This window comes from Desulfovibrio sp. 3_1_syn3 (assembly GCF_000145315.2).
Taxonomy (GTDB): domain Bacteria; phylum Desulfobacterota; class Desulfovibrionia; order Desulfovibrionales; family Desulfovibrionaceae; genus Desulfovibrio; species Desulfovibrio fairfieldensis.
This window is the reverse complement of record NZ_ADDR02000001.1, coordinates 1,850,768-2,312,140: the sequence shown is the minus strand read 5'-3', so window position 1 is coordinate 2,312,140 and position 461,373 is coordinate 1,850,768. Positions and strand designations below refer to the sequence as shown.

At 59.8% G+C, this 461,373-nt stretch carries 370 protein-coding genes, 12 tRNA genes, 1 other RNA gene and 4 pseudogenes (2 of these 387 only partly in view); 232 read left to right on the top strand and 155 right to left on the bottom strand.

The features are described from left to right. The 13 genes from HMPREF0326_RS09705 to HMPREF0326_RS09650 form a co-directional block, all read left to right on the top strand. Positions 1–208 carry the 3' portion of a zinc ribbon domain-containing protein gene (locus HMPREF0326_RS09705; RefSeq protein WP_008684170.1) on the top strand. Its footprint begins 569 nt before the window's first position, so the window shows 208 of its 777 coding nt (coding positions 570–777); the start codon falls outside the window, past its left edge; the stop codon is at positions 206–208. A gap of 72 nt (positions 209–280) precedes the next feature. Beyond that, positions 281–639: RNase P RNA component class A (gene rnpB / locus HMPREF0326_RS15595), an RNA gene on the top strand. Positions 640–657: 18 nt separating this feature from the next. Then, entirely contained in the window at positions 658–1,902 is a 1,245-nt protein-coding gene (gene ispD, locus HMPREF0326_RS09700) for a 2-C-methyl-D-erythritol 4-phosphate cytidylyltransferase (RefSeq protein ID WP_008684172.1), read from the top strand. An 18-nt stretch (positions 1,903–1,920) separates the two neighbouring features. Next, on the top strand, positions 1,921–3,705 hold the full coding sequence (locus tag HMPREF0326_RS09695; RefSeq protein ID WP_008684174.1) for a long-chain-fatty-acid--CoA ligase: 1,785 nt from the start codon (positions 1,921–1,923) through the stop codon (positions 3,703–3,705). Continuing rightward, positions 3,705–4,184, top strand: a complete 480-nt coding sequence (gene dtd, locus HMPREF0326_RS09690; protein ID WP_008684176.1) for a D-aminoacyl-tRNA deacylase — start codon at positions 3,705–3,707, stop codon at positions 4,182–4,184. Before HMPREF0326_RS09695 ends, dtd begins: the two co-directional genes overlap by 1 nt. 383 nt (positions 4,185–4,567) lie before the next feature. Then, a complete protein-coding gene (locus tag HMPREF0326_RS09685; protein WP_008684178.1) occupies positions 4,568–4,921 on the top strand; it encodes an STAS domain-containing protein in 354 nt (117 codons plus the stop codon). A gap of 53 nt (positions 4,922–4,974) precedes the next feature. Then, positions 4,975–6,114 (top strand): FapA family protein, encoded by a 1,140-nt coding sequence (locus HMPREF0326_RS09680; protein WP_008684180.1) that lies wholly within the window; start codon positions 4,975–4,977, stop codon positions 6,112–6,114. Beyond that, positions 6,111–7,856 (top strand): CgeB family protein, encoded by a 1,746-nt coding sequence (locus HMPREF0326_RS09675; RefSeq protein WP_020990475.1) that lies wholly within the window; start codon positions 6,111–6,113, stop codon positions 7,854–7,856. The genes HMPREF0326_RS09680 and HMPREF0326_RS09675 overlap by 4 nt, the downstream gene beginning before the upstream one ends. Further along, positions 7,853–9,292, top strand: a complete 1,440-nt coding sequence (locus tag HMPREF0326_RS09670; protein ID WP_008684183.1) for a glycosyltransferase family 9 protein — start codon at positions 7,853–7,855, stop codon at positions 9,290–9,292. The genes HMPREF0326_RS09675 and HMPREF0326_RS09670 overlap by 4 nt, the downstream gene beginning before the upstream one ends. A 131-nt stretch (positions 9,293–9,423) precedes the next feature. Beyond that, the gene (locus HMPREF0326_RS09665) at positions 9,424–11,292 is read left to right on the top strand and encodes a flagellar hook-length control protein FliK (protein ID WP_008684185.1); all 1,869 of its coding nucleotides are present in this window, start codon (positions 9,424–9,426) and stop codon (positions 11,290–11,292) included. A gap of 22 nt (positions 11,293–11,314) precedes the next feature. Beyond that, positions 11,315–12,163 carry a flagellar hook assembly protein FlgD gene (locus tag HMPREF0326_RS09660; RefSeq protein WP_008684186.1) on the top strand — a complete coding sequence of 283 codons (849 nt, stop codon included), beginning with the start codon at positions 11,315–11,317 and terminating at the stop codon, positions 12,161–12,163. Between the two features lie 73 nt (positions 12,164–12,236). Beyond that, positions 12,237–14,690, top strand: a complete 2,454-nt coding sequence (locus tag HMPREF0326_RS09655; RefSeq protein ID WP_008684187.1) for a flagellar hook-basal body complex protein — start codon at positions 12,237–12,239, stop codon at positions 14,688–14,690. A 460-nt stretch (positions 14,691–15,150) separates the two neighbouring features. After that, entirely contained in the window at positions 15,151–16,059 is a 909-nt protein-coding gene (locus HMPREF0326_RS09650) for a flagellin N-terminal helical domain-containing protein (protein ID WP_008684188.1), read from the top strand. 105 nt (positions 16,060–16,164) lie between these two features. Here the strand turns inward: HMPREF0326_RS09650 and rnc are convergent, their stop codons facing one another. Beyond that, on the bottom strand, positions 16,165–16,926 hold the full coding sequence (gene rnc, locus HMPREF0326_RS09645; RefSeq protein ID WP_008684190.1) for a ribonuclease III: 762 nt from the start codon (positions 16,924–16,926) through the stop codon (positions 16,165–16,167). A 102-nt stretch (positions 16,927–17,028) separates the two neighbouring features. Here rnc and HMPREF0326_RS09640 point away from each other — a divergent pair, with 102 nt between their 5' ends. From HMPREF0326_RS09640 to HMPREF0326_RS09625, 4 genes are all read left to right on the top strand, one after another. After that, positions 17,029–17,373, top strand: coding sequence for a hypothetical protein (locus HMPREF0326_RS09640; RefSeq protein WP_008684192.1), 345 nt, complete (start codon positions 17,029–17,031; stop codon positions 17,371–17,373). Between the two features lie 79 nt (positions 17,374–17,452). After that, positions 17,453–20,113 (top strand): TIGR03960 family B12-binding radical SAM protein, encoded by a 2,661-nt coding sequence (locus HMPREF0326_RS09635; protein WP_008684194.1) that lies wholly within the window; start codon positions 17,453–17,455, stop codon positions 20,111–20,113. Between the two features lie 6 nt (positions 20,114–20,119). Further along, entirely contained in the window at positions 20,120–20,758 is a 639-nt protein-coding gene (locus tag HMPREF0326_RS09630; RefSeq protein ID WP_008684195.1) for a GDSL-type esterase/lipase family protein, read from the top strand. A gap of 1 nt (position 20,759) precedes the next feature. Continuing rightward, a complete protein-coding gene (locus HMPREF0326_RS09625; protein ID WP_008684197.1) occupies positions 20,760–20,990 on the top strand; it encodes a hypothetical protein in 231 nt (76 codons plus the stop codon). 61 nt (positions 20,991–21,051) lie between these two features. Here the strand turns inward: HMPREF0326_RS09625 and HMPREF0326_RS09620 are convergent, their stop codons facing one another. From HMPREF0326_RS09620 to HMPREF0326_RS09610, 3 genes are all read right to left on the bottom strand, one after another. Next, a complete protein-coding gene (locus HMPREF0326_RS09620) occupies positions 21,052–21,495 on the bottom strand; it encodes a GNAT family N-acetyltransferase (protein WP_008684199.1) in 444 nt (147 codons plus the stop codon). A 106-nt stretch (positions 21,496–21,601) separates the two neighbouring features. After that, positions 21,602–22,078 (bottom strand): chemotaxis protein CheW, encoded by a 477-nt coding sequence (locus HMPREF0326_RS09615; protein ID WP_008684201.1) that lies wholly within the window; start codon positions 22,076–22,078, stop codon positions 21,602–21,604. A 261-nt stretch (positions 22,079–22,339) separates the two neighbouring features. Continuing rightward, positions 22,340–24,220: a protein-disulfide reductase DsbD family protein gene (locus tag HMPREF0326_RS09610; protein ID WP_020990474.1), complete on the bottom strand. Its 1,881-nt coding sequence runs from the start codon at positions 24,218–24,220 to the stop codon at positions 22,340–22,342. Between the two features lie 157 nt (positions 24,221–24,377). On the opposite strand from HMPREF0326_RS09610, the gene HMPREF0326_RS09605 reads away from it, so the two are divergent. Continuing rightward, a tRNA-Lys gene (locus HMPREF0326_RS09605) sits at positions 24,378–24,453 on the top strand. Positions 24,454–24,655: 202 nt separating this feature from the next. On the opposite strand, the gene hslU is transcribed toward HMPREF0326_RS09605, so the two are convergent. Next, the gene (hslU, locus tag HMPREF0326_RS09600) at positions 24,656–25,969 is read right to left on the bottom strand and encodes an ATP-dependent protease ATPase subunit HslU (protein ID WP_008684205.1); all 1,314 of its coding nucleotides are present in this window, start codon (positions 25,967–25,969) and stop codon (positions 24,656–24,658) included. A 112-nt stretch (positions 25,970–26,081) separates the two neighbouring features. Between hslU and HMPREF0326_RS09595 the strand changes: the two genes are divergently transcribed. Continuing rightward, complete coding sequence (locus HMPREF0326_RS09595; protein ID WP_008684206.1) at positions 26,082–26,399, top strand: hypothetical protein; 318 nt, start codon at positions 26,082–26,084, stop codon at positions 26,397–26,399. Between the two features lie 71 nt (positions 26,400–26,470). Here HMPREF0326_RS09595 and HMPREF0326_RS09590 read toward each other — a convergent pair whose 3' ends face one another. The 4 genes from HMPREF0326_RS09590 to ybgF form a co-directional block, all read right to left on the bottom strand. Next, the gene (locus HMPREF0326_RS09590; RefSeq protein WP_008684207.1) at positions 26,471–27,388 is read right to left on the bottom strand and encodes a manganese-dependent inorganic pyrophosphatase; all 918 of its coding nucleotides are present in this window, start codon (positions 27,386–27,388) and stop codon (positions 26,471–26,473) included. Between the two features lie 186 nt (positions 27,389–27,574). After that, a complete protein-coding gene (locus HMPREF0326_RS09585; protein ID WP_008684209.1) occupies positions 27,575–28,570 on the bottom strand; it encodes a tyrosine recombinase XerC in 996 nt (331 codons plus the stop codon). Further along, positions 28,567–29,883 (bottom strand): DNA-processing protein DprA, encoded by a 1,317-nt coding sequence (gene dprA / locus HMPREF0326_RS09580; RefSeq protein WP_020990473.1) that lies wholly within the window; start codon positions 29,881–29,883, stop codon positions 28,567–28,569. Before dprA ends, HMPREF0326_RS09585 begins: the two co-directional genes overlap by 4 nt. A gap of 20 nt (positions 29,884–29,903) precedes the next feature. After that, the gene (ybgF, locus tag HMPREF0326_RS09575) at positions 29,904–31,124 is read right to left on the bottom strand and encodes a tol-pal system protein YbgF (protein WP_008684212.1); all 1,221 of its coding nucleotides are present in this window, start codon (positions 31,122–31,124) and stop codon (positions 29,904–29,906) included. A 197-nt stretch (positions 31,125–31,321) separates the two neighbouring features. Here ybgF and HMPREF0326_RS09570 point away from each other — a divergent pair, with 197 nt between their 5' ends. Continuing rightward, a complete protein-coding gene (locus tag HMPREF0326_RS09570) occupies positions 31,322–32,266 on the top strand; it encodes a hypothetical protein (RefSeq protein WP_008684215.1) in 945 nt (314 codons plus the stop codon). Positions 32,267–32,308: 42 nt separating this feature from the next. Here HMPREF0326_RS09570 and HMPREF0326_RS09565 read toward each other — a convergent pair whose 3' ends face one another. Beyond that, positions 32,309–33,580 carry a CgeB family protein gene (locus HMPREF0326_RS09565; RefSeq protein WP_020990472.1) on the bottom strand — a complete coding sequence of 424 codons (1,272 nt, stop codon included), beginning with the start codon at positions 33,578–33,580 and terminating at the stop codon, positions 32,309–32,311. Further along, the gene (locus tag HMPREF0326_RS09560) at positions 33,580–34,869 is read right to left on the bottom strand and encodes a glycosyltransferase family 9 protein (protein WP_008684218.1); all 1,290 of its coding nucleotides are present in this window, start codon (positions 34,867–34,869) and stop codon (positions 33,580–33,582) included. Before HMPREF0326_RS09560 ends, HMPREF0326_RS09565 begins: the two co-directional genes overlap by 1 nt. Positions 34,870–35,073: 204 nt before the next feature. Between HMPREF0326_RS09560 and HMPREF0326_RS09555 the strand changes: the two genes are divergently transcribed. The 6 genes from HMPREF0326_RS09555 (at position 35,074) to HMPREF0326_RS09530 (ending at position 40,173) form a co-directional block, all read left to right on the top strand. Beyond that, positions 35,074–35,778, top strand: a complete 705-nt coding sequence (locus HMPREF0326_RS09555; protein WP_008684221.1) for a precorrin-2 dehydrogenase/sirohydrochlorin ferrochelatase family protein — start codon at positions 35,074–35,076, stop codon at positions 35,776–35,778. After that, positions 35,765–36,592, top strand: a complete 828-nt coding sequence (ccsA, locus tag HMPREF0326_RS09550) for a cytochrome c biogenesis protein CcsA (RefSeq protein WP_008684223.1) — start codon at positions 35,765–35,767, stop codon at positions 36,590–36,592. The genes HMPREF0326_RS09555 and ccsA overlap by 14 nt, the downstream gene beginning before the upstream one ends. Before the next feature lie 12 nt (positions 36,593–36,604). After that, entirely contained in the window at positions 36,605–37,897 is a 1,293-nt protein-coding gene (hemA, locus tag HMPREF0326_RS09545) for a glutamyl-tRNA reductase (RefSeq protein ID WP_008684224.1), read from the top strand. Beyond that, positions 37,897–38,232 (top strand): hypothetical protein, encoded by a 336-nt coding sequence (locus tag HMPREF0326_RS09540; protein ID WP_008684227.1) that lies wholly within the window; start codon positions 37,897–37,899, stop codon positions 38,230–38,232. Before hemA ends, HMPREF0326_RS09540 begins: the two co-directional genes overlap by 1 nt. 14 nt (positions 38,233–38,246) lie before the next feature. Further along, entirely contained in the window at positions 38,247–39,347 is a 1,101-nt protein-coding gene (gene tilS, locus HMPREF0326_RS09535) for a tRNA lysidine(34) synthetase TilS (protein WP_008684230.1), read from the top strand. 61 nt (positions 39,348–39,408) lie between these two features. After that, positions 39,409–40,173, top strand: coding sequence for a glycosyltransferase family 8 protein (locus HMPREF0326_RS09530; RefSeq protein WP_008684232.1), 765 nt, complete (start codon positions 39,409–39,411; stop codon positions 40,171–40,173). Positions 40,174–40,195: 22 nt separating this feature from the next. Here the strand turns inward: HMPREF0326_RS09530 and dxs are convergent, their stop codons facing one another. Genes dxs through ispG form a run of 7 tightly spaced genes read right to left on the bottom strand, consistent with a single transcriptional unit; the run spans position 40,196 to position 48,650 of the window. After that, on the bottom strand, positions 40,196–42,097 hold the full coding sequence (gene dxs / locus HMPREF0326_RS09525) for a 1-deoxy-D-xylulose-5-phosphate synthase (protein WP_008684234.1): 1,902 nt from the start codon (positions 42,095–42,097) through the stop codon (positions 40,196–40,198). Between the two features lies 1 nt (position 42,098). Further along, positions 42,099–42,992 carry a polyprenyl synthetase family protein gene (locus HMPREF0326_RS09520; protein ID WP_008684236.1) on the bottom strand — a complete coding sequence of 298 codons (894 nt, stop codon included), beginning with the start codon at positions 42,990–42,992 and terminating at the stop codon, positions 42,099–42,101. A gap of 2 nt (positions 42,993–42,994) precedes the next feature. Then, complete coding sequence (gene xseB / locus HMPREF0326_RS09515) at positions 42,995–43,258, bottom strand: exodeoxyribonuclease VII small subunit (RefSeq protein WP_008684238.1); 264 nt, start codon at positions 43,256–43,258, stop codon at positions 42,995–42,997. Beyond that, the gene (locus HMPREF0326_RS09510) at positions 43,255–44,265 is read right to left on the bottom strand and encodes a M23 family metallopeptidase (RefSeq protein ID WP_008684240.1); all 1,011 of its coding nucleotides are present in this window, start codon (positions 44,263–44,265) and stop codon (positions 43,255–43,257) included. The genes xseB and HMPREF0326_RS09510 overlap by 4 nt, the downstream gene beginning before the upstream one ends. Further along, positions 44,262–45,752 carry an exodeoxyribonuclease VII large subunit gene (xseA, locus tag HMPREF0326_RS09505; RefSeq protein ID WP_008684242.1) on the bottom strand — a complete coding sequence of 497 codons (1,491 nt, stop codon included), beginning with the start codon at positions 45,750–45,752 and terminating at the stop codon, positions 44,262–44,264. The genes HMPREF0326_RS09510 and xseA overlap by 4 nt, the downstream gene beginning before the upstream one ends. Positions 45,753–45,784: 32 nt before the next feature. After that, the gene (locus tag HMPREF0326_RS09500) at positions 45,785–47,527 is read right to left on the bottom strand and encodes a proline--tRNA ligase (RefSeq protein WP_008684244.1); all 1,743 of its coding nucleotides are present in this window, start codon (positions 47,525–47,527) and stop codon (positions 45,785–45,787) included. A gap of 46 nt (positions 47,528–47,573) precedes the next feature. Beyond that, positions 47,574–48,650: a flavodoxin-dependent (E)-4-hydroxy-3-methylbut-2-enyl-diphosphate synthase gene (gene ispG, locus HMPREF0326_RS09495; RefSeq protein ID WP_008684246.1), complete on the bottom strand. Its 1,077-nt coding sequence runs from the start codon at positions 48,648–48,650 to the stop codon at positions 47,574–47,576. A gap of 220 nt (positions 48,651–48,870) precedes the next feature. Here ispG and HMPREF0326_RS09490 point away from each other — a divergent pair, with 220 nt between their 5' ends. From HMPREF0326_RS09490 to HMPREF0326_RS09470, 5 genes are all read left to right on the top strand, one after another. Further along, positions 48,871–49,560, top strand: a complete 690-nt coding sequence (locus HMPREF0326_RS09490; protein ID WP_008684248.1) for a FlgO family outer membrane protein — start codon at positions 48,871–48,873, stop codon at positions 49,558–49,560. 13 nt (positions 49,561–49,573) lie between these two features. After that, positions 49,574–49,876 carry a hypothetical protein gene (locus HMPREF0326_RS09485; RefSeq protein ID WP_008684251.1) on the top strand — a complete coding sequence of 101 codons (303 nt, stop codon included), beginning with the start codon at positions 49,574–49,576 and terminating at the stop codon, positions 49,874–49,876. An 8-nt stretch (positions 49,877–49,884) separates the two neighbouring features. Then, a complete protein-coding gene (locus HMPREF0326_RS09480) occupies positions 49,885–50,493 on the top strand; it encodes a FlgO family outer membrane protein (protein WP_008684253.1) in 609 nt (202 codons plus the stop codon). Between the two features lie 252 nt (positions 50,494–50,745). Continuing rightward, positions 50,746–51,846 carry a redox-regulated ATPase YchF gene (gene ychF / locus HMPREF0326_RS09475; RefSeq protein ID WP_008684255.1) on the top strand — a complete coding sequence of 367 codons (1,101 nt, stop codon included), beginning with the start codon at positions 50,746–50,748 and terminating at the stop codon, positions 51,844–51,846. Between the two features lie 153 nt (positions 51,847–51,999). Further along, entirely contained in the window at positions 52,000–52,563 is a 564-nt protein-coding gene (locus HMPREF0326_RS09470) for a flavodoxin family protein (protein ID WP_008684257.1), read from the top strand. A gap of 296 nt (positions 52,564–52,859) precedes the next feature. Here the strand turns inward: HMPREF0326_RS09470 and HMPREF0326_RS09465 are convergent, their stop codons facing one another. The 5 genes from HMPREF0326_RS09465 to HMPREF0326_RS09445 form a co-directional block, all read right to left on the bottom strand. Further along, entirely contained in the window at positions 52,860–54,887 is a 2,028-nt protein-coding gene (locus HMPREF0326_RS09465) for a methyl-accepting chemotaxis protein (protein WP_008684259.1), read from the bottom strand. 717 nt (positions 54,888–55,604) lie between these two features. Continuing rightward, positions 55,605–56,348, bottom strand: a complete 744-nt coding sequence (locus HMPREF0326_RS09460; protein WP_008684261.1) for an RNA methyltransferase — start codon at positions 56,346–56,348, stop codon at positions 55,605–55,607. A gap of 7 nt (positions 56,349–56,355) precedes the next feature. Further along, positions 56,356–56,964: a DUF456 domain-containing protein gene (locus HMPREF0326_RS09455; protein WP_008684263.1), complete on the bottom strand. Its 609-nt coding sequence runs from the start codon at positions 56,962–56,964 to the stop codon at positions 56,356–56,358. A 12-nt stretch (positions 56,965–56,976) separates the two neighbouring features. Beyond that, entirely contained in the window at positions 56,977–58,275 is a 1,299-nt protein-coding gene (locus tag HMPREF0326_RS09450; RefSeq protein WP_008684264.1) for a phenylacetate--CoA ligase family protein, read from the bottom strand. A gap of 60 nt (positions 58,276–58,335) precedes the next feature. Beyond that, positions 58,336–59,394: a DUF1786 domain-containing protein gene (locus HMPREF0326_RS09445; RefSeq protein ID WP_008684267.1), complete on the bottom strand. Its 1,059-nt coding sequence runs from the start codon at positions 59,392–59,394 to the stop codon at positions 58,336–58,338. Between the two features lie 126 nt (positions 59,395–59,520). Here HMPREF0326_RS09445 and HMPREF0326_RS09440 point away from each other — a divergent pair. Next, positions 59,521–59,605, top strand: a tRNA-Leu gene (locus HMPREF0326_RS09440). A gap of 128 nt (positions 59,606–59,733) precedes the next feature. Here the strand turns inward: HMPREF0326_RS09440 and HMPREF0326_RS09435 are convergent. From HMPREF0326_RS09435 to HMPREF0326_RS09425, 3 genes are all read right to left on the bottom strand, one after another. Continuing rightward, on the bottom strand, positions 59,734–61,326 hold the full coding sequence (locus HMPREF0326_RS09435) for a bifunctional metallophosphatase/5'-nucleotidase (RefSeq protein WP_020990470.1): 1,593 nt from the start codon (positions 61,324–61,326) through the stop codon (positions 59,734–59,736). 237 nt (positions 61,327–61,563) lie between these two features. Beyond that, complete coding sequence (locus tag HMPREF0326_RS09430; RefSeq protein WP_009301678.1) at positions 61,564–61,830, bottom strand: DksA/TraR family C4-type zinc finger protein; 267 nt, start codon at positions 61,828–61,830, stop codon at positions 61,564–61,566. Between the two features lie 141 nt (positions 61,831–61,971). Next, positions 61,972–62,631, bottom strand: coding sequence for a Crp/Fnr family transcriptional regulator (locus HMPREF0326_RS09425; RefSeq protein ID WP_009301680.1), 660 nt, complete (start codon positions 62,629–62,631; stop codon positions 61,972–61,974). A 253-nt stretch (positions 62,632–62,884) separates the two neighbouring features. Here HMPREF0326_RS09425 and HMPREF0326_RS09420 point away from each other — a divergent pair, with 253 nt between their 5' ends. From HMPREF0326_RS09420 to HMPREF0326_RS16790, 17 genes are all read left to right on the top strand, one after another. Continuing rightward, the gene (locus tag HMPREF0326_RS09420) at positions 62,885–64,336 is read left to right on the top strand and encodes an aryl-sulfate sulfotransferase (protein WP_008684274.1); all 1,452 of its coding nucleotides are present in this window, start codon (positions 62,885–62,887) and stop codon (positions 64,334–64,336) included. Positions 64,337–64,455: 119 nt separating this feature from the next. Beyond that, complete coding sequence (locus tag HMPREF0326_RS09415; protein WP_008684277.1) at positions 64,456–65,856, top strand: SLC13 family permease; 1,401 nt, start codon at positions 64,456–64,458, stop codon at positions 65,854–65,856. Positions 65,857–65,952: 96 nt separating this feature from the next. Continuing rightward, the gene (locus HMPREF0326_RS09410; RefSeq protein WP_008684279.1) at positions 65,953–67,542 is read left to right on the top strand and encodes an outer membrane homotrimeric porin; all 1,590 of its coding nucleotides are present in this window, start codon (positions 65,953–65,955) and stop codon (positions 67,540–67,542) included. Positions 67,543–67,827: 285 nt separating this feature from the next. Next, a complete protein-coding gene (locus HMPREF0326_RS09405) occupies positions 67,828–69,165 on the top strand; it encodes an MFS transporter (protein WP_008684280.1) in 1,338 nt (445 codons plus the stop codon). Positions 69,166–69,220: 55 nt separating this feature from the next. Continuing rightward, the gene (locus tag HMPREF0326_RS09400; protein ID WP_008684282.1) at positions 69,221–70,666 is read left to right on the top strand and encodes an aryl-sulfate sulfotransferase; all 1,446 of its coding nucleotides are present in this window, start codon (positions 69,221–69,223) and stop codon (positions 70,664–70,666) included. Between the two features lie 54 nt (positions 70,667–70,720). Beyond that, a complete protein-coding gene (locus HMPREF0326_RS09395) occupies positions 70,721–71,545 on the top strand; it encodes a hypothetical protein (RefSeq protein WP_008684284.1) in 825 nt (274 codons plus the stop codon). Positions 71,546–71,587: 42 nt separating this feature from the next. Continuing rightward, positions 71,588–72,958 (top strand): dihydrolipoyl dehydrogenase family protein, encoded by a 1,371-nt coding sequence (locus HMPREF0326_RS09390; RefSeq protein ID WP_008684286.1) that lies wholly within the window; start codon positions 71,588–71,590, stop codon positions 72,956–72,958. Positions 72,959–72,984: 26 nt separating this feature from the next. Beyond that, on the top strand, positions 72,985–73,368 hold the full coding sequence (gene gcvH / locus HMPREF0326_RS09385) for a glycine cleavage system protein GcvH (RefSeq protein WP_008684288.1): 384 nt from the start codon (positions 72,985–72,987) through the stop codon (positions 73,366–73,368). A gap of 301 nt (positions 73,369–73,669) precedes the next feature. Next, entirely contained in the window at positions 73,670–74,386 is a 717-nt protein-coding gene (locus tag HMPREF0326_RS09380; protein WP_008684291.1) for a FadR/GntR family transcriptional regulator, read from the top strand. Positions 74,387–74,535: 149 nt separating this feature from the next. Further along, positions 74,536–75,021 (top strand): tripartite tricarboxylate transporter TctB family protein, encoded by a 486-nt coding sequence (locus HMPREF0326_RS09375; protein ID WP_008684292.1) that lies wholly within the window; start codon positions 74,536–74,538, stop codon positions 75,019–75,021. 98 nt (positions 75,022–75,119) lie between these two features. Next, on the top strand, positions 75,120–76,616 hold the full coding sequence (locus HMPREF0326_RS09370) for a tripartite tricarboxylate transporter permease (RefSeq protein WP_008684293.1): 1,497 nt from the start codon (positions 75,120–75,122) through the stop codon (positions 76,614–76,616). A gap of 21 nt (positions 76,617–76,637) precedes the next feature. After that, the gene (locus tag HMPREF0326_RS09365; RefSeq protein WP_008684294.1) at positions 76,638–77,873 is read left to right on the top strand and encodes a M20/M25/M40 family metallo-hydrolase; all 1,236 of its coding nucleotides are present in this window, start codon (positions 76,638–76,640) and stop codon (positions 77,871–77,873) included. 165 nt (positions 77,874–78,038) lie between these two features. Next, on the top strand, positions 78,039–79,016 hold the full coding sequence (locus HMPREF0326_RS09360) for a tripartite tricarboxylate transporter substrate binding protein (RefSeq protein WP_008684295.1): 978 nt from the start codon (positions 78,039–78,041) through the stop codon (positions 79,014–79,016). A gap of 78 nt (positions 79,017–79,094) precedes the next feature. Continuing rightward, positions 79,095–80,168: an ABC transporter substrate-binding protein gene (locus HMPREF0326_RS09355; RefSeq protein WP_008684296.1), complete on the top strand. Its 1,074-nt coding sequence runs from the start codon at positions 79,095–79,097 to the stop codon at positions 80,166–80,168. 146 nt (positions 80,169–80,314) lie between these two features. After that, positions 80,315–81,565 (top strand): M20 family metallopeptidase, encoded by a 1,251-nt coding sequence (locus HMPREF0326_RS09350; RefSeq protein WP_009301687.1) that lies wholly within the window; start codon positions 80,315–80,317, stop codon positions 81,563–81,565. Positions 81,566–81,660: 95 nt separating this feature from the next. After that, positions 81,661–83,013 carry an NADP-specific glutamate dehydrogenase gene (gene gdhA, locus HMPREF0326_RS09345; RefSeq protein ID WP_008684298.1) on the top strand — a complete coding sequence of 451 codons (1,353 nt, stop codon included), beginning with the start codon at positions 81,661–81,663 and terminating at the stop codon, positions 83,011–83,013. 177 nt (positions 83,014–83,190) lie between these two features. Continuing rightward, positions 83,191–83,948 (top strand): IS5 family transposase gene (locus HMPREF0326_RS16790; RefSeq protein ID WP_147568407.1). Its coding sequence is split into 2 segments (ribosomal slippage): positions 83,191–83,515 and positions 83,515–83,948, totalling 759 coding nucleotides; the frame shifts between segments, so codons are not numbered across the junction. A gap of 106 nt (positions 83,949–84,054) precedes the next feature. Here the strand turns inward: HMPREF0326_RS16790 and HMPREF0326_RS09335 are convergent. After that, positions 84,055–84,564: a nitroreductase family protein gene (locus HMPREF0326_RS09335; RefSeq protein WP_008684300.1), complete on the bottom strand. Its 510-nt coding sequence runs from the start codon at positions 84,562–84,564 to the stop codon at positions 84,055–84,057. A 141-nt stretch (positions 84,565–84,705) separates the two neighbouring features. On the opposite strand from HMPREF0326_RS09335, the gene HMPREF0326_RS09330 reads away from it, so the two are divergent. After that, complete coding sequence (locus tag HMPREF0326_RS09330) at positions 84,706–86,718, top strand: cation:proton antiporter domain-containing protein (protein ID WP_008684301.1); 2,013 nt, start codon at positions 84,706–84,708, stop codon at positions 86,716–86,718. 62 nt (positions 86,719–86,780) lie between these two features. Here HMPREF0326_RS09330 and HMPREF0326_RS09325 read toward each other — a convergent pair whose 3' ends face one another. Further along, positions 86,781–87,332, bottom strand: coding sequence for a hypothetical protein (locus tag HMPREF0326_RS09325; RefSeq protein ID WP_035072936.1), 552 nt, complete (start codon positions 87,330–87,332; stop codon positions 86,781–86,783). After that, positions 87,302–88,483 carry a hypothetical protein gene (locus HMPREF0326_RS09320; RefSeq protein WP_020990469.1) on the bottom strand — a complete coding sequence of 394 codons (1,182 nt, stop codon included), beginning with the start codon at positions 88,481–88,483 and terminating at the stop codon, positions 87,302–87,304. The genes HMPREF0326_RS09325 and HMPREF0326_RS09320 overlap by 31 nt, the downstream gene beginning before the upstream one ends. 208 nt (positions 88,484–88,691) lie before the next feature. Here HMPREF0326_RS09320 and HMPREF0326_RS09315 point away from each other — a divergent pair, with 208 nt between their 5' ends. The 3 genes from HMPREF0326_RS09315 to HMPREF0326_RS09305 are packed head-to-tail and all read left to right on the top strand — an operon-like array spanning position 88,692 to position 90,571. Continuing rightward, positions 88,692–89,123, top strand: coding sequence for a CoA-binding protein (locus HMPREF0326_RS09315; protein ID WP_008684307.1), 432 nt, complete (start codon positions 88,692–88,694; stop codon positions 89,121–89,123). A gap of 12 nt (positions 89,124–89,135) precedes the next feature. After that, entirely contained in the window at positions 89,136–89,588 is a 453-nt protein-coding gene (locus HMPREF0326_RS09310) for a YkgJ family cysteine cluster protein (RefSeq protein ID WP_008684309.1), read from the top strand. A gap of 5 nt (positions 89,589–89,593) precedes the next feature. Then, a complete protein-coding gene (locus HMPREF0326_RS09305; protein ID WP_008684311.1) occupies positions 89,594–90,571 on the top strand; it encodes a J domain-containing protein in 978 nt (325 codons plus the stop codon). Between the two features lie 24 nt (positions 90,572–90,595). Here HMPREF0326_RS09305 and HMPREF0326_RS09300 read toward each other — a convergent pair whose 3' ends face one another. Together HMPREF0326_RS09300 and HMPREF0326_RS09295 are read right to left on the bottom strand one after the other, a co-directional pair. Beyond that, entirely contained in the window at positions 90,596–91,015 is a 420-nt protein-coding gene (locus HMPREF0326_RS09300; RefSeq protein ID WP_008684313.1) for an aspartate 1-decarboxylase, read from the bottom strand. A 137-nt stretch (positions 91,016–91,152) separates the two neighbouring features. Further along, positions 91,153–91,575, bottom strand: a complete 423-nt coding sequence (locus tag HMPREF0326_RS09295) for a hypothetical protein (RefSeq protein ID WP_008684318.1) — start codon at positions 91,573–91,575, stop codon at positions 91,153–91,155. Positions 91,576–92,233: 658 nt separating this feature from the next. On the opposite strand from HMPREF0326_RS09295, the gene HMPREF0326_RS09290 reads away from it, so the two are divergent. After that, on the top strand, positions 92,234–93,115 hold the full coding sequence (locus tag HMPREF0326_RS09290) for a DMT family transporter (protein ID WP_008684322.1): 882 nt from the start codon (positions 92,234–92,236) through the stop codon (positions 93,113–93,115). 166 nt (positions 93,116–93,281) lie between these two features. Here HMPREF0326_RS09290 and dapB read toward each other — a convergent pair whose 3' ends face one another. The 3 genes from dapB to uvrB form a co-directional block, all read right to left on the bottom strand. Beyond that, entirely contained in the window at positions 93,282–94,061 is a 780-nt protein-coding gene (gene dapB, locus HMPREF0326_RS09285) for a 4-hydroxy-tetrahydrodipicolinate reductase (protein ID WP_008684324.1), read from the bottom strand. An 8-nt stretch (positions 94,062–94,069) separates the two neighbouring features. Then, positions 94,070–96,205 carry an NAD-dependent DNA ligase LigA gene (gene ligA / locus HMPREF0326_RS09280; RefSeq protein ID WP_008684325.1) on the bottom strand — a complete coding sequence of 712 codons (2,136 nt, stop codon included), beginning with the start codon at positions 96,203–96,205 and terminating at the stop codon, positions 94,070–94,072. Positions 96,206–96,283: 78 nt separating this feature from the next. Continuing rightward, positions 96,284–98,323, bottom strand: a complete 2,040-nt coding sequence (gene uvrB / locus HMPREF0326_RS09275) for an excinuclease ABC subunit UvrB (protein ID WP_008684326.1) — start codon at positions 98,321–98,323, stop codon at positions 96,284–96,286. Between the two features lie 65 nt (positions 98,324–98,388). On the opposite strand from uvrB, the gene HMPREF0326_RS09270 reads away from it, so the two are divergent. After that, the gene (locus tag HMPREF0326_RS09270) at positions 98,389–98,883 is read left to right on the top strand and encodes a hypothetical protein (protein ID WP_008684327.1); all 495 of its coding nucleotides are present in this window, start codon (positions 98,389–98,391) and stop codon (positions 98,881–98,883) included. Here the strand turns inward: HMPREF0326_RS09270 and aat are convergent. The 8 genes from aat to hpsG all read right to left on the bottom strand — a co-directional run bounded on the left by aat (position 98,844) and on the right by hpsG (position 109,529). Further along, complete coding sequence (aat, locus tag HMPREF0326_RS09265; RefSeq protein ID WP_009301694.1) at positions 98,844–99,626, bottom strand: leucyl/phenylalanyl-tRNA--protein transferase; 783 nt, start codon at positions 99,624–99,626, stop codon at positions 98,844–98,846. The two genes, HMPREF0326_RS09270 and aat, sit on opposite strands and share 40 nt — an antisense overlap. Before the next feature lie 8 nt (positions 99,627–99,634). Further along, a complete protein-coding gene (gene clpA / locus HMPREF0326_RS09260) occupies positions 99,635–101,974 on the bottom strand; it encodes an ATP-dependent Clp protease ATP-binding subunit ClpA (protein WP_009301695.1) in 2,340 nt (779 codons plus the stop codon). 121 nt (positions 101,975–102,095) lie between these two features. After that, positions 102,096–102,416: an ATP-dependent Clp protease adaptor ClpS gene (locus HMPREF0326_RS09255; protein ID WP_008684334.1), complete on the bottom strand. Its 321-nt coding sequence runs from the start codon at positions 102,414–102,416 to the stop codon at positions 102,096–102,098. Between the two features lie 22 nt (positions 102,417–102,438). Continuing rightward, the gene (locus HMPREF0326_RS09250; RefSeq protein WP_008684335.1) at positions 102,439–103,086 is read right to left on the bottom strand and encodes a class IV adenylate cyclase; all 648 of its coding nucleotides are present in this window, start codon (positions 103,084–103,086) and stop codon (positions 102,439–102,441) included. Positions 103,087–103,109: 23 nt separating this feature from the next. Next, the gene (gene radA / locus HMPREF0326_RS09245; RefSeq protein ID WP_008684336.1) at positions 103,110–104,477 is read right to left on the bottom strand and encodes a DNA repair protein RadA; all 1,368 of its coding nucleotides are present in this window, start codon (positions 104,475–104,477) and stop codon (positions 103,110–103,112) included. Positions 104,478–104,554: 77 nt separating this feature from the next. Then, positions 104,555–105,949 (bottom strand): sigma-54 interaction domain-containing protein, encoded by a 1,395-nt coding sequence (locus HMPREF0326_RS09240; RefSeq protein ID WP_020990468.1) that lies wholly within the window; start codon positions 105,947–105,949, stop codon positions 104,555–104,557. 26 nt (positions 105,950–105,975) lie between these two features. Further along, complete coding sequence (hpsH, locus tag HMPREF0326_RS09235) at positions 105,976–106,944, bottom strand: (2S)-3-sulfopropanediol dehydratase activating enzyme (RefSeq protein ID WP_008684338.1); 969 nt, start codon at positions 106,942–106,944, stop codon at positions 105,976–105,978. Between the two features lie 89 nt (positions 106,945–107,033). Beyond that, a complete protein-coding gene (gene hpsG / locus HMPREF0326_RS09230) occupies positions 107,034–109,529 on the bottom strand; it encodes a (2S)-3-sulfopropanediol dehydratase (protein ID WP_008684339.1) in 2,496 nt (831 codons plus the stop codon). A gap of 563 nt (positions 109,530–110,092) precedes the next feature. Between hpsG and HMPREF0326_RS09225 the strand changes: the two genes are divergently transcribed. The 3 genes from HMPREF0326_RS09225 to HMPREF0326_RS09215 all read left to right on the top strand — a co-directional run bounded on the left by HMPREF0326_RS09225 (position 110,093) and on the right by HMPREF0326_RS09215 (position 113,949). Then, complete coding sequence (locus tag HMPREF0326_RS09225) at positions 110,093–111,103, top strand: TRAP transporter substrate-binding protein (RefSeq protein WP_008684340.1); 1,011 nt, start codon at positions 110,093–110,095, stop codon at positions 111,101–111,103. Between the two features lie 82 nt (positions 111,104–111,185). Further along, positions 111,186–113,045 (top strand): TRAP transporter large permease, encoded by a 1,860-nt coding sequence (locus tag HMPREF0326_RS09220; protein ID WP_008684342.1) that lies wholly within the window; start codon positions 111,186–111,188, stop codon positions 113,043–113,045. Between the two features lie 70 nt (positions 113,046–113,115). Further along, positions 113,116–113,949, top strand: coding sequence for an amidohydrolase family protein (locus HMPREF0326_RS09215; RefSeq protein WP_008684343.1), 834 nt, complete (start codon positions 113,116–113,118; stop codon positions 113,947–113,949). Positions 113,950–114,068: 119 nt separating this feature from the next. On the opposite strand, the gene HMPREF0326_RS09210 is transcribed toward HMPREF0326_RS09215, so the two are convergent. The 5 genes from HMPREF0326_RS09210 to HMPREF0326_RS09190 all read right to left on the bottom strand — a co-directional run bounded on the left by HMPREF0326_RS09210 (position 114,069) and on the right by HMPREF0326_RS09190 (position 118,824). Continuing rightward, complete coding sequence (locus HMPREF0326_RS09210) at positions 114,069–114,770, bottom strand: zinc-ribbon and DUF3426 domain-containing protein (protein ID WP_009301700.1); 702 nt, start codon at positions 114,768–114,770, stop codon at positions 114,069–114,071. A gap of 45 nt (positions 114,771–114,815) precedes the next feature. Continuing rightward, complete coding sequence (gene hpt, locus HMPREF0326_RS09205; protein ID WP_008684345.1) at positions 114,816–115,358, bottom strand: hypoxanthine phosphoribosyltransferase; 543 nt, start codon at positions 115,356–115,358, stop codon at positions 114,816–114,818. Between the two features lie 8 nt (positions 115,359–115,366). Beyond that, positions 115,367–115,885 carry an N-acetyltransferase gene (locus tag HMPREF0326_RS09200; protein ID WP_008684346.1) on the bottom strand — a complete coding sequence of 173 codons (519 nt, stop codon included), beginning with the start codon at positions 115,883–115,885 and terminating at the stop codon, positions 115,367–115,369. Next, positions 115,885–116,346, bottom strand: a complete 462-nt coding sequence (locus HMPREF0326_RS09195) for a TlpA family protein disulfide reductase (protein WP_008684347.1) — start codon at positions 116,344–116,346, stop codon at positions 115,885–115,887. The genes HMPREF0326_RS09200 and HMPREF0326_RS09195 overlap by 1 nt, the downstream gene beginning before the upstream one ends. Positions 116,347–116,427: 81 nt before the next feature. Further along, entirely contained in the window at positions 116,428–118,824 is a 2,397-nt protein-coding gene (locus HMPREF0326_RS09190; protein ID WP_009301701.1) for a homocysteine S-methyltransferase family protein, read from the bottom strand. Positions 118,825–119,241: 417 nt separating this feature from the next. Between HMPREF0326_RS09190 and HMPREF0326_RS09185 the strand changes: the two genes are divergently transcribed. The 16 genes from HMPREF0326_RS09185 (at position 119,242) to HMPREF0326_RS09115 (ending at position 135,415) form a co-directional block, all read left to right on the top strand. Further along, positions 119,242–120,390 (top strand): RNA polymerase factor sigma-32, encoded by a 1,149-nt coding sequence (locus tag HMPREF0326_RS09185; RefSeq protein ID WP_020990467.1) that lies wholly within the window; start codon positions 119,242–119,244, stop codon positions 120,388–120,390. 150 nt (positions 120,391–120,540) lie between these two features. Further along, positions 120,541–122,319: a tetratricopeptide repeat protein gene (locus tag HMPREF0326_RS09180; protein ID WP_020990466.1), complete on the top strand. Its 1,779-nt coding sequence runs from the start codon at positions 120,541–120,543 to the stop codon at positions 122,317–122,319. Further along, on the top strand, positions 122,316–123,104 hold the full coding sequence (locus tag HMPREF0326_RS09175) for a hypothetical protein (protein ID WP_008684359.1): 789 nt from the start codon (positions 122,316–122,318) through the stop codon (positions 123,102–123,104). Before HMPREF0326_RS09180 ends, HMPREF0326_RS09175 begins: the two co-directional genes overlap by 4 nt. Before the next feature lie 26 nt (positions 123,105–123,130). Beyond that, positions 123,131–123,565: a ribose 5-phosphate isomerase B gene (rpiB, locus tag HMPREF0326_RS09170; protein ID WP_008684360.1), complete on the top strand. Its 435-nt coding sequence runs from the start codon at positions 123,131–123,133 to the stop codon at positions 123,563–123,565. 151 nt (positions 123,566–123,716) lie between these two features. Next, complete coding sequence (gene cysS / locus HMPREF0326_RS09165; RefSeq protein WP_008684362.1) at positions 123,717–125,168, top strand: cysteine--tRNA ligase; 1,452 nt, start codon at positions 123,717–123,719, stop codon at positions 125,166–125,168. A 50-nt stretch (positions 125,169–125,218) separates the two neighbouring features. Then, on the top strand, positions 125,219–126,631 hold the full coding sequence (locus tag HMPREF0326_RS09160) for a beta-barrel assembly-enhancing protease (protein WP_008684364.1): 1,413 nt from the start codon (positions 125,219–125,221) through the stop codon (positions 126,629–126,631). Then, complete coding sequence (gene hslV, locus HMPREF0326_RS09155) at positions 126,631–127,164, top strand: ATP-dependent protease subunit HslV (protein ID WP_008684366.1); 534 nt, start codon at positions 126,631–126,633, stop codon at positions 127,162–127,164. The genes HMPREF0326_RS09160 and hslV overlap by 1 nt, the downstream gene beginning before the upstream one ends. After that, positions 127,161–128,063: a 4-(cytidine 5'-diphospho)-2-C-methyl-D-erythritol kinase gene (gene ispE / locus HMPREF0326_RS16125; RefSeq protein ID WP_008684368.1), complete on the top strand. Its 903-nt coding sequence runs from the start codon at positions 127,161–127,163 to the stop codon at positions 128,061–128,063. Before hslV ends, ispE begins: the two co-directional genes overlap by 4 nt. Continuing rightward, positions 128,054–128,128: transfer RNA gene (locus HMPREF0326_RS09150), tRNA-Gln, on the top strand. Before ispE ends, HMPREF0326_RS09150 begins: the two co-directional genes overlap by 10 nt. A 204-nt stretch (positions 128,129–128,332) precedes the next feature. Further along, positions 128,333–129,280, top strand: coding sequence for a ribose-phosphate diphosphokinase (locus HMPREF0326_RS09145; protein ID WP_008684369.1), 948 nt, complete (start codon positions 128,333–128,335; stop codon positions 129,278–129,280). 105 nt (positions 129,281–129,385) lie between these two features. Continuing rightward, positions 129,386–130,003 (top strand): 50S ribosomal protein L25/general stress protein Ctc, encoded by a 618-nt coding sequence (locus HMPREF0326_RS09140; RefSeq protein WP_008684370.1) that lies wholly within the window; start codon positions 129,386–129,388, stop codon positions 130,001–130,003. A gap of 585 nt (positions 130,004–130,588) precedes the next feature. Further along, positions 130,589–131,467: an alpha/beta hydrolase gene (locus tag HMPREF0326_RS09135; protein WP_008684371.1), complete on the top strand. Its 879-nt coding sequence runs from the start codon at positions 130,589–130,591 to the stop codon at positions 131,465–131,467. Positions 131,468–131,515: 48 nt separating this feature from the next. Continuing rightward, positions 131,516–132,133, top strand: coding sequence for an aminoacyl-tRNA hydrolase (gene pth / locus HMPREF0326_RS09130; protein WP_008684372.1), 618 nt, complete (start codon positions 131,516–131,518; stop codon positions 132,131–132,133). Between the two features lie 306 nt (positions 132,134–132,439). Then, a complete protein-coding gene (locus HMPREF0326_RS09125; protein WP_008684373.1) occupies positions 132,440–132,955 on the top strand; it encodes a CarD family transcriptional regulator in 516 nt (171 codons plus the stop codon). Between the two features lie 242 nt (positions 132,956–133,197). Continuing rightward, positions 133,198–134,493, top strand: coding sequence for a transcription termination factor Rho (rho, locus tag HMPREF0326_RS09120; protein ID WP_008684374.1), 1,296 nt, complete (start codon positions 133,198–133,200; stop codon positions 134,491–134,493). A gap of 73 nt (positions 134,494–134,566) precedes the next feature. Continuing rightward, positions 134,567–135,415: a hypothetical protein gene (locus HMPREF0326_RS09115; RefSeq protein ID WP_008684376.1), complete on the top strand. Its 849-nt coding sequence runs from the start codon at positions 134,567–134,569 to the stop codon at positions 135,413–135,415. A 115-nt stretch (positions 135,416–135,530) separates the two neighbouring features. Here the strand turns inward: HMPREF0326_RS09115 and tpx are convergent, their stop codons facing one another. Then, the gene (gene tpx / locus HMPREF0326_RS09110) at positions 135,531–136,034 is read right to left on the bottom strand and encodes a thiol peroxidase (protein ID WP_008684378.1); all 504 of its coding nucleotides are present in this window, start codon (positions 136,032–136,034) and stop codon (positions 135,531–135,533) included. A 112-nt stretch (positions 136,035–136,146) separates the two neighbouring features. Beyond that, on the bottom strand, positions 136,147–136,995 hold the full coding sequence (locus HMPREF0326_RS09105; RefSeq protein ID WP_009301706.1) for a 50S ribosomal protein L11 methyltransferase: 849 nt from the start codon (positions 136,993–136,995) through the stop codon (positions 136,147–136,149). Positions 136,996–137,235: 240 nt separating this feature from the next. On the opposite strand from HMPREF0326_RS09105, the gene HMPREF0326_RS09100 reads away from it, so the two are divergent. The 4 genes from HMPREF0326_RS09100 (at position 137,236) to HMPREF0326_RS09085 (ending at position 144,347) form a co-directional block, all read left to right on the top strand. Beyond that, positions 137,236–137,955, top strand: a complete 720-nt coding sequence (locus tag HMPREF0326_RS09100; protein WP_008684382.1) for a class I SAM-dependent methyltransferase — start codon at positions 137,236–137,238, stop codon at positions 137,953–137,955. Next, entirely contained in the window at positions 137,952–139,688 is a 1,737-nt protein-coding gene (locus HMPREF0326_RS09095) for a YcaO-like family protein (protein WP_008684384.1), read from the top strand. Before HMPREF0326_RS09100 ends, HMPREF0326_RS09095 begins: the two co-directional genes overlap by 4 nt. 442 nt (positions 139,689–140,130) lie before the next feature. Further along, on the top strand, positions 140,131–141,405 hold the full coding sequence (locus tag HMPREF0326_RS09090) for an ABC transporter substrate-binding protein (RefSeq protein ID WP_008684387.1): 1,275 nt from the start codon (positions 140,131–140,133) through the stop codon (positions 141,403–141,405). Beyond that, complete coding sequence (locus HMPREF0326_RS09085; RefSeq protein ID WP_008684390.1) at positions 141,402–144,347, top strand: response regulator; 2,946 nt, start codon at positions 141,402–141,404, stop codon at positions 144,345–144,347. The genes HMPREF0326_RS09090 and HMPREF0326_RS09085 overlap by 4 nt, the downstream gene beginning before the upstream one ends. A gap of 118 nt (positions 144,348–144,465) precedes the next feature. On the opposite strand, the gene HMPREF0326_RS09080 is transcribed toward HMPREF0326_RS09085, so the two are convergent. After that, positions 144,466–145,680, bottom strand: a complete 1,215-nt coding sequence (locus tag HMPREF0326_RS09080) for an HlyD family secretion protein (RefSeq protein ID WP_008684392.1) — start codon at positions 145,678–145,680, stop codon at positions 144,466–144,468. A gap of 171 nt (positions 145,681–145,851) precedes the next feature. Here HMPREF0326_RS09080 and HMPREF0326_RS09075 point away from each other — a divergent pair, with 171 nt between their 5' ends. Together HMPREF0326_RS09075 and HMPREF0326_RS09070 are read left to right on the top strand one after the other, a co-directional pair. Further along, positions 145,852–146,565 carry a hypothetical protein gene (locus tag HMPREF0326_RS09075; RefSeq protein ID WP_008684394.1) on the top strand — a complete coding sequence of 238 codons (714 nt, stop codon included), beginning with the start codon at positions 145,852–145,854 and terminating at the stop codon, positions 146,563–146,565. A 284-nt stretch (positions 146,566–146,849) separates the two neighbouring features. Next, the gene (locus tag HMPREF0326_RS09070) at positions 146,850–148,574 is read left to right on the top strand and encodes a potassium channel family protein (protein WP_008684395.1); all 1,725 of its coding nucleotides are present in this window, start codon (positions 146,850–146,852) and stop codon (positions 148,572–148,574) included. 115 nt (positions 148,575–148,689) lie between these two features. Here HMPREF0326_RS09070 and HMPREF0326_RS16120 read toward each other — a convergent pair whose 3' ends face one another. After that, positions 148,690–149,028, bottom strand: coding sequence for a glycine/betaine/sarcosine/D-proline family reductase selenoprotein B (locus tag HMPREF0326_RS16120; RefSeq protein WP_008684396.1), 339 nt, complete (start codon positions 149,026–149,028; stop codon positions 148,690–148,692). Positions 149,029–149,048: 20 nt separating this feature from the next. Beyond that, complete coding sequence (locus tag HMPREF0326_RS17510; protein WP_269545643.1) at positions 149,049–149,300, bottom strand: glycine/sarcosine/betaine reductase selenoprotein B family protein; 252 nt, start codon at positions 149,298–149,300, stop codon at positions 149,049–149,051. Here HMPREF0326_RS17510 and HMPREF0326_RS09060 point away from each other — a divergent pair. Further along, entirely contained in the window at positions 149,265–149,696 is a 432-nt protein-coding gene (locus tag HMPREF0326_RS09060) for a helix-turn-helix domain-containing protein (protein ID WP_008684397.1), read from the top strand. The two genes, HMPREF0326_RS17510 and HMPREF0326_RS09060, sit on opposite strands and share 36 nt — an antisense overlap. 77 nt (positions 149,697–149,773) lie before the next feature. Here HMPREF0326_RS09060 and HMPREF0326_RS09055 read toward each other — a convergent pair whose 3' ends face one another. After that, positions 149,774–151,039 carry an O-acetylhomoserine aminocarboxypropyltransferase/cysteine synthase family protein gene (locus tag HMPREF0326_RS09055; protein ID WP_009301726.1) on the bottom strand — a complete coding sequence of 422 codons (1,266 nt, stop codon included), beginning with the start codon at positions 151,037–151,039 and terminating at the stop codon, positions 149,774–149,776. Positions 151,040–151,623: 584 nt separating this feature from the next. Between HMPREF0326_RS09055 and HMPREF0326_RS09050 the strand changes: the two genes are divergently transcribed. From HMPREF0326_RS09050 to HMPREF0326_RS09040, 3 genes are all read left to right on the top strand, one after another. Continuing rightward, on the top strand, positions 151,624–152,571 hold the full coding sequence (locus HMPREF0326_RS09050) for a hydrogenase small subunit (protein WP_008684401.1): 948 nt from the start codon (positions 151,624–151,626) through the stop codon (positions 152,569–152,571). 10 nt (positions 152,572–152,581) lie between these two features. Then, the gene (locus HMPREF0326_RS09045) at positions 152,582–154,264 is read left to right on the top strand and encodes a nickel-dependent hydrogenase large subunit (protein ID WP_008684402.1); all 1,683 of its coding nucleotides are present in this window, start codon (positions 152,582–152,584) and stop codon (positions 154,262–154,264) included. 88 nt (positions 154,265–154,352) lie between these two features. Then, positions 154,353–154,844, top strand: coding sequence for a HyaD/HybD family hydrogenase maturation endopeptidase (locus HMPREF0326_RS09040; RefSeq protein WP_008684403.1), 492 nt, complete (start codon positions 154,353–154,355; stop codon positions 154,842–154,844). Between the two features lie 190 nt (positions 154,845–155,034). Here HMPREF0326_RS09040 and HMPREF0326_RS09035 read toward each other — a convergent pair whose 3' ends face one another. From HMPREF0326_RS09035 to HMPREF0326_RS09025, 3 genes are read right to left on the bottom strand one after another with little or no spacing between them, the layout of a single operon-like run. After that, positions 155,035–155,502, bottom strand: coding sequence for a DUF523 domain-containing protein (locus tag HMPREF0326_RS09035; RefSeq protein ID WP_008684404.1), 468 nt, complete (start codon positions 155,500–155,502; stop codon positions 155,035–155,037). A 2-nt stretch (positions 155,503–155,504) separates the two neighbouring features. Next, positions 155,505–155,765, bottom strand: a complete 261-nt coding sequence (locus HMPREF0326_RS09030; RefSeq protein WP_009301734.1) for a hypothetical protein — start codon at positions 155,763–155,765, stop codon at positions 155,505–155,507. Positions 155,766–155,824: 59 nt separating this feature from the next. Then, on the bottom strand, positions 155,825–157,555 hold the full coding sequence (locus tag HMPREF0326_RS09025) for a YeiH family protein (protein WP_008684406.1): 1,731 nt from the start codon (positions 157,553–157,555) through the stop codon (positions 155,825–155,827). A gap of 261 nt (positions 157,556–157,816) precedes the next feature. Between HMPREF0326_RS09025 and HMPREF0326_RS09020 the strand changes: the two genes are divergently transcribed. The 4 genes from HMPREF0326_RS09020 (at position 157,817) to HMPREF0326_RS09010 (ending at position 159,824) form a co-directional block, all read left to right on the top strand. Then, positions 157,817–157,891 (top strand) — tRNA-Gln (locus HMPREF0326_RS09020). A gap of 8 nt (positions 157,892–157,899) precedes the next feature. Continuing rightward, positions 157,900–157,976: transfer RNA gene (locus HMPREF0326_RS09015), tRNA-Glu, on the top strand. A 132-nt stretch (positions 157,977–158,108) separates the two neighbouring features. Further along, the gene (locus HMPREF0326_RS16780; protein ID WP_008684407.1) at positions 158,109–159,071 is read left to right on the top strand and encodes a GIY-YIG nuclease family protein; all 963 of its coding nucleotides are present in this window, start codon (positions 158,109–158,111) and stop codon (positions 159,069–159,071) included. Positions 159,072–159,395: 324 nt separating this feature from the next. Further along, entirely contained in the window at positions 159,396–159,824 is a 429-nt protein-coding gene (locus tag HMPREF0326_RS09010) for a hypothetical protein (RefSeq protein ID WP_009301371.1), read from the top strand. Between the two features lie 129 nt (positions 159,825–159,953). Here HMPREF0326_RS09010 and tnpA (HMPREF0326_RS09005) read toward each other — a convergent pair whose 3' ends face one another. The 13 genes from tnpA (HMPREF0326_RS09005) to HMPREF0326_RS08950 form a co-directional block, all read right to left on the bottom strand. Continuing rightward, positions 159,954–160,409, bottom strand: coding sequence for an IS200/IS605 family transposase (tnpA, locus tag HMPREF0326_RS09005; RefSeq protein WP_008686514.1), 456 nt, complete (start codon positions 160,407–160,409; stop codon positions 159,954–159,956). A gap of 217 nt (positions 160,410–160,626) precedes the next feature. Then, positions 160,627–160,815, bottom strand: a complete 189-nt coding sequence (locus tag HMPREF0326_RS09000) for a rubredoxin (protein WP_008684409.1) — start codon at positions 160,813–160,815, stop codon at positions 160,627–160,629. Between the two features lie 13 nt (positions 160,816–160,828). After that, positions 160,829–161,362, bottom strand: a complete 534-nt coding sequence (locus HMPREF0326_RS08995; protein ID WP_008684411.1) for a bacterioferritin — start codon at positions 161,360–161,362, stop codon at positions 160,829–160,831. Positions 161,363–161,496: 134 nt separating this feature from the next. After that, entirely contained in the window at positions 161,497–161,904 is a 408-nt protein-coding gene (locus tag HMPREF0326_RS08990) for a Fur family transcriptional regulator (protein WP_009302414.1), read from the bottom strand. A 79-nt stretch (positions 161,905–161,983) separates the two neighbouring features. Next, a complete protein-coding gene (locus tag HMPREF0326_RS17505) occupies positions 161,984–162,112 on the bottom strand; it encodes a hypothetical protein (protein ID WP_269544147.1) in 129 nt (42 codons plus the stop codon). A gap of 49 nt (positions 162,113–162,161) precedes the next feature. Beyond that, positions 162,162–163,493 (bottom strand): glycerate kinase type-2 family protein, encoded by a 1,332-nt coding sequence (locus tag HMPREF0326_RS08985; protein ID WP_020990465.1) that lies wholly within the window; start codon positions 163,491–163,493, stop codon positions 162,162–162,164. Positions 163,494–163,775: 282 nt separating this feature from the next. Beyond that, positions 163,776–165,398 carry an FmdE family protein gene (locus HMPREF0326_RS08980; RefSeq protein WP_008684414.1) on the bottom strand — a complete coding sequence of 541 codons (1,623 nt, stop codon included), beginning with the start codon at positions 165,396–165,398 and terminating at the stop codon, positions 163,776–163,778. 74 nt (positions 165,399–165,472) lie between these two features. Further along, on the bottom strand, positions 165,473–166,396 hold the full coding sequence (locus HMPREF0326_RS08975; RefSeq protein ID WP_020990464.1) for a 4Fe-4S binding protein: 924 nt from the start codon (positions 166,394–166,396) through the stop codon (positions 165,473–165,475). Further along, positions 166,393–166,917: a 4Fe-4S dicluster domain-containing protein gene (locus tag HMPREF0326_RS08970; protein ID WP_008684416.1), complete on the bottom strand. Its 525-nt coding sequence runs from the start codon at positions 166,915–166,917 to the stop codon at positions 166,393–166,395. Before HMPREF0326_RS08970 ends, HMPREF0326_RS08975 begins: the two co-directional genes overlap by 4 nt. Beyond that, positions 166,914–167,234, bottom strand: a complete 321-nt coding sequence (locus HMPREF0326_RS08965) for a chaperone NapD (RefSeq protein WP_008684417.1) — start codon at positions 167,232–167,234, stop codon at positions 166,914–166,916. Before HMPREF0326_RS08965 ends, HMPREF0326_RS08970 begins: the two co-directional genes overlap by 4 nt. 235 nt (positions 167,235–167,469) lie before the next feature. Then, positions 167,470–169,740 (bottom strand): nitrate reductase, encoded by a 2,271-nt coding sequence (locus HMPREF0326_RS08960; protein ID WP_008684418.1) that lies wholly within the window; start codon positions 169,738–169,740, stop codon positions 167,470–167,472. Positions 169,741–169,801: 61 nt separating this feature from the next. After that, complete coding sequence (locus tag HMPREF0326_RS08955; RefSeq protein ID WP_020990463.1) at positions 169,802–170,248, bottom strand: hypothetical protein; 447 nt, start codon at positions 170,246–170,248, stop codon at positions 169,802–169,804. Then, entirely contained in the window at positions 170,245–170,817 is a 573-nt protein-coding gene (locus HMPREF0326_RS08950) for a cytochrome c3 family protein (RefSeq protein ID WP_008684421.1), read from the bottom strand. The genes HMPREF0326_RS08955 and HMPREF0326_RS08950 overlap by 4 nt, the downstream gene beginning before the upstream one ends. Before the next feature lie 742 nt (positions 170,818–171,559). Between HMPREF0326_RS08950 and HMPREF0326_RS08945 the strand changes: the two genes are divergently transcribed. The 15 genes from HMPREF0326_RS08945 to HMPREF0326_RS16100 all read left to right on the top strand — a co-directional run bounded on the left by HMPREF0326_RS08945 (position 171,560) and on the right by HMPREF0326_RS16100 (position 190,012). Next, positions 171,560–172,618 (top strand): DegT/DnrJ/EryC1/StrS family aminotransferase, encoded by a 1,059-nt coding sequence (locus tag HMPREF0326_RS08945; protein WP_147568404.1) that lies wholly within the window; start codon positions 171,560–171,562, stop codon positions 172,616–172,618. Between the two features lie 27 nt (positions 172,619–172,645). Beyond that, on the top strand, positions 172,646–173,803 hold the full coding sequence (locus HMPREF0326_RS08940; protein ID WP_020990461.1) for a 3-oxoacyl-ACP synthase III family protein: 1,158 nt from the start codon (positions 172,646–172,648) through the stop codon (positions 173,801–173,803). Next, positions 173,796–174,023 (top strand): acyl carrier protein, encoded by a 228-nt coding sequence (locus HMPREF0326_RS08935; protein ID WP_008684428.1) that lies wholly within the window; start codon positions 173,796–173,798, stop codon positions 174,021–174,023. Before HMPREF0326_RS08940 ends, HMPREF0326_RS08935 begins: the two co-directional genes overlap by 8 nt. Next, a complete protein-coding gene (locus HMPREF0326_RS08930) occupies positions 174,023–174,769 on the top strand; it encodes an SDR family NAD(P)-dependent oxidoreductase (RefSeq protein WP_009302405.1) in 747 nt (248 codons plus the stop codon). Before HMPREF0326_RS08935 ends, HMPREF0326_RS08930 begins: the two co-directional genes overlap by 1 nt. After that, a complete protein-coding gene (locus tag HMPREF0326_RS08925) occupies positions 174,769–175,437 on the top strand; it encodes an acetyltransferase (protein ID WP_008684432.1) in 669 nt (222 codons plus the stop codon). The genes HMPREF0326_RS08930 and HMPREF0326_RS08925 overlap by 1 nt, the downstream gene beginning before the upstream one ends. Beyond that, positions 175,424–176,824, top strand: coding sequence for a glycosyltransferase (locus HMPREF0326_RS15555; protein ID WP_009302404.1), 1,401 nt, complete (start codon positions 175,424–175,426; stop codon positions 176,822–176,824). The genes HMPREF0326_RS08925 and HMPREF0326_RS15555 overlap by 14 nt, the downstream gene beginning before the upstream one ends. Beyond that, the gene (locus tag HMPREF0326_RS08915) at positions 176,821–178,137 is read left to right on the top strand and encodes a glycosyltransferase (protein ID WP_008684435.1); all 1,317 of its coding nucleotides are present in this window, start codon (positions 176,821–176,823) and stop codon (positions 178,135–178,137) included. The genes HMPREF0326_RS15555 and HMPREF0326_RS08915 overlap by 4 nt, the downstream gene beginning before the upstream one ends. Then, a complete protein-coding gene (gene asnB / locus HMPREF0326_RS08910; RefSeq protein WP_009302403.1) occupies positions 178,137–180,125 on the top strand; it encodes an asparagine synthase (glutamine-hydrolyzing) in 1,989 nt (662 codons plus the stop codon). Before HMPREF0326_RS08915 ends, asnB begins: the two co-directional genes overlap by 1 nt. A gap of 39 nt (positions 180,126–180,164) precedes the next feature. After that, the gene (locus HMPREF0326_RS08905) at positions 180,165–181,511 is read left to right on the top strand and encodes a radical SAM protein (RefSeq protein ID WP_008684438.1); all 1,347 of its coding nucleotides are present in this window, start codon (positions 180,165–180,167) and stop codon (positions 181,509–181,511) included. Further along, the gene (locus HMPREF0326_RS16110) at positions 181,508–182,518 is read left to right on the top strand and encodes a radical SAM/SPASM domain-containing protein (protein WP_008684439.1); all 1,011 of its coding nucleotides are present in this window, start codon (positions 181,508–181,510) and stop codon (positions 182,516–182,518) included. The genes HMPREF0326_RS08905 and HMPREF0326_RS16110 overlap by 4 nt, the downstream gene beginning before the upstream one ends. Further along, on the top strand, positions 182,511–183,299 hold the full coding sequence (locus tag HMPREF0326_RS08900; protein WP_008684441.1) for a TylF/MycF/NovP-related O-methyltransferase: 789 nt from the start codon (positions 182,511–182,513) through the stop codon (positions 183,297–183,299). The genes HMPREF0326_RS16110 and HMPREF0326_RS08900 overlap by 8 nt, the downstream gene beginning before the upstream one ends. 100 nt (positions 183,300–183,399) lie before the next feature. After that, a complete protein-coding gene (locus HMPREF0326_RS08895; protein WP_198005326.1) occupies positions 183,400–184,260 on the top strand; it encodes a class I SAM-dependent methyltransferase in 861 nt (286 codons plus the stop codon). Between the two features lie 123 nt (positions 184,261–184,383). After that, positions 184,384–185,586 (top strand): class I SAM-dependent methyltransferase, encoded by a 1,203-nt coding sequence (locus HMPREF0326_RS08890; protein ID WP_008684444.1) that lies wholly within the window; start codon positions 184,384–184,386, stop codon positions 185,584–185,586. A gap of 134 nt (positions 185,587–185,720) precedes the next feature. Further along, a complete protein-coding gene (locus HMPREF0326_RS16105) occupies positions 185,721–187,946 on the top strand; it encodes a DegT/DnrJ/EryC1/StrS family aminotransferase (protein WP_009302401.1) in 2,226 nt (741 codons plus the stop codon). A gap of 11 nt (positions 187,947–187,957) precedes the next feature. Next, on the top strand, positions 187,958–190,012 hold the full coding sequence (locus HMPREF0326_RS16100) for a glycosyltransferase family 2 protein (RefSeq protein ID WP_008684447.1): 2,055 nt from the start codon (positions 187,958–187,960) through the stop codon (positions 190,010–190,012). 351 nt (positions 190,013–190,363) lie between these two features. Here HMPREF0326_RS16100 and HMPREF0326_RS16095 read toward each other — a convergent pair. From HMPREF0326_RS16095 to HMPREF0326_RS08820, 13 genes and pseudogenes are all read right to left on the bottom strand, one after another. After that, positions 190,364–190,566 (bottom strand): annotated as a pseudogene (locus tag HMPREF0326_RS16095) (transposase); the annotation flags it as partial. Positions 190,567–191,098: 532 nt separating this feature from the next. Beyond that, a pseudogene (locus HMPREF0326_RS17615) lies at positions 191,099–191,209 on the bottom strand (hypothetical protein); the annotation flags it as partial. Positions 191,210–191,917: 708 nt separating this feature from the next. Next, positions 191,918–192,808, bottom strand: coding sequence for an arginase family protein (locus HMPREF0326_RS08870; protein WP_008684452.1), 891 nt, complete (start codon positions 192,806–192,808; stop codon positions 191,918–191,920). Positions 192,809–192,821: 13 nt separating this feature from the next. Further along, positions 192,822–193,424, bottom strand: coding sequence for a TetR/AcrR family transcriptional regulator (locus tag HMPREF0326_RS08865; protein WP_009302399.1), 603 nt, complete (start codon positions 193,422–193,424; stop codon positions 192,822–192,824). Positions 193,425–193,647: 223 nt separating this feature from the next. Next, positions 193,648–195,756 (bottom strand): sensor domain-containing diguanylate cyclase, encoded by a 2,109-nt coding sequence (locus HMPREF0326_RS08860; protein WP_008684456.1) that lies wholly within the window; start codon positions 195,754–195,756, stop codon positions 193,648–193,650. After that, on the bottom strand, positions 195,746–197,836 hold the full coding sequence (locus HMPREF0326_RS08855; protein WP_008684458.1) for a GAF domain-containing hybrid sensor histidine kinase/response regulator: 2,091 nt from the start codon (positions 197,834–197,836) through the stop codon (positions 195,746–195,748). The genes HMPREF0326_RS08860 and HMPREF0326_RS08855 overlap by 11 nt, the downstream gene beginning before the upstream one ends. A 154-nt stretch (positions 197,837–197,990) precedes the next feature. Continuing rightward, positions 197,991–198,965: a glucokinase gene (locus HMPREF0326_RS08850; RefSeq protein WP_009302396.1), complete on the bottom strand. Its 975-nt coding sequence runs from the start codon at positions 198,963–198,965 to the stop codon at positions 197,991–197,993. Positions 198,966–199,030: 65 nt separating this feature from the next. Further along, positions 199,031–200,482 carry a D-glycero-beta-D-manno-heptose 1-phosphate adenylyltransferase gene (gene rfaE2 / locus HMPREF0326_RS08845; RefSeq protein WP_020990460.1) on the bottom strand — a complete coding sequence of 484 codons (1,452 nt, stop codon included), beginning with the start codon at positions 200,480–200,482 and terminating at the stop codon, positions 199,031–199,033. A gap of 47 nt (positions 200,483–200,529) precedes the next feature. Continuing rightward, complete coding sequence (locus HMPREF0326_RS08840; protein WP_008684463.1) at positions 200,530–202,497, bottom strand: glycosyltransferase; 1,968 nt, start codon at positions 202,495–202,497, stop codon at positions 200,530–200,532. Between the two features lie 10 nt (positions 202,498–202,507). Continuing rightward, positions 202,508–203,698 carry an ABC transporter permease gene (locus HMPREF0326_RS08835; RefSeq protein ID WP_008684465.1) on the bottom strand — a complete coding sequence of 397 codons (1,191 nt, stop codon included), beginning with the start codon at positions 203,696–203,698 and terminating at the stop codon, positions 202,508–202,510. A 715-nt stretch (positions 203,699–204,413) separates the two neighbouring features. Then, entirely contained in the window at positions 204,414–205,589 is a 1,176-nt protein-coding gene (locus tag HMPREF0326_RS08830; RefSeq protein WP_020990459.1) for a glycosyltransferase family 2 protein, read from the bottom strand. 20 nt (positions 205,590–205,609) lie between these two features. Further along, the gene (locus tag HMPREF0326_RS08825) at positions 205,610–206,134 is read right to left on the bottom strand and encodes a hypothetical protein (RefSeq protein ID WP_008684471.1); all 525 of its coding nucleotides are present in this window, start codon (positions 206,132–206,134) and stop codon (positions 205,610–205,612) included. A 7-nt stretch (positions 206,135–206,141) separates the two neighbouring features. Continuing rightward, entirely contained in the window at positions 206,142–207,269 is a 1,128-nt protein-coding gene (locus tag HMPREF0326_RS08820) for a glycosyltransferase (protein ID WP_008684474.1), read from the bottom strand. Between the two features lie 287 nt (positions 207,270–207,556). Between HMPREF0326_RS08820 and HMPREF0326_RS08815 the strand changes: the two genes are divergently transcribed. From HMPREF0326_RS08815 to HMPREF0326_RS08780, 8 genes are all read left to right on the top strand, one after another. Next, positions 207,557–208,660, top strand: a complete 1,104-nt coding sequence (locus HMPREF0326_RS08815) for a hypothetical protein (RefSeq protein ID WP_020990458.1) — start codon at positions 207,557–207,559, stop codon at positions 208,658–208,660. Continuing rightward, complete coding sequence (locus HMPREF0326_RS08810) at positions 208,660–209,430, top strand: alkaline phosphatase family protein (RefSeq protein WP_020990457.1); 771 nt, start codon at positions 208,660–208,662, stop codon at positions 209,428–209,430. Before HMPREF0326_RS08815 ends, HMPREF0326_RS08810 begins: the two co-directional genes overlap by 1 nt. Before the next feature lie 32 nt (positions 209,431–209,462). Beyond that, a complete protein-coding gene (locus tag HMPREF0326_RS08805; protein ID WP_020990456.1) occupies positions 209,463–210,335 on the top strand; it encodes a DMT family transporter in 873 nt (290 codons plus the stop codon). Between the two features lie 10 nt (positions 210,336–210,345). Further along, positions 210,346–212,121 (top strand): adenine deaminase, encoded by a 1,776-nt coding sequence (ade, locus tag HMPREF0326_RS08800; RefSeq protein ID WP_020990455.1) that lies wholly within the window; start codon positions 210,346–210,348, stop codon positions 212,119–212,121. Positions 212,122–212,221: 100 nt separating this feature from the next. Beyond that, a tRNA-Leu gene (locus HMPREF0326_RS08795) sits at positions 212,222–212,308 on the top strand. 586 nt (positions 212,309–212,894) lie between these two features. Beyond that, on the top strand, positions 212,895–213,899 hold the full coding sequence (locus tag HMPREF0326_RS08790; RefSeq protein ID WP_008684487.1) for a TRAP transporter substrate-binding protein: 1,005 nt from the start codon (positions 212,895–212,897) through the stop codon (positions 213,897–213,899). 292 nt (positions 213,900–214,191) lie between these two features. After that, the gene (locus HMPREF0326_RS08785) at positions 214,192–214,761 is read left to right on the top strand and encodes a TRAP transporter small permease (RefSeq protein WP_008684489.1); all 570 of its coding nucleotides are present in this window, start codon (positions 214,192–214,194) and stop codon (positions 214,759–214,761) included. 9 nt (positions 214,762–214,770) lie between these two features. After that, positions 214,771–216,060, top strand: coding sequence for a TRAP transporter large permease (locus tag HMPREF0326_RS08780; RefSeq protein WP_008684490.1), 1,290 nt, complete (start codon positions 214,771–214,773; stop codon positions 216,058–216,060). A gap of 82 nt (positions 216,061–216,142) precedes the next feature. Here the strand turns inward: HMPREF0326_RS08780 and HMPREF0326_RS08775 are convergent, their stop codons facing one another. Further along, positions 216,143–216,922 carry an HAD-IIA family hydrolase gene (locus HMPREF0326_RS08775; RefSeq protein WP_008684492.1) on the bottom strand — a complete coding sequence of 260 codons (780 nt, stop codon included), beginning with the start codon at positions 216,920–216,922 and terminating at the stop codon, positions 216,143–216,145. Between the two features lie 555 nt (positions 216,923–217,477). On the opposite strand from HMPREF0326_RS08775, the gene glpA reads away from it, so the two are divergent. Genes glpA through HMPREF0326_RS08760 form a run of 3 tightly spaced genes read left to right on the top strand, consistent with a single transcriptional unit; the run spans position 217,478 to position 221,638 of the window. Continuing rightward, positions 217,478–219,130 carry an anaerobic glycerol-3-phosphate dehydrogenase subunit GlpA gene (glpA, locus tag HMPREF0326_RS08770; RefSeq protein ID WP_020990454.1) on the top strand — a complete coding sequence of 551 codons (1,653 nt, stop codon included), beginning with the start codon at positions 217,478–217,480 and terminating at the stop codon, positions 219,128–219,130. Beyond that, entirely contained in the window at positions 219,114–220,421 is a 1,308-nt protein-coding gene (glpB, locus tag HMPREF0326_RS08765; protein ID WP_008684496.1) for an anaerobic glycerol-3-phosphate dehydrogenase subunit GlpB, read from the top strand. Before glpA ends, glpB begins: the two co-directional genes overlap by 17 nt. After that, positions 220,418–221,638, top strand: coding sequence for an anaerobic glycerol-3-phosphate dehydrogenase subunit C (locus HMPREF0326_RS08760; protein ID WP_008684498.1), 1,221 nt, complete (start codon positions 220,418–220,420; stop codon positions 221,636–221,638). The genes glpB and HMPREF0326_RS08760 overlap by 4 nt, the downstream gene beginning before the upstream one ends. A 282-nt stretch (positions 221,639–221,920) precedes the next feature. Here HMPREF0326_RS08760 and tnpA (HMPREF0326_RS08755) read toward each other — a convergent pair whose 3' ends face one another. The 13 genes from tnpA (HMPREF0326_RS08755) to HMPREF0326_RS08695 all read right to left on the bottom strand — a co-directional run bounded on the left by tnpA (HMPREF0326_RS08755) (position 221,921) and on the right by HMPREF0326_RS08695 (position 235,719). Beyond that, positions 221,921–222,376: an IS200/IS605 family transposase gene (tnpA, locus tag HMPREF0326_RS08755; protein ID WP_008686514.1), complete on the bottom strand. Its 456-nt coding sequence runs from the start codon at positions 222,374–222,376 to the stop codon at positions 221,921–221,923. Positions 222,377–222,572: 196 nt separating this feature from the next. After that, a tRNA-Arg gene (locus tag HMPREF0326_RS08750) sits at positions 222,573–222,649 on the bottom strand. 175 nt (positions 222,650–222,824) lie between these two features. Beyond that, positions 222,825–223,094, bottom strand: coding sequence for a 30S ribosomal protein S20 (gene rpsT, locus HMPREF0326_RS08745; RefSeq protein ID WP_008684500.1), 270 nt, complete (start codon positions 223,092–223,094; stop codon positions 222,825–222,827). Positions 223,095–223,247: 153 nt separating this feature from the next. Further along, positions 223,248–225,344, bottom strand: a complete 2,097-nt coding sequence (gene glyS / locus HMPREF0326_RS08740; RefSeq protein WP_008684502.1) for a glycine--tRNA ligase subunit beta — start codon at positions 225,342–225,344, stop codon at positions 223,248–223,250. A 3-nt stretch (positions 225,345–225,347) separates the two neighbouring features. Further along, positions 225,348–226,229, bottom strand: a complete 882-nt coding sequence (gene glyQ / locus HMPREF0326_RS08735; protein ID WP_008684504.1) for a glycine--tRNA ligase subunit alpha — start codon at positions 226,227–226,229, stop codon at positions 225,348–225,350. A 185-nt stretch (positions 226,230–226,414) separates the two neighbouring features. After that, entirely contained in the window at positions 226,415–227,173 is a 759-nt protein-coding gene (gene recO, locus HMPREF0326_RS08730) for a DNA repair protein RecO (RefSeq protein WP_020990453.1), read from the bottom strand. After that, complete coding sequence (locus HMPREF0326_RS08725) at positions 227,170–228,192, bottom strand: RodZ domain-containing protein (RefSeq protein WP_020990452.1); 1,023 nt, start codon at positions 228,190–228,192, stop codon at positions 227,170–227,172. Before HMPREF0326_RS08725 ends, recO begins: the two co-directional genes overlap by 4 nt. 39 nt (positions 228,193–228,231) lie before the next feature. After that, positions 228,232–229,170 (bottom strand): SurA N-terminal domain-containing protein, encoded by a 939-nt coding sequence (locus HMPREF0326_RS08720; RefSeq protein WP_008684510.1) that lies wholly within the window; start codon positions 229,168–229,170, stop codon positions 228,232–228,234. A 472-nt stretch (positions 229,171–229,642) separates the two neighbouring features. Continuing rightward, positions 229,643–230,743, bottom strand: coding sequence for a SurA N-terminal domain-containing protein (locus HMPREF0326_RS08715; protein ID WP_232224926.1), 1,101 nt, complete (start codon positions 230,741–230,743; stop codon positions 229,643–229,645). A 17-nt stretch (positions 230,744–230,760) separates the two neighbouring features. Continuing rightward, the gene (locus HMPREF0326_RS08710) at positions 230,761–231,120 is read right to left on the bottom strand and encodes an MmcQ/YjbR family DNA-binding protein (RefSeq protein WP_020990450.1); all 360 of its coding nucleotides are present in this window, start codon (positions 231,118–231,120) and stop codon (positions 230,761–230,763) included. A gap of 26 nt (positions 231,121–231,146) precedes the next feature. Beyond that, entirely contained in the window at positions 231,147–234,587 is a 3,441-nt protein-coding gene (gene mfd / locus HMPREF0326_RS08705) for a transcription-repair coupling factor (protein WP_008684516.1), read from the bottom strand. Positions 234,588–234,962: 375 nt separating this feature from the next. After that, a complete protein-coding gene (locus HMPREF0326_RS08700; protein WP_008684518.1) occupies positions 234,963–235,283 on the bottom strand; it encodes an IscA/HesB family protein in 321 nt (106 codons plus the stop codon). Positions 235,284–235,395: 112 nt separating this feature from the next. Beyond that, positions 235,396–235,719 (bottom strand): IscA/HesB family protein, encoded by a 324-nt coding sequence (locus HMPREF0326_RS08695; RefSeq protein ID WP_083823196.1) that lies wholly within the window; start codon positions 235,717–235,719, stop codon positions 235,396–235,398. Positions 235,720–235,852: 133 nt separating this feature from the next. Between HMPREF0326_RS08695 and pyrR the strand changes: the two genes are divergently transcribed. The 5 genes from pyrR to HMPREF0326_RS08670 all read left to right on the top strand — a co-directional run bounded on the left by pyrR (position 235,853) and on the right by HMPREF0326_RS08670 (position 239,649). Beyond that, positions 235,853–236,386, top strand: a complete 534-nt coding sequence (gene pyrR / locus HMPREF0326_RS08690) for a bifunctional pyr operon transcriptional regulator/uracil phosphoribosyltransferase PyrR (protein WP_008684520.1) — start codon at positions 235,853–235,855, stop codon at positions 236,384–236,386. A gap of 284 nt (positions 236,387–236,670) precedes the next feature. Continuing rightward, complete coding sequence (yedE, locus tag HMPREF0326_RS08685; RefSeq protein WP_008684522.1) at positions 236,671–237,765, top strand: YedE family putative selenium transporter; 1,095 nt, start codon at positions 236,671–236,673, stop codon at positions 237,763–237,765. Continuing rightward, positions 237,765–237,983, top strand: coding sequence for a sulfurtransferase TusA family protein (locus HMPREF0326_RS08680; RefSeq protein ID WP_008684524.1), 219 nt, complete (start codon positions 237,765–237,767; stop codon positions 237,981–237,983). Before yedE ends, HMPREF0326_RS08680 begins: the two co-directional genes overlap by 1 nt. A gap of 134 nt (positions 237,984–238,117) precedes the next feature. Beyond that, a complete protein-coding gene (locus HMPREF0326_RS08675; RefSeq protein WP_008684527.1) occupies positions 238,118–238,723 on the top strand; it encodes a DUF3343 domain-containing protein in 606 nt (201 codons plus the stop codon). Then, on the top strand, positions 238,714–239,649 hold the full coding sequence (locus tag HMPREF0326_RS08670) for an NAD(P)H-hydrate dehydratase (protein WP_009301390.1): 936 nt from the start codon (positions 238,714–238,716) through the stop codon (positions 239,647–239,649). Before HMPREF0326_RS08675 ends, HMPREF0326_RS08670 begins: the two co-directional genes overlap by 10 nt. A gap of 69 nt (positions 239,650–239,718) precedes the next feature. Here the strand turns inward: HMPREF0326_RS08670 and HMPREF0326_RS08665 are convergent, their stop codons facing one another. Continuing rightward, positions 239,719–241,266, bottom strand: a complete 1,548-nt coding sequence (locus HMPREF0326_RS08665) for a lysylphosphatidylglycerol synthase domain-containing protein (protein WP_008684531.1) — start codon at positions 241,264–241,266, stop codon at positions 239,719–239,721. Positions 241,267–241,591: 325 nt separating this feature from the next. Between HMPREF0326_RS08665 and greA the strand changes: the two genes are divergently transcribed. Next, on the top strand, positions 241,592–242,080 hold the full coding sequence (gene greA / locus HMPREF0326_RS08660; protein WP_008684532.1) for a transcription elongation factor GreA: 489 nt from the start codon (positions 241,592–241,594) through the stop codon (positions 242,078–242,080). Positions 242,081–242,550: 470 nt separating this feature from the next. Here greA and HMPREF0326_RS08655 read toward each other — a convergent pair whose 3' ends face one another. Beyond that, positions 242,551–245,412, bottom strand: coding sequence for a glycosyltransferase (locus tag HMPREF0326_RS08655; protein WP_232224925.1), 2,862 nt, complete (start codon positions 245,410–245,412; stop codon positions 242,551–242,553). A 323-nt stretch (positions 245,413–245,735) separates the two neighbouring features. Here HMPREF0326_RS08655 and HMPREF0326_RS08650 point away from each other — a divergent pair, with 323 nt between their 5' ends. The 4 genes from HMPREF0326_RS08650 to HMPREF0326_RS08635 all read left to right on the top strand — a co-directional run bounded on the left by HMPREF0326_RS08650 (position 245,736) and on the right by HMPREF0326_RS08635 (position 248,556). Further along, a complete protein-coding gene (locus tag HMPREF0326_RS08650) occupies positions 245,736–246,842 on the top strand; it encodes an AI-2E family transporter (RefSeq protein WP_008684535.1) in 1,107 nt (368 codons plus the stop codon). After that, on the top strand, positions 246,835–247,761 hold the full coding sequence (locus tag HMPREF0326_RS08645) for a D-alanyl-D-alanine carboxypeptidase family protein (protein ID WP_009301387.1): 927 nt from the start codon (positions 246,835–246,837) through the stop codon (positions 247,759–247,761). Before HMPREF0326_RS08650 ends, HMPREF0326_RS08645 begins: the two co-directional genes overlap by 8 nt. A gap of 124 nt (positions 247,762–247,885) precedes the next feature. After that, positions 247,886–248,095, top strand: a complete 210-nt coding sequence (locus HMPREF0326_RS08640) for a twin-arginine translocase TatA/TatE family subunit (protein WP_008684539.1) — start codon at positions 247,886–247,888, stop codon at positions 248,093–248,095. 29 nt (positions 248,096–248,124) lie between these two features. Further along, the gene (locus HMPREF0326_RS08635) at positions 248,125–248,556 is read left to right on the top strand and encodes an ACT domain-containing protein (protein ID WP_008684540.1); all 432 of its coding nucleotides are present in this window, start codon (positions 248,125–248,127) and stop codon (positions 248,554–248,556) included. A 72-nt stretch (positions 248,557–248,628) separates the two neighbouring features. Here HMPREF0326_RS08635 and HMPREF0326_RS08630 read toward each other — a convergent pair whose 3' ends face one another. Continuing rightward, the gene (locus HMPREF0326_RS08630; RefSeq protein ID WP_232224941.1) at positions 248,629–249,831 is read right to left on the bottom strand and encodes an alkyl/aryl-sulfatase; all 1,203 of its coding nucleotides are present in this window, start codon (positions 249,829–249,831) and stop codon (positions 248,629–248,631) included. 813 nt (positions 249,832–250,644) lie between these two features. Between HMPREF0326_RS08630 and groES the strand changes: the two genes are divergently transcribed. From groES to HMPREF0326_RS17605, 4 genes and pseudogenes are all read left to right on the top strand, one after another. Continuing rightward, positions 250,645–250,932, top strand: coding sequence for a co-chaperone GroES (groES, locus tag HMPREF0326_RS08625; RefSeq protein ID WP_008684542.1), 288 nt, complete (start codon positions 250,645–250,647; stop codon positions 250,930–250,932). A gap of 42 nt (positions 250,933–250,974) precedes the next feature. Beyond that, complete coding sequence (groL, locus tag HMPREF0326_RS08620; protein WP_008684543.1) at positions 250,975–252,621, top strand: chaperonin GroEL; 1,647 nt, start codon at positions 250,975–250,977, stop codon at positions 252,619–252,621. Between the two features lie 659 nt (positions 252,622–253,280). Continuing rightward, positions 253,281–253,862 (top strand): annotated as a pseudogene (locus HMPREF0326_RS17610) (cache domain-containing protein); the annotation flags it as partial. A gap of 72 nt (positions 253,863–253,934) precedes the next feature. After that, positions 253,935–255,107, top strand: a pseudogene (locus HMPREF0326_RS17605) (methyl-accepting chemotaxis protein); the annotation flags it as partial. Positions 255,108–255,423: 316 nt separating this feature from the next. On the opposite strand, the gene HMPREF0326_RS08610 reads toward HMPREF0326_RS17605, so the two are convergent. The 4 genes from HMPREF0326_RS08610 to HMPREF0326_RS08595 form a co-directional block, all read right to left on the bottom strand. Further along, positions 255,424–257,202, bottom strand: coding sequence for a formate--tetrahydrofolate ligase (locus tag HMPREF0326_RS08610; RefSeq protein ID WP_008684546.1), 1,779 nt, complete (start codon positions 257,200–257,202; stop codon positions 255,424–255,426). A 143-nt stretch (positions 257,203–257,345) separates the two neighbouring features. Next, positions 257,346–259,640 carry an FAD-dependent oxidoreductase gene (locus HMPREF0326_RS08605; protein ID WP_008684547.1) on the bottom strand — a complete coding sequence of 765 codons (2,295 nt, stop codon included), beginning with the start codon at positions 259,638–259,640 and terminating at the stop codon, positions 257,346–257,348. Positions 259,641–259,661: 21 nt separating this feature from the next. Further along, positions 259,662–261,293, bottom strand: a complete 1,632-nt coding sequence (locus HMPREF0326_RS08600) for a glutamate synthase-related protein (protein ID WP_008684548.1) — start codon at positions 261,291–261,293, stop codon at positions 259,662–259,664. Continuing rightward, positions 261,281–262,387 carry a glutamate synthase gene (locus tag HMPREF0326_RS08595; RefSeq protein ID WP_008684549.1) on the bottom strand — a complete coding sequence of 369 codons (1,107 nt, stop codon included), beginning with the start codon at positions 262,385–262,387 and terminating at the stop codon, positions 261,281–261,283. Before HMPREF0326_RS08595 ends, HMPREF0326_RS08600 begins: the two co-directional genes overlap by 13 nt. Positions 262,388–263,084: 697 nt before the next feature. Between HMPREF0326_RS08595 and HMPREF0326_RS08590 the strand changes: the two genes are divergently transcribed. After that, on the top strand, positions 263,085–264,824 hold the full coding sequence (locus HMPREF0326_RS08590) for a HAMP domain-containing methyl-accepting chemotaxis protein (RefSeq protein ID WP_020990446.1): 1,740 nt from the start codon (positions 263,085–263,087) through the stop codon (positions 264,822–264,824). A 137-nt stretch (positions 264,825–264,961) separates the two neighbouring features. On the opposite strand, the gene adhE is transcribed toward HMPREF0326_RS08590, so the two are convergent. From adhE to HMPREF0326_RS08555, 7 genes are all read right to left on the bottom strand, one after another. Then, positions 264,962–267,580, bottom strand: coding sequence for a bifunctional acetaldehyde-CoA/alcohol dehydrogenase (gene adhE, locus HMPREF0326_RS08585; protein ID WP_020990445.1), 2,619 nt, complete (start codon positions 267,578–267,580; stop codon positions 264,962–264,964). A 186-nt stretch (positions 267,581–267,766) separates the two neighbouring features. Beyond that, the gene (locus tag HMPREF0326_RS08580) at positions 267,767–268,993 is read right to left on the bottom strand and encodes an LL-diaminopimelate aminotransferase (RefSeq protein WP_008684560.1); all 1,227 of its coding nucleotides are present in this window, start codon (positions 268,991–268,993) and stop codon (positions 267,767–267,769) included. A gap of 16 nt (positions 268,994–269,009) precedes the next feature. Further along, a complete protein-coding gene (gene dapF, locus HMPREF0326_RS08575) occupies positions 269,010–269,879 on the bottom strand; it encodes a diaminopimelate epimerase (protein WP_008684562.1) in 870 nt (289 codons plus the stop codon). Between the two features lie 357 nt (positions 269,880–270,236). Further along, the gene (locus HMPREF0326_RS08570) at positions 270,237–272,429 is read right to left on the bottom strand and encodes a glutamine synthetase III family protein (protein WP_008684564.1); all 2,193 of its coding nucleotides are present in this window, start codon (positions 272,427–272,429) and stop codon (positions 270,237–270,239) included. Positions 272,430–272,462: 33 nt separating this feature from the next. Beyond that, positions 272,463–272,801 carry a P-II family nitrogen regulator gene (locus HMPREF0326_RS08565; RefSeq protein WP_008684566.1) on the bottom strand — a complete coding sequence of 113 codons (339 nt, stop codon included), beginning with the start codon at positions 272,799–272,801 and terminating at the stop codon, positions 272,463–272,465. A gap of 26 nt (positions 272,802–272,827) precedes the next feature. Then, positions 272,828–274,036, bottom strand: a complete 1,209-nt coding sequence (locus HMPREF0326_RS08560) for an ammonium transporter (RefSeq protein WP_009301376.1) — start codon at positions 274,034–274,036, stop codon at positions 272,828–272,830. Positions 274,037–274,584: 548 nt separating this feature from the next. Then, complete coding sequence (locus tag HMPREF0326_RS08555) at positions 274,585–276,336, bottom strand: sigma-54 interaction domain-containing protein (RefSeq protein ID WP_020990444.1); 1,752 nt, start codon at positions 276,334–276,336, stop codon at positions 274,585–274,587. 34 nt (positions 276,337–276,370) lie between these two features. On the opposite strand from HMPREF0326_RS08555, the gene HMPREF0326_RS08550 reads away from it, so the two are divergent. The 4 genes from HMPREF0326_RS08550 to HMPREF0326_RS16080 all read left to right on the top strand — a co-directional run bounded on the left by HMPREF0326_RS08550 (position 276,371) and on the right by HMPREF0326_RS16080 (position 279,729). Continuing rightward, positions 276,371–276,447: transfer RNA gene (locus HMPREF0326_RS08550), tRNA-Glu, on the top strand. Between the two features lie 367 nt (positions 276,448–276,814). Next, positions 276,815–277,528 (top strand): hypothetical protein, encoded by a 714-nt coding sequence (locus HMPREF0326_RS16770; protein ID WP_147568402.1) that lies wholly within the window; start codon positions 276,815–276,817, stop codon positions 277,526–277,528. Between the two features lie 98 nt (positions 277,529–277,626). Continuing rightward, entirely contained in the window at positions 277,627–278,832 is a 1,206-nt protein-coding gene (locus tag HMPREF0326_RS08545) for a tyrosine-type recombinase/integrase (RefSeq protein WP_008684573.1), read from the top strand. A gap of 18 nt (positions 278,833–278,850) precedes the next feature. Then, positions 278,851–279,729 (top strand): helix-turn-helix domain-containing protein, encoded by an 879-nt coding sequence (locus tag HMPREF0326_RS16080; RefSeq protein WP_008684574.1) that lies wholly within the window; start codon positions 278,851–278,853, stop codon positions 279,727–279,729. 480 nt (positions 279,730–280,209) lie between these two features. Here HMPREF0326_RS16080 and HMPREF0326_RS08540 read toward each other — a convergent pair whose 3' ends face one another. Together HMPREF0326_RS08540 and HMPREF0326_RS08535 are read right to left on the bottom strand one after the other, a co-directional pair. Beyond that, on the bottom strand, positions 280,210–280,935 hold the full coding sequence (locus HMPREF0326_RS08540) for a DUF4393 domain-containing protein (protein WP_020990442.1): 726 nt from the start codon (positions 280,933–280,935) through the stop codon (positions 280,210–280,212). A 13-nt stretch (positions 280,936–280,948) separates the two neighbouring features. Next, positions 280,949–281,236: a helix-turn-helix domain-containing protein gene (locus HMPREF0326_RS08535; RefSeq protein ID WP_008684576.1), complete on the bottom strand. Its 288-nt coding sequence runs from the start codon at positions 281,234–281,236 to the stop codon at positions 280,949–280,951. 207 nt (positions 281,237–281,443) lie between these two features. Here HMPREF0326_RS08535 and HMPREF0326_RS16765 point away from each other — a divergent pair, with 207 nt between their 5' ends. From HMPREF0326_RS16765 to HMPREF0326_RS08510, 7 genes are all read left to right on the top strand, one after another. Beyond that, positions 281,444–281,797, top strand: coding sequence for a hypothetical protein (locus tag HMPREF0326_RS16765; protein WP_147568401.1), 354 nt, complete (start codon positions 281,444–281,446; stop codon positions 281,795–281,797). Positions 281,798–281,867: 70 nt separating this feature from the next. After that, a complete protein-coding gene (locus HMPREF0326_RS08530) occupies positions 281,868–282,071 on the top strand; it encodes a hypothetical protein (RefSeq protein ID WP_020990441.1) in 204 nt (67 codons plus the stop codon). Between the two features lie 350 nt (positions 282,072–282,421). Further along, positions 282,422–283,606 (top strand): tyrosine-type recombinase/integrase, encoded by a 1,185-nt coding sequence (locus tag HMPREF0326_RS08525; RefSeq protein ID WP_008684579.1) that lies wholly within the window; start codon positions 282,422–282,424, stop codon positions 283,604–283,606. Between the two features lie 296 nt (positions 283,607–283,902). Then, positions 283,903–284,118: a helix-turn-helix transcriptional regulator gene (locus HMPREF0326_RS08520; RefSeq protein ID WP_008684580.1), complete on the top strand. Its 216-nt coding sequence runs from the start codon at positions 283,903–283,905 to the stop codon at positions 284,116–284,118. A gap of 3 nt (positions 284,119–284,121) precedes the next feature. Continuing rightward, the gene (locus HMPREF0326_RS16075; RefSeq protein ID WP_008684581.1) at positions 284,122–284,799 is read left to right on the top strand and encodes a hypothetical protein; all 678 of its coding nucleotides are present in this window, start codon (positions 284,122–284,124) and stop codon (positions 284,797–284,799) included. A gap of 3 nt (positions 284,800–284,802) precedes the next feature. Then, positions 284,803–285,132 carry a TraK family protein gene (locus HMPREF0326_RS16070; RefSeq protein WP_008684582.1) on the top strand — a complete coding sequence of 110 codons (330 nt, stop codon included), beginning with the start codon at positions 284,803–284,805 and terminating at the stop codon, positions 285,130–285,132. A gap of 179 nt (positions 285,133–285,311) precedes the next feature. Then, positions 285,312–285,713, top strand: a complete 402-nt coding sequence (locus tag HMPREF0326_RS08510; protein ID WP_147568400.1) for a plasmid mobilization protein — start codon at positions 285,312–285,314, stop codon at positions 285,711–285,713. Positions 285,714–285,755: 42 nt separating this feature from the next. Here HMPREF0326_RS08510 and HMPREF0326_RS17200 read toward each other — a convergent pair whose 3' ends face one another. Beyond that, positions 285,756–286,205: an ATPase gene (locus HMPREF0326_RS17200; protein WP_198012619.1), complete on the bottom strand. Its 450-nt coding sequence runs from the start codon at positions 286,203–286,205 to the stop codon at positions 285,756–285,758. Between HMPREF0326_RS17200 and HMPREF0326_RS08505 the strand changes: the two genes are divergently transcribed. Continuing rightward, positions 286,192–286,419 (top strand): hypothetical protein, encoded by a 228-nt coding sequence (locus HMPREF0326_RS08505; RefSeq protein ID WP_020990440.1) that lies wholly within the window; start codon positions 286,192–286,194, stop codon positions 286,417–286,419. The two genes, HMPREF0326_RS17200 and HMPREF0326_RS08505, sit on opposite strands and share 14 nt — an antisense overlap. An 85-nt stretch (positions 286,420–286,504) precedes the next feature. Here HMPREF0326_RS08505 and HMPREF0326_RS16760 read toward each other — a convergent pair whose 3' ends face one another. From HMPREF0326_RS16760 to HMPREF0326_RS08500, 3 genes are all read right to left on the bottom strand, one after another. Next, on the bottom strand, positions 286,505–287,230 hold the full coding sequence (locus HMPREF0326_RS16760; RefSeq protein ID WP_008684585.1) for a restriction endonuclease subunit S: 726 nt from the start codon (positions 287,228–287,230) through the stop codon (positions 286,505–286,507). Positions 287,231–287,235: 5 nt separating this feature from the next. Further along, positions 287,236–289,632, bottom strand: a complete 2,397-nt coding sequence (locus tag HMPREF0326_RS16060; RefSeq protein WP_020990439.1) for a restriction endonuclease subunit M — start codon at positions 289,630–289,632, stop codon at positions 287,236–287,238. Between the two features lie 87 nt (positions 289,633–289,719). Continuing rightward, a complete protein-coding gene (locus HMPREF0326_RS08500) occupies positions 289,720–290,784 on the bottom strand; it encodes a Fic family protein (RefSeq protein WP_008684588.1) in 1,065 nt (354 codons plus the stop codon). Between the two features lie 345 nt (positions 290,785–291,129). Here HMPREF0326_RS08500 and HMPREF0326_RS16055 point away from each other — a divergent pair, with 345 nt between their 5' ends. Continuing rightward, on the top strand, positions 291,130–292,404 hold the full coding sequence (locus tag HMPREF0326_RS16055; RefSeq protein ID WP_008684590.1) for a RelA/SpoT domain-containing protein: 1,275 nt from the start codon (positions 291,130–291,132) through the stop codon (positions 292,402–292,404). A gap of 269 nt (positions 292,405–292,673) precedes the next feature. Next, a complete protein-coding gene (locus HMPREF0326_RS08490; RefSeq protein ID WP_008684591.1) occupies positions 292,674–293,159 on the top strand; it encodes a hypothetical protein in 486 nt (161 codons plus the stop codon). Positions 293,160–293,390: 231 nt separating this feature from the next. Here HMPREF0326_RS08490 and HMPREF0326_RS08485 read toward each other — a convergent pair whose 3' ends face one another. From HMPREF0326_RS08485 to HMPREF0326_RS08470, 3 genes are all read right to left on the bottom strand, one after another. Continuing rightward, complete coding sequence (locus tag HMPREF0326_RS08485; RefSeq protein ID WP_020990438.1) at positions 293,391–308,357, bottom strand: VCBS domain-containing protein; 14,967 nt, start codon at positions 308,355–308,357, stop codon at positions 293,391–293,393. Between the two features lie 155 nt (positions 308,358–308,512). Further along, positions 308,513–309,871, bottom strand: a complete 1,359-nt coding sequence (locus HMPREF0326_RS08475) for an HlyD family type I secretion periplasmic adaptor subunit (RefSeq protein ID WP_008684593.1) — start codon at positions 309,869–309,871, stop codon at positions 308,513–308,515. Continuing rightward, positions 309,868–312,093, bottom strand: coding sequence for a type I secretion system permease/ATPase (locus tag HMPREF0326_RS08470; protein ID WP_020990437.1), 2,226 nt, complete (start codon positions 312,091–312,093; stop codon positions 309,868–309,870). The genes HMPREF0326_RS08475 and HMPREF0326_RS08470 overlap by 4 nt, the downstream gene beginning before the upstream one ends. Before the next feature lie 483 nt (positions 312,094–312,576). Between HMPREF0326_RS08470 and HMPREF0326_RS08465 the strand changes: the two genes are divergently transcribed. The 6 genes from HMPREF0326_RS08465 to HMPREF0326_RS08440 all read left to right on the top strand — a co-directional run bounded on the left by HMPREF0326_RS08465 (position 312,577) and on the right by HMPREF0326_RS08440 (position 321,621). Beyond that, a complete protein-coding gene (locus HMPREF0326_RS08465; protein ID WP_020990436.1) occupies positions 312,577–313,293 on the top strand; it encodes a gluconate 2-dehydrogenase subunit 3 family protein in 717 nt (238 codons plus the stop codon). A 3-nt stretch (positions 313,294–313,296) separates the two neighbouring features. After that, positions 313,297–315,075, top strand: a complete 1,779-nt coding sequence (locus tag HMPREF0326_RS08460; protein WP_008684596.1) for a GMC family oxidoreductase — start codon at positions 313,297–313,299, stop codon at positions 315,073–315,075. Positions 315,076–315,084: 9 nt separating this feature from the next. Further along, a complete protein-coding gene (locus HMPREF0326_RS08455) occupies positions 315,085–316,365 on the top strand; it encodes a c-type cytochrome (RefSeq protein ID WP_008684598.1) in 1,281 nt (426 codons plus the stop codon). A 630-nt stretch (positions 316,366–316,995) separates the two neighbouring features. Next, positions 316,996–318,225, top strand: a complete 1,230-nt coding sequence (locus HMPREF0326_RS08450; RefSeq protein ID WP_008684599.1) for an OFA family MFS transporter — start codon at positions 316,996–316,998, stop codon at positions 318,223–318,225. Between the two features lie 37 nt (positions 318,226–318,262). Beyond that, the gene (locus HMPREF0326_RS08445) at positions 318,263–320,659 is read left to right on the top strand and encodes a glycyl radical protein (protein ID WP_008684600.1); all 2,397 of its coding nucleotides are present in this window, start codon (positions 318,263–318,265) and stop codon (positions 320,657–320,659) included. Between the two features lie 68 nt (positions 320,660–320,727). Further along, the gene (locus HMPREF0326_RS08440) at positions 320,728–321,621 is read left to right on the top strand and encodes a glycyl-radical enzyme activating protein (RefSeq protein WP_008684601.1); all 894 of its coding nucleotides are present in this window, start codon (positions 320,728–320,730) and stop codon (positions 321,619–321,621) included. Between the two features lie 265 nt (positions 321,622–321,886). Here HMPREF0326_RS08440 and dmpG read toward each other — a convergent pair whose 3' ends face one another. The 4 genes from dmpG to HMPREF0326_RS16050 form a co-directional block, all read right to left on the bottom strand. Next, complete coding sequence (gene dmpG, locus HMPREF0326_RS08435) at positions 321,887–322,945, bottom strand: 4-hydroxy-2-oxovalerate aldolase (protein ID WP_020990434.1); 1,059 nt, start codon at positions 322,943–322,945, stop codon at positions 321,887–321,889. A 62-nt stretch (positions 322,946–323,007) separates the two neighbouring features. Then, entirely contained in the window at positions 323,008–323,895 is an 888-nt protein-coding gene (locus tag HMPREF0326_RS08430; RefSeq protein ID WP_020990433.1) for an acetaldehyde dehydrogenase (acetylating), read from the bottom strand. Between the two features lie 478 nt (positions 323,896–324,373). Beyond that, the gene (locus tag HMPREF0326_RS08425) at positions 324,374–325,837 is read right to left on the bottom strand and encodes a sigma-54-dependent transcriptional regulator (RefSeq protein ID WP_008684604.1); all 1,464 of its coding nucleotides are present in this window, start codon (positions 325,835–325,837) and stop codon (positions 324,374–324,376) included. Beyond that, the gene (locus HMPREF0326_RS16050; protein ID WP_008684606.1) at positions 325,818–327,743 is read right to left on the bottom strand and encodes a sensor histidine kinase; all 1,926 of its coding nucleotides are present in this window, start codon (positions 327,741–327,743) and stop codon (positions 325,818–325,820) included. Before HMPREF0326_RS16050 ends, HMPREF0326_RS08425 begins: the two co-directional genes overlap by 20 nt. Before the next feature lie 625 nt (positions 327,744–328,368). Here HMPREF0326_RS16050 and HMPREF0326_RS08415 point away from each other — a divergent pair. Together HMPREF0326_RS08415 and tatA are read left to right on the top strand one after the other, a co-directional pair. Then, entirely contained in the window at positions 328,369–328,896 is a 528-nt protein-coding gene (locus tag HMPREF0326_RS08415) for a DUF1269 domain-containing protein (RefSeq protein ID WP_009301789.1), read from the top strand. A gap of 387 nt (positions 328,897–329,283) precedes the next feature. Continuing rightward, on the top strand, positions 329,284–329,478 hold the full coding sequence (gene tatA / locus HMPREF0326_RS08410) for a twin-arginine translocase TatA/TatE family subunit (protein ID WP_008684610.1): 195 nt from the start codon (positions 329,284–329,286) through the stop codon (positions 329,476–329,478). Between the two features lie 210 nt (positions 329,479–329,688). On the opposite strand, the gene HMPREF0326_RS08405 is transcribed toward tatA, so the two are convergent. Both HMPREF0326_RS08405 and HMPREF0326_RS08400 read right to left on the bottom strand, forming a co-directional pair. Beyond that, positions 329,689–330,144, bottom strand: a complete 456-nt coding sequence (locus HMPREF0326_RS08405) for a hypothetical protein (protein WP_008684611.1) — start codon at positions 330,142–330,144, stop codon at positions 329,689–329,691. 305 nt (positions 330,145–330,449) lie between these two features. Further along, a complete protein-coding gene (locus HMPREF0326_RS08400; protein ID WP_008684613.1) occupies positions 330,450–331,787 on the bottom strand; it encodes a deoxyguanosinetriphosphate triphosphohydrolase in 1,338 nt (445 codons plus the stop codon). 156 nt (positions 331,788–331,943) lie between these two features. Here HMPREF0326_RS08400 and HMPREF0326_RS16755 point away from each other — a divergent pair, with 156 nt between their 5' ends. The 4 genes from HMPREF0326_RS16755 to HMPREF0326_RS08385 all read left to right on the top strand — a co-directional run bounded on the left by HMPREF0326_RS16755 (position 331,944) and on the right by HMPREF0326_RS08385 (position 335,206). After that, positions 331,944–332,204, top strand: coding sequence for a hypothetical protein (locus HMPREF0326_RS16755; RefSeq protein ID WP_156896232.1), 261 nt, complete (start codon positions 331,944–331,946; stop codon positions 332,202–332,204). A gap of 136 nt (positions 332,205–332,340) precedes the next feature. Continuing rightward, entirely contained in the window at positions 332,341–333,312 is a 972-nt protein-coding gene (locus HMPREF0326_RS08395; RefSeq protein ID WP_008684617.1) for a TRAP transporter substrate-binding protein, read from the top strand. Positions 333,313–333,439: 127 nt separating this feature from the next. Beyond that, the gene (locus HMPREF0326_RS08390) at positions 333,440–333,919 is read left to right on the top strand and encodes a TRAP transporter small permease (RefSeq protein WP_008684619.1); all 480 of its coding nucleotides are present in this window, start codon (positions 333,440–333,442) and stop codon (positions 333,917–333,919) included. A gap of 9 nt (positions 333,920–333,928) precedes the next feature. Beyond that, a complete protein-coding gene (locus tag HMPREF0326_RS08385) occupies positions 333,929–335,206 on the top strand; it encodes a TRAP transporter large permease (RefSeq protein WP_008684621.1) in 1,278 nt (425 codons plus the stop codon). A 375-nt stretch (positions 335,207–335,581) separates the two neighbouring features. Here the strand turns inward: HMPREF0326_RS08385 and HMPREF0326_RS08380 are convergent, their stop codons facing one another. From HMPREF0326_RS08380 to upp, 3 genes are all read right to left on the bottom strand, one after another. Then, positions 335,582–335,743, bottom strand: coding sequence for a hypothetical protein (locus tag HMPREF0326_RS08380; protein ID WP_008684623.1), 162 nt, complete (start codon positions 335,741–335,743; stop codon positions 335,582–335,584). Between the two features lie 111 nt (positions 335,744–335,854). After that, the gene (locus HMPREF0326_RS08375; protein ID WP_008684624.1) at positions 335,855–337,114 is read right to left on the bottom strand and encodes a uracil-xanthine permease family protein; all 1,260 of its coding nucleotides are present in this window, start codon (positions 337,112–337,114) and stop codon (positions 335,855–335,857) included. 58 nt (positions 337,115–337,172) lie between these two features. After that, complete coding sequence (upp, locus tag HMPREF0326_RS08370) at positions 337,173–337,799, bottom strand: uracil phosphoribosyltransferase (RefSeq protein ID WP_008684626.1); 627 nt, start codon at positions 337,797–337,799, stop codon at positions 337,173–337,175. A gap of 306 nt (positions 337,800–338,105) precedes the next feature. On the opposite strand from upp, the gene HMPREF0326_RS08365 reads away from it, so the two are divergent. The 6 genes from HMPREF0326_RS08365 to HMPREF0326_RS08340 all read left to right on the top strand — a co-directional run bounded on the left by HMPREF0326_RS08365 (position 338,106) and on the right by HMPREF0326_RS08340 (position 346,674). Further along, entirely contained in the window at positions 338,106–339,230 is a 1,125-nt protein-coding gene (locus tag HMPREF0326_RS08365) for an alanine racemase (protein ID WP_009301795.1), read from the top strand. A gap of 94 nt (positions 339,231–339,324) precedes the next feature. Further along, the gene (locus tag HMPREF0326_RS08360; protein WP_008684633.1) at positions 339,325–340,419 is read left to right on the top strand and encodes a DUF362 domain-containing protein; all 1,095 of its coding nucleotides are present in this window, start codon (positions 339,325–339,327) and stop codon (positions 340,417–340,419) included. 229 nt (positions 340,420–340,648) lie between these two features. Next, on the top strand, positions 340,649–341,488 hold the full coding sequence (locus tag HMPREF0326_RS08355) for a DMT family transporter (protein WP_008684636.1): 840 nt from the start codon (positions 340,649–340,651) through the stop codon (positions 341,486–341,488). Between the two features lie 1,202 nt (positions 341,489–342,690). Continuing rightward, positions 342,691–344,202 (top strand): APC family permease, encoded by a 1,512-nt coding sequence (locus tag HMPREF0326_RS08350; RefSeq protein WP_008684638.1) that lies wholly within the window; start codon positions 342,691–342,693, stop codon positions 344,200–344,202. 38 nt (positions 344,203–344,240) lie between these two features. Beyond that, positions 344,241–345,320 (top strand): ABC transporter substrate-binding protein, encoded by a 1,080-nt coding sequence (locus tag HMPREF0326_RS08345; RefSeq protein WP_009301796.1) that lies wholly within the window; start codon positions 344,241–344,243, stop codon positions 345,318–345,320. A 331-nt stretch (positions 345,321–345,651) separates the two neighbouring features. Continuing rightward, entirely contained in the window at positions 345,652–346,674 is a 1,023-nt protein-coding gene (locus tag HMPREF0326_RS08340) for a transporter substrate-binding domain-containing protein (RefSeq protein ID WP_008684640.1), read from the top strand. A gap of 79 nt (positions 346,675–346,753) precedes the next feature. Here HMPREF0326_RS08340 and HMPREF0326_RS08335 read toward each other — a convergent pair whose 3' ends face one another. The 12 genes from HMPREF0326_RS08335 to HMPREF0326_RS17400 all read right to left on the bottom strand — a co-directional run bounded on the left by HMPREF0326_RS08335 (position 346,754) and on the right by HMPREF0326_RS17400 (position 371,947). Further along, the gene (locus HMPREF0326_RS08335; protein WP_009301797.1) at positions 346,754–348,106 is read right to left on the bottom strand and encodes a sigma-54-dependent transcriptional regulator; all 1,353 of its coding nucleotides are present in this window, start codon (positions 348,104–348,106) and stop codon (positions 346,754–346,756) included. Then, positions 348,103–349,950: a sensor histidine kinase gene (locus tag HMPREF0326_RS08330; protein WP_008684644.1), complete on the bottom strand. Its 1,848-nt coding sequence runs from the start codon at positions 349,948–349,950 to the stop codon at positions 348,103–348,105. Before HMPREF0326_RS08330 ends, HMPREF0326_RS08335 begins: the two co-directional genes overlap by 4 nt. Before the next feature lie 84 nt (positions 349,951–350,034). Then, the gene (locus tag HMPREF0326_RS08325; protein ID WP_008684646.1) at positions 350,035–351,159 is read right to left on the bottom strand and encodes a universal stress protein; all 1,125 of its coding nucleotides are present in this window, start codon (positions 351,157–351,159) and stop codon (positions 350,035–350,037) included. Positions 351,160–351,337: 178 nt separating this feature from the next. Further along, positions 351,338–351,967 (bottom strand): K(+)-transporting ATPase subunit C, encoded by a 630-nt coding sequence (gene kdpC / locus HMPREF0326_RS08320; protein ID WP_008684648.1) that lies wholly within the window; start codon positions 351,965–351,967, stop codon positions 351,338–351,340. Between the two features lie 27 nt (positions 351,968–351,994). Beyond that, complete coding sequence (gene kdpB, locus HMPREF0326_RS08315; RefSeq protein ID WP_008684650.1) at positions 351,995–354,094, bottom strand: potassium-transporting ATPase subunit KdpB; 2,100 nt, start codon at positions 354,092–354,094, stop codon at positions 351,995–351,997. 33 nt (positions 354,095–354,127) lie between these two features. Next, a complete protein-coding gene (kdpA, locus tag HMPREF0326_RS08310; RefSeq protein ID WP_008684652.1) occupies positions 354,128–355,792 on the bottom strand; it encodes a potassium-transporting ATPase subunit KdpA in 1,665 nt (554 codons plus the stop codon). A gap of 651 nt (positions 355,793–356,443) precedes the next feature. Next, positions 356,444–357,985: a DUF4139 domain-containing protein gene (locus HMPREF0326_RS08305; protein ID WP_232221533.1), complete on the bottom strand. Its 1,542-nt coding sequence runs from the start codon at positions 357,983–357,985 to the stop codon at positions 356,444–356,446. 133 nt (positions 357,986–358,118) lie between these two features. Further along, the gene (gene ettA, locus HMPREF0326_RS08300; RefSeq protein ID WP_008684655.1) at positions 358,119–359,801 is read right to left on the bottom strand and encodes an energy-dependent translational throttle protein EttA; all 1,683 of its coding nucleotides are present in this window, start codon (positions 359,799–359,801) and stop codon (positions 358,119–358,121) included. A gap of 657 nt (positions 359,802–360,458) precedes the next feature. Further along, positions 360,459–362,594: a sensor domain-containing diguanylate cyclase gene (locus HMPREF0326_RS08295; RefSeq protein WP_020990431.1), complete on the bottom strand. Its 2,136-nt coding sequence runs from the start codon at positions 362,592–362,594 to the stop codon at positions 360,459–360,461. A gap of 257 nt (positions 362,595–362,851) precedes the next feature. Next, entirely contained in the window at positions 362,852–364,255 is a 1,404-nt protein-coding gene (locus HMPREF0326_RS08290) for a TolC family outer membrane protein (protein ID WP_008684658.1), read from the bottom strand. Positions 364,256–364,547: 292 nt separating this feature from the next. Continuing rightward, complete coding sequence (locus HMPREF0326_RS08285) at positions 364,548–365,741, bottom strand: glycosyltransferase (RefSeq protein WP_008684659.1); 1,194 nt, start codon at positions 365,739–365,741, stop codon at positions 364,548–364,550. Positions 365,742–365,809: 68 nt separating this feature from the next. After that, positions 365,810–371,947, bottom strand: a complete 6,138-nt coding sequence (locus HMPREF0326_RS17400) for a VWA domain-containing protein (RefSeq protein ID WP_020990430.1) — start codon at positions 371,945–371,947, stop codon at positions 365,810–365,812. A gap of 547 nt (positions 371,948–372,494) precedes the next feature. Between HMPREF0326_RS17400 and HMPREF0326_RS08275 the strand changes: the two genes are divergently transcribed. From HMPREF0326_RS08275 to pgl, 7 genes are all read left to right on the top strand, one after another. Continuing rightward, on the top strand, positions 372,495–373,451 hold the full coding sequence (locus tag HMPREF0326_RS08275) for a bile acid:sodium symporter family protein (RefSeq protein WP_009301811.1): 957 nt from the start codon (positions 372,495–372,497) through the stop codon (positions 373,449–373,451). Continuing rightward, positions 373,448–374,674: an aromatic amino acid transporter gene (locus HMPREF0326_RS08270; protein ID WP_008684664.1), complete on the top strand. Its 1,227-nt coding sequence runs from the start codon at positions 373,448–373,450 to the stop codon at positions 374,672–374,674. Before HMPREF0326_RS08275 ends, HMPREF0326_RS08270 begins: the two co-directional genes overlap by 4 nt. A gap of 11 nt (positions 374,675–374,685) precedes the next feature. Then, positions 374,686–375,066 (top strand): RidA family protein, encoded by a 381-nt coding sequence (locus HMPREF0326_RS08265; RefSeq protein ID WP_008684666.1) that lies wholly within the window; start codon positions 374,686–374,688, stop codon positions 375,064–375,066. Positions 375,067–375,224: 158 nt separating this feature from the next. Next, on the top strand, positions 375,225–376,364 hold the full coding sequence (locus HMPREF0326_RS08260; protein ID WP_020990429.1) for a metallophosphoesterase: 1,140 nt from the start codon (positions 375,225–375,227) through the stop codon (positions 376,362–376,364). A gap of 111 nt (positions 376,365–376,475) precedes the next feature. Next, positions 376,476–377,243, top strand: a complete 768-nt coding sequence (locus HMPREF0326_RS08255; RefSeq protein WP_020990428.1) for a class I SAM-dependent methyltransferase — start codon at positions 376,476–376,478, stop codon at positions 377,241–377,243. 133 nt (positions 377,244–377,376) lie between these two features. Then, positions 377,377–378,501, top strand: a complete 1,125-nt coding sequence (locus tag HMPREF0326_RS08250; RefSeq protein ID WP_008684673.1) for a hypothetical protein — start codon at positions 377,377–377,379, stop codon at positions 378,499–378,501. A 321-nt stretch (positions 378,502–378,822) separates the two neighbouring features. Beyond that, a complete protein-coding gene (gene pgl / locus HMPREF0326_RS08245; protein ID WP_008684675.1) occupies positions 378,823–379,569 on the top strand; it encodes a 6-phosphogluconolactonase in 747 nt (248 codons plus the stop codon). A 45-nt stretch (positions 379,570–379,614) separates the two neighbouring features. On the opposite strand, the gene HMPREF0326_RS08240 is transcribed toward pgl, so the two are convergent. Then, on the bottom strand, positions 379,615–380,493 hold the full coding sequence (locus HMPREF0326_RS08240) for a M15 family metallopeptidase (RefSeq protein ID WP_008684678.1): 879 nt from the start codon (positions 380,491–380,493) through the stop codon (positions 379,615–379,617). A gap of 64 nt (positions 380,494–380,557) precedes the next feature. Between HMPREF0326_RS08240 and HMPREF0326_RS08235 the strand changes: the two genes are divergently transcribed. Beyond that, positions 380,558–381,973 carry a MiaB/RimO family radical SAM methylthiotransferase gene (locus HMPREF0326_RS08235; protein WP_020990427.1) on the top strand — a complete coding sequence of 472 codons (1,416 nt, stop codon included), beginning with the start codon at positions 380,558–380,560 and terminating at the stop codon, positions 381,971–381,973. A gap of 140 nt (positions 381,974–382,113) precedes the next feature. Here HMPREF0326_RS08235 and HMPREF0326_RS08230 read toward each other — a convergent pair whose 3' ends face one another. Next, a complete protein-coding gene (locus tag HMPREF0326_RS08230) occupies positions 382,114–382,695 on the bottom strand; it encodes a DJ-1/PfpI family protein (RefSeq protein WP_008684680.1) in 582 nt (193 codons plus the stop codon). Positions 382,696–382,897: 202 nt separating this feature from the next. On the opposite strand from HMPREF0326_RS08230, the gene HMPREF0326_RS08225 reads away from it, so the two are divergent. The 7 genes from HMPREF0326_RS08225 (at position 382,898) to recJ (ending at position 388,681) form a co-directional block, all read left to right on the top strand. Further along, a complete protein-coding gene (locus tag HMPREF0326_RS08225) occupies positions 382,898–383,152 on the top strand; it encodes an FmdB family zinc ribbon protein (RefSeq protein ID WP_008684681.1) in 255 nt (84 codons plus the stop codon). A gap of 313 nt (positions 383,153–383,465) precedes the next feature. Then, entirely contained in the window at positions 383,466–384,347 is an 882-nt protein-coding gene (locus tag HMPREF0326_RS08220; protein ID WP_008684685.1) for a YicC/YloC family endoribonuclease, read from the top strand. A gap of 4 nt (positions 384,348–384,351) precedes the next feature. Further along, a complete protein-coding gene (locus HMPREF0326_RS08215) occupies positions 384,352–384,606 on the top strand; it encodes a DUF370 domain-containing protein (protein WP_008684688.1) in 255 nt (84 codons plus the stop codon). Continuing rightward, on the top strand, positions 384,606–385,214 hold the full coding sequence (gene gmk / locus HMPREF0326_RS08210; RefSeq protein ID WP_008684690.1) for a guanylate kinase: 609 nt from the start codon (positions 384,606–384,608) through the stop codon (positions 385,212–385,214). Before HMPREF0326_RS08215 ends, gmk begins: the two co-directional genes overlap by 1 nt. A gap of 34 nt (positions 385,215–385,248) precedes the next feature. After that, positions 385,249–385,947, top strand: a complete 699-nt coding sequence (gene pyrF / locus HMPREF0326_RS08205; RefSeq protein ID WP_009301830.1) for an orotidine-5'-phosphate decarboxylase — start codon at positions 385,249–385,251, stop codon at positions 385,945–385,947. Positions 385,948–386,060: 113 nt separating this feature from the next. Next, positions 386,061–386,960, top strand: coding sequence for a tetratricopeptide repeat protein (locus tag HMPREF0326_RS08200; RefSeq protein WP_008684697.1), 900 nt, complete (start codon positions 386,061–386,063; stop codon positions 386,958–386,960). Then, positions 386,957–388,681 carry a single-stranded-DNA-specific exonuclease RecJ gene (gene recJ / locus HMPREF0326_RS08195; RefSeq protein ID WP_008684700.1) on the top strand — a complete coding sequence of 575 codons (1,725 nt, stop codon included), beginning with the start codon at positions 386,957–386,959 and terminating at the stop codon, positions 388,679–388,681. The genes HMPREF0326_RS08200 and recJ overlap by 4 nt, the downstream gene beginning before the upstream one ends. A 55-nt stretch (positions 388,682–388,736) precedes the next feature. Here recJ and HMPREF0326_RS08190 read toward each other — a convergent pair whose 3' ends face one another. The 7 genes from HMPREF0326_RS08190 to HMPREF0326_RS08160 form a co-directional block, all read right to left on the bottom strand. Continuing rightward, the gene (locus HMPREF0326_RS08190) at positions 388,737–389,840 is read right to left on the bottom strand and encodes an alkaline phosphatase family protein (protein ID WP_008684701.1); all 1,104 of its coding nucleotides are present in this window, start codon (positions 389,838–389,840) and stop codon (positions 388,737–388,739) included. A 274-nt stretch (positions 389,841–390,114) separates the two neighbouring features. Further along, positions 390,115–391,005, bottom strand: a complete 891-nt coding sequence (locus HMPREF0326_RS08185) for a succinate--CoA ligase subunit alpha (protein WP_008684703.1) — start codon at positions 391,003–391,005, stop codon at positions 390,115–390,117. Beyond that, positions 391,005–392,126 carry an ATP-grasp domain-containing protein gene (locus HMPREF0326_RS08180; RefSeq protein ID WP_008684708.1) on the bottom strand — a complete coding sequence of 374 codons (1,122 nt, stop codon included), beginning with the start codon at positions 392,124–392,126 and terminating at the stop codon, positions 391,005–391,007. Before HMPREF0326_RS08180 ends, HMPREF0326_RS08185 begins: the two co-directional genes overlap by 1 nt. 42 nt (positions 392,127–392,168) lie before the next feature. Further along, positions 392,169–393,563, bottom strand: coding sequence for an aldehyde dehydrogenase family protein (locus HMPREF0326_RS08175; RefSeq protein WP_009301836.1), 1,395 nt, complete (start codon positions 393,561–393,563; stop codon positions 392,169–392,171). Between the two features lie 55 nt (positions 393,564–393,618). Next, positions 393,619–395,097 carry an SLC13 family permease gene (locus HMPREF0326_RS08170; protein ID WP_020990426.1) on the bottom strand — a complete coding sequence of 493 codons (1,479 nt, stop codon included), beginning with the start codon at positions 395,095–395,097 and terminating at the stop codon, positions 393,619–393,621. 426 nt (positions 395,098–395,523) lie between these two features. Then, complete coding sequence (locus HMPREF0326_RS08165) at positions 395,524–396,912, bottom strand: sigma-54 interaction domain-containing protein (RefSeq protein ID WP_020990425.1); 1,389 nt, start codon at positions 396,910–396,912, stop codon at positions 395,524–395,526. 54 nt (positions 396,913–396,966) lie between these two features. Further along, positions 396,967–397,650 carry a tetratricopeptide repeat protein gene (locus HMPREF0326_RS08160; RefSeq protein ID WP_008684713.1) on the bottom strand — a complete coding sequence of 228 codons (684 nt, stop codon included), beginning with the start codon at positions 397,648–397,650 and terminating at the stop codon, positions 396,967–396,969. A 191-nt stretch (positions 397,651–397,841) separates the two neighbouring features. Between HMPREF0326_RS08160 and HMPREF0326_RS08155 the strand changes: the two genes are divergently transcribed. The 18 genes from HMPREF0326_RS08155 (at position 397,842) to holA (ending at position 413,922) form a co-directional block, all read left to right on the top strand. Further along, complete coding sequence (locus tag HMPREF0326_RS08155; RefSeq protein ID WP_009301842.1) at positions 397,842–398,366, top strand: hypothetical protein; 525 nt, start codon at positions 397,842–397,844, stop codon at positions 398,364–398,366. Positions 398,367–398,576: 210 nt separating this feature from the next. Beyond that, positions 398,577–398,897, top strand: coding sequence for a GIY-YIG nuclease family protein (locus HMPREF0326_RS08150; protein WP_008684715.1), 321 nt, complete (start codon positions 398,577–398,579; stop codon positions 398,895–398,897). Beyond that, positions 398,891–399,523: a LysE family translocator gene (locus tag HMPREF0326_RS08145; protein ID WP_008684716.1), complete on the top strand. Its 633-nt coding sequence runs from the start codon at positions 398,891–398,893 to the stop codon at positions 399,521–399,523. The genes HMPREF0326_RS08150 and HMPREF0326_RS08145 overlap by 7 nt, the downstream gene beginning before the upstream one ends. A 68-nt stretch (positions 399,524–399,591) precedes the next feature. Continuing rightward, the gene (locus HMPREF0326_RS08140) at positions 399,592–400,164 is read left to right on the top strand and encodes a YceD family protein (protein WP_008684717.1); all 573 of its coding nucleotides are present in this window, start codon (positions 399,592–399,594) and stop codon (positions 400,162–400,164) included. A gap of 107 nt (positions 400,165–400,271) precedes the next feature. Beyond that, on the top strand, positions 400,272–400,454 hold the full coding sequence (rpmF, locus tag HMPREF0326_RS08135; protein WP_008684718.1) for a 50S ribosomal protein L32: 183 nt from the start codon (positions 400,272–400,274) through the stop codon (positions 400,452–400,454). Then, positions 400,454–401,488, top strand: a complete 1,035-nt coding sequence (gene plsX, locus HMPREF0326_RS08130) for a phosphate acyltransferase PlsX (protein WP_008684719.1) — start codon at positions 400,454–400,456, stop codon at positions 401,486–401,488. The genes rpmF and plsX overlap by 1 nt, the downstream gene beginning before the upstream one ends. Before the next feature lie 14 nt (positions 401,489–401,502). Beyond that, on the top strand, positions 401,503–402,489 hold the full coding sequence (locus HMPREF0326_RS08125; protein ID WP_008684720.1) for a beta-ketoacyl-ACP synthase III: 987 nt from the start codon (positions 401,503–401,505) through the stop codon (positions 402,487–402,489). Positions 402,490–402,714: 225 nt separating this feature from the next. Further along, a complete protein-coding gene (gene fabG / locus HMPREF0326_RS08120; RefSeq protein WP_008684721.1) occupies positions 402,715–403,485 on the top strand; it encodes a 3-oxoacyl-[acyl-carrier-protein] reductase in 771 nt (256 codons plus the stop codon). A 90-nt stretch (positions 403,486–403,575) separates the two neighbouring features. Further along, a complete protein-coding gene (acpP, locus tag HMPREF0326_RS08115) occupies positions 403,576–403,809 on the top strand; it encodes an acyl carrier protein (protein WP_008684722.1) in 234 nt (77 codons plus the stop codon). A 202-nt stretch (positions 403,810–404,011) separates the two neighbouring features. Next, on the top strand, positions 404,012–405,259 hold the full coding sequence (fabF, locus tag HMPREF0326_RS08110) for a beta-ketoacyl-ACP synthase II (RefSeq protein ID WP_008684723.1): 1,248 nt from the start codon (positions 404,012–404,014) through the stop codon (positions 405,257–405,259). A 274-nt stretch (positions 405,260–405,533) separates the two neighbouring features. After that, complete coding sequence (gene glyA, locus HMPREF0326_RS08105) at positions 405,534–406,772, top strand: serine hydroxymethyltransferase (protein ID WP_008684724.1); 1,239 nt, start codon at positions 405,534–405,536, stop codon at positions 406,770–406,772. Between the two features lie 208 nt (positions 406,773–406,980). Continuing rightward, positions 406,981–407,484, top strand: a complete 504-nt coding sequence (locus HMPREF0326_RS08100) for a deoxycytidylate deaminase (RefSeq protein ID WP_009301855.1) — start codon at positions 406,981–406,983, stop codon at positions 407,482–407,484. Next, positions 407,477–408,634 carry a bifunctional diaminohydroxyphosphoribosylaminopyrimidine deaminase/5-amino-6-(5-phosphoribosylamino)uracil reductase RibD gene (ribD, locus tag HMPREF0326_RS08095; RefSeq protein WP_008684726.1) on the top strand — a complete coding sequence of 386 codons (1,158 nt, stop codon included), beginning with the start codon at positions 407,477–407,479 and terminating at the stop codon, positions 408,632–408,634. Before HMPREF0326_RS08100 ends, ribD begins: the two co-directional genes overlap by 8 nt. A 5-nt stretch (positions 408,635–408,639) precedes the next feature. Continuing rightward, positions 408,640–409,323 (top strand): riboflavin synthase, encoded by a 684-nt coding sequence (locus HMPREF0326_RS08090; RefSeq protein WP_008684727.1) that lies wholly within the window; start codon positions 408,640–408,642, stop codon positions 409,321–409,323. Between the two features lie 72 nt (positions 409,324–409,395). Next, positions 409,396–409,866 carry a 6,7-dimethyl-8-ribityllumazine synthase gene (ribH, locus tag HMPREF0326_RS08085; RefSeq protein WP_008684728.1) on the top strand — a complete coding sequence of 157 codons (471 nt, stop codon included), beginning with the start codon at positions 409,396–409,398 and terminating at the stop codon, positions 409,864–409,866. 3 nt (positions 409,867–409,869) lie between these two features. Next, on the top strand, positions 409,870–410,361 hold the full coding sequence (nusB, locus tag HMPREF0326_RS08080) for a transcription antitermination factor NusB (protein ID WP_008684729.1): 492 nt from the start codon (positions 409,870–409,872) through the stop codon (positions 410,359–410,361). Between the two features lie 21 nt (positions 410,362–410,382). Continuing rightward, complete coding sequence (leuS, locus tag HMPREF0326_RS08075) at positions 410,383–412,896, top strand: leucine--tRNA ligase (RefSeq protein WP_008684730.1); 2,514 nt, start codon at positions 410,383–410,385, stop codon at positions 412,894–412,896. A gap of 12 nt (positions 412,897–412,908) precedes the next feature. Then, complete coding sequence (holA, locus tag HMPREF0326_RS08070; RefSeq protein WP_008684731.1) at positions 412,909–413,922, top strand: DNA polymerase III subunit delta; 1,014 nt, start codon at positions 412,909–412,911, stop codon at positions 413,920–413,922. A gap of 321 nt (positions 413,923–414,243) precedes the next feature. On the opposite strand, the gene HMPREF0326_RS08065 is transcribed toward holA, so the two are convergent. Continuing rightward, positions 414,244–414,987 carry a DUF4396 domain-containing protein gene (locus HMPREF0326_RS08065; RefSeq protein WP_020990424.1) on the bottom strand — a complete coding sequence of 248 codons (744 nt, stop codon included), beginning with the start codon at positions 414,985–414,987 and terminating at the stop codon, positions 414,244–414,246. 666 nt (positions 414,988–415,653) lie between these two features. Here HMPREF0326_RS08065 and HMPREF0326_RS08060 point away from each other — a divergent pair. The 17 genes from HMPREF0326_RS08060 to rpoC all read left to right on the top strand — a co-directional run bounded on the left by HMPREF0326_RS08060 (position 415,654) and on the right by rpoC (position 434,661). After that, positions 415,654–416,346: a JAB domain-containing protein gene (locus HMPREF0326_RS08060; RefSeq protein ID WP_008684733.1), complete on the top strand. Its 693-nt coding sequence runs from the start codon at positions 415,654–415,656 to the stop codon at positions 416,344–416,346. 108 nt (positions 416,347–416,454) lie between these two features. Further along, positions 416,455–419,055, top strand: a complete 2,601-nt coding sequence (gene lon, locus HMPREF0326_RS08055) for an endopeptidase La (RefSeq protein WP_008684734.1) — start codon at positions 416,455–416,457, stop codon at positions 419,053–419,055. Between the two features lie 2 nt (positions 419,056–419,057). Then, positions 419,058–419,909: a peptide chain release factor N(5)-glutamine methyltransferase gene (gene prmC / locus HMPREF0326_RS08050; protein ID WP_008684735.1), complete on the top strand. Its 852-nt coding sequence runs from the start codon at positions 419,058–419,060 to the stop codon at positions 419,907–419,909. Positions 419,910–420,026: 117 nt separating this feature from the next. Beyond that, positions 420,027–420,102, top strand: a tRNA-Thr gene (locus HMPREF0326_RS08045). Between the two features lie 51 nt (positions 420,103–420,153). Beyond that, positions 420,154–420,239 (top strand) — tRNA-Tyr (locus HMPREF0326_RS08040). Positions 420,240–420,382: 143 nt separating this feature from the next. After that, a tRNA-Gly gene (locus HMPREF0326_RS08035) sits at positions 420,383–420,458 on the top strand. A gap of 208 nt (positions 420,459–420,666) precedes the next feature. Continuing rightward, positions 420,667–421,860 (top strand): elongation factor Tu, encoded by a 1,194-nt coding sequence (gene tuf, locus HMPREF0326_RS08030; protein WP_008684736.1) that lies wholly within the window; start codon positions 420,667–420,669, stop codon positions 421,858–421,860. A 3-nt stretch (positions 421,861–421,863) separates the two neighbouring features. Continuing rightward, positions 421,864–422,013 carry a 50S ribosomal protein L33 gene (gene rpmG, locus HMPREF0326_RS08025; protein WP_008684737.1) on the top strand — a complete coding sequence of 50 codons (150 nt, stop codon included), beginning with the start codon at positions 421,864–421,866 and terminating at the stop codon, positions 422,011–422,013. A gap of 42 nt (positions 422,014–422,055) precedes the next feature. Continuing rightward, positions 422,056–422,132 (top strand) — tRNA-Trp (locus tag HMPREF0326_RS08020). A gap of 25 nt (positions 422,133–422,157) precedes the next feature. Next, a complete protein-coding gene (secE, locus tag HMPREF0326_RS08015; protein WP_008684738.1) occupies positions 422,158–422,397 on the top strand; it encodes a preprotein translocase subunit SecE in 240 nt (79 codons plus the stop codon). A gap of 8 nt (positions 422,398–422,405) precedes the next feature. Beyond that, positions 422,406–422,978: a transcription termination/antitermination protein NusG gene (nusG, locus tag HMPREF0326_RS08010; protein WP_008684739.1), complete on the top strand. Its 573-nt coding sequence runs from the start codon at positions 422,406–422,408 to the stop codon at positions 422,976–422,978. A gap of 180 nt (positions 422,979–423,158) precedes the next feature. Further along, positions 423,159–423,581: a 50S ribosomal protein L11 gene (rplK, locus tag HMPREF0326_RS08005; protein WP_008684740.1), complete on the top strand. Its 423-nt coding sequence runs from the start codon at positions 423,159–423,161 to the stop codon at positions 423,579–423,581. 174 nt (positions 423,582–423,755) lie between these two features. Next, on the top strand, positions 423,756–424,463 hold the full coding sequence (gene rplA / locus HMPREF0326_RS08000) for a 50S ribosomal protein L1 (protein WP_009301871.1): 708 nt from the start codon (positions 423,756–423,758) through the stop codon (positions 424,461–424,463). A 199-nt stretch (positions 424,464–424,662) separates the two neighbouring features. Next, positions 424,663–425,190, top strand: a complete 528-nt coding sequence (gene rplJ / locus HMPREF0326_RS07995) for a 50S ribosomal protein L10 (RefSeq protein WP_008684742.1) — start codon at positions 424,663–424,665, stop codon at positions 425,188–425,190. A 48-nt stretch (positions 425,191–425,238) separates the two neighbouring features. Continuing rightward, on the top strand, positions 425,239–425,625 hold the full coding sequence (rplL, locus tag HMPREF0326_RS07990; protein WP_008684743.1) for a 50S ribosomal protein L7/L12: 387 nt from the start codon (positions 425,239–425,241) through the stop codon (positions 425,623–425,625). Positions 425,626–426,151: 526 nt separating this feature from the next. Beyond that, on the top strand, positions 426,152–430,291 hold the full coding sequence (gene rpoB, locus HMPREF0326_RS07985; protein ID WP_008684747.1) for a DNA-directed RNA polymerase subunit beta: 4,140 nt from the start codon (positions 426,152–426,154) through the stop codon (positions 430,289–430,291). 197 nt (positions 430,292–430,488) lie between these two features. Continuing rightward, the gene (rpoC, locus tag HMPREF0326_RS07980; protein WP_008684749.1) at positions 430,489–434,661 is read left to right on the top strand and encodes a DNA-directed RNA polymerase subunit beta'; all 4,173 of its coding nucleotides are present in this window, start codon (positions 430,489–430,491) and stop codon (positions 434,659–434,661) included. A gap of 350 nt (positions 434,662–435,011) precedes the next feature. Here rpoC and HMPREF0326_RS07975 read toward each other — a convergent pair whose 3' ends face one another. Next, positions 435,012–435,695, bottom strand: coding sequence for an MgtC/SapB family protein (locus HMPREF0326_RS07975; protein WP_008684750.1), 684 nt, complete (start codon positions 435,693–435,695; stop codon positions 435,012–435,014). Between the two features lie 233 nt (positions 435,696–435,928). Between HMPREF0326_RS07975 and HMPREF0326_RS07970 the strand changes: the two genes are divergently transcribed. From HMPREF0326_RS07970 to hmcF, 4 genes are all read left to right on the top strand, one after another. After that, positions 435,929–436,219, top strand: a complete 291-nt coding sequence (locus HMPREF0326_RS07970; RefSeq protein WP_008684752.1) for a hypothetical protein — start codon at positions 435,929–435,931, stop codon at positions 436,217–436,219. A 106-nt stretch (positions 436,220–436,325) separates the two neighbouring features. Then, positions 436,326–436,739 (top strand): cytochrome c3 family protein, encoded by a 414-nt coding sequence (locus HMPREF0326_RS07965; RefSeq protein ID WP_008684754.1) that lies wholly within the window; start codon positions 436,326–436,328, stop codon positions 436,737–436,739. A 171-nt stretch (positions 436,740–436,910) separates the two neighbouring features. Beyond that, positions 436,911–437,591 carry a sulfate respiration complex protein HmcE gene (gene hmcE, locus HMPREF0326_RS07960; protein WP_008684756.1) on the top strand — a complete coding sequence of 227 codons (681 nt, stop codon included), beginning with the start codon at positions 436,911–436,913 and terminating at the stop codon, positions 437,589–437,591. 50 nt (positions 437,592–437,641) lie between these two features. Further along, positions 437,642–439,027: a sulfate respiration complex iron-sulfur protein HmcF gene (gene hmcF, locus HMPREF0326_RS07955; RefSeq protein ID WP_008684758.1), complete on the top strand. Its 1,386-nt coding sequence runs from the start codon at positions 437,642–437,644 to the stop codon at positions 439,025–439,027. Between the two features lie 158 nt (positions 439,028–439,185). Here hmcF and HMPREF0326_RS07950 read toward each other — a convergent pair whose 3' ends face one another. Together HMPREF0326_RS07950 and HMPREF0326_RS16035 are read right to left on the bottom strand one after the other, a co-directional pair. Next, the gene (locus tag HMPREF0326_RS07950) at positions 439,186–439,539 is read right to left on the bottom strand and encodes a response regulator (RefSeq protein WP_009301875.1); all 354 of its coding nucleotides are present in this window, start codon (positions 439,537–439,539) and stop codon (positions 439,186–439,188) included. After that, positions 439,463–439,993 carry an RrF2 family transcriptional regulator gene (locus tag HMPREF0326_RS16035; RefSeq protein WP_232221542.1) on the bottom strand — a complete coding sequence of 177 codons (531 nt, stop codon included), beginning with the start codon at positions 439,991–439,993 and terminating at the stop codon, positions 439,463–439,465. Before HMPREF0326_RS16035 ends, HMPREF0326_RS07950 begins: the two co-directional genes overlap by 77 nt. A 329-nt stretch (positions 439,994–440,322) precedes the next feature. On the opposite strand from HMPREF0326_RS16035, the gene HMPREF0326_RS07940 reads away from it, so the two are divergent. From HMPREF0326_RS07940 to HMPREF0326_RS07890, 11 genes are all read left to right on the top strand, one after another. Further along, positions 440,323–440,745, top strand: coding sequence for an RrF2 family transcriptional regulator (locus HMPREF0326_RS07940; RefSeq protein ID WP_008684763.1), 423 nt, complete (start codon positions 440,323–440,325; stop codon positions 440,743–440,745). 487 nt (positions 440,746–441,232) lie between these two features. Next, positions 441,233–442,171: a respiratory nitrate reductase subunit gamma gene (locus tag HMPREF0326_RS07935; RefSeq protein ID WP_008684766.1), complete on the top strand. Its 939-nt coding sequence runs from the start codon at positions 441,233–441,235 to the stop codon at positions 442,169–442,171. A gap of 11 nt (positions 442,172–442,182) precedes the next feature. After that, positions 442,183–443,778 carry a (Fe-S)-binding protein gene (locus HMPREF0326_RS07930; protein ID WP_008684768.1) on the top strand — a complete coding sequence of 532 codons (1,596 nt, stop codon included), beginning with the start codon at positions 442,183–442,185 and terminating at the stop codon, positions 443,776–443,778. Between the two features lie 689 nt (positions 443,779–444,467). Then, entirely contained in the window at positions 444,468–445,025 is a 558-nt protein-coding gene (locus HMPREF0326_RS07925; protein WP_009301877.1) for a DUF305 domain-containing protein, read from the top strand. A 221-nt stretch (positions 445,026–445,246) separates the two neighbouring features. Further along, the gene (locus tag HMPREF0326_RS07920; RefSeq protein ID WP_008684772.1) at positions 445,247–446,365 is read left to right on the top strand and encodes a hydrogenase small subunit; all 1,119 of its coding nucleotides are present in this window, start codon (positions 445,247–445,249) and stop codon (positions 446,363–446,365) included. Positions 446,366–446,377: 12 nt separating this feature from the next. After that, positions 446,378–448,186 carry a nickel-dependent hydrogenase large subunit gene (locus tag HMPREF0326_RS07915; RefSeq protein WP_008684774.1) on the top strand — a complete coding sequence of 603 codons (1,809 nt, stop codon included), beginning with the start codon at positions 446,378–446,380 and terminating at the stop codon, positions 448,184–448,186. 86 nt (positions 448,187–448,272) lie between these two features. Continuing rightward, a complete protein-coding gene (gene cybH / locus HMPREF0326_RS07910; RefSeq protein ID WP_008684775.1) occupies positions 448,273–448,971 on the top strand; it encodes a Ni/Fe-hydrogenase, b-type cytochrome subunit in 699 nt (232 codons plus the stop codon). An 84-nt stretch (positions 448,972–449,055) separates the two neighbouring features. After that, the gene (locus HMPREF0326_RS07905) at positions 449,056–449,574 is read left to right on the top strand and encodes a HyaD/HybD family hydrogenase maturation endopeptidase (protein WP_008684777.1); all 519 of its coding nucleotides are present in this window, start codon (positions 449,056–449,058) and stop codon (positions 449,572–449,574) included. A 584-nt stretch (positions 449,575–450,158) separates the two neighbouring features. Then, positions 450,159–451,601, top strand: coding sequence for a putative sulfate exporter family transporter (locus HMPREF0326_RS07900; RefSeq protein ID WP_008684779.1), 1,443 nt, complete (start codon positions 450,159–450,161; stop codon positions 451,599–451,601). Positions 451,602–451,643: 42 nt separating this feature from the next. Further along, the gene (locus HMPREF0326_RS07895) at positions 451,644–451,814 is read left to right on the top strand and encodes a hypothetical protein (RefSeq protein ID WP_008684781.1); all 171 of its coding nucleotides are present in this window, start codon (positions 451,644–451,646) and stop codon (positions 451,812–451,814) included. A gap of 185 nt (positions 451,815–451,999) precedes the next feature. Beyond that, the gene (locus tag HMPREF0326_RS07890) at positions 452,000–452,227 is read left to right on the top strand and encodes a hypothetical protein (RefSeq protein ID WP_008684783.1); all 228 of its coding nucleotides are present in this window, start codon (positions 452,000–452,002) and stop codon (positions 452,225–452,227) included. A 54-nt stretch (positions 452,228–452,281) separates the two neighbouring features. On the opposite strand, the gene HMPREF0326_RS07885 is transcribed toward HMPREF0326_RS07890, so the two are convergent. Continuing rightward, the gene (locus HMPREF0326_RS07885; protein ID WP_232224922.1) at positions 452,282–452,710 is read right to left on the bottom strand and encodes a kinase; all 429 of its coding nucleotides are present in this window, start codon (positions 452,708–452,710) and stop codon (positions 452,282–452,284) included. A 50-nt stretch (positions 452,711–452,760) separates the two neighbouring features. After that, a complete protein-coding gene (locus HMPREF0326_RS07880) occupies positions 452,761–455,862 on the bottom strand; it encodes a molybdopterin dinucleotide binding domain-containing protein (protein ID WP_008684787.1) in 3,102 nt (1,033 codons plus the stop codon). Between the two features lie 241 nt (positions 455,863–456,103). Here HMPREF0326_RS07880 and HMPREF0326_RS07875 point away from each other — a divergent pair, with 241 nt between their 5' ends. The 6 genes from HMPREF0326_RS07875 to HMPREF0326_RS07845 all read left to right on the top strand — a co-directional run. Further along, positions 456,104–457,264, top strand: coding sequence for a tyrosine-type recombinase/integrase (locus HMPREF0326_RS07875; protein WP_020990423.1), 1,161 nt, complete (start codon positions 456,104–456,106; stop codon positions 457,262–457,264). Positions 457,265–457,432: 168 nt separating this feature from the next. Then, entirely contained in the window at positions 457,433–457,612 is a 180-nt protein-coding gene (locus HMPREF0326_RS07870; RefSeq protein ID WP_020990422.1) for a hypothetical protein, read from the top strand. A 477-nt stretch (positions 457,613–458,089) separates the two neighbouring features. Beyond that, complete coding sequence (locus HMPREF0326_RS15550; RefSeq protein WP_020990421.1) at positions 458,090–458,974, top strand: Rha family transcriptional regulator; 885 nt, start codon at positions 458,090–458,092, stop codon at positions 458,972–458,974. Between the two features lies 1 nt (position 458,975). Continuing rightward, positions 458,976–459,302, top strand: coding sequence for a plasmid mobilization protein (locus tag HMPREF0326_RS07860; RefSeq protein ID WP_020990420.1), 327 nt, complete (start codon positions 458,976–458,978; stop codon positions 459,300–459,302). Then, a complete protein-coding gene (traI, locus tag HMPREF0326_RS16030) occupies positions 459,299–461,134 on the top strand; it encodes a TraI/MobA(P) family conjugative relaxase (RefSeq protein ID WP_332248633.1) in 1,836 nt (611 codons plus the stop codon). Before HMPREF0326_RS07860 ends, traI begins: the two co-directional genes overlap by 4 nt. Positions 461,135–461,318: 184 nt before the next feature. Continuing rightward, positions 461,319–461,373 carry the start of a hypothetical protein gene (locus tag HMPREF0326_RS07845; RefSeq protein WP_008684791.1) on the top strand. It continues 158 nt past the right edge of the window, so 55 of the gene's 213 nt are visible here — the first part of the coding sequence; the start codon lies at positions 461,319–461,321; its stop codon lies beyond the right edge, outside the window.

The following is a 461,373-nucleotide window of genomic DNA, read 5'->3' as shown; positions in this document are numbered from 1 at the left end:
TCTGGAACATCCGGTCATTGTGGCTGTGACGGACGGCATCTGCTCCGGCTGCAATATCGCGGTGCCCCCGCAGTCCTTCATTGAGTTGCAGCGCGGCCAGCAGATTCTGAGCTGCCCCAACTGCCAGCGCCTGATTTTCTGGTGCGAGCATTTCAGCCTGCCGGAAGAGGCTGTTGCGGCTCCCAAGCCTGTACCCCTGACGGATTAGCTTGAGCCTTATTGGGACGCTTTGCCTCCGGCCGGTAAAGCGTCCGTAAAAATCTCCGGCCGCAAACAAGCGGGAGCCGGACAGACCGTCGCTGCGGGCCATTGGCCCGGAGAGGAAAGTCCGGGCTCCACAGGGCAGGACGCTGGGTAACACCCAGGAGGGGCGACCCTCGGACAGCGCCACAGAAAGCAAACCGCCGTGCTTTGCGCGGTAAGGGTGAAACGGTGGGGCAAGAGCCCACCAGATGCCGCGGTGACGCGGCATGCTCGGCATACCCCGTCTGGAGCAAGACCAAATAGGGAAGGCGGCCGGCCCGGCCCATGCCTTCCGGGTAGGTTGCTTGAGGGCGCGGGCAATCGCGCTCCTAGAGGAATGACGGTCACATGCGACCTGTCGCATGACAGAACCCGGCTTATCGTCCGGCTCCCGCTTGTTGTCAGAGGCTTGCCATGCCTGAAAATTCCCAGCCGGAAAAACCCTGGGGCCTGATCCTGGCCGCCGGGAGCGGCAGCCGTCTGGCGGCCGTTGTCGGCGGCTGTCCCAAACAGTTTTTATGCTGGCGGGACGTCCCGCTGTATTGGCACGCGGCGCGCGCCATGAGCCGCAGCGCCGTGGTGGCCGGTATTGTTTTTGTTTTCCCCCCTGACCGGCGTACCGCCGAGGAAGAGCGCTTGCATGCCCTTTGCGCGCGAGAGGATCTCGGCCTGCCCTGGCTGGCGGCGGCCGGCGGCGCGTTGCGCCAGGATTCCGTGCGCCTGGGTCTGGCGGTCCTGCCGCGCCGGACGCGGTACGTGCTGGTGCATGACGCGGCCCGCCCCTTTCTGAGCCCGGCCCTGGTACGCCGCGTTTGTGAGGCCCTGCGCCAGGGCGCGCCCGCGGTCGTTCCCGGTCTGCCCGTCACTGACACTATCAAAATGGTGGACGACGGGCGTGTTGCGGCTACCCTGCCGCGCGCCCGGCTGGCGGCGGTGCAGACACCCCAGGGATTTAACCTGACCTTGCTGCGTCAGGCCCACCAACATGCCTTGGATGCGGGCCTGGCCGTCACCGACGACGCCGCGCTGATGGAAGTTCAGGGCCACGAAGTGCTCATTGTGCCCGGTGAGGCTGCCAACGTGAAAATCACCCATCCCGAAGATCTTTCCCTGCTGGCCGGAGAACAGGCTATGCCCCGCCCCTGCGCGGGCATGGGCTACGACGTGCATCGTTACGGTCCGGGTCGCCCGTTGAAGCTGGGCGGCGTGCTTATTCCCGGCGGCCCGGAAGTTGTGGCTCATTCCGACGGCGACGTGCTGCTGCACGCGCTCATGGACGCCCTGCTGGGCTGCGCGGCCCTGGGCGACATAGGCCAGCACTTCCCCGACAGCCAGGCCCGCTATGAGGGCATTTCTTCAGCCGTGTTGCTGGATCAGGTTCTGGAAATGCTGCGCGGCGCAGGGCTTGAGCTCAGCCATGTGGATTTGACCATCGTGGCCCAGACGCCCCGCCTGTCGCCCTTCCGTGAAGAAATACGCAAGAATGTGGCCCGGCTGCTGGGCCTGGACACGGCGCGGGTCAACCTCAAGGCTACCACCGAGGAAGGCCTGGGCTTTACCGGGCGGTCCGAGGGCATCAAGGCCTATGCCGTGGTCAGCGCGCTGGCCGGCGGCACGCCGTCCTTTTCCGCACAGGCTGTTCCATCCCCCGATCTCTGATCTCCATAAGGATGCGCCATGAACACTGAGTTGTATCGGCCCTGGTTCGCCCATTATGAAGATTTCGTGCCCCGTACCGTGGAGATCTGGGACAAGCCCCTTTATTCCCTGCTGGACGAGGCCGCCGCGGCCTATCCCCATCGTAACGCACTGATCTTCCAGAACACGCGCATTACCTATAAAAGCTTGCTCGAACGGGCGGAACTCTTTGCCGGGGCTCTGCGGCGCATGGGCGTGGAACCGGGTCAGCGGGTGGCCATCATGCTGCCCAATCTGCCCCAGACCATGATCGCCTTCTGGGGAGCCATCAAGGCCGGGGCCGTGGTGGTCATGACCAACCCGCTCTACATGGAAAAGGAACTGCGGGAAAACATGCAGGATTCCGGGGCGGAACATATGATCCTGCTGGATCTGCTCTGGCCGCGCGTGGCCGCGTTGCGCGACCGCCTGCCGCTGCGCAATTTCATCATTACCGGCGTGGGCGACGCCCTTTCCTTTCCGCTCAACTGGCTGTACCGCTTCAAGCAGGCCCGGAATCCCAAGGAGCCCATCCCCTACGACGGCAAGCATGTCTTTGAGTGGAAGAGCTTTTGCAAAGGCGCGCAGCGTCATACGGAGCCCATTGCGGACACGCTGCACGACCCGGTCATGCTCCAGTATACCGGGGGCACCACCGGTCTGCCCAAGGGCGTCACCCTGACCCATGCCAATCTGGGCACCAACTGCCGGCAGGTGCTGGACATCATCCACGTCTCGGCCAAAGAGCACCATACTTTTATTTCCCTGCTGCCCTTCTTTCATGTCTACGGCCTGACCACCGGCCTGATCATCCCCGTGGCCCTTGCCGCCACCACCCTGCCCCTGCCGCGCTATGTGCCGCAGGACGTGCTGCGCATCATCGCCCGCCACAAGCCCACGATTTTTCCGGGCGCGCCGTCCGTCTATATTTCGCTCTTGCAGCAGAAGGATCTGGCCCGTTATAATCTGCACAGCATCCGGATCTGCGTTTCCGGCTCGGCCCCGTTGCCGCGTGAAATTTTCCGCCGCTTCCAGGAGGCTACCGGCGCCGCCATTCTGGAAGGCTACGGCCTGACCGAGGCCTCGCCCATCACCCATATCAATCCCCTGGGCCGCCAGGGCCAGAAAGAAAATTCCATCGGCATGCCCTTGCCCGGCACGGACGCCCGCATTGTGGATATGGAAGGCGGCTCCCTGACCTTGCCCCCCGGCAAGATGGGGGAACTGGTCATCCAGGGCCCCCAGGTCATGAGCGGCTATTGGCGGCGACCCGACGAAACGGCCAGCGCCCTGCGCAACGGCTGGCTTTATACCGGCGACTTGGCGACCATGGATGAGGACGGTTATTTTTATATTGTGGATCGCAAGAAAGACATGGTCATTGTGGGCGGTTACAATGTCTATCCGCGTGAAGTGGATGAGGTATTGCTGGAGCACCCCAAAATCACGGAAGCCGTCACGGTGGGCATCAGCGACGATGTGCGCGGGGAAGTGCTCAAGGCCTATGTGGTGCCCTGTCCCGGCGAAAGCCTGAACAAATCCGAGATCATTGCCTGGTGCCGCAGCAAACTGGCTTCCTATAAGGTGCCGCGCTTGGTGGAGTTCCGCGAGGAATTGCCCAAAACCATCGTGGGCAAGGTCTTGCGCCGGGCGTTGCGTGAAGAGGAAGAGCGCAAAGCCGGCCGCAGGAAAAACCGTCAGGCGGGCCAGAAAAACGCGGCCTCCGCCGACGCGTCTCCACGCCGGGAGGTTCCGACCGAACGTACGCCGAGGGAGGGGGCCTGATGCGCATAGTGGCCCAACGGGTTCGCGAGGCCTCGGTCAGCGTGGACGACCGCGTTGTGGCCTCCATCGGCCAGGGGCTGCTGGCCTTGGTGGGCTTTGGCCGGGATGACGGGCCGGACTTTGGTGAAAGTCCGGCCTTTGCGGGCATGGCCCGCAAGCTCCTGGATCTGCGCATTTTCCCGGGCCAGGGCGACGCGGCTCACAAGTTCCACTGCTCCCTTCAGGACTTCAGCGGCCAGGTGTTGCTGGTGCCCCAGTTCACCCTGTATGCCGATTGCCGCAAAGGCCGTCGGCCTTCCTTTACTGACGCCGGCGACCCGGCCTGGGCCGCCGCGATGTTCGAACGTTTTGCCAGGCATGTTGACGAAGCGTGTCACGGAAGCGTATCTTCAGGTATATTTGGAGCCGAAATGGAAGTGCGCCTCTGCAACTGGGGGCCTGTGACCATTTGGCTGGATTCCACCCGGCTTTTTTCATAACAGCGGCACGCCGGACCCGGTCCCAAGCTGACGTGCTCCCCGTCCACCCGGGAATGCGGGTCGGCTTCGGCTTCCGGCGCGGATGACACCAGTTCGCGTTGCCGTCGGCAGCATTTCAAGATTTCCAACGTTGCCATGCTGCGCAGAACTTTTTGCCGGTAATAATGCAAAGCCCGTCGGCCGCGAAGCAAACATTCGTGCCTGCAATCCAGGCAAAACGCGCGTTGCTTCAGCCGCGTCGGCGTAGTGGGCTCTAAATATGACGACCGAGCGTAACGACGTGGTTTTTACGTCTTGGGTCGTCGCTATTCGCGGGATAAAGGCAGTGCCGCCACATTGGGAACAATCCATCCCCGATGAGAAAATGCTTCGGAGGCTCGGTCATGTTTGATCTGCAAGCGGAGTTATATAATAAGATCATTATCCTGCGCCTGACCGGCGATATACTTCTGGCTGACGTGGTCGAGTTCAATCAGCAGATGAAAAACCACATAGCGGCACCGGACATCGCCCAGGTGGTGGTGGATCTCAGCCGGGCGGGACGAATGGACAATGCCGGACTGGGCGTCCTTGTGAGCATCAGCACCAAACTTCAGGGGCGGGGGCGCAGGCTGATTTTGCTCTGCCCCGCGCCGCATGTGGCACAACTTTTGAAAGACGCGGAGGTAGAAGGTTTTTTCCCCACGTATGAAAGCGAGGAAGAGCTTAAAGGGTATATTCCGGACGCGGCGGAATAGCGTTTCGCGCCGCCGGTAGCGGCAGTTTTTTCAGCCCAGACGGATGGTGTAAGGTGCAATACTATCTTCGACATTATTTCAACCCGGACTTTGACTATCTGCGCCCGAAACCCGGCGTCGGCGAAGACGGCGAGAGCTCGGACCTCTACAGTCTGGGCTACGTGCAGAATGTCATTGCCGGGCAGCTTCTGGCCGAGGTCATCCCTCTGGAGCAGGCCGGGGCGGAACCGGATCCGCGCTTTGTGCTTTCCAGGCCTGTGCTCCCCGGTGGAGCCAATACCCGGGTGGACCCGGCCTATCCCAACTATCTGCTCTCAACCTCCAACGGCTACGTTTTTTACAACAACGGGAAAATCACGGTCAAGCGTCTGCTCAATGTGCGTCAGGACGTCAGCTTCCGCACGGGCAACATTTTCTTTGTGGGAGACATGGCCGTGCACGGTTCGGTACGTTCCGGTTTTTCCGTGCAGGCCAACAATCTCCGGATCATGGGCATGGTGGAGGGCGGCGTGGCGCGTGCCCGCCGTGATCTGATGGTGGACGGCGGCGCGCGCGGCGGCGCGGGCCAGCATTGCCTTCTGGACGCGGGGGACAAACTGCTCACGCCCTTTCTGGAAAAGATCGAAGCGCGCGCCCGCGGCAACATGGTTGTCGAAAAATACTGCCTGTACAGCACGGTTTACGCCGGGGCCAACATGGTGGTGCGCGAACAGGTCTACGGCAGCACCATCAACGCCTACGGCAGCGTCTATGTGGGCAGACAGCTGGGCAACAAGGCGGCCATTTCCACCAAGATATATCTGGGTTACGATCCTCTGAGCATTCGCCAGCTGGAAAAAATCGACAAGATTATTTCCGGCCTGTCCCAGTCCATCACCCACCTCAAGGCCGTGGCCGGGCATCTGCCGCCCGACGCCAATGAGGCCAGCCGCAAACTGGCCCGGCTCGTCGAGCAGCGCGAACGGATCATGAAGCAGCGTACCGAGCTCTGGTCAAAGCTCTACCTGGACGAAAACTACATGCAGAACTGCCGCCTGATGGTGCCGGGAAAGGTCTATCCCGGTGTGGAAATCTCCGTGGGCCGGGCCTTCATGCTGGTGGAGCGGCCTTATGAAAACGTGCTCTTCCGGCTCTGTTACGACGATATTATTGTGGAGCCCCTGCCTCCGGCCGACAAGGGCAAGGGAAAATGACCCATCACCGCGCTCCGCTCTTTGAGGCGGTTTTCGCGGACGGCCAATGCCCCGGCGACGTCCCGGTCGACATATTGGCCCATGTGGATAGCCGCTCTTTCGCCATGCTCGGTCCCGGCGGCGCGGAGCGGGAGAAATCCGTGGTCAGCAGCCTTTCACCGGAACAGTGCCGGGACGCCCTGCCTGTGTTGCTGGGCGCGGGTTTGGGACACGCTCTTCATCTTTTGCTTGAAGTGCACGACGGCCCCATCGCCGTGGTGGAAAAAGAAAATAGTTTGCAAGAGCTGACCGGCGTGTTGGCCGCTTTGCCTGAAGACCTGCGGCAGCGCGTGCTTCTGGTCGCTGCGTCTGACCCCCAAGCGGCGCTCAGCGAATTGACCCACTGGCAGACGCGCCACAACGGCAAACGCCTGCTGCCCTTGGCCCTGCCTTTTTATCTGCGTCTGGACCGCGCCTATTACGGCGAGCTGCGCGAAAAACTCGCCGCCAGCGCCCGTTTTGACTTCTGGAGTCGCGCGGTACACCCCCGTTTCCGCGAGGCCGCGCCGCGCGTGCTCCTGCTGACCAGCAAATATTTCCTGATGGGCGAACTGGAAGGAGCCTGCCGCAAGCTGGGTCTCGCCTATAAGCTGATCACCCTCAAGGACGACACTCTGGCTCGCGAGGATTTTGTCCAGCAGTTGCTGGAGGCTGTGGTTTCGTTCAAGCCCGACTGCTGCATCACGCTCAACCATATGGGTGTGGATGTGGAGGGAGTGCTCATGGACCTGCTGGCCCGGCTGCAACTGCCGCTGGCCTCCTGGTTCGTGGATAATCCCCACCTGATCATCCACCTCTACTCGCGTTGCGTCAGTCCCTGGACGGCTTTGTTCACCTGGGACGCGGACAATATCGAAAGTCTGCGCCGCACAGGCTTTGAGCACGTTTTTTATCTGCCCCTGGGGACGGACCCGGATCGCTTCCACCCGAGCCGCGCGGCGGTTCCCGATGCCTGGAAGGCTGACATCTCCTTTGTGGGCAACTCCATGCTCTACAAGGTGGGCGGCCGCCTGAAAAACGGGCGCTTCCCGCGTGAACTGCTGCTGCCCTTCCGCGAGGTTTCCCAAGCCTTTATGGACAGCGAGCAGCGTTCCGTCGCGGATTTTCTGCGCCTGTCCTTTCCCGAGGTCCATGCCCGCTACGAGGCCCTGCCCGACAACGAGGCCCGGCTGGCCTATGAAACGGCCATCACCTGGCAGGCCACCCGCCTGTATCGCAACGGATGCGTGCGCCGTCTCCTGCCCTTTTGTCCCCTGATCGTGGGCGACCGGGGCTGGCGGATCGAATTTCGGCGCGAGCCCTGCCGGCCCCGCTATCTGGACGCCCTGAGCTACTATGCGGAGTTGCCCGCTTTTTACGAGCATTCCGCCATCAATTTCAACTGCACCAGCAAGCAGATGAAAGGCGCGGTCAACCAGCGCGTTTTCGACGTGCCCGCCGCCGGGGCTTTTGTGCTCACGGACTGGCGGCCGCAGATGGAGCAGCTTTTCGAGCCCGATGAAATGGCCTGTTATCACGATCCGGAAGAAATCCCCGATCTGGCGCGTCACTATCTGGCCCACCCGGCCGAACGCCGCAAACTGGCCGCTGCCGCGCGCAACCGGGTGCTGGCCTGCCACACCTGGGAGCACAGACTTCAAGTGCTGCTTGAACATATGCGCCGGATCTACGGAACTCCCCAGGTGGGCAAGGCGCGTTCATGAGCGCGGATCCCCTGCTGGTTCTGCAATTGCAACGCATGGGGGACTTGATCCTTACCTTTCCCCTGCTGCTTGCCCTTAAAAAACGCTGGCCGGGCCATCCCATCTGGGTGGCGGCCGAGCCGCAGTTTTTCCAGGAACTGATGCCGCTGGCGCCGGAGGTGGTTTTTTTCCCCCCCTCGCATTGCCCCACCCTGGCGCGCGGGCACTACGCGGCGGCCATCAATCTGAGCGCCCGGCCCGAGGCCGCCGCCTGTCTGGCCGGTCTGGAAGCCGGGCTCAAGCTGGGCCCGGCGGCGCTGCCGGGCGGCCTGCACGTCCATGGTTTCTGGCAACTCTATCGCACTGCCCTGACCCAGAACAATCACCATAACGCTTTTCACTGGTCGGATCTGTACCGTCTGGATCTGGAGTCCGCGGTGCGCCCCGGCCAAATAGGCCATGTTCTGCCCAGGGGCGCGGGCAGCGGTCGCGTGGCTCTGGTGCTGGGGGCCAGTGAAGCGGCCAAACGCCCGGATGCCCTGTTCTGGGCCCGGCTGGCCCGTCGGCTGGCCGGTGCCGGGGCCATGCCGGTCTTTCTGGGCGGCCCGGCCGAAAGCGCACTGGGGCAGGAAGTGGCCCGTCTGGCACAATTGCCGCACGCCAATCTTTGCGGCCGCCTGCCGCTCAGGGACGTGGCCGCCGTCCTGCGCGGCCTGGACCTCTGCATCACCCCGGATACAGGCCCAATGCACCTGGCCGACTGGCTCGGCGTGCCCGTGCTCAACCTTTCCATGGGGCCGGTGCATGCCCGTGAAACCGGCCCCACCGCCCCCGGTCAATGGGTTTTGCGCGCGGCCATGAGCTGTGTGGGATGCTGGCAATGCCGCCGCTCGAAACTGTACTGTAAGCAGGCCTTCAGCCCGGCCTCCGTGGCGCGCGCGGCTCTGGCCGTTCTGGAAAATCCCCAGAATGCCCGTCCGCCGGCCCGCAGCGGATCGCTGCCCGGCTTGTCCCTCTGCCGCACGGGCCGCGATGCCCTGGACCTCTATCGCCTTGAAACCGTGGAAGATCAGGAAGGGTGCCCTGCGGCGCCCTCCTGCCGCTCTTTGCTGGAGGATTTCTGGCAGGCTGCTTTTTTGTTTCTGTATGATCCCTCACTGCGCCCTCTGGCTCGGCAACGCCTGGCGGCCCTGGAAAATGCCTTTCCTCAATTGGCGCAACGCCTGGCTTTTGGTCTGGTCCGCCTTTGCGCGCAATGCGCCGACGGCCTCAAGCAGCGCAGCCGGGAGCTGCCCGCAGACTTTTGGCGTGCGGAACCGCCCTTGCTGCGCCTTTTCGCCGGACATACGCATATGTTTCTGCAAAATGCCGATTTCACGCCGCAAGGCTGGCAGACGGCCGTGGACCGTCTGACCGCGCTGTGCGGCCTTTGCTTTCCCGATAAAGCGCAACAGTAAGAATTCATGTCACATCGCCCTTCCCGCTTCCGGCAAGTCTTGCCGCGTTGATCATTCCTATCTATTAAAAATCGTTAGATTTTTATTTTTGGAACACTCCTTGAATACCAGCAGGCGCAAGGAGTGCGACAATGCAAATTCTTCCCACCGACACTGCTGATACCACGTTGAATTTTTGGAGCAGTATGGGCAACCAGTCCGATGCCTCCACTGATTTCATGCAGACCATGCAGGATGCCATGAATTCCGTGGAAAACGGGCAGGACGTGTCGGTAAACGCGGCTTTGCAGAACGACTCCGGGCAAAAGCAGGCTATGGTGGAAAGTCCCTACAGCCGCCATACCACGGACGGCGTCACCTATACGCTGGATGAAGTCTGCTTCACCAAGCAGGAATTGCAAGAGTTACGCGAGAAACTGCTCAAAGCCGGTGCCCCCGAGGAAAGCCTGAAACAATTCGACGTGCTGGCCGGTCAGCCTGACGGAGCCACCCTGGCCCAGGTCATGGCCAGCCTGATGGGCACGGAAAAGGCCGTCGGGGTAAGAGATGAGGACGCCGAAACCATCACCGCTCTGCTGGGCAAAATTGACCCCACCGGCGATCTCGCCGCTTCTGTTCTGCAGTGCATGGGTGAAGGCAAAGGCGAGGACGCGCTGGCTCTGATCACCGGCGCCTTCGCCAAGCTGGACCCCGACGAAAGCATTGAAATCAGCCGTGACGACGCTCTTGCTCTGGGCAGGGGCCTGGGCCTGAACAAGAACAGCCTGCAAAGCCTTGCCGACAATTTCGGCAGATACGACGCCTTGCGCGTCACCGGCGAGCAGTTCGGCAACCTCATGAAGCCCGCCTCCATGCAGTTCGCCACGGACAAGGCCAATCGAGAAAAGCTGGACGCGGCTCTGGAGCAGACGCTCAAGCCCATCATCAGCAAAGCCCGCGACCGCATGGAAAAGGAAAAGGCGGCCAGCGCCCTGCAAAACCGCAAGGTGGAGCAAAGCCGGATTCTGATCGACAAGGCCGTGCAGGAGCAGAGCCGGGAAATCCTCAACCAGACCTTGCAATCAGGCCAGCAGGCCGACGACAGTCCGGATGCCGCTGAAATCGCCTCCCAGAGCGAGGCGGTGAGCCGCAAGCTGAACGGCAAGCAGAGCGGCGCCGTGGGAGAAGCGGGCGGCGCTGAAAACCATGACAACCTGGCGGACAAGCTGGCTCGCGCCTCGGCCAATACGGATAAATCCCGCAATGCCGCTTCAGAGGCGGTCCCCGGAGTCGGCGCGGCGCGTGTGGAAACGGCGGAGAGCGGTAAAAACGGCTCCGGCTCCGACGCCCCTGCCTTTGAAAACAACAGTGGACAAGGCAAGAGCAAGGAATGGAGCGAACTGCTGGGCAAAGTTGAAACGCGGGCCACGGCTCCCCAGGCCAATACCGGCAATTCCATCGTCTTTTCCATGCTTCAGGGCGGGCAGCGCCTGTCTGAAGCGGACCCGATTCAGAGCAATGCCGCCGAGGACCAGACGCTTTCCCGCCAAGTGGCCCAGCAGGTGGAGCGCGGCCTGCTTTCCGCCCTCAAGGACGGGGGCACACGGCTGGACCTCCAACTGCATCCGCAGGAACTGGGGGCCATTACCCTCACGCTTACGGCCCGCAATGGCGAAGTGAGCGCGCGCATTCGTTCCGAAAAAAGCGAAACCGCTGAAATGGTCACCCGCCAGTTGGACACCATCCGCGCCAATCTGGAACAACAGGGCATCAAGGTGGACAAGATTGAAGTGCAGCTCCAGAGCCAGCAGGGGGACGACGGCCGCCAGTGGCAAAATCTGGATCAGCACAATTCCCGGCAGGAAGAAGATGCCCGCCGGGAAGAACTTGCCCGCCTCAAGAATCTCGCAACCCTGCGTAATTCTGGTGAAAATATGCAACCAGAGATTTTGGAACAGCCTGTGCATTCTCTGACGCAAACGGCAAGATATGCCACGCAGTCCCTGCATGTGGTGGCCTGAATTCGCCGACGCGGAGTAAATCATGTCCAGTATTACGCAAGCCCTTAACCAGACCAACAATGAGTTCAACAGCGCCCTTTCCAAGCAGAAGGGCAGCAATATGGACAAAGATTCCTTCATGCTGCTGCTGGTCACTCAGTTCAAGTACCAGGATCCGCTCAATCCCATGGAGGATAAGGAATTTATTGCCCAGTTGGCGCAATTCTCCAGTCTGGAACAGCTCATGAACCTGAATACGAGCATGGAGGGGCTGACCGACGCCACCAATAATCAGCAGATGATCAACGCCACCTCGTATATCGGCAAAAACGTCTCCGTTTCCGGCAATGCCATTGGCAAGAACACCGACGAGAAGACCAAGGAAGTCACTATTTCCAAGTTCCGTTACGCTCCCAATGACAACGTGGTGGCGGGCAGCCAGATCATTGTGCGCGACGCCGACAACAACCCGGTCTATGTGGCGGAGTTGAACGAGAACAAGGCCGCAGGCACCACCTACGAATTTGAATGGGACGGCAAGAGGAATGACGGCAGCGTGGCGCCGGACGGCGTCTATACCGTCAGCCTGGCGCTGCTCAACTCCAACGGTGAGTCCGTGCTCGCGGACCAGGTGGTGGACGCCAGGGTGACCGGCGTGGTCAACAACAACGGTTCCGTCTGCCTGGGCCTTGACGGCGGGCAGTTGATACTTCTGGCCAATGTGCGCCAGGTTACGGAACCCGAGGCGAAGAGCAGCGGCGGGGATGAGAATCCGCCCGACGGCGAGGACCCTGACAAGGAAGATCCCGACGGCGAAAAGCCCGGCACGGAAGAAACTCCGGGTACAGAAGAAAATTCCGGCACGGGCGAAACCACCGCCCAGGCCGCCTGAATATAACAACTGAACTATCCCGGCGGCCACGGCCGCCATACAACTGCTATCCCAAGCATACACGGAGGAAGTCATGGGTCTTTCAGCCAGCATGTGGACCAGCGTTTCAGGCCTGCTCGCCCACGGCAACAAGATGAACCTGGTGGGCAACAATATTGCCAATGTCAGCACCATCGGCTTCAAAAGCCAGCGCATGGATTTCAACGACTATCTGTACATGAGCGGCAGCAGCGCCAGTGGTCCCACCCAGATCGGCGCGGGCGTGAGCACCTATGCCGTGCTGGGCGACTACTCCCAGGGCGCGTTGGAGACCACCAATTCCGGCACCGATCTGGCCATTGACGGCAACGGCTACTTCGGCGTGCGCAAGACCGGCAGCGACCAGAAGTACTACACCCGCGCGGGCGACTTCTTTTTTGACAAAGAACGCAAGCTGGTCAACCCGGAAGGCATGGTCGTGCAGGGCTGGAAAGTGGAAAACGACAAGGCCCTGACCTTCAGCAGCGGCGCCACCAATCTCGGTACGGGCACCAGCTCGGAATCGTCCTATGTGGGCAGCGGCTCGCCCACGGACATCGTTCTGAGCAGCTGGAATCTGCCCCCGCAGCAGACCACCAACGTCAGCTTCACCATGGGCCTGACCAACAACGGCGAGGGCGACAAGACCACCAGCGCCAGCAGCCCGCTGACAGCGCTTTTTGACCTCTGGGACGGCACCAGCAACCCGCCGATAGCCAAGAATGCCTTCTCCGCCAAGTCCGAGATTAACGTCTATGACGAGGGCGGCAACGCCCATCAACTCTCCGTCTACTATGACCAGGTCGCTACCAGCAAGGAAGGCACCAACGGTTCCACGGCTTATACAATTGAAGGCCTGCCCGCGGGCTACACGGTCTATGAATACCTGGTGACCATTCCCCCGTCCGAAGACAACCGCAGCTTCGGCGGCGAAGGCTACGACGAGGCCACCAATACCTGGACCAAGGACCCCACCAAATTCTACGACGACCCCACAAACGGCACCAACAAGCAGGCCGGCGTGCTGATGAGCGGCCAGTTGATCTTCAACGCCAGCGGCCAGCTCGTGAACCAGACCGCCTATACCTTCGGGGCCACCGGCACTCCGGCGGCCAACGACCAGTATGCTGGTTCCCCGGACAGCAAGGAATCCTGGCAGCCCACTAAGTTGTCCAGCAACGGCCTGCCCGTGTTCACGGCCAATTTCACCGGCCAGCCCCTGGCCAACAGCGTCAGCGAAACCATGACCACCACGGGCACCACCACGCCCTTCAGCCAGGCCCAGAAATATATCATGGAACTGGACCTGGGCCTGAAAAACATCGGCAGCCCGGCCTGGGCCAATCCCACTGCCACCACCATCAAGACCGACGCCTTGGGCAATCCCGTGGACGCGGGCGGCAATGCCCTGGGTGTGAGCAAATATGGGTATTATAACCTGGCCACCGGATTCTATGGCCAAGATGCCGCCGGCCATGATCTCCTGGCGGATGACAAGGGATTTTATTATAGGGATCCGGTAAGCGGCGATAATATTTATGGCACCATTACTGTGGGCGGCAATCAGGACGTGTCCTACGACGACACCATCAAAGGCTATTACTTCACGGACACCACGGTTACGCCCAATGCCAAATGTTATGATGTCACGGTGGACGGCGGGGGAACAACACACCCAGCCTACTCGGACGCCGATGGCTCTTACTATAACGGCACGGTTCCGGTGGCTGGCGGTGGCGCTGCCGTGCCCGGCAAAATTTACGGCACTATCGACGACGGCGGCGTTACTCGCCTGGTGCAGCATGACGCCACGGGATATTTTTACATTGACGGCGCTGACGCCAGACAGGCGGTCACCGGCACATTTGACAAAATCGCCACCAGCAAGGTTAAGCCTGATACCTATGTCGCGATAGATAATACCACGCGTGTCGCGCCTGATTACGAGACCAAGGCCAACAGCCTGGACAGCCTGAAGACGCAGCTTGTGCCCGACGGCGTCACGGCGGAAGGGAATCCCAAATACAAGGCTGTCGTCAACTTCGCCACCAACGCCGCCAGCATGACGACCACAGAGCGCCAGGACGGGGCCAGCGCGGCCAACAGCAAGACCAGCGTGACGCAGAATGCCACGCAGGACGGCTATGCTTCGGGCACGCTGAGCGACGTGCGCATCGACACCTCAGGCATTATCTACGGCGTCTATTCCAACGGCACCACCCTGCCCCTCTACCAGATAACCATGTACGACTTCCAGAACAACCAAGGGCTCTGGCGCGAGGGCGGCAATCTTTTCTCTTCCACCAACGATTCCGGTGAGCCGCGCATCGGCGTGGCCGGGGATAACGGCTTCGGCACCACCAAGGCCTACAACATCGAACAGTCCAACGTGGACATGTCCCGCGAGTTCGTCCAGATGATCACCACCCAGCGGGGCTTCCAGGCCAACTCTAAGGGCATCACAACCGTGGATACCATGCTTGAAACGGTTATCGGCATGAAGCGGTAGGCTGAGGCCGCCGCCCGGAATATCGGGCGTTCACATCGGGTGGACGCCCGACAGCGAAGGGATAGCGCTGCAATCCGGCTTTCTCCGTACAAAGCGCCGACCATTTGGTCGGCGCTTTTCGCGTCTTTTCGTTCCGGTCGGAAAGGTACGCAAGCTATCTGCCCATGACGCCCGCCGCCGGGCCATTCCGAAACGCACTGCGGGCACGGACTCGCCCTGTGTCTTTCCCGGCGAAGCGCCGTGCGGCCGAAGGCGGCACAGGCGATCTCCTTCCGGACAGCGCGCCAAGCCCCTAAAAGCGGCGCGCATCAGCGCCAAAAATGCAGCACTCAACAGGAGGAAAAATTTTCCCCACCCGCAACATAATTAAATAACATATTAAAATATAAGAATAAAATGAAATTGGCACATGGGTTGCAATCGATGGGTACAGCTTAGTAACCACCCAAGGAGGTGTCCCATGTCTTTGGTCATAAACCACAATATGATGGCCGCCAACACGGCCCGAAACCTGAACGCGCATTATTCGCAACTGAGCAAGTCCACCGAGCGCCTTTCCACGGGCCTACGGGTCAACAGCGCGGCTGACGACGCCGCCGGACTGGCCATCCGCGAATTGCAGCGCGCGGACATCGCCACCCTGCACCAGGGCGCGCGCAATGCCAACGACGCCATTTCCCTGATCCAGACCGGCGACGGCGCGCTGGGCGTCATCGACGAAAAACTGACCCGTATGAAGGAACTGGCCGAACAGGCCGCCACCGGCACCTATGATTCCACCCAGCGCCTGATGATCGAGTCCGAATATCAGGCCATGGCCTCGGAAATCACCCGTATCGCCAATGCCACGGATTTCAACGGCATCAAGCTGTTGGACGGCACCCTGTCTTCCAGCTCGCACGACGGCAGCGGCATGACCGCCACCGGCAAGCTGAAGGTTCACTTCGGCACGGGCAACGATTCCGCCGAAGACTATTATTACATCACCATCGGCAGCTGCACGGCCTCGGCTCTGGGCGTGGGCAACCAAGCCATCGACGCCGCCACCGGCCAGTTGCGCGCCGGCGGCACCATTTCGACCCAGGAAGCGGCCCAAGAGACCCTGGTGGCTCTGACCGACGCCATCGTCTCCAAGGACAAGATCCGCGCGCACCTGGGCGCCATGCAGAACCGCCTGGAGAATACCATCACCAACCTGAACACTCAGGCTGAAAATCTCCAGGCCGCGGAATCCCGCATTTCCGACGTGGACGTCGCCACGGAAATGACGCAGTTCGTCCGTACCCAGATTTTGAGTCAGAGCGCGGTAGCCATGCTTTCGCAAGCTAACTCGCTGCCCCAGATGGCCATGCAGCTCATCGGCGGCTAGGCTATCTCTACATAGGCTGTGGCAGACCAAAGACGGGAGGCCCGGGGGCCGTGCCCCCGGGCCGGGAAAAAATTCTCCGGCCCGGCTTTCGCGTAATACACCGGCTTATGGCGTCAGGAAAGGACGGGCATCCGGGTTTTCTTCAGCATGTTCCAGCGAGTTCAGGGCTTGGCGGGCTGCTTCCTGCTCGGCTTTTTTGCAGCTTGTGCCGCTGGCCGTGAATTCTCTGCCGTCCGGCAGATGCAGGGAAACTTCAAAAATTTTGGCGTGTTCCGGGCCATGGCTTGCCAGTTGCACGTACACCGGCCGCTCCCTGAATAATTGCTGCGCCACTTCCTGCAAGCGTGTCTTATAATCCTTCCTCTGCGGTTCCCCGGCCGCTCGCGGCCAATGCGGCGCGAAGATGTGGGCCACCGCCGCCTGCGCGGCGGTAAAACCGCCATCCTCGTACACGGCGGCAAGCACCGCCTCCAGCACGTCGCTGAGTACGGAATCGCGGCTGCGGCCGCCCTGGCGTTCCTCGCCCTTGCCCAGCTTCAACAGGCTGTCCAGGCCGAATTCCCGCGCCCGTTCAGCCAGGCTGACCGTGCTCACCAGACGCGCGCGCAGCTTGGTCAGCTCCCCTTCCCGCGCCTCTGGAAAACGGCGGAACAGCTCCCAGGAAACACAGAGTTCCAGCACGGCGTCGCCCAGAAATTCCTGCCGCTCATTATGGTGCTGCCCACCGGAATACTCATTGGCCCAGGAACTGTGGGTCAGGGCCAGATCCAGCAGTTCCGGGCGGGCGAAGACATGGCCCAGCTTTTCTTCCAGGGCGATACGGGCCCGCGGCGGCGTCGCGCCGATAGGAAAATCATCCTTGCTCATGCCCCCCAATGTAGCCGTTTCGCGGCTGATGGCAACAGAAAATCCCTTGACATGCGCTCCGCCAATGCCTACCTAAATCCAACTACTTATGAGGAGCAAAGCATGGCTTATGATATCCGCTTGATGAAGCTGGTGACGGGTGAACTGGTCATCGGCAAATATGATCAGGAAAAAGACTGCCTCAATGACGTGGCCGCCATCCAGAGCATCCCCACTCAGCAGGGCGTGCAGATGATGATGCTGCCCTACGGTTATCCCTTTGAACCCAATTTCAGCGGCACGCTGGAGGGAAAAACTTTCCTCTACCGCTATGCCGATACGCCCAAGGAACTTCAGGACAAGTACATCGAAGCCAGCACCAACCTCACTGTGGCCGGTGGCCTCGGCAAGATGCAGTTCGGCTCCGGTCCCCTGCCCGGCGGCAACGGCAGCGGACTGATCAAGTAAAGCGGTTCCGAACATCCAGTCTTAGTAAAGGCGGCGTTGAGCGCCGCCTTTTTTATACCCCGGCTCAAATGAGGATACCATGCGCGACCTTCTGCCCCTGCTGCCCAGACCCAGCCGTTTTGCCGGTATAGAAGACGGCGCCTGCCGCAAAGACCCCGCGCGTGTGCGCTTGCGCATGGCCCTGGCTTTTCCCGACACCTATGAGGTGGGCATGTCCTACCTGGGACAGAAGATCCTTTACGGCATTGTCAACGCCCACGAGGCCTGGTGGGCCGAGCGGGCCATGGCCCCGGACCGCGAAGCCGGGGCCGTTCTGCGCGCCAATAATGCTCCGCTCTGTACCTTGGAGTCGGACACGCCCCTGGCCCGGTTGCACTGCGTCTCTTTTTCCATCACGCATGAGCTCTGCTATACCAATGTGCTCTACATGCTGGATCTGGCGGGCATTCCCCTGCGCTCCGCGCAACGCGGCCAGGACCTGACGGCCTGTCCCCTGGTCATCGCGGGCGGCGGCGCGCTGTTGAGCGCCGAACCTTTGACGCCCTTCATGGATCTGATGGTTCTGGGAGACGGCGAAGAAAGCCTGCCCGACGTGCTGCGCCTGCTGGAACGCGCTCTGGATCACGGCTGGAGCCGTGATCAGCTGCTGCGCGAGGCGCGGCTGATCCCCGGCGTCTATGTGCCGTCGCTTTTCGCGCCCGGAGAAGACGGCGCGCTTGTCCCCCTGCTGCCCGATTACACCCGCCCGGCGCGGCGTATTGTGGCGGATCTGAACACGGCAGTCTATCCCACACGGCAGGTGGTACCCGTGGGCGCGGTGCACAACCGCCTTTCCTTGGAAATCGCCCGTGGCTGTACGCGCGGCTGCCGGTTCTGCCATGCGGGCATGGTCTACAGGCCCGTGCGCGAGCGTTCCCTGGCAAATATTACCAGGCTGCTGGACGACTGCCTGCATGAAACCGGTTTTGACGAAATATCCTTTCTTTCCTTGAGCACCGGAGATTTTTCCGCCCTCAAGACACTCTGCCACGGCGTGCTGGACCGTTGCGCCCGCGAACAGATCAGTCTTTCCCTGCCTTCTCTGCGCGTGGGCTCCATCGACGACGAGATCATCGAACGCATGGCCGATCTGCGGCGCACCGGCTGCACCCTGGCTCCGGAAGCGGGCAGCCAGCGCCTGCGCGACGTCATCAACAAGGGCGTCAGCGAAGAGGGACTGCTGCTGCACGCCCAAAAACTGCTGGAACACGGCTGGCGGCTGGTCAAGCTTTACTTTATGATCGGCCTGCCCACGGAAACGGACGAAGACCTGGCCGCCATTGCCGATCTCTGCCGCAAGGTGCGCGACGCCGCCGGGCGCGGCGGACCCCGCCTGCAAGTCACGGCCGCCCTGTCGCCCTTTGTGCCCAAGCCCTTCACGCCCTTCCAGTGGGAAGCCCAGATCAGCCGGGAGGAGATCAGCCGTCGGGTTCATCTGGTGCGCGAATTGTTCAAGGGCCAGAAATGCCTGAAACTGCGCTGGCATGAACCGGCCATGAGTCATCTGGAAGGCGTGCTGTCCCGTGCGGACCGCCGCATGGCCGACGTGGTGGAGAAAGCCTATCACAAGGGAGCGATTTTTTGCAGCTGGATGGAAGGCTTTGACCTCGCGCCCTGGCTGGAAGCCCTGGACGAATGCGGCATCAGTGCCGAAGCCTGCATCGGCGCGCGCGAGGCGGGCGGCCCCCTGCCCTGGAGCCATCTGGAGGCCGGAGTTTCCGAGGAATTTTTACTGCGCGAACGGGAGCGCGCCCTGGCGGAAAAAATTACCCAGGATTGCCGCTACGGGGCCTGCCGCCAATGCGGCGCGTGCGACACCAAGGCCGGGCCTTCGCGTTTGCCGCACGCCACCGTCGCGGCGGAACCGGATGCTGCCCTGCACCGTAATCGTCTGATCTTCAGCCAGCGCGACCAGAATGCGCACGAAGCCCGGCGGGATGCCGAAGGGCGGCTGATCTGCCGCCCCCAGTCCAGCCGCCCGCCCCAGATCGCGGCGGAGCTCACCCTCAAGGCGGCCCAATACCGCATCTGGCACAGCAAAATGGGCGGCAGCGCCTATTTGAGCCAACTTGAGCTACAGGCCGTGCTGGAGCGCGCCCTGCGCCGGGCGGGCCTGCCCCTGTCCTTTTCCCAGGGATTTCATCCGCTGCCCCTGCTTTCCTTTGGCCGGGCTCTGCCCGTGGGCGTGGAAAGCAGGGCCGAATGGTTTGCTCTGACCCTGCATCAGGCTCTTGCGCCGGAAGAAGTGGCCGCCCGTCTGAACCCGCTTCTGCCGCCGGGCATGTCCGTGCTGCGCGTCGATGCGGTGGACAAAAGCCGCCGCACGGAACAGGCCGAGGCCGAGGCATTTTCCCTCGTCCTGCCCACGGTGGAGGAAAATGCCGCCGCAGTGCGCTGTTTTACGGATTTTGCCGCGCTGGCGTCCTTCCCCCACACCCGCCAGACCAAGAACGGGCCGCGCAGCGCGGATCTCCGGCCCCTCTTGCGGCAGTGGGAGGCAGGCTCCGCGGGGCTTGCCGACGCACGGGCGGAAGCGCCCGCGGCCGTGACATTTGTGGCTGACTGGCATACCCTGTATCTGTCGCCCCTGCTTTTCTGTCTGGCCGTTCTTGCGCCGCTGGGGCCTGAAAGTCATCTGCGTTCCCGTCTGCGCCTGCTCAAAACGGCACAGATTTTTGCGAGCGCGCAAACATATCCGTAGGATCACATGCCACGCGCTTTTACCCATACTTGGTTCTTTTTCGGCGATTCCCTGACGCTGGGCGTCAACGATAATCGTATGCCCGGCGGCTGGGTCAGCCGTCTGGTCCTGCTGGGGCAAGAGGCCGGTCTCTACCGTTTCCCGCCGGCCACCTTCTATAACCTGGGCGCGCGCCGCCAGTCCACGGCGGATCTGGCCCGGCGCTGGCGGCAGGAAGTGGATTGCCGTCAGATGCCCGGCATGGTCCCGCATCTGGTCTTTTGCGCGGGCGTGGTGGATATGGCCGCTCCGGGCGGCGGTCAGCCCGTGGCCTTGGACAAGGCCATGTACTGCCTGCGGACCATGTTGACCGAGGCCGCGCCGCTGGCCCCGACTCTGGTCATAAGCCCGCCGCCGGTGGCGGACCCGACCGTGCGCCGACGCATTGCCGAACTCAGTGCGGCGCAGGCCGCGCTCTGCGCGGAATTGGGGCTGCCGTTCGCGGATATTCACGCCGCTCTGGCGGCTTCCCACAGCTATATGGACGATTTGAGCGACGGCCTGCATCCCGGCCCGGAAGGCTGCACTGTCATGGCTGAAACGCTGCTGACGCAAAACACTGTGCGTGATTTCCTGCATGCGGATATGGGCGAAGAGGGCAACTGAGATGGGTTCATGTATTCCTTTCAGTGACGAAGAACCTTTTGCGGAGCGCGTCAAGAGCCTGGCTGACGACGAATTGCTGGAAATCTGGGAAGAAACGCAACAGATTGAAAATCTGCTCTGTACAGAGATGAATGCGGACTTCTCCATTGCCCCGGATTATGAAAAGGTCATTGTGGAGGAATTGCGCCTGCGCTCCAGCCGTAAGCTGCGCGTTCCCCGCGCCGCCAAGTAAAGACCGGCGCTTTTTTCCCACTGTTTCGCGGCGGTGCGGGCAATGCCGTGCCGCCGCTTTCTTACAGGCTTCTCCGCAAATAAATCATGTCCACCAGCCGGACACCGCATTCCACAATGGGCTCACGGTAGTTGTCCATAAAAAAATTTTTCAGCCGATGGGAAAAAATAAAGCCGTGACGCTCATAAAAAGCGAGTGTGCGCGGTTCTTCTCCCGTGCCTGCCAGGATGGTCTCATATTTGCCGCTATAATAGCGAAAGACGTGTTCCAACAGGCGCGTGGCATAGCCCTGGCCCTGGTAGCGCGCGCAGGTTGCCAGATTTTTCAGTTCGCACGTTCCCTTGCCTTCGTCGGTGACCACGCAGAGGCTTTTCAGATCCGGATCAAAGAGTGCGAACAGGTCGCCCCGCTCCAGATAGCGGTCAATCATGTCTTCCTGCTCGTCACCCAGCAAAAGCAGCTCCAGAAAGCGCTTCTTATCAGTCGTAATTTTTTCAATGCGCAACGCGTCACCTCCATGTGTTACTGACGCAAAAGACGGGCAAACCGTTCAGGCCTGTCCGTCTTTTGTTGCTGTAGCGCGCCGAATGCCGGAGCGCGGATGAACACTGTTACATGGTGCTGAGCATGTCCATGTCTTCGCTGGAAAGCAGTTTGTCCAGATCCAGCATGATCAGAAGCCGATCCTGCAATTTGCCGACGCCGCTGATATAGTCGGAATCCACGCCGGCCACCACCGGCGGCGGCGGTTCCACCGTGCTGGCGGGTATGCGCAGCACCTCAGAAACGGCGTCCACCACAAAGCCCACAATAATATTGTTGATCTCGATCACGATAATGCGGGTGTTTTTGTCATGAGCCTTGGGCGCAAGGCCGAAACGACGCCGCAGATCAATGATCGGAATCACCTTGCCGCGCAGGTTGATGACGCCTTCCACAAATTCCGGCGCGCGGGGAACCTTGGTAATCTCCATGGTGCGGATGATTTCCTGCACCTTCAGGATATTTACCCCGAATTCCTCTTCACCGATGCTGAACGTCACCAGTTGCAGGAGTTCATCGTCCTGTTTTTTCTGACTTGGATCCATATCCGCTCCCTTGTCGCAATAGCTCGTCAAGCTGTTTTAACAAACCTAATCGGAACAGCGTGCGCTTTCGCCCCAGAGCAGGCCGTTCCGACCCGGCGACGGCAAGAGATGCCGTACGGCCTGTGAGCAGTGTTTGGACAGACTTATCCAGTGCACACTATGCTTTATCGACAGTTCCGTAAACCTCCCTAGGGTTGAACGCAAAAAAATGCTCCATAACGGCGAATTTATCCCCGGACCACCCTGCCGTGAAGGTGTGGGCTAGCCGCCCGTGAAGGTTTCGTTCATGGCTTTTTCCAGGCTTTGCACCCCGTAGACGTCGCGCAGCACCAGTGGCGAGGACGCGCCGTCTCCCGCCGGAAAAAGGGCCGTCAACGGAATGCTTTTGCTGCCCAGAGCCTCCAGCAGGCGCACGGCATAGGCATTGGCGTTGGTCAGATCCACACGAATCAGTTCCATGCCGTACCGGGCCTGCCAGGCGCGCAGGCGCTCGTCGGTCAACACCGTGGCTTCCATGAATTTGCAGTTGGGGCACCAATCGGCGGTGAATTCCAGCAACATGGGCTTTTTGCCCATCTGCGCCGTAAAATATTCCGGGCTGAATTCACGCCATTGCGGCAACGGCGCCACTGGGCGCAGTACCCAGACAATGGCGGCCAACAGCAGAAGGCCGCCCGCGATGCCCGCCACCCTGCGCCGCAGAGGCGGCGCGGAGACGCCGCAGAACTGTCCCCAGAGCCAGGCGCACAGCGAGACCAGCAACAGGACGCTGAGCACATGCATGTGTTTTTCCACCGGAAGAATGGAGAGCAGATAGAGAGCGGTTCCCAACAGAAAGAAGCCCACCACGCGCTCAAAGACATGCATCCACGGACCGGGACGCGGCAGTATCCGCGCCATGTTCGGCCAGATGCAGAACAACAGGTACGGCAGGGCCATGCCCACGCCCACAGCCCAGAATACCACCATGAGAATCAGCAGGGGCTGGGTAAATGCCCAGCCCAGCACGCCGCCCAGCAGGGGCCCACTGCACGGCGTGGCCAAAAAGGTGGAGACAAGCCCGGTCAGATAGGATTGCAGGCGGGGATTCTTGGTATTTTCGCCGGTTTTGAGATCAATGACCGGCAAGGTGAACACCCCGAGCATGGACAAACCCATCAGAAAGACGATCAGCAACATGACCAGCAAAATGCCCTGATTCTGGTAGAGCTGCCCCCACATCAGGTCCGCCAGGCCCAGCACCAGGGCCAGGCCGGTGAACAGCGTCAGCACGCCGCCCGCGAAGCACAGGTTGTGCTCACGAAAACGCCGGAGGCTTTTCTTGTCGCTGCCGCCCATCAGCAGCAGCCCGCTGATCTTGAAGGTCAGCACCGGCAGCACGCAGGGCATGGCGTTCAGCAGCAGACCGGCCAGAATCCCCACCAGCAGCGCTTTGCCCAAACTGGAGATTTCCAGCGAGGCATCGGCATAGCGTGGGGTCAGTTGCAGTTCAAAGCCCTCCGGCGGCGGCAGAAGATCGCTCGCCTGTCCGGCAAGACGCGCGGCCGCCGTGCCTTCCAGCGCATCGGGAGCGCCCGCGCCCAAAGGCGGGGCCAGCCGACCTTCCATCTTGGGAGCAGAAGCCGCAGAGGCCGGGGCGCCCAGCACGTCGGCCAGCACGGGCTGGCTATTTTTCAGCTTGTGCCACTGTCCCGTCCAGGAGGCTTCACCCACCGGAGGCAGCGATTGCGGCACCACCCCGGTAAAACTCTGGTCGATGGGCAGGCAATTGCGGTTGGAACAAAGCAGCATGCTCAAGCCCACGGTATAGGGCTTGCCCACGGCCTGCTCCGGCAAAGCGGAAAAAAACACAACTTCGCCTTCATAGGCGAAAATCGTCGCCTCCGGATCATAAAAGTCGCGCTGCATGGCTCCGGCGGGATACCAGACCGGCAGCATCTGCCCGCCCTCCAGTGCGAAATCCAGGACGGTGGGACGGCCCGCGTCACCCGCTTCGTGGGCATAGGCGTGGTAACCTGAGGGGATGTTCAGATGCACGGCGGCGACGATGCTGTCGCCGTCACGGGCGAAATCCAGCCGTACGGGAACATCCCCGGCCCAGGCGCGGACAGCGGACAGCGGGGCCGCTCCTGCGGCAACCATAAGACATAGCAGGCAAATGAGTAAAAATTTTCTTTTCAACATATTGGTTTTTTTGTATATTATTTTTCCATTCAAAGCCAGCGCTTAATTTTTGTAAAAAATTTACAAAAACGTTTGACAAACTGGGTACATACGCGTAAACCCTTTTTCACGCCACGGGTCATTAGCTCAATTGGTAGAGCAGCTGACTCTTAATCAGTTGGTTCGGGGTTCGAGTCCCTGATGGCCCACCAAGAAAATACGGGTTTACGGTTCACGCCGTAAACCCTTTTTCTTTTCCGACAGTCTGCTGCGGAGGTAAGCGGCGAGTGTCGGAAATAGCCTATCCGCTCGCTGCCGCCAAGTCCAGATACCGCGAGAACACACGCAGACAAAAGAAAAAGCCCGGCCTGCACAAGACCGGGCTGTAAATTACCGTGGAACAACGGGCTGACGTTACAGAATATACTGGCTCAAATCCTGATCCTTGCGCACATCCTGCAAATGTTCGCAGACATAGTCCCTGTTGACCACGATCTGCGCGCCGGGCATGTCCGGCGCGTCAAAGGAAATATCGGCCAGAATCTTTTCCATGATGGTATACAGGCGTCGCGCGCCGATGTTTTCCGTGCGGGAATTGGTGTCCTCGGCAAAAGCCGCCACTTCCTCCAGGCCGTCCCTTGTAAAGCTCAGGCGAATCTGTTCCGTGCCCAGCAGGGCTTCGTACTGCTTGGTCAGGGCATTGTCCGGTTCGGTGAGGATGCGCAGGAATTCCTCCTTGCCCAGGGCCTGCAACTCCACCCGCAGGGGAAAGCGACCCTGCAGTTCGGGAATCATGTCCGACGGCTTGCTGAAGTGGAAGGCCCCGGCGGCAATGAACAAAATGTGGTCCGTACGGACCATGCCGTACTTGGTGTTCACCGAGCTGCCTTCCACAATGGGCAGCAGATCGCGCTGCACGCCCTCTCGCGAGATGTCCGAGGTGCTGTTCTGCGAGGAGCTGGCGATCTTGTCGATTTCGTCAATAAAAATGATGCCGCTCTGCTCCACTCGCTCCTTGGCGCGTTCGGTCAGGGCTTCCTGATCCACCAGCTTGCCCGACTCTTCCTGAACCAGCACGTTGAAGGCGTCGCGGATTTTCATCTTGCGGCGGCTGCGGCGCGGCGGAAAAGCCTTGCTGAACATATCCTTGACCTGGCCGCCCATCTGTTCCATGCCCGGAATGGCGAAAATATCGACGCCCTGACCGCCCTGCTCGGTCACTTCCATTTCCACTTCCCGCTGGTCTAGAAAGCCCAGGCGGAACTGCTGGAGCAATTTGTCGCGGGTGGAATTGCGTTCTTCCTGGCCGAAGGAGTTGGGCAGAAGCAGATCCATCAGGCGCGATTCAGCGGCGGCCTCGGCGGCCTTGCGCACGCGGGCGTTTTCCTCCTCGCGCACCAGGTTGATGCCTATTTCCATGAGATCACGCACCATGGACTCCACATCTCGTCCCACATAGCCCACTTCCGTGAACTTGGTGGCTTCCACCTTGATAAAGGGCGCGCCGGACAACTTGGCCAGGCGGCGGGCAATTTCGGTTTTGCCCACGCCGGTGGGCCCCATCATGATGATGTTCTTGGGAGCCACTTCATCGCGCAGTTCCGGCGAGAGATGCTGACGCCGCCAGCGGTTGCGCACGGCCACGGCCACCATGCGCTTGGCCTGTTCCTGCCCCACCACAAATTTGTCCAGTTCCGCCACGATCTCACGGGGTGTCAAGGTGCTCATCAAGTGCTCCTGCTGAAAATATACGTATTTCCAAGATATAGGCATTGCCCGCGATCTGACAATGGCGCGGCCGCCATTTGCCCGGACAAAAATTTGCGCATAGACTGACGTTATGGATGTCAGCCTCATTGCGCACGCCGCCCGCATGATTCAGGACGCGGTTTGCAGCCCGGCGGCTGTGGAAACTCGGGCGGGCCCGGCCGCCGCGATCATCCTTGCCGACCCTATGCCGCTCTGGCTCTTCCCCGCCCTTTTTCTGGCCGGTATGCTGTCACAGGCGGCAGGACTTTTTCTGCATCGTCGTTCGGCGCTGATAAGCGGGACGGTCCTTGTCCTCACCGCCGCCGCGCTGGACAGGGATCTTACCCTGGCCGTGGGCCAGATTCTGGCGACTGCCGGACTTTTATACTGCGGCGGGCGGCCAGGCTGAGCCTTCCGCCATTGCTCAAAACGCAAAAACCCCGGCAAATGCCGGGGTTTTTGCGTTTTCAAAGGCTCAACTTATTTGAAGGCCTTTTCAAAATTGGGCACAACCTGCTTTTTGCGGCTCATGACGCCGGGCAGCCACACGGAACTGCCGTCGGGCTTCACGCCAAAGGCTTTTTCCACCACGGCGGGATCATCGGAAACGATCAGCATCTCCGAGCCTTCCTTCATGATGTCCGTGAGCAACAGGAACACGCTGTGACGGCCTTCGCCCTTCACCTTGGCGATTTCTTCCTGCAGACCGGCCTTGACCTTGTCGAGGATGGAGAGGTCCACCACTTCCAGCTGACCGATGCCCACCTTGTTGCCGTTCATGTCGAAATCTTTGTAGTCGCGGAAGACCAGATCGTGCATGGAGGTGCCGTCCACCGCGCTCTTGACCTTGAACATTTCCATGCCCAAGGCCACCACGTCGCTTACACCGGCGATTTTGGCCAGAGCTTCCACGGCTTTCTTGTCGGCTTCGGTACAGGTCGGGGATTTGAAGATGACCGTGTCGGAAAGGATGGCGCAAAGCAGGCCGCCGGCGATGTTCTTGGGAATTTCCACACCGTAGAAGTCATACATGTTCTTGAGCACGGTGCCGGTGCAGCCCACGGGCCAGATCCAGGCTTCCAAAGGAGAGGACGTGGTCACGTCGCCCAGCTTGTGGTGGTCCACGATGCCCAGCACGGTGGCGGAATCCATGCCCTGCGGGGCCTGGGCCAGGTCGGAGTAGTCCACCAGATACAGATCTTTGCCGGCAACGTCGCTGACCACCTGGGGAGCGCTGAGGCCGAACTTCTTCAGCACGAATTCAGTTTCAGGGGTCGGCGCGCCCTGCGCGGCCGGGGTGACGTCAAAACCGCGTTTGCTGTACAGATCAGCGGCGGCAATGGCGGCAACGATGCTGTCGGTATCGGGATTCATGTGACCAAGAACTAATGCGGACATGACAGTCTCTCCTTCCGGTGTGGTTCTTTTATGTTTGCGGCCCCAGATGCACCGCTTTGTTCTCTTTAGCACAAAGTCCGGGCCATGCCAAGGCCTTTGCCGTAAATTTCCCGGCTGCGCGCCTTCAAAACCGGCGCTGAAGCCGAAATCTCCCGGAAAAATATAGAAAAATCCCTCGTGATTTTTTTACTTTTTCCCGGAACGGGGATGAGCCTGATCATAGGCACGGATCAGATGTTCCAAACTGACCTGGGTATAGCGTTGCGTGGTGGTCAGCCGCCGGTGCCCCAGCAGTTCCTGCACGCTGCGCAGATCCGCGCCCGCGGCCAGCAAATGGGTGGCAAAGGAATGGCGCAGGCTGTGCGGGGAAACCGTAAAGGCTAGACCGGCCCGGCGGCAGAGCCCGGCAATGATCCGTGCCGCTTCACGCCGGTTCAGGCGCGCGCCGCGCGCGCCCACAAAGAGCGCCTGCTCCTCGGGCAATGCCAGATAGGAACGTTCCGCCAGCCATGCGGCCAAGGCTTCGCAGGAGGTGTCGGACAAGGGGGACAGACGTTCACGGGAGCCTTTGCCCATGACCCGCAGTACGCGGGAACGCAGTTGCGCGTCGTCCAGATCCAGGCTCAATGCTTCGGAAATACGCAGGCCCGAGCCATAGAGCAGTTCGGCCAGGGCCAGATCCCGGCAGAGCAGGCGCGCGGCGTGGGCCTCGGAGGGCGGCGCGGCTTTGGGCGTATCCAGCAGGGCAAAGGTTTCATCCACATTGAGCGCGCGCGGATGATGCTTTTCCTGGCGCGGATTGCGCACCTGGGCCGCCACGTTTTCACTGACCCGGCCGCTGCGCAGCAGAAAACGGAAAAAGGAGCGCACGGCGGCCAGTTTGCGGGCCATGGAGCTTTTGGCTTCGCCCCGGCGGAACAGCCAGGCCAGAAAGGCCTGGATATGTTTGCGGCTCACCTCGCCCGGCCGGGCCAGATCAGCCCCCTGCTCCCGCAAAAAAACGGCCAATTGGGTCAGATCCGCGCCATAGGCTTTTTGCGTGGCATCAGAAGCGCCCTTCTGCACCGCAAGCCAGGAAAGAAACGCCTCTATCTGCAGTCCGGCCATATCCGGCTTGTCCGCGCTGTCCGATCTGTCCGTTGCCATCATTGCGGGGGCGGCTTCACGCTTTGGCCTGTTCATGCCGGTGCCTCGTAGCGCGCACCGGGCAGGCGCTTGACCCGTCCCAGCATTTCCAGGCCGATAAGCAGAGCGTTCAGCTCATGTATCGGCATGTCCAGGGCCACGGCCAGAGCGTCGGCCTGCATGGGGCCCTGCCCGCGCAGACAGTGAAGGAGCCGCTCTTTGCGGTCAGGCGGAACCAGGGCTTCGGCCTCGACACAGGGAATTTCAACAGGAATCGGCGGTACGGCAGACCCCACACCTCTATTTTTCTCAGAGGGCGCGGCCGCCTGTCCCGGATTCGTGTCCTCCCCCGCCCGCACAGGCAGGGTCAGAGCCTTTTCAGCCTCCGGCAGGCTGGCCTCGCTGATGCCGAAGGGCTGCAACTGCGCGGCCAGGTCGCGCAGGACATCCTCGGCACTGAACACGGGCCGCGCGCCCTGGCGCACGAGTTCCTGACAGCCCAGACAGTGGGAATCCAGGGCCGGACCGGGCACGGCGTAGACATCGCGGTTTTGTTCCAGGGCGAGACGGGCGGTGATCAGACTGCCGGAACGACTGGCCGCTTCCACCACAAGAACGCCCAAAGCAAGGCCGCTGATGATCCGGTTGCGGATGGGAAAATGTTCGGCCAGGGGCGGCGCGCCGGGGGGAAATTCAGAAAGCAGCAGGCCCTGCTCCGCCATGGCGCGGAAAAGAGGCTCCCCGGAACGGGGATAGATTTGGTCAATGCCCGTTCCCAGAATTCCGATGCTGCGCCCCACACGGGCCAGGGCAGCCTCGTGGGCCACGCTGTCGATTCCCTGCGCCATGCCGGAAACAACGGTGATGCCGCAGGCCGCGAGACAGCGCGCCATATAGGCGGCCACCGCGAGTCCCTGGGAAGTGGCCCGGCGCGAGCCCACAATGGCAAAGGCCGGAGCTTGCAACAGGGAAATATCGCCCCGGCAGTACAGCAACACAGGCGCGTCGGGCAGTTCGCGCAACTGCCGGGGATAGCGGGCGTCTGTCCAGAGCAGGATGCCCGCGTCCAGGCAGCGGGCCTGATCCCACTCTTCCCGCGCGGTGACCCGCCAGGAACCGGTACTCATTTCCGCGGCCTGCCGCTTGTTCAAACCGGCTTCGGCCCAGCGTTGCCGCGCCTGCAAAGCCTGATAGGCAGAACCGAAGGCATGCAGCAGGCGCGCACGGGAGCGTGCCCCCAGTCCCCGGCAGTGACGAAGGGCCAGACTGGCCCAGTATTCCCTACGGGCGGTTTCATCCATGGTCGCCCAGGTGGGAACGGCTTGGCCTGCCTCCGATCCGCTGGAAGAGGCCATCGCCCCGGCGGGCATGGATTCCTCTGTCCGCATGGTCAGCGGGCCAGCCCCCGCGAACGGGCCATACGCGCCGCCTCGGAATTGGGAAAATCAGCCAGCAGGGTCCGATATTTTTGGGCCGCGCCCGGCTTGTCGCCCAGGCGGCTCAGACTCATGCCCGCCTTGAGCAGGGCGTCGGCGTTTTTGTGATGGCGGGGATAGTTGGTATTGACGGTCTGGAACTGGGCCAGTGCTTCCTTATAGTTGCCTTGGGCGTAAAGGCATTCTCCGATCCAGTATTCGGCATTGGCCGTATAACGCCCCTGCGGATATTGCTGCAAAAATTCGCGGAACCGGCTGATCCCTTCGGCGGAATGACCGGAAAGCGCTACCTTGAGGGCAGCCTTGTAAGCGGCATCCTCTCCCTTGGCACTTGCGGCAGGCTTGGACGGCGCTGTGGGCTGGCCCCCTGTTGCCGCGGGGCCGGGAGCGGGACTCGCCGCAGGCGAGGCGGGGACAGCGGAAGCCGAAGGCGCATCCACGGGCGGCAGACCGGGGTGTTCCGGCGGGAGGGCCAGATCGGAAGGCGGTAGGGTGGGTACAGGCACGGATGCCGTGCCGCCGGCAGAAGGAGCAACCTGGGGCGCTCCCTTGTCGCCGCTAACGGAGGGCGAAACCGGTTTCTCCGCCGGAGTGGAGGGAGCCTCGGTGGGGGGGAGGGCCAAGCCGCTCGGAGCAGCGACGGCCGCCAACTGACCGGAAGGCCCAGCTACGGCTTCGGGTCGCCCCACCTGGCCGGAGGGACCCACGGGCTTTTCTCCGCCTTTTTCAGCCTTGGCAGAAGGCGTACCGCCGGGAAAAGGCGCCGGAGGCGCGGCGGGATCGATTTTTTTGGCGGAAGCCACAGCCGGTCCGCCCTGCACCACAGGCGGCGTTTTTCCGCCTGTCGCGTCGCCGTGCGGTATAGCCGCACTTTGGGGAGAAGAAACCGTGGTCGTGTGACGCGCGGTTTGCGGCGGAATGATCGGCACTACGGTCATGCCGGTTTTATGCCCGCTGCGAGTGCGCACTTCATACACACGATTATTCAGCAGGGCGACTTGGCTGTTCAAGGCGACCACGCTGTTTTCCAGATTGTGCAGGCGCTGGTCCGTTTCACGCAGAACCCGCTGATTTTCCTCGCCGGTAGCCTCTACTTTCCGCATCTGGCCGGTAGAAGCGCAGCCGCCTATTGCCAGAACAAGGCAGGCCGTCGGAAGCACCCATTTTTTTTTCATACCGTTCTCCCGCCTTTTTTCTGCCCTAAGCCGCTTTGTATTTCAAGAAGTCTTGCGGCTGCCGCGTTTTTCAGGCAAAAACAGGCCTGTATGACGCCCGAGGAACATAGCGCATCAGCCTCGGACAGCGCAAGATTGCAAGGAGTCAGCATGAACATGCCCGGTCCGGCCCTCTTTCTGGCACAAGGCGGCGCGCAATGAACGCCATTCACGAATTCCTGCTCGCTTATCCGTTGCTGCGGACCAGCCTTGACATTGTCAGCGTGGTGCTTCCCTTGTCCGTGCTGCTGGCTTTCGCCGGAATGGGCTTTATGTCCGCCACGGCCCGCATCCTTTCCATCACTCGGCGGCGCTCCTCTTACGACAAATGCGCCCGCCAGCTTGCCGTGCTCGGCCTGATACTGGGCTGGCTGCTGCTGATCGGCGGCCGGATCTGGCTTTTTTTCACCCAGGACGGCTACACGCCCGATTCCCTGCCGAGCTTCCTGGTGGAAATGAGCTGGATGCTGCTGGGCATAGCCGTGCTGATCAGCAGCCTGTATTACGCGCTCTGGAAGGCCTTGAAAAATATGCCCGTCCTGCATGTGACCCTGGGCGTACTGAGCGGCATTCAGGGCTGCGTGGCCGTGGTCAGCAGCCTGGCCGCCGCGCGTTTTCTGTCCGCCCTGGCCCACCCGGACGCCGCCGGCCTGACCCTTGGCGATCTTTTTCTGCCCGCCTGGAATGCGCCGCTCTGGAGCGCCCTGTGCTATACCCTGCCGCTGGTCCTGGCCATGCCCGCCGCCTTCGGCGCGCTCTGGCTGCCCCTGCGGCGCACGCACGACGACTTCGGCCGGGACCACTACAATACCATGATTCCCTGGTGCGCCGGCTGGGCCCGCAATGCCTGGTGTCTGCTCTGGCTGTTGCTGCTCGTTTCCAGCGGCCTGCATATCTGGCTGCACTGGCAGGATGGAGTGTTCAGCGCGCAGGACGCCGTTGTCGAGAGTTCGCGCCTGCTGCTCTGGCTGATTCCCATGCTGCTCTGGACCATGGTGCGCCGCAGCTCCATCGCCCTGCGCCACAAGCTTACTCTTCTGGCGGCTCTGCTTATCGCTGTGAGCTTTATGCTGCCCTATTATCTGGAGGCCACGAGCGTATAGGACGACCAAGAGCAATTCATATTTTAACTGACTGAAGTTGCTCTACTTTTTTAGATACTGCCCGCGCCACTCGTCCAGAAAAAGCAGGCTGGTTTCCAGATCGCTCAACACCCCGCTCTGCTCACGCAGGCGGGCCAGCACGTCGTCAAAGGCGGCATGCGGACCAAGACCCAGCTTGCGCATCAGTTGCGCCAGCTCTTCCCGCAACTGCGGACCAAGCTCCGTCGGCGCGGCCTGTTCGGGTCCGCTTTGGGGCCAGGGCCCCAGTTCCGCTTCCAGATAGTCCAGCAAGGCGTCCATGCGCCGCTCATAGGTATGTTCGCGCAGCGTCCGTTCCCGAGCGCGGCGGGCATAGGCCTCACGCTCTTCGGGATGCGCCAGGAAGTGGTCGATCCCGGCGTAAAATTCATTCATGGATGTGAACGTGGCCAACTCATCCGGCGCAAAAAGTTCGCCCAACAGAGAGCGCTGATCCACCAGTTGAAAAGCCCCCATGGCGGCCAGTTCAAACGTGCGCGGATTGACGAAATCCCCGTGGCTGACCAGGTCGCCGCCCTGCAGGCTGGAATGCAGATTGAGATTCACCCTGGCGGCATTGTAGACCTTGACGCTCTCCTCTTCGCTGATGCGCGCGCCCCGGCGCTGGATATTCCCGGCCAGCAGGCTTTCACCTTCCCAGTCCGAACCCCAGATTTTGAAATCCCGCCCGGCCAGGGGCCGAAAAGCCAGCCGCCGGTTGGGATAGCCCGCGCCCAAAAAGGCGATGTCCGAACCATATTCCTTTTGCTCGGCCAAGCTCAATTCCAGCGGCTTGTGAAATTCCGGCAGGGCCGCCAGAGGCAGATACAAGGCATGGGCCTGCCCGATTCGGGCCAGCTCCGAGAGGAAGGGTTCCTGCTGGATGACCGCGAAGGCATCATACAGAGGCGCGTAGGTCCGCCAGTAGTTGAAGATCCGGTAATCTTCCACAAACCACATGGCCGTGCGCACCCCGGCGCGCCGCAGGCGTTGCAACAAGCTCCGGCTCATGGGGGCCTGGGCCAGCGCCAGCACGAAATGCGGCTCCAGCGACTGCACCTGGGCCCAGATGGCCTGGGACACCACCTGCAAAAAGGAATTTTCCAGCGGCACGGTCTGGGCGGGCGTCAGGCCCAATCCCTTGAGGCCGGTAAATGCCGGATAAAGCAAAGGGGCTTCAAAAAGCCGCACCGTATGCCCCAGTCCGCGCAGGGCCGAGGCGCAATACCGGCCTATGGGCAGCGAACCGCCGTACATGGGCAGAATCACCAAAATGCGTAACGACGTGGCGGGCATCAGCAATACCTCCCGGGCGGCAGCATCCAATCCGTATCCTTATAAAGCCAGTCGCGCAGGTCCGCCAGCTCCGCATGTTCCGCGACGTCCAGAGCAGTGGACAGCGCGTTCCCATTCTGCGCATCCACTTCCCACAAATGCAGGGTGTCCGCCAGCAAAGCGCGCGTCACAGTCCGTTGCCGGGCGTATTCATCATGGCCGCCGTGCAGGCGTAATACGCCGCCCAAGGCGTCCAAATCGCTGCGCCAGACCTGCAGGCCGTCCGGCGGCGCGGCTGTGATTCGCGCCTCGGGCCGCACGGCCGCCGCCAGGGAGCGCAAAAAGCCCTCTCCGTGCAGAGCGTCCAGACAGGCCACCTGATACGGGCAGGCAGCGGATTCCAGACAGGGCGCGCAGGCGCGCGAGGCCTGCCAGACCCAATGTCCCCGGCCATAGGGGCCGGTTTCATGGCACCAGGCGGAGGAAAGAAAAAAAGCCAGCACCGGCACGCCCAGATGCGCCCCCAGGTGCATGATGCCCGTATCCGGCGTGACCAGGGCGTCAAGGCCCTCCACAGCATGAACCAGGCCGGGCCAGTCGGTTTTTCCGCTCAGATCTTCAACCTTTTCTTGAACTTTCGCGGGCAGCAAACGCAAAAGCTTGCGCGCGGCGGGCTGCTCCGCCGCCGTGCCCAGCAGGCGAATACGCGGGCCGTCCAGCAGGCTGAAAAGGATTTGCAGCATTCTGCCCAACAGGGGCAAGGGCAGTGAACGGCGGGATTCACGTCCGGCTAGCACCACGCCAAGGCCCTGGCCGCCGGGTCTTGCCGGGGGATTGACCAGTTCCCCCGCCAGGGGAGACGGTGCGAAATGAGCCCAGAAGTCCACCAGGTTCAGGGGAGAGAACGCCCGCCGCTCGCTCAGGCGGAAGGCCAGCCGTGCCCAGGCCGAGCGCGTGATGCCTCCCGCTGTCGTTCGTGCCGGACGGTAGCCCATGACCCGCTCCGCCTCGAACAGACGGCAGATGGCGGCGGTGAGCCCGGCGAAATTACAATTATAGACTGCCTGGAAATCCATGTTCCGCCACTGGCGGAAGACTGCCCGGTTTTCATGCAGGACGGCGGCGTCCGGTCGGCCGTGCAGGCGCAGGCCATGGATTTCGGCGGCGGGATACAGCAGCCGGGCCAGAGGCGCAAGCCCGGCGTCCACGCCAAGGTGCACCCGGCCCCGCTGCTCCAGGGTGCGGATCAGCCGTTTGCTCTGTACCAGATCGCCGAAGCGAGCCGCCTGTAAAACCAGAAATGCCGACATCAGCCATCCTTGATGATCAGAAAGAAAGCGGAATTCGCTCCCTCAAAAAACAAAGATTGTGGAAAGCCTGAAATCTGCCGTAGCAGCTTGGAGTTAGCGTATTTACCTCCGCGAGGCAAGACAAAGCCCCTTTGCAAAACCATGCTTGGTGCTATACTATCGGGAATCACTTTGTTTTAAATCCGCAACAAAAGTTATTCAATTATGTCGATGTCCTCGCCGCACGCCCCCTTGTACCCGATTTTTCTTTCGCTGGAAGGCCGCGCCTGTCTGGTGGCGGGCCTGGGCGGCGTGGGGCGACGCAAGCTAGAGGGTCTGCTGGCTTGCGGCCCTGCTTCGGTGCTGGTTCTGGATATCTTGCGAGTGGAAGACCTGTCTGCCGAAGCCGCCGCCCTGCTGACAGACCCCAGGGCGTGCTTTGAAAGCCGCACCTGTACTCCGGCGGATGTACAAGGTCGCGCCCTGGTATTCGCGGCAACCGGCAGCGCGGTGGAAAATGCCCGCATCGCCGCCCTGTGCCGGGAGACGAATGTGCTCTGCAACTGTGCCAGCGCGCCCGAGCTGGGCGCTTTCAGCGTGCCCGCCGTGGCCCGGCAAGACGGGCTTGCGGCGGCCTTGTCCACAGGCGGGGCCAGTCCGGCTCTGGCCCGGCGCTGGCGACGCGAACTGGAGGGCTGGCTGGCCCCGCGCGCCCGTATGGTGCTCCTGATGGGCCGCCTGCGGCCTCTGGTCCTTGCCTTGCACGCCGAGACAGGGCAGAATACAGAGCTGTTCCGCAGGGTGGCGGCATCGCCTTTGCAGCACTGGCTGGCCGAAGGCGACCTTCAAAGCTGCCGACAGTGGCTTCTGGCGGAACTGCCCCCGGTTTTACACGTTCACATAGCGGAGTTGCTTGATGATCTCCCCTGAAGCCTCAACGCTGATAACTCTGATTTTCTATGCCTTGGCCAGCATCGTCGGTCTTGCGGGCATGATCATGCGCAGTCCCCTGTGGCGACGGCTGGGCTGCTGGCTGGCCATGGCCGGTTTCATCTGCCAGACCCTGATGCTGGCCATGGGCTTTCACAAAGCCCTGCCCGGCGGTCTGAGCCTGGGCGCGTATCTGCAGATGCTGGCCTGGTTTGTGCTGCTCTGCGGTCTGGCCGTTTGGTTCAAGCTGCGCCAGGAAACAGCCCTGCTGTTTGCCGCGCCCTTGGGCCTGATGCTCTTCGCCATGTCCGCGCCCTACCTCAGCGCCCTTGTGCAGGTGCCCCCTTCGCTCAAAGCCCCTTTTTACGCCCTGCATATCGGCGCGCTGTTCCTGAGCCTGGGACTGCTGGCCCTCGCCTTTGCCGCCGGGGCGCTGTTTCTTTTTCTGGAGGGGCGGATCAAAAGCAAACAGAGCATGAAGGGCTTTTGGCAGGATATGCCCGCCCTTTCCATGCTGGATAAAATCAACGCCTTCACCACCCTGACGGCATTTCCGCTCTACACCCTGGGCATCGTGGCCGGTCTGATCTGGGCCAAACCCGTCTTCGGGGCCACGGTCACCGGCGACCCCAAGGAAGTCATCAGCATCGTGGTCTGGCTGCTGTTCGCGGTATTGTTCCACAACCGTCTGGCTAACGGCTGGAAGGGCCGCAAACCGGCGCGGCTGGCCGTTTTTATTTTCCTTCTCTGTCTGTTTTCAATCATTGTGGTGAACACCTTCATGGATACGCATCACGCCTTCATCCGACGCTAACCGGGCATTGCTATGGACTGCGATATCTTTCTTGTGGGTCTCAATCACCGCACGGCGGGCGTGGATGTGCGCGAGCGCTTCGCCCTGGTAAACCACTGTGACGAGGAGCATTGGGCCCTGCCCTGTGCCGGGGCGGTGAGCGAGGCCATGATTCTTTCCACCTGTAATCGCGTGGAACTGTTGGCCGCGGGCACGGGCGACGTGTCCGGTCAGGTGCTGGAATGCTGGGCCAGGGCGCGCGGCGCGAAAGCCGACGAACTCCGGCCTTACGTCTACATTCATCAGAACCTGGAAGCCGTGCGCCATCTGTTTTCCGTGGCCTCCAGCCTGGATTCCATGGTCCTGGGCGAACCCCAGATCCTGGGCCAGTTGAAGAACGCCTACCGCAAGGCTGTGGACAGCCATGCCACGGGCGTGATTCTCAACCGCCTGCTGCACAAGGCATTTTCCGTAGCCAAACGGGTGCGCACGGAAACTGCCGTGGCCTCCAGCGCCGTATCCATCAGCTACGCGGCAGTGGAGCTGGCTAAACGAATCTTCGGGGACATGCATTCCCATAAGGCCCTGCTGGTGGGAGCGGGAGAAATGGCCGAACTGGCGGCCACCCACCTGCTGCAGGCCGGTATAGATGAAATTCTGGTAGCCAACCGCACCTTCGCGCGCGGCCAGGAGCTGGCCGAACAGTTCCACGGCCGGGCCATCCCCTTTGAGCAACTGGCCGGACATCTCACGGAGGTGGACATCATCATCACCTCCACCGGCTCGCCGGAACCCGTCATCCGGGCCCGTGACATCCGCGCCGTGCTCAAGGCGCGTAAAAACCGGCCCATGTTCTTTATCGACATTGCCGTGCCCCGCGATATTGACCCGGACGTCAACGGCCTGGACAACGTCTATCTTTACGACATTGACGATCTTAAAGAAGTTGTTGAAGAAAATCTGGCAAACCGCCGGGACGAGGCGGCCAAAGCCACGGAAATCGTCAATGAGGAAGTGGAATTTTTTGCCCACTGGCTCAGCAGCCTTGACGCCCAACCCACTATCGTGGACCTGATCCAGCGCGGGGAACGCGCGGCACAGGAGGAGCTGACCCGAACCCTCAAACGCCTGGGCCCGCTGGACGACGCAAGCCGCGAAGCCCTGGAGACCATGGCCAACGCTTTGGTGCGCAAGCTGAACCACGACCCCATCATGTTTCTCAAAGGCGACGGCATGGCTCGTGAGGGGGCGGCGTCGCGCATCAGCACTGTGCGGCGGATTTTCAATCTGGACAAAAACGTCTGTACCTGTAGCGGGAAGAACTGATGCGCTGGTACGGCATTGACGACCTCAGCGCCGAAGACACGGCGCGTCTGGCTCAGGTCCTGAAGGATATGGAGCTCAGTTCGGGCATCGACGGCCTTTACTGGCTGCCCGTGCCCGAAGCCCGGCTTTCGCCGGTACAGCGCGAGCATCAAGCGGACTGTGGCCCCTATGTGCTGGGCCTGGAGCTGGAAGAGCACAGTCTGCGCCTGGAGTTGCTGGTACGGGCGCGGGGCCGCCTGCGTTGCGACTGTGTGCACTATGCCGGGCCGGAACTGCGCGCGCATATGATCGCCTATCTGGAGCAATTACTGGTTGATCTGGGGATCACCGGTTAACCTTCATCTGCTGCATGAACTCTTTGCCGGAACTGCGCAGCCTGCCCCCAGCTTCCGCCCGGCTGTGTCTCGCGGTGGAGCGCTTCTACCTACGCCGTCTGGAGATCCCGCGCGGAGCCCGACTGGTGCTGGCGCTTTCAGGCGGGGCGGATTCCACGGCTCTGGCCTGCATCCTGCATATTCTTTCCCCGCGTCTCAAGCTTGATCTTTTCGCGTTGACCGTAAATCACGGCCTGCGGCCCGAAGCCGACGCGGATGCCCGTTGCGCGCGCGATCTTTGCGCGCTGCTCGGCATACCGTGCGTACAACGCCACGCGGATGTAACCGGGTTGGCGTCCGACAAGGGCTGGGGCCTGGAAGAAGCCGGGCGCCACGCTCGCTACGCTCTTTTGGAAGAGGAGCGCCGCGCGCGGCAAGCGGATTTTGTGGTTCTCGGCCATCATAACGAGGATCTGAGCGAGGACGTGCTGCTGCGCCTTACGCGCGGCACGGGCTGGCCCGCGCTGGGCGGCATGGCGGCCCGCGACGATACCCGCCGCCTGCTGCGCCCTCTGCTTTTCACCCGGCCGCAGGCGCTTAGGGAGCTGTTGCGCCAATGTGGCATTGTCTGGCGGGAAGATGCCAGCAATGACAGCCCGGCCTTTACCCGCAACCGCCTGCGTCACAATGTCCTCCCCCTGCTGCGCGCGGAAAACCCGTCACTGGACAGAAGCATGGCCGCGCTCTGGCAACTGGCGCAATGGGACGCGGACTACTGGGAAAAGACCCTGTCTGAAGCGCTGGCCGCGCATCCCTGGCAGGAGGAAGAACACGACGGGCGTCCCTGCCTGATTCTTCCCCGCGCCCTCTTGACGGCGTTGCACCCGGCGGCTCGTTTACGTCTCTACCTCAAAGTTGTGCGTCTGCTGCTCGGCCGGGCGAACGGGGACTCGGGCGGGCAAGCCCGCTCCCGCACGCTGCTGGATTTGGACGCCGCATTGCGCGAGGGACGCGGCAATACCCGCTTTCAACTGCCCGGCGGCATTGAAGCCGGACTCAAGGGCGGCGCAATGCGTTTTTCCCGGACGCTCGTCTCGCATGAGGTGGGCAGCCTCAATGCGCAAGGAAAAATATGATCCACGTGGCCCTGGCTTTCCATGATCACGACGGCAACTATGCATTGCAGCCGCGGCTGTATTGGTTTCCCTTTTCAGGCGCACCGCAAGCCCGGTCACGGCCCATATTCTGCACGACGCCGGTCTGACGCCCGTCGGCAAAGCGCGGCTTGCCACGGTTGCGGAATATTTCGGCCAGATCCTGCGTCTGCATGCTGTGCCGGAACCGCCACCGGAGATTGCCGCCGGCCTGCCCCCGCAATTCGGGCCCGGTTCTCTCTACCGTCTTCATCTGCCCCGCCTGCTGGGCGAGGAACAGGTCATTTATCTGGATTGCGATGTCTGCTGCACATTGGACATCAGGGAATTATGGGAGGAGGCGGCTCAGGGGCGGGCCGCATCAGGAGCAGAGCCGCTGTTGTCCTGCGTGCGCAATCAGACGGCCGAAGGCGCGGGCGGACGGGCAATAGTGAAAAAAGGCCTGGACCCGGCGCACTACTTCAACAGCGGCGTATTGGTCTTTCATCCGCGCCGCCTGCGCGCCTTATTCCCGGATCTCATGGCCGCTGTCCTGCGCCTTTTGCCCGAATTGCCCCGCCCCCCCCTGCTCTATCCGGATCAGGACGCCCTGAACCTGCTCTTCCGCCGTCTGCCGTTGCACTGGCTGGGGGAACGCTTCAACTATCAGCTGCACGTGGCCGGACGCTGGCTGCTGCCGCCGGACCAGCTTGAAGGCAGGCTGCTCCACTTCTGTGGCCGTAAACCGTGGTGCGAGCCTCTCTGCCCTTCGGCTCTCGGCCATCTGGAGAATTACCGTTTCCTGGAGCAATGTTGCTTTGAAAAATGAGATCATTCACCCCGGAAAATCCTTAATTTTCACGGGCCAGCTCCATGGCGGCGCGGGCAATGCCCCGGCTGCGCAGCCCCACCAGCTCACGTAGCTGCAACTGTTTGCCGTGCTCCACAAAACTGTCCGGCAGGCCCAGACGCCGGATACGCTGGCCGCGCAGTAGTCCGTGATCATTGAGGAATTCCAGAACAGCCGAGGAAAAGCCTCCGGCCAGCGCGCCTTCTTCCACAATCAGCAGGCGGTCAAAACGCCGGGCCAGATCCGCCAGTTGCTCTTCCGGCAGGGGCTTGAGCCAGACAGGATCAAAAACCAGGGGGCTGAAGCCCAGTTCTTTTTCCACCAGTGTCGCGGCCTCCAGAGACGGGTGCGCGCGATTGCCCACGGCGATGATGGCGATTTTTTCGCCCTGGCGCAGCACTTCGCCCATGCCCGGCACCAGCAGACGCGGCTCCCCTTCCAAGGGCACGCCGAAGCCCGCGCCGCGCGGGTAGCGCAGGGCGCAGGGGCCGTCGCCGTTCAGAGCTGTTCTCAGGCTGTGACGCAGCATGTCCTCATCGCGCGGGGCTAACAGCCGGATCTGCGGAATGTGCCGCAAGTAGGCGATATCAAAGGCCCCATGGTGTGTGGCCCCATCCTCGCCCACCAGCCCGGCACGGTCCACGCAGAATGTCACAGGCAAATTTTGCAGGCAGACGTCGTGGATCACCTGGTCATAGCCGCGCTGCAAAAAAGTGGAGTAAATAGCCAGCGCGGGCCGGTAGCCCCGGCTGGCCAACCCGGCGGCAAATGTCACCGCATGCTGCTCACAGATGCCCGTATCCACAAAACGCTCCGGAAAGCGCTCCCTGAAACGGTTGGTGCCCGTGCCCTCGGGCATGGCCGCCGTGATGGCGATGATCCGCTCGTCCTTTTCCGCCAGTTCCAGCAGGGTGTCACTGAAAACACGGGTAAAGGTGGGCAGCGCCGCCGAGGCCACGGGCAGGCCGGTTTCCGGCGTGAACAGGCCCACGCCGTGGTATTGGGTGGGATTCTTTTCCGCCGGGGCGTAGCCTTTGCCCTTGCGGGTGCGCACGTGCAGCAGCACCGGCCCGTCCTCCACGGCCGCGGCCATTTGCAGATGCCGCCGCAGGGCCGGAATGTCGTGCCCGTCCACCGGGCCGATATAGGTGAAGCGGAAAGCCTCGAAGAGCATGCCCGGCGTAAAGAAGGACTTGAAACTCCATTCGCCGCGCATGGCGTAGAGCGCCAGCTTTTGCCCGATGCGCGGAATGGAGCGCAGGAACCTGAGCACTTCCCGGCGGGTCTGGCGCACCCAGCGCCGCGAAAGCGTGCGGCTCAGGAACAGGGACAGCGCGCCCACATTGGAGGAAATGGACATCTCATTGTCGTTGAGCACCACAATAAGCCGACGCCCCATGTGCCCGGCCAGGTTGAGCCCTTCAAAAGCCTCTCCGGCGGTCAGCGAGCCGTCGCCGATGACCGCCAGCACATGGTGGCGCAGACCCGAGAGATCCCGGGCCAGGGCCATGCCCAGCGCTGCCGAAATGGATGTGGAGGAATGGCCCACTCCGAAGTGATCGTAAGGGCTTTCAGCCATGCGCGGAAAGCCCGACAGGCCGCCCAGGGTACGCAACGTATGGAAGCTGTCGGCCCGGCCCGTGAGCAACTTGTGGGCATAGGCCTGATGGCCCACGTCCCAGATCAGTTTGTCCTTGTTCAGGTCAAAAGTGGAAAGCAGGGCCAGGGTCAGCTCCACCACGCCCAGCGAGGGGGCCAGATGACCGCCGTTGTGCGCCACCACCTCAATGATGCGCCGACGCACCTCTTCCGCCAGCTCGGCCAGTTGAGGCTCGGAAAGAGCCGCAACCTGCGCGGGGTCGGTAATGCCGTCCAGAAGGAACGTTGCTGCCGTCTGGCTCATCTCAGGCCGCCCGGTTCACGGTATAATCGGCCAGAGCACGCAGGAAATCCGCCTCCGGCCCGGCAAAGCCCGCCAGCGCCGCCTGCGCCGCGTCAGCCTGGGCGCGGGCCAGCTCACGGCTCTTCTCAAGGCCCACCAGGGAAGGATAGGTATTCTTGCCCTGCTCCGCGTCGCTGCCCGCGGGTTTGCCCAGCGTGGCCGTATCCGCCACCACATCCAGAATATCGTCGGCGATCTGAAAGGCCACACCCAGAGATGAGCCGAAATTGCTGATGGCCCGCAGCGCCTTGTCGTCAACCCCGGCCAGCAGGCCGCCGCACACGCAGGAGGCCCGCAGCAGGGCGCCGGTCTTCATGGCGTGCATGCCCCTCAATTCCTCAAGGCTGACCTGGGAACGGCCGGTATAAATCATATCCCATTCCTGCCCGCCCACCATGCCGGACGCCCCGGCGGCCAAAGCCAGCTCGGCCACGGCCCGAAGCAGCCTGTCAGGGGGCACGGGCGCACGGCACATGATCACAAAGGCGTCGGTCAGAAGGCCGTCCCCGGCCAGAATGGCCGTGGCCTCGTCAAAAGCCTTGTGGTTGGAAGGCTTGCCGCGCCGCAGGTCGTCGTCATCCATGGCAGGCAAATCGTCGTGGATCAGGGAATACGTGTGAATCATCTCAATGGCCGCCGCAAAGGGCAGCGCCTTTTGCGGCTCCAGGCCGCAGAGGGCGGCGCAGCTCAGGCAGAGCACCGGGCGCAGCCGCTTGCCCCCGGCCTGCAGGCTGTAGAGCATGGACTCCTTAAGGCGCGGCGGCATGGGGCGGCCATCCAGACAGGCGGACAAATACGTTTCCACTTCCCTGCCCCGGCTTTTGAGCAGAGCTTTCATTTTTTCCACGGGCATCACGGCTATTCCGCCTCCTGCGGCCCTTGGCCGCGTGCTGTACTCCCTGCCTCATCCGGATTCAGAGATTTCAGCTCGCCGTCCTGCCAGAGGGAGAGTTCATGGCGAGCTTTTTCCAATTGTTCACGGCAAAAACGTGAACATGCCGCGCCTTCCTTGTACAGGGCCATGCCCTCTTCCAGCGGAAGGTCGCCGGATTCCAGGGCGCTGACAATTTCCTGCAAGCGGGCCATTTTTTTCTCGAAAAGATTTTCTTTCTTGGGGCTCATTGGGCCTGACTCCCGGAATTAGCCGAATTGGCGGACGGAAGGCGCTGGACGCCGGAAACGCCGGGCAGACCGTGGGCGGTCCGGGCCGAATCAGCTCCGGCCGGGACGTATGACGCGGCAAGAAAAGGCTGCGGGTCCACGGACTGGCCCTGCACAATGAGCGAGAGATGCAGATGCGGCCCCGTCACCCGTCCGGTGGCCCCCACCAGGCCGACGATCTGGCCCTTGCGCACGCGCTCGCCGGGCCGGACTTTGGCTTCGGACATATGCAGATACGAGCTGAAAACGCCCTCACCGTGGTTGATGTACACCACATTGCCGGAAAAATACAGATTGTCCACCAGAGCCACCTGACCGTCGGCGCAGGCCTGAATGGGCGAACCCTGCGCCCCGCGCAGATCCAGACCGCGATGCACGCTGCGCGGCTGGCCGTTGAACACCCGTTTTATGCCGAACAGGCTGGACACCCCACCCGGAACGGGTCGCGCCAAGGGCATTGTCCAGAGGCGCTCAGGCAGGGGCTGGGCCAGAGCCTGGCGCACTTTTTCGCGGTCATTTTTGATCCGGGCCAGCTGCGAAGCTGGCGGATTGACATATTTTTTGTCCACCATGAGTTTCTGCACCGGCCGGTCTTTGTCATAGAGGGCCAGGCTGGTTTGCGCCGTCGGCGCTGCGCTTTTGGCCTTTTTCACCTCGGGCACGGCAGCCACGCCCAGTTCCAGACCGGCGGCCTTTTCATCCAGGGGCACGGGCAACAGGATCACTGCCCGCCACTGGCCGCTGTTTTGGCTGTCAGCCTGCGCGGTAGCCGTGAAGGTCTTGCCCATCCAATGAAAAACAAAGTGCCGGACCGGCTGGTCGCTGATGGCTTGCGCCAGAAAGGCGTCGCCCCTGGCCGCCTTTTCAGGCGCTTCCAGGCGCACTCCGGCCAGAACCGGAACACTGAACAGAAGGCAGGCCGAGAGCAGCGCCAGACGGCGCACGGCCCGGGTCAACAGAGTTTTCATTCTTTTTCCTCACCGAATTGCGCTTCTTCCGGGCTGACACTCCTGACCACAGCGGCCAGACGACCGTCGGCCAGGCGCACTTCAATATCCCGGCCGGGAGCTGTCTGCCCCACCGAGCGCAAAATATCGCCCCGCGCCGTGCGCACCAAGGCGTAACCCCGGTGCAGCGGAGCCGACGGATCATTGGCTGCCAGTGCCGCCTCCAGGCTTTCCAGACGGCGGGACCGGTTCTCCAGCCATGCGTCGCTCACTGCTCGCAAACGATTTCCCGCCAGGGCCAGCATATGTTCCGCATCGCTCAAGCGGCGCGGCAGGGCCATTCCCAGGGCTGCATGCAACAAGGCAAGATGCGCTTGGCGCACGTCCAGTTTCTCCGGGGTCAGCGCGGCCCTGCGGGCCAGTTCCAGGCGTTCCCAGACGCGGCCCTTGTCCGCGAACCATTGCCGGACAGCGCGTTGCAAAGCTAGGGAAAGGCGCGCCACCTGCTCAGACAAGCGGGCCTGGTGGCGCGCGGGCGAAAACCAGCGCAGGGCGTTTTCCCGCTCCCGCAACAACAATTCCGCGCGTTCAAGGCGGCCGGCAGCGGCCCGCCGCAAAGCGGCACACGCCTCGTCCAGGCGTTGCCGAAGTTCCGCGCGCAAAGGCCAGAGCAGTTGCGCCGCATGGGAGGGCGTGGCCGCGCGCAGGTCGGCGGTCAAATCCGCCAGGGTCACATCCACCTCATGGCCGACACCCGCCAGTACGGGCAGCCGGGAGTGAAAAACAGCTTCGGCCACGGCCTCCTCATTGAAGGCCCAGAGATCTTCCAGCGAGCCGCCGCCCCGGATCAGTACAATGACCTGGGCCCAGCCCTGGGCATTGATCTCGTCCAAGGCCCGGATGATTTCCGGAGCGGCTTCCTCGCCCTGCACCGACGCGGGGAAAAGGCGTATCTCCGCGCCGCAACCCCGATTCTGGGCCAGCTCCAGAAAATCGTGGATGGCCGCGCCGCTGGGCGAGGTGATCAAGGCCACCCGTTGCGGATTCCAGGGCAGGGGGCGCTTGCGTTCCTGAGTGAAATACCCGGCTTCCGCCAGTTTGCGCTTGCGCTCCTCAAAGGCCTGGGCCAGCAGACCCTGGCCCGTGGGCTGCACCAGTTCCACCAGCAGTTGGTACTGGCCGCGCGGGGCATAGACGCTGATCCGCCCGGCGCAGAGCAGATCCAGGCCGTTGCGCAACAATTCCAACGGCGAGGGCCGGGGCGTATCAAAAACCTCGCCGGTGAGTGGGTCAAAGGCCTGCCCTTGCTCGGCCTGGCGCTGCTGCCCCCGGAACCAGACGCACTGCAACTGGGCGTCCTGATCCTTGAGGCTGAAGTAAATATGCCCGGAGCCTGGGCGTGAGAGGTTGCTCACCTCGCCGCGTACCCAGACAAAGGGAAAGCGCCCCTCCAGGCTTCTGCGCAACTGTTCCGTGAGGGCACGGACCGTCAGTATGCCGTCCTGCATAGGTCTCTGGCCGCAGCCGGTCCCGTGCGGGATCAGGCCTGCTGCGTCTCCCAGCCGCGCCGCACCCCCGCAGCCCATTGGGAGAAATCCTCCTCAATGACGCCCGCGGAAAGTTCGCCTTTTTCGCCGCTGCGGCGGTCCTTGCATTCCACAATGCCGCGCGCGAGCCCCTTGCCGCCCACCACGAGCTGCATGGGCGCGCCCAGGAGGTCCGCATCCTTGAATTTGACGCCCGGCCGTTCCTCCCGGTCGTCCAGCAGCACGTCCACGCCCATATCCCGCAGCATGGCGTAGATCTCCTCGGCTTTGGCCGTGACTTCGGCATTGCGGGGGTCGAGGTTGAGCAGGATGCACTCAAACGGGGCCACCGGCGGCGGAAAGACAATGCCGTTCTCGTCATGGTTCTGTTCTATGGCGGCGGCGGCCACGCGGGACACGCCGATGCCGTAGCAACCCATGATCATAAGCTTTTCCTTGCCGTTCTCGTCCAGGAAGGCCGCGTGCATGGATTCGCTGTACTTGAGGCCGAGCATGAAGATGTGCCCCACCTCAATGCCCTTGGTCAGCTCGATGCGGCCGCCGCAACGCGGGCAGACATCTTCCGGCGTGATGGCGCGCAGATCCGCCCAAGCCGTGATCGCCGCGTCGCGGCGCAAATCCACATGCCTGAAATGGGCGTCCGCCGCGTTGGCTCCGGTGACGTAATCCGTGGCTCCCTGCAATTCCAGGTCGGCGTAAACGGGCACATCCAGGCCCACCGGCCCGGCAAAGCCCACCGGCGCATGGGTCAGAGCCTCCACTGTGGCGGCACCGGCCAGTTCCACTTCCTGGGCCTTAAGCAGATTCTTGAGCTTGATGTCGTTGACCTCACGGTCGCCGCGCACCAGGACGGCCACGGGCTTGCCGTCCACGCTGAAAAGCATGGTTTTGACCACAGCCTTGGCCGGAACCCGCAACATGGCCGCCACTTCCTCCACGCTGTGCGCGCCGGGGGTATCGACTTTTTCATAGTCCGGGCAGGCGCCCGCGCAAGCCTCTGTGCAGGCCTCGCCCTTCCAGACCACTTCGGCCCGCTCCACATTGGCGGCGTAATCGCAGTCATGGCAGAAGGCGATGGTATCCTCACCGGTATCGGCCAGGACCATGAATTCGTGGGAGAAATTGCCGCCGATGGAGCCGGTGTCCGCTTCCACGGCCCGGAATTTGAGGCCCAGGCGCTTGAATATGCGGGTATAGGCGTCGTACATCAGCTTATAGCTTTCTTCAGCCCCGGCGATGTCCGCGTCAAAGGAATAGCCGTCCTTCATCATGAACTCACGCCCGCGCATCAGGCCGAAGCGGGGCCGGATCTCGTCGCGGAATTTGCTCTGGATCTGGTAGAGCCGCACGGGCAGCTGCCGGTAGGAGCGCACTTCGCCGCGCACCAGGTCGGTGATCACTTCCTCATGGGTGGGGCCCAGGCAGTAGTCGCGTTCGTTGCGGTCCTTGAAGCGCAGCAGTTCCTTGCCGTAATGCTCCCAACGGCCCGTCTCCTTCCAGAGATCGGCGGGCTGGACCATGGGCATAAGCAATTCCTGAAAGCCGGAGGCATTGATTTCCTCGCGCACTACCCTGGCGATTTTGTCAATGATCTTAAGCCCCAGCGGCAGATAGATGTACAGGCCGGAAGTGAGCCTGCGCACCATGCCCGCGCGCAGCAGAAGTTTGTGGCTGACCACCTCGGCGTCGGCCGGGGATTCCTTGAGGGTGGGAATGTAACAGGAGCTGAAGCGCATGGATATTGCTTCCTTGCTATTGAGGTTTGCCGCCGCGCGCAGGGCGTCAGGCGGGCTGCCCCTTTTCGTTGAGCAGCGTTTGCAATTCTTCCATAAAGGCCGCCAGCAGGGCTTCCTGGCCCTTGACCGAGCGGATGACCTCGCCTTTGCGGAAAATTATGCCCTTGTCGCGGCCTCCGGCCAGGCCCAGATCCGCTTCGCGGGCTTCGCCGGGGCCGTTGACAACACAGCCCATGACCGCCACCTTGATGTCGGCTGTGGACTGGGCCAGACGTTCCTCCACGGCGCGGGCCAAGGCGAAGAGATCGATTTCCGTACGGCCGCAGGTGGGGCAGGAAATGATTTCCGGCCCGCGCGAGCGCAGGCCCAGAGCGCGCAGAATTTCCCAGGCCACGGTGACCTCCTCCGCAGGGTCCGCAGTGAGCGAAACCCGCAGGGTGTCGCCGATGCCTTCGTGCAGCAGGATGCCCAGGCCCACAGAGGATTTGACCGTGCCGCGCAGCAGGCCGCCAGCCTCTGTGACGCCGATATGCAAGGGATAGTCGCAAGTCTCGTGCAACAGACGGTAGGACGCGATGGTGTCCAGCACGGAAGAGGACTTGAGCGAAATCTTGGTGTCGTAAAAGCCGCGCCGCTCCAGCAGGCGCACATGCCCCAGCGCGCTTTGCACCAGGGCCTCGGGGCAGGAGCCGCCGTATTGCTTGAGCAGCGGCTTTTCCAATGAGCCGGAATTGACGCCGATGCGGATCACTGCCTTATGTGCTTTGGCCGCGTCCACCACTTTGTCCACGTGTTCGCTGGGGCCGATATTGCCGGGATTGATGCGCAGGCCTTCCACGCCCGCCTCCAGGGCGGCGACAGCCAGCCGGTAGTCGAAGTGGATATCCGCGATGAGCGGCAAAGGCGTGCCCGCGCGGATGGCGCGCAGAGCCCCGGCGGCGGCTTCGTCCGGCACGGCCAGGCGCACGGCCTCGCAGCCCCTGGCGGCTAAGCGCTCAATCTGGGCCAGGGTGGCGTCCACGTCGCGAGTGTCCGTATTGGTCATGCTCTGGACCATGACCGGCGCGCCGCCGCCGACAACCAGGCCGCCCAGCCGGATGGCGCGGGTTTTCGTGATACGCATGTTCTGTCCCCCACCGCGAAAATTGCGGGCAACGGCGCGAACCGCCGTCCTTACCCCAACTCCGCACTGAGGCGTTCTTGTATGCTATTTCGGGACACAAGCCAAGCCTTCACCTGGAACGCGTTTTGCATAAATTTCATGAACCGGCCGGAACATTCCACACTTTTTCCAAAAGCACACTCAAGTTCGCGACCGGGCCGACGATAAGAAGGATATCACCATGATTGAGGTTGCCATGCACGGTCTGTTGCGCCTTTTCCTGTTCTGCGCGCTTCTGCTGCCGCTTCTGTCCGGCTGCAAAAGTACGCCCACACCCAATGATCCCGCCTATGTGGACGCGGTGGAAGTGAAGCTCAAATGCCGTGAACTGGCCGATCAGATGCTGGCCACCATGCCCAACGACGCCTTGCAGGGTTTTGTGGCCATGCCCACTTCCTTTGTGGACCAGAACAACACGTCGCGCTCTTCGCCGCTGGGCAGGCTCATGGGCGAAGCCCTGTTTTACGAATTCAACCAGCGCGGCTTTCCCACGCGGGAATACCGCCTGACCGGCCATATTTCCGTGGAAGGCGGCCGCGACGACCTGGCTCTGGCCGCCAATCAGATTGTGCCCACCAAGGGCCAGAAATGGGCCGCTCTGGTGGTGGGCACCTATTATGTGGATAAGGATGCCACCTTCGTCAACGCGCGCCTGGTACGGGCCAGCGATGGTCTGGTACTGCGCACGGGCCAGCTTGTGCTGGTCAATACGCCGATTATCGCGCGGATGGGCAAAACCGATCCCGCGCCTGCGGCGGCCAAGCCCGCTGCCGCGACGGCGCAAAATGAACGTCGCGGCCTGTATCCTTCGTTGTATACTCCGGCCAGTTCCATCAGCAGCGGCAGCATTCCCATCAAACAAGGCAAATAATGCCGGAAACGCCATGCGACATCTGTTTCTTTTTTCTTTCGCGGTATGGCTGGCGGCCTGCCCGCCCGCAGTGGCCTTGGGGCAAAATCTCTCGGCCTATGACAGCCCGCCCCAAGGCGCATCTTCCTTCGGCCAGGGGCCGGACATCAGCGCCACCTATCTGGAAGAGGCCCGTGAATATCGCAAGCAGGGGCGCTACGAGCTGGCCCGCCAGTCTTACGCCCAGGCCCTGTCCACCTGCCGGAGCAATGCCGGTCTGGACATCATCAAGCGCGAACTGGCCGGTGTTGAACTTTTATTGCGCACCATGCGTTGAGGTTTGTCATGAGCCGTTTTCTTGTGATCATTCTGGTGCTCGCTGCCCTGCTCTTTCCTCTGACGGCCGCGGCTGTCGGCACGGTGCCCGGAGCCGCCAACAGCATTGCCGAGCAGTTGGACGATCAGCTGATGATGCGTTATGCGGGCGACGATCCCGGCACGAGCAAAAAACAGCGCCAGGCCCTGGCCCGCGCCCAGATCATGATCATGGGCACCACTCCGGCCAATATCAACAATCTTGAAGCGGCCTCTCCCCTGGCCCGCCAGATGACCGAGGAAATTTCGCGCTGGCTGGTCAATGCGGGCTATCGCTATCAGGAATTGCGCAAGGGCAGCTATATTCGCTTTGACAAGCGCACGGGCGAGCTGATCCTGACCCGCGACGTGCGCAAGCTCGCCAGCACCCTGGGTACCGGCCAGGCGATCCTGGCGGGTACCTATGTGGTCAGCGGCGAGCAGGTGCGCTTCAGCATGAGCCTGATCCACACCACCAGTAACGAAGTGCTGGCCAAGGGCACGGCCACGGTGCCCATTACCGATGATCTGCTGCCCCTGCTGGAAGATCTGCCCGCGGGCAGCGGCAAGGTGCCCACAGTTTACACCCGGTTGCAGTAGAGCCCGGTGTCGCGCCAAGCGACACATGTCGCAAACCCGTAAGGGGTTGCGCGCCGTAGGCGGCGCAAGCACAAAAAAACTCGCTTTTTGTTGTGCGATCTTCACGCCGAACCGACAGGTGCAGCGTGACATCTCATTGGGCTTCGCTTGCCTCCGGCGCGCTTTGCGACTATATAAACCTCGCCTCCGGCCCGTCCGGAAGCGGGGTTTCCGCGTATACCGGTATGCCCCAGCACAACGCAAGGAGTCGCCATGTCGCTCAGCATCGGCATCGTGGGCTTGCCCAACGTGGGCAAGTCCACCCTGTTCAACGCCCTGACCAAGGCACAGAACGCCCAGGCCGCCAATTATCCTTTCTGCACCATTGAGCCCAACAAGGCCACTGTTGCCGTGCCGGACAAGCGCGTGGACGCGCTCACAGCCAAGGCCAAACCGCAGAAGACCATTCATGCCAGCGTGGATTTCATCGATATCGCCGGTCTGGTGCGCGGCGCCAGCAAGGGCGAGGGCCTGGGCAATCAGTTTCTGGCAACCATCCGTGAATGCGCGGCCATCGTGGAGGTGGTGCGCTGTTTTGAGGATGAGAACATCACCCATGTGGACGGCAACGTGAATCCCCTGCGCGATGTGGAAACCATTGAGACGGAACTCTTGCTGGCCGATTTGCAAAGCGTGGAAAAGCGCCTGGAAAAACTGCAAAAAATGGCTAAAGGCAGCAAGGACGCCAAAACCGCCGCTGAATTGATGCAGGGCCTGCTGGCTCATCTGAACGAGGGCAAGCCCGCCGCCGCTTTTGCCCTGCCGGATAATGAAACCTTTCTGGCTTCCTGGCGGGAGCTGGGCCTGATCACGGCCAAGCCCGTGATATACTGCGCCAATGTGGACGAAGCCGCCGTGGCCGACGGCAACGCCTATGTGGATGAAGTGCGCGCCCTGGCCGCTGAGCGCAAGGCGGGCTTTGCCTGCATCTGCGCCAAACTTGAAGAAGAACTTCAAGGGTTGCCCGAGGATGAGCAGGCGGAAATGCTGACCTCTTACGGCATTGAAGAAAGCGGTCTGGTGCGGATCATCCGCACCGGCTACGCCACGTTGGGACTGTGCAGCTATTTTACCGCCGGGCCCGACGAGGTGCGCGCCTGGACCATCCACCAGGGCTGGAAAGCCCCTCAAGCCGCCGGTGTGATCCATACGGATTTTGAACGCGGCTTCATCCGGGCCGAGGTCATTTCCTTCGAGGACTACATGAGCCACGAAAGCGAGGCCGCCTGCCGCGCCGACGGCGTGCTGCGGGTGGAAGGCAAGGATTACGTGGTGCGGGATGGCGACGTGATGCACTTCCTGTTCAACGTTTAGCGCATATTGCGCTTGAGATTTCCGCTTGGCGGCGGGCAAAACCCGCCTACGAAAATCTCGCGGGCCTTGTTTCACTCCGTTTCACAAGGCCGAGCATTGTAACAGTACGGGGTAATTTCATTGTGAAATGCTCTAATCTCCACGAGGGTACACATGCGCTTGGCGGCGTTCAACGGCAGTTCCCGCAAGAACGGCAATACCCGGATATTGCTGGAAATTATCTGCGATGAAGCCCATAAGGCGGGCATTGACAGCGAAATTATTTCCCTGTCCGACTTTCCCCTGCACGGTTGTCTGGGCTGTTTCGCCTGCAAGGGGCAGGCACGCTGCACAGCCATTGATGACGGTTTCAATGACTGCTTTGCCGAAATGCGTGAGGCCGACGGCATCGTGCTCGGTTCGCCCGTATACTCGGCGGATGTCTCCGCGCTCATGAAGGCTTTTCTGGAGCGTGCCGGAATGGTCTGCGCGTCCAATCCCGGCTTGCTCCGGCGCAAGGCGGGTGCGGCCGTGGCCGCTGTGCGCCGCGCCGGTGGCCTGAACACCATTGACAGCATGAATCATTTTCTACTGAACAAGGAAGTGGTCCTGGCCGGTTCCACCTACTGGAACATGGTCTACGGCAAGGACCCCGGCGACGTGCGCCGCGATGAGGAAGGCATGCGCAACATGCGCAATCTCGGCGAAAACCTGGCCTGGCTCATGCGGCGGCTGTAAGCATTTCTTCCCGTTTCGCTAGGAGCTGTTTCTAAATTGTCCTTTCGGCCCTCTGCCTGTGTCAGGCTCGCAATATGTTGAATATACTCCCTCCGCCCAGGACTCGCCTTGCTTTAGCCATAGGCGACGCTCGCTTTGCTCACGAACGGCTAAAGGCACCTCGGCTTCAGGCGCGGGCGTCCGCTCTCGCGGCCGCCAGGGCATTTCAACATTTTCAAAGTTGAAAAGCTCTAAATCAGACATGAAAAAACCGGCCCAAGGGCCGGTTTTTTCATGTGCCATAATACCTAAGAAACTTAGGCGTTCTTCATTTGCTCAATGAGCGAGACCAGTTCCCGGGAACGCCGCCGCAGGGATTCCAGGCCCTTGGCCGCCTCCCGCATGGCTTCGGAGGTGGTGGATGTAATCTCATTGACCTCGGTGATGGATTTGGTGATTTCCTCACTGGTGGCGGACTGCTCCTCGCTGGCTGTGGCGATGGTGCGCACATCATCGGCGGTGTGCTCCACCATCTCCAAGATTTCGTTGAGAGATTCGCCGGATTTATTGGAGAATTCCGTGGCCTTGGCGATATTCTGCACGGCCTGCTCCACCTGATGCGCGCTCTGTTCCGCGCTTTCCTGAATGGCCTTGATGGCGTTGCCCACCTCAGTGGTGGAGGTCATGGTTTTTTCCGCCAATTTGCGGACCTCATCCGCCACCACTGCGAAGCCGCGCCCGGCATCTCCGGCACGGGCCGCCTCAATGGCCGCGTTGAGAGCCAGAAGATTGGTCTGGTCCGCGATATCCGAAATAACGCTCATGATCTGGCTAATGGCTCTGGCATGCTCATCCAGCCTGACCATATCTTCCCTGAGCGCCAGAGACTGACTCTGCACTTCCTGAATTCCGGCAACGGACTGGGTGACTACGGCGGTGCCGTCCGTGGCTTTTTGTCGAGCGGAGGTGGAAACGTCCGCTGCGAGCCCGGCGTTTTTTGCCACTTCCAACACTGCGGAGTTCATCTCCTCCATGGCCGTGGCTGTTTCGGCCAGGCGGGACGCGGCATGGCTCAGTGCTTCGTCGGACTGTTCCACTTGGACGGCAATGTTGTTGATGGCCTCGTTCAGCTTTTCCACCACGCCTTCAATCTGGCCCGCTGCACTGATCATGCCGTCGCGCTTGGCCTGTTCCGCCTGCTGCTGAGCAAGGCGGGCTTCTTCCATGGCGCCGGCGGCCTCTTCAGCCTTCTTTCGGGCTTCTTCGGCCTTTTCCCCGGCCTCCAGCATCAGATTGTCCTGCTTTTTTACCATAGCGCGCAGGGCATCGGCCAATTCGCCCATGTCGTCACGACTGTGCACGTCCAGCGCGGCATCCTTTTTGCCACCGGCCACGTCCAGCACATAGCGGGTGATTTTCCGCACCGGCGCGCTGACCCGCAGGCCGATCATCACGGAAAGGAGCAGTTGCACTGCCAGCAAAGCCGCAGCCACCCACGAGGCAGTGACCACGGCCTTGTTTTCAAGCTCCATCAGCTTGTTAAGAGGCATGCCCACAAACCACATGCCCGCGATAGTCCCGTCCGCCGCCTTCACCGGCCAATAGGCGGATTTGTATTCAACGCCGAGGATATTATTCTGCGCAAAGCACAGCTCACCACGCTGTAAAACCGCTTCCACTATCTCCGGGGATTGCAGCTTAGTGCCCACGACCCGTTTGCCGTCCTTCATAATCGTGGTCATGGCGCGGGTATCGCCCTTGAAGATGGTCACATCCATGCCGCTCAGCTTCTTGAGCCAGTCCAGATAGGGCGGCGTCACCAGGGAGGTGCCGATGGACAGCGTGCCCACCAGTCTGCCTTCGTACAGAATGGGCTGGCTGGCGCGGATGGTGAAGGGCACAACCGTTCCGGCCACAATAGCCACCGAAGGCGTGCCCTGCAGGGCCTTGACCACGGTTTCCTGATTCAGGACGCTGTCCTGCCATTTTTTCGAATGGCCCCGGCCCACGACAATGCCTTTGTCGTCCGTGACGGTCATGAAGTCGGAGCCGGCTTCCTTCATGGCTTCCGCCGAAAGCAGCATGACCTGCTCATGGTCGCGGGCAAGCACGGCGCGGGCAAGATTTTGCTCATGGGACATAAGCATGGCGCTTTGCGCGAAACGCGTGGCCGTAAGCTCGTTGGCGGTCTGGATGACGTTCTGCATCCGCCGGATATTCCCGTCCAACTCCTCTTCCACGGGTTCTTTCATGAAATGAATGGAAACAAAGAGCACCACAGCGCAGCATGTAATCAGTGCCCCGAAGAGCGAACCTACATATTTATGCGTCAAGGTCAAACGCATCACATCCCCCTCTGCAATATAGAATATGTCAAAGCCCGATACTTGTTCCGCCGCCCGCACTCGCGACCCTCGACCCTGCGGACGGCGCGGTTCATCCTTCCCGCCAGGATTCCATATGCGTCCAGGGAAGCAATAGTGCGGATTTCATAACATATCCCCTTAAAAAATTTCAGCCGCCGATATACGCCGGACAAGGTGTGTGATATGCCTCGGCTCATACTTTCCAAGACATTACAGGAAGGAGCTTGCACCTTCAATCACAACCCATTAAAATCTTTATCGGCACACATAAAGAAATGCTTAGAGGATTGGACGTATTTATTGTGCCGAAAGCACAACAAAAACGGCAATTAGCCACGATATAATGGAAATGGCGAAATACAGGGACGAGGATAACGCGACAAGGCGTCGGGTTTGAGCAACCCGGTTAGAGCATTTCAACTTTGAAATGCTCTAACGCCGAACGCGGTGAGGCGCGCCGCAAAGACCGACCCGACGGGCGGCCCGTAGGGCCGTGCCTGTAGCCCAAAGGGCGTACAGGCATCGAGAGCAACGCGGCGTGGATTCCGGCAAAAAACGCGCTTTTTGCCGGAATGAACCCTTTGAAACGCAAAGCGTTTCAAAGATAATCTGCTCTAGAAAGATTTCAAGGTGAAACAGCTCCCGGCGAACGGCAACAGAGGGAACGTCAGCCGGTATGCCGGAAAGGGGAAAAGCTCAGCCCAGCTTGTGGCGCACCTGCCGACACAGGCCCATCAGCGCGTCATACTCGTGCCGCCTGAGCCCGGCACGACTGAACATGCGCCGCCAGGGCATCAGAAAGTAATCCGGATTATCGCCATGCAGATAATCCAGACCGAGCAGCATAGTCTTGAGTGCGTCCATAAGCCGCTCCTGTTCTTCAGCGGTAACCGCACGCCCGCCGCCGGATGTGCCGGCCTTTTCCGCGTCGGGAAACGCACGGACAGCACGTACGGCATTGGCGCATTCATAGAGCATAAGCAGCACGGCCTGGGCCAGGTTGAGAGAGCTGGCAGCCGCGTCGGTGGGAATGGTCACGAGACGCTGGCAATGGGTGATTTCTTCATTGTTCAGTCCCCGGTCTTCCGGGCCGAAGACAAGAGAAACTTTTTCATCGCGTGCCAAGGCTGCCGCCACTTCCCGCGCGGCCTGACCCGGCGCGAGCAGGGCCTGCCGCCAACCTCCCGTGCGGGCCGTGGTGCCCAGCACCAGACTGCTCTCGGCCACGGCCACAGCCAGATCGGGGCTCACTCGTACGCCGTCCAACAGGCTCTGCCCTTTGGGCGTAGCGAGAGGACCGGCCTTTTCCCGATCCCAACGTTCCGGGTCCACCAGACGGATGGCCGGGCAACCCATATTGGCGCAAGCCCGCGCCGCCATGCCGATATTTTCGGGAAAACGGGTCTTGACTAAAACTATCTGCACGCCGTCCAGCAACATGGGTGCCTCAACAAAGATGGTGCAGCACGCTCAGCACCAGTTGGGCCGGACCGTCCAGGCTGTCCGGCGGCAAGGACGCGGGGACCGGTTTCGGCCAGATCCGGTGGGCGGTGAGCGCCAGCATGGCCCCGCCCGCGCCGCATTTGCAGACCGTGCCCAGAAAACGGCCCATCATGGCCCCAAAAGCCGCGTCCAGCGCTTCTTTCACAGGCCTGCCCTTGACGAGTTCCATAAGAAAGCAGCCGATCCAGGCGCCGGCCAACGCGCCGATCAGCGCGCCCAGGCCGAAAAAGAGCGGCGCCAGCAGAATGGCTCCGGCAATGGCCCCGATCATGCCCGCGAAAGTGCCCGATGAACTGGAGCCGTAGCGCTTGGCCTTGAGGATCTGCATGCCCAGCTCCAGAGCCTCGCCGATCAGCGCCAGTCCCACCATCATGACCCAGAACCAGACATCCAGATTGGCCGCGCCGGGGTGGACCATTTTCCACAGAGCCACCAGGCCCAGTACAATCCAGTTGGCAGGCAGGCCGAATACGTTCAGGAGCAGCACGAAACAGAGCAGCGTGACGAACGCACCGGCCAGCAGATAGGCAATGGGAAACGGCAGAAAATCCATGCCCCACGATTCCTATTTCTTGACCCGCATATCCTGCACGCGCACCGCCTTGCCTTCGGTACGGGGCAGGCTGTTGCTTTCCACCAGCTCCACCCTGGGCGTGACCAGAATTTCGTCGCGCAGGCGCTGGGCAATGACCTTTTGCAGGTTCTGCAGCGCGCGCATGTCTTCCACAAAGTATTCGTCGCGGACTTCAACCTGCACCCGCATCACGTCGCCGATGCCGTCGTTCTCCAGGAGAATCAGGTAGCTCTGCCCCACTTCCTTGAAGGTCATGATGACCTGCTCGATCTGCATGGGGTAGACGTTGACGCCCTTGATGATAAACATGTCATCGGCCCGGCCCAGGATGCGATCCATACGCCGGTGCGCGCGGCCGCAGGCGCATTCACCCGGCAGAAAGCGGGTCAGATCGCGCGTGCGGTAACGCAGAATGGGCATGCCCTGGCGGCAGAGGCTGGTCATGACCAACTCACCCACCTCGCCGTCCGGCACGGGCTCGCCGGTGTCCGGATCCACGATTTCGGGAATATAGGCGTCCTCCCAGATGTGCAGGCCGTTCTGCTCAAGGCATTCAAAGCCCACGCCCGGTCCGTTCATTTCCGAAAGGCCATAGGAATTGTAGGCCTTCATGTCGAAAAGTTCCTCAATGCGTTTGCGGAACTCCTCGGTATAGGGCTCCGCGCCCACCAGGGCGATACGCAGGGGAAAAGCGCGCGGGTCTTCGCCCATATTGCGCAGATGTTCGCCCAGAATCAGGGCATAAGAAGGCAGAATGTGGGCCACCGTGGTGCGGAAGTCTTTGGCCAGCTTGATCTGGCGGCGCGAGTTGCCCGGCCCGGCGGGAATGGTCATGCAGCCCAGGCGCTCCGCGCCGAAATGGATGCCCAGGCCGCCCGTAAACAAGCCGTAGCCCGACATATTCTGAAAGACGTCGTCCCGGCGCACGCCCACCATGTGCATACAGCGGGCCATGAGATCAGCCCAGGAGTTGATGTCGTTCTGGGTATGGCAGATAGCCACGGGCGTGCCCGTAGTGCCGCTGGAACAATGCATGCGCACGATTTCCGAGGGCGGCACGCACAACAGCCCTGTGGGATATTGGGAGCGCAGATCCTGCTTGCTGGTGAAGGGGATGCGTTGCAGATCGTCCAGGCTGCGAATGGAATCCGGGGTGACGCCCGCTTCGTCCAGGCGCTCGCGATAAAAGGCGCATTTGCGCGCCTGGGACAGCGTGGCCCGCAGACGCGTCAGCTGGGTTTTCGCGATACGTTCCCGGCTCCACAATTCCGCAGCGTCAAAAACTTCCATACCCTTCTCCTCGATTCATGGTCGCGCGCCCGTGCCGGAGCACACGCTGAAAATGCATGCTCAGGCGGCGGCATGGGCGTGCGCCCATCCCCAGAGCAAACCAAAACAACCGGCCAGCATCATATCGCCGTGCGGGGCCAGAAAACGCCCCTGCCCCTGGAGCATGGCGCGCCGGGGCCCCAGGATGAAGGTGGGCGCATAGCCGCCCGCCTCTTCGCAGAATGGCCCGAAGGCCGTGCCGTGCCCGCCGCTGGCCTGCACCTCTTCGGAAGGCAGCCAGCTCAGCCGGAACTGCTTCAAATCCTCCAGCAGCTGCTCCAGATCGCGCATGCCGGTGTGATGCTCATAAATGCCGCGCACTTTTCCCTGATAGACTAAGGCCGCCACTGTATGGCTGTTGCCCGCGTTGATGATCGTAATGCCCTCCCGGAAACTGCGCGCCAGCACCTCCGGCTCGCACAACGCCCCCAGCAGGGCGCAAGCTCCGGTATCCGCCACCGGACCGCCGGTTTTTTCATGCAGTGTCAGCAAACGGGTCAGGGAAGACGGCGGCGCGGGATAAATCCAGGAAGCGGGATCGGCGGAAGTGGTCAGCAAAGCGCGCCAGGACTGCATCCGGCCCTGCCGGTTGCCGTAGGCGTGGTAGCCGTGGTCCTGCGCTCCGGCCAGCACCAGATGCGGCTGCGGCAGGCTGGAGAGGCGCAGCAGGCCGGCCCAGAATTCCGGCGCGTAGTCGGTCAGGAAAACGGGCACGCTGTTTTTCGGGCACTCCTCACAGAGCTCCACGCCCATGTTGCGCACCACATCCGCATTGTCATGGATGGCCTTGGCCGCGTCCGGCGTGGCAGTAGCGGACAAGCCTGCGGCCAGATGCTCCTTGAGAGCCTGACCGAAGCCGCCGCCCATATTGCCGCCGTGCAGCCAGAGGCCGCGCCGCAAAAGGGTCAGTTCGCGGATACGTTGAGCCACCATGCGTGCCGGAGACGGCAGAACGAAACGGGGCCAGTTCTCATACTCCAGGCCGGGGCGGGCCAGCAAGGCGTCCTGGGTGCCGCTGCCGATATCCAGGCAGAGCACCGGACCGGTCTCGCGCAAAAAATGATGTATGGTCTCATCCATGGCCTGTCTCCCGTTCCAGCCTTGATACCCGCAAGCGGGCATGAGCGCAAGCCTTCGGCCCGAAAGTGAACGGTCCGCAAAAAATGCTTGCCAACAACCGCGACTTGATATAGACCAAAAACCCGTGCCGAGGTGGTGGAACTGGTAGACACGCTATCTTGAGGGGGTAGTGGCAATTGCTGTGCGGGTTCGAGTCCCGCCCTCGGCACCAGAATGTAAGCAAGGAATTGCGGCAATAAGCTGCAATTCCTTTTTTCTTTTGGAGGCGCGGGGTGAAGCCTGGCTCACCGGCGCGGAACAGCGTACGCCGCCTTCTTCGGAGCCTCGTTGGGCCCGGCGTTACTTGACCCTGTTGATTCGTCCCGCCCGCAGTGCCTGCAAAGGCGAACGGGCCGCAATGTACGCGCCCACCACATCCACGTCCAAAGGGTCGGGCGCGGAAACCGTCGTGCCGGTTGTGAACATGGAATAACCGTCACCGCCTTTGGCGATATAGTCGGGCAGCACGACCTTATAGCGGCTGTCCTTTTTCAGCGGGCGGGCGACGCCGTTCCCATCAATCAGCTCCGCCGCGAAAAGACGCTGTCCGACGGGTCTGGCTGCGTCAAAGCTGTAGCGCAGCCCGGAGCTCTGCAAGAGGCGGGGCCCCATGCCCTGTTCGCCGGAGACGCCGTGTTCCAGCGCGGCCAGCAAGCGGGCACCGTCGTATTCCCGAATAACCAGCGTATTGCCGAACGGCAGCACTGAGAGCAAATCCCCCCGCGTGATGCCGCCGTGCCTCAGGGGCGCACGCAGGCCTCCGCCGTTGGTGAGCGCCATCACCGCCCCGTGAGGCCGCCCGTAGTCCAGCATGGCGTCGGCCACAACCATGCCGGAAAGGCAATCCCCCTTGCGGCAGGCTTCCATGCCGTCGGCAAACTCCAGAACATTGCGGCCGAGAATCCGGGCGCGAAACGCTTCCAGCGGCTTCGCATACCCGACCAGCCGGGACTCCACGGCGGGATCAGGAATGACGGATTTTTCCAGACGTCTGGCCTCACCCTCCCAACGAAGGGGCACGCCCCGCGCATCAAAGGTCACCCGCAGATCGCCCAGGTATTCGGCGGCAAATTTGGCGGTTACGACCAGCACCGGCTGTCCGGAAGGAGCGTGTTCCACCACGGGATATGGTCCCACATCAGAACTAGGCCCCAGATAGCTGTGGGTATGGCCGCCCACAATCACGTCCACGCCGTCCACACTGCGGGCGAGCTCACGATCAACGGGAAGGCCCAGATGACTGATGAGCACGATATGCCGCACGTCCTGCTTTTGCAGTTCGCCGACAGCCTTTTTCAACGCCGCAGCACTCCCCATGAACCGGGTTTGCGGACAGGCAGCGGCCAGCGTGACGACATCGGGATTGGCCAGGCCGACGATGCCCACCTTGATCCCGCGCACATCGCGGATCACATAGGGTTTGACGGGCAGGCCGTACAGGGGACAGCCCGGCTGGGCGTCCAGATTGGCGGCCAGCACGGGGTAATGCAGCGCACCGACATATGCGGCCAGTTCGACGCATCCCTTGTCGAATTCATGATTGCCGAGGGTCATGGCGTCATACCCCAGCATATTGTCCAGTGCGGCAAGCATGGGCCAGCCGTTGACAGTAAAAAACAGCGTACCTTGGAACTGGTCTCCCGCATCAAACAGCAGCACGTTGTCGGCCTTGCGGCGTTCGGCTTGCGCCACGGCGGCGATGCGGCCCATGCCGCCCGTGCAGTCGCCGGATTGCAGACAGGCGTTGCCGTTCTCGTCCCGCCCTGCCACATAAGAATGGATGTCGTTGGTATGCAACAACACCAGATCAAGCGACGGCGCGGGCTGTTTTGCACAGCCGCACAGCAGCAGGACAATGAAAAAAAGGCGGCAAAGCGGATGCCGATCCGTCATAAGAATCCTCGTCAGCGCGGAAAGACGACAGTCGTGTTGAAGCCGGACGGTTGCGGCACAGGAATGTATCTCCCCGTGGGCTCCTTGCGCATGGCCATTTCAAAACCGCATGACCCGCGAACTTCACCAATAAAAGTTATTCTCCCTCTCTCAAGGACGGATTGCAAGAGGCCGCAGCCAACTGACTGCGGCCTCTTGCTGTGTAAAGGGCGCAATACTTTTAACGCCAGCCCTTTCTTATCGCAACTGGCTGTCCTTGCTGCCCTTCCGGTTATACAGACGGACGGCTTGCTGTTCCCTGTCAGCCTCTTCCTGGCAATGCACGCACAGACGCACGCCGGGCAAAGCCTTACGGCGGGCTTCCGGGATCCTGTCGCCGCACTCTTCGCAATATTCCAGACTGACGCCCTGCGGCAGGCAGGCACGCGCCCGACGGATCTCGTCATTGATCGAATCCTGAATCTGGTCCTGAACGGCGCTGTCGCCGGCCCATCCCACAGCCATATCCGCCTCCATCGCGCTGTTTTCTTCTACGGCATACACCTAAAATTAAGGCTCTTCTTGTGCGCGGCAAGGTTGAAAAGAAGCGCTGATACGCGGTGCAGGCTGAAAAAGCACACCAGGATGTGAGTGCTTGTCTTCCGGTTACGAATTGACCAGGCGAAAAAATTCTTCGGGCCGTAGAATGGTGACGGCGTGCCGTTCAAAGGGCCCGAACAGGCCTTGCTCCTCTTGCTGGCGCAGCACCTTATAAAGCGTGATCCGGTGCACGCCCAGCAGACTCGCCATTTCTTGCCGGGAAATCCCGGGATCAGCGGTCAGGGGGTCACTGTCCGGCAGCAGGCGCCGGGCCAGAAATTTGCAGGTGCGTACCAGCACGTCATCCACATAGAGCGACGAGGCCTGGTTGGAAAGCGTGCGCAGCTTGCGGGCCATACTGTGCAGCAGATTGAGAGTCAGATCGGGCCGCGTGCGGCTCAAATGCTCTACGCAGTCTTTGGAAAAAGCGTAAACCACGCAGTCCATGGCGCAGATGTGCACACTGCCCCTGTCGTCTGCCATGGGATCAAACAACGGCGTTTCACCGAACAGACAGCCGTGGTTGATGTACCAGAGAATCTTTTCCGCGCCGTCCAGGGTAAAATGGGTCAGCCGCACCTGGCCCTTGTCCAGGAACAACAGCTCTCCGTGCGATTCAATGCAATGTCCCTTGCGCCAAATATAACGCACGGCGAGATCCAGGACAGAACGCCAGACAGCGTTCACGTCGCGTAATTCCGTAAAGCCCAGACATCGATTGCTCACCACTATTCTCCATACCCGCATTTTTTCCGTAACGGCCAGTCGCCTCGTGCGGAGGGCGTCCGTCTTTATCAGCTGTCTATTATTTTGTGAAAAAGGTTGCAATGGCAACACAAATTTTCTTTGCCGCAGGCTACAGTACGCCATCCATATAAAAAAACGCATGATTTCAGAATGATATTGATTTGCCCCAAATTTCTCCAGCCTGTGGGCCGGAGTCTGAAAATCATCCACCCCAACCGTAAGGAGTTCACGCATGGGCCACCCAACCATTTATCCCACCGGCGTCACCCTCTACAAACCGGAAAAATGCTGGAGCGGATTCACCATCTTTCAGGCCAATGAAATGGGCGCTGTGCTCATGGACATGAACGGCCGCGAGATCAACGTCTGGAAAGGCGTGCACGGCATGCCCAACAAGATTTTCCCCGGCGGCTACCTGCTGACCGGCCGGGGACGGCGCAGCGGCAAATACAGCGTCCAGGACGGCCTGGATCTGATTCAGGTGGACTGGGACGGCAATATCGTCTGGAAATTCGACAAGAATGAATACATTGAAGATCCCGGCATTCCGGGACGCTGGATGGCCCGCTACCACCACGACTTCCAGCGCGAAGGCAACACCGTGGGCTACTACGCGCCGGGCATGGAGCCCAAGACCGATTCGGGCAACACCCTGATCCTGGCCCACCGCAATGTGCGCAACAAGGACATTACGGACAAGCTACTTCTGGACGACCTGATTCTGGAAGTGGACTGGGACGGCGACATCGTCTGGGAATGGTCCTGCAACGAGCACTTCCATGAAATGGGCTTCCGTGAAGGCCCCAAGAACACCCTCTGCCGCAATCCCAACTACCGCCCCACGCTGCCCGAAGGCATGGGCGACTGGATGCACATCAACTCCATGTCCGTGCTCGGCCCCAACAAGTGGTACGACGCGGGCGACGAGCGCTTCCATCCCGACAACCTGATCGTGGACGGCCGCGAAGCCAACATCATTTTCATCATCAGCAAAAAAACCGGCAAGATCACCTGGAAGCTCGGCCCGGATTACGACAGCACGCCCGAACTGCGCGCCATCGGCTGGATCATCGGCCAGCACCACGCGCATATGATCCCGCGCGGCCTGCCCGGCGAAGGCCATATCCTGGTTTTCGACAACGGCGGCTGGGGCGGCTACGACGTGCCCAATCCCGGCTCGCCCACGGGCGTCAAGGCCGCCCTGCGCGACCACTCCCGCGTGCTGGAAATCGACCCCGTGAATCTCAAGATCGTCTGGCAGTATACCCCGCGCGAGGCCGGATTCCTGGAACCCATGGACAGCAACCGTTTCTACAGCCCCTTCATCAGCGGCATGCAGCGTCTGCCCAACGGCAACACGCTGATTACCGAAGGCTCGGACGGCCGCGTGTTCGAAGTTACGCCGGAACACGAAATCGTCTGGGAATTCATTTCGCCCTATTGGGGCAAGCATGTGCCCATGAACATGACCTACCGCGCCTACCGCGTGCCCTATGAATGGGTGCCGCAGGCGGCCAAGCCTGCTGAAACGCCCATCGCGCCGCTGGACGTGAGCACCTTCCGCGTGCCGGGCGCTGCCGCCGCGGGCGAGCGGGCCAGGGAAGTGGGTGTGGAAGGCTGCCAGCCCTACGAGGGCAGCAACGCCCTGTGCGTGGCTTCAGTGGAAGACCCCACGGAAGAATAACGCCGTCCCGGCCGGGGCGCTTCCCATGCGGAGCGTTCCGGCCGGTTCCGCATCGGAACCCGTGCCCCGGGCGCGCTATTCCATCCCCCAACAGGTTCAGAATACGCAAGGAGCCGCGTATGTTCTTCAAGACTTCCGACTTCAACCCCAGCATGCTGGCCAAATGGGCCTTAAGCCTGATCCTTCCTCTGGGCGTCTATCTGCTCTTGCCCAGGGACGGCTCGCTCAGCCAACCCATGATGGCCTTTCTGGCCATCACGCTCTGGGCCGTGTGCGCCTGGGCCATGGACACCCTGAATGAAATCGCCGTGGGCATTCTGCTTCCCGCCCTGTACATCCTGTTCTGCGGGGTGGGCATGAAGGTGGTCTACAGCCCCTGGCTCTCCGAAGTGCCGATCATCGTCATCGGCGGCTTCATCCTCGGCAAGATCATTCAGGATACGGGCCTGGGCAAGCGCATCGCTCTCGGCTGCGTGCGCGCGGCGGGCGGCAGTTTTGCCGGGGCTCTTTGCGGCATCACTCTGGGCGCGGCCATCGTGTCCCCGCTGGTGCCTTCCATCATGGGCAAGGCCGCCATTTTCTGCGCCGTGGCCCTGAGCCTCTGCGACGCGCTGGACTTCAAGCCCAAAAGCCGCGAAGCCACGGCCGTGGTGCTGGGCACCTGCCTGGCAGTGGGTTCCACCAAGCTCTGCTATCTGACGGGCGCGGCGGACCTGACCATGGGCATGGGGCTGGCCGACAAGATCATGGGCACCCAGACCACCTGGATGCAATACGCTCTGCACAATTTCGTGCCCGGCATGCTGTACACGGCCATGTCCCTGGCCATTGTGCTGCTGGTGCTGCGCTCGCCGGTCAAAAAGGATGTCCTGCGCTGTGTGGTGCAGGAAAAATACCGTGAACTGGGCGTCATGGCGCCGGAACAGAAACGCGCTCTGGCTCTGCTGGTCCTGACCCTGGCCCTGCTGGCAACCGACAGCCTGCACGGCATCAGCGCGGGCGTGGTGCTGGTGCTGGTGTCCGTGGCTTCCTTTCTGCCCGGCGTCAGCCTGATGGACGGGCCACGCGTCAACAAGGTCAACTTCGCGCCGCTGTTCTTCATCATGGGCTGCATGTGCATCGGCAGCGCTGGCGGTTTCCTCAAGGTCACGGACTGGCTGGCCAACCTGGTGCTGCCCCTGTTCAGCAACATGGGGCCCACAGTGGCCGGGCTCTGTTCCTACCTGGTGGGTTTTCTCTCCAATTTCCTGCTCACGCCCCTGGCCGCCACCTCCACCCTCACCTCGCCCATCACCGAACTGGGCATGGATATGGGCCTTGACCCGCGCCTGCTTTACTATTCCTTCCAGTACGGCCTGGACAATCTGCTCTTCCCCTACGAGTACGCCCTGTATCTTTATTTCTTCAGCAGCGGCTACATCAACTTCAAGGAAATGCTGCTGGTCATGGCCATCCGCATCGTGCTGGCCGGCGCGTTTGTGGCCTTTGTGGCCGTGCCATACTGGCGCCTGGTTCTTTAGGGCCTATTTGCGGAGCGGCACGGTTTTTTCAGCGTCGGGCCGCTCTCATGGACGCTGCATTCGGGACGGTTGAAAATTTTTCCGAAGGAGAAGGCAATGAGAAAATGGGGAATTGTATTTCTGGCCGTAGCGCTGCTGCTCGGGGACGCAGCCACGGGGTGGGCCGTGGATTTCAAAGTCAAAGGAAGCTGGCAGTTCGCCTTTGACTATATCAACGGCGGCAATTTCATGGGCAAAAACCGCCAGGGCAGTCATCAAATCGGCCAGCAGTGGGCTGCCATACACCAGAAACGTGACGAATTCGAAGCCATCCAGCGTCTGCATTTGCAATTGCAGGCCGTGGCCTCCGAAAGCCTCGCGGGCGTGGTTTTTTTTGAAATCGGCGAGCAGCGCTGGGGCATGTCCGCCCAGGGCGGCGCGCTGGGCGCTGACGGCAGCAATATGGTCAAGGTCAAACAGGCCTATGTGGACTGGATGCCGCCGCATGCGGATCTCAAGGTGCGCATGGGCCTGCAGGGCGTCAGACTGCCCGGCTTCGCTCTGGACAATCCGGTCTTCAACGACGATGTGGCGGGCATCACCGCTTCCTACGCTTTCAACAAATCCTTTGGTCTGACTGCCCTGTGGATGCGGCCCTACAACGACAATTGGCTGGATACCGCCGATAACGGCGTCACGGCCGACTATCTGGACAACTTCGACCTCTTCGTCCTGCTGGCACCGGTGTCGCTGGACGGCATGAAGATCACCCCCTGGGCCATGGCCGGGGGCATGGGGCCCAATACGCTCAAGCCCTTTACCGTCAGGAATGCCGCCGGGAATAGCAAGACGTTCACCTTCAACAATCCCAGCAGCCAGGCCATTGACGGTCTCCAGATGCGGGACGGCCTCTTTCCCGCCGCCTTCAGCTCCGGCCGCGGCGGCGCATCCCTCTGGAATACGGCATACAGCACCATGTTCTGGGGCGGACTGACCGGCGAAGTCACGGCCTTTTCACCGTTCCGGGTCAGTTGGGATTTCATCTACGGCAGCGTGGACAACGGCCGGGAATACCTTAATCGCCAGGGCTGGTTCGGCATGCTGTTGGGCGAATACGATACGGACTGGGGCGTGCCCGGCCTGTACGGCTGGTATTTCAGCGGCGACGACGACAATCCGCACAACGGTTCCGAGCGCCTGCCCTACGTCGCCACCACCAACAACCTGACCAATTCCCTGTCCAGCTTCGGCTACCGGGGCAATCCGATCATGGGCGGCGGCAAGGGCGTACTGGGCACCAACCCCAACGGCACCTGGGGCGTGGGAGCGAGGATCAAAAGACTCAGTTTCATGGATGACCTCAGCCATACGCTGCGCGTGAACTACTTTGGCGGCACCAATGATCCCAAGATGGCCGCCTACATCACGGGGCGGCGTCCTATGGACGGCGCGGGCCGCGCGGTGTACCGCAACAATACGGACTTCAACTCCTTCGGCACCTACCTGACCCGCTCGGACAGCAGCCTGGAAATCAACTTCGACAGCACTTACAAGGCCGCAGAGAATCTCAGCTTCATTCTGGAAACCGGTTACATCCACCTCTGGCTGGATGAAGGCACCTGGGGCCGTTATGAAAATATCGCGGGCGACAGCCTGAATTACAAGGATGCCTGGAAAGTCAGCCTTAATGTAATTTACGCCTTTTAGAGCATGTAACACTTGAAATGTTCTTGTACGGGGAGCAAAGCCCGCCTACTCACATTTCGCGGCAAGGATTTGCAGACAGCCTGAAACAGCCCGGATATTTTCCGGGCTGTTTCTTTCTTCGCCTGCCACTTTGAATTTTTTTTCACTTTTTTGTGAAAGAGGTTGCAATGGCAACACTACGCGCGCCCACGGCGCGTTAGACTGACTTCACTACAAAAAAAGTCTCACGCGTCCATTGCTGTTCCCCTTCGTGCCCGGCCACACACAGCTTGGGAGGAAAATCCCATGAGTACCGCCGCCCCGCAGAAAATCAGCAACAACTACTTCGACGGTCTGCCGGTCACAGGTCCGCACAAGGCCATTTTTTTCATCATCATGATGGCCTACTTCTGTGAACAGATGGACAATTGGAACTTCGGCTTCATCGCTCCGGCCCTGATGCACTCCTGGGGGCTGACCCTGAAGGATATCGGCACGGTCAACTTCTGGTATTTCGCGGCCATGACCACCGGCGGCTTTATGGGCGGCGTTGTTTCTGATTTTATCGGTCGCCGCAAAACGTTCCTCATTGCCATTGTGGTCTTTTCCCTGGCTTCGGTGCTCAACGGCTTTACCAACAGTTTCCCGGTCTTTGTGGCCTCCAGAGCCATGACCGGTTTCGGCGTGTTCTGCCTGATGGTCTGCTCCCAGGCCTACATCGCGGAAATGGCCCCGGCGGAAACGCGCGGCAAGTGGCAGAATCTGGTGGCGGCCGTGGGATTTTCCGCCGTGCCGGTCATCGGCATTCTCTGCCGGGCCATCATTCCCCTGGCCGAGGAAGCTTGGCGCTATATCTTCTACTTCGGCGGCATCGGCTTGATCGCCTTTGCCATCGGGCTCAGATATCTGAAGGAGTCGCCGCGCTGGCTGGTGGCTCACGGCAGGCAGGCCGAGGCGGAGCAGGTGGTTTTCGAACTCACCGGCAAGCATGTGGATCTGAGCGAGGCGGTCGGGAAAGTCCAGGCCAAAACGCCGGTCCGCGAGGTGCTCACCGGTATGTTCCACCGCAAATACCTGAAGCGCACTCTGGTGCTTCTGGTCATTGTACTGCTGAGCAATCCCGTGACCTTCGCCATCAACAACTGGATGACCACTCTGCTCAAGGCTCACGGCTTCAGCCTGGAGGAAAGCCTCACGGCCACGACGCTCATTTCCATCGGCGTGCCGGCCGGGCTGTTCTTCTCATCCTTTGTTTCCGACAAAGGCGGACGCAAAATTCCGATCATGGCGGCGCTCTTCGTCCTCGCCGCGCTGACGCCGGTGCTGGGCAACCTGACCTCCTTCTGGGGCATTGTGGGCATGGGCTTTCTGATCACCTGCTTCATTCTGGGCATGAACTTCATGGTCTTTTCCTACACCGCCGAATCCTACCCCACCTGCATGCGCAATACGGCCACGGGCTTTCACAACTCCATGGGCCGCCTGGCTGTGGCCGCCACCCAGCCGCTGATCCCCCTGGCCTTCGCGGCCTACAATTTTGACGGCGTATTCTACATCATCAGCGTCATGTGCGTGATCCCCGCCGTGGTCGTGGGCCTCTGGGGTCAGCGCACCGGCGGCAAATCCCTGGAAGAAATCGCCTGATCATCCCTGATCTTCGGGCGTTACAGCTCATTCAACGCAAAAGGAGAGCACAGCTATGGGCCACCCGACCATCTATCCCACCGGCGTTACCGTGTACAATCCCGACAAATGCTGGAACGGCTTCACCATCTTTCAGGCCCACGAAGTGGGCGCGGTGCTCATGGATATGAACGGCCGTGAAGTCAAAGTCTGGCAGGGCGTCAACGGCATGCCCAACAAGCTCCTGCCCGGCGGCCAGATTCTGACCACGCGCGGCCTGCGCAACGGCAAATACGGCGTGCAGGACTATCTGGATCTGGTGCAGGTGGACTGGGACGGCAACATCGTCTGGAAATTCGACCGCAATGAATTTATCGAAGACCCCGGCACTCCGGGCCGCTGGATGGCTCGCTACCACCATGACCACCAGCGCGAGGGCAATCCCGTGGGCTATTACGCGCCGGGCATGGAACCCAAGACAGATTCGGGCAACACCCTGATCCTGGCCCATCGCAACGCCCGCAACAAGGACATCACGGACAAGCTGCTGCTGGACGACGTGATTCTGGAAGTGGACTGGGACGGCGACATCGTCTGGGAATGGTCCTGCAATGAGCACTTTCATGAAATGGGTTTCCGCGAAGGCCCCAAGAACACTCTTTGCCGCAATCCCAATTATCGCCCCACCCAGCCCGAAGGCATGGGCGACTGGATGCACACCAACTCCATGTCCGCGCTGGGCCCCAACAAATGGTATGACGCGGGCGACGAGCGCTTCCATCCCGGCAACATCATCGCCGACGGCCGCGAAGCCAATATTATCTTCATCATCAGCAAAAAGACCGGCAAGATCGTTTGGAAGTTGGGGCCGGACTACGACGCCAGCCCCGAAGCCAGAGCCATCGGCTGGATCATCGGCCAGCACCACGCGCACATGATCCCGCGCGGCCTGCCCGGCGAGGGCAATATCCTGGTCTTCGACAACGGCGGCTGGGGCGGCTATGATGTGCCCAATCCCGGCTCGCCCACGGGCGTCAAGGCCGCTCTGCGCGACCATTCCCGCGTCCTGGAAATCGACCCCGTGAGCCTGGAGATCGTCTGGCAGTACACCCCGTGCGAGGCCGGATTCCTGGCGCCCATGGACAGCAACCGTTTCTACAGTCCTTTTATCAGCAGCGCCCAGCGCCTGCCCAACGGCAATACCCTGATTACCGAGGGGTCGGACGGCCGTGTCTTTGAAGTCACCCGGGAGCATGAGCTGGTCTGGGAATATATTTCGCCCTACTGGGGCAAGCTGATCCCCATGAACATGGTGTACCGCGCCTACCGCGCGCCCTATGAATGGGCCCCGCAGGCGGGCAGGCCGGAGGAAAAAGCCATCGAACGCATTGATGTGAATACCTTCCGCATGCCCGGCGCGGCGGCTTTCGGCGACCGGGTTTCGGTGGTGGAGGTGGAAGGCTGCGCGCCTTTCGAACCGGACAACGCCCTGTGCGTGGCCTCGGTGGAAGATCCTGAATAACCGCTTGTTACGGACCGGCCGCCCCGCAACGGGCGGCCCCGACAGGAGAAAAACATGAGCATCACCCTGTATACCGCGCCTGACTGCATCCGCTGCAAAATCGTCAAAGCCTTTCTGGCCGAGCGCGACCTGCCCTACGACACTGTGGACTTCAAGGCCGATGCGCCGGTGTTCAATACCTTTTATCGCACCAACCGCAAAGCCATTTACCGCAATCCCGAAGGCGTGGAGTTTCCACTTTTCGACGACGGCACAGCCATCAAACAGGGCAGCGGCGAAATCATCGCCTATCTGCTTTCCGGGCATGAGATGGAAGCCTGCGTGACCCGCAGTGACATGCTCCACGGCGACATTTCCGGACTCTACCTCTCGCAATGCCCGGACGGTCAGGAGGACAATTTCGTGACTCTGGCGGACCGCCTCGCCAAGGGCGGCCTGCACGTCTGGGTTCAGAGCGACGGCCGCAAACCCGAACTGCTGGAACGTCTGCTGCAAATCAAGCCGGTGAGCGTGATTCTGAACTGCGTGGGCCCCGCGCCGATATATGAAAATCTGTTCGGTGCGGCCCCGAGCAAGGAAGAGCTGGCCAAAAGCATTGACCTGGTCCGCAAAACAGAAGACGGTGTCATCCGCTTCCTGGCGTATCCCGTGCCCCGCGCCGACGGTTCCGTATCCTGGCCCACGCGCGACGAGGCGGCGGGCGCGGCTCTGCTGGTTTCCGAAGCGGCGGGCGACCATACCCTGCCCTATGCCGTCGCCGCCGTCACGGCGGACATGCCTCAGGGCCTGCGCGGCCTGGAAGCTCTGCCCGACGCCATGCTGCTCAAATACCGCTCCGCCGCGCGGGAATTCCTGTTCAAGGCGGACATTGCCAAGTAACGCGGCACCGGCGCTAACCCATTTCTAGCAGGGAGCACTCCTATGGACAAATTTGACGTCATCATCATCGGCGGCGGCCCCGGCGGCGCGAAAACCGCTAAAATCCTCGCTGCCGCGGGCAAATCCGTGGCCTTGGTGGAAGACGCCCACTGGGGCGGCGTCTGCCTTAACTGCGGCTGCATTCCCACCAAGATGCTGTTAGGCGCTGTGGCCCCTAAAGGGCTGCTGCGCGGCCTGGAGCGCCAGCGTGTAGCCAAGGGAACCGTCGAAGTGGATTACGCGGCTCTACAGAAAAGAGTGCAGCGTTATACCAAGGCCTCCAGCCAGACTTTGGCCAAAGGGCTGGCCGACGCGGGCGTGACCCTGTTCAACGGGCGCGGGGTCTGCGCCGGAGAGCACGAGGTGCGGGTCGTGGCCGCCGACGGCGGCGAGCAGGCGCTTTCCGCACAGTACATTGTCCTGGCGGGCGGTTCCCGTTCCGCGTCCTTCCCCGGCCTGACTCCGGATCATGACGCGGTGCTCGACAGCACGGACCTGCTCAATGTCTCGGCTGTGCCCGAAAGCCTGATCATCGTGGGCGCGGGGGCCATCGGCCTGGAAATGGCCGACTTTTTCAGCGCCATGGGCAGCGCCGTCACCGTGGTGGAGGCGGCTCCGCAACTGGCCCCCACCGAAGATACGGACATCGCCCAGGAACTGCAGAAGCTGCTGGGCAAGGCCGGGCGCGTCTGTCTGGCGGGCGTCAAGGCATCTTCCCTGTTGACCAGGGACGGACAGGCCGTGCTGACGCTGGAGGACGGCCGGGAGCTGACCGCGGCCAAGGCCCTGGTGGCCGTGGGCCGCAAGCCCAATACCGACGGCCTGGAAGCTGAAAAGGCGGGCTGCGCCCTGAATAAACGCGGTTTCGTCACGGTGGACGACTACCTGCGGGCCGCGCCCACGGTCTTCGCCATCGGCGACATCAACGGCAAAACGCTGCTGGCCCATGCCGCCGAGCATCAGGGTGCCTACGTGGCCCGGCAGATTCTGGGGGAGGAAAGCGGAGCCTATGATTCCGGACCGGTGCCCTCCTGCATCTACGGCAGCCTGGAAGTCATGCGGGTGGGCAAAACCGCCCGGCAAGCCATGTCCGAGGGCGGCGAAGTGGCTGTTTCGCGCGCTATGCTTACGGGCAACGCCATCGCCCAGGCCGGGGGCGACGCTTCCGGTTTTGTGAAAGTCGTCTGGCAGGAGGGCCGCATGGCCGGCATCGCGGCCCTGGGGCACGGCGTGTCCCATCTGGTCACGGCGGCCCAGCTTCTGCTGCTGGGGCAATACAGCGGCGACAGGCTGCACAGTTTCATGTTCGCCCATCCCACCCTGGACGAGATACTCTCCGTGGCCGTCCAGGCCCCGCGTGAGCCCGCGGCCTGAGCTGCGGACAACTCAGGAGAAAACACATGAGCCTTTCCTATCCCGATGACCGCCGGTACCATCCGGAACACCTCTGGGCCCAGTCCCGGAGCGACGGCAGCGTACTGGTGGGCATTTCCGACTATGCCCAGGACCAATTGGGCGCGGTGATCTTTGTGGAACTGCCGGAAACAGGCGCGCATTTCACCCAAGGGCAGTCCTGCGCCTCCATTGAATCGGCCAAGGTGACTTCGGACGCCGTTATGCCGCTTTCCGGCACTGTGCTGGAAATCAACGAAGCCCTGGCCGACACGCCGGAACTGCTGAACCAAAGCCCCTACGGCGAGGGGTGGCTGGTACGCGTCAAAGCCGACGATCCTGCTGAGCCGGGCCTGATCAGCGCGGCGGCCTACGCCGCTCAAATGGCCTGACCCCTTTCTCATGCTCATTGCGGCGTCCCCCGTGGGCCGGGCAATTCCGCTCCGGCCTGCCGGGGACGCTTTTTTTGTGCGCAAACAATATTTCTGATTCAACCATTCTCCAACCTTTCTGAAACATTCTTTTATTAAATGGCCACATATTTTGCAGCATGATTTCCAAAAATATATTTAACAAATTGAAATAAAAAATTATTATTTTTTATCTTATAGAGAAAATTGGTTTAAAAAAGGTTGACATAAAAAGCACAAGCAGCCATAGTCAAATCAACCATACCCAACCAAGAGCAGTATCATGCCCGTAACCGCCATCCACAGAGAGGGCGCAAGCCCGCGCCGCAGCTACCAGCGGCTTTCGGAACGCCTGCGGCAGTTCATGGCCGAAGGCCGTTTCCAGAGCGGCGACAAGCTGCCTCCGGAACGCGCTTTGGCAGAGAGCTTCGGTGTTTCCCGCAGCAGCATCCGCAAGGCCATTCAGATGCTGGCCGGAAAAGGCCTTCTGGAAAGCCGCCAGGGCGACGGAACCTATGTACGCGCGCCCGACATGGAACCCCTCAAAAATGCCATCCTGGAGGCCGTGGATTCGGAAAACCTGGTGTTCGACGAAGTCATGGAATTCCGCAGAATCCTTGAACCCGCCATTGCCGAGCTGGCCGCCTTGCGCCACAGCCCCGAACAGCTCGACCAATTGAAGATCATCACCTGCGACCAGCAGCGCCGCCTGTTGACCGGTCAGGAAGACGGCGACCTTGACGCCCGTTTTCACCATTGCCTGGCCCTGTGCGCGGGCAACAGCCTGCTTGCCGGAACCATGGCCCAGCTGAACAGTCACTACGCCGCCGGACGTACGGCGGAGTTGCGCGACACGCAATGGCGCCAGTTTTCGGTTTCCTCGCATCTGCGGATCATCGACGCTCTGGAGCGCCGCTCGCCCGCCGATTCCCGCAAGGCCATTAAGGAACACCTGGATACCGTGCTTCAAAAACATCCTTTTGTGATTGCGAGAGACTAGCCATGTCATTGCTTATGCGGAGGCATACACACGAACAGAGGACCGACCACGGCCGGTGCGGTCCACCGTAGGCGGGAAACGCAGACGCGTTCCCACCGCGCAGTCCCTTTCCCAAGGTATTCCGCAGCGAAACCAGAGAGAGGAAAAGCATGAAAAGCCCAACAGACGTTGTCAGCGGCCTTATTCTGCTCGGATTGTGCGCCGTGGGCGCATACAGCGTCAGCCTGCTGCCGCCGGCCGGGAACACGGAAAACGTGGGGCCCGCCGGTGTGCCCAGGGCGGTTCTCGTCATTCTTGCCGTTCTGAGCTGTGTTCTGCTCATCAAGGGCCTGCGGCAAAAGCCCCTCAAACGCTACTGGCCCGAACCCCATGTCTTCAAAAAAGTCCTTTTCTTTCTCGGCCTCTTCTACCTGTATCTGATCACGCTGACCGGACTCGGCGATCTTTTCGCCGCCATGGAGAATCCGCCTTTTACCTCGGGCGGAGCCTTCGGCATCAGCACATTTCTCTTTCTTCTGTTCGCACTGCCTCTGCTCGGCAGGCGCAAGCCGCTGGAAATTGTTCTGGTCGCGGTATTGACCACGGCCGCCCTGCTCACGGCCTTCGGCTGGTTTTTCCAGGTCATGTTGCCATGAGGCCCCGGCCCGCAGCACAACCGGCATCCGTTCTCAGAGCATTTCAACTTTGAAATTGGACACAATTTCAAAGTTGAAATGCTCCAGGGGAGAAAGACATGTTTGCGAACATCCTTGACGGCATTATGAGCGCCCTCAGTCTGAGCGCCCTGTTGGCCAACCTCATGGGCGTGGCCCTGGGGATCATCTTCGGCGCCCTGCCCGGCCTCACGGCGGCCATGGGCGTGGCTCTTCTCATCCCGCTGACCTTCGGCATGGCTCCGGTGGACGCCTTTTCAGCCCTGCTCGGCATGTATTGCGGGGCCATTTACGGCGGCTGCATCACGGCCATTCTGGTGGGCACGCCGGGCACGGTTTCCGCAGCGGCCACCATGCTGGAAGGTCCGGCCCTGACCGCGCGCGGCGAATCCCGCAAAGCTCTGGACATGGCCACCATAGCCTCCTTCATCGGCGGCATTTTCAGCGCGCTGGCCCTGGTCTCCGTAGCGCCGCTGCTGGCCCGCGCGGCCATGTCCTTCAGCGCGCCGGAGTATTTCGCCGTGGCGGTCTTCGGCCTGACCATCGTGGCCTCTCTCTCTTCCGGCCACCTGATCAAAGGCCTGATCTCCGCCTGCGTGGGCCTGTTTCTCGCCACCATCGGCCTGGACCCGGTCACCGGCGACATGCGCAATACCTTCGATATTCCGGATCTCTTCAACGGCCTGTCACTGGTGCCGGTGCTGGTGGGCCTGTTCGCCATGTCCCAGGTGCTGGTGACCGTGGAGGACGTTGCCCGGGGCGTATCGCTCAAGGAAAGCAAGATATCCAGGCGCGGCCTTTCCTTCAAAGAGCTTACCGGCAATGCCGTAAACTTTCTGCGCTCCTCGGCCATCGGCACGGCCATTGGGATCATTCCGGCCACCGGCGTGAGCGCGGCCACCTTTTTCGCCTACTCCGAGGCCAAGCGCCACTCCAAGACGCCGGAAATGTACGGCAAGGGCTGCCTTGAGGGCATCGCCGCCACGGAATCCTCCAACAACGCCGTCTGCGGCGGCGCGCTGATCCCCCTGCTGACCCTGGGCGTGCCCGGCGACATCATCACCGCTATTATGCTGGGCGCGTTGATGATCCAGGGCCTGACGCCCGGCCCGCTGCTTTTTGTGGAGCATCCGGTCACGGTGTACGGCATTTTCTCGGCCTTCATCATCGCCAATGTGCTGATGCTGGTCTGCGGGCTTATTGCAGTGCGCGGGGCCAACAAGATCACGGCCATTCCCGGCGGTGTGCTCATGCCCATCGTGGTCACGCTCTGTGCGGTGGGCGGCTATGCAGTGAACAATTCCACCTTTGACCTGCTGGTGGTGGCGGTATTCGGCACAGTGGGCTATCTGATGACCAAGTGCGACTTCCCTCTGCCACCGCTGCTGCTGGCCATGATCCTGGAACCCATCGCCGAAGCCAACTTCCGACGGGCATTAAGCATCTCCCAGAACGACTACGCCATCTTTTACACCAGCCCCGTGGCCTGCATTGTCCTGGGGCTCAGCCTGTTCGTACTGGTCAAGTCCGTATACGACGACATCCGCGCTTCCCAGAAGAACCCACGCCAATCCTGACCAACAGCCAAGGAGCCGCACATGGAACTCGCGCAATGGAAAGAAAAGCTGGATGCCTGGTTCAATGACAAGGAACCCGAGATGTTCGCCCTTCTGGAACGCATCGTGAACATGGATTCTTTTTCCCACGACGGCGGGGATGTGAACAAACTGGGCGAGACGCTCGCCGCCTGGATGGCCGGAGCGGGCTTTCAGGCGGCCATGCTGCCCAAAAGGCCCTCGCCGCCCGATGAGCCCTGGATGGATGCCCTGGGCAACGTGTTCTGCGCCCGCAGCCATGCCGAGGAAGCCGGACCGGGCGTGGCCTTCATCGGGCACATGGACACGGTCTTTCCGGCCGGGACGGCGGCGGCCCGCCCCTTCCGCCTGGACCGAGCCGCCGACAGAGCCACCGGCCCCGGCATTCTGGACATGAAGGCCGGGCTTGTGATCAACATGTTCGTAGCCAGGGCCCTGAAAGAACTGGACCTGATGCCTGTGCCCATGACCCTGACCTTTTCGCCCGACGAGGAACTGGGTTCGCCCTCCACCACGCCTCTGCTCGGCCAGATGCTTAACGGCGCGCACGCGGTACTCTGCACGGAGCCGGGCTATCCCGGCGGCGGGGTTTCCGTGGAACGCAAGGGCTCCGGCCACTTCCTGCTTGAAATTCAGGGCAAGTCCGCCCATGCCGGGCGCAATTACGAGGAAGGCGCTTCCGCCGTTCTTGAACTGGCCCACAAAATCCTAGCTTTCAACGAACATCTGGATCTCGCCAGAGGCACCACGGTGAACACCGGCCTGATCAGCGGCGGCATTTCGGCCAATTCCGTGGCCCCCAATGCTCGGGCACGCCTCCATTGCACCTTCCGCACGCTGGAGGCCGGTCGCAAACTTGTGGAGGATATCCGGGCCGATGTGGCGAAAACCTGGATTCCCGGCACTGTTTCCAGTGCCAGCGGCGGCATGCGGCTGTATCCGCTGACGCCCACTCCCAAGGTTCAGGCCCTGTGGCAACTGGTACGGCAGGCCGGAGAGGTTCTGGAGTATCCGGTACACTGCATCCGCTCCAAAGGAGCGGCGGAGTCGGGCTACTGCTCAAGCATCCTGGACCTGCCGGTCGTCTGCAGCCTGGGACCGGAGGGTACAGGCCTGCATGCCGACGACGAGTACATCACCCCCTCGACCTTCCTGCCGCGCGCCAAACTGGTGGCCCTGGCCGCCCTGCAGGCGGCGCGCGTTTTTGACGCATCCCCTCGGAGAGCAATTTCGAAATGAAATTGCTCTCGCCGTACACAGTGCGGTGCGCCGCAACGCGGCGTGGATTCAGCCGATAAGCGCGGTTATCGGCTGAATGAAGCGTTGAAACACGGAGTGTTTCAAAAGCAAAATATTCTAAAGTACAACTTTAATATTCACGAGCCCGCAACGAAGGAGACCATTATGATTACGCTGATGCGCCTTTTCCGCGCCGCGCTGACGACCTGCGCCCTCTTGCTGCCGCTTTCGCCGGGTATGGCCCGGGCCGCGTATCCCGACAGACCCGTCAACATCATCATCCCCTTCGGGCCGGGCGGCGCGGTGGACATTGCCGCCCGCATCCTGGCCGAATACTTTCAGACCAAACACAACATCACGCTGAATATTCTCTGCAAAGCCGGGGGCGCGGGCGCTCCGGCCATGCTGGAAGTGGCCAAGGCCCGGCCCGACGGCTACACTTACGGCTTCCCGTCCGTGACGACATTTTCAACCACGCCCCAGGTCAAGGCCACAGGCTACAACATCAAGGATTTCCGCACGGTAGCGCAAGTCTCCGTCATGTGGCTGAGTCTGGCCGTCAACGCCGATTCGCCGATCAAGGATTTCAAGGGGCTCATTGAAGCGGCCAAGGCCAATCCCGGCAAATACAATTATGCAAGCCACGGCGCGCTTTCCACCCAGCGCCTGTTCATGACCCTGCTGCTGAAGCAGTTCCCGGACGTGACCCTGCCTCATGTGGCCTATACCAGCGGCCACGACGTCTCCACCGCCCTGCTGGGACGCCATGTCACCAGCGGTTTCGGAGTGACCATCAACCAGAAGCCCTATGTGCTCTCCGGCGATTTCAGAATGATCGGCGTCTCCAGCCCCGAGCGCCTGCCGGAATTCCCCGACGTTCCCACCTTTGCCGAACAGCTCGGCAATAAGGAATTGACGCTGGGCTCGGCCCATGGTCTGTTGGCCCCCAGGCGCGTGCCCGACGATCGTGTGGAGACCATGCAGAATCTGATCAAGGAGGCGCTGGCCGACCCCGGCGTGCAGGCTAAGTTCGCCAAGGCCGGTCTGAGCACCGACTACCTCTCGGCCAAGGAATTCCAGCAGGTGCTGGACAAGAGCTGGCAAACCATCGGCACGATCATGAAGGAAAACAAGTTTAACTGAGACGGTGCGCTCCCGCGCCCGGATCGCAGGCATGGGGAAGCGCCGGACAAACGTCCGGCGCTCCGGAGGAACGAGAGCATGAAAATAACAACTGGTGTGGTGATCTTCTGTCTGGCGGTTCTGACTCTCTTCTGCGGAAGCCGCGCCGCGCTGGCGGCCGCGGCTCCGGTGCCCATGAAAACGGCCTGGCTGGGGGAAAATGAGGCCTTTGCCGTCTGGTACGTCAAGAAGCACGGTTGGGACAGGGAAGTCGGCCTGGATGTTTCCATGTTGCGCTTCGGCTCGGGCAAGGCCATTGTCGAGGGCATCCTGGCCTATGACTGGGCCGTGGCCGGATGCGGCGCCGTGCCCGCCCTCACGGCCGCGCTCAATGACCGCCTGGACATCATCGCCGTGGCCAACGACGAATCCCTGGCCAACGCCCTGTATGTGCGGGCCGACAGTCCCATACTCAAGGTCAAGGGCGCCAATCCCGCCTTTCCGGAGATCTACGGCGACCGCGCCAGCGTGGCCAAAAAGCTGATCCTCTGCCCCAAGGCGACCTCCGCGCACTACCTGATGACGGCCTGGCTCAAGGCTCTGGGTCTGAGCGAAAAAGACGTGCGCGTCAGATATATGGACCCGACCCCTGCCTTGGGCGCGTTTTTCGGCGGTCTGGGCGACGCTGTGGCGCTCTGGGCGCCCCTGACCTATGAAGCGGAACAAAAAGGCTTCAAAGCCGCGGCGCTTTCCAATCACTGCGGCGTATCCCAACCCGTGTTGCTGGTCGCCAACCGCGCCTATGCCGACAAATACCCGCAGCGGATCGAAGCCTTCCTCAAAATGTACTTCCGCGCCGTGGACATGCTGCGCGCCACGCCGCCGGAAAACCTGGCGGCGGACTACAGCCGCTTTTTCAAGGAATGGACGGGCCTGGAGCTGACTCCCGAACAGGCCGTGCAGGATCTCAAGGCCCATCCCGTCTTCACGCTCAACGAGCAGCTTGCTCTTTTCAACGCCGCCCAAGGCAAAAGCAAACTCCAAACCTGGCTGGGCGATATCGCGGCCTTTTACGAAAGCATCGGGTCCGTGCGCGAAGCCGATCGGCCTCGCCTGGAACGCATGAACGCCGTGACCGACGTCTATCTCAAGGCCATCAGCCCCAAACCTTAACGCGTACCCTCACGAGAGCCTCTTGTCTCCGGCAGCGTCAGATTTCATCTGCTTTTGGAGAACTAAATCCATCTCGTGACGATACGTTCCGACGGCCGCGTACAACGCCCACGATTGGCAAATTATCGCGGATAAGGAGCAGAGCCATGGAACCGGCACAGTGGAAAACCGCGTTGGACACGATCCTTCAGGACCAGGAAGCGCCCATGCTCGCCCTGCTGGAGGAACTGGTGGGCATTGATTCCCCCACGGCTCATGCGGACGGGGTCAACCGTATGGGCGAGAGGCTCACGGCCTGGCTCGGAGAAGCGGGCTTTCAGGTTCGCCGCCTGCCCAAGCCGCCCGTTCCCGAGGACGAAGCCTGGCAGAAGGACCTGGGCGACGTCTTCACGGCAAGAACGCACGCGTCCGAGGCCGGTCCGGGTATTGCCTTTATCGGGCATATGGACACGGTGTTTCCCGTGGGCACGGCCGCGGCCCGCCCCTTTCGCCTGGACAGGGCGGCGGACAGAGCCACTGGACCGGGAGTGGCGGACATGAAGGCCGGGCTTGTGGCCATGCTCTTCGCGGCGCGGGCGCTCAAACAGAGCGGCCTGCTGCCCTGCCCCCTGACCCTGATGTTTTCACCCGATGAGGAGCTGGGTTCGCCCACGGCCTCCAAAGCCCAGGCCGCGCAGCTTCCCGGCGCTCTGGCCGTGATCTGCGCCGAACCGGGCGGCGAAGGCGGCAAGGTGACCCTTTCGCGCAAAGGGTCGGGACATATGCATCTGAAAATCCAGGGCAAGGCCGCGCATGCCGGGCGTAATTACGAGGAAGGCGCTTCCGCCGTCATTGAACTGGCGCACAAGATTCTGGGCATCAACGCCTTTCTGGATCTGCCGCGCGGCCTGACGGTCAACACCGGCCTGGTCAGCGGCGGTATTTCTGCCAATTCCGTGGCTCCCTGGGCCGAGGCCCGCATTCACCTGACCTATCGCACACTGGAGGACGGTCGACGCGTGGTGGCCGGAATCCGCGAACTGGTTGAAAAACCCGTGGTACCCGGCACCACGGCTCATATCAGCGGCGGCCTGCGCCTGTATCCCCTGGAGCGCAGCCCGCAGGGCGACGCCTTTTTCGAACTGGTGCGGGAGGCCGGAGAAACTCTGGGCATGCGCCTTTCCGGTCAGCACTATGAAAGCGCCGCCGAGTCCGGCTTCTGTGCCGGTGCCTTGGGTATCCCCACCATCTGCTGCATGGGGCCCGAAGGAGAAAACATCCATACCGCGCAGGAATATATGCTGCCTTCCACACTTCTGCCGCGCTGCAAGCTCATGGCCTTGAGCGCGCTTCAGGCCGCGCGGGCCTTCGGGCATCAGCCCCGGCCCTCCATGCTTCCGCCCGGGGCCGATGCCTGAAAAACCTTGCCAGCCGCCGGGAACTTGGATAAAAAAAGCCGTTAAAGCCTCATTTATTTCCCGGCGCAATCCGGTCCAGCCACAAGGAGAGCAAGATGTCGTACGTGCAGCGAGTGATGGACAGTCTGAAAGAAAAATACGCTTATGAGCCTGTGTTTCTGCAGGCTGTGCAGGAAGTGCTGCAAAGTCTGCAGCCGGTGCTGGACAAGAATAAAAAGTACGAGCAGTACAAGATTCTCGAGCGCATGGTCGAACCCGAGCGCATCATCGCCTTCCGCGTGGAATGGGTGGACGACAAAGGCGAGGTTCAGGTCAACCGGGGTTTCCGCGTGCAGTACAACTCCGCCATCGGCCCCTACAAGGGCGGCCTGCGCCTGCATCCCAGCGTGAATCTGGGCATCCTCAAGTTTCTGGGTTTCGAACAGGTCTTCAAGAACTCCCTTACCGGTCTGGCCATCGGCGGCGGCAAGGGCGGCGCGGATTTCGACCCCAAGGGCAAGTCCGAAATGGAAGTCATGCGCTTCTGCCAGGCCTTCATGAACGAACTGTACCGCCACATCGGCGCCACCATTGACGTGCCCGCCGGGGATATCGGCGTGGGCGGCCGCGAAGTGGGCTTCCTCTTCGGCCAGTACAAGCGCCTGACCAAGAGCTATGAAGGCGTGCTCACCGGCAAAAATCTGCTCTTCGGCGGTTCCCTGGCGCGTACCGAAGCCACGGGCTACGGCGCGGTCTATTTTGCCCAGAGCATGCTGGAAGACCGCAAGGAAAGCCTGCAGGGCAAAACCTGCGTGGTTTCCGGCGCGGGCAACGTGGCTACCTACTGCTGCGAAAAACTGCAGCAGGTGGGCGCCAAACCCGTCACCGTATCCGATTCGCGCGGCATGATTCACGATCCGGACGGCATCAGGCTGGATGTGCTGAAGCAGGTCAAGGAAGTGGAACGCGCTTCCCTGAGCCGCTATGCCGAATTGGTGCCCTCGGCCAAATACACTCCGGTGGGCGACTACCCCCAAGGCCGTAACGCCGTGTGGTCCGTTCCCTGCTTTGCCGCTTTCCCCTGCGCCACGCAGAACGAACTCAACCTGGCCGACGCCGAGGTTCTGCTGGCCAATGGTTGCAAGTGCGTGGCCGAAGGGGCCAACATGCCCTCCACGCTGGACGCCGTGCACGCCTTCCTCAAGGCGGGCATCGCCTATGGCCCGGCCAAGGCCGCCAATGCCGGCGGCGTGGCCACCAGCCAGCTGGAAATGGCTCAGAACGCCAGCATGCAAAGCTGGGACTTTGAAACCGTGGACGGCAAGTTGAAGCAGATCATGACTAATATCTACAAAAACGCCGCCGCCACGGCCGCTGAATTCGGCCAACCCGGCAACCTTGTGATGGGTGCCAATATCGCCGGTTTCCGCAAGGTGGCCGACGCCATGCTGGCCCAGGGCATCTGCTAGGGCGTTTTGATATTGAAAACATCTCAACGCGCGGTGCGGATTTTCCGTGAAAATCCGCACCGCGAAATTATCACAAGGCGAATTTGCTTTGCCGTTAAGCGATAATTTCAAGCGCAAACGGCTCTAGGGCCTGTTAACACTATTTGACAAAGAGCGAGTATTCCGTAAGAATGTCTTATGCAAATTACTCGTGAACAATATGAGAGAATCGCTGACTGCTTCCCGCGCCAAAGAGGTAATGTCCATTTTGACAATCTCCAGGTGTTGAATGCGATTCTGTACGTTGCGGAGCATGGGTGTAAATGGCGTGGACTGCCGAAAAATTTTGGCTGTTGGCACAGCATCTACACGCGCATGAACCGCTGGAGCAAGAACGGAGTTCTTGACCGTATATTTGAACGCCTTCAACAAGAGCAGATACTCCGCCTTAAAATAGAAGCAGTTTCTCTCGACAGTACTATTGGTAAGGTTCATCCCGATGGAACAGGGGCCTTAAAAAAACAGGTCCGCAGTCCATCGGAAAGTCCAGAGGCGGCTGGACGACCAAGCTTGATATGGTTGCCGCGAATGCTGAATGCGCGTTGAATTTCAGCCTCACTCCCGGCAACGCCGGCGATGCCCCCGAGGGGCGCAGGCTGCTTGTCCAGTTGGGGCCGATGCCAGCGCCGTGCAGCTTGCTTATGGATGGCGCATATGAGGGTAATGAAACGACTCGCTTGGGACGTGAGTTGGGCTTCACTCCGGTGGTGCCGCCCAATCCCAACCGACTGAAACCGTGGGAGTATGACAAAGAGCTATACAAAAGACGTAATGAGGTAGAACGGCTTTTCAGGAGGCTCAAAGGCTTCCGCCGTGTTTTTACTCGCTTCGATAAGCTCGATGTTATGTTCCTGGCCTTTGTCGTCTTTGCGTTAATTGTTATAGCTCTGAAATAGTGTTAACAGGCCCTAGTCAGATGACGCTTCAAGTTCCCTCCCCAACGCCAAAAGCCGCCCGCTTTCCGCCGGGCGGCTTTTTTGTCGCTATACTCCGGTCGCCTGCCTACCAGCGGTCGTTATGAATCCTGTCCGCGCGGAAGCGGTCCGCTTCAGAAAAAGGCTGGGCGGGATGGCCCAGAGCCACCAGGCTCAGAGGCATGACGTTGTCCGGCAGATTGAGTATTTCCCGTACCGGCAGTATGCGGTCCTCCACCGGGTGCAGGCCGCACCAGACAGAACCCAGATTTCTGGCGCGCGCGGCCAGCATGAGGTTTTGGGTGGCGGCGGAACAATCCTGTACCCAGAAACCGGGGGTTTTTTCTTCATTGAGATCCGCGCAGACCACGATCACCACCGGCGCGTCGGCGGCCATTTTGGCATAGGGATGCCGTCCCGCCAGGGCCGCGCGCACCTCGGGATCACGCACCACCACAAAGTGCCAGGGCTGCCGGTTGCTGGCGCTGGGAGCCAGCATGGCCGCCTTGAGCAGGATGTTCAGGTCTTCATCGCTGACGTCTTCCTGAGTATATTTGCGGATGCTGCGCCGGGTGAACAGGGCTTCAAAAATATCCATCTCCATGTCTCCTCGTAAAAAGAAAGCACTGCGGCAAGTATGCCCCAAGGGCCTGAAAAGTAAAAGCGCCTCACGATGCCGCAGGCCGCGCATCTTGCGCGGGGTGGCCGCCGATGCTATTTTGCATGGCTCGGAGGCCGCATGGAAGTCCCCTTTCTTTACGAAATAGTCATCATCTTTCTGCTCTCTATCGTTGTCACCATTGTCTGCAACCGCCTCAAACTGCCCGCCACGGTGGGCTTTCTGCTTACCGGCGTGCTTTGCGGCCCGTCCTTGCTGGGTATCGTCAGCAACCGCGAGGCCATTGATCAGGTGGCGGATATCGGCGTCGCCATGCTTTTGTTCACCATCGGCATGGAACTTTCGGGCGATGCCCTGAACAGGCTCAAACGCCCCGTCTTTCTGGGCGGCAGCCTGCAGATCGGCCTGACCGTGCTGGCCGTCATGGGCCTTGCTCTTCTGGAAGGCGTCACCTATCAGAAAGGCATTTTCTGGGGCTGCCTGGTGGCCCTCTCCTCTTCGGCCATCGTGCTGCGGATCCTGCAGGAACGCGGTACCACCAATACGCCCACAGGCCGTCTTTCTCTGGCTATCCTGGTATTCCAGGACATCATGGTGGCCCCCATGCTGCTCTCTGTGCCGCTGCTGGCGGGCACACTGGAGCTTTCGCTGGAAAACGCATTTTTTTCCGTCCTCTGGGTGGTCCTGGCACTGGGCGGCGTGCTGCTTTTCGCCCATTTCGGGCTCGATCGTCTGATGGAAGCCGTCATGCGCACGCGCACCCGTGAAATCCTGCTGTTGACCACGCTGGGCCTGTGCATGGGCATGGCCCTGCTGACCAGCGCCCTCGGTCTTTCCCTTTCCCTGGGGGCCTTTCTGGCCGGTTTACTGCTGGCCCGCTCTCAGTACAGCATGAGCGTCATCTCCGGCATCCTGCCCTATCGCGACGTGTTCATGAGCCTTTTTTTCATTTCCGTGGGCATGATGCTCAATGTGGACTTTTTCGCGCATCATTTCTTTGATATCATCCTGAGCACCTGTCTGTTCGTCCTTATCAAAGCCCTGCTGGCCCTGCCCGCGGTGTTGATCCAGGGCTATCCCCTGCGCGCGGCCATCATCACCGCCCTGTCGCTGGCCCAGGTGGGCGAATTCTCCTTTGTGCTGGCCGCTTCCGGCCTTGCAGCAGGCCTTTTCGACATGACCGCCTACCAGAACTTTCTGGCCGTAAGCGTGTTGACCATGATGCTTACCCCCGGCCTGATCGCCATAGCTCCGCGCCTGGCCGACCTGCTCACGGGCTGGCGCAATAAAAAACAACTGGAGAACGAGGAAAATACCGGCGAAGAGAGTTCGCTGGAAGACCATCTGATCATCGTGGGCTTCGGCATCAGCGGCAAGCATCTGGCCCATGTGGCGCACGAATCGGGCATTGCCTACACCATTCTGGAAATGAATCCCGAAACCGTGCACCGCTATCACGGCAAGGAGCCCATCACCCACGGCGACGCCACCCAGCCGGTGGTGCTGGAACACCTGGGCGTGGAAAAGGCGCGGGTGCTGGCGATCATCATTTCCGACCCGGCGGCGGTGCGGGCCATTACCATTGAGGCGCGCAGGCTCAATCCCAATCTGTACATCGTGGCCCGCACCCGTTTTGTGACCGAAGTGGCCCCGTTGCGCCGCCTGGGAGCCAACGACGTAATCGCCGAGGAATTTGAAACCTCCATTGAGGTCTTCAGCCGCGTGCTTACCCAGTATCTGATACCCCGGCAGGATATCGACGCCTTTGCCGCGCGCATCCGCCAGATGAACTACCGGATGATCCGGCGCATGAGCAATGCGGTAGACCCCCTCGATGAGGTGGTCAGCCGTCTGCCGGACATGGGCGTACAGGCCATGCGGCTGGGGGCGGATTCGCCTCTGTGCGGCCAGCCCCTGGCCCAGAGCGGCCTGCGGCCCCGCTACGGCGTGACCGTGGTGGCGATCCACCGCCAGGGCGAAATCGAGGCTTCGCCGGGACCGCAAACCCGCTTTGAGGCCGACGATATCGTTTATCTTTTCGGCAAGACCGACAAGCTGTATGCCGTCAAGCCCCTGTTCTCCGGCCCGCTGAAGGAAAGCGGCGTTCCGGCCAGGAGCGCGGCTGCCAGCTAGAAGCTGTTTCTGAAGCAGATTAACTTTGAAAGCTAACCTGCTCTGATTTATCCTTGCTTCAGCTACGGTTTCGACGGCGCGGGGAGCTTTGCTCCGGCGCTCCCCTTCTGCGCCGACGGCGGCTGGAACACCACGAAGTGGGGCGTTTCTTCCACCACCCGCCACTCATGGCGCACCCGCTGCGGCACGGAGTACCCGGCGCGGTCATAGGCGTCGGCCTTGCGCGTGTCCAGCTGATCCCGTTCCATGAAAACCGTGAGCTTCTTATCCAGCAGTTCCTGATACAGGGCTTCCACCTCGGCGTTGATTTCCCAGTCGATGAGCCAGTCGGAGCCATAGACCGGCCTATCGTTGTTGAGGTAGTAGGCAAAGGAAAAGCCGGGCATGGTTTTGTAGTTCGGCCCGTATTTGGCCCGCAGAGCCTTGAGTTCCGCCAGTCTGGCGTACATGTCCGCGTCCACCCTGACGCTGCCGGCCTTGGGGTAGATCTGCCCGGCGTCCAAGTTCAGCGCGGCGCGGGGCATGGGCCGCACCGGAAAGACATAGGGGTATTGATACCCGACCCCAAAGATCAGCAGACCGGTCAGCAGGCTGGCCCAGGCCAGAACGCGCACATTGCCGCCCAGACGGGCGTGCACCAGAAAAAAGAAAAAAGCAGGGGCACGGCGAAAAAAGCCGGGATCTTGTAGCCGCCGCTGATGGCGACAGACCAAGCCGCCAGCAGGCCCGCGCCCAGGCCCACGCTGGCCCGCCAGCGCGGATGCGGCGACGCGACGTCGCGCAGCCAGGGCGTCAGGAAGACCTGGGGAAAGAGCACGCACAGGCCCCCCAGTACGACGAACAGGGTGGGCCAGGACAGGCCATAGCCGATCCAGGTCTGCGTGCGCAGCACTTCCCGGATATACCAGAGCGCCAGCAGCAAAAGATAGATGTAGGCCGGTTGCGGGGCGGCGGGCAAAGGCTTTTTGAGCAACTTGGCTGCCAGCCAGGGCAGAACGGCCAATCCTGGCAGCCACCAGCTCTGGCGCAGATAAATGAAAATGCCCGCGTCCAGGGCTTCGCGGATATCCAGTTGGCCCGTGGTCATGCGCGAAAACGCGGCCAGGGCCCCGGCATGATACAGCAGGCCATAGGCCAGAGCCACGAGGCCCAGCCAGGCGGCCAGACAGTATGCGGCTTCCCGCCACCGGGGCCGGATCAGCCAGATCAGCAGGACCACCGCCGGGGGCACCAGCAAAAAGGACTGCTTGCAAAGCATGGCGCAGCCCGCCAGCAGTCCGGCGGCTGCGGGCCAGCCGCTCACGGCGGCCCAGAGGGCCCCTCCGGCGAAAAGGATGCCGTCCACCGTATGCCAGGGCATATGCGGGAAACTGTGCACGCCCCAGACGAAGCCGCAGGTAGCCAGCAGAGGCAAGGGCAGACCCAAGGCCTCCAGGCGGAAGAGCCTGTTCAGAAAAAGTGCCGCGAACCAGGAAGCCGCCAGCATGCCCGCCACGAAACCGGCCTTGCCCGCCAGCACGTTGACGTTCTCCGGCGTGAGCCACATCCAGAAAGCATGCCAGTACAAAGGCAGCGCGGGCTTGATGTAATAAAAATCCCGATAGGGCACCTGCCCTTCCAGAATGCGCCAGGCATAACCGTAAAAATAGCCGAAATCCGTGGTGTCCATGCCGTAGGGCGTGTAGAACAGCAGATAGGCCAGAGGCGTCAGCACGGCGGCGGCCCAGGCCCAGCCGCGCGCTTGTTTCCCAGTAGATTGCGCCATTGTTGTGTTTTCCTCTTTCCGAAGTTCCATGCCGCGCGGCGTACCACAGGCCCGGTTCTCTGGCAAGACGCCAATCTGCCCGGCGCGGCGGCATGTCCGCTTGCGCATTTTGCCGGAGCCAGCTAAGGTGATAAATTACAAACATGGAACATGCCGTCGGGATTGCCGGACGGCTGCCTTCAGCGTCACACCTTCGGCGGATTTTGCCATGACTGACGACATATGGTTGCGCGCCCTGTTACGCAACGCCAAAGATATTGCCATATTGGGGGCCAAAGATACGCCCGGCCAGCCGGTGGACGGCGTGGGCCGCTATCTGCTGGGACAGGGTTACAAGATATGGCCGGTACATCCCGCGCGCGCCACGGTCTGGGGGCTTGCGGCCTACCCGGACTTGGCAACCTTGCCCAAGCCCGTCGATATTATTGATGTTTTCCGCGCGCCGCAGTATTGCCCGGAGCACGCGCGCCAAGTGCTGGCCCTGCCCTGGCGGCCCAAAGTTTTCTGGATGCAGTCAGGCATTGTCTCGCCCGAAGCGCGGGAACTGCTTGAGGCGGCGGGCGTGGCCGTGGTGGAAAACGCCTGCCTGATGGTGGAACACGCCCGCCTGCTTGGCAGCGCGGCGGAACAGCAAGCATAAGGTTGGTTGTTCATGGCTTCCGAGAGCACGGAAACTGTGTTTCAATGCCGCATGTGCGGCCACTGCTGTGAAGGCCGCGGCGGCATTGTGGTCAGCCCCGCCGACCTCACGCGTCTTGCCGCATTTCTGCATCTCGCGCCGGAAGAGGCCGTTAAACGCTACGGCGAACACTCGGGTGGAAAACTCAAAATCCGCACGGGCGACGACGGCCGCTGTATCTTTTTCCGGGACGGCCAGGGTTGCGGCGTGCATGAAGGCAAGCCTGCCATCTGTCGGGCTTGGCCTTTTTTTCGGGGCAATATCGAAGATCCGGCCAGTCTGGCCCTGGCCAAGGACTTCTGCCCCGGCATCGCGCCCGAAGTGCGTCATGCCGAATTCGCCCGCCGGGGTCTCGCCTATTTGCGCGAAGAAGGCCTGCTGGCCCATGACCCTTCCTGTGAAGCCAACGCGCTGATCCTTAAGTAACTACGATGCGACGCCGCCCCCGCCAGCTCTCCGTCAAGGAATGCTACGAAATCCTCAAGCTCGATAAGGGCGCGGATCTGCAGGCCGTCAAACGGGCCTATCGCCGTCGCGCCTTTGAGCTCCATCCGGATCTGAACCCCGGCAATGCCGACGCCAGCCGTCAGTTCCAGCTGCTCAATGAAGCCTATGTGGCTCTTTCTGCCGTACTCAAACCAGTCGAGGACGCCAGACGCAAGGATCAGGCCCGCCGCGCGGCCCGGGCGGAAGGCCCGGCGGCCTCCGGCGAAGCGCAGGCGGAAGAGCGCCGCGAACAGACGGAACAGCCGACCGGCGCGCCCTCGGGCAACAGCCAGGGAGCGCCGCGCGAGGAAGCCCGGACTTCGGCACAAGCGAATAGTCAGGCGGCGTCCGGCACCTCCCGGGACACGCGGAATGAATCTCAGACGGAGCCCCGGAACGAACCGACTGCGCAGCAAGCCGGAAACGCCTCCAACGCCTACGCCGAACAGGATGTACTGCGGGATCTGCTTAATGATCCTTTTGCCCGGCGTGTCTTTGAGGACATTTACAGCGAGCTGAACCGCCAGCAGGCCGACCAGCATCAGAATGAAGCCCCCAAGAATGCGGCCCAGCCCCGCCCGGCAGCCCAAGAGAAAAAAAGCACCAAGCTGCACCAGGGCAATCTGGCCTGGGGCACACCCAAATGGAATTTGGACTTCAACAAGGGCGTCAAGGGCGTGGTCAAAGACTGGCTGCGCCGCCAGATTGACGAGGAGCAGAGCCTGACCCTGCCCACAGCCCGGCTTGCTCCGGGCAGGCGCGTGCGCCTGCAGATCCGCCGGGGACTTTCCGGCGAACTGCATACGGTGGAAATCACCCTGCCGCCGGATTTCGCGGTGGGCAAGCCCGTGCGCCTGCGCGGTCTGGGCAAGCGCGTAGGCCCCTGGCAGGGCGACCTCTATCTGACCCTGTACAATGAATAGCCAAGCCCGTAACAGGGCAATGTTCTACATGGGCTCTTCAACGACGTTGAAGGTAAATTCCCCGCTTTCCTCGCCTCCCACCACATAGCGCAAACGCTCAAGCACGGCGTTACCGGCGTCGAAAGTCAGCACCACAGGCTTTCTGGCATAGATATCTTTGGGGCCGTTGACGTACTCCACGGCGCTGATGATCAGTTCATCGCCCTGCTGGCAGGTACGCGCGGCCGCGCCGTTGAGGATGCAACAGCGGGAACCGGCCTCGCCGTAGATCACATAGGTGGAAATGCGCTGTCCGCTGTTCTTGTTCCAGATATTGACAAATTCCAGTGGGTAGATGCCCGCCAGGGCGCACTGCTCGGGATCAAGCGTAATGGAACCGTGATAATCCAGCACGCAACCGGTCACGTGAATGCCGTGCAGCTTGGCCCGCAGAATCTGAAGCATATTTCCGCCTTTGGCTTGGCCGCTCAGGCGCGCAACAATGCCGAGAGGCCGCGATCTGAAAAAAGGCCGCGCGGGCGGCCTGGAAAATTCTGGGATATTTCTGTCTGTTCCTGAAGGGATAACGGCGGGCTGGAAGCTCAATAGGCCCGGATGTATTCGTCCATATTTTCCGCAGAGCAGTTGCGGCTGACCCAGAAGGCCGAGGCCCAGACCATCAGGGCCGTGGCCTGCGTGTCGTCCAGCCCTTTGAGTTTTGATTCCAGGCTGGATTTGCTGGCCCCATGGCGCAGATGCACATTATTGACGTCACAGGCATCCGTCACCCGCAGCAAAAGGTAGGACAGCCGGGTGTGATCGGGCATCAGCTTCATGTCCTTGTGGGCTTCCACGATGGTTTTCAGCTCGGCCGCGCTGAACATGTGTTTGATGCTGGTAATGGCCCGAAAAAAAGTATCCACCGCCCAAGGCAGAATAAATTCCGCTCCGGCGCTTTTGGTGCGAAAATAATCTTTGAGCCAGCGTTCCTGATCATCATTGATGCGTGCTGCAACCTGCGGCATGGATGCCCCCGATACTTACGTGCGGCCCGGCCTGTGAACCGGGTATCATTTTTATGTTATGCGCCACCTGCTTTCTTGGAGCATGTTTACATTGAAAATGTAACATGCCCGGCGACTGCGAGACTGCCCCGAAGAGCGGCCGTAGGACCGTGTCCGTTGGCCCGAAGGGCTTACGGGCATCGGGAACAAAAATGCAGACACCCGCGCCCGACCCCAATGAAAATCGCTTTTTTAGAGAATTTCACTTTGAAATTGCTCTAACGCCGCACACGGTGCGGCGCGCCGCGAAGCGGCGTGGATTCTGGCGAAAACCACGTTTTTCGCCGGAATGCCACCTTTGAAATTTGTAAAATTTCAAAGGTAATCTGCTCTAGAACGCCAGCCATTCTCGCAGTGCGGCTTGTGGGTGGCGACAGCAGCGATGAGGTAAGGGCAGCGTCACAGCTTTGAAAATAAACACTTTCAAAACGCATCTGTTTTAGTGGCTACACTACCTTGCAGAAAAATTCAAGACATGATCTAGACATGATTTCAGAAACATTTCCAGTTGGTTCCGCCTGTACGGCGGACGGCCCACTTGCGGCCCACTTGCTTGCGCAGCGCGGAGCTTCAGCGCACACGATCAGAACCCTGCCCAAGGCGGACTTGAGGAGGAGCCATGACGCCCCGATCCGAAGGAGAAACGGACGCTTCCCGCGCGCTCAAATCCGCCCTGCTGCGGATGCACGCCGCCACAGTACTTTTCGGCCTGTCCGGCATTTTCGGCAAACTCTGCGCCTGCACCCCGGCCATGCTGGTCTGCGGTCGGGCGTTTTTTGCCGTGGGCGCGCTGAGCCTGCTCTGCCTGGCTCGCCGTCATGCGCCCTGGCAGGGGCTGCGCTGCCGGGAGCTGGCGGGGCTTGCCCTGAGCGGCACGCTGCTGACCGTCCACTTCGTCACCTTCTTCATGGGCATTCAGTTGGGCGGCGTGGCCGTGGGCACCTTGGGCTTTGCCTGCTTTCCGGGCTTCACAACCCTGTTCGAGGCGCTGGCCTATCGGGAAAAGCCCAGCGGGCGCGAATACGCCTGCATGTTTCTGGTCAGTTGCGGTCTGGCGCTGATCACGCCCAGTTTTTCCCTGGCCGACGCCACTACCGCCGGTCTGGCCTGGGGCGTGCTTTCCGGCGCGGTCTACGCCCTGGTGGCTATCGCCAACCGCCGTACAGCCACCAATATGTCCGGCACCCAGGCCTGTTGGTGGCAGAATCTGGTCATTATCGTCTGCCTGCTGCCCTTTACCGCCGAACAGTTTTCGTCCGTTTCCGATCTGGACTGGCTCTGGATCGCCTGCCTCGGGCTGATCTGCACGGCTCTGGCCTACAGCCTGTACGTCAGCAGTCTGGCCGCGCTCAAAGCCCGACGGGCGGCCGTAATCATCAGCCTTGAGCCGGTGTACGCTATCCTGGCGGCGTGGCTGCTGTTCGGCGAAACGCCGGGCCCGCGCATGACCGCAGGCGGCCTGCTGATCGTGGGTACGGTGCTGCGCATGAACCGGGCGTAAGGGGGAAGTCGGGCATGTTGCGCTTGAAAGTATCGCGTGAAGCGAATTCGCCTTACGATACTTTCATGGAAAATCCGCAAAAGCGTTTGGATATTTTTAATACCCGGCACAGCAAAAAGGCAGCCCCATTGGACTGCCTTTCAAAAGCTCTCGTGTGTCGATGTCGTCAAAACATATCCTGCATGCCGTAAAGCTTCCCCGGCTTTTGTCGGGACAGCCACGCGGCGGCGCGCAGGGCCCCCTGGGCGAAAGTCTCGCGCGAATGGGCCTGGTGACTCACTTCGATGCGCTCGCCGGGTCCCATGAAATAAATGGTATGCACGCCCACCACATCGCCGCCCCGGATGGCCTGGATACCAATCTGGGCCTTGGGCCGCTCTCCGATAATGCCGTCGCGGGAGGAACAGCGCACGTCCGGGAGCTTCCAGCCGCGCGCCTCGGCCAGGCATTCGCCCAAGGTCAGAGCCGTGCCGCTGGGAGAGTCCTTTTTGCGGTTATGGTGCAGTTCCACCATTTCGATGTCATAGCTTTCGCCCAGAGCCTTGGTTAGTTCCGGTAGAATTTTCAGCAGCACATTGATGCCGATGCTCATGTTGGAGGACCAGAAAAGCGGCGCTTTTTCAGCCAGAGCACGCAGTTCGTCCTTCTGCTCCCCGGTGAGGCCCGTGGTGCCGATGACCAGGGCGTGCCCGGTACGAGCCGCCACGCGCGCCGAGTGCAAGCTGACGGCCGGAACCGTGAAGTCAATGACCACCGCGCCCGGAACCTGCGGCAGCAAAGCCTCCAGCGAATCCGCCACAGGGCAGCCTGCCCCGGACAGCGCGTCCAGGTGTTCCTTGCTGTCCACCAGACCGGCCAGCGTGTATGCCGGATCGTTGGCTGCCAGACCGCTGATGGTTCTGCCCATGCGCCCGTTGGCGCCCACGACGATAATGGCTGTGCTCATGTGTGGCCTCACTCTGTTGCATGGTCCAGGGGTATCCCCGAAGCGGCGAGCAGTTCGCGGAAGCCCGCCTCGTCCAGCACGGCGATGCCCAGGGTACGCGCCTTGTCCAGCTTGCTGCCCGGCTTGTCGCCCACGACCAGAAAATCCAGTTTTTTATTCACACTTCCCGCCGGAATGGCCCCGGCGGCTTCGGCCAGATGCTGGGCCTTGCCGCGCTGCAGAGAGAGCGTGCCGGTGAAAAGTATGTTTTTGCCCTGTAACGGCCCGACCTGCGTTTGTGCCGTCTCCGCGCTGTTTGCGTCCGCCAGCGGGCTCAGGGGCCAGAGCCCCATCTCGCGGAAGCGCTCCAGCTGCGCCCGGTTGGCCGGGCTTTCATAAAAGTTACGGATGGAGGCCGCCACCTCCGGCCCCACGTCGGGCAAGGCCTGCAAGGTTTCGGCGTCGGCCCGGCCCAGATCGTCCAGATCGCGGAAATGTCCGGCCAGCAGGCGCGCGGTCTGCTCGCCCACATGACGGATGCCCAGGGCGCTGATCAGGCGCGGTAACGTGGCCGTATGCCTGGCCTCGTCCAGAGCATCCACGAACTTTCGGGCCAGCACCTCGCCCATGCGTTCAAAGTCCAGCAGCTCTTCCGCCTTCAGTGTAAACAGGTCCGCCGGAGATTGCACCCGGCCCGAGGTCACCAGTTGCGCGATCCATTTCTGGCCCACCCCCTGGATATCCAAACCGGCTTTGGACACGAAATGGCTGATGGCGCGCAGGCGCACCGCCGGACAGGAGAGATTGTCGCAGCGCCAGGCAGCCTCGCCGGGCTCGCGGTGCACGGCTTCGCCGCAGGCCGGGCAGGTGTGCGGAAAGACGAATTCCACGGCGTCGGGCGGACGCCTGGACAGCACCGGCCCCACCACTTCGGGGATCACGTCCCCGGCGCGCTGCACAATGACCGTATCACCCACGCGCACGTCGCGGGCGCGGATCTCATCCTCATTATGCAGGGTGGCCCGCGAAACCATGACCCCGCCCACGGGCACGGGCTCCAGTACGGCCACGGGCGTAAGCACGCCGGTACGGCCCACCTGAATGTCAATGCCCGTGAGCCGGGTTTCAGCCTGCATGGCCGGAAATTTAAAGGCCACGGCGAAACGCGGCGCGCGTGCCGTGAAGCCCAGCGCCTCCTGGGCTTCCAGATTATCCTCTTTGGCCACAGCTCCGTCGATTTCCATGGGAAAATCCTGACGGTGTTCGCGCACCCAGGCCGCGTAGGCTTCCACCTCGTCCGCTCCGGCGCAGAGCCTGCCGTCGGGGGGAGTCAGAAAACCGTAGGCCGTTAAACGCGCCATGAGTTCATGCTGAAACAGGCAGGGTTTCGCCGGAGCCCAGTCCGCCTCGCCCAGGCTGTAAGCCAGAAAGCGCAGGGGACGGGATTCGGTAACGGAAATGTCCAGCTGCCGTAAGGTGCCTGCGGCGGCGTTGCGCGGATTGGCAAAGGTTTTTCGGCCCAAGGCCTCCTGCTGGGCGTTGAGGGCCTCAAAGTCCTTTTTGAACATGACCACTTCACCGCGTACTTCCAGGCGGGCCGGAAAGGGGCCCTCCCCTCTCAGGCGCAGGGGCACGGTGCGGATGGTGCGCACGGCTTCGGTGACCACTTCGCCGATTTCGCCGTCGCCGCGGGTCAGGGCTTCAATCAGGAGGCCGTTCTCATAGATGATTTCCAGAGCCAGGCCGTCCAGCTTGGGATCACACCAGAAGCCCAGCGGCAGAGGGCCGTTAAGTTCCGCATCCCAGGCGCGCTGCATGCGCTCCACAAAGTCGCGCCAGTCCTCGTCGGAAAACACGTTGTCCAGGCCGTACATCCGGCGGCGGTGTGCCTTTTTGGCCAGACCATCAAGCAGCCTGCCGCCCACCCGCAAGGTGGGCGAATGCGGGCTGCGCAGGCCGGGCCAGCGCTCTTCCAGCTCCGTCAGCTCCCGGAACAGGGCATCGTACTGTTCATCGCTGATCTCCGGCGCGTCCAGAGTGTGATAGAGATAATTATGGCGCTCCAGCTCGGCGCTGAGCCGACGGGCGCGCTCGCGCTCCTGCGCCGAAGGCTGCGGTGCGAGAAGCGAATGCTGCTCGACAGGGGGCTTGTTCTGAGGGGACATAGGGAAAGCCTTTAGCACGTACTGACTAATAAGGATTTCTGGCCGTTGCCAAGGTCAGAGCATTAATCAGCACTTCCTTTATTCGGGAAGGGCAATAAGCCGGGCGCGCAAAGCGCGGATGCGGTCACGCAGTTCCGCGGCCTGTTCAAATTCCAGATCGCGCGCGGCCTGGCGCATTTCCTTTTCCAGCTTGAGCACCAGGGCTGCCGTATCTTCGGCGGTGAGCGGCGCGGCATCAGCCTTGACGTTGGCTTTACCGTTACCGCGCCCCTTGCCCCGGCCCTTGGCCGCATCGTTATCCACATACAGCGTATCCAGCGGAGATTCAAGACTTTTTGTCGTACTCCGGGGAGTGATGTGGTGCTCTTCGTTGTAGGTCGTCTGCTTGGCGCGGCGGCGGCCGGTTTCGTCCATGGCTGCCTTCATGGAGGCCGTCACCTTGTCGGCATAGAGAATCACCCGGCCTTGGGCATTGCGCGCGGCACGGCCGAAGGTCTGGATCAGCGAGCCTGTGGAACGCAGAAAGCCTTCCTTGTCCGCATCCAGAATGCAGACCAGGGAAACTTCCGGAATATCCAGGCCTTCGCGCAGCAGGTTAATGCCCACCAGCACATCGAACTCGCCCATACGCAGGGCCCGGATAATCTGAAGACGCTCCAGGGTCTCGATGTCCGAATGCAGATAGCGCGCCTTTACGCCCATATTGCAACAGTATTCGGTCAGATCCTCGGCCATGCGCTTGGTCAGAGTGGTCACCAGCACGCGCTCGCCGCGCGTAACCCTGGCCCGGCACTCGCTGAGCAGATCCTCCATCTGGCCCTTGACCGGGCGGATCTCCACTTCCGGGTCCACCAGACCGGTGGGCCGGATGATCTGTTCGGCCACGATGCCCTGGGCCTGGTCCATCTCGTAGCGGCCCGGCGTGGCGGAAACATACACCACCTGATTGAGCAGGGAGGTAAATTCGTCGAACTGCAAAGGCCGGTTGTCCAGGGCCGAGGGCAGGCGGAAGCCGTATTCCACCAGGGTCTGCTTGCGCGAACGGTCGCCTTTGAACATGCCGCCCACCTGGGGAATGGTAATGTGCGATTCGTCCACAAAGAGCAGAAAATCGCGCGGAAAGTAATTGAGCAGACAGGACGGCGGCTCGCCGGTTTTGCGGCCGTCCAGATGGCGGGTGTAGTTTTCAATGCCGTTGCAGTAGCCCAGTTCCTCGATCATTTCCAGATCCAGCTGGGTACGCTGTTCCAGGCGCTGGGCCTCCACCAGCTTGCCGTGCTCCTTGAAGTACGTGAGCCGCGCGGTCAGTTCATCGCGGATGTCCCCGGCCGCGCGCTTCAGGTTGTCCTGGGCCGAAACGAAGTGGCTGGCCGGGTAGAGCACGGTTTTGCCCACTTCGGCCAGCACTTCGCCGGTGAGCGGGTCGATTTCGCGCATGGCGTCGATATCGTCGCCGAAAAACTCCAGACGCAGAGCCCGCTCGTGATGATAGGCCGGAATGATTTCCAGAGCGTCTCCGCGCACCCGGAACGTGCCGCGGTGAAAGTCATAGTCGTTGCGCTCGTAATGCACTTCCACGAGACGGGTGATCAGATCGTCCATGGGCAGACGCTGCCCCACTTCCACGGGAATGACCATCTTGGCGTAGTATTCCGGCGAACCCAGGCCGTAAATACAGGACACCGAGGCCACGATGACCACGTCGCGCCGGGTCAACAGGGCGTGAGTGGCCGCATGGCGCAGCTTGTCTATATTGTCGTTGATGGAGGAATCTTTCTCGATGTAGGTATCCGAGGCGGGCACATAGGCCTCGGGCTGGTAGTAGTCGTAATAGCTCACAAAATATTCCACGGCATTGCGCGGAAAAAGCTCGCGAAATTCATTGTAGAGCTGAGCGGCCAGGGTTTTATTGGGCGCAAGCACCAGGGCCGGGCGATTGCAGCGGGCGATCACATTGGCCATGGTGAAGGTTTTGCCCGAGCCGGTCACGCCCAGGAGCACCTGCGCGGGCACACCGGCCCGGATATTGTCAGTCAGGGCGGTTATAGCCTCAGGCTGGTCGCCCATGGGCGTGTAGCCGGTCTGCAAACTGAAAGGAGTGGTTGACTTATCTTCCATAGAGATGGCTTTTGGGGTAAAAGGGAGGCGTTGGAACACGCCACACAAACAAGACAGGAACGATTATGGAAAAACAGAGTATTGCCGCGCCGTCCGATGCCCTGCTGGACAGGGTTTATATTGTGGCCGCCACCCTGAGCGCCTTCAAGGGCCGCCGCCATGTGGAAGTGCACATTTTCCGCCACGGGGCCACGGAAGAGGAGCTGGCGGCCCTGCAAGGCAAAAATCTGGTGGGCCCGCCCGATCCGGCGGTGCCGCCCCAGGTGTTGCAGGGTGCCACCGAGGAAGCCGCCCTGCGCTGCATTCTGGAAGCCTTTACTGAAGAGGAAAGCCGGGCCCTGGTGGACTACCTCGAACAGCGCTATGCCGAGCACATTGAAAAAATCACCGTCTGCCCGCTGGATCTGCCGGTGCCGCTGGGCGTGGCCCCGCTGAGCGGCATTCCCGAGGGCAAGAGCACGGGCTTCATCCGCTTCGAGGCCGTGCCCAACTATCCCCTGCCCTTTGTGGCGCGCGGCTTTTATGATCTGGCGATCCACGAACCGTTGATGGCGGAATAGGCGTAGGCCGTTTTCCAGGGGGCCCAGGGAACGGCGCGGATTTCTCGCCGAAGGGCGTCCGGCTCCCTTGCCTCTCGCTCTTCCCGCCATCCCTCGGCGGCCAGCGCCCTTGCCAGCCGCTCCCGAAACGCCGCCCTCGGCAGCATGACCCCGCCCATCCGCATGATGTGCGGGGTCTCTTGCTGGCAATCCAGCACTACGGCCCCGCGCAGCCGTAACAGGGCCACCAGCCCGGCCAGGGCCGCGCGGGAGGCTTCGGATTCACGGTGAAACATGGACTCGCCGAAAAAGGCCCGGCCCAAGGCCACTCCGTACAGACCGCCGACCAGTGCGCCATCCCGCCAGGACTCCACGGAATGTGCATAACCCAGGGCGTGCAGACGTTCATAGGCCGCGATCATCTCCGGCGTGAGCCAGGTGCCGTGCCCATTTGCTCGCAATCCGGCGCAGGCCCGGATGACCTCGCCGAAGGCCGCATCCAGGGTAAGCTCAAAGGGACGGCGGCGCAACGCGCGGGCGCTGCGGGACGGCAGACAAAAATCCTCCAGGGGCAGCACGCAACGCGGATCAGGCGACCACCAGAGAATGGGCAAGCCCTCCTCGTACCAGGGAAAAATTCCCAGGCTGTAGGCCGCCAGCAGCCGCGCGGGTTGCAGATCACCGCCCGCGCAGAGCAAACCGTCCGCGCGGGCGGCCTCCAAAGGAGGAAACTGTGCGGCCAGATCCGCGAACGTGCCGCTCATGCTCCCGTTCAGGCCTCCACCGGCGCGCGCGCGGCCCTGGCTCCGGCGCGCGTGGGACGCGCGGCGGGCGACGAGGCCGAAGTGACAAGGGACAGGGCGTCGTCCTTGAGCGTCAGCCGGGCACTGCCGCCCTTTTTCAGAGTTCCGAACAGCAGCTCGTGGGCCAGGCGGTCCTCCAGCTCGTTGCGCAGCAGGCGGCGCAGAGGCCGCGCGCCCATGGCCGGATCAAAGCCCTTGAGGGCCAGCCACTGCCGGGCCTTGTCCGTCACGCTGAGATTGACCTTGCGCGGGGTCAGGGTGACGCGGATTTCGGCCAGGAACTTGTCCACAATGCGCAGCATCATTTCCTGAGACAGGCTGTGGAAAGGCACCAGTGCGTCCAGGCGGTTGCGGAACTCGGGCGTGAACAGGTTTTCCACGGCCTTGAGGCCCTTGCGGGCCGCATCCTCGGGCGCGGCCTGTCCGAAGCCGATGGCCGAACGCGACATCTCAAAGGCCCCGGCATTGGAGGTCATGATCAGAATGACATGCGAAAAGTCGGTCTTGCGGCCCGTATTGTCCGTGAGGGTCGCATAGTCCATAACTTGAAGCAGTACATTAAAGATGTCCGGATGGGCCTTTTCCACCTCGTCCAACAACACCACGGAATACGGAGCCTTACGTACCGCTTCGGTCAGCAGGCCGCCCTGATCAAAACCCACATAGCCGGGAGGCGAGCCGATCAGCCGGGACACGGAATGCTTTTCCATGTATTCGCTCATGTCGTAACGCAGAAACTCCACGCCCATGAGCTTGGCAAGACTGCGGGCCACCTCGGTTTTGCCCACGCCCGTGGGCCCGTAGAACAAAAAGGCTCCGGCCGGGCGCTGTTCCTGCCCAAGACCGGCGCGGGCGCGCAGAATGGCCCGCACAGTGAGCTCAATGGCTTCGCCCTGGCCGAAGACCAGATGCTTCAGGTCCCGTTCGAGATTCGCCAGGCGCGCGCGTTCCCGCCCGGAGACCGTGCGCAATGGAATACCCGCCATGCGGGCCACCACCCGCTCCACATCGGCCATGCTCACGGCCGGGCGCGTTTCCCTGCCCTGGGGGGCGTCGGGAAGAGCGCCCTGCCGCAGGCGCACGGCAGCCCCGGTTTCATCCATTACGTCAATGGCTTTGTCCGGCAGCAGGCGGTCCCGCACGTGGCGAGCGGAAAGCTCAACCATAGCTTTAAGAACAGAAGGGCTGTAACGCACCCGATGGTGTTCCGCATAGCGGCCTTCCAGGCCTTGCAGGATAGCCAGACAATCCGTGACGTCCGGCTCATGCAGATCTATGCGCTGAAAACGCCGGGCCAGGGCACGGTCCTTTTCCAGATGGTTGCGAAACTCTTCATAGGTAGTGGAGCCGATGCAGCGGATCTCACCGCCGGCAAGCGCCGGTTTCAGCAGATTGGAGGCATCCATGGAGCCGCCGGACGTGGAACCAGCCCCCACGATAGTATGGATTTCGTCGATAAACAGAATGGCCTCGGGCATGGCCTTGAGGGCCTGCACTATGGCCTTGAGGCGGCCTTCGAAATCACCGCGGTAGCGGGTTCCGGCCAGCACCAGGCCCATGTCCAGGGCAAACAGCCGGGTATCGGCAAACATCTCCGGCACCCGGCCCTCGGCGATGCGCAGGGCCAGACCTTCGGCCAGAGCGGTTTTGCCCACGCCCGGATCGCCCACAAAAAGCGGATTGTTCTTGCGGCGGCGGCAAAGCACCTCAATGGCGCGGTCCAGTTCCTGCTCCCGGCCCACCAAGGGGTCAATCTTGCCTTCCCTGGCGCGGGCCGTGAGGTCCACGGTATACTGGGCCAAAGGATCGCCCTTGGCCGCGCGGGCATCGCCGGACGCGCCGTCCGTTTCTTTTTCCTCCACGCCGCGCGAGCCGCCGCCTTCGTCCAGGCCGTGCGAAATGAAGGTCAGCACGTCCAGGCGCTCCACCCCCTGCTTGCGCAGGAAGAAGAGCGCGTAGCTCTCATCTTCGTCCATGATGGCGATCAGCAGGTCGCCCAGCTCCACTGTATCGCGGCCCGCAGAACGGATATGGTTGAGCGCGCGTTCCAGCACGCGCTGCACGCCGTCGGTCTGGGTGACTTCATACTTGCCGGGCTGGTCCACCACTTCCAGTTCCGTACGGAAAAAACCTTCCAACTGCTCGCGCAGCACGGCCACGCTGGCCCCGCTGCCCTCCAGAATAATCCGGCCTTTCATGCTGTTGGTCAGGGCGTAGAGCACATGTTCCACTGTCAGCAGATCATGCCTGCGCCGCTGCACTTCCATAAGGGCGTCCCTCAGGACGCTTTGCACGCTTTTACTCAGCATATTTTCTCCCTCCCGCCACAGCCGAAGTCGACTGCGGGGAGCTGTTCCGGCGGCCCGGCCACATGCCGTGTCCAAACTACGGCGGTCCGCCGCGCCGTTGCCGCGCTGGCGGCAAGGACGATCAATGAATTTTTTCCATGGTGCATCTGAGGGGGAAGCCCGCTCCGTGCGCCTCGCGGTGGACGCGGCTGACCTTGGCTTCAGCCACTTCGCGGGTATAAATGCCGCACTGCCCCACTCCCTGCTGGTGCACGGCCAGCATAATGGCCGTGGCTTCTTCCAAGGGCTTGTGGAACACGCCGCAGAGGATATTGATCACAAAGTCCATGCTGGTATAATCGTCATTATGCAGCAGGACGCGGTAGCGGTCCGGCTCCTTGAGCTTTTTTACGACAATGGTCCGGCTTTCACCGTCGGCTTCGCCCTGATTGTATAGCGGCATGGAGTAATCCCCCGAAAACAGTTCAGGCTTTGGATGCGTTGGGCCGGTCGCCGCCGTGCGGTTCATTGCCCGCAAGGCCCAGCTTCCGCCGCCAGTCGCTCCGTCGCTCCGCGTCGAACACAAAGGAAAAATCCGGCGGCAGGTTGTGCAGGCGACGCCAATCCTGATGCAGCTGATGATAACTTTTGGTGCTTATTTCGGCCTTGTCAAGGCCCAGACGCGTCGCGGCCCGCTCAATATGCGCGGCCTCGCCCTCCAACTCCACCACTTCAGCGAAGGGCAGCACGTCCAATTCCACTTCCACATCCTCCAGACGCCACGGCTCGCGGATTTTCTCATAACACGCGCCCACGGCGTAGCCCAGGCCTTCCAGCACGGCGCGCATGGCCGCGCCGTCGGCCACTTCCAGTTCGCGTTCCTCGCGCACCTTGAAGTGACCGCTCTGCGACGCGGGCAGCTTGAGGGTCAGCACATGGCGCACGGCGTCCGGCCATTCCTGCGAGCGCAGGCGCAACAGGCGGCGGCTTTCAAACAGTTGGATGTCGGGTGTGTCAAAAACCCAGTTACTTTCAAAATGCGCGCCCGAAGTGCGCGCGCCCAGATCGTACAACGTCCGGCGCAAGGCGGCGAAATCCACGTGCAGATATTTGCGTTCCACTTCCAAAGGCATGCTTCTCTTCCTCCGCTGGCCGCTCATTGACGATGGAACAGGCGCTGCTGCAAGGCCGCGATGGTGGCGATGCCGCCGCCCTGGCCGCCGTCCGGATAGACGATAGGCTCGAAACCCAGCCGCCGGGCCTGGGAAAGGCGCAATTCCTGCGCGGCCACGGGCCGCACCTGGCCGTTGAGGTCCACTTCGCCCCAGAGCACGCATTTTTCCGGCAGGGGCACATCATAATAGGAGGACAGCACGGCGGCCACCAGAGCCAGATCCAGGCCGGGCTCCTGCAGGCGCATGCCGCCGCCCACCTTGGCGTAAATATCTACTTGGCCGAAATTGAGTTTGAGCCGTTTCTCCAGCACGGCCAGGAGCAGATGCAGGCGGTTGGCGTCAAAGCCCAGCGCCGCGCGGCGCGGAATGCTCAGAAACGTGCGCGCCACCAGAGCCTGGACTTCCACGGCCAAGGGGCGCTGTCCGTCCACAGCCATGACCACGGCCGTGCCGGACAGGGAGGCGTCGCGCGCGCCCAGAAAAAAGGTGGAGGGGTCGTCCACCACCTGCATGCCGCGCTCGCCCATGCGAAAGACCAGCAATTCCTCATTGGGGCCGAAACGGTTCTTGAACACGCGCAACAGACGGAACATCTGGCGGCGGTCCCCCTCCAGGGAGATGACCGTGTCCACCATGTGTTCCAGCAGACGGGGCCCGGCCAGGACGCCGTCCTTGGTCACATGGCCCACCAGGATCAGGGTGCAGCCCACGCGGCGGCAGGCCTCCAGCAAGGCCGTGGCCACGGCGCGCACCTGGCTGACATTGCCCGGCAGGCCTTCGGCCTCCAGACTGGTCACGGTCTGTACCGAGTCCACGATCACCAGGGCCGGGGGTCTGGAACCGCCGACGCCGTTGAGGGCGTCCAGCACGTCCTCAACCTTGGAGGTGGCCAGAGCCAGAAGATGGGGGTCCAGCATCCGGAGCCGCTCGCCCCTGGCCTTGATCTGCGGCAGAGATTCCTCGCCGCTGGCGTAGAGCACCGCTTTGCCCTGGGCCGCCACCAGCCCGGCCACCTGCAAGAGCAGGGTGGATTTGCCGATGCCCGGCTCACCGCCTACCAGAATGGCCGCGCCCGGCACCAGGCCCTTGCCCAGCACGCGGTCCAGGGCCTTAAGACCGCTGCCGTAGGGCGTATGCCCGGCATCGGCCACATCGCGCAGGGGTACAGGCCGGTCGGCCCGAACGCCCGCGGCGCCGCCCAGACCGGAGGACCGACGGCCCGCCGCCGGGCGGGCCTGGGCCGAGGCCTCAAGGGTGTTCCACTCGTGGCAATTGGGGCACTGGCCGCGCCATTGCAGGGTCTGGGCCCCGCACACCGAACAGATATAGACTTCACGCGTTTTCGCCATGCCCGAAACCTACGGAAAAAGAAGGCAAGGCGCAAGGCGGCGATGCAAGGAAGGGCCGAACGGCAAACAGGAACGGCTCAGGCCTGCCGCCCGCTCTGGAGTTTGCGGAAGATGGTGCTGCGGTTGACCTGGAAGAGCTCCGCCACTTTCTGTACCGAGCCGTGCGCCTCAATGGCCTTGAGCAGAAAATCCCGCTCCATTTCGGCCATGATTTCCTTCAGCGGCCGCCGGGCGGCCAGGATTTCCTCGGAATAACAGGAGACGTCGCGGCTCACGCCTGAAATCTGCGCGGGCAGGTCCCTGGGCGAGATCAGCGGGCCGTTGAGCGTGATTACCAGGCTGTGAACCAGGTTCTGAAGCTCGCGCACATTGCCGGGCCAGGCATAGGAGCTCATCATGTCCAGGGTCACACCCATAAAGGCCAGGGCCTTGTGGTATTTGACCGTGTATTGGTGCAGAAAATGCTCGGCCAGGGGACGCACGTCTTCCGGCCGCTCGCGCAGAGGCGGAATGCGTACCGTCGCGACATTGAGCCGATAATAGAGATCGCGGCGAAAAGTACCGGCCTCCACGCTTTCGGCCAGGTTGCGGTTGGTGGCCGCGATGACCCGTACGTCCACCCTGCGCGGGCTGGACGAGCCCACCCGCATGATCTCCCCGTCCTGAAGAACGCGCAGCAGGCGGGTCTGCATGGACAGGGGCAGTTCGCCCACCTCGTCCAGAAAAATGGTGCTGCCGTCGGCGATTTCAAAATAGCCCGCCTTGCCCTTGCTGGAAGCTCCGGTAAACGCGCCGGGCAGATAGCCGAAGAGCTCGGATTCGGTCAGGGTTTCGGAAATGCCGCCACAGTCCACCTTGAGCATGATTTTGTCCTTGCGTCCGCTCAGCCTGTGGGTCAGGCGGGCGAAGACGTCCTTGCCCGCGCCGGTCTCGCCCAGAATCAGCACCGTGGCGTCCGTGGCCGCGAAACGCCGCAGCAGGGAAAGAACCTCGGCCATGGCCGGGCTGGCGAAGACAGGTTCCTGCGGCCTGCTTTCGTGGGCCATATGGGCCAGCTGGTCGTTGATCTGATCAATGAGGCGGCATTGCCCTGCAACCTGTTCCTGCAGATTCGCCAGCAGGGTGATGTCGCGCGCGAAGGTGACCACCAGACGGATGCCCCCGGCCTCGTCAAAAACCGGAAAGCCGGAGAGCACCAGCTTTTTGCCGTTCTTAAGCTGCTGCACGTGGGTGGCGGGCTTGCCCGTGCGCACGATCTCCGGATTGAGGATATGATCAAAGATCCCCTCCTCCATCAGAGCGCGCACATTCCTGCCCTGCACGCTTTCCTGCTTCAGGCCGGTCAACTGTTCGTACATGCGGTTAATGTGCAGGGCAGTGCCCGAGGCGTCGGAAATGAACACCCCGTCGGGCAGGGCGTCAAGAATGCGTTCGACATATCTGGAAAGGACTTCCGGGGAACGTCCGGCCATGGGCATCATCCGGGTTGAAAGAGGCGTCAGCGTGGAATCTGCACTCTCGCGCCCAGAATGTCCAGCGCCGCGCGCTGTAGCCGGGGCATGACATTCTTGCCCAGCGTCACGTCGCCCATGGGCGGACGGCGGCCCAGAAAATGATATTTCTGGGTGCCCAGGCGGTGGTACGGCAGCATTTCGTAGTTGACCCGCGCATAGGGTTTCAGAAAGGCGGCAATGGCGGCAACGGCCTCTTCGCTGTCGTTGAAGCCGGGAATAATCGGGGTGCGCGCCAGAATGGGCAGATCCGGGAATTCCTCGGCCAGGATGCGGAAGTTCTCCAGAATGTGCGCATTGGGCAGGCCGGTCTGAGCCTCGTGCACGGCACTGTCCATCTGCTTGATGTCGAACAGGGCAAAGTTCAGGTAGGGGGCCGCAGCCCGGACCGTGGCCGCGGGCACCATGCCGCAGGTTTCCACGGCTGTCTTGAGCCGCCGGACACGCGCCTGACGCAGCAGGGCCAGGGCAAAATCCGCCTGCAACAGCGGTTCGCCGCCGGACAGGGTCATACCGCCGCCGGAGCGGGAATAAAAGGCCGCGTCCTGCTCCACGGAAGACAGCACATCATCCACGTTGCGCTTTTTGCCGTAGACCAGCAGGCCCTGGGCCGGACAGGCTTCCGCGCAGGGCATGGCCCCGGACGTGGCGCAATCCGCGCAGAGCGAGCGGTCGATACGGGGCTTGCCGTCCCCGCCCCGGCTGACGGCACCGCGTTCGCAGGCCATGAGGCAGTGGCCGCACTTGTCCAGCTCCAGACAGCGCCCGGCATTGTAGGCCAGCTCGGGGCGCGTATGCTGTGACTCGGGATTGCTGCACCAGCGACAGGATAACGCGCAGCCCTTAAGAAATACAATGGTTCTGATGCCCGGCCCGTCATGCACCGAATATTTCTGGATATTGAAAACAAAGCCTTGCTGTTCGAGATCCCGTTGTTCGTCGTCTTCCAGACACATACCGCCTGTCCTTGGGGCTATGGGGGAGAATAAAGGGCGCGGGGAGAGCCGGAAAGAGGTCCGCCCCTCCCCGCGCGCAACCACGGCGTTTACATGGCGTCGTGTTCCGTCCGGGCGATGAGGTCATTCTGCAGATCCGGGGAAAGATCCACAAAATACGCGCTGTAACCGGCGATACGCACAATAAGGTTACGGTACTTCTGCGGGTCCTTCTGGGCGGCCAGAAGCGTCTCGCGGTTGAGCACGTTGAACTGCACATGCCAGAGCTTGAGGTCGCAGAAGGTGCGGATGAAAGAGACCAGTTTTTCCGTGCCCTGCTCGCCTTCCAGGCACTTGGGCGTGAACTTGATGTTCAGCATGCGGGCCGCGCGGTCGCGCATGCCCATATTCTTGGTGTTGTAGTTGGAAAGCAGCACGGCCGTGGGACCGTTGACATCCGCGCCGTGCGAGGCCGAGGTGCCGTCGGAAAGCGGAAAACCGTCGGTGCGTCCGTTGGGCGTGGCGGAAACCACCTTGCCGAAGGGCACGTGGGAGGTGAAGGGCACATAACGCACGTCGTTGTGCATGCCCAGATCCCGCATGCCGTATTTTCCCGCGTATTCCACGGAGATCCTGTCAATGTCGCGGCCGATGGCGTCGGCGTATTCGTCATTGTTGCCGTAGCAGGGGGCGGAGCGCAGCAGGGCGCGCACGTCGTCATAGCCCTCAAAATTGGCGTCGAGTGCTTCGAGGAGCTTGTCCATGCTCAGTTTCTTTTCCTCAAAGACCAGTTTCTTCACTGCCGCCAGGGAATCCACCACCGTGCCCAGGCCCATGTATTCAAAGTATCCCAGATTGATGCCCTCGGGGATCTGCTCCTGATGCAAATCCATGCAGTGCTTCATACACAAATCATGCATGGCCGAACCCATGGGCTGGGCAAAATGCCGGGCGCGCAGTTTGTTGATGATATACTGCTGGGTAAAGGCCGTCTTCAGAAAGAGCATGTGCTGCTGCACATAGGCGTTCCAGAATTCCTCCCAAGTCTTGAATGAACGCGGGTCACCGGTTTCCACGCCCAGCACCCGGTCGCCGTATTTCTTCATCCGGCCGTTGCGCAACGCCATCTCCACAGCCGCGGCGAAATTGATGTACGCGCCGCCGGAGGTATAGGTGTCGCGGTTGGGCATGCGGGCCTCGGTGCAGCCGGACACGGCATAGTCCAAGGCCTCCTCGAAGGTCGCGCCCTTGGAGACATACAGGGGCACCACTTCCTCGTCGTTGATCAGCTTGGGGAAGCCGGAGCCGTCCTTGATGGTTTCGGCCACATCCCAAAGGTAGCGTTCCGGCGCGCGGGAATGGATGCGCGCAGCCAGATCCGGATAATGCAGCGGAAATTCGCGCTTGGACTTGAGGATCAGATAGGTCAGCTCGTTGCTGGCGTCGCGGCCGTCCGGAGTCTGGCCGCCCACGGTCACGGCTTCCCAGTGGGCATATCCTTCATTGAAGGCTCCGCCGGTGGGGGAAATGTACATGTCGATAAACTCGGCCATGCCCACCCACATGCATTCCAGCAGCTCCATGGCCTGCTTGTCGGTGATTGTACCGGCCGCGCGATCCTGCTTGTAATACGGGTAGAGATACTGGTCCATGCGGCCGTTGGAAATGGTGGTGCCGGTTTTCTGCTCAATGCGGGAGAACATCTGGGTGAACCACTGGCTCTGGCAGGCCTCCCAGAAGTCGCGGGCCGGCTCGCCGGGCACGCGCTCGGCATTGTCGGCCATGCGCAGCAGCTCGGCCTTGCGCGTGGGGTCCCGCTCCTTTTCGGCCAGTTCGCGGGCCAGTACGGCATGACGTTTGGCCCAGAGCACTATGGCGTCGCAAACGATGACCACGGCCTCCAGGAAGGGACGCTTTTCGCGGTCGTCCCTGGCGCTCATGGGATCCAGGGCGGCCAGCTTCTCTTGGGCTTCCTTCTTGATGCCGTTGAAGCCGCGCTTCAGGATCTTGGCATAGTCGTGCACCCACTGGATGGAAGAACGGAAGGACGAGGTCTCATTGACGATAAAACGGGAAATCAGGCCTTCGGGATCGTCGTAGGTCAGCTTGTGCACTTCGGGCGGCAGGGCGGCATTAAGGTCCTCATGATAGGTCTTGCCCTTCCAGTACGGCGCAATTTCCTCAATGACGCGCTTGGCGTCCTCGGGCGTGATAGTGGCCGGGGAAGTCCGGCGGGTGGGCAGCTCGCGCACGGCGATGTCCAGAAAGTCGCCGTCCAGTTCGGGATAGAGAATGCCGTAGCGGCCGTCGCAACCGGCACGGCCCAGCAGAAGCTGATCTTCCTGCACACAGACCGAAATATTTTCGGCGATGTGCATGAGTGCCTTGGCCCAACGCAGCACCAGGGGCTGGCCTTCGGTTTCCTTCATGGATTGGGTGAAGTACAGGGCGCGTTCAATATCGATACGCGGCTTCTGCCCGTCGAAGCGTTCCAGCAGTTTGAAAACGCGGGCGTGCGTTTTGCGGAATTTGTCCTCTTTGCCCTCGATCCGATCATAGAGACGCTGTTCCTGGGGGGACCGGCATTCGCAGGTGGTCATGCTCATCATCCAACTCCTGATAATATGTGTGGGGCGTGGGGAACGCCATGAACAGGCGGTAGTTCTCATTCCCTCCGCCCTCTGCATGGGGCATGCCATATTTTTAACATACTGATATATATAAAAAATAAAGAAAATTTACCTTTCTCTGTTTTCGCTGGTCGGCTGTTCTCCGAAAAAAGGCGCAAATTTGCATCATTCAGGAATGAATTCCAAAAAACAGCCGAAAACTTGCGACGCAAATCTGCGACAGCTTCGTGGAACGGCTCGCGACTTTCCCTTTCCAAGGCCTGTCAGGCCTATATGGATCTCTTTTCACAAACAGCGGCCAAGTCCTTAATCTGCAACCGCCGAAAATGTCGCACAATTGCGACATCAACGGCGCATGGCCTCGCTTCGATACTTATTGCATAATATAACTAACTGAAAAGAATAATTATAATTCAATCGCAGAGTATTCCGAGCTGGCACGCATCGTGCAAAACAAAAAAATCACAAAGAGATGGCCAACGGTTGGCCGCATCAGGGGGTTTGTGTTTCGCCACTTTCCAACCCAAGAGAGGATGACGATGCGTAACGTATTTTTGCTGGCGGCGTGTACGGCCGTGACCTGCATGTCTCTGGCCGTCTTCGCGCCTGAGGCCCGTGCGGAAAAACCTCTTACCTTGCGTCTCGGACATCCCATGGCTCCGGGCAACAACGTGACCGTGGGATATGAAAAATTCAAGGAACTGGTGGAAAAAAAGAGCGACCGCAAAATACGCATCCAGATTTTCGGCAACTGTCAGCTGGGTAGCGACCGCGTGACCACTGAAGCGGCCCAGGCGGGCACCCTGGACATGTCCTCCAGCTCCACGCCCAATCTGGCCAGCTTCTCCAAGGCCTACATGGCCATTGATTTGCCCTACGTCACAGACCCCAAAAACCAGGCAAAACTCTACAAGGCCCTTGACGAGGGCGAACTGGGCAAAGCCCTGGACAAGGTAGCCGCGAGCGTGGGCCTGAAAACCATCATGTTCAGCGAATACGGCTACCGCAACTTCGTTTCGACCAAGCATCCCCTCAATGAGGTCAAAGATCTTATGAACCTCAAGGTCCGCACCACCGACTCTCCGGTGGAGGTGGCCGTGGCCACAGAGCTGGGCATGAACCCCGCGCCCGTGGCCTGGGGAGAAACCTATACGGCCCTGCAACAGGGCACCGTGGACGCCGAGGGCAACACTTTTTCCCTGCTCAATGACGCCAAGCACAGCGAAGTGCTCAAGCACGCCATGGATTCGCAGCACAATTATTCCATGCACATGCTGCTGATGAACAAGAAAAAGTGGGACAGCCTGAAGCCGGAACAGCAGAAGATCATCACCGAGGCAGCGCACGAAGCCCTGATCTGGCAGCGTGCCGAAAGCGTCAGGCTCGAGGAAAAGGCCTGGCAGGCTTTCCGCGACAAGGGCATCACCATTACCAGGCTGACGCCCGAGCAACGCGCGGAGCTGAAGCAGAAGACCCAGCCTGTGCGGGACCAGTTCTCCAAGGAAATCCCGGCGGAATTGCTGGCTTTGATTGCCGAGACCCAGAACTAGGAGCTGTTATTGAGGTCCGGGCCGGAAGCACGCTTTCGGCCCGCTTTGGCAAGAGGTCTCGCAGCTACCCACGGGGAAATACATGGACGCCATTGACGGGAAAAAGAGGCCGCTCCACTGGCTGGATCAGAATTTTGAAAGCATTTTCATGGTGACGGGCCTGCTGAGCATCATATTTTTTATCACCTGGCAGGTCATCTACCGCTATATTATTACAAAATTTATCGACCGGGCCGGAGCCGCCGTCTGGACCGAGGAACTTTCACGGTACATCTTTATCTGGATTTCCTATCTGGCCGTTTCCGTGGCCATCCGTAAACGTTCGTCCATCCGCGTGGACATGCTCTATGACCATCTGCCCCCACGTCTCCAGCAAATTAGTTGGATTGTGGTGGAAAGCCTTTTTCTCTGCCTTACCTCCGTCATCGCTTGGTACGGCTGGGGTCAGATTGAGAGGCTGCTGGAATTTCCGCAGCATACCACGGCCCTGGGCATTCCCTATCTCGTTCCTTACCTGATTCTGCCTCTGGGCTTCGGCCTGATGTGCCTGCGCCTGCTGGAATCCCTGTATAAGCAGGTCCGGCTTTGCGGCCTCTCGGATTCCCTGATCGGCTTCGCCCTGACGGGGGCCGTCATCGCGCCCTGTTTCATCTGCGACTATATCGAACCCCTGCACGCGCTGTTCGGCTATTTCGTGCTGCTCTGCGTCATCGGCGTGCCCATCGCCATTTCCCTGGGCCTGTCCACCCTAGCCACCATTATCAGCGCCGACACCCTGCCCATTGAGTATATGGCTCAAGTGGCCTTCACTTCCATCGACAGCTTCCCGATCATGGCCATCCCCTTCTTCATCGCGGCCGGGGTATTCATGGGCGCGGGCGGCCTTTCCCGCCGCCTGCTCAAACTGGCCGACGAAATTGTGGGGGGCCTGTACGGCGGCATGGGCCTCACGGCCATTGTGACCTGCATGTTTTTCGGGGCCATCAGCGGCTCTGGACCGGCCACGGTGGCGGCCATCGGCGCGCTGACCATTCCGGCCATGGTGGAACGCGGCTACGACAAGTTTTTCGCCGCCGCCCTGGTGGCCGCCGCCGGTTGCGTGGGAGTGATGATCCCGCCCAGCAATCCCTTTGTGGTCTATGGCGTTTCGGCCCAGGTTTCCATCGGTGATCTGTTTATGAGCGGCATTGTGCCCGGCGTCCTCACCGGCCTGGTGCTCATGGGCTACTGCTTTTTCTATTCCCGCAGGCGCGGCTGGCGGGGGGAACAGAAGAAACGCACCGTGGACACCTTGAGCAGGGCCGCCTGGGAGGCAAAGTGGGCGCTGATGGTGCCGGTTATCGTGCTGGGCGGTATTTACGGCGGCGTTATGACGCCCACCGAGGCGGCGGCCATCGCGGCGTTTTACGGGCTCATCGTGGGCGTGTTTCTCTACCGCGAAATGAACTGCCGGGCCGTGGCCCGCGCCTGTGAGGAAGCCTGCGAAACCTCCTCCGTCATCATCGTGCTCATGGCCATGGCCACGCTGTTCGGCAACATCATGACCCTCGAGGACGTGCCCGGCACCATCGCCCGCGCCATCCTGAGCTTCACGGAAAGCAAGATCGTCATCCTGCTGCTCATCAACGTGCTGTTGCTCATCGTGGGCACCTTCATGGAAGCCCTGGCCGCCATCGTGATCCTTACGCCTATTCTTCTGCCGGTGGTCACGGGCGTGGGCGTGTCTCCCCTGCATTTCGGCGTGATCATTGTGATCAACCTGGCCATCGGCTTTGTCACCCCGCCGGTGGGCGTGAACCTTTTTGTGGCCAGCGGCGTGGCCAAAGCCAAACTGGAAAAAATCGCCGGCATGGCCCTGCCCATGATCGGCCTGATGCTGCTGGTTCTGCTGCTTTGCACCTACTTCCCGCAGGTACCGCTCTGTCTTGTGGGCGGCAAGTGAGCAAGGTGTATCCGGGCCGCCCCGGAACCGCTTTTAAAATCATAAATAAAACGGCTCAGGAGACTGTAGTATGAAAATCATTGATTTCCGCTTCCGGCCCAACACGCCTGAAATCATCAACGGCATCAAAAACAGCGCTATGTTCAAGGCGGCCTGCAAGGCCATCGGCTTTGACTCCCGCAAGGCCCAGCCCCTTCCCGATATTGTGGCGGACCTCGACCGCCTGGGCGTGGAGCTGGGCGTGATCACAGGCAGGGACTGCGAAACCACCTACGGCTTTCCGGCCAATAACAAGAGCGTGCTGGAATTCTGCCGGGCCTATCCGCAGAAATTCATAGGCTTCTGGGGCATTGACCCGCATAAAAAGATGGCCGCCGTGCGTGAAATCGAACACGTGGTCAAGGACTACGGCATGAAAGGCATCGCCATCGACCCCTATCTGGCGCGCATGCCCGCCTCCGAGGCGCGTTTTTATCCGCTCTACAGCAAGTGCTGTGAGCTGGGCGTGCCGGCCTTCATCACCATGGCCCCGCCGCCGCAGGTACCGGGCGCGATTCTGGAATACGCCGACCCGCGCGACGTGGATAAGGTGGCCCGCGACTTCCCGGAGCTGACCCTGATCATGAGCCACGGCGGTTATCCCTTCGTCAACGAGGCCATCTACACTTGCCTGCGTAACGCCAACGTATATATGGATATTTCTGAATACGAGCGCGCGCCCATGGTGGATGTCTATGTGCGGGCCATGAACGATCTCATCAGCGACAAGGTTCTGTTCGCCAGCGCCCACCCCTTTGTGGAGCTGGCCGACGCGCTGGACGCCTATGCGGGCTTTGAGCTGAGCGCGGATGTCCGCAACAAGGTCATGTACGAAAACGCCCGGCGCGTGCTGCGCCTGGCATGAATCAAAAAATCCGTAACGGGCGCGGCAGAAAAAACCTGAACGCAAAATATCCCGGTTGTCTACCTCTCGGGCGGCAACCGGGATATAAACATCCGGAAACAACGTTGAGCGCGGCCCGGCTATTTTTCCGCTTCAGGCACATCCTTCACGTCCACGATCTTCACGCCGAACTCGGCCACATCCTCGGGCGGCGCATAGAACAGCACCATGAAGGGCACTTCGCCGCCGTGCCGCACATTGGTGTTGTTGGCAAGAATCTCCACCTTGTTGTTCAGGAAGGATTCCATCTCCTTCTCACTGAGCACCTGCAACTGAAAAAGTGAAAGCTGGGTACCCGCAAGCTGCGTCTTGGTAGCCAGGGGCTTTTTGTTTTTGTCGTAAATGGCGGCCTCCACGGTGATCAGTTCCTTGGGTTGCGGAAACTCATTGACCACCCGGCCCTCAATCACAAAAACCCTGCCCTTCACCTTTTCATTATCCACATAATACTGGCGCACATTGCGCATAGTCAGCAACTCGACCTTTTTGGCCAGTTCCTGTTCCGTGGGCGGCGTATCAGGATGCCGCGCGCCGAAATACCAGTACGCGCCGCCTCCCAGACAAAGCAGAATGAGCGCCAGGGCCACCCAGAACTTGCGGCGGCCGCCGGACGGCCGTTCCTGCATATCCGGCAGTTCGTCCTCGCCGGGCAAGACCGCTTCGGGCTCGGGCGCAAAGGGAAATACGGTCTTACAGACCGAACAGCGCAGCTTGACGCCCGGCTTGGCCAGGTTGTCAGGCAGATTGAAACGGCTGGTACAATGCGGACACTTTACTTCCATGCCAATACTCCACAAAACGGTCCGGCCGCCGGAGCCGAAACAAGGCTATTCAGGAATGATCTCACAGACGCCGGGCAGCGTCCGATAACGTTCGGCGTAATCCAGGCCGTAGCCGACAATAAAACCCTTATTCAATACGAAACCGGCAAAATCCACCTTCACGTCGGCCTGACGGCGCTCACGCTTGTCCACCAGAGCGGCCAGACGCAGGCTGCGCGCCTGGCGGGCGGCAAACTGGTCCAGCAGAAAACGCATGCTGTGGCCGCTGTCCACCACGTCTTCCACAATCAGCACGTGCTTGCCGCGGATGTCCACTTCCACATCCTTGTTGAAGATCACATGCTTGGAACTGGCCGAGCTCTTGCCGTAACTGGACAGACGGACAAAATCCAGTTCCAGGTTCTGGTTATGCAAAGCACGTACCAAATCACTGAAAAAGATAACGCCCCCCTTGAGCACGCATATGGCCACCAAGGGTTCCTGTCCGTACAGGCCGTCGATTTCCACGCCCAGCTCACGCACACGCACGGCAATCTGTTCCGGGGTGAACACGGATTTAAGTTCCTTGACCCGCAGCGTCTCAGCCATGCTTCCCCCTATCTTTCCCCGGCCGCCGCCGGGCGCGCGGACACAGTTTCCAATGCGCCGGGCACGTCCAGAAAGACCGCCGTTTCATCACAATCCGGGTATTTGGCGCAATGTACGCAATCAGCCCAGATCTTTTGCGGCAGCACGCTTTTTTCCACCACTCTGAAACCTAAACGGGTAAAAAACGCTTCCTGATAGGTCAGAGCGAAAATCTTTTTCAGATGCAGTTCGCGGCACTCACCAATGCAGGCCGCGACCATCCGCCGCCCCAGGCCCTGACGGCGCAGATCGTCGCGCACCACCAAGGAACAGATCTCTCCCAGGTCCTCCCAAACCGGTGCCAGGGCGCAACAGGCCACGATTTCGCCGTCCGGGGCCTCCACCACAAAAAAATTGCGGATGTGCCCGTACAGATAAATCAGCGCGCGCGGCAACAGCAGACCCTTTTGGGCGCAGGCCAGCAACAGGCCATGCATGGCCTTCACATCGTCCAGATGGGCCTTGCGGGTCAGGTAGTCGTTTTCCATTATTTCTGGCTCAAAAGCTTGTCGATAACCATTTTGAGCATGCTTTCGTCGGCCATGCCCGGCTCGGAAAGAACCAGCGTGCCGTCCTTGGCGTAAAATGCGTTATGCGGAATGCTGCTGATCTGATAAGCCCGGGTGATGTCCCGTCCGGCCAGATAGACCGGATAATCCATGCCCATTTTTTTGACAAAGGGGAGCACGGGCGCGGCGTCCTCGTCAACGGACAGGCTGATGATCACCACGCCCTTGTCCGCGTAAGCCTTGCTGGTCTTGATCAGTTCCGGGATTTCCACCCGGCAGGGCGGGCACCAGGTGGCGAAGAAGTTGAGCATCACCACCTTGCCCTTGTTCTTGGCCAGCAGATCGGTCAAACCGGCCAGGTTCAGCGAGGGCAGCGTTTCAGCCCAGGCAGCGCAGGGCAGAAGAAGGCAGAGCAGCAGGGGCAGGAATATTTTTTTCATGACAAACCTTAATGTGAAAGTTGAAGAATGCGAATAAATGCAACGCGACGCCGCCCTGAACGGGACACGCGGCGGACGAAATCAGACAAAAGTTTTGGCCGCGCGCACCGCGCACACCGCGTCCGGACAATAGGCGTCGGCCCCGATGGCGTCGGCAAAGGCCTGAGTCACGGCCGCGCCGCCCACCATGACCTTGATGGGCAGATCGCGCTCCCGGATCAGGCGGATGGTGTCCTCCATGCGGACCATAGTGGTGGTCATCAGCGCGGAGAGCCCGATGATACGCGCGTTGTGCTCAAGGGCGCAAGCCACAATGGCCTCGGCGGGCACGTCCTTGCCCGCGTCTACCACGTCAAAGCCGTGGTTGCCCAGCAGCAGGGCCACGATATTCTTGCCGATGTCGTGGATATCGCCTTCCACCGTGGCCATGACGATTACCGGACGCTCCTCGGGCCCCCGGTTGGCTTCCAGCCGGGGTTTGAGATGGCTGAAAGCCGTCTGCATGGTTTCCGCGGCGCGGATGAGCTGGGGCAGAAAATATTCCCGGCGTTCGTAGCGCGCGCCCACTTCAGTAATGGCCGGGATCAACGTATCCCGCACCAGGGCAAAAGGGTCGGCTCCGGCCTCCAGTTCCGCCTCCAGCAGGGGCAGCACGTTTTCCTTGTCGCCGGTCAGCACGGCCTCGCCCAGGGTTTTGGCGGCCCCGGCCTTGTCGCCCTGGCGCAGGGTCACGCCGCCCGCCGGTTTCCATTCCGCATAGGAGGCGATGAAGGATTCGGCGTGTGGATCATGGGCCCCGAGCACGCGCATGGCGTCCACGGCTTCGCGCAGGCGCGTGGCCGAGGGATTGGCAATGCAGGACGTGAGGCCCGCGCCCGCGGCCATGCACAGAAAGGTGGCGTTGAGCAGTTCACGGGCGGGCAGGCCGAAAGAGGTATTGGAAAGCCCCAAGGTGGTGGGCAGGCCCTGAGAACGGCACCAGCGCGCCATTTCAAGACACTGGCGGCCGCCTTCGGCCTTGGAGGACACGGCCAGCGCCAGGATGTCCACCATCACCAGGCGGCGCGGAATGCCCAGACCGGCCGCCCTCTCCAGCAGATTTTCCACAATGCGGATGCGCTCGGAAGCCTGCACCGGCAGCTTCGCGCCCTGTAACGGCAGCAGGATGAAAGGCGCGCCGTAATCCCGGCAGAGCGGACCCAGCACATCCATGCGATCGGCCTCGCCGCTGATGGAATTGACCAGAAAGGAGCCGGGACAGTACGGCAAAGCCTTGGCAATGGCCTCGGCGTTGGAGGAATCCAGCGAGAGCGGCAGAGTCAGCCGCCCGATCAGGCGCTGAGCCAGCTCGGGCAGCAGGCTGGTTTCATCCACCAGGGATGCGCCCACATTGACGTCCAGCACCCCGGCCCCGGCCTCCACCTGCTGGTCGGCCAGTTGCAGGGCCGCGTCAAAGCGGCCTTCCTGCAATTCCTGGGTGAGCACTTTTTTGCCTGTGGGATTGATGCGCTCGCCGATAATCACCAGGGCTTCGCCCGCGCCGATGCGCACCAGTTGTGAACGGCTTGTCAGGCAAATGCCGTCCCGGCGCGCCGCTTCCGAAGGACTGTAGTCCATACCGCGCACGGCTTGGGCCAGGGCCGCCAGATGTCGGGGCGTGGTACCGCAGCAGCCGCCCAGAATGCGTGCGCCCAGTCCGGCAAAGGCTGCTGTTTTTTGCGCGAATTCCTCGGGACCCAGGGGAAAGACCGTCACATTGCCGCGCAGCTCGGGCAGACCGGCGTTGGGCTCGGCCATAACCGGGCAGGCGCAGGTTTCAAGCAACTCCCGGACCACCGGCAGCATCTGGTCCGGGCCCAGGCTGCAGTTGGTGCCCACCACGTCCACGCCCAGATTCTGCATGGTTTCGGCGAAAATGGCCGGGCTGGAGCCGGTCAGGCTGACGCCCTGCTCAAAGGTCATAGAGACCATGACCGGCAGATCGCATTCCCGGCGGGCCGCCACCACAGCGGCGCGGGCCTCGGCCAGGTCGAACTGGGTTTCTACAAAAATCAGGTCCGCCCCACCGGCCACCAAGCCGCGGATCTGGGCGGCAAAACCGGCGATGAGCTCGCGCGGCTCCACCGGTCCCAGGGGTTTGGCGAACTGGCCGCTGGGTCCCACGTTGCCGGCCACAAAAACAGGCCGCCCCGCGTCGTGTGCGGCTTCCCGGGCCACTTCGGCCATACGCTTGTTGAAAGCGAAGACGTCCAGTTCCTTGGGCAGCTTGTAAGGATTGCCGCCGAAGGTGCAGGTAGTCAGCAGATCCACCCCGGCGTCCAGATAGGCCTTGTGGATGCCCCGCAATACCTGGGGGCTTTCCATGCAAAACTGTTCCGGACTCATGCCCACGGGCAGGCCGGAGGCCTGCAGCATGGTGCCCATGGCCCCGTCGAGCAGCAGAGGACGCCCGAGGCCGAGCGCCTGTCTGAATGTCATGTCAGCCATTTTATCCACTTCTTGTTGTTACGGGCGGACACAGGCACGCTGATCACCCGCACGGGGCGAGGGACCGGCATTTTTTGCTCTCCGCCTTCAAAGGCTGTATAAAAAATAAGCAACAAGCGCCCGGTGTCATAATTACGCCTGCGGCGTTTAACAGGCACGGGGGCCGCTACGCCGAAAACCACGCTTTTCGGCTCGCCCCACCGCCATTGGCGGCGCGCATTCCCCTATTGGGGTTGTGACAAGCGTCTCTTGACGCGAGGCTTGCGTTTTTCAGCACTACCCGACCGGAAAAGCCTTCCGGGTCGCGGCTGAGTTTTTAGTACTGAAAAACATTGAAAAGGACAAACCAAAACTATAGCATAAGGCATTGCCGCCTGTTCCGAGCGGCAGTGATTGAGTATAAATAAAATGAAAAAAAATAATAAGATAGCCCCTTCCACGCGGCATAAGAGTGGAAAAAGCAATACGGCCCCTAAAAAAGTCGAGCCTGAAATCGAAGTGCTTGAGGCTCCGCGCGAAGCCGGGGAGGACGAAGAACAGAATCTGGAAACGCTGGATCTGCTGGACGGCGAAGAACTGGCAGCGGGTGAAGTGCTGGATGTGGACGACGACAAGGATGCCGAGCCGGAGCTGGCCCTGGAGGAAGGAAGCGACGGCGCCCTTCCCGCCCCGAGCGTGCCGCGTCTGCCTTCTCCGGCGGGCGCACGCGACAGCCTGCACCTTTATCTGCGCGAGGTAAGCCGCTTTCCCATGCTCAAGCCTGAAGAGGAACATGAGCTGGCTCTCCGCGTGCGCGACCATAACGACCCTGACGCGGCTTTCCGGCTGGTGTCTTCCCATTTGCGGCTGGTGGTGCGCATCGCCATGGACTTCCAGCGCCGCTGGATGCAGAACGTGCTGGATCTGGTGCAGGAGGGCAACGTGGGCCTGATGCGCGCGGTGAACAAATTTGATCCCGACAAGGGCATCAAGTTCTCCTACTACGCCTCGTTCTGGATCAAGGCCTACATCCTCAAGTTCATCATGGACAACTGGCGGATGGTCAAGATCGGCACAACCCAGGTGCAGCGCAAGCTGTTCTATAATCTGAACCGCGAGCGCCAGAAGCTGATCGCCCAGGGCTACGACCCTGACGCGGCCATGTTGTCCGAACGCCTGGGCGTGACCGAGGACCAGATCAATGAGATGGACCAGCGCCTGGCCTCCACGGACCTCTCGCTCAACGTCCAGGTGGGCGAGGATTCCGGCGGGGCCAGCCGCATGGACTTTCTGCCCGCCTTGGGCCCCGGCATTGAGGACACCCTGGCCTCGGACGAGATCGCGGGCTTGGTGCGCTCGCGCCTGAAAACCATCATGCCCAAGCTCAATGAAAAGGAAGTGTATATCCTGCAGAACCGCCTGCTCACCGACGAGCCCGTCACCTTGCGCGAGATAGGCGAACGGTATAACGTTACGCGCGAACGCGTCCGCCAGCTTGAGGCCCGGCTTCTGGAAAAAATCCGCCAACACCTCACCCTGGACATCAAGGACTTTTCAGACGCATGGATACAATCATAAACGCCGCTGTCCGCCCGTCAATCGGACAGCGGCGCGGCGTGCAAAAGGCTTCGCTTTGACGCGACAAGGAAGCATTATTGCTTGTTGGGGCCAGCTTTCAGAAATATCGCCGTGGTTGCGGCTTTTTTAACCGAACGGCATTGAATTATAATGAAACGTAAAACCATAGCGTTGCTCTGCGCCCTCGCGCTGACCGCCACGACATCGCTTTCGCTCCTCGGCTGCGGCGGCTGCGCCGGCAACAAGCCACAGGGTGCACAGGCTTCAGGGCAATCCGCCGTTGAGGAAAAGTCCGCGCCCATGCTGAAGGAGCCAGCCAGCCTGCAGGACGTGCCCGTGCGTCCGCTGGAAGCTGAACTCTCGCCCGAAGCGCGGAACACCTATGCCTATCTGCTCTACGCCCAGGCCCTGCTGGACGAGGACGAGGCGGCCCTGTTGCAGGCCGCGTCCATGCTCAAGGAATCTCCGGTTCCGGCCAAGGTCTGGATGGAGGGCGGCGTCTGGCTGATGAGCCGCAAGTCCCCCAATGCCGTGATTTTGCTGGAACAGGCCTTGAGCGTTTGGCCCGAAGACATGTCGCTCAATCTGCTCTATGCCGAAGCGCTCATGGAGCACGGCATGCCCGAGCGCGGCGTGACGCTGATGCGCGTCTATCTGCAAAAACATCCGGATTCTCTGGACGCCCGTCTGGAACTGGCCCTGCTGTTGGTCAAAAGCAAACAGTTCACGGAAGCCGAAAAGCTGCTCAACAGCATTCCGGCCAAGCAGCGCTCCCCCCTGGTGGACTACTATCACGCCAGGGCGCTGATCGGCATGGCCCGCCAGAACGACGCCGTTCCCTATCTCCAGAAAGCCGTCAAGGAAATGCCGGACTTTGTGGAGGCCCTGGCCGAGCTGGCCTTCATTCACGAGCAGCGCGGGGAATTGCGCGAAGCGCGCACGGTCTATGAGAAACTGATCAAGCTCAATTTTTCCACCCAGGATGTGGCCCTCAGGCTGGTCAACATCTCCCTGCGCCTGAAACAGCCCGAGAAGGCGCTCCAGTACATGCGCCTCGGCCCGGCCACCGTGCCCTTCAAGCTCACGGTGGCCAGCATGTTCATGGATTCGCGCCACTATCTCCAGGCCGAAAGCCTGCTCAAGCAGATCGTGGCCGACGGCGGCGCGCCCGGCGAGGTCTACCTGTTGCTGGCGGATCTGACCTATGAGCAGCGCCGGGATCTGCCCATGGCCTTGTCCTGGCTGGACAAAATGCCGCCTACAAGCAAAAGCGCCGGCCGCTCCCGTCTGTTGCGCGCCCAGTTGCTGGCCGAAGCCGGACAGAACGAAAAGGCGCTCAAGGTGGTGCGCCAGGGCCAGAAGGATTTTGCCGACGTGCCCGACTTTTGGGAGTTTGAAATCCGTCTGATGGCCCGCCAGAAGCAGATGGCGGACGCCCTTAAAGTGGCCCGCGCGGCTGTCAAGACCTGGCCGGACAATACGGATCTGGCCTTTCTGCTCGGTTCCCTGCTGGACGAAACCGGCGACAAGAAGAACGCCTTCACGGTAATGGAAGGCATTCTGACCAACCACCCGGACAATTATCAAGCCCTGAACTATGTGGGCTATACCCTAGCCGAGGAAAACCGGGATCTGGAACGGGCCGTCAAATTGCTGGTCAGGGCCGACGAACTTTCGCCCAATCAGTCCTATATTGTGGATTCCCTGGCCTGGGCCCTGTTCAAGTCCGGCCGCCAGGAAGAGGCCCTGAAAGAAATCCGCCGGGCCGTGAAGCTGGGTGATCAGGTGGATTCCTCCATTTGGGAGCATTACGGCGACATCGCTCTGCGCTCGGGCCTCAAAGACGAGGCCCGCAAAGCCTACCAGAAGGCCCTGGACCTCAAACCCGCCAATGCCGAAGCATTGCGCCAGCGTCTTTCAACACTATGAAAAAACTCGCTCTTCTCTGTTGTTTCCTTCTGGCCTGCGCCTGCGCCAAGCAGCCTTCCACCGCCGATTTGGGCCCGGAAGCACAAGCCCGCCTGGAAAACCGCTGGCAAAAGTTCACGGGCGCGAGCGACGCCGCGCCGCTCGCGCCCTACCGCCTGCAAATGAGCCTGCGTTTCGGCACCGAGGGCGACACCCGTCGGGTCACGGCCCTGTTCTGGGGCAACGGCGGACGCCAGCTGCGCCTGGACGTCATGGCCGGCGTGGGTGCGGTGGTGGCAAAAATCCTGGAGGACGGCCAGCATTTTCTGGTCTACAGCCCGGGCGAAAACAAAGCCTATTTCTACCAGGGCGCGGTCAAACCGCTGCTCAAGGTGGGCGTGCCCGTGCCCTTTGATCTGGAACATCTGGCGGACCTGCTCAACGGCCGCTATGCCGCTGTGTTCGGCGCGGAACACACCGCCGCCGCGCTGTTGCCCGACGACCTGGCGCGCTACGAGCTGAGCGGCAAGCCCGGCGGCAGCGTAAACCTCAATGCCGAGGGACTGCCCGTGGCTTGGCGCGAAGCTCCGCAGGGCGGCAAGGGCTGGAGCATGGAAATCGCCTACGACGACGCCGTGCCGCCGCTGCCCCGTCGCCTGACTCTGACCCACAGCAACGGCAAGCGCGCCATCCTGTTGGTCAAGGAAAGGGAAAAACCGGCCAAGGCCTTTACCGAAGAGCAGATGCGCCTTACCTTGCCGGAAGGCGTGCCTTTGTTGCCGCTTTCCCAGTACAAGGCGCAGTAGTCCATTTTTCTTTGCAAGGAGAGTTTATGCAACGCATCCATCTGGCCTCGGATCACGCCGGCTTCGACCTGAAAGCCACCTTGGCCCAGCATCTGACCGGACTCGGCTATGAGGTCATCGACGACGGCGCCTATTCCAAAGACAGTTGCGATTATCCCGTCTTCGCCCATAAACTCTGCGAAGCCGTGGAACGAGAAAACTGCCCCGGCATTCTGATTTGCGGCACGGGCATCGGCATGTCTCTGGCGGCCAACCGCCATCCCGGCATCCGGGCCGCGCTCTGCACCACCGAGCTGCACGCCCGCTTCGGCCGCCGCCACAACAACGCCAATGTGCTCTGCCTGGGCGCGCGTGTCACGGGCGTGGAGCTGGCTTTGGCGATCGTGGGAACCTTTCTGGAAAACCAGTTTGAAGGGGGCCGCCATCAGCGCCGCCTGGATTTGCTCAAGGTTCCCGCCTGAGGCGGAGGCTGGCCGACGGCCGTTTCCGCCGCTTTTTCCAGGACAGTACCAAGGACCGGCTCTGGGACTCCTGCTGGAGCAATTCACTCTTTTCAAACGTGCATTACTCTAAAAGCAAGAATCATTCAGGAACAGCCCCTAAAGGATCATCATGCAGATTTACAATACTCTGGGCCGTCAAAAAGAAGAATTCATTCCTGTCCGGCCGGGCAAAGTGCATATGTACGTCTGCGGCATCACCGCCTATGACTACTGCCATATCGGCCACGCCCGTTCCGCCCTGGTGTTCGATGCACTGGTCCGCCATCTGCGCCATCTGGGCCTGGAAGTCACCTTTGTGCGCAATTTTACGGATGTGGACGACAAGATCATCAACCGCGCCAACAAGGAAGGCCGCGACTGGCAGGAAGTGGCCCAAACCTATATCGACGCCTTTCATGAAGACATGGACCGCCTGGGCGTGCTGCGCGCGGACCTGGAACCGCGCGCCACGGAATATATCCCCCAGATCCAGGAGCTTTGCGCCAAGCTGATCGCCGAGGGCACGGCCTACGCCACGCCGTCGGGCGACGTCTACTTCCGGGTGCGCTCTTACCCGCCCTACGGCAAACTTTCCGGCCGCAGCCTGGATGAACTGCTTTCGGGCGCGCGCGTGGCGCCGGGCGAAGAAAAGGAAGATCCGCTGGATTTCGCCCTCTGGAAGGCCGCCAAGCCCGGCGAGCCCTCCTGGGACAGCCCCTGGGGCAAGGGCCGTCCCGGCTGGCATATTGAATGCTCGGCCATGAGCAGCCCCTATTTGCCCCTGGATATCCACGGAGGGGGCCAGGATCTGGTCTTCCCGCACCATGAAAACGAAATTGCCCAGTCCGAAGCCGTGTGCCGTTGCGAGCTGGCCCGCTACTGGGTGCACAACGGCTTTGTGCAGGTCAATGCGGAAAAAATGTCCAAATCCTTGGGCAACTTCAAAACCATCCGCGACATTCTGGGAAGCTATCTGCCCGAAACTCTCCGCTTTTTCCTGCTGGGCAAGCACTATCGCAGCCCCATCGATTTTACCGCCGAAGGCATGGACGAGGCGGAAAAAGCCCAGCACCGGGTCTATTCTTCCCTGATGGAGGCCCGCAAGGCTCTGGAGCGCGCCTCATGGAAAAAGACGCCTCTGCCCGCCGAGTTGTCGGCGGAATGGGCTGCCCTGCCCCAGGCCTTTGAAGCCGCGCTGGACGACGACCTGAACACGGCCCAGGCCTTGGGCCAAATCTTCTCCCAGGTGCGCATCGTCAATCGCCTGCTGGAAGAAAAAAATCTGCGCGCGGCTGAAAGCACGCGGGATCTGCTGGAGGATTTTCTGGCCCGCGCCCGCGACTGGGATGCTCAGCTGGGCCTGTTCGGCAGGGATCCCGTCGAATTTCTGACCGAACTGCGCGCCATGCGCGCCGCTCGTAAAAACCTGGATATGGACCGTGTGGAAGATCTGCTGCGCCAGCGGCGGGAAGTCCGCATGCAGAAGGATTTTACCCGCTCCGACGCCCTGCGCCGGGAATTGCTCGACCTGGGCGTAAACGTGCGGGATACGCCGGAAGGACAGGCCTGGGATCTGGAATAGCCAGCATTCCCGGACGCCGACTCCCGGCCCGGCTTTGCCGAGAGGATAGTATGTCGTTTCGTTGTTTCGCCGCCCGCCGCTGGACGGCCCTGCTGGTTCTGCTGGCCTTTCTGCTGCCGCAGCTCTGCCCCGTACCGGCGCGGGCATTCTTTTTCGGCGGCGTGTCCATCAAAGATGAAAAGGAGATGGGCCACAAGTTCGATGTCATGGTCCGCTCCAGTCTGCCGGTGGTCGAAGACCCGGAAGTAAGCCAGTACGTCAAGTATCTGCTGGACCGCCTGGTCAAGGCCCTGCCGCCCCAGCCGTACAGCTTCAAGGCCACGGTAGTCCTGCACAATTCCCTCAACGCCTTTGCCGTGCCCGGCGGATATGTTTTCGTTTTCACGGGCATGATCATGAATCTGGACCGTGAGGACGAACTGGCGGGCGTGCTGGCCCATGAGTTGGCCCATGTGACCCAGCGCCATGTGGCCGCCCGCCTGGAACGGGCGCAGTACCTGACAGTGGGTTCGCTCCTGCTGGCTATCGCGGGCGTGGCCGCCGGCGGACCGGGCGGCGGCGCTCTGGCCATAGGCGCCATGGGCGCGGGGCAGTCGGCCATGCTCAATTACAGCCGTGTGGACGAAAGCGAAGCCGATCATATCGGCCTGCAATACCTGACAGCCGCCGGGTACCCGCCCAGCGGCATGGTAGGCGGCTTCAAGGTGCTGCGCCAGAAAAGCTGGATGAGCGGTACCAGCGTGCCCACCTATCTCTCCACCCACCCGGCCATCGGCGACCGCATCAACGGATTGCAGGCCCGCATCCAGACCATGCCCGCCGACATCCGCGACCGCAAGCTGGACAACCGGCGCTTCACCCGCGTCAAAACCCTGCTGTGGGCCCGTTACGGCGACGAGCAGGCGGCCCTGCAACGCTTCTCCGGCAAGGACGGCCTCTCGTCCATGGGCCGGGGCATCGTGCTGGCCCGCCAGAACAAAATCAATGAAGCCAGTACGGCCTTCGACCAGGCCCTGGCCGCCGCCCCTTCGGACCCGCTGGTACTGCGCGAAGCCGGGGCCTTCCACTACCGCAAGGGTGACATGAGCCGCGCGGACGGCCTGTTGCGCCAGGCCATGCGCCTGGACCCGCGCGATTACATGGCATCCTTTTTCTACGCCAGAATGCTGGATGAAACCGGTCGCCAGGCCCAGGCGGACAAGTACTACACCGAGGTACTGCGCTATGTGCCGGAAGATGCCGAGGTGCACGAGTCCTATGCCCGCTCCCTGGGCAAGGCGGGAAAAAACCTGGACGCCTACATCCATATGACCTACAGCGCCCTGTACTCCAACAATAAAAAACAAACCGAACGCTACTTCAATCAGGCCAAGGCCCTGGCCAACCGCTCGCCGGACAAGCGGCAGTTCCAGCGGCTGGAAGCGGCTTACAAGGAACGCAAGGAAATCTGGGATAAAAGCTGATGGATACCCACGCGACAACCATACTGGCAGTGAAAAAAGGCGGCCACGTGGCCATGGCCGGTGACGGCCAGGTGACTCTGGGCCAGACCATGATCATGAAACATACGGCCCAGAAAGTGCGTCGTCTCTATGAGGGGCGCATTCTGGCCGGTTTCGCCGGTGCCACGGCGGATGCGTTCACCCTGTTTGAGCTGTTCGAGACCAAGCTCAAGGAAGTGCACGGCAATCTGTTGCGCGCCGCCGTGGAAATGACCAAGGAGTGGCGCAAGGACAAGTACCTGCGCAAGCTGGAAGCCATGCTGCTGCTGGCCGATAACGAACACCTGTTGGTGGTTTCCGGCACGGGCGACGTCATTGAACCCGACGACGACGTGGCGGCCATCGGCAGCGGCGGCCCATATGCCCTGGCCGCGGCCAGGGCCCTTACCCGGCACAGCGATCTCGACGCGGAAAGCGTGGCCCGCGAGTCCATGCGCATCGCCTCGGAAATCTGCGTGTACACTAACGGCCATCTGACTGTGGAAACCCTATGACCCGGCTCACGGCGGGTTGCAAGGTCAATCTGGGGCTGCACGTGACCGGCGTGCGGGCTGACGGCTATCATGAGCTGGACTCCCTGTTTTACCCTTTGTCGACCCCCTGCGACCATCTGGAGATCAGCGAAACTGGCGGACAGGGCATTGCCGTCCGCTGTGACGAGCCTGGCCTGGACCCGGAGCGTAATACGCTGACCAAGGCCTACGCGGCCTTTGTCAAGGCCGCGGGCAGCGCGCCCGGCATTACGGTGGAACTGCGCAAGGGCATTCCGCTTGGGTCCGGTCTTGGCGGCGGCAGCAGCGACGCCGCTTCCCTGCTGCTCTGGCTCAACCAGCGTGCCGCTCAACCGCTGGATGACGCCTGCCTGGCCCGCGCGGCGCTTGCCGTGGGCGCGGACACGCCTTTCTTTCTGTACAATCAGCCCTGCCGGGTCCAGGGCATCGGCGAAGTGCTGACGCCCATGGGTTACGACTTTTCCGGCCTCAACCTTGTGCTGGTCTGCCCCGGCATCCATGTGGACACCGCCTGGGCTTTTGCCCGCTATGACGTTCTTTTCCCCGGAAAAGGGCAGGCAGCAAGGCAAAACGACTTGACAAAGAGCCCGTGCAAGGCTAATGGATTTTTTCTCTCTGGAGCAGGGGACAGCGTGTGGTCCGTGTGGGACATCCGCAATGACCTGGAAGCCGTGGTTTTTCCCCAGTATCCGCAACTGGCCGCCATCAAGGCGGATCTTTTGCGCCTGGGGGCCGGTGTTGCCTGCATGAGCGGCAGCGGGTCCAGCGTGCTGGGTCTGTTCAGCCGCGCGGCTGCTGCCAGGGCCGAAGACGCCGTAACGGCGTTGCGCAAGGATAAAAGGCACGTTTATCTGCTCCCTTTGGGAAATACTGGGATGTAGCCAAGTGGTAAGGCAACGGGTTTTGGCTCCGTCATTCGAAGGTTCGAACCCTTCCATCCCAGCCACCAGAATTTCGCTTTGAAATTGTTGCGCAGCGGCGAAGCTGGTTCGCCTTGCAACAAGAGCAATGCTGTCACCATCCGTAATTGTTATTGGCGTTGCCGGTGGCGGAACGGTGCTTTTTCAAGAGCGCCGGTATGTATTAACGGGCGCTTCTAAAAGGTGAAAACACGTTCATTGCCCGTGAACGCGTAAAGCAAGGCGGCCTCATGTTCAGCGACCTGAAAATAGTCACAGGTTCTTCCAATTCGGATCTGGCCAAGGCCATTTGTGATCACCTGGGCTGTCAGCTCACGCCCACGCTGGCTACCACGTTCAGCGACGGCGAGCTGCGCATTGAAATCGGCGACAATGTGCGCGGGGACGACGTTTTTGTGGTCCAGCCCACCTGTCCGCCCGCGGTCAACCGCAATCTCGTGCAGCTCTGCCTGATGCTGGACGCGCTCAAGCGGGCCAGCGCCGGGCGCATCACGGCGGTGATCCCCTATTACGCCTATGCCCGCCAGGATCGCAAAGTCAGCCCCCGCGCGCCCATCAGCGCCAAGATGGTGGCGGACTTCATCAGTGTGGCCGGGGCCGAGCGCGTGGTCACCATTGATCTGCATGCCGGACAGATTCAGGGCTTTTTCGACTGTCCGGTGGACAATCTTTTCGCTGTGCCGGTCATGCTGGACAGCCTGCGCCAGCTTAATGAAGACAAAATCGTCATCGTCTCGCCCGACGCGGGCGGCGTGGAGCGGGCCAGGGCCTATGCCAAACGGCTCAATGCCCCCTTGGCTATTGTGGACAAGCGCCGTGACCGGCCCAACCAGGCCCAGGCCATGCACGTCATCGGCGAAGTGGAAGGCCGCGTGGCCATTGTGGTGGACGATATGATCGACACCGCGGGCACGCTTTGCGCCGGGGCCGAAGTGCTGCTCAAGTACGGGGCCACCAAAATTGTGGCCTGCGCCACACATCCGGTGCTTTCCGGCCCGGCCATCGACCGCATCAACGAAACCGAGGCCCTTTCCCAGGTCATTGTCACCGACACCATCCCGTTGGGCGACAAACTGGAGCGCTGCCCCAAGCTGAAGGTCATTTCTGTGGCCGCGCTGCTGGGCAAAACCATTCACAACATTCATACCGGCTCTTCGGTAAGCGTGTTGTTTGTGTAGCCGGCGCGCGCCGGACAAAAGCGAATAAGTCCCGCAAGGGAATGGCAAGCAACTCATACGAACTTTTTCCGCACGTTTCAGGCGGCGGCCAGCAAGGAGTGGATCATGGACATTGAAAAAACGTTGAGCGTGCAGAAACGCGAAGATTGCGGCAAGGGTCCCAGCGGTCGTCTGCGTTCCCAGGAACTGATCCCCGGCGTGTTCTACACGGGCAAGGGTGAAAACATCACCGTGCAGGCCCCTACCCTGCCCTTGGAAAAGCTTTATGAGGAAGTGGGCCACACCACCGTGTTCAATCTCGAAATCGACGAAAACGGCCAAAAGAGCACGCACCCTGTGCTGATCTGGCAGGTGCAGCGCCACCCTTACAAGAAATGCTTCACCCACATCGACTTCTACGGTGTGGACCTGAACAAGGAAGTTAAGGTTGACGTGCCTCTGGAATTCGTGGGTGTTTCGCGCGGCGTGAAGCTGGGCGGCGTGCTGGAGACCTATCGCGAAAGCGTGCGCCTGAGCAGCAAGCCCCTGGATATGCCCAAGAAGATCACCATTGACGTGAGCGATATGGACATCAATGACACCGTCAACATGGCCGACCTGCAGCTGCCCGCCAATGTGACCGCCGTCTATGACCAAAACTTCGCCGTGGTCAGCGTGCTGGCCAAGGCCAAGGATGATGGGGAAGAAGGCGGCGAGGAAGGCGCGACCGCCGCTGCGGAATAAGCCCGTTTTTCCGCCGTGTTTTTTGGGGCCGGTCCGCTGGGACCGGCCTCATTTTTAGGGTATTTCAACTTTGAAAATGTTGAAATGCCTTGGCGGCCGCGAAAGCGGACGCCTGCGCCTGAAGCCGAGGTGCCTTTAGCCGCTCGTGAGCAAAGCGAGGGTTGCTTTAGCTGTAGGCGACGCAGGATCCGTACAGATAAGGACAGCAGCGCTACGGATGACGACAGCAACGATAGGTTGAGGGCAGCGTTAGCTTTGAAATTGGCACGATTTCAAAGCTAATCTGCTCTAGGAAGCACTGGTAAGGCGAGCTTGTGGGCCGCATGAATGCCTTTGAGCTGTGCGACGGAAAATCATGCTTGGGGACAAGCATGGATAGCGACACAGCTCGCTCCATATAATCGCTGTCGCCATCCATAATGCCGCTGTCTTGATCCGCAATACAACTCCGTCGTGAGCCGCTCAAACAAATTGCCGGGGCGGCAACGGCAGCGGTCTTGGCAAAAATCCTCACTACTCAGCGTTCCCTTTATTCGGGAGAGCCGTCGTCCTGTACGCCGCGCGCTTTACCGGCAGTGATCTTTTATGCGCAACTATGCAATCCAATACCATCGGCTGCGGCACGGCCGCCGGGGCCTGATTCTTGAGCTCTGGCCCAATCCGGGTGCCGGAACCATGCTGTTTTACCCCGGCACCATGCTCTCGCCCTTTCAGTACCGGCCTTTGCTGGCCGCCCTGCGCGAAGCGGGCTTTGCCGTGGCCGCCCTGCATCTGACCGGGCACGGTCTTAATCCGCACAATGTGAGCTTCACGTTTGACGACCTGCTGCACGACGGCCTGGAAGCCGAGCAATGGCTGCACGACGCCGGTCTGGGACCGTTGGCGGCCTGTGGGCACAGCCAGGGCGGCATCCTGACCCTGGCCCATGCAGCGTCCTCCCGGCGGCTGGCCGCTGCTTTTCCCATCTGCGGCGTTCTGCCCCAGCAGGACGAAGCCATCAGTCTGACCTTGTTCCGTCCGCTGGCCGCACGGCGCGAGAAGCTGATGGCCGCCATCAACGCCCTGGCCCGCCGCGTGCCGCGCCTGCCCCTGCCGGTGCCTGCCTATCTTTCCCTGTGCCGGATCAGTGCCGGAGCGCGCCATATCCGCGTCAACCGGCGCAAAAGCCGTTCAAGTTATCCTCTGGCCTTCCTGGCCAGCCTGTTCAACGCCCGCCTTTCCCCGCGCCTGCACTGCCCGCTGTACCTGTTCAACGCCGAGGACGACGCCCTGTTCACCCCGACGCTGGCCCTGTCCACCTTCGACCTGCTGCGCGCGCCGTACAAACGCCTGATCTGGCTGCCCAACGGCGGCCATCTGGCCGCCATGAACCCTTTGCTCTGCCGCTATATAGCCCGGACGACCGCTGCGGCCTGCTCGGGCCTGGGCCTGCCCCTGCGGCTGGAAGCCACGGACGCGCCCTGAAGAGGCTGCCGCGGTTTTTGCGTCTCAACCATTAAGAGGAACTCTCTCATGGAATATACAGGCGTTCTGGTGGGCCTCGGCAACCCCGGCCCACGCTATGAAGGCACCCGCCACAACTGCGGTTTCGCCCTGGTTTCCGCCCTGCTGGAGCTGGCGGACAAGGAGGGCGGCCTCAGTTCTCTCAACGGCGGCAAATTTTCCTGCGAACTCTGGCGGGTCCGCCTGTCCCAACTGAATGGGACCTGGCTCGCGGCCATGCCCCAGACCTTCATGAACCTCAGCGGCCAGTGCGTGCAGCCGCTGCTGGTCTGGCACAAACTCAAGCCGGAACAACTGGTGGTGGCCCACGACGAACTGGACATCCCGGCCGGAGAACTTCGCTTCAAGCGCGGCGGCGGCAATGCCGGGCACAACGGCCTCAAATCCATCACCGAACTGCTGGGCACGCCCGATTTTTACCGGCTCCGCCTGGGCATCGGCCGCCCGCCCCACAAGGGCGACGTCATCAACTGGGTTCTTGGGCGCCCCGACGCGGAGGACGCCGAACGCCTGCGCGCTGTTCTGCCCAAAGCTCTTGATACTCTTTTTGCCTTTGCGGACAAGGGGCTGGAAGCCGCCGTGCGCGAGGCCCGCGCGGCAAATCCGCCCAAGGCGGCCAAAGACTGAATCCACCCGCTGAGGCTGACACGGCGACAAGTAAAATTTCCCTTTCTCTGGACACCCGTTCGCAAATGGGATATCTGTTTTGGAGAGTGGATATTTATATCCATGCCTCTTCATGCATATTTCGTTCTCTTTTCCGCCCTTTTCCCTGTGGGAATCGGCAGGCCGGGCGCAGCCGGCGCATTGCCCAAGGCGGCGGAAATTCGCCGGAAATCCGCTTTCCGCGCGTATTTTGCCTCGTCTGTGAGGCTTCTCAAGTAGTTGAGCAACCCTGCGCAACGGCGTCCCCGTGGGACGCGTGGTGAAATAATGTTCGCACCGGACGATCTCGTGGTTTATCCGGCCCAGGGCGTGGGCAAAATAGAGCGCATCGACCGCCAGAATATCGGCGGCATCGCGTGCGAATTCTATATTGTCCGCATCCGCGCCAATAATATCACGCTGATGGTCCCAGTGAACAACGCCGCCAATGTGGGTTTGCGCACCCTCACTCCCGAGGCCGACGCTCAAGGCATTCTTGAGACCCTGCGCGGCGACACGGATAAGACAATCTATACCGGACAGAACTGGAACCGACGCTTCCGCGAATATTCCGAGCGCCTCAAAAGTCCGGACCTTGCCGTTGTTACGGAAGTCCTGCGCGAGTTGCTGCTCATCAGCCGCAGCAAGGAGCTCTCCTTCGGCGAACGCCGTCTGCAGGAACAGGCAATGGGCTTGGTGACCGGTGAACTGGCCGAAGTGCTGCATCTGACGGAAGACTCCCTGCGCGAGGAATTGCTTGAACGCTATGCACCGCCGCCCCAAGCCGAGGCAGCAGCCAACTGACGGGCGTTGCGGCAGCATATGGCAACCGCAGCCGTTAAAGCGGTTTTTTCCCTCACGGGCACAAGCAAGGCGCAAGGTTTGAGCGGCATATCCTATATTTTTTCCTTGCCATAATGCCAAAGATACGCTAATCGCATTGGCACACGTCTTTTTCGTTCCCTTACACTCTGCCTGCAGTACTACAATGCCTTTTGACATTGTAGATATTTTTTCACGTAGTTGCTTCAAAAAATCGGACCGTTATGCGTAAAAAGAAAACGACCCCCGCACTGTTGACCGACAGCGTCATGAGTCTTACGGATTTAAAGACCCGCAGCATGCAGGAACTCATGGAGCTGGCCGAACAGTTTGAAATCGAAAATGCGAGTTCCATGCGCAAACAGGAGCTTATTTTCGCGCTCCTATCGACCTGCGCTTCGCAAAACGGCGCCATTTACGGCGACGGCGTGCTGGAAATACTGCCCGACGGTTTCGGTTTTCTGCGTTCGCCTCTGTGCAGTTACATGCCGGGGCCGGATGACATCTATGTCTCTCCTTCCCAGATCCGCCGTTTCTCGTTGCGCAAGGGGGATATCGTTTCCGGCCAGATCAGGCCGCCCAAAGAGGGGGAACGCTATTTCGCCTTGCTCAAGGTGACCGAAATAGGCTTTGAACCCCCGGAACACGCCAAAAACCTGGTTCTTTTCGACAACCTCACCCCCATTTATCCTGATAATCAGCTCGTCATGGAAAATGGCGAGAAAAATCTTTCCAACCGGGTCATCGACCTCATGGCCCCCATCGGACGCGGCCAGCGCGGCCTTATCGTGGCCCCGCCGCGCACCGGTAAAACCATTCTGCTCCAGGCTCTGGCCAACGCCATCAACGCCAATAATCCCGAAGTCTACCTCATCGTGCTGCTCATCGACGAGCGCCCGGAAGAAGTCACGGACATGGAACGCACGGTCAAAAAGGCGGAAGTCATCAGCTCCACCTTCGACGAACCGCCGCAGCGCCATGTGCAGGTCTGTGAAATGGTGTTGGAAAAGGCCAAACGCCTGGTGGAGCGCAAGCGTGACGTGGTCATTCTGCTCGACTCCATCACCCGCCTGGGCAGGGCCTATAACGCGGTAACGCCTTCCTCGGGCCGGGTGCTTTCCGGCGGTCTGGACGCCAACGCCCTGCAACGTCCCAAGCGCTTTTTCGGCGCGGCCCGCAATATTGAGGAAGGCGGCAGCCTGACCATCATTGCCACTGCCCTCATCGACACGGGCTCGCGCATGGACGAGGTGATCTTTGAAGAATTCAAAGGCACCGGCAACATGGAAATCTACCTGGACCGCCACCTTTCGGAAAAGCGTGTCTTCCCGGCCATCGACATCAACCGCACCGGCACCCGCAAGGAAGACCTGCTGCTGGCCGACGACGTGCTCAACCGGGTCTGGATTCTGCGCAAGATCCTGGCTCCCATGTCGCCCATCGACAGCATGGAATTCTTACTGGACAAGATGCGCGGCACCAAGTCGAACAAGGATTTTATGAACGCCATGGGCAAATAGCGGCCCACGTTCCCGCAACAACGCAAAAGCCTTTCCCGGTACCGGAGAAAGGCTTTTTCATCACTGAACGGGCATGGACGAGCAAACACAGAATATGGCCGATAGGGAACTGCCCTGGCCGTCTATGGCGGACAAGGCCACATTGCGCATTGTGGCCGCCGGCTCCTCCCGATCCGCCGGCTTGGCGCGTTTTCTGGCCGCGTCATTTCTGGCTCTGGCCCTGTTGTTTCTGTTGGTGGGCCTGTCCAAGCGGCACCATGCGGCACTGGCCGGGGCAGGCGGATTTCTGCTGGCCGCCGCGTCCTGTTTTGCCGCTTCCCGTCCGGCGCGTCCGGTCTTGCTGCTGAACCGGGAAAAAGGAGAAATCCTGCTGTCCCGCCGCTGGCTGGGCCGTTTGAAATTCCGCGCTTTTCCGGCGGACCAAATTGATCTGCGCGCCGAACGGAATGGTTCATTCTGCCGCTTGCGAATTGTTCCGCGCCTTGGAAACAGCGCCGGCGGGCGTTCGCTTGTGAACGGCAGCAGCCATCCTCTGGACGTTTCGGATAAAGCTTGGCAGGCGGGCATGCTTCTGACCTGCCGCGCCGACGCCGGGCCTATTTCAGATATGCTGCGTGCATGGCTGCGGCACGGTTCAGCTCCGGAGTCCGGCGACGCGGAGGAATATACGGCGGCCCTCAACGGCAGGGAGCTTCCGCCGGAAGTGGAGGCCTGGGCGCGGCCCGCATCTTTCAGAGGCAGCCCCAGCTACGTCGCTCCGGCGCGAAACAAGGACGAAACGTTGGATGACGGGGATTCACCCGGCCCTGCCGCCCGGCGTCAGGCGGCGGAAGCCGTCAACCGTCCGGCGCCCCGGCAGCCGGAAATCCGGCGTGCCGGAGAGTTGCGGGACACGACATGCGGGCGCGACAAGCGCTCCTGAAACGCTTCACCCAAAGCCGTTTTCCTGAACGGAGAAGCCTTTTTTGTCAGACTGACGCAAAAAAACCCCGCTTGATGCGGGGCTTTTTTGCACGGACGGATGAACTTTCCCCGTCTTAAACCAGCTTCTTTACCGCAGCCAGGGCGGCATCGTAATCGGGCTCATTGGTCACTTCGGGCACAAGTTGGCTGTACGCCAGACTGCCGTCAGGAGCCACCACGAAGATGGCGCGGGCCAGCAGACGCAATTCTTTGATCAGCACGCCGTAATTTTTTCCGAAGCTCGTGTCCTTGTAATCGGAAAGAGTTTCCACGGACTTGACACCGGCGGCGCCGCACCAGCGGGCCTGGGCAAAAGGCAGATCGCAGCTTACGGCCACAATGCGCACCTTGTCGGAAAGTCCGGCGGCTTCCGTGTTGAAGCGGCGCACTTCCATATCGCAGACCGGCGTGTCCAGCGAAGGCACGCTGACCAGAACCAGCACTTTACCGGCATAATCCTTGAGCCCGCGCGGGCTCAAGTCATTGGCGGCCAGAACAAAATCCGGAGCTTTCTGGCCCACGACGGGCAGTTCGCCCTCAAGATGCAGGGGATTGCCCTGAAACGTGACAGTATTCATATGAAGAACTCCTTATATTATACTTTAGATGAGACCAGCCTGCCTCAGGCCCTTTAATTTGTCAATAATTATTCCTGACAAGTTGAAGTTGACGGCAGCCAGCGGCCCCGGATTACTCCCAGACCAGGGCGCACCATTCTCCCTCAATGACCCGCCGGGCTGTCGGCAGGCCTTGCGCCTTGTAGGCGGCCTCCACGCCGTCGGCCTGGATCTCCAGCAGACCGGAAAGCACCAGACAGCCGTGGGGCTTGCGGGCGGCGGCCACGGCCGGAGCCAGTTCCATCAAGGGACGGGCCAGGATATTGGCCAGCACCAGGTCAAAGCTGTGGCCCACAGCAGCCTCTATGCCGCCGAGTGCCGCGTCAAAACCGCGCACTTGATTGAGTTCCCGGTTTTCCAAGGCATTGTCCACAGCCAGCGGATCAATGTCCAAACCCAGGCCGCTGAGCCCGCTTTTGCAGCAGGCTATGCCCAGCACGCCGGAACCTGTACCCAGATCCAGAAAGGTCTGGCCGGACGCGATACGTCCCTGATCCAGCAGATCGCTCACAACCCCCAGGCACAGGGCCGTGGTGGCGTGATGTCCGGTGCCGAAGGCGCTTTTGGGCTCGATGAGAACGGGCGTGCGGCCCGGAAAGTCTGGACTTTCGGCCAGCCAGGGCGGCAATACCACAAAACGCGAGCCGCAGCAGACCGGCGTGAAAAACTGCCGCCAAGCCGAAAGCCAGTCCTGGACCTCAAGCGCCTCCAGGGTGCAACGCGTCTCGGGCGCGGCGCGCGACACGCTTTCGCGCAATTTTTGGAGAAAGTCTTCCTGTTCGCAATGCACGCGGAAGCGCGTTTCACCTGTGGCCAAGCTTTCCTCCGCCCAGCCGAAAGACACCCCAAGCGTCAGCAGACCGCTGATGCGGTCAAAATCCCCTTCCTGAGCCACAATATCCAGACGGAAAATCTGTTTCATCCGATCCATTCCTTTCTGTCGTGCGCGGCTTGTCCGCCTCCGCGCCAGGCCGGGGCCGTCCCCTGCCCGCTACGGACAAACCATGGTAGCCGCCACCGTGCGGAAAAACAAGGACGGGCTCACGCCGGAGCCGCGGCCGCCCTGTCCGTCGCGCCGCCACGGATTGATTTGTGGCCGAACTCGCTGTACATACCCAGTTCATCCCACCGCATATTACAATCACAGCGCCAAGGAATACCCATGCCCCAGACTGACGATCTCGACAGCCTTCTTGCGGCCATCCGCACGACGTTTGATGTGGATTTCGAGCCCCTCCAGGTGGACGACGGCGCTCTGGAAGTGCTGACCATCCGCAATATGCAGGCCCATCTGGACGGTCTGCTGCAACGCAAGGCCATCCATAATCCGCTCAAGGATCTGCCGCTCTGGGCAAAAGTCTGGCCGGGCTCTTTTGTACTGGGCCGTCTGCTGCGCAAGTATGAACCCGAGGGCAAAAATCTGCTGGAATTGGGCGCGGGCTGCGGCATCCTCAGCATGGTGGCCGCGCGCTACGGTTTCAAGCGCATCGTCCTCAGCGACATTGTGGAGGACGCCCTGCGCTTCGCCAAGGCCAATGTACTGCGCAACAACCTTCAGGATCAGGTGGAAGTCCGTTTTGTGGATGTGACCACGCCGGGCCGCGACCCGCGCTTCAGCGAGGGCTTTGATCTGATCGCCGCCTCGGAACTCCTTTATCTGGACGAACTGCACCGGCCTTTGCTTAAATTCGTGGACCGTCATCTGGCCCCCGGCGGCAAAGCCCTGTTCTGCACGGACCTGGCCCGGGCCAAGCCCCATTTCGCCAAACTGGCGACCAAATCCTTCAAACTCATGGAAGGCCGTATCGGCGTCAAAAGCCGCGACGAAGACGGCGAGGAACAACGGCGCATCTACAGCATCCTGATTCTGGAGCGGCCATGAGCGAAACCCTGCCGATCATCCGACTGACCCCCTGCCCCAAGGGCTACACCAAGGATCTGGACAAAGCCGTCAGCCCGGCCCAGACCATCGCCCATGTGCAGGAGCGCCTGGCCGCCGTGAATCTGGACATTCTGGCGGAAACCCGCCGGGTGGACGTGGGCCGTCTGGGCATTCCGGTCTATCTCAGCGTCTGCGGCGCGGACGCCCGCGAGATCATGCCCACCCGCAAGCAAATGGGCAAGGGATCCTCGCCGGAACAGGCGCGGGCGTCGGCCCTGATGGAGCTTATGGAGCGTTTCGCCTTTTTCAGCTTCTGGCAGGAGCGCCCGCACATGATCCGGGCCACCTGGAGCGAAGCCGAAGCCCGTTTCGGCGACCGAATGTTGCCTCTGGAAGCCATGCTCCGCTCCGTGGACGACCGGCTTGCCCCGGAACAGGCCCGGCGTGTGCTGGACCTGACGCCCTGGCAGTTCTACCCGGCCACCCATCTGCTGAGCGGGCGCACGGTCTGGCTGCCCCTGGACTGGTTCAAGCTGCTCAGCGAATTCAACGGCACCTCGGCGGGCAACAGCGCCGAGGAGTCCCTTTTGCAGGGCCTGAGCGAACTGGTGGAGCGGCACGCCTGCTGCCGGGCGGACCGCGAGCGCCCGCGAACGCCGACCATTGACCCGGCCGGTTGCGACGACCCGATTTTGAAGAAACTGCTCTCCTCCTTCGAACGGGAAGGCGTGCGCCTGGTCCTCAAAGATTTTTCCCTGGGCATGCCGTTGCCCACTGTGGCGGCCCTGGCCTGGGATCCGGCCACCTTTCCGCAGAGTTCGGAAATTATTTTTACGGCGGGCACAGCGGCGTCTCCGGCCAAGGCGGCCATCCGCGCGGTTACCGAAGTGGCCCAGCTGGCCGGTGATTTCTGTACCCAGGCCTGCTATGAAGCCTCGGGCCTGCCCAAGTTCACCAGCCTGGAGCAGGCCGCCTGGCTGCTGGAAGGCCCGGTAGCGGCGCTGAGCAGCCTGCCCGGCGTGGAAAGCGGCGATATCCGCGATGAGCTGCTGGCAGCCCTGCGCGGCCTTGCGCCGCTGGAAGTCTATGCGGTGGAGACGACCCACCCCGATCTGGGCATTCCGGCCCATTACAGCATTGCGCCGGGCCTGTCCTTTCGCGAACGGGACCGCAACCAGAGCCTGGGGCTCTTTGTGGGCCGCAAGTTGGCCGAGGAAGCCGACGCGGATCAGGCCCTGGCCGGGTTGGCGGTGCTGGAGGAATGCTATCCGCAGGCGCACTTCCTGCCTTTTTTCCGGGGTATGCTGGCCCTGCGCGCGGAACAGTGGGATGCGGCGCGCGATCTCTTCAACGCCGCCCTGCCCTTGCAGCCGGACAACGACGCCGCCGCCTTGGCCGCTTTTTATGCCGGGTACGCGGAGACCTTGCAGGGCCGCTGGCAGGAAGCCCTGCCCGCCTTGGTCCGGGCCGTGGAACTCTGCCCGGAAATGAAGGAATACGGCAATCTTCTGGGCGTTGCCCGCTTCAAGGCCGGGCGTTACGCCGAAGCCGCCGAAGCCTTTGCGGCGGTGCTCAGAGTGGACAAGGGCTCGGCCCTGGATCTGGCCAACCTGGGCCTCTGCCGGAAATTCCTGGGCCAAAAGGAAGAAGCGGCCCGGCATTTGCGCACCGCGCTGGAATTGGACCCCTCCCTGGATTTCGCCCGCAAGCATCTGGCGGAGCTGGAGAGCTGAACAGGATTGCAAAAAATTAAAATCCGAATATCATAAGTACATTATGCTGCAGAGGGATGAGAACAATTCACGATTGAAATGAGTGAATTACTCTGGTGGCCGCGCGAGCGGACACCCGCGCCCCAGTGCAAGGAAGCGGCCGAAGGCGGCTCAGCCGTGCCCGTAGCCCACAAAGGGCTTATGAGCATTGCCAGCAACGATAAACCGCGTTTTAGCATTGCTGTCGGTATCCGTATGGTTCGAAGACTCGCCAGCGGCTACCGCTTCCTCAACACGCGGACGGCGTAAAGTTTGAAATGTGTAACGTTTCAAACGCAAAATGCCCTAGAGATTACAAACACCGATCATTCGACGGAATGGCGCTGTAATATCGGCTCTGTGAAGACCATGCATGACGACAGCTTGTGCATGGTTTTTTGCATATAGCGCATTGAGGTATCGGATGAAAAATTTTTTCATTCTACTTCTGATTATCATTCTTTTCGCTTTTTCCTGGGTGAAATTTTTTCCTCAACAATATCAGCCTGTCATCTATGAATATGCCGCCAACAAGAGCAACATCCAGCTCACGTTTTTCGGCTTTAAATGGGAGACGGAAAATGTTCTTACCATTGAATCATTGATGACGGAATTCATCAATAACAGCAAAACCATTAATGTCCTTTATGAAAGCATCAAGGGAAGAGAATATTTCCGGGCTCTGAAAAAGCAGATGGAAACCAATAACGGGCACGATATCTTTATGGTAAGTCAGGATATGTTGCCCGCGCTAACCCGGCAGGGGCATCTCGTCGAGCTTTCGGACCTGCCGGAACTCAAGAACTATTCCGAACCTGCCCTCTCGCAGATACGGGATGCAAAAGGCTCTGTCTGGGCTCTCCCCACAAGCATTTCCGCATTCGGCCTTTACTGCAATCTGGATCTCCTGAAGAAGCACGGCGTTTCGCTTCCCGATACTCTACAGGATTTTCTTGCCGCCTGTAAGAAATTCAGCGACGCGGGCATCACCCCGATTATCGCCAATAATGATATTTCGCTGAAAACACTGGTCATTGCGCGAGGAATGCCCGCCTTTTATCAGTCCGGGGAGAACGTCTCCGACCTCGTCAATACGGGCAAACTTCCGTTGAGCACATATTTTCGCAGCGGCTTCGCGCTCCTGAAAGAGCTGTGCGACCACGGCTACATTGACAGGCAGCGCACGCTGGTCACGCGAAAAACCAGAGACGACCTGACGGATTTTGCCGGGGGCGAATCCCCCTTCATGCTCACAGGCTTGTGGGCATCCACCCGTCTCAGGGAAATGGCGAATTTCCGGTACTCGGTCGTTCCCTATCCGGTTCAGGAAGACGGGCCGATTCTGGTCATCAATATCGACACCAGGCTCGCCCTGAACGCGCACGGCAAGCATCTTCCCGAAGCCAAAAGCTTTTTGCGCTATATGATCCAGGCTGAATCCATCAACAGATTCTGCGCCAATCAGACTTCCTTCAGTCCTCTCAAAGCGTTTTCCACGAGCAATCTCCTGCTGCAAAACCTGGAAAAACATCTGCGCAACGGCCGGGCCATTATAGGCGCCGACAGCCGGTTTGTTTTCCCCATCTGGGAAATCTCCCGCGCGGCCTCCCTCAAAATTCTCGAGGGCGCAAGCGTGGAGCAGGCCTGCCGCAGCCTTGATGACGCCGTCGCAGCGGCAATTCAGGAACAAACGTTATGAAGCATCAGTATCAGAGAATCAAAACGAACTGGTACGTCATGGGGGCGATTATTGCATCGTCCCTGTTGCTGATCTTTGTTGTGTTGTCTTTCATTCGAACAGTGCAGGAATCGCTGTGGAAAAATGCGGCCAGAAACCTTATTGAGACCACGGAACAGGGTGCCAACGCACTGGAAGGAGCCCTGAACAAAGATAAAGAAATATTGCGTCTTGCCGCGCATGAAATCGGGGCGTTACGCTTGAGCGATAAAAAAGCTATCTGCGACAAGCTTCAGGAATTTTCCTCGCCAGACACTTCCATCCACTTTATCAATGAAAACAGCATGTATTGCGGTTCTCAAGCCGATGCCTTGCCTGCGGAAGTTAAAAACATACTGGGGAATACCGCGGCGACCAACGGCATTATCGGGCCATATATCAGCCCCCTGACCGGAAGACGGATTTTAAGTGCCTATATTGCCGTTACATTTCATGACGGAAGAAGGGGTTTACTGTTAAAGGACACCCCCATTGAGGAACTCTACAATAAATATTCGCCCGCGTTCTATAATAATGAGGGATTCTGTTACGCCATCAATGAATCCGGCGACATAATCCTTCGTTCGCTCCACCCTGCCAGCAATAAAAGTTTTCTCAATATTTACGATATATTTCATTCCCCGCGGATGGAATCGAGCCTCAATGACCTGAAGCAAAAGATAAAAAAGAGAGAAACAGGGGCAATCCTGTTTCAGGACGAAGAGCAGGAAAAAGTACTCTGCTATACTCCATTGCACTTTCGTAATTGGTATTTTATTTCCATTACGCCCAATAGCGTTATTTTACAGGAAGCAAACTCGATTCTGAAAAAATCTTTCATCATGTGCGGCATTTTTGTCGCCTGCTTTCTTTTTGTCATAATCATCTATACGCGGACAAGGGAGGAATATGATAAAGAATTACAATACAAACAGGCTATTATTTCCAATGCCTGCATGGCCTTTTCCTTCAATATCAGCCGCGACAAAATAGAAACAGTTTTTTGCTCCCTCAGCACACTGGACACTGTCCTGGCCGCCTTCCCTTCAGTTCAGGCCGCACCCTATAGAGAGGTTATCCGGAACTGGGCGACGGAAAACATTGTTCCGGAAGACCGGCAGACCGTGCTGGAAAAAATGTCTCCGAAGCATTTTTCCGATCTGGCCGCCCGGGGAATAATGGAAGAGGAGCTTGAATACCGGATTCTTTCCGAGCGGGAACACGCTGTTTTCATCAAACAGAATATTACCCTGACCAAGGACAAAAGAAGCGGAAACATCGCCGGACTTCTCATCGCCAAAGACGTGACAGAGCTCCGTCTCAAGGAAAGCCTGTATATACAGGCATTGAAAGACGCCAGCGAAAGCGCGAATCAGGCGAACAAATCTAAAAGTGAATTCCTGTCCAGCATGTCGCACGATATCCGCACCCCCATGAACGGCATCATCGGCATGACGGAAATCGCCAGGGTCAATATCCAAGATACGGCCAAGGTTCAGGATTGCCTGCACAAAATTACCATGTCGTCCAACCTTCTGCTGGACCTCATCAATGAAGTGCTCGACATGTCCAAGATAGAGAGCGGCAGGCTTGCGCTGAATGAAAGAGAGTTCAATATTGCGGAGCTTGTGGAAACGCTCTTTACCGCGGTACAGCCGCTTTTAAAAGAAAAAAATCATACGCTGAACGTCCACATCAATGACGTCGTTCACGAGGATTTCATCGGCGACCCTCTGCGCCTTCAGCAGATCTTCATCAATCTCATGTCCAATGCCATTAAATATACGCCTGAAGGCGGAAACATTGATTTCAGCATCTCGGAATTCCATGACAATTCTCCGGCCTACAGCAAATTCCAGTTTATCCTCAGGGATAACGGGATGGGCATGACGCCGGAATTCCTGGAACGTCTCTTTTTGCCCTTTGAGCGCGCCGATGAAGCCCGGCAGAAAAACATCGCCGGAACCGGCCTCGGCATGGCAATCACACGCAATATCGTGCATATGCTGGGCGGTGACATTACTGTCGCCAGTGAACCGGGCAAGGGGACGACGTTTACGGTCGGCTTCAGCCTGAAGAGGGTCAATGCTGGACAGCGGGTCATGCAAAATCTGCATGGCCTTCCGGTCCTGATTATCGACGACGATCAGGCGGCCTGTGAAAGCGTTTGCCTTATTCTTGATGACGCCGGGATGCAAAGTGAATGGGTCACAGACGGGCAAAAGGGAATAGAGCGCATCGTAACGGCGCGGGAACGCGGCAAGGAGTACTTCGCGGTTCTCGTGGACTGGAAAATGCCCGGCATGGACGGCATTGAACTGACCAAACGCATCCGGACGGCTGTGGGGGCCACGCTACCCGTTGTTCTGCTTTCCGCCTATGACTGGTCTGAAATAGAGCGGGAGGCCCGTCAGGCCGGGGTCAATGATTTTATTGCCAAACCTTTGTTCCGTTCCCGCCTGTTGTACGTCCTTGAGCAGTTCGCCGCTCCCGGCGGCAATGGGACGGCGCGGCAAGCGGGTGCCGCTGTTACCGCCGACCTGTCGGGCAAACGTATCCTGCTTGCGGAAGACAATGAGCTGAATGCCGAAATAGCCAGGGAAATCCTGACGGCGGCGGGGGCCACGGTCGAAGAGGCGGCCAATGGGGAAATCGCGGTCGAAAAAATGCGCGGGAGCGCGGAAAGATATTATGACGCTGTTCTGATGGACATTCAGATGCCTGTCATGGACGGCTATGAAGCCACGCAAAAAATACGGAACCTGCCGAGAGAAGACGCCCGACGTATTCCGGTCATTGCCATGACTGCGGATACGTTTGTTGAGGACATCCGGCGTGCCCATGATGTGGGGATGAACGCCCATGTGCCAAAGCCGCTGGATTTCAATTTACTCTACCAGACGCTGGCGAATCTTGTGCAATAACCGGTCTGCGGCGTTCAGGCTGTCTGCCGTCTGTCGGCAATGCGACGCCTGAGGCCGCCCCGCGCCTCCTGAAAAATCCGCGCCGGGGCGTTTAAACATTTTCGATGTCAAAAATACTCTAAAAGCCGCTGAATCCCAGAATACTGCGCGTCCTGACCACGCAGTCCACCGACTGGCCCGGCAGCAGACCGGCGGGCGGGGGGGCATCAAGCCTGATCCGCACCGGCAGAAAAAGCGTTGCGCCGCTGACTTCCGTTCTGCCCTTTTGCGTCAGTCCCTGCGCCACCTCCTGTGCCAGTTCCCGCGCTTGGCCGCTGGGCAGGGGCTGCGGCGCAAGCACTTCGGCCACCGTGCCGTTCAGGCGCATGCCGTCGGACATGAGCCTGACCTCGCAGGCCTGCCCCGCCCTGATGGCTTCCCCGGCGGCCAGGGGAAAGTAAGCCTGCACCCAGAAGGATTGCGCCGCGTCCGCTCCTTCCGGCAGAATCAGCAATACGGGCTCGCCCCGCTGCACCACTTGGCCGGGTGCGGCGCTGCCCCGCAGCACGCGGCCGTTCACCGGCGCATACAATGTGCCGTCCGCTTGCGCAGGCAGAGGCGCGGCCGTACGGGAGCTTCCAGGCACGACATAGCGGTTGCGCGAAGCCAGTTGCTTGGCCCGCAGCACCTCATCGCGGACCCGGCCCAACTCCTGATCCATGGCCGCACGCATGCGGCTGACCTGTTCAAAATCCGCCTTGGCGTCTTCCATGCGGGCGCGCGCCTCGGCCTCGGCCCGTTGCGCCGCGGCATAGCGGCTTTTGCTCGCCGCGCGCTCGCCGCCCCGGCTGTCCAGAGAGCGTAGATTGAGCTGGGCCCGCACATGCTCGGTCACGCGTTCTTCGCGCCGGCGCCGCTTGGCTTCTTCCTCGTGACGGGCCTGGGCCAGACGCTGCACCATAGCTCTTTCCGCTTCCTGGGCCTGCCTGAGGCGTCCGGCCATTTCCGCCATATCCGGCGGGCGCAGGGAAGCCGCTTCTTGCCCTGCTTCCCGCAGATGCCGGGCGTAATCGTCTGCGTCCATGCGCCCCACGGGCTGGCCCGCCGTGACACTATCGCCCTCGCGCACGCTCAGGGCTTCCAGCCGGGCTGAAAATTCCGGCGAAACCGTGTAGACCATGCCGTCCAGCACGGCCCGGACGCTGTCCACCCGACCGCCAGCCAACCACCACCAAAGCGCCGCCAGCAGGACAAACGCCACAGCCAGGAAGAGAACAAATCGAACCCGGCGAAACAGCCCCCCGGCCGGGGACTTTTTCCGCGCGGGCATTTCCAGATACAACGATTCCGCCATATATGCCTCGGCAGATCAAAATGTCAGAAAAACAGAACTGAAAAAAATATGCAGATATTGTACCAGCATTCAGTTCCACCCTTTACAAGCCCGGTCCGGACGCATACAAAGGCGAAGTTTCCGGAGCGGCAGGGAATATCCCGATAACGGCGCTTCGATACAGGAGAAATCATGTCCATACCGCGTTTGTGCGCCCTGTTCTGCCTGGGCGGGCTGCTGTTCGGCTGCGCCACCCGCCCTGTGGTTGTGGTGGAAAAAGAAGAATTCGTCCAGATGGCCCGGCATATGCCCAAGGAACTGCAGGCCCGCCGCCTGCTGGACAACGACGGCGCCTACGTGGCGCCCTTCTCCTTCGCCGGTTTCAGCAACTACGGGGACACGCTCTTCCGCAGGCTCTCGCCTTCCTTCATGTTCGGCGATTCCGGCCATGTCTACCTGGGGGAAAATTTTGCCGCCACCCTGCAACCCGACAGCCGGGTGAAACACTGGCCCAACGGCTTCAGCATCAACCACGCCACCCAGAAACTCACCGTCAATATGGTGGCCATTGCCGACTGGAACGATGACGGCGAAGACGAGTGGATCGTCTCCTGCATGGTGGAGCCCAAGATGGGCGGGCGCACCCGCACCTATTACGTGCTCGTGCCGCCGCCTCGCAACGAGCGCGAGCCGCTCAAAGGCACGGTGGCCGCCGTATGGGAATGCTTCGGCCTGGCCTGCAATCTTTACGTGCGCAACAGCAAGGTCATTGAGCGGGCCGCCGCCGATCCCCTGCTGCCCTCCACTGAGGTGCAGGATGTGGTGCCCGGCCTGCAAACCGTCACCGAGCCGCCGAAAAAAGCCCCGGCCGACAAGAGCGACGGCCTGGAAGAACGCAGCCTCTGATTTTATACACGTGTCGCGGCATTGACAGCAAATCCTTGCCGCGAAATGTGAGCAGGCGGGTTTTACTCGCCGTAAACGAGCACTTCAAGTCTTAAAACTCTAACGTTGAACTGCTCCGGGGTTCCGCGCAGGCCGACGCCGCAATGCGTCGGCCTGTGGCGTATCCGGCCCCGGCGCGCCATTCCGCGCTTGACGGAACGGCCCGGATTGATGACAACCTCTCAGGAGCGGCTTCGTCCGGGTTCCAATGTCCTTCACCTTCACCCTTCCCCTCTTGAGTCGCCATGAAATTTCTTTCGTCCCAGATCGCCCTGTTTATGCAGCAGCACAGCGTGCGCCGCAACATAGGTTTTCTGCTGCGCTTTTTCGCCATGCTGCTGGGCCTTATCGCCCTCTACAGCATTTTGTTTCACTACATCATGCAATACGAGCACCGCAGCTTCTCTTGGGTGACCGGCGTGTACTGGACGCTGACGGTCATGTCCACCCTGGGCTTCGGCGACATCACATTCACTTCGGATCTGGGGCGGGTTTTCTCCATCGTGGTGCTCATGTCCGGCGTGCTGCTGCTCCTGATCATGCTGCCCTTCACCTTTATCCAGTTTTTTTACGCCCCGTGGCTGGAGGCCCAGAAAAAGGGCCATACGCCCCGCTCCATTCCCCCGGATACCAAAGGGCACGTCATTGTGGTCAGCACCAGTCCCATTGCCCTCAACCTGGTGGACGATCTGAAAAATTACGGCGCGCATTGCGTGCTGCTCTGCCGTGACAGCCAGACCACCCTGGACCTGTTGGATCAGGGCTATGACGCGGTGGTGGGCGAACACGACTCCAGCGAGGTCTACCGCAACCTGCGCCTGTCCGAGGCCGCCATGCTGGTGGCCCTGGACAGCGACGTGCGCAATACCAACATCGTGTTCACCGCCCGCGACGTGGACGCCAAGGTGCCCATTGTGGCCGCGGCCCAGAGCGAAGACGCCATCGACATCCTGCAACTGGCCGGTAGCAGCCATGTCTTTCAGTTCCACAAACTGCTGGGCGAAGCCCTGGCCCGTCGCGTGCTCAACTCCCAGGCCCGCTCCAGCGTGATCAGCCGCTTCAATGAACTGGTGGTGGCCGAAGCCCCGGTCATGCGCACGCCCTTGGTGGGCAAATCCCTGCGCGAAAGCGGCCTGCGCAAGGCCACCGGCGCCAACGTCATCGGCCTATGGGAGCGCGGGAAATTCGTACTGCCCGCCCCGGACACGGTGTTCACGGACACCATGGTTATGGTTATTGCCGGTACCTACCAGCAGATCGACGCCGTCAATCATCTGCTGGGGCCGTGCGATCCCGCCAAGCATACCTGCAATGACGCGTCGGTGGTCATCCTCGGCTGCGGGCGGGTGGGCCTGGCAGCCGCGCGTCAATTGCACGCCAGCGGCCGCGAGTACAGCATTGTGGACAAAAATCCCAAACCCCGCGTCCAGAAAGAGCATATGGTCGTGGGCGATGCCGCGGACCTGGACGTGCTGGAAAAAGCGGGCATCCGCACCGCGCCCTCTGTACTCATCACTACCCATGACGACGACACCAATATTTATCTGACCCTTTACTGCCGCCGCCTGCGCGAGGACATCCAGATCATCAGCCGCGCCACGCTCGACCGCAACGTGGGCATCCTGCACGCTGCCGGGGCGGATTTGGTGCTCTCCCTGGCATCCATGGTCACCAACAGCATCATCAATCTGCTGGCTCCCGGCAAAGTGACCATGATCAACGAAGGTCTGAACATTTTCCGCAGCGCCGTGGGCAAGAGCCTGGCGGGCAAGCCGCTCATGGGCAGCGGCATCCGCAGCCTGACCCATTGCAGCGTGGTGGCCCTGCGCGACACGGACGGAGAAATGCATATCAACCCCGATCCCGGCCACGTTTTTGAGGAAGGCGAGGAAATGTATCTCATCGGGGATTCACAGGCGGAAAAGGCTTTTTACGAAAAATTCGGCCAGGATTCCGCACTGACGGATTAAAACACGGTAAAGGGATACGACACACGGCGGCCGCGTTCACTGCGCGGCCGCCGTGTGTTTATGGCCCCTTTGAACACCGGATATAAAAAAATGCGAACCGGCTCGCCCTAAGTATTTACACTTGAAATACTCGCTTGCGGCGAGCAAAGCCGCCTACTCGCATTCTTTTCTGGCGTTGGCGCGTTTCCTGCGTGAACTGCTCTAAAAATATACGCGCTTCACTCAGCGGCGTGCTCAGGGCCTCCAGGGCCCGCTCCACCTTCTCCCGGCGGAGCTTCTTTTCCGAACCGGCATCCAGCGCCGGATTGCCCAGCGGATGGGGAATGCCCACGCCCGGCACCACCCGCGCAACGCCGATGGCCTGCGCTATGGAAGTGATGGTACAGATCTGCGCCGTGGGAATACCCGCCCGTTCCAGTTCCTTGGTGATCGTTGCGCCGCAACGAGTACCCATGCCTCAGGTGGAGGTGAGAATCACCCCTGCACATTGTCCTGTTTCAGGGCCTTGGCAATGGCCGCGCCGAAGGCCCGGCTGTTTTCAAAGGAAGTGCCGTTGCCTGTGGTGGTATAGACATAATCGGTCAGAGCACCCGGCGGGTGGACGTGCGGATCATCTGCGCCACAAACAGCGATCTGCTGGCCCGGATGCGGGGGTAGGCATTCCGCAGCGACCTCTATTATCGGCTGAGCGTGGTTTCCCTCAGCATTCCGCCCCTGCGGGAACACAAGGGAGATATCAAATCCCTGGTAATCCACTTTCTCCGGCGCTATTCCAGACTCTTTCAGAAGCGGGTCAAAGGCGTATCCAAAGATGTCTACAATGCCCTCATGCTTTACGACTGGCCGGGCAACGTGCGCGAATTCGCCAATGTCATTGAATACACCTTCAATATTCTGGACGGAGAGCTGATCGAGATGGAGCATCTGCCGCCCCTGCTATTGCGTCAGGCCGGCAGCGAACTGAAAAGTTCCGGCAGCCTGGACGCCCTGCTGCGGGCCTACAGCGTGCGACTGGTGGAACACGCCCTGGAAGAGCACAAGGGACATAAAGCAGCCGCGGCCAAAGCCCTCGGCATTTCACGGGCCACGCTCTACCGCCTGCTGGCCCGGGACAGATTGTAAGCGGGGGACGGAAAAGAACATAAAAAAGTGGGAAGGCCCAAACCTCCCCACTGCATATGCCGTCCGGACGGAATGACTCAGGCCTGTTCGAGGGCCTGGTCCAGATCCGCCAAAATGTCGTCCAGATTTTCCAAGCCCACGGAAAGACGCACCATGCCGGGCGTAATGCCCGCCTCCCGAAGCTGTTCGTCGCTCAACTGGCGGTGGGTGGAGCTTGCCGGATGCAGCACGCAGGTGCGGATATCCGCCACATGCACCTGGAGGGAAATCATTTTCAGGCTGTCGATGAAGCGCGCTCCGGCTTCGCGTCCGCCCTTGAGCGAAAAGGACACCACGCCGCTGCATCCCTCGCAAAGATATTTATCGGCCAAGGCCTTGTTGGGATTGCCGGGCAGACGGGGATACTTCACCGACTCCACCTTGTCGTGCCCCGCGAGATAGTGGGCGGCGGCCTCGGCGTTGCGGCAATGTTTTTCCATGCGCAGGGGCAGGGTTTCCAGCCCCTGATTGATGTAGAACGCGCCCTGCGGTGTCTGGCAGCAGCCCATGTCGCGCATGAGTTGTGCGCGCGCTTTGACGATGTAAGCGGCCCTGCCGAAGGTTTCGCTGTAGATCAGGCCGTGGTAGGAGGGGTCGGGTTCGGTGAATTCCGGGAATTTGCCCGAGGTCCAGTCAAAGTTGCCGCTGTCCACAATGACCCCGCCCATCTGCAGGGCATGCCCGTCCATATATTTGGTGGTGGAATGCACCACGATATCCGCCCCGAAGGCAAAGGGACGGCAGAGCACGGGCGTGGCAAAGGTATTGTCCACGATCAGCGGCAGCCTGTGCCGGTGGGCCAGTTTGGCGAAACGCTCGATATCCAGCACGTCCATGGAGGGATTGGCCAGGGTCTCGCCGAACACCGCTCTGGTATTGGGCCGGAAGGCCTTTTCCAGTTCTTCGTCGGAAGCGGTCTGATCCACAAACGTCACTTCAATGCCCAGCCTCTTCAGGGTCACCGCAAAGAGGTTGAAGGTGCCCCCGTAAATGCTGGAAGCACTGACCACGTGCTCGCCGCTCTGCGCCAGGTTCAGCACGGCAAGCATGCTGGCGGCCTGGCCCGACGAGGTGCACAAAGCGCCCACTCCGCCCTCCAGAGCGGCGATTTTTTGCTCCACGGCGTCCACGGTGGGATTGCCCAGGCGGGTATAGAAAAAGCCCGCTTCGGCCAGATCGAACAGTTTGGCCACCTCGGCCGTGGAGTCATATTTGAAGGTCGTGCTCTGGGCAATGGGCAATACGCGCGGCTGGCCGTTTTCAGGGCTGTAACCGGCGTGCAGGCAAAGGGATTCCAGTTTCATGGCGTTACGTTCCTCGGAAATAGGGCTGAATGTCCGCGCGACCTGGGGCATTTTCATTCTGAAAAAAATAGTTCCAACAAGCAATACCGCCGGGCATCGTAAGCAATTTCATTGACAAGATGCTCCGACGCCGGAGATGCGGAACCGCTCCACAGCGTACCGGCGGGCCGCCGATATCACGTCATACAGGCATGGCGCGGCAGCAAACTATCCCATGCGCCCGGCCAAGGCAACTGTCCGGCTTTTCCCTTGTGACGATGCGCGCAAATGACAACAAAAAAAATTTCTCCCTATTGACCCTTCATCTTTCAGGGTATATTCTCAATTGCAAATGGTGGTTGTCCCCTTTGTTCGGGACAGGACAGGGCAATGTCTCCGTAGCCGCCATTGACCGTGAGGATGGCACGCCATCCGAAAGTGATTGCTGACATCTTGCACAGACAGCCGCCGCAGGCGCAACGGACATTACATTCCGGAGCGTACCGCTCTTTTCCGCGACGGATATCTGCCCTGTGCTCAGCAAGGGAAACTCTGTGGCAGGGTTTCCGTTTCAGCCTTTCACTCACCTTTGCCAGGAGGCTATTATGCGTATTGCCGTGGGTCTGGGCAAACAAAGCGGAGAGGAGCGTTTAGAACGCCAGGGCATCAGCCGCCGCGATTTCATGAAATTCTGCACGGCGGTGGCGGTGACCATGGGCATGGGCCCGGCCTTCGCCTCTGACGTGGCCGCGGCTTTGACAGGCCGCCGTCCCTCGGTCGTGTATCTGCACGCCGCCGAATGCACGGGCTGTTCCGAAGCCCTGCTGCGTACTTATAAACCTTTCATCGACAGCCTGATCATGGATACCATTTCCCTGGATTACCATGAAACCATCATGGCCGCCGCCGGCGAAGCCGCGGAAGAGGCTCTGCACCAGGCCGTCACCGCCCCTGAAGGCTTTATCTGCATCGTGGAAGGGGCCATCCCCACGGCCATGGAGGGCAAATACGGCTACATCAGCGGCAAGACCATGTACGACATCTGTAAGGGCATTCTGCCCAAGGCCAAGGCTGTGGTAAGCATGGGCACCTGTGCCTGCTACGGTGGCGTGCAGGCCGCCAAGCCCAATCCCACGGCGGCCAAGGGCGTCAACGACGCTTTCGGCGACTTGGGCGTCAAGGCCATCAATATCGCCGGCTGCCCGCCCAACCCGCTCAACCTGGTGGGTACCTTGGTGGCCTTCCTCAAGGGCCAGAAAATCGAACTGGACGAAAACGGCCGCCCGCTCATGTTTTACGGCCAGAGCGTGCATGATTTGTGCGAACGCCGCAAACATTTCGACGCCGGCGAATTCGCGCCCTCCTTCAATTCCGAAGAAGCCCGCAAGGGCTGGTGTCTGTATGAAGTGGGCTGCAAAGGCCCCCAGACGTACAACAACTGTCCCAAGATTCTGTTCAATCAGACCAACTGGCCGGTGGGCGCCGGACATCCCTGCATTGGTTGCAGCGAGCCCGGCTTCTGGGACGAAATGACGCCATTCTACCAGAACTAGGGGGGAAGTTATGAGCGAAGTCATTAAAGCGCCCCAGAGCGATTACACCGGCCCTGTGGTAGTGGATCCGCTGACCCGTATCGAGGGGCATCTGCGCATTGAAGTGGAAGTGGAAAAGGGCAAGATCAAGGAAGCCCGCAGCTGCGGCACCTTGTTCCGCGGCCTGGAGCTCATTCTCAAGGGCCGCGACCCACGCGACGCCCAGCACTTTACCCAGCGTACCTGCGGCGTCTGTACCTACACGCACGCCCTGGCCTCCACCCGTGCGCTGGAAGACGCCATCAACAAGCCTATTCCGGCCAACGCCACCTATCTCCGCAACCTGGTGCTGGGCATGCAGTTTCTGCATGACCATCTGGTGCATTTCTATGCTCTGCACGCTCTGGACTTTGTGGATGTGACCGGCGCCCTGCAGGGCGATCCGGCCAAGGCGGCCAAGATCGCCACTTCCATTTCCGCGCGCAAGGTTACGGCCGACGATTACAAAGCCGTCCAGAGCAAACTTAAAACCTTTGTGGACAGCGGCCAGCTCGGCCCCTTTACCAACGCCTACTTCCTGGGCGGCCACCCGGCCTACACCTTGAGCCCGGAGCTCAACCTGATCGCCACGGCCGACTATCTGCAGGCGCTGCGAGTCCAGGTGGAGGCGGCGCGGGCCATGGCCGTCTTCGGGGCCAAGAATCCGCACACCCAGTTCACTGTGGGCGGCGGCGTGACCTGCTATGACGCCCTGACCCCCGAACGGATCAAGGAATTCAAGGAGCAGTACAAGAAAACACGCGCCTTCATTGAGAATTACTACATTCCGGATCTGCTCGCCGTAGCCGCCAATTACAAGGAATGCGCCACCTACGGCGGTACGCACAACTTCATGGCCTTCGGCGAATTCCCCGCCCCCGGCGGCGAACGCGACCTGCAGAAGCGCTGGCTCAAGCCGGGCGTCATTCTGGACCGCAAGATCGGCAATCCCCAGGGCTTTGACCCTTCCAAGATCGAGGAACATGTCCGCCACAGCTGGTACGAAGGCGACAAGGCTCTGCCGCCTTATCAGGGCGAAACCAAGCCCGCCTTCACCAGCATGGGCGACACGGATCGTTACTCCTGGCTCAAGGCCCCGCGTTACGACGGCATTTCCATGGAAACCGGCCCCCTGGCCCAGGTGCTGGTGGCCTACACCCAGAACCACAAGACCGTGAAGCCGCTGGTGGACAATGTGCTCAAGACCCTGAACGTGGGGCCGGAAGCACTCTTCTCCACCTTGGGCCGCACGGCCGCGCGTGGTATCGAAACCCTGGCCATTGCCCAGCAGATCGAAACCTGGCTGAATGAATACGAAGATAACATCACCAAAGACAAGCAGATCGTGGAGAACTACGACGCGCCCAAGGACGCCAAGGGCGTGGGCTTCGTCAACGCGCCGCGCGGCGGCCTCTCCCACTGGCTGCGGACTGATGCCGACGCCAAGATCGCCAACTTCCAGCTTGTGGTGCCCACGACCTGGAACCTGGGACCGCGGGACGGCAAGAATGTGCCCGGCGCGGCCGAGGAAGCCCTGGCGGGTACGCCGGTGGCCGATCCCAAGCGTCCGGTGGAAATCCTGCGCGTCATCCACTCCTTCGACCCCTGCATCGCCTGTGCCGTGCATGTGATCGACGGAGAAACCAACGAAGTGCACAAGTTCAAGGTTCTGTAGAGCAGGCTTTGCACAGTCTGTACAAGGGCGGGGTAATTCCCCGCCCTTTTTCTGATCCTCTCCTTCTCCAAAACCGTCAGGGGGACGCGTGAACGACAAAAGGATACTGATTCTGGGCGTGGGCAACATTCTGCTGACGGATGAAGGCTTCGGCGTGCGGGCCGTGGAATACCTGGAAGCCCACTACCGCTGGCCCGTGCATGTCCGCCTGATGGACGGGGGCACCCAAGGTCTGATGCTGATGCCGGAACTGCAGGAGTGCGATTTTCTAGTGGTGCTGGACGTGGTGCTGGGACCGGAAGCGCCGGGCACGGTCTACCTGCTGGAGGGCGAGGATTTGCGCAAGAGCCTGAGTTTCCGCGACTCCATGCATCAGACGGACCTGCTGGACACGCTGGTCACCTGTGATCTGGCCGGACACAGGCCGGAGGCGATTGTCATCGGCCTGCAGCCCTTTGATTATAAGACCATGCATGTGGGACTGAGCCCGCAGGCGGAAGCCCTGCTGCCGGAATTCTGCCGCAAAGCCGTGGCGGAAATGGCCCGACGCGGCATCGTGGCCGAACCCAAGGCGGAGTAGCGCCGGAAGACTCTGCAACGCGCTGATCAGAAGAATGCGGTTATCGCCCGAATCGCGCGGAGTGTGGAAACAGAGGATGAGAAGATGTAAGGCGAGACATCGCGCCGGAGCAGACCACGGCATATCAGAGGCAGGGTTGTGAAATGCTCTGCGGTAACGCCACTACCGAAAAAAAGCCGCTGAGCGCGGCTTACAGCTGTTTTTTCTTTTCTTCGCCCAATTCCGGCGGCAACGACTCTTCGCTGTACAGTTTTATGCCCGCTTCCCGCAAAAGCCGGGCCCATACACCCTCACCGGCACACAGCCTACGGCTGAACGTACCGTCATAGATCAGGCCGAAGCCGCAGGACGGCGAACGGCTCTTGAGAATGGCCGCCACGCAGCCCTGCTCCAGCGCCTTGTGCAGGGCCAGTCGCGCGCCGCGTAAAAAATCTTCGCTCAGATCCTGTCCGTCGCGGGAAAGCACCCGTTCTCCCACCTGTTCACAGGGTGGCCGGGGAATCGGCAGTGCGGCCAAACCTTCCGGGCATGCCGGAACGGCCCGCCCCTCTTCCACCAGACGGATCACCGCCGGGCAGGGATTGCTGCCGCCGTCATAACGGCAAGCCTGCCCGGCCAGACAGGCACTGACCACGTAGCGCATTGGCTGAGTCGCCATCGTCAACGTCCGGCCGCCAGCATGTGCCGTTCCTGCATACCGGCGCGCACGGCGCGTCCTACGGCGTCCGCAGCCTCCTGCGTGACGGGCACATCGGAGTAGTACAACGCACCACTGTCCAGACCATATTGTTCCTGCACGGCATCGTAATGTTGCCAGGCGGGCGACAGCGCTACCAGTCGCGGGGTGAGCACTGCGAAAAAAAGCCAGAGGGCCAGTACCCAGCTTCCCATTTTCAACAGATTGCGTACGGCAGGCGGCATACATTCTCCCATTACGGGCCGCCACGGAAAGCCCGCAGCGGCCCGCCGTCAAACACACACTAGATCTTGGCGGTGATTTCCGGGAAGACCTTGTAGAACATGATCCAGGCCATGAGCAGCGTCAGACACAGGTTCAGCGACTGACCGCAGATGTAAAGGATGATGGGCTTGCCGCCCTTGAAGTACTTGCCCAGTTCGCGGAAGTTGGTGGTCAGGCCGATGGCCACGAAGGCCAAACCGAAGAACCAGCCGCGCAGGGGCACGGAAATCTTATTGGTGCCGTTGTCCACCAGCATCTTGCCGAAGTCCGCGCCGAGACCGCTGCTGATCAGCGAGAAGATGATGGAAACCGCCAGGAAGCCGATGACGAACTTGGGGAAACGATGCCAGATTTCTATGGCGCCCACGCGCTGGCCGCAGGCCTGCGCGTCCACCTTGGTGCACCAGTACAGGGCCACGCAGAAGGCGGTCACGCCGATAAGCACATTCTGGATCATCTTAACCGTGGCGGCCACCTGCAGGGCCTTAGGGCCGATGAACGCGCCCGCCGCGGCCACGGCGCCCGTGGCGTCCACGGTGCCGCCGATCCAGGCGCCGCCCAGCACTTCAGGCATGCCCACCCACTTGATGAAGGCGGGCATCACCACCATCATGATGGCCGTGAAGGTCAGGGACAGACCGATGGAGAGGGTCAGTTCCTCTTTTTTGGCCCGAGCCGCAGCCGCCGTGGCGATGGCCGCCGAGGTGCCGCACACGGACATATCGGCCGAAATGACGATGTTCAGGGTCTGGGAAGGCATCTTCAGCACTTTCTGGCCGAAAATGTAGGTACTGACCAAGACGATGGGCGTCACCACCCAAGCCACGAAAATGCCGGGGATGCCGATAGCCATAATCTTGTGGAAAAGCACTTCCGCGCCCAGCAGCACGAGACCGGCCTTGATGAAGTATTCCACCTGCGCGCCCTCTTTAAGCCATTTGGGCGTGCCGAAGGTATTGGCAATGATCATGCCGATGGCGATGGACCAGATTTCGGCATTGATGCCGTAAAGACGCATGGTCTTCTGGTTGCCCAGGATATTGGCGAGCACGCACAGCAGATACACGCCCAGGAAGGCCACAAAAAACTTGCCCACGTTGAAGCCCATGAACTTGGCGCCGATGGAGGTCAGCACGGCCAGCGCGAGCCCCAGCACAATCAGGGTGGGAATGCGGTTGAAAGGCTTGACCAGCTTTTTAGAGATGTCGGCGGTCGCTTTCTTGGCGGCCTGCCATTCGCCGATGGACTTTTCAGCGGCGGCGTTCAGCGTGGCGTCGCCGAACGAGGCGGCCGCAGCGGCGGCCTGCGCCTCTTTGGCCTGGGCCAGAGCAGCGGCTTCGGCCTGTTTGGCCGCATCCACTTTCGGCATGACGGCTTCATTGGCCTTGTCGGCCTGGGCCTGCGACATCATCAGGGCGTCTAGGGGATTGGACTGCCAGCGGGCCGGTGTTTTCAGCTGATTGATAAGCAGCTTGACCGAAGCCAGATTCTGTCCCTGAAGCCCTTTTTGGGCTGCGGAAGCCTGGTACCATTCTATGGTTTTGAAAGGTTTGGCGGATTCGGCTTTCATAACCGCCGCGTACTGCTCATACTTGCTCTCCAGCTCCTGGCGGCCGCCGAAAACCAGGCAACTTGCCACGATCAGAATAAAGAAACCAATCCAGATGGCCCAGTAATCTTCCTTTTTCCACAGGTCGGACCATTGCGACTTTGCCCTGTCGACAACGATCGCCGAGCTTTCTTGAGACATTCACTCCTCCTTATCAGGACCATTGTTTTCAGACATTCCCCAGATATCGGGAACGTCTCACCACCATAAGTAAATTGAACACTGGGATTGTATGGGCTACTTTATAATACAAACTAATATAAAAATTTTCAAGTCACAAATCTTTGGAATCCCTACCCCACGGAATGACACTGTCCATTTCATCGTCGGAAAAACTTTCTGCGCTTTGACCAAAAATTTATTGACAATCCCCCCAACCTCATCTATTTTTCCACCTCGTGTTGGGCTGTCGTTCAATTGGCAGGACGGCGGATTCTGGCTCCGCTAATCAAGGTTCGAGTCCTTGCAGCCCAGCCAACACATGCGTCCCCATCGTCTAGCCGGCCCAGGACAACGGCCTTTCACGCCGTCGACAGGGGTTCAAATCCCCTTGGGGACGCCAAGAAAAATCAAGCACTTACATGAAAATGTGAGTGCTTTTTTCGTTGTGGGGCAAATCTGCCCCACGCTCTGCCCCACATGTTTGGAAAAAAATATTGTTTTTTCTTAGCAATAAACTGGGTAGACTAAGTCAATGAATATCGAATCAATTCTTTCAGAGAACGGTTTTACCATCTCTTTTGATGTCTCATCTCGTCATTCAATTTCTGACCTTATAGGGCAGAAATTGAGGTGTGGAATATATGTATTAAATTTTATCGATGAAACATTTTATGTCGGTCAGGCTGTTGATGTATGCAGAAGATTTTTGCAACACAAAAAAAATTATGATGATATTGTAAAAATATATTTTAAATCTGAACCTAAATCAAATTTAAATTCCCATGAATTATATATGATTCGCCTACTTGAAAATCATACTACATTGCGAAATATAAACTATGCTAGTATGCCAGAATTGTCTTGCTCTGAACTTGACCAGTTAATACAAGATGATGATCAAAAAAAATGGCTTTCAAGTTATGATTCAAAAATAATGCATTATAAGCGCGTAGAAGATTTAAGCTTAAGGGCCAGAACAGCAAAACGAGCTGAAAAAATGATTTCTGATCAGAAATTCAGCAAGTATGTCTTGCCAGTGATGAAAAAGTATGCTGAAAAATGTATTATTGATCCTTATTTAACAGAATTAACATACTGGGGATGCACCTGCATCAACACAATTAGCAATAATTTTAGACTCTATTCCAGAATCAACCTCCGCTTCCAAGAAGTTCTTACTAGCGGTTATGACTATGCCCACAACAAAGCTACATTTAGCTGGCATTTGGCAAAGTCTCCTTTTGAAGGGTACTTTGATACTGGGGATTACAGAATAGAATTCATCGATCACTACTACCAAAGCGGTGGACAAGATCAGTTTCAAATATACACAGAGGATTTTGACGCTGCCATGTGGCTTCTTGATAATGAAGTATTCATTCTTGCTGCTAAGTCATTCAATCTAAGTTGTATGAGGAAAGGGGCACAGCCATATGCGAAGACGCATTGCCCTACATTGGCTGACTACCTATTACCTGAATTGGCTGGCAGCTAATTTCTGAAAAACAGATTCATATGAGATTTTGCATGAAAGCTGTCTAACGTACTCCAGAAGAGCAGGCTCTTGACGAATGCTTCCTCTTATGATTTGTTTTTAACGGAGCTACTAACTCCTCCCAAGACGGTTTCCCACCCCGACAGTTTGTGGGTTTTCTTGCGCCTTGTTTCTGACATGGCGTGGTTTCCTGCATTATCCTCCGGGTGTGGGCGAAATAAAATACCTGGCAACAGGGAAATAACCCGCTGCTCTTGGGCAGTTAGTAGCACCCGGAGTTCTTCATTTTGAAGTGCTCTCATACTAAATCCCAAGAGGTGTCTTATGTCCAGTTCCCACCAGTCTTGCACGCTGTCTCCCCAACTTCCCTCACCAGACCTCGCAGCCATAGCCGCCATGCTCACCGAAGCAGCGCAAGCCTTGCTCAATTTGAGCAACCCACCAAAGGCAGAGGGCGAACCGGAAGAGGAACCGACTCCCACGGATGAAATACGGTGCTATCGATTTTCACCCTTGGCAATCCGTTGCGAGCAAGAGCTTTTTGAAGATCAGGAAGCGGGGAGTCTCCGCGAGGTGCTTTTCAACGCTTCATCCTCGGTCACTGCGTTTACCGCTCTTTTGGAGCAGATAGACGCCGAGGCGGAACTTGAGGGCGTTGTGGTTCATATCCTGGCGCGTGAGTTGAAGCGCGTGGAAAACTTGCTTTTCAAAATTCAGGATGCCTACAGCACTGTTGAACTTGTTGACGCCTAACTTTCAAACAAATCAAAACCACCCGCATAGCGGGTGGTTTGCTCCAGCCCTATAAGGGCTTGTTACCGGCCAGCGTCTAAAGGCGCTGGCTTTCACTTTGTTCAAGCCCAGTGCCCTTGCCGCTTTGGCTTACCCCTGGAAGGGGTTTTGGTATTCTCGGGTACTTACTCGATCTTGCAGAATATCATGCTTCTCTTGCTGCTGAATGTATTTTTTGACCGTTACCTCATTGAGTCCTACCGTACTGACGAAATATCCTTCCGCCCAGAATTTCCTATTGCCAAATTTGTACTTCAGGTTTGCATGCTTATCGAAAATCATCAATGAGCTTTTTCCTTTCAGGTACCCCATGAAACTTGATACACTGATTTTTGGAGGAATACTCACCAGCATGTGCACATGATCCGGCATGAGATGGCCCTCGATAATTTCAACACCTTTATATTTGCATAAGTCCTTAAGAATTTCTCCGATACTTTCTCGAATGTTGGCAAATATTATTTTCCGCCTGTATTTTGGAGAAAAGACAATGTGATACTTGCACAACCATTTTGTGTGGGCTAAACTTTGAACTCGAGTTCCCATATAAAAACACCTTTCCCTTAAAAATTACGATGGGCTTGAACAACTCTATCGTATGGGAAAGGTGTTTTTTGTATAACAAATTATTTCCACCCGCATAGCGGGTGGATTTCTGTTTCGCTCGCAAACGCTCGCTCAACTGGCTAAAGCCCCTTATAAAAAAACTTCCGGTCCCGAAGGACCGGAAGTCAGGTATCGTCTATTCAGAAAGGAAGATGCGTTATGCTTCCTCGCTCAGGCGGCGGAAGCTTTTTTTGGCGGCTCCGCAGACCGGGCAGCGCCAGTCGTCGGGCAGATCCTCAAACTTGGTTCCGGCGGGAATTTTATGCCGTTTGTCGCCCCGGTCGGGATCATACATATAGCCGCAATTAACCATCTGACAACGCCAGATATCCTTGGGATCAGCCATATGGACTCCGACTTTATTCGGCCTCGGCGCCGTTCACAAAGCCCTTGGACGGCCCGATGTCGGAAGGCGTGCCCGCGATTTTGGCCAGGAAGGTGTCGCCCAGCGTCTTGATATGGTTGGAGGTGTTTTCGTAGTAGTTCAGATGGATCTGCTCTTCGTCGATGATCCGCTCAAACAGGCGGGCGGTCACGTTGTCGCCTTCTTCCTCACAGATCTTGATGAACTGATTATACGCGTCAATGGTGTTGTCCTCGAGGTTTACGTCATCTTCATAGATGACGGGCACAGCCTGGCCGCCTTTCACACTGCCGTCTTTCTGGGCCGTGGGTTCGCCGCCCAGTTCCTTGATGCGCTCGGCGAAGTCTTCGGCGTGGCGCATTTCGTCAATGGCGATCAGCTTCATGTTGGCGGCCAGTTCGCCGTAGTCCTTGTCGCTGAGGTTGTAATGCTGGTTCATATACTGATGAATGGCGAAGAGCTCCATGCTGCGGGCTTTGTTGAGCACTTCGATGACTTTTTCTTTGCGGGTCTTTTTATTGGCTGCCATGATATTACTCCTTGGCGGGTTGAATATGGAAAACACGTACATGCTAACCTTATTTGTACAAAAGGCAAGTCGCCACATCGGCCGGAAAAAAATTTTTTCCGCCGGGAAAGCGCACCCCGCCCCGGCCGAATCAACTATTGCACATCGTTCTGACGGCCCGCGCACTCGTCGCAGATACCGTCAAACTCAATGCGCGAGCCCACGATGGAAAAAAAGCCCTCCACCTGGATGCCGTCCACCGAGGGCGTGGCCAGGGGCTGCATCACATCGCCGATACGCCCGCAACGCAGGCAGCGCACGTGCTGATGCCAGGAAATGTCCCCGTCAAAACGCTTGGTAGAACCGGCCGCTTCCAGACGGCGAATTTCGCCGCTGTCAGCCAGAAAATCAAGGTTGCGGTACACAGTGCCCAAGCTGATGCGCGGCAGGCGCTCGCGTACAATACTGTAGAGCTCATCGGCAGTGGGATGGCTCTTGGTTTTGCGTAACTCTTCTAAGATCACGGCACGTTGCCGTGTCATTCTGGTCTGGACTTGAGCCATAACAGCCTCCATAATTTAGTAAAAATTACTGTTATCGGAGTGGGCTGTCAAGCCCCGATCCAGTGTCCAATGTAAAAAATCAGACACCCAAAACCCGCAGGATGTTGCGGCGGCGCAGCCGCCGTGCGTCAGCGAACAACGTTCTTTCGCCGACGATCCCGCGAAAAGCGGGAGCATAACCCTGCTCGAAATTTTTGCAATCAGGCATCAGCCATCCGCAAACAACTTTCAGCGCCGCCCGCAAAAAAGAGCCGCGCTCAGGGCCGGCCCACTAGCAGCACGGCCAGATCCATGACATTGGTGCGGGTCGGCCCGGTGATCAGCAGATCGCCGCTCAAGGCCAGGGCCGCGTTGCTGTTGTTTTCGGCCAGCAGGGCGCGGGCGGCCTCACGGCCTCCCATTCGGGCGACGCTGTCGCTGAAGGCAAAGCCTCCGGCCGCGTCCGTGGGGCCGTCCGTGCCGTCCGTACCCGCGAAAAGGGCGCAGACGCGCGGCTGGCCCTCCAGCTCCAGAGCGGCGGCCAGGGCCATTTCCTGATTGCGGCCTCCTCTGCCCCGACCCTGGATGGTCACCGTGGTTTCTCCGCCCGCCAGCAGACACAGGCCCTTGCCGCCCTGACCCGGAGCTTCCGCGCGGCGCCGGGCTTCGGTAGCCAGTTCCACGGCTTTTTGTCGGGCCTCGCCCGTCAGATGGTCGGTCAACACGCAGGGAGCGTAGCCGCGGGCCTCGGCGGCGCGGGCGGCGGCATCCAGGGCCTGGCGGTTGGTGGCCGCCAGAATGTTCCGCACCCGACCGAACAGGGGATCGCCCGGCTTGGGCGTTTCCGGCGCGCGCCCGGCAAGGCCCGCGCGCAGATAGTCCCGCACCGCCGACGGCAAGCGGGACTCCAGGCCGAAGCGTTCGAGTATTTCGCGGCAATCGTCAAAACTGGAGGCATCCGGCGCGGTGGGGCCGGAGGCGATGACGTCCAGCGGGTCGCCCACCACGTCGGAGACGATGACGCTGAGCACCGTGGCGCGCCCGGCGGCGCGGGCCAACTGCCCGCCGCTGAAGGCCGAAAGATGTTTGCGCACCGCGTTGAGTTCATGGATGGTCGCGCCACAGTCCAGTAGCAACTGAGTGGTCTGTCTGAGATCCGCGAGACTCAGGCCCGGCGCGGGCGCGGGCGTCAGGGCGCTGGCCCCGCCCGTGAGCAGGCAGATCAGCAGATCCCGCTCCGTGGAGGTCCGGGCCATCTCCAGCATGCGGCCGGTGGCCCGCACTCCGGCCTCGTCCGGCACGGGATGCCCGGCTTCGGCCTGGCAAATGCGCTTCAAAGGCAGGCCGTGGTCATACTTGACCACCACAAAGCCCTGGTCCAGACGCTCGCCCAGCATGTCTTCCAGAGCTTGAGCCATGGGCGCGACGCCCTTTCCGGCACCCAGTACCCGCACCCGGCGGTCCGCCAGGTTCCAGCGCCGGCCGTCGGCCACAAGCTCGCCCCTGCCCGCGTCGTCGAGGCGCACATGGCGTAGCAGCGCGGCATCCGGAGCCACAGCCTCCAGGGCCGCGTCAAAGACATGCCGCAAGATTTCACGCTGTCCTTCCATGCCCTTCCCGTCTGGACAAAACGCCAGAGAATGTAACACGTGAAATGCCCGTTTACAGCGAGCAAGGCCCGCCTGCCCACATTTCGCGGCAAGGATTTGCAGGCAAATCCTTGTAGAGCAGTCGACGCATTGCATGCGTGAACTGCTCCCAAAAACGCGTCACGCCCGTGCGTAAAACCCCGGACCGGCGTAACCGGCATATGAATGGATGCGGTATACTTTAAGAAAGGTTTTCACAAGCGTCAAGACGACGCCGGGCGCGTCGGCTGCGGCGCTCGGTTGTCAGCGCCCGAAGGTGCATTTGGGGAAATCGCAGCTTTTGCACTCCAGACAAAGACCGCCGTGCCCCAACAGGGCCAGGTCGGCCCGGCTCATGGGCACATTGGCCAGCAGGCGCGGCAGCATCAGATCCAGGGCCGTGGTCTTATAGAACAGCGCGCAGGCGGGCACGCCCAGCACCTGGGCTCCGCCGATGCGGCCCAACAGGGTCATGGTACCGGGCAGCACGGGCAGGCCGAAGCTCAGGTCCGTCAGCCCGGCGTCCAGCAGGGCCTTGCGTGTCACGTCGTCCGGGTCCACGGACAGACCGGCGGTGGTGATGATCAGATCCGCGCCCAGATCCAGCAGTTGCGTGAGAGCCGCGCCGATGGCCGGAGCGTCGTCCGGAGCCACACGCTCGCCCACCACGGTGCAGCCCAGGTTTTCGGCCTTCTGGCGGATAATGGGGGCAAAGCGGTCCTGGATCAGGCCCTGAAAAACCTCAGTGCCCGTGACCAGAGTGCCCACCCTGGCCTTGCGCATGGGACGCACCCGGAACAGCGGGCCGCCGTCCAGCAGACTCAGGGCCTTGAGAAAGACCGGCCGCGCCAGCAGCAGTGGAATGGCCCGGCTGCCCGCCAGACGCGCGCCCTTGCGCACCACGCTCATGCCGTGGCGCGTGGCGCACATCACGTCCGGCAGCATGTTGAAGGCCGCGAGCCGCTCCCGGTCCACCTCGAACAGGCCGTCCCGCTCGGCGCGGAAATTGATTTTGCCCTCACTGGGCTCGCCCTGGGGCGCGACGCCCTCGCCGGGCATGAGCTCGGCAAAAGCCCTGACCGCCGCGTCCTCGTGCACGAAGTCCGGATTGTCCCCGGCGGCCTCCTCGGTATAGACCCGGAAGCGCCCCATCTGCTGCAAGCGGCAGATGTCGCCCACATCGATGTTCTGCCCGGCCTTGAAGACCGCGCCCTTGGACTGTTGCGGCACAATTTTGGTCATGTCGTGCAGAACGTGCTGGCCAACGGCCTGCTCCACGGGCACCGCCGTGAGCCGGGGCTCCTGGAAGGCCAGACCGGGCCCCTGCTCATAGGGGCTGTCGCCCTGGCAGGAGCGGCAGATCCGGCCGAAAGCCGCCGGATACCACTCACCGCAGAGCGGACAGCGCACAATGGCGCCCTTGCCCTTGCGCCGCAGCAATTCCGGTCTGATCTGAATTTTGCTCAGACTGAGCATGTCCATGGCCGCTTCGGCCATTTCCGCGCGCAGCAGCTCCGGCTCCTGCTCGGATTTGGGCTTTTCCTTCAGCAGCCAGATGCGGGTGTGCGGCCAGCGGCCCAGCTTGTCCACATCCAGACGCACCCGCACGCCCTCGCCCGTGTACTTGTCGTAGAGCGAAAGCGCGTAAATGCCGAAATTGCAGATGCGCAGCCAGCCGTTGCCCACGGTACAGGGCGTGAGCATCTGCACGGCGTCGGGCAGGCATTGCACGGTTTCGGAAACGGCGTCAAAAAGAATGCCCTCGGGCAGGGCGCGGCGGGCTTTTTCCACCATATAGCCGCCGATGATCACGCCCGGAGCCGCGTGGCCGTGAAACTTCAGCACTTGCGCAATAAAATCTTCATGCGACCACTGGCCGATACTCATAGTTTATTCCTTGTATGTTCCTTTCCAGGCAAAGAGAGATGCCGACAACGCGCACCGTCGGCTGAAAAAATCCGTTACCCGCCGTTCCCGCCGCCGTCTTTCGACCCGCGCCGGGACGCGGCGCGCAGGCTCCAGCGCAATGCGCCGCCGCGCGCGGCGCAGGCCTTGAGGCAGTCGCCGCACATCACGCAATCCCGCCGGGGCGGTCCGGCCGCCCGGCGCGGATTGAGCGCCAGAGAACAGGCCGCGCGGCAGGGCGTCTCGCCCTTGCAGGTGCAGGCCGAAGCCCGCCAGATCACGCGCAGTCCCGGCGCGCCTTGCGACAGACAACGCGCGGCCAGACCCAGCAGCACGGACTGGGGGCAGACATAGCGGCACCAGAACCGTCTGCCGCCGAGCGCCTCCAGCGCAAGCGCCGCCACGGGCAGGGCCAGGGCGGAAAGCAGAATCAGCCCGGCCGCCCTGCCCGCTTCCTGCCGGGCAAGCAGGGGAACCAGCGAAAGCTCGCCGGGCATGGACAGCAGGCTCAGCAGGGGAAAACCCAGCACCGCCGCGCCCACAAGGCCCAGCAGCACAATGCCCGCCCTGCCCCTGAAGGCCGCATCCCGTCTGTCCCGCTGCCGGGAATCAGACTCTTCATGCCCGCCGGACACGCCCGCCGCGCGCCGCCGCAGACTGGACACCAGTTCGGAGAAAAAGCCGTAGGGGCAGATCCAGCTGCAAAATACCCGGCCCAGCAAAAGCGCCAGGCCCAAGGACAACACGGCCCCCAGCAACAGGCGGGGCGCGGGCGCGAAACCGCCCACGGCCACCTGCAGGGCCGCCACGGGATCGGCAAAGGGCAGGCCTCCGAGATCAAGGGCGAAAAGGCTGCCGCTGATCAGGGTGAATTGGTGCGCGCCCGGAGCGTTGAGCCAGGGGAGCAGGCAGAATACTAACGCGGTCAGCGTTTGCGCGCAACGCCGTATGCCGACATAGATTGCCGGGGAAGAGGTCATGCGCCGCCTCCGGGAACCTTGAGCGTCGGCGCGGCCGTGGGCGGCACGCCCGGCGCGGATGCGGGCAGCACTTCCACGGCCTTGACCGGGCAGACATATTCACAGACGCCGCAGCCCACGCAGGCCGTGGTTACGGCCGGAGTAATGCCCCCGGACAGGACCACGGCCTTGCCGCGCAGGGGGCAGCGGTCATAGCAGGTCATGCAGATGGTGCCGTCCGTGTAATTATGGCAGCGGTCCCGGAGAATATAGGCCCGCCCCATGCCCGCGCGGTGCATGTCCGTGATCGAGGGGTCCAGCGCGCCCGAAGGGCAGGCCGGCGGGCATTTCATGCACAGCCGGCACGGCGCGCGACGCGGCGTCACGCGCGGGGTGCGCCGTTCACGCCCGAAGCCGCACATCAGTTCAAGACACTGGTGCGGGCAGACTTCGACGCACTGGCCGCAGCGCACGCACAGCCGTGTGAAATCCTTTTCCGCCGCCGCGCCCGGCGGGCGCAGCGGCGAGCGGAACAGACTCACGAAGGCTCTCCCTCCGGCACGCTCACGCAGCGCCGGTGCCCGCGCGCGCGGTGCGGCGGACAGGCCATATGGCCCTGCCCGTCCAGGTCTTCCTCATAGTTCACATAGGCCACGTCCAGTTGCCGCACATGGTCGAGGCCGTTCAGGCTTTCCAGGTCAGCCTGCAGGCGCCGGGACGGGCTTTCCAGCACCGCCGCCAGCCTGGAATCGTCCTCCAGCTCCTGAACGTCCACAATGCCGGGAAAGGCCCGCAAGGCCTCGCGTGTTTCCGACAGACGCCCTTCCGTCACGCTGAGCACTATACCCGCGATAGCCATCGAATACCTCCTGGAGCAGATTAACTTTGAAATTTTACAAAGTTCAAAGTCGGCATTCCGGCGAAAAAAGCGGTTATCATTGCTGTCGATCCCCATATGGCTCCGTTGTCGCCAACGGGGACAGCCTCGGGTGCCTTCGGTCGCTTCGCCGGAATCCACGCCTTGTCGCGGCGCGCCGCACCGTGTACGGCGTTAGAGCAATTTCACTATGAAATTGCTCCGGGAATAGTTGACCTCAGGCTTTGCGAATCCGCGCCGCGCAGATCTTGTACTCCGGTTCCTGTGAAGCCGGATCAAAGGCGTCCAGGAAGAACTTGTTGACCAGCTTCTTGGGATCAAAGAACGGCACGGCGATCAGGCCGGGACGGCAGACGTCGCTGACTCTGGCCGGCAGTTCCATGGCGGCGCGCCTGGTTTCCACGATGACCGTGTCGTCCTGCCTGATGCCCGCCTTTTCCGCGTCCTGGGGATTGATTTCCACATAGGCCGCCGGATTGGCTTTCTGCAGTTCCGGCACCTTGCCGGTCATGGTGGCGGTGTGCCAGTGGTCGATGACCCGCATGGAGGTCAGGTAGAGCGGGTATTCCGCATCCGGCTCCTCGGCCGCGCCCTTGTAGGGCCGCATCCAGATCACGGCCTTGCCGTCCGGTTTACCGTAGAAGAAGAAACGGTCGGGATGGTCGGCGGGCACATTGGGGTCCTGACCGCGCACGTAGCGCAGATTGGTGCCCGGATGGTCTTCGCCGGGGCAGGGCCATATCAGGCCCGATTCCTTGCGCAGACGGTCGCGGGTCATGCCCGAGAAGTCATAGGTGGTGCCCTTGGAAACCATGCGCCATTCGTTCCAGACGTCCTCGGCGTTCCTGAAGTTGACCAGCTTGGGGTCCACGCCCGCGCGTTTGGCGAATTCCACCAGGGTGTTCACGGTCGGACGGCACTGGGCCGGCGGCTCCACGGCCTTTTCGGTCAGGGCGTAGCGTCGTTCGCCGCAGCCGTAGACGCCGTCGCGCTCGCACCAGAAGGCCGGGGCCAGAACCAGGTCCGCGAATTGCAGGGTCACGGCGTCCGGGAAGGCCTCGATGCAGACAATGAAGGATTCCGGATTGGACATGGCCTTGTGGAACTTGTTCAGGTTCGGCAGGGTCTGGGCCGGATTGGTCTCACAGATGAGCATGCACTTCACGTCGCCCCTGCCCAAGGCTTCGAACAGGGCCACGGTGTGGTAGCCGGGCTTGGGCGCGATGCGCCCTTCCGGCAGGCCCCAGAGCTGTTCCATTTCGGCCCGGTGCTTGGGATTGGCCACCATTCGCCCGGCGGGTAGCAGATGGGACAATGCGCCGCCGTCGCGCACGCCGCCGCAGGCATTGGGCTGTCCCGTGAGCGAGAAAGGCGTGGCGCCGGGGCGGCAGATCTGGCCCGTGAGCAGATGCAGATTGTGGATCAGGTTGTTGGCGAAAACCCCCTGCACCCGCTGGTTGATGCCCATGCACCAGAGGCTCATGGTCGTCGGGGATTCGGCAAAGGCGCGGGCCGCCGCGTAGACCTGCTCCACCGGGATGCGGCAGATTTCCGCGGCCTTTTCCGGCCGGAAGTTCTCCAGGAAGGCCTTGTAGCCCTCAAAATCCGAGGGTTTGCCGTCCACGCCCATGAAGTTGACGTAGCGCTGCCAGAAGCGGGGATTGTCCAGCTCCTCATTGATGATCACCCAGGCCATGCTGTGCATGAGCGCCAGGTCCGTTCCCGGCCGAAAGGCAATGTGCAGGTCCGCGATACGCGAGGTATTGGTGCGGCGCGGGTCGGCCACGATGATTTTGACCCCCGGCTCCATCTGCTTGCGGCGGGCAATGCGCCGGAAGAGCACGGGATGGGCTTCCGAGGTGTTGGAACCGATGATGAAGAAACAGGAGGCATGGTCGATGTCGGCATAGGTGCCCATGGGCTCGTCCTTGCCGAAACTGGTCAGATAGCCACCCACGGCCGAGGCCATGCACAGGCGCGGGTTGCCGTCCACATTGTTGGTGCCGAAGCCGCCCTTGAAAATCTTGTTGGCCACATAGGTTTCTTCGGTCAGACACTGGCCCGATCCGTACCAGGCCACGGAATTGGGGCCGTAAGTGTCGATGCTGGCGCGGAACTTCTTGGCCATCAGATCCAGGGCCTCGTCCCAGCTGACGGGCTCCAGCTTGCCGCCTTTCTGGCGGCGCAGCATGGGCTGGGTCACGCGCTCCCTGGAATTGAGCACCGGAATAAGCATGGAGCCCTTGAGGCAGAGCAATCCGGCGTTGTGGTTGTTGGGATCGCCCTGGATGGCGACGGCTTTGCCGTTTTTGACGCCGACCATGACGCCGCAGCCCGTGCCGCAATAGCGGCAGACGCCCTTGACCCATTTATCCGGCCGGTTGTCGTCCGCAGCCTGGGCCAGGCCCGCGAGACCCGTGCCCGAAGCCGCGGCCACGGCGGCAGACATGGCAAAACAGCGTAAAAATTCACGACGGGAAGCATTCATATGTTCAACCTCGTTGTTGCTGGCGTGTCCGGTATGCCGATCCTTATATGGTCCGCAGGCATTACAAATCCGTCTTGGCGCTGGGCAGGCGGTACTGGTAGGCGCCGCCGTGCATGGCGCTCTGGTGGTGCGGGTGACAGGTGCTGCAATCATTGCGCTTGCCGAATTTGGCTTCCATGCGTCCGATGGACAGGGAATGGCAGCGGGTGCAGACTTCCACGCCGGGCACGCGGGTAAACGGCAGCGAGCCCTTGCCGTCGGGCATGCCGTGGCAGGTCTGACAGCGCACCAGGGTGACGCCGTGCTTGCTCTCATACCATTCCTGGGCCACGCGCGGGGTGGCCTTGGCATGGCAGGCGTAACAGTCGCCCGCCATCTGCGGCGCATCCAGATGCTTGGCCGCCTCGCAGCGCACAGCGGGGAAAGCCCAGGCCATGTACAGAAAATAGCCGCCCACCAGCACAATCACTGCGAGCAGGGAAAAGAGCAGTATTTTACAGTAGTTCATGACCGGCTCTCCTTGAGTTTCTGTGCAAACTTCTGGTTATGGGGAATGCGCTCGTCAAAAACGGGCAGATGGGCGAGATTCTGATGGCAGCCCACGCAGCCGCTACGCGCCCGGCCGTTTTTGCCCAGGTAATTGTCGTGAGCCAGCTGACCTTCCTTGGAAACAGGGCCGTCGTTCTTGGCGTTTTTGCTCAGATCCTGATGACAGGCGCGGCAATTGGCGTCGTCCGTAAAGCGCCGGGCCACGGGCTGCATTCCGGCCCGGTCCAGATCCTCGCCGCCGTCCAGATTGTGCACCCAGAGGTCCTTGAGTCCCAGCCAGGCCTTGGCGCCCAGCATGCGCGCCAGATTGCCCGAGGGGATGTGGCACTGCGAACAGGAAATGTCTTTGCCCTGGGCGTCCTTGGCGTGGGACGAGAGCTTGAGCTCATCCTGGTAAACGCGCATCTCGTGACATGACAGGCAGAATTCCGTGCCGGAAGTGTAGGCCACCCCCGCGCCCGCCAGAACAACGCACGCCGCAAGGATTATGCCGCCCACAATCCAGACGCGTTTTCGAGGATACGGCATGGGCTTTTCTCCATGGCTGATGGTGCGGCCGCCTGTGCGGCCGGAAAAAAACGCTCTCTCAACCCGGATGCGCCGCAGACCGCCGATTTGCGTCTTTGCCCCAAAGACATCCGTCCGGTCCGTTGCGCCCATGCCGCGCGCCTCCCCACAGAGTCACGCGGCCAAGGCTGAGAACTTCTTCCAATGAAACGGGATTGCTGGGAATTCAAAAGCAATCGTCATGCCAAAAACACGCTTTTAAAAATAATTGTGATTTCAACAGATAAGAGAAAAAGCTCACAAGCGGAAAAAGAGAGTATTCAGAAAAATCTGACAACCGTCATAATATCATGACAGGATGGGAGAAAAACCGGAATCCTTGCTGGGCTGAAGAGCGCGAATTCTGCAGTTCTCAATAGTTAAAAATACCACTCTCTCCTTGAAGGCGTGACAATTTCTCCTCAATCGGTTAAGAAAAAGACATTCGTACCATCCTCCCCCAAAAGTGACTAAGGAAACTACCATGGCAGAGAGAGAGAGAGAGAGAGAGAGAGAGAGAGAGAGAGAGAGGTCTTCTTTTATGGCCTTTGTTTTTCTGTAATTCCGCAGCTACCAGCTTATATTCATCTCTTCTCTGTATTTTTAACTCATACCAATTTTTTAAGGCCGAATCCGACTTGTCGGATTCGGCCTTATTGCGTACTGCTTTCTGACGTATTTTGATATGAAAAATTCTATATACGTCACAAAATCTAGAATGCCTATGCAAGAGGCTTTCTTTCAGCAGTGTAGCGATTTTTTCCAGAGCGCATGGATCACAAATAACGGAGATTGTGTTCAGAACTTAGAGAAATCGCTTACAAAATACCTTGATCTATCCAATATTATTAGTTGCAATAGCGGCACAACAGCTCTCATGCTTGCTGTCCAATCTGCGGGATTGGCTGGAAAAAAAATCGCGGTAACCCCCTATACGTATGTGGCAACGCTCTCAGCCTTGCTGTGGTTGGGGTGCACGCCGGTTTTTGTGGATGTGGAGCCCGATACATTATGCCTTTCTCCCGATCTTCTCCGCCGGCGCCTTGTCAAAGAATCCGATATCGCTGGGGTACTGCCCGTCCATATCTATGGGTTGGCCTGCGATGTGGAAAGCCTGGATACTATTTGCCGTGAGCAGGGAACGACGCTCATTTATGACGGAGCTCAGGCTTTCGGATCGCGCTATAAAGGTAAAAGCCTATTAGCATATGGCGACTACAGCATTTGCAGCTTCCATGCGACCAAGATCTTCCACACCGCGGAGGGCGGATGCGTCGTCTCTCATACGGATGAAGCCCATAAGGCGTTGTCGCTTGCGCGGGCCTTCGGTCATATCGACGACACACATTATTGTCTGGGCATCAACGGAAAAATGAGCGAACTGCATGCCGCCATGGGACTGGCGCTGCTGCCGGGCACGGATGCGGAAATTGAAAAGCGGCGTAAGCTCCATGCGGCCTATGAAGCGGCATTGGGCAGCGCAAAACTGATCCGCCCTGCCATTCGGGAAGGCATGGAATGGAATTACGCCTATTATCCGATTCTTCTATCTGACGAAGATCTCCTGCTGAAAGTACAACGAACCTTGACCGCGCAGGGAATATATCCCCGGCGTTATTTTTATCCTGCGCTCAATATGCTTTCTTATTTGAGGCCTGAATGGAAGGCTTCCTGCCCCGTCGCTGAAAAAGCTGCAAATCATGCACTGTGCCTACCTATGCATGGAGATATTGACCAAGAACATGTAAAAATTATTACTAATATTTTACTTGAATCATTATAAATAAATCTATAAGAAGAGAATTATTCCATGTTCCATACGCTTCATAACGTTAAAATATCCGCATTACGTACGGCAGTTCCAGCGAATGAGATTCGTTTGGAAGATGAAATACATTTTTATGGTGGCAGCGTAAAAAAAATCACAAGACTTCGCGCTACGCTGGGCATGGACCGGCGCCGCGTTTGCCCGCCGGATGTAACCGCGTCCGACCTCTGTGCTCATGCCGCCCTATCCTTGCTTGACGCCGTTCCAGACGCGCGCCAAGCCATTGATGCTCTGATTTTCGTCAGCCAGATGCCTGACTGGCATCAACCGGCAACCGCCTGCGAACTACAACATCGACTCGGCTTGACGCGGCATTGTGCTGCATTTGATGTCAATCAAGGCTGCACGGGGTATATCTACGGCCTCTGGCTCAGCGCTTCGCTCATCGCATCCGGCGCGGCACGGCAGGTTCTTGTTCTCGTTGGAGACGCGCATCCCTCAGAACGCGACATTCGCAACCGCATAACGGCCCCGGTTTTTGGCGACGGCGGAAGCGCCACCTTGCTGGCTCGCGACGAAAACGCCGCTCCTATGAGTTTTGGCCTTGGCACTGACGGCAGCGGATTTGAGACCATCATTATCCCCGCCGGAAAAGCCCGAATTCCTTTCCTCCGCGAACATGCTGAAAACGAGAGGCTTGTAAGGGACATCACGGATCCCTACGGCAATATCTGGCAGCTTGGAGACACCTATATGGATGGTGGAGCTGTATTCAACTTTACTATGGATGTTGTACCGGAACATCTTCACTATGCGTTGGAATATGCGTCCATAGGTCCCACCGATATTGATTGGCTGATATTGCACCAGGCGAATAAGCAGATTGTGGAATCTGTGGCCGCCAAAGCCGGATTCCCTGAGGACAGGGCTCCATGGCAGTCCTTCAGCAAATACGGCAACTTGGCGTCAGCATCCATCCCCGTTGCGCTCTGTGACGTGTTCGGTCAGCGAGCGCCCGGCAAAGTGTTGATGAGCGGCTACGGCATAGGCTTATCGTGGGGATCCTGTTTATGTAATATTGATGCTTGGGACTGCGCCGCTCCCATTGATTACGAGCCAGATCCCAAACGCCCTACGCGTCAGCAGCGCATTGAACGCTGGGAACAGATAATCATGGGAGAAATGACCCGCCATGACTAAGCAAGATTTTCTTCTCGAATTGCAGGAGCTGCTGCAATGCGAAACCTCGCTGCATGAGGAGACTGTGCTGGCAGACCTTGAAGAATGGGACTCCCTGGCTTTTATGGTTCTCATAGCATTTTTCGACAAAAATTTCGGACAGCGTATTGTGTTTGATGATCTCAAAAACTGCCGTAGTCCCGCTTCACTGATAGCACTGGCAAAGGACGCTATTGCCTGATGTTCGCCGCAAGCCAGATAATACTGGTTACCGGAGCCAGTTCCGGCATCGGCCGGGCCATTGCTCTGGAGTGTAATGCCCAAGGAGCAACCGTGCTTGCCTGCGGCCGCGACGACCTCAAACTGGACGAAGGGCGCAAAGCTGCGGACACGCCTGAGCGCTGGACAAGCATCCGGCGGGATTTTTTTGAAAATATGGAAAAAATCCCACAATGGTTGCGTGAGATCAGCCAGAGGCATGGCAGGCTGTGGGGCATGGCATGCGCAGCAGGTGAAGGTCTGATGGACAGCATGCAGGCCTATAGCCTTGCCACGGCACGGCGGCATTTTGATCTCAACTTCCATGTGCCGTTGCTCCTGGCCAAGGGCTTTTGTGACAGACGGGTCAGCGTAAAAGGCGGAGCCCTGCTTTTCGTCTCCTCGGCATCCGCCGTTTTCCCTGAAAAGGGACATCTTATATATGGAGCGGCCAAAGCGGCGCTGACCGCCGCGGCCAGAAGCATCAGCCAGGAAGTCGCCCCACGGGGCCTGCGCGTGCATTGTCTTTCGCCGGGCATTGTCGATACGCCGATGCAGGAAAAAGCCGAGGCCCTCATGGGGCCAGAATATCGTCAAAGCCAGTTGCGAGGATACCCGCTTGGATTTGGTCGCCCGGAGGATGTGGCGCACATGGCGGCATTTCTCCTTTCCGATAAAGCGGCCTGGATTACCGGCCAGAATTTTGTGCTGGCAGGAGGGCGTTACTGATGCCCAATGTTCTGATCATTGGCAATTCCGGCGCGGCTCGTGAATGTTACTGGATATTGCGAGATGTTCTGGAAAACGCCCCCAGCTTGACAGCTTACTATAACTTTGGGGGCTTTTTCGACTGGAAGGGCTATCCCGGCGATCTGAAAGAGCTCCATTCTCTCTATAGAGGAAATATTGATCAACATGCAATTCAAAACGATGATCTTTTTGTCATCGGCGTGGGCAAGCCGGCACTGCGCAGGGAAATTTTCCTTTCGCTAAAAGAACGTGGCGCGAAATTTATGAATCTTATTCATCCCTGGACAGCCATTTGCAAATCCGCCGTTATCGGCGAGGGCAATATTTTTCAGCGCGGCTGTACAGTTTTTTGCAATACTGTAGTGGGGGATGGAAATTATATTAACGGTGCTGCCAATATCGCCCATGACGCTCAGCTGGGTGATTTCAATTTTCTTGCGCCATACTCCATTGTGCTTGGCGGAGTAAGAATCGGCTCCTGCAACCATCTTGGCCCGCACAGCGTCTTGCTTGAGCATGCTGTCATCGGCAACGGAAATCTGCTGGCTCCCGGCAGCACCATCTACAAGGGCTGCAAGGACAACTGTCGTATGGCAGGGAACCCGGCACTGAAGATTGGAGTGCATAACGGATATGCCAATATCTAAACAACTGCATATTCTTCTGGCCAACAACTATACGGCACGTGGCGGCATACCCAACGTAGTGGCCTCGCTTGCCAATGCAATGACGGAACGTGGGCACCGGGTGACCATTTACAGCCAGAAACCCGTGCCGCGCCTTTTGTATCCTCTCTATCGGCTGGGGTACCGGTTTTATGAGTTAAGCCTGCCCGAAGGAGTGCGAGCAAGCCTCCCCAGGGGGACAGAAAAGCTACAAGATATGTATCCCCTTCATCCTGATGTGGAAATCCGTCCCTACTCTCTTACAGATAACAATTTAAAAATTCAGCGATTGCGTCAGGAAATCCGAGCTCTTTCGCCTGATGTTTGTGTTTGTCCCTTCCCGGACGGCAGCCATCTCATATGGGCGGTGACCCTGTTGGGCAGTGGTGTCCCGTATGTGTATTCGGAACGGCATTCGCCACAAACGATTGAGACTGTTTTCTGGAATCGCAAAGGCCGCCTGGCAGCCATGAGCGGCGCGGACGCCATCCATCTGCTTTTACCTTTGTATCGGAACAGCGTGCCCGAGTTTCTGCGAGAGCGGGTGCATGTCATTCCCAATGCCGTGCCCACTCCCCCAACCTGTGCGAATCCCGCTGGAAGCAGCGGCGCCCCAAAAGTATTGCTCTGGCTGGGACGCCTGCATGAGGAGTTGAAGCAATGCCGTCTGGCTATGGACGCCTTTGCTCTTGTCGCCGCACAATATCCGGACTGGGAAATGCATGTGGTCGGCGATGGGCAGGACCGGGATATGCTGCATGCCCATGCCGCCGCCACAGGTTTAGGCGACCGCCTCAAGCTGCTGGGGGAAGCTAAGGACGTTTGGCCTGTATATGCCGCCGCGCATGCCTTCTGCTTTTCTTCCCGCACGGAAGGCATGCCGAACGCCTTACTGGAAGCGATGGCCTGTGGGCTCCCCAGCGTCTGTTTTGCCAGCTGTGAGGGCGTTCCGGATCTTGTCCGGCACGAGGAAAACGGACTTATGGCAAATCACATGGATACAACGTCACTGGCTGAGCAACTGGGCCGTCTGATGGCGGACGCCGGGTTGCGGGAGTGCCTTGGGAACAACGCCAGGAAATCCGTGGCCGTCTTCGCAGAGCAATGTGTCTTTGATGCGTGGGAGCGTTTGCTGTGCGAGGTTGCCTTGAGCAAAGGACATACCGCCATGGACGCTTTCACGCAGGAGCCTTTCGCCTCCATGGCCCGTCTTTCCGCAGCAGCACGGCGGGAATGGCTCTGGCGGGACTTCCGGGGGCTTATGCCTGACACAGCCGAAGCCGTGCTTTACTGGTTATGCCGGGAACTTCCGCTTCAAGGATACAATGCTCTGATTTCAGGCCTGAAAAAGCGATCGCGTTTGTCATGAATATTGCTATAGCCTGCTCGAGTTTATGCTTAAGCCTTGGTGGATCCGAACGCGTGGCCGTCAATCTCTCCACGGAAATGGCCGCTCGCGGACATGCCGTAACGCTTCTGTCGCTGACGCACGACAACAAAAACACCATCCCCTGCTATGCTGTCGGCCCCGACGTGAGACACGTCTCTTGGGAAAACCGGGGGAAACACGAGGATCTTGTCCAGCTGAGAAAGCTTCTTGTCAGTGCCGATATTGACATTTTCCTTTCCATGCAATCGGGTAGCGACCACTTGTTCTGGGCTACGGCCTGCATGGGGAGCGGTATTCCATTTATCTGCTCCGAACGCTGCGACCCCATACGCTACACGGAGCAGCGTGTCTGGAACCGCTCTGGAAGGCTGGCCGTATTGAGCGGAGCGGACATCATCCACGAACTCTTGCCCGCCTATATCTCCAGTGTACCGGAGGTCTTCCGTCCAAAGGTGAGAATTATTCCCAATGCGGCCCCCGCCGCTATGCCTTGTAACAATATGGCGGCGAAGGGGAAGCGGCTCTGCCTGCTTTATCTGGCACGCTTTGATCAGCAAAAACGCCCCTGGCTCCTGCTGGAAGCATTCAGGATGCTTGCTGCAAAGCATCCGGACTGGGATTTACTCATGTGGGGACACGGGCCGGAAGAAAAAAGACTGAGGACGCTGATCCGGCGCTGGGCATTGGAAGATCGCATACAGATGCGCGGGATATGCAGAAACGCGCCTTTTGCCTATGCTGAGGCGCAGATATACTGTCTGCCGTCGGCGTATGAAGGTTTTCCAAACGCCGTGCTGGAAGCCATGTGCGCCGGACTGCCGGTGGTGGGCTTTGCAGAATGCGCCGGGGTGAAGGATGTGATCGTCCATAGACATACAGGCCTCGTGGTCGAAGAGTCCACGCCCGCAGGCCTAGCTCAGGCGCTTGACACGCTGATGAGCGATGCTTCCCAGCGCCATGCCATGGGAAAGGAGGGCAAGATCGCCGCTACCGCCTATGCCCCCGCCGTAGTGTATGGCCAATGGGAGGCACTGTTTGAGGAGCTTGCGCGGAATAAAGGCAATACGGTCATGGATTCTTTCGCGCGGGAGCCTTTTGCCAGCAAAGCCCGCCTTTCTGCCGTAGCGAGGCGCGAATGGCTGTTCCGGAATTTTGATGATCCCATGCCGTACACCTCCCCTTGGCTATGGCAACGAGGATCTCTGCTCTGCCGCCGTCTGGTATCTCATTTTGCCAACCGGATGCACGCCCTGCTCCGAAAAACGCCTTGTAAACAAAAGGACGCTTCATAATGTGCGGCATTGCCGGATATTGGGATTTGCACGCGTACGGCAGCGCGGAGATGTTGCATGGTTACATAGCTGGCATGACCCAGGCTCTTGTGCTGCGTGGCCCAGACAGCGGAGGGTTATGGATTGAGGCAGGGGCGGGCATGGCCCTAGGGCACCGCCGTCTTGCCCTTCGCGATCTTTCTCCGCTGGGGCATCAGCCCATGACATCGCCTGACGGGCGTTTTGTCCTTACCTATAACGGTGAAATCTACAATACCGGAGAACTTACTGAATTTTTGGCACAACGGGGCGTACACCCGCGCGGCGCGTCCGATACCGAAATAGTTTTGCTGGCATGCATGACTCTGGGGGTGGACGCGGCGCTTGAACATCTGCTTGGCATGTATGCCTTCGCATTATGGGACAGAAAAGAACGCCATCTTGTCCTGGCACGAGACCGTATGGGCGTCAAACCGCTATACTGGATGCTGGATGGTGGACGCTTCTGCTTCGCATCTGAGCTGAAAAGTCTGCGTACACTTGAGGACTGGCGACCGGATATTAATCATGACGCATTGGCCCTGTTGTTGCGATACGGGTACATCCCGGCTCCACACTGCATCTGGCGGGGAGCATTCAAGCTGCCGGCCGCACACCGCCTGGATGTGGATGCCGACGGCCGAATTCGCCTCTGCCGATATTGGGATCCCCTTGCCGTAGCCTGTGAGGGGCTGACCCGCCCTCTGCCCCTCTCGTCGAAGTCAGAAGCTGTATATGTAGAAGAGTTGGACGCTATTCTGACCGATGCCGTACGCCGTCGTATAGTTGCCGATGTCCCTGTAGGCGCCTTTTTGTCGGGCGGCATCGATTCTTCCCTCGTGACCGCCCTCATGCAAAAGAGCAGTGCTGCTCCGGTGCGCACTTTCAGCATAGGATTTGAAGAATCAGACTATAATGAAGCCCCCTTTGCCGCAGATGTGGCGCGCCATCTGGGCACCTGCCATACGGAGCTCTACCTGAGTGTGAAAGATGCCCGAAATCTGATTCCACACCTGCCCGCCATATACGACGAACCGTTTGCGGACCCCTCGCAAATTCCCACCACTCTGCTTTCTGGACTCACACGGCGTCATGTGATTACGGCGTTGACCGGCGACGGTGGTGATGAGCTTTTTGCCGGATATGATCGCTATATGTCCTGCCTCCAGCAGATGCCGGACTTTGCGCCGCATACTCCCGTGCGCACCGCTTTCGCTGCCATGCTGCGCTTTCTTTCACCACACAAATGGGACGCGCTGGTACGCATGCTGCCCGCAGCTATCCGGCCCCGCAACGCCGGAGCGCGTCTTCATAATTTTGCAGACCTCCGCCTTCAGGGATCGGCTCTGGCCTTTTATCATCGTTATTACATGCAGTATTGGTGGCACCCTTCAATGCTGCTCACGACAGGCAAAGCACCCGCCACAATTGCAGATCATACAGACCTTGAAGACAGTCTCGGCACCAGTCTCTCTCTTATGCAATATGTGGATATACGCATGTACCTCGCTGAGGGTATTCTAACCAAAGTTGATAGAGCAAGTATGCACCACTCCCTCGAAGCCCGTGTTCCTTTGCTTGATACACGGGTCTTCGCTTTTGCCTGGCGCATTCCCACCACATGGCGCGTACGTGACGGTAAAGGCAAATACCTTTTGCGGCGGTTACTGCATAACTATGTTCCTCCGTCCTTGGTGGAACGCCCCAAAATGGGCTTCGGCATTCCGGTAGGAGAATGGCTCAGGGGTCCTCTGCGTCCTTGGGCGGAAGCTCTTCTGGAAGAGCGGCACCTCCGGGAGCAGGACATCTTCCATCCGCAAAGTGTACGCTTCGCCTGGGAGCGCCACGTCAGCGGAGCAAGCAACTGGGAGTACCTGCTGTGGATCGTACTCATGTTTCAGGCTTGGCATGCCGCTGCTTCCCAACCGCCTGCCGTTTCATCTCGTGATATTCCTGCGGTCTTCGTTTGACCATTTGGCCTGCTGAACCAGAAGGGGGAGAAAGCGTTTATGAGAGACGTTGACAAGTTGACCTTTTATCTGGAAATGACGCCGCCCTTTCGCCATGTGCGGGGACATGGCTTTGAATACATGCTGCCGGAAGGCATGGAAGACGTCAGCAATATCCCCGGCCAGAGCATGAGATCGCCCCTCATACTTTGTGAGAACGGCATACCTCTTCCCGGACGTCATGCGCAGAATATCTGCATTTGGTATAGTGGCGGAGGGCACTATAATCATTGGGGCCAAGCTTTGTACTTTTCCGCATCAGACAATAGCGACCCCAACACAAACAGCAAACATTACACGCTGATGCGCACTCAAAAAGACGAATTTGAGGAAAATATATCTTTTCCACAGCGTGTGCATATTGTTCTTTCTCATTCATGTAATCTATGGTGCAGAATATGTAGAGAAAAATATTTTACCGGACCATTTATGGAAATGAGTCTTTTCGACAAAATTGCAGAAGAGATGTTTCCCCATGTTACAGAACTACGCCTCGATAGTGGTGGAGAAATATTACTGAACAGGAATCTCCCTACTATTCTTCACAAGGTTACAGAATATGCTGTTCCGTTTTTTACGTCCAGCAACGGGATGCTGCTGACCCCAGAAAAATCCCGCCAACTGGCGGAATCAAGCCTGCACCATATTCAGATATCTCTGGATAGCCCCATTAAGGAAACGTTAGAGTGGATACGCAGAGGCGCAAACTTCGAACGCATAATACAAGGCGTCAAACATCTAGTGCAGGCCAGGCGAGATGTGGGCAGGCCGTTTCTTATCACCTTCCATGCCGCAGTCATGCGTGAAACAGTCCGCCAGTTGCCGGCCCTGGTGCGTCTTGCCCACAGCCTCGGCGTAGAGGGCGTAACAGCCTGCCATCTTTATACACACGCCTGCATGGACATAAACTCATCATGTTTCTGGAATCAGACGGAGTACAATGACATGCTTGCTGAAACCATTAACCTGGCCAAAAGCCTGGACGGCTTCTTTTATGGTCCTCAGCCTTTCTCCAGCCACGACGCCGCAACGGATGCAGAGGCCGGTTTATGCGATTATCCTGAATACGGAACCTACATTAATCCCGACGGCACGGTGCTCCCCTGTTGTGTAGCGCCTCGTAAGACTCTCGGCAACATGAACGAACAAAGTTTTGCATCCATCTGGAATGGCGGGGCCTATCGCCAGTTACGCGCCACTTATCGTACGGAGGCGCCCAGCTTTCCCCACTGTAAGAATTGCCTTGCCCGAAAAGACAACTCCAGAAGCTACACGTCTTATTTTGCGCCCGAACATTGGCCCGCCGTGCGGCAGCGCATCGCCACAATAAAAGAGGCTACTCAATGAATATTACTGTGAAGTATCCGCATCAAATCGCACTGGAAGTTGCGAATACATGCAATCTGACCTGCCCTATTTGTCCTTGCTTCCATGGCCCTGCTCCCATGGACCGTAAAATGCGCAAGCCGCAGACCATGACATTTGAGCTGTTCGCTTCGCTAGTGGAACAGATAGCATCATGGCCGACATGGCCCGATAACATTTTTCTCAACATGTTCGGCGAACCCCTCATGGATAAAGGGCTTGCCAAAAAATTGGCACTACTTGAAACCTTGGGGCTAGTGGGGCGCGTGCATCTCCAAACAAACGCATCTCTGCTTGATAAGGATATTGCCGACATGTTGCTAGAACACAAGCTCGGGCGCCTGATTCCTTGTATGGATTCACTAAACCCAAAAACCTTTGAAACTATCCGCAGAGGGACACAGTTTGGTATCGTGCGCGATAATATTTTATCTTTTATTGCTATACGAAACTCTACTCACTCTCAAACTGGAATTAGCCTTCAATATGTACGCACTAAAAAAAACATGGAAGACTTTCATGCTGTGTATAGACTCTTCAAACCCCTTCTGGGCAACAATGACGCATTATGGATCACGACATCCCACTTTTGGGCAGCGCCGTCGCTTTACGATTCCGGTCTAATTATAGCAAAACCCTGTAAAAAGCGTGCCCACACAAGGTGTGACTCTCTGGTGACATCAATGATCGTACTCGCTGATGGTGTAGTTCCAACATGTTGCTTTGATTATAATCTAAAAAATCCTATAGTAGGCCGTGCTGATCAGGAAACTTTACTCAATATTTGGCATGGGCCTCTTCTCAATAGAATGCGAAGTAATGTAGAAAATAAGCACGACCTCCTTCCACCACTATGCCAACATTGTTCGACCATCTATTCCCATTACGAAGTTGACAATGATAATTTGTTCAGATTTCCATCTAGCCTTGTAACCGCAGGACATCACGGTGCTGTCATCAGTTTTAAAAAGGAAACACATAATGGATGATTCCTTTAAAGATTATCTTCTCGAATACATTATTAAACATTGTAACTATGCATTGCCTTGGCCACCAAAAACTCTACATGATAAAGTACAATATCTCGCTTACGCGGGGCGTTTTCTATGCCCAGAATATCATTTCAAATGGCCACAATTGGACTGGTTGACTTCCGAAGAAACTAAACGACTTTGTGAAGAGTATCCGGAAGAATGGCAAGGCTACAACCTTGATCGTCGTCATAATCTGGTGCAGTTCCTTCGGCTTATTAAAGATGTACCGGGGGATACGGCAGAGTGCGGAGTTTTCGAAGGGGTAAGCTCACTGCTCATTTTGCGCCATGCTCCAATTTACGACCAACCGCGTGTACATCATATCTTTGACTCCTTTGAGGGTATTTCAGAGCCAGGGGTATATGATGACCGCCAGCATTGGCATAAGTATTCCCACGCATGTCCAGAAGCGCGTGTACGCCAGCATCTACATGGCTACACCTCCCGCTTCCGCATATGGAAGGGCTGGATCCCTTCGCGCTTTACCGACGTTGCTGATGTGACATTTGCCTTCGTACATATTGATGTGGACTTGTATGAGCCCACTCGGGATTCAATCACGTTCTTTTATCACCACCTGAATCCCGGCGGCATACTGATTTGTGACGATTACGGTTTTGCGACTTGTCCGGGAGCAACCAAAGCTGTGGATGATTTTTTAGCGGATAAGGAGGAAAAAATGCTCCCCTTTGCTTCTGGAGGAGGTTTTTTAATAAAAGGGAAAAAAATTGCCTAATATTCACCTTGAACGCGGCGTAACTGTAAATTATATAACTTTAAAGTATTGTTACACAAATTTTCCAAAAACAGTGCGAGGTTGTACAGGCATGCCCTCCATGGAAGAATTGCATGAAGATATTAAATACGCCTTTTCCTGTATTGACGCTTATCTTGACTCATTTCCGCGTGAACGCGTGCGAAATGCCCACATCTGCGAAATCGGCCCAGGGAAGAATCTTATTGTCGGCCTGACTTTCAAAAGCTTGGGCGCGGCACAGGTATATGTGGCGGACAAGTATTTCAAACCATGGTCCGACGACTACCATGCGCCCCTATATCGGGCTCTGGCAGAAGCCGTCGCCGCGCGCTGGTCTGGCGCCGATCAGAAAGTGTTCCGACAATGCCTGACGCGCGGGGAACATTGCGCTGACGGCATACAGCCAATTGCCGAGGATGCGGAAACGCTGAAAAGCATCCCGGACAACAGCATTGACTTCCTTTGTTCCTGGGCGGCTCTGGAGCATCTATATAGTCCACCTCAAGCCTTTGCTCGCTTTGGGGCTATCACAAAACCGGGAGGTTATGGACTGCATCAGGTGGATTTCCGGGATCATTTTGACTTCAACCGGCCGCTGGAATTTCTGCTGCATCACTATCGCTGGAATGAAAAACCTGATGCGGAAACTTTCGCGTGGATGGCGCGGCGCATGGGCCAGAGTGTCGAACAGGCACATGCCAACGGCCTTGTCCGCCGGGTATGCGGCTACAACGGCAACAGTTACCGTCGCATCGACTATGATGCGCTGTGGCGGCAAAACGGCTTTTCCATCACGGCGTTTGACCACAATATGAGCGCCGGCGCTGATTACCTTGACGATTTCGAGCCTCGGCTCAGGGCGTCGACCACGCGGTGCCGCAATCTTCCGCGCGAGGAACTGGATGTCGTCAGTGGACGGTACGAGGTTCAAAAACGGTGACGTACGGTTAGGGGGGCTTTGGCGTTTCCGATATCTCTATGACATGAATATCCCTTTGGCGCCCTTCCAGGCAACGAGACCGCAAACGGTCTGCCTGTTCCGGGAAAAGAGAAGAAAGGAACAATGAGCGACAGATTCGAATTCGGCGAGAATTGGAGCAAGTTTATTGCTCAGAATCTTTCAGAAGATATCGTGGCGCAATCGGGAACAGCGTTACGCCGCTTTTTGGGTCTGCCCACGCTGAAAAACCTCAGCTTCCTTGATGTCGGCAGCGGCAGTGGGCTGAGTTCTCTGGCCGCATGGCGTGCCGGTGCGACGAACGTCATAAGCTTTGATGTTGACCCTCTGGCTGTACAGACAACGCAAAAATTACGCTCATATGCCGGGAACCCGGAAAACTGGCAGATCATGCAGGGGGATGTCCTGGACGCCGCCTTCATGCGTGCACTTCCAGAGTTCGATATCGTCTACTCTTGGGGAGTTCTTCATCATACGGGACACATGCGCGAGGCTGTCCGCAATGCTGCGTATCCTTGCCGCAAGCGAGGGCTGCTGGCTCTGGCGCTATACAGTTATACCGCCTACGCCAACGGCTTGGCCAGCGGGCTGCCGGGTCCCGAGGAGTGGCTTGAGATCAAGCGGCACTATCTGCACGCGAGAAAGCTACGCCGCCGCTTGATGGAACTGGGCTACCTTTGGCGCTGTCATTGCGCTCCGGCAAGAGGGAATCCGAGAGGCGTCGCCAAGGGGCTGGCCGACATATGGCGATGCTGGCGCGAGTACGACAATTCAGGACGGGGTATGAGCTTTTGGACCGATATCCGCGACTGGCTGGGCGGCTGGCCCATGGAATTCGTCCATGAGGATGAATTATGCCGACAAGTGTGTGACGGTGGAGAATTCTCCTTGGTACGCATGAACACGGGAGAAGGCAACACAGAGTTCCTGTTTCGCCGTTCCGGTGCGGAAAAGGACAAGATTGATGCGGAGAGCCCGGCGAGTTTGGTATGGGACAACATTCTTTCCAGGCGGCAAAGCCTGCCGCTGCAAAAACCATTCTCTCATGTGACCGGACAGATGTTTTGCGCCCCTCTCCCCGCGCTTGCCGCTGACGGAGGCATTTCTCGTTTACGCCTTCTGGAAGACGGCAGTTGGCTTTCTTTTGCCAATGCTCCACATGCGGCGATCGCTGCGGAAGGCAAAGGACGCTATTCATCCTGGTATGGAACCCTGTATTTCAGTACGTCCGACAACACGGATCCCAACAAGAACGGACGTGAATACACCTACTTTATGGATCAGGACGACGCCATAAAAAATCTTTGAGCAGAGCGTTGCCACACTATTTTTCCAAGCGGGAAAGACAGTCAGGTTCGGGTAGGGACTGCAGAAAAATGCGTGCCAAAATGGTGGCAGCCGTATACCGCCGTCACGCGCTGTGGATGACAAAGGACTGAGCGATGAAAAAAGTTTTTATTCATATAGGATTACCAAAAACAGGAACAACGGCGATTCAGACCTATCTTGATTCGCATAGAAGATCTCTGGAAAAAGCGGGATACGACTGCGTGCCGATAGAAATGTGCCATAACTTTGCCATTTCATTACTGGCAAAGAGCCTTAACTGGGATGATTTTTCTTCAAAAAATGAAAAAGATAATATTTTATATCTTTATGACATATTTTCATTGTCAGAAACATATTTAAAACATCATTTAAGTACAGCATATATTAATGATATAAAATATTATATCGAAAATTCAAAATCAGAGAATATTATTCTTTCAAGTGAGTTTTTTTCTTATGCATCTGTGTATGACATTTTACAAAAAAAATTTAATAGTTTAATTTTAAATATATTTTATAAGGTGCATCTTTCATTTATTTGTTATATCAGAAACATTGAAGATCTGGTAGTAAGCTTTTATAAAGAAATAATTAAAGAAGGAATCAACGCTATCCCAGAGCAAAATTCAAATATCCTCTATACACCGAAGGCTGACTGGATTTTCCCCAATTATATATCAGGGCTTGCCAATGGACATTTCAGCAATTTAGTACCGGAGACAATAGTAGACTTCTACACGGAGATATGTGGAAAAGAGAATCTCATTATAAAAAAATATGGCGACAGAGCTTCAGGCTTTGATGTCGTTTCAGACTTTTTATCGATTTTTTCCCTGCAGAAAGAAGAAAAATTTCAAAAGTCCTATCCGATTAACCCAAGTCTGACAAAAGAACTCGCAGCCTACCGTGTTGCGTATGGGAAGGATGATTCTCCACCTGCTGAAGATATTGGTTTTCGAAGCTGTCTGGCGCGTATGGCGTTGGACCATCTTGGAAAAATTGACCCGCAGACCTCGTCACGGCTTGCGGAGAGCGCCGCAGCCTTGCACCGGCGTTATGGAGTGGATTGTTCTTTTTCAGCAGAAACATTGCATAAACAACTGAGTGCGTCTGTTTCTGATTTTGAACTTTTTGTCTGCACGGCGCTCGGCAAACTTTCCAAGCAGAATAATGCCATATTACGCCATCTCCATCAGGAAACCCTTGCATCGCCGCCGGCTCTTTTTTCCGACGATTCCATCTGCCAAGTTTTTTTGTCTCCTGTGCCGGACAAGTATACATATCAAAGGCATGTGGGCAGAATATTCGATAGCCGCTGGCTCACGAGCGGGGGGCCATATGTGCAAGAGCTGGAGCGCGCCCTGACGGACTTTCTGCAGGTGCCTTTTGTGTTATGTTGCGCCAATGACTCCCTGATGCTGATGCTGGTCCTGGAACTGGAGGAACTGGCTGGGAAAAAGATCGCCCTGACGCCCTGTGCCGCACCACGCGTTCTTTCCGTGTTACGCTGGCTACACTGCAGGCCCGTATTCGTCGATATCAACGAAAAAAATCTGAGCATCTCACCAGCGGCCTTGCAAGAGGCCCTGGCACGGGAACCGGACATTGCCGCCGTCATTGCCAGCCATGCTTTTGGCATCTGTTGCGATGTGGAAGCATTGTCCGGACTTTGCCGCCAACACGGCGTCAAACTTATTTTTGATGCCGACAATGCTTTTGGGGCCAACCTCCTCGACCGGAGCCTTCTGGATTTTGGCGACTATGCGATTTGCAGCCTGCACGCATCACATAGCTTCCACGCCGTGGAAGGAGGCTGCATTGTAAGCCACACGGTCCAGGCTCAAAAAAGACTTGAACAATTGCGTTCCGGCGGACAAAGCGGAACAGCGCACCAGTGCTACGGTATAAACGCGAACATGAGCGAACTGCACGCTTCCTTTGGTCTGAGTCTGCTTTCATCTGTTCCCGCTGGTATAAAGCAGCGTGCGGCAATAGTGGCCTTTTACGATGAAAATCTTTTTCGCTGCGATAAAGGGTTACGCATGCCCTCTACCCCTCTTTATTTTCAGAGCAATTATGCCTGTTATCCTGTCATAATGCCGAGTGAAGCTGCGCTTAACGCTGTTGTTCAGCGCCTTAACGCGAAAAATATTTTTCCCAAGCGTCCTTACAGTCCTCTGTTGACGCAGCTGCCATATCTTGAGAGCGAATTATACCACTCCTGCCCTATCGCTGAAGATATCAGTGCCCGAATTCTCTGCCTGCCTATTTTCGCTGAACTGCCGCAGTATCGTTTGCAGACAATTGTTGAAATTATGAGAGCGAACCAAATGCAATGAGGTAGTCTGCCATGCAAAAAATCTATTTGGTGTACAGCATATGGGATGCGGCATACTGGTCGACTGCATACTTTCTCCAATCGGCACGTCAGGAATTTTCCAAAATCAATCTGACTTATAATCCATATTTTTTGCCGATTTCTCAGGTATGGGGACATGATGCGATCACACAGCAATTAAAATGCTATTGGTTCGGAATGCGGAGTCGGGCCGGTGCTGACTATCTGCACGCCGTGGACGCCATTGTGACCTCGCACTTGCAGCAACTTGATGCAGATGCAGCAAGCGGACGGAACATACTCGCTTTTTGCGGCTCCCCCCATCCTGACAGTCTGCCTCTGTTTTTTAGCCGGCTGGCGATGTTTCCGCATCTGAAAGCCTGTGAGTTACATGTAGTTATGCTGCTTGGCCGCCAAGACAGCGAATTACGTACGCGTTTTCTTCGTAACTGGAAAAAACGATCTCCCGATAAAATATATATGCTGCAGCTGCGTGAAGACGGACGCCATCGCATGGATGAAGTCTACAGTATGCTTATGCATCATTGTGGCAAGGAAAATTGCCATCTGCTCCTGCACCAGTCTACCGACCCCCACATGGTGGAGCCGCAACTTCTGATGCAACTGTCCAGCGCGCTGGGTATTCCGGAAGATGTCGCCCCAATCCCGTCGAACGAATTCAGCTTTCCCCTGTCCGCGCCCGGCTTGGACATGTCGCGGGCTCTTTTCGGCTTTCCCTTCAGCTTCAAGCAAAAACCGGTATGGAAGCGCGATGACTTTTACCGCATTCTGCGCAGCGTTGAACAAAAAGAAGGATATGCACCTGTCCCCTTCATGCCTCGCGAGCACGCCCTGGACCTGCTGAGCAAGTGCGTGCCCGGCAATACGCGTCTGGCCGAAACTTTGGGTAAAGAGACCCTCTTTGCTTCTCCCCATCCGCTGGACACATTACCGGATATGCCCTCCACTCTGCCTGAAATGTCTACACAACAGTGCCGCACCTTTGTCAGCGCTTTTTCTTCTGAATGGCGGCAGGCTTTTTTGCGTTATTTCCGGGATCAGAACCGCCCTCTCCATTCTGTTGAACACAGACTTGCCAGCGTACTGGAAGAGTATAGGCAACGAAATCATTCCCAATCGCCTTATACATGGCCACGCACAACTTCCCCCGTCGCGGTCTTGACATTATGCAGGAATCAAGAAGCATTCATTGAACAATGCATGGAAAGTGTCACTGACCAACGCTGCAAGATACCCTTTGAGCATATCATTGTTGATGACAGCTCGAATGACGACAGTGCCTCAATCATTGATAACTATGCTTCACGCCATGCCCATGTCCGCCCTATGTATCTTTCCTGTCATGCCGCGCATGGAGAAAATGTACAGACTCTGTTTTCCCTGTGCCACAGCACATATGTCGCTCTTTGCGATGGCGATGATTACTTTACTGATCCGTACAAGCTGCAAAAGCAAGTCGATTTTCTGGACATGCATCCTCAATGCTCCCTCTGCTTTCACCCTGTTGATGCCATTTATGAGGACGGCTCCCCATCGCGGGTTTATCCTCCGGAAAATCTTTTACCAGGGGGCGTACGTACATTCTATACGGTCAAAGACCTGCTCTTCGCCAATCTGATTCAAACCAATTCCGTCATGTATCGCTGGCGCTTTCGAGATGGGCTGCCGGACTGGTTTGACCCGTCGCTTATCCCCGGTGACTGGTACTGGCATTTACTACATGCGGAAGTCGGGCTTATAGGCTATCTTCAAGAGCATATGAGTGTCTATCGTCGGCATGCCGCCTCTCTCTATGCTTCTGCCGAGGGCGATCATGTAGATCATCGTAACCTACATGGTTTGGAAGAATTACGCATGTACAATACGTGCAATAAACATTTTTCCAATCGCTATTACAAAGATTTTTGCAGGCTGGCTATGGGAGTGTTGACGGACTTCGTACATATTTATGCCAAATCTGGAGATGATACACTGCTTCAGAAAGGGTGCAAACTATGTCCAGAATTTGCCCGTGATTTCTTGTCACAGATAAGAATAGACAGCTGACCCCTACGTGTATTTCCCCAATAATACATTACAATTCAAGAAAATTTACTGTCCACACAACTAATATAAAACCATGCCACACTTTTCACCTTGGCTGACAACTCTATTTTTCATTAAGAAGTTATGCCTGATTATGAAAAAGAGCAAAACGTGAGTCTAGAAGTTATTTTGCGCAAAGGCGACGCGGACACATGGAGCCCGCGCCCAATGCCTTCTGCGATATGGTCTGCATGGCTTCTTCAATTCATTGGCCGGACTTTGACGCGGCGGTGAAAGAATTTCGGCTTATCCTCAAGACCGGCGAATAGTTCGCCTGCCTCTAGAGTCTGTAGTCACGATATTGACGCCCAAATGAGTGTTGCTCCATCCACCAAAATCAGGTGGAAGGTCTCTCCATGGCACCCCCGTGCGCATAATCCAAAATACCGCATTGATGAAAGTTCGATTGCCATATGCTACCCCCCCCAGCTTCCTTCTCGTCCAGGCAGGTGCGGCGAGAGCTTCTTCCAAACTTCATCTGAAATATCATGCCGTCTGTGTGCTGGAGTTGTCATAGTTCACCTCTGTTGAGGCAATATGACATAAAATTAAATTCTAGAAAATCTCGTGACTACACGCTCTAGGGGCTGTCTCTAAATAAATTATTGTAGCCAAATGAGGCAGACTGCCAGCATGACCGCAGCGTTAAAGGTTATGGCAAGCTTATCATATCAAGTAGCAATTCTGTGGAAGGATTTAAGCTTGACAAAGAAACACTTAACGAGATGACGTCCCTTGTAAACGTGAGTGTCATACTCGCGTTGAACCAACCTGCCTGGCATTGGAAGAATTAACCACAGTATAGTTTTGATGTTCCACCAGAGCGAGCAATTTATTGGCATCATAAGCTCTGTCCGCAAGAAGCTTATTCGCCAATAGACCTTCTATCAGGCCACATGCAGGAACAATGTCATTTACATTTCCTGCCGTGAGATGAATACGCAAAGGATTTTGGTAGTTAATCCTATGCTACACCCAATCTCCTGATTGAAGTACCCCCTTTACGCCGGTAAGGTAGCATAATAATTATGGCCTCGGGGTCTGCGTTTATGGATAGCATGAGCAGGAGCCATCCCATACCTCAAGTTTAGCCCATTCAAGGAAGCGTTTATGTACCGTTCTCCAAGGCCCAGACTCTGGATACAAGTCCCGCCAGGGCGCTCCTGTTTTTCATGATCCGCAGGATGTTAAACATCAGGTGGTCATCCTTACGCTTCCGACCTCTGGTTTCAGTGCTGGCCTTTGTCAACATAGGCCCAATTATGGCCACTTTTCGTCTGAAATGTCGTGTCTACTCATGAAAAACAGCAAAGCAATAGAGCGACGAAAAGTCTAAATTTTATTTAGAGACAGCCCTTAGAGCCAAAATTTGGAGCGTTTGCTCTTGGGAAAAACGAAATTGCTCCAAGGGCTGATGGTGCGGCCGGAAAGAGAAAAAGACGCTCTCTCAACCCGGATACGCCGCAGACCGCCGGTTTGCGCCTTTACCCCAAAGGCATCCGCCCGGTCTGTTGCGTCCATGCCGCCCGCCTCCCCACGGAGTCTCGCGGCCAGGGCTGAGAACTTCTTCCAATGAAACGGGATTACTGGGAATTCAAAAGCAATCGTCATGCCAAAAACACGATTTTAAAAATAATTGTGATTTCAACAGATAAGAGAAAAAGCTCACAAGCGGAAAAAGAGAGTATTCAGAAAAATCTGACAACTGTCATACTATCATGACAAAAATACGCAAAAAACAGAGCCGTGAACGCGTAACGCGCCGTGTCGGCACGGCGCGTTACGAACAAAACGGCGAAGTCGCCCAATCAGAAGAGCGTGAAGGGATAAAGACGGCACATCACCCGCCGCCCGGGATTTCGCCGCTTATTTCATGAACGGCAACCCGGCGAGCATTTTCTTCAGGCTGAGGGCGTCCCAAGGCATGTACTCCGCGAAACTCATTCCGACGACATCAACCCGCGCGGCAATATTCTTGAGGATTTCGGCCACGTCCTGAATCCCGACCTTGCCCCGCTCCGATTCGATATGTTCTTTCACGTTGGGGTTACTGAACAGGAGCGAGCGGAAAACGGTGGGATCAAGCACATCAAGGTCCAGGTGGATGGCCACCCGTTCAAAGCCTTTGTCGCGAATCCACCTTGTCACCGCGTCTCCAGAGCCGGTCATGTCCCTGCTTGGTATGGTCCTGATGCCGTAACGGTCGATGGCCTCCCGCTCGTGGGGGAAAACCCCGTCCACACCCACCAGGAGGACCTGTTCCGCGTTGTAATGTTTCTTCACTTCAGCCGCCATCAACGGTTCACCGCCGCCCAGAAGGTTGCCGAGCACCATGGCGTGGGCGTGGTCAAAATCCTCGGGCGTGGTCACATCAGGGTGCGCGTCAATCCAGATGATGCCGAGTTTCCCCGCGTAGCGTTCGTTCAGATAGGAAAACGGAGCCTGGCTGATGAGGCAGTCGCCTCCGAAGGTAATAATGCGGTCGGGCGCGTATGCCTCAATAATATTTCCGGCCGCCCGTATCTGGCGCAGGATTTCCCTCCGGTAAAATACGCCGCCCTCCTTGACCGGTTCAGCCCCTGTCCAAGGCTCGACGGGCACCTCTACAAGCGGCGCGTCGCTTTGCGGAGCCAGCCAGGCCAGCAGCCTAGCGCCCAGAGGATATATCTGACCGGGAAATTCCGATTCATCGTAACCGCCCTGCCACTGCGGCATCAAAAGCCGTAATGTCTTCATTCTGTTTTGTTCCCTGCTCATGCGCGAACTCCTTTCATGATTGCTGTTGGGGGCAAAGAGCACGACGGACCAGCGTTTCAAAGACGTTCAGGTGGTTTTGAAAATCAAAGTCGGGGTCGTCGGCGGTTCTGGCGATAAGTCCGTCCACCAGGGCGTAGAGCCAGACCGAAACAGCCTCCAAATCCAGGTTGCTGTCGATTTCTCCCGCCTTCGCCGCTTTCCGGAGCAGTTCGACAAAGACGCGGCGCATGGCCCTGTCGCCGGTGGCAAAGGTTTCGCGCACCGCTGGATTTCGTGCGGCCACGGCCAGGATTTCCGTCCATAAGCGGTGATCCACGGGAAAGCCCACGTCCCGGATGCAGTCCGTCATGACGCCGATAATGCCGTTGAGATACGGCGTCACATTTGACGCCCGCCTTGCTTTTTCCGCGCCCTGGGCATGCTCTTCCTCAATCATGACCTTGAAGAGAGCGTCCTTGCTTTTGAAATGCACGTACATGGTGCCTTGCGCGATGTCGGCCCGTTGCGCGATGTCCGAAATCGAGCAGCCGGAATAACCCTTTTCCGCGAAACAACGCGCGGCCGCCGCCAAAACCTTTTCCCGCGTGTTCTGTTTTTGCTCTTTTCTATTTGCCATGTTCGCTTCCAAATTGAATGAATATTCGTTCATTTAATACAGATTCCCTGCCGTGTCAAAGCTGAAAATGAAAAAAGCCTCCCTGACAGGAGGCCATACAAGCAAAATCTTTCGACGCAAAGTGAATCAAGGCTGCCCCAAAGGGGCACCCGCCGGGGCTGGCACCCTCTGCTGCGGCGCGCATGCCCTTAGGGCTTTGCGACATGTGTCGCTTGATGCGACGCTAGTCTTCCAGATCGGGATGGTAAATGACAAAACGGTCACGGCCCCGCCGCTTGGCCTCATAGAGGGCCATGTCCGCTTTTCTATAGAGCTCGGCGAAGGTTACGCCGTCCTGGGGATAGCGGGCGAGCCCCAGGCTGCCGGTGATGCTCAGGCCCTCGCCGTAGTCCTTGGCCGCCGCTCCGCGCAGGACCCCCAGACGTTTTTCCAGTTCCGGGCCGCCGGGGATATGCGGCAGAAAGACCACGAATTCGTCGCCGCCGAGCCTGCCGCAAAGATCGTTACGGCGCAGCACGGCCCGCAGGGATTCCGCCACTTCCCTGAGAACCTCGTCCCCGAACTGATGGCCCCGGCTGTCGTTGAGCAGCTTGAAGTTGTCCAGGTCCAGCATGATCAGGCCATGTTCGGCTCCGGTCGGGCCCTGGCGCAGCAGTTCCGTCACCCGGCTGACCACGGTGCCCCGGTTCAACAGCCCGGTCAGCGCATCCAGCTCGATAAGGCTGCGCAACTCCAGGTCTTTCTTCTTCTGCGCGTCAATGTCCTTGACCAGAATAAAAGCCTTGACGTCCTTGGTGAAAGGGTCCGGAATGAGCTGAATGCTGGCCACCACCCAGAAGAGACTGCCGTCGGCATGGAAGCGCCGGTGTTCGATCTGTATTTCGCGCTGGCCGCTGTAATATTTCCCCAGCAGTTTTTCCCGGTCAAAGCTACTCAGATACTCCGGCAGGTCGCCCTCATAGACATAATGGCTTGAAATATACTCCACCGTGCCGGAAAAGGACTTCACGTCTTCCGGAAGCGCGCCGGAGTTGCGGCGCTCGTTGCCTTCGTAAATATTCTTGGTCAGATTGAATTCATAATAGCCGATGCTGTTTTCCTGCTGATCCTTGAAGGTCTGGATCCATTTCTGGTAGGCCAGCTCTTTTTCGTGCTGTTCGGTGACGTTTTCATAGGAAATGATTGAGCGCTGGGGCTTGCCTTCGGCGTCGAATATCAGCGTGTACCTGCCCGTGAACCATTCAAAGCGGCTCCCGGTCTTCAGCTTCACGCTGGCGCTGCCGCTGGGGATGCCCTGCTGCATGGAATGATAAAAGTGGAGCAGACTTTCAACGCTCTCCACGGCCACAAGGCCGTTGGCCACGAAACTTTCGGGCACATCGGGCATTTCCGTGGGCACGCCCAGAACGGCGGCGGCGTCTCCGGTCTGGAACAGGGTATGGCTGACCGGATCGTACACGGCCATGATCTTGTCCGTGTGCTGAAAGGCGATACGGCTTTTTTCCTCGCTGAGGCGCAGATCCTCTTCCATCCGCTTGCGCAAGGTAATATCAAAGAGCACGCAGGTCAGGTAGCCGGGTTCCGCCGGATCATGGTGGCAGCGGACCAGAACCCAGGCCAGTTTTCCGGCCCTGTTGACAAAACGGTGTTCCAGTTCAAAGGCCGCGCGGCCGCGCGCGATGCTTTCCCGCACCGTGCTCCGGATCATCTCCAAGTCCTGCGGATAGCTGTACTTTTCCACGCTGGTCAGGCCCAGTTCAACGGCCTCGGCGGGCGAGCAGCCCATGATGGAATAAAAATAGGTGTTGGCGTAGACAAAGGACATTTCTTCGTCAGCGGTCACCCGGCAGATGCCGCAGGGCAGGGAATTCATCAGGCTCTGCAACTCCCGGCCGCGCCGCTTGACCTGCTCCCGCAGCGCCACTTCCCCGGTCATGTCCAGGCAGACGCTGACGGTGATGGCCTGTCCGTCCCCGGAGACGGTTTCCCTGCCCATCTCGCGCAGCCAGACCGTGCCGCCGTCTTTTTTCAGAACCCTGTATTCCGCGCTGAACTCCCGCCGCTCGCGCGCGGCCTCGTCCACGCTCTTTTGCACCAGCTCCCGGTCCCCGGGATGGATGATTTCGGCATAACGGCCGCCGGTTTTTTCACAAAATTCCGCATAGTCATAGCCCACATAGGCCAGGAAGGCCCTGTTGACGTAGATCAGCGGATAGTCCGGCTCCGCGCGGCAGATCACCAGGGCGCTGCTGAGCCCGTCGCCGCTGATCCGGAAAGGGTTGCCGGGCCCGGCCCGGCCGGAGGTAAAGTCAATGTCCAGTTCAGCAGTCATGATCCTTCCGTTGCCGGGCCTCGTCCCCGGCAAGCCAGTGGTTCAGCTTTTCCCGCAGCTCCCCGGGGTCCAGCGGTTTGCTGATATGATCATCCAGGCCCCCGGCCAGGCTGCGCCGCACGTCCTCCGGCGTGGCCCCGGCCGTCATGGCGATGACGGGAATGCGGCTCACGGCTCCGGGCATGGCCCGGATGCGGCGGGTGGCCTCCAGGCCGTCCATTTCCGGCATCTGGATATCCATCAGCACGCAATCGTAACGCTCCCGGCTGATCAGGTCCAGCGCCCGTCGGCCGTTTTCGGCCACAGCGCAGTCCACGCCCAGACGGCACAGCAATTCCCGCACAATTTCCTGATTGATGGCATTGTCCTCGGCCAGCAGCACACGCTTGCCGGGCGGCAGCGCCTCCAAGGGTCGGCTTTCGGCGTCCGGGCCGGGCCGGGCCTGCGCGGCCAGGGCCAGGGGCAGCAGAAAATGAAAAACACTGCCCTTGCCCGGCTCGCTCTCGCACCACAACTTCCCGTCCATCAGCCGGGCCAGTTGCCTGCTGATGGCCAGGCCCAGGCCCGTGCCGCCGAAGCGGCGGGAAATGCTGCTGTCGGCCTGGGTAAAGGGCTGGAAAAGATTCTCAAGCTCGCCGGCGCTGATGCCGATGCCCGTGTCCCTGACCATGAAGTGCAGAAACACGGCGCCGTCCCGGCAATCCGTGCCCACATCCAGGCTGATGCCGCCTTGGCTGGTGAACTTGAGGGCATTGCCCAGCAGGTTGATCAGCACTTCTGTGATGCGCAGGGCGTCGCCCCTGAGCCAGAGCGGCACGTCCCGGGCCAGATTGACCGAAAAGGAAAGCTGTTTTTCGTGCACCTGGGCGCTGAGCATGGCCCGCAGATTCTGCACCAGTTCATCCAGGGCAAAGTCTTCCTCGCTGATATCGAGCTTGCCCGCCTCGATTTTTGAAAAATCCAGGATATCGTTGATAATGCCCAGCAAACTTTTGGCCGAGAGCCTGATTTTGCGCAGATACTCGCGCTGGCGCGGCGCGGGATTATCGTCCAAAGCCAGATAGGTCATGCCCAGAATGCCGTTCATGGGCGTGCGGATCTCGTGGCTCATGCGGGCCAGAAATTCGCTCTTGGCCCTGGTGGCGGCCTCGGCCAGCTCCTTCTCGCGCTGGGCCTCCAGCACGTCCGTGACGTCCATGGCAATGGAAAGACGCACTCTGCGGCCGTCCTCCCAGCGGATGAGCCGGTCCACAATGGTGTAGGTATGGTTGGACAGGGGATTGACGTGGACCCAGTGGTGGGGGCTGTCCGGATTGTCCCGGCCGCGCAGGAAGGCATTAGTGCAAAACGGGCACGGCGCGTCCAGGCCTTGGAAGCGGGCAAAGCAGCGCTGGTCCCTGCCCGGACGCAGTGGGAACTGTTCGTTCAGGGCCTTGTTGGTGAAAAGCACCTCGTAGGTATCCATGTCGGAGATATAGACCGGCTCCACAAAGGCATCCAGAATATCGGCCAGCTGTCGGCTTTTGCGGGCCAGACCGGCGCGCTGCCTGAAATTCAGGTCCGCGCCGCACAGCACATTGGCCACGGCCACGGCCATGTTGACCATGCTCTCGGTCCAGCTCACATGGCGGTTGCAGATATCCACCCCGAAGAAACCGTTCAGCGCGCCGTCATGGCGCAGGGGCACGGCCAGAAGCGAACGGATGCCCTGAAGCAACAGCAACTCGCGGGTCCGGTCATGGGGGACGCGGCGCACATCCTCGATACGCAGGGGCCGCCCCTGCTCGAGATCGCTCACGAACCAGCCGATCTCTTCGGGCGGGATATTCTGAAGCGCGGGCGACTGCGGCGGGACGCCTTCGGCGCACCATTCGTAGGTATTGTGCCAGAGGCCGTTGTTTTTCCGGAAAAGATAGGCCCGGCTCGCCTCCAGACACTGCCCCAGCTCCCGCAGGGCGTTGTTGAAAAAAACATCCCGGTTCTGGCTGACCAGGGCCTCGCTGGAGACTTTGGCCAGCAGCAGGGAAAACTTCTCGGACGCGGCGGCTTGCGCAAAAGCCGCACTTGTGGTGTCGGACATGTTTTCTCGCTCTCGTGAGTTCAGGCCGAATGCCCGCAAGCGGGCATCCGGCGGCAAGGCTACGTGGACAGACCTTGCCGGGACTTCAGCATGTCAAGTTCAAAATGCCATCAGCTCCGGAGCGTGTGGACAGCACGTTTCCGCAGCCGCGCCTTCAACGCGCCTCGCGGCGCAACACCTCCAGACCGGCCTGGGCAGCGCCCCACAATCCACTGTTTTTATTCTCAACCAGATAGATGGGCACGGAACGGATCAGGGAGGCGAACTGCGGGGTGGTGTACAGCTCCCGCAAAAAATAGTCGCTGGTGACGCAAAGGGGATTGCGGCTGGCAATGCCGCCCGCGATCCACAGGCCGCCACGGCACAGGGTAGTCAGAATCCAGTTGCGGCAGGCCCGGGCATAGAAGCGCGAATACCAGCGCAGGGTGGGGGTATCCCGGCTGAGGGCGCTCTCGCCCACTTCGCGGGCTTCCAGAGTTTCGCCGCTGAGATAGCGGTGCAGCAGGCCAAGCCCCCTGCCGGTGAGAATGTCGTCGCCGCGCGCGAAAGGATAGCCCAGTTCCCGGCAGACGAATTTGTGAAAATCATTTTCCTCGTCGCCCACAAAGGGAAAGGAGGCGTGCCCGCCTTCGGCGGCCACCGGCAGCCAGCCGCCGCGCCCGTCATGCACCAGGGAAGCGGTGCCCAGACCCGTGCCCGCGCCCAGCACGCCCCGGCTGGCCGTGGGCGGCACCTCAGCCTGCTCCGTGGGCCTGACCACGCAACGCGCCTGCTCCCCGATTTCCGTCAGGCAGCCGTAGGCTTCGGCGGTAAAGTCATTGATGACCAGAGCGCGGGGAATGCCGTAGCGCTGTTCCAGGCCCGTGAGATCCACGCGCAGGGCGCCGTTGGTCAGGCCGCCGCGCAGGCCGTCGCTCACCGGCCCGGCCAGGCCCAGAACAAGCATGTCCGCCGTGCGCAGGGGCGTTTCCAGCTCGCGCTCCAGGGCGACAAGCACCATGTCCGTATCCAGCAGGCCCGCGGATCTGATCCAGACCACCCGCTCCTGGCGGAGACGGCCCTGATCCAGGCTGAAGGATGCGAAACGGCAATTGGTGCCGCCGATATCGGCTGCGAGAATGCGCTGCATGGGGTCTCCCGGCTGCAATGCGGTCAAAGCGGGCGGAACAGGGTTCGGGCCGGATTTCGTCAGGCTCAGCTCCTGTCCGAGCCCATCCGGCGTACCAGATTGGTGGTGCTGCACCCGTCCACCAGCCCGGCCAGATGCACGCGGCCGCCATATTCGCGCACCAGCTCCGCGCCCACCACGGTTTCCACGGTATAGTCGCTGCCCTTGACCAGCATGTCGGGCCGCACCCGACGGATCAGCTCCAGGGGCGTGTCCTCGTCAAAAAGAACCACCGCGTCCACGCCCTGCAACGCGGCCAGAAGCAGCGCGCGGCTCTGCTCGTTCTGGATGGGACGGCCGGGGCCCTTGAGACGGCGCACCGAGGCGTCGCTGTTCAGACCCACCACCAGGCGCTCACCCAGGGCCGCGCACTGGCGGATCAGGGAAATGTGGCCGGGATGAAGCAGGTCGAAGCAGCCGTTGGTGAACACGATGCTCGCGTTTCCGCGCCGCCACTCCTCCAGTTTTTCTAGCAGGCCGGGCAGGCTGTACAGTTTGGGATTGTCGGCGTTCTCGCGCAGGGCCAGGTTGAGTTCGCTCAGGGCCACCGGCGCGGTGCCCGGCTTGCCCACAGCCACACCGGCCGCCGTATTGGCCACGAGCGCGCTTTCCTCCCAGTCCAGGCCCTTGGCCACGCAGGCCGCCAGAGTCGCGATGACTGTGTCGCCCGCGCCGGACACGTCGGCCACCTCGCGCACGGCGGCCCGGATGTACCGCGGCGGCCTGTCCGGGCTGAACAGGGCCATGCCCTTGGGGCCGCGCGTAAGCAACAGGCGCTCCAGGCCGTGGCGTTCGCGCAACGCGGCGGCCAGGCGTTCCCGCTCCCGCTGATCCGGGCTATCGCCCGCTTCCAGGCCGCAGGCCAAGGCGAACTCCGCGCTGTTGGGCGTCACGCACTGCGCCCCGGCATAGCGCCGCCACTGCCCGCCCTTGGGGTCCACCAGCACGGGAATGCCCCGCTCGCGGGCCGCCACGATGACCGGCGCGCACAGGCTGTGGCCGTCCGGGCCGTCCAGCAGCACGCCCTTGCCGTAATCGGAGAGCACCAGCGCGCCGCAGCCCGGCAGGCGTTCCAGAACTTTTTCTCGCAGCAGCGCGCTTTCCTCCGGCCGCGGCGGGACGATCTCTTCTTCATCCAGGCGCAGCAATTGCTGCCCCTGGGCAATGATCCGGGTTTTGCGCGTGGTGCTGCGCGCGGCGGAATACACAAGGCCGTCGCCGATGCCTTCGGCGGCCAGTTCGCGGCGCAGGGCCTCTCCGGCCTCGTCGCGGCCCGCCAGGCCGACCAGTTCAACCCCGACGTCCAGCCGGGCGAGATTACGGGCCGCGTTGGCCGCGCCGCCCGGCACGGTCCAGCGTTTCCGCACGCAGGCCACGGGCACCGGCGCTTCCGGCGAAATGCGCCGCACCCGGCCGGAAATGTAGTGGTCGAGCATCACATCGCCCAGCACCAACACGCGTACTCCGCTAAATTCCATAGCTCATTCCTGTTCCCGTGGATTGCCGACATGCGGGCGGAGCCGGTTCAGGCCCCACGGATGGCCCGGCTGAAGAGCGCGCCCAGGGGGCTTTCATCTTCCTGCGCATCCAGCAGGTCATGGATGCGCGTCCGGGCCGCGCCGCCCAGACGGCGGCGTTCCTCGGGATCCCCGGCCAGGCGTTCCAAAGCCCGGGCCAGGGCCGCCGCGTCATTCCGGGGCACCACCAGACCGCTTTTTCCGTCTTCCACGGCTTCGGTCAGGCCCGGCAGATCGCTGACCACCACGGCCAGGCCAAAGGCCATGGCTTCCGCCAGGGCCGAGGGCAGGCCGTCCACATCGCCCTGGCTGGTTTTGCGCCCCGGCGAGACGAAGATGTCGGCCTTTTTATAGAAATCGGCCATGTTTTCATGCGGCATCTGCCCCGTAAACTCCACCAGCCTGCGCAGGCCCAGACGCCAGGCAAGCCAGCGCAGCCGCAGGCGCTCCGGTCCCTGGCCCACGATCTTGAGACGGAAATCCAGCCCCTGGGCGCGCAATTGGGCACAGGCCCGCAGCAGGAGGTCATAGCCCTTGCGCTTGCTGATGGTGCCCACGGCCAGGATTTGCAGGGGCTGGGCCTCCTGGGCGCCGGAAGGCAGGGGAATGTCCGCGTCGTCCTCGGGCGGGGTCAGGGTCAGGGGATCGCGCAGCAGAATCAGCTTCTCGGCGGGCAGTTCCGGCAGCATCTCGCGCAGGGTCCGCAGGGTGGCCTGGGTGTCGCAACGCACAAAGACCGCCTGCGCCGCCTTGACGGCCCAGTCCTTGCCGGGCCGGGCCAGATCCTGGGCGCGCACGGAAAAGGCGAAAGGCACGCCCAGCAAACGCGCGGCCACCCAACTGGCCGTGGCTTCGCTGTGCGCGCCCGTGGCATATAGAAACTCGATTTTTTCCTCCAAGCCCCAGCGGGCCAGCAGGGCCCCGCAGCCGAAGGCCCAGAGATGGCTCAGCAGGCCCCGGCCCCAGCGGGAACGGGTGGGCAGATCGCGCCAGAGATCCCATAAGGAATGGGACGAGCCCCGCAACTGCCGGAACAGGGACGCGCAGACGGAGAAAAAATGCCACGCGCCGATGCGGCGCACGGCCAGCGGCAGGGCGTAGCCCTCGGGATTGCCCAGCAGGCCGCTGCCCCGGATGGCGTAAATGCGCGAGAGCAGACCCGCAGCGTGCAGGCGGTGGGCCTCTTCCATCAGGTTTTGGCCCGAGGCCTCGGGAAAACGCTCGGCCACCAGCGCGCCGCGCACCACCGGCGGCGGGGGCGAGAGCAGGCTTTGCGCGTCATGCTCCGGAAGCGGCGGCAGCTCATGGCGGCGGCAGTGCAGGATGCCGTCCTCAAGCGTATAGATGCTGTCGCAGTATTCGGCCATCTTGGGGTCATGGGTAACCATGACCATGGACACCCCGCCGGTGTGGCAGAGCGTGCGGAAATTCTCCATGATCAGGCGGCTGGTGCGAGCGTCCAGCGCACCCGTGGGCTCGTCGGCCAGCAGAATGCGCGGATTGTTGACCATGGCGCGGGCAATGGCCACGCGCTGCTGCTCGCCGCCGGACAGGCGGTTGCTGCGGTAATGCACCCTGGCCGAAAGGCGCACCAGTTCCAGGGCGCGGATCACCCGCTCCCAGCGTTCCTGCGGCGGTATGCCTTCATAAATCAGGGGAAATTCAACATTCTCAAACACCGTGGAGTGCTCGAAAAGATTGCTGGACTGCATCACAAAGCCCATGTTCCCACGCCGGAAGGCGGCGGTCTGCTCGCGGGTGAAGGTGAGCACATCCGTGCCCAAAATGTTCAGCGAACCGGCGTCGGGCGCGTGCAGCATGCCCAGAATGTGCAGCATGGTGGACTTGCCGCAGCCCGAGGGGCCCATGATGGCCACCAGTTCACCGGCCTGCACTTCAATGTTCACGCCGCGCAGGACCGGCGAGAACCCGGCGTAACACTTATATAAATCCTTGGCGACGATAACCGGAGCCATGTTTCACCTTTTATTCAAAACGCAGTGCGGTAACCACGTCCATACGGCTGGCCTGAAGGGCCGGATACAAGCCGCCGGCCACGCCGATGAGCGCGGAGAATACGATGCTGCCCAGACTGCTGGCGACCAGCAGGGGGTAGGAAATGCCCGTGCCCAGCGACCACGAACCGATTTCGACCAAGGTGACGCCCACCACAATGCCCAGAATGCCGCCGGCCACGGATTTGCACAGGGCCTCGGCCAGGAATTGGGCCAGGATGTCCGTATCGGAGCCGCCCATGGCTTTTTTGAGGCCCACTTCGCGGGTGCGCGCGCGCACTGCGGCAAAAGTGCCGTACCAGATGCCGAAGCCGCCCAGCATCAGCGACGCGGCGATGCCCAGCCAGAGCAGGGCCTCCACCCACATGAAGGTGGTCTTGATGCGTTCAAGCTGCTCTTCCTGGGTGCGGATGACCAGATAGGGCGCGGCCTGATGCTCGCGCACCACTTCCGGGATCAGGCGGATCAGGGGCGGCACGTCTTCCCAGCCGACGGCGCGCACAAACAGGCGCGTCACCTTGCCGTCGCCCCAGTTGCGGTCGATCATGGTGGTATAGGGCAGAAAGCCGCCCTGGCTCCAGCTGCCCAGCATCACGCCGCTGACCACGCCCACAACTTCAAAAACGTCCTTTTCCAGAAACAGCAGTTTGCCCACGGCCTTGTCCGGGTCACCGTAGAGATTGCGGGCGGCTTCGCGGCCCAGCATGCAGACCCGGCTGTGACGCTCCATATCCGCGTCGCTGAACAGCCGGCCGGCCGTGAGGGACAGGGAATAGACCTCGGCGAAATACTGGTCGATGCCGATGAAATAGACGCTCAACGAGCGTTCGCCCTCGCCGCGCAGGAGGAAGCCCTTGCCGTCGCGCACGTTGCGGCTGACCATGCCCACGCCCGGCAGGGCGCGCAGGGCGTCCACGGTGGCGGGAAAGAATTCGCGTACGGGCTGACCGGGGTACTGCTTGTCATCCATATAAACCTGGATGACGTTGACCCCGCCCATGAGCACCATATCCTGGCCCACTTTATACCGGATTTCGCGGCCCAGCACGGAAAGGGCAATAAAGGCGGTGATGCCCAGAGCAATGGACAAAATCACCCCGAAGCCGCGTTGGCGCACAACCTGCCTGAGGCTGACGCGAAAAAGGTCGGACATGGCGATCATAGCGCAACTACCACATATCCATAAGAAGACGATAAAAAACCGCGCCGCGCGGCCGCAATACCGAAAATCGGCCGACAAGCGTCAGTACAACACATCCATTATTACGCCGGGCCGGGACAAGTGTCAAAACAGCCGCCCGGAGCCCGGACCAATCCGTTCTCCGCACGTTGTTTTATCCCGCCCTGCGGGCATCAGGGGCTTGCGGCGTGCTCGCCGTTTGGGCCCCTGTCGCTGCTACCTTTATCCGTACGGCGGCCTTGCCGCCAACGGCTGAAGCCCGGCGCGGGCAGGGGCCTGCCAAGGGGCTGCGCCCCCTCCGAGGCCCTCTTGCCCCCCGGAACACCCCGCTGGACTGATTACGGCGTCAGCGTAAAGCGGGGTTTGTTCGTGCACTCCCGTCGCCCCTAGGCGCTGCCGCCGGGCCGACAAGCGCCGTATAGGCCGGAAGGTCGCTTCTGGACTTCCTTATCTCCCGCGAACGTGGTCGGCGCAGCCGACAAGTGAGCGGGAGCTGGTTTTGCGGGAATTTTGCAAAATTGGCGATTTTTTCGTGCGGGCAAGGCAGCGGCACGTTTTTGAGCGGAGCATACTCAGATATGTGAGCATCAAAAACGCGCTGATAACGCCGCCCGCGCGGAACAGGCGGATTTTACAAAGTAACCGCAAAAGTACACAAAGCCTGAAGCAGGAACGCTGCTTCGCCTCTACCTCGCGGTCAACGCCGCCGCACGCCGAGCACCGTGCCGCCCTGCCCCACAGTATAGGCCGTATCCCGCCAGACAATCTCCCTGGCGGGAATGGTGCGCAGATAGACCAGAACAAACATGCCCACCGCGCAGACAAAAGCCCAGAGCCAGCGCCCCAGGGGCACGGACCGGGGCAAAAAGGCCCGCCAGGGCCCCAGCGCAGCCGCCAGCGCGGCCAGCCAGAGCAGGGCCAGCAGCACGGCCGCCCCGTTGCCCAGGCCCAGCAGGCCGCCGAGCAGGGCCAGAGCCGCGCCCAGCGGCGGCACGGCCATCAGGACGGCCAGCACCCCGAGCAGCAGCCATTGGCCGGGTATGCAGAACTTGAGAAACAGCACCTGGCGTTCCATCCAGGCCCGCCAGACCGGCAGGGCGTGGTCCGCGGCCTCGGTGCGCAGCAAGGCCCCGGCGCACAGACGCACATGCACGCCCCGGCCCTGCAGCAGCGCGCCCAGGGAACAATCGTCCACCACATTATGGGCCCAGAGTTCGGCCACGCCGTAGCGTTCAAAAGCGGCCCGGCTCATGGCCATGGCCCCGCCCCAGGGCTGGGTGAAGGCCGAGAGGGCCTGCAAAAAGCGCATCAGCAGCACGCTGAGCGCATAGGCCAGGGTCACCGGGCGCTGGTCGCGCGGCTCCACCGTATGGTAGCCGGTGCTGAACGCCGCCTCTCCCCTGGCCACGGGTCCCACAAGGCAGCGCACGAAATCCTCTGCGGCCAGATGGGTGCTGTCGCAGAACACATAGACGTCCGCCGCGTCGCCCACGGCGGCCACGCCCTGCAAACTGTTGTGGTTTTTCTGGCCGCAACCGGCGGCCGGACCGGCCACAACATGCCGCAGGGCCGGGAAATCCTCCCGCAGCGTGCGGATCAGCCCGGCCGCCGGTTCCTCGGCCGTGGCCGTCACCAGCACCGGCAGCAGATCCGGATAATCCTGACGCAGCAGGCTGCTCAGGGCCTCGGTCATGCGCGGATGCGCGCCCGCCACCGGAATGATCATCGCCGCCTTGGGCCAGCCGCCCGGAGGCGTGAAACGGTTCGCCTCGCGCTCCTCTCCGGCCTTCCGGACCAGGGAACGCCCGCAACGGGCCAGAAGAAAGAGCAGGCCGCACTGAACCAAGGCCACGCAGAACCAGAACATCAGCATGGAATTACTCCTGAAATAACCTAGTCCGGCAGAGGCGCGCAGTCCCCGGACGCCAGCGGCACGTCCTGGACGCGCTTGCCTTCGAGCTTGATCTTCATGCCGTTTTTAAGGCTGATTGTGCCTTCCACCTTGTCCGGCGCGCTCAGACGGCCCTTGAACCTGTGGCCCGAGGAATGGGAGGCTTCAATGGCGTTGTCTTTCACGCTGCCCTCAAAGTGGTAGACATCCACCTGGCCGTTGGCAAGACGCAGATGCAGCACGCCCCTCACCTTGCCCTGGGCCGAAAAACACAGGCCCACCCGGAAGGTGGAGGTATACAGCGAACCGGTCCAGAGTTCCGTCACTTCCGCGGGCGCGTCCGCCGATGCCGCCGGAAGCGACGGGGACGACGACGCGGGGACGGCCTTTTCCCCGGCGGCCGGAGCCGCGGCGCCGGACGGGGATTCGTCGGCTAGGGCCGGGGCGGCCCCTGTCGGGGACATGGCCAGCAGCACGATCAGAACGCCTGTTGCCCATGACCTGGAAAAAGAAAAAAAGTTGTTCATGGCGTGTCTATGTTCCAGCTTGGGCTTCTCGCTGGCCGGCTGACGGCGTTTTCCGGCTGTGCTCCCGCCAGAGGCGCTCGAAAAGCTCCTGATGCGCGTCCACCATGGCCGTAAAGGAGAAATCGCGCTCCACGCGCAGGCGTCCGGCCCGGCCCAGAGCGTCGCCGGACTGCGGATCGTCCAGCAGGCGCAGGCAGTTGCGGGCCAGGGCCCGGTCATCGCCCGCCGAGGACAAGAAGCCGTTGCCGTTTTCCTCCACCAGACGGGGAATGCCGCCCACCGCCGTGGCGCAGACCGGCAGGCCGCAGCTCATAGCCTCCAGAATGACATTGGGCTGGCCCTCGCGCACGGAGGCCAGGACAAACAGCCGGGCCGCCGCGTAGTGTTCGCGCATGTCCATGCCGCCGGGGAAAAAGTCCACCCGCGCGCCCGCCGGGTGCTCACGCGCCCATTGCTTCAGGGCCCCCTCTTCCGGGCCGTCTCCCACAATGCGCAGGCGGGCCTCCGGACGGCTTTGCAGAATCAGTTCAAAGGCCCGCAGCAGGGCCAAATGATCCTTGTCGCGCGCCAGGCGCGCCACGCACAAGACCACCGGCTCCCGCGCCGAAGGGGGATTTTCGCCGGGCCGGAAAAAGTCCACGTCCACCCCGTTGGGAATGTAGCTCAGATGTCCGGCGGGCACGCCCAGGCCCTGGAGCGTCTGGAACAGGGCTTCGGAATTGCAGACCATATGCCGGGTCAGACGCCAGAGCCAGCGCTCGTGCTGGCGTTTGGGGCCGCCGCCGCCCCGGCAGGTGCCCACGACCACGGGCACGTCCAGCGCCCGCCCCCAGATCCGGCCCCAGATGTTGGGCAGGGCCGTGCAGGGCACCAGAATGTCCGGGGCGGCCCGCCGCAGGGCCGGGGCCAGGCGCAGAAAAAAGAAGGGGGCCGCGCTGCGGGACGCGCCCAGATGCGTCAGGCCGATGCCCGCGTCACGGGCCGCGCTGTCCAGATCCGTCGCGCCGGTGAGGGTGAGCATGGCCGGGGAAAAACGCTTCCGGTCCAGGCGGCGGGCCAGCTCCAGAGTCTGGCGCTGGGTACCGCCGAAACAGAGATCTTCCATGAGAAAAAGCACGTTCAACGGTCGCGTCATAGGGCTCCTGTGGAAAACGCGCGCCGTAACAGGTTACGGCTTGCGGTTGCCAGCATACTATGCATTCCGCGCGCTTTTGCAAGTCCCGGAGCAAGCGCATGAACAGGATGGCATTTTTTGTGTCCAGGACGAAAAAGAAACATGCTCTTGAGTCAGGCTTCCTGTACCTTTGCGGTTATTTTGCAAAATCCGCCCCCCGCTCACTTGCCGCCCGTGTCGGCTGCGTTCACGGGTGTAAGGAAGAAAGACACACTTATGGAAACAGATGAATATCCGGAGATTGAGGCATGCAGTCGATTGCCCTGTTACAAGTCCCGCCCGGCATTGCCTTGCCGGGCATCCCGGCTTATTATGCGCCGATGAGCACTATCGCCTCCGAAGCGCGCGCGGACGCGCCCGCCCTGCGCGTCGTCGTCAGTCTGGATGTGGAAGAGGAAGGGCTGTTCTCCGGCCGCTACGCCGCCTCGGATTGCGGCGTGCGCAATGTGGCCCTGCTGCCCCGCCTGGCCCCGCTGAGCCGGGAGCTGGGCTTTCCGCTGACCCTGTTCTGCGCCCACACGGTCTTTGCCAGCGCCGAAGCCCGGCCCGTGCTGGCCTGGATGCGCGACCACTGCGGCGCGGAAATCGGCGCGCATCTGCACCACTGGAGCACCCCGCCCCTGGTTGAAAACCGGGCCGGAACCGGGACTGCCGCCCATAAGGCCGACGGTCCGCCCACGCGCACCGACCGTCTGCCGCGCGACCTGCTGCGCCGGCGGCTGCGCACCCTGCTGGACGCCGGGCGGGACTTCCAGTCCGCGCCCCTGACCAGTTTCCGCATGGGCCGCTGGGATCTGAAAGACGTAGTGCGGCCGCTGCTGGCCGAGGCGGGCATCAGCGTGGACAGCTCCGTCTGCCCGCTGCGCGCTTTCAGGGACGGGCCGGACCATTTTCTGGCCCCGGCCGATCCCTACTGGGCCGAGGATCTGTCGGGCCGCCGTCTGCTGGAAGCGCCCATCACCCAGATCCCGCTCTCGCCCGCCCTGGCACGGCTCTGGTACGGCCTGGCCCGCCGCAAGGCCGGTCTGCTGGATTCCTTTCATTTCTGGGGCGCGCTGAGCCCCAATCCGGTCTGGCACAGTCCGCGCGTCATGCGTCTGGCCAGCCGCCTGCACGCGCGACGCGGCGGCAAGGTGCTCAGTCTGTTCTGGCATTCCTCGGAAATGCTGCCCGGCGCGTCGCCCAACGTGCCGGATCAGGCCGCGGCCGACGCGCTGCTGCAAAAAATTTACGGCTATCTGCGCTGGCTGAAGGAAAACTTCAAGGTCCGGGGCGTCACCGCCGCCCAACTCCATGCGGAAGCCGGGACCCTGGATTTTCCCCAACGCCCGGCGGGCCGGGGGGACTGGTAATGTCCCGTCTGGTCTTTGTGCTGCTGGACGGCCTGGGCACGGCCACGGCCCGGCGCTGCATGAGCTGCCTGCGCGCCCTCACCGAAGCGGGGCAGGCCCGCTTTACCGAGCTTGAAGCCGAGCTGCCCCCGCTGTCCCGCCCGCTCTACGCCACCCTGCTCAGCGGCCTGAGCCCGGCGCGGAGCGGCATCCTGCGCAACGACGACGCCCGCCTCTGCCCGGCGCCGACCATTTTTCAGCGCGCGCGGGACGCGGGCCTGAGCACGGCGGCGGCCGCCTATTCCTGGATAAGCGAACTCTGCAACCGCGCGCCCTTTGAACCGGAACGGGACCGCCTGACCGACGACCCCGCCCTGCCCATCGGACACGGCCTGTTTTACAGCCAGGACGCCTATCCCGACGACGAACTGTTCCGCGACGCCGAGGCCCTGCGGCTGCGCTACGGGCCCGATCTGCTGCTGGCGCATTCCATGGGCATTGATTTCGCCGGGCACGCGGCCGGAGCGGACGCGCCCGCCTACCGCGAAGCCGCGCGCGCGGCCGACGGCCTGCTGGCCCGTTATCTGCCGCGCTGGCTGGACGCGGGCTATGCCGTGCTGATCACCAGCGACCACGGCATGGATGAGGATTGCGGCCATTACGACAATACGGAGCCGGTCCGTCGGGTGCCGCTCTGGCTGGCAGGGCGGGCCTGGAATGGTCTGCCCCTGCCCGCGCGCCAGACCCAGGTGGCGGATCTGATGCTGGCGGTTCTGGGCCTAGCGGAATGAACGAATCTCCCCAAGCCTCACGGAGTCTTCCCATGCAGCGCAACGTCCGTCTGAGCGGCTATGTCTGGATTCTGCTGGCGGCTTTTTTCTGGTCGCTGATCGGGGTGATTTCCAAAATCTGCATGAGCGCCGGGGTCAGCCCGCTGGAAACTGCCTTCTGGCGCGCGGCCTTTGGCGGCGCGTTGTTCCTGGTCCACGCCACGCTGCACAAGGGCCTGTTCATCCGGCTCCGCGACGCGGGTATTTTTCTGCTTTTCGGGGTCTGGGGCGTGGGCGTCTTTTTCGGGGCCACCCAGTACGCCATCCAGCTCAGCGGCGCGGCCATGGCCGTGGTGCTGCTGTATACCGCGCCGGTCTGGGTGGCCGTGTTTTCCCGCCTGCTCTTCAGGGAAAGGATCTCGCCGCGCAAGATCGGGGCCATCGGCGTGGCCCTGACCGGCACCACCCTGGTCTGCTTTTCCGGCGGCAGCCTGCCGGGGCGGACCTCGCTTTTGGGCATCGGCTGCGGGCTGCTGACCGGGCTCTGTTACGCCTCGCACTATCCCTTTTACCGCTGGTGGCAGAACCGTTACGCCACGGCCACCATTTACGGCTTCATGCTTGCCGGGGGCGTGCTCGCGCTCTGGTTCTGCGTGCCCGTGAGTCTCAACCATGAGCCGCGCGTCTGGTTCTGGCTCGCCGTGCTGGGCGTGACCAGCACCTTTTTCGCCTATACCTGCTACGGCCAGGGCCTCAAACGCATCAGCCTGGTGCGCGCGGCGGTCACCTGCCATCTGGAGCCGGTGCTGAGCACCCTCTGGGTCTGGCTGTTCTGGCAGGAAAATTTCAGCCTCGGCGGCTGGCTCGGCAGCGGCCTGGTGCTGGCCGCCGTCCTGCTGCTGACCACGGACAAAAGCCGTGATTGAGGAAGCGCCCATGTCTCCGTCCCCCCGCACAAGCGAATCCCTGGCCCGGCGCATCCGCATGGCCCGAGGCCTGGAACCGGCCGATCTCTGCGTGGAACACGTGAATGTGGTGGATGTGTTCAGCCGCACCCTGCTGCGCGACATTTCCGTAGCCGCGGGCGACGGGGTTTTTCTGGGTTTCGGCCCAAGCGGGCTTCCGGCCCGCCGCCGCATGGACGCGCGCGGGCGTTTCATGCTGCCCGGCCTGATAGACGCCCATCTGCACCTGGAATCCACCATGCTGACCCCGGCGGAATTCGCCCGTCTGGTCGTGCCGCACGGCACGGCCGCAGTGGTGGCCGATCCACATGAAATCGCCAATGTTCTGGGTCTGGCCGGCCTGCGTTATCTGTTGGAAAGCTCGCGGGACCTGCCCCTGGATTTGCGTCTGGCGCTGCCCTCCTGCGTGCCCTGCACGCCCTTTGAGGATTCCGGCGCGGTCCTGGCCGCCTCGGATCTGGCTCCGCTCATGGGGCACGAACGGGTCTGCGCCCTGGGGGAAATGATGAACTATCCCGGCCTGCTGGCCGGAGATCCCGCCGTGCTGGACAAAATCGTCCTGGCCCGCGCCTCGGGCAAGCGCCTGGACGGCCATGCCCCCGGCCTGCTCCAGGCGCGGCTGGACGCCTACTGCGGCACGGGCGTGGCCAGCGACCACGAATGCGAAAGCCCGGAGGAGGTCGTCCAGCGCCTGGTGCGCGGCATGTACGTTTTTGTGCGGCACGGCTCGGCGGCGCGCAATCTGCCCGCCCTGCTGCGCGCGGTGCATGTCAACAACGCCCACCGCTGCTGCTTCTGCACGGACGACAGCAGCCCGGCGGACCTGCTGGAACGCGGGCATATGGACGAAATCCTGCGCCTGGCCGTGGCCGAGGGCCTGGACCCGCTGCTGGCCGTGGGCATGGCCGCGCTGAACGGCTGTGTGTTTTACGGCATGCGGGGCCGGGGCGGCATTGCGCCGGGCTGGGCGGCGGACTTCTGTCTGGTGGACGATCTGCGTGGATTCCGGGTCCGCGAAGTGTTCAGGTCCGGACGCCAAGTGGCCCAGGAAGGACATCTCTGCGTGGAACTTCCCGCCGCGCCGCCGCCTTCGGACGTGCTGGACACGATCCATATCGCGCCGCTGACACAGGAGGCCCTGCGCCTGCCCGTGCCCTCGGGCCGGGCGCGGGTCATGGGCCTGACCCCGCAATCGCTGATCACGCGCGCTCTGATCCTGCCCGTGGCGCTGGACAGGGGCTGTTTTGATCCGCAACAAAACCCCGGTCTGGCGAAAATCGCCGTGGTGGAGCGCCACAAGGCCACAGGCAAGGTCGGCGTGGGCATCCTGCACGGCTATCTGCGGCCGGACGCGGTGTTTAATGGGGCCATTGCCACCAGCATTGCCCATGATTCCCACAATGTCGTGGTGGCGGGCGGCAATGACCGGGACATGCTGGCCGCCGTGGAAAGCCTGTGCGCCATGGGCGGCGGCATCTGCTGCCTGCAACGCGGGCGAACCTTGGCCGCCCTGCCCCTGCCCGTGGCCGGACTGATCAGCCCGGAGCCGGGCCGGGAAGTGGCCGCGCGCAAGGCCGCGCTGCTGGCGACCGCGCGACGGCACTTCGCGCTCAACCCGGACCTGGACCCGGTCATGGCCCTGAGCTTCATGGCCCTGCCGGTCATTCCGGAACTCAAGCTCACCGCGCGCGGCCTGTTCGACGTGCAAGGCTTTTCTTTTGTGCCGGTGGATGCCGAAAAAGTGTAGGGCCAGGCCTCTTGACGGAAACAGCCGGTCTGGGCTAAAAGATTTGCTCACGTTGTCACGGCATCGCGCTTTTCAGGGCACGCCGGAAACGCGTGTTCCTGCCGGGATGGTGGAATTGGTAGACGCAGCGGACTCAAAATCCGCCGACCGCAAGGTCTTGCGAGTTCAAGTCTCGCTCCCGGTACCAAACAAATTCAGGCGGTTACGGGAAGGTAGCCGCCTTTTTTGTTTTTTTGTGCCACCACTGCATCACCCGCACCACTGTCGCCAAATGCAACCAAGTCCAGAAAGGACGGATTGTTAAGGCACGCTCGGTATCGGCAAATCCTCACCTCCGAAAAATAAGTATGCCCCCAAGGTCTTGCCTCTCATGGGCAGGGACGCTGCGTTTCTGCCGTCCGTCGTCTTGCCGCGCGGCATGGCAGGAAAATCCGCCTGAACCAAGCCGTCCCGCGATCAGCTCCGAACCGCGCGGGACGCGCATTTCCGGCCCAAGCAAAATTTTGTGAAAAAAAACATTGAATTTTATCGGCCACGTCAAGTAAGTTTTACCCAAGCGGATAACGCCGGATAACGGGTGCATCGAGGACGGCATGGGGGCATGCCCATCGCCGTGCCCGGACGGAAGGTGCCGGACGCCGCCGATTTGGCGGCTGTAGCGGCACGGTTGTGTCATGACGCACGCCCGCCGGGCGACGTAAAGCGCCGCTGACGGCCAGCGCGGGATATGTACGAGAACAGATAAGGATTCCAAACCAACAGGAGGATCTCTGATGAAACGCATTATTGCGCTCTTTGTGGCATTCGGCCTCATCTGCGGCATGGCGCTGGGCATGGCGCCGTCGGCCGATGCCAAAACCGTGATCAAAATCGCGGGCATGAAGCCGGAAGGCGAGCCGGAAACCATCGGCATGCATCAGTTCGGCAAATATCTGGCGGAACTTTCCAACGGCAAATATGAAGTGCAGGTCTTCCCCAACAGCCAGCTCGGCAAGGAAGACGCCTACATCGCCGCCACCCGTAAGGGCATTATTCAGATGTGCGCCACCGGCACGCAGACCTCGGCACTGCATCCGGCCATGGCCATGCTGGAAACGCCCATGCTCTACGACGATCTGGACCATGCCCGCCGTGCCATGGAAGGCAAGACCTTTGAGCTGATCAACCAGGGCTTCACCGAAAAATCGGGCCTGCGCACCCTCAACGCCTTTCCCCTTGGTTTCCGCCATTTTTACACCAAAAAGCCGGTGAAAACCATCGCCGACCTCAAGGGCCTGCGCATGCGCGTGCCCAACATCCCCCTGTACACCAATTTCGCCAAGGAATGCGGCATCAGCGGCCAGCCCATGCCCTTTGCCGAAGTGCCCGGCGCGCTTGACCAGGGCGTCATCGACGGCGGCGACAGCCCGCTGGCCGACATCGTGAGCCTGAAGATGTATGAGATTACCCCTGAAATCACCCTCACCGGCCATATCCTGGTGATCCATTCCTTGTACATCAACGAGAAATTCTACAAGTCCCTGCCCGAACAGGACCGCAAGTGGGTTGACGAAGCCGCCAAGCGCTCCGCCGACGACATCTGGAAGATGGTGGCTGCGGGCGACGAAAAAGCCAAGCAGACCATCATCGCCGCCAATGGCCACATCACCACGCCCAGCAAGGAATTCCACGACTACATGGCGGAAGCCGGCAAGCGCAGCTGGAAGCTCTTTTACGACACGGTGCCCAATGCCCAGGAAATCCTGGACAGCGCCGCCAGCTATCGCCAGGCCAAGTAACAAGATCAGCACGATGTAACGCGGGCCGGGGGCGTAAGGCTTCCGGCCCGTCGCGCAACGCGCTCGGCGGGAAGGCCCCGCAGCACTAGAGGGTGTCGTCATGAGATGGATTTTCGTGTTATATCAGGGAGAAAGAGCCTTTTATGAAGGGAGTGTACTCTGCTGGTACTCGACCGGAATAAAAGGCGAATTTCAACGCGGAGATAACCGAAAAGACGCTCGTGACGACAGCCTCTAAAATTTTCCGCACAAGTCCATATTCCGTCAGGGCATTGTTCCCGCAGAGGTCAGTATGCACGACGAGACACAGCAAAACCTTCCATCGGCGTCTGTCCCGGACGCCGACAAGCCGTGTGATCCGCATGCGGATCACGGCAAAGCGCAGTCCGAACCCCTCGGCCGGCTGCTTTTTGAGATTTTTTGCGCCGTCATCTTCCTCGGCATGATCGGTCTGGTCTTTTACAACGCTTTTCTGCGCTACGTCTTTTCCTCCAGCTATCCCCCCAGCGAGGAATGGGCGCGCTTTCTCTTCATCTACATCACGTTCTTCGGGGCCATTGAGGCTTTTTACCACAAAAAGCACATTGCCGTGGACATGTTCGTGGACCTGCTGCACGGCGCACCCCGCAAATACGTGGACATCGCCGCCACGCTCCTGGGCATGGTCGCCATGGGCCTCCTGCTCTACGGCGGCGTGATCAACGTGCTCCAGACCGTGGACACCTATTCCGTGGCCACCAATGTGAACATGGCCCTGATCAACGGCACATTGCCCATCATGGCCTTCGCGGCCCTGATCATGCAGGTGCGCGACCTCGTGGCTCTCATCCGTCGTCCGGCATCCTCTTTCACCAAGGCATAGGGGGAGAACGTGGAACTTTTCATCTTTCTCGGCACCCTATTCTTCTTCCTGGCCTTCGGCATTCCCATCTGCCTGGTGCTGGTGCTCTGCGCCATGGTGCTCATGTGGCACTCCGGCATGTGGGACGCCATGATCATTCCCGGCAGCATGCTGGACGGGGCCAACAACTACCCGCTGATGGCCATCCCCTTCTTTGTCTTTGCCGGTGAAATCATGGCCGCGGGCGGACTTTCCAAACGCGTGGTGCAACTGGCCCAGCTGATGATCGGCCGGGTGCGCGGCGGCCTGGGCTATGCGGCTGTGGTGGCCAGCATCATTTTCGCGGGTCTCATGGGCAGCTCCGTGGGCGAGGCCGCCGCTCTGGGCGGTCTTTTGCTGCCCATGATGAAGGAAGTGGGCTACAAGCCGGGACGCGCCGGGGCCGTTATCGCCTCCGGTGCCATTCTGGGCCCCATTATTCCCCCCAGCACCAACTTCATCCTGCTCGGCGCCACCATCAGCGGCCTTTCCATCACCAAACTGTTCATGATCGGCCTAGTCCCGGGCATTTTAATCGGTCTCGCGCTGATGGTGGTCTGGTTCTTTGTGGTGCGCAAGGACGGCTACAACGAAACCATCACCTTCACCCGTGAGGAAAAGTGGAAGATCCTGATCGACTCCACGCCCGCCTTCCTCATGCCCGTGCTCCTGCTGGGCGGCATCCGCTTCGGCGTTTTCACGCCCACCGAAGGCGGCGCCTTCGCGGCCATTTACGCCATTGTGGTCTGCGTGCTTTACTACCGCGAGCTTTCCTTCCGCGAGCTGCTGCGCGTCAGCGCGCGGGCGGCCACAACCACTTCGGTGGTCATGCTCATCGTGGCCACGGCCACGGCCGTGGGTTGGTTCATCACCATCGCCCAGATTCCCAATCAGATGACGGCGCTCTTTTCGCCGCTCATCGACAGCCCCGTTCTGCTGCTGTTGTGCATCAACGTCTTTCTTTTCCTCATCGGCATGGTCATGGACCTTACGCCCAACATCCTGATCTTCGCGCCGGTGTTCTATCCGCTCATCACCCAGGCCGGTATCGACCCCTACTATTTCGGTCTGCTTTTCATCCTGAACCTGGGCATCGGCGTGATCACGCCGCCCGTGGGCACAGTGCTTTATGTGGTGTGCGGCATCGGCAACATCAAGATCACCCAGCTGATCCGTAACCTGGTCCCCTTCATTCTGGTGGAAGTGGTCATGCTCTTCCTGCTGCTCTTCTTCCCCAAACTCTCGCTCATTCCGCTCGACTGGCTCATGGGCGGGAAATAAGCCGCCGCGAGCTCGCACAGAAAAGCCGCCCCTGCACAGGGGCGGCTTTCGATTTTCCAAACGGCTTCCGAACGGTGGGCATTCAGCGCCAATCCCTCTCGGCCTGCCCGAGATCCTCCAGCACCAGAGTGGGCTGACGCTCCTCCTTTGCCAGGTCTTCGCGCGTGGCCTCGCCGCTGAGCACCAGAATGAAATCAATGCCCGCGTTTTCAGCCAGTTTCTTGTCCGTGCTCAGGCGGTCGCCCACCATAACCATTTCCTCTTTGGCGTAGCGCCGCAGCAGAGGGGCCAGCACGGTCGGGTCGGGTTTGCCGAAAATATGCTGCGGGCGGCGGCCCGTGGCCGTGGCGTAGAGTTCAATCATGCTGCCCACATCAGGCAACGGCCCCTCCGGAGAGGGACAGACCAAGTCCGGATGGGTAGCCAGAAACAGGGTTTCAGGTTTTTGCAACAACAAGGCTGAACGGGCCAGCTTGTGGTAGGTCAGCTCCGTGTCATAGGCCAGAATCACGGCCTGCGCGTCCTCTTCCACCTGTTGAAGTTCGGGCATGCGTTGACGCAGATCCTGTTGAAAATCAGTGTTGCCCACAGGATAGGCCCGGCTGATGCCGCGCGCCCGTAAAAAATCCACCAGGGGCGTCACCGGTGAGAGCAACAATTCCCCGCGCGCCGGAATGCCCATGCCGTTGAGCTTGTCCACATAGGTCTGCGGCGATTTGGAGGTATTGTTGCTGAGAAAGAAAAAATCCAGATCTCGCCAGTGATTTTGAATAAAACCGACAGCACCCTTGATGGGGATATGCCCAAGATAAACCGTGCCGTCCATGTCCAGGACGACACAGCGTTTCCGCGACCAGTCCATATGCTTCCTTTTTTCCAAGGAAATAGCCGCGTTCGGCCGTCTTGGCAAGAATAGAGGGGTTCCCTTCGGCGGACGTTTCCTCCGCTGACTGTCCATTGGGGCAATGCCCGACCCCAGGGCAGACGCATCTAATTTCAGGTTTTGCAGGTCCCTTATCTGCCGTGATGATCCGTCAAAACCAGCCTTTTGTGTGCTGGCTGCGTCATCTGGCGCTTTTTGCTGCTCATGTACTTGAGTACACTCCGCGCAAAAAGTGCCATTTTCCTTGCCGGCACGCAAAAATCTTATTTTTTAGGATTCTCCCGGCACCAGCCATCCGCCTGCGCTTCGCTCCGGCGGAACAAAGGTGGCTTCGCCTCTTCTTGTTCGTTTCCCAATCTATCGGGGAATAAAGACTTTTTAGATGCGTCTGCCCTGTGCCCGACCCTTGACGAACAGCGGCAAAAGAATGAAAATTTTTATTTGGATTTGTTTATGTTATACTGAAGCCATTGCCGGGAAGACAACGCCCGTTACGGACGCGGCCACGGCGAAATGGAAATATCAGGAGGCCCCATGCTGGAAACCACGGTTGTCGTCATCGGCGGCGGCGCTACCGGCATGGGCACGCTGCGCGATCTGTGCATGCGCGGCGTGCCCGCCATTCTGCTGGAACAGGGCGGCCTTGCCCACGGCACCAGCTCCCGTTTTCACGGCCTGCTCCACAGCGGGGGTCGCTACGCTGTCAATGACAACGAATCCGCGCGCGAGTGCATTGAAGAAAACATGATTGTGCGGCGTATCGGCAGACAGTGTGTGGAGGAAACCGAAGGCTTTTTCGCACTGACGCCCGGTGACGATCCGGCCTACGTGGCTCCCTGGGCCGAGGCCTGCCACAAGGCGGGCATCGACGCGCAGGAGCTGGACGTGGCCGAAGCCCTGCGTCTGGAGCCCAATCTCGCGCCCGACATCCGGCGCGTCTTCCGTGTGCCTGATTCCTGTGTGGACGGCTTTCGCCTGGTACTGCACAACGCCATGTCCGCCAAGCGTTACGGCGGCCGGGTGCTGACCTATCACGAGGTCACGGCCATCCACCAGAACAACGGAACAGTCTGCGGCGTAACGGCTCTTGACCGCATCAGCGGCGAAATGGTGGAAATTTCCTGTCAGAGCGTGGTCAACGCCGCCGGTTCCTGGTCGGGCCGCATTGCCGGGCTGGCCGGCCTGGATGTGGCCGTTTCTCCGGACCGGGGCACGCTCATTGTCTTCAATCACCGCTTTACCTCGCGCGTAGTCAACCGCCTGCATCCCGGCGCGGACGGCGATATTTTCGTGCCCCACGGCTCCATCACCATTCTCGGCACCACATCCACGCCCACAGACCGGCCCGACGACACCACGCCCACCTATGGAGAAGTGCTGCGCCTGCTGGATCTGGGCGAACCGCTTTTCCCGGCGGTACGCCAATACCGCATCCTGCGGGCCTTCGCGGGCACGCGGCCTCTGTACACGCCGGGAAATGCGGCGGGGCGCAAGGCCAGCCGCAATTTCCATGTGGTGGACCACGCGGAGCAGGGCCTGGAGGGCATGGTGTCCATCTTCGGCGGCAAGCTGACCACCTACCGGCTCATGGCCGAACGCGTCAGCGACAACGTCTGCGCCAGAATCGGCGTACATGCGCCCTGTCGCACGGCGGATGAAGCGCTGGTGTCCGATCCCGATAAAGCCGTGCTGCGCCGCGCGGCCCGCTATTTCCCCATGCGGGGGCTCACCATCATGGCGGACCGGCTCGGCGACGATCTGCCCGCCGTGCTGCAACAGGCTGAACTGGCCGGACTGGCGGAAAAGCAGGCCGAACAGGAACATGCCGGTGGGGGTGACGGCAACCCCCTGCTCTGCGAGTGCGAAATGGTCAGCCTGGCTGAAATCGAATGCGTGGCGCGCGATCCCTCCACCCACTCCCTGTCCGACATCCGGCTGCGCACGCGCCTGGGCATGGGCACCTGCCAGGGCACTTTCTGCTCCCTGCGGACCATCGGCGCATTGGTGGAGCACGGTGTGCCTCTGGAGCTTTCGCCCACGGACAATGTGCGGCGTTTTCTACAGGAGCGCTGGCGGGGCCTGCGTCCGGCCCTCTGGGGCACGCAGGCGCGCGAAATGGAACTGGGGCGGGCCGTGTACGCCGGAACCCTCAACCTCGACGGAGCCGCGGATGAGCAGGACAATTGACGTACTTGTGGCCGGTTCCGGCTTGGCCGGGCTTATGGCCGCGCTGACCGCCGCTCAGGATGGGCGCAGCGTGCGGCTGGTGACCGACGGCATGGGCTCGCTGGCTATCAGCGGCGGTTGCGTGGACCTGCTGGGCTACGCCGGGGGACGGCGGCTGGATGATCCTTGGAACGGCATGGATCTTCTGCCGCCGGAGCATCCCTACCGCCTGCTCGGTGCGGGCAATATCCGGACGGCCCTGGACATGCTGCGCCAATGCGCGGCGGAACAGGGCTGGCCCCTGCACACGGCCGTGTCGCCGCAGGGCGCTCCCTGCAACGCGCTGCTGCCCACCATCATGGGCACGCTCAAGCCGAGTTATCTTTTGCCCGCCGGCCTGAACCCCACGGCCCTGACCAGGGCCAAGCGCATTCTGGTGGCGGGCGTGCGGGGCCTGCGCGACTGCCGTCCCGCGCTGATCGTCAGCCAGTTGGGCCGTTATAGGGACTGGGTGGACAAAAACTTTATCCAGATATTGCTGCCCTCGCCCTTGGGCGAAACCCATCGCAGTCTGAGCGCTCTGGATCTGGCCCGTCTGGTGGACAAGCCGCAGGGCCGGGACTGGTTGATCCGGGCCCTCCGGGAACACGCCGGACAGTGCGATGCCGTGTTGCTGCCGCCCATCTGCGGCAGCAGGGCCGATGCCTCGGTCTGGCATGAACTCAGCCAGGCCGTGGGCTGCCCGCTGGTGGAAATGCTTTCCATCCCGCCGGGCGTGGGCGGTCTGCGTCTGCGGGACGCGTTGCTGCGCGAACTACGCCGCCACGATTTTGAACTGGTGGAAAACGCCCGGCTGATCCGCGCCGAAACCAACGGGAAGCAATGCACGGCGCTGGTGGCTCTGGCAGCCGGGCAGGAACGCCGCCACAGAGCCCGGGCCTTTGTACTGGCCACGGGCGGCATCCTGGGCGGAGGCGTGGAACTCGCGCCGGGCAAGGTCCGTGAAAGTGTGTTCGGACTGGATATTCCCGTGCCGCCGGACGTCACAGAATGGTCCGAACCGGAAATTTTCGGCAGCCATGTCTTTTCCCGTCTGGGCGTCCGGGTGGACGGCGAAATGCGTCCCCTGGACGAGGCCGGACAGACCCGCTGGGAGAATGTCTTTTTTGCCGGGCGCAGCCTCGGCGGTTATGATTTCGCAACCGAAAAAAGCGGCCACGGCGTCGCCCTGACCACCGGCTGGCAGGCGGGCCGCATGGCTGCCGCCATTGCCGGAAAATCCGACGGACCGGCGTCCGGAGAGCGCATATGAGCGTACGCATCAATCCCGACAAATGCATCGCCTGCACCACCTGCGTGGTGCACTGCCCGGTGGCCGAGGCCACGCCCAAGTTCCTGGGCCCGCGCATGATCGGCCCGGCCTATGAACGTTTCCGCCTGCTGGGCCTGGCGGAAGATCCGTCTCTGCACTATTGCGCCAACTGCAAGAACTGCGACATTTCCTGCCCGCACGACGTACCTGTGTCCAGCATCAACATGCTGGCCCGCGCCGAGCAGTGCAAACATCAGAGCCCCGGCCTGCGCGACTGGGTGCTGGCCCACGGCGAACTTCAGGCGCACTGGCTGCGGCTGATCCCGGCCGGGCTCAAAAACTTCGGCATGCTCAACCCCGTAACCCGCGCATTACTGGATGCCTTGGGCATCGACAAGCGCGCTCCCCTGCCCCGCTTTGCCGCTCAAACTTTCCGGCAGCAGATGCGCAATGTCCGCCAGCCCGCCCAAACGCGCAAAGCGGTCTTTTTTCCGGGCTGCTACGTGGACGTGTACGATCCCCGTACCGGCCTGGATATGGTCTGGGCACTGAACAGGGCCGGGTATGAGGTCATTGTGCCGGACGATTTCGTCTGCTGCGGTCTGCCCATGATCGCCAACGGCTTCTGGCAGGACGCCCGCGCCAATGCGGACCGCAACCTTGCCGCACTGGCCCGCTGGCGTGAACAAGGCATTCCGGTCATCACGGGCTGCCCCAGCTGCGCCCTGATGTTCCGGACCGACCTGCCGGAATTTTTTCCGGATCTGGCTGAAAAGCACGGCGCTACCCCGCTGGAGGACGCCCAGGAATTTCTGCTGGACTGCGCGGAACGCGGCGAATTGCAACTGGACGCCGGAACGAGCAGCGCCTGCCTGCCCGAATTGCGCGCCATCTACCACGCGCCCTGCCATTTGCGCGCCCAAGGCAACGGCCTGCCGGGTCTGGAGCTGCTGCGCCGCCTGCCGGGCGTCATGGTCCGGAATGCCGATGCCGGATGCTGCGGTATCTCCGGCAGTTATGGTTTCAAAAAAGAAAAATACGACATCGGCCAGGAAATCGGCGCGGCTCTGTTCAAAACCATACGCGAAAGCGGGGCCCATATCGCCGCTTCCGAATGCGGCACCTGCCGCGTGCAGATTCTGCACGGCAGCGGCCTGCCCTGCCTGCACCCCGTGAGCATCGTCCGTCAGCGCCTGGAGGCCCTGCGCCCCGCGTAACACGCTGCAAGCAGCAATGTTAACCGGATCAAAAGACGGCCCGTCCCCTCAATCTTGGAGGGTGCGGGCCATCTCTGCCTTTCGGAGCAGAACTTTCCGAAAAACCACAGCCCTTACGGCGGCTGCATATATGGTCGCCGATCTTGCCGGAACCGCAGACAAAAATCAAAACCACCCGCATAGCGGGTGGTTTGCTCCAGCCCTATAAGGGCTTGTTACCGGCCAGCGTCTAAAGGCGCTGGCTTTCACTTTGTTCAAGCCCAGTGCCCTTGCCGCTTTGGCTTACCCCTGGAAGGGGTTTTGGTATTCTCGGGTACTTACTCGATCTTGCAGAATATCATGCTTCTCTTGCTGCTGAATGTATTTTTTGACCGTTACCTCATTGAGTCCTACCGTACTGACGAAATATCCTTCCGCCCAGAATTTCCTATTGCCAAATTTGTACTTCAGGTTTGCATGCTTATCGAAAATCATCAATGAGCTTTTTCCTTTCAGGTACCCCATGAAACTTGATACACTGATTTTTGGAGGAATACTCACCAGCATGTGCACATGATCCGGCATGAGATGGCCCTCGATAATTTCAACACCTTTATATTTGCATAAGTCCTTAAGAATTTCTCCGATACTTTCTCGAATGTTGGCAAATATTATTTTCCGCCTGTATTTTGGAGAAAAGACAATGTGATACTTGCACAACCATTTTGTGTGGGCTAAACTTTGAACTCGAGTTCCCATATAAAAACACCTTTCCCTTAAAAATTACGATGGGCTTGAACAACTCTATCGTATGGGAAAGGTGTTTTTTGTATAACAAATTATTTCCACCCGCATAGCGGGTGGATTTCTGTTTCGCTCGCAAACGCTCGCTCAACTGGCTAAAGCCCCTTATGAAAAGAGTCCGGATATAATATCCGGACTCTCGAACATTTTGTGGTGCGCCCGAAGAGATTCGAACTCCTGACCTACAGGTTCGTAGCCTGTTGCTCTATCCAGCTGAGCTACGAGCGCGTAACAAAGGAAACTATACTAAGCGGCATGCTTCGTCAAGAATTTTTTGTAACTATTTTTGCTTGCATGCCGGATAAATTTTCAAATCTACTACCGCCTTGGCGGCATCCACATAAACCATGCCCTGCCAAAAGTCCAAAGACAAACGGCAAAAGACAAAAGACATCACACCGTTTTATTCAGCTTCAATGCCGTTAACGGCGCGGGCCAGACGCGAGATCTTACGCGCGGCCTTTTTCCAATGCAGAGCACCCTTTCCGGCGGCCTTGGCCAACACGGAAGTGGCGAGAGTCAGGGCGTTGTCGGCCAGGCTCTTGTCCTTGCCCTGGATGGCGGCGCGCACGTCCTTGATGGCGCTTTTCACGCGGGTACGGGCGGCACGGTTGCGGGCGGCCCTGTTGAGGCTCTGCTTGTGACGTTTGATGGCTGACTTATGGTTGGCCACGGTATTCCTCCACTATGTTGGGCTTGCCCGCGCAAGCCATGATCCCGGATCAGCGGCACTGCCGCCGGATGACAGCAACAGAGATGTTGTGAATCAGCGTTATTAGCGCAAGCCTCGCTGCCTGTCAAGCAATTTTGCCGTCGCCGACGCCATTTACAACTGCAAGGCCGCGAAATCGGCCAGCCGGGCGAAGCGCGATCCCAAGGCCTGGAGCATGGCCAGGCGGTTGCGGCGCAAGGCCGCGTCTTCGCACATGACCATCACGCCGTCAAAAAAGGCGTCCACAGCCGGGCGCACCTCTCTGAGGGTCGCCAGAGCCGCGTCGTGATCGCCGGAAGCCCGGAATGCGTCCAGACGGGGCAGCAAGGTTTCCAGGGTCTCGGCCAGATCCTTTTCCGGCGCTTCGCGCAACAGGGCCGCATCCCAATACTCGGGCAGAGTTTCTGCGGCGGCCTGCTTACGCACGATATTGGCCACCCGCTTAAAGGTCTGCACGGCCTCGGCATAGCCCGGTTCACGGCTGAAGGCCGCCAGCGCCGCCAGGCGCGCGCCGCTGTCGGGCACCTGGGCCGCGCCAGCGTTCAACGCCGCGTCCACCAGCAGGGTATCCTGGCCCCGGCTCAGGAAATAATTGCGCAGCCTGGCCGCGAAGAATTCCATGAGTTTGTCCAAAGCCTCGTCCGGCGGCAACTTCCACTGCCGTGTGCCGTAGAGTTCCCGCGCCTTGGCGAAGAGCTCGCGCACGTCAAGGTCAAGGCCGAAGTCCAGCAGAATACGGATGATGCCCAGCGCGCAACGCCGCAGACCATTGGGGTCCGCCGCACCGGTGGGGATCATGTTCAGGCCGAAGCAGCCCACAAGGGTATCGGCCTTGTCCGCCATGGAGAGCAGCGCGCCCACAGGGCTTTGCGGCAGCGGCGAATCCGGACCGGCGGGCAGGTACTGCTCTTTCAGAGCGTCGGCCACAGCCTGGGCTTCGCCCTTCTGCACGGCATAGATGCCGCCCATGATGCCCTGAAGCGTATCGAATTCGCCAACCAGACCGGTAACCAGGTCCGCCTTGGACAGCCGTCCGGCCCGCGCGGCTTCCGCCGTCAGGTCCGCGCCCAGCCGAGGGGCGCAGCGTTCGGCCAGCCAACGGCAGAGGGCCTCCAGGCGGCGGGTTTTGTCGCCCATGCTGCCCAACGCGCCGATAAAGATGACATGGTCCAGCTTTTCCAGCCAGAGGTCGAAGTTCTCCCGCAGATCCGCGCGCCAGAAAAAGCGGGCATCGTCCAGACGGGCGCGCAGCACGCGCTCCCAGCCGTGTTTGACCACTTCCATGTCTTCGGGGCTCAGATTGAGCACAGTGAGAAAATGCGGCATGAGCTTGCCGTCCGGCCCCTCAATGCCGAAGCTCTTCTGATGGCTTTCCATACTGGTCAGCAGCACCTCACGCGGCACTTCCAGGTAGGCGGGATCAAAATCCGCCAGCAGGGGCACTGGATGCTCAGCCAGACCCTGCACCTCGTCCAGCAGGCCGTCGTTCCAGAGGACCCTGCCCCCGGCCCGCGCGGCCTGGGCGTCGCCGCCTTCCACGATGACGGCACGGCGCCTGGCCGGATCAAGGGTCACGGCACAGGAATCAGCCGCAACTTCCAGATAGGCGTCGGCATGGGCCACGCTGAAGGGACCGGAACCGTGCACGCGGTGGCCGCGGGTTTCGCGGCCCGAAGCCACGGGCCCGAGGTCGAAGGGGACCACTTCCTCATCCAGCAGAGCCAGAATCCAGTGGATGGGCCGGGCATAGGCCAAGGCATACGCGCCCCAGCGCATGCGCTTGGCGAACGGCAGGGACGTGATCACGGCAGGGCAGATCCCGGCCAGCAGAGCTTTGGCCGCCGCGCCGCCGGTGCGCTTGCGCACGGCCACATATTCGCCTTTTTCCGTTTCCAGGCGAAAGACGTCCGCCACACTTAGGCCGTGGGTGCGGGCGAAACCCTCCAGGGCCTTGGTGGGCGCGCCGTCAGGCCCGTAGGCCACGCGCGCCGGAGGTCCGGGAATCACTTCTTCCTTTTCCCGCTGCACGGGATTGAGATCCTCCACCAGCACCACTGCCCGACGCGGCGTGCTCATGACGCGCACCGCGCCGTATTCCAGACCGGCCTCGTCCAGGGCGGTGCTGAAGCGGGCCCGGAGTTCCGCCTCTTCCGGGGCCAGAAAACGGGAAGGCAGTTCCTCGCTGCCGATTTCAAGCACAAAGGTCGCCATGCCTTACCTCGCATCCTTGTTGTCGAGCATGGGATAGCCCAGTTCCTCGCGCTGCGCCGCGTACAGACGGGCCACGCCCGCGGCCAGAGCCCGCACCCGGCCGATGTAGCCGGTGCGCTCCGTAATGGAAATAGCCCCGCGCGCGTCCAGAAGATTGAACGTATGCGAGCATTTCAGGCAATAATCATAGGCGGGCCAGGGCAGCCCCAGTTCCAGCATGGCCTTGCATTCCCGCTCGAAGTCGCTGAACTGGCGCAACAGCATTTCCGCGTTGCTGGCTTCGAAGTTGTGCCTGGACTGCTCCACTTCGTTCTGATGATAGATATGGCCGTAGGTCACATCCTTGTTCCAGCGCAGGTCATAGACCGATTCCACGCCCTGCAGATACATGGTCAGGCGTTCCAGGCCGTAGGTCAGCTCCACGCTGATCGGCGAAAGGTCAATGCCGCCCACCTGCTGGAAGTATGTGAACTGACTCACTTCCATGCCGTTGAGCCAGACCTCCCAGCCCAGGCCCCAAGCGCCAAGGGTGGGCGACTCCCAGTCGTCCTCCACAAAACGGATGTCGTGGCGGCCCGGATTCAGGCCAAGCGCTTCCAGGCTTTGCAGATAGAGATCCTGCACATTGTCCGGCGAGGGCTTGAGCACCACCTGAAACTGGAAATAGCGCTGCAGGCGGTTGGGATTTTCGCCGTAGCGGCCGTCCGTGGGGCGACGCGAAGGCTCCACATAGGCCACCTTCCAGGGTTCGGGACCGAGAACCCGCAAAAACGTGCTCGGATTGAAGGTACCGGCCCCGCACTCCACGCCCGAAGGCTGCTCAATGACGCATCCCCGGCTTGCCCAGTAGTTTTGCAGGGTAAGAATGACATCCTGAAAGTACATGCGCTGTCCTTTGTTGTGCCGCCACAAAAAACAAAAAGCTGAGGCAGCCCTGAAAAGATGGATTTTGTTCCCTGGCAAGGAAGAAGCCGTTCGCTGACCAGGGATAGTACTCTTCCGGTACAGACCTGGACAGCGAACGGCTTCTGACGCGGCCCAGGGGACAAAAGACGCTTTTCAGGGCTGCCTCACACGCGGCGGAAGTAGCCGCCTTCCCAGGCCAACCCCAGATGATACTGCACAAATCCGTCAATAGCCCTGGCACAGGCCCGGCGGTCCATGGACGGCAGATCCTCCACCGGCCAGGCAGAGGGAAATTCTTGCTGCACGCGGCGTAAAAGGTCAAGCCCCGCCATGGAAAGCTCCACGCCGTAGCGCGCGGCCAGGGCGGGTTCCCGCGCCCGGCAGGCGGCACAACGCATCTGCCCCTCGTCCACCACAAACAGCGCCCTGTCGGCCAGGGGCGCGCCGCACGCGCCGCACTGGCCCAGATTGGGCGCAAAACCCAAGGCACCGGCCAGACGCAGACGGAAAAACAGCGGCAGCAAAGACGGCAGGCGGGGTTCTTCCTCCAGAACGCGACGCAGATCCTCCACCAGGGCGAAGGTTTCGTCCGCGCCTTCCTCATTGACGCCCAGAGCCTCCACAAAGCGCAGGCAGTTGGCGGCCAGCCCCATGCGCTGCCAGTTGCCGCGCAGGCACTGCGGCCCGGACAGCAGCACGGCCTCTTCCAGATTAAGAAAATTTTCCCTGCCCGAGGTTTTGACCCGGCATTGCAGAGTGTTCAGCACGTCCAGACAGCCGCAGAAACGCCGACGGCTGCGGCTGCCGCCGAAAGCGAACAGTGTCAGCAGACCGCGCCCGCGGCAGAGCAGCTTCAACCAGAGATCAGACTCGCGGAAATGCCCGATGCGCAGCACCACGGCCTGATCGGCCCACTCCATCATTGCCGGGCCGCGGGCGGAAAGGTCAGGGTCCGCACCTGGCCGGACTGGCCGGGCGCGGGCATGTCCTGCCCATTATAGCGGATGCGCACGCCGCCGGCATTGCCCAGCTTCAGTTCCAGACTTTTGGTGAAGGTCAGGGCAAAGGTGTCGCCCTTGCGCAGGGAGAATTGCCGGGTATCGGTATTGTCGGCGTTGGAGTGTATCCAGCATTCTTCCGTGGCGGTGATGATGACCTTGTGCTGTCCGGGGGGCAACGCGCCGTCCGCCGGCTGGGCGGGCTGGGTCGCGTTCTGCCCGATCGCGGGCAGCGCCGGAGCGGACGTTGTGGAACTCAACCCCCAGGCAGAGGCCGGGGCCGCATTCTGCGCGCTGCCGTCCGCACCGCCGAAGGACGCGGCCGGAACGGTTGAGGACGTATTTACCCCGCCGGCGGACGCGGTAGACGCCTGAGCCGCCGCAGGCGCCGCCCCAGGAGACGGAGAAGCCGCCGGGGCAAAAGCCTCGGGCTTGGCAGTCGGGGTTTGAGCCGAATCCACAGCCGGAGCGGAAGCGTCCCCGCCCGGCACGCTTTCGGCGGAATCCGGCGTTTGCAACGGCGGCGAGGGCTGGGCCAGACGCCGTGTCTGACGGCTCAGAATCTCCAGAGCGCCCTGTTGCCAAGCCACATACGCGCCTCCGGCCACCAGGGCCAGCATAATAAGTACGCCCAGCCATTTCAGGCTTCGGCCGGGGGCCAGGGATTCCTCGGGCGCGTATACGGGCTGGGGTGCGGCCGGGCTCGAGCCGCCCAGGGCGCGAACTGCTTCATTCACTTCCTCGGCGGCCATGCCGAGATAGGATGAATATGAACGGATGAAGCCCTTGGCATATGCCTGGTGGGGCAAAGACGAGGCGTCGCCTTCCTCCAGAGCGCGCAGAAGACGGGCCCCTATTTTCAGATGATTGGCCACATCTTCGATGCTCAGGCCGCGCTTTTCGCGCTCGGCGCGCAACGCCGCGCCCAGTTCCTCTAAAGTCATGTAAGCCTCGTGCATGGTCCGCCGCGCGGGCGCGGCGGCTTACAGCCGGATGTCGATAACGGCTTTGTTCCGCAGCTGGCTGGTGTAGTCCTCAAAGCGCTCCATGGCCTTGGGCTGACGCAGGATGGCGTCGATCTGCGGAGTGGCCTGTTCCAAGGTAAGCTGCTTTTCCGCGTTGTCGCCGCCGGGCCGGAACAAATGGACCTGAGCCTTGCGGCCCTGCAGGTCGAATATGTCGGTCACATCGCCGGGTTTCATTTTGATGAGCCGCCCTTCCCATTCCGGATTCAGACGGTCCCATTCCACCGGCCCCATGTCGCCGCCCTTGTCTTTGTTGGGGGCGATGGAATACTTGGCCGCCGCCTCCTCAAAACTCAGTTTGCCGGATTTGATCTGGGCGGCGATGGACTTGGCGTTGACGTTGGGCGCATAGACCAGCACGCCCATATGCAGACCGCTACGGTCATAGAGATTGTCTTTATGGGCTTCGTAATATGCCTTGATTTCAGCGGGAGTCACCACCACTTTGCGGCCCACTTCCATGCCCATGATTTTCTGGCGCAACAAAGATTTTTCGAAGTTCTGGCGGATTTCATCAATGGAAATCTTCTGCTGGGCGAGCTGGGCTTCGAACTGCTGCTTGGTCAGATTGCGGGCTTTCATCATCTTGACGAGCTCGTTGTCCACTTCGGAGGGGGAAACACTGATCTTGAGACGCTTGGCTTCCTGCCCCAGCAGAATGTCCATGATCATCATGTCCAGCACTTTGCGGAAGACCTTTTCCACTTCCTTGGCCTGCGCGGGATTATTGGGATTGAGCCTGGCGCGCCCCAACTCCGGCAGGGCCGTTTTCTGCAGATCGAACATGGTGATGACCTGGCCGTTGACCACCGCCGCCACCTTATTGAGCTGCGCGGCCTGCACGCCGCAGACGCCGCAAAACCAGATTGCCAGCAGCAGAATAAACGTTTTCTTCACTGCGAGTCTCCCTTTGAAGCAAGGAAATTACCGAAATCAGCGCCGACGGCACAACATCCGCCTCTACAGCATTTTGAGTCTGAAATATTACACATTTCAAACTCTACGCCGCCCGCGTGCTGCGGAAGCGGTAGCCGTTGGCGAGTCTTCGAGCCATACGGATACCGACAGCTATGCTAAAACGCGGTTCAGCGTGCTGTCGATGCCCGTAAGCTTTTGGGCTATAACGGGCACAACCGCGCCGCCTCCGGTCGCTTCCTTGCAGTTGGCGCGGGGTCCGCTCACGCGGCCACCAGAGCAATTCACTCCTCTCAATTGCGGATGCTCTAAAAACACAGGCGGGCGCTCTCTCCCACGCCGCCGATCACAGGCGGCACGCGGGCTTTGTATAGAGATTTGCAAAATCGCTGTTATGGGCATCTGCCTACCGTAAAACGGCCTGAGATGCAACGCCCGGCAGTCCGGACGGAAATCAGCGCCGCCCGGTACCGGTCGCGTCGTCGTCCTGTCGCGGATTGCGCGCCGCATCCCGCTCCGACTTTCGAGCACTTTTTTCTTCCCGCCCCGCCTGCCCGCCGGACGCGGCATCAGGACCCGGAGCCGCGTCAACGGCATCGGTCCGGACCTCCTCGTCATCATTCTCATTCGGCTGGACCTGCCGGCCCGAAGCCGGGGTCAGCAGCTCTTCCTTGAGCAGGGGCGAAACCTTGATTACAGCCCTGGACAGACTGCCTTCCAGCCATTGCTCAAAGGCCGCGTTCTTTTTCTGCTCCAGCAGAATGTGCTCTATCAGCGGATAGGCGTCGGCCATGTCCAGGCTGTGGGCTTTCTGCCGTTCCACCAGCGCCACGGTCTGCCAGCTTCCGTTCTGGCGGCGGGCCGGGGCGCAGGCTCCCGGTTTGAGAACCGACGTATCTTTGTTCCAGGGCGGCGGCACTTCATCGCCACGGACTTCCAGGCATTGTACCAGCAGATCGGAACGCGGCGTTTTTCTACCCGCCGGGAAGGCCGCGCAAAAGACATCCAGAGCAGCGCGCTCTTCTCCGGAAATCAGACAGAGGTCAAGCGTTTCAGGCAGCTGAAAATCCGCCTGATGCTCCCGGTAATAGGCGCGCACTTCATCCAGACCCACACGGATGCCGGACAGCAGCACCCGCTTTTCAAACGTCAGCATGGCCAGATGATCGCGCATCAGGGCCTGCCAGTCCGCTTCGTCCAGGGATTCGTCGGCCAGAAACCTGGAAAGGTCGCCGGGCTCATAGTCTCCGCGCACCTGGGCCACAGCCAGATCCAAAGCCGCGTCGCCCACGGGAATCTGGCGGTGTTCCAGTTCCTGGCGCACCAGAGCATGGATGATCAGCGTGCCCAGGGCTTCGCCGTACCGGAGTTTCATATTTTCCAGGGAAGAACTCTGCAAAGTGCCCAGCGCGGCGGAACGGCTGTCCAGCAAAGACTGCACGGAACGCAAATGGACAGGTTCGCCGTTGACCGTGGCCACCACGCCCTCGGGCAGGCGGCTCTCCAGACAGGCCGCGAGCAGGAGGCAGCAGAAAAGCAGCGGGATGAACCGCACAGGCCGCAAGGCGCCCCTCACCGGGTCAACCCATGGCTTTCATCAATAAGCCCGTACAACTCGTCTTCAGGAAATTTACCGTCCAGCACAATGGTAAGCCAGTGTTTCTTATTCATATGATATGCGGGCAATGCAGCGCCCGGCTCACTGTTTAAAAGCACATCCAGAACGTGATCACACTTCAGATTGACGACCTCGACGTTACCCTTGCCCGCCAGGCTCAGCGTCGTCCTGGGCAGAGTCATGATCACGCCGTACCACTTGCCGCTTTCCGCATGACGCAGCACGGCATATTCCGGATACTGACGCCAGGGGTAGTCCGGTTCCGTCTGAAACTTCCTTTTGACATAGGCCAGTATTTCTTCACGACTTGCCATACCATACACCCCTTCACGCGACCACCTCAGGAAGCCGCCGAGCGGATTTCCTCCAAGGCCACGCGTACTTTTTGCAGACCTTCGCTGAAAGGCAAGTCAGCGGCCAGCGGCAAGGTCAGGCCCGCCGGGGGATGCAGGCGCGCGCCCGGCATTTTGGCCGCCAGTTCCACAATGCGCTCCGGTTGCACGGCGGTCTGACCTTCGGGCCAGAACATACGCAGATGGTCGCGATGCACGTCGGCCCGCTGCACCTGCAGCTCCGTAAGGAACTGCTTGAAGTCCAGCACGGCCAGAAAGTTGGTCAATTCCTCCGGGAAAGGACCGAAACGGTCGCGCATGGAAAGCGCGGCCTCTTCCCTGGCCGCGCCGCCCAAGGCCGAGGTCAGGGCCTTGTAGCAGCGCAGACGCTCTCGGCCGTCATCAATGTACGACGCGGGAATATGGGCAGGCAAGCCCAGAGTCAGTTCGGTTTCCACGGCCAGGGCAGAGGGCGTACCCTTGAGACGGCCCACGGCTTCTTCCAGCATTTCCAGATAGAGCTCCAGTCCCACCCGGCTCATATGCCCGGACTGCACCTCGCCCAGGATGTTGCCCGCCCCGCGCAGGCGCAGATCCTCCATGGCCACCTGAAAACCCGCGCCCAGATAGTCCATGTCCATGATGATGCGCAGGCGTTCCTCGGCCACGGCCGTCAGGCGCTCGGCATCGGGCACCACAAAGAAGGCATAGGCCTGCCGGTCGCTGCGGCCCACGCGGCCCCGCAACTGATAGAGCTGGCCCAGGCCGAACATCTGGGCCTGATCCACCACCAGGGTGTTGGCGCGCGGAAAATCCAGGCCGGACTCCACAATGGAGGTACAGACCAGCACGTCCAGCTCGCCATGCCAGAATTTGTGCATGGTGGTTTCCAGTTCGGTTTCGGACATCTGGCCGTGAGCCATGCCCACCCTGGCCTGAGGAGCGAGTTTGCGCACGTATTCCACCACGCGCTCCAAGCCCTGAACCCGGTTGTAAACCCAGAAAACCTGCCCTTCGCGCTCGATTTCGCGCTCAATGACCTTGCTCAGAACCGCGTCGTCGCGGCGCAGCACCGCCGTGGCTACCGGCTTGCGGTCTTGCGGCGCGGTTTCGATGATGGACAGCTCGCGGATGCCGGACATGGAAAGCTGCAAGGTGCGCGGAATGGGCGTGGCCGTAAGGGTCAGCACGTCCACATTTTTTTTCAGGGCTTTGAGCTTTTCCTTGTGGCGCACGCCGAAGCGCTGCTCTTCGTCCAGCACCAGCAGGGCCAGATTGGGCAGTTTCACGTCGCTGGAAAGAATGCGATGGGTGCCGATGAGAATGTCGATCTGCCCGGCGGCCGCGGCCTTGAGCACTTCCTTCTGCCGGAGCTTTGTCACAAAACGACTCAACAGCCCCACATTGACAGGGAAACCGGCCAGACGCGCCCGAAAGGTCTGGTAATGCTGCTCCGCCAGCACCGTGGTGGGACAGAGCAAAGCCACCTGCCGCCCCTCGGCGGCGGCGCGGAAGGCCGCGCGCAGGGCCACTTCGGTCTTGCCGAAGCCCACGTCGCCGCAGATCAGGCGATCCATGGGCTCGCCTCTGTCCATGTCGTCCAGCACATCTTGGATGGCCTTGGCCTGGTCCGGCGTTTCCTCAAAACCGAAGGTGGCCTCGAACTCGTGGTACAGCTCGCCCGGAGGATCGTAGCGGAAGCCCTTGGCAACCTTGCGGTAGGCATACATTTCCACCAGATCGGCCGCGATTTTTTCAATGGCCTTGCGGGCCTTTTCCTTGCCCGCGGCCCAGGCCGGGCCGCCCAGACGGTCCAGGGCCGGTTCCACGCCCTCGGTCCCCTTGAAGCGCTGGATCAGGCCCAGACGGTCGGCGGGCACATAGAGCTTATCCCGCCCGGAATATTCAATGAGCAGGAAATCGTTGGCCGCGCTGTTGAGGTCCAGGTGGTGCAGACCCGCAAAACGGCCGATGCCGTAATCGCGATGGACCAGCAGGTCGCCTTTCTTGAGGTCGTCGAAAGTGTCCAGGCCCTTGAAGGCCCGGGACGCGGCGCGCGGTGTTTTTTCCGCGCGGGGATAGATGATGTCCTCGCCCAGAACCAGACTGTTGTCCCAGACCAGCTCCACGCCGGAACGGAAGGGAGAAACCAGGGCGAACAGGCCGCGCCCTTCCGGTGCGTAGCGCAACGCCGGAATGATGCCGTCCTGCTCGGCCAGTTTCAGAAATTTGTTGCGCCCCCGCTCGGAGGAAAAGCTCAGAATAACCTGGCGGCGTTGGCTCTGCCATTCCTTGAGCCCGGCGGACAGATGCTGCCAGGGACGGTCCTGAGCGGCGGGCAGAGGGAAAAGGTCACTGAAGCCGTGCAGAGCGCGCTCCTGAAAGTCCGCCCCCCGCTCTTCCACGCCCATGACCAGGGGTTCGGCGAAGGCGCACTGGAAATTCCGCCAGGGCGCGGGCTGCGAATGCTTGCGCAGGGCCAGGGCCGCCGGTTGCTGCAAGGGCGCGTCCTCAGCCTCCAAAGCCTCCTTGAGCGCCAGCCGCCCGTCGCGCAGAGCTTCAGCGCTGTCCGCTTCGCCGGGGAGCAGCCAAAGGCTGTCGGCGGGCAGCCATTCTTCCAGCAGGCTGGGCGAATCGCACAACACGCCGGGCAGGATGCCCGCGCCGCCCCCGTCCAGGGTTTTCTTGAAGGAATAACACTCGTTTTCGTTGATCCGGCCTTCGCTGAACAGTTGATCGCAGCGCTTGCGGGCCGCCGCCAGGCCGTTCTTATCCAGAGCCAGCGGGCTCACAGGCAAGAGGGTTAATTCGTCGAGAGGCCGCAGGGAACGCTGGCTTTCGGCGTCAAAGAGGCGCATTTCCTCAATGGCGTCGCCGAAAAATTCCAGCCGGACGGGCTTGGCGTAACCGGGAGGGAAGATGTCCAGAATATCGCCGCGCCGGGCCATGTCGCCGGGGCGCGTCACCAGGGAAACGCGCTCATAGCCCCATTCCACAGCCTGATCCAGGATGAGTTCCGGCGAGTATTCGCCGCCGCGCGAGAGGCCCAGACTGCGCGAATCAAAAAAATGCAGGGGCATATAGCGCAGCAGTACGCTTTCCACGCCGACGACCACGCAGCGCGGCCCGCCCTGGGCCAGCGCGTACAGCGCGGCCATGCGGGCGGCCCAACTGTCCCTGTCCCGCCACTGGCTCATGGCGGGCAGGCTCAGGCAGGGACTTTCCCATACGGCCCGCCCGATAGGGATATCGCCCAGGGAAAGCTGAGGTAGAAAAAGCGTCAGCAGGGCGCGGGCCGCGTGGAATTCCTCACGGTTGCGGGCGAGCAGCACCGTGCCGCGCCCCTGGGCCAGAGCCTCGCAGGCCAGACGGCAACGGGTGGCCATGCCGCTGCGCTCCAGATAAAGTTGTCCGTCCCGGCTTGCAAGCAGTGCGCTGAAATTTTGCATGGGTCACGCCAAGGAAAGCGCTGAGTAATGAAGATTTTTGTTCTCTGCCAAGGGCATCGGCCGTTACCGCGTCATCGGCTTGCTTGAGCCGTTCACGGCAAAGCCGTGTTGCCTTAGCTGCAGCCGCAAGGCGGCGTACAGACAGGGGCAGTTCTGCTACGAACCAAGACAGCATCGCTACGGATAGTGACAGCTATTTCCTTGCCAGCGTTTTGCGTAACCAGATGCCGTCTTTATCCATAGGCTCGCAAGTTCGCCTGCGGCTACGGAGTGAGCCGGACGCGGGCAGAGGACAAAAAGACCATTAATCAGGGCTTCCCCAAGAATGAGGGCGGCCTTGCAGCCGCCCTCCATTTGAAATCATCGGGCCGAAGCCTAATGCGAACCGCAGCCGCCAGAGCAGCCGCCGCACCCGCCGCCGGTTTCCGGCAGCGGCACCGTGGGTTCCACAGTGAAGCCCGTCTGGCCCACATCAATTTTGACGCCTTGTATCCGGGCCAGCAGTTCCTTGTTGAGGCAAAAGGTAAAGCCGGCCTGTTCTTCGCTCTGATCCTCGTCTGTGGCGGCGTCCAGGGCCAGCATGAGCTGGGGGCCGCAGCAGCCGCCGGGGGCCAGATAAATCCTGATATCGCTTTTTTCCTTGTCCGCAAAATAGCTTTCAAGCTCTTTACGGGCGCTGTCGGTCAATTCGAGCATGCTTCCTCCATGTGGGGCGTGCCGTCAAAATGTTTTCGCGATGATGGGCGAAAAACGGATGCCTGGAGACCAAGGCGCTTTGACGGAACTCCACAGGAGGTGCGGCCTGAAATTAATGGCTGCCGCAGCCGCTGGAGCAGGAACCGCAGGCGCTGCCGCCGTCAGCGGCGGCCAGGGGCACCGTGGGTTCCACCGCAAAGCCCATATAGGTCAGGTCAATTTTGACCCCCTGCACCTGGGCCAGCAGGTCTTTGTTGATGCAGAAGGTAAAACCGCCTTGTTCCTCAGTCTGATCCTGATCATTTGACTCATCCAGAGCCAACGCGAGCCGCGGCCCGCCTCAGCCGCTGACTGAGTAGATCCGGATGTTTTCCTTTTTCTTATCCGCAAAGTACGCTTCGAGCTCTTTGCGGGCGGTATCCGTCAATTCGAGCATTATGTCCTCCATAGTTGTAATCTCAAAATATCTAAGGACAAGCGCGCGGCTTGTCAATTGGCGGAGGGGCTTTTCTTGGGCGGCGAAAACGTCTATCTTTGCCCACGCGGCGCTGACGCCGCCCGGAGGAGACATGAGTTCGACACTGCTGCTGGAAAAAAACGAGATGGCGCGCATTCTGGACCGCCTGGCCTCCCAGGTGCTGGAACGGCACGCCCGTTGCGAAAACGTGATGCTGGTGGGCATCCAGCGACGCGGCGCGGACCTGGCCCGCCGCCTGGGCGCCCTGATCGAAGCCCGGCTCGGCGCCCAGGTGCCGTTGGGCACGCTGGACATCAATCTGTACCGCGACGACTGGACCAGCCTTGAGGGCAAGCCGCACATCGGCCAGTCCAATATTCCCGGCAGCGTGGACGAACGCGTGATCCTGCTGGTGGACGACGTGCTCTTCAGCGGACGCACCGTCCGCGCGGCCCTGGAGGCCCTGCTGGACTACGGCCGCCCCAGGGCCGTGGAACTGCTCGTGCTCATTGACCGGGGCCACCGCGAATTGCCCATCCACGCCGACTATGTGGGCCGGGTGGTCAACACCAGCCGCCACGAGCATGTGGACGTGCTGCTGGAAGAACGCGACGGCGAGGACGCGGTCCGTCTCGGCGACAGTTAACCCCGTTTTGACGCTTCTTTTGCACTTCTTACGGAACGGCGTCCGCTGTTCCCACGCGCCCCGGCGCGCAAGCCTGTGAGGAAACGGCCATGTTCCTGCACCAGACCTGACGCAAAACACTGTGCTTCACGGCGTGGAGCGTATGCGGACGGCGGCGCGGGAAATTGCGTTTTCTCCTCACCCGGCAGGCCTGATTTTCCGAAATCCCCGTCCGCGTAGCCGGTCAGTATGGCTGACCGGCATTCGCAACGGGCGCGTGTGCGCCCATAACCTGGGGGGGTTTCATGAAATCGGGATTCAACATTCTTTCCACCACCACGGGCATTGCGGTCACGGGCCTGATTTTCGGCGCGCTGGCGATTCTGCTCCAGCATTCGGGCAATCCGGGCAATATGGGTATCTGCGTGGTCTGCTTCAACCGCGACATCGCGGGGGCGGTGGGCCTGCATCGGGCCGCCGTTGTCCAGTATCTGCGTCCGGAAATCCTGGGCATGGTTCTGGGGGCCTTCACGGCCGCGCTGGCTTTCGGCGAATACAAACCGCGCGGCGGCTCCTCGCCCATCCTCCGTTTTCTGCTGGGTGCCATCGCGGGCATCGGCGCTCTGGTCTTTCTGGGCTGCCCCTGGCGCGTGATCCTGCGCCTGGCGGGCGGCGACGCCCATGCTCTTTTCGGCCTGGCCGGGCTCATCGTGGGCGTGGGCATCGGCGTGCTCTTCTTCCGCAAGGGCTTTTCCCTGGGCCGCAGCCAGAACCAGGACAAAATTTCCGGCCTGGTCCTGCCCTGCATCATGCTCAGCCTAGTTGTCCTCTATCTCATGGACCCTCAAATTCCCGGCCAGCCGCAAAGCGGCGTACTTTTCTACTCCATCAAGGGACCCGGCTCCCAGCATGCGCCCTTCCTGCTTTCCTTGGGCGCGGGTTTGCTTGTGGGCTTTCTGGCCCAGCGCAGCCGTTTCTGCACCATGGGCGCGCTGCGCGATGTGATGCTGTTCAACCAATGGCATCTGGCCTTGGGCTTCCTGGCCATGCTGGTCGCAGCCCTGGTGCTCAACCTGAGCCTGGGCTCCTTTCACTGGGGCTTTGAAAACCAGCCCATCGCCCAACCCGACGACCTCTGGAACTTCCTGGGCATGGTCACCGCCGGGCTGGCTTTCGCCCTGGCCGGAGGGTGCCCCGGACGCCAGCTCTTCATGGCCGGTGAAGGGGACAACGATGCCGCCGTGTTCGCCGTGGGCCTGATCGTGGGCACGGCCATGGCCCACAATTTCGGCATGGCCTCCAGCGGCGCGGGCATCGGCCCGCACGGGGCCGCCGCCACGCTCAGCGGCCTGGCCATCTGCCTGTTCATCGGCTTTTATAACTGCAAGCGAGGTGCCTGATGTCCACTCTTATTGATACGCGCGGGCTTTCCTGCCCGCAGCCGGTTCTGCTTTTTCTGACCGCCGTCAAGGAAAACGCCGACGGCCCGTTCAGCGTGTTGGTAGACAACGACGCCAGCCGCGAGAACGTGAGCCGCGCGGCCCGCAATCATGGCTTCAGCGTGGAAACCCTGGATGAGGACCAGGGCGTGACCCGGCTGAACGTCGGCAAAGCCTGAGCTTCTTTTGCAGCATTTTGCATCTGAAATGTTACATCAAACGTGAATTGCTCTGGACCCGGCAGGGGGAGGCGTGCAATCCGCACCCTCCCCCGCCGGAACATTCCCCAAGCGAATCCAGCCCGAAGGAAACTATGACGCAGACACGAAATTCATGGTTCGCCCGGCTGTGCGGCGGCCTGCGGCGCGCCTGGCGCTCCGGGAAGTCCGGCGAAGGTGACGGTAATGCCGGGCATGGCCTCAACGACCGGGGCCTGCTGGTCTTCGCCCACACCGGCGAGGTGATCAGGGCCGAGCGTGCGCTGCGTGAGGCCGGTTTCACGGTGGAAGTCAAGGGACCGCCGCCCCGATTGCGTACCGGCTGCGACATGGTGGTGGTTTTTCCTCTGCTCAGCCAGGCGGCGGTGCTGAAGCGCCTCAAACTGGCCGACATTGAGCCCGAGCAGGTCGTCAGCGCCCATGACGTGCTGCTGGAGCCCGTATCCCTGTTCCAGACCAAGCGCCTGGGCCGTTGGCTCATGGTGCGCGCGGCCAATATGAAAATCACCATTGACACGGCGGACGAACGCATCGTCAATATTTCCGGCGGCGGCTGCCCGGACGTGCCCTGGCTGGCTCAAAACCTGTGCTGCTTGCGGCTTTCCGAAGCGCCGGAACCCCTGCGCCTGGGACAGACGCTCTGCTGCTACAGTTTGCAAAAGGCTTTTGAGGAATTATGGAGGCAACGCGCATGTGGCTGATCGTGGGCACTGTTCCTGATGCGGATTTCGCCCTGACCCCGGACGCCGTTACAGCACAAAGCCGGGTGGACGGCGACGCGCTGCTTCTGCCCGACGGACGCCGCGTGCCCGTGCGGCGCGGCACAGCGGCTCTGGCCGCCACGGCGCTGCTGGCCTGTGCATCCTGCGGTTTTCCCGCGCCGGGCCTGCTTTTGGCCGGGGATACCGGCTCGGGCACGGGCAGCCGGGCAGCCTACGCCTGGCTGGAGGAACATCTGCCGGAACTGGCCGCCGCGCCGGGCAGCCGGACAGACTGTCTGGCGGGCGGGCTGGCGGGTCTGACCTTCCACTATCTCTTCCCGGATCTGGATTGGCACAATCGCGTGCTCATGGCCCTCCAGGCCCTTGAACACAAACCACTGCTGGCGGCCGACGCGGGTTTCATGTACGTGGCCAAGATGAGCGGCTATGCCGACGCCTACGACCTTTTCACGCCGGATCCGGGAGAACTGGCCTTCCTTGCAGACGAAAAAGCGCCCCACCCTTTCTATACGCGGGGCTTTCTGCTGGCCGAAGAGGAGGATATCCCCGGTCTGCTGGCACGCGCGCGGCAACACGGCAATTGCCCGTCGAACCTTATTATCAAAGGGCAGGCCGATTATATCGTCTGTAATGGGGAAATCCGGGCTACGGTAACGGACCCGTCGGTAGCGGCCATGGAATGCATCGGCGGTACGGGCGATCTGGTTACGGGCCTGGTCACGGCTTTTCTGGCCGGGGGCCTGCCCCTCTGCCGGGCGGCGCTTTCCGCCGCGCGGGCCGCGCGTCTGCTGGCCCGGCACTGCGCGCCCACCCCGGCCACCCAGGTCGGGGAGCTGATCGCCCGCCTGCCCGAGGTGTTGCAAGCCGAACGCGAGGCCGTTTTCGCGCCGCTGAACGCAGAGTAGCCCGGCCCATTGCGGCCCGGAACGGGATTTGCTCCAAGGTCAAATCCCAGTAAGCCGCCTCTGAAACGCCTACTTCTTGCGACGCTGTCTGCGCCGCAGCGTCACCCGCCAGACCCAGGAAGCCAGCAGAGCCACGATAATGCCCAGAAAGGCCCGCAAGGTCCGCGAGGCGTTGAAGGGCCGTTCAAAGCCCCAGCTCGCCGCCCGGTCCCAGGCCGGGTGGTAGATGGCCCAGCCCAGAAAGAAGATCAGTCCCAGCGCGCCCAGAGCCCCGACCAGCCAGTAGAGGGGAATGGGCTCTTCCCAAAAAAAGGACGAGCGGTAAAAACGCCGCCGCGCCAGACAGACGGCCAGCAGCACCACGCTGACCATCAGGGCCACTTCCCAGGAAAAGCCCTTGAGCAGCGCACCCGCAATGCCCAGAATCAGAAACGTCACAACCAGCTTGAAGGCGCGGGCCTGCCGCCGCTCCAGTCCATAGGAGAGAAAAAGCAGAGCAGCGCCGGAAAAAGCACAGATGAAGTGCCCCACGGCCAGCGCACTTTTGGGCAGATACGTGGTGAGCAGGGCCACGCTGTGCGGCAGAGTGGGCAAGGTGGACGACACCAGCAGAATCAGACCACCCACAAAAGCCGTATAGGCCGCGATGGAGTGCGAGAGCACCGAAAGCCAGCGCCCGGCCTCGCGCAGCATGTGGCGGCGCTGGCGGGCCTCGTATACGGCCAGCAGCACCGCCGCGGCCAGGAGCGGTATAATATAGTAGATGAGCCGGAAGAGCAGCACGGCGGCAAAGACCATCTGCTCGTGGGACGTGTGGGTGAGATGCAGGATGACCAGTTCGAACACGCCCACGCCGCCGGGGATGTGGGTCAGCACCACGGCCACCTGGGCCATGAGATAGCTGGGCAGAAAATCAAGGAAGCTGACGCCCATGTCGCCGGGCAGCAGCACGTACATGCAGGCCGCGGCGGCAACGATGTCCACCCCGGCCACAATGAACTGGGCCACGGCGATGTGCGGCGCGGGAAAGACGAACTCCTTACCGAAAATATGTACCGGCTTGCGCACCGTGAAACAGAGCACCAGGTAAGAACAGGCGACCATAAACAGAATCACGCCCAGAATGCGCACATCCGCGATGGGCATGTGCCTCAACAACTCGTCGGGAATCACCGGCGGGGCGATCATGAAGATGATCCCGCACAGGCCCAGCGCGCCCACCCAGAAGGTCACGGCCAGCATGAGCACCAGACGCACGATGTCCGTCAGGGAAAAACCCCAGGCCGAATAGAAACGGTAGCGCACGCTGGTGCCGCCCAGCAGCGCGCCGAAATTATAGCTGACGGCCTGGCCCACAAAGGAAACCAGGGCCACGCGCGGCAGGGGCAGTTGCTTATGGATGGCTTTGAGCGCCAGCCAGTCATAGCCCACCAGGATCATATAATTGATGACCATGAGAACCAGAGAGAGGCCGATACGGCCATAGGAAATCTGCAGGATGCTCTCTCGGATCTGGGCGATGCTGTAGGCTTTGAGCTTATTGTACAGAAGATAGACCGCCAACAGAAAAATAGCGGTGATCAGAATGGGCCCCAGGTAACGCAGGTATTTTTTCATGGCATCCCGTGAGCTACGATAACGCGCCGGAGCGCGGTTCTTACATCCTTTTCAGCATATACGCCGCGCCCCCGGCGCGCAAGCCCGGAAGGCCACACCGGCCCATCATCCTTCATTGTTGTGAAAAAATCTTCCGGAGCTTGACCACAACGCGGGCAACGGTTATGGTGAGTCCGCAGTCACGCTGATGTCCCTCAATCGGTTTTAGCCGGTGAGGGTTTTTGCTGCGTCTGCCGCACTCCAAAAGTTTTTTTCAGCAAAAAAATCGCACAGGTGCTCCGCTGCCCGGCAGCGGAGGCTTTTTTTGTGCGCTGTGAGGTTGGACATGACAAGTATTCCCATTTCCGTGCAAGGCTATAAAAAACTGGAAGAAGAGCTGGCCCGCCTGAAGAGCGAGCGCCCGGCCATCATCCAGGCCATCAAAGAAGCCAGGGAAGAAGGCGACCTGCGCGAAAACGCGGGCTACGACGCCGCGCGCGAGCGCCAGGGCATGGCCGAGGCGCGCATCAAATATATTGAATCGCGTCTGGCGCTCTATCAGGTCGTTGACCTGGACAAACTCAGCGGCGACAAAGTCATCTTCGGCTCCACCGTGGAAGTGGAGGATGTGGACAGCGGCGAAAGCCGTAACTTTACCATCCTCGGCCCGGACGAGGCCGATCCAAGCAAGGGGTCCATCTCTTTTCTCTCGCCTGTGGGCCAGGCTTTGCTGGGCAAGGAAGAAGGCGACGAGGTTACGGTGGAAATCCCGCGCGGCCGCGTCACCTATGAAGTGGTGAGCATCGCCTTTAACGGCAGCAAGGTGCTGGGCTGAACAGCTGACGGCTCTCGAAGAACGGATCCGTTCCACAAACAAAAAGCGCTCATGGACCAGGACCGGCATGCCATATGCCGCAGCCTTGGTCCATGAGCGCTTTTTAGAGCGTTTTGATATTGAAAATATCTCAACGCTCTGTGCGGATTTTCCATGAAAATCCGCACCGCGAAATTATCGCAAGGCTAATTTACTTCGCCGTTAAGCGATAATTTCAGGCGCAAAACGCTCTGAAAGCCCGCCGGGACTTATGCCCCGTCCATATCCAGGACAATTTCACTTTGAAATTGCCCTGGCGGCTGCGTAAGCAGACGCCCGCGCCCGAAAGCAAGGAGCCTTTAGCCGTTCGCGAGCAAGGCGAGCGTTGCTTTAGCTGTAGGCGACGCAGGAGCCGTACAGATAAGGACAGCAGTGCTACGGATAAAGAGAGCAAGGATGGACCGCGTTCCCGCCGCAGAGTGAGGGCAGCGTCAACTTTCCAAGGTCCAGCCGTAGTCGGGCGCGGCGCGCAACTGCGGATTCCTCAGCCCGTGGCCGCGCACAATGTCGCCCCAGCGGCGGAGAAAGCATTCTTGTGCCTGAGGCGTCAGTGTTTCCTCTCCGACTCCCCCTGCCCCATTCTCCAACACCCACTGGCCCCAGGGCGAGATCAGGGTAAACAGGCCCTGCCCTTCCCGGCGCAGGCCGTAGTCCGCCCCGGCCAGCGCTCCTGACGCGGGGTCAAAGCCGCCGCTCTCCAGAAAATCCTTTCGCCGGACGGCCATGCAGCACCAGGAAGACGCCAATGCCCGCCGCGTCAACAGCAACTGTCCCCAGCAGAGCGAGGGCAGCAGCTCGGGCGCGGCTCCACGTTGCAAGGGAAACGGCAGGCCCGTCACATCGGGATAGAGCCCCGCGTGCCGAAGCCGCCCGCCTTTCCAGACACAGCCGCCCACCAGGGCCAGATCGGGCCGCAGCGCCAGTGCCGCCAGCTGTTCGGGGCGGCAATCCCCCACCGGCGTCAGACCGGCGTGCAGAAAAAGCAATACCTCTCCCGTGGCGGCCTGGGCGGCCGCCCGGCAGGCTATGGCCCAGTGCGGCCCGGCGAACGGCAGGACGCGCATGTCCTGACGCAGCCCGACACCGGTTTGTTTCGCGGGCTGCGCCGACGGATGCAGCGGCTGCCAGAGCGTTTCCAGGCGCAACTGCCGGGCCAGCCCGTGCAGGGATTTCGCCAGGCCCGGCGTCAGAGGCCCCGGCGCGTCGGCCAGCAGAATCACGCTGCAATGCAGTTCCGGCGGCACGGCCAAGGCCAGCTTGAAAAAATTGTTTTTGCCCGCGGGCATAACAGTGGCGGCAAGGCCCCGTCGTTGCGCGCTTTCGGCCAGAGCCCGGCGTGTGGCTTCCAGCACGTAGGGCTTGGCACCCACTCCGGCAGTGGTGCTGCCCGCATGAATCCGCCAGTGGTAAAGAATGCGCGGGATGTGGGCGATTTCCTCCGGCCTGAGTCTTTCGGTCACGCGCAGGCTCAGATCAAAATCCTGCGAGCCTTCAAAGCCGGGGCGCAGGCCGCCGACCTCGCGCAGTGTCTCGACGGCATAGGTCGAGAGATGGCCGGTGCGATGCAGGTCAAAGTCAAATGCCGCCTTGAACACCGGCGTGCGCCGCACGCCGTGGACGTCGATCTTGTCCTCATCGCTGTACAGAAAGCGCAGGCCGGGACGTTCCGCCGTGTGGCGGGCCACTTCCAGCAGGGCGTCCGGTGCCAGCAGATCGTCGTGGTCCAGAAAGGCCGCCCACGGCGTGCCCGCCAAAGCCAGGGCGCTGTTGCTCGCCCGCGAGATATGCCCGTTCCGTTCCCGGAGGACCAGCCTGATGCGTTTGTCCCGCGCGGCATAGGAACGCAGCAGTTCCGGCACTTCCGGTCTGGTGGAGGCGTCGTCGGCCAGGCAGAGCTGCCAGTGACCGTAGCTCTGGGCCAGTACGGAATCCAGGGCCGCGCGCAGAAACGCGGGTTCGGGATTCCAGACCGGCATGAGCACGGCGATTTCCGGCCAGGCGCGTTCCACGCGCAAATCTTGTACGCCTGGGCCTTCAGCCGGGGACGCATTCTCGCGCAGTTCCAGCCAGGCGTCATACACGGAAGGCGCGTTATCCAGAGAACAGGCGTAAAGCCCCGCCCCGGCCAGGGCCCGCAGGCCCGGTCTGAGCAGGCCGTGATGAAAACGCCGGGCCCGGGTCCGCCAGGCGCGGGCCTCATCCCTGAACCGTGACAGATTTTCACGCTCGCCGAAGGCCTCCAGCCGGGCCGCCAGGGCTGTATACCAGGCAAAAACGCGCGGCAGGCTGGACGGCAGTTCACGGCAGAGGCACACAGCCGGGGCGCGTTTCTCCGGCGGCAGAAGGCGCAGCAGATGCAGGAGCGCGGCGGGTTCCGGCGCATGCCGCCAACGCAGCCAGGCCGCGTCAGAGGAACCTTCCGCCGCTTCCAGGGGCAGACCGCGAGGACCTTCCGCCAGCCAGGGCGTAAGGCCGTATTCCAGGCCGTCAGCCTGAACCTGGCAATGGTAGTCCGGTTGCAGCAGGCCCGGCTCCAGGCGACCGCGTTGCAGCAGGCTGTTCCACAAACCACAGGTTTTCCAGGAGTCGAAAGCGTCGCGCAGTACGGCCCTGGACGCGGGTTCCGTGGAAAAGCCGCCGCGCGCGTCCCGCAGGCGCAGGCAGAGATCCGGACCGGCCAGACCTTCCAAGGCCGGCCTGAACCCGCCCACAGCCAGAAAATCCTCTCGCCGCACAAGCAGAGCAGCGTCATGGGCCAGTTGAAAAACGCGCCGCCGCGCGGCCAGAGGATGGGCGGCCGGCAGGCCTTCATATAAATAGTGCAACCGCCCCTGGCTGTCGGCCACGCTGCCCAGATGGCGAACCCGGCGCGGGCCGTTATTCTCCGGGCCGCCCTCCGGCGCAAGCAGCAGGGGATTGAGCCCGGCCAGGCCGGAATCCGCCGCCAGCCTCTCCAGCAGGGGAGCCAGAGAGCCGGGTTCCAGGAGCACATCCGAGGAAAGAAAAAACAAAAAAGGACTGCCTGCCGCGCCCGCAGCCGCGTTGACGGCCATGCGCCAGTCTTCTCCCGGCGTCGGCGACAGGCAATCAAAGCCGGTCAGGGCTCCCCGGCGCAACAAGCTTTTTCCCATGGCCCGCACCGGACTTTCCAAGCCCGCCGGGCAACAGCAGAACACCGCCGTTTCTCCGGCCCCGGCCTGAACCAGACCCTCCAGACAGGCAACGGGCGGCTCCTCTCCCCGGCAGATCAGGATTACCGTCAGGGTGGCCGAACCGGACGGCTGTGTGGGCAAAACGGCGCTCATGCGGGCATGGTACGGCAGGGGCGGACGCAATGCAACGCGCGGCCCGGCAAGGAGGGCGCCGCGCCCCCTCGCTCTTGGGGCTTGGCAGAGCCCGGCAAGGTCTGCTAGGTTTGCACGTTCTCTAAAGCAGATTACGCTTGAGATTTCCGCTTAACGACGGGCAAAGCCCGCCTGTGGAAATCTCGCGGGCCTTGTTTCACAAGGCTGAGCATTCTAACAGTACAGAGTAATTTCATTGTGAAAATGCTCTAACGTCGCACAAGACCGCCCGGTGCCGCGAAAGGTGCTCGGGCCCCACAAAGGCTTGATATATGACCGTATTTTTGCCGCGCCTGCTTTACCTTCTGGCTGCGCTGGCTTGGTATCTGCTGCTCTGGCCCAACCCCATCACCATCTTCATGGCCGCCTGTTTTTCCTGCCTGACCCTGCCCTTTTACCGGCGCCTCCGGCAGAGGGCCAGTGCTTGGCGCGTCCGCCTGGAGCGCCGCGAGCCTGACTCGCGCGGACGGCGTTTTCTTATCAGGTTTTCGCACCACATGCCGCTCTGCAGCTATATCGCGGCCATTTTCTCCGGCCTGTTCGTGCCCATCGCCATCCTGGCCCTGCTGGTGTCGCCGCAGGCCGTCGCCGGGCTGGCGCGGCTGCGCGAACTCCAGGCCAACAATTTTCAGCTGCCGCCCCAGTGGGTGGAGCATATCCAGCACTGGCGGCTGAGCCTGACCGAATATCCAAGCATCGAAAAGGCGGTCAACGACTTCCTGCACAATCTGGACACGCTTTTCGGCGACGCCGTGACCATGCTGGTCAGCCGGAGCTTCGGCTTTCTGGGCGGCACCATGACCGCGTTCTGGACCACCTTTCTCTTTCTGACGCTCACGGTGCTGTTCACGGTCTATTCCCGGCGCATCCGCAAAGTCACCTGCCGGATATTCCATCTGCCGCAGGCTCTGCTGCGGCGCTTCATCAGCGCCATTCACCGCGCCCTGCGGGGCATTATGCTGGGCATCGTGCTGGTAGCCCTGGCCCAGGGCTTTCTCTGCGGCATCGGCTTTGCCGTGGCCGGTTTCAACCAGCCCGCTTTCTGGGGCATGCTGGCTACCCTGGTGGCCCCCATCCCCGTGGTGGGCACGGCTCTGGTCTGGCTGCCGCTCTGCCTTTCCCTCTGGTTCACCGGCAAAACCATGGCCGCCGTGGGCCTGGCTCTCTGGGGCATGTTGGCCGTGGCGGGCGTGGACAACGTGCTGCGGCCCCTGTTTCTGCGCCAGGGCATCAAGGCCCCTTTCTTTGTCCTGATCCTCGCCATCCTCTGCGGCCTGGCAAGTTTCGGGCCGGTGGGACTCATTGCCGGGCCCGTCCTGCTGGCTTTTGCCATGCAGGCGGTGGAAGAAGCCAACTATTTTTACAGGACCCATGAGTAATTCCCGCAGCACAGCGCTTCAGCAGCAAACGAAGCGGCTCCAGCGAGGGCCGTGCGACGCCCTTTCCGGCCGCCCGCGCAGGGCGCTGTTTTGCCTGCTGCTCTGTCTGGGCCTCTCCCTGTCCCTTTGCATCCCGGCACGGGCCGCGCTGCCCGTGCGCTCGGCCATTCTGGTCAATCTGAACACGGGCCGCGTGCTGTATGAGCAAAGCGCTGACACGGCCATTCCGCCCGCCTCGCTGACCAAGCTCATGAGCATGTTTCTGACCCTGGACGCGGTCAAGGCAGGCCGTATTTCCCTCAACCGGAAGGTGAAGGTCAGCCGCCAGGCCGCCGCCACGGGCGGCTCGTCCATGCATCTGCGCGCCGGTGAACGCGTGCCCTTGGTGCGCCTGCTTACCGGCATGGCCGTGGCCTCGGGCAATGACGCGGCCATGACCGTGGCCCAGCACGTCCACGGCAACAGCCGGACTTTCGTGCGCCAGATGAACCGCAAGGCCCGCGCCCTGGGCATGCGCCGCACGTTGTTCAAGAATCCCACCGGCCTGCCCGCCGCAGGGCAGAAAACCACGGCCCGCGACATGATGACGCTGAGCCGCGCCTACCTCAAGGCGCACCCCGACGCCATGCGTTTTCACGGCACACGTTTCTTCCTGCACAGGGGCCGCACCATGCGCAATACCAACGCCCTGCTGGGCAGCGTGGCCGGTGTCAACGGCCTGAAAACCGGCTGGACCGTGGCCTCGGGCTACAACATCGTGATCACGGCCCAGCGCGGCAAGACCCGCCTGCTGGCCGTGGTGCTGGGCGGCAACAGCAAGGACAGGCGCGACATCTCGGCCCGGCGTTTGATTGAAGCCGGTTTCCGACATCCCTCCTCTCCCAAACAGGTGCAGCGCGCCCTAGGACGGCGGCGCTGAACCTCCGGGAGGGGGGGCGAGAGACAAGCCCCGCCGCGAGCCCGCCTTGACCTCATGCCTGCGGCGGCTTATGCTATAACAGTAGACTGGCTTTACAGCCCAACATCCAACGGAGGCTTGCCGCATGTTCGGCATTGGCATGCAGGAATTATTACTTATTCTGGTAGTTGTGCTGCTCATTTTCGGAGCCAACAAACTGCCGGAAATAGGTGGCGGGCTTGGCCGGGCCATCCGCAACTTCCGCCGCGCATCGTCTGAACCCGATGAAATCGACATCACCCCCAAGGACAAAAAAGACCAGTCCTCTTCCGGTGATGACTCCCACAAAGCCTGAGCCCCTTACGACTGATAAAGGATTCCGCCATGAAAGCTGAACAATTATCCGTTTTTCTGGAAAATCGGGCCGGTCGTCTGGCTGAAGTCACCCACACTCTGGCCGAGGCGGGCATCAACATCCGCGCCCTTTCCTTGGCGGACACCTCTGACTTCGGCATTTTGCGCATGATCGTCTGCGATCATGAAAAGGCCAAAACCGTGCTCAAGGAAAAAGGCTTTACTCTGGGCCGCACCAGCGTGGTGGCCGTGGAGGTGGCCGATACGCCGGGCGGCCTTGACGCCGTATTGCAGCTTGTTTCGCGTAACGGCATCAATGTGGAGTACATGTACGCCTTTGTGCAGCGTGACCAGGAAAGCGCGGTGATGATCTTCCGCTTCGACAAGGTGGATCACGCTGTGGACGTGCTCAGGGACAACGGCTTTACCATCATTCCGGCGGACCAGCTCTGCGAGTATTAGCAACCGCCGTTTCAGGAATTCCCGAAAATGCCTCCTGAACAGGAGGCATTTTTCATTATGGAGAAACCGGAGTTACTTGCGTAGGTCCAGGACTGAGCGCAAAAGGTAATTCTTGCCCGCCACCGGCAGGATGTCGCGGCTCAATCCTTCCAGTGCCGCGGCTTTGACGGCTTTTCCGTTTTCAGTTTCACCAAGTTGCAACAGGTAATCAGCGAGCTTGGCCGCCCAGCGGTAATCCCGGCCCGCCAGGGCATTTTGCGCGGCCCGGAGAAGCTGCCCACTCCCACCGGCCAGAGCCGCCATGCGCTCAGCTTCTTCCAACGGCGTCAACGGAACCAACGTAGTGGGATTGCCGTCAAACCAGCCCAGTTTGTGGGCGTAAATGGAACGGACAGCCCAGGGAACAGCGCCGTAAAACTCCCCCAGATACGCCTGATCCCGCAAATGTCCGGGCAGGCGCAGGCTTGCGGCCAGTTCGTCGGGAGTCTTGCCCTGATTCATGCCCTTAAGGGTCTCGGCGTACACATATTCAATGGCCTCCGCATATCCGGACAGCATGGGAAGGATTTCATCCGGGGCCGGGACGGCATTGTGGCCGAACATCATTGCCTTGGGCCTGAAGTCCATTAGGCGGCGCACAGCTTTGGCCCACTGCTCCACATCCCGGTAAACGCCGCCGCGTACCGGATAGATATTGGGGAAGCTGCGGTAGACGTGATCGCCGGAAAAAAGCACCTGCCGTTCAGGCAGCCAGACAACGAGATGGTCCGTGCTTTCGCCGGGAATCCTGTGGAGTTCGAGGTTGACCCCGTCAATGCGCACGGGCATGCGGTCTTCCGTCACAAAAATATTGGGCGACAACAGCGGCCCGGACTTTCCTCCGGCAAACCTCGGGAGCATAAAGTTGACCGGATAGTCGGCGTCAGGGATGCCCGCGCCGAACTGCCTGGCCGCGCGTTCGGCGCTGACCCGCTCAAGCCCCCTGCCCGCTCTTTGCTCGGCCCCGAAGTCCGCGTGGCCCCAAACGGGGACATCCCGCCGCCCTTCAAGGAAAATCTCGGCTCCGCCCCGATGATCCGGATGGCTGTGTGTAAGAATGACGGCCTGAACCCCGCCGGGAATCAGATTTTTGATTTCCCGCAACGCCTCGGCCGCGCCGTTCAAATCGTCACCGGCGTCAATGAGAATATAGCCGTGCTCAGAGGCGATGACGCCGAAATTGGAGGAACTGTAGCCCACAAAGGCGTATACGCCGGGGGCCAGTTCGTTGCGCATGCGCTCCGGCGCCATGTGACGGTGTTGCGGAGGATACGTAAAACCGGGATACCCCTCGCCATCAGGCAGAGGTGGAGCATACGACATTTCGGCGCTCCGCTCCCGCCGGGGCTTGAACATCGTCTCGAGGGTAAAACCCTCAGGCAGGCTTACGGTGCCGCTTGCGGAACAGCAGCGTATGGGGATACCGGAATTTTTCAGTATGCCTATGTCATTTTTGATGGCATCAACGGAAACGGAACAGTGTTCTGAAAGTTCTCTGAGCGTGCCGCATCTGCCATGCAGCAGCAGAAGTATAATTTCAAGAAGACGCCTTACTTGCATTTTTCTGTCTCCTGATGCGTTTTGCGCCGGAGAGAATGTGCGGGAAAATTCGCACGGAACAGGGCGGCTTTTTTCATAGGCAACGTACCTGAACTGCGGATGGTATCCCAGGAACGGAACGGATGCAATTTCCCTCATCGACAAAGGACGGGAAGAACACAGCGGATTTTTTGACCGGCGCGCCGGGAGCGCAATACGCCGACCGTTACGGAGCGTCCATTGAGGCTCGCTGAAGCGAAAACGGGGACAGGCGTTAACCTGTTAAAATAAAATAATTTTTAAATTTTACAGGAAAAAAATTAAAAAAAAATCGCTCCAGCCCCTTTTCAAGCCGCCAGACTGTCTTATCTGTATGCCCGTGCGGGGCGGTGCAACGGCACAACGCCCGTTGCGGCCCATTACGCGCAATATTTCCGGCGCGTCCGCTGGTTCGGCCGCCGCCCGTGCCCGTAAGGGCAATAAAAAACTTTTCCGGGAGGATTTGACGTCATGAAGCTGAAACCCCTCAACGACCGTGTGCTGGTCAAGCGCCTTGAATCTGAAGAAAAGACCGCCGGCGGTCTGTACATCCCCGACACGGCCAAGGAAAAGCCCTCCAAGGGCCAGGTTGTGGCCGTGGGCCCCGGCAAGATCGCGGAAAACGGTTCCCGCGTCGCCATGGCTGTGAAGAAGGGCGATGAAGTGCTCTTCAACAAGTATGCCGGTACGGAAATCAAGCTGGACGGCGTCGACCACCTTGTGATGCGCGAAGAAGACATTCTCGCCATCATCGACTAATCCCGATCTCTGCCGAATCACCATCCAGGAGGAACTCTGAAAATGTGCGCTAAAGAAATCTTTTTTGACGTTAAAGCTCGTGAAAAACTCGCCCGCGGCGTGGACAAGCTTGCCAATGCCGTTAAAGTCACTCTCGGCCCCAAAGGCCGCAATGTCGCTCTTGAAAAGTCCTTCGGCGCGCCCGTCATCACCAAAGACGGCGTGACCGTGGCTAAAGAAATCGAACTGGACGACAAGTTTGAAAACATGGGCGCCCAGCTCGTGAAGGAAGTGGCCTCCAAGACTTCCGACGCCGCCGGCGACGGCACCACCACCGCCACCATTCTGGCCCAGTCCGTATACCATGAAGGCATCAAGCTGGTGGCCGCCGGTCGTAATCCCATGGCTATCAAGCGCGGCATCGACAAGGGCGTGGAAGCCCTGATCACCGAGCTCGCCAATCTGGCCAAGCCCACCCGCGACCAGAAGGAAATTGCCCAGATCGGCACCATTTCCGCCAACTCCGACGCCACCATCGGCAACATCATTGCCGAAGCCATGTCCAAGGTGGGCAAGGAAGGCGTCATCACCGTTGAGGAAGCCAAGGGCCTGGAAACCACCATGGATGTGGTGGAAGGCATGCGTTTCGACCGCGGCTACCTCTCCCCCTATTTCGTGACCAACGCCGAAAAGATGATCTGCGAGATGGACAATCCCTACATCCTCTGCACGGAAAAGAAGATCTCCAGCATGAAAGACATGCTGCCCGTGCTTGAGCAGGTGGCGAAAGTCAACCGTCCGCTGATGCTCATCGCCGAAGACGTGGAAGGCGAAGCCCTGGCCACCCTGGTGGTCAACAAGTTGCGCGGCGCCCTTCAGGTTGTGGCCGTGAAAGCTCCCGGCTTCGGCGACCGCCGCAAGGCCATGCTTCAGGACATCGCCGTCCTCACCGGCGGCCAGGTGGCTTCCGACGACACCGGCACCAAGCTGGAAAACATGACCCTGGCCGACCTGGGCACCGCCAAGCGCGTGGTTGTTGACAAAGACAACACCACCATCGTGGACGGCGCCGGCAAGAGCGAGGACATCAAGGCCCGCGTGAAGCAGATTCGCGCCCAGATCGAAGACAGCACCTCCGACTACGACCGCGAAAAGCTGCAGGAACGCCTGGCCAAGCTGGTGGGCGGCGTGGCCGTGGTGCATGTGGGCGCCGCCACTGAAGTGGAAATGAAAGAAAAGAAAGACCGCGTGGAAGACGCCCTCAACGCCACCCGCGCCGCCGTGGAAGAAGGCATCGTGCCTGGCGGCGGCACCGCGCTGATCCGCGTGTCCAAGGTCCTCAACGACATCAAACCCGCTGACGACGACGAACTGGCCGGTGTGAACATCATCCGCCGCGCCATTGAGGAACCCCTGCGCCAGATCGCCCACAACGCGGGCTTCGAAGGTTCCATCGTGGTGGAAAAGGTCCGCGCCGGCAAAGACGGCTTCGGCTTCAACGCGGCCACCGGCGAATACGAAGACCTGATCAAGGCTGGCGTCATCGACCCGAAGAAGGTGACCCGCACAGCCCTGCAGAACGCCGCTTCCGTGGCTTCCCTGCTGCTGACCACCGAATGCGCCATCGCTGAAAAGCCCGAGCCCAAGAAGGACGCCCCGGCCATGCCCGGCGGCATGGGCGGCATGGGCGGCATGGACGGCATGTACTAAGCCGTTCCCCGCTACGGGCTTTGCCCGCATTGCTTTGAGACAACAGCTCCCGCCTCACGGCGGGAGCTGTTTTTTTATGGTCCGCGCCCTCCCCGTAACAGGGTCATTCTGTTCTCCGTCCGTTGTTTTATTCTGCCTTCCGGGCATTCTGGTTTTCGCTTCGTTGCCGTTTGGGCCGCCTATCTTGTTGCTGTTTTCATCCGTAAAGCGGCCCAAAGGCGGGGAGGCATAAAAGGCACTGCGCCCGCAGGGCCCGGAATACCTCATCCATATGACAAGTTCATAGAACAATTCCTGCGGCACTGGAAAAATTTTCCCGAAGGGATTAAGATAATTTTAATTATACCGACAAATACATATGTCCGCCCGCATACGGGCATTTGCATATCCGCCGCAGGTCGCTCTTTGCATGGCCTGCGGCCTCTTTCGGTACTGCGGCGATCCCCAGGAGGTAGAGGTTCCCGTGCGTACCGGGGCATATTAGAGCAGTTTAACGTTAAAAATTGAACGGCCCCGGCGGTCACGAGAGTGGACGCCCGCGCCGGAGGCCAAGGCGCCTGTTATCAATTTTCAAAGTTAACCTGCTCTTAGGACGGAACGCCTGTCCAGCGTTCCATGGTTGGTTGCCGCCGGTTGGCATCAACAGATGCGCGATACGGATGCTAGAGAGGAGAACATCCATGAATGTCAGAATGTGGATCATCGTACTGTGCGGCATCTTTTTGCTCGGCATAGGGACATTGTTCACCGCCAATTTTCTAATATCGCAGCGGGTATTCAATGATGTCACCATGCCGCAGATCACCGACGCCCTGCGCCAGAAATATGAATACGGCGTGAAGAGCGCGGTGGAAGTGGAAGCGCAGAATCTGGCCAATCGACTCAAAAACGTCTCGGACAAGAAAGAACAATACGCCATCATCGAACAACTCACCGACTATCAGCGCTTTTTCCCCAATAACGAAGGCTACTACTTCACCTACACCACCGACGGCATGCGCATCAACGTGCCCATCAACAAATCGTTGAACGGCAAGGATTGCAGCAACCTCAAGGACGCCAACGGCGTGCCCTTTGTCCGGAAATTCATGGAAGTCGCCAAAGCCGGCGGCGGCTTTGTGGAATACAGCTTTGAAAAACCCGGCGCGGGCATCCAGCCCAAACTGAGCTATGTCTGCCTGATCCCCGGCACCGACGCCCTGATCGGCACCGGCGTGTACATTGACAGCGTGCAGGCCGAGCAGCAGCGTATCGCCGCCCTGGTGACCGAAAGCAATGATCGCTATGCCATGTATCAGGCCTGGATCTGCCTGGGTATCGTAGCCCTGATGATCCTTGTGGCCTGGTACGTGACGCGGGTGATCTGCTCGCCCCTGCGCCAACTGACCGGCGCGGCGGATGAAGTGGCCAAGGGGCGGCTTGACGCGAAAATCAAGCTGCATCCGCGTTGCCCGCGCGAAATCCGCGCTCTGGACGCCTCTCTGGGCCAGATGATCGGCAATCTGCGCGAACGCATTGACGAGGCAGCACGGAAAAGCGAAGAAGCCACTGCGGCCGTGGAAGAAGCCACTGTGGCCCAGCGCGAGGCCGAGGAAGCCCGGCAGCAGGCCGAAAGCGCCAAAAGGGACGGCATGCTGGCCGCCGCCGGCCAACTTGAAGGCATTGTGGAAATTCTTTCCTCTGCTTCCACGGAGCTTTCGGCCCAGATTGAACAGTCCGACCGGGGCGCGCATGAAGCCGCGGAGCGCGTTTCCGAAGCGGCCACCGCCATGAACGAAATGAACGCCACCGTGCAGGAAGTGGCCCGAAACGCCACATCCGCCTCGTCCGCTTCCGCCGACACCAAGGAAAAGGCCCAGACCGGTTCCGCCATTGTGGAAAAGGCCGTGCACGGCATTGAGCAGGTACGTCAGCTCTCTCTGGAGCTCAGGGACGACATGGGCCAGCTCAACGAGCACGCCCAGGCCATCACCCAGATCATGAACGTCATTTCGGATATTGCCGATCAGACCAATCTGCTGGCTCTGAACGCGGCCATTGAAGCGGCCAGAGCCGGAGACGCCGGGCGCGGCTTCGCCGTGGTGGCCGATGAAGTACGCAAACTGGCTGAAAAAACCATGGCCTCCACGAACGACGTGAGTAACGCCATCCGGGCCATTCAGGAAAGCACGTCCAAGAGCATGGCCTCCGTGGACAACGCCGTGCGCCAGATTGAAGAGGCCACGGACTACGCCAGCCAGTCCGGTTCGGCCCTGGAGGAAATCGTCGCCACTGTGGATGTCACGGCCGACCAGGTCAATGCCATTGCCACGGCCAGCGAGGAACAGTCCGCCGCCAGCGAAGAGATCAACCAGTCCATCCTCCGGGTCAACGACATGGGGCGGCAGATCGCCGAAGCCATGGGCGGAGCCTCCAAGGCTGTCACGGATCTGGCCGTCCAGGCCCAGAAGCTCACCGATCTGATTCAGGACATGAAGCGCGGCTGAGCACGCGAGCGCTATAAACAGCAACACCCCGGCAGAGCGTCAGCTTTGCCGGGGTGTTTTGTGACGGACAGCGCGCCGGAACATGCGCCGCATAACAGCTGGAGCAGATTAACTTTGAAATGCTGGGCATTCCAAAGCTAAAGACACGCTTACTCCGCCGCTTAGCTCTGCTGTCCTCGTCTGTAAAGCTCGAAGGCTTGCTAACGGGGAGAGGCAACAGCGCAAATAAATTGCGCTTACGGCTTCGTGGCGCGAGGCTGCCCTCGCAGCCTCGTTGGAGCATTTCAAAGTTGAAATGCTCCAAATACTATAAGCCTTAAAAAAGGCCGGTCACCTTGCCCGTGTTCACATCCACATCAATGTTGCGGAACGAGGGATGCGACCCCGTGCCGGGCATCAGGCTGATGTCGCCGGAGACCGGGCAGACCAGACCCGCGCCGCCGAACAGCAGCACGTCGCGCACATGCAGCCGCCAGGAGGCGGGCACGCCCTTGCGGGACGCATCATCGGACAGGGAATACTGGGTTTTGACCATGCACACGCCCAGTTCGTTCACGTCGGGCCGTTCCTGCAAGGCTTTCAGGCGCTGAGCCGCCAGAGGCTCAAAATCCACGCCGTCGGCTCCGTAAATTTCGCGGGCAATGCAGGTGATCCGCTCGGTGAGGGGCAAATTCCAGTCATAGAGCGGCATGAAATGCCGCTTGCCGGAATTGCAGGCGTCCATGACCGCGTCGGCCAGTTCCAGCGCGCCCTCGCCGCCCTTTTCCCAGTGTTCGGACACGGCCACGCGGGCTCCCGCCGCTTCGCAGATGCGGCGTATGGCGGCGATTTCCGCCGGGCTGTCGGTATGGAATTTGTTGATGCAGACCACGGAGGGCACGCCGGAGCGGCGTACAATGCCGATATGGTGCAGCAGGTTGACGCAGCCCGCTTCCACCAAGCCCACGTCCTCGCGGGTGTAGGCTTCGGGCAGGGGACGGCCGGGCCGGGGCTGGGGCGCGCCGCCGTGGCTCTTGAGCGCCCGCACCGTGGCTACAATAACCGCCGCGTCGGGCGTCAGGCCGCTGTAGCGACATTTCAGGTTCCAGAATTTCTCGTAGCCCATTTCCGCGGCAAAGCCGGATTCCGTCACATGCACGTCGCTGAGTTTGAGGCCCACCCGGTCCGCGATGACCGAACTCTGGCCCAGGGCGATATTGCCGAAAGGCCCGGTATGCACCAGTACGGGCTGGCCTTCAATGGTCTGAATCAGATTGGGTTTGACCGCTTCCACCAGCCAGGCGGTCATGGCCCCGGCCACTTCCAGGTCCGCCGTGGTCACGGGATTGCCGTCGCGGTCCAGGGCCAGCACCATCCGCCCCATACGTTCGCGCAGATCGCGCAGATCACGGGCCACGGAGAGAATGGACATAACCTCCGAGGCCACGGTAATGTCAAAATGCGAACGCATCATGAAACCGTCGTTGCGACGGCCGTCGCCCTCAATGCCGATGATCACGTTGCGCAGGGCCTGGGCACAGAAATCCATAACCCAGCCCGTGCCCACCCGCGTGGGGTCCACGTTCAGGCGGCGCATGCCCGAAAGACGCGCCAGGGTGGCGTCGTCGTAATTGCGCTCGTGCTGCATGCGCGCGGTCAGGGCGGTCATGGCCAGATTGTGGGCCGCGCCCACGGCATGGATGTCGCCGGTGAAATTGAGCGAATACGGCGTCAGCGGGATGCACTGGGACAGGCCGCCGCCTGCGGCCGAGCCCTTCATGCCCATAGTGGGGCCGCCCGAGGGCTGGCGGATGGCCGCCGAGGAGCGCAGTCCGCGCCGGGCCAGCCCCTGGACCAGGCCGATGGTGGTGGTGGATTTGCCCTCGCCCAGCGGCGTGGGCGTGATGGCCGTGACGTCCACGTATTTGCCGTCGGGCCGCCCGGACAAGCGTTCCAGCACGGCCTGCTGCTCGATTTTACCCATATAGTGCCCATAGGGCAGCAACTCCGAGGATTCCAGGCCCATTTCAGCGGCCAGGGTTTCCACGGTTTTCATGCGTGATTCGGCATCCTGCGCGATTTTCCAGTCAGGATTTTTGGTGGGATCAAGCGTCATGGGATCTCCTTGAAATATGAACTAGCCGGAATGTACGGCCCGCGCCGGAACCCGTCAAGACGGGAAAGCGACCGGCGCGGCGCATGAAAAAAGCCCGGAACCGAAGTTCCGGGCTTGCGCCGAAAAGAGGCTTTTTCCGCCGGTCAGGCCACGGCCCGATTGTCCCGCATGGCCCAGACGCCGCAGGGGCAGACGCCCGCGCAGATCCCGCAGCCGATGCAGCGCGCCGGATCAGAGACATACTCAAAGCCGCCGCTCAGCTCATTGCGGTCAATGGCCTTTTCCGGGCAGGACTTGAGGCACATCTCGCAGTCCCGGCAGGTGCCGCAACTGACGCAACGCGCGTGATCCTCTAGGGGCCGGGGCAGTTCCCGGCTGTGATATTTGGCAAAATAGGCCGTATGCAGCCGCAGCGCGGGCACTTGCTCCCTGAGCTCGGCCGCGTACCTCTCGCCGCGCAGCCAGGCGTCGGCGGCCAGGGCGGCTTGGCGGCCCGTGCCGATGGCGTGGACCAGCAGTCCGGGGCTGATCACGTCGCCCACGGCGAAAACGCCGTCCATCACGCTCAGATCGGCCCCGGGCGCCAGCCGGTCGCGGAACTTCTTCAGCCCTTCGGGCAGAAAGGAGAGGTCCGGCGATTCGCCGATGGCGATGATGACCATCTCGCCGGGAATCAGCGTGCCGTCCTGGGCGATCAGGCCTTTGTCCGTGATCTCCCTGGTCTGCACCGGCCAGACCAGCCTGCCGCCAAGGCTTTCAATATGGGCGATCTCATGAGCGAAAGCCGCTGGCCGCTGCACGTCAATGCAGGTCACCTGACGCGCGCCCATGGCAAAGGCCCCGGCGGCCGCGTCCATGCCCGCGTTGCCGCAGCCGATGACCACCACGCTTTCCGGTACTCTTGGCTTTTCACCCCGGTTCACGGCCTTGAGGAAGTCGACGCCGCCCACGGCCTTTTCATGCCCAGGCCAGGGGAAAATGCGCGGCACATGGCCGCCGGTGGCCACAATCAGGGCATCGTGCTTTTTACGCAGTTCCGCGAAGCGTTTGGCATCCACCGGGCAATTGGTGACAAAATGCACGCCCATCTCCTCAATGCGCTTGAGTTCCTTGAGCAGCAGATCATGATTCAGGCGCTCGCGCGGGATGACCTGTTCCAGCTTGCCGCCCATATGGGCATCAGCCTCATAGACCGTAACCTCATGACCCATACGGGCCAGCTGCCAGGCCGCCGTGAGGCCCCCTACGCCCCCGCCGATGACGCCCGGATGTTTGCCGCTGCGCTTTACGGGGCTCTCCAGCCTGATGTCCGCCGAACAGGAGCCCAGCTTGCCGATCTGCACCGGACTGTCCAGTTCGTTGCGCGTGCAGCCCTCCATGCAGGGATTGGGGCAGACGCCGCCGCAGACCGAGCCCGGAAACGGCGTATAGTCCAGCACCAGACGGCAGGCCTCCTCCACCTTGCCTTCTCGCAGCAGATTGAAGCGGCGCTGGCTGGGGATGGAGGCCGGACAATGAAATTCGCAGGGCGCGGCAAAACGGGCATTTTCCCACACAGGCACACGCAGGCGGCAATCCCCGCGCGCCACCAGGCCGTTGACCGCGAAGTCGTCGGGGCAGACGTCACTGAAAATACCGTCCTTGACCCATTCCGTGGCCCGGAACTGAGCAAGGCTGGGGATTTCCTCGTGTTCCCGCTCCTCAAACGGCAACGGCTCGATTTTTTTCCAGTGTTTCCAGACCGAAAGCTCCTCGCGCAGTCCTGGCCTGTCAATGGCCGCAAGAAAATCATCCAGCCCGGCATCAAGCCAGACCACGTCGCCCTCATCCAGAGGGCGCACCCGCACGTCCGGCGGCAGAGAGCCCAGCGGCCCGCGAAAATAGACCACACCGCCCACCATGCCCACGCAGGGCCGCTCGCCCAGCACCGAGGGCAGGGTCCGGCTTTCGCAGCCGCAGACCACAGCCCTGCCGCCGCCCATGAACTCAAAGGAAAAGCTGCCCACGCTCTTGAGCACCCAGAGTTCCGGCGGCTCGTAGAGCGGATCGTGCTTCATGAGCGAGCCGGAGCGCGCGCCCGCCCGGCCCCCGATATAAATACGCCCGGCCGCGGCGCAGTGCCCGGCCGTGTCTCCGGCGTCGCCGCGCACCACAATGCGCCCTCCGGCGTTGAGCCAGCCCACGTCGGCCGGGGCCGGTCCTTCCACCAGTATTTCCGTGTCGGGCAGGCACATGGAGCCCACCCGCTGGCCGGGATTGCTGACCGTGAAGCGCAGCTTTTTGCCCTCCCGGTTCCAGAGCGGGCCGCCGATGTCGTGCTGGCCCGACGCCTGAATATAAAAATCAGTCTCGCCCCGCTCCACCGCCGCCTCAAGGGACAGCAGCAGATCCTGGGTGGACATGCGTTCGTGATCGTGCACCGTGCTTACGCGCAGCATATTCCATTCCTCATCGTATGGTTAGCAGGCATACTGAATGCCCAGCTTGTCGGCCACCGCCCGATCCATGGACACCAGGGCGTCGGAACGCCCCACCGGCAGGGAGCTGTTGCCCACCGGGGCCAGCAGCTTGCGCAGTTCCGCGTCAAAAGCCAGCATATAGTCCACGATGTTCTGGGCCCCCCGGTCCACGTCCAGGCGTTTGACCAGACGCGGGTCCTGGGTGCAGATGCCTGTGGGACACTTGCCCGTGTTACAGGCGTTGCAGCGCCCGTGCTCGTTGCCCACACAGCCCAGCAGCTGGATCAGGATCTTGCCCAGAATCACGCCGTTGGCCCCCAGGCAGATCATTTTGAAGGCGTCGGCCGCCGCATTGCCGGTCATGCCGATGCCGCCTCCGGCCCAGAGGGGAATCTGTCCTTGGAGCCCCTGGGCCACGGCGGCCTGATAGCAGTCGCGCAGCTTGGAGACGACGGGATGTCCCGTATGCTCCAGGGAGACCTCATTGGCCGCGCCGGTGCCGCCCTGGATGCCGTCAAGGAAGAAGCCGCCGCAGATCTTGTAGGGATCGCGCAGCAGATTGTTGTAGACGGATACCGAAGTGGCCGAGGCCGCGCACTTGATGGCCACGGGCACGCGGAAGCCGAAGGCCGCGTTGAGCGAAAGGTGCATTTTCTGCACCGATTCCTCAATGGAATACAGGCCCTGATGGTTGGGCGGGGAATGCAGGGTGGCCTTGGGCACGCCCCGGATGGCCTGGATGTGCGGGGCCACCTTGGCGGCGGGCAGAAGCCCGCCGTCGCCGGGCTTGGCTCCCTGGCCGATCTTGATCAGCACGCCCGCCGGGTCGGTCTTCATCCGGGGCATGGCCTTGATGATGCGGTTCCAGCCGAAATGGCCGGAGGCGATCTGCAAAATCATGTACTTGAGCCGTTCTGACTCCAGCAGCTTGATGGGCATGCCGCCCTCGCCCGAGCTCATGCGCACGGGCATGCCGCACTTCTCGTTGAGATAGGCCGCAGCCAGGGCCAGAGCCTCCCAGGCCCTGGTGGACAGCGCGCCGATGCTCATGTCGCTGAAAATGGCCGGATAGATCCAGCGCACCGGCGGAGTGCGCCCTTCGAGCACCAGGCTTTCGCCGTCCACGCGCAGGGGCAGTTCCCTGGCCAGCATGACGCGGCCCAGGGGCGAGCGGATGTCAAAGGTGTGCCGCTCCGAGTCCAGGGCCGGGTCGGTCATCTGGCTGATGCGTCCCACCACGACGGCGTCTAGGGTGCGCGGCGTGGCGAGATTGCTGCGCCCGCCGCGCTTGACCGGGCCGTGGGCGCGCGCCAGCACGGGAAAGCGGTTATCCGGATTGCGCACCGGCCGGATGGCCCTGTTGGGACAGACTTTTTCGCACATGCCGCAGCCCACGCAGGCCTGTTCGATGCGGGTCTTCTGCCTGATCACGGGCAGGGCGAAATGCTCGGCTGCAGGCTCGGGAAAGGCTTTGCGCGAAACCGTCACGCTGCGGTGCGAAACCCCGGCCTCAATGGCATTGAAGGTGCACGCCGCCACGCAGGAGCCGCACATGGTGCAGCGTTCCGCGTGATATTCGATGGTCCAGCGCAGATCGTTGACGCTGACGTCCTGGGTTTTTACTGATTCCATCGCCGCACCGCCAGATCGTTGTCGATGACCACCATTTCCCGTTCATGGGGGTAAATGTCCAGAGCCGGATCGCGGTCGGGCAGAACGGCGTTCAGCCCGCAGACTTCCGAGGCCACGGCCACCATGTTGTCGTCGCCGCCCACCACCACGGGCCGCAGCTTCTTGGAATCGCAGCAGGCGAGCATCCGTCCGTCGGGCAGCAGGCCGATAACGGCGTTGGGGCCGTTGATCTCCAGATGGGCCAGGGATTCACGGATCAGGCCGAGCACCTCGCGGTCCGCGCGCTTTTCCGCCTCCACAAAGGGCAGGGGCGTAATGACGTGCTTGTAGTAGGTGATGGGCCAGTGCAGCTCATGCAGCACGTAATGCAGGGTGTAAAGGAAGTTCTGCGAGTCGGACTCAAAACCGATGTAGCCCCGGTGCAGAGACTTCTGAAACTCCGTATTCTTGGTGAAAAAGGTATTTTCGCCGTTGGCGCAGAGGGTGTAGCCCTGCAAAAAGAAAGGATGGGCCGCGTAACGCACAATGTCGTAATTGGTGTTCTGGCGGCACTGGGTCACGATGTTGCGGGCCGTGAGGCGGCCGTCGTCGTTCCAGAGTCGGAAATAGGCGGCAATGTCCGCCGGGTCGCCGATTTCCTTGAGGGTCAGCACGTCGGGCCAAAAAGAATAGACGAAACCGTTGTTGCCCTCGTCCAGCAGACGGCGCAGGGCCAGACGGGTGTCCAGCAGCAGGTCTTCGCGCTCTTCCCGGCTGCGGTAGCGGTAGATTTCGGGATAATCATAATTGCGGAAGACATAGCGCGGCATGGCCTCGATTTTCAGGCCCGGCTGTCTGTCCACTTCGGGCACCCACTGGGCCACCTGCACGAACCCCTTTTCCTCCATATAATCGTTGACCAGCTGCACGCCCTGCGGGGTACAGGCCAGAGACAGCAGAGGCTTGTCCTTATAATGGCTGAAAACGCCGTCCAGATCCTGCATGACCATGGCAAAACCCGAATTGTCGTGCCCTTCCTGCTGGGGCAGCATCAGATTGAGCGCCACGGAAGGATGCACCGGCGTCCTGCTTTTGACGGAACCGATTCTACACATAGTTTTCCTACCTCGAAAAAGCGCCACAGCCGCAGGCCGGTCCGCAATACGCGGCCCGCCGTAACGCTGGCATAAGCTCCCGGGTAAGGGGGGCGTGGATTCACACGGCTTCGCGGCCGCTCCGCAAAGGAGACGCGAATGCCTGTCGCCGGAGCTCCGGCCGGCCGAACACGGTCTGAAAGACCGTGGAAACCGTTCTGGCGACAGTTTCCGGCCTATAAGGGGGGGGAAATAATTCTGCAACAAAGCGGATTGATGGGCAAGCCCAAAATGGACTTCCGGGCCTCAAAAAATCCCGCATGGACTTAAGAAGTAAAAGGGCCTACCGATAAGCAATATAGGCTATCGGCAACGCCAATGGAAGCCGGGTCGTGGGGCTCGGCGCAAAACCTCAGGTTCTCACCGCTCTTTACCCGGATGACTGCCATGTTTCTTGCCCGCAATTCCGATATCTCGATTCTTTCAGAGCCGCGCGTTTGCGGCGTAGAGAGAGAGAGAGAGAGAGAGAGAGAGAGAGAGAGAGACTGTGTAGGCTTTTTCATTATCTGAAGTCAGCAACATTTTCCTCGTCGGGAGCAACCGTCGCCCTGGATATTTTGTCCATGGGCGACGGTTGCTTTTTTGTTGGCGTGCTTTTTCCCGCCCGAAACGTGCTGGCGGCCCAATCTGTCACCTGTTATCTGGAGGTACGTGGATTATGAAGCTCTCGACGAAAATTGCGATGAGCATGGGATTTCTGGCCGTGCTCATGGGTGTTCTGGGCGTGTATCTGATCGTGCAGATGGCCAAAATCAATGACGTGTCCACCCTGATGGCCGACCGGCTGATTCCGAGTCTGGCGAACGCGGATGCAATGAACAACGCGGCTTCGGAATACCGCATGGCCGAAATCCTGCACATCTACAGCACCGATGCGGCCCAAATGCGGGAATACGAAGCCAGACAGGGGAAGTGGTCGGACATTATCGCCGAGAGTATCAAAAAACTTGACGGGCTGCTTGTCAGTCCTCAGGCCAAGCAGGCCTTTCAGGAATATCTGGCCACCCGTGAAGCGTATCGCGCCGTAAGCCGGAAAGTGCTCTCCCTTTCCCGTGAAAATCACACTGAAGAAGCCCTGGCCATGATGTCCGGCGAATCGCGTGTGGAATATGACAAGATGAGCGAAGGCCTCAGTAATCTGGTGGCGGCGGTCAACGGCACCATCACAAAGAGCAATGCCGATGGCGACGCCGCATATGACGATTCGCGGCTGCTGGGCATCTGTCTGGTGGTGGCCGCCGTGCTGATAGCCGTTATCCTGACCTTGCTGTTGGTGCGCAATACCTTGCGCCAGTTGGGCAAGGACCCCGGCGAGCTGAACAATATCGCCCGGCGCGTGGTGGACGGCGACTACGATGTGGACGACGGGGGCGCAAAACTGGGCGTGTACGGTTCCATTGTGGAAATGGTCAACGCCCTGAAGACACATATCGAGAGCGCCCAGCGCGAGTCGGAAAACGCCAAAGAGCAGTCCCGCAAAGCCCAAGAGGCCATGGCCCAGGCCGAGGCCGCGAGCCAGGAAGCCCGGACCAAGACCGAAGCCATGCTGGTGGCCGCCGACAAGCTGGAACAGGTGGGCGGCGTGGTTTCCTCGGCCTCTACCGAGCTTTCGGCCCAGATCGAACAGTCCGACCGGGGCGCGGCCGAATCCGCCCAGCGTCTGTCCGAAGCGGCCACGGCCATGAACGAAATGAACGCCACTGTCCAGGAAGTGGCCAAAAATGCCGGTTCCGCTTCCAGCGCTTCCGCTGAAACCAAACAGAAGGCCGAGGCCGGGGCCCAGGTGGTGGAAAAAGCCGTGCGCAGCATTAAGGATGTGCACCGGATGTCCTTGGCCCTCAAGAATGACATGACCCAGCTCAACGAGCACGCCCAGGACATTACCCGGATCATGGGCGTGATCTCGGATATAGCGGACCAGACCAACCTTCTCGCGCTGAACGCGGCCATCGAAGCGGCCCGCGCGGGCGAGGCCGGACGCGGCTTTGCCGTGGTGGCCGACGAGGTGCGCAAGCTGGCCGAAAAGACCATGGCCTCCACCAATGACGTGGGCAACGCCATCAAGGCCATCCAGGAAAGCACGGCCAAAAGCATGACCGGCGTGGACAACGCCGTGGAACGCATCGGCGAGGCCACGGAGCTCGCCGGGCAATCCGGCGCGGCTCTGGAAGAAATCGTGGCCACCGTGGAGGTCACGGCGGATCAGGTCAACGCCATTGCCACGGCCAGCGAGGAGCAGTCCGCCGCCAGCGAGGAGATCAACCAGTCCATCGTTCAGGTCAACGACATGTCCAGGCAGACCGCCTCGGCCATGGCCGAGGCGGCCAAAGCCGTGTCCGACCTAGCCGCCCAGGCCCAGGGCCTCACGGACCTGATCCGGGAGCTGAAAGCGGCGTAACAAAAAAATTTGCGGCCGGGAGGCTCTTCATCTCCTCCCTCGGCCGCAAGCGGGCGCGGTCTGGACAACCCGCGCCCTTAACGGCGCGCCCCGATGTTTGCCGCATCGGGGCGCGCTTCAGTCCGGACGCAATGCTTTTATGCCGACGAAGCCAGCGGCTCGCCGTAATAGGCCTTGCGGTATAGCTCCTTGAGTTCCGCGATGAGCGGATAACGCGGATTGGAAGCCGTGCACTGGTCGTCAAAGGCCTGTTCGGCCATCTCGTCCAGCTTTTGCAGGAAATCGGCTTCCGCAATGCCCGCTTCGCGCAGGGACGCGGGAATGCCCAGGTCGCACTTGAGAGCCTCGATGGCCCGCACCAGGCGGGCTGTCTTTTCCGCGCGCGCATCGGGCCCGTCCCCCTCCACGTCGTCGGCCAGATGCAGCATGTCCGCGATGCGGGCATAGCGGCCCTTGACCCAAGGGTATTTGTACTGGGGCAGCATGCCCTGCTTGGTGGGCGTGTCCGTGGCGTTGTACTCGATGACGTAGGACAGCAGGATGGCGTTAGCCAGACCGTGCGGCAGATGGAAATAGGAACCCAGGGTATGCGCCAGGGAGTGGCAGACGCCCAGGAAGGCGTTGGCAAAGGCCATGCCCGCCATGGTGGCCGCGTAGTGCATTTTTTCGCGCGGGATCAGCCGTTCCTCGCCGCCCGCATAGGAGCGGCGCAGATACTTGAAGACCAGGCGCACGGCCTCCATGGCCTGGCCGTCCGCGAAATTGGTGGCAAGGGTGGAGGTGTAGGCCTCAACGGCATGGGTCAGCACGTCCAGGCCCGCATTGGCGATCAGCGAGGGCGGCAGGTCCATGACGAATTCCGGGTCCACAATGGCCATGTCCGGGGTCAGGGCGTAGTCGGCAAGCGGATATTTGACGCCGGTGCGGTTGTCGGTGATCACCGCAAAGGGCGTCACTTCCGAGCCGGTGCCGGACGTGGTGGGAATGGCCACCATCACAGCCTTTTTGCCCAGATCCGGGAAGGAGACCACCCGCTTGCGGATGTCCATGAAGCGCAGGGCAATGTCGTCGAACCTGATGTCCGGCACCTCGTAGAGCAGCCAGATGATCTTGGCCGCGTCCATGGGCGAGCCGCCGCCCAAAGCAATGAACATGTCCGGCTGAAAGGCGTTGACCATATCCAGGGCTTTCTGGGCCGTGGCGATGTCCGGATCGGGCTGCACGCCGGAAAAGACGCGTACCTCCATGCCCATGTTTTCCAGCACTTCGCTCACCTTGCGCACGTGCCCCAGTTGTTCCATGGTCGTGTCCGTGATGATGCAGGCCCGGCGGCGGTCCTTGTATTCCTCCAATGCCGGACGCAGCGCCCCGAGCTTGAAGTAAATCTTGGGCGGCACGCGGAACCAGAGCATGTTCTCACGGCGGCAGGCCACGGTCTTGACGTTCATGAGATGTTTCACCCCGATGTTTTCGCTGACGGAATTGCCGCCCCAACTGCCGCAGCCCAGCGTCAGGGACGGCGCGACGCGGAAGTTGTACACGTCGCCGATGGCTCCCTGCGAGGCGGGCATGTTGACCAGCACCCGCCCGGTGGTCATGGCGTCCTCAAAGGCCTGGATATGCTCCGCGTTGCTTTCGCGGGTATAGAGCACCGAGGTGTGCCCGGCCCCGCCCAGCAGCACCAGGCTCTGGGCCGTGTCCACGGCGGCCGGAAAATCCGGCACGCGGTAAAAGCCCAGCACCGGCGAAAGTTTTTCGTGGGCAAAGGGATCGTCGGGCCTGACCGCCGGGCGCTCGGCAATGAGCACCTTGGTGCTTTCCGGCAGGGAGATCCCGGCCATGGCCGCGATGCGCGCGGCGGACTGCCCCACAATGGCGCTGTTCAGCGCGCCGTCCAGAAAGAGGGTTTTGGCCAGGGCCTCGCTTTGCCCCTCGTCGGCGAACCAGGCCCCGCGCCGGATGAATTCCTCGCGCACGGCGTCGGCAATGGCGGCTTCGACCACCACGGTCTGTTCCGAGGCGCAGATCATGCCGTTGTCAAACGTCTTGCTGAGCAGGATGGAATTGACCGCCATCTTGACGTCAGCCGTGGCGTCGATGATCACCGGCGTGTTGCCCGCGCCCACGCCGATGGCCGGAGTGCCGGAGCTGTAGGCCGCGCGCACCATGCCCGGCCCGCCGGTGGCCAGAATCAGGTTGACGCTTCGGTGGCTCATGAGGTGCTGGGTCAGTTCCGGCGAGGGTTCCTCCAGGCAGTCGATGATGTTTTCCGGGGCCCCGGCTTCCACGGCTGCCTTCAGAATGATCATGGCCGCCGCCCTGGTGCTGCGTTTGGCGCGCGGATGCGGCGAAAAGATGATTCCGTTGCGGGTCTTGAGACAGAGCAAGGCCTTGAAAATGGCCGTGGACGTGGGATTGGTGGTGGGCACGATGCCCGCCACCAGCCCCAGGGGCGCGGCTATTTCGCGATAGCCGGAAACCGGGTCGTCCTCAATGATCCCGCAGGTCTTGCTGTCCTTATACTTATTGTAGACGTATTCCGAGGCAAAGTGATTCTTGATCACCTTGTCCTCCAGAATGCCCATGCCGGTTTCCTCCACAGCCATTTTGGCCAGGGCGATACGCTTGGAAGTGGCGGCGGCCGCCGCGTGGTGGAAAATGGCGTCCACCTGTCCCTGGTCGTAGCGGGCGAAAACGGCCTGCGCGGCGCGGACGCGCTCAATCATGGCGTCCAGTTGTTGTGTGCTCGTGGTCATATCTGCCTCAGTGCGTTGCGGTTCAGATGTTAGCTTCATTCAATATACTATAAGCACTCTGCCCTGCCGTGGCGAGCCGGGCAAGAGTGCGGACTCCGCCGGCGCCCCTGAAACACGACACGAAAAAGGGGAGGCCGCCCTCCCCTTTTTTTGCATCTTGTCCGTTGTCGCCGTCAGAAGCGGTTTTTAACGCAGTTCGCGCATACGGCGGATGGCTTCTTCCGTATCCTCAAGCGACCCGAAGGCCGTCAGGCGCACATAGCCTTCCCCGCTGGCGCCGAAGCCCGCGCCCGGCGTGCAGACCAAGGCCGCCGAGTGCAGCAGATGGTCAAAGAAGCCCCAGGAATCCATGCCCTTGGGCACGCTCACCCAGATATAGGGGGCGTTGACCCCGCCGAAGACTTCCAGGCCCATTTCCTTCATGGCCGCGCTGAGCAGAGCGGCGTTGCTCTGATAGCCCTTGATCACGCCCTCGATCTGACGGCGGCCTTCCTCGCCGTACACAGCGGCGGCGGCGCGCTGCACAATGTAGGGGCAGCCGTTGTACTTGGTGCACTGGCGGCGGTTCCAGAGGCCGTTGAGCCCCACCTTGCCGCCCTTGCCGTCGCTGACCTGCAGAGCCTTGGGCACCACGGTGTAGGCGCAGCGCAGGCCCGTGAAACCGGCGGTTTTGGAAAAGCTGCGGAACTCCACAGCCACTTCCTGCGCGCCCTCCAGCTCGTAGATGCTGTGCGGCACGTCCGGATCGCGGATAAAGGCCTCATAGGCCGAATCAAAGAGGATCACGCAGCCCTCGCGCCGGGCATAATCCACCCAGCCCTGCAAGGCCGCGCGATTGAGCACGGTGCCCGTGGGGTTGTTGGGATAGCAGAGGTAGATCATATCCGGCCGGGTCTTGGGAAAGTCCGGCACGAAGTTGTTGGCCTTGACGCAGGGCAGATAGACAAGCCTGCTCCACTGCTTGTTGACCAGTTCCCCGGCGCGCCCGGCCATGACGTTGGAATCCACATAGACCGGATAGACCGGGTCCGTGACGGCCACAATGCTGTCCTGGGCGAAGAGCTCCTGAAAATTGCCCACGTCGGACTTGGCCCCGTCGCTGACGAAGATTTCGTCCGGGCTCAGGTTCACGCCGCGCGCCTTGTAATCATACTCCATGATCAGATCGCGCAGGAAGTCATAGCCCTGTTCCGGGCCGTAGCCGTGAAAATGCGCGGCGTCGCCCATTTCGTCCACGGCCTTGTGCAGGGCTTCGATGACAGCCGGAACCAGGGGCCGCGTCACATCGCCGATGCCCAGGCTGATGACCCGGCTGTCGGGATTGGAATCCTTAAAATCCGCGACCTTGCGCGCAATGTCGGCAAAAAGATAATTGCTCTGGAGCTTGAGAAAATTCGTATTGATCGTAATCATGCCGTCCTCGATATTGTCAGATGAAATAGACGCCGTCAAAAACGGCCACAGCGCCGCCCGTCATATAGACGTGGTCGTCGCTCTTGTCCCAGTCGATATGCAGCACGCCGCCCCTGAGTTCCACGTCCAGCGAACGGCCCGTATGGCCGTTGAGCACGCTGGCGACCGCCGCGGCGCACGCGCCGGTGCCGCAGGCCAGGGTTTCCCCGGCGCCGCGCTCCCAGACGCGCATTTTGATTTTCGTGGAGGAAATCACCTCCACAAATTCCGTATTGGTGCGTTTGGGGAAAATGGGATGGTGCTCGAACAGCGGACCCAGCTTGGGCAGATCCAGATCGTCGATGCCCTGCATGAAAACCACGGCGTGCGGATTGCCCATGGATACGGCGGTTACCGCATACGTGCGTCCTCCCACCTCCACGGGCCGGGCGATAAAGCGCTGCGGATCTTCGCCCTCGGTGAGCGCCGGGGCGAGCACCACAGGAATGAGATCCGGGGCAAGCACGGGCTCGCCCATATCCACGGTGGCCCCGCGGACCTCCCCGGCCTCGAAGAGCAGGCGGATAATCTTGATGCCCGCCGCTGTTTCCAGGCGGATGACGTCTTTGTTGACTATGCCGTGATCGTGCGCGTACTTGCCCACGCAACGGGTGGCGTTGCCGCACATTTCGGCTTCCGAACCGTCGGCGTTGAACATGCGCATGCGCAGATCGGCCACGCCCGAGGGCAAAATCAGCACCAGGCCGTCTGAGCCCACGCCGAAATGGCGGTCGCTGATCCGTTTGGCCAGTTCGCCGGGGTTGTCCACCCGTTCCTCAAAACCGTTCACGTAGACGTAGTCATTGCCGATGCCCTGCATCTTGGTGAAACGCAATCCCGCGACCATATAGTGACTCCTTCCCTTCCGGCGGCGCGCCTTACGCCGGTTCCGCCGAGAGGTTCATTCAGTAAGGATAGCTGTTTTTTATAGATTGAAAAATACTGAAAGTAAAGACAGGCACGTTTGTTCCGCCGCCGCGCGCGGGAAGCGCGGTCCGGCGGGTCCGGCTTGCACGAGGACGCCAGAGGCGGGAAGCCGCCAGACTTCCCGCCTCTCCGCGCCACGCCGCTGCCGTCCGTTGCGGCGGACAGGCCCGGGGCGACGCGTCCCGTCACCTTACGGCCACGGGGGTCGGGAACAGGGCGATTCATCTTCCCCCCCGGGATGAGACCCCCCTCCCCAACACTCAATCCGGAATTCCACCTAGTGCGCCCAGAGCAGCTCAGAATACTTGGGCAGCACCCACAGGCTGTCCTCCACCAGCCTTTCCAACGTGTCGGCATGCGCGCGGCATTCGTTCATGGCGGTCAGAATGCCGTCGCGCGCTTCCCTGGCCTGTTCCAGAGCGCCTTCGACGCTCCGGGTTTTTTCCACGGCCTTTTCCAGCTTGTCCACGCCGATCCGCAGGGCCGTGATATGGGTACGCAGAAGATTGAAATATTCCTCCTCGCTCCTGGCTGACGTGTCGCCCAGCACGGCGCGGGTCTTGATCACCACGTCGGCGGCCCTGGCCTGGGCTTCCAGGCACTGCGGCAGCACCATGGAGCGCAGCATGTCGGCCATCAAATGGCCTTCAATAAGGAGAGTCTTGCCGTAATTTTCCAGCAGTATTTCCTGGCGGGCCAGAATTTCGCGCTCGCTCAGGATGCCGTGCCGCAAAAAGACGTTCATCACCTCCGGATCGCTGTAATGTTCCAGCGCGGTCACGGTATTGTTGTGGTTGGGCAGCTTGCGTTCGGCCGCTTCCACGGGCCAGGCCTCGGAATAGCCGTTGCCGTTGAAGACCACGGGCATATGCTCCCTGAACAGCCGGGGCAGCAGCTCCCGCAGGGCCGCGTTCAGCTCCGTGCCCGCGGAAAGCGCGGCTTCCAGTTCGGTGGCGATGTCGTCCAGGGCGCAGGCCACAGCGGCGTTGAGCGCGATGTTCACCGGAGCCACGGACTGCGAGGAGCCCACGGCCCGGAACTCGAACTTGTTGCCGGTAAAGGCGAAGGGGCTGGTGCGGTTGCGGTCGGAAAGGTCCACGGGCAGGGGCGGCAGTGTGGAAACGCCCACCTCCATGACCGGATTCTTTTTGCTTCCGGTGTGGCTGCCGTGGATTATGCTGTCCAGCACCTCGGTGAGCTGCTCGCCCAGATAGACCGAAAGGATGGCCGGAGGCGCTTCATTGGCCCCCAGGCGGTGATCGTTGCCCGCGCCCACGGTGCCCAGGCGCAGGGCCGTTCCGTGTTTGTGCACGGCGCGCAGCACCGCGGCCAGAAAGACCAGGAACTGCGCGTTGTCCTGCGGCGTGGTGCCGGGGTTGAGCAGATTCTGGCCGTCGGAATCGCACATGGACCAGTTGTTGTGCTTGCCGCTGCCGTTGACACCGGCAAAGGGCTTTTCGTGCAGCAGGCAGACGAAACCGTGCCTGCCCGCCATATGCCGCATCATGTTCATGATCAGCATATTGTGGTCGCAGGCGATGTTGGCTTCCTCATAGACTGGCGCGATTTCAAACTGGCCGGGGGCCACTTCGTTGTGGCGGGTCTTGGCCGGAATGCCCAGGGCCAGCAGTTCGTTTTCCACGTCCTGCATGAAACTCATGACCCGTCCGGGGATGGCCCCGAAGTAATGGTCCTCCATTTCCTGGCCCTTGGGCGAGGGCGCGCCCAGCAGGGTGCGGCCCGCCAGCATGATGTCCGGACGCAGGGCGGCCAGGTTTTTGTCCACCAGAAAGTATTCCTGCTCCGGCCCGACCATGGCCCGCACATAACCGGCGGACGTGTTGCCGAAGAGCTTCAGGATGCGCAGGGCCTGCCGGGACAGGGCGGAAATGGAGCGCAGCAGCGGAATTTTGCGGTCCAGGGCCTCGCCGGAATAGGAATAAAAGTAGGTCGGAATGTGCAGGGTCGCGCCGTAGGGGCCGGGAATGATGAAGACCGGCGCCGAGGGGTCCCAGGCGGTGTAGCCGCGCGCCTCAAAAGTGGAGCGGATGCCGCCCGACGGAAAGGACGAGGCGTCCGGCTCGCCGCTGATCAGCATTCTTCCGGAAAATTCGCTGATGACCTGCCCTTCGGCCGTGGGTGAGAGAAAAGCGTCGTGCTTCTCGGCGGTCAGGCCGGTCATGGGGTGGAACCAGTGGGTATAGTGGGTCGCGCCGCGCTCAATGGCCCAGTCCTTCATGGCGTTGGCCACCACATCGGCGATTTCCGGATTCAGGCGCTCGCCGTCGCGAATGGTCTTGACCAGCTTGCGGTAAACGTCCTTGGGCAGGCGCTTGCGCATCACGGCCAAGCCGAACACGTTGCGTCCGAAAATCTCGCCCGCCTCGTGCGCCCGCTCCTCCCGGCAGGAAGGAACCACCGGCTTTGCCTCAACAGCCTTGAACACCGCCTTTTTACGGGGGGAACTCATCGTATTGTCTCCTTTCCGGTTTGCCGGCCGCGTCTAGAGCGCGTCGTTGCCGCGCTCGCCCGTGCGGATGCGCACCGCGTCCAGCACGTCGCTGATGAAAATCTTGCCGTCGCCCACCTGACCCGTGCGGGCCGTGGCCACCACCGCGCCGAGCACCCGTTCCAGAGCCTCGTCGTGCAGCACCAATTCAATCTTGATCTTGGGCAGGCAGTCCACCTGCATGGTGGTGCCCCGGTAGACTTCGGTATGCCCGTGCTGGCGGCCAAAGCCCCTGATTTCCGAATAGTTCATGCCGTGAATGCCCAGCTTTGAAAGCTCGTCCTTGACCTTGTCGAACATGCCGGGCCGGATGATGATTTCCAGTTTCTTCATGACAGACTCCCTTTGCCGCTTACGGCTTACAGCGAGTAGCCGCGTTCATTGTGTTCGCTCAGATCCAGGCCGGTATACTCCGCTTCGGGAGCGACCCGCAGGCCCACGGTGGAATCCACGATGCCGAGCAGGATGCGGCTGACCACATAGACGAAGGCCCAGGTGCCCAGCACGGAGACGAACTGCACCCAGAGCTGATGCGGATTGCCGTAGAACAGGCCGTCCACATTATTGATGGCCGCGCTGGCGAAAAGGCCGGTAGCCAGCGCGCCCCAGGTGCCGCCCAGGCCGTGGATGCCCACCACGTCCAGGGCGTCGTCATAGCCGAACCTGTTCTTGAGCAGCACGCCGCCGTAGCAGACCATGCCGCCGATGAAGCCGATCAGCATGGCGGGCAGCAAGCCCACGAAGCCCGCGCCGGGGGTGATGGCCACCAGACCGGCCAGAGCCCCGGAAACAGCGCCCAGGCTGGTTGGCTTGCCCGTGCGCTTCCACTCCACCAGCATCCAGCCGAGGATGCCGCAGGCCGAGGCCAGATGCGTGGTCAGCAAAGCCTGACCGGCCAGCGGACCGGCGGACAGGGCGCTGCCCGCGTTGAAACCGAACCAGCCGAACCAGAGCAGGCCGCCGCCCAGCAGGGTGAAAGGCAGATTATTGGGTGTGAAGCTCTGCGGGCCGGTGGACAGGCGGGGCCCCAGAGCCTGGGCGCAAGCCAGCGCGCCAGCGCCGGAGGCCATGTGCACCACCGCGCCGCCCGCGAAGTCCACGGCGCCCATTTTTGCCATCCAGCCGCCGCCCCAGACCCAATGGGCCATGGGCGCATAGGCGAAGATCAGCCAGAGACCCGAAAATAGCAGCATGGCCGAAAAGCGGATGCGTTCGGCGTACGCGCCGGAAATCAGGGCCACGGTCAGAACCGCGAACATGCACTGGAAGGCCACAAAAACGGTATGCGGCAGATTGGATGCGGCCGGAGCGGCCGTGCCCTCAACCCCGTTCAGAAAAAGGTAGGAAAAGTTACCGATCACGCCGCCGAGGTCATCGCCGAAGGCCAGGGTGTAGCCCACCAGGGCCCAAAGCACGGTGATCAGCCCCAGGCTGGCGTAACTGTGCATGTGGGTGGAAAGCACATTGCGCGCCCGAACCAGGCCGCCGTAAAACAGGGCCAGCGCCGGGGTCATCAGCATGACCATTGTGGCGCAGATGATCACAAAAGCCGTATCCGAAGCGTTCATCACAAACTCCCTTGTGGCCGCTGCCACACGCGCTTTCCGTCGCTTCGCCTTCCCGGGGACGGCAAGCGTCCGGAATGCGCGGCGGCCTATCCGGCCGGACAAAAACTCCGGGGATGGAACCGGCGCCGTGGTCCACCCCCAACGCGGCACATGCCGCGCCTCCTGTTGTGCTCCAAGGCACAATCCATGCCAGAGCCGCAAAGCAGAGGGATCAGACATATACTATCCTAATTTTGCAGATTATTTTTAGTTCCTCGAAAGAGACGGTTGCGAGCTTCACCGGCAAACAGGCCTACTTTTCTACAAAATTGTCGAAAAAAAAGAATCGGCTCTTCCACCGGGTAAACCGAAGGAAGAGCCGATTCATGAAAAATCATGTAAAATCAGTATATTATATCTATGGTTTCAAAATAGACATTTTTGTCGTTTTTCACATCAAGATTGTTTGGACAATCAATCCCTGCCCTGTTTCCAATGAGAAACGGCGAATCTCCCGACTGTGCCGGCGCACCGGCGGTCCGTTTCAAAAAATAACATTTTTGTCGATTTTATGAAATCATACTGTCTGCGGCGGGCGGCGCGCCCTTCCGAACCGGACGGAAGGCTTTGTAACTGATGCCGTATTTTTTCAGGCGCAGGGCCATGATCCGCTCGGTCAGGCCCAGGCTTGCCGCCGCCCTGCCGATCTGCCCTTGGCTGGATTCCAGGGCCTCCACAATGCAGGCCCGTTCCAGTTCGTCCAGACGCTCCCGCAGACTGCCCGCGAAACCGGGCCGGATGACGCAGCAATCCGCGCCGTCCCGGCCTTCGCGGATGCTGTGTAGGGAAGGCGGCAGGTGCTGGGGCAGCACCAGGCTCTCGCGGCCCAGAAGCAGCACGGCGCGCTCCATGACGTTTTCCAGCTCGCGGATATTGCCGGGCCAGGCGTAACGCTGGAGCATATCCATCACGGCCAGGGAAAGGCGCACGTTCTTCCGCCCGTTGGCCGCGGCGAATTTTGCAATAAAATGACCGGCCAGGGGCAGGATATCCTCGGGGCGCAGGCGCAGAGGCGGCAAAGAAATGGGAAAGACATTCAGACGGTAGAACAGATCGCGGCGGAAGCTCCCCTCCTCCACCATCCGCTCCAGGTCGCGGTTGGTGGCGGTGATGAAGCGCACGTCCACATGTCTGGTTTCCATGCCGCCCAGGCGCTCAAAGGTGCGCTCCTGCAGAACGCGCAGCAATTTGGCCTGGGTCATGAGGGAAAGCTCGCCCACTTCGTCCAGAAACAGCGTGCCGCCGTCCGCCAGTTCAAAGCGGCCCTTGCGGGTGGCGCTGGCTCCGGTGAAGGCCCCGCGCTCGTGCCCGAACAGCTCGCTTTCAATAAGATTTTCCGGCAGGGCCGCGCAGTTGAGCGAAATAAAGGACCGGGGAGCGCGGGCGCTGCCCGCGTGAATGGCCCTGGCCGCCAGTTCCTTGCCTGTGCCGGATTCGCCCTGCAAAAAAACCGTGGTCGCGGACGGGGCCACCTGAGCGATCTGGGCGTAGACCTTCTGCATGCTTTCCGAATTGCCCACAAAGCCCCTGGGCCGCAGGGAGGGGCGGCTTTCCTCATCCATGCGGCCCTGGGTTTCCAGGGCCGCGTGCCCCAAGAGGGTCGCTATGATCAACAGCAGACGCACCTCGTCTTCCAAGGTGGCCGCGTCGGCCAGGAGATGATCCACGGAAAGCGCGCCCACCACCTGATCATTGAGTCGGATAGGCACGCAGATGAAGGAGATGCCCTCCTTTTTCAGATCGCGCGAACGGGTTTTGTTCAGAAAAAGCGGCTCTTGGGAGACATTGGAGATATACATGGGGCGGCCGCTTTCAATGACCCGGCCGGTGATGCCCTCGCCGCGCACGTAGCGCCCGCGCCGACACTCGGCGGGCTTGAGCCCGTAGGCGGCTTCCGTGCGGATTTCGCCGGTCTGCGGCGACACCAGGGTGATGGCCCCGCGCATCATGTGCAGATGCCCGGCCATCAGAGCCAGGGCCTTGTCCAGGGCCTGGGCCACGTCGCTGGCGTCATTCATGACCCGGGCCAGCTCCAGCAGCAGGCGGAGCTGGCTTTCACAGTGCGCGGCAACGGAATCCGGCGTCAATGACGGCGTTGCGGCGGACGGCAAAGAGGAAGATTCGGCGCTGGGCATGGCGGAAAAATACCCCAGGCCGCACGGCCTTGCAATGCCGCCGTTGCGGGCCGCCCTGCGGCCGCTCCACCCGCCGCCGGATACGGCTTCCGCACGGCCGGTCGCGCTGCGACGCACGCTTGACACGGTACCGGCTTTCCTTTATAAGGGCCTCTCACCCGTCCCCATCGTCTAGCCGGCCCAGGACAACGGCCTTTCACGCCGTCGACAGGGGTTCAAATCCCCTTGGGGACGCCAAGTAAATTCAGGCACTTACAGAAATGTAAGTGCCTTTTCTTGTTTTGTGTACATGGCTTTGTGTACATTTTGTTGAGATGAAAGGCCGAAGTCCAAGCCCGGCTGGACGATGGGGACGCTTGGCCGGTGCGAAGTTACTCGCTTGGAATGAGTACTTAGTCGGGATAAAAGCAGGGAAAACTGTCTGTTGAGGGGGATTTATCCCTATGCCCGGAAATATCCTAATTGAAACATGATGTTATTGATTAAGTCTAAAACAAAAGCCAGTTGCGATAGCTTTACCGAAGCGAGGTTGTAAGTTAAGAAAATAGGAAATGTCAGGAAGCATCAAGACTTGAACTATTAACATGATAAAAGCAGGGTGGTTGTGAAGATGCCAAAATTTGAACTGATAGTGGCATTAATATCTTTGTTAATTTCTTTTGTTGCCCTTTTTGTTAGCTATCAAACATTTATGTATAAGTCACATGAGGACAAACTTGCACAAACTGAACTTATTCTACCTAAATCATCAAATAAAATAGTTCCAAAGTCGACATTAGATTTTATAAAAATTGGCAGTGCTCTTGACTCTGTTAAAGACATCTTAGGTTCACCATTTAAAACATATCGCGGATCTGGAGGATACTTTGCAGATGAAGCAGTAAAAGATAAAGTGTATTTATATTCTTTTAAAAATGTTGATATTAAAATAGAAACATCAGATGGCGAAAGTGTCAATGTGATTACCGTAGAACGTGGTAGCAAAGAACACCCCATTAATCTACCACCATTTGAAGGGATGGCTCTTGGAGTAACAACTATTGGCGATATGAAAGAAATGTGTGATTTTGAAAAAGCGAAAATTTTTACTAGCAGCAAAGAAATAGTGTTTATCAGCGAATGCTACCTTGGTAATCCTGGAAATTATCTTTATTACTCTTATGGATTTTATCCCACTCATGGAGAGAATTTTAACAATGGTAAATTTGTCAACCCTGATGGCACAGAGATAAATATAGATAGTCAACTGATTGACTTTTATTCAATTGCAAACGATGAAAATCGCGGAACAACTATTGGATGGCGCGAATTGAGATAATCTTTTTGTTTACTCAGAAAAGATTACACGCCGGACTCGGATTGAATATTTGATCGCGTTAAATGTGGGGAAAACGTCCACTAGAAGGAGTTATCCCTATGACACGCGACACCCTTACTGAAACAAAGATTAAATCGCTTAAGCCCAAAACCAAGCCTTACAAAGTTAGTGACGGCACCATCGGCGGGCTGCATATTGCCGTGTCTGTTGCGGGCGGCAAGGTCTTTTACTTTGCCTACCGCTTTGACGGCAAGTGGCGGCTGCTTCGCCTTGGCGCATACCCCTTGTTTAGTTTGGAGGAAGCGCGAGATTTGGCACGAGATGCCAAAAAACAGCTTGCCCAAGGCGTTGACCCCGCCGCTGCCACAAAAGCCGAGAAAGCCAAAGTCCGAGCCAATGCTACTACCTTCCGTATAGTAACGGCGCAATGGCTGGCATGGCGGCAGTCGGCCTTGGGTGCCGTTACGGTTGATGATACGGTAAAACGCTTGGAACGGCATGTGTTGCCCCGTTTCGGCGACAAGCCTATTGCGGAAGTTGCCAAGGCTGACGTAAAGGCCGTTTTGGATACCTTACAGGCAGAAAACAAGTATCAGACCTTGAAAAAGGTTCGTAATAACATTTCCCAAATCCTGCGCTATGCCATTGACCAGGAAATACCAGGTGTTGAAGTGGACTGGACGAAACTTGTCCACCGTCAGTATGCGAACCTTGCCTTGCGGGAAAAGCACCGGGCAGCAATCACCACGCCGAAAGAAATCGCTGGCCTGATGCTGGCTATTGGCGCTTACCGCGACAGCAGCCAGCTTACCCACTTGGCCTTGAAATTTTCGGCCTTAACCTTTTGCCGTCCTGGTGAGATTCGCCGCGCCGAGTGGGACGAAATTGATTGGGAAAACAAGCTGTGGCGCATTCCTGCCGAAAAGATGAAAATGCGGCAGCCGCACTTGGTGCCACTGGCAAAACAGGCATTGGACGTGTTACGAGAATTGCAGACAATAAGCGGACATACCCGCTATTTATTCCCAAGCGTACGCAGCACCGAACGCCCGATGTCCGAGGCCACTGTTAACGGTGCCATACGCCGCATGGGATATGAAAAGCATCAGATGTGTGCCCACGGTTTTAGAGGCATGGCCTCAAGCATACTGAACGAGAAGGGTTTTAACCGCGATTGGATTGAGCGCCAGCTTGCCCACGCGCCACTGGACAAAGTACGGGCTGCATACTTGCATACCGAATTTTTGGAAGGCCGTTGTGAGATGATGGTTTGGTGGGCTAATTTTCTATGCAACAAGGACTAAATACATAAAGAGGCGAAAGTGGTTGCTAAAGGAAAAAATAGTAGTTTTTGCTTATTACCTTGGGGAAAGTCTTTTCGTGAAGGCGGTATGCTTGAGTTTTCTGACGCAGAGATAGCTGTGCTCCCTGTTATTGCAATCCACGCGGACAATAAGCAAAAGGCATATCCTGGATATGAACGCATATGCGCTTTGGCTAAAGTTAGCAAAGCAACAGTAGCTAAAGGCATTGACGGATTAGCAGATAAAGGGTTGATTGCCAAAACTACCAGCCTAACAGGGGCACAAAGCTACAATGAATATCGTCTTCTTTTTAGTTATGACAAAAATAATGACGACAAAAGCTATACTAGACAATGGATTGCTTTGCATCGTGAACTTTTTGAGTATGGCATATGGGGTGAAATGCCTCCCAAAAAACGCCGGGTCTATCTGATTTTAAAGGCCTTTGCTTGGTCTGGCCTTAGCTCAACCGAATTTGGCTACAACGGAGCAGAGTTTGTCGAAGTGTATGAGAGAAAAAAATGGCGAACATTACCACTATCTAACATCCAATTTTTGTCTGGAAGTGCTCATAGTGCAGCAGAATTTGCGAGATTGGCTGGCGTAGCAGATCGTACATACCGTGATGCAAAGGCGTGGCTTATCGATAATAGTTTAATAATACCTCATAGCGAAGGCAAGATAGATGGGTTCGTTATTCCCTTTTGGCCGAAGGCGTATTTTCGTGACGTAGTAGCAGCCATAAAAAAAGCAAAAGAAGAATCAGCACGCCGCCGCAACATGGGCAGTACAGGAGGGGCAAGGCGTAGCATGGGGGCAGCTTTGCGTCGCTTGAACCCCGTACCTAAAAAAGTTCCATTAGCAAAACGGTTACAGTCAGACGGTGGGGGGGAGTAAAAAAACAGCCTCCCTGTTAGTGGCAATGCGGCATAGCCGAGCGGCAACCACTATGTTGCTAAACGGCAAAACCAACACCACCAAACGGCAAAGAGAGTACTATAACTATAAATTACTAACTATACAAAAGAACAATATAATAACTATTGGCGGTCTGTTCGCCCGCCTTGTTTGGGTTATTTCATATTGTTGGTAAAACGACCCAAGGTAAGGCTCGCATCGCAAATAAAGTTAATTCTAGAATAATACACAGCACCCCGACCAATGTTCGAGTCATGCACGCGCATAAACTACTGAAAAACAGGGGATGCCAAAATAATCAACCCCACCCCTCGACTTCAGCGAGATTTGGCAGGAGAAACAATTTTCGAGATTTCGCCATTAAGCGGCTACATTTATCGTTTTCTCGCTGGAGATTGCTAAGACAGCGCAGATAAAGGTGTGCTTATCCAACGTGGTCAATACCACTTTATCCTAAGTTTATACTTCAACGCCAAAACGGCTTATGTCATCAACCATGCTTGCCGCTGCAAACATCTTACCAAAATCTTGGAGCATGATAGTATTGTTAATAGTGACCCCAACTTGAATTCCATTTTTTATATCTGGTATTTGATTGCCTTCTTGCCAAACGCCCGCTAAGTTTAGACTGTTCAAATGATTCATATAAACAAAAAAGTTATCAGGAAAATCCAATTTACTGACAGGAAAAGAATTATTTAAATTTTGCGGAGCCGCAAAAGTGTTGTCTGCCCTATTATATACGGCATATTGTTTTATTTTGAAGTTCTGCTGGTTTAGAAAATACAAGATTATTGCTTCATCACGCGATATGTTATCGATAATATTAGGGAATGCGGGGTGGGAATTTTTATGTTTAGTTTTATCTACAGACGAAGCTAAAAGATTGACAAACATTTCTGCAAGGATGCTGTCATCTTCCAAATAACGTAAAGACTCAAAGGATTTTCCTACAACTTGAGGAGATGCCACTACTAAATTCTCTTGCGGCACCTTGTCTGCTATGCGCTTGAGGTAATTTTGAAATCGATCCTGTTGGGTTGCTAAGTAATCTACAGGGGCAAGTAAAAACCTTGCTGTTTTTACTACATTTTTAAAGGCATCACCCAACTGTTGCGCTGATGGTTGTAGTAGGTCCTCATATATTTTTTCACCAGGAAGGAATTTTGATATATCTGGCAGCATACGTTTTTCCTGCTTACGTTTGTTGGCGTGGTCGCCCTTTGCTGTTTTGAGGCTTTTGCGGGCCAGCAGCCAGTTCAGCTTCTATAGCGCGTGCAAGGTCGGCGAATGTTATCCCTGTGGCGGCGGCAATTTGCACCAGCGCATTTATTGAATCGCCACGAACGCCTTGTTCCAACTTGGCAATATATACATCTGAAAGCCCGGCAAAGCCCGCAAGCTGAGCCTGCGTCCACCCCTTAGATTCGCGTATATCCTTAATAGTTTTGGCGATTGCCCAGTTTAGCCCTGCTACTTTTTCCATGCTAGCAAAGTACCGCAGGACTTGCTTTTAAAATGGTACAAATATACCATTTGATTGCCGCCATAAACCTTGGGAGGAAGTATGCGAGGACTAAAACGGTGTTTTTTCTGTGCGATATTGTTTAGCATCCTAGCCGGATGTGCAGCTAGGGAAACTCGAGAGCAAATACAAGTTCGGCTAGCTGAACAACAAAGGCAAGAAGAACAAATGCGCGAAGAAAGGGTATTAGCCGAAGTCGAGCGCAAAAAAATATTGCAGGAGCAAATCAATACGGCAGATTGTGGTGTGTACCCACAAAATTACAAATTGATTATACAGCAGTATATTCTTGACAGCTTAAAAGATGCTCGCTCAGCCCAGTTAAGATTTATAGACAACCCACGGAAAACATATTTTGAAGATAAGCATAACGGAAAGCTATCTACAGGTGAAACAGTATTCTGCTGGATAGTGAGCGTTAATGTTAATGCTAAAAATAGTTTTGGTACATATACAGGATTCCAAACTTGGCAATTTTACATTAGAGACGGCAAAATTATAAATGTATTTATTATTTCCTAGACGGAATAAGGCTAAGTGTACTTAACAGGCTGAGATTACCGCACAGTCCAAGTTGCTACAGGAGAAAACCATGTCCGCACAAATAAACGCCCATAGCCCTGAATTTCAGGCAATTATAGCTCAAGTGGAAACGGCGCTGACCCTAGCCGCCGAAGATGCCCGCGAGCTTGCCGAGCGCACAGGGACGCCCTTGGTGGTGCGCGACACGCAGGGAAACAAAAGCGGCGCTCAAACGGGGAGCAGTTCAAATCCCCCGGTGGACGCCAAGCGTTGATTTTTCAGTCGGGAAAAGATTAGGGAAAAATATTTAGCCAATAAATTCAGCCCAATGATCACAACGCCGTCGACAGGGGTTCAAATCCCCTTGGGGACGCCAAATTTGGGTATTACAAAGAGCGGCAAGGTACTAAAAGACCTTGCCGCTCTTGCTTTTCCGAGCTTAGTTGTAATCCCCACGTCCAGCCAAATCCAAGGTCATCCAAAAACTTTCCGGGTATTTTTGTGGGTATCGAACTGTGTTATGCAGCCCTGATACCCGGTTTTTGACGTAATATACTAAATTTTATAAGTATTATCGTCCATTCGGGTATCCCGTCATCCACGTTTGACCAAGGAGAACTCATCATGTCGCTCACCGATACCCGGATTAGAAACCTCAAATACCCTGGCAGGCCCGCAAAGTTCGCTGATGGCAATGGATTGTACCTATACCTGTCATCTTCCGGCAAAAAATTCTGGCGTATGGCTTACTATTTTGAGCGCAAGGAAAAAGTGCTCAGCTTCGGGGAATACCCGGTTATTACCCTGGAAAAGGCCCGTGAACTGCGGCTAGAGGCCAAACGGCTGCTTGCCGATGGCATTGACCCCGGAGCGCAGAAGAAAGCCGCCAAGGAAGAACAGCTTTCCGAGGCCAAAGACACCTTTCAAAATATCGCGCTTGAATGGCACGATACCCGCACCGCCGACTTCACTGAAAAGCACCGAGGAACAGTCTTGTACCGGATGGAAAAGTATATCTTCCCGGTCATCGGCAAAGAGCATATCGCCAGAATGGAAGCACCGGATATTCTCGCCGTGGTCAAACCCATCGAACTAAAGGGGCAGAACGAAACCGCCCGCCGCTTGCTGCAAATTATCAGTCAGGTTTATCGCTACGCCGTCATTACAGGCCGCGCCAAGCGCAACCCGGCAACTGATCTGCACGGCGCTTTGCGACCCCGCAAGGTAACGCACCGGGCAGCCGTAACGGAGTCGAAAAAAGTAGCCCAACTATTGCGCGACATTGACGTCTATGACGGCTATTTTTCCATTACTTGCGCTTTGCGTCTGGCCCCGCTCGTGTTCACCCGTCCTACCGAGCTACGCGCCGCCGAGTGGAGTGAATTCGACCTTGAGGCCCAAGAATGGCGCATCCCTGCCGAGCGCATGAAAATGAAGCAGATGCATATTGTTCCATTGTCCAAACAGGCGGTCAAAATCCTCAAGGAGCTACAACCCTTTTCCGGCAGCGGTAAATACCTGTTCCCATCCATAAGGACGGAAACCCGACCCATAGCTGACGCCACCATGCTCAACGCTCTACGGCGCATGGGCTATGCCAAGCATGAAATGTGCACCCACGGCTTCCGTTCCGTTGCTTCCACCTTGCTCAACGAGCTTGGTTACAACCGGGATTGGATAGAGCGCCAGCTTGCCCACGGAGAGCGCAACGATGTACGGGCCGCTTACAACTACGCTGAATATCTGCCGGAACGCCGCCGTATGATGCAGGAATGGGCCGACTACCTCGACAAACTCAAAGCAAGCTAGGGCTTGCTGGCTAACCGGCGGCGTCACGTTCCTTGCAGCGCGACACTTTTCAGGGTGTCACTCACAAGGAACGCGCCGCCGCCTCAAGGCCGCAAAAAAGCCAAGAAAGAAAGTATACCGTGACATACCTGGAGATTTTATCCAAAACCCGTCAAGTGTTTTTTTGAAGAAATTTAAGTATACCTCGGCGTCCCTGGACGTTGCAAAAGCCCCTCTTGAGGGACTTTTTTTCGGCCTTCTGAAAAACCCGTGCTAACAAAGTTCATATATCCAACGAACAGTCAGGAGGTTTGTTTATGTCCATCAGAATCCCCGAAACCGGCTTTCTCCGCTTGCCGCAAATCCTTGCCATCATCCCCATCAGTAAAAGCAGCTGGTGGGAAGGATGCCGTACCGGACGATTTCCAAAGCCGGTGAAGCTCGGCCCCCGCACCACCGTCTGGCGTGCTGAAGATATTACCGAATTTGTCCAGACCCTCGGCGCCATACCACAAACTGACAAGGATAGTTAGGACGTGCGCTGGATAAAACATCCCAGTTCGTTTTGCCGTTCCGCAGCCATGACCGATGTGCGTGAAGCTCTCGGCCCTGCCGGGTACGGCGCAACATGGCTGTTGCTTGAGCGGATAGCCGAAGCGTGGAACGGGCAAAACGAGCCGGATCTGCGAGTTTCCATGCGAGAATGGACGAAGACATGCGGCATTTCCAGCAAAAAACTGCATGAGTTACTCCATATACTGGAAAGTCACGGAATCATCTTTTCAGAGGGTGAGAATTCCAAGCTGCGACTATCCGCGTCTATTTTGCTGGAATTGCAGGATGAATGGACGAGCAGAACGCGTAAGAACTCGGGAGCGGCTCACGAGCCGCTCGGTACTCACTCCGGTATACAACAGATCAAACCAGAAGAAGAAAAGAACAAAGACAGACAGGCTTCACCGCCACCGCTCCGCATCAGCCTCTATCCCGTTCTTTCCCGCCATGGAATCGAACCGGGAAGCGAACGGGCGAGGAGAATCATACGGCACATAGAAACCAAAAATCCCAATAACCCAGGCGGCTACCTTGAAAGCATCCTGCAAAAGAAGCCGTATTTTGACCCTGACGAGCCGGAAGATAGCCAACAGGATATCCACAACGCCGGGGATATTCTTCGGCGCATGGGGTACACGAATCAAAGCAGAGAGGCATAACCCATGAAAGAAAAACCAAGAATCAAGCCGGGAATGCCCGGTGCGGCCCGCGTGGAATATTTTGCTTGCCGTGAGGAAGTGGAATCCATGCAGACCCAAGGCTATACCGTCCGCTCCATATATGAGCATCTGAAAGGCCAGGGCCGGGTGACGTGCAGCTATTCCGCCTTTTGCGACTATGTGAGGGGCGGTGGCAAACGGAAGCATTCAAATAATGGAAAACCGCCCGTATTGCGAACCGAACCGAGGAAAGGGCCAATCATGGTACCCGGCAGCGTAGACCACCGCAAAGCGTTCGACATGAGTGCCATCGACATATCCACCTTGATTTAGGCGGGCCATGTGCATGTTGCCGGAATCACGAAAACTGCCTCAAAACAACGCCGCTGTTGCAAGTTATTGCCATCATGCCCACAAGCTGCGCGAACCGGCGAAAAACAACCATAATGGAGAGTCGACGTTCCCTAGTGTCATTGGTGGTGAATTGAACAATCAAAAGAGAGGGGCCGGACATGGGAAGTACATGTACTTCCCGCTCGGCCCTATGGGCTGCTTATTCGCTTCCTTCGGAAGCTCAACGCCAAAGGCAGGAAAAAATGCCGTCAAAGAAATTGAGAATCACAATGTACGTTACGCCGAAAGAACACGCGCATATCTCGGCCAGCGCCGACCGGACGAACCGATCCTTGTCCAACTTCTGCAAGCTGGTGAGCATGGGCTACAATGTGCCAGGGTTGGAGCATGTAAAGTTGCGGCTGGAACTGCGCCGGTTGCGCGGAGACCTGGGGAAATTAGGCGGGCTGGTCAAACTGGCCCTTTCGGAAGGAGCAGACAGACACACCGTTCATAAGTTGCTGCATGAACTGGATAAGCGGCAGAAAGAGGTGCAGGAGGCCGTAAACAGTGTGGAATAGAAAACGCCCCTGGTCATTTTCTGACCAGGGGCTGTTCGGAATTTAAGGACTGACCTTTTCTACCTTGTCGTATACGTTCCGCATCCTCAATACTAAAGCGGAAGCTTGCTCAAGAAGGCATCCAAGACTGGCGATGACATAGCCTTTTACCCGTATGTTGTGGGGTGTGCTCTTCATAACCTTGACCAAACCAACGAGTAGCATGTGTGTTTCGACAAGAAGTCCGCGAAAATCTTCTACATGATATCTTTTCAAAAGCTCTTTTTCATGCTGAACCGTTCCTTGTGAAAGATAGTAGCAGCGGGTTTCGCCACTTGTCGTTTGGACAGGCTTAGGGACATTGTCCGGGTTATGCTCTGCTGGTTCATAAATGGCGAGCAAATCCTGGGCGGCTTTCTGGAATCTTTCGATTCGCTCTGCCAGTTCTGGATAGGCTTGAGAGGTGGGCAAAGAAGATTGGGGCTGTGGAGCCGCGCACATGGGATGGGACATAAAAACCTCGCTGGAGTTTTTGATTGGAGTCTCCAAAATGGAAACTCCGGGCGCTCAAAACCGCCAGCGAGACGGCGGGCTATTTCCCGGCAAGCCGGTGTTTTATTTCGCCCACACCCGGAGGTACAATGCAGGAAGCCAGCGCCCCAAAAAAGGGCACAAGAAAACCCACAAACTTACAGGGTGGGAGCCGTCGCTGGTCAAGGTGTTTTGAGCACCTTTTTTATAAAAAACATGACAAGTGAAATATGTCAATGACGGTTGGCTGAGAACTCAACCAGCTAGTGAGTAGGGAGTAATCATGAAGCACTGAGGAGATTATCAAGACTTATCCATAAAGAATTTTCTTTTCTCTTCAATTGCTCGATTTCTTTTGAAATTCCAGCTCTCTTTGCCTCTATATCTCTAACAACTTCATCAATGCTTTCGAGAGCTGCCGAAGGAAAAATGAATCTTCTAATATCTTCTTCTGTAACTGTAGTTTGTCCACTCGCGCCTGATTCATAGATTTTAAACTGCATCTGTCCGACTTTCGAAGTTAGTAAGTAAACTAATGTTAGAGGCTTTATTCCTTGGGGACGCAGTATGCAAACATGGCTGTCAACTGTTGACGAAATAGTTTCCTCAAAAAGAACTGCTTTTCCAATACTTGTGCCACCATCGACTGTTAGTAATACATCATTGATTTTTATCTTTCTCTCGTCAGAAAGATTCTCAAAATCATCTGACTGTATATATCGACAGTCTTCCATGTTAATCTTCATGTTTTGAATTGATAGAGTATTTACTACAGGGACAGAATCGTCGGTAATTACATCCAAATACTCATGCTGAATCCCTTTAACAAAGGTATTAGGTAAAAAATCACCAATTTCAAAGCAACCAGAGCTTCGTATTTTTTTTAAGATGGTCTGAACGCTATCATTTGCAAACTTAGCATCACACCGCAAAGAATAGCTTGAGGCTGAAAGGCTGAGTGAACTCCAAAAAAGTTTTGGTGGTATATTTTTTATTTCATCGGACATAGTGCTTAATCCCATACGATGTTTGTTGATAGCATATCCAAAACTGTCTTTGGAGACTCGGAATTAATCAATATTTCACATTCTTGTGCGAGATGGAGGTTAGTAATAACGCTGTTTGAATTTACTCCTTTAAATAAACAAAGCTGATTAGGACGGCTTTTTTCTTTACGTTTACTTAATTTATAGCCAACCTCATCGACCATAAATACAGGATATTTATAATCAAAAGATTCAGAAACTTTTTCGAAAATATAAGACATCGTTGAAGACTTGAATCCGGCAGTCTTTAATACATCTTTGTAATACGAGGCTACTTCTTGTCCGTTCATGCCACCTAAGTTTTCTTTTCCAATTTTGATTATAGCTGGATTTTTCCCACCTTTAATAATCCAATCATCATCTTTTATAATAGGATATAATTCTTTTAAAAACATTTCCGAGAGTTTTTCACCTGAATACTTAGAGGAAATTTTCTTGTTAAGCATTTGAGAAGCTTGCTTGACTTTTTGCTCTACAATTGCGTTATATTTATCCCACTCTTTATCCCATAATGAGATCTCTTCCGCTGTCTTTTTTTGAGCAAAAAGTAAGCTTGTAAGGGTTGGTGTATCAATAAATATATTTCTCGGTAGTGAGACAATAGATTTAATATTGAAAAATCTGAAGATAAATCTTCGCACATCTACCATCTCTTTTGCGTTGAGAAGTGACTCTGGAAGAACTAATGCTAACCTTCCCTTTTGTTTCAGTAACTGAAAGCATCTTTCTATAAACAATCCTTCACTTGGAGTGGAGTTTGAAAGCAAAAATGTTTTAGCTAAAGTTCTTTGTGATTCAATCGGTAAAGTAATACCAAAAGGGGGATTTGAGATTACAACATCAAATGTTTCACATACATCTTGGCTATAATTGGCTCGTGGTACACTTCTTTGAGAATCGCTGCATGGCCTCAGCCTTACGTCGTTATAAAGTGAAAAAGATTTAAAGGCGTCTTCTTTATATATATGAGCTGATCCGTCACCATGAAGAACCATGTTTACCTTTGCAGTTATTGCCATAATGAACTTTGGGTCAAAGCCATATATAAAATTTTCTGCCCAGTAATTTGGCTGTTCATTTGATAACCTTGCCCTATAAAATTGCTCTGAGTCATGATCTATAACAAGCTTTTCTTCAGATTTTTTTATTGTATTGGTTATTGTGTTCATTGCATGCAATAAAAATGTTCCAGAGCCACATGCAGGGTCTATTATATATGGAATTCTATTGTCAGGGTGATTCGATTTTTTCCATACCACTTCGGTTAGAGTAGATAGGCCGACAGCTTCTACCATGAATCTCACCAAATTATCGTGAGTAAAATACATGCCTCGATCTTGCTTAAAGCCGGAGCGCAAAATCTCCTCAAAGAAAGCCCCTATAATGTCTCCATGTCTTGCAGCGCCTTTAGTTATAGAAATACCTTGAAGGGCTTGGACAACAGACTTCACTCGTTCTTCAGGGAATTCTTTCGAGTTAATTTCATCCCCTTCGCTAGAGTCGATATATCTCTGGTATGATTGTGTATACAGCTTGTTGATTCGCTCAAAAACTTCTATTGAGTTTTCTGGTCTTCCATTTTTGTGAAATATCTGAAAGGCATATGGCTTATCTTTTTTGCATGTTCTCTCATCGTGGATTTTGGCCAATAAACATTTCACCAAATTCATAAAAAGGATATTGTCTGGGTGCTCCCCGAAAAATTCATTATGAAAAGACAAAGCAATTGCTCGAAAGTCGGAAAGATTACTATCCATTTCCAAGTCTTTCGCACCTTGGTTAGTGTAGGGAGTATAATCAATATCCTGGTAATCTACAGGAAACTGGTCAGAATGCGGTTCCCCTTCAGAAATCCATCCATCATAACTTTTATAACGTGTGTAATCTATACATATAGATGTTATTTTTGGAATATTTTTTGGTTCAATCGTTGCGTATACGAGAAGTTTTGGGGAACCAACTAAGGGAGCTGTTCCAAACAGCTGGTTTTTTATTGCATCAGTTTTTGAGGATAAATATTCACTTGCAGATTTTAGTTCTACTATAGCATAGGGTAATCCATCGTCATCATTTATTATTATATCTACTTCGTCCGACATACTTCCTTTGCTTCCATGAGCAAAATGTATTTCATGTTCAATATTTTCAAGTTTATACTTATACTTATCGCTGTTAAGCATACAGACCATCAATGCATGCGCTAACTCTTCTGGGTCTGCTTGCTTGGTATGGCTTTCGTCAGATTTGATTCTTTGGTTGTATGTAACGGTATCATTGCTTCGATTAATGGCGACCGCAGCGCCACCAAACTTATCAATCGCAGCATAATACCATTCTCTTTCATTAGTAGACAATTTAGTCATATGTTCCTCACGAAAGCGATTCTTATTATTTAAGTGATAGAACGCTTATCACTCACTGATGATTTTTTCAAACGCTGGGACAGCGCCTTAAAATTTAGGCCCAATTCGATACCACGCCCCTCGCCCTTTACCTTCCATAGTCAACTGCCTGTCCTCCACCAACTTGCGAAAATGCTCTTTCAAGGTATTGCGGTTGGCTCCGGTCAGTATGACCATATCTTTCAGTGTCACCCGTCCGTGTTCGCGCGCGTATTCCAGAATTTGCAGGGAAAGTTCCGGCAGAGCTGCCAGCACGATATGTTCCCGCTCAACTTTCTTTTCCAGCCGCTTCATTTGCTGATGCAGGGCGCGGAGGAAGAAAAGCAGCCAAGGCTGCCAGTTGGGAGCATCTGAACGAATGGTCGTTTGCGTCTGGCGCAAGGCCAGATAATAGCCCTCTTTGCTGTTCTCAATGACGCTTTCCAGCGAGCTATAGGGCGTGTAGGCATAACCAGAATGGAGCAGCAAAAGAGTGGTCAGAACGCGAGAAAGCCGCCCGTTGCCGTCCTGAAAGGGGTGGATGGCAAGAAAGGTTACGGTAAATATGCCGATGACCAGTAAAGGGTGCAGCCTTTTGGTTTCGAGTTGGGCATTTGTCCATTCAATTAACTCGCCCATGAGCCGGGGAGTATCAAAAGGCGTGGCGGTTTCAAAGACGATGCCGATCTGTTTCCCCTGGTCGTCAAAGGCCGCTACGTTGTTTGGCGAAGTTTTGTAGTTTCCGCGGTGGCGTTCGTCTTTATCGCTGTGCTGCAATAAATCCCGGTGAAGCTGGCGGACGTGGTTTTCTGTCAGAGGAATGTACTCCCAGGACTGAAAGATCTGCTCCATGACCTCCGCGTACCCGGCAACCTCTTGCTCGTCGCGTGATGAGAAAGAATGGATGGCGAGATTCGATAAAAGCTTTTCCACGTCACTGTCGGAAAGCCTACTCCCCTCAATGCGGGTGGATGAGCCGATGCTTTCGATGGTAGCGACCCGGCGCAGAGCGGAAAGGCGTTCAGGCGCGAGAGTTCCCAAGGCTTTCCATGCGCCTTTGAACTCGTCAATTTCCGCAATCAGTCCGAGAAATTCAGGGGTGATGTTCAATGTGTTTGTGTTGAGCATACTCATTTATACATCCACAAACATCCAATTTGTCAAGCTATAAAAACATCCATTTTCATCCAATTACGAAGCTGACCAGCCTAGCAAGACCAATGTCGTCCAATAGTTTTACCGTAACCAACTATATTTACGGTATTTATCCGGGTATTGACTACGACAAAACTTCTGATAATATTCTTTTCCAGATACTTACAAAGTACCGGAAATCCCCTTGGGGACGCCAAATGGAATCAAGCTCCTACGAGAAATCGTAAGAGCTTTTTTCGTTGTGCGGTAAATTTCCCCCACCGGTTTGTAAAAAATCAGAAAAGTATATTAAAGTTGTTGACACGTTACCCTGGAGACTCTGTTATGTCTGTTTCAAAAAGTAAGGTTGATAAATCTGGATATATCCTATCAAAATCAATTGAAGTTGATGAATATATTTATCTTGAATTTGAAGAATATTTTGACGAATACAGAAAAGAGCATCTCCCAGTTTTAACTTATACCACACTTGAGATTCAAGATTGGCTTACAAGTTTTAGCAAGGTATACTACATAGCCCAAAGATTAAAAAGAAAGCCACAAATAATACGGAAATTGAAAAGGCTAAGTGTAAGGTTAACACAACTTCAAGATATTGGTGGATTGCGAATAATTGTTGACACAAATAAAGATGTTAACGATCTATTTTCTTTCCTAAAAAGAAAAATTGAACAAAATGAGCATATACATATTCATAGAATAACAGATTATAGAGATCATGGACGAGACGATACAGGATATAGAGCGCTTCACGTCATTTTATCCATTAGTGGATACAAACTTGAGCTTCAAATAAGAAGTAAAATTCAGCATTATTGGGCGGAAGGCATTGAAAGAACATCAATAATTTATGGTTATTACCTCAAAGAATCTGAAGGTAGTAATATTGTCTTAGATTATTTTAAAAACTTGGCCAAAATATTTAATGAAATTGAAGCAGGAAGAGAACCTTCTTCATCACAAAAAATTGCTTTGGACAGAGCAAGAGATACAGCTAGGCGAATAATTGAATCATCAGATAAAAAAAATATCCTTAACGCGCACGTTGATGAGGGGGTAATTAAAACACTTGTAGAAAAAGAAAATAAACATAGAAATCAAGACAAATTTAATAATTGGATACTTATATTAGATTGGAATACGGGTTGTTTTGTCGATTGGAAAGTAATAAGCAGAAACCCCGATGAAGCTATTAAATCGTACGTTGAAACGGAAAATTTTTATCCAAATCATTTAGGATTTGAAGTTGTTATGATTGGATCATCAGATATTTCAACAGTGCGTGAAACTCATAGACATTATTTTGGGATTGATAGCTATGAAGATGTTTTGGAAAGCCTGGATGATTCAATCGTTAGCTTATCTAAAAGAATGGATTTAGACACTGGCGCACGTCACATTTTGCTTTGTATGGTTGGGAAAAAATATTGGTCTAAGAAGATATCCGTTGACACTTTAAAAAACCATTATTGTAGGAATGTGTTGACATTTGAATACTCATTGCAGTCCTTAATAGAAAAAGGATATATAATAAAATATCCCCAAGGTCCGGTTTCACTCAACATTTCTAAAAAAAATGAGATTGAATCTTGCCTTTAGACTCTTCTTCTTGACCTTTCTAATGAAGTTTGGGATACTAACTCTACTAAATCCATAGGCGAGCCCGTATTTTGACGGCTACGCCCGGCCTTATTGTCGGGTTTTTTTGTGGGGTATTCCTTACCCACTCTCTTGCCTTACAATTTGCCGGGATGATAGCTCCGAATAAAATACCCCTCGTAGGGGAATACGAGCAGCGTTCCTATGGACGTAGTTGAGTCCCGGCATTTCTCATACCAAATGCCTATACTGAATCCATAGGAGTTCCCATGCCCAAGCCTCTCGCCCATCCATCTGCCCCAAGCCCCCAATCACCAGACCTCAGCGTCATAGCCGCCATGCTCAGCGAAGCGGCGCAAGCCCTGCTCAATATCGGCAAAGCGCCGGAAACGGGCACAGTGGAAGCGTACGACGAGGATCAAGTGCCGTCCGGCCCCATTGAGGACGGCTACAAGCGCGGCGAGTTCCATGAGGAAATCCGCTGCTTCCGCCTGCCGTCGTTCACTGTGCGCCAGGAGTATGAATTGCTCCAACAGCACGAGCAGGGCAGATTTTCGCATCTGGTGGACCGGATTCATGACGACCTGTCCGCGACGGTCATGCTCATGCGCCATATTGACGAAAGCGTGGAGATATCCGGCTTTGAGCTGCGTCTGATAGGCGAAAACCTCGCCCGCCCGCTGGACCTGCTCGATACGGTCTGCTCCCAACTGGCGGATTTTAACCTGGTACAGAAAACAAGCGTACCGGCATAAGCGTCAGCCAAAGATAGAGACAAGCCCCTGGCAATCACAATTGCCAGGGGCTTTTGTCATCCGTTCAATCCCCGCCGCCTGCGGCGTTGCCGTTCCCGGCATGTCCTGCCCGGCATTCAATCGGCGGCAAGCGCTTTCAAGTTCACATGCGTATAAGTCAGGCGGCTCCGGCTGTATCCGCCAAGGATATCAGCATCTGATTTCAACCGGAGCCGCCCGGCTTTTCCGCCTTTACTGGCCGTTCTGGACCAGATGCTGCAAAGCGGCAAGCTGATCGGCATGAGAGGCGCTGGCCGAGGCATCGGCAACCGCTGTCTCGGCAGGCGCGGCAGGTGCCGACTGCGCTGTGCCGGGACTTTCCTGCTGCGTCTGGCTGTGCGTATCCGGAGCGGCTGCCGCAGTTGCGGTATGTGCCGCGGCGCTCTCGTGGGCCACGGCGGCTGCGGGCGTCTCCGTTCCGGTCTGCCCGCTTTCATGCACGGCGGAGCTGTTGGCGTTCAGTGATTGAGACGTCGTCGACGCGCCGGACGAGAACAGGCTGTCTTCGGCATCCTCGCTGAGGATGGGCTCTCTGTACGCGGAGGATTGATCATGGAAGAAGCCCTCCGCCTCGTCGCCGTCCTGCGCGGCGGCGGGCTGTGCCGCAGGGGACGCTGCGGCTTCATGAGCCGGCGCGCTGCTCCCTTCCTGCGTGCCTGAGCTTGTTGCCGCGCTATCTCCCGCGACAGCCGCCATGTCCGTGCCGGAAAGGGAGTTATGCGTGCTTCCGCCGTCCAGCAGGTTATCCGCCACATCATGGTCCAGCACTTCCGTATCCAGCGCGACAGTGGCGGAAAGCGCGGTTGCCGGGGCGCTGTCCCCGTGCGCGCTGTCCACGCCCAGGGAAGCCAGGGCCATGACCGCCGGAGCGGCATCCGAGCCGTGGATCGTGAGCGTCAGGGTGTTGGTGGCCGTGCCGCCGTGCCCGTCGTCCACAGTGTAGGTAAAGACATCTTGAAGCGAGAGGCCCAGACCAAGATTCTTCACCTCGGTCTGATTGTCGTGCAGGGTGTAAACATAGGAGCCGTCAGCCTGGAGCGTGAGGTCGCCGTACAGGCCGTGGGTTTCGTGCTGGGGCACATAGGTCGGCAGATCATGGATGTCCGGGTCATGCGGGGTGGGCAATATCCCCTCAAGCCCGTGGCCCGAGGAGCCGCTCAGAACCGCCGTCACCGAAAGGTCGGCGTTTGCCGCGGCAACCGTGGGCGTGTCGTTCTGCCCGTTGATGGTGATCTTGATCACCGTGCTTGCCGAGCCGCCGTGCCCGTCCACGACAGTGACCGGGAAGGACTCGGTGAGGGTTTCGCCCACGCCGAGCCCCAGCACGGCCGAGGAATGCTGGTCAAGCACATAGGAATAGGAACCGTTGGCGTTGACGATCAGGGCGCCGTAGCTGCCGGTTGTGCTGCCGGGCTCGCAGTGCGGCGTATCGTGGCTGTCGGGGTCCGTGATGTTCAACAGACCCGAGACGATGCTGCTGCCGTGCTCCGCAATGGAAAGCACCACCGGCAGCACCTGCGGCGCGTCGTTGGTTCCGTTGATGGCAATGGAGATGGTGCTTGTGGCGGTCTTGCCCAGGGAATCCGTTGCCGTAAAGGTGAAGGATTCCGTGAGCTTCTCACCCACGCCCAGTGCCACGACCGCGGACAGGCCGGTATTCAACTGATAGTTATACGTGCCGTTGGCCTGAAGCGTCAGGCTGCCGTACAGCCCCACACCCAGGCCCAGGCCCGCGTTGTCCACCAGGGAGTAGACCACGTTGCCCACGGCATTGAGGGGAGCCGTCACCGCCCCGACCACATTGGACACCGTATCCACCAGCCCGTCGGTAACGGCATTCAGGGAAAGCAGGCTGCCGAGGCCGCCCTTGATGGTTATGGTCAGGGTATTGGACGCCGTGCCCCCGTGCCCGTCCGTCACTGTATAGGTGAAGGTGTCGGTCAGCTTCTGGTTGAGAAGCAGGCCGACCACGGCCAGCAGGCCGGTGTTCAGAGTGTACACATACGTGCCGTCGGCGTTGAGGGTCAATCTGCCGTAGCTGCCGAGCTCATTGCCTTTGGGAGTGAACGTCAGGGTGTCGCTGACGATATGATCCAGGTCGTTGTCAGGGTCCGTGGGCGTGACGAGCCGCCCGCTGAGGGTGGCGTCGGTCTTGACCATGATGCCCGTGGAAGCGCCCACTGAAGGCGCGTCGTTGGTGCCGTTGATGGTCAGGGTCAGGATGTTGGCTGTGGTGCCCCCGTGGCCGTCGGAAACCACAAAGGTAAAGGAATCCGTAAGCTTTTCGCCCACGCCCAGGCCCTGCACCGCGGGCAGCCCGTTATTCAGTTTGTATGTGTAGTTGCCTGCGGCGCTTAGGGTAAGCGTACCGTACAGGCCCGCCGTATTGGTCTGCGTGGTGAATGTCAGGGTGTCATGGATATCCGCGTCCACCGGCGTGGGCAGCTTGCCGGTGACAGTGGCCGTATCCTCAAAGATGGATGCCGTGGCCGCGGCCACGGTGGGTATATCGTTGGTGCCGTTGATGGTCACGGTCAGGGTGTTGGAGGCCATGCCGCCATGCCCGTCGGACACCCTGAAGGTGAAGGTGTCAGTGAGCTTTTCGCCGACGCCCAGACCTTGCACCGCTGGCAAGGCGTTGTTCAGATTGTAGGTGTAATTGCCCGAGGCGTCCAAAGTAAGCGTGCCGTACAGGCCCGCCGCGTTAGTCTGGGCAATGAACGCCAGGGTATCATGGATATCCGCGTCCACCGGAGTGGGCAGCTTGCCGCTGACGCCGGCCGTATCCTCAAAGATGGCTGTCGTGGCAGCGCCCACCGTGGGGATGTCGTTGGTGCCGTTGATGGTCAGGGTCAGAGTGCTGGAAGCCGTGCCCCCGTGATTGTCCGACGCCGTGAAGGTGAAGGTATCGGTGAACTTTTCGCCCACACCCAGACCCTGCACCACGGGCAGGGCATTGTTCAGGGTGTAGGTATAATTGCCGCCGGCATCTATGTTCAGCGTGCCGTAAAGCCCTACTGCGGCGGTTTGCGGCACGAAACTCACCACATCATGCAGGTCCGGATCCACCGGCGCGGGCAGTTTGCCGCTGACACTGGCCGTATCCTCAAAGATGGAGGCTGCGGCTGCGGTCAGCACGGGCGCGTCGTTAGCGCCGTTGATGGTCACGGTCAGGGTGTTGGAGGCCGTGCCGCCGTGCCCGTCCGAGACTTTGAACGTGAAGGTATCGGTAAGCTTTTCGCCCACGCCCAGGCCCTGCACTGCGGGCAGCGCGTTGTTCAGGGCGTAGGTGTAATTACCCGAGGCATCCAAGGTAAGCGTACCGTAGAGCCCCAACGCGGCGGTCTGCGGAATGAAACTCACCACATCATGCAGGTCCGGGTCCACCGGCACGGGCAACACGCCGCTGACGCTGGCCGCATCCTCGATAATGGAGGCCGCGGCCGCGCCCACCGTGGGTACGTCATTGCTGCCGTTGATGGTCACGGTCAGAGTATTGGAGGCTGTGCCTCCGTGATTGTCGGACACCGTGAAGGTGAAGGTATCGGTGAGTTTCTCGCCCACGCCCAGGCCCTGTACCACAGGCAGCGCGTTGTTCAGGGTATAGGTGTAATTACCGCCGGCGTCTATGCTCAGCGTGCCGTAGAGCCCCAACGCGGCAGTTTGCGGAATGAAACTCACCACATCATGCAGGTCCGGGTCCCCCGGCACGGGCAACACGCCGCTGACGCCAGCCGCATCCTCGACAATGGAAGCCGTGGCCGCGCCCACACTGGGCAGATCGTTGGTGCCGTTGATGGTCAGGGTCAGGGTGTTGGTGGCCGTGCCCCCGTGCCCGTCCGAGACCTTGAACGTGAAGGTATCGGTGAGCTTTTCGCCCACGCCCAGGCCCTGTACCACGGGCAAGGCGTTATTCAGGGTGTAGGTGTAATGCCCGGCAGCGTCCAGAGTGAGCGTGCCGTAGCTGCCCAGCACATTGTTCTGGGCAATGAACGTCAGAACATCATGGATATTCGGGTCCGTAGGCGCAGGCAAATCGCCGCTGACGCTGACCGCATCCTCAAGAATCACGGCCGTGGCAGCGGCCACCGTCGGCGCCTGGTTGCTGCCGTTGATGCTCATGGTCACAACAGCGGAAGCCGTGCCGCCGTGCCCGTCGGACACGGTGACCGTAAAGGCGTCGGTCAGGCTTTCACCTGATCCCAGGCCCAGCACTGCGGGCAGAGAGGTGTTCAAGGTATAGGTATAGTGGCCGTCGGCACTCAGAGTAAACGTGCCGTAACTGCCCGGCGCATTGGTCTGCGGCGTGAAACTGACCACGTCGTGCACATCCACATCCGTGGGCAGAGGCAGCGTGCCGCTGGTAACGGCGATGTCTTTGGCAATGCCCAAGATTGTCAGGACCAGCACGGGTGCGTCATTGGTGCCGTTGATGGTCAGGGTCAGACTGTTGGTGGCCGTGCCCCCGTGTCCGTCCGAGACCGTGAAGCTGAACGTGTCGGCGAGCTTTTCACCCACGCCCAGGCCCTGCACCGCGGGCAGAGCGTTATTCAGGATGTAGGTATAGTTGCCCGAGGCGTCCACCGTAAGCGTGCCGTACAAGCCCGCTGTGGCCGTCTGCGGCAGGAAGGCCAGAACATCGTGCACGTCCACATCCGTGGGTACGGGCAGCGTGCCGCTGACGCTGGCCGTATCCTCGGCGATCACGGCCGTGGCCGCGCCGACCGTGGGAATGTTGTTGGTGCCGTTGATGGTCAGGGTCAGCGTATTGGTAGCCGTACCCCCGTGGCCGTCGGAAACCGTGAAGCTGAACGTGTCGGTGAGCTTTTCACCCACGCCCAGGCCCTGCACTGCGGGCAGAGTATTGTTCAGAACGTAGGTGTAGTTGCCGTTGGCGTCCAGAGTGAGTGTGCCGTACAAGCCTGCCTTGTCCGTCTGCGGGAGAAAAGTCAGCACGTCGTGCACGTCCACATCCACGGGCGTGGGCAACGTGCCGCTGACACTGGCCGTGCCTTCGGCGATTACGGTTGCGGCCGCGCCCACGCTGGGCAGATCGTTGGTGCCGTTGATGGTCAGGGTCAGCGTATTGGTAGCCGTACCCCCGTGGCCGTCGGAAACCGTGAAGCTGAACGTGTCGGTGAGCTTTTCACCCACGCCCAGGCCCTGCACCGCGGGCAGCGCATTGTTCAGAACATAGGTGTAATTGCCCGAGGCATCCACCATAAGCGTGCCGTACAAACCTGTTGTGCCTGTCTGCGGCAGGAAGGTCAGTACGTCGTGCACGTCTGCATCCACAGGCACGGGCAGCGTACCGCTGACACTGACCGCATCCTCGGCGATCACGGCCGTGGCAGCGCCGACCGTGGGAATGTCGTTGGTGCCGTTGATGGTCAGGGTCAGGGTATTGGAAACCGTGCCCCCGTGCCCGTCCGAAACCGTGAAGGTAAAGGTATCGGTGAGTTTTTCACCCACGCCCAACCCCTGCACCGCGGGCAGAGCATTGTTCAGAACGTAGGTGTAATTGCCGTTGGCGTCCAGAGTGAGTGTGCCGTACAAGCCCGCCTTGTTTGTCAGCGGGAGGAAGGTCAGCACATCGTGCACATCCACGTCCACCGGTGTGGGCAATGTGCCGCTGACAGAGACCGCATCCTCGGCGATCACGGCTGCGGCCGCGCCGACTGTGGGAATGTCGTTAGTACCGTCAATGGTCAGAGTCAGGGTATTGGAAACCGTGCCCCCGTGCCCGTCCGAAACCGTGAAGGTGAAGGTATCGGTGAGATGTTCCCCGACGCCCAAAGCTTGCACAGCGGGCAGAGCATTGTTCAGGATATAGGTATAGTTGCCGTTGGCGTCCACTGTGAGCTTGCCGTAGAGGCCCACTGTGCCCGTCTGCGGGAGAAAAGTCAGCACATCGTGCAGGTCCACATCCGTGGGCACGGGCAGCGCGCCGCTGACAGAGACGGCATCCTCGGCGATCACGGCAGTGGCCGCGCCGACCGTGGGTATGTCGTTGGTGCCGTTGATCGTCAGGGTCAGGGTATTGGAGACCGTGCCGCCAAGCCCGTTGGAAACCGTAAAGGTGAAGGTGTCGGTGAGATGTTCCCCGACGCCCAGGCCCTGCACCACGGGCAGGGCGTTGTTCAGGGTATAGACATAGCCGCCCGAGGCATTCACCGTGAGCGTGCCGTAGAGCCCCACTGTGGCCGTCTGGGGCAAATAGCTTATGACATCGAGCAGGCCGGTGTTTGTCGGCGAGGGCAACAGGCCGGAAACATTGATGCTGTCCTCGGCGATCACATTCACGGCCGCTTCCACGCTGAGGCTGCCGCCGCCCCCGGAGATCGTGATGGTCAGGGTATTGGAGGCCGTGCCCCCATGTCCGTCCGTCACGGTATAGGTGAATTTTTCGGTAAGATGCTGGTTGAGCAGCAGATTGATCACGGCAAGCAGGCCGGTGTTCAGGGTATAGACGTAGGAACCGTCGGCATTGAGGGTCAACCTGCCGTAACTGCCGAGCTCATTGGTTTTGGGAATAAAGGTCACAATGTCGCTGAGATCCGGGTCAGTGGGCGTGACGAGATGACCCGAGTAGGGAACATCCGTCTTGGCAATCGAGGCTGTGGAGGCCCCCACTGAAGGCGCGTCATTGGTGCCGTTGATGGTCAGGGTCAGGATATTGGAGGCCGTGCCGCCGTGACCGTCCGAGACAGTAAAGGTGAAGGTATCGGTGAGCTTGTCGCCCACGCCCAAGCCTTGTACCGCAGGCAGTGCATTGTTCAGGGTATAGGTATAATTGCCCGAGGCATTCACGCTGAGCGTGCCGTAAAGGCCCGCTGTATTGGTTTGCGGCACGAAGCTCACCACATCATGCAGATCCGGGTCCGCCGGAGCAGGCAGAGTGCCGCTGACGGTGGCCGTATCCTCGAAGATGGAATTGACGGCAGCGGACACCGTAGGCGCGTCATTGGTGCCGTTAATGGTCACGGTCAGGGTATTTGAAGCTGTAGCGCCGTGATTATCAGTCACCGTGAAGGTCAGGGGGTCGGTCAGGCTTTCACCCACGCCCAGCCCCTGCACTGCGGGCAGGTTGTTGTTCAGGGTGTAGGTATAGTTGCCGGAAGCATCCACTGTAAATGTGCCGTAGCGTCCGGCCACGTTTGTCTGCGGAACGAAACTCACCACATCGTGCAGATCCGGATCCGCGGGTGTGGGCAGCGAGCCGCTGACCACAGGCGTGTCTTCGGCGATGGAAGCCGTTGCCGCGGCCACGGTGGGCGCATCGTTGCTGCCGTTGATGCTCATGGTGATAACCGTGGAAGATGAGCCGCCGTGGTTGTCCGAGACCGTCACCGTGAACGTGTCGGTCAGGCTTTCGCCTACCCCCAGGCCCTGTACTGCGGGCAGAGAGGTATTCAGCGTATAGGTGTAGTTGCCGTCGGCATCCACGCTGAACGTGCCATAGGTGCCCGCCGCATTGCTCAGGGGCGTGAAGCTGACCACATCATGCACATCCGCATCCGTGGGCATTGGCAGCGTGCCGTTGGTAACGGCGGTGCCTTCGGCGATGTTCACGGTTGTGGCGGCCAGCACGGGTATGTCGTTGGTGCCGTTGATGGTCACGGTCAGAGTATTGCTGCCTGTGCCGCCGCGCCCGTCGCTTATCGCATAGGTGAAGGTTTCGGTCAGGCTTTCGCCCACTCCCAGACCTTGCACCGCAGGCAAGCCATTGTTCAGGGTGTAGGTATAATTGCCGCTCGCATCCACGCTGAGCGTACCGTAGAGACCGGGAGTGTTGGTCTGTGGGCTGAAGGTCACTGTATCATGAATATCCGCATCCACGGGCGTGGGCAGCGTGCCGCTGACGCTTGCCGTATCCTCGGCAATGGTCGCTGTGGCTGCCGACACGGTAGGCGCGTCGTTGGTGCCGTTAACGGTCACAGTCAGGGTATTGGAGGCCGTGCCGCCGTGCCCGTCTGAAACTGTGTAGGTGAACGTATCGGTGAGCTTTTCTCCCACCCCAAGACCCTGTACCGCGGGCAGCGCATTATTCAGCGTATAAGTATAGTTGCCGTCGGCATTCACGCTGAATGTACCGTAGAGCCCGGCCGTGTTCGCTTGCGGAGCAAAGCTCACCACATCGTGCAGATCCGGGTCCACGGGCGCGGGCAGCGTGCCGCTGATGGCGGCCGTATCCTCGGCAATGGCCGCTGTGGCGGCCGCCACGGTGGGCGCATCGTTGGTGCCGTTGATGGTTACAGTCAGAGTATTGCTGCCCGTGCCGCCGTGATTGTCGGTCACCGTGAAGGTGAAGGTCTCGGTCAGACTCTCCCCTACGCCCAGGCCCTGCACTGCGGGCAGGCTGTTGTTCAGGGTATAGACATAATTGCCCGAGGCATCCAGTGTGAGTGTGCCGTAGAGACCGGCGGCATTGGTCTGCGGGGTGAAGGTCACAGTATCATGAATATCCGCATCCACCGGCGCGGGCAGCGTGCCGCTGACGCTGGCCGTATCCTCGGCAATGGCGGCCGTGGCAGCGGCCACGGTGGGCGCGTCGTTACTGCCGTTGATGCTCATGGTCACAACAGCGGAAGACGTGCCGCCGTGGTTGTCCGAGACTGTGACAACGAATGTGTCGGTCAGGCTTTCGCCCGCGCCCAACCCCTGTACCGCGGGCAATGAGGTATTCAGCGCATAGCTGTAATTGCCGTCGGCGTCCACGCTGAACGTACCGTAGCTGCCCGGCGCATTGGTCTGGGGCGTGAAGGTCACAGTATCATGAATATCCGCATCCGTGGGCATTGGCAGTGTGCCGTTGGTAACGGCGGTGACTTCGGCGATATTCACGGTTGTGGCGGCCAGCACCGGCAGATCATTGGTACCGTTGATGGTCACGGTCAGTGTGTTGGAGGCAGTGCCGCCATGCCCGTCGGACGCTGTGACTGTAAAGGTGTCGGTCAGGCTCTCCCCTACGCCCAGGCCCTGCACCGCGGGCAGGCTGTTGTTCAGGGTATAGGTATAGTTGCCGTTCGCGTCCAGCGTGAGTGTGCCGTAGCTGCCCGGCGCGTTGGTCTGCGGGGTGAAGGTCGCAATATCATGAATATCCGCATCCACCGGCGCGGGCAGCGTGCCGCTGACGCTGGCCGTATCCTCGGCAATGGCAGCCGTAGCCGCAGCTACCGTGGGTGCGTCATTCGTGCCGTTGACGGTCACAGTCAGAGTATTGGTGGCCGTAGCGCCGTGATTGTCAGTCACCATGATGGTGAAGGTCTCTGTCAGGCTTTCGCCCACGCCCAGGCCCTGTACCGCGGGAAGCGCATTATTCAGCGTGTAGGTGTAGTTGCCGGCGGCGTCCACGCTGAGCGTGCCGTAGAGGCCCGCCGTATTTGTCTGCGGAACAAAACTCACCACATCATGCAGATCCGGATCAACCGGGGCGGGCAGCGTGCCGCTGACCGTAGGCGTGTCCTCGGCAATGGCCGCTGTGGCAGCGGCCACCGTGGGCGCGTCGTTGCTGCCGTTGATGCTCACGGTGATTACCGTGGAGGATGAGCCGCCGTGGTTATCCGAGACCGTCACTGTGAACGTGTCGGTCAGGCTTTCGCCCGCGCCCAACCCCTGTACCGCGGGCAGTGTATTGTTCAGGACATAGGTATACTTACCGTCAGCATCCACGCTGAATGTGCCGTAGCTGCCCGGCGCATTGCTCAAGGGCGTAAAACTGACCACATCATGCACATCCACATCCGTGGGCTGAGGCAACGAACCACTGGAGATGGTGCTGTCTTCAGCGACGTTCACGGTTGTGGCGGCCAACACCGGCGCGTCGTTGGTGCCGTTGATAGTCACGGTCAGGGTATTGCTGCCCGTGCCCCCGTGATTGTCGGTCACCGTGAAAGTGAAGGTGTCGGTCAGGCTCTCGCCCACGCCCAGGCCCTGCACTGAGGGCAGGCTGTTGTTCAGGGTATAGATATAGTTGCCCGAAGCATCCAGCACAAGCGTACCATACTGGCCCACTGCGCCGGCCTGGGGCACGAAACTGACCACATCATGCAGATCCGGGTCAACCGGGGCAGGCAGGGTGCCGCTGACGCTGGCCGTATCCTCGGCAATGGCCGCTGTGGCCGCAGCCACGGTGGGCACGTCGTTGCTGCCGTTGATATGCATGGTCACGGAAGCGGAGGCCGTGCCGCCGTGATTGTCCGAGACCGTCACCGTGAACGTGTCGGTCAGGCTTTCGCCCGCGCCCAGGCCCTGCACCGCGGGCAAGGAGGTATTCAGCACATAACTGTAGTTGCCGTCGGCGTCCACGCTGAACGTGCCGTAGGCGCCGGCTGCATTGGTCTGGGGCGTGAAGCTGACCACATCATGCACATCCACATCCGTGGGTTGGGGCAGCGTGCCGCTGGTAATAGCCGTTCCTTCGGCAATATTTACGGTTGTGGCGGTCAGTACCGGCAGATCGTTGGTGCCGTTGACGGTCACTGTCAGGGTATTGGAGGCTGTGGCCCCGTGATTGTCGGTCACCGAAAAGGTGAAGGTCTCTGTCAGGCTCTCACCCACGCCCAGGCCCTGCACCACGGGCAGCGTATTATTCAGGACATAGATATAGTTGCCGTTGGCGTCCACGCTGAGCGTGCCGTAGAGACCGGCGGTATTAGTCTGTGGGCTGAAGGTCACAACATCATGGATATCAGCATCCACGGGCGTGGGCAGCGTGCCGCTGACCATAGGCGTGTCTTCTGCGATGGAAGCCGTGGCAGCTGCCACCGTGGGCGCGTCATTGCTCCCGTTGACGCTCACGGTGATCACCGTGGAAGATGAGCCGCCGTGATTGTCCGAGACCGTCACCGTGAACGTGTCGGTCAGGCTTTCGCCCGCGCCCAGGCCCTGCACCGCGGGCAAGGAGGTATTCAGCACATAGCTGTAGTTGCCGTCGGCGTCCACGCTGAACGTGCCGTAGCTGCCCGGCGCATTGCTCAAGGGCGTGAAACTGACCACATCATGCACATCCGCATCCGTGGGCATGGGCAACGTGCCGTTGGTAATGGTGTTGCCTTCGGCGACGTTCACGGTTGTGGCGGCCAGCACCGGCAGATCATTGGTGCCGTTGATAGTCACGGTCAGGGTATTGCTGCCCGTGCCCCCGTGATTGTCGGTCACCGTGAAAGTGAAGGTGTCGGTCAGGCTCTCGCCCACGCCCAGACCCTGCACCGCGGGCAGGCTGTTGTTCAAGGTATAGGTATAGTTGCCGTTCGCATCCACGCTGAGCGTGCCGTAACTGCCCGGCGCATTGGTCTGCGGAACGAAACTGACCACATCGTGCACGTCCACGTCCGTGGGTGTGGGCAGCGTGCCGCTGACGCTGGCCGTATCCTCGGCAATGACGGTCGCGGCTGCTGACACTGTGGGCGCATCGTTGGTGCCGTTGATGGTCACGGTCAGGGTATTGGAGGCTGTGGCGCCGTGATTGTCGGTCACCGAAAAGGTGAAAGTCTCAGTCAGACTCTCGCCCACGCCCAAGGCCTGCACCGCAGGCAGGCTGTTGTTCAGGGTATAGGTATAGTTGCCGTCGGCGTCCACGCTGAGCGTGCCGTAGCTGCCCGGCGCATTGGTCTGGGGCGTGAAGGTCACAGTATCATGAATATCCGCATCCACGGGCGTGGGCAGTGTGCCGCTGATACTGGCCGTATCCTCGGCAATGGCCGTTGTGGCTGCCGACACAGTGGGCACGTCGTTGCTGCCGTTGACGCTCACGGTAATCACCGTGGAAGACGAGCCTCCATGATTGTCCGAGACCGTCACAGTGAAGGTGTCGGTGAGGCTTTCGCCCACGCCCAGGCCCTGCACCGCAGGCAGTGAGGTATTCAGCACATAGCTGTAGTTGCCGTTGGCATCCACGCTGAAGGTGCCGTAATTGCCCGGGGCATTGGTCAAAGGGGTGAAGCTGACCACATCGTGCACGTCCACATCCGTGGGCATCGGTAATGTGCCGGTGGTTATGGCGCTGCCTTCGGCGACGTTCACAGTTGTGGCGGCCAGCACCGGCGCGTCATTGCTGCCGTTGATGGTCACGGTCAGGGTATTGGTGGCTGTTGCGCCGTGATTGTCCGTCACTGTAAAGGTGAAGGTGTCGGTCAGGCTCTCGCCCACGCCCAAGGCCTGCACTGCGGGCAGGCTGTTGTTCAAGGTATAGGTATAGTTGCCCGAAGCATCCACGCTGAGCGTGCCGTAATTGCCCGGCGCATTGGTCTGTGGAACGAAACTGACCACATCGTGCAGATCCGGATCGACCGGGACAGGCAACGTACCGCTGACGCTGGCCGTATCCTCGTCAATGGCAGTCGCGGCCGCAGAAACAGTGGGCGCGTCGTTACTGCCGTTGATGCTCACGGTGATCACCGTGGAAGACGAACCACCGTGATTGTCCGAGACCGTAACAGTAAAACTGTCAGTCAGGCTTTCGCCCGCGCCCAGGCCCTGTACTGTGGGCAGAGAAGTATTCAGCACATATGTATAATTGCCGTTGGCGTCCACGCTGAAGGTGCCGTAATTGCCCGGGGCATTGGTCAACGGCGCGAAACTGACCGTATCATGCACATCCACATCCGTGGGCATGGGCAACGTGCCGGTGGTGACGGCGCTGTCTTCGGCGACGTTCACGGTAGTGGCGGCCAGCACCGGCGCGTCATTGCTGCCGTTGATGGTCACGGTCAGGGTATTGGAGGACGTGCCGCCATGCCCGTCGGTGGCTGTGAAGGTGAAGGTCTCGGTCAGGCTTTCGCCCACGCCCAAGCCCTGTACTGCGGGCAGGCTGTTGTTCAGGGTATAGGTATAGTTGCCCGAAGCATCCAGTGTGAGCGTGCCGTACAGGCCCGCCGTGTTTGTCTGGGGAATGAACGTCGCAACATCATGCAGATCCGGATCAACCGCCGGGGGCAACGTGCCGCTGATGCCGGCCGTATCCTCAACAATAGAAGCCGTGGCTGCGGTGACCACAGGCGCGTCGTTACTGCCGTCGATAGTCACGGTCAGGGTGTTGGAGGCCGTGCCGCCGCGCCCGTCGGATACCGTGAAGGTGAAGGTCTCGGTCAGGCTTTCGCCCGCGCCCAGGCCCTGCACCGCGGGCAGGCTGTTATTCAAGGTATAGGTATAGTTGCCCGAGGCATCCACGCTGAATGTGCCGTAGAGCCCGGCGGTGCCCGCTTGCGGAACGAACGTCACAACGTCATGCGGGTCCGGGTCCCCAGGCGTGGGCAGCACCCCTGTGACGCTGGGCGTATCCTCGCCAATGGAAGCCAGAGCGGCGGCCACGGTGGGCGCATCATTGCCGCCGCCGTTGACGCTCACGGTGATTACCGTGGAAGATGAGGCGCCGTGATTGTCGGTCACCGTGACTGTGAATGTGTCGGTCAGGCTGTCCGCGGGTCCTAAGCCCTGCACTGCGGGCAGCGAGGTATTCAGGACATAGGTATAGTTGCCGTTGGCGTCCACACTGAACGTGCCGTAACTGCCCGGCGCATTGGTCAAGGGCGTGAAGCTGACCGTATCATGCACATCCACGTCCGTGGGCGTGGGCAATGTGCCGTTGGTGATGACATCGTCTTTGCCAACGCCCACGACTGTGGCGGCCAGCACAGGCGCGTCGTTACTGCCGTTGATGGTCACGGTCAGGGTGCTTGAGGATGTGCCGCCGTGCCCGTCGGAGGCTGTGAATGTGAACGTGTCAGTCAGACTCTCGCCCACGCCCAGGCCCTGCACAGTGGACAGGCTGTTGTTCAGGGTATAAGTATAGTTGCCCGAGGCGTCCAGGGTGAGCGTGCCATAGAGCCCGACCGTGTTTGTCTGCGGAAGGTAACTCGCGACATCGTGCAGATCCGGGTCAACCGGCGCGGGCAGCGTACCGCTGACGCTGGCCGTATCTTCAAAAATGGAAGTCGCGACCGCAGACACGATGGGCGCGTCATTGCTGCCGTTAATGTTCACGGTCACAACCGCGGAAGACGTGCCGCCGTGGTTATCAGTCACCGTTACCGTAAAGGTGTCTGTCAGGTTTTCGCCCGCGCCTAAGCCCTGCACAGCGGGCAGCGTATTGTTCAGAACATAAGTATAGTTGCCGTTGGCGTCCACGCTGAGCGTGCCGTACAGGCCCGCTGTATTTGTCTGCGGCACGAAACTCACCACATCATGCACATCAACGTCTGTGGGAGTGGGCAAGATGCCGCTGGTAATGCTGCTGTCTTCGGAGACGTTCACGGTGGTGGCTGCAAGCACCGGCGCATCGTTGGTGCCGGTGATGGTCACGGTCAAAGTATTGTTGGCCGTGCCGCCGTGATTGTCGGTCACCGTAAAGGTGAAGGTGTCGGTCAGACTCTCGCCCACGCCCAGACCCTGCACCGCAGACAAGGCATTATTCAAAATATAGGTATAGTTGCCGTTGGCGTCCACGCTGAGCGTGCCATACAGGCCCGCCGCATTGGCCTTGGCGATGAACGATAAAATATCTCCGGCATTCGGATCCGTGGGCGAGGGCAATGCGCCGCTGACGCTGATCGTATCTTCGGCAATAGTTACCGTAGCTGAAGCCACACTGGGATTGCTGTTGCCGGTTCCGCCGGTTCCTCCCGATCCGTTCCCGCCGGTTCCGCCGGTGCCGCCTGAGCCGTTCCCGCCCGAGCCGCCGTGGCCTGAGCCGCCGCTTCCTCCATTGCCGCCTTGGCTTCCGCCGGGGCTGCCGCTGCCGCTCCTGTTTGAACCGCTGCCTGCGGTATCCGTACCGCCAAGCACTCCGCCCCGCTCCGCCGCAAAATCGTCCTGCCTGCCCTCTCTGCTGCCTAAGGGCTTATTCGTATCGGATTCAGTCTCATGATCGTCAAGAGCGCTGAGCTCGGAAATTCCCTTGCTCAGCTCGCTCTCGGAATATTCGTGATACGCGCTGTTTCTGGCCTGGACCACGCCTGCCTGCGGCATGTCGTCCTCGCCCAGCGCGTCGAAAAAGGCCTGATGGGTCATTTCCCGGCCGTCCACCACAATGGCGGGCGGACCCTCGTCCCGCGGCGCGCCGTCTGCCGGAGCATTTTGCGGCACATCCTCGGGCACGTTCTGAGGCGCATGATAGTCCTTGAGCACGAGCCGGGTTCCATCAATACGCGAGAAAACCATGTCATTGTTTTCCCTTCCCACAAAAACCCCGCGCGCTGGAAAATCCAGCACCATCCGCGATTGTGGTGAAAACCCTGCGAGAACCGTTTCTTGTCCTGCCGCCGGCAGATGCAATATATGTGTTGTAGGCATGACAGCGCCTTATGGTAAAATTATTAACGTTCTCTCAGGGCATTCTGACGTGCCTTGAGAATAGGTTTCAGCAAATAATCAAGAATGGATTTCTTGCCCGAGATAATATCCACGCTCGCCACCATGCCGGGAATAATCGGCAACTGCTCGTTGCGGTAGTTGATGGCGTTCTTTTGCGTGCGCAATTTGACGAGATAGTAGTACTCGCCTTTCCTGTCTTCGATGGTGTCGGCGCTGATCTGCTCCACACGCGCTTCAAGGCCGCCGTAAATGGAAAAATCATAGGCCGAAATTTTGACCATGGCTTTCTGATCGGCATGGATAAAGGCAATATCCGCCGGGCGGATACGCGCCTCCACCAACAACGTGTCGTCCAGAGGCACCACTTCCATAACCGGGTCGCCGGGGCGCACCACGCCGCCCAGAGTATTGACGACCACCCGCTTGACCGTGCCGCGTACCGGCGAGCGCAGCTCCGTGCGCGTTACCCGGTCGCCTCCGGCGGAAAGCACTTCCTGCAGGGAGGTCAGCTCCGTGCGGCGTTTGTTGATTTCCTCGGAAATCTGCGCCTCCATCTCGGCCTTGCGCAGGGCGAGCTTGCGCCGGGCCTCCTCGGCCGCTTCTTTCGCTTTGGACATGGTGGAGGAAAGAGCTTCGATATCCCCGCCCAAGGTCACCACCCTCTGCTCCAGATCCAGATAATCCACCTTGGAAAAGAGCTTACGGTCCACCAGAGGCTTGGCGATGTCGCGGCGTTCTTCGGCCAGAGCCAGGGTTTTCTCCAATTGCACCTTACGGCCCTGCTGCTCATCCACGTCTTCCAGGCGTTGCTTGTACTGTGACTCCAGCAATTGCGCTTCCGAAATGAACTTGTCGCGGCGGGTCTGGAACATTTCTTCCTGGTCGCTCACGATCTGCGGCGCTTTCTCCCTCAGTTCCGCGCTGAACACGGGTTCTGTTCCGTTTTTTTCAGCTTCCAGGCGGACCAGGGCCACCTGATTTTCAAGGGCCTTGTTCATGGCTTCGCGGTACTGGCTGGCCGCGCCCAGATTGTCCAGACGGGCCAGGAGCTGGTTTTTCTCCACCACATCGCCTTCCCTGACCAGGATCTCGCGCAGGATGCCGCCTTCCAGGTTCTGGATGACCTGGGTGCGCTGCGCGGCCACCACCTGCCCCTGGCCGTGCGTCACCTCGTCCAGTTCCGCCCAGGCCGCCCAGGCAACCAGAAGGGCAACCAAGCCAACCGTGCCCAGTGAAAGAAAAACCGCTCCGATCCCGCCCCGGCGCTGCAGGGCCGCGTCCACCCGGTTCATATAGGGCAGGTCTTCCTGTTTGCCGCCCAGGCCCGCTCGGCTTCGGAAAGAGTGCAGGAGCTTTTTCATGCCTGGCCTCCGGCGGCCGGGGAAAGCGGCTGCCCGCTTTCCGGCTTCGGGACGGGCGGCGGCCCGTTCAGGGCCCGCAAAACAGCCTCGCGGGGCCCGTCGGCAATAATTTTTCCGTCTTCAACGACGATCAGCCTGTCCACCAGGTCCAACAGGCCGGGCCGGTGGGTGATGAGCACCAGGGTCTTGTTGGCTGTGATTTTCGCCAGGCGGTCCCGGATCAGCCGTTCCGTGCCCTTGTCCATATTGCTGGTGGGCTCGTCGAGGATCAGCACTTCCGGATCATGCAGCAGGGCCCTGGCCAGGGCCACGGACTGGCGCTGCCCGCCGGAAAGAGACATGCCCCGCTCCCCGACCTGGGCGCCCAGGCCGCCGGGCAGAGCGCGGATGAAATCCGAAGCTCCGGCCAGATACGCGGCCCGCAGCACCATCTGATCCTCAATGCCGGGATCGTCGAGGGCGATATTGTCGCGGATATTGCCGTAAAAGAGCGTCACATCCTGGGGGAGAAAACCGATGCGCCCCCGCAGGTTGGCCGGGTCCATCTGGCGGATGTCCACGCCGCCGTAACGCACCGTCCCGGCCTGGAGCGCATAGAGCCCGACCATGAGGCGACCCAGGGTGGACTTGCCCGACCCCATTCTGCCGACAATGCCCACCTTCTCATGGGGCCGGATGCTGAAGGAAATATCCTCAAGCGCCTTTTTCTTGGCGTTGGGATAGCTGAATTCCGCGTTTTCAAAGGAAAAGGCCGGCTGCAACAGGCCGAAGTCCACATGCTCCTCGTTCCCGTCGTCCTCAGTGGGCAGTTCCATGATGGTATTCAAGGCGCTCAGGGACAGGCGCGACTGCTGCAGGCGCGAGATCATGCCCGCCAGCTGCATGAGCGGAGCCATGGCCCTGCCCGCGAGGATATTACAGGCAATGAGCCCGCCCATGGTCAGGGAACCGGCCATGATCAGATACACGCCCCAGACGATGACCCCCACGGAAACCAGCTGGCTGATGCCGCCGGACACGCTCAGCGTCAGCGTGGCATAGCGGCGGGACTGGCGCGTGGTTTCGGCTGACATGTCCGAAAGCTGTTCCCAGAGATACAGCAGGCGGCTTTCCGCACCGGTGATCTTGACGGTTTCCAGGCCGTGGACGACCTCCACCAGAAGCGCGTGCTTCTGCATATTCAAAAGGTAATTCTGAGCCGCCGAACGCCGGGCCGCCAGTTGCAGCAGCAGCCCGAGGCCGATCATCAGGGGCACGGCCGCCAGAGGCACGATGACAAGCGGCCCTCCGATAAAGGCGATAAGCCAGAGAAAAATGACCAGAAACGGCATGTCCGCGAGGGCCACCAGGCTGCCGGAGCTGAAAAACTCACGCAGGGCCTCGAACCCGCTCAGATTGTTGACGAGCCCGCCCGTGGAATCGGGTTTGGCCTCCATGCGCAGGCTGAGCACCTTGCTCATCAGCTTGCTGGAAAGCACCACGTCCGTGTTGCGTCCCGCCATATCCACGAAATAGCCGCGCACATTGCGCAGGATGAAGTCCACCAGGTAGGCGAAAAGCACGCCCGTGGCCAGAACCCAGAGCGTTTCCACTGCCTGGTTGGGCACCACCCGGTCATAGACGTTCATGGCGAACAGGGAGCTGGCCACGCCCAGCAGGTTGATGATCACGGTGGCGATGATGACGTGCTTATACAGGGGCAGGTAGTGGGCGATGACGTCCCAGAACCAGCGCCTGGTCACGGGCAGGCGCAGATTGGCGCGGGCGTCCAGCCGCCCGGCGAGACTGCCGAAGGCCGTGTAGCCCGTATATTCCGCCTCAAGGTCGGCCAGGGGCACACGCTTGGCATGTTCGCCCTCTTCGGGCAGCACCACTTCCGCCGTCTCCGCGTCGCGGCTCAGAAGCACGCAACTGCGGCCGCCGGCCAGCAGCAGAATGCAGGGCAGCACCAGAGAGGAAATATCATTCAGGGATTTGCGGTGAACAATGCGGCCGTCCAGTCCCCAGCGCCGGGCCGCGCGCAGGCAGGCTTCCGGCGAGTTGACGCTGGGACCGCCCAGAATGCCGCTCAACAGCAGGGGCATGGAGACGGGACGGCCCAAAAGGCGCAGCAATGTGCCCAAAGAACGGGCGAACGGCGGAACATGGTCCGCGCTTTCAGGAATAGTTCCTGGCAGGATGTCCTGATCAGCCCCAGCCAAGAGACTTGTCGTCTGGCTCATGCGCGCTCAATAGAAACACCCTGCCCTCTACCCCATTAGGAAATTCTATACTCTATGGGACCGATACGCAAGCATCCCTGACGGGAACGGCAAAAAGTTCTTTCCCTTTTGCGCAGCTTTTTGAAGATATCTACCGCCGTCGGGCAGGATTTAATCTTAGTAAAAAAATCAGTTTCCAGATTGACACCATGAAGAGAATAGGCATAAGCCGATATACGTTGCTGCTGTAATATGGTAGTTACAGCGTCTGGACTTCACACTTCAAAAATCCCTCGGCACGCCTTCCAAAAGCCTCTGTTCGGATTTCCCCAAGCCTAAAGTTCAACGCCTTCCCTACCAAAAATCAGCAAGAGACAGGAGAATGCGCGTCCGGCCCTTCGCGGTTGCGGCGCTGTCGCCGCAACTCTATTGCGTAGTTCCGAGTTGTTGCAAGGTGGTTTGTTTTTCGAGGGGTGACGTTAACCCCAATATATGGAGTCATGTATGTCGAAAGATACGCTTGAAAGATCGCGCAGAGATTTTCTGATAAAGAGCATAGCCGTTGCTCCCGTTCTGGCGCTTGGCGGCATTGCGCTTGACGCCAGGGCCGCGTCCTCATCGCAGGACGTGGCTGAGAGCGCGGGCGGCTATCAGCCGACGTTCTTTAACCAAGAGGAATTTGAATTCATCAAGGCGGCTGTCGCTCGGCTTATACCCGAGGACACGCTGGGCCCCGGCGCGCTGGAAGCCGGTGTTCCGGAATTTATTGACCGCCAGATGCAGACGCCGTATGGCGTCGGCGCCAAAATGTATATGCAGGGCCCCTTCCAGCCGGATGCATCCCCGGATCTCGGCTACCAGCTGCCGCTCACGCCACAGGAGATTTACCGCCTCGGTATTGCGGAAGCGAACAATTTCGCCCGCAAAAGACACAATGCCCCCTTCAGCAAGCTGTCAGCCGCACAGCAGGATGCCCTGCTTGAGCAGATGGAATCAGGAAAGGCGGAGTTTGAAAAACTGCCTTCCAACGTCTTTTTTGCCGCCCTGCTCCAGAACACCCGCGAAGGTTTCTTCAGTGATCCCGTCCATGGGGGCAATCAGCGGTTGACCGGCTGGAAGCTCATCGGTTTTCCCGGGGCAAGGGCCGACTTTATGGATTGGGTGGAAAGAAACGAGAAATATCCTTTCCCGCCGGTGTCCATCAGCGGAGAAAGGGGGTAGGTTATGGCAAAAGTAATGAAAAAAGTGGATGCTGTTGTGATCGGCTTTGGCTGGACCGGAGCCATTATGTCCAAAGAGCTGATCGAAGCCGGACTGAGCGTGGTCGCCCTTGAGCGGGGACCGGCCCATGATACCTATCCCCTGGGTTCCTATCCCCAGAGCATTGACGAGCTGACCTATAACACTCGTCATAAAATATTTCAGAACCTTTCCAAGAGTACAGTAACATTCAGGCATGCCAAGGATCAGACAGCCGTGCCGTACCGCAAACTCGCGGCATTTTTGCCCGGGACAGGCACCGGCGGCGCGGGGCTGCACTGGTCGGGCGTCCATTTTCGCGTCGCTCCCATGGAATTGCGCATGCGCAGCCATTATGAGGAACGCTACGGCAAAGACTTCATCCCTGAAGGAATGACCATTCAGGATTTCGGCGTCACCTACGACGAGCTGGAGCCTTTTTTCGACAAGGCGGAAAAGGTCTTCGGAACATCCGGCACAGCCTGGAGCGTCAACGGTAAAATCGTCGGCAAGGGCAAGGGCGGCAACTTCTTCGCTCCGGATCGCTCAAATCCCTTTCCGCTCCCGGCGCAAAAGCGCACCTATTCGGCCCGGCTCTATTACAAGGCGGCTGAATCCGCCGGCTTTCATCCCTATGACCTGCCTTCGGCCAACACCTCGCAAACCTATACCAATACCTACGGCGCCCAGATGGGGCCGTGCAATTTCTGCGGCTTTTGCAGCGGGTACGCCTGTTACATGTACTCCAAGGCGTCTCCCAATGTGAACATCCTGCCCGCGTTGCGCCGGGAACCGGGGTTCGAGCTGCGCAACGACTCCTGGGTTCTCAAGGTCAACCTCAGCAAAGACAAAAAAACGGCCACGGGCGTCACCTATGTGGACTCACAGGGCAACGAGGTCGAACAGCCCGCGGATATCGTCGTCATTTCGGCTTTCCAGTTCCATAACGTGCACCTGATGCTGTTGTCCGGCATCGGCAAGCCGTATGATCCCGCCACCAATACGGGCGTCGTGGGCCGGAACTTTTCGTATCAGAACATGACTACCATAAAAGCCTTCTTTGACAAGAATGTTCATACCAATCCCTTTATCGGCGCGGGCGGCGCGGGTGTCGCCATAGACGACTTCAACGCCGACAACTTCGACCACGCCCCGTACGGCTTTGTGGGCGGCGCGCCGTTCTGGGTAAACCAGGCCGGAACAAAGCCGATCTCCGGCCTGCCCACAGCGCCGGGCACTCCCAACTGGGGCAGCGAATGGAAAGCCGACGTGGCGGAAAACTATACCCACCATCTTTCCATGGACGTGCACGGCGCGCATCAGTCCTACAGGGTCAACTATCTGGATCTGGACCCGACGTACAAATCGGTCCATGGCCAGCCTCTCCTGCGCATGACCTTTGACTGGCAGGACAACGACATCAAAATGAACCAGTTCATGTTCAAGAAGCTGGAAATCATTGCCAGGGCGCTGCATCCCAAATTCATTACCGGCAGCCCCAAACATCCCGGAGAACATTTCAATCTCGGCACATACCAGACGACGCATTTGAACGGCGGAGCCGTCATGGGCACTGATCCGAATACCAGCGCCGTCAACCGCTTTCTGCAGAACTGGGATGTGCACAATGTTTTCGTTCCCGGCGCATCCGCTTTTCCGCAGGGCCTGGGCTATAATCCCACCGGGCTGGTGGCGGCCCTGACCTACTGGTCCGCCAAAGCCATTCGCGAAAATTATCTCAAAAAGCCCGGACCGTTGGCGTAAGGAGCAACCATGAAAAAACTACTTATCGTTCTGACGTTGGGTGTTTTTGCCGTGGCCGCAACGGCGCGGGCAGCCACAAGCGATCTTGAGCAGAGCGTCAGGCGCGGCGAATATGTCGCCCGCGCGTCAAACTGCATTGCCTGTCACACCTATCACAAGGGCCCCTATGCCGGAGGCGTTCCTTTCGGCATCGTCAACAGCCCCAATATTACCCCGGACAAGGAAACAGGCATCGGCAGATTCGACTTCGCCGCCTTTGACAAGGCGGTGCGGCAGGGCATCTCGCCAAGAGGCCCCATGTCGGTCATGATGCCTCCCTCGTATGCGATCATGACCGATGAAGACGTGCATGACCTGTATAACTTCTTCATGCACGGTGTTCAGCCCATCGACAATAAGGTCAGTCAGCCCGACAAGCCGGTGAGCGAAGCGTCTCCACGAGAGGTCAGGCCCTTTGCCCCCGCCCCCGGAGAAAACCCGGTGGTGGCGCGTGGCCGCTACCTGGTGGAAGGATTGGGCCACTGCGGCTTCTGCCATACGCCCAGAAATGCGCAGGGGGTCGAAAAGGCCCAATGGGCGAGCCAGGGCAAGGACTTTTTGTCCGGCGGCGGCAATTATGCCGGTTGGATAGCCATCAATCTGCGGGGAGACAATCAGGACGGGCTGGCCGGACGCAGCGTGGAGGACCTGACGGAGTTCTTCCTGACCGGGCGCAATGATCCTACAGCCGCCTTCGGCAAGATGATCGAGGTGGTTGAAACCAGCACGCGCTATCTGACCCGCGACGATGCCGTTGCCATGGCGCGTTTTCTGAAATCCCTTCCCGCCAAGGATCCGTCCCAAGCGCCTTTCAGGGAAGACAAGACGGTCGCCCGGCAATTGTGGAAAGGCGATGACAGCAAGCCAGGGGCAGCCACCTATGTGGACAGCTGCGCAAGCTGCCATAGAACCGATGGAAGCGGCTATGCCCGTTTCTTCCCGGAACTGCGCGGCAACCCGGTTCTGCTGAGCGGGGATCCCGTCTCTCTCATTCACATTGTTCTTCAGGGGCAAACGCTGCCCGGTTTCAAGGCCGCCCCTTCCTCCATAACCATGCCGCCTTTCGGCTGGCGGCTTGATGACCAACAGCTTGCCGATGTGGTGACATTTATCCGCGGCAGTTGGGGGAATCATGCTCCCGCTGTAAGCGCTGAAGACGTGCGCAAAGTTCGTGGGGACAAGTCCCTTTTCCCGGATCCGCGCGTTTTCGGAAACAGTAACGTGGATAAGCTGATGGAGACGCAACCGTAAGCAAAACAACAGGCTGACCGCCGGGTGCGCGTTTCATGAAGCCGTACCCGGCGGTCAGGCCGTGACACTTCGCCCCTGTCGGGTTTTCAATCTGTTGACCTGGAAGGGCTTTCTTATTTCGCCCCTCTAATGAGGGCGTATCATAGCATCCGCTTGCTCAACCGCCCAAGATTACCATCTGTCTCTGAAAACATTTCGGCCTATGGCGTCAGTCCCGGACCGAATCTGTTTCGTTGTTGCGCACAGAAATGTGTGCACTTTTTTGTGCAGATTAACATTTTTGTGCATCTCAGAAAGAAGATGTCAATAACCAGTCAATATATATTATTATATATTATGATGCCCCCCAATTTCCTCACAATTCCCCCCTCTATTTCGATGATTTTTATAACTATATTATCTAGTTAATAACAACAGAAAGATCAATTTAGTATTTTATTTTAACTTGTAACACATCTAAATAAATAACTTATAAAAATTTTTATAAAAGAACCCTCTCTTTCCCCAGCACATAATTTGCAACCTGTCCTTTAACAATTCGCTGGAAAAACAAAAAAGTCTTTTCCATGTCAACAGAGGGAGGTTGTGATGGATTTTGCGAGAAAAAGATGGCTTTCTCTTGGCGCAGCAATGCTTTCCGCACTTCTTGTGGGAGTGATTTACTCTTTCAGCGTCTATGTAAACCCTCTGGTCGAGCGCTACGGCTGGAGCAAGGGCGCTGTATCCTTGGCCTATACGTTAAATATCGTCATAACCGCTATAGTTCCTCTTCTTGTGGGCAAATACCGAGCCCGCATGCCCATCAGCCGCTATACCTTTATCGGAAGCGTCATTTATGCCGTGGGCATATTGCTCTGTGGTTTTATACGGGGTTCGGTATATGAATTTTACCTTTATTTCGGCGTCATTACAGGAGCAGGCATCGGCATTGTCTACACCAGCTTGGCCACATATGTCGTTCAGATGTTTCCTGACCGCAAGGGTCTCGCCGCCGGTCTGTATACCGCGTGCTACGGCTGCGCGCCCTTTTTCTGGGCACCCCTTGCTTCCTATCTCATCAGCACCTTCGGCATTGAAAACGCCTTTAAGTACATAGGTGTCTTTTTCATTGTCGGCCTTATCCTGGTTACCAGATTTCTGAGGGAAATCCCCATGGGATTTACGGAAGCCATGTCCGCCCATAGCGGGAACACCACGCCCCAGGCCCCTTCATTGTATGAAAAATCGCCCAGGCAGCTGCTGAGTACCCCACTCTTCTATGTCATCATGCTGTTATATACGTTCGGCATGTCCTGCGGTGCCATGGCTCTGTCCCTAGGCTCGCCCATTTTGCAGTCAACCCTGCATTATTCTCCCGAGGCCGCAGCCATTGTTGTGGGCTTTTTCGCCATTGCCAGTGCCACCGGCCGCTTGTTCTGGGGTGGCATGTCGGACAAAATCGGCCGCCCCAATGTGCTCATCTGCCTCTGCCTGATCACTCTGATCAGCATGTCGGTACTCTCCATGTTCACCACGGAGGTATTGTTCGTTTCAGCAATCCTGCTGATTCCATTCTGCTATGGAGCATATGCCTGCACCATCTCCCCGGTCGCCGTGGAATGCTTCGGTACGCGGCACTTCGCACAGAATTACAATGTCGTTTTCCAGGTATTCGCTTTCTCAGCTATCATCGGTCCTCAGGTCATCGCATACTCCGAAGCCGCCACCGGCGGCTTCAGGCTGGCCTTCATGGTGGCGTGCGCCTTTGCCGTGCTCGGCCTGTTCCTGGCGGTGCTGGTGAAGCTTATGGTCAATCGCGCCAGAGCCGCCCAGAAGAATGAAAACCGCCAGGCCAACGCCGAAGAAGCTCTATCCGCCTGACACACTCAACCTTTCATGACATACAAGGAGTGCGGTTATGGCTGCCAAAGCCCCTCGCTATCAAATGATGGATATGGTTTCGGAAAGAATCAGACGTCTGCGTGAACGCTTCATAGCCACGGTACCCGAAATTTCGGCTCAACGCGCGCGAATCGTCACTGCCGCTTATGAAGATACCATGAATATGCCGGCAGTTCTGCGCAGGGGCGTCGTGCTGTCCAGAATCCTTGAAGAAATGGACATCTATATTGCCGATGACGAGCTGCTTGTGGGCGGCATGGCGGAGATGCCGCGCGGCGTACCGCTTTTCCCGGAGTATGCCGTTGACTTCATCATGAGGGAACTGGACGAATTCGAAACGCGCGTGGCGGACCGCTTTGTGCTGCCGCCTGAAACAAAAGAAGAGCTACGAAGGCTGCTGCCTCGCTGGGAAGGCGCCTGCCTCAATGATTACGCCTTCCCCCTGTTCAGCGAAGAAGGACGCAAGGCGGCCGGGAATTTCTGTTATCTGCTCACCGCCACACGCTCGGGCGTGGGCCACATGATCGTGGATTATGAATACTGGCTGCAAAAGGGCATTCCCGGCATCATAGCGGATCTGGAAGGCCTGCGCGACAGCGTGGACAGAATGGACCCGGAAGCCTGTGAACGTCTTGAATTCTATAAATCCGCCCTGCTCATGATGGCGGCTGCGCGGCGCTTTGTCCTGCGCTATGCGGCACTGGCGCACAGCCAGGCGGAGACGTGCGCGGGCGACGAACGCCGCCGGGAACTGGAGCTCATTGCCCAGACCTGTGAGCATCTTGCCGCGCACAAACCCGAAACATTCCGGCAGGCCTGCCAATCCTTCCTTTTCCTCCATCTGATTCTCCAGTTGGAGGCCAACGGCCACAGCGTCTCTCCCGGCCGTTTTGACCAGTATATGTATCCCTTTTTCAAGGCCGATCTGGAAGCGGCCCCCAACGCCGGAGAAATGGCGGAGGAACTGATCCACTGCCTCTGGATCAAATTGAGCGAAATCAACAAAGTCCGTGACAAGCTCAACTCCATCGCCTTTGGCGGCTATCCTATGTTCCAGCACATTACTTTGGGCGGCCAGGACAAGGACGGCAAGTGCGCGGTCAACGAACTTTCTTACATGTGCCTTGACGCTACGGCCAGGGTCGGGCTTTTTCAACCGTCCACGTCCATACGCTGGTTTTACGGTATGCCGGACGAGTTCCTGAATTTTGCCGTCAGAATCGCCTCCTTTGGCACCGGCATGCCGGCTTTCTTCAATGACGAGGTCTTGATCCCCAATATGTTGCAGTTGGGCTACAATCTGGAACAGGCCAGAGGATACGCGGTCGTCGGCTGCACCGAGGAAACAGTGCCCGGAGTTGCGGAACCCTGGTTGACCGGCGGTTTCTTCAATTTGGCGAAAATGATCGAATACACGATTTTCGACGGCATGGACATCACAACCGGCGAACAACAACAGTTCCGCACCGGAGCGGTGGAAGATTTCGGCAGCTTTGAAGACTTTGTGGCGGCGTACAAGAAACAGCTTGGCTACTACGTACGCCTGCACATCGCCTGCGACAACATTCTGGACATCGCCCACGCCAGGCTCATGCCCACAGTCTTTGAGGGCATCGTCATGCAGGGCTGCAAGGAGAGCGGCAAGAGCTCCATGCAGGGCGGCGCGCTGTTCAATTCCACGACCATCAATGCCGTGGGCATCGCCAATGTGGCGGATTCTTTGGCGTGCATTCGGCAGGCCGTCTATGAGGACAAGATCTTCACCTGGGCCGCGTTGAAGGACGCCCTGCGGGCCAACTACGTCGGGCATGAAAAAATCCGCGCCTACATGAAGAACAGAGTGCCCAAGTATGGCACGGACACCGAGGCTGTGGATGCCATCGGCAATGACATCGTCAATGAACTTTACGCCATCATTTCGCTGTACAAAAATCCCCGCAACGGCCCCTATCTCCTGGCCCTGTATAGTATATCCACCAATGTCATGGTCGCTGACCGCACCGGTGCCACTCCGGACGGACGTAAAATGGGCGAAAGCCTCGCCGACGGGGGCGTCTCCTGCTCTCACGGCGTGGATAAGGAAGGGCCCACCGCCCTGCTGAACTCTGTGGCAAAACTGGACCCCTACAAAGCCACGGGCAGCACCCTGCTGAACCTCAAACTCCATCCCAGCGTGTTCGAGGACGACAGAAATATCGCCAAAGTCAGTGCCCTGTTCAAAACCTTCTTCCTCAACAAGGGCCAGCACATCCAGTTGAACGTCGTGGATGCCGCAACCTTGCGCGACGCCCAAAAACACCCGGAAAAACATGCCTTCCTGACTGTGCGCGTGGCCGGTTTCAGCGTGTTCTTCACCACTATCGATCCGCGCACCCAAGAGGAAATTATCGCCCGCACGGAGCATTTCGGCTGATCCAATCCTGCTGAAAACAGAGCGGCTCGAGGGCAACCGCCATCCCGCCAAAAGATCAAGGAGCTTCCATGGAAGTCGGCATTTTCAATATCCAGCGCTTCAGTCTGCACGACGGGCCCGGCATCAGAACCATCGTCTTTTTCAAAGGCTGCCCCTTGCGTTGCGCCTGGTGCAGCAATCCGGAATCCCAGCAGGCAAAACCTGTTTTGATGTATTCTTCAAGAATCTGTGTAGGCTGCGGCAGCTGTGCTTCCGCCTGTCCCAAGGGCTTGATCGCAATGCGGGACGGGAGTCTGGCCATTGAACGCGATCAATGCGATGCCTGCGGTCTCTGTGCCGCAGCCTGTCCCTCCACAGCCCTGCGCCTCAGCGGCAAAACGATGTCTTTGGAAGAACTGTTCAGGGAACTAAAAAAAGACACGTCTTATTACCAGATGTCGTCGGGTGGGGTCACGCTTTCCGGCGGCGAGCCCTTTGCCCAGGGGGAACGCCTGCTGGACGTCCTTGAAGGGCTGAAATGCCTGGGACTCGGGACAGTAGTTGAAACCAGCGGTTTGGTGCCGCCTGATCTGCTGGCCAGATCCGTCCCGCTGGTGGATCAATTTTTGTTCGACTACAAACTGCACGACAGTAAAAAGCATGAGCTGTGCACGGGCGTCGGCAACAGCGCAATCAAGGTATCCCTGCGGCTCCTGCACGAACGCAATGCCGATATTCTGCTTCGGCTTCCCTTGATCCCGGGCATCAATATGGATGAGGAACACTTCGACGGCGTTTGCGCCACGGTCAACGAACTGCATATCAATGCAATGGAAGTCCTTCCCTATCACCAGTACGGGAAAGGCAAATACGGCGAGCTCGGCATGACCTATACGCTGAACGACATTGTGCCGCCGGAAAAGAAGACTCTGCGTCAGGTCAAAAAATATCTTGCCACGCGCACACGGGCCAGAGTGCTTTGAGTTCCGTGCGGGGCGCTTACACGCTCACATCGGCACCACCCCAAACCGGTGCCGGGTAGCCTCCCCAACGGTCCGCTCCGGCAAGCGGACAGAGATTGCTTCTTTCACAGGAAGCAAGAGGCCGGCTTTCCCAGGCGAATCGTCAGGAAAAGCCGGCCTGATTTTGGCTGACCTGAACATAAGTTAGAAAGATCTCCCAGCGGTCCAAAGAGATCTGAAAACCCCGCCTGATCAGACGGGGCTTTCAGATCTCGTCCTGTCAGACTCAAAAATTATCGGCCGCAAAGGTGCTGGGCACTTTCAACCCCTTTGCCCTGGCCAGCTCATAGGCGCACTCAATGCAGAGATTCTCCTGCCCTTCCGTGCAGCCGCGCTCACCCATGACCCTGATCACGTCTCTGGCGTCCACGCCGTAACGGGCGGCGGCGCGCTTGGCGAACAACAAAAAGCTGGAATACGTGCCGGCATAGCCCAGCATCAGGCTATCCTTGTCAAAGGCCATGGGGGAAATCATGCGGGTGAAAAGCGGCTTGACCACATCATCCGCCACATCCATGGCCTTATAGAGGTCTATGCCCGTCTGGCAGCCCATGCGATCCAGAACCGCAGCGAATATTTCCGTGGGGCAATTTCCCGCGCCGGCTCCCATGCCCTTCATGGTGCAGTCCACATGGGTGGCCCCGCCCTGAACCGCAGCTATGGAATTAGCCACCGCCAGCTGGAGATTGTTATGCCCGTGGAAGCCGATTTCTGTTTCAGGCTTCAGGGCTTCACGCATGGCCTTAGTCCGGTCATAGACCATATCCGGCAGCATAGATCCCCCGCCGTCCATGATATAGACGACTTTGGCCCCATAGCTTTCCGAGCGCTTGGCATAAAAAACGGTATCTTCAACGGACATGGCCGCCGGCCGGGGCAAGGTCGCCCGCGTTTCAAAACCCATTTCCGCAGCCATGCCGATATGCTGTTCCGCAATGTCGTTCTCCGTCATTTCGGTGCAGAATCTGGCGATGCTGACTCCGTGATCCCTGGCCGCCCTAAGCTCTTCTCTGGTGCCGATACCGGGAATGATGATGACGCTCAACGGCGTATTGCGCACGACCTTGCTTACGGCCTGAATATACTCCAGATCACTGGAGGCGGAAAAACCATACTGGAAAGAGCTTCCGGCCAGACCGTTGCCATGTCCGAACTCGATGGAGTCCACCCCCACCGTGTCCAGCTTCTCGGCGATGGCCGACATTTCCGAAGCATCGAGCTTATGGCGCAGAGCGTGCATGCCGTCGCGCAGACAAAGCTCAAGTATTTTTATTTTTTTCTTCATTTCTTTACTCCAGGTATTGCAAAGATATTCGGCTTGCCGCCGGGCTTTTCGGCGAATACGGATCAGAACTTATGCCCGGACAGCATAAGACCGGCTACCTTTTCGCCAACGGCGAGCGCGGCGCAGGTTTCAATATCCAGGTTGCCCGCATAGGTCGGCAGATAGTCGCCGCTGCCCTCTACTTCAACCATGATCATCAGTCTCTCTCCATCATAGTTGGGCGGGATCTTCAGCCTGTAGCCCGGCACATACTGCTGCACCGCGTGCACCATTTCCTCCACAGATTCCTGAAGTTCCTTTTCGCGGAAATCTTCAATCATGAGATAAATGGTATTGCTCATATTCATAGGCGGCTCGGCGGGATTGAGCAGAATAATGGCCTTGCCGGTGATGGCGCCTCCCACCTCCACAATGCCCTTGGCCGTGGTACGAGTGAACTCGTCAATGCTCTGCCTCGTCCCGGGACCCGCGCTTTTGCTGGCAATGACAGCCACGATTTCGCCATAGCGAACCGGCGTTACCCTGGAAATGGCCTTGACCATCGGAATGGTAGCCTGCCCGCCGCAGGTAATCAGATTGACATTGCGCGCCGCAAGATGTTCGTCATCCAGAGCTATGGCCGGACAACAATAGGGGCCGATGGCGGCGGGCGTAAGATCCACAGCGAACTTTCCCGCTTTTTCCAGTAGGGGGGCATGGGCCGTGTGCGCGGCAGCGGTGGTGGCGTCAAAAACAATCTTGATGTCATCGCGCAAAAGAATATCGGCAATGGAATTGGCTGAAGCTTCAAAGCCCAGTTTCCGGGCGAAGTCCAAACCTTTGGAACTGTCGTGATTGCCACAGACAAGTTTTAATTCAAGATTTTTGGCACGCGTGGCCATCTTATAAATCAGGTCGATACCTATGTTTCCCGGGCCGACAATAGCTGCCCCAATTCTGTCTTGAGACATACACACTCCTCGGTTGAATCAGACAAGTGCATTTTTCATAAGCCGTTATACGTTTCAGAATATTTCATGAGGTCACAATAAAATGAACTCCGCATCATCCATCAGAACGTTTAAGCGTAAAAAATTGCAATGCCTTTGCTGTAAAAAATCTCTCAATTATGAAACGCTCCACTTTCCTTTTTCATACACCTCCCCCCCACAGATTCCCTCAGTTTGGAAGTCCGGTAGCAAAGAGCATGCAAAAGTAAAGAAAAGGCATACGGCATCCCGATTTACAAATACGAAAAGAATGCTGACTGCTAAACACAACGGCAAAGCCCATTCCGGGCACAGATCACGACGGGATACAGAGAACCTTGCGGACGGGAGGAGAAAAAACGCGCTCTGGGAGGAGACGGATTGCATTTTTAAGTGCACATCAAGGTGCAGTGCACAGAAAAGATGCACCAAATTGTGCACTCGCCCGGAATGCGGCGTTCTATTTCTGATTGCTGTGTTCCGTCTGGGTGCCCACGACGCCGTTCGGGAAAATTCGTTTCAACCTGTGCTGCATTTGGCGTCGAGTCAGCCCCAAGTAGCGGGCGGTCTTACTGATGTTGTTTCCGTTGAGCTGAAGGGCCGATTTTATAATGCGCATGGTAAATTGTTCAAGATTAAAGCCCCGTTCCGGGAGGGATTCTGTTCCCACCCCATCCAGCGATTCTTGTTCATGTATCGGGATGCTTTCAAGCTTGGAAAAAGCGGGAGACAGGGATTCAACATCGGCCAGGGTGGCCTGTCTGCCCCGGGCTACAAGGCAGAGCAACCGGACGGTATTTCTGAGCTGGCGGACGTTGCCCGGCCAGGAAAACTGGCGCAACAGGTCTTCACCCTCCTTGCTGACGCCGGGAAAGCAGGTATTGCTTTCCTGCGCAAAGTGACGCCCGAACGCATAAACCAGGGGAATGATATCGTCTTTGCGCTCACGCAAAGGAGGTATGGTGATGACACCGGCGTTGATGCGGTAAAGCAGATCCCGGCGGAAGCGCCCTTTGGCGACTTCCAACTCAAGATCGCTGTTGGTGGCGGTAAGAATGCGGGAGCGCACCGGAAAAAGTGTATGCCCTCCGATTCTGGTAAATACCTTTTCTTCAAGAACACGCAGGAGTTTGCTTTGCAGATGCAGGTCCATGGTCCCGATCTCATCCAGAAATACGGTCCCATCCTGCGCCAGTTCAAAAATGCCGCTTCTCCCTGATGGGGAGGCTCCAGTGAACGCGCCTTTTTCGTAGCCGAAAAGCTCGGCTTCAATAAGCTGTTCCGGGAGCGCCGAGCAATTGATCGCGATAAAAGGCTTGCCCATGCCGTGGTGCCTGGCGATGTGACGGGCGAGCATCTCCTTGCCGGTGCCGGTTTCTCCACAGATCAAAATGGGCAATGAGCGATCCTGGGCGTAGAGCGAAGCCTTTTCAAGCGTAGCGCGCATGATGTCGGAAAATACATACAGCTGCAGTGGTTCCCCGCTTACCTGACAGCTGTTGACCGCAGGCATGGAGGCCTTGGGGGCGGACTTTTCAGTGCGGTTTTCTTTGTTTCTGCTCAGAATCTCTTCTTCACAGCGTCGCAACAGAGCTGCCAATTCACTGATATCCAAAGGTTTGGTAAAAAAATCACGGACCCCGTATTTCAGTGCTTTTATGGTATTTTCCGTATTGCTGAACCCTGTCACTACAATAATATCAATATGATGTCCGATGACTTGCTTCACGCGCCGGATGAATTCAATGCCGTCCATACGGGGCATTTGAATATCAGTGATGATAATATCCGGGGCTTCACGATAAAAGACATCTAAAGCCTCCTGTCCGCTATAGCAGACGGATGTTTCATAACCAAGCTGAATAATAAATTTTTCAAGGCTACTGACAAAATCTTTTTCATCATCAATCAGTAATATTTTCATTCCGAGGCTCCACTAAGGGTATGGTGACTTGAAATACACAGCCTCCGGCATATTTGTTAGATACTTCAATGTCGCCGCCGGCGCCATTGACGATGGCTTTACATATGGAAAGTCCTAACCCTGTCCCCTGGCCGATTTCTTTTGTTGTATAAAAAGGATCAAAAATGTGTGGAAAAGCGTTTTTATCAATGCCAGGGCCGTTGTCTTCCACCGTCAGCCAGGCGCTGTCATCCCGGCGCCTGGCTGTGACGATGATCTCCTTATAGCCGTATTCGCTGGCGTCCAGAGCCTGCCTTGAATTTACCAAAAGATTGATCAGTACCTGCTCCAGGCGGCCCAGGCCACAACCGACCATCAGAAGCCCTTCATGGCAGTTCACACCGACATGGATGCCATGCGCGCTGAATTGCTGTTCCAACAAGGTCATAACGTTGGTTATGGCCTCATTCAGATCACATATAGCGCTGTCCTGCTCACGCTCGTCCCTTGAAAAAATACGGACCCCTTCTATGACCTTGGCCATTCTGCCGGCCTGTTCGGAAATAATTCGAAACTGCTCTGAGTGATCCTCATCGCGTCGGGCCCAGCCTTTGGATTGCCCATACAGACAAGTATCAGCCACAACCTTAATAGTGCCCAAGGGTTGGGCGATTTCATGCGCCAATCCCGCCGCAAGAACGCCCAGCGCGGAAAGCCGGTCCGCGCGCAGCACTTTCATTTCATTTTCTTTGGCCTGGGCGATGAGACGACATTCTCGGGTAATATCAGTGAAAATAACCAGAATAGATTGAGCATCGCCCGAGTCTCTTTGGGCACTGCAGCGGAGATTGCGTGGTTCACTTCCATCTATGAGTAAAAATTCCACAGAGGGAGGATCGGGCAACATGGCATGAATCAATGGTTTGACAAAGGAAAGAAGCTTTTTCGCCTCGTCATCCGATGATTTTCCTACAAGACCGAGCAGATCTTTCAAAGCCGGTTTATGATTTCGAGGCAGGCCAAGAAGCTCTAGAAGCTTTGTATTGTAATATGTAATTCCATCATTATTGATGGCCAATATTCCTGTTTCATTGAAGTCATTGATCATCCGTCCTATGAAACGAAGTTTGTGCAATTCAGCTTCCGTTTGACGTATCTGTAAAATATCATATAGTGAATATATCTTTGCATACGATATTCCATTTAAATTATACAGATTTTTATAATCATTTTTATGCGTTTTTGCACGCTTTGCAATCATTTCCTGAAATCTTAGATCTTCTTCATTATCTATTTGCTTTGAACAGACATTAACAAATCCAATATCAAAACTATTAAATTTTCTGTTAACTTGGTGATTATATATGTCTTGCTTATCAGATAACAATTTTTCAACAGCGTCATTCCAAAAAACTATTTTTCCGTTTTTATCTGAAATATAAAATGGATCTTTGACAAAATTAAAAATTTCATTACGTTGCTTTATAATATTTTTATACAATATACATAATTCAATTATTGTGACATAACACAACAGAAAATTAATTATATTCTCAGACAGGCAGTCAGCTTTAATATATAATACGTATGAGAGGATATCTTGTGTATGTATCGGAAAATAAATTTCTGAAAAATCGGCACTTGTTATGAGAAAATATTTTTCTGATTTTATTTCATGCAGCTTAATTTCGTTAAACACCCTCTTTTCAAGTTCCGTAGTAAAAGTTTCATCTTGTTCAGGAATAGAATGACATATGGAAACACACGTAAAATTTTCTTCAGAATATATGATATTCAATAAGCAGCAACATCTACCATCTATTGTTTTTAATACAATTTCAGAACTTTTCTTAAAAAAAGAGGATAGTTTGAAATCTTCTAATAGCATATTTGCTATTTTATTTAGTGAGTTAAGCCCTGTATCCATAAAAATACACCTCCACAAGTTATATATTGCATAACATACTGCTTGAGATATTCAAAAATAATAGCTGACAATGAAATATAAAATTTTATATAAGAAATACTATCAACTGCCAGAACATTCAGTCTTCATGTAACCCGGCAGAATAGCAAATATTGTGCCACATATTTTTAAATAAAATGTACATAGTTATTTCAGTGAATATTCTGATATTTACTGTACATAAATATAAGATATTATTTTTATTACTGCATATAATATGTTAACATTTTTACATAGACTAAATTTAGTTGCATAATAAAATAACAATAAACTTAGCTTGACCGAGATATGTAGAATTATAAGAATGATTATAAAATAATTTTATAATTTTTTTAATAAATGCTGTCAATTCAGACAACAGTTGAAGACAGGTGGCTACTCAAGTTCCGGCCGGGTACGGTGCTGCCCCCTCAGACATTGCCGGGAGAGACGAATCCGTTTATAAGAAATCAGCACGGGTGATCCCGCGCCCGCCCACGGGCGAAATGTTTGCCCGGAAGAGCGCAAACCGTGCATCAATGCGTAGATTCGGACCCGATTGACGTTACACCCGAATATATAGCCCGATATCATATAGGAGATTAACATGCGTAATCTAATAGTCGTGGTATACGACACGGAATTCAAGGCTGAGGAAGTCCGTCTCGACTTCATTAAAATGCAGAAGTCCTACCTCGTTTCGCTTGAGGATGCCGTCATTGCTGAAAAGAAGCCGAACGGCAAAATCAAATTGCACCAGATGTACAATTTGACGGCGAGCGGCGCGGTCGGCGGCGGCTTCTGGGGAACGCTCATCGGCCTGATCTTTATGAATCCGCTGCTCGGCCTTGTGGTCGGCGCCGGAGCCGGTGCGGTTGCCGGGGCCTTGAGCGACGTAGGCATCAACGACAACTTCATGAAACAGCTTGCGGAAAAACTGACCCCCGGCACGTCCGCCCTGTTTGTGCTGGTCGATTCCACCCTGACGGACAAGGTGCTCGACGAACTGCGCGGCACCGGCGGCACCATCCTGCAATCTTCGCTTTCGCATGAAGACCAGGCCAAATTGCAGGCCGTTTTGGACAGCGCCCGCACAGCCCAGCAAGATGCCGAACCGGCCCAGGAAAACAAGTAAAACGTTCCCGTCAAAGGCCGCTCTCCCCGAAGGAGGGCGGCCTTTGATTCCACGACACGCTGCATTCATTTTCCGGCAGCAATTTCAGAACTGACCATGGCCGTGATCGCCGGCAACAGCGCGCGGCCATTTTTCATGGAACGGCTTTTCTCAGCTTCGGGCACAACACGGCCCGCGTTGCCTCAGAAAATTTTCCGGCCGTGTCTCCCCAACCTTTCCCGCACAAATCCCGCGAATAAGGGCGCTACGCCGCCCTTCCAGGCCGTGAAAGCCTTCTTCCAGACAGCTTGCTTTTACAATGAAGGCGGGTATGGTAAGGCAGAATAGGTAAAAAGCCGGGCCGATTCCGGCCCCGCGTCGCTTGTACCCCAAAAAGGAAGTCCCGCCATGTTGGATTTATTCAGTATACCGCATCTGCTCATGGTTCTGCTGGTTGTGATGCTGCTGTTCGGCACGAAAAAGCTGCCTGAAATCAGTGCCGGGCTCGGCAAGGCCATCAAAAACTTCAAACAGGCCGTCAACGAACCCGATGAAATAGATATCAGCCGCAAAAAAAGCGATACGAACAGGTCGGACAGTTAAGCGCATGCGGCGCTGTTCGTAACAGACCGAAAAGGCCCGGTGGTAAGCTCTCCGCCGGGCCTTTTCATGCGGAAAGCGCCGGAATGTTTTGAATCCCGGCGCTCTTCATCTTTTTACAGCATTTTGCGTTTGAAATGTTGCACATTTCAAACCCTACGTCGTCCGTGAGCGGACATCAGAGCAATCCACTCATTTCAAGAGTGAATTATTCTAGTTGTCTTCCGGTTCCGGCTCCTGGAAATCCGCCACCAGCGAACAAAGCCTGTTCAACATATCCAATGGTTGGGCCATCAGGTTTTCAACAATCTGGTTGAGAAAAAAGCCGTCCACCTCTTCTTCCTCATCAAAGTGGCGCATGAGGCAGGAAAGAATTTCAAGTTTGCCGCGCACCATATGCAGGGCTTTCTGCCAGTCTCCGGCGCCGCACTCCTCCAACAGGCACTTTTCCTCTTTCACGGCGAAGTCCGGAAGAAGGTAGGTACGGATCACGCCGGGCGCCCCTCCCGGCGTGGGGGAAGACGTGTCCGCCGCATTGCCGCCGTCCCGGCCTGCCGGGCAAAAGGCCAGCAGGGCCTGGGCGGTTTCTTGCAGCTTTGCGGCCAGCGCGCTGAAATCCGGAAGACTTGGGCGTGGGGAAGGAACGGGAGTCGAGAGAGATTGGGACATAAGGCGCTCCTGACGGTTTTTTTGATGAGAGCTCCCAAAATGAAAAGCTCCGGGTGCTCAAAACTGCCGTCAGACAGCGGGCTATTTCCCGGCAAGCCGGTATTGTATTTCGCCCACACCCGGAACATCAATGCAGGAAGCAGGCCCCAAAAGGGCACAAGAAAACCCACAAACTTTCGGGGTGGGAAACCGCTGACGGAAAAGGTGTTTTGAGCACCTTTTGGGAAAGAAGCACACTAAGAATCAAAGGTCAAGTCCGCTCGGAACGGGAAAAGACCCGCCCACTTTCCCGCCGCGCTTGTGCGTCAACTGGCCGTGCCGGAAAACTGCCTGGAAATGAACGTGGCATAATCGTCTGTCATGCCGGAAATGAAATCAAGGACGCGCAGATATGATTGATAGAGATCGTCGTCGTGCGTCGGAGCGTTCACGCCCATGAGATGCAGCGCCCGTTCCTCCTGATAGGTGAGACTGCGGTTCATTTTGACCTTGAAGCAGGACGGAATAAAGACGTCCAGAAGCCGCCGGTACAGATTGTACGCGCCCACCTCCAGGGAAATCTTCTGGTTATTGTTCAGGATCTTTTCAGTAAAAATCCTTTTCGCCCGCTCCAGATAGGCGGCGACGTCGCCTTCCGCGTGCTTGAGCAGGCTCCCCTTCAGGCCGCCCTCCATGATCTCAGCGTACTTGTCCTCAAAGGTCCGTCCCAGCGAGCGCACGATATGCGAAATCAGTTGCGCGCGGAGAAAGCCCGCCCGTCGCCTGTCGGAATCCATGGTCTTCTGCTTTTCCTCGTCAATGTTCAGGGACGCCTTCAACGGCTCCAGCACGTCGAGAATGTCCTCATACGAGATGATCCGCAGCTCCCGCGCGTCTTCCATGTCAATGATGCGGTAGCAGACATCGTCGGCGGCCTCCAGCAGATAAGAAAGCGGATGGCGGCGGAACCCGCCGCAACTGAGGCCCAGCGTTTCAAACACCTGACAGAAGATGCTTTTTTCAGCCGCATAATAGTTGAATTTTTTTGAATCGCTCCCCACAGCTTCATAGGAAGAGTTCGGATATTTGACCAGAGCGGCAATGACCGGAAAGGTCAGGCGGAACCCGCCGCGATCCTTGTTATTTTCAATCCGGTTGATCAGCCGGAAGCCCTGGGCGTTGCCGTCAAAGGTCTTAAAGTCGGTTTTTTCGTATTCCCTGAGTTCCTTCAGATAGTTGCCGCCGTTCTGCTCGTCCTTGAACCAGTCCTGGATGGCGGATTCCCCGGCATGCCCGAACGGCGGGTTGCCGATATCATGGGCCAGGCAGGCCGCCTGCACGATCTGTCCGAAATGCACCGGCGTGAAACCTTGGGGCATGTCTCCCCGCCCGGCTATCGCCTGCCCCGCCAGAATGCCCAGCGAGCGCCCCACGCAGCTTACTTCCAGGGAATGGGTCAACCGGTTGTGGATGTGATCGTTCCGGCTCAGGGGATGCACCTGCGTCTTTTTCGCAAGCCTGCGGAACGAACTGGAAAATACGATTCTGTCGTAATCCTGAAGAAAGGGATTCCTGTCGTCCGACAGCTCATAACAGCAGGTTCCCGTACTGGTTACCCGGTGCGGGGCGAGCAGTTTTTGCCATTGTTCCGCATACACAGTCATAAGCGCAGCCACCTCCGGCGACACGGGATATGTGGGGCAACGGTCCCCATGGCGTCAGCGCCAGCCTACACAATTTTCTTTTGTCCCGACAGAGGCTGTCTTTCTCTCTCACCGGCCGTCGGAAGCGGCGCGAACAGGCCCTAGAACAGATTAACTTTGAAATTTTACAAATTTCAAAGTTGGCATTCTGGCGAAAAACGTGGTTTTCGCCAGAATCCACGCCACTTCGTGGCGGCTGCCGCCTTCGCGTCAGCAGAGCAATTTCAAAGTGAAATTGCTCTAACGCCGTGGCGGGCAAAAAGACTATTATTCCACACAGTAAAAGAAATCTATCAGCACGTCGCGGAGATATTCATTGAGCATGCAAACAACATACAGGAAATTTTCTTGCCAGATATCCGGAGCAAGGCTACATAGGTAAGCATATAAATTGGGTGGAGCGTGGCTTTCTTCACACGCGGAGGAACCGTTGCGGGGGCTGCGGTGACTCTCGAAACGCCTGCGCAAGCCCGGTTCCGGAGTCATAATCCGCATTCTTACAAGGGAGTTGTGTATGTTCCGCACCATCATGTCCGCCGCCGCCATTCTGCTGTTCGGCGCATCCCTGGCTCTGGCCGCGCCCGTCACCCTGAAACTGGGGCATATTGCCGAGCCTGAAAATCCCTACGGCCAGGGCGCCGACCATTTCGCCAAACTGGTCAAAGAGCGCACCAACGGCGAAGTGGAAATCAAGGTCTACCCCTCCAGCCAGCTGGGCAATCAGCGCGACCTTGTTGAAGGCCTGACCTTCGGCACGGTGGACATGACCCTCACCGGCACCGCCGTGCTGGGCAATTTCGTGCCCGAAGTGGCGGTCTTTGACCTGCCCTTCATTTTCCGCGACGTGCAGCACGCCTACAAGGCCCTGGACACCGTGGGCATGGAACTGTGCAAAAAGGGCGAGGCCCGGGGCATGATCACCCTGGCGATCTGGGAAAACGGCGTGCGCCACATGACCAACAACGTCCGCCCCATTAAGACCCCCGAAGACATGAAGGGCCTCAAATTCCGCGTTATGGAACAGCCCGTGTACATTGAAATGATGAAGGCCCTGGGCGCGAGCCCCACCCCCATGGCCATGAGCGAGCTGTACACCGCCTTGCAGAAGGGCGTCATCGACGGGCAGGAAAATCCCCTGGCCCACATCGCCACCAAGCACTTCTATGAGGTGCAGAAATACCTCTCCCTCACCGGGCATACCTATGCCTCCGAGCCCGTGCTGATCAGCACCATCGCCTGGAAAAAGCTCAGCCCCGAACAGCAGCGGATCGTGCGCAAGGCCGCCGAGGACACCCGCGACTGGCAGCGCCAGCTCTGCCGCGACCTGGAAGGAAAATTCCTGAAGACCATCCAGGACAGCGGCAAATGCCAGGTCAACGAGGGTGTGGACAAGGAAGCCTTTGCCAGGGCCACGCGCAGCGTGTGGGACATCTATACCAAGCGCTTCGGCGACGACAACATCAAGGCCGTTCTGGCCGTGAAGTAAGCGGACATTTCTCGTTTTTACGGCGGCCTCCCCCGGAGCAAAGTAACTTTGAAAAGTTACTTTGCTCCGGGGGAGGCTGTCGCCGGACGGGGAAAGGACGCGGCGCGGCGACAGCCGGAGGGTTCCTATGATCGCATTGTCCAGATTTTTAGAAAAGATGCTCAAGGCCCTGGTGATCGTCGCCAATGCGGCCATGTTGCTGCTGGTGTTCGGGCAGGTCATCACGCGTTATGTGTTCGGCTGGACCCCGCATTTCGGGGAAGAGCTGGCGCGTTATCTCTTCGTCTGGGTGGTTTTTCTTTCGCTGCCGCTGGTGGCCCGTTACGGCGGGCATATGTGCATCGAAACCCTGACCAGCCGCGTCAAAGGCGTCACGCTGAAGACGCTGAATATCCTTGCCGACATTTTCTCCATCGCCTTTTTGTCCATCATGGTCTGGAACGGCGTTCGCATGGTCATGCTGGCCGATTTTCAGACCTCGCCGGCCATGATGATCCCCATGTCCTGGGTGTATGTGGTCATTCCGTTCGGCTGCGGCGTCATGCTGTTGTATGTTCTCGGCAACCTCATGCGCGTCCTCAAAACGCCCGCCGCGGAACTTAAGTAGGAGGCCGCCATGACATTGTGGGTTATCCTGACGTCCTTTGTGCTGATTTTGGCCACCGGAGCCTCCATCGGCGTGGCTTTGGGCCTTTCTTCGGCCATTGTGCTCTACGCCGTGCTGGATATGCCGCTCATCGTGGTGGTGCAGCGCATGTTCACCTCGGTGGATTCCTTTTCCTTCATGGCCGTGCCCTTCTTTATGCTGGCCGGGGCCTTCATGTCCGACGGGGGCGTGACCCGCCGCATCGTCGACTTTTCCATGGCCCTGGTGGGCGCGCTGGCCGGCGGCCTCGCCCTGGTGGTGGCCGTGGCGGGCATGTTCTTCGCGGCTCTCTCGGGCTCCTCGGCCGCCACCACAGCGGCCATCGGCGCGTCCATGATCGACGAGATGGAGCGGCGCGGTTATCCCCGCTCCTTCGCGGCGGCCGTGGTGGCCAGCGGCGGCACGGTGGGCATCGTCATTCCGCCGTCCATCACCATGGTGGTGTATGGTTCCATTGCCAACACCTCCATTGCCGACCTGTTCATCGCGGGTTTCGCGCCCGGCATTCTCATGGGCGTGAGCATGTGCGTGGTGAGCTGGGTCATTTCCAAAAGAAACGGCTATCAGGGCGAGGGGCATTTCTCGGTCATGCGCATTCTGCGTTCCTTCAGGGAATGCTTCTGGGCGCTGATGATGCCGGTGATCATTCTCGGCGGCATTTACACGGGCATTTTCACGCCCACGGAGGCCGCCGCCGTGGCCGCCGTGTACGGGGCCCTGGTGGGCTTTTTCATCTACAGGGAGCTGACCCTGGCCCATCTGCCCAAAACCCTGCTCAGCGCGGCCTACAACACTACGATGATCATGTTCGTGGTGGGCGCGGCCAATCTGTTCGGCTGGATTCTGACCAACGCCCAGGTGCCGCACATGCTGGCCCAGAGCTTCGCCACCCTCACCGACAGCCCCATTGTTTTCCTCATGCTGGTCAACGTGCTGCTGCTCTTCATCGGCACCCTGATCAACGCCTCGGCCGCGGTGGTCATTCTCACGCCCATTCTGCTGCCCGTGGCCACGGGCATGGGCATCGACCCCATGTTCTTCGGGGTGCTCATGGTGGTGAACCTGGCCATCGGCTGCATCACCCCGCCCGTGGGCCTGGACCTCTTTGTGGTGGCCTCCATCACCGGCCTGTCCATCGACAAGGTCACGGCCAAGGTCATGCCCTATCTGATCATGCTGCTGGTGGACCTGGTGCTGCTGACCTACTTCCCGTCCATCATCACCTTCCTGCCCGATCTGCTGCGCTGACGAAGAGTCGGCCGGAACAAGCGGGCTTCCCCCGCTGATGCGGGGGAAGCCCGCGACACAAAAAGCGGCGGGTTTCCCCGCCGCTTTTTTCTGGCATACGTATTCCGTCAACTTAGAGCAGATTACCTTTGAAGCGCTACATGTTTCAAAGGGGTCATTCCGGCAAAAAGCTCGGTTATCGCTACTGTCGATCCCCGTATGGCTCCGTTGTCGCCAACGGGGACAGCCCTTCGGGCTGCCTTCGGTCGCTTTGCCGGAATCCACGCCGCGTTGCTCTCGATGCCTGTACGCCCGCCGGGTCGGTCTTCGCGGCGCGCCTCACCGTGTTCGGCGTTAGAGCATTTCAATGTTGAAATGCTCTAGCATGAAAACGTGCTAATCGCACACGCCGGTGTGCTCCGGCCCTTCGGGAACCTGGCAGGCATTCTGCCGCTGGCCGGTGCCGCTGCATTCATAGCAGGCGGAACCGTCGTTATTCTTACCGCTGCCGTGGCAAACCGGGCAGGTGGTGTATCCATCATCTCTTTTTTCCGTCATGGTGCGTACCTCCGTATATATGTACGCTGCTGAATCAGCGTTGAAAGAAGTGTAGCACGCTTAACGGAAAAGACATAGCCCTGATTTCAGCCCTTCGCCGCCTGCCGCTCGTTATTCCCGGCGCTGGGGAAGAAACAGGTTGAGCAGCACCCCGGTCACGGCGGCCAGGCCGATGCCGCCCAGCTTGAAGCTGCCGATGCTGAACTGCATGCCGCCCACGCCGAAAATGATGATCAGTGCCACAATGACCATATTGCGCGCTTCCATCAGATCCTCGCGGGCCCGCACCAGAGTGTTCAGGCCCACCACCATGATGGCGCCGAAAAGCAGAATCATGATACCGCCCATGACCGGCGTGGGAATGGAGGCCAAAAAGGCCCCCAGCTTGGAAACGCAGGAGAGCAGAATGGCGCAGAGCGCGGCCCAGGTCATCACGGCGGGATTGAAGGCGCGGGTCAGGGTCACCGCGCCGGTGACTTCGGAATAGGTGGTATTGGGCGGGCCGCCCACGGCGCAGGCGGCCATGGTCGCCAGGCCGTCGCCGAGCATGGTGTTTTTGATGCCCGGATCCTTGAGATAATCCCGGCCCGTGACTGAGCTGATGGCGATGATGTCGCCGAAATGCTCAATGGCCGGGGCCAGGGTGATGGGAATAATGAAAAGAATGGGCTCCAGGGAAAATTCCGGAAAGGTGAAGGCGGGCAGGGCCAGCCAGGGCGCGGCCAGTACTTTGTCCCAGCCGCCCACGCCCAGCCAGAGGGCCGTGCTGAACCCCACGGTAATGCCGCAGAGAATGGGCACCAGGCGCAAAAAGCCCCGGCCCAGCAGGGAAACCAGCACCGTGGCCGCCAGGGAGGCCATGGAGATGATCATGGCCGTATTCTCCGGCACGAGCTGCTGCGCGCCGTCTCCGCTCTTGCCCAGGGCCATGTTCACGGCCACGGGCGCGAGCACAAGGCCAATGACCACAATCACCGGGCCGGTGACGATGGGCGGCAGCAGGCGCAGAATGATGCCCATGCCCCGCCAGCGGATCAGCAGGCTCAGAAGGACGTAGACCAGACCGGAGCAGAACAGCCCGCCCAGCGTCAGGGCCATGCCCCAGGTCTGCGCGCCGTAAATGATGGGCGCGATGAAGGCAAAGGACGAGGCCAGAAAAATGGGTACCTTGCCGCGCGTGCAGATCTGAAAGATCAGGGTGCCCACACCGGCGGTGAACAGGGCCACGTTACTGTTCAGGCCGGTGAGCAGCGGCACCAGCACCAGAGAGCCGAAGGCCACAAAAAGCATTTGCGCGCCCAGCAGGCAATCCCGCAGACGCAGATTATAGTTCGTGTCCATGTCGCCATGTTGCCCGCTGTCCGCATGCATGCGCCCGCTCCCGGTTATGGTCCGTCACAACGGCCCGGCCTGAGAAAGCCGGTCCGCTCTACTTGGTGCCGAAAATGCGGTCTCCGGCGTCGCCCAGGCCCGGAATAATGTAACCGTTTTCATTGAGGTGGTCATCGATGGCGGCGGTGTAGATATCCACATCCGGGTGCGCGGCCTCGACCCTGGCAATGCCCTCGGGCGCGCAGACCAGATTGAGACTGCATATCCGGCGGCAGCCGTGCTTTTTCAACAGGTCGATGGTGGCGATCAGCGAGCCGCCTGTCGCCAGCATGGGGTCCAGGATGATGGCCAGGCGCTGTTCCAGATCCTTGGCCAGCTTGACGTAGTATTCCACCGGCTCCAGCGTGCTTTCATTGCGGTACAGGCCCACCACGCTGATCTTCGCGCCGGGGATCATGTCCAGCACGCCGTCCATAAGCCCGAGCCCCGCCCGGAGGATAGGCACCACGGTCACTTTTTTGCCCGAAATGGCCTCCACTTCCACCGGCCCGGCCCAGCCCTGCACCACGTGCTTTTCCGTACGGAAATTTTTGGTGGCTTCATAGATCAGCAGGCGGGCCACTTCGTTGGCTACGGTGCGGAATTCGCGGGTGGAGGTGGACTCCATGCGCAGGATGCCCAGCTTATGGCGCACGAGAGGATGATCAACCACGTAGACGGCCATGCAGATCTCCTGTCAAGAGGTTGAAGTGATGATAATGGATTGTTTTTACTATAATTCTTAACTTGTTAAGCCTATGCCGTCAGTGAAAGCGTGTCAAGCCCGCACGACGCGGAACTTCCCTTCTTTTCTACGGTTCCCCGTCCCGGTTTACAGGCGCGGACTTTTGCGATAGCCGTTTACGCCGGGGCTGTTTCAAAACTCCCGCCAGGTAAAAACCCGATCATTCACGCTGCCCGACGCCTGACGAGCAAAGCGCACTCAGAGTACCCACGGTCTCTCAAAACGGATTTCCCCGAAGGAGCGCCTGTGCAACTACATCATCTGCCCACCCCTTCCCTGCTCCTGGATGAAGCCCGCCTGCGCCGCAACATCGCCCGCCTGGACGAGCGTCTGCGCGCTCTGGGCGTGGCGTTGCGCCCGCACTGCAAAACCTGCAAAAGCATGGACGTGGCGCGGCTCTGCATGGTCTCCCCGCAGGGACCCATCACCGTCTCCACCCTGGCGGAGGCCGAATATTTCGCGGAACACGGCGTCACGGACATCTGCTACGCCGTGGGCGTCACGCCGGGCAAGCTGGCGCGCGCTCTGGCTCTGCGTCAGCGGGGGGTACGCCTCTCCCTGCTGCTGGACAGTGCGGAGAGCGCCCGCCAACTGGCCGCCTTTGCCCGGGAGCGCAAACACATTTTTGATCTGCTGCTGGAAATCGACTGCGACGGCCACCGTTCCGGCCTGCGCCCGGACGACCCGGAGCTGACGGAGACTGCGGCCCTGCTGGCCGGGGCCGGGCAGAACCTGCTGGGCGTGCTGACACACGCCGGTTCAGCCTACGATCTGCCCAATCCCGGCCCTGAGGTTTTCGCGGCCCTGGCCGAGCAGGAGCGCGACGCGGCCGTGCGCGCGGCGCAACGCCTGCGCGAGGCCGGGCATGCCTGCCCGGTGGTCAGCGTGGGCTCCACGCCCACGGCTTTTTACGGCGAGGATTTCACGGGCGTCAGCGAAGTGCGGGCCGGAGTCTACATGTTTCAGGATCTGGTCATGGCCGGTCTGGGTGTCTGCCGCCCGGAAGACATCGCCCTGTCCGTGCTCTGCACGGTCATCGGCCGCCGGAAAGATAGCGGCAATCTGGTGGTGGACGCGGGCTGGATGGCTCTGTCGCGCGATACGGGCCTGCCGGGGCGCTTCGCCCGGGAGGGGTATGGCCTGGTCTGCGATGCCGACGGCAAGCCGCTGCCCGGACTGCGCGTGGAGGAAACCAATCAGGAACACGGCATCATCGCCGCGTGCGCGGGGCAGTGCCCGCCTCTGCCTGTGGGCACCCTGCTGCGTATTCTGCCCGTGCACGCCTGCGCCACGGCCGCCGCTTTTGACGCCTACCACGTTTGCCGGGGGCGGGAAATCACGGCTGTCTGGCCCCGCTGCCGGGGCTGGTGATCCCGCGCCGGGGCACGTCGCGCCTCTCCGCTTCGCTTGCCTGGAACAGGCGATCATGCCAGAATAACAAACATAACAATGGAGGGAGGATAGTATGCCAGCCACCGTCTATTATGCGGATATGCACAGCCGTTCACTTGAGGACAGCAAAATCGCCAAGGTGGCCCGCCTCTGCGACGCCGTGGGCCTGAAAAAAGTCATCAAAAAAAATGACCTCACGGCCATCAAACTCCATTTCGGCGAATACGGCAACGACACCCATCTCAATCCCTCCCTGGTGCGCCAGGTGGTGGACAAGGTCATGGACGCCGGGGGCAAGCCCTTTCTGACGGACACCACCACCCTGTATTCCGGCAGCCGCCACAATGCCGTGGATCATCTTCAGACCGCCTATCTGCACGGTTTCGCCCCTTCGGTGGTGCGCGCCCCGGTCATCATAGCCGACGGCCTGTACGGCGAGAACGACGTGCCCGTGCGTATCAAGGCCAAGCATTTCAAGGACGTTCATATCGCCACTGAAATCCGTCGCGCGCCCTCTATGGTGGTGCTTTCGCACTTCAAGGGCCATGAGATGGCCGGTTTCGGCGGCGCCATCAAAAATCTGGCTATGGGCGGCGCTTCGGTACCCGGCAAAAAGGACCAGCACGCCACCCACGTGCAGGTGGACGAAAAAACCTGTGTTGGCTGCGGCAAGTGCGTCAAAGCCTGTCCGCAAAAGGCCCTGAGCCTGCGCAAGAAAAAAAGCCAGGTGGACGTGAACCGCTGCATCGGCTGTTTCGAGTGCATCACGGTTTGCCCGGTCAAGGCCATCAGCCTTGACTGGGCCACGGAAATGACCCCGTTCATGGAACGCCTGACCGAATACGCTTACGGCGTGGTCAAAGGCCGTCAGAAGCGGATCTGCTACATCAACTTCGTGCTCAACGTCACCCCGGACTGCGACTGCGTGGCCTGGAGCGACGCCCCCCTGGTGCCGGATCTGGGCATTCTGGCCTCCACTGACCCCGTGGCGCTGGATCAGGCCTGTTTCGACCTCGTGAACAAGGCCCCCAGCCTGGACCCGAAACTGGACGGCGACGCGCCCGACAAGTTCACGGCGCGCTGGCCCAACACCCGTGGCGACGTCCAGCTGAGTTACGGCGAGGAACTCGGCATGGGCAGCCGCAAATACAAGCTGGAAAAAATCTAGTCCCGTGTAACGCTTAAAGTTGCACGGTACTAACCGCCGGGCGCAAGCCTGGCGCGGCGGCGAAGCCGCCGTGAGCGAGCTGAAAACCGCGTTTTCAGCGAAGCGATCTTACCACCTAAAACGAAGTTTTAAGTGGTACATGGTACTAGACGGCAACACGCTGCCGGCGGCGGGTCTTGTCCGGCCCGCCGCTGTTTTTTTGTTCCATCCCCCTACTGGAGCGCCTCCCATGTCCGGCCAGATCATCCTTCTTGTGCTCGGCGCGGCCCTGCTGCACGCATCCTGGAACATCATCGTCAAAGGCGGGGACAACAAGCTTTTTGAGTCCGCCATGAATGCCTTGGGCGGCGGTCTGGGCGCGCTCTGCATTCTGCCTTTCCTGCCCGTGCCGGACAAAAGCGCCTGGGGCCTCCTGGCGCTTTCCTGCTGCTGCCACCTGACGTATTACATCTGTATTGCCGAAGCCTACAAGGTGACGGACCTTTCCCTGGGCTACACCATCATGCGCGGCAGCGCGCCCATGCTCACGGCCCTGGTGCTCTGCTTTATGGGGGTTCCGCTGAGCCTCACCGGCTGGGGCGGCGTGTTGCTGCTCTGCTCGGGCATTCTGGCGTTGGCCCTGGAACAGAAATTCAGCCATAAAGCCAGCCTCAAAGGCATTCTTTACTCCCTGCGCACGTCTTTCGTCATCATGGGCTACACCCTTGCCGACGGCTACGGCGCGCGCGCCAGCGGCAACGGCGTGAGCTACACCTGCTGGATATTCTTCCTGAACATCTTTCCCCTGCACCTCTACGTGCTGTCCCGCTATGGCACGGAATACCTGCGCTACCTGCGCAAGCGGGCCGTGGTGGGCATCAGCGGCGGCCTGGCCGGTCTGGGCTCCTACGGTATCGCCATCTGGGCCATGACCGTGGCCCCCATCGCCCTGGTGGCCGCCCTGCGCGAAACGTCGGTCATTTTCGGCATGATCATGGCTGTGCTGTTTCTGGGCGAAAAGCTTTCCGCCGTCCGCGTGCTGGCCATCCTGCTGGTCATGGGCGGGGCCATGATTCTGCGCATGGGTTGAGCCGCGCCCCGTGGACGGCTCACCGGCATGCGCGGCCCGTATTCTTGGGGAACGCCTCCCCGCGCGACTTGCATGCCTGCCGCAAAAAGTCCGTAGCGCGGCTGTCGGAATTCCGGCCCAGTATGTTCTTTTTTTCATTCGCGCTGCATCCGATGAGAGCATTTAACACTTGGGCTGCTCTTGCACGGCCGCGTCCCTCATCCCCGCAGAGCTGTTCCGACCGGCGCCATATGGCCACAGCCGGTTCTGAACATTTCCATTGATGCTGTTCCTGCAAAAAGGCGAGTGCCTTGTGGCGCAAGCCGGGCGACGATCATCCCCCCAAGAAATGGCCGGAAGGCAATCTTCCCTGTCGGGACATACATGCATACGGGCATGTCCAGGACGAATCGGCGTCGGCATTGCTGTTTGCCCGGAAAGCAGCTATGAGGGTACATAGAAAGAAAAAAAGTATCCGTGGCAGCTTGCTGGGCGCGTTTGCGGGCATCCGCCCAACAACAGCCCGCACGGACAAGTCAATTATGCATCACAAGTCAATATAGACTCGCAGCAAAATACGGCTTTGAAAGGAAATAAGTCAGAATCAACTCAACTCTTGCCGCGGGAAATCCGCCCGCCGCACAGGCCCGGCGGAATAACCCGCCGCCATTGCACGGCATCCGGGCCATGTCCAATTTGGCACAAGGATTGCTTATATAGATTATCAGTGGCCGCGCTTGGCACGTATCCGTTTTCCCCAGAATCCCGGCGCTGCCTTCAAAGAGAATACGGCGTCGCAGCACTTGAAAGTATGCCGCGCTGAAAATCACTGTTCAACGGCGACGCGGTCGTGCGGCCTTCAGCCGCCGTGAAGCCATGCCGTCTTTGCCCATATGGCTTGCAAGCCCTGCGGCTGCCTTTGCTTCATCGCAACGACCGAAGCGGATTCGTCTGGGGACAAGTTACAGCGCTGTTTTCGAAAGTCCGCGCAGAGCGATTTGCCGTTTTCAAAGGCGGATCGTCCAGATAGAAGAATAGATAGTTATAAACCTACAGGATGGAGCGTAGTTCCAGATGGCAAAACGGCGTTGCCGACGCCCACGCTGAAAGCGTGTCGCGGCGTCCGCAGCGTATCCGGCCGGAGCTTGGCCGGGCTTTACGGCCCCGTCCGCGCCGGAAAAAACACTGGCCCTAAAAACCAGACAATGAGCAGGAGGAAGCGCATGGGTGATTCAGAAAAGCACTGTCATGCGGGCGAGCGGCGTGAAGAACTTGAAAAAACGCTTCGCCCCGTCGAAGTGCTGGCCCTGGCTTTGGGTGCCATTGTGGGCTGGGGCTGTTTTGTGTTGCCGGGGATACGCTTTCTGCCCGATGCCGGTCCCATCGGAACAATCATCGCTTTCTTTGTTGGCGCGTTGTTCCAGTGCATTGTGGCTCTGAGCTACAGTTTTCTGATCAAACCCTACCCCGTGGCCGGCGGCGCGTTCGCGTACGCCTACGCGGGCTTCGGCACCAAGGGCGCCTTCATCTGCGGCTGGGCCCTGGTGCTCAGCTATATCTGCGTCATCGCGGCCAACGCCATGGCCATGATCCTCCTGACACGCTATCTCCTGCCCGGCGTTTTCGACGTGGGTTACCTCTATACTATCGCGGGCTGGGACATCAACGCGGGAGAGCTGGCCTTTGTTTCCGCGGTGCTGGTGCTGTTCGGCTGGATGAATTTCAGGGGTATGAGCGCGGCCAGCGCCATCCAGGTCTTTCTGGCCTTTGCCCTGACCATTGGTGTGCTGGTGTTGACCTTCGGCACCATCCAGGCCGAGACCTCCATCTGGAGCAACCTTGAGCCATTCTTCGCCGAAGACCGCTCTCCCTTGGCCTGTGTGCTGATGGTGCTGGCCCTGACCCCCTGGCTGTACGTGGGCTTCGATACCATCCCCCAGACCGCCGAGGAATTCACCTTTTCCCCGCACAAGGCACGGGATCTGATGCTGCTTTCGATCATTTGCGGCGCCATTATCTACGCCCTTGTAACCTTGTGCGTGGCCGGGCTCATCCCTTACAAGGAGCTTTTGGCCCAGAATCACGCCTGGGCCACCGGCTGGGTAGCGGATCAGGTCTTCGGGCGCTGGGGCGGCGTGGCCTTGACTGTGCCGGTGCTGGCGGGCATTCTGACGGGCATGAACGGCTTTTTCATGGCCACCACCCGTCTACTGTTCAGCATGGGACGCAGCAAATTCCTGCCCAACTTCTTTGCCGCTGTGCATCCCCGCTACAATACGCCCTGGAAGAGCGTGATCTTCACCCTGGCGCTCTGCCTCATCGTGCCGTGGTTCGGCCGCGCCGCCCTGATCTGGATCGTGGACATGTCCGCCATCGGCACGGCCCTGGCCTACTTGTTCACCAGCCTGACCGCCTTCAAATATCTGGCCCAGAATCCCGACATCCCCGAAGCCCGCTGGGGCAAGCCCGTCTGCCTGATCGGCGCGGCCACTTCCATCATCTGCTTTATTCTGTTGGTCTTCCCCAGTTCTCCGGCGGCCATCAGCGTGCCGTCGTGGATCATGCTCTTTATCTGGGTGGGTCTGGGCGGCCTGTTCTATCTGAACAGACGTGAGGAGTTACTGCATATTCCCCATTCCCGGCTGCGCTACCTGCTGTTCGGCAAAAGCGATTATCCGGTGCTGTTCAAGGAAGCTGACGAAGAAGAGTCGGAACCTTCCGCCTCCGTTCAATAACCGACTTCCGCAAAACATTTTACCACACGGAGACGTCTATGCGGTTGAAAAAATGTCTCAGCTTGGTCCTGATGTCCCTCTTCTGTCTGGGCGCGGCCCTGCCCGCCGCAGCCGCCGACCTGGTCAAGGTTCCCACGGCCTGGTTGCCCGGTCAGGAAGCCTTCCCCATCTGGTACGCCAAGCAGCAGGGCTGGGACAAGGCCGCAGGCATTGACCTGCAGATCTACGCTTTTGATTCCGGCGCCGATGCTCTGCGCGCCTTTCCGGCCAAAAGCTGGATTTTCGGCGGCCTCGGGGCCGTGCCCGCCATGCTGGGCGCGTTGCGCTACAATATGAGCGTCATCGGCCTGGGCAACGACGAAGCCATGGCCAATGCGGTCATGGTGCGCGCGGACAGCCCCATCTTGAAAACCAAAGGCTACAATAAGGAATATCCCAATATCTACGGCAGCCCTGAAAGCGTGCGCGGCAAGACCATCCTCTGCACCCGCGTGACGTCCGCCGACTATGCCCTGCACCTCTGGCTGAACGCTCTGGGCCTCAAGGAATCGGACATCGTCCTCAAGAATCTGGAACAGGCTCCGGCCATGACCGCCTTTGACTACAACATCGGCGACGCCGTGGTGCTCTGGGCGCCCTTCACCTTCGTGGGCGACAAGCGCGGCTGGAAAACCGTGGGCACTCCCAAGGACCTGGGCAAGCATCTGCCCATCGTGCTGGTGGCGAATACCGCCTACGCCACGCAGTATCCCGACGTGACCACGAACTTCCTTGCCCTTTATCTGCGCGGCGTCAAATGGTTGCAGACCGCCCCGCGCGAGGAGGTCGTCAAGCAGTTCCAGAAATTCTATCTGGACTGGGCCGGTCAGGATTACAGCGCGGACCTGATCAACCTCAACTTCGACACCTATGAATTCTTCAACCTTGAAGCCCAGAAAAAGCTGTTCAGCACGTCGGCCGGCCCCAGCCAGGTGCAGCAGTGGCAGAGCGAACTGGCCGAATTCTTCGCTTCCGTGGGCCTGATCACGGAGAAGAATCTCAAAGAAATTCAGGGCAGTTCCTATGTGACGTCCAAGTATATAGACATGGTCACGCCGCAAGCCGTGACCAAGCAGTAGCCAAACGCCTCAGGGCGTAACCGTGTTTTTGCGCGAAACGTACTCCGGCGGGGTTGTCCCTGCCGGGGGCGCGCGCCCGAACAAGAACAGATTACCTTTGAAACGCCACACGTTTCAAAGGGGTCATTCCGGCAAAAAACGCGGTTATCGCTGCTGTCGATCCCCGTATGCTTCCGTTGTCGCCAACGGGGACAGCCCTTCGGGCTGCCTTCGGTCGCTTTGCCCGAATCTACGCCGCTTCGCGGCGCGCCTCACCGTGTTCGGCGTTAGAGCATTTCAAAGTTGAAATGTTCTAGAGTGTTAAATGCTCTAAAGAAAAGCGGAGAGCCATATGCGTCTGCTGCTCACACTTTGCCTGGGTCTGTGCATCATCGCCATTCAGGTCGTTCTGGGGGTAAAGGCTTTCTTTCCCGACGCCTATGCCGACAAGACCGACGTGGTGGACGCCTTGATGGAGCAGAAAAAATCCATACTGGACCAGATTCCCCCGGTGGAGCTGGCTTGGGTCACCGAACATCCCGCCATTGTCGTGGGTGTGGACCCCAACTTCTACCCGCTGGAAATGTTCGACGAGCGGGGCCGCTACACCGGCCTTGGCGGGGATTACCTGCGTCTGCTGAGCAAGCTGACCGGCCTTGACTTCCGGGTGCGCAGGCTGACGGACTGGGCCAGCACGGAAGAGCAGGCCCGCCAGAAGCTCATCGACGTCTTCATGGCCGCGGCCAAAACGGGACGCCGCAGCGAATACATGCTGTTCACCACGCCTTACATCAACATGCCGGGCATCATCATGACCCGTCGCGGCAGCGGCCTGGACAAGATCGGCCTTGAGGATCTCAAGGGCAAAAAAGTGGCGGTGGTCAACAACTATTCCTGGCATGACTTCCTGAAGGAATTCCATCCTGAAATCATCGCCGTGCCGGTAACCAACACCCTGGAGGCCCTGCAACGGGTCGCCAGCGGCGAAGCCGATGCCGTCATCGACTATGAATTCAACCTGCTGGAAAAAATCCAGACTGGCGGCATCATGCAGATTCAGCCCGCCGGCAAGGTGGATTCCTCCTATGGCCACGCCATTGCCGTGCGCAAGGACTGGCCGGAACTGTTCAGCGTGATTTCCACGGCCCTGGCCCAGATCACGCCCGACGAGCAGAAGATGCTGGCCCAGAAGTGGCTCCAGCAGGAGCGGCCCGCCGGACAGGAACGCCATCTTCAGTGGATATTCTTCTTTGTGGTGGAATCCATTCTGCTCTGCCTGGCCCTGAACTGGCTCTGGCAGAATGAGCTGAAAAAGCAGGTGGCCCTGCGGACCAGGGAGCTTAAAGCCGAGCTGGCCGCCGCCAAACAGGCTTAACCGTATCTCCCCACAAGGTTTTGAAGCGGGGCGGAAGCGCGTGAGAAACGTGCTTCCGCCCCGCTCCGTTCAGGCCGGCTCAATCCAGGCCCAACTCCTTGCGTTTGCGCCAGAGCGTGACCGTGGTGATGCCGAGCAGGGCCGCGGCCTTGTCCATGCTCACGCCCAGGCCCAGCACCTTGCGGATCTGGGCCTCCTCCACCTCGGCCAGCGTCAGGATGCGTGTCTCATCCGCCGTTGCGCCCCCGCTCGCCGCGCCGCCTACGCCCTGCAGGGCCGGGGGCAGGTCGTCACGCCGCACCGCAGAACCTTCGGCCAGCAGCAGGGCGCGCTCCATGACATTGCGCAGTTCGCGGGCATTGCCGGGCCAAGCATGAACCAGCAGGGCGTCGCGCGCTTCGCCGGAAAGCACGGGAACCGCCTTTTCTCCGGCGGCCTGCCGCAAAAAACGTTGCGCCAGAGGCAGAATGTCCTCCCGGCGTTCCCGCAGAGGCGGCAGGCGGCATTCAAAAATGTTCAGGCGGTAATAGAGATCCTCACGGAAGCGCCCTTCAGCCACCAGACTTCGCAAGTCCCGGTTGGTGGCCGCCAGCACCCGCACGTCCAGGCGCAGGGGCTTGTTGTCCCCCACCCGCTCAATGACCCGGTCTTCCAGAAAACGCAGCAGCTTGGCCTGGCTGGAAGGCGAGAGCTCGCCCACCTCGTCCAGAAAGAGCGTGCCGTCCTCGGCGGCCTCGAATTTGCCCGCCCGGTCGCGCACCGCGCCGGTAAAGGCCCCGCGTACATGCCCGAAGACCTCGGACTCGAACAGGGGTTCGGCGATAGCCGAACAGACCACTTCCACAAAGGGCTTGTCGCTTCTGGCTGAACAGCGGTGCAGCTCGCGGGCCAGCGAAGTTTTGCCGGTGCCCGTTTCGCCCTGAAAAAGCACGGAAACGTCACTTTGCGCCAGCTTGTCCATCAAACGCTGCAAGTCCAGCGCGGCGGGAGAGGTCAATCCCTCAAACCAGCCGTGCCGCGCCTGCCTCAGGCGGGTGTTTTCCCGCCGCAGGCGCACCAGATCCCCAACCCGACGCAGCAGATGCTCCAGCTCTCCGGCGGAAAAGGGTTTGGGCAGATAGTCATATGCCCCGGCCTTGATGGCTTCCACCGCATTTTCATAGGAGGCGAAGGCCGTCATCAGCACGCAGATCAAATCCGGGCGACGCTCCAGCGCGGCGGCGGTCAGCTCCACCCCGCTCATGCCTTCCATGCGCATATCGGTCAGCAGCAGGTCGGGCGCCTGCTTCTCCACAGCGGCCAGCGCCGCTTCGCCTCCGCTTTCGCCCACGGCCCGACAACCCAGGCTTTTCAGGGTCAGCAGCAGAGTGCGCAGGATGGCCGCATCGTCGTCCACCACCAGGACGCTCAGTTCCGAGTCATCTCCGGTCATGCCCGTCCTCCGTCGGTTTCGGCCTCCCGCTCCGGCAGAGGCAGGCACACCGTAAAAATGGAACCGCCTTCCGGAGCGGGCGTGTAGTGCAGTGTGCCGCCGTGCCCTTCCACAATGGCCCGGCTGATGGCCAGACCGAGACCGGCGATGCTCAATCGCCGCCCGGCAGCGCGCCGATGCGAGAAGGGCTCGAAAAGGCGTCCGGCCAGCTCCGCGTCGATGCCCGGCCCGTTGTCCGCCACCCGCAAGGCCAGGAGGCCCTCCCCTTCCAGCTCCGCGCCCACCATGACCGCGCCGCCCTCAGGCACGGCGCGCAAGGCATTGGACACAAGGTTGGAAAGCACCCAGGCAAAACGCTCCTGATCCAGGAACACAGGCGGAAGACCCGGCGCAACGTCGCAGTGCAAGGTCACGCCCGCCTCGCGGGCCGCCGGTTCAAAGGGTTGCAGCCAGCGCGGCAGGCAGTCCCGCAGATCCAGCGGCGCGGGCCGCAGCTCCAGAGCGTGCGGGCTCATGCGGGCGATATCCAGAAACTGGGCCGCCACAGTGCGCAGACGCGCGGCATCCTCCCGCACGGTCGCCACCAGGGCGGACAGATCAGGATCCACCGCGCTTTCAGGCCGTCGGGCCAGCAAATCAGCGGCCAGTCCCAGAGATTGCACCGGCGTTTTCAATTCGTGGGAAATCCAATCCATCATTTCCGCGCGCAGGGCGTCGCGCCGCTTCTTTTCCGTGATTTCAGTGAGCAAAAACACCTGTCCCAGGGTCTGCTTCGGCCCGGCCACGGCACGCGCACCCCGGCCCGGCTCCTCCACCACCCGCCTCCGGGCCGAGAACCAGCGCTCGCTCCCCGTGCCGCGCACGTCGCCCGGCTGCTCCGGATCGGCGAGGGCAATGTCCCGGCTGCCGGTCAGACCACTGTGCAGAACGGCGCGCAGGGCCAGATAGTTGGGAGCCGTGCTTGAAAGATCCGCCCAGACTTTACCCAGCACATCCCTGGACGTGAGCCCGAGCAGCGCCAGCATGCGGCTGCTGGCATGCTCCACCGCGCCGCCGGGGCCAAGCATCAGCACAGCGTCTTCAGCGGCGTCCAGCAGCACGGCCAACTTGTTTTTTTCCGCAATCAGGCGGCTCAGATTCACGGCGTCAAGCTGGCTGAGCCGCGCCCAGAGCCGTGTGAATTCCTCGAACAGAATACGCACTTCCAAGGTCTGCGGCGCGGGCAGGCGCAGGGGTTTGCGTAGGGGAGGACGGGCCTGAAGCACTTCGGCCGCGCGGCGCAGTGGATGGGCAATGCGCGCGGCAATGGCGTCGGTCTGAAAAAAGGCCCAGAGCGTGCACGCCAGAAACAGGGCAACGCCCACCGTGAACACGATGTCGCGCCACCAGCGCCCCTCGGCGATCCTTTGCCGGATACCCTCTTCGTTGAGAAGCACCAGAGCGTTGAGCTGCATGCGCACGTGATTGTAGCCCATATCCGCGTCTTCCGGCCCGGCAAGCAACAGTTCGCTCCAGCTCCGGGCCACGGCGTCCACCGCCGCCTGTTCACCCGTTTCGGTCACATTGGCCCGCGCTCCGGCCAGAGCCAGTTCAAACTCGGCCTGCCAGGCAGCGCGGTCCTTCCCGACATAGAGTTCCGGAAAACGCCAACCGGCCAGAGCCGTGGACATCTGCCTGGCCAGGGCCACGGAATCGTAATTCCGGCTCACCAGCGAGTCGGGCGCGCGCCCGGCAAAGAAAAAACCCGTGCAAAGCAGCACGCCCACCAGACCAAAAGCCAGTACCAGTTTGAGGGTGGCCTGGCTGATGCGGCGGTGCAGAGTGGGTAGAACTGTTATATCCATTGCCGTTAACTGGTTAGATGCTTTTTACGCTTTACATTTCCGCCTGGGGACATAATTCACACGGGAAGATCCGACTTTTCCGCATCAAACCTCTCTGGGAGTCAGATTGACGATATGCACGTCCACTCCCACCGCGTCATACAAAAAATTGAGGATAAAGGATCCGCGCAGGCGTTCGCGCAACGGCGTCAGGCGGGACTTGCCGAAAAAGGCATGCCGCACATTGCGGGCGCTGGCAAAATTGACCAGAGTTTCGGCCACGTCCTCGCCCTCCAGCTCCACCACCTCGGCCCCCAGACGCACGGCCAGTTGCAGGTTGTTCTGCAGGCCCCGCTGCACGGCGGCGTTGATCCGCTCTGGGCTCTCCCGCTGCCGCTGCACATAGACAACATAGCAGCGCGACCCCATCTGGCTCGCCAGGCGCATGGCCTTGCGGATCAGGGTTTCCGCGTCCGTGGGGTTGGAGCTGATGGCTACCATCACAGCCTCGGCGGCATGGCCTTCTGCCTCCGGCGAAAGCAGGGCCTGGGCCTCGATTTTGCGCATCTGGTCGCCCGAGGCTTCGCGCAGGCAGAGTTCGCGCAAAAAGGAAAGGTTTTCGTAACTGAAAAAATTCCGCAAAGCCCGTTCGGCCTGTTCCGGCTTGTATATCTTGCCCTGGCGCAGGCGCTCGCGCAAATCCTCCTTGGAAACGTCCACCGTAACCACTTGGTCCGCGCGGGCCAGAAAAGCGTCGGGCAGGCGCTCGCGCACGGCCACGCCTGTGGCTTCCTGCACCCTTTCGGCCACGGATTCCAAATGCTGCACGTTGAGGGTGCCGATGACGTTGATGCCGTGGGAGAGGATTTCCAGAACGTCCTGGTAGCGTTTTTCCCTTTGAGAGCCGGGCGCGTTGGTGTGCGCCAGTTCGTCCACCAGGGCGATCTGGGGAGCGCGACGGATCAGGGCTTCCACATCCATTTCGGGAAAAGCCGCTCCGCCCTGACGGACGCGCAGGGGCGGCAGGGTTTCGATGCCTTCCAGAAGGGCCAGGGTGTCGGGCCGCTCGTGCGGCTCAACATAGGCGGCCACCACGTCAAAGCCCTGCCGCAACAGATTGTGGGCCTCCTGAAGCATGGCGCAGGTCTTGCCCACGCCCGCCGCATAGCCCAGATATATTTTGAGCGAACCTTCGCGCTTGCGCGCCAGCACGTCCGAAAATTCCCGCATAGCGCCCCCGGATATTCCGAGTTTCACTATTGCGGAGGGACGGGTGCCGGCCCGTCCCTCCGGTCTTCATGTCCAGAGCAGATCAGCGTTGAGATGCCGCATCAACAGCCGGGTCGGAAAGGAAACCTTCCGGGCCGGATTTCAGTCTATCCGACCTCCCGACCCCGGACAAGGCTGCTTACCGTCCCTGCTCCAGCGGAGCGGACATGCTCCCGGCGTCAATCGTGCCGCTTAGATGGTCCAGAGCCATATTCAGCTTGAGCACATTGACCAGGGGCGCGCTGTTCAGCACGCCGCCGGGCGTTTCGGCCAGGCTGTCCGCCAATTCCACCACGTCCGAAGGTTTCAGGCCGCGCGCGCGGGCCACGCGCTCCGCCTGCCAGTGCGCGGCTTTCAGGGTAATGTGCGGATCCATGCCGCTGCCCGAGGCCGTAACCAGGTCCGCCGGAACCTTGCGCTGCGGCGTGGCCTCCAGGCTTTTCAGGCTTTCCAACGCGCGTTCCCGCAGGGCGTCGCCCGCCGGAGAGAGATTGCTGCCGCCCGTGGCATTGGCGGCATAGTCCACGGCCGAGGGGCGCGGCCAGAAATATTCCGGCCTGGTGAAAGCCTGGGCGATCTGCGCGCTGCCCACCACCTGACCCCGCTCATTGAGCAGCAGGGAACCTGCGGCGGTCCAGGGCGTGAACGTCCGCCCCACGGCCAGGATGGCCAGAGGATACAGCACGCAGAGGATCACAGCGGATACCAGCATCAGGCGCAGGCAGGCCGCGAACTGCGCGCCCCAATTTCCCGTAAGTTCAGTCGTCATGACATTCTCCTCAATCATTGTCGGACATCAGGCCAGGCCCAGACCAGCCAGCAGCATGTCAATAAGCTTGATACCCGCGAAAGGCACCAAAATGCCGCCCAGCCCGTAGACCAGCAGGTTGTGCCGCAGCAGGCTCTCCGCGCTCTTGGGGCGGTACTTCACGCCCTTGATGGCGATGGGAATGAGCAGCGGAATAATGATGGCGTTGAAGATCAGGGCCGAAAGCACCGCGCTTTGCGGCGAGGCCAGCCCCATGATGTTCAGAGCCGAAAGCTGCGGAATGGCCAGCATGAACATGGCCGGAATGATGGCGAAATACTTGGCTACGTCGTTGGCGATGGAGAAGGTGGTCAGCGCGCCTCGGGTCATGATCAGCTGTTTGCCGATTTCAATGATTTCAATAAGCTTTGTGGGGTCGCTGTCCAGATCCACCATGTTGCCGGCTTCCCTGGCGGCCTGGGTGCCGGAATTCATGGCCACGCCGATATCCGCCTGGGCCAGGGCCGGGGCATCATTGGTGCCGTCGCCCATCATGGCGATAAGCCGACCTTGGGCCTGTTCCCTCCTGATGTAGTTAAGCTTGTCCTCGGGCTTGGCTTCAGCGATGAAGTCGTCCACGCCGGCTTCCCTGGCAATGGCCTCAGCCGTGAGCGGATTGTCGCCCGTGACCATGACGACGCGGATGCCCATGGCCCGCAACCGGGCGAAACGACCGTATATGCCCGGTTTGAGCACGTCTGCCAGCGCGACCACGCCCAGCAGTTTGTTGTTGTGCAGCACCACCAGCGGCGTCGCGCCGCTGCGGGCCACGGTCGCCACCAGACTGGAGAGACCATCCGGCAGAGCCTTGCCTTCCTTGGTCAACAGGCGTTCGATGGCATCGGGCGCGCCCTTGCGGTACAGGTTGCCGTCGGGCAGTTCCAGGCCGCTCAGGCGGGTCTGGGCCGTAAAGGGAATGACCCTGGCCCCCGCCGTCGCATCCGCTTCCTGCGGAGCCTCGTCGGCCAGCATCTTTCCGCCCAGTTCAACAATGGACTTCCCCTCCGGGGTCTGGTCGCCGAAAGAGGCGTACATGGCCGCACGGGCCAGTTCCAGGGGTTTTACGCCCGGCAGGGGAAAGAATTCCGACGCCTGGCGATCGCCCATGGTGATGGTGCCGGTCTTGTCCAGCAGCAGGGTGTCGATGTCCCCGGCCAGCTCCACGGCCTTGCCGCTCTTGGCCAGCACATTGGCCGCCAGGGCCCGGTCCATGCCCGCCAAACCGATGGCCGCCAGCAGCGCGCCGATGGTGGTGGGGATCAGGCAGACCAGTAGCGAGATCAGCCACGGAATGGGCAGCTCGACATCGAAATAGCGGGCCATGGGCCAGAGCGCGCCGGTCACCAGTACGAATGCCAGGCTCAGACCGGCCAGCACCACGGTGAGCGCCAGCTCATTGGGCGTCTTCTGACGCGCCGCGCCTTCCACCAGGGCGATCATCCTGTCCAGGAAGGACTGGCCGGGCAGGGCCGTGACCCGGATCAGGATGCCGTCCGAAAGCACCCGCGTACCGCCGGTGACGCCGGAACGGTCGCCGCCCGCCTCGCGTACCACAGGCGCGGATTCGCCGGTTATGGCCGACTCGTCCACGCTGGCCGCGCCTTCCACCACTTCGCCGTCCACGGGAATGACTTCCCCGGCTTCCACTTTGACCAGGTCGCCCTGACGCAACTGGTCGGAATAGACTTCCACCAGCTTTTCGCCTTCCAGTTTCCGGGCCAGGGTACGGGCGCGGGTGAGTTTGAGGCTGTCGGCCTGGGCCCGGCCTCTGGCCTCGGCCAGGGCTTCGGCGAAATTGGCGAAAAGCACGGTGAGCCACAGAACGAAGGTCACGGCCAGGGTATAGGGCACCGGCAGCAAGGCCGGCCCCTGCCCGGTTACGTCCAGAATCAGGGTCAGGGTGGTCAGGGCCGCTCCGATTTCCGTGACGAACATCACCGGATTTCGGATCATGGCCGCGGGATTGAGCATTGCAAAGGCCCGTCCGAGCGCCGTGCGCACCAGACCGGCCTCAAAAAGAGAGGCCTTGCGTCCGGCGCGGCGGGACAGTTTGGCCTGCGCTGTCTGATAATTCATTGCGGTATCCATTATGTCTTTCTCCACAGTAGCTATTCTCAGCGCCTAACGCATGACGGACAAATGATCGGCGATGGGCCCCAGCACGGCCACGGGCATGAAGAGCAGCGCGCCCACGATGAGCACGCATCCCAGCAGCACGCCGCCGAAGAGCAGCGTGTCGGTGCGCAGCGTGCCCGCGGTTTCGGGCGCGGGCGTCTTGGCTGCCAGGGAACCGACCATGGCCAGGGGCAGAATGATCGGAATATAGCGGGCCAGCAGCATGACCAGGCCGGTGGCGATATTCCAGGGCACGGTGTTGTCGCCCAGGCCCTCGAAGCCGGAGCCGTTATTGGCTGCCGAGGAGGTGAATTCGTACAGAATTTCGGAAAAACCGTGGAAGCCCGCGTTGGCCACGGTATCCGCGCCCCAGGACGTGGCCGCGAACAGGGCTGTGCCGCCCAGGATGAAGAAGGGATGGGCCAGAATAGCCAGCAGAGCCAGCTTCATCTCGCGTGTTTCCACTTTGCGGCCCAAGTATTCCGGCGTGCGCCCCACCATCATGCCGCTGATGAACACGCTCACGATGATGTAAAGGAACATATTGATGAAGCCCACGCCCACGCCGCCGAAGACCACGTTGAGCCACATGCCGATCATGGGCATGAGCCCGGCCAGCGGGTTCAGGCTGTCGTGCATGGCGTTGACCGAACCGTTGCTGGTGGCCGTGGTGATGATGCTCCAGGCCGGTCCCCCGCTGGTGCCGTAACGCAGTTCCTTGCCTTCCAGATTGGAGCTGTTCTCAATATCCAGGCCATGGAAGGCAGCGGACGGCGCACTTTCAAAATATACGGCGCAACCCAGCTTGACGCAGAGCAGGCTCAGCATCACCGCGAAAATCACGGCCGCATGCTTCATGCGGCCCGTAAGCCGCCCGAACATCCAGACACAGGCCATGGGGATGACGATGATGGACATGGTCTCGATGAAGTTTGTGAAAAAGCTCGCGTTTTCAAAAGGATGCGTGGAGTTTGGCCCGAAAAAGCCGCCGCCGTTGGTGCCCAGTTGCTTAATCGTCACAAAAGCCGCTACCGGGCCACGGGCAATAATCTGCTTGGCCCCCTCCAGGGTCTGGGCGACCACGGAGCCGTCAAACGTCATGATCACGCCGCCCAGCACCAGCATGCCGGCCGTGACCAGGCAGAGGGGCAGCAGCACCAGAAAGGTGGCCCGCATCACGTCGGCGTAAAAATTGCCCATCAGCACCTTGCCGGACAGGCCGCGCGCCAGGGCCGCCAAGCAGGCCAAACCCGTGGCCGGAGTCAGGTATTGCAGAAACATCAGGGCGAACTGTCCGATATAACTGAGCGCCTGTTCGCCGGAATAGTGCTGCAAATTGGTGTTGGAGGTGAAGGAAGCCGTGGTGTTGAAGATCAGGCTGCCCTCCAGAGCGCCCTTGCCGTCGGGATTGAGCGGCAACCACTGCTGCGTGCCCAACACCAGGTAAATGAACGTAAAAATCAAGGCGTTGAACAGCAACATCGACAAAGCATACTGCTTCCAATTCTGTTGCCCTCTGACAACATTGCCGCCGCACTTCACAAACAGGTTTTCGACGGCACGCCGGAAGCCGCGATCCGAAACCGGATCGCTCATGGCCCAGGTCGCCATCTTGCCGATGGGCCAGGACAGGACGACGCAGAGCGCCACCAGCAGAAACACATACAGCATGGCCGCCTTCTCCTACAGTTTTTCCGTATTCAGAATGACCCAGACGAGATAGGCAATGCAGAACAGCAATGCCAGCCCCGAAACATACAACATGGTGCTCTCCATTTTCTTCTTACAATTTGGCACAGGCCAGGGTCAGCAGGGCCATACCGGCGAAGACGGTCAGCCCCAGCACTAAACAGATGACAAACATGATTCCTCCTTACGTCAGTGATCGCGCCCGGCGTCGGCCCGGCGCGTCTCCACTCTGAGCAAGGCTTGTACCAAACATAATTTATGTTGTATTTCAAATAGATATAATTTCCCCGGTGTGGAAAAATCTTACATTTTGTAACCTCCGATGAAGTCCGGATTACAAAATGTAAGGCGGTGGGGAGCGTCACGGGGAAGACGAAGGAAAAGATCCGGCACTATTGAAAACGCAAAACGCGCGTCGCCCACAAGGGACGACGCGCGTCGGGAAACAGAATGAGAAAGCTGATCGGTCTAAGCAGATTGCCTTTGAAACGCTACACGTTTCAAAGGAATCATTCCGGCAAAAAACGCGGTTTTTTCCGGAATCCACGCCGTGTTCGGCGTTGGAGCATTTCAACGTTGAAATGCTCTAAATGCAGATTGCCTTTGAAACGCTGCCGCATTCAGGCACAGCCCCTAAGGGGCGTCAGGCAACAACGGCAGCTTGGTCGGCGACGAAATGGTCACGCTGTGATGCACGCTGGCCTTGCCGTCGGCGGGCACCTTCACTTCCCAGAAGAGCATATGCTTCTTCTCGTCCTTCTGGGAGGGCGGGGTATCGTCATAGCTCACACTGACGCTCTGGTCCACGATCATGGGAGCCGGGCGCTCCAGACGCACGGTCAGGGCCTTGGAGTGGCTGTTGGTCAGAGTGTAGGTCCAGGCCCAGGTCCAGTTCTTGCTTTTGTCGATAAAGCCGCTTTCGCCGCGCTTTCTGCTGTCCGCCGTGGTGGTTACGCTGACGCGCGGGTCCGCGCCGAAGAAAAGGGTGGCCTCGCCGCCGCGCGGGCGGAACAGGCCCTGGCCCACGCTCTGGCCGTCCACGCTGTATTCCGCCTGACCTTCCGGCCAGGCCTGCTGCGGCGGCAGAACATATTTAGCCATCAGCCAGACGCGGCTGTCGCCCACGCTGGGCCGGGCCAGCCATTGCAGGGGGGCCTTCCAGGCGTCGGCGGTGATCAACAGGCGCGAACGGCCTTCGGGCAGGCCACGCGCGGCCAAGGTCCAGGTGGCATACACGCCGCTGGCGTCCAGGTCCACCGGCGCGTTGGCCTGCGCGGGACCGTCTTCAGCGGCCAGATCCATGGTAGCGGCTTTGCGCGGGGCCATCATAACCATGGGCACGGGCTTGGGCTCCGGCTTGGGGGAGGAATCCACCACCCAGCGCGGCAGGGGGGCGGGCTCGCGCGGGCCGTTGCCGCGCGTCGCCAGGGTCAGCTTGGTATTGTGCCAGTCCATGCCCGTGAACTGCCAGACCTCGGCCATGAGCCGCACGTCGATGATATCGCCGTCGCCCTTTTCCGGCTGGGCATTGAAATTATAGATCGGCTGCCAGCCGCAATTGCTCAAGGTATAGCTGTAGCGGACGGGCAGTTTCTCCACGCCGGACACGGCCTTTTGCAGGGTGACGCTGATCCGCTGCCCCAGCTCCGGGCTGGCGGGTAGACGTTCCACTTCCTGCTGCAGGAGCTTCAGGCGGCGTTCCAGATCCGCCTGTTCCCGGCCCAGGGCGGGAATCACATCCTGCATTTTTCTTTCGCGCTGTTCCAGCTCCTGCAGGGTGATGGTTTCCGGCTTGGCCTGCCAGAGCGCCAGTCGCGCGCTCACGGCGGTCAGCTGCCCGGCCAGGCGGGCGCGTTTGGCCAACAGATCCTCGCGCAGCCGGGCCAGGCCGCCGTCCTGTTCCAGGGGCTGCGGCGCGGCGCTCCAGCGGGCCACGCTCTGGCCGGGCACGGCCAGTTGCAGGTTCTCCGCGTCGCCGGGAATCACAAACTGCAGCACGCTCACGCCGTCTTTGGTCGTGACCGGCGCGTTTTCCTCCACGTCAAGCAGCCCGCCGCCGGGCGACAGCAGGGCTGAAACCGGATTGGCCAACGTGGCCGGGGCGTTTTGAACCTCCGGGGCGTTTTCGGCGGCCGCGGCCTGCCCGGCAAGGAACAGGCAAAACAGCTGGCCCAAAAGAAGGCCTGACAGCAGGCCCCGGGACAAAACGCCGGGCCGCCGCCATACCATTGTCATAGTCGTATACATTGATCCTCCACGGCTTCCGCCGTCGCGCCCGGCCTTTTACAGTCAGACGCCGGACGGGCCGTCATCGTGTCAGTTTGCGGAATTTGAGTCGATGCGGCGTCTCGGCATCCTTGCCCAGGCGCTTTTTGCGGTCTTCCTCATACTCCGTGAAATTGCCTTCAAAAAAAGCCACGCTGGAATCGCCTTCAAAGGCCATGATGTGGGTCGCCACACGGTCCAGAAACCAGCGGTCATGGCTGATAACCAGCACGCAGCCCGCGAAGTTGTCCAGGGCGTCTTCCAGGGCGCGCATGGTGTTCACGTCGATATCGTTGGTGGGTTCGTCCAGAAGCAGCACATTGGCCCCGGACTTGAGCATGCGGGCCAGATGCAGGCGGTTGCGTTCGCCGCCGGAGAGCATGTCCACCTTTTTCTGTTGATCAGCGCCGTGAAAATTGAAGCGTGTGCAATAGGCCCGCGCGTTGATTTCGCGCCCGCCGAGCCGGATGGTTTCCTGCCCGTCGCTGATCAGCTCATAGACGGTCTTGCCGGGCGTGAGCGATTCACGCCCCTGGTCCACATAGGCGAACTCCACGGTTTCGCCCACGCTCAGGCTGCCGGAATCCGGCTTTTCCTGGCCCACCAGCATCTTGAACAAGGTGGTCTTGCCCGCGCCGTTGGGGCCGATGATGCCCACAATGGCGCCCGCCGGAATCAGGGCCTCGGCTTTGTCCATGAGCAGCCGGTCGCCCATGCTCTTGCTCACGTCCTTGAGCTCAATGACGCTCTTGCCCAGGCGCGGTCCCGGCGGAATGTAGATTTCCAGATCAGGGGCGCGCTTTTCGCTCTCATGCGAAAGCATGGCCTCGTAGGCGTTGATTCTGGCCTTGCCCTTGGCGTGACGGCCCTTGGGCGACATGCGGATCCACTCCAACTCGCGGGACAGGGTTTTCTGGCGCTCGGCCTCGGCCTTTTCCTCACCGGCCAGACGTTTCTGCTTCTGCTCCAGCCAGGAGGAATAATTGCCCTTCCAGGGGATGCCCCGGCCCCGGTCCAGTTCCAGAATCCAGCCCGCCACGTTGTCCAGAAAATAGCGGTCGTGGGTCACGGCGATGACCGTGCCCGGGAAGGTGGACAAATAGCGCTCCAGCCAGGCCACGGACTCGGCGTCCAGGTGGTTGGTGGGTTCGTCCAGGAGCAGAATGTCGGGATTCTGGAGCAGCAGGCGGCAAAGGGCCACGCGGCGGCGTTCGCCGCCGGAAATCTGCTCCACCGGCATGTCGCCCGGCGGGCAGCGCAGGGCGTCCATGGCCATTTCCAGGCGGGATTCCAGATCCCAGACGCCCTTGGCGTCCATCTGCTCCTGCACTTCGGCCTGCCTGGCGATGAGGGCGTCCATCTCCTCCGGCTCCATGGGCTCGGCGAATTTGGCGTTGATTTCCTCAAACTCCCTGGCGATGGCCGCAAGGTCGCTGACGCCCTCCTCCACCACTTCGCGCACAGTGCGCGTTTCACCGGCCAGGGGCTCCTGCTCCAGATAACCGATGGTATAGCCGGGGGCCAGCACGGTTTTGCCGTCAAAGGCCTGGTCCACACCGGCCAGAATTTTCAACAGGCTGGACTTGCCCGCGCCGTTGAGGCCCAGCACGCCGATCTTGGCCCCGTAAAAATAGGAAAGCGAAATGTCTTTCAGCACTTCCTTCTGGCCGTGGCGCTTGGACACGCGGATCATGGAATAAATAATCTTGTCCGGTTCGTTGCTCATAGGCTCCTCAGAGTCTGGGACCACGGCGCGCGGGCGGGAATAGCTTACGGCGCGTCCGTCTGGCCCGGATGTAAAGAATCATGATAGCCGGGACCAGAACGATTTTCAAGGCAGTCGCTCGTGTCCCAGGATCAATCCGTTCTCCTGTATGCCACGGGGCGTAATGCCCGCTCCGGCTGCCCCGCGCAATCTCCACAGCTTCGGCGATATTCTCCGCGCCCTGGCCGCGCAATAGCGCTATCGTCGCATTGCGGACCGCCGCCAGACCCTGCGCTTACCCCCGGTATCGCGCTGAACGCTGTGTCCCGGATGTAATGAAGACGGTTAGTTCCCAATGTTCCCGGACAGGAGACAACAGCCGGGCGTGGGCAATCTCGCGGGAGGACTGGCTGGTTATGCCGCAGCATTGTTCCCCACGCTCATCTTTTCCCGCCTCTATGCGCCGGATGCGAAATATCTGCCTGATCCCGGGTCAGGCAGGATACCCGGAAGCACACTTGCCGTCTCTATGATTCTACTTTCAAGGCAGCCGTGACTCTTTTCGAGTATTTCATGCCTCCGTATCGGAGTTGTGCGGGTTCGAGCCTGCCTCTTCCATAAAAAAAATGCCCCTGGTCAGACCACGGGCCTTTCAATACCAAAAATAAAAAATTTGCTTTAATCGTTCTGAGAATCAGCAATGATCCGTTCAGATTTATTTCGTTCATCATACATTTTCAAAAAGTCATCAATTGGAATAGCCCTTGAGAACAGATAGCCCTGACCATACAAACACTGATGTTCAATCAGAAGATTTTTTTGTTCCTCGGACTCTATTCCCTCCGCCAGGATTTTTGCCTGATCCATAAGGCGACATATATTGAGCAAGCGTTCCATGGCTCTGTGGTTGGAAAATTTTGTTATCTGCCTGAGCAGAGTTTTGTCGAGCTTTATCTCGCTGAAATCTATGCCTGCCGCAAGGGACAACGAGGAATATTCGGAACCGAAGTTGCTCAGAGAAATGGAAAAACCTTCCCCGCGCAAACGTAAAATAAGCTCTTCGAGTTGTTTTTCTCCTATTTTTCTAATATGTTCCGTCACTTCTAAACACAGTAGCGAAGGCGCTGTGTCATATGTTATGCACAGCGTTTTGATGTTTTCCACAAAATTTTCTTCGCCCAGCGTCATATGAGAAAGATTCACCGAAATCGGAAGAAAACAGTTTTTTCGTTTAAATTTGGCCAGATAGGCGCAGGCCGTTTCCAACACAAACAAGTCCAGATGCCTGACTATGCCGTGCTTTTCGTAGAAACGAATGAGCCGCGAGGGGAAAATAAAATTCCCGGCGGCGTCTTTGCGCCGCACAAGAGCTTCCGCTCCTATCAGTTTCCCGTCCAGCAGCGAAATCTGTGGTTGCAGGTGCACGACAAAGCAGCCGGATCTGATATCCTTTTGCAGCGACAGCGCCTTGTCCGCGCTATATCTTTGCCCATTGCCCTGCCGGTACAGACGATAACGCTCCTTGTCCTGATACATCAGCTCCTCGGCCTCCGCGAGCTGCCTGGCAATATCCCGGCCATCCCCGCTCCACGCGCTGCCGACAGCCAGGCTGGCCCCTTGCTCCTCTTCTCTCTGTCTGCATAGCTCCCTAATTTTTTCTTCAAAGACCTGACGCGCCATCCCACGGCACAGGACCACAAACTCATCGCCGCCTATGCGGAAGACGTCGGAAGAGAACAATCCTTGCAATATCTCGGCGGCCCTTTTGATGAGCCTGTCGCCGAATTCATGGCTGTAAGTATCGTTAACTGCCTTCAGCCCGTTGATGTCCGCAAAGATGATCCCCACGGAAGAAGGCTCGTTTTTCAATGCCTCCAGGACGGCCATATACTTATTGCGATTATGGAGGCCGGTCAGCTTGTCGATATAGCTCATGTCCTCCAGGCTGCTCAGCAGCCGACGTTTTTCCAGATGGTCCTGCACAAAGAAAGGAAGAGAGAGCAGCAGGCGGGTGTCCTCCAGATTGGCAGCAGGATTATCCACCCCCAGAAAGCCGATGATCTTTTTCTCCGCGCGCAGAGGAACAGCCATCAAGCTGTGGACGCCCTGCTGCTCCACGTCATGGCACTCCATAAAATTCCATTCGTGTCCACCCTTGAGCGGATTGATGACAATGATCCCGTCCGTCTCAAGGCGCTTGATCCAAGGGGTCGCGTAATGCAGTGGAACGCTTTGCAGTTTGTCGATTTCGCCGGGCGCGCCCGCTCTACACCACTCGTAGGTATTGTCCATGGTCTGCTTGGATTCATTGAATTCAAAAAGATAGACTCGCTGAGCATTATAATATGTCCCCACGATGGAGAACAGGCTGTCCATGGCATGCCGGATATTTTTTTCTCCAGCCAAGGTGTAAATGCAATGCACCAAGGTTTTTTCCAGAGACAGGCGTGACTTGAGCTTCATCTCCTCGCGCTTGCGGTCGGTTATGTCGAAGCAGAACTCCAATCGCAATTTTTTGTCTTTATGTTCGATCAAGGTGTCGCGGATAAAAAAATGGCGGGCAAGTTTCGGATTGTAGAATTCCCATGTATGAAAACGCCCCGGCGACAGCAGCGCATTGGTACAGAATTCGCAAACGGAATCCTTGCCTTGAAGGATTCTGTAGCATTTGTCCTGAGGGAACCCATCAGGCAGGCCGAGAAGCCTCTGCCCTTTCCGGTTGACATAGAGAAGGTCGTAGGTGACAGGATCCGCAATATAGCAGATGCAGTCGCTGACATCCATCACCAGGGCTGAATACTCTTCATACGTCATGATTGCCTGCTTCATTTTGGGCAGCCTGGTTTGCGAAAGCGCTCCCGACGCTTCATGCCCGTCGCACGCCATCAATCTCCCCGCCGAAAACCCGCGCCTTTCGGGAGAAAGACGATACCACGTAATACAGCGTGGCCCGCCTTTGAGCGGGCGCGCAATACCCCAGCCCGCACGCCTCGGATTCATCGGCTGCGCGCGGCCGTTCCCGCAACATCCGGATTCAGCCCGGCGATGTGCACCGCCGGGCTGAATCCCTCTTACTTGAACCAACCGGGCGCGAACACCTCGCGCGGATCCTCGCGGTCCTCCGGAGGCTTTTGCCCCAGCGGCCCGGTGTTTACGGACATCTGCGGCAGCAGATTGCCGGTGAGCGCACATAGTCTGTATGCGCCCACCAGGATATTGCCGCGCGCGGTTTCCGCCTGAGTGGATGAGTTGTACAGCTCGTTTTCCGTGTCCAGCACGTCCAGCAGGCTGCGCCTGCCTATCTGGAACTGCTCCAGATAGGCGGTGCGGGTGTATTTATTGTATTCGATGGCCTTGGAGTAATGCTTGTACTGCTCCTGGGCGGCCTGATAGTTGGTCCAGGTGCTCTCGATATCCAGCTTGAGATCATCGGCGTAGTTGTACATTACCTGACGCGACTGGCGGATGCGCGCCGAAGCGGCCTTCCGTTCGGCCAGGTCGGCCCCGCTGTTAAAGATGTTCCAGCGCACGGTGCCCAGCACGTCGAAGCTGTAGATCCAGCGGTCGCTGCTGCCGCCCCGGTCTGTATAGTCCGGCCCGGCCTCCAGGTTGAAGGTGGGGTAAAAGGCGGAATCCGCCAGTTCCCGCTCGGCCCTGGCGGCCCGGATGTCCTGCATGTAGGCCGCCAGCTTGGGATTGTTCTTCTCGGCCAGCTCAAAAACCGGTTCAGGGCCCTTGAAGATTTCAGGCGGCATGGTCACTGGGGTCAGTTTGCCGATGGCCGGCATGCCGGTCAGCCGGGTGTAGGTCTCCTCGGCCACCAACAGGGAAGCCCTGGCTTCGGAAAGGCTCGACAGGGCGCGTTGAAGGCGCGACTGCGCCTGACTCACATCGGCCGCCGTATCCGCGCCCATATTGGCGCGGTCCTGGGCCTGCCCCAGAATGGCCTTGTGCTGGGCCACGTTTTTCTCGGACAACTCGTAGATGGTGCGGCGGCGCAGCAGGTCAATATGGGCAATGATGCCGTCCAGGGAAAGAGAGGTGGCGGTGTCGAACACCCGCGACTTGACCGAATCGAGAGTGGATTGCGCGCTGCGCACGCGCGAACGGGTGGCGAAGCCGTCCCAGATGGGCTGTACCAGCTTGGCGCTGACACCGGCCAGGCCCCACATCTGCTCGTCCAGATTCTGGCCTCTGGTGGTGGAATCGCTCAAAATACTGCCGCCGGCCCGGCCGGTGACGTCCACGCGCGGACCGAAACCGGCTTTGGCCCGGTCCACCTCATGCTCCAGCACCTGGCGATTTTCCAGCATGCCGCGCAAACTGCGGTGCGTGCGCAGAACGCCGTACACCGTGTCCTCAACGGTTATGGGCTGGCCGGGCGGAGGCGGCGGCGGGTAGGCGGCTTCCGCCGCCGGGACCGCAATGGGGAACAGCAAAATCAGAACGGAAAGAAAAAGGAAGAGTCGCTTCACGATTCGCTCCTATATGGAAAAACCGTTTGGTGGCTTTCCCGCTGATGGCATGCCGACCCCCATGGCCCACATTGCCGCCGGAACAGACGGGGTCCGTCAGTTCCGCGTCGCAACGGCATGCCGTTCATCAACATTTCAGTAAGGCGCTTTGCTGAAAAATTACAATAACTGATGCCGTTCTCTCAAAAGATCAGCTTCCGTTCCCATAACAAGTGCAGGCCAATTCACTGATCAACCGCCGGGCCGGCCTGTAAGAAAGGCCCCGATGTATGGTGAAGCAGTTGGAGACGCCTCAGAAGGCGCTGCATAAATTTTTATTTTTCCACTGCCGATATGCTGTTATCAGGCGCGTGACATGGCGCGGCAGAATATCCTGCCGACGAAAAGCCAGCGCTGTCTTGCGGGCGTTGGCCCGCAGGACAGCGAGGATCTCGGGCCTTTCCAGCAGATCGGAAATGCAGCGATATCGCTCTTCCGGGTCGCTTGGCGGGCAGATAAACATATTTTCGCCGTGCCTCAGAAGTCCGGCGGTTCCGTCCTGGTGAGGAGTCAGCAGCAACGTTTCGCAACTCATGATTTCAAGCAGTTCACCCTCACGAACGTCCGCCGTCTCAAGACGAACATGAACAGTGGACGCGCACAACAGATCCCGATACTCCCGCAGGGGCAGGAAGCCCATGACATGCAGACGGGATGCCTCTTTTCCGCACAGACGCGACGCCACGGTCTCAAGCTGCGCACGGGTCTCCGCGCCGCAACAGCTCAGAACGACATGACATTGCGGGCGGTGGACCAGCAGCGCCATAACCAGGGACCACAGCGCCGTATCTTGCGCGGATTTCCTGCTTGTCACACTGAAAGACACCAGCTCCGGCATGGCGGAAAGATTCACGCCTTCGTGATAAAACGGTCCGGCGCGCGTTGCGGAAAAAAAATCCGTATCCACAGAAACGGGAACGACTTCAATGGCATTCCGCATAAAACTTGGAAAATACTTTTTCTGACCTTCGCAGAAGACAAAAAAAGCCTGGCTTTGCGTCAGACTGGCGCTTTGCATGAAATGGTGCAGCAGCATTTTGTCCGAATAGCGGTCCACCGCGCTGCTGGAGGAAAAAGAGTCGTCCAGGTAGGTGACAAGAAACGCTTCCGGAAAGACCCGTCTGAAAAAAAGCGCATGTCCCTTGGCGGATGAAGACAGGACCATATCCGGCGTGAAGTCCGTCTCCCGCAGTTTCCGAAGAGATGAAAATGTCAGTTTTCCCACCTTCAGAGCCCGGCCCCACCCCTGCTCGAACGCATCACTGCCATTGTCCTGTCCGCGTTCGCGGGTATTTTTCAGCAATACCCGGCGCACCCCCGGCAGGGAAAAACCCTGGCGGCAGTAACTGGAGGCAAACAGAACCTCGTTTTCAGGGTTCGCGGCAAAACAGGCGGCAAGCGTCCCGTACCTGCCCGGAAAGGTATCATTGAGAAAGAGGATGCGCATAGTGTCCCCAAAAATCAGATGATCCGCCGGGGCGGCCGACAACGGCCGCCCCGACCCTTTCCCGGCAATCAGCCGTTGTCGCTCTCCATGACCTTCGTGGCGACCAGAATGGTCGCATCGACACTGCCGCCGCTGCCGGAATGCTCATAGGCCGCATAGCCGTCGGGAGCGGTAACAGTAGCAGAGCGGTTCCAGCCACTGTCAGCATCCAGGCCCGTGACCTTTCCATCCTCGACGGCAATGCCGAGCTTGTCGCCCAGATCCCGCATGCTTTGCAGATCCATCTCTGTATCAATGATGACCTCGATGTTCTCCACACGCGGCACATTACCACGCTCACTGCCGAGTAATGGCGCCGTGGCCCCATTCCCCACCAGGAAGTCGATGCCCTCGCCGCCGTCCACGAGGTAGTCATTGGAGTCGTACACCAGGATGTCGCTGCCGGAACCGCCGTAGAGCTTGTCCTCTCCGGACCCGCCGTCCAGGTAGTCATCGCCGCCGCCCCCGAAAAGGTAGTCGTCGCCGGAACCACCGAACAACTGGTCGTTGCCGCCCATGCCGAAGAGGATGTCGTCGCCCTCCCCGCCGTACAACTGATCATTGCCGTCGGCAGGCGATTCAAACTCTTCCACCTTCTTGGCAAGCCCCTCGAGAGAGGGGGCGTCCAACCCACGGATTTTACTCATGATGCCCGCCGGGTCGTCAGAAGACATTTCCAGATAGGTAGCCAGGTCGTCGAGCAGGTTCGCATTGTTAAGAGTGTCCCCGTCGCCGAAGAGCAAATCGTCGCCCGTACCGCCGTGGAGGATGTCGTGGCCCGCGCCGCCATGAATGACATCATTGCCTTCCTGACCGAAGATGACGTCGTTGTGCGCGCTGCCGGTGATGGCGTCGTCACCGCCTGCGCGGCCCGTCAGATCATCCAGCCTGACACTTGCCTCCGTCCCATCCAGGTTCCAGACATTGCCGTCCAGGTCCACCAGGTAGAAGTTGCCGTCGGCACCCACTCTGGTTTCATACCCCAGCTCCGTATGGTGCTGGAGAATATATTCCTTGGTCTTGTCCTGCGACCAGTCCTCATAGGCGGTGTTCGCGAGTGCATCAGCCTCAGCATTCTTTTCCAGCCAGTCAAACACTGCGGAACCGGAACCGTAAGCGGGCAGGGTGCTCGCAAGATCAGACTCTCCAAGAGTGGTATGCAACCCACGCAGCAGCTCGTCGGTATTCATCACGTCGCCGTAGATGATGCCGGAGGAGGCGGAACGTTCCGCCGTAATGGTATCGGAACCCGCGTCGGACAGCGCCGGAGGCGTGAAGCCGCTTTCAAAGGCGGCTTCCAAGCCGTTGGCGTCCGTCACCTGCGTGGCGTTGCCGCCGGGTACAGCAGGGGTAGGCTGCCACTCTTTGGACGTCAGCCTCCCCCACTGCCTCTCGCTGTAATAGAGAGAGCCGTCAGCGGCCTGATTGCCGTGCACACCATCCACCTCGGTACTGGTATTATCCAGCATGGCCAGCGTCTTCATGGCCTTGTCATCAAGATCCTTGCCAAAGCCGATGGCGTTGACCTGCATGTTGGCGGCGGAACCAAGAAGCTCCTGATAGCCGTCCCAGGCCCCCTTCACATCGTCCAGCGTGGCGTAATTGCCGCCACCATAAGAACTGGTGCCGTGGTATGTCGGCACGCCGTCAGACAGGAAATAGGTGATATTCCCCGTGGCATTGGAAGTGCCCTCCAAACCGTTGAACCAATCGGCGGCATTGGAGAACCCGGCCTCGTAGTTGGTGCCGCCATTTGCATTGAGATTGCCCAGGCTAGTCTCGAAGGCTTTCGAGAAGTCAGCATAGTTGTCGTATACTTCTTCTCCGAATGTATAACGTTCACCCTGCGCAGTCTTGGTGATGGACACCTTGATGACTGAACCGGCCTCGCTCGCGAACGGCACTACCGCCAAATTTACGGTCCCGACAAAGTCGCCCTCATGGATACTGTTCTTGATGAAGTTCTCAATGCTTTGCGTCGCCACACCCAGCCGTGTTTCATGTCCGGAAACAGCCCCATCCATACTACCGGACGTATCCAGCACAAAGCAGACGTTATAGTTGGATCCAACCTGTTGTCCTTCGGTCACACCGCCCGTATCCCCGGCAACGAGGGTTCCGGCCACGCCGTCGCCACCCGCGATGTTGATAACATCATCGCTGTTGCTTATGGAGTCGCCACCCTCTGTCGTCGTCTGTTCCACCACTTCCAGCGGAACCTTAGCGGAAGTACTGGCAATGTCGCCGTCGCTGTCCCGGGTTTCGAACTTCAGTTCGAATATGTTGGACGTGTCGGCACCATCCGTTTTCACCTGGAACTGCTCGTACTGCTCCATGGTCCAGTTGCCGTCCTTGTCCAGCGTGGCGGAGAAGAGGACATCGCCCTCCTTGTCGCCGTCCAGCGTGGCCGTGAGGATGGAATCGCCCGTGGAGCCTGTCGTCACATCAAGCGTGGCCGTGTATTCCTTGCCGTCGATGACGACCGTGTAGCTTTCGTTGGTCGCATGGTCGAAAACGGCGTTTTCGTAACCGTCGGCGAACCCGTCCGCCCCGCTTTCGCCCCTCACCGTGCCCGTGGTCACAATGAGCGGGTTGTCCGGCTTGGTGATGAAGTCAATGCCCTGAATGACGAAATCACTGTCTTCATTAGGAAAGTTGGAGGTTTTGTTGTCTACGGAGGAAATCACTACCTTGTCGAAACCTTGGGCTACCACATCCGAGGTCTCCAGCGTGAATTCACCCGTTGCACTGTTTCCCTCCACCAGCACGCTCGCTACGAGCTCCCCACCACGATAGAAGTTGACCAGAGCCTTTTCGGATACATGATCCCACTGCGTCTGCCCCTGAGCCCCCGGTTCCCCGCTATAAAACGCGCCGAAGTTGATGGTCATGCCATAGGCCAGCTTGCCGCCCAAATCAATGACAACCCCTTCGCTGGGAGTGCCATCAGAGGAAACACCTATTTCCCATTCATGGTAGTCCCCCTTGACGGTAAGGCCATAGTCGTTTTCCTGGCCATTGCCCTTGTAGGAGCTATACCCCAAAGTATAATTGCTATTACCGTCAATATCGTTAATTGTCGGCTTGCCGTCAGGATCGTAAATCACTTTGCCCTGAGCGTCGGTTTCGTAGCTTACCTTGGCGGCGCTGATATTCACCTGACCGTCCCACCAACTTGTCTGTACGGGCTGGGAAGGATCACCTTCCGTAAATGAGATGTTCTGGTCGACATCTTGGAGATTTTTGCCGGAATCACCGGGAGTGAGCGAGGTGGAGACGTCGGCGGCGGAGATCGTCGGCACGTCATCCACCACGTCCACATTGACGGTCACGTCGTAGGTGTTGCCCTGCGCGTCCTTGATGGTCACCGTGAAGCTGTCGGCGTTATCGGCCGTGTTCGCACCCTGCCCAGCCTCGTGCGTGATGGCGCTGGTGAGCGTGTACTGGACTTCGCCGTTCTTGACTTCGGTCGCGCCCAGATTGCCAGCGGCCTTGATGCCCACCACGGTATAGCCGTCCGGGGCCGTCCAAGTCACCGTCTCCGAGGTGTCCGCCGTGTCCCCGAGGCCCTTTTCGTCGACCGTCACCTCGCCCGTGAACTCGGGCGCATCGGGCTTGGTGATGTCCACCCTCACCGTGGTTGCCGCCGTGTCGCCGTCCGCATCCGTCACCGTGAACTTCAGGTCCTGAGAACCGTCCACGTTGGCCTCGGCCCTGAATGTGTAGTCCCCCGTGGACGGATCGAATACCAGCGTCCCATTCTCCAGGCTGAAGCTCAGCTTGCCGTCATCACTGGTCTGGCCGTCCTTCCCATTCACGGTCAGCGACTTGCCCGCGCCATCGTCCGCGCCGTAGTCGATCTCCACCCTGCCCGTCACTTCAAAGCCGGAGGCCACATCCTTTGATCCGGCGTCGGCGGAGATCGTCGGCACGTCATCCACCACGTCCACATTGACGGTCACGTCGTAGGTGTTGCCCTGCGCGTCCTTGATGGTCACCGTGAAGCTGTCGGCGTTATCGGCCGTGTTCGCACCCTGCACAGTTTCGTGCGTGATGGCGCTGGTGAGCGTGTACTGGACTTCGCCGTTCACGATTTCGGTCGTGCCCAGCTTGCCATTGCTCTCGATACCCACCACGGTGTAGCCGTCCGGGGCCTTCCAGGTCACCGTCTCCGAGGTGTCCGCCGTGTCCCCGAGGCCCTTTTCGTCGACCGTCACCTCGCCCGTGAACTCGGGCGCATCGGGCTTGGTGATATCCACCGTCACCGTGGTTCCTGCCGTGTCGCCGTCCGCGTCCGTTATCAACACGTTCAGCTTGAAGTCCGTGATGTTCTGATCGGGCTTGGCCTCGAAGCTGTAACTACCGTTGGGCGCTAAATACAGGGTGCCTTGCTCCAGAGTAAAGACGAGCGTACCAACTTCCACGCTTTCGCCCTGGCCTAAGACAGGTTTCACGCCGTTGACCGTAATGTGGTCGAAGTTCCCGTTGCCATCGGGTTGGTAGTTCGCGCTGTCGGCTCCAAAGTCCACGTCGAACTTGCCGCTAATGATATTGCCGGATTTGACCTCGCCCAAATCCGCCTTGTCCGCGCTGATCGTCGGCACATCGTCCACGACATCCACGTTGACTTTCACGGGGTAGGTGTTGCCCTGCGCGTCCTTGATGGTCACCGTGAAGCTGTCGGCGTTATCGGCCGTGTTCGCACCCTGCACAGTTTCGTGCGTGATGGCGCTGGTGAGCGTGTACTGGACTTCGCCGTTCACGATTTCGGTCGTGCCCAGCTTGCCATTGCTCTCGATACCCACCACGGTGTAGCCGTCCGGGGCCGTCCAAGTCACCGTCTCCGAGGTGTCCGCCGTGTCCCCGAGGCCCTTTTCGTCGACCGTCACCTCGCCCGTGAACTCGGGCGCATCGGGCTTGGTGATGTCCACCGTCACCGTGGTTCCTGCCGTGTCGCCGTCCGCATCCGTAATCACCACGTTCAGCTGGAAGTCCGTAATGTCCTGATTGGGTTTGGCCTCGAAGGAGTAGTCACCAAGCGCCGTCACGTACAAGGTACCCTGGGGCAACTCGAAGGCGAGCGCACCCGCCTTTTCGCTCCAAACAGGTTTTACGCCATTGATCGTAATGTGGTTGAAGGTGCCGTCAGCTCCGGGCTGGGCCATGTCGTCGGCTCCAAAGTCCACGTCGAACTTACCGTAAACGATGCCACCGGAAGCGACTGCACCCAAATCCGCCACAGTCGCACTGATCGTCGGCACATCATCGGTAATCACCACCGTAATGGTGGCGGAGCCCACATCGCCGTCAGTATCAGTCACAACGACGGAAAGATCGTGAGAGATGTCGTCAGCGCCGGGTTCCGTATGCTCCTGGGTGCTCCGCTCCAAGGTATAGGCGTATTCAAGCCGTCCGCTGGCGGGGTCAAAGCCGGTGACGTCAAGACGGCCCTCATCGGTAGGGACCGGCGCTCCGGTCAGAACGCCGTTTTGAAACACGGCTACTCCGCCGATAATGATGCCGGCCACGCCGTCAGGCGCGTCAATGATCATCGCTCCATTAGCGATGGCTGTCGTGTTCTCAGCGATGGCTGGCGTGTCCGCTTTTTCCAGCAGCGCGCCTTCCTGAACGCGGAGGATATCACTCCCGGCAACGACGTCGGAATCAACGGGCCGTATCGTCACGCCGTGATCCACGACATCGCCGGCTGCGCCGTCGCCGCTGAGGGCGTCGGGCACAGGCACGGCCGATTCGTCAAGGGTCGTCACGGCCGCGCCGTCAAAGCCGGTATCCAGGCCGTCCAGATGGTTGATGCCGTCCATCAGGCTGCTGTCGCCGAATTCATTGTAACGGGCGGCGCGCGTGGCCGCTCCGGCCGCCGGACCGGCGGCCGGCATCAGGTCCGGGCCGAAGGCGTTGAAAAAGTCCGCCCCGGCCACCAGGGTGCCGTCAATCACGAATTCCGGCATGGCTTCCTGGGAATACTGGGTGTAGAAATTGGTCAGCTCAATACTTGAGCCGTCATCAAAGGTAAGCAGCAAATTGTCGCCGGCGCGGCTCAATGTGGCGGCATTGGCGGGGAAGTCGAATACAAAGCGGGTATCGGGCGCGCTGGGAACGACCCGCGCGGCATTGGCTGCGGGCTTGCTGAGAAGGATATCGGCCATGATAAGCTCCTGAAATAAAGAACTTAAAATTCAAAGACTTGCCCATCAAAATTGACGGAACACCAAAAAACCCCGTCCCGACGTGAGGTCAGGCGGGGCCATTGTGTCTTCGGCCGATGGTCGGGCGCCGGGCGGCGCTATCACTAAGAGAGAGAGAGAGAGAGAGAGAGAGAGAGAGAGAGAGAGAGAGAAGGCATAAAAAAAACCCTCCAAAATCAGTAGGTTGCGCACATTTTGCTTTCGCAAAATCTATCTGCCGCGCAAGTCCCCATATCTGGAAGGAACTCTACGAGCCCTCTATCTATTACGACTCGTGTTTGTTGAATATCCATTAATGACAATCATGTCAACCGCGCAATCAAGGCCGATCCGTTCTTCCATGTGACGCGAGGGCATAAGGCCGGCTCCGACTGCTCCGCGTATCTTTCCACAGCTCAGGGATATTCTCCACGCCACGCCCGCGCTTGCCATCATTCGCGCTCTCTGCCAGTATGCGGAACACGTTTTTTTGCGCGTCCCCCCTTTCCCCAGCAGCCGGAGGGCTCTTTTGCCGCGCCTCGCACACAGGTTCAGCGCCCTTGTCACCCGTTTCATGGGCGCCATCATCATCGCCTGCTCGGCCCTGGCCCTCTGGAGGCCCGGACTGTTCGCCTGGGTGGCCCCACATGTGGCCCCGCTGCTGGGGGTGATCATGTTCGGCATGGGCATGACCTTGCGCTGGGAAGATTTCAGCCATGTTTTTCTACGGCCGCGCGACATTGTTCTGGGTCTCGCGGCCCAGTTCGGCTGCATGCCTCTGCTGGCCTTTCTGCTCTGCCGCCTCTTCCGCTTGCCGCCGGATCTGGCCATGGGCGTCATTCTGGTGGGCACCGCGCCGGGCGGCACGGCCTCCAATGTGCTGACCTTCATCGCCCGCGGCGACGTGCCCTATTCCGTGGCGCTCACCGCCGTGGCCACCTTCCTGTCTCTGGGCCTCATGCCGCTGCTGACCTGGCTGCTGGGCGGCGTCTGGGTGCCGGTGGACGTGTGGGGGCTGTTTCTTTCCATCGTCAATATCGTTTTGCTGCCGGTGCTGCTGGGCCTGACCGCCCACCGTTTTTGCCGCCCCCTGACGCAAAAGGCTCTGCCCTTCCTGCCCCTGCTCTCGTCCCTGGTCATCACCCTGGTGGTGGCCGGGATCATCGCCGTCAACGCGGAGCGCATCCTGCACGCCGAAGCCTCCGTGTTTCTGGTGGTTATTGTTCATAATCTGCTGGGCCTGGCCCTGGGCTACATCCTGGCCCGCGCCTGGAACCTGGGCGAAAGCCGCGGCCGGGCCCTCTGCCTGGAAGTGGGCACGCAGAATTCAGGTCTGGCCACGGCGCTGGCCCTGACGCATTTTTCACCGGCCTCGGCCATTGCCGGAGCCCTGTTCAGCGTCTGGCAGAACATTTCCGGGGCGCTGCTTTCCAACTATTTTCACACCCGCCCGCTCGGCGCGGCAACAACAAAGGAGCAGGCATGAACAGCCGCTTCCTCCCCATTCTGGGCGGCACCATGATTGTGGCCGGTACGGCCATCGGCGCGGGCATGCTGGCCCTGCCCATGATTTCGGCGGGCATGTGGTTTTACTGGTCCGTGGGCCTGCTGCTGGTCTCCTGGTTCTGCATGTTCCGCTCCAGCCAGGCCATTCTGGAAGTCAATCTGCATTTTGAACCCGGAGACAGCTTCCACACCCTGGTGCGTGAGCTGCTGGGCCCGTTCTGGAGCACGCTCAACGGCCTGGCCGTGGCTTTTGTGCTCTACACCCTGGTATACGCCTACGTCAGCGGCGGCGGTTCCGTGGTCCAGCAGAGCCTCGCGCCCATACTGGGCAGCACGCCGCCCCGCCTGCTCTCCAGCCTGCTCTTCGCCCTGTTGCTCACAGTCTGCGTCTGGTGGAGTTCCAAGATGGTGGACCGCCTTTCCGTGCTGCTCATGGGCGGCATGGCCCTGTCCTTTCTGCTCTCCATCAGCGGCATGATCGGCCATATCCGCCTGGACACCCTGCTGGACGCCAAGGGCGGCGGCGGCCGGGCCATCTTCATCTGGGGAGCTGTGTCCACCTATCTGACCTCGTTCTGTTTCCACGCCTCTGTGCCGAGCCTGGTCAAATACCTGGGCAAGGAACCCCGCACCATCAACGCCTGCCTGCGTTACGGCACGCTCATCGCCCTGGTCTGCTATCTTTCCTGGATCGTGGCGGCGGACGGCAACATCCCCCGCGAGCACTTCAAGGCCGTCATCGCCGCCGGGGGCAATGTGGGCGATCTGGTGGCCGCCGCCGGGAACAATCTGAACAGCGTCGTCCTGCGCCTGCTGGAAGCCTTTTCCCTGTTGGCCGTGGCCACGTCCTTCCTGGGCGCGGGCCTGGGCCTTTTTGACTACATGGCGGATCTGTGCAATTTTGACGACAGCCGCCTGGGACGCACCAAAACCCTGTTGATCACCTTTGCGCCGCCCATGCTCTGCGGCCTGATCTGGCCGGACGGCTTTTTGCCGGCCATCGGCTGGGCCGGGCTGGCGGCCTCCATCTGGTCCGTTATCGTGCCCGCCCTGCTCCTGAGGGCCGGGAGACGACGGTTCGCCGCGCACGGCTATGCCGCGCCGGGCGGCGCGCTGCTTGTGCCTCTGCTGTTGTTGTACGGCATTCTTGTGGCCGTCTGTCATACGCTTTTTGTCTTCAAACTCTTACCCATGTATCAGTAAAGGAGAAGGTCATGAAAAAGGAAGTCGTCAGCACCGATAAAGCGCCCGCCGCCGTTGGCCCTTACAGCCAGGCCATTCGCGCGGGGGACATGCTTTTCCTTTCCGGCCAGGTGCCTCTTGATCCGGCCACGGGCAAGCTGGCGGAAGGCGGCATTGAGGAACAGGCCGCGCGGGCCTGCAAAAATCTGGCCGCCGTCCTGGAATCCCAGGGCCTCAGCCTGGACAATGTGGTCAAAACCACGGTCTTCCTCACCGACATCAGCAAATTCCCGCTGGTCAACGAAGTCTACAAGCAACACTTCAAGGCTCCCTGCCCGGCCCGTTCCTGCGTGGAAGTCAGCGCCCTGCCTCTGGGCGTGCAGGTGGAAATTGAAGCCATCGCCGTGGCGTAAATTCCGCCCAGCCGACTGACCTCAAACCCGGTTTTCCAGCGGGCGGAAGAGCCGTTGCGCTTTTCCGCCCGCTTCGTGCCAGCGCGGCTTCGCGTTGAAATCGGATACATTTACGCCGACGCGGCCCTCACCTCTTCCCTCATGCCCGCTTCTTTCCCATGCTGCATATCCTCGCCACCAGCCTCTCGCTTTACGTCATTGTCCGCCTGATTCTGCCGCTGCGCCTGCCGCTCTGGCTCAAGCTCGTTCTCAGCCTGCTGGTGGTGCTTGTCGCGCTGAAGCTCTACTTTTTCCGCATGGCCTTCGGCACCATGATGCCGGAGCTGCCGCGCTGGCTGACGGCCGCCACGGGCGTGCTGCACGGCTCGCTGATCCTGCTGATCATCCTCTGCGCATTGCGCGACGCCCTGCTGCTGGCCCTGTGGCTGGCGCGCAAAGCTCTGCCGCATGTGCCGACGCTGCCGTTTTCCAACGGTGAGTGGGCCTCGGGTCTGCTGGCGCTTTCCCTGCTTCTGAGCGCCGTGGCCGTCTGGCAGGCATTGCGCGTGCCGGACGTGCGCAAGCTCAGCCTGACCCTGCCCCGGCTGCCGCAAGCCCTGAACGGCCTGCGTATCGTCCAGCTTTCGGATCCGCACATCAGTTCCGGATTTCCACGGGACTGGGTCCAAGCCGTGGTGGACAAAACCAACGCGCTCAAGCCGGATCTGATCGTGATCACCGGCGATCTGGCCGACGGCCCGCCCGCCTGGCGAAGCGGTGATCTCGCGCCGCTGGCGGACTTGCGCGCGCCGCTGGGCGTGTTTTCCTGCACGGGTAATCATGAATATTACTGGGGCTACCAAGGCTGGATGGCGAAAAGCCGCGAGCAGGGCATCAGGCCTCTGGAGAATGCCCATGTGGTTCTGGAAACTCGGGGCCAAAAGCTGGTGCTGGCGGGCGTCACCGACCAGGCCGCCCCGGCCTTCGGCCTCCCCGGCCCGGACATGCGGCGGGCCCTGGAAGGCGCGCCCCGAAACGCCGCGCGCATCATGCTGGCCCACCGGCCCCGCCTGGTGGAGCAGAGCGCTCAGGAAAACGTGGATCTTCAGCTTTCCGGCCATACCCACGGCGGGCAGTTATTCGGGGTCAACCAAATTGTCGGCTGGTTCAACGACGGCTTTCTCGCGGGAACCTATCATGCGGGACGCACTTTGCTGTATGTGAGCCCCGGCAGCGGCCTGTGGACGGGCTTTCCCCTGCGCCTGTTCGTGCCCTCGGAAATCACGGAAATCACGCTGCGCAGCGGGAAAAACGGATAATCTCCCTGAAAGCATACGGGAACCGGCGTACATCCCCCTTGCCATTTTCCGGTCTTTGCAAAATAGTGAGTTATGTTCGCTTCCGGCTGAAAACGGGAAAAGGTCACGCAGATGGAAAAAGAATGGTCTGAAAGCCGGGCGGGGCGTTTTGCCCTGAGCCTGCAAATGCGCCTGCTGCAACAATGCCTGGCGGCGTGGCCGAGGCGGGGCAAAAGCCTTTTGGAAGTCAACTGCGGCGAAGGCCTGTTCCTGTCCCTGCTCTGGGAATGCGGATTTGACGTGACCGGCACGGAGCCGACGCCCGCCCTGCGGGCGCGGGCCGCGGCCACCGCCCCCGCCGGAACCGAAGTGGAAGCGGCTGCGGATGACCATCTTCCCTTTGAGGACAATGCCTTTGACTGGGTCGTTCTGCATGTGACGGCCGCCGACGGCGACGGCCTCGCGGCCAGCGCGCGCGAGGCCTTGCGGGTGGCGGCGCGGGGCCTTACCGTCACCTTCTGGAATGCCGCGTCCCTGCCCTGGCTCTGCCGACGCCTGAGCGGCCACAAAACAGTCTGGCCCGAACCGGCCTACTGCTGGTGGCGAATCTGGCGGCTGCTCAAGGCGTTCAAGGCCGGTCGCCTGACCGGCCTGAGCACTCTGGCCGGTCCGATCCGCACCTGGAACAGACAATGCGCCGCCGCGCCCTGCAATGCCTGGCTGCGCGGCCTGCCCGTGGGCGCCTGGGGCGCCATCCGTCTGGATCTGGTGCCGCTCAAACCGGTGACGCCGCTGCCCCTGCGTCTGGGGCGAGGACGTCTGCGCCGCCCCGAGCCGGTACTGGAATGCGGTCAGAAAAATTTAGTGAGATGTCACGCCTCACCTCTCGGTTCGGCGTGAAGATCGCACAGCAAAAACTATGTTTTTTGCTGTGCTTACGCCGCCTGCGGCGGCGCGCAATCCCTTGCGGGTTTGCGGCATGTGTCGCTGACGCGACACTGATCTCTCCCCTCAAAAAACGCGGGAAAAGCGCATGAAACTGCCCCTGCTCTCGACCCTGGCCGCGCTGGCGCGCGAACACGTCCTGGCCCTGACCGTGGCCCTGCTGGTAGCGGCCCTGGCGGCGGGCGGCTTTTACGGCTGGCGCTATTACCAGTATCGCCAGAGCAGCGAGTACGCCTTTGTCCGTCTGCAAGGGGCCCTCTCGCCGCCCAAGCCGGAAGAACTGGCTCTGCGCGTGGACTTCAACACCCTCTCCGGACATTTGGCCACAGCCGTGGCGCGGAACTTTGCCTTTTTCAAACAGGGGCCGGACCAGATCCGCAGCCTGAAAGACATTATCCAGACCGGCCTGCTCAAAAAATTTCTGAGCAAGGAGGAACCAGCCAAGGGCCACGTGGAGAAAGAGGAAAACCCCGAAAAGCTGCTCCAACAGCCGTTGACCTTGCTGCCGCCCGATTTTCTGACCCAGTTCATCGCCAATCTCGGCATGCGCCCTGCTGAAAACGGCACGGTTCTGCTTTCTTCCAGCATCCGCCATCCCCTGCTGAACCAGACCTTTCCCCTGGTCTTGAGCATGGAAAAAGGCCCGGACGGCTGGATCGTCCGCGATCTGGTCAACGCCGACGAGTTGACCAGGCAGTTCCGCGACGCGCTGCAGGCGCGCCTGACCGCCCGCCACGATGTGCTGATCCGTAAAAATGCCGCCACCAACAAACGCATGGACGGCATCCTGCCCCTGCAATCCTGCACGGCCAGCGCGGGCCTGCTTTCAGACGGCAAAACCCTGGTCCTGGTGGCGCATGTGCTGGCCCGCAATACGGGCGACGTTTCAGTGAACAATCTGGATCTGGACGCCACCTTCAGCGGCCCGGACGGCACGAAGCTGTTGCGCCGCTTTCTCAACGCGGCCCGGCCCGTCGCGCCGGGCGAGGATTTCGACCAACGCTGGAGCATTGAGCTGGACGGACAGAGTCCGCAGGGCCGGAGTCTGCTGGCCGCCGGGCCGTTGACCTGCACGGCGTCCTGGCGCACACTGGGGCTGAGCAATGCCGAAGTGCTGCATATCGTCGATGTGCCCGACATCCTGAAGGCCTGCAACAAGCCGGGGCACCATCACTTCCTGGGCTTCTGTCTTTCTCCCATCTTTCAGAACTGATTCCATCCAACCAGAGTGGATTAACGTTGAGATTGTACAATCTCAACGTGTTGGAGACGCCCGCATCGGCATGCAACAGCGCAAATAAATTGCGCTGACGCCTGTCTCCGCTGTCGCCATCCGGTCGCGCTTTCCACTTCCGGATAAAAAAGTTCAAAACGCTTGCCTGGAAGTGGAATAGGGGAATATTTCAGCAGCTTACCCGGCAAAGTGAAAAAATATGACTTTTCTCTCCAGGGCATCTGTGCCATAGTTCACCGGATCAGAGCCTAAAAGTATTCGCCGGCGCAAGACCGGCCTCATTTACGCAAGGAGCCGCACATGCAGGGCCGCAGCCGTTCCATCCATCTTTCCGTGCATATTCACAAAGACCCCGCCGCCATGGCCGAGCGAGCCGCCCACATTCTGGCGGCGGCCTGCGAAGAGGCCGTGGCCGAGCGCGGCGTGTTCAAGATCGCCCTTTCCGGCGGCCAGACCCCCATCCCTCTCTTCCGCCTGCTGGTCGCCAGCGACTGGGCCGACCGCCTGCCTTGGGACAAAATGACCTTTTTCTGGGTGGACGAGCGTTGCGTGGGCCCGGAACATCCCGAAAGTAATTACGGTCTGGCCCGGCGCGAACTGCTCGGCCAGGTGCCGGCCACGCACTTTTTCCGCATGCGCGGCGAAGCGGACCCGGTGGAGGCCGCCGTCAAGTATGAACAGCAGATCCGCCATGACTTCAATCTCGGTCCGCAGGAACTGCCGCGTTTTGACTTCATGCTTCTGGGCATGGGCGAGGACGGGCACACCGGCTCCATCTTCCCCAATTCTCCGGCCCTGGCTGAAAAGAAGCGCCTGGTCATCGATCAGTACGTGCCCGAGCGCAAGGCCGACCGCCTGACCCTGACCCTGCCGGTCATCAACAATGCCCGTTGCTGCATGTTTCTGGTTACCGGCGCGGAAAAGCACGACGTGCTCTCCCGCGCCCTCAACCTGCTGGCCGAACCCACCCTGCCCGCCCAGATGGTGCGGCCCGGCATCGGCGATCTGATCTGGGTGGTGGACGAAGCTGCGGCCACCGGCAAATAGGGCAGTTGACGCATTTCATGCGGGAACGGTTCTGGACGCTGCCCCTCAGGGGCGTATTCCCTCTTTCATCATTGCGCCGCCGGTTGTTGCATCGGCGGCGTTCATTTTCTCAAGGCCCCGCAGAATGCGCGCCTTGCAGATCAGTTCCGGGCGGTATTCAAAATGCATGAGGTCATACTCGTGCCATTTGCCGCCCCAGATGAAACCCTCCGCTTCAAAAGCGGCCACAATGGCCGAAGGGTAGCTCTGCTGCATGGGATGCGGCCGCAGGCGGCTCCAGCGCCAGTAAGGCGCGCGCCGGGCGCTCAGATCCAGAGCCACCCCGTAGGCATGCGGGCTCAGACGCTGTTCCCCGGCCACGCGCCGCCACAGAAAGCCGCCGTCCGTCTTGAGCAGGGCACGCAGTTCCGGTTGTTCGCGCACGGACTCGGCCAGACGCGGCTCCACCTTTTGCAGGGCTCGCGCCGCGGTTGCCGCCAGACGGACAGGCTGCCCCAGCACATGCGCCGTGCGCAGCCCCTTGCCCACCTGTCGGGCGTCTGAGCCATATAAAGCCGCCAGCAGAGCATAGGAGCGCCGCCGTCCCGGCGCCACGCCTTCCGGCGTGGCCGGGCGTTCCGGTTCCAGCGGGTAGAGATCGGCCATGCTGGCGCGCACGTCCACATCCCATGGGTCCGCCGGAAATTCCCGGCCCTCGCCCTCACCCCGCGCCCGGCTGTACAGCACGCGGCGGCCGTCGGCCAGCACCAGCCATTGCCCGCCGTCGCCGTCAGGCTCCAGGGCGCGCACAACCGGGTAGGCCAGGCGCAGACAATAGAGATTGACCGCATCCTCGGCGGATGCCTCCTGAACCGGCGGCCCGCCCCAGGCGGCGCGCGGCGCGCAGCAGAACAGACAGCAACAAAAAAGGAAGAAACAGCGCATGCGCCAGCCTGACCCGGCCCGCCCGCGCTTGTCAAGGCGGGCGCTTTTGCGTACATCAGCGGCCATGCATGCCTGGAAATTTTTCATTGCGACCTTCGGCTGCAAGGTCAATCAGTACGAAAGCCAATCCCTGCGCGAAGCCTGGCAAAAGCTGGGCGGCGAGGAGTGCGACGTGCCGGGCGAGGCCGATGTGCTCTGCGTCAACAGTTGCGCCATCACCGCCAAAGGCGAACGCGACGCGCGCAATGCGGTCTTCCGCCTGCGGCGCGAAGCCCCGGCGGCCCGCCTGATCCTTACCGGCTGCGCGGCCCGCCTGTTCACGAAGTTCCGCCCCCGGCCCGGCGCGGCCTGGGCCGAACCGGACCTGCTGGTGCCGCAAGAGGACAAGAGCCGCCTGCTGCGCGGCCCCTGGCCGGAGGGGAACGCGCCCGGCCTTCCGGCGGCGGAGAGCATCCGGGCTGAAGCGCCGGCAAATTTCCCTCCCTTCCGGATCAGCAGTTTCCGGCGCGCCCGGCCCGTCCTCAAAGTGCAGGACGGTTGCGCGCACCGCTGCACCTACTGCATCGTGCCGCTCACACGCGGCAGGCCGCGCAGCCGCGCCCCGCAAGAGGTTCTGGATGAAGCCCGCCGCCTGCTGCGCGCCGGGCACGCCGAACTCATGCTTTCCGGCGTCAATCTGCGCCAGTACGGCCGCGACGTGCCGGATTACGGGGGTTTCTGGGATCTGCTGCGCTTTCTGGACGGACATCTGGCCCCGGAATTCGCGGGCCGGGCCCGCTTGCGGATCAGCTCCCTGGAACCTTCGCAGTTGGACCGGCGCGGCCTGGAAACCCTGACGGCCTGCCGCATGCTCTGCCCGCATCTGCACATCTCGCTCCAGCACGCCAGTCCGGCGGTGCTCAAGCGCATGGGGCGCGGCCACTACACAGCGGGCATGCTGGAAGAAGGCGTGGCCGCCCTGGCGGCCCACTGGCCGCGCATGGGTCTGGGCGCGGACATTCTGGTGGGCTTTCCCGGCGAAACAGACGAGGATTTGAGACTGTTGCTGGAGCTGGTCCAGCGCCTGCCCCTGAGCTACGCTCACGTCTTCCCCTACTCACGGAGGCCTGGCACGGCGGCGGAGGCCTTTGCCGGGCATTTGCCCCAGGCCCTCAAACTCCGACGCGCGGCCGAGGTGCGCGCGGCCGTGGCGCGTCGCCACCAGGACTTTCTGCGCGACCAGCTCGCCCTGCCGCGCATGTTGGTGGCCGCCGACATTCTGAAACACGCCCCGGCGGGAGCGGATGCCGGAATGCCGGAAACCGGCGGCCCCAGCGGCCTGTGCAAGGGCGTCAACGAGTTTTACGCCCCCTGCTTTTTCCGGGCTCCGGCAAACGGAACGGTCAGTCCCGAGGTCCTCTCCGGCCTGCTGGCCGCGCGGCCCGTGCGGGCCACGGAAAAAGGCCTGCTGGTGGAACTGATGTCTGATTTTTCACATTAGGGGCGGCATAGCCGCCATAAGTCAGAGAAATTTGAGAGCATACCTAATTCGAAATTTTTATAATCAGACACTAGAAGCAGAACAGTCATGAAAAAGGGGACCGTGTGGTCCCCTTTTTCATGACAATACGCGTTGCGTGCTTACACGCTGATCTTGCCGCCCAGCAACTTGATGAAGGCCGCGATCCAGGCCGGATGCGCGGGCCAGGCCGGAGCCGTGACCAAATTGCCGTCCACCACCGCGTTGGTGAAGGTTTCGTTGGTGTCGGCCCAGGTGGCTCCGGCGTCCACCACATCCGGCTTGACCGCCGGGTACGCAGTGCAGGTGCAGTTTTTCAGAATTCCGGCGGAAACCAGGATCTGCGGGCCGTGGCAGACCGCCGCGATGGGTTTTTCAGCCGCGTTGAATTCGCGCACGATTTCCAGCAGCCTGGGGTTCAGGCGCAGGTATTCCGGCGCGCGGCCGCCGGGCACCACCAGGCCCGCGTAGTCGGCGGTGTTGACCTTGTCGAAGTCGTAGTTGATGACGAAATTGTGGCCGCGCTTTTCAGTGTAGGTCTGGTCGCCCTCAAAGTCATGGATGGCGGTCTTCACCGTGTCGCCGGGCTTTTTGCCGGGGCAGACGGCGTGCACTTCATAGCCCACCATCTGGAGCATCTGAAAGGGCACCATCACTTCGTAATCTTCCACAAAATCTCCGGCCAGCAACAGAATCTTTTTCATTGTCTTTACTCCTTGGGCATGCCCCGACAGGGGCCGCCCCACATGGCCCCGGCGGGGCCCGGTTGACGGGTTCGCGGCAACAGAGGGGGATATGCCGCCCTTGCCTTGCCGATACGCATTCTTATATATGCAGGCAAAGCCCGTCGGCAAGCCCCCACTGCGGGGTTACACGGGCGGAAATTCCTGCTGCTGGAGGATTCTCATGCCCATGTACGACTTTCTCTGCACTGCCTGCGGAGAAAAATTCGAGGAACTGGTCGCCGGAGACGGCGCGTCGCCTGCCTGCCCCAAGTGCGGCTCCAATGCCACCGAGCGCCAGATGAGCGTTCCGAGCCCCCTGAAAACCGGGGCTTTTCCCTTCAAGCCCGGCCCGGTGCGCCCCATGGGCGGGGGTATGCCCTCCTGCGGCGCATCCGCCGGAACGGGCGGCTGCGGCGGCAGCGGCGGTTTTTCCTGAGGCAGTTGACCGCAATCCGTGAGATTGCTTCGCACAAAGGCCCTCGCACACGCGGGGGCCTTTCAAGCTGATAACAAACCCCGCTTGCGCGGTGTTTGCACCGCCATCGGCTCTCGTTTTCAGGAAAACTTGCCGGGCGGAAAGGCACAAAAATCAGTCGCTCACGGCACGGCAAAGCCGTGACCTGCTCCTGATTTTTGGCCGCGTTGACAAAGTCAACGCTCCGAAAGCACCCCACGCACGCGGGGCCTTTCTTGCATTCCCCCGGCCCTTGCTCTACACTTCCCGAATATCTTTTGCAGCAGGAGAAACTATGCTCCGCAGTATGACCGGATTCGGACGCTGTCTGGTGGAAAACGCCAACCTCACCCAGCAATGGGAGGTTAAAAGCGTCAATGGCCGCCACCTGGACCTCAAGTGGCGCTTGCCCGTGGCCGTGCGCAGCCTGGAGCCGCGCCTGGAAAAAGTGGTCCGGCGCTTCGCCTCGCGCGGCCGGGTGGACATCAGCCTGATCCTGCAATACGCGGCCGGTTCCGCGCCCAGCCCACGTTTCGACAGCCTGCAGGCCGCAGCCATGCTGGAGAGCCTGCACGCCCTGGCCGCCTCGCGCGGCGAGGACTTCGCGCCCGACTACAACGCCCTGCTGCAGATATCCTCTCTGTGGGGCGACACCGGCGAAGAGCTGGATGAAAACGTCGTCGCCCTGCTGGAGGAAGGTCTGGCCCTGGCTCTGGAAGATTGGAATGAAGCCCGCGCCACCGAAGGCCGGGCCCTGGCCACGGACATGCACTCCCGCATTCTGCGCATGCAGGAATGGACCGGCCTTATCGCCGAACGGGCCCCGGTCATCAAGGAGGAGCGGGCCAATACGCTGCGTGAGCGCCTGGGCGAGGTTCTGGCCCAGAGCGGACAGGAGCTGGAGGAAACCCGCCTGCTTCAGGAAGTGGTCATTCTGGCCGACCGCCTGGACGTCAGCGAGGAGCTGACCCGCCTGAACACCCATCTGGAACGCCTGGGCAATCTGCTGCAAAGCGGCGGCGACGCCGGGCGGAGGTTGGATTTCACCCTGCAGGAATGCTTCCGCGAGATCAACACCTGCGGCAACAAGCTGCCGGACGTGCAACTTTCCCGCCTGGTGGTGGATTTCAAAAACGAACTGGAAAAATGCCGCGAGCAGGTCCAGAACCTGGAATGATCCCATGCCCGGCGACAGACTCATTAACATAGGTTTCGGCAATTACGTGCTGGCCGGACGGGTGGTGGGCATTGTCAGCCCGTCCTCGTCGCCCATGAAGCGCCTGCGCGAGGACGCGCGGGCCGAGGGGCGGCTCATTGACGCCACCCAAGGGCGCAAGACGCGCTCCATTCTGGTGACGGATTCCAACCATGTGATCCTCTCCTCCATCCAGCCCGAAACCATCAGCCAGCGTTTTACGCAGGAGGAAGGGGCCTGATGCGGCGTGAAGGCATTGCCCTGGTTCTGAGCGCTCCGTCCGGAGCGGGCAAGACCACCTTGATCAAGCGGCTTCTGGCGGAATTTTCTCATTTCGGCTACTCGGTATCCTGCACCACACGTCAGCCGCGCCAGGGGGAAGTGCACGGCAAGGATTATCTTTTTCTGAGCCGGGAGGATTTTGAAAGCCGCCGGGCGCGGAACTATTTCGCGGAGTGGGCCGAGGTGCACGGCAATTTCTACGGTACGCCCCTGGAGCCGGTGAAGGACATGTTGCGCCAGGGCCAGGACGTACTTTTCGACATTGACGTGCAGGGCGCGGCCCAGCTCAAGCTGACGCTCGACGAGGCCGTCTTTGTCTTCATCCTGCCGCCGAGCATGGCGGAACTGGAACGCCGCCTGCGCGGGCGCGGCCTGGACGACGAGGCCACTATTGAACGCCGCCTGAACAACGCCCGCCGGGAGATTCTCGAGGCCCGCTGGTACGACGCCCTGGTGGTCAACGACGACCTGGACGCGGCCTATGACGCCCTGCGGGCTGTCTATCTGGCCGCCGCCATGGCTCCGGCCCGCAATCCCCGGCTGGTGGAAGAACTGCTCGCGCGCTGAATCCCGCAAACGCCCCGTCACAACAAGGAAGACAATGGCCCAGCTTATCGTCGCTCTGGATCTGCCCCGCAAGGATGCGGCCCTCTCCCTGGCCCGTGATCTGCAAGGCCTGGCGCCCTGGTGCAAGGTGGGCATGGAGTTGTTCACCCTGGCCGGGCCTTCCCTGCTGGAATCACTCAAGAGCCTGGGCTTCCGGGTTTTTCTTGATCTGAAGTTTTACGACATCCCGCATACCGTGGGCCAGGCCGTCAAGGCCGCCGCCGCGGTGGGCGTGGATCTGCTGACCCTGCACTGCCAGGGCGGCGAGCGCATGTGCCGCGAGGCCCGCGCGGCCGTGGACGGCCTGGCGGCGGACAGCCCCGCGCGCCCCCTGCTTTTCGGCGTCACGGTGCTGACCAGCTTCGCGGAGGGCGAAATGCCCGGCATTGCCGCCGCCCCGGCGGATTTCGCCTTGAGCCTGGCGGCCGGGGCCGCCGCCTGGGGCCTGGACGGCGTGGTCTGTTCCGGCCTGGAAGCCGCGCGGATCAAAACGGCCTCGCCCGGCCTGCTTTGCCTCTGTCCCGGCATCCGCCCGGCCGGGGCCGCCGCCGGCGATCAGCGCCGGGTCATGACCCCGGCCAGGGCCGTTGCCGCCGGAGCGGACTTTCTGGTGGTCGGCAGGCCCATTCTTGAAGCGCCGTCCCCGGCCAAGGCCGCGCGGCGCATCCTGGCGGAAATGGACGCCGCCGGGTAATTTACTGATTTCTATGGAAATCAGTCACCATCGGCCTTGCGGCCGATGCACCGCCACAGGTGATTTTGCGGTAAAATGTAAAAATTTACCGCGTAGATCCGTAAGGAAACATTATGCCCGAAGAACAAGCCTCCGCCCCTCAAAACCCGGCGCTCAGCGCCCCCCGGCCCGCCGCCTCCAGAGCTGCCGTTGCCGAAACCAACAAGGCCGAGGTGCGCGGGGTGTTTTCCACCCAGGAAATCCGCCGGGTGGGCACAGGCACCACCACCCGCAAAACCGTGCAGAAAACCTTCTGGTTCATTGAGCAGCACGGCGACGTCATCGAGTGCCAGCCGCTCAATCCCAATTACGTGCCCAGCGGCCCCAAGCGCAAGATCACCATGGACGAGCTGATCAGCAAATTCGCGCCGGAACCGGAGTTCTACCTCAATTCCGTCTATCCCAAGATGCAGGAATTGCAACGTTCCGTGGACAACGGGGACAACCACCGCGAAAAAGGCGAAAATTTCGCCGCCGAATACGAATATTCCCGCGCGCTCAAGGTGGACGAGGAAAACGTGCGGGCCAACTTCGGCATCGGCCTGACCTATATGGAACGCGGCGACGCGGAAAAGGCCCAGGATATTTTCGAGCGCCTGGTCAAGTTGGACGGCGCGTTCGAGCCCGAGCACAAGCATCTTTTCAATGAATTCGGCATTAATCTGCGCAAGAACAAGATGCTGCAACAGTCCGTGGAGTATTATGAGCGCGCCCTGCAACTCTCGCAGAGCGATGAAAACCTGTACATGAACATGGCCCGCGCGCTCCTGGAAACCAAGGACATCAACGGCTGCATCGACAATCTGCTCAAAGCCCTGGAAATCGCTCCCAAGCATGAGCCTTCGCTGAAATTCCTGGCCTGGATGATTCAAAAAAATCTGGTGCCGGAAGAGCGTCAGGAAGCCGTGCGTAAGGCTTTGCGCGCCGTGGCCCAGGCGGCCCAGGCCGCTCCGGCGCAGGACCAGGCTTCGTGAAAAACTGGCAGTTCCGCGAAGGGCCGCCCGGCACGCCGCCCTCCGGCTGGGCCGAGCAGCTTTCCATTTCGCCGCTCCTGCTGGAAATCCTCTGGAAGCGAGGCCTGACAGAGGCCGAGGCCATGGAGGATTTTCTGTCGGCGCGTCTGAACGCGCTCACGCCGCCCTCCTGCTGGCCCCAGATTCCGCAGGCCGCCGAACTGCTGGCCCAGGAACTGTTGTCCGGCAAAAAGCTGGCTGTCTGGGGCGACTACGACGTGGACGGCATCACGGCCTCCACCCTGACCCTGGATGTCCTGGAAGCCCACGGCATCATGGCCGGGCACCATCTGCCCGACCGCCGCAGCGAGGGTTACGGCCTGAACATCCCCCAGATCGAACTCCTGGCCGCGCAAGGCTACGGCATTCTGCTGACCGTGGACTGCGGCATTTCGGACCTGGAAGCCGTGCGCCGCGCGCGGGAGCTGGGCATGACCGTGGTCATTTCCGACCACCATCTGCCCCCGGCGGAACTGCCCCCGGCCCAGGCCATCTGCAACCCCCGCCTGGACGAGGCCGAGGCTTCGCCCTGCCCGCATCTGGCCGGGGTGGGCGTGGCTTTTTATCTCATGGCCGCCGTCAACGCGGCTCTGGCCCCGCATACGGACAAGCGCTACAAAATGGACGAGGCCCTGGATCTGGTGGCTCTGGGCACCCTGGCCGACGTCATGCGCCTGACCGGCGAGAACCGCATTCTGGTACGCGGCGGCCTGGGCAAACTGGCCAAAGCCGCACGCCCCGGCATGGCGGCCCTCAAGGTGGTCAGCGGTTTTGACGCGGCCGCCTCCCTGAGCAGCGGGCAGGTCGTTTTTCGTCTGGCCCCGCGCATCAACGCCGCCGGGCGCATGGGACAGGCGGAGCTGGCCCTGCAGCTGCTGCGCGAAAAGGATTACGCGGCCGCCGCGCGCCTGGCCGCGCAACTGGACGCCCTGAACACCGAACGCCGGGCCGAGGAGGAGCGTATCCACGCCGCGGCCCGCGTCCAGGCCGAGAAGCAGCTTTCGCGCGGACCGCGCGCAAGCCTTGTGCTCTACGGCCAGGACTGGCACCCCGGCATTGTGGGCATTGTGGCTTCACGCATTGTGGATGAATTTTACCGCCCCACCATCATTCTCTGTGAGGATCAGGGCAACCTCAAGGGCTCGGGCCGCTCGGTGCGCGAATTCGACCTGCATTCGGGCCTCGCGGCCACGGCCCCCTGCCTGCTGGGCTTCGGCGGGCACCGCTTGGCCGCCGGAGTGCGCCTGGAGCCGCAACGCCTGGAAGAATTCCGCGAGCGCTTCGACGCCGTGGCCGCCGAAGCGCTGGGGCCGGAGCCGCTCCGCCCCACCCTGACTCTGGAATGCGAGCTGGATTTCGCCCGTGCCGGTGAACAGTGCTTTTTAAAAGAGCTGGAGCTTCTGCAACCCTTCGGACCGGGCAATGCCGAACCGGTATTCGCCTCGCCGCCCCTGCTGGTCAAGGAGCGCTCCTTTCTGGGACACAGCCGCGAGCATGTGCTGCTGCGCGTTCAGGACCAGAAAAGCGGCGTCACCCTGTCGGCCAAAGCCTGGCGTATGGCCGAGGCTCTGCCGCCTTCCCTGGTGGGTCAGACCATCCGCCTGGCCTACACGCCCCGCCTGGATACCTATAACGGCATCGTCTCCGTGGATCTGGGCGTCAAGGACTGGCAGCCCGTGTAACACGGCGGCGGAATGACTCACTGAAAGCTGAACACGGGCAAAGCCCGGCGCTGAATCATAGCGACAGCCGCGCAACAATATCCTTGTTATATAAATACTTCTCTTCAGACGCGGCAGGATTCAGGGCAACAAGCGGGATATCTCTTTCATGTAAAGATCCGTGCGTCCGTGAAGCATCGGTCGTGATGCATTCACCCTCCACTTCTCCAAATGCGCTGTCTTTTCCCGAAAAAAGCACATAATCTCCAATTCGTCCCGCAGGGAGATGATAAATTTCTGCCGCTTCCTCTTTAGGTAAGACCTGTTCGACATGGTGGTGATTTTTCGCAAAATCAAAAAATGCGGCGGCCTGACTTTTATCTTTTAAAAACACATACAGCATCCCGCCTTCCTGGTAGATATGATTTTCAACATAGCGATCCTTTAACGGCGGCAGACAATACACAGCAAATCCAGCCCGCTCCGCTATGCTCTGAAAATTGACGATAGTTGACTTCTGATTCATGCCGTGATCGGCCGTGATATAAATCTGCCTGCCGGGATCAAGGGTACAGATTTTTTCCACATATTCGTCAATCGCGGCAATTTGCGCGACCGCCTCTTTGTGCCCCGGCGCATAATGGTGAAAGATGTAGTCATTTGTCGTGCAATACACCATGTCGGGATCAGCGATTTTTATACACTGATACGCCGCCTTTATGATCCATTGCGTGCTTTCACCGCTCTGTATGGCGGGCGGCATGTCCAGGCCGTACTGCTCAAGCTGCCCGCGATCCGGTGTCTGGGCGCTGATGCCGATGTCCGCGCCGTCGCCATAGACTCCGAGAATTTTGCCCTTTACCGTCAAAAGGGCGGTTTTGCCGCCCGCTTCCTTACAACGCTGCAAGATCGTGGGCGCTTTCATATAGCCCCGTTCTTCTATAAATCCTTCCCGCCCTGTTTCAGGATTGTAGAAATAATTGCCCACCACGCCGGTTTCTTCCGGCCATTTTCCCGACAAAATGCAGGCATGATTGACATTGGTCACGGACGGCACGGCGCATAGAATGCGCTTCGCAAAACCAGTCTTCTTTGCCAGCCGGAAGATATGAGGCGCTGTTTTTTCCGTAAAATATTCTGGAGCGCAACCGTCAATGACAAGTATCAGCACTTTTTCCATACCCCGGCTCCTTTCACTTTTTTCTCATTTTTATAACGAAACGGAATACTATGCCATAGAGCCGACCATGAATTTCAGTCTATCTTACGCACCTTCCGCAACAGGATAAAATTTTATTCCCTTGCGTATCAGGGCACGGACGCCCCGGCCCGCAGGGGCCGTCAACGTGATCACCGGCGGTTTTACCGCCGGTGATCACGTCTCGTGCTGTTGGAAAGGCCGCGCAGCCTTCGGCAAAACATTCAATACGGAATAACGCGACGCCCCGTTCTGCTTACGTTGCGCTGCCCAGCATTTCCCGCAGCAACGGCCCCACTTCGCCGGGCTTTGCGGCCACCCCGGCCCCGGCCCTGAGCAGAGCGGCCGTTTTGCCCTTCACTGTGCCGTGCCCGTGGCTGGCAATGGCCCCGGCATGCCCCATACGCTTGCCCTCGGGCGCGGTGCGCCCGCCCATGAAGACGACCAGGGGTTTGCTGAACACCCCGGCTTCCACGGCCTCGGCCACCTCCTCTTCCATGCTGCCGCCCAGCTCGCCGATGACCACCAGGGCATGCGTGTCCGGATCTTCCTGGTACATGGGCAACAGCTCGGCGAAGCGGGTGCCGGGCACCGGGTCGCCGCCCACGCCCACCAGGGTGGTGACCCCGAAGCCGCCCTTGATGATCTCGGCGGTCACTTCATTGGTCAGGGAACCGCTGCGGGTCATGACCCCCACATGGCCTTTTTTATACACGCTGTCGATCCAGTAGGGGATGATCCCCAGCAGGGCCTCGCCCACGGAAATGATGCCCGTGGTATTGCCCCCCACCACCATGGCCCCGCAGGAAAGGGCCGCTTTGCGGATCTGCACGCTTTCGTGCAGGGGAATGCCGTCGGCCGTGGCGCAGATTTTGCGGATGCCCGCGTCCAGGGCCTCGAAAATGGCGTCCTTGGTGAAACGCGGCGGCACGAAGAGCATGGCCACGTCGGCGGGATGCTCCCGCATGCCCCGACGCACGCTGTGGTATACCGGCACTCCGGCCACATCCTGCCCTTCCTTGCCCGGCGTGACCCCGAAGACCACCTGGGTGCCCATTTCCTTCATGTGCCTGGTCCAGAACGAACCTTCCTTGCCCGTAACGCCCTGGACCGCCACCCGGCTGTCCTTATTGACGAAAATGCTCATTATGCCCTCCCCGCCGCCAGATCCACGGCTTTGCACACGGCTTCCTCAGTATCGTACAGATTGGCGAGACCGGCCTGTTTCAGGGTTTCAAACGCCTCCGCCTCATTGGTGCCGCGAATGCGCAGCACCACGGGCACCTTGGGATGCAGCTTTTTGATGGCCTCCACCACGCCCTCGGCCATGACGTCGGCCCGCGCGATGGTGCCGAAGGTGACCACCAGAATCACCTTGCTGGGCGTTTCAAGGCAGAGCTCCATGGCCCGCACGGCCCGCGTGTAGTTGGCCCCGCCGAAGTCCACGTAGGTGGCCACGCTGCCGCCCTCGTCGTGAATGAGGTCGAAAACCGTGGTGGTCAGGCCGGAGCCAGCGCACATCAGCGCAATGTCGCCGTCGAAGCGCAGATAGGGGATGCCTTCCCGGGCCGCCTCGAACTCCACGTCCGAATCGAAATAATCGCGGCTCAGAGGATAGCGCGGCTGCCTGGGCAGGGAATTATCGTCGATGATCAATTTGCCGTCCCCGGCCACGGCCTGCCCGTCTCTGGTGATGAAGAGCGGATTGATTTCGGCCAGTTGGGCGTCACAGGCGCGGAAAACCTTGTACAGTCCGCGCGCCGCCGCGCCGACCTGTTTGGCTTCCTCGCCTGAAAGCCCCATGCCGTAGATCAGATTGTTCACATGATAGCCGCCGAGCCCCTCGGCCATGTCCACGTGCACGCGAACGATCTTTTCCGGCTGCGTGGCGGCCAGGCTTTCAATATCCACGCCCCCCTCGGCGCAGCCCATGAGCAGCGCCGTGCCCGTAACCGGGTCCACGGTAATGGACAAATATATTTCACGGGCGATATCCACGGCCTGCTCCACCAGAAGCATGCGCACGTTGTGCGCGGAAGCGAACAGTTCCCCGGCTTCCCTTTTGCCTGTTTCCGCATCACCGACCATCCTGATCAGCCCGGCCTTGCCGCGCCCGCCCCGTAACACCTGGGATTTGAGCACGCAGGGAAAACCCGTTTCAGCAAAAGCCGCGTCCAGTTCTTCCACGGACCGTACAAGCACTCCCCTAGGCGTGGTTATGCCGCATTCCCGGAAGGCTTCCTTGGCCTGGTATTCAAAAAGATTCATAACCGCTCCTTTTTCAGAAAATCCAATCCGGCATGCGAGGGCTTATTTGCCGTGCTTCTTCCAGAATTCGCCCCACATTTCCTCGTCCGTGAAACCCCAGGGAGATACCGGCTCATTGACCCAGGTCACATTGATAAACTGTTTCCAGTGGACGTTTTCCGTGGTGATGTTACCGCCCCAAGTGCCGCAGCCCAGAGTGGCCGTGGACGGCATGCGGTTGAAGGGATGCCCGCCGTTGCCCGCGCTCATGGGCTGGCGCACGGTCACACGCGAGGTTTTCATGTGCGTGCCGAGATAGTCGATGTAATCCCGCCTCCAGGTATGGATGCCGCAGGAATGGCCCCGCCCCACCCTGCTGGTCAGTTCCGTGAGAATACGGTAGGCGTCCTGGAAGTCAGCGGCCTTGTAGATGGTGAGCACCGGCGAAATTTTCTCGTCGTGGAACTTGTCCTGGGCAATGGGCTCCCGGCCTTCCACCAGCAGAATGTCCGTGCCGTCGGGGATACTGATGCCCGCGCCGTCGGCGATAACTTGGGCGGACTTGGCAATAACGCCCGGGTTGAGGGCAAGCTTGCCCTTGGCATTGACCTTCCACATATGGTTCCGGAGTGTTTCCCGGTTCGCGCCGCTCACCAGATGGCAGCCGTGGGCCAGCATTTCCTCCATGAACCGCTCGTAGACGTCCGCCACGGCAATGACCGCGTTCTCGGAGGAACAGGACGTGGCGTAGTCAAAGAGTTTGCTGGCGCAGATCATTTCGGCGGCTTCCACAAGGTCCGCGTCCTCGGCCACAATGGCCACCGCGTTGCCCTGGCCCACGCCGTAAGCCGGGGTGCCGCTGGAATAGGCCGCCCGCACCACGGCCCCGCTGCCCGTGGCCACCACCAGATCCGAGGCTTTCATCAGTTCCGCGATGCCGTCGCGGCCGGAATCCTCCAGAATCTGGATCAGATCCTCGGGAGCGCCCACCTTTTTGAGCCCTTCGCGCATCATCCTGACGGTTTCCGCGGTGCAGTGGAGCGCGCGGGAACTGGCCTTGAAGATGACCGCGTTGCGCCCCTTGAGAATGCCCACGGCCTTGCCGCCGCAGGTGGCCGTGGGGTTGGTGGCCGGCAGAATAGCGCAGACCACGCCCACGGGCTTGGCGTATTTCGAGATGCCGCTGGCTTCGTCCCGCTCCATAAGCCCCACGCTGACCGCGCCTTTCACGTCGTGCATGACGCCGCCGACCTTGCGCTTGTGTTTGAGAATCTTGCTTTCCACATTGCCGTAGCCGGTTTCCTCCACCGCCATGCGGGCCAGTTTTGCGATATTGTCGTCGCGGTACACTTCCCAGCCGACGGCCAGGCAGACCTCGTCGATCTGCTTCTGCGTATATTCGGCCACGGCCTCCTGAGCCCTGCGGGCCAGTTCCATCTGCTCAGCGACTGTTTTCATAAGAATCTCCCTGGTAAAAAGTTTGTTGCGGCCGCGATGCACGGGGATGCCGGGCCTACCAGATGTTCATGCCGGCAAAGCGTCCGAATACGGCAACCGAGAAGGTCACGGAAAGGATGGCGATGACGGTCATGGCGACGCCGCATTTGGCGTAATCCGCGATCCGGAAGTAGCCGGAGGAATAGGGAATCACATTGGTCGGGGAAGAGGTGACCATGATAAAGGCCATGCTCTGGGCGATACCGGCAGGACCGGCCAGAATCCACGGATTCATGCCGATATCCATGGCCAGAGAAATGATCAACGGCATGACCACCGCGCCGGTGACGCTGTTGCTGGAAAAAAAAATCTTGAGTCCTTCCACCAGGCTGATGACGGCGATCACCCGCAGAACGGGATGAAACCCGCCCACATCGGAAAGCAGCCCCCAGGCCACCCAGCGGGCCGCGCCCGTGCTGGCCAGCAGCATGCCCGCCGAAATACCGCCGGCGATGAGCACCAAACCGCCCCAGTCAATGGAATTGGAAGCCTCTTTCCAATTGTCGAACACTCTGAGGCCGGGCAGGAACAGCAGCACAAAACCCAGCAGGGCCACAAAAGCTTCCGGCAGCTTGAAGCCGAGCAGAGGCGTCAGGTATGCGCCGAAAAGCCACAGCACGACCATGATGCAAAAGACGAGCAGCGTGCGGATTTCCTTGCCGCTCAGGCCGCCGAGCTCCTGAAGTTCAGTGCGTATGCTGTCGAGACTAGTGGGAATTTCACGGAATTCGGGCGGAAAGAATTTCATGAGGCAGAACCAGCCGAGAGGCACCATGAGCATGGCGCCGGGCACGCCCACGATCATCCACTGGGCAAAGGTCACATCCAGGTGGGCGATGTCACGCACATACTGCATGGCGATCACATTGGGACCGCATCCGGCGGGCGTGGCCGTACCGCCGATCAGCGCGCCGTAAACAACGCCGATCATCAGCGCGCGTCCGAAATTGCTTTCCAGCGGCTTGCAGCCGCTGCTCTTCAGAATACTTACCCCCAAGGGCAGCAGCATGGCCGCCACAGCCATATCCGTCACCCACATGGAAAGCAGAGCGCCTATGGCAATAAAGGCCAGAACGATATGGTCCGTACGTCGACCCACTTTGGTCAACATCCAGAGCATGAAGCGGCGCGCCAGTCCCGAAGAGGTCATGGCCGCGGACAAACCCATGGCTCCCATCAGAAAGAGCAACACATTGTTGCCGAAACCGAGCCTGACCAGGTTCTTGAAACTCTCCACTCCCAGAATATGCAGAAAAACAATGAGACAGAGCGCGGTGGCCGGAAAGGGAATGGCCTCCGTCATCCACAAAATTACCGCGAAACAGAGCGCGGCCATGACAATCTTGCCCTGCGCCGTGAGAGGAATGGCCTCCGTGCCCTTGTAAAACGGTTCCGGTGTCGGCAGGACGATAATTATTGCCATGACTGCCAAAGCCAGAAAGAAGATCAGAACATTCCTTCTATTGTCGCCCAATGCGCCACTTGACCCTGCCATACATCACCTCTCTGAGTTTGGGCATTGCAATACGGCTTGTTCTCCGCGCCGCCTAATTGTGACTTTTATAGCAAGCTCCATACCAGAACAGAGATGTATGACTTTATGCTGAATTATAGTTAAAAATTAGTGTATTGTACTATTATCCAAGAATACATTTCTATATTTTTAAATACATATATGTCTATTATTTTAGGCATTTGTATAAAATATGTCTAAAATAATAGACGAATAGATCATAAAATCACAAAACCTGAAGACAGGATGGCATGGAGTGTCAGGGAACAGAGTCAATCCGAGGCGTGCTGCACCGCTTTGAAGGAAAGAGCGCGGGCTATGGCCGGAAGGCTGTGGGGCAATAAAAAGCCCTGCCGCCGGGAAAAACCGAGGCAGGGCGCAGGGCTGCGCTGACATGAAAAAAACGTATTACATGCCGCTCTGGCCGCGCCGAATGCCGAAACGGCGCATCTTGACGTAAATCCCCGCGCGCGACAGGCCCAAGAAGCGGGCGGTTTTGGCCACATTCCAGCCCTGTTCGCGCAGGGTCAGCAAAAGGGTCTGGGCCTCGCTGCTCCGCGCAATGGCGCGCAATCTGCCCTTGGCATCGGCATTTTCGTCAAGACAAAGCGTGTGGCGGCGCAATTCGGGAGGGAGGTCCGCCGGAGAAACCCGGCCCTCGCGGCACAGACTCAAGGCATGGCCCACAGCATTGCGCAGCTCGCGGATATTGCCGGGCCAGGAATAGGCCATCAAAGCATGCATGGCTTCTTCCGTACAGACGGTTTCGCCCGCGCCCATGTGGTCGAGAAAAAAACGCACCAACAGGGGGATGTCCTCGCGGCGTTCGCGCAAAGAGGGCAGGCGCAATTTCATGGAATTGATACGGTAGTAAAGATCCTCGCGGAATGTCCCGGCCGTGATCATGGCTTCGAGATCCCGGTTGGTGGCCGCCACCAGGCGGAAATCCACATCCCGTGGCTGGGAGGACCCCAGGCGGAACAGACGCTTTTCCTCAAGAACGCGTAGCAGCTTGGCCTGCGCCTGCAAGGGCAGGTCGCCCACCTCGTCGAGAAAAAGCGTGCCCTGATGGGCCACTTCAATCTTGCCGACGCTCCCTTCCTTGCGCGCGCCCGAGAACGCGCCCGGCGCGTAGCCGAAGACCTCGGACTCAAAAAGTTCCTTGGGGATCGCCGCGCAGTTGATACTTACGAACGGGCCTTCGGCGCGGGAACTGGCGGCATGGATGGCGCCCGCGGCCAGCTCCTTGCCGCTTCCCGTGGCGCCGAGAATGAGCACCGCCGCACCCGTACGGGCATAGCGCAGCAAAAGGGATTTGAAGGCGGCGATGCTTTCACTTTTGCCGATAATGGATTCAACCGTGTAGGGCGAAGACAGGGCGCTTTTGATCCGCCGCTGGCAGGAACTGACCTTTTTGTCCAGGCACTGCACGTGCTCCAGAAGGTCCCTGACCTGGTCCGCCGTATCGAACAGGGTCATGCTCAAGGCCCCGATCAGCTCGCCGTCATCATCAAAGAGCGGCACGCGATTGACGATCAGCGTCGCGCCGCCGTTGGGGAAACGCCGTATCTGGCGCAGCTCGGCCTTGCGTGAACGCAGCACCGCCGGGATGCCCGAAGTGGGGATAAGTTCGGTAATATGGCGGCCGATGGCCTCTTCCGGGCGCAAACCCAGATATTTGGCATACGCGGCGTTGATGAACTGTACCACGCCTTCCCTGTCGCAAATGAACGCGCCTGTAGGAAGGTTGCTCATGGCCACCTTGATGAGAGTGTCCCGCAATTCCCTCTTGCCCATAGCTCCCACTCTGCTCGTACCGGCCGTGAAAGCGACCGATACGAGCACATGACGTTACGGCATAGGGTATTCACGTACCCGGTTGAACACATTGCCTTCCTTGGCAAGGCCCTGCGCGGCGGCTTTGTTGTACCAGAGCGCGGCTTCCGCCGGGTTGGCGGGCACGCCGATGCCGTATTCATAGCAGGCGCCCACGAAACGCTCGGCCTGGGCATACCCCTGGTCGGCGGCCAGCTTGGCCCAGCGGAAACTTTCCTTCTGGTCCTTGGCGGTCTGATACATGCCCTGGCTGTAATAGAGGGCCAGATTGAACTGGGCCTCGGCATTGCCAGAATTGGCCGCGCGGGTCATCAGGGTCACCACGGCCCTGGGATCCTTGGGCACCCCGGCGCCCACTTCATAACAATAGGCCAGCAGCACCTGGGCTTCGCTGTAGTTCTGCTCGGCGGCCAGCTGGTACCATTGGGCGGCCACGGCCAAGTCCTGCGGCACGCCCAGGCCGTTTTCGTAGCAGCGGCCCAGCATCACCTGGGCACGGGGATTGCCGTCCCCGGCCAGGGGCTGAATCAGACGCAGGGTCTTTTTGTACTCACCGATATTGTAGGCCGTCCAAGCCTCCTGCAGAATTTTGTCCGTTGCCGCTGAAGTGGCGACGGGCGCGGCCTGGACCATGCTCGTCGCGCCGCAGGCGAAACTCAATACAGCGGCCAGCAGGGCCGCCAGGCAATATTTTTTCATGATTTTCTCCTTCACGCTTCCAGCCCCGGCGGGCCGGTTTTTATGGGGAATGACGATACAGCCGAGCCCGGCCAAAGGCAAGCCGCACTTGACGCTGGCCCCAGCACAAGGCACAACCGGAACATGAACGACGTTTTTTCATTTTTCAGTGGCCAGGCGCCCTGCCGCCCGTACCACCCAGGAGGAGAGGCATGACCCCTTCCCCCAGCAATCCGCATGAACAGCACAACGGCGCCAATCTGCCGGAGCGAATTTCCGGCGCGTCCGGGACTTCCGGAAGCAGTGAGCAGCGCCGGGTGCTGGACGCCGAAGTACTGGAGCCGGGACAGGAACATGACCGCCGCAACGGCCATGCCGGCGCATTCGACGATCAGGACCGACACAGCGGGCGCGGTTTCGGCGGCGCGGAATTCCGGCGCGGCTTCGGCACCGGCGGCCTGCGCTTCGGCCATATCTGGACCAGCGGACGCATGGAGCAGAACGCCTGCCTCGCGCCCTGCATCACGTTTGCCCTTTTTCTGGTCTGTCTGGCCCAGTTCGGCCTGCTGGCGGGCATCGGCTTTGTGTTTTTTCACATTGTGGGCAGCGTGGCGGGCAGCATGCGCGACATGCGCCTGCTGATGCAGGGCCGCGAACCCAACCCCTGGCCCTGGCGCATCGGCAACTGGCTGGTCTGTTTTCTGCTGACCGCCTGGCTTGCCGGAGGCTTTGACTAGGGCCTGTTTCTAAATTCTCCTTTCGCCCCCTGCCTGCGTCAGGATCGCCCCGTGCGAAGGTCGGGTTTGCATATACTCCCGCCGCTCGGGACTCGCCTTCCCCGGCAGAGAACGAAAATCCTAATGGAAACAGTCCCCAGCGTATTTGAATGTTGAAATACTCTGGCATAAACAAGCGCGCCGGTTTTCCCGGCCTATGTCCGGATCCGCATGACACAAGACATACGCGTTTCGGCGCGTCCCGCCCGCACCGGCGGGGCCGCGACCCACTGGCACGTCTATCTGCTGGAATGCGCCGACGGCACCCTGTACTGCGGCGTCACCACGGATCTCGCGCGGCGGCTGGCCCAGCACAACGGGCTTGCGCCCGGCGGGGCACGCTACACCAGCGGACGACGGCCCGTGCGCCTGCTGGCGAGCCGCGTCTGTGCCCACAAGAGCGCGGCCTTGCGATTGGAATGCGCGGTCAAGGCCCGGCCCCGCGCTGAAAAAATCCTTTTTCTGCAACAGGGAGTCGTTGCGCCGTGTTGAGCCCCGAGGTTTTGCTGACCTTTTTCGCAGCCTCCCTGCTGCTGGGCATTGCGCCCGGCCCGGACAATATTTTCGTGCTCACCCAGTCCGCCGTTTACGGCGTGCGCGCGGGTCTGGTGACCACTCTGGGCCTGGTGACCGGCCTGTGCGTGCATACCACGGCGGTGGCCCTGGGCGTGGCGGCCATCTTTCAGACCTCGCCCCTGGCCTTCACCATTCTGAAATGCGCGGGCGCGGCCTATCTGCTGTATCTGGCCTGGATGTCCTTCCGGGCAGGGGCCTTGCTGGCCCATACCCCGGGCGGAGGGGCCGCCTTTCCCGGTTATGTCGCCCTGTATCGGCGCGGCATCGTGATGAATGTGACCAATCCCAAGGTCACCCTCTTTTTCCTGGCTTTTCTGCCCCAGTTCTGCAATCCGGCACTGGGCGGGGTGGTCGTGCAGGTGCTGATGCTGGGCACATTGTTCATGCTGGCTACCGTTCTGGTCTTTTTCTCCGTGGCCGTATTGGGCGGCCGCCTGGCCCTCTGGTTCAACCGCTCCCAGCGCGGCCAGATTCTGGTCCACAGGGCCGCCGGACTGGTTTTCGCCGGGCTCGCCGTGGTCCTCCTCTTCACCGGGCCCTGAACGCCCGATCCGCCCGCCCTTGACAGGGCCGGACGCGGCGGGTATGAACACCCCCTTTCGAGGTTATCATGCAGAAATATCGTATATCCATCAATGACCTGCCGCCGGACGGCAAGGAATTCGACCTGGACGACCCGGCCATCTGGCAGACGCCTATGCGGGAATTCGGCATGGACTGCCGGATAAGCGAGCCCCTCAACGCGCATATCAGCGTGCTGCCCACCGAGGGCGGCTGCCTGGTGCGCGGCGAACTGTGCGGTCAGGTCGTGCTGCCCTGCAACCGTTGCGCTGAAGATACCGTGGTCGACATCCGGACCGACTTTGAAGACTTCGAAGAACTGCCGGGCGAGGACGATGTTGATGCCGTCCTGAACGCGAGCGGCGGCAACGGAGCGGCTGACGCCGAGACAACGGAAAGCCGCATCGTCTATGAGCGCACCATACCCATGCTGGATCTGGCCGCTGTCTGCTGGGAGGAGTTCGTACTGGCTCTGCCGGTCAATCCGCTCTGCAAGACGGATTGCAAGGGGCTCTGCCCCCAGTGCGGGACCAACCTGAACAACGGAACCTGCGGCTGCATCCCGGATGAAGGCGATCCCCGGCTGGCGGTTTTGCGCGGTCTCACCCTGCATAAAACCTAGACATTTGCAAAAAATTCGGCTATGTCGTTTTGTCTTGCGGTTGGGTATTATCCTTAAACCGCGTTATTTCGTTCAAGCATTCCGGCCTGCCGGAAAAGGAGAATACCATGGCTGTTCAGCAGAATAAGAAATCCCGTTCCCGCAAGGGCATGCGCCGTTCCCATGACCGCGTGGCCACTCCCGCCGTCATCTACTGCTCCTGCGGCGAACCCACCGTGCCCCACAGCGTCTGCCCCAATTGCGGCGCGTACAAGGGCCGCCAGGTGATCGCCAAAACCGAAACCGAATAATGAACGAGCGCCCCATCATCGCCGTGGACGCCATGGGTGGGGACTTCGGCCCCTCTGTGGTGGTGCCGGGCGCCATTGAGGCCGCCCGTCTCCACGATCTGCACGTGCTGCTTGTGGGCGACACCCCCAAGCTGGAGGCCGAGCTGGCAAAGATCGACCTCGCCAACGTGCATTTCGATATTGTCCAGGCCGATGATGTGGTGCATATGAACGAAAAGCCCTCGGACATCCTGCGCCGCAAGAAAAACGCCTCCATCCAGGTGGCCTGCCGCCTGGTCAAGGAAGGCGCGGCCGACGGCGTGGTCAGCGCCGGGCACTCCGGGGCCACGGTGGCCTGCGGCATGTTCATCATGGGACGTCTGCCCGGCGTGGAGCGTCCGGCCCTGGCCGCCTTGCTGCCCACGGAAAAAAATCCCGTGGTGGTGCTGGACGCCGGAGCCAATGTGGACTGCCGCCCGTACCACCTCTTCCAGTTCGGGCTCATGGGCGACGCCTTTGCCCGCGACCTGCTCAGCTATGCCGCGCCGCGCGTGAGCCTGCTGAGCATCGGCGAGGAGGAAGGCAAGGGCAACTGCCAGGTCAAGGAAGCCTATGAGCTGCTGAAGATGGCCCAGAACATCAACTTCATCGGCAATGCCGAGGGCCGCGATATTTTCACCGGTGATATTGATGTGGTCATCTGCGACGGCTTTGTGGGCAATGTGGTGGTCAAGATGAGCGAAGGCCTGGCCGCCTCCCTGATCCGCATGCTCAAACGCGTCTTTACCTCGGGCCTTCTGCCCGCTCTGGGCGGCATGCTGGCCAAGGGCGCGTTCAAGCGCTTCGCCCGCACCATCGACTATGCCGAATACGGCGGCGCGCCGCTGCTCGGCCTGCATGGTCTGGCCATTGTCTGCCATGGCCGTTCCAGCGCCCGTGCCATGAGCAACGCCATCAAGATGAGCGGCACGTTCGTGCGCAAGGGCACCAATGACCGCCTTGCCGAAACCATCCTGGCCAACGAAGAGCTGACCCGTTTCTCCCGCGCCATCTAACTGACGGACACGCCATGACTGCAACCTGCCATCTGCACGCGCTGAGCGCCTACGCGCCGGACACGGTGCTGACCAATGACGATCTGGCAAAACTGGTGGACACCAACGACGAGTGGATCGTGGCGCGCACCGGCATCAAACAGCGCCGCAAGCTGGCGGATACGGACAACGCCTCGGATCTCGGCCTGGTCGCCGCCCGCCGCGCCCTGGAAAATGCGGGCATCAACGCGGGCGACCTGACCCACATCGTCGCGGCCACCTGCACGCCGGACCTGCTTTCCCCTTCCGTGGCCTGCATTCTGGCCGGAAAGCTGGGAGCGGGCCCGGTCATGGCCTTTGATTTCAGCGCCGCCTGCTCGGGCTTTCTGTACGGTCTTTCCATCTGCCGGGCCATGCTCTGCCAGGCCCCGGAGGCGCGCATCCTTTTCGTCTGCACCGAAGCCCTGACCCGCCGCGTCAACTGGAGCGACCGCTCCACCTGCGTGCTGTTCGGCGACGCGGCCACGGCCTGCGTGCTCACGGCCTCGGCGGACAAAGCCCTAGCCGGATTGGAAGACGTCATCTGCCAGAGCGACGGCAACCAGCGAGACCTGATCACCGTGGGCGGCGGCACGGCCTGCCGCTACGGCCTGGGCCAGCCCACCGACGAAAACTTTTTCATCACCATGCAGGGCCGTGAGACCTACAAGCACGCCGTGCGCCAGATGGTGCGCATCTGCGAGCAGATTCTCGCCCGCAACGGTCTTTCCATTGAGGATGTGGACCTTTTTGTGCCGCATCAGGCCAATATGCGGATCATTGAAGCTGTGGGCAGCCGCCTGAACATTGCCGAGGACCGCGTGTTCACCAATGTGGAGAGGTACGGCAATACCTCGTCGGCCTCCATTCCGCTGGCGCTGGCTGAAGCTCGTGCCGCCGGGCGCATAGCGCCGGGCAGCCGCGTGCTGATGACGGCTTTCGGCGCCGGACTCACTTGGGGGGCGGCCCTGTTGCGCTTTTAAGGAAGCGTCGGTTGATGGTCTTTCTGCCCATTGCCTGCGTCAGGCTCGCTCCGTGCGAAATTCATACCGCCCGGCGTTCGCCTTCCCGGCAAAGGACAAAAATTCTTATAATCACCGCATCCCGTGCCGGGCCACGCCACTGACCGACGTACGCGCGCATTGAAATTCCCCCGTGTCTGAGCTATAAACAGCATTCCACGTTCCCACAGCAAAGGCAGAACCAGCATGAGCACAGCGCAGTCCACGCCTTCCGCCGCAGAGACGCTCCCCACGGCCCTGGTGACCGGCGGTTCGCGCGGCATCGGTCGGGCCATCGCCAAGACCCTTGCCCGCGACGGCTTTCAGGTTTTTCTCACCTATGTGAGCCGCCCCGAAGAGGCGGAACAGGCCGTGGCCGAAATCACGGCGGCCGGAGGCCGGGCCCGTGCCTTCGCCCTCAATGTGGGCGACAGCGCGGCCGTGGCGGATTTTTTCGCCGCAGAAATCAAGGACAAGGTGGACTTGGCCGTGCTGGTCAACAATGCAGGCATCACCAAGGACGGCTTTCTGGTGCGCATGAAGGACGAGGATTTCGACAAGGTCCTGGCCGTCAACCTGCGCGGAGCCTTTGTCTGCACTCGTGAAGCCGCAAAGATCATGAGCAAAAGACGCAAAGGGCGGATCATCAATATTTCTTCGGTGGTGGGCCAGATGGGCAATGCCGGACAGATCAATTATGCCTCGGCCAAGGCCGGTCTGCTGGGCCTCACCAAATCCTGCGCCAAGGAGCTGGCCTCCCGCCAGATCACGGTCAATGCCGTGGCTCCGGGCTTCATTGAAACCGATATGACGGCGGCCCTGAACGACGACGTGCGCGCGAGCTATGTGGAATCCATTCCTCTGAAGCGCATGGGCGTGGCCCAGGATGTGGCCGAGGCCGCGGCTTTTCTGGCTTCGGACAAAGCCGGGTACATCACCGGACAGGTGCTGGCCGTCAACGGCGGCATGTACTGCTGAGACGGCGCGCCCAACCCTGCGGCAACGCGCCCGGAGCGCCTGCGCGCCACCGGGGCATATGATAAGAGTCAATATTACCTGGAGGATACCATGTCTGATGTCGCGGAAAAAGTAACAAAAATCATTGTGGACCAACTGGGCGTGAGCGCCGATGAAGTGAAGCCTGAAGCCTCCTTCGTGGAAGACCTCGGCGCTGATTCCCTGGACCTGACCGAACTGATCATGGCCATGGAAGAAGAGTTCGACATCGAAATCGCCGATGACGACGCCCAGAAAATTCTCAAGGTCCAGGACGCCATTTCTTATATTGAAAACAAAAAATAGTACGGCCCGGCGGCGGTTCCTTTGTCATAAAGGGCCGCAGCCGGAACGGGGCATGTCCGTTCCGCATCCGGCGGCCTAGCGTTTCCGGCGGATGCGCGACAGGCGCGGACGCGGTTTCGCGCCGTTGCGCAACGGCACATGCCTTGGCCGGTAGTCATCCGCAGAGCGGGGGGAATCGGCCCCCCGCCCAAAAGGAGTCCGCATGACCCGTCCCCGCGTAGTGATCACCGGCGTAGCCGGCGTTACGCCTCTCGCCAACGACATTGAAACCACCTGGAAACGCCTGCTTGCCGGCGAGTCGGGCATCGCGCCCATCACGCTGTTTGACGCTTCGGCCTACGATTCACGCATCGCCGGCGAAGTGAAAAACTTCGTGCCCGAGAACTATATGCCTCCCAAACAGGTGCGGCGCATGGACCGCTTCACCCAGTTTGCCGTGGCCTCGGCCAAGATGCTGTTGCAGGACGCCGACTTTGAAGTCACCGAGGCCAATGCCTACGATGTGGCCGTGATCCTCGGCGTCGGCCTTGGTGGCCTGCACACCTTGGAGACGTACCACACCAAGCTGCTGGAAGCCGGGCCCAACAAAATTTCGCCCTTTATGATTCCCATGCTGATTTCCAATATGGGACCGGGGCAGATCTCCATTTTCACCGGGGCCAAAGGCCCCAACATCGTCACCACCACAGCCTGCGCCTCGGCCATCCACGCTGTGGGCACGGCCTACAGCGAAATTCTGCTGGGACGGGCCACCACCGCCATTTCCGGCGGCGTGGAAGCCACGGTGACGCCTCTGGGCGTGGCCGGTTTTACGGCCCTCAAGGCCCTGTCCACCCATTACAACGACGACCCCGCGCACGCTTCCCGCCCCTTTGACGGCAAGCGCGACGGTTTTGTGATCGGCGAGGGCGCGGGCCTCCTGCTGCTGGAAAGTCTTGAATCCGCCCGGGCGCGCGGCGCGAAGATTTACGCGGAAGTGGCCGGTTACGGCGCTTCCGGCGACGCCTATCACATGACGGCCCCCTGCGACACCGGCGAGGGCATGGCCCGCGCCATGCAGAACGCCCTGCGCGAGGCGGGCATCGCGCCCGAGGCCGTGGGTCACATCAACGCCCATGCCACCTCCACCCAACTCAACGACAGCACGGAAACCAAGGCCATCAAGCTGGTCTTCGGCGAGCACGCCGGGAAGATCAAAATCTCCGCCACCAAGTCCATGACCGGACACCTGCTGGGCGCGGCGGGCGGCATTGAGACGGTCTTCACGGCCTTGGCCCTGCGAGAAGAAATGCTGCCCGGCACCATCAACCTGGAAAATCCCGACCCTGAGTGCGATCTGGATTATCTGGCGGACGGCTCGCGGCACGTTGCCTGTGAATACGCAATGTGCAATTCCTTCGGCTTCGGCGGCACCAATGCGAGCCTGATTCTGAAAAAGTGGACCGAGTAAGCGCTACTAAACGCCGCGCTTCACCAGCCTAGGGTTTTAGCGAAAAGACAAATTTTTTCGCTGACGATCCTGCAAAATATGTTGCGAACAACACTGCCCGCCGCCGTGGCGGGCAGCATTCTTACAGATATGCGCGGTAAAATTTTCAGTTTACCGCGAGATCGGCGGCGCAAACGCGGTTGCGCCTTGCCTCCGCCGCCCGCGGCGGCGCATCGGTCTCACGACCGGTGTTTACTGATTTCCGCGGAAATCCGTAAGCAAAGGACAAGCGTTCATGGACGAAATTCTGCTTCAAGATCCGGAGCTGGCCCGGGCCATCATTCTGGAATCCGACCGGCAGGTGAGCAAACTGGAACTGATCGCCTCTGAGAACTTTGTTTCGCCCGCCGTGCGCGAAGCCCAGGGCAGCGTGCTGACCCACAAATATGCCGAAGGCTATCCCGGCAAGCGCTATTACGGCGGCTGCGAATACGTGGACATCGCCGAAACCCTGGCCCAGGACCGGGCCAAGCAGCTCTTCGGTTGCGGCTACGTCAACGTGCAGCCCCATTCCGGTTCCCAGGCCAATATGGCCGCCTATTTCGCCTGCCTCAAGCCCGGCGACGTGATCCTGGGCATGAATCTCTCCCACGGCGGGCATCTGACCCACGGCAGCCCGGTGAACTTCTCGGGTCGCCTGTTTAAGGTCGTTTCCTACGGCGTGCGCAAGGAAACAGGCCGCATCGATTATGACGAAGTGGCCGCTCTGGCCCGCGAGCACAAGCCCGCCGTAATCATGGCCGGGGCCAGCGCCTATCCGCGCCGCATCGACTTTGCCCGCTTCCGGGCCATCGCCGACGAGGTGGGGGCCAAACTGATGGTGGACATGGCCCATATCGCGGGCCTGGTGGCCGTGGGTCTGCACGAGAGCCCCATTCCCCACGCCCATATCACCACCACCACCACGCACAAAACCCTGCGCGGCCCGCGCGGCGGCATGATCCTCTCCAGCGAGGACAACGCCAAGACCCTGAACAGCCAGATTTTCCCCGGCATCCAGGGCGGCCCGCTGATGCACGTCATCGCGGCCAAGGCCGTGGCCTTCGGCGAAGCCCTGCGCCCGGCCTTCGCGGCCTATCAGCAGCGGGTGCTCGACAATACCGCCGCTCTGGCCCAATCCATGATGGACGCCGGTTTCGAACTCGTCTCCGGCGGCACGGACAACCACCTCATGCTGGTGAACCTGACCAACAAGGATATCACCGGCAAGGACGCCGAACAGGCCCTGGACCAAGCCGGAATCACGGTGAACAAGAACACCGTGCCCTTTGAAACCCGCTCGCCCTTTGTGACCTCGGGCATCCGCCTGGGCACGGCGGCCCTGACTACGCGCGGCCTGCAACAGGAAGATATGCGCACGGTGGGCGGTTTCATCGTGGAGGCTTTGGAAAAACGCCAGGATGCCCAGGAGCTGACCCGCATTCGCAAGAATGTGGAGGACTTCGCCCGCCAGTTCCCGCTGTTCACCTGGTAGCCCGCGTCCTTTCGTTTTTTGGGGGAGGGGCTCCCTCCCCCAATTTTTATGATTCATCAGGGTGGAGCAATGCACGATTAAAAAGCGTGAACCGCTCTCAAACAGGCCGTTTGCGCGGCCTGTTTCGTTTTCCGTGCCGCACTTCCGCGCGGCTTGGCTTTTGGGCCGCCTCTGTGTAAACTGCTGGAAATCTTTTTGTGAGCGTCCTATGCAACGACTGCCCTGGCCTGATTATTTCATGAATATCACCTACCTGGTGAGCGAGCGTTCCACTTGTACCCGCCGCCGGGTGGGTGCCGTGGCCGTCAAAGACAAACGAATTCTGGCCACAGGCTACAACGGCGCGCCCGCAGGCGTGCCCCACTGCCTGGAGGTGGGCTGCCTGCGCGAGCAGCTCGGCATTCCTTCGGGCCAGCGCCATGAGATCTGCCGCGGCCTGCACGCCGAGCAGAACGTCATCATCCAGGCCGCGGTGCACGGCATCAACATTCAGGGCGCCGAACTCTACTGCACTACCCACCCCTGTGTGCTGTGCAGCAAAATGCTGATCAATTGCGGCATCCGCCGTATTTATTACGCCGAGGACTATCCCGACGACTTGGCCACGGCCATGCTGCGGGAGGCCGGCGTCACGGTGGAACAATTCCCCTTCACCCCGCCCCGCATCAGCGGTATGCCCGGGGGCATGAGCGGAGAAAAACGCCATGACTGAACAGGATTTCGCTCCGTTCATGCGCGAGGCCATAGCCTTGGCCGAACAGGGCCGCTGGAAGGCCTGCCCCAACCCCACGGTGGGGGCGGTGCTGTTGCGCGACGGCCGGGTTGTGGCGCGCGGCTGGCACCATGAGGCGGGACAGGACCACGCCGAGGTGGATTGCCTGAAAGACGCGGCGACGCGGGGCGTGGACCCCAAAGGCTGCACCCTGGTGGTCACGCTGGAACCCTGCAACCACCAGGGCAAGACGCCGCCCTGCACCCAAGCCATCCTGGACGCGGGCATCAGCCGGGTGGTCATGGGCCTGGCGGACCCCAATCCCCAGGCCGCGGGCGGCGCGGCCCGCCTGCGCGATACCGGAATGGAAGTGCTCGGCCCGGTCTGCGAAGCGGAATGCCGCGATCTGGTGGCAGATTTTCTGGTCTGGCAAAGCACGGACAGGCCCTATGTCATTTTGAAGATGGCCGCCACCCTGGACGGACGGATCGCCACACGCAACGGCCAGTCCCAGTGGATCAGCTGCGAGACATCCCGCCATGAAGTGCAGGAACTGCGCGCGGGTCTGGGACTGAGCGGCGGGGCCGTGCTGGTGGGCGGGGGCACCTTCCGGGCGGACAATCCCCGGCTGACCGCGCGCGAGGACGGCTACGACGGCCCGCAGCCCCTGGCCTGCCTGCTGACTTCGCGCCTGCCCAAACCTGACGCTGACTTCCATCTGCTCAAGGAACGCCCCGGCCAGACGATTTTTCTGGCCTCCCCGGCCGCGGCGGCCTCTACCACGGCCCAGGCCCTGCGCCAAATGGGCGTACGCGTGCTGGCCCTGGGACCCGGCCCGCAAGGCGGCCCGGATTTTCCCGAACTGTTCCGGGCCCTGCGCCGGGAACTGGGCTGCCCCTATGTGCTCTGCGAAGGCGGCGGACGTCTGGCCCTGGCCCTGCTGGAAGCGGGCTTTGTGGATGAATTCCATCTGCATCTCGCGCCCATGATCCTGGGCGACAGCGATGCCCGTCCGTTGTTCGCCGGGCGTGCGCCCCTGAGCCTGGACGAGGCCCTGCGCCTGCGGGTCAGCCGTACCGGCCTCTGCGGCAACGATGTCCATATTCTGCTGCGTCCGGCGGTCCCGCCTGACGCTGGCCAGGGGGCCTGAGCCGCATGTTCACAGGCATCATCCAGGGACAGGGCGAAATAACCTCCCTGCGCAAAAACGGCACGGAATGCCGCCTGGCCATCCGCCCCCTGTTCACCCTGACGGACGTCATCGACGGCGAATCCATCGCGGTCAACGGCGCCTGCCTTTCGGTGGAAAGCCACAGCCGCGAGGGCTTCACGGCATACGCCTCAGCGGAAACCCTGGCGCGCACCACTTTGGGCACTCTGCTCAACGGGGATCTGGTCAACCTGGAACGGGCTCTGGCTCTGGGCGACCGCCTGGGCGGCCATCTGGTCAGCGGCCATGTGGACTGCCTGGCCACGGTGCGCGAAGTGCGCCCCTCCGGGCAATCCGTGTGCTGCCGCCTGGAATTTCCGGCATCTTTAGGCCCCGAAGTCATTGCCAAAGGTTCGGTGGCCCTTGACGGAATCAGTCTGACGGTCAATGATTGCGGCCCGGATTTTCTGGAGGTCAATATCATTCCCGACACGCAGAAGCGCACCACCATGCGCCTGTGGCGGCCCGGCACGCGCGTCAATATGGAAACGGACCTCATCGGCAAATATGTGCGCAGCCTGCTGGGCCCCTGGTCAGGGTTGTCCGGCAAGGATGCCGGAAACGACGCGGCAACGCGAACGGGCGCGGGCCTCAGCCGGGAGCTGCTGCTGCGCAACGGATTCATATAAAAAAAGCGTTACTCCTCTATAGTAGTAAGCAAACGTATTTTTGCCATCGTCTTGCACAGCACAGGAGTTTACATGAACCAAGTCAAAACCATCGCGGGCCGGCTCGACGCCAAAGGCCTGAAGGTCGCCATCGTGGCAACCCGCTTCAACGACTTCATCGTGGACCGCCTGGTGGGCGGCGCTCTGGACTATCTGGAACGCCACGGCCTGGACCCGGCGGACATCACCCTGGTGCGCATTCCCGGCGCGTTCGAGCTGCCCCTGGTCTGCCAGAAGCTGGCCGATGCGCGCAAATACGACGGCATTCTGGCACTGGGCGCGGTGATTCGGGGGGGCACCCCGCACTTCGACTATGTCTGCGCCGAGGCCAGCAAAGGGATTGCCCAGGCCATGCTGGGGTCCGGCACGCCCATCGGCTTCGGCCTGCTGACCTGCGACAGCATCGAGCAGGCCATTGAACGCGCCGGGTCCAAGGGCGGCAACAAAGGCGTGGAAGCCGCCGCAGCCATGCTGGAAACCATCCGCGTGCTGGAGCAGTTGTAATCCATGAGCAAGGCTAAGAACACCACCCGCCGGGGCGCGCGCGAACTGGCCTTTCAGGTGCTCTACGGGCTTTCCTTCACTCCGGCGGAAAGCCGCGCGGACCTGCGCCGGGCCTTTGTGCTCTCCCCCCACAATACGGCCATGGACGAGCAGGATCTCGGCAGCGAGCCCACGGGCTTCGCCTGGGAACTGGTGGAAGGCGTCTGGGGCAACAGCGCCGCACTGGACACGGCCATCAGCCGTTTTTCCCACAACTGGCGGGTGGACCGTATGGGCCGCATCGAACTGACCCTGCTGCGCCTGGCCGTGTTTGAAATGCTCTACCGCCAGGACGTGCCGCCCAAGGTGGCCATCAACGAGGCGCTGGAGCTGAGCGGCCAGTTCGGCGAAGACAACGCCAAAAACTTCGTCAACGGCATTCTGGACGCGGCGGCCAAGGCCCTGGAAAGCGGCGAACTGGTGCCGTCCGCGGGTCAGGCCCCCGCCAATTCCTAACCCGCCGCACGGTATCCGCACATGACGCAAGAACGCTACAATCCGCAGGCTATCGAAGAAAAATGGCAGGCCCGCTGGCGGAAGGAAAACGCCTTCTCCAGCACCCATGAGAGCGACAAGCCCAAATATTACGTGCTGGAGATGTTCCCCTATCCCTCGGGCAACATCCACATGGGCCATGTGCGCAACTATTCCATCGGCGACGTGGTGGCGCGCTGCAAACGCATGCAGGGCTTCAACGTGCTGCACCCCATGGGCTGGGATGCCTTCGGCCTGCCCGCCGAAAACGCGGCCATCAAGCACCACGTGCACCCGGCCCAGTGGACCTACGCCAATATCGACAATATGCGCGCCCAGTTGCAGCGCCTGGGCTATTCATATGACTGGTCGCGCGAAATCGCCACCTGCCGCCCGGAATACTACCGCTGGGAACAGATGTTCTTCCTGCGCCTGCTGGAAAAAGGCCTGGTCTACCGTAAAAAGGCCCCGCAGAACTGGTGCCCCTCCTGTCATACTGTGCTTGCCAACGAGCAGGTCATCGACGGCCTCTGCTGGCGCTGCGACAGCAGGGTGGAACAGAAGGATCTGACCCAGTGGTTCCTGAAGATCACGGCCTACGGGGACGAACTGCTGGCCGACCTCTCCCGCCTGGAAGGCGGCTGGCCGGACCGCGTGCTGGCCATGCAGCGCAACTGGATCGGCAAATCCACGGGCGCGGCCATCAGCTTCGGCCTGGAAAAAAACATTGGCGGCGTGCGGGGCATCGAGGTGTTCACCACCCGGCCGGACACTGTGTTCGGCGTGACCTTCATGACCCTTGCCCCGGAACATCCCCTGGTGGAAAAGCTCATTGAGGGCTACGAAAAAGCCGGGGACGTGCGCGCCTTTGTGGAACGCATCCGGAACATGGACCGCCTGGACCGCCAGTCCGACACCCTGGAAAAAGAAGGCATCTTCACCGGCGCATACGTCCTGCACCCCTTCACCGGCCAACGCGTGCCGCTCTGGCTGGGCAATTTCGTCCTGGCCGACTACGGCACCGGCGCGGTCATGGGCGTGCCCGCGCACGACCAGCGCGACTTCGACTTCGCCCGCAAGTACAGTCTGCCTGTACGGGTGGTCATCAGTCCCGAGGGGCGTCAGCTCGATCCTCAAAATATGACCGAAGCCTGGACCGAACCCGGCATCATGGTCAATTCCGGTTCCTTTGACGGCATGCCCAACGAGGACGGCAAAAAGGCCGTGGCCGAAGCCCTGGAAAAGGACGGCAAGGGCAAAGCCACCACCCAGTTCCGCCTGCGCGACTGGAACATCTCGCGCCAGCGCTTCTGGGGCGCGCCCATTCCGGTGATTTACTGCGAAAAGTGCGGCGTGGTGCCGGAAAAGGAAGAAAACCTTCCGGTGCTCCTGCCCCTGGACGTAAAAGTGCGCGACGACGGCCGCTCTCCCCTGCCGGAAACGCCCTCCTTCGCGAACTGTGCCTGCCCCTGCTGCGGCGGCCCGGCCCGGCGCGAAACCGACACCATGGACACCTTTGTGGAGTCCTCCTGGTACTTTGCCCGCTATACCGACGCCCGCGACGACAAAGCCCCCTTCAAGCCCGAAGCCCTGCAATACTGGCTGCCCGTGGACCAGTACATCGGCGGCGTGGAGCACGCCATTCTGCATCTGCTTTATTCCCGCTTCTTCACCAAGGTGCTGCGCGATCTGGGCTTCTTCCCCAAGGATCTGGCCGAGCCCTTCACCAACCTGCTGACCCAGGGTATGGTGCTCAAGGACGGCGGCAAGATGTCCAAGTCCAAGGGCAATGTGGTCGATCCCACGGAGATGATCAAAAAATACGGCGCGGACACCGTGCGCCTGTTCTGTCTGTTCGCGGCCCCGCCGGAGCGGGATTTCGACTGGTCCGACTCGGGCATTGAAGGCGCGTCGCGCTTCCTCTCCCGTGTCTGGCGGCTGTTTACCGAAGAAGAGGCCCGGCTGCTGCCGCTCAAGGCCTGCGGCTCCTCCGCCGAAGACGCAGACAGCGGGGAAAGCCGCGATCTGCGCCGCAGGGAACACCTCACGGTAAAAAAGGCCGGAGAGGACATGGGCGGCCGCTTCCAGTTCAATACGGCCATCGCCGCCGTCATGGAGCTGGTCAACGCCATGTACCTTTCGCGCGAAAAACTGGGACAGAGCGAGGCAGAGCGCCGCGTCTTCTCCTCGGCCATGGCCACGGTGCTGACCCTGCTCTCGCCCATCACCCCGCATCTCTGCGAAGAACTCTGGGAGCGTCTGGGCCACACGGCGCAACTTGCCGCCGAGCCCTGGCCCCAATGGGATGAAGCGGCCACGGCCCAGGACATGCTCACCGTGGCCCTGCAGGTCAACGGCAAGCTGCGCGGCACGTTGGAAGTGCCCGCCGGAGCGGACAAGGCCGCCCTGGAACAGGCAGCCCTGGCCGATCCCGCCGTACAGCGCCACACGGCCGATCTGACCGTGCGCAAAGTGGTGGTGGTGCCCGGCAAACTGGTCAACATCGTGGCCAATTAGGCCGCCACCGGCATGAGCCCGCAGAACGGAACCGACAGACAGGGCAGGCCCGGTTTCAGCTTTCTGGTCTGCCCGGACAGCCGGTTGCTCCGCGCGCATCTCGCGGAGCAACTGGCTGTCTTTCCACCTGCGGGCGGCCCGTGGGAACGTCACGTCTATTGGGGCGACGAGGACCCGCCCCCGCGCTTCTGGGAGCAGCTCAGCCTGCAAGGCCTGTTCGGCGCTTCGCGTGTCCTGCTGGTCCGTCAGGCCCAGCTCTGGCCGGCGGCCGTCTGGAAAAAGATTTCCCAGGCCCTGGCCAGGCCCTCGGCCCAGTGCTGGCCTTTCTTCTGCCTGGAAGTGAACTGGGAAAAGGGACAGCCCAAAATTCCGGCGCATATCGCCAAGCTGCGCTGTCTGGCCTTTGCCGACCGGCAGGGCTGGATCTGGCGGCATGAGGGCCTGACCGAACGCGGCGTCAAGCGCCATGTGCAGCAGCGCGCCCGCGATCTGGGTCTGACCTTTGAGGCCGATGCGCTGGAACAGTTCTGCGCCTCCGTGCCGCCGGACGCCCAGGCCATCGAAAACGAACTGCAAAAACTCTCGCTTCTGCGCGGCGGGACCGGTGACGCAGGCGGAGGGGCCATCACCGCCGCCATGACCGCAACCGCCGCCTGGAGCCCGGAATGCAACGTCTTTGCCTGCATCCGGCATATGGAGGCCGGTAATCTGGCCGCCGTCTGGAAGGAACTGTCCCGCAGCCGGGACAGCGACAGCCTGCTTTTTTCCCTGCTGGCCCTGCTGGCCCGTGAGCTGCGCCTGCTCTGGCAGACCCAGGCCGGGGAAAAGGTACGCCTGCATCCCTCGGAGGCGGGCTTCAAGAAACAACTGGCCCTGCGTCTCGGGCCACGGGGCCTGGCTGAGGGCATGGCGGCCGTGGCGGACGCCGAGTGGCAGGTCAAAAGCGGCCGCCGCACGCCGGAACAGACCCTGGAGTTTCTGGCCGCCCGGCTCACCGGCCTGTTCGGCTCGGCCGAGCCGCGCTGATCGGCGGCGCTACGGTCGGAGTCCTCCAAACGTATGCCCCTTGGGCCGCCCCCTCTTTTCAGCCGTTTCAGATTGCCCGTCACCTGGCTTCTCGACTCCGCCGCGAAGCCGGAGTAGCCGCAATTCACTTGCGGCGTTAAGCTCCGACGGAGGCGTGAAACTTGGGGGCAGAACACAGGATCCTGGCTGGCGGGTACTGGCGAAATGCTCTAATTGGTTGATGCCCGCGGGCAATTGGTAAAACCCACGGGCATCAACGGCAGAGATGCGGCGCACTGCAAATGAGGAGAGAGCCAATACGGCCCCCTGTGCCCAACGCGGCTACATGCCTTCCTTGATGCCGAGACGCATCAGCAGCCAGTTCATGGGGAAAGCCGTCATAAAGCCGGCCAGCATGCCGATCTGCATCATCAGCCAGAACACGGGCTGAGCGGGGGAAACCATTCCCAGCAGAACAAACATCGATACAGCCATCCATCCGTACATGCCTATCTGCCAGGCGGTCAGGGAAAGCACATCCACCTTGAAGGCCCGCCACAGCAGGGGCAGGCCGCGCTCCGGAAATCCCGACGCCAGCCCCGCATACTGAAATGCGATGCCTGCAATCAGAGCCAGCAGGTATTCCAGAGTCCACTCGCCGTAGACCACGCTGCCGAACAGGGCAAAGGGCGCCAGCCGGAACAGCCACGGCCCGGCGAGGTCCGCCAGAGTACAGCCCGCTCCACAGTGCAGCGTTCCAACCATGACGCTTTGCCAAGGGAGACGGCGGGAAGGCAGCGCGGTCATACCGGACATGCCGTTTCCAGACATGCGCATGGCTGGCTGATCGGCGGGATGATGGTGCGTCATGCGCATCATGGTCCGCTTCTGATTAATGCGGTATGCCCATATGCCAAGCGGACCGGCCCATAACATGGTGATGGGCCAGACCCAGAGCATGACCCGCATCATGGGAGCGGGTTCACGCCGCTGCTCAATGAGAATGTACAGAAAGCACAACAAACACATTGCAATATATATTTCCGCCACCAATGTCAGGGAGTACGGAATATCAGCTTCTTTCATATATTTCTCCAGGTATCTGTTTGTATTTTTATAATGACCTCGGTGCCTCGCCGACGACTGGCGCAAGCCGCTTTGCGGCAACGGCTACCGCATTGAGCATACCGCGAGGTCAATTTTTTCTTTGCAACGCCGCTGCACGGAAAAAGGCGGCTTTGCGGCAGACGCTTTAATGAGGGCTGAGCCTAACCTCACGCAATTCTCATTCCGTAGCGGAATAAGAGCAAGGGCTCGGCCCACGCCGCTGAACAATTACACATTGATAATGTGGAAATGTCCAGATTGAGAAATCCCGGCTTTCAGGCAAGAGCCGTCGGCCGCGAGATAAAACGCATTCAGGCTTTGAAGTTCTGCTGAAAGCGATCTTTTCACAGTGGGAATAATGTAGTTCTTCCTCGGAGACCGCGTTCCAATACGTTTACAATCGGGAAAGACGGCGCCGTCAGCGTACTTCGCTGTTCAGCCGGAGCCGGGTAAAATCCTGCCGGAGACGGCTCCAGTCCCACAGGGGAGCCGTTCCCACCGCCCCGGCACCGGCAAAACCACGCGCGGTCTCATTTTTACAGCCGGTATCCCGCTACTTTTCTTTTACTTTTTCGCAAAAATCCGTTAGGAATAGAGTTCCCTGAAAATTCGCCCCCTTGCATCTCAGCTGAGACTGCTTACTTTATGTCAGCAAAGACTGTCTCCACCACCTCGCCGCACAGTGGGCACCGAGCCCGCCTGCGTGAACGTCTTGAGCGCGAGCCTCTGGCCGTGGCGGATTATGAGGTGCTGGAGCTTTTGCTTGGTTACGGGCTCACGCGCAAAGACACCAAACCGCTGGCTAAGGAATTGCTGCGGCGTTTCGGCAGCATTCGGGGCGCGCTGGACGCCAGACCGGATGAATTATTGCAGGTGCCCGGCTTCGGGCCGGGGCTCATGGCCCTCTGGCGGGTTCTGCGTGAAGTACTGGCCCGTCACGCAACCTCGGCGGTGCGTAAACGCGAAATCATGGCTACGCCGGATGCAGTGGCCCGCATGGCTCAAAGCCGCCTGGCCGGGTGTCCGCATGAGGAATGCTGGTTGGCCCTGGTGGACGCGCAAAACGGACTGATCGCCTGGGAACGCCTACGGCGCGGAGGCATCAACGCAGTGCCCGTGCAGCCCAGAGATGTGCTGGAGACGGCACTCACGCACAAGGCCAGCGGCATTATTCTGGCCCACAACCACCCCGGCGGCAGTCCGGGCCCTTCCAAGCCGGACCTCATGCTGACCGAAGAACTGCAACGGCTGGCCCCGCGCATGGGCCTGCGCTTTCTGGACCATGTCATCGTCACCGAGGGAATCTGCTACAGCATAACGCAAAACAAGCCCCTTTAGAGCCTTACGTGTTCACCGCTGTAAAAGAACACAGACGAACCGCGTTCCCGGCGCAGCCGAGCAAAGACTACGAATTTTACTGCTCCAAGGCAGTCAGGGAGAATATATATGGCTGACTACAAAGAAAAAGATCATCCGCTTCATGGGGAACAAGGGCTTGGCGCCGCCGAGCCCGCCGTCGACAACGACGTTCATGCGAAACAGGAAGAAGCGCCCGTGCAGGATCTGCTGAACGAAAACAATCTCAACGCCGCTGCCCAGGGCATTCCAGACGTGTTGCCCGTGCTGCCGGTGCGCGACGTGGTCATATTCAATTATATGATCCTGCCGCTGTTTATCGGCCGCGAAAAATCCGTGCAGGCCGTGGAATCCGCCCTGAAAAACGGACGGCATCTGCTGGTCTGCGCCCAGCGCGAGGAAAGCACCGACGATCCCGCGCCCGCGGACCTTTATAACGTGGGCACCGTGGTCCAGGTCATGCGCATGCTCAAGATGCCGGACTCGCGGGTGAAAATTCTGGTGCAAGGCGTAAGCCGCGCGCGGGTCACCGGCTACAGCCAGGTGGACCCCTATCTGGAAGCGCGCATTGAAACTCTGCCCGAAGTCGCTCCCCAGATCGACGCCACGGTGGAAGCGCTCTTGCGCTCCGCGCGCGAGCAGAGCGAAAAGGTGCTCACCCTGCGCGGCCTGTCCTCGCCGGACGTGCTGGCCGTGTTGCAGGGCGTGGAGGATCCGGGCCGCCTGGCGGATCTCATCGCCGCCAATATGCGCATGAAGATCGCGGACGCCCAGCGCATCCTGGAAGCGGAAAATCCGCTGGAACGCCTCACTTTGGTCAACACCCAACTTCAGCGCGAAGTGGAAGTCGCCACGGTGCAGGCCCGCATCCAGAGTTCGGCCCGCGAAGGCATGGACAAGGCCCAGAAGGATTATTTCCTGCGCGAGCAGCTCAAGGCCATCCGCCAAGAGCTGGGCGAAAACGAGTCCGAGGGCGAGGACGACCTGGAAAGCCTGAAAAAGGCCCTGGACAAGGCCGGCCTGCCCAAGGACGTGCGCCAGGAGGCGGACAAGCAGTTGCGTCGCCTGTCCGGCATGCACGCCGACTCCTCGGAAGCCAACGTGGTGCGCACCTATCTGGACTGGCTGGTGGATCTGCCCTGGAAAAAGCTCTCGCGTGACCGTCTGGACATCGCCCACGCCAAGGAAATCCTGGACGAGGACCATTGCGGTCTGGACAAGATCAAGGACCGCATTCTGGAATTCCTCAGCGTGCGCAAGCTCAATCCACAGTCCAAAGGCCCGATCCTCTGCTTTGCCGGCCCTCCCGGCGTGGGCAAAACCTCGCTGGGCCGCTCCATCGCGCGGGCGCTAGGCCGTAAGTTCCAGCGGCTGTCTCTGGGCGGCATGCACGACGAGGCCGAAATCCGCGGCCACCGGCGCACTTACATCGGGGCCATGCCCGGGCGGATCATCCAGGCCATCAAGCAGGCCGGTACCCGCAATCCGGTCATTGTGCTGGACGAAGTGGACAAGCTGGGCACGGATTTCCGGGGCGACCCTTCCTCGGCTCTCCTGGAAGTGCTGGACCCGGAACAGAACCACACCTTCAGCGACCACTACCTGAACGTGCCCTTTGACTTGTCCAAGGTCATGTTCCTGTGCACGGCCAACCACCTGGAAACCATTCCCGCGGCCCTGCGCGACCGCATGGAAGTTATCTCCCTGCCCGGTTACACGCTGCAGGAAAAGGTGGAGATCGCCCGCAAGCATCTGCTGCCCAAGAAAATCACTGAAAACGGCTTGGCCGAAGGCGATATCGCGCTCAGCGACGGGGCTCTGGAAAAGGTGATCAAGGAATACACGCGCGAGGCGGGCCTCCGCAACCTGGAGCGCGAACTGGCGTCCATCTGTCGCAAGCTGGCCCGGCGCAAGGCCGAAGGCAAAAAAGGCCCCTTCAAGGTGGAGCCCAAGGACGTGGAAAAACTTCTCGGCGCTCCCCGCTTTGTGGAAGACGAGAAGGAAAAGGAACTCATGCCCGGCATGGCCCTGGGCCTGGCCTGGACCCCTGCCGGCGGCGAAGTGCTGACCGTGGAGGCCAGCGTCATGAAGGGCAAGGGCGGCCTGACTCTCACTGGCCAGTTGGGCGACGTGATGAAAGAAAGCGCCCAGGCGGCCCTGAGCTACATCCGCAGCCGCGCGGAAGAGCTGGGCGTGGACCCCTCCTTTGTGAGCAAGTACGACATCCATGTGCATGTGCCCGCGGGCGCCACGCCCAAGGACGGCCCTTCGGCGGGCGTAACCCTGACCACGGCCCTGATTTCGGCTCTCAGCAATCGCAGGGTGCGGGCCGACCTCTGCATGACCGGCGAGATCACCCTGCAGGGCCGGGTGCTGCCCGTGGGCGGCATCAAGGAAAAAATCCTGGCCGGTGTGGCCCGTGGCCTGAAGCATGTGATCATCCCGCAGCAGAACATGAAAGATCTGGAAGACGTGCCCAGGGAGCTGCTCAAGCGCATCACGGTGCACCCCGTGCACCACTATGACGAACTCCCGCCCCTGGTCTTTGAGACTCAGGGCAAGCGCGGCGGCGGTGAAAAGCATGGCCTGACCGAAAAAACGTCGCCCGCGCCGCGCAAAAAAAGTCCGACCCGCCCGGCCGTCGCGGCCACGGAACGGCGCGGACGCGCGGAACGGCCCGCCGAGGCGTAAGCGTGCGCCTGCGGGAGTATGAACAGAACGCCGCACGGCGATTGACAAAGGCGGGGGTGGACAGCCCCCGCCTTTGCGCGCAACTGCTGGCCGGGCATGTGCTGGGTCTGGACCGCCTGCACTGCGTCCTGGCGGCGGAACGCGAGCTGACGCCCGACCAAGCCGGGACCCTGGAAGCCCTCACGGCCCGGCGGGCCACGGGCGAACCCCTGGCCCAGATTCTCGGCGGCAGGGAATTTTTCGGTCGTACCTTTCTGGTCACCCCGGACACCCTGATCCCCCGTCCGGAAACGGAACTGCTGGTGGAGACGGCCCTGGAGCTGCTGCCCGCCGGACAACCGCTGCGCTTTGCGGACCTGGGCGCCGGCTCGGGCTGCATCGGCGTGACCCTCTGTCTGGAACGCCCGCGCTGGTGCGGCCTGTTGCTGGAACTCAGCGCTCCGGCCCTGGAAGTGGCCCGCGCCAACGCCGCCCGACTGGGAGCCGCCACGCGCCTGGACGCACTGCGGGCGGATCTGCGCGCCATCCCCCTGGCTGGGGGCTCCTGCGATCTTCTGGTCAGCAATCCGCCCTACATCGCGGATGCCGAGCGCGGCCAGGTCATGGACGAAGTACTGCGCTTTGAGCCGCATTCCGCGCTTTTTTCACCGGAAGCCGGTCTGGCCCATCTGCGCGCCGTCATTGCCCAGGCCGCCCGCCTGCTCCGGCCCGGCGGCCTGCTTTTACTGGAACACGGCGCGGACCAAGGGAAGGCCGTGCGGGACCTGCTGTCCGCGGGCGATGCTTTTGTCGGCATCGCCACGCGCCGCGATCTGGCCGGACTGGAGCGTTGCGCTTTGGCCAGGAAAGTGTAATATGAGGTGCATTGCTTCCGGACAAAGCGCAATTACGGCCTTTTTTATAAAAAAATCGTGGAAAAGGCATTTTTTACTTGCCAAGAGCGTCGGAAGCGTTTAAGACACCATCTTGCCGCTGGCGTAGCTCAACTGGCAGAGCAGCTGATTTGTAATCAGCAGGTTGCGGGTTCGAGTCCCATCGCCAGCTCCACAAAAAGCTGAACAAAGGCCTGCTTACGGGCCGGACCTTTGCGGCACGTGTGGAGGGGTTCCCGAGTGGCCAAAGGGAACAGACTGTAAATCTGTCGTCGTAAGACTTCGGTGGTTCAAATCCACCCCCCTCCACCACCCCTTCCGCCTCATACTTTTTCAGGCGGTCGGTGGCTGGTTTTTACAAACTGCCTTGGCTGTAGGAGACAGAGTGACTGTCGGGGAACTACGGTGCGGTAGCCGTCAACTTGATTGACGGACAGCAACAGCATCGCCGGCGTGCGGGAATAGCTCAACGGCTAGAGCATCAGCCTTCCAAGCTGAGGGTTGCGGGTTCGAATCCCGTTTCCCGCTCCATTTCCTGCAAAATCAAAATCCCCCAGTCTGCCTCCTGCCAATGCACGTTCCCTGGCGACCAGGGACTGAATGCGGGCATCGGTTCAGGCCGTTCAGCGGCTTCCCCAGCCTGCCGTTACGCGAGGAACAGGCGCTACCAGAAATGGCAGAGCTCCGGGAATGTAGCGCACGTACAACCGCAAACAATTTTTTTCCAGGGAGACGTACAATGGGCAAAGCTAAATATGAACGCAAGAAGCCCCATGTAAACATCGGCACCATCGGCCACATCGACCACGGCAAGACCACCCTGACCGCCGCCATCACCAAGATCGCCGGCCTGAAGGGCGAGGGCAGCTTCATTTCCTATGACGAAATCGACAAAGCCCCCGAAGAAAAAGAGCGCGGCATCACCATTGCCACCGCTCACGTGGAATACGAAACCGACAAGCGCCACTACGCGCATGTGGACTGCCCCGGCCACGCCGACTACATCAAGAACATGATCACCGGCGCCGCCCAGATGGACGGCGGTATCCTGGTGGTGGCCGCCACCGACGGCCCCATGCCCCAGACCCGTGAGCACATCCTGCTCGCCCGCCAGGTGGGCGTGCCCCAGCTGGTGGTCTTCCTGAACAAGTGCGACCTGGTGGACGACGAGGAACTGCTGGAACTGGTGGAACTGGAAGTGCGCGAGCTGCTCTCTTCCTATGACTTCCCCGGCGACGACGTGCCCGTGATCCGCGGTTCCGCCCTGAAGGCTCTGGAATGCGACGACCCCAATGCACCTGAAGCCAAGTGCATCGGCGAGCTGCTGGCTGCTTGCGACAGCTTTATCCCCGATCCCGTGCGCGATATCGACAAGCCCTTCCTGATGCCCATCGAAGACGTGTTTTCCATCTCCGGCCGCGGCACCGTGGTGACCGGTCGTGTGGAACGCGGCATCATCAAAGTGGGTGACGAAGTGGAAATCGTGGGCATCAAGCCCACCCAGAAGACCACCTGCACGGGCGTGGAAATGTTCCGCAAGCTGCTGGATCAGGGCGAAGCCGGCGACAATATCGGCGCCCTGCTGCGCGGCACCAAGCGTGACGACGTGGAACGCGGTCAGGTGCTCGCGGCTCCCAAATCCATCACGCCGCACAAGAAGTTCAAGGCTGAGGTGTACGTGCTCTCCAAGGAAGAAGGCGGCCGTCATACGCCCTTCTTCACCGGCTATCGTCCGCAGTTCTACTTCCGCACCACGGACATCACCGGCGTCATCGCCCTGCCCGAAGGCGTGGAAATGGTCATGCCCGGCGACAACTCGCAGTTCATTGTGGAGCTGATCGCCCCCATCGCCATGGAAGCCGGTCTGCGTTTCGCCATCCGTGAAGGCGGCCGCACCGTGGGTTCCGGCGTGGTTACCGAAATCATCGAGTAAGCCATGAGAGTCAACATCATTCTGGCTTGCACCGAATGCAAGCGGCGTAACTACAGCACTCGGAAGAACAAGAAGAACACCACCGGGCGGCTGGAAATGAAAAAATATTGTCCCTGGGACAAGAAGCACACCGTGCATCGCGAAACCAGGTAACAAACTTTCCGGCGGGGGGCGCAAGCCCCCCGGACGGTACGCAGGGCAGTAGCTCTAACGGCTAGAGCGGCGGTCTCCAAAACCGCAAGTTGGGGGTTCGAATCCCTCCTGCCCTGCCATTTTTTATCTCTCGGGTAGCACACCATGGCAAAAAAACAAGCGCAAACCGCAGACGTCAAGTCGGACAAGGCCCCCAATCCTTTTGTGCGCTTCTCGCGCTACGTGGAGGATTCCAAGGCCGAGTTGCGCAAAGTCACCTGGCCCACGCTGAAAGAAACGCGCAAGGCCACACTGGCGGTTTTGGGCTTCGTGGCTGTGATGGCCGTTATCCTGGGGCTGGTGGACCTTGGTCTGTCGGCTCTGATCAAGTCCATACTGTCCTGAAGGCTGTTATGAAAGATCCCGTCATCGATGAAGCCTCCGAGCTGAGCAAACGGCCTCGCTGGTATATTGTACACACCTACTCGGGTTTCGAGCAGCGCGTGCAGAAAACTATCAACGAGATGAGTCGCACCGGTCAGGATCAGGGCCTTATTCAGGAAGTGGTGGTGCCCACGGAAAAGGTCATTGAACTTGCCAAGGGCGGCGAAAAACGCACCACGACGCGCAAGTTCTATCCCGGCTACGTGATGGTGCGCATGATCATGACCGACTTGTCTTGGCATCTGGTGCAATCCATCCCCAAGGTAACCGGTTTTGTGGGCGGCAAAAATCGCCCCACGCCCATGCGCGACAGCGAGGCCGAACGCATTTTGGCACTCATGGAAACACGCCAGGAAACTCCCCGGCCCAAGTTCAACTTCGACAGGGGCGACGAGGTGCGCGTCATTGACGGGCCTTTCGGCGGCTTTAACGGCGTGGTGGAAGATGTCAACTACGACAAAGGAAAACTGCGCGTCTCCGTTTCCATCTTCGGCCGTCAGACGCCGGTGGAGCTGGATTTCGTGCAGGTTTCCAAAGGGTAGACATTTCACGGTTGAAATGCTCGGCAGGGTTTTTTCGCAAATCCTTGCCGCGCGGTGCCTGCGGGCGGGCTTTGCCCGACATGCGTCAGGCATCGCAGGCGCAACAGGTTCTTAAGACTTGCCCCCGCGCGGCGGCCTGACGGCTGCGGACAGCGCGAGCAGCGATGAAGGATAACGAACATGGCCAAAAAAGAAGTTGCCAAGATCAAATTGCAGATTCCCGCCGGCGCGGCCAACCCCTCGCCGCCGGTGGGCCCGGCTCTGGGCCAGCACGGCCTGAACATCATGGGCTTCTGCAAGGAGTTCAATGCCCGCACCCAGGACCAGAAAGGGATGATCATCCCCGTGGTCATCACGGTTTACGCCGACCGCTCCTTCACCTTCATCACCAAGACGCCTCCGGCCGCGGTGCTGATTATGAAGGCGGCCAAACTCGAAAAGGGTTCCGGCGAACCCAACCGCAATAAAGTGGGCAGCCTCAGCATGGCGCAGGTGGAAGAGATCGCCAAGGTCAAGCTGCCGGACCTCAATGCCGCCACCTTGGAATCCGCGGTGAAGTCCATTGCCGGTACCGCCCGCAGCATGGGCATTGACGTTAAGTAAAGCCAGTCCGCGCCGGTTTTCCGGCGGATTCGCTCTTGCGGCGGCGGAAAGCCGTTCGGCGGAGATGGCAGAATCTCCGCTTTTTTCCGCCCATACTCGTTGAAATCAATTGTACTGCCGTTTTCCGCGCAGATTTGGAAACGGCAGGAGATGCCAAACGACAAGGAATATCTCATGCCCAGACATGGCAAAAATTTTCGTAAAGCCCTTGAGGCTTACAATCCGCAGGAGCGCTTCAGCATTGAAGAAGCTGTGAGCAAATCCTTGAGCGCCTCCTTCGCCAAGTTCGACGAAACCGTGGATGTGGCCATCCGCTTGGGCGTTGACCCCAAGTATTCCGACCAGATGGTGCGCGGCGCCGTTACCCTGCCCAACGGGCTGGGCAAGACCGTGCGCGTGGCCGTGTTCTGTAAGGGCGAGAAGCAGGCCGAAGCCAAGGAAGCCGGTGCCGACGCTGTGGGCGCCGAAGAACTGGTGGCCAAGGTCAAGGAAGGCTGGCTGGAATTCGACGCCGCCGTGGCCACGCCCGACGTCATGGCTCTGGTGGGCCAGATCGGCCGCCTGCTCGGACCCCGCGGCCTGATGCCCAACGCCAAAACCGGTTCCGTCACCTTTGACGTGACCAAGGCCGTGACTGAACTCAAGGCCGGCCGCGTGGAATTCAAGGTCGACAAGGCCGGTGTGCTGCACGCCCCCTTGGGCAAGGTTTCTTTCGGTTCTGAAAAGATCCTGGGCAATCTCAAAGCCTTACTGGACACCGTCAATCGCCTGAAACCCTCGGCCGCCAAGGGTTCTTACATGTTGTCCATGGCGGTTTCCACCACCATGGGGCCCGGTTTCAAGGTCGATATGCCCCAGGTCAAAAAATTTCTTGAAGGTTAGTGCCTTCAGGCTGTGGAGCGCTTTGCGTCTCGCGGCCTGATCCGGCCGAATCTTCAAGCGGTTGTGAAAACAACCTCGGCAAAGGCTAAGGAATTCGAGTCGAAGACGGCAGGAGGACGCAAGTCCTTAATATCCTGCCCAGACGCTTCATCTTTGGCTCGGCATTCCACCTGGCAACCCCGAACGTGAGAGGTATCACGTGAACAGGTCTGAAAAAGCCGCAATTATTGAAGCCATCAAGGCCAAGGCCGACCAGGCTTCCTTTGCGGTGCTGACGGACTTCAAGGGCATGACGGTGGAAGAGCTGACGAACCTCCGGGTGAGCCTGCGCAATGCGGGCGGCGAATATCATGTCGTCAAAAACACCCTGGCTCGTATCGCTCTGACCGGCGGCACGCACGACGCCATCAAGGACAAGTTCCATGAGAACTGCGGCGTGGCCCTTGGGTTCGACGACCCGGTGGCGGTGGCCAAGGCGCTCAGTGATTTCGCCAAGCAGAGCAAGCTCTTTGAGCTGCGTTGCGCCAGCCTGGACGGCAAGGAAATGACCGCCGCCCAGGTGGATGCTCTGGCCAAACTGCCCGGTAGGGAGCAGTTGCTCGGCCAGTTGCTTGGCACTATGAACGCCGTGCCCACCAATTTTGTGTCGCTGTTTGCCAATATGCTGCGCGGTCTGCTCTATGCCCTCAAGGGTATTGAAGAACAGAAAGGCAAGGCCGCCGCGTAAGCGGATGTGGACAGCACAAACGTTAAGCCAAAGATCAGGAGAAATATCATGGCCGTGACCAAAGAAGAAGTTGTTGAATTCATCTCCAGCATGACCGTTCTGGAACTTTCCGAATTCATCAAGGAACTGGAAGAGAAATTCGGTGTTTCCGCCGCCGCGCCTGCCGCCGCCATGGTGATGGCCGCTCCGGCCGCCGGTGGCGACGGCGCCGCCGTTGAGGAAAAGACCGAATTCGACGTCATCCTCAAGGAAACCGGCGCCAACAAGATCGGCGTCATCAAGGTCGTGCGCGCCCTGACCAACCTTGGACTCAAGGAAGCCAAGGAAAAGGTGGACGGCGCTCCCTCCACCCTGAAGGAAGCCGTTTCCAAGGAAGAAGCCGAGGAAGCCAAGAAGCAGCTCACCGAAGCTGGCGCCACCGTGGAAATCAAGTAAGTATTTTCCACTGCCCACTTCGCTTCAGCGAAGCCGCTTTCCGCATGGCGGGGTCATTGACCCCGCCATGTTTTTTTCGTCGGCGGGACTTTTTTGCTTTTCCGCTCCGAAACCTCGTGCAGAGCGGCAAAGTCGACGTTGCCCCCAGCCTGTCGTTGCTGGCATCATCCGTAACGGCATTGCGGCGGATACAAAATCCCCCTATATTTCTTCAAGAAAAAGTCTTGCCAAAAAAATAATTTCTGATTATCTATCTTTGTTCAATGAACGGCACGGGAGGCCTACTTTCTGTTTTTGATAACTCACTGTATATGCACACTTTTTTAAAATAGGCGCAACAGCCCAAGCCCTGTTTACCCAGACAGGGATGGGTTTTTGTCGTCTTTGCCGTGCACAGTAAGCTCCCCCGCGACTCCCCGCGGCCGTTTCATACGCTTTCAGGGTGCAGTGACAGCAAGTTTTTTGCCCGCCGGCAGACGCTTCTGTCCGCAGCCGGGGCGCAACCGCTACCTATCTTGAGGTACCCATGGGCCAGCTCACCAAACAGTTCGGCAAGATCAAGATCTCCCTCCCCATCCCCCATCTGCTGAATCTGCAGATCGATTCATATCAGAAATTCCTCCAGGAAGGCGTGCCCGAGGCCGACCGCAGGCCGGACGAAGGTCTGGAAGGCGTCTTCCATACGGTATTTCCCATTGAGGATTTCAACAAGACCGCCAGCCTGGAGTTCGTCAGTTACGAGGTTCAGGAACCCAAGTACGACCAGGCCGAATGCATTTCCAAGGGCCTGACCTATGAAGCGCCCATGCGCATCAAAGTGCGCCTGGTCGTCTATGATGCCGACGAGGCTTCGGGCAACCGGACCATCCGCGACATCAAGGAGCAGGATATCTACTTCGGCACCCTGCCCCTGATGACCGAAAAAGGCACCTTCATCATCAACGGCACCGAGCGCGTCATCGTCAACCAGCTGCAGCGCTCGCCCGGCATCATCTTCGAGCACGACGGCGGCAAGACCCACACCAGCCGCAAGGTGCTCTATTCCTGCCGGGTGATCCCCATGCGCGGCTCCTGGCTGGACTTTGATTTCGACCACAAAGACATTCTCTACGTGCGCATCGACCGCCGCCGCAAGATGCCCGCCACCATCCTGTTCAAGGCCATGGGCATGAGCAAGGAGCAGATTCTCGACTACTTCTACAGCCGGGAACAGTATCTGCTGGAAGACGGCGGCAGGCTGTTCTGGGAAGTGCGCAAGGATCTCTACCGCAAGGACAACGCCTACGCGGACATCACCGCGCCTGACGGCAACGTGCTCGTCAAGGCGGGCAAGCCCATCACCAAGCGGAGCTGGCGGCTGATCTGCGAGGCCGGCATTCCGGCCATTGAAGTGCGCCCCGACCTGCTGGACGGCATGTTCCTGGCCGAGGACGCCGTGGCCCCCCAGAGCGGCGAAGTGCTGGCCGAAGCGGCCGACGAAATCACGCCCGGCCTGTTGGAACGTATGCGCGAAGCGGGCATCAAGCGTCTCTCCGTGCTGCACACCAAGGGCACGGACACCTCTTCCTCCATCCGCGACACCCTGGTGCTGGACCGCATCCCGGACCAGCAGAAGGCCCAGGAAGAGATCTACCGCCGCCTGCGCCCGTCCTCGCCGCCCACCGCCGAGATCGCGGCCAGCTTCTTCGACAACCTGTTCCGCAATCCGGATTATTATGACCTTTCGCCCGTGGGCCGCTACAAGCTCAACCAGCGTCTGGGCATCGACGCGCCCGCCGATCTGCGCACCCTGAACGACGAGGACATTCTTACGGCCATCAAGGTGCTGGTCCAGCTCAAGGACAGCCACGGCCCGGCCGACGATATCGACCACCTGGGCAACCGCCGTGTGCGCCTGGTGGGCGAGCTGGTGGAAAACCAGTACCGCATCGGCCTGGTGCGCATGGAGCGCGCCATCAAGGAACGCATGAGCCTGCAGGAAATCTCCACCCTCATGCCCCACGATCTGATCAATCCCAAGCCCGTGGCCGCGGTGCTCAAGGAATTCTTCGGCACGTCCCAGCTCTCGCAGTTCATGGACCAGACCAACTCGCTCTCCGAGGTCACCCACAAGCGCCGTCTCTCGGCCCTGGGCCCCGGCGGCCTGACCCGCGAACGCGCCGGCTTTGAGGTCCGCGACGTACACACCTCGCACTACGGCCGCATCTGCCCCATTGAAACTCCGGAAGGCCCGAACATCGGCCTGATCGTCTCCCTGACCACCTTCGCCAAGGTCAATGACTACGGCTTCATCGAAACCCCCTACCGGGTGGTGCGTGAAGGCCGGGTGACCGACGAGGTGGTGCATCTGGACGCCTCGCGTGAAGGCGATCAGGTGGTGGCCCAGGCCGACGCCCGCCTGGACGGCGAAGGGCATCTGCTGGAAGAATTCGTCACTGTGCGCGTCAAGGGCGAAGTGGAAATGCGCCACCGCGACGAAGTGACCCTGATGGACATTTCGCCCAGCCAGATGGTTTCCATTTCCGCGGCGCTGATTCCCTTCCTGGAACACGACGACGCCAACCGCGCCCTGATGGGTTCCAACATGCAGCGTCAGGCCGTGCCTCTGCTGCGCTCGGAAAAGCCCCTGGTGGGCACGGGCATGGAAGTGGACGTGGCCCGCGACTCCGGCGCCTGCATTGTGGCCCCGGCCGACGGCAAGGTGCAGTACGCGGACGCCGACCGCATCGTGGTGGCCTATGAAGGCGACATCTACAAGGATCAGGGCGGCGTGCGGGCCTACGACCTGCTCAAGTTCCACAAGTCGAATCAGAACTCCTGCTTCGGGCAAAAGCCGACCTGCTATCCCGGCCAGATCGTCAAGAAAGGCCAGATCCTGGCCGACGGTCCCGGCATCGACGAAGGCCAGCTGGCCTTGGGCAAGAACCTGGTAGTGGCCTTCATGCCCTGGTGCGGCTACAACTACGAAGACTCCATCCTGATTTCCGAACGCACGGTCAAGGAGGACGTCTTCACCTCCATCCACATCGAAGAATTCGAAGTGGTGGCCCGCGACACCAAGCTGGGACCCGAGGAAATCACCCGCGATATCCCCAACGTCAGCGAAGACATGCTGCGCAACCTGGACGAAAGCGGCATTATCCGCATCGGCGCGGCCGTCAAGCCTGACGACATTCTGGTGGGCAAGATCACCCCCAAGGGCGAAACCCAGCTCACCCCGGAAGAAAAGCTCCTGCGGGCCATTTTCGGCGAAAAGGCCAGGGATGTGAAAAACACCTCCCTGAAGGTCCCGCCGGGAGTGGAAGGCACCATTATCGACGTAAAGGTCTTCAACCGCCGTTCGGGCGAGAAGGACGAGCGCACCCTGGCTATCGAGGCCCACGACACTTCGGTGCTGGACCAGAAGGAAGCCGACCATATGCGCGCCCTTACCGAGCGCACGCGGGATCTGCTTGCACCGCATGTGCTGGGCAAGCAGATCGCGGCCTCCCTGCCCGGCAAGAAAAAGGGCGAAGTGCTGGCCGAAGCCGGCGCGGCCCTCACCGAGGAACAGCTGGCCCAGCTGCCTGTCAAGAAACTGGCCGGTCTGTTCAAGAGCAAGGAAGTCAACGACGAGGTGGCCGAACTGCTCCGGGCCTATGACCACGAGGTGGATTATCTCAAGGCCATTTACGACGCCAAGCGCGAGAAGGTCACCGAAGGCGACGATCTGCCCCCCGGCGTGATCAAGATGGTCAAGGTGCATATCGCCATCAAGCGCAAGCTCTCGGTGGGCGACAAAATGGCCGGCCGCCACGGCAACAAGGGCGTGGTTTCCTGCATCCTGCCGGAAGAGGACATGCCCTTCTTCGCCGACGGAAGGCCCGTGGACATTGTGCTCAACCCCCTGGGCGTGCCTTCGCGTATGAATATCGGCCAGATCATGGAAACCCACCTCGGCTGGGGCGCCAAGGAACTGGGCCGTCAGTTGGCCGAACTGGTGGATTCCGGCGCGGCCATGCAGGTCTTGCGTAAGGAAGTCAAGGACGTCTTCGGCTCCGAAGAGGTCCGCGCGCTGGTGGACGGCATGGACGACGAGGAATTTGTCGCCTCGGTCAAGAAGCTACGCAACGGCATCGTGACCAAGACGCCGGTTTTCGACAGCGCCACTGAAGAGGACATCTGGGGCTGGATGGACAAGGCCGGTCTGGAAAACGACGGCAAAACCACCCTGTATGACGGACGCACCGGCGTGCCTTTCAGAAACCGGGTCACCACGGGCGTCATGTACATCCTCAAACTGCACCACCTGGTGGACGAAAAAATCCACGCCCGTTCCACGGGCCCCTACTCCCTGGTCACCCAGCAGCCTCTGGGCGGCAAGGCCCAGTTCGGCGGTCAGCGTCTGGGCGAAATGGAAGTCTGGGCTCTGGAGGCCTACGGCGCGGCCTACCTCCTCCAGGAATTCCTCACGGTCAAGTCCGACGACGTGACCGGGCGCGTCAAGATGTACGAGAAAATCGTCAAGGGCGACAACTTCCTGGAAGCCGGTCTGCCCGAATCCTTCAATGTTCTGGTCAAGGAACTCATGAGCCTCGGGCTCAACGTGACCCTGCACCAGGAGGAAGGCAAAAAAAAGCCCAAGCGCGTGGGCTACATGCGCGACCGCGACGAAGAGGCGGAATAGAGCAATTTGCGTTTGAAATGAGTGAACTGCTCTGCAAGGATTTGGTGCAAATCCTTGCCGCGGGATGCGGGTAGGCGGGCTTTGCTCGCCGTAAACGAGCATTTCAAGTGTTAAATTGCTTTAAACGCCTGTTGCGGCCTCCGTACGGATTACAGTAACGATTCCAACGAGCTTTTTACAAAGCAAGGTATGTATATATGAGCCTGGACGATCTTTTCACTGCTCGCGGCACGTCGGCCAATGTGACCAACATCCGCAATCTGAAAGCCATCCAGATTTCCATCGCTTCGCCCGAATCCATCCGCGAATGGTCCTACGGCGAAGTGAAAAAACCGGAAACCATCAACTACCGCACCTTCAAGCCGGAGCGGGACGGTCTGTTCTGCGCCAAAATCTTCGGCCCGGTGAAGGACTACGAGTGCAACTGCGGCAAATACAAGCGCATGAAGCACCGCGGCATCGTCTGCGAAAAATGCGGGGTTGAAGTCATCGCCTCCAAGGTGCGGCGCGAGCGCATGGGCCACATTGAGCTGGCCGCGCCCGTGGCCCACATCTGGTTCCTGAAGACCCTGCCCTCCAAGATCGGCACCCTGCTGGACATGACCATGGCCGATCTGGAAAAGGTGCTCTACTTCGACTCCTATATTGTGCTGGATCCCGGCCAGACCAATCTGCAGAAGCGTCAGGTCATTTCCGAGGACCAGTACCTTCAGATTCTGGACCACTACGGCAGCGACGAGGTGCTCACCGTGGGCATGGGCGCGGAAGCCGTGCGCAGTCTGCTGGAAGAGCTGGACCTGGAAAAGCTGCGTGTTGAGCTGCGCGAGGAAAGCGAGGCCACCAAGAGCCAGACCAAGAAGAAAAAGCTGACCAAGCGTCTGAAGATCGTGGAGGCTTTTCTGGAATCCCAGAACAAGCCCGAATGGATGATCATGGAGGTCATTCCGGTTATTCCGCCGGAACTGCGCCCCCTGGTGCCCCTGGACGGCGGCCGTTTCGCCACCTCGGACCTCAACGATCTCTACCGCCGGGTCATCAACCGCAACAACCGCCTCAAACGGCTCATGGAGCTGGGCGCGCCGGAAATCATCATCCGCAACGAAAAGCGTATGCTCCAGGAAGCCGTGGACGCGCTCTTCGACAACGGCCGCCGGGGCCGGGCCATCGCCGGCACCAACGGCCGCCCGCTCAAGTCTCTGTCGGACATGATCAAGGGCAAGCAGGGCCGCTTCCGCCAGAATCTCCTGGGCAAGCGCGTGGACTACTCGGGCCGTTCGGTCATCACCGTGGGCCCCTACCTCAAGCTGCACCAGTGCGGTCTGCCCAAGAAGATGGCCCTGGAGCTGTTCAAGCCTTTCATTTATTCGGAACTGGAAAAACGCGGCCATGCCTCCACCATCAAGAGCGCCAAAAAGATGGTGGAGCGCGAGGAACTGGTGGTCTGGGACATCCTTTCGGAAGTGGTGCGCGAGTACCCCATTCTGCTCAACCGCGCCCCGACCCTGCACCGCCTGGGCATCCAGGCATTTGAGCCCCTGCTGGTGGAAGGCAAGGCCATCCGCCTGCACCCCCTGGTCTGCTCCGCCTACAACGCGGACTTCGACGGCGACCAGATGGCCGTGCATATTCCGCTGTCCGTGGAGGCCCAGATCGAATGCCGCGTGCTGATGATGAGCACCAACAACATTCTTTCCCCGGCCAACGGCGGCCCGGTCATTGTGCCCTCGCAGGACATCGTGCTGGGTCTCTACTACATGACCGTGGAACGCAGCTTTGAAAAGGGCGAGGGCATGACCTTTTGCGCGCCCTGGGAAGTGGAAGCCGCCTACGACGCGGGCCAGGTCTCCCTGCACGCCCGGGTCAAGGTGCGCATGAAGGAAGGCGAGGATCTTGTGCAGACCACGCCGGGCCGCGTGCTGGTCAGCGACATTCTGCCGCCGGAGCTCTCCTTCGAGCACGTCAACACGGTGCTGACCAAGAAGGCCATCGCCAAGCTGGTGGGCGCGGCCTACCGCACCTGCGGCATCAAGTCCACGGTCATCCTCTGCGACAAGCTCAAGGACATGGGGTATGAGTTCGCCACCCGCGCCGGTGTGACCATCGGCGTGAAGGACCTGACCATTCCCGAAAGCAAGAAGAACATCCTGGCCAAATCCCAGGCCGAGGTGGACGATATCGAACGCCAGTACCGCGACGGCATCATCACCCGTACGGAAAAGTACAACAAGGTGGTGGACGTCTGGACCAAGGCCACGCAGGACGTTTCCACGGAAATGATCAAGGAGATCTCCTACGACGTGCTCACGGACGAGAAGACGGGCAAGCAGGAGAAAAACCAGAGCTTCAACCCCATCTTCATGATGTCCAACTCCGGCGCGCGCGGCAACCAGGACCAGATGCGCCAGCTCGCGGGCATGCGCGGCCTGATGGCCAAACCGTCGGGCGAAATCATCGAAACGCCCATCACCTCGTCCTTCCGCGAAGGGCTCTCGGTGTTGCAGTACTTCACCTCCACCCACGGCGCGCGCAAGGGCCTGGCGGACACGGCCCTGAAGACGGCCAACTCCGGTTACCTGACCCGCCGCCTGGTGGACGTGGTCCAGGACGTGATCGTTTCCGAGCACGACTGCGGCACGGTGGACGGCATTGAGCTGACCCACATCAAGGAAGGCGGCGACATCAAGACCCCGCTGGCCGAACGCATCATAGGCCGTGTGCTGCTCTACCCCGTGCATGACCCGGACGAGCCGGAAAAAATCCTGCTGCCCGAAAACACCCTGATCACGGAAAGTGAAGCCAAGCTGATCAACGACAAGGGCATCTCCTCGGTCATGGTGCGCTCGCCCCTGACCTGCCAGTCGGAACGCGGCATCTGCGCCCTGTGCTACGGGCGCGACCTGGCCCGCGGCCATCTGGTCAATACCGGCGAAACCGTGGGCATCATCGCTGCCCAGTCCATCGGCGAGCCGGGCACCCAGTTGACCATGCGCACCTTCCACATCGGCGGCACGGCTTCGAGCACCATTGAAAAGAACAAGTTCGAAGCCCAGAACGCGGGCCGGGTGATCCTGAACCGCGTACGGGCCGTGACCAACCGCGACGGCGCGCAACTGGTGCTGGGCAAGAGTGGCCAGCTGACCATCGTTGATCCGCAGGGCCGCGAACGGGAGAAATACATTCTTCCCAACGGCGCGCGTCTGATGGTCCATGACGGCCAGGAAGTGACCAAGGGCGTTGTGCTGGCCGAATGGGACCCCTTCAACGAACCCTTTGTGTCCGAAGAAGACGGCGTGATCCGCTTCACGGACATCATCGACGGCAAGACCGTGCAGGAAAAGGTGGACGACGTCACCCGTCAGGCCTCACTGACCATCATGGAGTACCGCACCACCAACTTCCGGCCCTCCATTTCCATCTGCGACGACAACGGCAATGTGAAGAAGCGCGTGCACGGCGCGGCTGCGGCCATCTACAGCCTGCCCGTGGGTTCCATCATCATGGTCAAGGACGGCGAGAACATCCAGGCTGGCGACATCATCGCCCGCAAGCCCCGCGAAACCTCCAAGACCAAGGATATCGTGGGCGGCCTCCCGCGCGTGGCCGAGCTCTTTGAAGTGCGCAAGCCCAAGGACATGGCCGTGGTTTCCGAAATCGCGGGCACCGTCACCTACGCGGGCGAGTCCAAGGGCAAGCGCAAGCTGGTGGTCACGCCGGAAATCGGCGAGGCCAAGGAATACCTTGTGCCCAAGGGCAAGCACATCACGGCTGCGGACGGCGACTTCGTGGAAGCGGGCGATCCCCTCACCGAAGGCTATCCGGAACTGCACGATATCCTGCGCACCCGAGGCGAGAAATACCTGGCCCGCTATCTGGTGGACGAAATCCAGGAAGTCTACCGTTTCCAGGGCGTGGGCATCGACGACAAGCACATCGAAGTGATTGTGCGCCAGATGCTCAAGAAGGTGACCATACTCGACTCCGGCGGCACCAGCTTCCTGGTGGGCGAGCAGGTGGACAAGAGCGAGTTCAAGGCCGAAAACCAGAGGACCATAGCCGAGGGCCGCGTTCCGGCCACGGCGGAACCGCTGGTGCTGGGCATCACCCAGGCCTCGCTGACTACCTCATCCTTCATCTCGGCGGCTTCCTTCCAGGAAACCACCAAGGTGCTCACCGAAGCCTCGCTCAAGGGCAAGATGGACTATCTGCGCGGCCTCAAGGAAAACGTCATCGTGGGCCGCCTGATCCCGGCGGGTACGGGCTACCGCGAATACGTGAACGGCGACATCGAGGTACCGGACCAGAAGGAACGCCCCGACAAGTTCCTGGAAGAACTGGAAGAAAACCCCGTGCTGGTGGATCTGAATCAGTAACGGCCGTACTCATAGAGATAACAGAAAGCCCCGGAAGGCATGCCTTCCGGGGCTTTTTCGTGCTGACGTGATAGCGCGATTTCACTTTTGAATGGCTCTATCGCCCGCCGCGGCGACCGGCCCGACGGGCGGCCCGTAGGGCCGTGCCTGTAGCCCAAAGGGCGTACAGGCATCGAGAGGAACGCGGCGTGGATTCCGGCGAAGCGGCCGAAGGCAGCCCGAAGGGCTTGTCCCCGTTGGCGACAACGGAGCCATACGGGGAGCGACAGCAACGATAACAACGTTTTTCGCCGGAATGCCGACTTTGAAATTTGTAAAATTTCAAAGTTAATCCGCTCCGGAGGCGGGGCTCAGCTCTTGATTTCCACCCGTAGCACATGGCCGTCCTTCTTCAGCAGATCCAGCAGGTCGGCCAGATCGTAGCCGTAGGGCACCTTGATGTGCGCGTCCACCATAATGATCTGACCCTCCTTGTCCGGAACGGCCTTAAAGCTCGAGATAAAGAGCTTGCGCTCGCGCAGGGCCGCGCGCACCACATCCAGACCCGTGCATCCGTCGCGGATATGCAGGCAGAGATGCTCCATGCTGGGCGCGCGCAGCCAGGTAAAGTGCCGGTGCAGAAAAATCTGGATCAAAAAAATCAGCGCCGTGCCCAACACGCCGAGCAGATACAGGCCCGAGCCCACGGCCATGCCGATGCCCGCCGTGGCCCAGATGCCCGCCGCTGTGGTCAGGCCGCTGATGTTCTGCCCGCGCACAAAGATCATGCCCGCGCCCAGAAAGCCCACCCCGGTCACGATCTGAGCCGCGACGCGCGAAGGGTCCAGGGCCACGCCGTGCAGGGGGATCATGTCCGCGAAGCCGTACTTGGAGACGATCATGAACAGTGCCGAACCCATGGAAACCACCAGATGGGTACGTATGCCCGCCTCTTTGCGGCGGTTGGCCCGTTCATAGCCGATAAAGGCTCCGCAGAGCCCGGCCAGGAAAAGGCGCCCCAGAAACTCAAATTCCTGCAACAATCCCAAGTCCATACCCTCTCCTCCAAATACCGGCCTAACACAGATGTACAACAGACTCAACCGCTCCGGCCCCTCCGGAGCGGTCGAGGCAGCCAACCCCAAAAACATACTTGACATTATATACTTAATATGAGAATTAATTTGTATTAATTAAAGACTATATAAATATAACCAGTTAATTAATCATGAACATGGATCCCGGCTCCGCCCGGGAACCTAACCGCCCGTAGCGCGAGGAGAACATCATGTCAGCCCTACCCGAACGCGAGTACTTGGCCGAGGAAATCTGTGATCTGTACACCCGGCTCACCGGCGGAGACTATTCCGAGGACCTGCGCCGCGCCCGCGAGCTCGCGGAAGAGGAAGGCCCCCAGGACCATTGGTTGCTGACCAATCATCTGGATTATGAGTCCCGCCTCTTCCTCTGTGCGGCGGTGGCCTATTCCCTGCGCTGTATGAAGCGCGATCCGTACAAGTGCGCCGTGTTCGTGCGCAGCGTAGCGGAATCGCTGACAGCCGGGCGGCCCTCCGTATGACGGCCCGGGGAATCCCGTCTCAGCCCGGGATTCCCCGTCATCTTCCGGACGGCAGGGTTGCCGCGTTGCGGCATGCCGGAATTTCACCAGGAATCAAGGACGTGACATGCGTAACACAGCATTCGGATTCGGGACGCCTCTACTCTGCTTTCTGCTTTTCGCCTTGGGCATTGCTCTTTTCTCCGACACGGCCAGAGGCGAGGAACGCATCCCCATCACCTTTCCCCCGCTGACGACGCATACCATGCCCCCGGTCTTTTTCACGCACGACAGGCATGTGGAGCACATGGAACGCAGCAATGCGGAATGCACGCTCTGCCACCGGGAAACAGATGAAGGCATGTCCGAAACCTTTCTGGACGTCAAAGCTCAGCCCGAGCACAGGCAAATTCCCTACCTCCACGCCACCTGTACGGCCTGTCACCGCAAGGCCGACGCGGGACCGCGCCTCGTGGATTGCAGGGTCTGCCACAGCAAGGCCGTGGCCGCGCAGAGCGGGAAAAGCAATAAAGGCAAATAAGAGAGGTCGGGCCCTTGCGCACCGGGAACACGCCTTGTCCGCAGAGTTTTCAGGTGTGGGAGCGTCGGCGCCGTCAGCGGATGACGGAGTGTTGCCCCCGCTCGGAAGCGGAGTATCTTGCCCGCCCCAGGAGCCCCTTTATCGCCGCACGTCATTCAGGAGACAGAGTTGATGCTGAACTTCATTACCGGTCCCCTTTTTGTTTTCTCTTTGCTGGTCTTTGTGGTCGGGCTTCTCGCGCGCGCCGTCCTTTACGTGCGCGGTCTGGACTGGCGTCTGGAGCGCGTGGCCTACAGCTACCATCCGGAACGCTCCATCCCCGGCGCGCTGATTTCCATCGTCAAATGGCTCATACCGGGCGGCACCAGCGGCTGGCGCTCGCAACCCGCGGCCATGGCGTCATTCTTTCTGCTGCATCTGGGAGCGGTGCTGGTGCCGCTTTTTTTGCTGGGGCACACGGTCTTGCTTGAAAACTTCACGGGCATCTCCCTGCCCTCGTTGCCCAACGCTCTGGCCGATATCCTGAGCATAATGAGCGTCGCCGGCATTCTCTTGCTGATCGCGCGCCGACTGGCTTCGCCCGCGCTCCGGCAACTGAACTCCGGCGGGGACTGGCTCGTGCTGCTGCTGACCCTTCTGCCCTTCTGCACCGGCCTGATGGCCCGGCTGGACACCTCCGCCTACCAGACCTGGATTGTACTGCATGTACTGAGCGGCGAACTGTTCCTGATTCTCGCCCCGTTCACCAAACTTTCACATATCGTTCTCTACTTCATGTCCCGTGCGCAGCTCGGCATGGATTTCGCCATCAAGCGTGGCGGCGGCACGCGCGGCGGGGCATTTCCCTGGTAAACAGCGGCATCGGGATCAATTCCATTTTTTTCTCCCGCAAGGAGCGCGACATGTCCCAGTTATTGTGCAGTCCCACGCCCGCCATCAGCAAGGAAAGCATTCACGCCTTGCTTCAGGACAAGGGCGGCGCGACCTATTACCGGCAGATGCGGGAAATGCCCGTGAATCAGGCGACTCTGGCCCGCGACCTCAAACAGACCTGCAAATCACGCACCCGGACCTGGCTGGCCATCTGCGCGCATTGCGGGATGTGCGCGGAAAGCTGTTTTTTCTACAAAACCAGTAACAATGACCCCACGCAGATCCCTTCGTACAAGATCCAATCCACCCTGGGCGAGATGCTCCGGCGCAAGGGCCGGGTGGACACCGAGTTCATGATTCACGCCATGGATGTAGCCTGGGGCAAGTGCACCTGCTGCAACCGTTGCGGACTTTACTGCCCGCACGGCATTGATACGGGCGTCATGTTCAGCTATTTGCGCGGCATTCTGTTCATGCACGGCTTCGTGCCCTGGGAAATGAAGATCGGCTCGGGCATGCACCGCGTCTACGGCGCGCAGATGGATGTTACGGAAGAAGACTGGCTGGAAACCTGCGAATGGATGGTGGAGGAGAACCAGGACGAATGGCCGGATCTGGAAATCCCTGTTGAAAAAGAGGGCGCGGATGTCATGTACATTCTCAACGCCCGCGAGGTAAAGCATTATCCCGAGGACATTGCGCAGGCCGCCATTCTGTTTCACGTCACGGGCACCAGTTGGACTGTGCCGCGCGAAGGCTGGGAAAATACGTCGCTGACCATGTTCGCGGGCGACTGGGAGGGTTGCGCCCAGAACATCAGGCGCATTTACGCCGCGGTGGAGCGCCTGAAACCTAAAATGGTGGTGGGAACCGAGTGCGGTCATGCCCATCGCGGCACCGTGGTGGAAGGCCCCTACTGGGGCGGACGCGCCAGCGGCGACCCGCCGGTGCCCTTCATCCATTACGTGGAATGGGTGGCCCACTGTTTGCGCACCGGCAAGCTGAAAATCGATCCGGCCAAGAAGATCAAAATACCCTGTACACTTCAGGATGCCTGCAACTATGTGCGTAACGACGGACTGGGCAGATATACGCGGGAAATCATGAGCTATATCGCGGAGGACTTCCGCGAGATGACGCCCAATGCCGACCACAATTTTTGCTGCGGCGGCGGAGGCGGCCTCAACGGCATCGGCCTCTATCGCAAAGAACGCAATATCGGCCTCAAAAACAAGCTGGATCAGATCAAGGCCACCGGCGCACAGCTGGTCGTGACTCCCTGTCACAACTGCTGGGACGCCATCAGGGATATGATGGAAGTCTACGAGGAACACAACATCAAATGGTCATTCCTCAAACCGCTTCTGGTGGATATGATGGTGGTTCCGCCCCATATCCGCCACGAAGCTCCTTAGCATCGCCGCAACGCCCCTAACGGCGATGAAACCGGCGGGCATGCGATTCCTCCATGTCCTTTTGCAGATCGCATGCCCGCCCTGAGGGAATAACCACGCCTGCTCCGGAGAGGCTTACACGCGGACGGCGGCGCGCCCGTCCCTCCTGGCAAAAGGCGTCAGGCTGTCGCCGCCCGCACAGCCTCAAGCAGCGCTTCCGGGGCGCAACTCTTGGGCAGCACGGGAATGCCGGTGCCGAAATCCACCGGACGCGGCCCCGCGTCGCTGCAGACAATGGCCGGCAGCTGCCTGTTTTTTTCACTGCGACGCAGCCTGCTGTACATGATGGAGCCCGAGACGCGCGGCAGATCCACATCAAAAATGATGCAGTCCGGCCGCAGGCTGTCCACCAGAGCCAGGCCTTCAGCGCCGTCGCGGGCCTCGCTCACCCGATAGTCATGCAGACGAAGCGTCCGTGACAGCCTGTCGAGGCTTTCGGCATCGCTGTCGACCAAGAGAATATGCTTTTGCATGAGGTCCTCCCGCTTGGGCGTCCGGCATAGGCCGGGTTGAGTATTCCGCCGACTGACTGAGTACGGCGCGCAACGAAGCTCCGCAGCTCTGCCGGACGGAGCCGAGCGTCACCGAGCCCAGAGAATTTTGCAGACTGCGGGCGGCGTCGGCCCAGGCATCCAGCGCGACCCGGCCACAGGGCGCGGCGCTGTTGACGCCGGGAAGGGTTATGCCTCCTTCCACGGCGGCAATGATGTCCGCCAGGCTGACGTCGTCGGGGTTGCGGGCCAGTACATGCCCCCCGGCTATGCCCCGGATGCTTTTGACAATGCCGCCGCTTTGCAGCAGTCGCATGATCTTCTGGACGAATTTTTCCGAGATGCCCGTACAGACAGCCAGTTCTGAAGCGGATGCGGGCATATCCTCCGCTTGTTCGGAAAGGCACAATAAGAGGTGCAGCGCATGGCAGCTCATTGTGGAAATTCGCATTTTTATCCCTTCTCAAGAGGATGCAATAATAACAGCAAAAGTTGATATATCTAATTTAGACTGTTTTACTCATGTTTTTCCCTAACGTATCCGCCGGCATCCGTCAAGCCGTCCGGCACCACAGGGAAAAACAAGACGCATTGCCCCGCACGGGCCGCCCGTGTGAAGAGTTTCGCAAAAGTTTTTTAAAGGAAATGTGGTACAAAGTCCGTATAAAAATGTTAGGATTAGGCTGAAAAGGTGCAAAATCTTTACGCCGCTGTTCCGGCGTTTAGGTTTTGGATCTCAGTCCAGTTTTTCGGGGGACAGAGGCTATGAAACTTTCGGCAAAAACACGCTACGCGGCACGAATTCTCTTTTACATGGCAAAGCACGTTATGAACGAGCCCATTTCCTCCAATCTGCTTGCCGCGAAAACCGGCATAAGCTCGCAGTTCATCGAACAGATCCTGCGCCAGCTCAGGCTTGCCGGTATTACCGGCAGCGTCCGCGGCGCCAAAGGCGGGCATATTCTGCTGCGCAAACCGGAAGAGCTGACCTTCGGCTGCATCGTCAAGCTGATGGAAGGCGGCATTGAACTGGCCGGGTGCCTGGAAAATCCGGGAAACTGTTCCCGCTTCGGCGACTGCGCGGTACGCAAGGCCTGGGAGAGCCTCCAGGGCACGCTCGACGGCGCGCTGGAATCCATCACCATGGAAGATCTGTTGCGCGACAAGGAACTCTTTTCCGCCCTGTAAATCCCGCCGCCGCCCGCTCTTCAGCCTGCCTTTCGTGAGCGGTCCGCACGGCATGTTGCCTTCTGGACGATGGGGTTTCTCTGCCCTCTTGTCCTGTTTCCTCTTCTTCCGCCTCTGATGAAAAAATATTTTTCCAAGCGCAGCGAAAAATTTTTTTGCGGCGCTCTCTTTCACATAATATAGCTGATTTATTTAAATAAAATTATTTCACTCAAGATTACTATGATTCCTCCGAATCAGGCCGGGATCTTTGCATTTTTGTGAAATTCCGTTATCAGAAGTGACTTGCCACGCACCTTGACTTTCCCGCTTTTGTAACCAATTCCTGATAAGGATGAAGTTACAACGGGCTGGGCGCGTGCGTAATTTGGGATGAGGTTGAAAGGCAAGCAGGCGTATGCCGGGCTTGTTGCGGCGACATCGGCCCGGGGCCGATGTCCCGGCAAACCCATGATGCAGCGGCATCTTGACTTACGGGAGAAAACGCATGACCACTCTGTTCTACATTCTGGGCTACCTGGCGGTAGTCGGCTTCATTTGCCTGGCCTACTTGAAAATCAAGGCCTACATGGCGGCCAGCCCTCTGCACGTGCGCTGGGAACTCTATCCCGTGCCGCATGAAGGCCCCAAGGCCACGTACGGCGGCAGCTTCATGGAGGAAAAGGAATGGTGGACCAAGCCCCGCCACATTTCGCACTGGGGCGACATCAAGGGCATCCTGGTGGAAGTGCTTTTCCTGCACGCCACCCTGGAACACAACCAGAAGCTCTGGTTCCGCACCTATCCCTTCCATGTGGGCATGTATATGCTCATGGGCGGCACCATCATCGTGGTGCTCTCGGTCATTGCCCAGCTGTGCGGCCTGGACCCGCAGGGCGGCGTCATGGCCTTTGTGGGCAACGTGATCAGCGCCGTGGTGCTGCTGGGTTCGTTCTGTATCGTCGGCGGCGGCATCGCCCTGATCCAGCGTCGTCGTGAGGACGAAGGCCTGAAAAAGTACACCACGCCCGAGCACTACCTCAATCTTGGGGCCTTCGTGCTCTTCGGCCTGCTGTCGCTGGCGGCCTGGACCTTCAATCCCTCGTATTTCGAGCTGTCACGCACCTTCATCTACAACCTGTTCACCTTCAACTTCCAACCCCTGCCCAGCGTCTTCTTCACCCTGAATCTGCTGGTGGGCTTTTTCCTGCTGATCTGGATTCCCGTGACCAACATGGGCCATCTGATCATGAAGTACTTCATGTACCACGACATCCGCTGGGGCGATGAACCCACCACCTACAGCGAGAAAAACAAGCAGAAGATCTCCGAGATGCTCAAGTACGATGTGACCTGGTCTGCCGACCACATTGCCGGCGACGGCAGCCCCAAGACCTGGGTGGATGTGGCTACCACCAATCCCGCAGCCCCCAAGAAAGAAGACTAGGGAGTTCCGACATGAAAGACAATCTGCGTTTGAGCGATGTTTCCACTGCCGAAGGGCAGATGGTCAGCATTGATCCGAATACCCTTCCCGAGCTCACGCTTGACGTGAAGCCCATGCCCTGGAAGCCCTTCACCGACGAGCAGAAAGAAAACACGGCCTGTATTCTGGACGACGTGTGCGTGCTGAATATTCCCAAGCCCAAAACCCCGCAGGAAGAGGAAGAGCTTGTCAACAAGTTCCTCGACGGCATGCGCAAGCTCTTTTCCAAGGAAAACAACTGGACCTTCCTGCCCATGCTGGAAACCAGCATGGACAACTGCGTGCAGTGCAACTCCTGCTCCGCCGCCTGCCATCTTTTTGAGATGTCCGGCGAGAACGAGATGTACCGGCCCAATTTCCGTTCGGAAATTTTCCGCCGCATCTACAAGCAGTATGTGAAAAAAGAGCCCTTCGCCAAATGGCGTTACGGCGACATCAATTTGAACTGGAAGACCGTGGCCCGCCTGGGCGAGCTGGCCTATCGCTGCAACCTCTGCCGGCGTTGCGCCCAGACCTGCCCCATCGGCGTGGACAACGGCCTGATCGCCCGTGAAATCCGCAAGCTGTTCAGCCAGGAGCTGGGCATCTACCCCCGCGAACTGCACGAAAAGGGCACCATGAACCAGATGAAGGTGGGCTCCTCCACCGGCATGACGCCCGAAGTGGTCAAGGAGAACGTGGAGTTCATCGACGAGGACTACTCGGAAATCACCGGCGTGGGCATCCACACCCCCTTTGACGTGCAGGGCGCGGACATCATGCTGTTGCACAATGCCGGTGAAATCATGGCCTGGCCGGAAAACATCGCGGCCTTCTCCCTGATTTTCCAGGAGGCCGGCCTGTCCTGGACCCTGTCCAGCAAGGCCGTGGCCTATGACGGCGTGAACTACGGCGTGTTCTACGACGACGCCCAGACCGCGCGCATCGCCCTGCAGCACATGATGGCGGCCAAGGAACTGGGCGTCAAAAAAATCGTGATCGGCGAATGCGGCCACGCCCACAAGGCCATCACCGTCATCGCGGACCGCGTGATCCCCTTTGAGTACCAGGTGCCGCGCGAATCCTGCTACGTGACCCTGCGCGACATCGTCATGTCCGGCCGTCTCAAGCTCGATCCTTCGCGCAACGACTTCCCGGTGACCCTGCATGACCCGTGCAACGCGGTGCGCCTGATGGGCATCGTGCAGCCGCAGCGCGAGATTCTGCACAAGATCGCGCCCAAGTTCCGCGAAATGCCCTGCCACGGCGTGGACAACTACTGCTGCGGCGGCGGGTCCGGCTTTGCCATCATGACCCGCAACAATATCGACGAATGGCGCGGCAACATCTCCGGACGCAAAAAGATGTGGCAGATCGGCGAAGCCTTCAAGGAATGCCTCGGCCCCGAGACCAAGAAGTACATCTGCGCGCCCTGCTCCAACTGCAAGGGCCAGATCCGCGAACTGCTGGAACACAACGACCTGTATTCCAAGAACAGCTTCGCTTACGGCGGCCTGGTGGAACTGATCGTCAACGCCATGACCAACGTCAATCCCGGCTTCATCAAGTGGGAAGGCGACGAGGAATAACATCCCCGGCGCACTATGAAAGCCGATACACAGGGGGGCGAGAGCCCCCCTTTTTTGCGCCCTTTTTCCACCGCCCGGCCCAGGACCGGCCCAAGATTGATCTCTCACAGAATTGCCTTTGAAAAGGCGGAACGCAATGCGAATCGACCTGCATTCCGACGTTTCAAAGTTGAAATGCCCTCCCCCCTCCCCTTCCGCGGGCGGCGCATGCCGCCCCAGGCACCACTTTCAATTTCCACATAAAATATCTGCGGAACGCTGTGATCTGCCTAATGCCGAACCACTTTGCTTGCCTTTCTTTCGTAATGGCTATAGTATTTTTTACGCGTAAGCAGGGTATTTCCCATATGCTTTTATATGGCCTGCCAAGCATCAAGGCATTGTGACAAGGCAAGATATCAGGTATCCTATATAGCCGGTTTTCAGCCGACGAGCCGCTCGACGGGCGGCGGGCGTTGTACCCGGCAGGGATGCCGTAACATATTTAATCGGCCTTCCGCGTGGTCAGCATAGCTCCCGTACGCGAAAGGCAGCCGGGTCCGCAGGGACACGGCACACACCACTCCGGTCACACCGGACCGCTTTTGTACCGCATGCGCGCTTCCCTTATCGGAAGCGGGCGCGAAACAAGGCGGGCTTACGGCTGGAACCGGGCCGCACGGATGGCCGATGCAATTCTGGAGCAAAACATGCGTAAAATATATTTGAGCCTTCTTTTCCTTCTTCTGGCAGCCATGCCCGCACAGGCGATGGAACAAAACATGGGCGGCCACGACATGGCCCACGACCAGAACGCGTATTCCGACAGGGTCTACCTTTCCGGCATGATCGCCCATCATGAAGGGGCCGTGCAGATGTCCGAAGTGCTGCTGGCCGCGCCCAAGAAACAGCAGGACCCGCAGGTGGCCGCCTGGGCCAAGCAGATCATCAAGGCCCAGAAAGAGGAAATCGAGCAGATGAAAGCCTGGCTCAAGGATGCGGGCGGGCTGGATCAGCAGGCGTATGATGCCATGCGCCATGATATGCAGAATATGATGCATATGTATACTTCCCAAAATCCCAATGTGCAGTTTGTGCAGCAGATGCTGCCCCACCACGGCATGGCGGTGACGATGACCGTGCCCGTGCTTGTGCATTCGCAGAAAGCGGATCTGCTCAAGCTGGGCCAGGAAATCATCGAAGCCCAGGCCGCGGAGATGCACGCCTTCAGAACCTGGCTCAACGACCGGGGCGATCACAACATCTAACGAGAGAGAGGATGTTCCGGCGGCAGGGGGCTGCTGTCGGGGCAGGGCTTACGTATGGGGGGCATTGCGCCGTGAGGCGCAGTGGTCTTCAGTGTTTGCGTCCGGCGAATGGCGGCCCGCGCCGCTGTTCTCCCTGCGCACCGTCGGCCGGGGCCGGGCGGCATTGCAGGCCGCCCTGTGCGAACCATTGAAGCTATAATTTACATTTGAGGTAACGTTATATGGCACATCTTGAGACAACCGCTGAAATGCTGCGCAACCGCGGCGTCAGCCGCCGGGATTTCCTGAAATTCTGCGCAATCACCAGCGTGGCGCTGGGGCTCGGCCCCGGCTCGGATTTGGTCATGGCCGAGGCGCTGTCCACCAAGCCGCGTCTTCCCGTGCTCTGGATCAACGGGCTTTCCTGCTCCTGCTGCACGGAATCCTTTTTGCGCACGGCCCACCCCCTGGCCACGGACATCATTCTGGCCATGATCGCCCTGGACTATCAGGACACCATCATGGCCGCCGCCGGCGAACAGGCCACGGCGGCCTATGACGAGGCCATCAGCAAATACAAGGGGCAGTACATTCTGGCCGTGGAAGGCAATACGCCCCTGAACGGCCAGGGCATGTACTGCATCGACGGCGGCAAGCCCTTTATGGACAAACTCGCGCGCGGCGTGGAACACGCCAAGGCCGTGGTTGCCTGGGGCACCTGCGCTTCCTGGGGCTGCGTCCAGGCTGCCAGCCCCAACCCCACTGCGGCCACGCCGCTGCACAAGCTCTTTCCCAACAAGCCCCAGCTCAAGGTGCCGGGCTGTCCGGCCATTCCGGAAGTCATGAGCGCCATTCTGGCCTATATCATCACCTATGACCGTCTGCCCGCGCTGGATTCCCAGGGGCGCCCGGAAATGTTCTACGGCAAACGCGTGCACGACCAGTGCTACCGCCGGGCCCACTTCGACGCCGGTGAATATGTGGAATCCTGGGATGACGAAGGCGCGCGTTCGGGCCTCTGCCTGTACAAGATGGGCTGCAAAGGCCCCACCACCTACAACGCCTGCCCGGCCACACGCTGGAACAACGGCGTGTCCTTCCCCATCCAGTCCGGGCACGGCTGCATCGGCTGCTCGGAACAGAACTTCTGGGATCAGGGCTCCTTCTACGACCGCATCACCACCATCCCGCACTTCGGCACCAACGCCACGGCCGAGACTGTGGGTGTGGCCGCCGTGGCCGGTGTGGCCGCCGGTGTGGCCGTGCACGGCGTTGCCAGCATGATCCGGCATGCCCGCTGCCCCGAAAAAAAGGCCGACACCAGCGCTTCAACCACCAATACCAACGACTCCAACAGCTAAGGAACGATATCCATGGCCTACGAATATACCACGCAAGGATACACAGTCATTGACGCGGGCCGCCGCGTCGTGGTGGACCCGGTCACCCGCATTGAGGGCCATCTGCGCTGCGAGGTGAATCTGGACGAACAGAACGTCATCACCAACGCCGTGTCCTGCGGCACCATCTTCCGCGGCATCGAGATCATCCTCAAGGGCCGAGACCCCCGCGACGCCTGGGCTTTTGTGGAGCGCATCTGCGGCGTCTGCACCGGCACCCACGCCCTGGCCTCGGTGCATGCCGTGGAAAACGCCCTGGGCATCGACGTCCCGGACAACGCCAATATCATCCGCAATATGATGCAGCTCTGCCTGATGTACCATGACCATCTGGTGCACATGTACCATCTGGCGGGCCTGGACTGGGTGGATGTGGTCTCGGCCTCCAAGGGCGACCCATACGAGACCTCGGCCCTGGCCCAGAAGCTCTCGCCCTGGCCCAATTCCTCGCCGGGCTATTTCAAATCGGTCAAGGACCGGCTGCTCAAAGTCATCGAATCCGGCAATCTCGGCATCTTCACCAACGGCTACTGGGGTCATCCGGCCTACAAGCTGTCGCCCGAAGCCAATCTGATGGTGGTGGCTCACTATCTGGAAGCCCTGGACTTCCAGAAAGACGTCATTCACATCCACACCATTTTCGGCGGCAAAAATCCCCACCCCAACTGGCTGGTGGGTGGCGTGCCCTGTTCCCTCAACATCAACGCCTACGGCGCGGCCGACGTCATCAACCAGGAGCGCCTGGAATACATTCTTCAGGTCATCGAGCGATGCCGGGTCTTCGCCCAGCAGGTGGTGATCCCCGATACCCTGGCCCTGGCCACTTTCTACAAGGACTGGCTCGGCATCGGCAGCGGCCTGTCCAAACTTTCGGTGCTGGCCTACGGCGGCATTCCGGACATCGCCAACGATTTCTCGGACAAGAGCCTGCTGATGCCGCGCGGCGCGATCATCAACGGCAACTTTGAGGAAGTCCTGCCCGTCAACCTCACGGACCTTGATGAAATTCAGGAGAGCGTCAATCACTCCTGGTACGACTATCCCCTGGGCAAGGTGGGCCTGCATCCCTTTGACGGCGTCACCGACCCCAACTATCAGCCCGGCCCGAACATCAAGGGCACGCCCACGGACCTCAAGCAGGTGGACGAACAGGCCCGCTATTCCTGGCTGAAAACCCCGCTCTGGCGCGGCAACCAGATGGAAGTGGGGCCCCTGGCCCGCACCCTGGTGGGCTACGCAAAAAAGGACGACGCCATCAAGGGCATGGTGGACGACTTCTGCGGCCGTCTGGGCGCGCCGGTCTCGGTGCTCCAGTCCACGCTGGGCCGCATCGCCGCCCGCTCCCTGGAGCTGGCTTGGTCCGCCGAAAAACTGCGCTACTTCTATGACCGGCTGGTGACCAACCTGAAAAACGGCAACACCTCCACGGCCAATACTAAAAACTGGAGCCCCGACACCTGGCCGGAAGGCGAGGTGCGCGGCGTGGGCTTTACCGAAGCCCCACGCGGCGCTCTGGGCCACTGGATCGTGATCAAGAACAGGAAGATCGAACGCTACCAGTGCATTGTGCCCACGACCTGGAACGCCGCCCCGCGCGGTCCCAAGGGCCAGCTGGGCGCATACGAGGCCGCGCTGATGGGAACCCACATGGATATTCCCGATCAGCCGCTGGAAATTCTGCGCACCCTGCACAGCTTCGACCCCTGTCTGGCCTGCGCCACCCATATCATCGGGCCCGACGGCAAGGACCTGCTGACCGTGCGCGTGGACCGGAGCTTCTGAACCGTTGTTGCCGCGCTGGCGCGGCAACAACGTACGGGCGCGGGGTGAATCCGGCATACGGAACCCCCGCCTTGTGGAGAAATGTCATGAACAACAGTGATAACGTGCTGGAGCCTGTGGGCAAGTCAGCCTATGTCTACCAGTTGCCCATCAGGATCTGGCACTGGACCATGGTCGCGTGCGTCAGCGTGCTGATCGTCACGGGCTACATTATCGGCAAACCCTGGCTTTCCGTCACCGGGCAGCCTTACGATACCTTTTACATGGGCTATACCCGCATGGCCCACTTCATCGCCGGCTTCATCCTGATAATCAGTACGGTGCTGCGCTACCTCTACGCTCTGATCGGCAACAGGTACTCGCGGGAACTGGTCATCCTGCCGTTCTGGCGTAAATCCTGGTGGGGCGGCCTGTGGAGCGACATCCGCTGGTATCTCTTCCTGGACAAGGAGCCCCGGGTCTATGTGGGACACAATCCCTTGGCCCAGGCGGGCATGGCCGTGGGCATGGTCTTCATGCTGATCATCATGCTCAGCGGTCTGGGCCTGTATGCCCAGAGCGCCCCCCAGTCACCCATCTTCAGGCCCTTCCTCTTCATGCTGGACCTGATGTACTGGGTGGGCGGCAATGATCAGGAGCTGCGCAGCCTGCACCGGCTGGGCATGTTGCTGCTGGTGACCTTCGTCACCGTGCACATCTATATGGTGATTCGTGAGGAAATCATGGGCAAGACCACCTTGGTTTCCACTATGATCAGTGGCTTCCGTGAGCGCCGCCGGAGCTGATCCGCATAACCTCACAGCGTTCAAACGCCCGGCCGGTTCCCGCGCATCCCCGCGCCGGAACCGGCCGGAATTGCGAGAAAGGATATGGAAAAAACAATTATCCTGGGACTGGGCAACCTTCTCTACGGCGACGAGGGCTTCGGCGTGCGCCTGGCGCAGCATCTGTACGCCCATTGGGATTTCCCGCCGGGCGTCAGCGTGGTGGACGGCGGCACGCAGGGCCAGACCCTGCTCACCTTCGTGGAGGAGGCGGACAGCCTGTTGGTGCTGGATGCCGTGGATTTCGGCCTTGAACCGGGCGAGCTGACCCTGCGGGAGGAAGTACCCGCCTATGTCACAGCGCAGAAAGTCGGCCCGCATCAGAACAGCTTTTCCGAAGTGCTGGGTCTGGCGGCCCTGCGCGGCACCCAGCCGCGACGCTGTGCCCTGCTGGGCGTGCAGCCGGCGGCCATGACCCTGGGCGCGCACTGCTCGCCGGAAGTGGAGCGCATCCTGCCCGAGGCTGTGAACCAGGCCCTGGGACTGCTTCGCCACTGGGGCATTGAAGCCGTCCGCCGCCCGGAGCCCCGCCATCTTTCGGCCCCGGTCCTGGCCGAGCTCTGAACCGTTTCCCCGCGACATCCGGACCGGGATATCCGCCCATTCGCGCGCGGCATGAAAAAACTCCCGGTTTTTACGACAAAATACCTGAATTCACGCCGCCGGGGGACAGAGCGGCAAAGCCGTCATATTCCGCAAGCTGAATCACTCAAAAAAAGCGGACGGCCCTGCATAATGCACTCAACCAACCACGGAATAAGAATATACGGCCTGCAATATATTTGAGAAAATATGCACAAACGCTCTTTCGAAAAAAATTACAGAGAAAACATGCGGGCTTCACAGTACTGACGGATAAAAAAGTCCACGGATAGCGAAATACCGCTTTTGCCAGCTTGAATTTACAGCTATAGTGTTGACAGCGGATGAGGGCTCTGGTAGGCACGCACTGTCCGTGTCGCCCGCAGGCGCCTGCCTGCGGCAACGGAAAATCCACTGCCTCAGACCGCATATGGGGGCACAGCCAAATAACGGCTTTTCTGCCCGACGCGCGCCGAGTTGTCGACGTCCCGCCGGACATCAGCATAAGGGACTTCCACCTATGGTGGAGGAGAATCCCGTATCTGCACTTCTAGGAGGGATGGTTTATGGCAAACAACAACAAATTAACCGAAGACAGCGTAGCCCTCTTTATCGGCTGCTTCGTCTTCATCCTGGCCGCTCTGAACCTGTGGGGCGTCGACGTGTTGGGCTGGGTGCTCAAGACCAACATGTGGACGAACATGAGCGATGCCTTCTCGGTGACCAACAAAGGCTATGCCGACATCTCCGGCATCGGCTCGTTGTTGCTGACCTGGGCGGCAATGACCGCGGTGCTCGCCGTGGGCATCAAATGCCTGGGCGGCAATGTGGGCCGCTTTGTGGTGGCCTTCACCATCGTCTTTTTTATCGCTGAATTCTTCTTCATGCTGGGCGCCAACGCCCACATCGCGGCCACGCCCAACCAGCAGGCCAAATTCGGCATTTCCTGGTCCATCGGCCTGACCACGGAAGCGGGCTTCATCGTTGCCCTGATCGCGGGCATCCTGATCAGCAACGTCGCCCCCGCCCTGGCCGATATGCTGCGTGACGCCTGCCGTCCCGAACTGTTCGTCAAAATCGCCATCGTGGTGCTCGGCGCGGAACTGGGCGTGAAGGCCGCCGGCGCTTCCGGTTATGCCGGCCACATCATCTTCCGCGGTCTCTGCGCCATTGTGGAAGCCTATCTGATCTACTGGGCCACAGTGTACTACATCGCCCGCAAATACTTCAAATTCAGCCGTGAATGGGCCGTGCCCATGGCTTCCGGCATCTCCATCTGCGGCGTGTCCGCCGCCATCGCCACGGGCAGCGCCATCCGCGCCCGGCCCGTAGTGCCGATCATGGTTTCCTCGCTGATCGTGGTCTTCACCTGCATTGAAATGCTGGTGCTGCCCTTCGTGGCCGCCTTCTTCCTGCACAACGAGCCCATGGTGGCCGGCGGCTGGATGGGCCTGGCGGTCAAGTCCGACGGCGGCGCCATCGCCAGCGGTGCCATCACCGACGCCCTGATCCGCGCCAAGGCCATGGAAGCCGGCATCATCTGGGAATCCGGCTGGATCACCATGGTCACGACCACGGTTAAAATCTTCATCGACATCTTCATCGGCGTGTGGGCCTTTGTGCTGGCCTGGGTCTGGGCAGCCAAGTTCGACAAGACCAGAGGCGAACGCACCATGACCTTCGGCGACGTGTGGGCCCGTTTCCCGCGCTTCGTGCTGGGCTATGTGGGCACCTTCGTGATTATGCTGCTGATCTGCCTGCAGTCCAAGGAACTGGCCGCCATGGGCAAGAGCGTCATCAGCACGCTCGGACCTCTGCGCACCATCTTCTTCACCCTGACCTTCTTCACCATCGGCATGGTTTCCAACTTCCGCAAGCTGATGGAGGAAGGCATCGGCAAACTGGCCGTCGTGTACATCATCTGCCTGTTCGGCTTTATTATCTGGATCGGTCTGTTCATCTCGTGGGCGTTCTTCCACGGCATGACGCCGCCTGTGATGGCCGGTTAACGCGTTTCACCCAAGAGGTTTCATCCTCACAAGGAGTCGGATATGTCTGAAGACAAGAAGGACGTGAAGTTCCACGAAGAAGTCCAGAAAATGGAATATGAACCCCTGGATGAGACGGAACTGAAGCTCATCCACTGGAGCTGGGGGCTGGGCGTCACCCTGCTCGTGGTGCTCTGGTTCGTGAGCTATCTCTTCCCGAGCGCTCACAGCTAGACCAGGCCTTGCATCAGAACTGACGAAAGAGCGGGAGCGCGCCCACAACGCGCTCCCGCTCTTCACCTTCTCTCTCAAAGGCCGATGCGGCTTGCCGCCCGGCGCAACCAGAGCATGTAACACTTGAAATGCTCGTTCAACCACCCGGCGTCCGGGCACGTCCCGCCGCCGTAAAGGAAACAGTCATGCCGCAGTACCGTGTGCATTATATCGCGGGGCCCAACGAAAACCTTACGATCAGCCGCCATCAGATCATTGAGGCCGCTTCCTTTCAGGAAGCCTTGGGCCGGGTTACCCAATGGCCGGTGGTGGAAACCTACGATCACACTTCGGCCTGCGCCAAAAATCCCGGCACAAGCCTCTATGACTTCGAAGCCTGGGAAGCCATGCCGCTGGAAGAAAACAAAGCCTGAAAGAACTTCGGGAGGGGCGCGCGTCTCCGTCTCAACGCGCCCGCGAAGACGCCGCTACAGCCCGCACGGCGACAGTACGGCGGTATCCAGCACCAGAGGCGCGCGCTCCCAGACCTCATATTCCCGTTCCCGTACCGCCCGCCAGTCGGGGAGAAGCAGACCGGGAACTTCGCACAACCGCGCTTCCACCCGTGCCCGATGCGCCCGTGCATCAGAGCAGACAAATTCCACTTCCAGCAGCTCCGCGCCCGCTTCAAACGCTACGTCCCGCCAGGCATTGCGAGTCAGGGCAAGCGGGTTGACGCAATCCGCCAGTACGGTAAGGCCCAGCCGCAGATTATCCAACGCCAGGGCATAGCCCACGTAATAGCCCGCTGGCCCCAGGCCATCCCGGTCAACAACGCCGGAGCGGACCAAAGCCTGCTCCAGTGAATCAATGCGCAGCCAGACGGCTTTGATCCGCTGGGCAAGAAGTCGCGCCACGCTGCTTTTACCCACGCCGGGCAAGCCGCTGAAGCTGATCAGCCCCCCCCTCAAACCTTCTCGATACGCACCGGTATGCCCTGCCGGGCCGCCGGGCCGCCCATATGTTCCGCCAGAGCGGACAGGCCCTTGCGGGTGGGATCGGGGGGCACCAGGTCATTGAGGTTGATGCCCGCCGCCACGCTTTTCCGGGCCGGGGTGCGCACGCCGTCGATCTCCACATCAGAGGCGCCCAGGCCCGTATGCCCGAAACCGTGCTCCACCGCCACCACGCCGGGCATGACCATTTCCCCCACACTGGCATAGGCCGCCGCGCTGCCGCCCGGCGTGACCAGGCGCACCCTGTCGCCGTGCCGGACGCCCGCCTTTTGCGCATCGGCAGGATGCAAAACCACCAGGTTGACGCCCTTGATGCTCAGAAGCCGGGGCGACACAACGCCGTAGGAATTGATCAGACTGGATTTGAAGGAAATCAGCTCCAGGGGATATTCCGCAGAGGTCCAGACCTCGCGCAGCTTCCGGCCGTCATACAGCAGGGGCGGCAGGCAGCAGGGCGTGCCCCGATACGGCTTGCCTGTCCGGGAATTGACGGCCGTGCCCGCGTCCTCGTTGTAGACGGCCAGGGCCTTTTCCCATTTGACGCCCAGTTCCTCGCCTCGATAGGCCGCGTCATAGGGCGCGAACCTGCCGCCGCGGGTGTAGAGAAAGGTGACGGGCCCCTGCTCTTCGGGCGGCAGAATGCGCTGAATATCCCCCAGGATGGGCCGCACCCCGGAAAGCGCGATATCCTCCGCCCCAGGGGACGGCAGCACGTCGTTTTTGAACCAGGCGATATTCGCCGCATGCCGCAGATAAAAATCCTGCGGGGTGTGCAACGGATGCAGCGTGCCGTCCGCGCCCCGGATGGCCTTGTCCCCAAAACCGGGCAGGCCCATGCGCTTGGCCGCCTCAATGATGAACAGCTCCATACAGACCGGCTCGCCGGAGGCGCTCCGGGCCTGGCGCGGCGTCACGGCGGGCCAGCGGGCCGTGGAGACCGGGGTCAGCGTACCGGCCCAGGCTCCGGAAAAACCGCCCCAGAGCTCATACATGCAGGGATCGGGCACCAGATAATCCGCATAGGCGTTGGTTTCATTATGAAAGGTATCGATGCCGATAATCAGCGGCAGATCGCGGGAGTCTTCCAGACATTTGCCCACCGCCTGTTTGAGCCCGCCGTGGCCGTAGAGCGCATTGCCCTTCCAGTTGATCCAGCATTTGTATTTGAAGGGATTGCCGTTGGCATGCGCCAGCAGATGTTCGGCGGGCATGTTGGGCGGCGTGAGGGGGAACCAGGGATATTCCGAAGGATACGGATTTTCACCGGCCGCGACCTTCTTTTTGAACTCCGTGGACTTCTGATACGGTGCCCGGCAACGGATGGCCGGAAAGCCCTTGGGAGCACTCTGCCCTTCGAAGGCCAGCAAATCATAGCGCGGCCCCTTGAGGGCTGCCTTGTGGTAGCCCCCGCCGCCCACGGAAAGGCCGCCTTTGACGTTGATATTGCCGATCAGGGTATTCAGCGTCAGCACGGCAAAGGCGGCGTTGACGCCGGAAGTGCTCATCATGCCGCCGTGCACATCCACGGCCGCGCGTTTGCCGTGAGCTGTCAGCCGTGTCGCCAGATCGGTGATGGTCCGCACCGGCACGCCGCACAGGCGGGAATATTCTTCCAGGCTGCTGCTGTCCGCTTCTTCCTTGAGCAGTTGCAATGCGCTGGCCACTTCCACCTGTTCACCGTCCAGAGGCAACGAACCCCGGTAAAACAAGGCCGCCTGCTCACAGGCCCCGGCGGGCAGCATGCGGCCGTCCGGGCTCATGACCACGGCGTCGTTCTTGTCGGCCCCGGCAAAGACTCCCGCCGCGCCCAGATCGGCCACCCGCAGCAGCGCCCCGGCCTGCTTGCCGGAAAGCCGCACCAGATGCGTGGCATTGGAAAATCCGGCCTCTCCGGCTTTGCGCGCGGCCGCCAGTGTGGGATGGCACAAAAAGGCCGCGTCATGGCGGTTGTTGTCGAGGATATAACGGATCATGCCCAAGGCCAGGGCTGAATCCATGCCCGGCCGAATCGGAACCCATTGCGCCCGGTCCCGCGCGGCGCTGGTCACGGGCAGGCGCAGGACGGGATCAATGACCGCATAGCGCATTTTTCCCCCGGAGCGTGCGTCCGCCAGCATCCGCGCCGAGCGGTTGAAAGGATTGCCCGCCTGGGAAGGTGCCGTGCCCCAGAACAGCACGAATTCACAGTGCTCGAAATCGGGTTTGGTGTGGGGCATGGCCTGAAGGTCATTCAGAAAAAGTCCCGCGCCCAGCCGGAAGGAAAGGCCGCAATACGCGCCGTGCTTTCCGAAATTCTTGGTGCCGTAGGAGGCCTGGCCGAAGCGGCGCAGAAAAATCTGCTCCCGGCCGTCCTCCGTGGTGTAGGTCAGCAAAAGGCGGTTGGACTGCGGGCCGAATTCGGGCATTTTCGGATTGGCCGGTCCCTTGGCTTCGCGGATGGCCCGCAGGCCGTCCACATGCCCTTCGTCGAAAAGGTCGCCGCCGTCCACCACTTCCGCCACCAGCTGCTCAAAGGAAAGGCTCTTCCACTTGCCCTCGCCGCGCTTGCCCGCGCGCTTCAGGCAGCGGGTGATCCGGAAAGGGTTGCTGTTGGCCTCCAGCATGGCCGCCCCGCGCCCGCAGACCGTGGCCCGCTGCGCGTAGCCGCTGTCGCCGCGCGCGGAGAGCGCGGCCAGAGCCTCGCTCACGGGCGTGCTCATAGGCAGCTGATGACTGGTGGACAAGGGATTGTAAGGATTGCCCGCAGCCCGCACCACACGGTCCGTGGCCTCGTCGATATGCAGGCGCACGCCGCAGAAGGTGGTGCAGCCCCAGCACTGGTTGAAAGCCACGCGCTGCCCCTTGACCGGCACGGCATGGCCTTCCGGATTCATCCGGTATTCGGGAACCAGGGAATTCTTGTTTTCCGCGTCGGCAACAGGCACGCCTGCTGTGCCCTCGCGCAGGCCCCGCACCATGCGCCGCGCCGTATCCAGCGAGGCGGCGGCGAAAACTCCCAGCCCCACGGCGGCAAGCGCGCCTTTTTTCAAAAAATTCCGTTTCTTGTCATCCATATTTCTACAACCTTGTTGCGCCGAAGATGCGTCCGGCGCGTTGGCGATTCAGCCCTCAGAACAGATTACCTTTGAAATGTAAACACATCAAAAGAAGTGAGTGTTAACCCATTGAAATAGCGCTATTTAATTTTTAGTCGAAATTCTTTCTAAATTTTCTCTTGTTTCGCATCCAGAAATCAGCTTAATTTAAGGGCTACCACAATCTCCAAAAGCTAGCAAGCGGAAATGGGAGGCCCTCATGTCCGAGATTTCCCAGCCGACCGGAAAGCGTATCAAGACGCAGTATGTCGGCGTCTATTTCCGGTACGGGAAGAACCGCATGTGCCCAGACGGCAAGCCGGACAAGTGTTACGATATCACCTACAAGGACGCTCACGGAAAGTTCATCTTCGAGAAAGTCGGCTGGCGCTCCGAAGGCTACACGGTTCAGGACGCCCTGGACTTGAGGGGGGAGCGTGTGCGCAAAATCCGCCACCCTGAACTGTTTGGGGAAGCACCACCTCCTCCTCTCCCCTCCGGCATAACGGTTGATGAAGCCTGGGCGGTATTCAAAAGAAACTGGTTGCCGAATCTGAAAGATCAGTATGTGGTAGAAAAGACGTATGAGCATCATATCCGGCCCCGTTTTGGGCATCAGTACATTCTTGCCCTCTCTGAGCTGGATATCGAGAATTTCAAACAAGAGCTATTGACCAGAGGCGGCAAGCAGGGCACAGCTCTGAAAGCCGCGACCGTGGCCAAAATTCTTTCCGATTTCAAAAGGATCGTCAGCAGGGCGTTCAAATGGAACCTTGTTGAGGGGAGAAATCCGCTTGCCGGGGTTACGGTAAAAAATGCCTTTGTAAAAAGGGAACGATATCTGACCCATAAGGAAGCAGGCCAGATTCTTGATGGGCTGAGTCTTGTGTCATGTAAACTTTACCACATAGCAAAGATTGCTCTATACACTGGACTCAGGTTAAATGAAATCCTAAATTTACGCGGGAATGATATCAATATTTCTCAGGGAATTATGCGTGTCAGAGATGGCAAGGCAGGCGAGCGAACCGCATATATTCCGAAAAATTTTGAGAAAGAACTCAAGAACCTTATCCCGGCCGACAATTCCGCATTCCTGTTTACAGGCAGTAAAGGGCAAAGATTGTCCAGTAATGTCACATCCAATGCTTTCGCAAGATTCATGGAAGACACCGGCCTTAATGGATCGACCGTTGATAGTGAACACAAAATAGTCTTCCATACGTTCAGACACACATTTTGTTCCTGGCTGGCCATCGAGGGCGTGCCGTTGTTTACGATCGCCAGACTGGCCGGGCACAAGACGATCAGCATGACCGAGCGGTACGCAAAGCTTTCCCCGGCGGCGCAGCGGGATGCGCTGGATCGCCTTCCCGTCTGAGGAAGCATGAGCGGTAGAGGCATGATGAAGGTGAGAACGAGAATAAGGTTATAGAATTTTATATAGCCAAAATTGAGACAAATAAGATTCGCCCGAAAGAAAAGAATGACAAAAAAATATAAAAATTCACAGTAAAAATAGCAATCATCAACCCGGAGGTATTATGACATGGAAGAAATTAAAGAGTTGCTTGAGAAGCAAAACAACTTGCTTGAATTTCAAAATAAAATTTTAATAGAAGGGTTTGATGCTCTAATCTGTATGGTTTGGCTAGCAAGCCCAAAAGTCAGCTCGACCAGCTTGAAGGATATCATCAAAGACTTTAGAACGGCAGTAGGGTCCATGTAGGATATATACTCGGCCCGCATCGGTTGACGATCTATAGTCCCGTAGCTCTCACACGATGAGAAATTCAATGAATCCCAGTTCGCTGGGATTTTTTTTTTATTCTTTTTTTGAGCAAAAAATATCTATAAACAACAAAAAATATATAACGATATCAAAATACATCAAATATCTAAAATTACCTCTACGTTTTTTGTGCCCGCGCGCCCATAGACATTTAGCAACTCTTGTCAGCTTTGGGCAGCTTTTAGCAACTCTTGAAATCTTTGAACAACATTGAGCGAGATTGAACCACTTTGAAAATGTTTTTAAAGCATACCAATCTCGATAATACTGTGCTACAGTGGTCAAAATCAAAAGAAGACAGGACAGGTAAAGTAACGTCACTTTTCAAGTGACGACTTTACGTCCTGCCCCCTCAACGCCGGGGGTGGCTTGCTTATTCGCCTTCGGCTCAACGCTAAAAACAGGGAGAAAATCATGGAAGACAGCCAGACCAACGAACAGGAAACAGCCATGCAACCCATTGAAAACATTGTGCAGATTGACGACGGCAAGATGTTCACCACGTCGCTGACCGTCGCCAATGCCTTCGAGAAGGAGCACAAAAACGTGCTTCAGGCGATTGAGAATTTGGAGTGCTCGAAGGAGTTTCTAGAGCTGAATTTTCAGCTCTGTAATTATTCCAGTGAGTTAGCACCAGATGGGCGAAAATATCCCTTTTATCAGATCACCCGCGACGGCTTCGCCTTCCTGGCCATGGGTTTCACGGGCAAGAAGGCCGCACTCTGGAAGGAAAAGTTCCTGGAGGCGTTTAACGCGATGGAAGCGGCGCTGCTGGCCAGACAGCCGGAAGAACCGAGGCCCATTCCGGAAGAAGAGGAGAAAGCCATCTCCCCCAAGGAGCGTAGTCGTTTCTTCAGGCCCCGGCGGAAAATATCCAAGAGCGACGCTAAAGCCGTGCATGGTTTGCTCCATATGGAGTCATTTGTTCAGGAAATGACCTGGGATGAAGCTGTGGCGCGGTTTTGCGAGAAAATGCATATTGAAAGGATTGAGGATTTGCCCCAATCCGATTTCATGGAGGCCATTACCAATACTTTTAAAAAGCTTTTTTTCGTGCACACCTGGGAGCGTCAAGAGAGCAATCCGGCTTCAGTGGAGTTGAGGGATGCTTTTCAGGGGATGCTGACTTTCTGGCGTCAGGTGACCGACTTCTCGGAGACAGATATTCGCAACTATATTCTTAACCGTTGTGGTGTGGATAGCCTGGACGACATTGTGAGCGAACGGGACACCCTCAAGGCCCTTTTCGTTCTTTGGGGAGGGATTGCCAATCATACCTTGGAAGCGCGGGTCTGGTAGCATGCCGGAAGAAAAGAAGCCCAAACGCACGGAACGGCTACAAGCCTATGTGACGCCGGATGAGTTCACTCTTATCATGGAGTCCAGCGACCGGGCCGGGCTGAGCATGTCGGAGTTCGCCCGGCGTGTGTGCCTGGGCTTCCGGGTGGAGAGCCGGGAGGACCAGCAGGCCCGACGGGAACTGCTGAAGGTCAACGCCGATCTGGGGCGGCTGGGGGGCCTGCTCAAGCAGGCCCTGGCCACCGGCCATAAGGAACAGATTTACGGACTGCTCCATAAGATTGATCAGCTTCAGGCAAGTCTGAAGGCCAGGATCAGGGCGCTATGATCAGCAAGCGGATTCCGTGTGCCCCTAAAAATGATAACTACGCCCGGCTGGCAAATTACATTGCCGCCGGGCGTGAACATGACATGCAGCAGGAGTTTAGCGATGGACAACGGCACTATGATCCGCAGCGCCACTTTGAAACAGGTCAAGGCATTGCCGGAAACCGCATGCGTCGGCTGTCCGAATGCCGTCTGGCATCTTACTCGCAAGGACAGGAAAGAGGAGCTGCGGATTTTCTGCCTGCTGATGCATGCCTTGATCGACGCGCCGATGGCGGCATGCGACGGCACGCTGATCTTTCCGAAGATGTAAAGCCTGAAAAATGTCTCATAAGCTGGTGCGCCGGGTGCTGGGCCGGGGACGATTATGAGCTGGCCATCCAGGAAGTGGCCGATACCCAGGCGCTTAATACGCGCACCACCCAGGAGAAAACCTATCATCTGATTGTGAGTTTCCGGCCGGAAGATGAAACCAGGCTGACGCCGGAAGCATTCAAGGCCATTGAGGAACGCTTTGCCCAGGCTTTGGGACTATCGGAACATCAGCGGCATTGCGGCGTCCACGTCAACACGGAAAACATGCACATGCACGTCGCTTATAATCTGATCCACCCGGAAAAGCTGACGCGCGTGGAGCCCTGGCGGGACTATATCAAACGCGACAAGCTCTGTCGGGAGCTGGAGAAGGAATACGGCCTTGTCATCGACAACGGCCGGGATAAGGCCCAGGAACAGGGCCTTGGTGAAAGGGCCGCAGCCGTGGAGGCGCACACCGGCCGACAGTCTTTTGAGGGCTACGCGCGCGACCAGGGCGAAAGCATTCTGGCCATATTGGAAAATGCGCGTTCCTGGGAGGACGTGCATTGCGCCTTTGCCCGGCATGGCCTGGAGCTGAAGCCGCGCGGGGCCGGACTTGTGGTCAAGGACCGACATGGGCGGCACATGGCCAAGGCCAGCGCCGTGCATCGGGATTTATCTTTGAAGAAGCTGGAAGCCCGGTTCGGAGCCTTCCAGTCATCCAGGGGAATAATGCCGGAAAGCGAGCGGCGCTATGGCGCGGATCCGCTTCAGAAGGCACCGAACCGGAACCAGCTTTGGCAGGAGTTCCAAGAACAGCGTCAGGACCAAAAAATAGGCCTGGAAGATATCCGCCGGAAGTGGGGGCAACAGCGCATGGACTTGCAGCGCAGGCCCATAGCGCGCAGGACCAGGGCTAATCTTATGAAAATGGTCCGCCAGTATGAAGCGGAAGAAATCCACGCCGCGCGCGTGAACCAGGGCGCGGGCAACTGGCTTGACTTTTTGCGGCAGAAAGCCGCCCAAGGCGACGAAACCGCCCTGGCCGTCCTCCGGTCCAGAGAAGAAGAAGTCACGCCGGAGATAAGGCAGAGCCGCATGCAGGCCCGCGCGGCCTACTTGGCCGGCAAGACCGCAATCCTGGAGAATGCCGAGCTTTCCACCAAAACAAAAAACCGCCTCATCAGCGTCGCGCTGATGGAAAGCCTGACCAGTGGAACCACGGCCAGGATCAGCAAACTCGGCAGTATTATTTTCACCCTGCCCGATGGCGAAAAAATTTGCGACACCGGGCGCAGCATCAGCTTCAGCGCTGAGGCCAGGGAAACGGCCCTGGATTATATGACTGCCAAGTGGGGCGTACAGCGCAAGCGGGGCTCCCTGGACAGGGACACGGGAGATATCGTGTACACGCTGGCCAGTGGCCAGAAGATATATGAGCGGAAGGGCCAGAACGTCTTTGAACGGCCCGCCGTTGTCCACCGGCAACGCCAGTTGGAGCGGGAGCGGCCCAGGAACCAGGGTATGGAGCGGTAACACGAATTGCAAACACGGGAAAGCCTGGCCAACAAGCGCCGGCGCAACTGATCCGACCGGCACGGTCGAGGCCTTCATGATAATAACTTACTATGATATTTTGATTTTCAAAATATAGCGTTTCCCAGACGGCGCGCATGAAAATTTTCCCAGGTAACACGAATTTCAAAAAAGCCAGGTTCAGATGGACAGCAGGAAGAAAATCATCATGTGGGTATCCAGGTTCTTAGCCGACCCGG

Excerpts from the sequence above, each read along its gene's own strand:
- ispD (WP_008684172.1), top strand. The coding sequence starts at position 658 with ATGCCTGAAAATTCCCAGCCGGAAAAACCCTGGGGCCTGATCCTGGCC.
- HMPREF0326_RS09695 (WP_008684174.1), top strand. The coding sequence starts at position 1,921 with ATGAACACTGAGTTGTATCGGCCCTGGTTCGCCCATTATGAAGATTTC.
- dtd (WP_008684176.1), top strand. The coding sequence starts at position 3,705 with ATGCGCATAGTGGCCCAACGGGTTCGCGAGGCCTCGGTCAGCGTGGAC.
- HMPREF0326_RS09685 (WP_008684178.1), top strand. The coding sequence starts at position 4,568 with ATGTTTGATCTGCAAGCGGAGTTATATAATAAGATCATTATCCTGCGC.
- HMPREF0326_RS09675 (WP_020990475.1), top strand. The coding sequence starts at position 6,111 with ATGACCCATCACCGCGCTCCGCTCTTTGAGGCGGTTTTCGCGGACGGC.
- HMPREF0326_RS09670 (WP_008684183.1), top strand. The coding sequence starts at position 7,853 with ATGAGCGCGGATCCCCTGCTGGTTCTGCAATTGCAACGCATGGGGGAC.
- HMPREF0326_RS09665 (WP_008684185.1), top strand. The coding sequence starts at position 9,424 with ATGCAAATTCTTCCCACCGACACTGCTGATACCACGTTGAATTTTTGG.
- HMPREF0326_RS09660 (WP_008684186.1), top strand. The coding sequence starts at position 11,315 with ATGTCCAGTATTACGCAAGCCCTTAACCAGACCAACAATGAGTTCAAC.
- HMPREF0326_RS09655 (WP_008684187.1), top strand. The coding sequence starts at position 12,237 with ATGGGTCTTTCAGCCAGCATGTGGACCAGCGTTTCAGGCCTGCTCGCC.
- HMPREF0326_RS09650 (WP_008684188.1), top strand. The coding sequence starts at position 15,151 with ATGTCTTTGGTCATAAACCACAATATGATGGCCGCCAACACGGCCCGA.
- rnc (WP_008684190.1), bottom strand. The coding sequence starts at position 16,926 with ATGAGCAAGGATGATTTTCCTATCGGCGCGACGCCGCCGCGGGCCCGT.
- HMPREF0326_RS09640 (WP_008684192.1), top strand. The coding sequence starts at position 17,029 with ATGGCTTATGATATCCGCTTGATGAAGCTGGTGACGGGTGAACTGGTC.
- HMPREF0326_RS09635 (WP_008684194.1), top strand. The coding sequence starts at position 17,453 with ATGCGCGACCTTCTGCCCCTGCTGCCCAGACCCAGCCGTTTTGCCGGT.
- HMPREF0326_RS09630 (WP_008684195.1), top strand. The coding sequence starts at position 20,120 with ATGCCACGCGCTTTTACCCATACTTGGTTCTTTTTCGGCGATTCCCTG.
- HMPREF0326_RS09625 (WP_008684197.1), top strand. The coding sequence starts at position 20,760 with ATGGGTTCATGTATTCCTTTCAGTGACGAAGAACCTTTTGCGGAGCGC.
- HMPREF0326_RS09615 (WP_008684201.1), bottom strand. The coding sequence starts at position 22,078 with ATGGATCCAAGTCAGAAAAAACAGGACGATGAACTCCTGCAACTGGTG.
- HMPREF0326_RS09610 (WP_020990474.1), bottom strand. The coding sequence starts at position 24,220 with ATGGTTGCCGCAGGAGCGGCCCCGCTGTCCGCTGTCCGCGCCTGGGCC.
- hslU (WP_008684205.1), bottom strand. The coding sequence starts at position 25,969 with ATGAGCACCTTGACACCCCGTGAGATCGTGGCGGAACTGGACAAATTT.
- HMPREF0326_RS09595 (WP_008684206.1), top strand. The coding sequence starts at position 26,082 with ATGGATGTCAGCCTCATTGCGCACGCCGCCCGCATGATTCAGGACGCG.
- HMPREF0326_RS09590 (WP_008684207.1), bottom strand. The coding sequence starts at position 27,388 with ATGTCCGCATTAGTTCTTGGTCACATGAATCCCGATACCGACAGCATC.
- HMPREF0326_RS09585 (WP_008684209.1), bottom strand. The coding sequence starts at position 28,570 with ATGAACAGGCCAAAGCGTGAAGCCGCCCCCGCAATGATGGCAACGGAC.
- dprA (WP_020990473.1), bottom strand. The coding sequence starts at position 29,883 with ATGCCCGCCGGGGCGATGGCCTCTTCCAGCGGATCGGAGGCAGGCCAA.
- ybgF (WP_008684212.1), bottom strand. The coding sequence starts at position 31,124 with ATGAAAAAAAAATGGGTGCTTCCGACGGCCTGCCTTGTTCTGGCAATA.
- HMPREF0326_RS09570 (WP_008684215.1), top strand. The coding sequence starts at position 31,322 with ATGAACGCCATTCACGAATTCCTGCTCGCTTATCCGTTGCTGCGGACC.
- HMPREF0326_RS09565 (WP_020990472.1), bottom strand. The coding sequence starts at position 33,580 with ATGCCCGCCACGTCGTTACGCATTTTGGTGATTCTGCCCATGTACGGC.
- HMPREF0326_RS09560 (WP_008684218.1), bottom strand. The coding sequence starts at position 34,869 with ATGTCGGCATTTCTGGTTTTACAGGCGGCTCGCTTCGGCGATCTGGTA.
- HMPREF0326_RS09555 (WP_008684221.1), top strand. The coding sequence starts at position 35,074 with ATGTCGATGTCCTCGCCGCACGCCCCCTTGTACCCGATTTTTCTTTCG.
- ccsA (WP_008684223.1), top strand. The coding sequence starts at position 35,765 with ATGATCTCCCCTGAAGCCTCAACGCTGATAACTCTGATTTTCTATGCC.
- hemA (WP_008684224.1), top strand. The coding sequence starts at position 36,605 with ATGGACTGCGATATCTTTCTTGTGGGTCTCAATCACCGCACGGCGGGC.
- HMPREF0326_RS09540 (WP_008684227.1), top strand. The coding sequence starts at position 37,897 with ATGCGCTGGTACGGCATTGACGACCTCAGCGCCGAAGACACGGCGCGT.
- tilS (WP_008684230.1), top strand. The coding sequence starts at position 38,247 with ATGAACTCTTTGCCGGAACTGCGCAGCCTGCCCCCAGCTTCCGCCCGG.
- dxs (WP_008684234.1), bottom strand. The coding sequence starts at position 42,097 with ATGAGCCAGACGGCAGCAACGTTCCTTCTGGACGGCATTACCGACCCC.
- xseB (WP_008684238.1), bottom strand. The coding sequence starts at position 43,258 with ATGAGCCCCAAGAAAGAAAATCTTTTCGAGAAAAAAATGGCCCGCTTG.
- HMPREF0326_RS09510 (WP_008684240.1), bottom strand. The coding sequence starts at position 44,265 with ATGAAAACTCTGTTGACCCGGGCCGTGCGCCGTCTGGCGCTGCTCTCG.
- xseA (WP_008684242.1), bottom strand. The coding sequence starts at position 45,752 with ATGCAGGACGGCATACTGACGGTCCGTGCCCTCACGGAACAGTTGCGC.
- HMPREF0326_RS09500 (WP_008684244.1), bottom strand. The coding sequence starts at position 47,527 with ATGCGCTTCAGCTCCTGTTACATTCCCACCCTCAAGGAATCCCCGGCC.
- ispG (WP_008684246.1), bottom strand. The coding sequence starts at position 48,650 with ATGCGTATCACGAAAACCCGCGCCATCCGGCTGGGCGGCCTGGTTGTC.
- HMPREF0326_RS09490 (WP_008684248.1), top strand. The coding sequence starts at position 48,871 with ATGATTGAGGTTGCCATGCACGGTCTGTTGCGCCTTTTCCTGTTCTGC.
- HMPREF0326_RS09485 (WP_008684251.1), top strand. The coding sequence starts at position 49,574 with ATGCGACATCTGTTTCTTTTTTCTTTCGCGGTATGGCTGGCGGCCTGC.
- HMPREF0326_RS09480 (WP_008684253.1), top strand. The coding sequence starts at position 49,885 with ATGAGCCGTTTTCTTGTGATCATTCTGGTGCTCGCTGCCCTGCTCTTT.
- ychF (WP_008684255.1), top strand. The coding sequence starts at position 50,746 with ATGTCGCTCAGCATCGGCATCGTGGGCTTGCCCAACGTGGGCAAGTCC.
- HMPREF0326_RS09470 (WP_008684257.1), top strand. The coding sequence starts at position 52,000 with ATGCGCTTGGCGGCGTTCAACGGCAGTTCCCGCAAGAACGGCAATACC.
- HMPREF0326_RS09465 (WP_008684259.1), bottom strand. The coding sequence starts at position 54,887 with ATGCGTTTGACCTTGACGCATAAATATGTAGGTTCGCTCTTCGGGGCA.
- HMPREF0326_RS09460 (WP_008684261.1), bottom strand. The coding sequence starts at position 56,348 with ATGTTGCTGGACGGCGTGCAGATAGTTTTAGTCAAGACCCGTTTTCCC.
- HMPREF0326_RS09455 (WP_008684263.1), bottom strand. The coding sequence starts at position 56,964 with ATGGATTTTCTGCCGTTTCCCATTGCCTATCTGCTGGCCGGTGCGTTC.
- HMPREF0326_RS09450 (WP_008684264.1), bottom strand. The coding sequence starts at position 58,275 with ATGGAAGTTTTTGACGCTGCGGAATTGTGGAGCCGGGAACGTATCGCG.
- HMPREF0326_RS09445 (WP_008684267.1), bottom strand. The coding sequence starts at position 59,394 with ATGGATGAGACCATACATCATTTTTTGCGCGAGACCGGTCCGGTGCTC.
- HMPREF0326_RS09435 (WP_020990470.1), bottom strand. The coding sequence starts at position 61,326 with ATGACGGATCGGCATCCGCTTTGCCGCCTTTTTTTCATTGTCCTGCTG.
- HMPREF0326_RS09430 (WP_009301678.1), bottom strand. The coding sequence starts at position 61,830 with ATGGCTGTGGGATGGGCCGGCGACAGCGCCGTTCAGGACCAGATTCAG.
- HMPREF0326_RS09420 (WP_008684274.1), top strand. The coding sequence starts at position 62,885 with ATGGGCCACCCAACCATTTATCCCACCGGCGTCACCCTCTACAAACCG.
- HMPREF0326_RS09415 (WP_008684277.1), top strand. The coding sequence starts at position 64,456 with ATGTTCTTCAAGACTTCCGACTTCAACCCCAGCATGCTGGCCAAATGG.
- HMPREF0326_RS09410 (WP_008684279.1), top strand. The coding sequence starts at position 65,953 with ATGAGAAAATGGGGAATTGTATTTCTGGCCGTAGCGCTGCTGCTCGGG.
- HMPREF0326_RS09405 (WP_008684280.1), top strand. The coding sequence starts at position 67,828 with ATGAGTACCGCCGCCCCGCAGAAAATCAGCAACAACTACTTCGACGGT.
- HMPREF0326_RS09400 (WP_008684282.1), top strand. The coding sequence starts at position 69,221 with ATGGGCCACCCGACCATCTATCCCACCGGCGTTACCGTGTACAATCCC.
- HMPREF0326_RS09395 (WP_008684284.1), top strand. The coding sequence starts at position 70,721 with ATGAGCATCACCCTGTATACCGCGCCTGACTGCATCCGCTGCAAAATC.
- HMPREF0326_RS09390 (WP_008684286.1), top strand. The coding sequence starts at position 71,588 with ATGGACAAATTTGACGTCATCATCATCGGCGGCGGCCCCGGCGGCGCG.
- gcvH (WP_008684288.1), top strand. The coding sequence starts at position 72,985 with ATGAGCCTTTCCTATCCCGATGACCGCCGGTACCATCCGGAACACCTC.
- HMPREF0326_RS09380 (WP_008684291.1), top strand. The coding sequence starts at position 73,670 with ATGCCCGTAACCGCCATCCACAGAGAGGGCGCAAGCCCGCGCCGCAGC.
- HMPREF0326_RS09375 (WP_008684292.1), top strand. The coding sequence starts at position 74,536 with ATGAAAAGCCCAACAGACGTTGTCAGCGGCCTTATTCTGCTCGGATTG.
- HMPREF0326_RS09370 (WP_008684293.1), top strand. The coding sequence starts at position 75,120 with ATGTTTGCGAACATCCTTGACGGCATTATGAGCGCCCTCAGTCTGAGC.
- HMPREF0326_RS09365 (WP_008684294.1), top strand. The coding sequence starts at position 76,638 with ATGGAACTCGCGCAATGGAAAGAAAAGCTGGATGCCTGGTTCAATGAC.
- HMPREF0326_RS09360 (WP_008684295.1), top strand. The coding sequence starts at position 78,039 with ATGATTACGCTGATGCGCCTTTTCCGCGCCGCGCTGACGACCTGCGCC.
- HMPREF0326_RS09355 (WP_008684296.1), top strand. The coding sequence starts at position 79,095 with ATGAAAATAACAACTGGTGTGGTGATCTTCTGTCTGGCGGTTCTGACT.
- HMPREF0326_RS09350 (WP_009301687.1), top strand. The coding sequence starts at position 80,315 with ATGGAACCGGCACAGTGGAAAACCGCGTTGGACACGATCCTTCAGGAC.
- gdhA (WP_008684298.1), top strand. The coding sequence starts at position 81,661 with ATGTCGTACGTGCAGCGAGTGATGGACAGTCTGAAAGAAAAATACGCT.
- HMPREF0326_RS09335 (WP_008684300.1), bottom strand. The coding sequence starts at position 84,564 with ATGGATATTTTTGAAGCCCTGTTCACCCGGCGCAGCATCCGCAAATAT.
- HMPREF0326_RS09330 (WP_008684301.1), top strand. The coding sequence starts at position 84,706 with ATGGAAGTCCCCTTTCTTTACGAAATAGTCATCATCTTTCTGCTCTCT.
- HMPREF0326_RS09320 (WP_020990469.1), bottom strand. The coding sequence starts at position 88,483 with ATGGCGCAATCTACTGGGAAACAAGCGCGCGGCTGGGCCTGGGCCGCC.
- HMPREF0326_RS09315 (WP_008684307.1), top strand. The coding sequence starts at position 88,692 with ATGACTGACGACATATGGTTGCGCGCCCTGTTACGCAACGCCAAAGAT.
- HMPREF0326_RS09310 (WP_008684309.1), top strand. The coding sequence starts at position 89,136 with ATGGCTTCCGAGAGCACGGAAACTGTGTTTCAATGCCGCATGTGCGGC.
- HMPREF0326_RS09305 (WP_008684311.1), top strand. The coding sequence starts at position 89,594 with ATGCGACGCCGCCCCCGCCAGCTCTCCGTCAAGGAATGCTACGAAATC.
- HMPREF0326_RS09300 (WP_008684313.1), bottom strand. The coding sequence starts at position 91,015 with ATGCTTCAGATTCTGCGGGCCAAGCTGCACGGCATTCACGTGACCGGT.
- HMPREF0326_RS09295 (WP_008684318.1), bottom strand. The coding sequence starts at position 91,575 with ATGCCGCAGGTTGCAGCACGCATCAATGATGATCAGGAACGCTGGCTC.
- HMPREF0326_RS09290 (WP_008684322.1), top strand. The coding sequence starts at position 92,234 with ATGACGCCCCGATCCGAAGGAGAAACGGACGCTTCCCGCGCGCTCAAA.
- dapB (WP_008684324.1), bottom strand. The coding sequence starts at position 94,061 with ATGAGCACAGCCATTATCGTCGTGGGCGCCAACGGGCGCATGGGCAGA.
- ligA (WP_008684325.1), bottom strand. The coding sequence starts at position 96,205 with ATGTCCCCTCAGAACAAGCCCCCTGTCGAGCAGCATTCGCTTCTCGCA.
- uvrB (WP_008684326.1), bottom strand. The coding sequence starts at position 98,323 with ATGGAAGATAAGTCAACCACTCCTTTCAGTTTGCAGACCGGCTACACG.
- HMPREF0326_RS09270 (WP_008684327.1), top strand. The coding sequence starts at position 98,389 with ATGGAAAAACAGAGTATTGCCGCGCCGTCCGATGCCCTGCTGGACAGG.
- aat (WP_009301694.1), bottom strand. The coding sequence starts at position 99,626 with ATGAGCGGCACGTTCGCGGATCTGGCCGCACAGTTTCCTCCTTTGGAG.
- clpA (WP_009301695.1), bottom strand. The coding sequence starts at position 101,974 with ATGCTGAGTAAAAGCGTGCAAAGCGTCCTGAGGGACGCCCTTATGGAA.
- HMPREF0326_RS09255 (WP_008684334.1), bottom strand. The coding sequence starts at position 102,416 with ATGCCGCTATACAATCAGGGCGAAGCCGACGGTGAAAGCCGGACCATT.
- HMPREF0326_RS09250 (WP_008684335.1), bottom strand. The coding sequence starts at position 103,086 with ATGCCTTTGGAAGTGGAACGCAAATATCTGCACGTGGATTTCGCCGCC.
- radA (WP_008684336.1), bottom strand. The coding sequence starts at position 104,477 with ATGGCGAAAACGCGTGAAGTCTATATCTGTTCGGTGTGCGGGGCCCAG.
- HMPREF0326_RS09240 (WP_020990468.1), bottom strand. The coding sequence starts at position 105,949 with ATGGCCGGACGTTCCCCGGAAGTCCTTTCCAGATATGTCGAACGCATT.
- hpsH (WP_008684338.1), bottom strand. The coding sequence starts at position 106,944 with ATGTGTCTGGAAGACGACGAACAACGGGATCTCGAACAGCAAGGCTTT.
- hpsG (WP_008684339.1), bottom strand. The coding sequence starts at position 109,529 with ATGAGCATGACCACCTGCGAATGCCGGTCCCCCCAGGAACAGCGTCTC.
- HMPREF0326_RS09225 (WP_008684340.1), top strand. The coding sequence starts at position 110,093 with ATGCGTAACGTATTTTTGCTGGCGGCGTGTACGGCCGTGACCTGCATG.
- HMPREF0326_RS09220 (WP_008684342.1), top strand. The coding sequence starts at position 111,186 with ATGGACGCCATTGACGGGAAAAAGAGGCCGCTCCACTGGCTGGATCAG.
- HMPREF0326_RS09215 (WP_008684343.1), top strand. The coding sequence starts at position 113,116 with ATGAAAATCATTGATTTCCGCTTCCGGCCCAACACGCCTGAAATCATC.
- HMPREF0326_RS09210 (WP_009301700.1), bottom strand. The coding sequence starts at position 114,770 with ATGGAAGTAAAGTGTCCGCATTGTACCAGCCGTTTCAATCTGCCTGAC.
- hpt (WP_008684345.1), bottom strand. The coding sequence starts at position 115,358 with ATGGCTGAGACGCTGCGGGTCAAGGAACTTAAATCCGTGTTCACCCCG.
- HMPREF0326_RS09200 (WP_008684346.1), bottom strand. The coding sequence starts at position 115,885 with ATGGAAAACGACTACCTGACCCGCAAGGCCCATCTGGACGATGTGAAG.
- HMPREF0326_RS09195 (WP_008684347.1), bottom strand. The coding sequence starts at position 116,346 with ATGAAAAAAATATTCCTGCCCCTGCTGCTCTGCCTTCTTCTGCCCTGC.
- HMPREF0326_RS09190 (WP_009301701.1), bottom strand. The coding sequence starts at position 118,824 with ATGACATTCAGACAGGCGCTCGGCCTCGGGCGTCCTCTGCTGCTCGAC.
- HMPREF0326_RS09185 (WP_020990467.1), top strand. The coding sequence starts at position 119,242 with ATGAAAAAAAATAATAAGATAGCCCCTTCCACGCGGCATAAGAGTGGA.
- HMPREF0326_RS09180 (WP_020990466.1), top strand. The coding sequence starts at position 120,541 with ATGAAACGTAAAACCATAGCGTTGCTCTGCGCCCTCGCGCTGACCGCC.
- HMPREF0326_RS09175 (WP_008684359.1), top strand. The coding sequence starts at position 122,316 with ATGAAAAAACTCGCTCTTCTCTGTTGTTTCCTTCTGGCCTGCGCCTGC.
- rpiB (WP_008684360.1), top strand. The coding sequence starts at position 123,131 with ATGCAACGCATCCATCTGGCCTCGGATCACGCCGGCTTCGACCTGAAA.
- cysS (WP_008684362.1), top strand. The coding sequence starts at position 123,717 with ATGCAGATTTACAATACTCTGGGCCGTCAAAAAGAAGAATTCATTCCT.
- HMPREF0326_RS09160 (WP_008684364.1), top strand. The coding sequence starts at position 125,219 with ATGTCGTTTCGTTGTTTCGCCGCCCGCCGCTGGACGGCCCTGCTGGTT.
- hslV (WP_008684366.1), top strand. The coding sequence starts at position 126,631 with ATGGATACCCACGCGACAACCATACTGGCAGTGAAAAAAGGCGGCCAC.
- ispE (WP_008684368.1), top strand. The coding sequence starts at position 127,161 with ATGACCCGGCTCACGGCGGGTTGCAAGGTCAATCTGGGGCTGCACGTG.
- HMPREF0326_RS09145 (WP_008684369.1), top strand. The coding sequence starts at position 128,333 with ATGTTCAGCGACCTGAAAATAGTCACAGGTTCTTCCAATTCGGATCTG.
- HMPREF0326_RS09140 (WP_008684370.1), top strand. The coding sequence starts at position 129,386 with ATGGACATTGAAAAAACGTTGAGCGTGCAGAAACGCGAAGATTGCGGC.
- HMPREF0326_RS09135 (WP_008684371.1), top strand. The coding sequence starts at position 130,589 with ATGCGCAACTATGCAATCCAATACCATCGGCTGCGGCACGGCCGCCGG.
- pth (WP_008684372.1), top strand. The coding sequence starts at position 131,516 with ATGGAATATACAGGCGTTCTGGTGGGCCTCGGCAACCCCGGCCCACGC.
- HMPREF0326_RS09125 (WP_008684373.1), top strand. The coding sequence starts at position 132,440 with ATGTTCGCACCGGACGATCTCGTGGTTTATCCGGCCCAGGGCGTGGGC.
- rho (WP_008684374.1), top strand. The coding sequence starts at position 133,198 with ATGCGTAAAAAGAAAACGACCCCCGCACTGTTGACCGACAGCGTCATG.
- HMPREF0326_RS09115 (WP_008684376.1), top strand. The coding sequence starts at position 134,567 with ATGGACGAGCAAACACAGAATATGGCCGATAGGGAACTGCCCTGGCCG.
- tpx (WP_008684378.1), bottom strand. The coding sequence starts at position 136,034 with ATGAATACTGTCACGTTTCAGGGCAATCCCCTGCATCTTGAGGGCGAA.
- HMPREF0326_RS09105 (WP_009301706.1), bottom strand. The coding sequence starts at position 136,995 with ATGAAACAGATTTTCCGTCTGGATATTGTGGCTCAGGAAGGGGATTTT.
- HMPREF0326_RS09100 (WP_008684382.1), top strand. The coding sequence starts at position 137,236 with ATGCCCCAGACTGACGATCTCGACAGCCTTCTTGCGGCCATCCGCACG.
- HMPREF0326_RS09095 (WP_008684384.1), top strand. The coding sequence starts at position 137,952 with ATGAGCGAAACCCTGCCGATCATCCGACTGACCCCCTGCCCCAAGGGC.
- HMPREF0326_RS09090 (WP_008684387.1), top strand. The coding sequence starts at position 140,131 with ATGAAAAATTTTTTCATTCTACTTCTGATTATCATTCTTTTCGCTTTT.
- HMPREF0326_RS09085 (WP_008684390.1), top strand. The coding sequence starts at position 141,402 with ATGAAGCATCAGTATCAGAGAATCAAAACGAACTGGTACGTCATGGGG.
- HMPREF0326_RS09080 (WP_008684392.1), bottom strand. The coding sequence starts at position 145,680 with ATGGCGGAATCGTTGTATCTGGAAATGCCCGCGCGGAAAAAGTCCCCG.
- HMPREF0326_RS09075 (WP_008684394.1), top strand. The coding sequence starts at position 145,852 with ATGTCCATACCGCGTTTGTGCGCCCTGTTCTGCCTGGGCGGGCTGCTG.
- HMPREF0326_RS09070 (WP_008684395.1), top strand. The coding sequence starts at position 146,850 with ATGAAATTTCTTTCGTCCCAGATCGCCCTGTTTATGCAGCAGCACAGC.
- HMPREF0326_RS16120 (WP_008684396.1), bottom strand. The coding sequence starts at position 149,028 with ATGGGTACTCGTTGCGGCGCAACGATCACCAAGGAACTGGAACGGGCG.
- HMPREF0326_RS09055 (WP_009301726.1), bottom strand. The coding sequence starts at position 151,039 with ATGAAACTGGAATCCCTTTGCCTGCACGCCGGTTACAGCCCTGAAAAC.
- HMPREF0326_RS09050 (WP_008684401.1), top strand. The coding sequence starts at position 151,624 with ATGCGTATTGCCGTGGGTCTGGGCAAACAAAGCGGAGAGGAGCGTTTA.
- HMPREF0326_RS09045 (WP_008684402.1), top strand. The coding sequence starts at position 152,582 with ATGAGCGAAGTCATTAAAGCGCCCCAGAGCGATTACACCGGCCCTGTG.
- HMPREF0326_RS09035 (WP_008684404.1), bottom strand. The coding sequence starts at position 155,502 with ATGGCGACTCAGCCAATGCGCTACGTGGTCAGTGCCTGTCTGGCCGGG.
- HMPREF0326_RS09030 (WP_009301734.1), bottom strand. The coding sequence starts at position 155,765 with ATGCCGCCTGCCGTACGCAATCTGTTGAAAATGGGAAGCTGGGTACTG.
- HMPREF0326_RS09025 (WP_008684406.1), bottom strand. The coding sequence starts at position 157,555 with ATGTCTCAAGAAAGCTCGGCGATCGTTGTCGACAGGGCAAAGTCGCAA.
- HMPREF0326_RS16780 (WP_008684407.1), top strand. The coding sequence starts at position 158,109 with ATGAATATCGAATCAATTCTTTCAGAGAACGGTTTTACCATCTCTTTT.
- HMPREF0326_RS09010 (WP_009301371.1), top strand. The coding sequence starts at position 159,396 with ATGTCCAGTTCCCACCAGTCTTGCACGCTGTCTCCCCAACTTCCCTCA.
- tnpA (WP_008686514.1), bottom strand. The coding sequence starts at position 160,409 with ATGGGAACTCGAGTTCAAAGTTTAGCCCACACAAAATGGTTGTGCAAG.
- HMPREF0326_RS09000 (WP_008684409.1), bottom strand. The coding sequence starts at position 160,815 with ATGGCTGATCCCAAGGATATCTGGCGTTGTCAGATGGTTAATTGCGGC.
- HMPREF0326_RS08995 (WP_008684411.1), bottom strand. The coding sequence starts at position 161,362 with ATGGCAGCCAATAAAAAGACCCGCAAAGAAAAAGTCATCGAAGTGCTC.
- HMPREF0326_RS08990 (WP_009302414.1), bottom strand. The coding sequence starts at position 161,904 with ATGGCTCAAGTCCAGACCAGAATGACACGGCAACGTGCCGTGATCTTA.
- HMPREF0326_RS17505 (WP_269544147.1), bottom strand. The coding sequence starts at position 162,112 with ATGCCTGATTGCAAAAATTTCGAGCAGGGTTATGCTCCCGCTTTTCGC.
- HMPREF0326_RS08985 (WP_020990465.1), bottom strand. The coding sequence starts at position 163,493 with ATGGAAGGACAGCGTGAAATCTTGCGGCATGTCTTTGACGCGGCCCTG.
- HMPREF0326_RS08980 (WP_008684414.1), bottom strand. The coding sequence starts at position 165,398 with ATGAGTATCGGCCAGTGGTCGCATGAAGATTTTATTGCGCAAGTGCTG.
- HMPREF0326_RS08975 (WP_020990464.1), bottom strand. The coding sequence starts at position 166,396 with ATGACCTCTTCCCCGGCAATCTATGTCGGCATACGGCGTTGCGCGCAA.
- HMPREF0326_RS08965 (WP_008684417.1), bottom strand. The coding sequence starts at position 167,234 with ATGGCTATCGCGGGTATAGTGCTCAGCGTGACGGAAGGGCGTCTGTCG.
- HMPREF0326_RS08960 (WP_008684418.1), bottom strand. The coding sequence starts at position 169,740 with ATGAATGCTTCCCGTCGTGAATTTTTACGCTGTTTTGCCATGTCTGCC.
- HMPREF0326_RS08955 (WP_020990463.1), bottom strand. The coding sequence starts at position 170,248 with ATGAACTACTGTAAAATACTGCTCTTTTCCCTGCTCGCAGTGATTGTG.
- HMPREF0326_RS08950 (WP_008684421.1), bottom strand. The coding sequence starts at position 170,817 with ATGCCGTATCCTCGAAAACGCGTCTGGATTGTGGGCGGCATAATCCTT.
- HMPREF0326_RS08945 (WP_147568404.1), top strand. The coding sequence starts at position 171,560 with ATGCAAGAGGCTTTCTTTCAGCAGTGTAGCGATTTTTTCCAGAGCGCA.
- HMPREF0326_RS08940 (WP_020990461.1), top strand. The coding sequence starts at position 172,646 with ATGTTCCATACGCTTCATAACGTTAAAATATCCGCATTACGTACGGCA.
- HMPREF0326_RS08935 (WP_008684428.1), top strand. The coding sequence starts at position 173,796 with ATGACTAAGCAAGATTTTCTTCTCGAATTGCAGGAGCTGCTGCAATGC.
- HMPREF0326_RS08930 (WP_009302405.1), top strand. The coding sequence starts at position 174,023 with ATGTTCGCCGCAAGCCAGATAATACTGGTTACCGGAGCCAGTTCCGGC.
- HMPREF0326_RS08925 (WP_008684432.1), top strand. The coding sequence starts at position 174,769 with ATGCCCAATGTTCTGATCATTGGCAATTCCGGCGCGGCTCGTGAATGT.
- HMPREF0326_RS15555 (WP_009302404.1), top strand. The coding sequence starts at position 175,424 with ATGCCAATATCTAAACAACTGCATATTCTTCTGGCCAACAACTATACG.
- HMPREF0326_RS08915 (WP_008684435.1), top strand. The coding sequence starts at position 176,821 with ATGAATATTGCTATAGCCTGCTCGAGTTTATGCTTAAGCCTTGGTGGA.
- asnB (WP_009302403.1), top strand. The coding sequence starts at position 178,137 with ATGTGCGGCATTGCCGGATATTGGGATTTGCACGCGTACGGCAGCGCG.
- HMPREF0326_RS08905 (WP_008684438.1), top strand. The coding sequence starts at position 180,165 with ATGAGAGACGTTGACAAGTTGACCTTTTATCTGGAAATGACGCCGCCC.
- HMPREF0326_RS16110 (WP_008684439.1), top strand. The coding sequence starts at position 181,508 with ATGAATATTACTGTGAAGTATCCGCATCAAATCGCACTGGAAGTTGCG.
- HMPREF0326_RS08900 (WP_008684441.1), top strand. The coding sequence starts at position 182,511 with ATGGATGATTCCTTTAAAGATTATCTTCTCGAATACATTATTAAACAT.
- HMPREF0326_RS08895 (WP_198005326.1), top strand. The coding sequence starts at position 183,400 with ATGGAAGAATTGCATGAAGATATTAAATACGCCTTTTCCTGTATTGAC.
- HMPREF0326_RS08890 (WP_008684444.1), top strand. The coding sequence starts at position 184,384 with ATGAGCGACAGATTCGAATTCGGCGAGAATTGGAGCAAGTTTATTGCT.
- HMPREF0326_RS16105 (WP_009302401.1), top strand. The coding sequence starts at position 185,721 with ATGAAAAAAGTTTTTATTCATATAGGATTACCAAAAACAGGAACAACG.
- HMPREF0326_RS16100 (WP_008684447.1), top strand. The coding sequence starts at position 187,958 with ATGCAAAAAATCTATTTGGTGTACAGCATATGGGATGCGGCATACTGG.
- HMPREF0326_RS08870 (WP_008684452.1), bottom strand. The coding sequence starts at position 192,808 with ATGAGCAGGGAACAAAACAGAATGAAGACATTACGGCTTTTGATGCCG.
- HMPREF0326_RS08865 (WP_009302399.1), bottom strand. The coding sequence starts at position 193,424 with ATGGCAAATAGAAAAGAGCAAAAACAGAACACGCGGGAAAAGGTTTTG.
- HMPREF0326_RS08860 (WP_008684456.1), bottom strand. The coding sequence starts at position 195,756 with ATGACTGCTGAACTGGACATTGACTTTACCTCCGGCCGGGCCGGGCCC.
- HMPREF0326_RS08855 (WP_008684458.1), bottom strand. The coding sequence starts at position 197,836 with ATGTCCGACACCACAAGTGCGGCTTTTGCGCAAGCCGCCGCGTCCGAG.
- HMPREF0326_RS08850 (WP_009302396.1), bottom strand. The coding sequence starts at position 198,965 with ATGCAGCGCATTCTCGCAGCCGATATCGGCGGCACCAATTGCCGTTTC.
- rfaE2 (WP_020990460.1), bottom strand. The coding sequence starts at position 200,482 with ATGGAATTTAGCGGAGTACGCGTGTTGGTGCTGGGCGATGTGATGCTC.
- HMPREF0326_RS08840 (WP_008684463.1), bottom strand. The coding sequence starts at position 202,497 with ATGGCTCCGGTTATCGTCGCCAAGGATTTATATAAGTGTTACGCCGGG.
- HMPREF0326_RS08835 (WP_008684465.1), bottom strand. The coding sequence starts at position 203,698 with ATGATCGCCATGTCCGACCTTTTTCGCGTCAGCCTCAGGCAGGTTGTG.
- HMPREF0326_RS08830 (WP_020990459.1), bottom strand. The coding sequence starts at position 205,589 with ATGCTGATGTTCTGGTTCTGCGTGGCCTTGGTTCAGTGCGGCCTGCTC.
- HMPREF0326_RS08825 (WP_008684471.1), bottom strand. The coding sequence starts at position 206,134 with ATGAACAACTTTTTTTCTTTTTCCAGGTCATGGGCAACAGGCGTTCTG.
- HMPREF0326_RS08820 (WP_008684474.1), bottom strand. The coding sequence starts at position 207,269 with ATGACGCGACCGTTGAACGTGCTTTTTCTCATGGAAGATCTCTGTTTC.
- HMPREF0326_RS08815 (WP_020990458.1), top strand. The coding sequence starts at position 207,557 with ATGCAGTCGATTGCCCTGTTACAAGTCCCGCCCGGCATTGCCTTGCCG.
- HMPREF0326_RS08810 (WP_020990457.1), top strand. The coding sequence starts at position 208,660 with ATGTCCCGTCTGGTCTTTGTGCTGCTGGACGGCCTGGGCACGGCCACG.
- HMPREF0326_RS08805 (WP_020990456.1), top strand. The coding sequence starts at position 209,463 with ATGCAGCGCAACGTCCGTCTGAGCGGCTATGTCTGGATTCTGCTGGCG.
- ade (WP_020990455.1), top strand. The coding sequence starts at position 210,346 with ATGTCTCCGTCCCCCCGCACAAGCGAATCCCTGGCCCGGCGCATCCGC.
- HMPREF0326_RS08790 (WP_008684487.1), top strand. The coding sequence starts at position 212,895 with ATGAAACGCATTATTGCGCTCTTTGTGGCATTCGGCCTCATCTGCGGC.
- HMPREF0326_RS08785 (WP_008684489.1), top strand. The coding sequence starts at position 214,192 with ATGCACGACGAGACACAGCAAAACCTTCCATCGGCGTCTGTCCCGGAC.
- HMPREF0326_RS08775 (WP_008684492.1), bottom strand. The coding sequence starts at position 216,922 with ATGGACTGGTCGCGGAAACGCTGTGTCGTCCTGGACATGGACGGCACG.
- glpA (WP_020990454.1), top strand. The coding sequence starts at position 217,478 with ATGCTGGAAACCACGGTTGTCGTCATCGGCGGCGGCGCTACCGGCATG.
- glpB (WP_008684496.1), top strand. The coding sequence starts at position 219,114 with ATGAGCAGGACAATTGACGTACTTGTGGCCGGTTCCGGCTTGGCCGGG.
- HMPREF0326_RS08760 (WP_008684498.1), top strand. The coding sequence starts at position 220,418 with ATGAGCGTACGCATCAATCCCGACAAATGCATCGCCTGCACCACCTGC.
- tnpA (WP_008686514.1), bottom strand. The coding sequence starts at position 222,376 with ATGGGAACTCGAGTTCAAAGTTTAGCCCACACAAAATGGTTGTGCAAG.
- glyS (WP_008684502.1), bottom strand. The coding sequence starts at position 225,344 with ATGGCGACCTTTGTGCTTGAAATCGGCAGCGAGGAACTGCCTTCCCGT.
- glyQ (WP_008684504.1), bottom strand. The coding sequence starts at position 226,229 with ATGTACTTTCAGGATGTCATTCTTACCCTGCAAAACTACTGGGCAAGC.
- recO (WP_020990453.1), bottom strand. The coding sequence starts at position 227,173 with ATGATGGAGTGGGCCGATCAGGCCGTGGTGCTGCGCATCGGGCATTTC.
- HMPREF0326_RS08725 (WP_020990452.1), bottom strand. The coding sequence starts at position 228,192 with ATGACTTTAGAGGAACTGGGCGCGGCGTTGCGCGCCGAGCGCGAAAAG.
- HMPREF0326_RS08710 (WP_020990450.1), bottom strand. The coding sequence starts at position 231,120 with ATGGCAAGTCGTGAAGAAATACTGGCCTATGTCAAAAGGAAGTTTCAG.
- mfd (WP_008684516.1), bottom strand. The coding sequence starts at position 234,587 with ATGCAAAATTTCAGCGCACTGCTTGCAAGCCGGGACGGACAACTTTAT.
- HMPREF0326_RS08700 (WP_008684518.1), bottom strand. The coding sequence starts at position 235,283 with ATGCTCGAATTGACCGACAGCGCCCGTAAAGAGCTTGAAAGCTATTTT.
- pyrR (WP_008684520.1), top strand. The coding sequence starts at position 235,853 with ATGAGTTCGACACTGCTGCTGGAAAAAAACGAGATGGCGCGCATTCTG.
- yedE (WP_008684522.1), top strand. The coding sequence starts at position 236,671 with ATGAAATCGGGATTCAACATTCTTTCCACCACCACGGGCATTGCGGTC.
- HMPREF0326_RS08680 (WP_008684524.1), top strand. The coding sequence starts at position 237,765 with ATGTCCACTCTTATTGATACGCGCGGGCTTTCCTGCCCGCAGCCGGTT.
- HMPREF0326_RS08675 (WP_008684527.1), top strand. The coding sequence starts at position 238,118 with ATGACGCAGACACGAAATTCATGGTTCGCCCGGCTGTGCGGCGGCCTG.
- HMPREF0326_RS08670 (WP_009301390.1), top strand. The coding sequence starts at position 238,714 with ATGTGGCTGATCGTGGGCACTGTTCCTGATGCGGATTTCGCCCTGACC.
- HMPREF0326_RS08665 (WP_008684531.1), bottom strand. The coding sequence starts at position 241,266 with ATGAAAAAATACCTGCGTTACCTGGGGCCCATTCTGATCACCGCTATT.
- greA (WP_008684532.1), top strand. The coding sequence starts at position 241,592 with ATGACAAGTATTCCCATTTCCGTGCAAGGCTATAAAAAACTGGAAGAA.
- HMPREF0326_RS08650 (WP_008684535.1), top strand. The coding sequence starts at position 245,736 with ATGACCGTATTTTTGCCGCGCCTGCTTTACCTTCTGGCTGCGCTGGCT.
- HMPREF0326_RS08645 (WP_009301387.1), top strand. The coding sequence starts at position 246,835 with ATGAGTAATTCCCGCAGCACAGCGCTTCAGCAGCAAACGAAGCGGCTC.
- HMPREF0326_RS08640 (WP_008684539.1), top strand. The coding sequence starts at position 247,886 with ATGTTCGGCATTGGCATGCAGGAATTATTACTTATTCTGGTAGTTGTG.
- HMPREF0326_RS08635 (WP_008684540.1), top strand. The coding sequence starts at position 248,125 with ATGAAAGCTGAACAATTATCCGTTTTTCTGGAAAATCGGGCCGGTCGT.
- HMPREF0326_RS08630 (WP_232224941.1), bottom strand. The coding sequence starts at position 249,831 with ATGCGCAACGAACTGGCCCCCGGCGTATACGCCTTTGTGGGCTACAGT.
- groES (WP_008684542.1), top strand. The coding sequence starts at position 250,645 with ATGAAGCTGAAACCCCTCAACGACCGTGTGCTGGTCAAGCGCCTTGAA.
- groL (WP_008684543.1), top strand. The coding sequence starts at position 250,975 with ATGTGCGCTAAAGAAATCTTTTTTGACGTTAAAGCTCGTGAAAAACTC.
- HMPREF0326_RS08610 (WP_008684546.1), bottom strand. The coding sequence starts at position 257,202 with ATGACGCTTGATCCCACCAAAAATCCTGACTGGAAAATCGCGCAGGAT.
- HMPREF0326_RS08605 (WP_008684547.1), bottom strand. The coding sequence starts at position 259,640 with ATGCTGCGCGTAAGCACGGTGCACGATCACGAACGCATGTCCACCCAG.
- HMPREF0326_RS08600 (WP_008684548.1), bottom strand. The coding sequence starts at position 261,293 with ATGGAATCAGTAAAAACCCAGGACGTCAGCGTCAACGATCTGCGCTGG.
- HMPREF0326_RS08595 (WP_008684549.1), bottom strand. The coding sequence starts at position 262,387 with ATGTGTAGAATCGGTTCCGTCAAAAGCAGGACGCCGGTGCATCCTTCC.
- HMPREF0326_RS08590 (WP_020990446.1), top strand. The coding sequence starts at position 263,085 with ATGAAGCTCTCGACGAAAATTGCGATGAGCATGGGATTTCTGGCCGTG.
- adhE (WP_020990445.1), bottom strand. The coding sequence starts at position 267,580 with ATGACCACGAGCACACAACAACTGGACGCCATGATTGAGCGCGTCCGC.
- HMPREF0326_RS08580 (WP_008684560.1), bottom strand. The coding sequence starts at position 268,993 with ATGATTACGATCAATACGAATTTTCTCAAGCTCCAGAGCAATTATCTT.
- dapF (WP_008684562.1), bottom strand. The coding sequence starts at position 269,879 with ATGGTCGCGGGATTGCGTTTCACCAAGATGCAGGGCATCGGCAATGAC.
- HMPREF0326_RS08570 (WP_008684564.1), bottom strand. The coding sequence starts at position 272,429 with ATGAGTTCCCCCCGTAAAAAGGCGGTGTTCAAGGCTGTTGAGGCAAAG.
- HMPREF0326_RS08565 (WP_008684566.1), bottom strand. The coding sequence starts at position 272,801 with ATGAAGAAACTGGAAATCATCATCCGGCCCGGCATGTTCGACAAGGTC.
- HMPREF0326_RS08560 (WP_009301376.1), bottom strand. The coding sequence starts at position 274,036 with ATGAACGCTTCGGATACGGCTTTTGTGATCATCTGCGCCACAATGGTC.
- HMPREF0326_RS08545 (WP_008684573.1), top strand. The coding sequence starts at position 277,627 with ATGACACGCGACACCCTTACTGAAACAAAGATTAAATCGCTTAAGCCC.
- HMPREF0326_RS08540 (WP_020990442.1), bottom strand. The coding sequence starts at position 280,935 with ATGCTGCCAGATATATCAAAATTCCTTCCTGGTGAAAAAATATATGAG.
- HMPREF0326_RS08535 (WP_008684576.1), bottom strand. The coding sequence starts at position 281,236 with ATGGAAAAAGTAGCAGGGCTAAACTGGGCAATCGCCAAAACTATTAAG.
- HMPREF0326_RS16765 (WP_147568401.1), top strand. The coding sequence starts at position 281,444 with ATGCGCGAAGAAAGGGTATTAGCCGAAGTCGAGCGCAAAAAAATATTG.
- HMPREF0326_RS08530 (WP_020990441.1), top strand. The coding sequence starts at position 281,868 with ATGTCCGCACAAATAAACGCCCATAGCCCTGAATTTCAGGCAATTATA.
- HMPREF0326_RS08525 (WP_008684579.1), top strand. The coding sequence starts at position 282,422 with ATGTCGCTCACCGATACCCGGATTAGAAACCTCAAATACCCTGGCAGG.
- HMPREF0326_RS08520 (WP_008684580.1), top strand. The coding sequence starts at position 283,903 with ATGTCCATCAGAATCCCCGAAACCGGCTTTCTCCGCTTGCCGCAAATC.
- HMPREF0326_RS16070 (WP_008684582.1), top strand. The coding sequence starts at position 284,803 with ATGAAAGAAAAACCAAGAATCAAGCCGGGAATGCCCGGTGCGGCCCGC.
- HMPREF0326_RS08510 (WP_147568400.1), top strand. The coding sequence starts at position 285,312 with ATGGGAAGTACATGTACTTCCCGCTCGGCCCTATGGGCTGCTTATTCG.
- HMPREF0326_RS08505 (WP_020990440.1), top strand. The coding sequence starts at position 286,192 with ATGGGATGGGACATAAAAACCTCGCTGGAGTTTTTGATTGGAGTCTCC.
- HMPREF0326_RS17200 (WP_198012619.1), bottom strand. The coding sequence starts at position 286,205 with ATGTCCCATCCCATGTGCGCGGCTCCACAGCCCCAATCTTCTTTGCCC.
- HMPREF0326_RS16760 (WP_008684585.1), bottom strand. The coding sequence starts at position 287,230 with ATGTCCGATGAAATAAAAAATATACCACCAAAACTTTTTTGGAGTTCA.
- HMPREF0326_RS16060 (WP_020990439.1), bottom strand. The coding sequence starts at position 289,632 with ATGACTAAATTGTCTACTAATGAAAGAGAATGGTATTATGCTGCGATT.
- HMPREF0326_RS08500 (WP_008684588.1), bottom strand. The coding sequence starts at position 290,784 with ATGAGTATGCTCAACACAAACACATTGAACATCACCCCTGAATTTCTC.
- HMPREF0326_RS16055 (WP_008684590.1), top strand. The coding sequence starts at position 291,130 with ATGTCTGTTTCAAAAAGTAAGGTTGATAAATCTGGATATATCCTATCA.
- HMPREF0326_RS08490 (WP_008684591.1), top strand. The coding sequence starts at position 292,674 with ATGCCCAAGCCTCTCGCCCATCCATCTGCCCCAAGCCCCCAATCACCA.
- HMPREF0326_RS08485 (WP_020990438.1), bottom strand. The coding sequence starts at position 308,357 with ATGGTTTTCTCGCGTATTGATGGAACCCGGCTCGTGCTCAAGGACTAT.
- HMPREF0326_RS08475 (WP_008684593.1), bottom strand. The coding sequence starts at position 309,871 with ATGAAAAAGCTCCTGCACTCTTTCCGAAGCCGAGCGGGCCTGGGCGGC.
- HMPREF0326_RS08470 (WP_020990437.1), bottom strand. The coding sequence starts at position 312,093 with ATGAGCCAGACGACAAGTCTCTTGGCTGGGGCTGATCAGGACATCCTG.
- HMPREF0326_RS08465 (WP_020990436.1), top strand. The coding sequence starts at position 312,577 with ATGTCGAAAGATACGCTTGAAAGATCGCGCAGAGATTTTCTGATAAAG.
- HMPREF0326_RS08460 (WP_008684596.1), top strand. The coding sequence starts at position 313,297 with ATGGCAAAAGTAATGAAAAAAGTGGATGCTGTTGTGATCGGCTTTGGC.
- HMPREF0326_RS08455 (WP_008684598.1), top strand. The coding sequence starts at position 315,085 with ATGAAAAAACTACTTATCGTTCTGACGTTGGGTGTTTTTGCCGTGGCC.
- HMPREF0326_RS08450 (WP_008684599.1), top strand. The coding sequence starts at position 316,996 with ATGCTTTCCGCACTTCTTGTGGGAGTGATTTACTCTTTCAGCGTCTAT.
- HMPREF0326_RS08445 (WP_008684600.1), top strand. The coding sequence starts at position 318,263 with ATGGCTGCCAAAGCCCCTCGCTATCAAATGATGGATATGGTTTCGGAA.
- HMPREF0326_RS08440 (WP_008684601.1), top strand. The coding sequence starts at position 320,728 with ATGGAAGTCGGCATTTTCAATATCCAGCGCTTCAGTCTGCACGACGGG.
- dmpG (WP_020990434.1), bottom strand. The coding sequence starts at position 322,945 with ATGAAGAAAAAAATAAAAATACTTGAGCTTTGTCTGCGCGACGGCATG.
- HMPREF0326_RS08430 (WP_020990433.1), bottom strand. The coding sequence starts at position 323,895 with ATGTCTCAAGACAGAATTGGGGCAGCTATTGTCGGCCCGGGAAACATA.
- HMPREF0326_RS08425 (WP_008684604.1), bottom strand. The coding sequence starts at position 325,837 with ATGAAAATATTACTGATTGATGATGAAAAAGATTTTGTCAGTAGCCTT.
- HMPREF0326_RS16050 (WP_008684606.1), bottom strand. The coding sequence starts at position 327,743 with ATGGATACAGGGCTTAACTCACTAAATAAAATAGCAAATATGCTATTA.
- HMPREF0326_RS08415 (WP_009301789.1), top strand. The coding sequence starts at position 328,369 with ATGCGTAATCTAATAGTCGTGGTATACGACACGGAATTCAAGGCTGAG.
- tatA (WP_008684610.1), top strand. The coding sequence starts at position 329,284 with ATGTTGGATTTATTCAGTATACCGCATCTGCTCATGGTTCTGCTGGTT.
- HMPREF0326_RS08405 (WP_008684611.1), bottom strand. The coding sequence starts at position 330,144 with ATGTCCCAATCTCTCTCGACTCCCGTTCCTTCCCCACGCCCAAGTCTT.
- HMPREF0326_RS08400 (WP_008684613.1), bottom strand. The coding sequence starts at position 331,787 with ATGACTGTGTATGCGGAACAATGGCAAAAACTGCTCGCCCCGCACCGG.
- HMPREF0326_RS08395 (WP_008684617.1), top strand. The coding sequence starts at position 332,341 with ATGTTCCGCACCATCATGTCCGCCGCCGCCATTCTGCTGTTCGGCGCA.
- HMPREF0326_RS08390 (WP_008684619.1), top strand. The coding sequence starts at position 333,440 with ATGATCGCATTGTCCAGATTTTTAGAAAAGATGCTCAAGGCCCTGGTG.
- HMPREF0326_RS08385 (WP_008684621.1), top strand. The coding sequence starts at position 333,929 with ATGACATTGTGGGTTATCCTGACGTCCTTTGTGCTGATTTTGGCCACC.
- HMPREF0326_RS08380 (WP_008684623.1), bottom strand. The coding sequence starts at position 335,743 with ATGACGGAAAAAAGAGATGATGGATACACCACCTGCCCGGTTTGCCAC.
- HMPREF0326_RS08375 (WP_008684624.1), bottom strand. The coding sequence starts at position 337,114 with ATGCATGCGGACAGCGGGCAACATGGCGACATGGACACGAACTATAAT.
- upp (WP_008684626.1), bottom strand. The coding sequence starts at position 337,799 with ATGGCCGTCTACGTGGTTGATCATCCTCTCGTGCGCCATAAGCTGGGC.
- HMPREF0326_RS08360 (WP_008684633.1), top strand. The coding sequence starts at position 339,325 with ATGCCAGCCACCGTCTATTATGCGGATATGCACAGCCGTTCACTTGAG.
- HMPREF0326_RS08355 (WP_008684636.1), top strand. The coding sequence starts at position 340,649 with ATGTCCGGCCAGATCATCCTTCTTGTGCTCGGCGCGGCCCTGCTGCAC.
- HMPREF0326_RS08350 (WP_008684638.1), top strand. The coding sequence starts at position 342,691 with ATGGGTGATTCAGAAAAGCACTGTCATGCGGGCGAGCGGCGTGAAGAA.
- HMPREF0326_RS08345 (WP_009301796.1), top strand. The coding sequence starts at position 344,241 with ATGCGGTTGAAAAAATGTCTCAGCTTGGTCCTGATGTCCCTCTTCTGT.
- HMPREF0326_RS08340 (WP_008684640.1), top strand. The coding sequence starts at position 345,652 with ATGCGTCTGCTGCTCACACTTTGCCTGGGTCTGTGCATCATCGCCATT.
- HMPREF0326_RS08335 (WP_009301797.1), bottom strand. The coding sequence starts at position 348,106 with ATGACCGGAGATGACTCGGAACTGAGCGTCCTGGTGGTGGACGACGAT.
- HMPREF0326_RS08330 (WP_008684644.1), bottom strand. The coding sequence starts at position 349,950 with ATGGATATAACAGTTCTACCCACTCTGCACCGCCGCATCAGCCAGGCC.
- HMPREF0326_RS08325 (WP_008684646.1), bottom strand. The coding sequence starts at position 351,159 with ATGCGGGAATTTTCGGACGTGCTGGCGCGCAAGCGCGAAGGTTCGCTC.
- kdpC (WP_008684648.1), bottom strand. The coding sequence starts at position 351,967 with ATGACGACTGAACTTACGGGAAATTGGGGCGCGCAGTTCGCGGCCTGC.
- kdpB (WP_008684650.1), bottom strand. The coding sequence starts at position 354,094 with ATGGATACCGCAATGAATTATCAGACAGCGCAGGCCAAACTGTCCCGC.
- kdpA (WP_008684652.1), bottom strand. The coding sequence starts at position 355,792 with ATGCTGTATGTGTTTCTGCTGGTGGCGCTCTGCGTCGTCCTGTCCTGG.
- ettA (WP_008684655.1), bottom strand. The coding sequence starts at position 359,801 with ATGAGCAACGAACCGGACAAGATTATTTATTCCATGATCCGCGTGTCC.
- HMPREF0326_RS08295 (WP_020990431.1), bottom strand. The coding sequence starts at position 362,594 with ATGACGTATGAAGAGTATTCAGCCCTGGTGATGGATGTCAGCGACTGC.
- HMPREF0326_RS08285 (WP_008684659.1), bottom strand. The coding sequence starts at position 365,741 with ATGCGCATCCTCTTTCTCAATGATACCTTTCCGGGCAGGTACGGGACG.
- HMPREF0326_RS17400 (WP_020990430.1), bottom strand. The coding sequence starts at position 371,947 with ATGGCCGATATCCTTCTCAGCAAGCCCGCAGCCAATGCCGCGCGGGTC.
- HMPREF0326_RS08270 (WP_008684664.1), top strand. The coding sequence starts at position 373,448 with ATGAACAGCCGCTTCCTCCCCATTCTGGGCGGCACCATGATTGTGGCC.
- HMPREF0326_RS08265 (WP_008684666.1), top strand. The coding sequence starts at position 374,686 with ATGAAAAAGGAAGTCGTCAGCACCGATAAAGCGCCCGCCGCCGTTGGC.
- HMPREF0326_RS08260 (WP_020990429.1), top strand. The coding sequence starts at position 375,225 with ATGCTGCATATCCTCGCCACCAGCCTCTCGCTTTACGTCATTGTCCGC.
- HMPREF0326_RS08255 (WP_020990428.1), top strand. The coding sequence starts at position 376,476 with ATGGAAAAAGAATGGTCTGAAAGCCGGGCGGGGCGTTTTGCCCTGAGC.
- HMPREF0326_RS08250 (WP_008684673.1), top strand. The coding sequence starts at position 377,377 with ATGAAACTGCCCCTGCTCTCGACCCTGGCCGCGCTGGCGCGCGAACAC.
- pgl (WP_008684675.1), top strand. The coding sequence starts at position 378,823 with ATGCAGGGCCGCAGCCGTTCCATCCATCTTTCCGTGCATATTCACAAA.
- HMPREF0326_RS08240 (WP_008684678.1), bottom strand. The coding sequence starts at position 380,493 with ATGCGCTGTTTCTTCCTTTTTTGTTGCTGTCTGTTCTGCTGCGCGCCG.
- HMPREF0326_RS08235 (WP_020990427.1), top strand. The coding sequence starts at position 380,558 with ATGCATGCCTGGAAATTTTTCATTGCGACCTTCGGCTGCAAGGTCAAT.
- HMPREF0326_RS08230 (WP_008684680.1), bottom strand. The coding sequence starts at position 382,695 with ATGAAAAAGATTCTGTTGCTGGCCGGAGATTTTGTGGAAGATTACGAA.
- HMPREF0326_RS08225 (WP_008684681.1), top strand. The coding sequence starts at position 382,898 with ATGCCCATGTACGACTTTCTCTGCACTGCCTGCGGAGAAAAATTCGAG.
- HMPREF0326_RS08220 (WP_008684685.1), top strand. The coding sequence starts at position 383,466 with ATGCTCCGCAGTATGACCGGATTCGGACGCTGTCTGGTGGAAAACGCC.
- HMPREF0326_RS08215 (WP_008684688.1), top strand. The coding sequence starts at position 384,352 with ATGCCCGGCGACAGACTCATTAACATAGGTTTCGGCAATTACGTGCTG.
- gmk (WP_008684690.1), top strand. The coding sequence starts at position 384,606 with ATGCGGCGTGAAGGCATTGCCCTGGTTCTGAGCGCTCCGTCCGGAGCG.
- pyrF (WP_009301830.1), top strand. The coding sequence starts at position 385,249 with ATGGCCCAGCTTATCGTCGCTCTGGATCTGCCCCGCAAGGATGCGGCC.
- HMPREF0326_RS08200 (WP_008684697.1), top strand. The coding sequence starts at position 386,061 with ATGCCCGAAGAACAAGCCTCCGCCCCTCAAAACCCGGCGCTCAGCGCC.
- HMPREF0326_RS08190 (WP_008684701.1), bottom strand. The coding sequence starts at position 389,840 with ATGGAAAAAGTGCTGATACTTGTCATTGACGGTTGCGCTCCAGAATAT.
- HMPREF0326_RS08185 (WP_008684703.1), bottom strand. The coding sequence starts at position 391,005 with ATGAGCATTTTCGTCAATAAGGACAGCCGGGTGGCGGTCCAGGGCGTT.
- HMPREF0326_RS08180 (WP_008684708.1), bottom strand. The coding sequence starts at position 392,126 with ATGAATCTTTTTGAATACCAGGCCAAGGAAGCCTTCCGGGAATGCGGC.
- HMPREF0326_RS08175 (WP_009301836.1), bottom strand. The coding sequence starts at position 393,563 with ATGAAAACAGTCGCTGAGCAGATGGAACTGGCCCGCAGGGCTCAGGAG.
- HMPREF0326_RS08170 (WP_020990426.1), bottom strand. The coding sequence starts at position 395,097 with ATGGCAGGGTCAAGTGGCGCATTGGGCGACAATAGAAGGAATGTTCTG.
- HMPREF0326_RS08165 (WP_020990425.1), bottom strand. The coding sequence starts at position 396,912 with ATGGGCAAGAGGGAATTGCGGGACACTCTCATCAAGGTGGCCATGAGC.
- HMPREF0326_RS08160 (WP_008684713.1), bottom strand. The coding sequence starts at position 397,650 with ATGAAAAAATATTGCCTGGCGGCCCTGCTGGCCGCTGTATTGAGTTTC.
- HMPREF0326_RS08155 (WP_009301842.1), top strand. The coding sequence starts at position 397,842 with ATGACCCCTTCCCCCAGCAATCCGCATGAACAGCACAACGGCGCCAAT.
- HMPREF0326_RS08150 (WP_008684715.1), top strand. The coding sequence starts at position 398,577 with ATGACACAAGACATACGCGTTTCGGCGCGTCCCGCCCGCACCGGCGGG.
- HMPREF0326_RS08140 (WP_008684717.1), top strand. The coding sequence starts at position 399,592 with ATGCAGAAATATCGTATATCCATCAATGACCTGCCGCCGGACGGCAAG.
- rpmF (WP_008684718.1), top strand. The coding sequence starts at position 400,272 with ATGGCTGTTCAGCAGAATAAGAAATCCCGTTCCCGCAAGGGCATGCGC.
- plsX (WP_008684719.1), top strand. The coding sequence starts at position 400,454 with ATGAACGAGCGCCCCATCATCGCCGTGGACGCCATGGGTGGGGACTTC.
- HMPREF0326_RS08125 (WP_008684720.1), top strand. The coding sequence starts at position 401,503 with ATGACTGCAACCTGCCATCTGCACGCGCTGAGCGCCTACGCGCCGGAC.
- fabG (WP_008684721.1), top strand. The coding sequence starts at position 402,715 with ATGAGCACAGCGCAGTCCACGCCTTCCGCCGCAGAGACGCTCCCCACG.
- acpP (WP_008684722.1), top strand. The coding sequence starts at position 403,576 with ATGTCTGATGTCGCGGAAAAAGTAACAAAAATCATTGTGGACCAACTG.
- fabF (WP_008684723.1), top strand. The coding sequence starts at position 404,012 with ATGACCCGTCCCCGCGTAGTGATCACCGGCGTAGCCGGCGTTACGCCT.
- glyA (WP_008684724.1), top strand. The coding sequence starts at position 405,534 with ATGGACGAAATTCTGCTTCAAGATCCGGAGCTGGCCCGGGCCATCATT.
- HMPREF0326_RS08100 (WP_009301855.1), top strand. The coding sequence starts at position 406,981 with ATGCAACGACTGCCCTGGCCTGATTATTTCATGAATATCACCTACCTG.
- ribD (WP_008684726.1), top strand. The coding sequence starts at position 407,477 with ATGACTGAACAGGATTTCGCTCCGTTCATGCGCGAGGCCATAGCCTTG.
- HMPREF0326_RS08090 (WP_008684727.1), top strand. The coding sequence starts at position 408,640 with ATGTTCACAGGCATCATCCAGGGACAGGGCGAAATAACCTCCCTGCGC.
- ribH (WP_008684728.1), top strand. The coding sequence starts at position 409,396 with ATGAACCAAGTCAAAACCATCGCGGGCCGGCTCGACGCCAAAGGCCTG.
- nusB (WP_008684729.1), top strand. The coding sequence starts at position 409,870 with ATGAGCAAGGCTAAGAACACCACCCGCCGGGGCGCGCGCGAACTGGCC.
- leuS (WP_008684730.1), top strand. The coding sequence starts at position 410,383 with ATGACGCAAGAACGCTACAATCCGCAGGCTATCGAAGAAAAATGGCAG.
- holA (WP_008684731.1), top strand. The coding sequence starts at position 412,909 with ATGAGCCCGCAGAACGGAACCGACAGACAGGGCAGGCCCGGTTTCAGC.
- HMPREF0326_RS08065 (WP_020990424.1), bottom strand. The coding sequence starts at position 414,987 with ATGAAAGAAGCTGATATTCCGTACTCCCTGACATTGGTGGCGGAAATA.
- HMPREF0326_RS08060 (WP_008684733.1), top strand. The coding sequence starts at position 415,654 with ATGTCAGCAAAGACTGTCTCCACCACCTCGCCGCACAGTGGGCACCGA.
- lon (WP_008684734.1), top strand. The coding sequence starts at position 416,455 with ATGGCTGACTACAAAGAAAAAGATCATCCGCTTCATGGGGAACAAGGG.
- tuf (WP_008684736.1), top strand. The coding sequence starts at position 420,667 with ATGGGCAAAGCTAAATATGAACGCAAGAAGCCCCATGTAAACATCGGC.
- rpmG (WP_008684737.1), top strand. The coding sequence starts at position 421,864 with ATGAGAGTCAACATCATTCTGGCTTGCACCGAATGCAAGCGGCGTAAC.
- secE (WP_008684738.1), top strand. The coding sequence starts at position 422,158 with ATGGCAAAAAAACAAGCGCAAACCGCAGACGTCAAGTCGGACAAGGCC.
- nusG (WP_008684739.1), top strand. The coding sequence starts at position 422,406 with ATGAAAGATCCCGTCATCGATGAAGCCTCCGAGCTGAGCAAACGGCCT.
- rplK (WP_008684740.1), top strand. The coding sequence starts at position 423,159 with ATGGCCAAAAAAGAAGTTGCCAAGATCAAATTGCAGATTCCCGCCGGC.
- rplA (WP_009301871.1), top strand. The coding sequence starts at position 423,756 with ATGCCCAGACATGGCAAAAATTTTCGTAAAGCCCTTGAGGCTTACAAT.
- rplL (WP_008684743.1), top strand. The coding sequence starts at position 425,239 with ATGGCCGTGACCAAAGAAGAAGTTGTTGAATTCATCTCCAGCATGACC.
- rpoB (WP_008684747.1), top strand. The coding sequence starts at position 426,152 with ATGGGCCAGCTCACCAAACAGTTCGGCAAGATCAAGATCTCCCTCCCC.
- rpoC (WP_008684749.1), top strand. The coding sequence starts at position 430,489 with ATGAGCCTGGACGATCTTTTCACTGCTCGCGGCACGTCGGCCAATGTG.
- HMPREF0326_RS07975 (WP_008684750.1), bottom strand. The coding sequence starts at position 435,695 with ATGGACTTGGGATTGTTGCAGGAATTTGAGTTTCTGGGGCGCCTTTTC.
- HMPREF0326_RS07970 (WP_008684752.1), top strand. The coding sequence starts at position 435,929 with ATGTCAGCCCTACCCGAACGCGAGTACTTGGCCGAGGAAATCTGTGAT.
- HMPREF0326_RS07965 (WP_008684754.1), top strand. The coding sequence starts at position 436,326 with ATGCGTAACACAGCATTCGGATTCGGGACGCCTCTACTCTGCTTTCTG.
- hmcE (WP_008684756.1), top strand. The coding sequence starts at position 436,911 with ATGCTGAACTTCATTACCGGTCCCCTTTTTGTTTTCTCTTTGCTGGTC.
- hmcF (WP_008684758.1), top strand. The coding sequence starts at position 437,642 with ATGTCCCAGTTATTGTGCAGTCCCACGCCCGCCATCAGCAAGGAAAGC.
- HMPREF0326_RS07950 (WP_009301875.1), bottom strand. The coding sequence starts at position 439,539 with ATGCAAAAGCATATTCTCTTGGTCGACAGCGATGCCGAAAGCCTCGAC.
- HMPREF0326_RS16035 (WP_232221542.1), bottom strand. The coding sequence starts at position 439,993 with ATGAGCTGCCATGCGCTGCACCTCTTATTGTGCCTTTCCGAACAAGCG.
- HMPREF0326_RS07940 (WP_008684763.1), top strand. The coding sequence starts at position 440,323 with ATGAAACTTTCGGCAAAAACACGCTACGCGGCACGAATTCTCTTTTAC.
- HMPREF0326_RS07935 (WP_008684766.1), top strand. The coding sequence starts at position 441,233 with ATGACCACTCTGTTCTACATTCTGGGCTACCTGGCGGTAGTCGGCTTC.
- HMPREF0326_RS07930 (WP_008684768.1), top strand. The coding sequence starts at position 442,183 with ATGAAAGACAATCTGCGTTTGAGCGATGTTTCCACTGCCGAAGGGCAG.
- HMPREF0326_RS07925 (WP_009301877.1), top strand. The coding sequence starts at position 444,468 with ATGCGTAAAATATATTTGAGCCTTCTTTTCCTTCTTCTGGCAGCCATG.
- HMPREF0326_RS07920 (WP_008684772.1), top strand. The coding sequence starts at position 445,247 with ATGGCACATCTTGAGACAACCGCTGAAATGCTGCGCAACCGCGGCGTC.
- HMPREF0326_RS07915 (WP_008684774.1), top strand. The coding sequence starts at position 446,378 with ATGGCCTACGAATATACCACGCAAGGATACACAGTCATTGACGCGGGC.
- cybH (WP_008684775.1), top strand. The coding sequence starts at position 448,273 with ATGAACAACAGTGATAACGTGCTGGAGCCTGTGGGCAAGTCAGCCTAT.
- HMPREF0326_RS07905 (WP_008684777.1), top strand. The coding sequence starts at position 449,056 with ATGGAAAAAACAATTATCCTGGGACTGGGCAACCTTCTCTACGGCGAC.
- HMPREF0326_RS07900 (WP_008684779.1), top strand. The coding sequence starts at position 450,159 with ATGGCAAACAACAACAAATTAACCGAAGACAGCGTAGCCCTCTTTATC.
- HMPREF0326_RS07895 (WP_008684781.1), top strand. The coding sequence starts at position 451,644 with ATGTCTGAAGACAAGAAGGACGTGAAGTTCCACGAAGAAGTCCAGAAA.
- HMPREF0326_RS07890 (WP_008684783.1), top strand. The coding sequence starts at position 452,000 with ATGCCGCAGTACCGTGTGCATTATATCGCGGGGCCCAACGAAAACCTT.
- HMPREF0326_RS07880 (WP_008684787.1), bottom strand. The coding sequence starts at position 455,862 with ATGGATGACAAGAAACGGAATTTTTTGAAAAAAGGCGCGCTTGCCGCC.
- HMPREF0326_RS07875 (WP_020990423.1), top strand. The coding sequence starts at position 456,104 with ATGTCCGAGATTTCCCAGCCGACCGGAAAGCGTATCAAGACGCAGTAT.
- HMPREF0326_RS07870 (WP_020990422.1), top strand. The coding sequence starts at position 457,433 with ATGGAAGAAATTAAAGAGTTGCTTGAGAAGCAAAACAACTTGCTTGAA.
- HMPREF0326_RS15550 (WP_020990421.1), top strand. The coding sequence starts at position 458,090 with ATGGAAGACAGCCAGACCAACGAACAGGAAACAGCCATGCAACCCATT.
- HMPREF0326_RS07860 (WP_020990420.1), top strand. The coding sequence starts at position 458,976 with ATGCCGGAAGAAAAGAAGCCCAAACGCACGGAACGGCTACAAGCCTAT.
- traI (WP_332248633.1), top strand. The coding sequence starts at position 459,299 with ATGATCAGCAAGCGGATTCCGTGTGCCCCTAAAAATGATAACTACGCC.